The organism is Luteimonas sp. Soil_C_5 (assembly GCF_057656615.1).
In genome coordinates, this window is record NZ_JBDGKA010000003.1 from 228,697 (window position 1) to 686,009 (window position 457,313).

Consider the following 457,313-nt stretch of genomic DNA (forward strand, 5'->3'; position numbering starts at 1 on the left):
AGTCCTGATAACTCGGGTAGGCAATGGCCGCAAGGATCGCGACCACCGCCACCACCACCATCAGTTCGATCAGCGTGAAGCCCCGCGCAAGGCGCGCGTGCGCGCCGTTTCGTGTCGATCCAACAGCGTTCGTCACAGGATCTGTCTCCAGGATTGACGGCCACAGGGGCGCTTGAGGTACATCGTCGGTGCGCCGGCGACCTGCACGATCATCGAGCACTGCGCCGCGAGAGCGTCTTCGAGATCCTCTTCCGTCGCGTCCGAGGGCAAGGGCGCGAGACGCGGAGAGCTGAAGATGGCGACATCCTTCACAGGCGCCGTACCCTGCGTGTCGAGCGCGAGGGCACCGGTGCCTTCACCCGGCGAGTCTCCCCGTGGCGAACCGAACGAGACATTCGACAAGCCGGCAGCACCGGTCAGCGAGTTGAGGCCGTAGAGCCAGTTCGCGCCTGCGACACTGCATTGCAAAGCGTTCACCGGCGCATAGGTCGGCATGAACACGACGCCGCTCTCGACCCGCGGATAGCCCACGAACCGCTCGCGCTCCGGCAGATCAATGAACCAGCCGACATTGCCGGCACCGGGCACGTTGGAACTGACGTTGCGCACGTTGGCGTTGTCCGGACGCGTCGTGATCGTCTGCGCCAGGAGATTCGTGCGGGTGATGGTGGCAGTCGGTTGACCCGCAGCGATGTCGAGGATGCCGTACAGCGACTGCTGGGTCGCGTCGACCGGATCGCCCTCAAACGAGAAGCTACCCGTACCGAAGTACAGCATTACGCCGCCGTTGCGACCTGCTGTGGCCGTGATTCCACCGAGGATCGGCTGACGCGTGCCGTTCTCCGCACCACTGCGATAGGTGAGCGAGGTGAACAGCGGTCTGGTCGGACCGGTCGGGTTCGGGGTACGCAGATCGAACTTCCAGATCGCGCCCTTCTGATCCGCCGCGTAAACGGTGTCGGCGAATCCATCGCGACCGTTGACGTTGATCGGGCCGTCCGGATCAGTGCCGGAACTGTAACGATCAAGCACGACGATGTTGCCCAAGCCATTGCTCAGACCACCGGGCGGATTTTCCTCGGTTGCTTCGATCATGGTGATCTGCGGATTACCGGTTCCGATGTCGACGAGGTACAACACCGCCCGTCCGTTGGTGCTGTTGTAGCCATTGCCGAAGATCGCCCGCCAACGGACCGTGTTGGTCCCGTTCTGACGCGTCTTCACCGGCACGATGACCGGACGGCCGAGCACGTGCCCGATGTTGTTGCGCTGCGCGTCGGTCAGATTTTGATTGAGCGCGCTGACCTCCCAGAGCCGGTCGTTCACGCCGAAGCTGCCGTTGCGACGGGAGACACCAGTTACGTCAAGCGCGAACACACCCTTCGCCCCTGCCCCCGTGGTTCCGACGAGGACGCTGCGCCAGCCGGCAGCGCTCTGACCCGCGCCCTGGAAGTACGCATCGGAGGCTGTCACCGGCCCGTCGACGTAATAGCGATGCTGGAACCGCTGGTCGCCACTCGCCCGTGGATCGTACGGGAACAGCAGGTTGCCCATGTGGCCGAGCACGGTCTGCGGAATGAACCCGAATCGCTCGACACCACCGTCGGCAGTCGTCGTGCGTCCGTCGAAGCCGTGCAACATACCGTCGCTCGCGCCGGCGTACACCATCGGCCGCCGATAATTGGCGTCGTCGGTCGTCACCTTGGAGGTCAGATAGGCCGCATAGCTGGAGGCATATGTGACGCCCGCACTCGGGCCGCCGACGAGCGACCGGTACCCGTAGTCGTCCGTCGGCGCGCTGATGACCGGCGTCGAATTGACGATGTCGCCCAGCCGGGTAGTCCTGTAACGCAGGGTTCCGCTCGTGTTCCGCTCGACTTCGAGGCTCTGGTCGCCCCGCAGATAGTTCACCGCTTCGTTCAGCGTCAGGTTGCCGGACGCCCCCCCAAGGGCGGGCAAGGTGGTGGCCTGACCCTGACGGCACAGGGACATGCCCACCACCGGGTTGTCGCAAAGCTTGAGGAAGTTGCCGAGGTTTGCAGACGTGAACTGCAGCGCGGCGCTACCGGTGCCGTACCAGATGTTGCGGCTGGCAGCGGCAGGCAGACGGGTGCTGGCCTCCCAGGCATTGGTGAAGCTCACCACGCCCGTAGCCGCATTGGTGCTCACCGACTGCGCGGTCAAGGTGCTGTACCAGTCCGTGCCGTTGTTGCGTGCCTCGTAGAACGGCGACACCGACAACGAACCTTGGCCGATGCGCGCGCCGGTCAGCGCGATGCTGCCGGCCGGCGAGGAACCGGCGCTCACCGACGCCAAGACGCGGCGCATCGCGGCCGTGATGTCGTTGGGCGTACGCGCATTGATGAACTCGCCGCGGGTATTGATGGTCGCGTGCCAGATGTCGTCGACCGTCGTCGGGTTGTCGTTGGTGTGCCCCACCCAGTTCGGGTATGGCGCGACGAAGGGATCGCGAGCGACGTCCGGATCGTAGATCGCACCCGTCGCGCCAAGCGTGACCCCATAGAAATTCATATGCAGGTTCGCGTTGCAGTCGAGCCGGGGGTCCGGATTGGGCGTGTTGCACCCCGACGGCACCGGCACGCGGCCGAGCGGGAAATCCCGCCCGGTACGCAGCGTGGTCTGGTAGTAACGCGTCGCGATCGCTGCGAGGCTGTCTGCAGGCGTCGGATCGAAGGGACGCCCCAGGCCGGTGACTGCGGGCGCACCCGGGCTACCGCCATTGCTGTAGCCGTCGGTGAACAGCATGGCTGCGTTCTTCTGACAGGCCAGCTGGATTGGCGCGGCGGCGTCGGTCCGCTGGAACTGTTGCCCGATGTGGTTGACGGCGGCCAGGTTGGGTGTGCCGCCACTGGCCGGAAGGCTCAGCAAGCTGGTGTACAACGCCGACTTCTCGGTCGGCGAGTTCATGCTGCGCATCGTGACCAGGTTCGGTCGATTGTTGATCGTGAAATACCCGACACGCATGTTTTGGACGTCGCTCATCGCGCGCGTCATGCCCGCGATCATCGCGCGGTTGCGGTTGCCGTAGAACGAGAACCAGTTGGCGAAGTTCTGCAGCGCAGCGTTGTATGCCGCCGTCGAAGAGTAATTCTCGGGCCTGATCTCGTACCGGAACATGTTGCAGCCACTCCCGCAAGCAGCACCGACGTTGGTGCGCGCATTGGGCCGGTATCCTGCTGGCGCAGCTGTAGTGGTCTGGAGATAAAACGTTGCGGGGAAGTAACGGATGCCGACGTTGCAGGTCGCCGTCACGGTGTGATTCGAAGTGAGACTGACCCAGCGATTGTTGTTGATGCCCAACAAGCCGCCCCCAAGGCCACCACAAGCGCCTGTTACGTAGTACTCCGTCCCGCTGGGCAACACCATGCCGTTGAGAAAGCGAAACATCAGCGCTGCGTCTGTCTCACCCCGGACAGCAGTGAGATTGATGGTCGGCGCTGCATTTCTCGGATCGGCACGAGTCGCTGTGGTGGACGCATTGCCTTCGGGATTCGTTGCGTTCCAACCGTAAGGACGCAAATCCGTGCCAATCCACGGCAGATAGGTCTCGTTTGGATTGAAATAGGATGGATTGAACTCGTGCGAGCGCGCGAAACCAAACGCCGGAATCGGTGGAATGGCGTGGCGGTTGCCATCAATCCGGTGCCCCGGATACGGAATCAGATGGTTGTAGCCACATGTACCAGAGGTGCGCAGCGCGCCGTTCGAATCGAAGAAGCCCACCGGACTGGCGGTCGACCAGCAGCCTTGGCCATCCTGGCCCGGCAGCAGATTCTCGAACGTCATCGAGCCCGAGTCGTCGACCGCCATGATGAAGGCAGGCGGGATCTGCGCCTGCACGTTCAACGGCTGCTGCGCCAGCGTGCCCTGCCCCTGCACGGCCATGACCGAGTGCAGGAAATAAGCGCTACCCGCGAGAACGAGCGCCGTGGCGGCAGCGTAGATCTTGGTGCGTCCCTTCATGGCGCTGCCCTCACGGCCTGAAAATGGTGTCGATGACGGCCTGCGCCGTCGGGTTGTCCGCGTCGTCGACGTGGAACGAGGTGATCTGGTAGATCGGATTCGGGTCTTCGTTGATCACGGCGCCCATGTCGAGCGTCGAATTGCCGGAAATGCAGGGCCCGATCAGACGCGCATTGATGGCGCGCGTCTCGCTCAGCGCGCGGCCCTCTGCCCAACCGCCGGGATCGAAACCCGTCTCGCAGGAATTGATATCCGCGCTGGCGACCGCATCGCAGCCGGGCGTACTGGTGCGATTGATCATGTCTTCCAGCGCGCATTCGGCGCTGCGCGCCCGCGCTTCGCTCTCCTGGAAGGCCAGATTGACCGCGCGGTAATTGGACGACATCCGCTCCTGCAGGCCGGCGACCTGCATGCCGACGATGCCCAGCAGGGCGAGCAGGACCAGCATGATCAGTGCGATGTACAGCACGGCGCCGCGCTGGAAACGGCGGCTCGGCGGACGGACGATACGCATGTCAGTTCCCATAGAGGCGGTTGCGCAGGGCCACGGTGCTTTCGTAGCCGAAGCGGTAACGGTTGTCGCCCGGGTCGGCTGGCGTGAACCTCACGCCCAGCAGACTGCGGCCATTTTCCGGCTGCTCGGAGGCCGAGCGTTCCGGGCTTGCGACCAGCACACCGAGGCGCACCGCGCCCACAGAGCGCCAGCTGGCCTCAAGCGTGGGGTCGGTGATCGTCGACGGGAGCACGAAGTTGCCGATGTAGCCACTGGGCGGCTTCGCCGGCATGTCCGCCGCGTTGCTGTCCAGACCGACCTGCACCTGCAGGCTCTCGATGCCTTCGACCAGCTCTTCCGGGGCGCCGTAGCTGCCATCGGTATTGGCGCGTGCGCGCATGAGCGTACGTTGGCCCGATGTGCCGCGCCCCACGTAGTACACGACCGACTCGAGCCGGTAGAGCATCGTCTGCCCCTGCGGCTGCGGCGTGTAACGATCGAACGCAAAGTCTGCAGTCACAGTCCCAGCGCTTGCGCTCGTTGCCCCGGCGACGAACAGATCGACGAAACTGCAGTCGGCCAGGCCGAACATCGTCGGGGTCGCGACGCCGCCATGTGTCAACGCATCCCATCGATCATCCGGAATGGAGATGGTCGACGTGGTGCCGGAGATTGTGATCGTCTCGACAGGCGCGCCTTCGGCGGCCAGGAATCGCAGCTGCAGGACATCGCTTCCGCCCAGCGGTCCAAGCGCGGAGACCGCTCCTGGCAATGCAGGCGTCCACGCTGCCGGCGCACTTGCCAGCAGCATCGTCGACGCGGACGTCTTCGTCGCCTCGTAGGCCTGGATGCCGGTAGGGAAATCGACACCGGATTGACCGGCGGGCACGTGATTGAGCAGCGCGCCCATGTTCTGCATATGCGCTTGGTCGTTGACGCAGCCCATGTGCCCGACCATGCGTAGATCGCGCTGGATGAACTCCATCGCGAAACGGCCGTTCTCCTGCACCCGCGACACGCCCTCGGACAGCTGGTAAGCGGTGCGCGATGCGGAAAATACCCGCACCAGACCGAGGATCAGGAAGCTGCCGATCGCCAGCGCGATCATCATTTCGATCAGCGAGACGCCTCGCATGCGGCGGAGTGTTGAAGGCCTCAAAGCTGCGTCCTCGCAGTGAAGTCGGTTCTGGGTTCGGTCGCAGTCCGCTCGCCCCAGCTCAGCGTCACGGCGGCTTCGCCCGCAGCGCTATACGTGACCGTGGCTTCGGCGGTTGGCCCCAGTGCATTGAACACCTGGCACTGCCAGTACCCGATGCCCTGCGCCACCGCATCGCCGGTCGGCGGCGCGCAGGACGCCTCGGACAAGGTGTCGGCATCGAACCCGGCGCCTTCGTATTGCGAGACCGACAGACGATTGGTACGCATCTGGTCGAGCAGGCTGTAGGCCAGATTGGTGGCCAACGTGCGGCTGTTGGCACTCTGGGTGTAGCGCAGGGTCATCGTCTGCATCAATGCGAAGCCGAGCAGGCCGATGGCCAGCACGACGATGGCGATCAGCACCTCGATCATCGAAAAGCCGCGCTGGGCGCTGGGCGATCGGCGGATCATGAGCAGGTTCCTCTGGCAACCGAGGTGCCACCAGTCGCTTTGACGGTAAAGGTGCGCACCAGGGGTGCATTGGTCGGGCACTCTGTGGACTGCAGGGTCAGTGTCTGGAGGCCACCCACCAGAAATCCACGCTGGTCGAACTGGAGGTTGTTGCTCCCGCCGGCGCCCGCTTCGATCTGGACACCCGGCTTCGCCTGCGAATAGCGAACGACGCGGTCGCCTGCGGCAGCGTCCAACTCGCCATTGCCGTTGATGTCGATCCAGACGATCCAGCCCTCGCTCCAGTCCGAATCCGTGCACGATGTGCCGTCGGTGCTCGTGCAGATTCCTGCCCCGCGCGGGCTGCGCACCGCTTCCGACCGCGCAAGCGCAAACGAGGCGATCAGTTCGTTGGTGGTGGTCGCCACCCGGTTCGAGCGCATCGTCGCCTCGAAACTGGGGAACGCAATGGCCGCCAGGATCGCCACAATCGCGACCACGACCATCAGTTCCACCAGTGTGAATCCCCTCGCTCGCATCCCCGACCCCGCGCGCCGCCGGTACGTCCGACGTTCCCCGTCGCGCAGTCTAGCGGCCACCGCCCGTCGTTCAAGCGGTGGCGGACGGGCGGTCGGCAGTGGGCGACAAGCGCGCCGCGGCAGCCCTCGGCTCAGGCCACCACTTCGTAGCAGGGCTTGTAGTCACCGGAGATCTTCATCCGGCGCTGCTCCACGAACGCACGCAGCAGGCCGTCGAGCGACTGCATGATGTCGCGGTCGCCGTTGATGCGGAACGGGCCGAACTCCTCCACCCGGCGCAGGCCGTCCTCCTTGACGTTGCCGGCCACGATGCCGGAGAACGCACGGCGCAGATCTGCCGCCAGCGCATGCGGCTTGCGGCCATGGTGCAGGTCGAGCGCGGCCATCGCCTCGTGGGTCGGGATGAAGGGCTGTTGCAGGTCCAGCGGAATCGTCATCGACCAGTTGAAGTAGAACGAGTCCTTGTGGGCGACGCGGTACTCCTTGACCTTGCGCACGCCGGCCGACATCCGCCGGGCGACCTGTTCCGGATCGGCAACAATGATCTCGTAGCGCGATGCGGCCTCGTCACCGAGGGTCAGGCGGATGAACTGGTCGATCTGCTCGAAGTACGGCGCCGACGCGGTCGGGCCGGTCAGGATGAAGGGAAACGGGATGTCGCGATTCTCTTCCTGCAGCAGCAGGCCCAGCAGATAGAGGATCTCCTCGGCCGTGCCGACGCCACCCGGGAAGACGATGATGCCGTGCCCGAGGCGCACGAACGATTCGAGACGCTTCTCGATGTCCGGCATGATCACCAGCTGGTTCACGATCGGATTCGGCGATTCGGCGGCGATGATGCCGGGCTCGGTGATGCCGATGTAGCGCGCCGGGTACTGGCGCTGCTTGGCATGCGCGACGTTCGCGCCCTTCATCGGCCCCTTCATCGCGCCCGGACCGCAGCCGGTGCAGATGTCCATGCCGCGCAGGCCGAGTTCGTAACCGACCAGCTTGGTGTAGTCGTACTCGCCGCGATTGATCGAGTGCCCGCCCCAGCAGACGACGAGGTTGGGATCGCCCGGCTGCAGCAGCCGCGCGTTGCGCAGCAGGCCGAACACCGCGTTGGTGATGCCGGCCGAGGATTCGAGATCGGTGGCGTATTCCGGCCCGAGCTCGATCGCCGTGTACGCGAGATCGCGCACCACCGCGAACAGCAACTCGGCCACGCCGCGGATGATCTGGCCGTCGACGAAGGCCATGCCGGGCGCATTGACCAGCTCGATGCGAATGCCGCGATCCTGCTGCAGCACCTGGATGTTGAAATCGGGATACAGCTCCTGCGCCGCGCGCGGATCGTCCGAAGCGCTGCCGCTGGTCAGCACTGCCAGCGCGCAGCGACGCAGCAGATCGTGCATGCCGCCGCTGGATGCATCGCGCAGGCGGGCGACTTCGTCGCGCGACAGCACATCGAGGCCACCACGCGGATAGATGTAGGCGTTCACCGTCGGCAGCGCCGTCGCCGCCGTGATTTCGTTGCTCATTCCTGACTCTTCTTGTCTGCGTCTTCGATCGGTGCGGCACTGTAGCGCAGCCCTCCGCACAAACGGAAACGGCCGGGTTGCCCCGGCCGTTTCGGTGTCACGTGTTCGATCCGGGGATCAGAACTTGTAGCGGAAGCTCACCTGCGCAGCCCAGCGCGACACGCCCTTGTCGTCATACACGCTCGCTTCGTCGGGCGTGTTGAAGCGGTAGACGTACTTGCCGGTCACCTGATCGACACCGCCGTATTCGACGATGCCCTTCATTGCCGGGAAGCCAACTTCCTCGATCCGACCCCAATCCTTGTTGATCAGGTTGCCGACATTGAGGATGTCGAGCGCGATCTCGGCTTTGTTGCCATTGAAGAAGCCGGGGAATTCCTGCGAAATCCTCAGATCGAACTGGTTCACCCAGCGATTGCGGGCATCGTTGCGGCCCGCGGTCTGACCCTTGCGCGCACTCAGATAGGAGTCGCCATCCACGTATGCCCAGAACGCGGCTTCTTCCGCAGGCGAGCCGAACAGCACGTCACCAGGGCCCGCCGGGATATACAGCAGATCGTTGAGACGACCATCGCCGTTCGCGTCGTTGTCGAATGTGTAGCTGAACGGACGTCCCGAGCGACCCTCGTAGAACATTGCGACGGAGGTGTTGTTGTCACCGAAGAACGCATGCTTCCAGCTCAGCGCCGCCGAGAACCGGTCACGGATCTCGTAGTTGGATCGCGACGCCACCGCTTCGTTCGCCTGGAACACCGCATTGTTGCCCAGCTGCGAGCCAGACGTGGAGCTGGTCAGCGCACTGACTTCCGTCGCGTACGTGTAGGTGTACGCCGCCTGCCATGACCAGTTGCTTTCGTTGAACGGCTTGCTGAGTCCAAACGTGTACTGCTGGCTTTCACCCTCGTCCGTCGAACGGGCAAGAATCGCGTTGGTGAAATTGCGATCGCGCTGCGCCCTCGCATCGACGAGGCTCGCATACGTGGTCCGACCCCGAAAATCGGTACCGGTCACGCGGGAACAGCCCGCCGCCACGCCTGCCGCGTTGGCCACTGGCGTGCCGTTCGCACCGAAGCAGGCCCGGTTGTAGCCGACCGCGTTGTAATAGAGCTCGCGACCATCCTGTCCGACGCGAGTGGCCGGCCCCAGATTGAGCTCCTGGTAGTAAATGGCTTCCTTGACCTGCGTCCACACGCCTTCAGCCGACGCGACCACGCCCCACCACGGCAGCTCGGTCTCGAATGCAAGGTTCGCCTTCCAGACTGCCGGCTGGCCCAGATCCGGATCGATGAAGTCGATCGCTTCCGCACCGCTGGAATCCGCGGTCGGCGGGCAGGCCCGGTTGTTCGCGGCAATCAGCGCGCACTGGTTTGCGGGATCGGGATCGAAACCACTGAACCCATTGGAGAACAGATAATCGACATAGGCGTCGCGGCCATAGTTCGAGAATCCGTTCGAGAGCCAGACGCTGGCCGCGGCACCCTGGAAGAGGCCGACGCCGCCGCGCAGCTGCATGGGCCGCTCACTGTCGAAGGTGTAGTTGAAGCCGGCGCGAGGCTGGAACAGGCCGTTTCCATTGATGGTCTTGCTGTTGTCGTAGCCGAACTCTGCGAACGCGCGCGGGTTGTAGAACGGCGACCCGCTGACACGCGGCTCGTCGTAACGGACTCCCAGATTCAGCGTCAGGTTGTAGTTGACCGCCCAGGAATCCTGCACGAAGTAACCGATGTTCTTCAGCCCGAAGACCGCCGCCATGTTGTCCTGCACGCCATCGCGCGGATAGAACAGCTGGTACCGGCTGGCCGAGCCAGACTCGAACGCATCGATGTTGTCGAAGGTGTAGACACCATTGAGGCGGCGGCCAAACAGGTTGTAGATGTCGTTGTCCTCGTAATCGACACCGAACTTGACCGTGTGGTCGCCCAGGAAGAGATTGCCGGCGAAGAAACCGTTCCAGGTCTTCGTACCCACGGCATTGACGTGCGTGTTTTCCTCGGTGCCCAGGTTGATCGTGTTGTCTCCGACACGGACCGAGATGGCAGGCAGGTTGGCCAGCGGGACGCGTGGCACGAAGTAATCCCGGTACGAAACCTTCATTTCGGTCGAGAACCGGTCATTCCAGTCGCTGAAAAGCTGCGCCGTCGAAGTTTCGACCTCGTAATCCTTCACGTAGTGATAGGTGTTGAGCGCGAGAGACGAGGGCCCGAAGCCCTGCAGATACGCCTGGCTCTGCTCCGACTTCGCGTAGCGGAAGCTGGCACGGTGATTGTCGGAGACATTCCAGTCGATTTTCAGACCGTACTCCTCGGACTCGGTGTCCAGCGACGGCAGCGCGAGCGAACCGGCATCGAACCCGTAACGCGTACGCGCGATGTCGATCACACGATCAACTTCGCCCTGGGAGATCCCCACGATGTTGCTCGCGCCGGAGCCGGTCGGCCCGTAGCTGGAATTGCCGATGAACAGATTCTTGCCCGTGTACTTCTCGTAGTTGGCGAAGAAGAACAGCCGATCCTTCACGAGCGGGCCGCCGAAGGTGACCCCGTAGGTGTTCTCGCTGTCGAACAACACCGGACGGACATTGTTTTCGTTCTTGCCGGACCAGTCGTTGTCGCGATAGATGCCGTAGACAGTACCGCTGAACGTGTTGGTGCCCGACTTCGTGACAGCGTTGATCACACCGCCCACGCCGCCCGTGATGGTCACGTCGTAATTTGCGACGTCGACCGCGATCTCATCCAGCGTATCCATGGAGAACGGCTGGCGCGGCGCTGCGAGACCGTTGGATTCGAGGCCGAAGGTGTCGCCACTGTTGATACCGTCGACGCGGATCGCGTTGTAGCGCGGATTCTGACCACCGATCGAGATTTCGTTGCGCGCCTTGTCGGTCTGCGACACGCGGGGGTCGAGGCGCGCGTAATCCTGGAGCGTCCGGCTGATCGAGGGCAGCGCTTCGATCTGTTCGCTGGTCACGTTCGTGCCCGTGCCCATCTTGTTCGCACTGAAGATTTCAGAACCACCACCGATTGCCGTCGCCGTCACGGTCTCCAGCGTCGTCAGATCACCAGTCAGCGCGCTGTTGACCGTGTTGACCTGGTTGAGGTTCAGATAGACGTTGTCTTCGGTCCGCGTACCTTCGCCGGCCTTCGTCACCGTGATCGTGTACGGACCACCCACGCGCAGGCCGCGGGCGTTGTAGCGGCCGCTGGCGTCCGTGGTCGCACGGCTCACCGTGCCCGACTCGGTATGGACGATGGTCACATCGGCGCCCGAAACGGGCTGGCCGCCGGCGCCGGTCACCTGGCCGCCGACACCGGCGGAGGTGCTCTGCGCGAACGCGGGAGCGGCGGCGAGTGCGACGATCAGGCCGAGCGACAGCTTGGACAGTCGGGCGCGGTGCGAGTGGTTCATGGGTGTAAGCCTCGGTGCGTGGAGTGCGTCGACGCCTTGCGGCGAGCGACGTTCAGGACGTGGAAAACAGGATGGGGGGCCCCGCCAACAGCGAACGCGTGCACGCCGTTGGTTAAAAACAGGTTAACACGGTACCCCGGATAAATGACAGCACAATGACATCACCGAAATCGTGCAAGCCACTGACCTGACTGGATTTTATGCAGCGCCGCAACTGTGGCGGCCAAGTCCTTGTCGCGGCTCGGTCACGTGCCGAAGACGTCGGCGCCCCGCAGGAAGCCGACCAGGCCGTCGAGCAGCATCTGAACCGAGATCGCGACCAGCAGCATGCCCATCAGCCGCTCGATGGCGGTCAGGGCGCGCAGACCGAGCAGCTTGTAGAGATACGTGGCCGAGAACAGGATGGCCGCGGTACCGCCCCAGGCGATCATCAGCGCCAGGCTCCATTCGCCCAGCCGGTCGGGTTCGTTGCTGCCCATCAACATGACCGCAGCCATGCCGGACGGACCGGCGACGAGCGGGATCGCCATCGGCACGATGAAGGGCTCGCCGTCGGGGATCTCGCCCATCAGGCCTTCCGGCGGCGGAAAGATCATGCGGATGCCGATCAGGAACAGCACGATGCCGCCGGCGATCGCGACCGACTCCTGGCGCAGGTGCATGACCTCCAGCGCGTACTTGCCGGCCCACAGGAACGCCATCAGCACCAGCAGTGCGATCAGCAGCTCGCGGGCGAGCACGATGCGCTGCCGTTGCGGCGTCAGCCGGCGCAGCATGCTCAGGAAGACGGGGATGTTGCCGAGCGGATCGAGGATCAGGAACAGCAGCAGCGCGGCCGAAGCGATGGTCATGGGGTGGGGACTCCATCCGGCGACCAGACCTGGCCGCGATACCCCCGGCCGTCGGCCGAGAGCAGGGTCACGCAATGCGCGGCGATCTCCTGCGGGTCGCGTGCGATGCGGTCGTCTTCCTCGACATGCGCGCGGGCGCGCAGCGCGGTGCGCATCGGCGGGGCCTGCAGGCCGCAGATCCGGACTGGAGACCGGGCGAGTTCGGCGTGGAGCATCGTCACCAGCGCCGCCAATGCGGACTGGGCGAGGCCGTAACCGCCCCAGTAGGCACCCGACGTGCGCGCAGGATCGTCGAGCGCGAACACCACGGCACTGTCATCGGCGCTGCGCAGCAGCGGCAGGCAGGCCTGGGTCAGCCACCAGCGCGCGGTGAGATTGACGTGCAGCGCGCGGGCAAACCCGGCCGGATCGGTGTGCTCGAGCGGCGTGAGCCCCGGGAAGTCGGCGGCGACATGCAGGATGCCGTCGAGCCGGCCGAGCGACTGTCCGATCCGCGCGGCGACCTCGGCGTAATCGTCGGGCGATGCGCCTTCGAGATCCAGCGGATACAGCACCGGTGCGCCGCCCTGGGCTTGCAGCCGGTCGTGCAGCCGGTTGAGCCGAGGCACCTTGCGGCCCATCAGCACCGGCGTCGCCCCGGCCGCCACGCAGGCCTGCGCGGCGGCTTCGCCGAGTCCCCCGTGTGCGCCGACGATCAGCACCACACGCCCGGCCAGTGCGCTGCTGCGCGGCCGGACTTCCAACGCCACCACGCTCACGCCTGCATCACCTCGGCGACCATGCGCGCGAGTTCGCCCGACTCGTGCAGTTCCAGCGTGATGTCGCAGCCGCCGATCAGTTCGCCGTGGATGAACAGTTGCGGGAAGGTCGGCCAGTTGGAGAAACGCGGCAGGTTGGCGCGGATTTCCGGCTCGTCCAGCACGTTGATCGTGCGGTAGCCGTGCGCGCCCGCGTCCTGCAAGGCCTGCACGGTGCGGCTGGAAAAACCGCACATCGGGTAGCGCGGCGTCCCCTTCATGAACAGCACAACGGCTTGGCCATCGATTTCAGCCTGGATGCGTTCAAGGATCGACACGGCGGACTCCTGCAGGACGGCAACGCCGGGCAGTGCCGACGACGGTCAGGGTTAGAATCGGCACATTCTATCGCGTCGTCGCTGTGGCCAGCGGCTTACAGGATTTCCGGCCCCATGCCCCTCGAATTGCCCGCCCTGCCCTACGACCGCACCGCGCTGGAGCCGCACCTCTCCGGCGAGACGCTCGACCAGCATCACGGCCATCACCAGCGCGCCCTGCTCGAGCGCACGAATGCGCTGATCGCCGCGACCGATCTCGATGACGCGCCGCTGGAAGCCATCGTGCGCAAGGCGCAGGGCGAGCTGTTCGACTGCGCCGCCCAGGCCTGGAACAACGCCTTCTACTGGCATTCGCTGCGACCGTCCGCAGCCGGCGGCGGCACGCCGTCGGGCGCGCTGGCCGAGGCGATCACGCAACAGTTCGGCGATGTCGCCACCCTGCGCAGCCGTTTCAATACGGTCGCGCTGCGCCATTTTGGCGCCGGCTGGGTGTGGCTGGTGCAGCGCCCCGACGGCCGGCTCGGCATCGCGGCGACCGCCAATGCCGCCACGCCGCTGACCGGCGAGGACACGCCGCTGCTCGCGGTCTCGCTGTGGGAACACGCGTCGTATCTCGACTATCGCGACAATCGCCAGCGCTACCTCGATGCGTTCTGGCAGCTGGTCAGCTGGGACAGCGTCGCCGCGCGCCTGCGCTAACCGGCGACGACACGACCCGCGGCCGCGACGATGTCCTCGGCCGCGCCGGGTCGCCCGATCAGATAGCCCTGCACGCAGTCGCAGCCCAGCGCCTCGAGCTGCCGCAGCGACGCCGGGTGCTCGACGCCCTCGGCCACGACCTTGAGGCCGAGGTCGTGGGCCAGCTCGATCATCGTGCCGACCATGCGGTGGGCGCGCACGTCGTCCGCCATGTCATGGACGAAACTGCGATCGATCTTCAGCGCATCGACCGGAAGCCGGTGCAGGTAGGCCAGCGACGAATACCCGGTGCCGAAGTCGTCGATCGCGATGCGCACACCGCCCGCGCGCAGGGTGGCGAGCAGCCGCTCGCACTGGACCATGTCGCGCATCAGCGCGCTCTCGGTCACTTCCAGCTCCAGCGCGCCGGCGGGTACGCGCCACAGGCGCATCAGGTCGAACACCTGGTCGACGAAACCGGGCAACTGCAGGACTTCCACCGACAGGTTGACCGCCACATGGACCTGCGGATCGCTTCGGCGCAGTTCGGCCAGATGGCGCAGGCCGACGTTGAGACTCCAGCGCGTCAGGTCGCCGATCTGTCCGCTGCGCTCGGCCACTTCCACGAACAGCGCGGGCGGCACTGCGCCCAGCTGCGGATGCGTCCAGCGCGACAACGCCTCGTAACCGACGATGCGTCCGTCGGCCACCGCCGCGATCGGCTGCAGGTGCAGCTGCAGCTGGTTGTCGGCGATCGCGTTCCGCAGTGCGTGCTGGATCGCTTCGAGCGGAATCGCCGGCGCCGTCCAGAACGCGATGCGCTCGGCGGTGCGCTGGGCATCGTCGCAGGCACGATCGGCGCGCCGGCACAGCAGCTCCGGGGTGTCGCCGTCGTCCGGGCACAGGGCGATGCCGACCACGACGAGCGGATGGAGTTCGCCGTCGCCCGCGCGTACCGGCGCCTGCAGCGTGCGGACGATCTTCGCGGCGGCGAGCGCTGCATGCGCGCGGCCGCGCAGGTCGGCCAGCAGCACCAGCAGATCGTGTTCGCCGGTGCGCACGACGGTGTCTCCGGGGCGCAAGCCTTCGACCAGCAGCGTTTCCAGCGTCAGCGTCAGCGCTTCGGCCGCCGCGTAGCCGAACGAGAGTTCCACTTCGCGCATCCGCAGCATGCGCACCATCAGCACTGCGGCGGAGGCGTCCGGCCGCACCTGCGCGCGCAGGCGGTCGACGTGATCGAAAGCCCGGACGCGATTCAACATGCGTGCAGCGCGCTCACAGGAACAGCGCCACGGGATCGAGCCCGTGCGCGCCCGGCGCCAGCGGCGCGACGATCCGCACCGGCTCGTCGCCGTGCGCGCGCATCATCAGATCCAGACTGTGGAAGGCCGTCAGCAGCGCTTTGTCGGGCGCGGTCAGCACCATGACCCGGGGCTGCAGCCGGCGCGCGGCGTTCTGCGCCATGACGATCGCAACCTCGCCCGTGCTCAGCTCGACCAGCGACCCGATCGGGTAGACGCTCATGCACTGCATGAACTGCTCGACGACTTCCGGCGCGTAGCGCGTGCCGCGGTCGCGATACAGCGCTTGCAGTGCGACGTGCTGGCCGACTGCCGGCCGGTGCGGGCGCTCGCTGGTCATCGCGTCGTAGGCATCCACGACGGCCGCGATGCGGCCCAGCAGCGGTACTGCGTCACCGGAGGCGCCGGCGGGATAGCCGGCACCGTCGACGTGCTCGTGATGCGTGCGCACCATCTCGCGGACGTGTTCGGGCACGGCGGCGCTTTCGTCGAGGATCGCCAGCGCATGCGCAACGTGCGCGCGCATGGCGCGGTGCTCGTCCGCGGTGAAGACGCCGGCCGAGGCCAGCAGCGCCGGATCGACCCGCAGCTTGCCGATGTCGAGCAACAACGCGCCGCTGGCCAGATCGACCAGCAGCGGCTCGGGCAGACCCACGTGCCGACCGAACGCCGCCGCAAGCGCGCTGCAGCCCAGCGCATGCGTGTATTCGTAGGCGCCGCGCTCGCGCAACGTGTCCAGCCACAGGAAGGCATCGGCGTTGCGGACCAGGCTGCGCACCATCGGCTCGACCGCGGCGCGCACGTCGTCGGGGGCGATCGGGCGCCCGTTACGTACGTCATCGAGCACGCGGCTGGCGAATGCCGCCGCCTGCATCTGCGCCTCACGCGCGTCGGCGAGTTCCTGTTCGAAATCGACCCGCTCGGGATAGGCCGTCGAGCCCTGCAGCGCACGGATGTCCGCATCGCGGAACACCTTCGCGACCGGCGCTTCCGACGTGTGCTGCGGCATGGGCGCGTCGTCGAGCGCCAGCAGTCCGAGCCCGCTGGGCCCGATGCCCCGCTCGAGATCGATGTAGACGTGGGCGCACCACGCGGCCAGCACATCGATATCGGCCTGCGATTCGACCATCACGCCTTGCAGCAGAAAGGGCGTGCCTTCCCAGTCCCGGTCCAGGCGACAGACATACATGCCTGTCCGCAGGTCGGCGACCGCCAGTTTTCGTTCGTCCAGCGCCATGAGGTTTCCGGTGTCTTCGCACGCCCAGATCGGCCGCGCGCCGGAAAACTTCATCCCTCCGGGCGGTCGATCCATGGACGCACGAGTGCCGTCATGGCGGCGTGCATCGACCCGGCGGCATGGGCACTCCCCCACCGGCCGCACAGCCTACAGGCTGCCCCACCGGGGTCGAAGTGAAGCGACTGCAATGGACCGACCGCGCACATCGGCGCGGGACGCCGCCCGGACGCCCGCGGGAGGCGCCGCTGGCAAACCCCCTATGATCGGGCGTCCGATCCCGATGCAGGAGACGCCGCCATGACGTCACGCCGTCGCTTTCTGACCACCGCGTCCCTGGCCGCGAGCGGCCTGGTCCTCGCGCCACTTGCCGCGTGCAGCCGGGACACTGCCCCCGCCCTGCCGGCCGCCTCGCCGCAGCCCGCACCGGCTGCCGCCGGCGGCAGCCTGATGACCCGCGCCATTCCGCCCACCGGTGAAGCCGTGCCGGTGATCGGCGGCGGCACGTCAGGCAGCTACGAGGTTGCCTTGGGATCGTCGGAGTTCGAGGCGCTGAAGGACACGGTCCGGGTGTTCTTCGACGGCGGCGCCACCGTCTTCGACACGTCACCCAACTACACCAATGCCGACGAGGTGCTGGGCGCCCTGCTGGCCGATGGCGGCTGGCGCGACCGCTGCTTCCTGGCGACCAAGATCGCCGCGGACGACCGTGCGGCGATGGAAGCCCAGTGGGCGGAAAGCCAGCGCCGCCTGCGTACCGAACGCGTCGAACTGCTGCAGGTCCACAACCTGCGCGCACTCGACATCGCCTGGCCCTATGCGCAGGAACTCAAGGCCGAGGGGCTGACGCGCTACATCGGCCTGACCCACTATCTCGAGAGCGGCCACGCGGCGCTGGTGCGCGCGATGCGCGATCTGCGGCCCGATTTCGTGCAGGTGAACTATTCGGTCAATGCGCCCGAGGCCGGCCGCACAGTGCTCGCGGCAGCGCAGGACCAGGGCGTCGGCGTGCTGGTCAATCGCGCTTTCGACGACGGCAGGCTGTTCGCCGAAGTCCGCGACCGGCCCTTGCCCGGCTGGGCGGCGGAGGTCGGCGTGACCTCCTGGGCGCAGATGTTCCTGAAGTTCGCGATCAGCCATCCGGCGGTCACCGCGGTGATTCCGGCGACCAGCCGTCCGGACCGCCAGGCCGACCAGCTGGGCGCCGGCCAGGGCCCGTTGCTGAGTCAGGCACAGCAGGCCGAACTGACCGCGATGTTCGGCTGAGGCCGCACGACGATGCGCGCATGGCTGTCGGGCTTCTTCAATCTCCGCCGCGGGGAGACCGCGCCGGTCGCCATCGCCGGGCTGTTCTTCTTCTGCATCCTGACCGCGCTGATGATGCTGCGACCGGCACGCGACGCGCTGGGCATGGAGCGCGGCATCGAAAGCGTGCGTTGGCTGTTCATCGGCACCGCACTGGTCACCCTGCTGGTGAATCCGGTGTTCGGCTGGATGGTGAGTCGCCTGCGCCGGCTGCACTTCATCTCGGCGACCTACGCGTTCTTCGCCCTGAGCCTGCTCGGCTTCTGGGCACTGTTGCTGTTCGCGCCGGGCGCGGTGGGCGCGCGCAGCGGCCAGGTGTTCTACGTCTGGTTCAGCGTGTTCAACCTGTTCGTGACGATGGTGTTCTGGGCCCTGCTCGCCGACCGCTTCACCAGCGACCAGGGCAAACGGCTGTTCGCGCTGATCGCGGTCGGCGGCACGCTGGGCGCGATCTTCGGGCCGTGGCTGGCCTCGCGTCTGGCCGAGCCGCTGGGGACCGCGAGCCTGCTGCCGGTCGCCTCGGGCTTCCTCGGCGCAGCGATTGCGATGGCCTGGCTCTTGGTGCGGGTGCAGCCCGACCACGACGGCGACACCGGTGACGCGTCCGTCGCCGCATCCGCCATCGACGAGACGGCGCGCATCGGCGGCAGCGCCTGGGCCGGCATCCGCGCGGTCTGCAGCTCGCCCTACTTGCTTGGCATCGCCGGCTACGTGGTCATCATGACGGTGGTCGCGACCTTCATCTATTTCACCCGCCTGCAGATGGTGGCCGCGGCCGAAACCGACCTGGATGCACGCACCGCCCTGCTCGGCAACATCGACATGTGGACCCAGATCGCGGTGCTGGTGCTGCAGGTCACGCTGACCGGCCACATCATCCGCAGGCTCGGCCTCGGTTTCGCGCTGGCCTTGCTGCCGGTGGCGATGGCGCTGGGCTTCCTGGGCCTGGCGATCTACGGCTCGTTCCTTGTGCTGATCCTGCTGGAGGCGGTCAACCGTGCCCTGCAGCGCGGCCTGGCACGTCCGGCCCGGGAAACGCTGTTCACCGTGGTCGGGCGCGAGGACAAGTACAAGGCCAAGGCCTTCATCGACACCTTCCTCTACCGCGCGGGTGACGTGGTCGGCGCGCAGACCGAAGGCCTGCTCGGCCGGCTTGGACTGGCGCTGGGTGGGCTGGTCAGCGTGGTGTTGCCGCTGGCACTCGTCTGGGCGGCGCTGGGCATCTGGCTGGGACGGGCGCAGCGCCGCCGCAGCGAACAGGCCGCGCTGGACGGCCCGACGACGCCACGGAAGCCGGACGGACCGCGGCCGGTCTGAAAGCCGCTACGGGGCACGCCGTCCACGTGCCCCGTGCACGGCGCCGCGCGCGATGGATAATGCGCGCCCGCCTGCCCCCGATACGCCGATGACGCCCGTCGCCAAAGCCCACTGGCAGATCCATCTGTGCGTGCTGCTGTGGGGGTTCACCGCCATCCTCGGCAAGCTGATCACCCTGCCCGCGCTGCCGCTGGTGTGGTGGCGGATGCTGCTGGTCGCCGCGGTGCTGCTGCTGGTGCCGCGGGTGTGGCGCGGCCTGCGCGCATTGCCGCCTCGGCTGCTGCTGGCCTACACCGGCGTCGGCGCACTGGTCGCGCTGCACTGGCTGACCTTCTATGGCGCGGTGAAGCTGGCCAATGCTTCGGTCGCGGCGACCTGCATGGCGCTGGCCACCGTGTTCGTCGCGCTGATCGAACCGCTGGTCGCACGCAGCCGGTTTTCCTGGCGCGAGCTCGCACTCGGCTTGGCCGTGCTGCCGGGCGTGGCCCTGGTGGTGGGCGGGATTCCGGACGGCATGCGCCTCGGCGTCGCAGTGGGCGCGTTGTCGGCGCTGTTCGTCGCCTGCTTCGGCTCGCTCAACAAACGACTGGTCGAACACGCGGATCCGCTGACGGTCACCGCGGTGGAACTCGGCGCCGGCACGCTCACGCTGACCCTGCTCGCGCCCCTGATGCCGCTGCTGTTCCCCGCGTTCGCCGGCAGCCTGCTGGTGCTGCCGGGATTGCAGGACGGCGCCTACCTGCTGCTGCTCGCATTCGTCTGCACGCTGCTGCCGTTCGCGCTGTCGCTGGTGGCGCTGCGCCACATGAGCGCGTTCTCGGCGCAGCTCGCGGTCAACCTCGAACCGGTCTATGCGATCGCGCTGGCCATCGTGCTGCTGGGCGAGCAGCACGAACTCTCGCCGCGCTTCTATGCGGGTGTCGCGATCATCCTCGCCGCGGTGCTGGTCTATCCGATGCTCGCGCGGCCGCGGCGCATCGTGCATGTCGAGAACATCGCGGCCGGCGAGGCGAAACAGATCACCGGCTGAGGCGCCGCATCGTCAGGACGCGACGCAGACGCGATCGCGACCGTCGCGCTTGGCCTGGTACAGCGCGCCATCGGCGCGCGCGAACAGCGCCGCGGCATCCTCGCCGTCGCGCTGCGCGGCGACGCCGATGCTGACCGTCACCGGCTGGCCGGTCGGCGCGAATGCCACCGCTTCGCGCAGGTGTTCGCAGTGCTGCGCCGCCGCGTCCGATGCCAGGCCCGGCAGCAGCAGCACGAATTCCTCGCCGCCGTACCGCGCGACCCGGCCGCGTGCCGCGCTGCCCTGCGTCTTCAGCAGCGCGCCCAAGGCCTGCAGCACGCGGTCGCCTTCGGCATGACCGTGCAGATCGTTGATCATCTTGAAATGGTCGATGTCGACCACCGCAATCGACAGCGGCGCACCGTCGCGCGCCGCCTCGGCGATGGCCTCATCGAGCGCCAACACGAACGCGCGACGATTGGACAGCCCGGTCAGCGGATCGGTCATCGATTGCTCGGTGAGATCCGCGTTCTGCGATTCCAGCGTCTGCTGGTAGTGCAACAACTGCTGCTCGTACCAGCCGCGCTCCTCGATCTGCAGCCGCAACTCGCTGCTGATGCGATGCAGTTCCATCAGGCGCGATGCCTGCCGCGACAGCGCTTCGAGCGCGCTGCGCTGGTCGGGTTCCAGATCGCGCGGCTTGTCGTCGATCACGCAGAACGTGCCCATCGGCAGGCCATCGGTCGACAGCAGCGGCGCGCCGGCATAAAAGCGGACGTTCGGCCCGCCGGTCACATTCGGGTTGTCGCGGAAACGCGGATCCCGGGTGGCGTCGCGCACCACCATCGTCTCGTGCGGCGCGAGGATCGCGTGCGCGCAGAACGCGGTCTCGCGTGCGGTTTCGCTGCCATCGAGCCCGAGCACGGCCTTGAACCATTGCCGCTCGCGATCGATCAGCGTGACCACCGCGATCGGCACATCGCAGATCGCCGCGGCAATCGCCACCAGATCGTCGAATGAGGCTTCGCGCGGCGTATCGAGGATGCCGTACGCATCGAGCGTCGCCTGGCGCCTGGCTTCGTTGTCGGGAACGCCGGGGCGGATCACGCGTCGCCCCGCGTGCTGCCTGGCAGCCGGCTGCATGCGGACATGCGCTGTCTCTCCAAACCCGTGAACCGGCGCAGTTTAACCCGGCGTCCGCACGCGCACGGGCCACCGGAGCGGCGCGAAGCCGCGCTGCCGACGCGTGCGTCGTGACGCGTCGCGCGAACGCGACGCGCATCCGACGATGCATCAACGTACGCTGCGAATTCGCAACGGCACGCGATGCGATAATCGACGTCCTTCGCCGACGAGTCCCGCACCATGTCCACCCAGATCGAATTTCCCCTCGAAGGCGAGCACGTCGAGCTCAACCAGCTGCTGAAGCTGACGGGCCTGTGCGACAGCGGCGGCGCAGGTAAGGCCTTGGTCGCGAGCGGCGCGGTCCGCGTCGACGGCGCGGTCGAGCTGCGCAAGACCTGCAAGATCCGCGCAGGCCAGACGGTCGTGCTGGGTGATGCCGCGATCCACGTCCGCGCGTCCGACTGAGCCGGATCGATTGCATCGGCTTCAACGAAAACGGCGCCCGCAGGCGCCGTTTTGCCGATGCGCCGAACCGTCAGCGCACGCTGTAGCCGGAGATGCGCCAGGTGCGGTCGTCGTCGAGGCGGAACGACACCAGTTCGCGGATCGGCTGCGCCTGGCCTGTGAACGTCGTCGGGAACGCGACGTTGATGTAGATCCCCGCCGGCACCGCTTCGCCCGCCTGGAACTGCGAACGCGTGACCACCGGTGCATCGCGGCGACCCGGGGCACCGAGCTGGGCGCGGTCGGCCTGGAGCTGGCGGATGAAGTCGTCGCGGGTCACCGTGCCTTTCATGGTCTGCGAAGCGCCGTCCCAGACTTCGCCGGCGCGGTTGGCATCGATCATCTGCAGCACCTGCTGCGCCGCGGCGCCCATCTCGGCATCCTGGCGCGCGACCTGCGCCTGCTGCTCGGGCGTGAGGGCCGGTTGCGCGGCGGCTGCGGGGGCGGCCGGGGGCGTTGCGGGCTGCTGGGCGATGGCCGTGGAGGCGACGGCGGCCAGCAATGTGGCCGACAACGTGAGACGGAGGGTATTCATGCGAAGGACACTCCCGGAACGGCGTTGAAGGGGTCCGAGTGTACGCACAGGCACCTGTCCGGCAACAGGTCCCGCGCCGGCGACGCGGACACGGGGCCGACCGGTGCGTCGGGTATCCTCGGGGCCATGTCGCCTGCCCTGTATGTCCCGTCCACATCGACGGATCGGAATCACCGAGGATGACCGGGGCACTCGTGGCCGCAGCGGTCTGCGGTGTGCTGCTGATCTGGGCGATCGTCGTGTTCAACCGGCTGGTGCGGTCTCGCAACCAGGTGCGTACGGCCTGGTCCGATGTCGACGTCCAGCTGATGCGGCGGCACGACCTGATCCCGCCCCTCACCAGCGCCGTCTCCGCCTACGCCGCGCACGAGCGCAGCACGCTGGACGCCGTCACCGCGCTGCGCGAACAGGCGCGTGCACTGCATGACCCGGTGACGCTGGGCGATCTCGAACCCGCGCTGTCGGCCGGCATCGGACGCCTGCTCGCCTTGCGCGAGGCGTATCCGGACCTCGCGGCCAGCGCCAATTTCCTCCAGCTGCAGCGCGATCTCGTCGAGGTGGAAGCGCAGCTGCAGTACGCGCGCCGCTTCTACAACGGCGCCGTGCGCGATCTCAACGATGCCGTGCAGCGCGTGCCGGACACCGTGGTCGCGCGGGTGACCGGCATCGGACCCGCCGCGTTCTTCCAGACCGACGACACCCACCGCGCACCGGCCGCGGTCCGGATGACGTGACCGGCCCGTACTGGCGCGGCCGTGCGTCAGGTGCGGCAGGCGTGCTGCTCGCGTGCCTCGCGTCCTGCGCTGCATGGGCCCAGGACCGGATCCTCGACCACGCGGTCGAATTGCACGTGCTCGGGGATGGCCGCCTCGACGTCACCGAACGCATCGAGGTGCGCACCGAAGGCGGCGTGTTCCGCCACGGCATCGTGCACACCCTGCCAAACCAGACTCGCGACCATCCGGCTCGCGCGCGCATTGCCGAGGTCGAGATTCTCGACGTCCTGCGCGATGGCCAGCCCGAGCCCTGGACGCGCCGACGCACAGCGGACGACACGCAACTGCACATCGGCGATGCGCGCCACCTGCCGATGCCTTCGCAGCCGGTCTACACCCTGCGCTATCGCCTCGACCGGCAGCTCGACGTGGGCACTGACAACGCGCGTCTGACGATGGACACCGTCCGCGCCGACCAGGGCGTGCCGGTCGAACGCGGCCACGTGACGGTGCACCTGCCGCGCGCGGTGCCGGTGGACGCCTTGCAGGCAACGGGCAGCACTGGCGCGGCGGGGATGGAGACGCGCGACTTCCGTATCGCGCGGTCCGCCTCGGGCACTGCCCGCTGGTCCCTCGTCCGGCCCCTGCAGGCCGGCGAGCACCTGACGGTCTCGCTGGCATTTCCGGCCGATGTCGTGACGCCCCCGGGCCGGGCGCAGCAGTGGCGCTGGTGGCTGGGCGACCGGGCCGGCGTACTGGTCGCGCTGGCCGGTGTCGCGGCGCTGTCGGTGCTGTGCCTGCTGCGACGCCGGCAGCGCCGTCGCGTAGCGCCGGCCACCGCTGCCGGTGCGCGCGTCGCTCCGCCGGCCGGCATCTCGCCCGCCGGGCTGCGCTACATCAGTGGCCTGCGCTACGACGACCGCTGCACTGCTGCCGATCTGGTTGCGAGTGCGGTCCAGGACCACCTGCATTTCCAGCGCGAACGCGCCGACGGCCGTACCGGGTGGCGGCTGGTCCGCATCCACGACGGCGCCTCGACGCTGCCGACGATGGAGCAGCGGGCCCTGCTGCGCGCCCTGCTGCCCGAGCCGCAGGCCTCGCTGACGCTGGACGCCGCGCACGCCGCGCGTATCCGTCACGCCCGCCAGGCCCACGCCGCGGCCCTGCGCCAGCGTTTCCAGCCGGCGATGTTCCGGGTGTCCGGTGTGCACATGCTGGTCGCGCTGACGATCGCGCTGGCGTTCGCGATCCCGGCCCTCGTGCTGGCCGCCCGCACGGGCATGACGATCCCCGCGCTGGCAACGCTCGCGCCGATGCTGCCGCTGCTGGTCGTCCTCGGCGTGCTCGCGAAGACACGGACGCCCGACGGACGCCGCCTGCAGAGCGAGATCGACGCCCTGCGCGCCGGTCTTGCGGACGGGCGCAGCGCCTTCGCGTCGTCCTGCAATGACCCGGCATCGGCTGCGGCCCGCTACGTGGCCCTGCTGCCCCATGCGGTGGCGCTGGAAGTCGAATCCGCCTGGACCCGCGCCTTCATCGCTGCCGTCGGCCGGGACGCGGCCGCGGCGGCGATGGCGGCCCTGCCGTGGTACGCGGGGATCACGGTCACCGATCCCGAACGCTTCAGCCGCTCGCTGGGACGCCGGCTGACGGCGCGCATCGGGGAGGCTACCGCGCGGCGCCGTCGGCCTGGACACGCCCGATCCGACGCCGCGCCCGGCGCAGACTGACCCGGGCACGCGAATCCCCGGTCAAGGATCCAGATACGGCGCGCCCGGCCCCTGCCCGGCTGCGGCATCGTCCGGGTTGCGCAAGGGGCACTGCTGCAGCGACAGGCAGCCGCAGCCGATGCAGCCGTCGAGCTGGTCGCGCAGGCGTGTCAGTCGCTCGATCCGGGCATCCAGCTCGCGGCGCCAGCGGCGCGACAGGCGGCTCCAGTCCGCCTTGGTCGGCGTACGCCCGTCGGGCAGGGTTTCGAGCGCGGCCCGGATCTCGGCAAGCGGAATGCCGGCGCGCTGCGCGACCCGGATCACCGCGACCCGGCGCAGCACGTCGCGGCCGTAGCGCCGCTGGTTGCCGGCATTGCGCCCGCTCACCAGCAGGCCCTCGCGCTCGTAGAAGTGAAGCGCCGACACCGCGACCCCGCTGCGCGCGGCCAGTTCGCCCACCGACAGCACCCCGTCGCCTCCGGCCATGCCGACCTCCTGTTGACCTCAATAATGGTTGAGGTTTTACCCTGCACCGTCTCCGACCACAACCGCGCAGGCGTTCGATGTCTCTCGACAGCGTCCATTCCGACCCGATTCCCGATTCCGACACCTCGACCGACACGGTCGAGACGATGGACGCGATCGCCATCCGCCATGCCGGCGGCGCCGATGCCTGGCGACTGGCCGCCCTGCCGATTCCGGTGCCCGGCCCGGACCAGGCCCTGGTCCGCGTGCTGTCGGCGGGCTTCGGCCACTGGGATGTGCTGGAGCGCGAAGGTCGCCTGGGCCGGGCTGATGCGCCCGGGCGCGTCTTCCCCTTCGTCGGCGGATCGGAAGGCGCTGGCACGGTGGTCGACGTCGGCGCCCGCGTACACCGCTTCCGCGAGGGCGACCGGGTCTGCGGGCTGATCCCGTTGCGCACGCCCAGACGCGGCTTCCATGCCCAGTTCACCGTGGTCGACGCCGACCACCTGTGGCCGGTGCCGGCCGGACTGCCGCTGCAACAGGCCGCGGCCTTGCCGGTCGACGGCGGCCTGGCGATGCATGCGATCGACGCCGCGCTGCATGTCGGCGCGGGCGACCGCGTGCTGGTGTTCGGCGCCAGTGGCGGCATCGGCCACATGGCCCTGCAGTTCGCGCGGCTGCGCGGGGCGCGCGTGCTCGCCGTGGCATCGGGCGCGGATGGCCTGGCGCTGGCCGAACGGCTCGGCGCGGACATGGCGATCGATGGCCGCCGCCACGATCTCGCCGCGGCGCTGCGCATCTTCGCCCCCGCCGGCCTCGACGCCGCCCTGCTGACCGCCGATGCACCGCAGATCGCGCAGCGGGCAATCGAAGCGCTGCGTCCGGGCGGGCGCATCGCCTGGCCACATGGCGTGTCGCCGCCCCCGCCGCGCGCCGACGTGGCGGCCATCGCCTTCGGGGCCCGCGCGGGCGCCGACCACGTGTACGCCGCCTGCCGGGCGATCGAGCGCGGCCCCTTCCACCTGCACGTCGGTGCGCGCTTTCCGCTGGCGCGGATCGCGGACGCAGCGTCTGCGCTGGACGCCCATCACCTCGGGCGCATCGTGCTCGACGTGCCCTAGGCCGGCGTCAGCGCCGGCCTGCGCGTGAAGGCCAGCGGCGCGCGTCGCCGCGTCGTCGCACCTCCGGCGACCCGCATCGCCGACAATGCGCCTCCCGTTTTCATCCGGCGTCGCCCGCGCGGCGCGCATTCCCCAAGGTTGTCCCATGCTCCGCTGGTTCGAATCCCGCATCGATCCCTTTCCGCCTGCGCCGCCGACGCAGCCGCCGACCACGCTGTTCGCGTTCTGCATGCACTACGTCCGCGGCAGCGGCAAATGGCTGCTGCTCATGGCGCTGTGCACCGCGCTGATCGCGATCGCCGAGGTCGTGCTGTACGCCTACGTCGGCTCGCTCGTCGACCGGCTGGCGTCGCACACGCCGGGCAGCTTTCTGGAGGCCGAAGGCGGACGGCTCGCCGCGATGGCGGTGCTGGTGCTCGTCGCGCTGCCGGTGCTCACGCTGTTCAGTTCACTGATCATCCACCAGACCCTGCTCGGCAATTTCCCGATGCGGATCCGCTGGAACGTGCACCGCTATCTGCTGCGCCAGTCGATGGGCTACTTCCAGGAGGAGTTCGCAGGGCGCATCGCGACCAAGCTGATGCAGACGTCGCTGGCCGTGCGCGAGACGGTGATCAAGCTGCTGGACGTCGGCAACTACGTGCTGGTGTATCTGACGGGCGCGCTGATCGTCGCCGCGTCCGCCGACTGGCGCATGATGCTGCCCTTCATCGGCTGGGTGGTGTGTTACGCGCTGCTGATGCGCGTATTCGTGCCGCGCCTGAGCCGCATCTCGGAGAAGCAGGCCGATGCGCGCTCGGTGATGACCGGGCGCATCGTCGACAGCTACACCAACATCGCGACGGTCAAGCTGTTCTCGCATTCGCAGCGCGAACAGGCCTATGCCCGCGAGGCGATGGACGGTTTCCTCGGCACCGTGCACGGGCAGATGCGCCTGGTGACGATGGTCAACGTCTGCAACTACGTCCTCAACATGCTGCTGGTCGCCTCGGTCGCCGGCCTGGGCCTGTGGCTGTGGCTCGACGGCGCGATCAGCACCGGCGCCATCGCCGTCGGCCTGGCGCTGGCGCTGCGCATGCTCGGCATGTCGCAGTGGATCATGTGGGAACTGTCGGCGCTGTTCGAAAACATCGGCACCGTGCGAGACGGCATCAACTCGATCTCGCTGGCGCCGACGGTCGACGATGCCGACGACGCGCCGCCGCTGCCGGCGATCACCGGCGACATCCGCTTCGACCACGTCGATTTCCACTACGGCCAGCAGGATCGCAGCATCATCGAGGACCTGGACCTGCACGTGCGGCCGGGCGAGAAGATCGGTCTGGTCGGTCGCTCCGGCGCGGGCAAGTCCACGCTGGTCAACCTGCTGCTGCGGTTCTATGACCGCGAGGCGGGCGCGATCCGCATCGACGGCGTGGACATCGCCGGCATCACCCAGGATTCGCTGCGCGCGCAGATCGGCATGGTCACCCAGGACACGTCGCTGCTGCACCGCTCGGTGCGCGAGAACATCCTCTACGGCCGGCCCGATGCGAGCGAAGCGGAGATGCTGGAAGCGGCGAAGCGCGCCGAGGCCCACGACTTCATCCTCACCCTCAGCGACGCGAAGGGCCGCACCGGTTACGACGCGCACGTGGGCGAGCGCGGGGTCAAGCTGTCAGGCGGCCAGCGCCAGCGCGTCGCCATCGCGCGCGTGCTGCTGAAGAACGCGCCGATCCTGGTGCTCGACGAAGCGACGTCGGCGCTGGACTCGGAGGCCGAGGCCGCCATCCAGGACAACCTCAACCGCCTGATGGAGGGCAAGACGGTCATCGCGATCGCGCACCGGTTGTCGACGATCGCGGCGATGGACCGGCTGATCGTCATGGACCGCGGGCGCATCGTCGAACAGGGCACGCACGAGGCGCTGGTCGCCGCGGACGGCGTCTATGCGCAGCTGTGGCGGCGCCAGTCCGGTGGTTTTCTGCAGGAAGACGCGGTGCCGACCGTGACGGCGCCCGACGCCTGAGCGGGATGCGGACCGCGATCGCGCGGTCCCAAACCGGGGATCAGCGCGTGCCGCCGCCGTCCGTCGTGGCCGGCGGTGGCGGTGGCATGTCGGCAGTCTCGGCGGTATCGCTGCTGCCGGCGTCGTCGACAGGTGCCGAGGGCGTTTCCGCAGCATCCGCCGCCGGCGACTGCGCCGGCGTGGCACGACGTGCACCCGGCGCCGCTTCAGGGCGCGTGTCGTTCGCGCGCCGCGGCTCGACCGCCGGGACGCCGAGGATGCGCAGCCGGCTGGCGATGCCTGCCGCAGCGGTTAGCTGGCCCACGAGGTCGAATTCCGACAACGGGCTTTCCGAGGGGCACTGCTCGTCCGGGAAGCCGAATTTGCCGCGCAGCTCCAGGCCGCAGGCGGCCAGCTGCTCGACGTCGCGATCGGGCGCGTTGCAGGTGGTGTCGAACGCGCGCACGTAGGCGTCGCGCCGGTTGACGAAATCCTGTCCGCACTTGCGCATGAGGCGCAGCCGGTCGAGATCGTCCTGGGCCGGGTTCACGCCGTCGAGGCCGTAGAGCTTGAGTTCGTCCGGCGTGAGGATGCGCAGGCTGCGGTTGGGCACGGCCATCATCAGGTCGGCCACCGCGACCGCGGCGCCGTTGCGCTCCAGGTAGTCGCGGACGCGGCCGTAGACCGCGCGCAGTTCGCGATTGAGTTCGGCGCGGGTGGAGGCGCTGGAACTCATGCGGATGATGCGGTGGATGCCGACGCGTCCGCCGATCAGGCGGGTATCGCCACCGGCCAGCAGGAACACGCAGGAGCTGTGGCAGACCGCACCGTCGCGGACCCAGATGGTCCAGCGCGACTCGGCAATGACGTCGCCGGCGCGGATCGCTTCCTCGACCATGCCGCCGCTGGAATCGATGTCCAGCACGCGCTTGTTGATCGCCAGGTCGTCGGCGACCACAGCCAGGCGCTGCATCAGCTGGGTGAATTCCTGGGTCACGCGCCCGCGGAAGCGCAGCCGGAATACGCCACGCTCGGCGCAGGCCGACATCGCCGTGCGCAGCGAATCCTGGTCGAACGCGGTCAGCAGGTCCCCGTCGCCGGCATTGGCGTAGTCGAGCTCGCAGCTGAGCGATGCGGTGCCGTCGCTGAGCACCATCTCCGACCAGTCGACCGCGTCGCCCGGCGTTTCGGCCGGCGCGGCGATCTCGGGCAGGTCCTCGTCCGCCAGCGGCGCGGTACTCACCGCACCGCCCTCCTCGGGACTCGCGACCTCGACGGTCTCCGCCACCGGCGGCGTGGCATCGGTACCGGACTGGCAGGCAGCCAGGCCGAGACAGGCGATCAACAACAGACTGGGACGCCAGGGCGACATGAAGACGACGGACTCCGGACAGGACGGACGGCGGATGCGCCGAGGCGGTTCAGTTTAGGGCGTGCACCGCTGCGCGGCGGAATGCGCAATGAATGCAGCCGCCGCGCGTGCCCTAGCGGCCGCCTCAGGGCGCGGTCCGCAGGCCTTTCAGCAGCGCGGCATGGAAGGCGTCGGGGTCTTCGACCTGGGGCGAGTGGCCCAGCGCCGGAAACTCGACCAGTTCGGCCTCCGGCATGGCCTCGGCCGCACGCCGTCCCAGCACCGGATAGTCGCCCAGGCGCGCGGCCACGTCGGCGGGCGCCCGGTTGGCGCCGGGGGCGGTGCGGTCCTTGCCGCCGATCATCAGCAGGGCCGGCACGCGCAGCTTCGGAAACTCGTGGACGACCGGCTGGGTGAACACCATCTCCGAGGTCTGGGCCTGGTTCCAGGCGACGATCTCGCGATCCGGCCCGGCATACATGCCGGCCAGCATGTCGACCCAGCGGTCGTAGCGCGGCGCCCACTGGTCGTCGTAATAGAACTTCAGCTGGTAGGCCTTGATGCTGTCGAAGGTGGTCTTGCGCTCGCCCTCGGCCATGGTGTCGATGCTGGCGTAGGGCACGCCCTCGGCCTGCCAGTCCTCCAGCCCGATCGGATTGACCAGCACCAGCTGCTCGACCGCATCGGGGTACTGCAACGCGTAGCGCACGCCGAGCATGCCGCCCATCGAGTGGCCGATCACCACCGCGCGCTCAACGCCCAGCGACTCGAGCAGGCCATGCGTATTCGCCGCCAGCTGGGCGAACGAAAACTGGTAGCCGCGGGGCTTGGTCGATCCGCAGAAGCCGATCTGGTCCGGCGCGATCACGCGCCAGCCGGCGTCGACCAGCACGTTGATCGTGTCGTCCCAGGTCGGTCCGCAGAAATTCTTGCCGTGCAGCAGCACCGCCGTGCGGCCGTTGCCCGCACCTTCGGGCCGCACGTCCATATAGGCCATCGACAGTGACTGTCCCTGCGATGTCAGCGCGTGCGCCTGGCGCGGATGCGGATAGTCGAAGCCCTGGAGTTCGCCGCCATACGGCGACGCGGACACGGAGGTGGCCGACAGCGCGGCGAGCGACAGGACGAGCGGAGCGATGCGGGTCATGGCAGCGTGTTCTCTTGCGGGGGCGACGATGATGCCATCGCGCCGTCGGCCTGCGACCGGCGGCGCGTTGGGGTCCAACCTGTTCGAGATCTATCGCGCACGCCCTCCGTGGCGCACGAGGCGCGCGGCGGACAGGCCTTACGTGCGCGGACGTCGGACAGGCGATCAGCGCTCGGGCACGGTCCACATGTAGATGCGGCTGCCGTCGACCTCCTGGGTCTGCTCGGGCGCCCACTGGTCGGCCATGTCGAAGGCATGGCTGACGATGCGCGTGCCCGGCTTCAGTTCCGCCAGCAGCTTGGGCCGCAGCTTCACGTTGAGGCTCTGCAGCAGGTACAGCGTGACCACCGTCGCCTCGCTGATGTCCTCCTCGAACAGGTCGGCTTCCTTGAACGTGACCAGCTCGGTGACGCCGGCCGTCTCCGCGTTCGCATTCGCCTCGCGCACGCGCACCGGGTTGATGTCGATACCGACACCGCGCACGCCGAAGCGCTGGGCCGCGGCGATCGGGATGCGGCCGTCGCCGGAACCCAGGTCGTAGAGCACATCGCCTGCCTTGACGCCGGCCAGGTTGAGCATCGCGTCGACCACCGGCTCGGGCGTCGGCACATAGATGACATCCGGTTCGCGCGACGGGGCCGGCGCGCCTTCGGCGAACGGCGAATCCGGTCCGATGTCGGCGGTCACCGTGTGCGTGGTTTCCATCGGGGCGACATCGCTGTCGGCCGCCTCGCTGCCGTCGACCGGTTCATAGGCGCTGACCGCCTGTTCGGCGCAGGCGAGCAGGAAGGGCGTGCAGATCGCGAGCGCGATCAGGGTCTTCTTCGACGATTTCATGGCGGAGTCTCCTCGTGACGCGGGGTCGGTTTGAACAGCAACAGCAGCAGGCCGCCGATCGCGAGCACGGCGACGCCGACGAGCGCCCCGCGTCCGGTGTAGGCCAGACTGGAATACAGCAGGTAGGCACTGGTCGCGCAGAACAGCAGCGGCAGCACCGGATACAGCGGCACCTTGAACGGGCGCGGCAGATCGGGATCGCGCCGGCGCAGCACGAAGAGCGAGATGCCGACCAGCAGGAAGAACAGCCAGAACACCGGCGCCGTGTATTCCACCGCAACCTCGAAGCCATCGCGTGCGAACGCGCCGAGTCCGACCAGTGCGAGCGCCAGTACGCCCTGGGTCACGATCGCAGCGCGCGGCGTTCCGCTGCGTGCATCCCAGCGACCGATGAAACCCAGCGCCGGGAAATCGCGACCGACGGCGTAAACGCTGCGCGCGCCGGTGATCAGCGTCGCGTTCGCCGAGGTCAGCGCTGCGGCGACGACGATCACACTCATCAGCACCGCGCCGGTCGGCCCGAACACGCGGCCCATGACTTCGGCCGCGACGGCGTTGTGTTCGGCCATGCCCCCCAGGCCCAGCACCTTCAGGTAGGCGAGGTTCACCAGCACGTACAGCGCGGCGATCGCGATCAGGCTGAGGATCAGCACGCGCGGCATCCACGTCTTCGCATCGCGCACTTCGGAGGTCACATAGACGGCCTCGTTCCAGCCGCCGTAGGTCAGCAGCACGAACACGAGGATCAGACCGATCGCGCTGTCGCCACCGCTGCCGGGAATCGGCGCGATGTCGGTCGGCGCGAACATCAGGCCGGCCACGACGATCACCAGCACGCCGATGATCTCGGCGATCGTCAGCCAGGTCTGCACCGCGGCGCCCTGGCGCGTGCCGATCCAGTTGACGATCGTCAGCAGCACCACCGCGCCTGCGGCGTAGAGCGCGGACGACCACGGCCCGAGATCGAACAGTTGCCCCATGTAGTCGCCGACGATGAAGCACAGCAGGGCGATCGAGCCGGTCTGGATCACCGACACGCGCGCCCAGGCGAACAGGAAGGCGGGGCGCCGCCCGTAGGCGCGGCGCAGATAGTTGTAGTCGCCGCCAGCCTGTGGGTACGTGGTCGCGAGTTCGGCGTAGCAGAGCGCACCGACGATCGACAGGAGGCCGCCGACCACCCAGGCCGCGAGCATCACGAATTCGCTGCCGGAGGCACCGGCAATCAACGATGGAGTCCGGAAGATGCCGGCACCGACGACGATGCCGATGGTGATCGCGAACGCATCGCGCGCACGGAGTGTGGCGCGCGGGAGGACAGGGTCGGCCGTCACTGGCCGGCGTTCGCGTGATTCCATGGGGCTCCAGAGTGGCGCGGACTGCTCGCCGGTCGATGGCGATTGGGGACTGCTGGGCCGGCCGATTCAAGCATCGTCGCGATTCAGATCACGTGAACACGGAATTGCGCGTGATCCTGTAGGAGCGCGCTTGCGCGCGATGTGGCTTGGCCCGAAGCGCCCGATCGCGCGAGCGCGCTCCTGCAGACGCCGACCGACGTGTCGGCAATCCGACGAGCTTGACTCAGTCGAAGACGCAATCCATACCCGGAACGTCCACCGCATCCGGCACGACCACCGTATCGACGACGGCTTCGTCGCGCATCGCCTCCAGCACGCCGAACAGGCTGCGCAGATCCTGCGCGTTGTGCAGGCCCACACGCCGCAGCTTGTCCGCGCTGCCGCCGCGCAGGTAATCCAGCCACGCCGCAGGCGCTTCGCTGCCGGGCAGATCATCCTCGCGCAACACGCCGAGCAGTTCGCGCTCGACGGTCGCCAGCTTGCAGTTCGCCCAGACGCCGCGATAGCGACGCCGCACCGGATGCAGCAGATCGACATGACGCAGTTCGATCAGCGGATCGCGCAGCCGCGCGAGGCGATAGCGCGTGGTCAGCAGCGGGCGGTCGTAGCTGCGGCCGTTGTAGCTGACGAGCACCGTCGAAGGCCGCAGCCATTTCGAAAACGTCTTGAGCATCTCGCGCTCGGCGCCCAGCGTGGTGATGCACAGCTGGCGGATGCGCATGCGGCCTTCGACGAAATCGGCGGCGCCGATCATGAAGGCGCGCGTGCCGGTACCGCCAGCGAGTCCGGTGGTCTCGGTGTCGAAGGCCAGCAGATCCGAACGTTGGGCCGGCTCGTGGCGGATATCGTAGAGCGCGAGTTCGGCGTCCTCGTGCGGCCATGGCGCGGTCTGCTCGAGATAGCGCAGGCCGGGCGCGATCTCCTCGCCAGGCAGCGTGCGATCGATCGGACCGGTCGGGCGCGCGGCCGGCGTCGGCACGCGCAGCTTCATCAGCTTGCGCAGCTGCGCGACGACCTGCTCCGGCGAGCGCGCGCCGTCTGCGCGCGGCCACTGCGCGCGCGGCGCGGTGGTCGGCAACGGTGGCGTCGGGGTCACCGACGGCAAGGCGGTGCCGGCCTGGCTGCGCAGCAGACCGAGGCGTTTGGCGAGTGCACTCATGCCGGCAGCTGTGGCGCTTGCACGAGCAGTTCGATCACCCGCGCAGCCAGCTGGCGCGGCGTGCGCTCGGCATCCTCTTCCGAGGCGAGGATCGGCCCGACACAGGCCGGACAGCCGGCGCGGCAACTGCAGGAGGCAACCAGCGCCGCCGCCTGCGCCAGCAATTCGTCGCGCCGCTCGTACAACGGCGACGACAGCCCCACACCGCCCGGGTAGTTGTCGTAGAGATACAGCGTCGGCGTGAACCGGCCGATGCCTTCGAAGTCCAGCGCTGCGCCATCGCCATCGCGTAACTGGCCGCGACCGCGCTGGTCGGCGGTCGCGAACCAGGTGCCATCGCCGCTGCCCACCGCCTTCTGCAGATCGCGGCTCTCCGCCATCACCGCGACCTGCGCGACCAGATGCAGCGCATACGACGCGCCGAGGAAGCCATCGAGCGCCTCGTGGCGTGCATCGAATGCACGATCCAGCGCCTGCTGCGGCAGCTGCCACCACACCGCGCTCGTATGCAGTTCCTGGTCGGGCAGGTTCACCGGTCCGTAGCCGATGTTCTCGTGCGTGTGGAAGCGGATCTTCTTGTAGCCCGACACGCGCCGCACCACGTGCACTTCACCGAGGTGCGCACTGCCCTGCCCGGCGTCGGCCTGCTCTTCGTCATCGAGCACTTTCAGCTTGGTGTAGTCGATCGCGTCGGTGTAGTAATCGACGTGCGTGCGCTGCACATAGGCCTTGCGGCCTTCCCAATCGAGGCGCTCGACCTGGAACGGCTCGGACTGGACCATGTGGATCGCGCCTTCGTACAGCGTGAGCGCAGCGGCGGAGTAATCGACCTCGGCGATGATCGTCTGCCGGCCGTCGGTGCGGTCGACGACGACGAAATTGCCGTCGGCGACCGAACGCAGATTCACCGCCTGCGCCGGATAGCTGTCGGCGATCCATTCCCAGCGGTCGCCTTCGTGGTGCAGCACGCCGGATTCGGCCAGCACCTCCAGCCACGGCGCCGGGGCAACCGGGCCAAACCCATCGCCATCGACGAAGGGCAGCTCGAACGCGGCGCAGCGGATGTGGTCGAGCAGGATCAACGGCTGGTCGGGTTCGATGCGCGCGTGTTCGGGATTGGCGTCGGCGAAGAACTCCGGATGCCGCACCACGTACTGATCCATCGGCTCGGAACTCGCGACCAGCACGCCGACCGACGGCTGCTGCCGGCGACCGGCGCGACCGAAGCGTTGCCACGTCGCCGAGATGCTGCCCGGATAGCCGTTGAGCACGACGACATCGAGACTGCCGATGTCGACGCCGAGTTCCAGCGCCGAGGTGCTGACGATGCCGTCGATATGGCCCGCGCGCATCTCGCGCTCGGCCGCGCGGCGCTCGGTCGGCAGATAGCCGCCGCGGTAAGCACGGATGCGTTTGGGCTTGCGCGGGTCGTGATCGAAAACTTCCTTGAGGTACTTGGTCAGCACCTCGACCATCAACCGCGTCTGGCAGAACACCAGCGTCTTGAGCCCGGCGCGAATCGCCATGCGAGCGATGCGGTTGGACTGCGAACGCGCGGATGCGCGCAAGCCGAGATCGGGATTGATCACCGGCGGATTCCACAGCAGCACGTGCTTGTCGCCGCGCGGCGCGCCCGATTCGAGGATCGATTCCAGCGCGGCGTCATCCACTTCCACCAGCGCGCGGCCGTGCTCGCGCGCATTGCCGATCGTCGCCGAGCACAGGATGAACTGCGGGGTCACGCCATAGAACGCGCAGACGCGCTTGAGCCGGCGGATCACATTGGCCACGTGCGAGCCGAACACGCCGCGATAGGTGTGGATCTCGTCGATCACCACATAGCGCAGGTTCTCGAAGAACTGCGCCCACTTGGTGTGATGCGGCAGGATCGCCTGGTGCAGCATGTCCGGATTGCTGACCACGATGTCGCCGTTGATGCGGATCGCCTGGCGCGCATCGCCGGGCGTGTCGCCGTCGAAGGTCGCCGCGCGCAGGCCGAGTGCCCCGGCGGCGTTGAGTTCCAGCAGTTCCGCCACCTGGTCCTGCGCCAGCGCCTTGGTCGGAAACAGGTACAGCGCCTGGCTGCGCGCGGTGATCGCGGCCGACAGCACAGGCAGCGTGTAGCACAGCGATTTGCCCGAGGCGGTCGGTGTCGCGACCACGAGATGGCGGCCTGCCTGCGTCGCTGCCCAGGCCTGCACCTGATGGCGGTAGAGTCGGTCGATGCCGCGGCTGCGCAGCGCGCGCGCCAGGGCTTCGGGCACATCGTCGGGCAAGGGCGCGTAGTCGCCGGCCTGTCCCGGCAGCAGCAGCGTGCCGGTGACGCGTCCGGGATACTTCGCCGCCAGCTTCGTCGCCAGCGCGCTGCCGGACACGGCATCGCCCGTGGTCGCCAGCGCCTGGCCGGTCCTGAGAATCGCGTTCAAGGGCCTGCTCCGGCGCTTTCGATATCGGGGCGCGAGCGTGACCGCCTGGCGTCTCACCGGGCGAGACTGAAGGCTCACATGCGGCGAACGTACGTTTCACGGCCGGGGTACCTGACGTCGCCCAGCATCGGCGGCTCATATCAGTTCCCGGAGCGCCCGATGCAGAATCTCGACGGCAAAAAAATCGCCATCCTCGCCACCGATGGCTTCGAACAGTCCGAACTCGAGCAGCCGCTCAAGGCGCTCAAGGACGCCGGCGCACATGTCGACGTCATCTCGTCCGGCGATGTCGGTTCGATCAAGGGCTGGGACAAGAAGGACTGGGGCCGCAGCGTCGATGTCGACGTGGCGCTGTCCAAGGCGGACGCTGGCAGCTACGACGCACTGGTGCTCCCCGGTGGCCAGATGAACCCGGACGTGCTGCGCGCCGACAAGGACGCGGTGGCGTTTGTGCGCGCGTTCGGCGATGCCGGAAAGCCGGTCGCGGCGATCTGCCACGGCCCGTGGCTGCTGGTCGAGAGCGGCCTGGCGAAGGGCCGCAAGGTCACGTCGTGGCCGTCGGTGAAGACCGATCTCGTCAATGCGGGCGCACAGTGGGAAGATTCCGAGGTCGTCGTCGACGGCAACCTCATCACCAGCCGCAAGCCGGATGACATCCCGGCGTTCAACGACGCGATCGCAAAGGCGGTCGCCGGCTGACACCACGCAAGGAGCACGGACGATGACGATCGAACTGCAGATGCTCGGCTGGGCGATCGTCCTCGGCCTCGTGCACATCGGCGTCGCCGCCGCGTTTGCGACGGCGCAACGCGGCGTGCGCTGGAATGCCAGCAACCGGGACGGCGCGGACATCCCGCCGTTGACCGGTGCTGCGGTGCGTACCGCTGCGGCGAGCCGCAACTTCCTCGAGACGTTTCCGCTGTTCGCGGCCGCGGTACTCGCAGTCGTATTCGCGGGTCGCGCCGATGCCGGCACCGCACTCGGCGCGCAGGTCTATCTCTGGGCGCGCGTCGCCTATCTGCCGATCTATGCCATCGGTGTTCCCTATCTGCGCAGCGCGGTCTGGGTGGTCTCGCTGTGGGGCACGATCCAGGTCATCAAGCCGTTGTTTTGAGTTGCACTGCAGCAAAGCAGCCGCATGACTGCGCGCATATGCACACGCGTATCGAGTCGAATTCCTCGCGCTTCCGCGACACATCGCAGCCGTCGCTGAACGCATCTGCGCTGTCATCGAAATCGACTGTCGGGTTCACGGAAACGAGACGAACCGGACCGTAGCCTGCGCGCTCCCAACCGGCAGTACCTCCGCATGAAGCACGACTCGGACCGCACCCTCGTGATCTCGCTCGGCCGCAACGGCCGCGCGTCCTATCCCGAACGCCCGTGGGAAGACATCGAGCCCGTGCTGCGCCGCATGTGGGAATTCGACGGCCGCCTGCGCGCATGGCAGGACGTCCGTTCGGATGTGCAGGCTGCCTGGCGCGCCAGTGACGCATTCACCGGGACGCGTCGCGGGCGCCGTGCGCAGGACAGTCACGCGGCTTGAACGTCATCGCGGCGCCGGCCGTGCCAGCAATTCCCTGAATGCGGCTGCAGGCATGGGACGCCCGAACAGCCAGCCCTGCGCGTACAGCGGATAGTCCACGCTTCGCAGCCAGTCGCGCTGTGCTTCTGTTTCCACCCCTTCGATCACGACCGCCAGCCCCAGCGTGCGCGCGAGTTCGATGATCTGCGGCACCAGATTGACCTTGAGCGCATCGGTCCCGATCGTGCCGGTGAACGATCGATCGATCTTCAGCGCGTAGAGATCCAGCTCGGCGAGATAGGCGAGGCTCGAATAGCCGGTGCCGAAATCGTCGATGTACACGTGGTGTCCCAACGCCTTCAACCGCTTCGTGCCCGACATCGCAATCTCGCGGGCGGCAGTGGAGTGCTCGGTGAGTTCGATCCCGATGCGGCCGCGCGCGATGCCGGCCGCATCCAGGGTGCGCGCCATGTCGGCATGGAAGCGGCTGTCGTCGAGATCGGCGGCGGAAATGTTGACGTTGATGCGGAAGTCGCCCGGCGCTGAGAGCAGATCGCCGAAATCCGTCGCGACCCGCCGCAGCACCAGCTGGGTGATGCGCCCGATGCTGCCGTTCGCCTCGGCGATCGGTACGAAGCGCGTGGGCGGAATCAGGCGGCCGTCGTGGTCGCGCCAGCGCACCAGCGCTTCGGCGCCGACCAGGGCGCCGTCGGAGATCCGCACGACCGGCTGGTATTCGACGTCGAGCGCGTCGCGGTCGATGGCACGCAACAGGCGTCCTTCCAGCGAATGCCGCCGCAGATGCGACATCAGCAACCCGAGCCCGATCGCGGCACCCGCGCCGGCGCCCAGCAGCGTGCAGACCAGCAGCAAGGGCCATTGCGCCTCCAGCACTTCTTCCTTGGCGAGCGTGGCGACGACGCAGATCGAGCGCCCGGCCGCGCAGCGCGGATGCATCAGCACGCCGTCTTGATCGATCAGCGCACCCGCGCGCAACATCGCAGGGTCATACCGCGTGGCAGCCCCGTACAACGGCAGGAAGCCGGTGCCGGCATCGACATAGCCGATGGTGAAACCGATGTCCGGCCCCGGCCGCAGGTGAAACGCGAGTGGATCGAGGATCACCCGGGTATCGCCCGACGCCAGCGCGGGCGCCCGGCTGCCGCTGGCCAGCAATTGCAGTTCCATCGTCGCGACCTGCAGCCCGTCCGCGGTCACCAGCTGCGGCAGCGTGACCACCGGTGGCACCGGCAGGCGATAGAGGCTGGCCGTGCACTGCAGCCGTCCATCAAGCAACCGCCCGATGTCCTTGACGAAATACGTCCGGTAGACGGCTTCGCGCATCTGCTCGAACTCACGGTCGGAGCAGCGCGCCTGCGGCTGGCGGTTGAAGGTGTCGAGGGTGTCCCGGGACTCGTCGTCCAGCTCCTGCGCACGCTCCGCCAGCATGGCCGAGTAGCCGCCGAGCCGCTCCCCCGCGATGTGCACCACCATCCCCCACGACACCACCGCGGCCAGCAGTGCCCCGACCATCGAAAATCCCGCGACCGTCGCGATGCGCAGGACCCGTCGTCCCGCAGCCTCCGAATCGTCCACCCGCCCTCCCCGGTGATGCACGGCCGTGTCCTGGGCCGTTGGCGATTCACTATAAGCGGGGCGGGCCGGGATGCCCCGCGCTCTGAAAGCGCAAGCAGGCCGGTCCAGAAGTGCCGACGCGCGGTGGCCGTACATGTCGCATCGCCAGCTGACGCACAGGAAAGTACGCGTTGTCCATGTCTCTCGTCCGGACCGAGGCGGCCATCTGCGCGACTCGTACGCAGTCCTCGAGAGGCGGGCGTCGTTACGGAGCGACTGTCGGAACCTAGTCGGATCACAGCCGTTCGGCGCAAAAGCGCGTGCCGATGCTCCGGCACTCCCTGGTCATCTAGAGACGGTTGACGCGCAGCCGGCCGGATCCTGACCCCAAACAACCGCTCACTTTGCGCATTCGGCCCCCTGATTTGATCCAAATTACATCAATTTTTTCTTAAGGCCTGTTTTATTTCTTTTTAACAAGCGCTAGCATCGGGGGCACCTCATCCGGACGGAACGGTTGTCAAGACCGGCGGACCGGATGCAGTGGGGGATCATCAGCACGCATTCATGTGGAGAGAGAAGAAATGGCTTTGAGAACCAACAAGCTTCGTGACGCGATTACGTTCGCGCTCGTCGTCAGTGGCACCACCATTGCCGGCGTGGGCGCCGCGCAGGCGCAGGCCGTGCCGGCCGCTGGTCAGGAAGCGACCACGCTGGACCGCGTCGAAGTGACCGGTACCCGTATCCGCCAGGTCGATACCGAAACCGCTCAGCCGGTTGTCCTGATCGATCGCGCTGCGATCGAGCGTCAAGGCTTCCAGTCCGTCGCCGATATCCTGCAGAACATCTCCGCGGTCGGCACCCCGCCGATCAGCCGCGCTTCGCCGCTGTCCGCGGGCGAGAACGCAGGCGGCACGTTCATCAGCCTGCGCAACCTCGGCGCTGCGCGTTCGCTGGTGCTCGTGAACGGTCGTCGCCTGGGCATTTCGACCAGCGGCCTGGCCGACGTGTCGCAGATCCCCGCGGTTGCGGTCGAGCGTATTGAAGTGCTGAAGGACGGCGCCTCGTCGATCTATGGCTCCGACGCGATCGCCGGCGTGATCAATATCATCACCCGCGCCAACTATGACGGCGCTGCTGGCAGCATTTACTACGGCCAGTACAGCGAAGGCGACGGCGCGATCACCAAGGGCGACATGATCATCGGCTTCACCGGGGATCGTGGTTCGCTGACCCTCGCTGCCGAATACGCCAAGGAAGATCCGGTCAGCTCGTCTGATCGCCCGTACAGCGCGTTCCCGCGTGGCGATCTGCATCCGACCGACAACTGGACCACGGTTGGCCAGATCGGTGGCTTCACGAGCCCCTTCAGCGATGGCTTGGCCGGCGTCACGTATGTGCCTGCAAGCTCGTCCAACCCGGGCCGCAACACGCGTGTCATCTATGACCCTGTGACCAATACGTTCCGCAACCAGAACACAAACACGGGTAGCTGCCCGGCGTCGTCTGTCGCTCAGCCGGGCGCCCGCGACTGCCTCCCGGGTTCGGTTGCAGACAAGTCGAACACCGCAGAGCAGACCGATCTCCGCACCGCGCTGGAGAAGAAGGCGCTCTACGTCGACGGTACGTATGACCTGACCGACAACATCCGTTTCCGCACCAACTTCCTGTACAACAACCGCGTTTCGGATCGCACCGTGGCCGGCTACCCGATGCAGGCCGCTTCGTTCAACACCCCGCTCTCCGCTGACAGCGAGTTCAATCCGCTGACCCGGAATATCGGTAACTGGTGGCGTCGCACATGGGAAGTGCCGCGCGTCAGCACGGCCGATCTGACGACTTACCGCTTCTCTGCCGCGCTTGAAGGCAGCTTCGATATCGGCGAGCGGTTCTTCGATTGGGACGTCTCCTACCTCAACAGCACCAACAAGCTGGTGCAGAAGTCGTATGGCAACCTGAATCTGGCCAATGTCCGCGCCGCTGTCGGCCCGTCGTTCATCCAGACCGCAGCTGGCCCGACCCAGGGACAGGTCGTCTGTGGTACGCCTGGCGCGGTGATTGCCGGCTGCGTGCCGTGGAATCCCTTCCTGGCCTTCGGCCAGGTCGGCCCGGGTGGATTGACCGACAACCAGGCGCTGCAGAACTACCTGTTCCAGGAAGAACATTCCACCGGCGAAACCGAAACCAACGTGTTCGCGGCCAACCTGGCGGGCTCGATCTTCACCCTGCCGGCAGGTGACCTCGGCTTCGCAGTCGGCGTCGAAAGCCGCAAGGAAAAGGGCGAGTTCGTCCCTGACGCCCTGGCAGTGACCGGTGGCTCGACCAATCTGGCCGCTGGCCCGACCGGCGGCAGCTACCGCGTCAACGAGATCTACGGCGAGCTCGAGATCCCGGTCCTGGCCGACATGCCGTTTGCCCGTGAGCTGTCGTTCAACGTCGCTACGCGCTATTCCGACTACGACACCTTCGGTGACACCACCAACGACAAGTTCGGCGTCAAGTGGCGTCCGTTCGATCAGCTGCTGCTGCGTGCGACGGTGGCCGACGGCTTCCGCGCGCCGACGATCTCCGACCTCTATGGCGGTGGCTCGCAGACGTTCGCGTTCTACACCGACCCCTGCGATGTCTCGGTCGGCAGCTCGGCCACGAACCCGACGACGCGTGCCAACTGCGTCGCGGAGCTGGGTGCGCTTGCGAACACCTACCGCCAGCTCGGACAGGGTGGCACGCCGGTGACATCGACGAACACGCAGTCCCCGATCGCCTTCTCGTCCGGCTCCAACGCGGCGCTGACGCCCGAAGAATCGAAGTCGCAGACGATGGGTTTCGTCTGGAGCCCGACCTTCGCGCAGGGCCTCAACCTGGCGTTCGACTGGTGGAAGGTCCGCATCGACAACACCATCGTCACCGATGCTCCCAGCAACATCCTCGCGGACTGCTACGTTCGTGGCGACCAGACTCGTTGCGATGCGAGCGCCTCGAGCGAGTTCACGCGCGATCCTGCGACCGGCCAGATCAATTTCTTCCGGTTCAGCAGCATCAACGCTGGTTTCCGCAAGGTGGAAGGCTTCGACTTCGACATCAGCTATCGCTTCACGACCGACAACATCGGTTCGTTCGCAGTGGCGTCGAACTCGACCTATACGGCGAAGGACTATTTCACCAGCACTGACACCCCGCAGTTCCCGCTCACAACCGTAGGCGCCGCGGGTTCGACCAGCACCAACTTCCGCATCCGGTCCAATCTGAACCTGTCGTGGGACATGGGTGATTTCGGCGTCAGCTGGACCGCTCGCTATTACTCGAAGATGCGCGAAGGTTGCACCTACGTCACCGTGCAGCCGAACCCGAACCCGGCTGGTCTGGCTCCTGTGCTCGAACCGCATCTGGAGTGCACGGACATCGTGTACGCGCCGACTGGGGCGCTCAACGCGTCCGGCCAGCCGGCAAGCGGTCTGTCGCGTCGCCGCGAAGTGGGCTCGAACACGTTCAACGACGTGCAGGTCCGCTACAACACGCCGTGGGACGCCACGATCGCAGTGGGCGCCAACAACGTGTTCGACAAGGTCGGTCCGCTGATGTACACGCAGCCGAGCGCGAACACGTCGTACTACGGCGGTTTCGACATCGGTCGCTTCCTGTACATGCGTTACACGCAGCGCTTCTGAGTTCTGCAAGCTTGAAATAGACACGGCCCCGAAAGGGGCCGTGTTTTTTTGTGCCCGGGATTAGGCGCGATCCCGACCTCTCTAAGCGAGGAAAGCGCGCTGACCGTCAGACCACAGATCGCCGATACAGCGCTGCATTGATGCAGGCGAACACGCTGACGACGAACCAGCCGAACGGGAACAGGGACACCGTCAGCAGCCAAGTGATGGCGAAGGCCACGCAGGCGGCGACGAACCACAGGATGGCCGACAGGATGCGGCCCTGGATCAGTTGGCCGAGGCCGGGGACGATGAAACTGCAGATGGCGGCAATGACGTTGCCGGCAGAACCCTGTCCGCTCATGGGTGATCTCCAAAGGATGAATGCGCAAATGCTCGCGCATCGCGGAAATCGGGGGCGTGAAGGTGTGTCAGGTCGCGCCATGCGGCATGGCGCCCACCAGCATCCAGACCGCCATCGCGACCATCATCAGATTTTCGGTCAGTGACACGAAGCCCAGGGGCACGTTGCTGCCGCCTCCGACGCAGGCGCAGCGCAGGTCGCGCCAGTCGACGTATACCGCCTTGACCACTGACACGGCACCGATGCTGCCGATCGCCAATGCCAGCGGTGCGGACAGCCACGTCAGTGCGCCGGCGACCATCAGCACACCTGCGATGCCTTCGGCGAACGGATAGACGTACGCGTACGGCACCCAGCGCTGCGCGAGCAGGTCGTAGTTGAGGAACATGCTCGAGAAGCGCTCGATGTCCTGCAGCTTGAGCAGCGCGAGCACGCACATGCTCAGACCGACGAACCATTCGGCGGCGCGCACCGTCCACGTCGTGCCGTACACCGCATACGACAGTGCCAGCGCCATGGCTGCAGTCATCGCGAACAGCGCGGCGACCGGGATGTAGCTCGGCGTCTGCGGATCGCGCACCCGCAGTCCGAAATGCCGGCGAAGCGCGTCGTAGCCGCCGATGCGGACGCCGCCGATGAACACCTGCGGGGTCGTCGCAACATCGTGCGCGGCCTTGAACGCATCGACCTCGGCGCGCGTGGTCAACCCGTGGTCCTCGATCTCGAAGCCCCGGCGCAGGAGCAGATGCCGCGCCTTCTGACCGGACGGACAGCGATGGTCCGGCAGCATCATCCGATACAGCACGGCACGCGGTTTCGCAGTCACGGGGTTCGAGTCGGATGCAGTCGGGATTGCCATCGGAGCAGCCTCGTGGACGACGCCTGACGGCGCCGGGTGCGTGCTGTATACCGTCCGTACCCGGGTACGGAGTCAAGCGGATGGATCACATGACCGTGTCGCAACTGGCTGCCCGCGGCGGTGTGGGCGTCGAGACGATCCGCTTCTACCAGAGGCGCGGGCTGCTGGAGACGCCCTCGCGCGCAGCAGGAATCCGGCGCTACGCCGAGCGCGACCTGCGCCGTCTGCGTTTCATCCGCGGTGCCCAGGCGGCCGGTTTCACCCTGGACGGCATCGCCGAACTGCTCACGCTGGACGCCGTCGAAGACCGCGCGCAGGTGCGCGCCCTGGCCAGCGCGCGCATCGGCGATCTCGATGCCCGCATTGCGGAATTGCAGCAGGCCCGCGATGCGCTGGCCGCGCTGGCGCAACGCTGCAGTCGCGAGGACGGCGGACCCTGCCCGATCCTCGACGCCTTCGACACGGTGCCGCTGCTTCGTTGAGCCGCCCCGGAGTGACATCTGCGCGGCGCGCTCGCCCGGGGATCGATTACCCGACACGCGATCCACCCGCGACGAATGCACCACCCGCAGCCTGCGATCGCCCGAGGTACCGCGCTTTTCATGAATGCGCGATCGTGACGTGTCGATATCGATCGCCCTGATACGTCGTGCAGACGACCGTGGCAATCCGCCGCGTCGCCGACCGCGCATCCGCGCCTCTACCGGGAGACCCACATGTCCTACATCGATGGTTTCGTGCTTGCCGTCCCGACGGCCAACCGCAGCAAGTTCATCGACCACGCCAATCTCGGCGATGCATTCTTCGTCGAGCTGGGCGCGTTGCGCGTGCTCGAATGCTGGGCCGATGACGTGCCCGACGGCAAGCTCACCGATTTCCGCAAGGCCGTGCAGGCGACCGCCGACGAGACCGTGGTGTTCTCGTGGATCGAATGGCCGGACAAGGCCACGCGCGATGCCGCGTTCGCGAAGATGATGGACGGCAGCGATCCGAGGATGGATCCGGAAAAGAACCCGATGCCGTTCGACGGCAAGCGCATGATCTTCGGCGGATTCACCCCGGTGGTCGAACTGACCGGAGGCAAGCCGCGGTGATGCGCACCCACGTCGCCATCGCGCAGGCCTGCTTCCAGGCCTATGCCGAAGGCGACCGCGCGAAGTTGGATACGGTGCTCTCGCCCAGCCTGCGGTTCACCAGCCCCTTCGATCATGCGATCGACCTGCAGACCTATCTCGACACCTGCTGGCCCTCACACGCAGAGATCTCGGGCTACCGCTTCATACGTACGATCGAGTCCGGAGACGAGGTCGTGGTGACCTACGAACTGCAGCGTCGCGACGGCATCACGGTGCGCAATACCGAAGTCCTGACGCTGCGCGCCGGTCGCATCGAGGCGGTGGAGGTGTACTTCGGCTGGAACGTGCCACATCCGGTGCCGACGGGACGCCATCTGACCAACGGTACCTGAGCCGACGTGGGCTTGCTCGCGTCCGTACGCGGCCTGCGTACGGACGGTCGGAGCACGCGTCAGCGTGTCGCCGCGCGCCTCGTCCGTCGAGAAGCGATGGAGAATGCTGCAAACAAAAGGCGCGCCCCGAGGGGCGCGCCTGTTCCGGCTTGAATCGTCAGCTGCAGAGCTGCGCGATCAGCGCACCCGGAAACGATCGTTGTCGTCGCGACCGCTGTCGCTATAAGAGCCCGAGCTGTAGTGCTCGTGCGAGACATAGGCATCCTGCACGGCCGCCTTGGCGCGATCCCACTCGAGTGTGGACTCGCCGCGACGCGTCCCCCAGTCGCGCGACAGTTCACTTTCCAGCGAATCGTCCCACGCGCGGTCCGGATGGCGGCTGCGCGCGTGCGCGCCGTAGCGGTAGGCAGGCTGATAATCCTCGAAGCGGTCATCGGTATCACGATACGACGCCTTCTCGAAGGCACCGCTGTGATACGCATCGCTGCGCTCGTACAGATCGTAAGTGCGATCGGTGCGATCCCAGGCATCGCGAACCGCCGGCTTGGCCTCGTCCCACGGCAAACGCGATTCACTCCGCGCCGTTTCCCAATCGCGCTTCAGTGCCTCTTCGGAGTCTTCCCAGCCGCGGGCGCGATCGGCCTCGCGGGCCTGCAGTCCGAAACCGTAAGCCGGCGCGTAGTCACGGTCGTACTCGTAATCCGACTTCACGTACGGGCGATCCCGATGGGCTTCGCGCCAGTATTCGGCTTCGCCGGTCGGATCGACGCGTTCGGCCACACCCTTGCCGACCGCAGCGCCTGCCACGACGCCCACGGCCGCGCCGACGAGCGTGCCGATCGGGCCGAACACCGTGCCTGCTGCCGCACCTGCAGCCGCGCCGCCTGCAATGCCGCCGACACCGACGCCGATCGGGTGTGCGCCGGGTGTTTTGGTGATCGGATCGCGATTGAGATCACGTCCGCCATCGCGGATATCGTCGTGCTTGGTCATCGGAAAGCTCCAGGTGAGTTGTGGTTTCCACCCTGCGCGTCCACGCATGAAGCTGCCGTCGGCGTGACGCGAATACGCCGTCAAGACGTTCAGCTGTCGTGGCCGGAGATGTCGTCCGATGGCTTGGCCGGTTGCCGCGCAGGACGCTGGATTCTCGGAATCGCGCCGACTACCAGCAGGGCCACAAACGTCGTCGCCAGCGCGACCATCTCCTGCCCCATGCCCGCGGCCATGCCGATCGCCGCCGTCATCCAGACACCCGCGGCCGTCGTCAGGCCTTCGACGCGTTCACCTTTGTCGAGCTTCAGGATCGCGCCTGCACCCAGAAAGCCGATGCCCGACACGACGCCCTGCATCACACGCGTCACGTCCGCTCCATCGATGTCGGCCAGCAATGGCGCCAGCACGAACAGCGCTGATCCGATCGACACGAGAATGTGCGTCTTCAGTCCCGCCGCGCGGCCCTTGTGTTCGCGTTCCCAGCCGACCAGGCCGCCGAGGATCGCGGCCACCAGCACACGGACGACGATGGTGGTCAGGGTGTCGACGTCGGGCAATGCGAGTTCGCGCGCCACGGCCGTGCCGATCTGCGACCACACACTCATCGAACGCGCGCCGGCAGGTTCCACACGGAGATCGCAGGCATGACAGATCGGGACATCGGGCAATCTCGGATGGACTGGGCGGACCCTAGCGCCGCTGCGGTCGCATACCGGTGAACGGGGCTGTCAGGTGCAGGCAGCGCGTCGATGCAACGTTGCGTCCCGGCAGGCGTGTGTCGCCGCCCCTTGCAAGCCGCACGCCCGGCAACATGTCGGGAAGCCCCCACCCGGATCCCGCCCATGCCCAGCCTGTTTTCCCCCCTGACCGCCGGCGCACTGTCGCTCGCCAACCGCGTCGTCATGGCGCCGCTGACCCGCAACCGTTCGCCGGATGCGATTCCGCCGCCGCGTACCGCGCTCTATTACGCGCAGCGCGCGACCGCCGGTCTGCTGGTCACCGAGGCCACCGCGATCACCCATCAGGGCCAGGGCTACGCCGATGTGCCGGGGCTGTACGCGCCCGAGCAGCTCGAGGGCTGGCGCCGCGTCACCGATGCGGTGCATGCCGAAGGCGGCCGCATCGTCGTGCAGCTGTGGCATGTGGGCCGCATCTCGCACACCTCGCTGCAGCCCGACGGCCAGGCGCCGGTCGCGCCGTCGGCGATCGCGGCCAAGAGCAAGACCTTCATCCATGACGCCGACGGCAACGGGACCTTCGTCGACACCTCCACGCCGCGGGCGCTCGAACTCGACGAACTGCCGGGCGTCGTCGAGGACTACCGCCGCGCCGCGCGCGCCGCGATCGATGCCGGCTTCGACGGTGTCGAAGTCCATGCCGCGAACGGCTATCTGGTCGACCAGTTCCTGCGCAGCGGCAGCAACACGCGCACGGACGCCTACGGTGGCAGCATCGAAAACCGCGCGCGGTTCCTCGGCGACGTCATGCGCGCCGTGGTCGAGGAAATCGGTGGTGATCGTACGGGTATCCGCATCTCGCCGGTCACGCCGGCCAACGATGCGCACGATCCGGATCCGCAGCCGCTGTTCGCGCATGTCGTCGAGGTGCTGGCGCCGCTGGATCTCGCCTTCGTGCACATCATCGAAGGTGCCACCGGCGGTGCGCGCGATTACACGCAGGGCAAAGCCCCGTTCGATTACGCCGCTCTGAAAGCGACCTACGCGAAAGCGGGTGGCACCGGTGCGTGGATCGTCAACAACGACTACGGCAAGTCGGACGCGGAAGCCGCCATCGAATCGGGTCACGCCGATGCGGTGGCCTTTGGCCGTCCCTTTATCGCGAATCCGGATCTGGTACGACGCCTGCGCGAAGATGCGCCGCTCAACACGCCGGATCAGGCCACGTTCTATGGCGGTGGCGACGCCGGTTACACGGACTATCCGACGCTCGATTGAGGTCGGCACGCGCGCCGCCGGTCATCGACGGCGCGCTTCTTTCGGGAACCGGTTTACGGACGCGGTGTCGGCGTGGTCTGGAATTCCTGACCGGTCAGGGGATCCCGTGCCCGGCCGGGTCCGGTTTCCTGCGCGCCGGGCACGATGCGCCCCTGCGCGTCCCGCACCTGCGCGGGCACCGCACGTGGCGCCATCGGTTCGTTTGCAGGCGTTGCCGGCTGAGGCCGCATCGGCTGCGCAGGTCCTGTCGACGGAATCGTTCCCGGCGGCTGGCCACGCTGCGAAGGCGCAGCCGGAACCGCGGGGGTCACAGGCGCAGCCGGCTGCAAAGCCGGACGCGCCGGCGGGGTTGGTTGCTGCAGTTGCTGGGCGAATACCGGCGCCGATGCGATCGCGAGCAGCATCGGCACACCAAGCTTGAAGATGGGACTTGTCATGACGCCTCCGGGGCGCGGGTGAACATCGACCCTATGCCCCGCCCTATGCAGGCCCCATGAAGTTGCCGCAGTCATGGCCCGGCATTCCGCCGGGCCATGCGCGCCGTTCAGTCGACGCAGATCGTCGAGGCGACGCCATCACGCACGCGCTGCTGGCAGCCGAAGGGATTGGTATCGACGCTGCAGCTGCCACCGACCTGGGTGCCATCGACGCTGCCTTCGGGTGCGAGGCACTGGCCTTCGCACTGCTCGGACTCGGTGCACGCCTTGCCGGCATCGGTGGTCTGGCGCAGGCACTGCTTGACCGGCGCACGGCCGAGCTGGGTCCACTCTCCACCGACGGCAGCGCAGCCGGCCTCGTTGGTGACCGAAGCCCGGTCAGGACCGCCCACCGGCGTGACGGTGTCGGTACGCTCGGCCGGCGCACTGCAGGCAGCCAGCAGGCCGACGAGAAGAATGGAAGCGAGGCGCTTGATCATGGCGAGGGGTCCGCGGTTGGAATGGCGGCGAGTCTAGCCACGCCGATGTGAACCCGTCAGCACGCCTGCGTCCGGGCGCGCGACCCCGTGCGACGGGTTGATGCGTTGCAATCGCCTGCCCGCCGGATGTCGATTTCGCGGCCCGCCAGACGTCGTCATGATGAGGCCGCCCTTCGGCGGACGTTCCGTTACCGGAGACATCGCATGCGCAAACTGACCGTTGCCGCCTTCGTCAGCCTCGACGGCGTCCTGCAGGGCCCCGGGGGTCCGCAGGAAGACACCCGCGGCGGATTCGCCCACGGCGGCTGGACCGTGCCCTTCGCCGATGCGGTCTTCGGCGAGACCATGGACGCGCTCTTCTCGCAGCCCTTCGAACTGCTGCTCGGCCGTCGCACCTATGACATCTTCGCCGCGCACTGGCCCCGCGTGCCGGCCGACAGCGGCGACGCCGGCCTCGCGACGCTGTTCAACGGCGTGACCAAGCACGTCGCCACGCATCGGCCCGAATCGCTGGGCTGGCAGAACAGCCGTGCGCTCGGCGACGACGTCATCGGCGCGCTGCGCCAGCTGAAAGCGCAGGACGGCCCCGACCTGCTGACCCAGGGCAGCGGCGCACTCGTGCAGCAGCTGCTGGCGACGGATCTCGTCGACACCCAGCAGCTGATGACGTTCCCGGTGCTGCTCGGCGCCGGCAGGCGGCTGTTCGGCACCGACGCGCAGGCGGTGACCTTTTCGCTGCAGACGTCCGTCGTCTCCCCGACCGGCATCGTCGTGTCGCGCTATTCGCGCGCAGGCGCGGTGGAGACCGGGTCGTTCGGGCTCGATTGAACGTACCGCGGCTTCAGCACTGCACGTGCAGGGTGACGCCCGCAGCGCGAGATGCCGTGATCGAGCGCACCGCCTGCGTGCCGGTTGCGTAGTGCGGCGAACAGGCGACCGCGTCGCGCGTCGTGTGTGAGCACGTCCCCAGCGCATCCGAGCGGTCACGAATCGGCAGGCAGGCGTCGTTCGGAGATCACCGCCCCCCGTAAGCCAGCGCGCGCGCGCCGGGATCGGCGTGATCGTGGTGTGTATCAGACGGATGGCGACGCGATGCGGGGTGCTGGACGACGGGAGACGGCTCGAGCAGCCGCTGCAACTTCGCGTCCCGAGCGAGAGTCCAGGCGCCACCCCGCCATCCGTCGGAATGACTTCCCGCCTATTGAATACACCTGTAGTCAGGCGCAATCTGCCTACAGTTGTAGTCACCAGGGAACGCGCCATGCGCAATAAGACCGTCGGGGACCAGGAACTGGCCCTGCTGCAGCACATCGCCGAACACGAAGCCGCATCCGTCGGCGAGGTCGCCGCCACCTTCGGCGAGCCGCGCGGGCTGGCCCGTTCCACCGTGCTGACGATGATGGAGCGCCTGCGCGCGAAGGCCTACCTCAAGCGCAAGCTGGGCGACGGCGGCGTGTACCGCTACTCGGCCACCGCGCGCCAGGACGACGTGGTGCGCAACGCGGTCGGCAGTTTCGTCGAGAAGACGCTGCAGGGTTCAGTGTCGCCGTTCGTCGCGTGGATGTCGGAGCGCAAGGACATCAGCGCCGACGAACTCGCCGAACTCGAGGCGCTGGTCGCCAACCTGCAATCCAAGCGCAAGGAGCGTTGAGATGGCCCTCGAACTGATCAGCGACATCCTGCTGCCGCGCCTGCTGGCTGCGAGCGTGCAGTCCACGATTTTCGTCGCCGTGGTGTGGGCGCTGTGCCGCTTCGTGCCGCGCCTGTCCGCCGCGACCCGTTGCTGGCTGTGGTGGCTGGTCGCCTTGCAGCTGCTGGTCGGCCTGGCGTGGTCGAGTCCGATGGGGCTTCCGCTGCTGCCGGTCGAAGCGGTGCAGCCCGCGCTGCAGGTCGCGAAGGTCGCGCCGGCGATCACCTCGCACGAGGCCTCCATCGTCTTCGCCCCGACGCAGGCAGCTGCGGCGTCGCCCGCATGGTCGTGGCCGCTGGCGCTGGCCGTGGCGTGGCTGCTGGGCCTGAGCGTGATGGTCACGCGCAGCCTGCGCGGCTGTCTGGCGACGCGGCGCCTGCTGCGCACGTCGGCGCCCTGTCGCGACCGCAGCCTCCTCCATGCGTTCGCGCTTGCCGCAGAGGCCCATGGCCTGCGTGCGCCGCCGCGTCTGCGCCTGTCGGATACGATCGATTCGCCGCAACTCGTCGGCCCGTGGCGTCCGGTCCTGCTGCTGCCTGCGCACCACGCAGAGTCGATGCAGCCCGACGAGCTCGACATGGCGCTGACCCACGAACTGGTGCATCTGCAGCGCCGTGATCTGTGGCTCGGCCTGGTGCCGGCACTCGCGCAACACCTGTTCTTCTTCCATCCCCTCGCCCATCTGGCCGCACGCGAATACGGCCTGAGCCGCGAAGCCGCCTGCGACGCCGCCGTACTCGAGGGCAACCGTCACTGCGCACGCGAATACGGCCAGCTGCTGCTGCGCCTCGGCGTCGCGCCGCGTCCCTGTGCCGGGCTGGCCAGTGCCTCGCCCGACTTCACCCTGCTCAAGCGGAGACTCACCATGCTCCAGACCACCTCGTCCCTGCCGCGCGTCGTCGCGGTGCTGATGACCGTCGCGATCGGCGTCGTCGGTGTCATGCCCTATCGCCTGACCGCTGCGACGCCGGCTGTCGCATCGCAGACACCTGTTGCCGCAGCGCGCCCGGCGCCCGCATCGAAGCCGACGCCGACACCGCTGCCCGCACCGACGGCGACCGCGACGCACAACGGCGTGATCGTCACGAACCCCGCAGACATGCCCAGGCCGCCTGCGCCCGTCGCGCCGCCATCGCCCGTTGCACCGCCGGAGCCGCCTGCACCGGTCGCACCGCTCGAACCGCTTGAACCGCTCACCGGCGGCCTGCGCGGCACCTTCACCCTGGGCACGCAGCAGGTCGCGAACGCCTTCGTGCTGCTCGACGACGATCACAGCATCGCGGTCAGCGCGACGTCCGATCTGCGCGAAGCCCAGGCGGCACGGCGTGGCGATGCACCGGTGCTGTGGCTGCGCCGGGGCGATGCACGCTACGTGGTCCGCGACCGCGCCACGATCGAGGCGATCCGCGATGCCTACGCCGAAGTGACCGCCCTCGGAGAAGCGCAAGGCGAACTCGGCGCACGGCAGGGCAGCCTCGGTGGGCAGCAGGGCGCGCTGGGCGCACGCCAGGCGGAGATTGCCCTGCAGGCCGCGACGCGCGCACTCGCCGACGTCGACGTGCGGGCACAGGTGGATGCGAACGTGAGCGCCGCCCTGCAGCGCGAGCAGGTCGGCATGCAGGCGGAGATGCAGCGCCTCGCCACCCAGCAGACGGCATTGGCGCGGGAACAGGCTGCACTCGCGACGCGCCAGCAGACCGCCAGCGCGCGCGCCGAACGCGAAGCCCGTGCGTTGATGGATGCGGCGATCCGCACCGGCCTGACCGAGCGCCTCTGACTCCAGAGACCTGCGCAGCGCAGCCGACCGCTGCGCTGCGACCCGATATGCTTTTGCACCACCGGTCCGACACCACAGACCGGTGGTGATCACGTGCGCGACTGCGTGCCGGTCACGCAGGACGACCTCTTCCCGGAGCAGCCCGTGTCCGCATCGCGCGCGCGAAGGCGACACCCTGTTCGTCGCGCCATCGGCAGGCGTCAAGCTGTGAGCCGTTGCTGCCTCAGCGCTCCGGCCAGTGCCAGGCCGGCGCGTCCAGCATCCCCTGCCCCTCGATCGTCGTCTGGCTGTCGCGCTTGACCAGCTGGACCGGGTTGCAGTCGGGGTCCTGCTCCAGCGCCGCGATCAGCCGCGTCGCATGCGAGACCACCCAGACCTGGGTGCGGCGCGACGCGCCCGCGATCAGCCGCGCCAGTGCCGGCAGCAGATCGGGATGCAGGCTGGTTTCCGGTTCGTTGAGCACCATCAGCGGCGGCGGGCGCGGCGTGTGCAGCGCGGCGATCCACAACAGATAGCGCAGCGTGCCGTCCGACAGTTCGGCGGCCGACAGTGGCCGCAGCAGCCCGTGCTGGCGGAACTGCAGCGAGAAGCGTCCGCCTTCCACCAGCACCTCGACGCGCGCGCCGGGAAACGCATCGGCGACCGCGGCATCAAGCGCCTCGACATCGCCGATCTCGCGGATCGTCGCCCAGGCCGCGGCCAGATCGTGGCCATCGTGGCTGAGCACCGGCGTGCGCGTGCCGAGCTGCGGAAGACGCGCCGGTGCATCGGCATCGGCGCGGAAGTGATCGTAGAAACGCCAGCCGCGGATCGTCTCGCGCAGCTGCAGCACTTCGGGCGCATTGCGCGGATCGGCGATCTGGCCGAACAGGCTTTCGAACGGATTCAGATGTTCGCCGGCGACGCGCCAGGCGCGACCGTCGCGCACGCGGACCAGCGCCCCGCGGCGATCGACCAGCGTATTGCCCTGACGCAGGAACGGTCCGCCCCAGATCACCTCGCGCTTGATCTCCGGGTCCTGCGCGAACAGCGACTGCGAGGGCACCGGCAGACCGAGATCGATCGCATACCCGAAATCCTCGCCGGCGAAGCCGAGCTTCAGCGACACCGGCTGCTGACGCGGCCCACCCTCGATCGGCACCTCGCCGCGTCGCATGCGTGCGCTGAGTGTTTCCGGTCCCGCCCATAGCGTGGACTGCAGGCCGCCCTCTCGCGCCAGCGCCGACACCACGCCGCCCTGCGCGGTTTCCGCGAGCAGGCGCAGCGCGCGATACAGGCTGGACTTGCCGCTGCCGTTGGCACCGGTGACGAGATTCAGCCGCCCCATCGGCACGACCAGCGTGTGCAGCGAGCGGTAATGGGCAATGGCGAGCGTGGTGAGCATGGACGTGTGCGGTGCAACGGCGACCTGCGTTGTATTACCGCGACGTCGCAGGCCCTGCGATCTTCAGGCGCACCCGCGCAAGGAAGCTGTCCGATGCCAGATACAGCGTGCGGCCGTCGTCGCCGAAGGTGACGTTGGCGACGGCGCTGCCTGTTTCGATCCGACCCAGCCGCGTGCCATCCGGCGCGAACACCAGCACGCCGCCGGGACCTGTCGCCAGCACGGTGCCATCCGCGGCGACGGTCATGCCGTCGGGCAGGCCCGACGCATCATCGCCGACCAGATCACTGGCGTCGGCGAACACGCGACTGCCCTGCACCGCGCCCGACGCATCCAGCGTGTACGCCATCCAGACCGGACGCGCCGGATCGGAATTGGCGACATACAGCGTGCGCTCGTCGGGCGACAGCGCGAGTCCGTTGGGGAAGGTCAGGCCGTCGTCGAGCAGGTGCACGCGACCATCGGGATCCAGCCGGTAGACACCATTGAACGCCAGTTCCTTGACCGCCGAGTCGTCCAGGCCCTTCAGGCCATACGGCGGATCGGTGAAGAAGATCGTGCCGTCGCTGCGCCGGATCACGTCGTTCGGGCTGTTGAAGCGCTTGCCTTCGAACGCATCGGCCAGCGTGGTCTTGCGCTGCGTCGCCGGATCCAGCCGCGCCACGACGCGACTGCCCGAATCGGCCAGCAGCACCGTGCCTGCCGGTTCGGCATGCAGGCCATTCGCACCGGCCTCGCGCAGCACATCGGTCGGCGGGCCGTCGTAGCCGGACGGCTCGAGGAACACCGACAGGCCATCGGCCTCCGACCAGCGGTGGATGCGGTTCTCCGGCACATCGGTGAACAGCAGATACGCGCCATCCGGAATCCACGCCGGACCCTCGGCCCAGGTGAAGCCATCGGCCAGCCGCTCGATGCGCGCATCGGAGGCGACCACAGCGTCCAGCGCCGGCGCGTATCGGGTGACGCTGCCCACCTGCGGGAAGACGTTCGCGGAATCCGTGGACGATGCGCAGGCGGCCAGCGCGCCCATCAATGGAATCGCGAGCAGCGACATGGCGAGACGGGGCATGCGGACTTCCTGGTCATCGGGCAAGGCCGCCCACGTTACCGCGCTGCCCGGCACTCCGCAGCGGAGGCCGGGCAACACGCCGTCAGCGTGAGGGCCGCACGCGCTCGCGCATGTGCGCTTCGTCGTCGAGCCAGTTCTGGTCCTTGTTCTTCAGGAAGAACACGTAGACCACCAGCGAGACCGCGATGATGGCGGTGGCGTAGATCGCGAAGGTGATCACCTGGTCCGACTTCAGCGCCGCCTGGTACAGCAGCGGCGCGGTGCCGCCGAAGGCCGAGTTGGCCAGCGCATATCCCAGGCCCACACCCAGCGCACGGATGTGCGTCGGGAACAGTTCCGCCTTCACCACCGCATTGATCGACGTGTAGCCGGTCAGGATGATGAAGCCGATGCCCAGGATGATGAAGGCCGACAGCGCGCTGGTCTGCTGCGGCAGCGCCGTCACCAGGTACCAGGTGTAGAGCACGCCGCCGATGCCGAAAAACACCAGCAGGCTTTTGCGGCCGACGCTGTCCGACAGCCAGCCACCGATCGGCTGCAGCACCATCAGGAAGGTCAGCAGACCCAGATTGATCAGCGTGCCCACCATGACGTCGTCGCCGGCGAACGCGGTCTGGATCATCTTCGGACCGTTGACCGAGTAGGTGTAGAACGCGACGGTGCCGCCCGCGGTGATCAGGAAGCACAGCAGCAGCGGACGCCACTGGTTCACGAACAGCTCGCGGATCGAACCGGACGCCTGCGCGCCGCCGGTCTTGGCGGCTTCGATGGAACCCGATTCCAGCGATTCGTCCATCGTGCGACGCAGCCAGAACACCACGATCGCCGCCAGGCCACCGATGCCGAACGCCACGCGCCAGCCCCACTCGGAGATCTGCGAGGTGTCGAGCAGCAGCAGCATCGCCAGCAGCGTCGCCTGCGCCAGCACGTGGCCGCCGACCAGGGTCACGTAATGGAACGAGGACAGGAAGCCGCGACGGCCCGGAATCGCGGCCTCGGACATGTAGGTCGCACTGGCGCCGTACTCGCCGCCCGTCGCGAAGCCCTGGATCAGGCGTGCGATCAGCAGCAGCACTGCGGCCCAGATGCCGATCTGCTCGGCGGTCGGACTGATCGCGATGAGGAACGAGCAGCCCGCCATCACCGACACCGACACCGTCAGCGCCAGGCGTCGGCCGTAGCGGTCGGCGAAGCGGCCGAAGTACCAGGCGCCGATCGGGCGCATCAGGAAGGTCGCGGCGAAGATCGCCCACACGTACAGCGTGGAGTTCTTGTCGTCGGGCGAGAAGAACTGCGACTCGAAGTACATCGCGAACACCGAGTAGACGTAGACGTCGTACCACTCGACGAGGTTGCCGGCCGACCCCTTCAGGGTGTTCGACACGGACCGGCGCAGGCTGGCCGGTCGGGCCGCGTTGGGCGCGGCGGGTGGAGCGACGGAACTCGAAGCACTCATGGGGGAGCCTGCGTGGGGGAGCAAGGAGGCGAGTATAGGCACCGGACCGGGGGTGATCGGCGTCAATAGCGAAGAGGTAGTAGACGGCCGAAGGCCCTCGAACCGCAGGCCGGCGCCCGGCCCGGCGGACGATGTGCCGAATCGGTCGCCCGGACGTGTGATATCCGCCGCCTTCGGACGAACCACCTTCATGACAGACCCGACACGGATCCGGATGGACATCCCGCTGCCCCGCACGCACGACCGCGCCGCATTCGCCCGGCTGCTGCAGGACCACCACGGCATCGTCGCGACCGTGGCAGCCAGCTACTGCCGCGATCCGGACGACCGCGCCGATCTGGCCCAGGAAATCGCCGTGCAGCTGTGGCGCGCCTGGCCGAAGTACGACCCGGCGAAATCCTTCAGCACCTGGATGTACCGGATCGCGTTGAACGTGGCGATCAGCGCGGTGCGCAGCGCCACCGTCCGGCTGCGCCATGCGGTGCCGTTCGACGACACCCTGCACGACCTGGCCGATCCCGCCCCGCACGACCCGCAGGTGGAACAACAGGTCCGCGCCCTGCACCGCTTCATCCACGCCCAGGCGCCGCTGGATCGTGCCTTGTTGCTGCTCTACCTCGACGACCGCAGCCACCGCGACATCGCCGAGATCCTCGGCCTGTCCGAAACCAACGTCGCCACCAAGATCAGCCGGCTGCGCCAGCGCATCCGCCACGAACTCTGAGGATACGCCCATGGAACCCGATGACCTGAAGACCGCCTGGCAGTCGCTGGAAGCGCGTATGGCGCGCAGCGACCAGGTGCAGCTGGCGCAGCTGCGCGAGACGAAGTTGGCGCGGGCGAAAGGCCAGCTGCGCCCGCTGAAGATCGGTCACTGGCTGCAGGCCGCGCTCGGCGTCGGCCTGATCGTGCTGGGCGTCGCCTGCTGGACCCGCAATACGGATGTTGCAGGGCTGCTGGTCGCCGGTATCGCGGTGCACGCATTCGGTGTGCTGACCCTGCTTGGCGCCGCCGCGACGCTGGTCCTCGCCAGCCGCGTCGACTACGCCGCGCCGGTTCTGCAGATCCAGCGCCAGCTGGCTGCGCTGTTGCGCGTCCATGCACTGAACTCGGCGCTGTGCGGCGCGCCATGGTGGGTCATGTGGCTGCCGGTCGTGGTCGCCTTCGCCGGTCTCGGCGCTGCGCAGGCGACGGCAGGCACGCCGACCTGGATCGTCTGGAGCCTGTCCATTGGCGGCATCGGCCTCGCGGCGACCTGGATCCACGCCTGGCGCACTCGCACGCGACTGCTGGCCAAGCCCGAGGGACCGATCGACTGCGCCGACGGCGCGGACGGTATCCGTCGCAGCCAGCGGCTGCTCGACGAAATTGCCGCGTTCGAAGCCGGTTGAGCCGTCCGGTCAGGCCGGGCCGGCCTCCGCACCGCTGCGTGCCAGCGGGTCGGGCAGATCCGCGCTGGCATCCACGAACGACAGCGAGACCGAATTCAGGCAATGCCGCTCGCCGGTCGGCGGCGGGCCGTCGGGGAAGATGTGGCCGAGATGGCTGCCGCAGCGCGCGCAGACCTCTTCCACCCGGATCATCCCGTGGCTGGTGTCGCGGATGCGCGCGATGTGCGCCTCGTCGTAGGGCGCGAAGAAGCTGGGCCAGCCGGTGCCGGAATCGAACTTCGCGCTGGAGCGGAACAGCGGCAGCCCGCACAGCCGGCAGCAGTACGTGCCCTCGCGCTTGTTGTCGAGGAACACGCCGCAGAACGGCGCCTCCGTACCGTGCTGCAGCAGCACGCGCCGCTCGTCTGCGGACAAGCCGGCTTCCAGCGCGGTGCGCTGCTCGGCGCTGGGGGGCGTGAGATCGAAACTGGACATGGCATTCCTCATGCAAGCGCACGGCGCGGACTTTCAGGGTGGTGGCGAGCGTGCGCCGTCTCAACCCGTGGGTGCGTGAAACGGCTGGCGCTCCCTCCTGCGCCACTGCGCCAACCCATTGTGTAGTTCTGCCGCTACGCACCGCGCGCTTCGCCCGCTCGCTCCGCTTTGCTGGCTCGCTTTCCTGGTCCGCTTCGCGCCGCGGGCTCGCACTGCGTTCTTGATCGTCATTCCCGCGCAGGCGGGGCGCTCAACGGATGTACATCCGGTCATCCAACGGACGTACGCCGGGTCATCCAAAGATGTCGCCGTTCGATCGCGTCCAGACCACATGATGCGAAACGGCCCGAGCCCCGACAAGACAAGGCGTCACCGCGTCGACCCGCTTCGCCAGCCCACGAACGCCTGCACAGGCCACCCGCTGACCGCCCCGCTACGCCCCCGCCGGCCGCGCCACCTCCACCCACGTCGGCGCGTGATCGCTCGCCTTGTCCTCCAGCCGCACCCAGCGATCCACCCCGGCTGCCTTGACCGTCTTCGCCAGCACCGGATTGGCCAGCAGATGATCGATCCGCAGCCCCCGGTCGCGCTGCGCGTGCTGCCGGAAGTAATCCCAGAACGTGTAGATCGTCTCGTCGCCGAACACATCCCGCAGCGTGTCCGTCCAGCCCTGCGCCAGCAGCGCCTCGAAGGCGTCGCGCACCTCCGGCTGGATCAACGCATCCTTGCGCCAGGCCTTGGCGTCGTAGACATCGGCATCGGTGGGGATCACGTTGAAATCGCCCATCAGCACTGCCGGATGCGGCAGATCGACCAGCGTCTTCGCATGCGCCTGCAAGCGCGCCATCCACGCCAGCTTGTAGTCGAACTTCGGCCCCGGCTGCGGATTGCCGTTGGGCAGGTACAGCCCGCCGACGACGATGCCGTGCACTGCCGCCTCGATGTAGCGGCTCTGATCGTCCTGTGTATCGCCCGGCAAACCGCGCCGGCTCTCCACGGGCACCGCCCCGCGGCCCAGCAGCGCGACGCCATTCCAGGATTTCTGGCCCTGCCAGATCGCGCCATAGCCCGCCGCCTCCAGCGCCTCGACCGGAAACGTGTCATCGGTGGCCTTGAGCTCCTGCAGCGCGACGACGTCGGGCTTCGACGCCTCCAGCCACGCCAGCAGATGCGGCAATCGCGTCGTGATGCCGTTGACGTTGAACGTGGCGAGCTTGAGGGTCTTCCGGGTGGCCATGACGGGCTCGGGCGCAAAACGCGACGCTAGCCCGCAGCCCCGCGCGCGCAGGTGAAGCGGATGGCGCGCCGTGGACAGCCTCGGTCAATCCGCTGCGACAGACACGCCCGATGCGGCCGCGAGTGGACACGACCGGACCGCGCCGGGCAAGGTGTCGCCCTCCCTGCACATCCAAGGACCGCCTCCATGCGCCTGATTCCCCTGCTGGCGATGACCGCCCTTCTCGCCGCCTGCGCGCCCGACGCGTCCGACACGGCCGCCAGCACCGGCGCAGCGCAGGACACGACGACCGCGCCGGATGCATCGCCTGCAGCCCCGGCCGCTGGAGACGCCACCGCGACCGCCTCGACGCTCGCCTACCAGCGCGTCAACGACACCATGCACGCCGGCATGGGCGCCGGCTTCACCGGCGACGCCGACGTCGACTTCATGCGCGGCATGATTCCGCATCACCAGGGCGCCATCGACATGGCCCACGTCGTGCTCGAACACGGCGAGGACCCCGAAGTCCGCGAACTCGCCCAGCAGGTCATCGCCGCCCAGGAAACCGAAATCGCGCAGATGCAGCGCTGGCTGCAGGCGCGTGGCGTCGACGCCGATGCACCTGCTTCGGATGCCGACGCGCACGCCCATCACTGAGTGGTGGCGCGTTCGACGCGTTCGAGAGCCGCAGGAACGCGACGCGTGAATCGAGGGCAACGCTGATCAAGTCTGTCCCGTTCTTCATTCCCGCGCAGGCGGGCTCTTCAACGGACGCATGTCCGGTCATCCAAGTGCCTGTGTTCTCATTGGTTTGACAGCCTTGGATTCCCGCCTTCGCGGGAATGACAGCTTTTCAGCGTTGCCCTAGAAGTGTCCGACACGACCTGGGGAACGTCATGACCCTCGAAATCGCTTCAATACTTCGCGAGCGCCTCGGCCTCGCGCCGCCTGTGCCCGTCGCGTTTGAACGTGGCGATGTGACCGCGTTCGACGGCTACACCCGACAACGCATCGAATACCGCGGCCTCGAAGGCGACCCCATTCCGGCGTTCCTGTTTGCGCCGACAGCGCAGCGCGCTCACGGCGGCGTCGTGGCCTTCCACCAGCACAACGGCGAGTTCCACTTCGGCAAGAGCGAAATCGCCGGCGATGTCGGCAGTCCGTTCCAGGCCTTCGGCCCGGCGCTCGCGCGTCGCGGACTCGCGGTTCTCGCCCCGGACGCCCTCACCTTCGAGGATCGCCGCGGCCAGGTCAGCGGCGTCGAGCCGCACTACTACGACTGGCTGCAGCACTACAGCGCCATGAGCTACCGCCTGCTCGACGGCGACACGCTGATGCGCAAAGGCCTCGACGATGCCCAGCGGGCGCTGAGCGTGCTGATCGACGCCGCCGAACTGGACGAACGCCGCGTCGGCATCGCAGGCCACTCCTACGGCGGCTACACCGCGCTCTACCACGCCGCCGTCGACCCGCGCTGCCGCTTCGCCTGCATCAGCGGCGCGGTCTGCAGCTTCGACACCCGCCGCCGCGAAGAGACCGGCATCACCCTGTTCGAAGCCGTGCCCGGCCTCGCGCAGCTGGTCGATACGCACGACGTGCTGTCCGCCATCGGCCCGCGTCCGACACTGGTCGTGTCGGGGACCGAGGACAAGTACTCGCGTGATGCGGATCAGGTCGTGGCCAAGGTGGCCGGAGACTTCATTACCGAGCTCCGTGTCGAGCGTGGGCATGTGCTCGATCAGGAACGATTCGACGCGATCGTCGCGTGGCTCGTGCAACGCACCTCTGATGGAAGGCGTTGCGGCGCAGGCAAGTGAACCTGGAACCGTTAGTTCTTCTGGAACCGTTGGTTCTTCCGGTCTGACGCGCGAGCGGGTGGGCCAGTGAATGACCTGTGGCACCTTGCGCATGCGGGCGGCGGATCTACCATCACCTCACTTGCAGACGTGGCGATGCCGATGATCCGATCTTGGGCGGTACGCATGATGGTGGTGGTGGCGGTGGGTGCGGCGTCGATGGCCCACGCGCAGGAACTGGCAATCGTCAATGCGCGCATCCTGCCGGCACCGGATGCGGCGCCCGTCCTCCGTGGCACGGTGCTGGTGCGTGACGGACGGATCGCGGCCATGGGCGATGCGGACGGCATCGTCGTGCCGGAAGGAACGGCGATCATCGATGGCGCCGGCAGGACCGTCGTCGCCGGCTTGTGGAACAGCCACATCCATCTGACCGCGCCGCCGTTCGATGGTCCCGGCGGACAACCCGCGGACGTGCTGTCCGAGGCGCTGTCGTCGGCGTATCTGCACTGGGGCTTCACCACGGTCTTCGATCTCGCGTCGGCGCCCGGGACTGCATTGGCGCTGCGCGCGCGCATCGGCAGCGGCGAGGTCGTCGGGCCGCAGATCCTGACGGCCGATGCGCCGTTCTTCCCGAAAGATGGCGTGCCGAGCTATGTGTCCGGCGACGCGCATGATTCGCTGTCGCTGAAACAGGCCGAGGTGGCGACACCGGAAGAGGCGACCGAGCGCGGAGAGCGGCAACTGAGGCAGGGTGCGGACGGCCTGAAGATCTTTGCCGGATCGATCGTCGGCGGGGAGATCGGCGTGCTTCCGATGGATGTCGACATCGCAACGGCGATCGTCGAGGTCGCACATGCCGCGGGTAAGCCGGTGTTCGCGCATCCCAGCAATCTGGAAGGTATCCAGGTCGCATTCGACAGTGGCGCCGACGTGCTGGTACATACGACGCCGATGGTCGGCGCGTGGCCGGAGGGGCTGGCGGCGCGGCTGGTGGATCGCGGTATGGCGCTGGTTCCATCGCTGAAGCTGTTCGAGATCGAACTGCAGAAGGAGCACGCCCCGCCGGAAGCGTTCGAGTCCGTGCTGGCGGCCGCAAGACAGCAACTCGCAGCCTTCTCCGGCGCCGGCGGCAGGGTGCTGTTCGGCACCGACGCAGGCTACATCGCGTGGTACGACACCCGCGACGAACTCAGACTCATGCACGAGGCAGGTCTCGACTGGCGGCAGATCCTCGCGAGCCTGACCACGACGCCAGCCACCCTCTTTGGACAAGGTGAGCGCAAGGGCAGGATCGCCGAGGGGATGGATGCGGATCTGGTGGTGCTCGGTGGCGACCCGGGAGACGACATCGCTGCGCTCGCGGACGTGCTTTACACGCTGCGCGAGGGAAAGATCGTCTACCGCGCCGACTCCGAACGGCAGGCGCACCCGTCGGCGGACTGATCAGGTCTCCTCCGACAGTCCCAAGGCGGTGGGCAATCCGTGTACGAACTCGCTGGAACCACCCTGACCTGTCGAACGCAGATGCTCGACTTTGTCATGGCACGCAGAGATAAACGCCTGTCTTTCCAACGGAGTTGCCGCCAGCAATGTTGCGCCCAGACTTTCCATCGCCGCGATTGCGGCGTCCTCATTGACAACGTCACCTCCTGACCATCCAGGAAGCACGCCATATCGATAATCGCGGCGCAGAGTACGTCAAAGGGATTACGCGTCTCAGGTGCGAGCGGAGGTGTCATTTGCGGGTGACTCAGCGCCAGAACGCCCACCATGGCTTCGACGGGGCAACCGACGTCACTCGCGGAGCGACCGTCGCTGCCGGCAGACGATGCCTCGGCGCGAATGGCGCGGGCCAACTGGGACTCGAGTTCGCGCCCCCTACGAGTTCAAACGACTCGTACGCGTGCAGATCATCGGACCTGATCCCCGTGAGGTCATCGATGGCCTCGTTGATCTCCAGCATGCCGTCGATATCGGCCTGTTCCAGAAGATGCAGCGCCGAACGGAGCTGCGCCTCGAGTTGGCCCGCTTCGCCCATGCAGTCGAGTTCCTCGGTGCTCACCAGAATGTTCGCGTAAGGCTCAGTCGCAATGCGCGCCACCCAATCCTCGTAAAGCGCGAACTGATCATCTTCCAATGCGGTCTTCATCAGATGCGAGCGCGATTGCAGGCGCTCGACACCGGATGCCCGATCGCAGAGCAGATAGGCATAGTGTCGGGGCAAGTCTTCGTACCTGTCCTCGTTGTCGCTCTCTTGTTCAGCGTCGCCATCGCCGTAATCGACCTCGGCCAGTCGTACGTCGGAAGAACCGAAGAGAAGCAGCCAGAAGATCGGGATTCGCGCAGCGGCCTCGTACTCGACACCACACTGCTTGAAGAACGCGTCCGACTCTCCTGCCGTTGGCATGGCTCGGAAATTGGTGCAGTACAGATAGACACGGTTGGACATTGCAGGTGCCTCGGTCGGGCCGGCGATCGGCGCCGGCTTCGGAGATTTCGTGGCGTATTGCCGAAGGTAAGACCCCGTCCGCCTCGATGATCCGGCAGCCGCAGAGCGAAGCCGGACCAGTCCGACTACGTGGGAATTACAGGCTGGACACGCCCCGAACAGGGACGCTCGATACTCAATAGTGGACCCGAAAGAGGTGCGTCAGCACTCGACTCCGATGAGCCATTGCGTCTCTTCCGTATTGACCTGATCCAGATCGCTTCTGCGTGCGACCGGGGTCGTGCAGCCCCTCGGCTCGATGTACTCCACCGCGATCGATGACGCCTCGTCCCCGGTGAGTGGCGTGTCGGACAACTTGCGGACATGGATGTAGTAGGGACGCTCGAACAGGATGATGTAGCTGTCCAGGATGTAGACCTCGTCATTCTTGCTGATCTCTGCGTGATTCTCGTCGACGAGACTCAATCGGGAGGTATCGATCGTGCCCGCAGCCAGCACGCTGCTGGACACCGCGAAGAGGATGGTCAATGCGACCAGCCTGCGAATTGCATACATAAGAAGCCCCTGTCCCTGTGATGTGCGATAGAAATTTTCGATTCGAAGCGCCCACAGCCCGACCAGCCTCTCGTGACCAGCCGCACCTACCTGGATCGGAATCGAATTTCCGAGCGCCGCGGTGCGCCGTCGGGATATGAGTTGTCAGGCGTCTTCCACCGAAGCCCATTGCGAAAGATCGTCTACCGGCCGCGGCAGGCGCCCTTCCAGCCAATCCGTGACCGTCCCCGGTTTGAACGCTGGATTCTTGGACTCGATAACCCAGGACAGCGACTCCTCGGGTCCGCCGTTGAGATAAGGCGCTGGAGACACGGGCATGAACACGGTCGGCAGCCGCTCGGTGACGGACAGATAGTTGAGTACGCACCCGAGCTCCTGCACGACATGCCAAGCGAGCGGATGAGAGAGGTCAAGCGAGAACTTGACCCACCAATTGCCATCATCGAGCTTTCCAGTGCCAATGGGCGACGGACACATGGCAGGAACACGCCGGAGGTAACGCAGCAGCTTGTCGAAATCTCTTTGATCGCCCATGCCAAGCCAGCCCCCCTCGTGAAGTCGCACCGCCGAAACGGCGTCGGCTTGAATGATTTTTCAGACCGCCCCCGGTGACCGCGTCTCGACCCACCTAGAAGAAAACCAGCTTTGCAGCTTGTAGGCGAACCTCAGAGCATCGGGATAAACAATAGACCGGTCGCCTAGGCCCATTCCTTCGCCAACAACTTCGGCCAGATAGCTGGCGAGATCCTCCACTGAGGATCGCTGCACAAGCAAGTTCACGCAAGGCACGAGATAGAAATCGTATTCGTCCGGCGGGCACTCAGATTCTGGATCTTGATACACACCGATAGGGTCCCATTCTCTCCAGAGGGCGCGGATTTCGTGGATCTGCTGGGAAGCCTTTAGTGGATCAAGTGTCATGATCTTGGTTCGAGGTCCAAAAGCTCGATCAGCTTCGCAGAAGCACCGGTCTACAGGGCAACTGATCTTGGATCAGAGCTCTGCGTTCAATCGGCAGCGTGCCAGTGCCTGAAGCTCCGGAATGAAGTCATCCGGCAAACTGGATGACCGATCAGATACTTTTTCGATTTGCCTCGCGCACATTAAACGGGAATACCCAGATTGCGGACTGCTTGCACCCAGACGCATGCTGATCAGCGAACGGCGGGATCTGCTTGACCCAGACCTTTCATCAAGACAGTCGTTATCCCGGACTTGCGCCCGGCCCCGCCCCGGAAGCATCAGCCGCCTTCCCCGCCACGATCTCCCCCAACGCCCGCTCGAACACCTCCACGGGCTGCCCACCCGAGATCAGGTGCTGCTGGTCGATGATGATGGCCGGCACGCTATTGATGCCGCTGCGGATGAAGAACTGTTCTTCGGCGCGCACGATGTCGGCGTATTCGTCCGAGGCAAGGATCTCGACAGCGCGCTCGGCGTCCAGACCGGCGCTGGCGGCGATGCGCGCGAGGGTCGCGTGGTCCGAGACGTTTTCCGCAGCGCCGTGATAGTCCTGCAGCAGCGCGCGCTTGAGGTCGAGCGCGTGGCCCGACTGTCCGACCCAGTGCAGCAGGCGATGGGCGTCGAAGGTGTTCCAGATGCGCCGGCGCTCGCCGAAGACGACGCCGACTTCCGCGCCGCGGGCCTTGAGGGCGGCCTGGCCGCCAGCGAGCTGCTCGGGCGACATGCCGTACTTGCGCGTCAGGTGCTCGCCGATGTCCTCGCCTTCGGGCGCCATCTGCGGGTTGAGTTCGAAGGGGCGTACGTGGAACTCGACGTCGACATTGTCCGGCAGGCGCGCGAGCGCCTGTTCGAGTGTGGCCAGCCCGATGGCACACCAGGGGCAGACGACATCGGAGACGAAGTCGATGCGCAGCGGCACGCGGCCCGCGGGCACGGCGCTCATGCCTGCACCATCGGCAGCTTGAGGCCCTGTTCCTTCGCGCAGGTCTTCGCGATGTCGTAGCCCGCATCCGCGTGGCGCATCACGCCGGTGCCGGGATCGTTCCACAGCACGCGGGCGATGCGTTTGTCGGCTTCCGCGGTGCCGTCGCAGACGATGACCACGCCCGAATGCTGCGAATAGCCCATGCCCACGCCACCACCGTGATGCAGCGACACCCAGGTCGCGCCGCCGGCGACGTTGAGCATCGCGTTGAGCAGCGGCCAGTCGCTGACGGCATCGCTGCCGTCCTGCATGGCTTCGGTTTCGCGGTTCGGCGAGGCGACGGAGCCGGAATCCAGATGGTCGCGGCCGATGACGATGGGCGCCTTGAGTTCGCCGTTGCGCACCATCTCGTTGAACGCGAGGCCCAGCTTGTCGCGCACGCCCAGACCCACCCAGCAGATGCGCGCCGGCAGGCCCTGGTAGGCGATGCGCTCGGCGGCCATGTCGAGCCAGCGATGCAGATGCGGGTCGTCCGGGATCAATTCCTTGACCTTGGCATCGGTCTTGGCGATGTCCTCGGGGTCGCCGCTCAGCGCCACCCAGCGGAACGGGCCGATGCCGCGGCAGAACAGCGGACGCACGTAGGCCGGTACGAAGCCGGGGAAATCGAAGGCGTTGGTGCAGCCCTCGTCCTGGGCCATCTGGCGGATGTTGTTGCCGTAGTCGACGGTGGGAATGCCGACAGCGTGGAAGGCGAGCATGGCTTCGACGTGCACGCGCATCGAGGCCTTGGCGGCGTCGCGCACGACGTCTGGATTCGCGGTCTGTTCGGCGATCCAGCGCTCGACCGTCCAGCCGATCGGCAGATAGCCGTGCACGGGATCGTGCGCGCTGGTCTGGTCGGTGACGCAGTCCGGACGCACGCCGCGCTTCACCAGTTCCGGCAGCACCTCGGCGGCATTGCCCAGCAGCGCGATCGATTTCGCTTCGCCGGCCTGCGTGTACTTGGCGATGCGCGCGAGGCCGTCGTCGAGATCGGTGGCCTGTTCGTCGACGTAGCGCGTCTTGATACGGAAATCGATGCGGCTCTGCTGGCATTCGATGGTGAGCGAACACGCGCCGGCGAGACTCGCCGCAAGCGGCTGCGCACCGCCCATGCCGCCGAGGCCCGCGGTGAGAATCCACTTGCCGGTCAGGTCGCCGCCGTAGTGCTGGCGCCCCATCTCGACGAAGGTCTCGTACGTGCCCTGCACGATGCCTTGGCTGCCGATGTAGATCCACGAACCCGCGGTCATCTGGCCGTACATCGCCAGGCCCTTGCGATCGAGTTCGTGGAAATGTTCCCACGTGGCCCAGTGCGGCACGAGATTGGAGTTGGCGATCAGCACGCGCGGCGCATCGCTGTGCGTGCGGAACACGCCGACCGGCTTGCCGGATTGCACCAGCAGCGTTTCGTCGTCGCCCAGCGTCTTCAGCGATTCGAGGATCGCGTCGTAGCAGGCCCAGTCGCGCGCGGCGCGGCCGATGCCGCCGTAGACGACGAGGTCTTCGGGGCGCTCGGCAACATCGGGATCGAGGTTGTTCTGCAGCATGCGGAACGGCGCTTCGGTCTGCCACGAGCGGCAGCTGAGCTCGGAACCGCGCGGCGCGCGGATCGTGCGCGAGGGATCGTGGCGCGAAGCGGAGTCGGACATGGAAGGACGTTCCTGCAGGCTGCGTTGCGCCGATTATCGCATCGCATCCGCACGCGTCCTGACGCGCTGCGGCGTGAGTGCCGGTGTACACAACGCCTATGCTCCGCCCATGACCTCCACCTCCCCTCTCCTCACCGCGGCGATGCTGGCCAGCCTCGCCGGCTGCGCATCCTCAGCGCCCGTGGAAACGCCTGTCGCCGCCAGCGACGCCATCCCCGCGCGCGTCCTGGTGTTCACGCGCACTGCCGGCTTCCGCCACGACTCGATTCCGGTGACCGTGGAGACGCTGCAGGCGCTGGGCCGCGAAGCGGGCCTCGAGGTCGATGCCACCGAAGACCCCGACATGTTCGACGACGCCACGTTGTCGCGCTATGCCGCGGTCGTGTTCGCGCACACCACGCGCGAAGTGCTGGAGCGCCCCCAGCAGGCCGCGTTCGAACGCTACATGGCAGCGGGCGGCAGCTTCATGGGCGTACACGCGGCGGCCGACAGCGGCTACACCTGGCCCTGGTACGGCGATCTGGTCGGCGCATGGTTCGCGCGTCATCCCGAAGGCCTGCAGTCGGTGCGCGTGGTGTTCGAGCACGGCGCCGGTCCCGACGGTCTGCAGGACTGGCTGGTCACCGACGAGATCTACGATTACCGGCGCAATCCGCGGTCGTTCGTCGACGTGACTGCGTCGATCGATCCCGCCTCGCATCCCGACGGCCGCATGGGCGACGACCACCCCATCGCCTGGTGCCACCGCAACGCCGGCGGCCGCGCCTGGTACACCGGCCTCGGCCACGATCCGGCGCTGTACGCCTATCCGGTCTTCCGCGCGCAACTGCTGCGCGGGCTGCTGTGGACCACGGGACGCAGCGACGCCTGCTGATGACGTCGCGCGCACGCGCGCGCTAGACTCCGCGCCCCGCCGAGCGCGGGGTATCGCGCGGACCGATTCCGGCCCGCGTGTTTTCATCGACAGGGGACAACATGATCAAGTTTGGACGCGTGGCGCTGGTCGCCATCGCAGGTGTCCTGGCCGTGCCGTGCGCACAGGCCCAGGGTGGTTTCTTCGTCGGCGTGCAGGCCGGCCGGGCGACGCTGTCGGACACCGGTTTCAGGGACGATACGAGCAACACGCAATCGATCGGCGCGGGCTACCGCTGGCAGGCCGGCGCATCGCCGGTGCTGATCGGCGTGGAAGGCGGCTACGGCCGGTTGGGCGAGATCGGCGAGACCTTCGCCATCTCCGGCGTCTCCGAGCGCCGCGAGTTCGAGGCCGACTACGGCTATATCGGGGCGAACGCACGCTTCCAGTTCGGCGCCGACAGCCGCTGGTTCGCGCTGGCGCGCGCCGGCTACATGGCCTACGACCAGGAGTTCCGCTACCGCTTCGAAGCGCCCGGCATGCGCGAAGAAGGCCGCTTCAGCGACGATGGCGGCGGCGCGTACTTCGGCCTGGGTGTCGGCATGGACGTGACCCGCAACTTCAACGTCAATGCGATGGTCAACGGCTATGCGTACTCGTCGATCTACCGCGACGGCAACCGCTACCGCTTCGACGACGACGTCAGCACCGCGCGCACGGTGACGCTGGGCGCAGAACTCCGCTTCTGAGTTCCGGCGCAGGCATCAAAAAAGGGAGTGCGCCTCGGGCGCACTCCCTTCCAGTGCCATCGATGCCGGTCCTCAGAAGACCGACGGATCCAGACGGCGCAACGCGTCCTTGACGTCGGCCGAGCCGGTGCGTTCGATGTCCTCGCGGCTGTAGACCCGGCCGCCACCGCTCACGCATTCCTGCTCGGCGCGCCTGGAACGCGCATTGGCGTTCGCCGTTACGCGTGAACCGGTTTCGCGCACGCAGAAACGGTCGGATGCGCTGGCGCGCTGGCCGCGGATTTCTTCTTCCTCTTCCCGCTCCTGCGCCTGGGCGACATGCGAGACCGCACCGAAGGCGAGTCCGGCGCACATCGCGACCATCCATACTTTGCTGTTCATCGCGCACCTCCCGGGTGCTGCCAGTGAGTGGCGCCACGATACGCCGCCACCCGTCTGCTGTGGTCTGGATTGCCTGAACGTTCAGCCTGCGCGCATCGCTCACGCTGCGGGCGTGGGTGCGGACGAAGCGTCATGAAGCCCCGGTATCATGGCCGCATGCCCGATGTTGTCCGTGTGCGCGCTGCGGCGCTGCTGTCCATGCTGTGGCTCTGTGCCTGCAGCACGCTTCCACCCACCGCGCCGACCGGTGCCGTCCCGGCCGCCGATGACGATCCGCCGGTGCTGGTGCTGATTTCGCTCGATGGTGCGCGACCCGACGCACTGGGCCGCGGCGACACCCCGACGCTCGATGCGCTGGCCCGCGACGGCGTGCAGGCCTGGATGCGGCCCTCGTATCCGTCGCTGACTTTTCCCAACCACTACACCCTCGTCACGGGTCTGCGGCCGGACCGGCACGGGCTGATCCACAACGCGATGTACGACGAGGCGCTCGGCGATTTCCGTCTGTCGGACCGCGACGCCGTCGGCAACGGCGACTGGTACGCCGATGGCGAGCCTCTCTGGGTGACCGCCGAACGCGCGGGCCTGCCCACCGCCACGCTGTCGTGGCCCGGCAGCGAGGCCGCCGTGCGCGGCGTTCGTCCGGCGCGCTGGTTTCCGTTCGACGAAACCCGCCCGATCGATACGCGCGTGGACACCGTACTCGGCTGGCTGGACGAACCGGCGACCACACGGCCGCGCCTGGTGACGCTGTACTTCGAACATCCTGACAAGGCCGGCCACGACCATGGCCCCGGCTCGCCGCAATACCGGGCGGCGATGCGCGTCGTCGACACCGCTTTGGCCCGGCTGGTCGACGGCCTGCGGACGCGCGGCACGCTGGACCGGGTGAACCTGCTGGTGGTGTCCGACCACGGCATGGCCGAGGTGCCGGAGGGCCAGGTGATCACGGTGGAATCGATGGCGTCGATGACGGAAGCGCGCATCGTGTCCACCGGCCAGGTGATCGGCATCGTGCCGAACCCGGGCTTCGAGGCGCGCGTGGCCGACCGCCTGCTCGGCGCACACGCCCAGTACGACTGCTGGCGCCGCGAGGCGATGCCGGCACGCTGGCAGTTCGGCCGCCATCCGCGCGTGCCGCCGATCGTCTGCCAGATGCACCCGGGCTGGGACGCGATTCCCGAAGAGGCGCTGGCGCGCCGGCCGCAGCGCACCCGTGGTTCGCACGGCTACGATCCGGCGCTGCCGGAGATGCGCGCGATGTTCGTCGCGCATGGCCCGGCGTTCCGCCGCGGCGTGGTGCTGGACGGCTTCGACAACGTCGATCTGTATCCGCTGCTGGCGCGGCTGATCGGCGTGACCGCCGAAGACAACGATGGCGATCCGGCGACGCTGTTGCCTGCGCTGCGCGAGACGGCGCGTTGAGCGGAGTTGAATGCGGTGCAATGCGCGTCACCTGTAGCGCTGGCGCGGGCACGGTTTGACGGCATGTCGTGCGGGGACGCTGGCGGCCGCGCCACTGACGCCTGAATGATGCAATCCGGCGCGTTGCTGACGGCAGCGACGGGCGTCCGGAGGCGTTCGCGCTATGCAGATGCTGAGAACGATGCGCCGGTGCACACCGAGCGCGCCATCCAGGAAACGCTTCATTCGATCCGAAGCACGTGATGCGCACGCGTCCGATCGCCCGTCCTCGGCAGCGTTCCGATCAGCACGCCCGCACGCACCGGACCACCCGACATCGATGTCCGAATCCGGCCAGTCCAAACACGGCGCCGGTGCTAGCCTGCGTGCATGTCGACCGTGCCTGCCCTGCCCGACCCCGCCGTCTGCGAACAGGCGCGCCTGAGTCGCGATGCGCGGTTCGACGGCCTGTTCTTCACCGCGGTACGCACCACGGGCATCTACTGCAGACCGGTCTGCCCGGCGCCGGCGCCCAAGGCAGCCAACGTCACCTATTACGCCAATGCAGCCGCCGCCGAAGCCGCCGGGTTCCGCCCGTGCCTGCGCTGCCGGCCGGAGCTGGCACCCGCCGATGGCAGCTGGCATCGCGGCGACGACATCGTCGCGCGTGCGCTGGCCTTGATCGACCAGGGCGCGCTCACCGATGCACCGCTGGCCGATCTGGCGCAGCGGCTGCACATCGGCGAACGCCAGCTGCGGCGCCTGTTCGTCGACCGTCTCGGCGCCGCGCCGGTCGGCGTGCACGGCACGCGGCGCCTGCTGTTCGCCAAGCAGTTGCTGACCGAAACCGCGTTGCCGATCACCGAGGTCGCGTTGGCAGCGGGCTTCAACAGCCTGCGCCGCTTCAATGCCGTGTTCCAGGACGCCTACCGCATGCCGCCACGCAATCTGCGCAAGGCGCCGCGCGAATCCACCGGCGATGCGCTGACGCTGCGTCTCGGCTACCGCCCGCCCTATGACTTTCCGGCGATGCTCGATTTCCTGCGCGGCCGTGCGCTGCCCGGTATCGAAGTCGTCGACGAAGCCGCCTACACCCGCGTGATCGGCGATGCGGACACGCCCGGATGGCTGCGCGTGGAGGCCTGGCCGGGCATGCGCACCGATCCGGCACCGGCCGCGCTGCGCCTGCAGCTGCACGGCTGCCCACCATCGCGCCTGCAGGACACCGTGCAGCGCGTGCGCCGCATGTTCGATCTCGACGCGGATCCGGACACCATCGCCGCGCATCTCGGCCACGACGCGCGGCTGGCGCCGCTGCTGCGCGCACGGCCGGGCCTGCGCCTGCCGAGTGGCTGGGACGGATTCGAGATCGCGGTCCGCGCGGTCATTGGCCAACAGGTCAGCGTCGCCGCCGCGCGCACGCTGACTGCTCGGCTGTCGCAGCGCTTCGGCACGCCATTGCCGGAGACCTTTGCCGCGCAGGGTTTCGCGCATCTCTTTCCGACGCCGGATGCGCTGGTCGATGCCGACTTCGACGGCCTCGGCCTGATCGGCAGCCGTATCGCGACGATCCGTGCCATCGCTGCCGCGCTGCTCGACGGGCGCGTGGATTTCGATCGCGCACGCACACTCGACGACTTCGTCGAACGCTGGGTCGCCTTGCCCGGCATCGGCCCATGGACCGCGCAGTACATCGCGCTGCGTGCGCTCGGCCATCCCGATGCGTTTCCCGCCGAGGATCTCGTGCTGCAGAAGATGCTGCCAACCGATGGCACACGTATGACCGCCAAAGCGCTGCGTGCGCACGCGGGCGCCTGGCGGCCCTGGCGTGGCTACGCGGTCTTCCATCTGTGGCGCGAAGCGTCTGCATCCACACCTGTGCGCACCACGCCGTCGACGCGCGCACGTTCCACCCGGAGTCCATCGCCATGAGCCCAGACACCACCACGGTGTTCACCCGCACCATAGCCAGCCCGGTGGGCCCGCTGTTTCTGGCCGCCTCCGATGCAGGCCTGCACGCCGTCGAGTTCGCCGAGCACAGGCATCCGGTGCCGCGCGGTGACGATTGGCGCGATGGCGCGCATCCGGTACTCGATACGACCGCGCAGCAACTCGCCGACTACTTCGCCGGGACGCGCCAGACTTTCGACCTGCCGTTTGCCGCACGCGGCACGCCGTTCCAACGACAGGTCTGGGAGGCGCTGACGCGCATTCCCTACGGCAGGACCGCGAGCTACGTCGAACTCGCCCGCATGGTCGGCAAGCCCGGCGCCAGCCGCGCCGTCGGCGCCGCGAACGGCCGCAATCCGCTGTCGATCGTCGTGCCCTGCCACCGCGTCATCGGCGCGGGCGGTGCGCTCACCGGGTTCGGCGGCGGCCTGCCGACCAAGGAATTCCTGCTGACACTGGAAGGCGCCTGGCCGCGCGCGGATCGTCTTTTGTAGAAGACGCGCGAGGCTGCGATGCCGCCAGTCCAGTCCAACAGCGCGGAGTCACCTTGCCCCCGCCGCCTTCAGCGCGCCTGGGTCAGATGTCCGGCGATCAACCGCCGGAACGGCGCGATGCGCTGGGCGATGCGGAGCGTCGCGCCCCGCAGCAAGCGCGCAGGCGCGCGGTCGTCGGTGTAGAGACTGGCGACCAGTCCGGTCGCGGCATACATCGGCCAACTCGCCGCGCGGTGCGCACGCGCCCAGCGTTCCAGCAATCCCGAGCCGGCGATATCGCGGCCCGCCGCGTGGGCTTCGCGGATCAAATGCGCCAGCCGGTCCGCGCCCTGTAGCCCGAGATTGAATCCGTGCGCGGTGACCGGGTGCATGCCGACAGCGGCATCGCCCAGCAAGGCGGCGTGCCCGGCGACGAACCGGTCCGCGTAGACCCCGACCAGTGGATAGACATGCCGCGTGCCGATCGTCGTCATCGTGCCGAGCCGGTCGCGGAAGCGGCGCTGCATGTCGGCAGCGAACGCCGCATCGCCGAGCGCTTCGACCTCGGCCATCTGTTGCGGCGGCAGGGTCAGCACGACCGAGGCGCGGTCGCCGTTGAGCGGCAGCAGCGCCAGCGTCTGCCCGTGATCGAACCATTCCCAGGCCGCGTGGTGGTGCGGGCGCGTGTGCGCGACACGGCACACCAGCATGCGCATGCCGAAATCGCGCGTGCGCGCGCCGATGCCGAGCATGCGCCGCACCGCCGAGAACCGGCTGTCGGCGGCGATCAGCAGACGCGTCTCGACGCGCGTGCCGTCCTCCAGCACAAGCGTCACGCCGCTGGCGTGCTGGACGACATGGCGCACCGCTGCATCGCCGTGCACGGTGGTGTCGGGCGCATCGGCCACCACGTCGAACGCGGCCTGGCGGATGCGCTGGTTCGGCACCAGCCAGCCGAGCTGCGCACTGCGGCCGTCGCGCGCGGTGATCGTGAGACCGTCGCTGCGCTCGCCGTCGAGAATGCGCGCGTCGCGCAGGTCGGAGATGTCGGCCGGATCGAAGCGCGCCCAGAGACCGAGGCGTTCGAGGATGTCGCGCGAAGCATGCGTCAGCGCGATCTCCCGTCCGTCGAACGCCGGCTGCGCGATGGCCGCATGCGCCTGCCGCTCGAACAGCGCGACCTTCAGCCCGCTGCCCGCCAGCGCGCGGGCGAAACACAGCCCGACCGGTCCGGCTCCGACGATGGCGATGTCGACCTGCATCTGCGACTCCCGAGTGGAAGCGCGCAGGATATCGGGTGACACGTTCGCGACGCGTTGCGCAGGATCAATCGCGTACGAAGCGTTCTCGCGTCGCGGCGTCCCGGCGCGCAGTTCCGGACGCGCGGCGCAGCGTCAGCACGCCGACATCGACGCCGTTGTACGACGCCCGGTAGTGTCCGCCACGTTCGAACCCCGCGCGCCGGTACAGAGCGATGGCGACGGTGTTGGAGGCGACGACGTCGAGTTCGACCTCGCCGGGCAGGTCGGCGAGCATCCGCACCAGCAACGCAGCGCCGACGCCACGCCCGCGCGCGGGCGGATCGACGAACAGCATGCCGACACGACCGGGCGTGCAGGCACCGAAGCCCAGGACCTCGCCCTCCACCGCGACGAACACGGTCGACGCTTCGAGCGCGGCCAGCCGGTCCGGATCTTCGGGCAGCGGCAACAGCACGGGTACGACCGGTTCGCCGGCCAGCTCGTCGAGTTTGGCGCGCGCGTAGATCGCGACGATCGCGGCCTGGTCCTGCGGACCCGCGCGGCGGATCCGCAGACCGCGGCTCATGCCGCGTCCAGCAGCCGGCGCATGGCGACGGCATAGTCGACCGCGGCGGCATCGTGCAGCGCATGCCGGCCATCGGCCACGACCTGGCGGCCCTGTACATGCACCTCGCGCACCAGCGGCCGGTTGCCGGAGAAGACCCAGCGGTCGACGACATCGGCCGCGCGCGCGCCGGCCAGCAGCGGTGCATCCGCATGCAGCACGATGTGATCGTCAGCCGCATCGAAACCGCTGGATGCCGCCGCGCTGCGCACCACGCCGTCGAGCAGCGTGTCGCCGACGCTGGGCATGCCCGGGCCCACGGCGATATTGCGGCGGCGCGTCGCCAGCCGCTGGCCGTACTCGAGCCAGCGCAGTTCTTCGACCGGCGATATCGAGATGTGCGAATCCGAGCCGATGCCCCAGGCGCCGCCGGCGTCCAGATACGCGCGCAGCGGAAACAGCCCGTCGCCGAGATTGGCTTCGGTGGTCGGGCAGATCGCGACCGTCGCACCGCTGCGCGCGATGCCTTCGATTTCTGCCGTGTCGAGATGGGTTGCATGGACGAGAGTCCAGCGCGCGTCGACATCGGCATGGTCCAGCAGCCACGCGACCGGTCGCGCGCCGCGCACGGCGATGCAGTCGTCGACTTCGGCGATCTGCTCGGCAATGTGCACGTGCACGCGCGCATCCGCAGGCAGCGCGGCGAGCACAGCGTGCATCGCGTCGGCAGGCACCGCGCGCAGGCTGTGCAAGGCGCAGCCGACGCGCAGTCCGGCGTCCTGGCGCGCATGCAGATCGGCGAACAGGCGCAGGTAGCCGTCGACATCGTGGCCGAACCGGCGCTGGCGCTCACCCAGCGCGCGGCCATCGAAACCACCGCTGACGTAAAGCACCGGCAGCAATGTCAGGCGGATGCCGGTCGCACGCGCAGCCTCGATCAACGCATCCGACATCGCGCTGGCGGGCGCATGCGGCCGGCCATCGGGCGCGTGATGCAGATAGTGGAATTCGCACACGGTCGAATAGCCGGCCTCCAGCATCTCGACATACAGCTGGGTCGCGACCGCGCGCAGCAGATCCGGATCGAACCGCGCCGCCATCCGGTACATGGTCTCGCGCCACGTCCAGAACGAATCGGCGGGATCGGTCTGCACTTCCGCCAGCCCGGCCATCGCACGCTGGAACGCATGCGAATGCAGGTTGGCGATCGCCGACAGGCGCCAGCCCGCAGCGCTGCGCTGGACGTTGGATTCGACAGCGTCGGACATCGGCGGCGGTGTTCCGGAGGGAGTGCGTTAGGCTAGCGGTCTTTCGTCGGGAAGACACGAATGAGCGGTTCCCACCTGGCGTTGTTCGCCGCGTTGATTGCCGTGTTCGGCGGTCTGGTCGCGGTGTTCATCGCACTGTCGGCGGCGCGCAAGCCGCGTCTGCCTGCAGGGCACACGCCCGTGCAACCGCCACTCGGCGATGTTGATGTGCGCAATGACGGTTCGAGGGTCGACGATGACCGCTGAGCGCTGGGACGGCCTGCTGGTCGGTCCGACCCTCGTCACGCTGGATGGCGACGCCGGCTATGGCCTGATCGAGGACGGCGCCCTGGGCTGGCGCGATGGCGTGATCGTGCATGTGGGCACCCGTGAGGCCCTTCCCGATGCACCGGACCGTCTGGCCTCGCAGGTGATCGAGGCGACCGGCTGCGTGACGCCGGGACTGGTCGACTGCCACACCCATCTGGTGTTCGCCGGCGATCGCGCCGGTGAGTTCGAACAGCGGCTGCAGGGCGCGAGCTACGAGGCGATCGCCCGCAGCGGCGGTGGCATCGTGTCGACGGTACGCGCAGTGCGTGCGGCCGACGAAGACACACTGCTGGCGCAGTCGCTGCCGCGTGCGCGCGCTCTGGTCGCCGATGGCGCGACCACGCTGGAGATCAAGTCCGGCTACGGGCTGGACTTCGACAACGAACGGGAGATGCTGCGCGTCGCACGGCGCATCGGCGAGGTGCTCGGCATCACCGTGCGCACGACCTTCCTCGGCGCGCACGCCCTGCCGCCGGAGTTCGCGGATCGCCCCGATGCCTACATCGATGCGGTCTGCGACTGGCTGCCCCGGCTGCACGCCGAAGGCCTGGTCGACGCGGTGGACGCGTTCGCCGAGCGCATCGCCTTCAGCGCGGCGCAGACGCGGCGCGTGTTCGAGGTGGCCCGCACGCTGGGCCTGCCGGTGAAGCTGCATGCCGACCAGCTCAGCGACGGCGCCGGCGCGGCGCTGGTGGCCGAATTCGGCGGGCTGTCGGCCGACCATGTCGAGCACACCTCCGAAGCCGGCGTCGCCGCCATGGCCGCCGCCGGCACGGTCGCGGTGCTGCTGCCCGGCGCCTTCCATGTGCTGCGCGAGACGACGTTGCCGCCGCTGGACGCGTTCCGCGCGGCCGGCGTGCCGATGGCGGTCGCGACCGACTGCAATCCGGGCACGTCGCCGTTGCTTTCGCTGCGCCAGGGCATGCAGCTGGCCTGCACGCATTTCCGGATCACGCCGGAAGCCGCACTGCGCGGCGCGACCGTGCACGGCGCGGAGGCCCTCGGCCTGGCCGACCGCGGCCGATTGGCCGTGGGCCAGCGCGCGGATTTCGCCTGCTGGCAGGTCGGCCATCCGGCCGAACTCACCTACTGGCTGGGCGGCCCGCTGCTGGCGCTGTCGTATGCCGCGGGGCGGCGCCTGGTCTGATCGACCGAGCGTGCCGGCGCTGCCTGGCCGTGTGCATCCGCGCAGCCTGGGAGCCGGACTGCGCCCTCAGCCTGCGGACACGATGCAATCCGCACGGATGCGTGGATGCGCGCCAGCCCACGATGGTCGGCCCGAGGCAATCGTCTTCACCGACGCGACCTGCAGCGCCACTGCAGACACCGCGTCCGATCGACGCGCCCACCCTGGAACGCGAAAGCCCCGCACAGGCGGGGCTCTCGGCGGTGCAGCGCGGCGGCGGTTTACTCGGCCTTCGGCGCAGCCTTCTTCGCGACGGCCTTCTTGGCCGGCGCCTTGGACACGGTCTTGGTCGCGGCCTTCTTCACGACCGGTGCGGTCGCGGTGCCGGCGGCCTTGACGAGGCCCTTCGAACGGGAATTGCCATAGCTCGCGTTGTAGCGCTTGCCCTTGAGGGTCTTGCGGTCGCCCTTGCCCATTGTCTGCTCCTGATGTGCTGCGAATTGAATGCGATAGACGCGAAAGTGCGCCGCACGGGCGCACAAGGCCGCGGAGTCTAGCACGCGGCCGGATCGGTGAAGCCGCTCAGCGCGCCGCGCGGGCGTGGGTCAGCCGCAGGTTCAGCAGATGCGCGCCGGCCAACAGCAGGCCGCCGATCGTCATCACCACCGCGTGGGTGACCGTGTGATCGTGCAGATGCGTGAACGAGCCGGCCCAGACCAGCGCCAGACCCGGCACCAGCAGTGCCCAGGCGTGGAAGGCGCGATGGCGGCGCCAGCCCAGCGTCAGCGTGGTCGCGCCCAGCAGGGTGGCGAACACGACGAACGCCTGGTCGATGTCGACCCAGCCGCCCACGTTCAGACCGAACGCCGGCAGCAGCGCCAGCGCCACAGGCAGCAGCGCGCAGTGGATCGCACAGAGGAACGACGCGGCGAAGCCGACGCGGTCAGCGCGCTGCAAGGTGGAATTGTGTGCAGGCATGTCTTTTGGGGGGTGCGGGGATTTGCGTAACATTATAACATTCCCTCTTCGCCCACCAGTGTACTGCATCCGCAATGACCAGAAGCCGCCGTTCCGCCCCCGCCCCGACCCGCCTTGCCATCGCCGTCGCCCTGCTGCTGCCGGCCACCGTGTTCGCCCAGGCCACCAGCCAGACCCATGCGCATCCGACCACGCTCGACCGCGTGCAGGTCACCGCCACGCCGCTCGGCGGCGACGCCGAGAATCTCGCGCACCCGGTGGAGGTGCTGTATGGCGACGCGCTGGAGGATCGCAAGGCCGGCAATCTCGGTGACACCGTGTCCTCGCTGCCCGGCGTGCAGAGCGGCTTCTTCGGCACCGGCGTCGGCCGGCCCATCATCCGCGGCCAGGAAGGCCCGCGCGTGCAGGTGCTCTCGGGCGGCATCGGCAGCATGGATGCCTCGACGGTCAGCGCCGACCATGCGGTCAGCATCGAGCCCTTCCTCGCCGACCAGATCGAAGTGCTCAAGGGTCCGGCCAATCTGCTGTACGGCAGTGGCGCGATCGGCGGCGCGGTGAATGTGGTCGACGGTCGCATCGCACGCGAAGTGCCGGACCGCCCGATCAGCGGCCGCGCCGAACTGCGCGCCGCCAGTGGAAATGGTGAGCGCAGCGGCATGTTCCGCCTCGACGGCGTCAGCGGCGACAACCTGGTGCTGCATGTCGACGGCCTGGTCCGCAACACCGGCGACTTCGACATTCCGGGCTTCGCCCAGGTGCCGGAGGATCACGATCATGATCACGACCACGCGCACGGGGACGAAGAAAACGCCTTCGGCACCCTGCCCAACAGTTCCATCCGCACGCGCGCCGGCGCCGTCGGCGCCACGTATTTCGGCGAACGCGGGCATCTGGGCGTCGCGGTGAGCACCTACCGCACCAATTACGGCCTGCCGGACGGCGCGCATGTGCATGCCGAGGGCGATAGCGGTCATGATCACGATCACGACCATGATCATGACCATGACCACGACCATGACCACGGCGGAGACGAGCACGCGCACGACCACGGCTCGGTGCGCATCGACATGGTGCAGAACCGCGTCGACCTGAAGGGCGGCCTCTACGATCCGCTGCCCTTCCTCAGCGCCCTGAACGTGCGCGCGGCCTACAACGACTACGAACACGTCGAACTCGAAGGCGGCCTTGCGGCGACGCGGTTCACCAACAAGGGCACCGAGGCGCGCATCGAAGCCGTGCAGAAAACGTTCAATGGCTGGGATGGCGCATTCGGCCTGCAGATCGGGCGCGCGGATTTCAGCGCGGTCGGCGAAGAAGCCTTCGTCCCGCCGAGCGTGACCGACACCCTGGGGCTGTTCGTTGTGCAGGAGAAGGAATTCGGGCCGGTGAAGCTCGAATTCGGCGGCCGCCACGAGCGCGTCGAGATCGATCCGGTCTCGAACGAATCGCGCAAGTTCAGCGCCAGCAGCCTGTCGGGTGCGGCGATCTGGCATCTGTCGGACGTCTTCGACCTGCGCTTCGGCGCCGACGTCTCCGAGCGCGCGCCGACCAACGAGGAACTGTTCGCCGCCGGCCCGCACATCGCCACGCGCTCGATCGAGATCGGCGATGCGGATCTCGACACCGAGCGCGGCCAGCGCCTGGAAATCGGCCTGCACGCGCACACCGACCGGGTCGAGTTCAAGGCCGCGGTGTACCAGACGAAGTTCAAGCGCTTCACCTACCTCGCCGACACCGGCGTCGCCGAACAGGGCTTCCCGGTACGGCTGTGGACGCAGGGCGATGCGACCTTCCGCGGTGCGGAGGCCGAGGCGAAGTTCCATCTGCTGGAATCCGATGCCGGCGATTTCGACCTGCGCCTGTTCGGCGACATCGTGCGTGCCGAACTCGACGGCAGCGGCACCCGCCACGTGCATTTCGACGTCCCGCACGGCGACCACAGCCATCACTACCACGCCGACATCCCGCTGGGCGGCGACCTGCCGCGCATCGCACCGTCGCGCATCGGCGCCGACATCAACTGGACCCTCGGCGGCTGGCGCGCGAACGTCGGCGCGGTGCGCTACCAGAAGCAGGACCGCGTGGCCGCGCTGGAAGACGCGAGCGCGGGCTACACGCTGGTCAATGCCGGCGTCGCCTGGCGCGTCGGCGAACTGGATGGCACCCAGTGGGAGCTGTTCCTCGACGGCCGCAACCTGACCGACGAAGAAGCCCGTCCGCACACCTCGCTGCTGCGCGACTTCGCGCCGCTGCCGGGCCGCACCATTGCCGGCGGCATCCGCGTCTACTTCTGATCGGCACGATCCTGCAGACAGGCCTTGAGCTGCATGTGCTGACCGGTTTCCGCTCTCTCCAGTGACGCGTGCGTCACCGCCCCGCCCCGGTCTCCGGTGCGGGGCTTTTTGTGGGCCGCTGGCAACGATCCGACGCCCTACCCGGATTAGGTGTATATACATCCAAAATCCGATGCAGATACACGCAATGGCCGATTCCGCGCCCCACCCGCTCGACTCCCCCGCCTTCGGCTGCAGCTGCCACCGGTTGCGCAAGCTGAGCCGCATGATGACCCAGCGCTACGACCAGGCGCTGGCGCCGGCCGGGCTCAACGTCAACCAGTACGCGATCCTGCGCCGCGCGCAGATCCAGCCGCGCACCGTCGGTGAGCTCGCCACGACGCTCGGCATGGAGCGCAGCACGCTCAGCCGCGACCTCAAGCATCTGGTCGCCGCCGGCTGGGTCCGCCTGCAGCGCGATCCCGACGATGCGCGCCAGCGCCGGATCGACGTCCAGCCCGCGGGTGCCGCAGTGGTCGCGCGCGCCGAGCCGCTGTGGCGTGCGGCGCAGGTGCAGGTCGAAGCGCTGATGGGCATCGACGAGGTCGGCCGCCTGCACGCGGTGCTCGACCGCGTCACCCGGAAGCTCGCGGCATGAGCGCGCCCGTCGCCTCGCGCTGGTGGCCGCTGGTGCTGGCTGCCACCGCGATGATGATGATCACGATGGGCATCCGGCAGTCACTGGGCCTGTTCGTGCAACCGATCGCCGCGGATACGGGCCTCGGCATCGCCGCCATCAGTTTCGCGCTGGCCGTCGGCCAGTTCGTCTGGGGCGCGGTGCAGCCGGTGTTCGGCGCGATCGCCGACCAGCGCGGCAGCGGCCGCGTGCTGGTGTTCGGCGGCGTGCTGCTGGTCACCGGCATGGCGGCCGCGCCGTTCTTCGCCTCCGAATGGGGCCTGCTGCTGACGCTGGGTCTGATCAGCGCGGCCGGTGCGGGCGCGGGCAGTTTCTCGATCCTGATTGGCAGCACCGCGCGGGTAATTCCCGCCGAGAAGCGCTCGATGGCCTCGGGCGTGGTCAACGCCGGCGGCTCGTTCGGGCAGTTCCTCTATGCACCGTTCGCGACCACGATGATCGGTGCATTCGGCTGGGCGGCCGCCGCATGGGCGATGGCCGCTACCGCGCTGGCGACGCTGCCGCTGGCCTGGCCGCTGCGTCGGCGCAAACTGCCGCCCGCAGCACCAGGAGCAGCCGTTCTGCCGATCGCGGACGATGACATCGGCCTGCGCGCGCAACTGCGCATTGCCCTGCGCGACCGCAGTTACTGGCTGCTGCACCTCGGTTTCTTCACCTGCGGCTTCCACATCGCGTTTCTGGTCACCCACCTGCCGACCGAGATCGCGATGTGCGGCCTGTCGGCCGGCGTGTCGGCGATGGCGCTGTCGCTGATCGGCCTGTTCAACATCGTCGGCAGCATCGGCGCCGGCTGGCTCGGCCAGCGCTACCGCATGAAGTGGCTGCTGACCGCGATCTACATCAGCCGCGCGGTGATGATCTTCATCTACGTGCTGTCGCCGCCGACGCCGACCACGTTCATGCTGTTCGCGATCGGCCTGGGCATGAGCTGGCTGGCGACCGTGCCGCCGACCGCCGGACTCGTCGGCAAGCTGTTCGGCCCGCGGTACCTGGCGACGCTGTTCGGCCTGACCCTGCTCTCGCACCAGACCGGCGCGTTCTTCGGCGCGTGGCTGGGCGGTGTCGCGGTCGCGAAGACCGGCTCCTATCTGTGGGTCTGGTACGCCGACATGGCGCTGGCGCTGCTGGCGGCCGCGTCCAATCTGCCGATCCGCGAAGCGCGGCTGCCGAAGCGCGTACCTGTCGCGGCCTGAGGTTCGACGTCTGGCCCGCGAGGGCCGGCGCGCTCAGCCCGCGGCGGCGCCCGCGCATTGCGCGCACAGGCCGTGGACTTCCAGCGTCTGCGCCTGCGGCACGAAGCCCAGCGCGCGGGCGCGCTCGTCGAGCGAGGCGACGACGACCTCGTCTTCCAGCTCCACCGCGCTGTGGCAGCGGTCGCAGATCAGGAACGGCACCGAATGCTGCGCGGTGCTGGGGTGGTGGCAGGCCACGAAGGCATTGACCGACTGCAGCTTGTGGATGAAGCCGTTGGCCAGCAGGAAATCCAGCGCGCGGTAGACCGTCGGCGGCGCCGCAGCCCCCGGGCCGTCGCCCTCGCGCACCTGATCGAGCAGGTCGTAGGCCTTGAGCGGCTTGCCGGCCTTGGCGATCAACCCGAGCACGTAGGCGCGGATCGGCGTCAGCCGCAGGCCGCGTTCGCTCGAGGCGTGCTCCACCGCCCGGATGAAGCTCGCGGCGTCATCGACGTGGTGATGCGGATCCGTGCAGGGGTGGTCGTGCTTGGCCATCCGTCCATGATGGGTGCGGGGGGGCACTGACTCAAGCGTGCTTGACTTGCTGCCTGCGGATTCGCACGGCCGCTTCAGGTCTTGGCCCGGCTGCTCGACAAATATCGTTCTGTCAGCCTTTGGAGATCGGCGGCTTTGCTCGGCCTCTGCTCGGCTTTTGCCGCTGCTCTTCCACAACGGCAGGCTGAGCTCTCAAACCCGGAGGGCGCCGCACATGGATGTGCGGCGTTTTCCGACCGAGGCAGGATGCCGAGTCGGAAAATCCCGGTGCACGACAAGCCGCGGGCTTCGGACGTGTCGGGGGGACGTTTTTCTTTGGTTCCGTTTCTTTTGGCGTCAACCAAAAGAAATGAACTCGGCCGCGTCAGCGGACGAAAGCGTTTGATCTTCGCCTGCGCTTGTTGGCGCTTTGCCTTCGGCGAGAAGCAAAGTCCAGAGCTTCCACTCGCCTTGCGGCGAGCGGGTTCATTTCTTTTGCTGGCCCAAAAGAAACGGAACCAAAGAAAAGGGCCAGCCCCGACGGAGCAAATCCGGCCAGTCATTCGTTCCGGGATTTTTCGACTCGCCATCCTGGCTCGGTCGAAAAACGCCGCACATCCTTGTGCGGCGCCCTACGGGTCTGCGTCCTGCGTTGGCGCTGTCCTGAAAAGCGGACCGCCGCTGGCAGCGAACGGTCGGGCGCGCATCGATAAACAACGCACGCCGGAAAGAAGCAAAGTGCCCGCAAAAAACAGAATCCAGAGCGCGCGCCTCAGCCCGCATCCCCCTCCGGAATCATCCCGATCGCCACATCGATCCGCGCCAGCGCCTCCTCGCGCCCCGCCAGATACACCGTATGCCCGATATCCGGACTCACCTGCGTGCCGGTGATCGCGACACGCAATGGCTGCGCCACCTTGCCCATGCCCAGACCGAGCGTCTCGACCGTCTCGCGGAACGCCGCATCGATCGCCTCGACGTTCCAGTCCGGCAATGCGGCAAAACGCGCGCGGACATCGGCCAGCGGTGCGCGGGCTTCGGCCTTCAGGTGCTTGGCGACTGCCTTCTCGTCATACGCCGCAATCGGGCGATACCAGACCGCCGCGCGTTCGGACATTTCCTTGAGCGTCTGCACGCGATCGCGCAGGGCGATGACGACATCCGCCGGCGCCGGACCTGCGGACAGGTCGTAGCCGTCATTGCGCAGATGCCATTCCAGATGCGCGGCGACCGCAGCCGGATCATCGGACTTCAGGTACTGCTGGTTGAGCCAGCCGAGCTTGGCCATGTCGAGGCGCGCGGCCTTCGCGTTGGCGTCCTTGAGGTCGAACAGCTGCTGCATCTCGGTGATCGAGAAGATCTCCTGGTCGCCATGCGACCAGCCCAGACGCACGAGGTAGTTCAGCAGCGCGTGCGGCAGGTAGCCGGCGTCGCGGTACTGCATGACATCGGCGGCGCCGGTGCGCTTGGACAGCTTGGCGCCCTGCTCGTCGAGGATCATCGGCAGGTGCGAGAACGCGGGTACTTCCGCGCCGAGTGCGCGGTAGATGTTGATCTGCCGTGGCGTATTGTTGACGTGGTCGTCGCCGCGGACGACGTCGGTGATGTCCATGTCCAGATCGTCGACGACGACGGCGAAGTTGTAGGTCGCGTAGCCGTCGGGGCGGAAGATCACCAGGTCGTCGAGTTCGCTGTTGGCGATCTCGATGCGGCCCTTGACCTTGTCTTCCCAGACCACGGTGCCTTCGAGCGGATTCTTCAGGCGGATCACGCGATTGGGATCGTCGCGCTTCGGCTCGTTGCGTTCGCGATAGGCGCCGTTGTAACGCGGTTTGTCACCCGCGGCCATCGCCGCTTCGCGCATCGCGTCGAGTTCGGCCTTCGACTCGTAGGCGTAGTAGGCCTTGCCGTCGGCGACCAGCTGCTCGGCGACTTCGGCGTAGCGGTCCAGGCGATGCGTCTGGTAAATCGGGCCCTCGTCGTAGCCTAGGCCCAGCCACTCCATCGCCTCGAGGATCGCGTCGATCGCGGCCTGGGTACTGCGCTCGCGGTCGGTGTCCTCGATGCGCAGCACGAACTCGCCGCCGCGACGCCGCGCCTCCAGCCAGCAGTAGAGCGCTGTACGCGCGCCGCCGATGTGCAGGTAGCCGGTGGGACTGGGGGCGAAACGGGTGCGGCAGGACATGCGCGGAATCCGGTGCGGGGGACGGCACGCATTCTAACCGGCGCGCCCGGACCGGCCCCGGACGCGGATTACAATGACGGCTATGGCGACCCTCTTCATCTCAGACCTGCATCTCGATCCGGCCCGCCCGCAGATCACCGAGCTGTTCCTGGAATTTCTCGACGGCGAAGCGCGCAGCGCGGACGCGCTCTACATCCTGGGCGACCTGTTCGAATCCTGGGTCGGCGACGACGATCCGTCCGAGGCAGGCGCCGCGGTCGGCCAGCGCCTGGCCGCGCTGTCGGCGTCCCGCGTCCCGGTGGCTTTCATGCACGGCAACCGCGACTTCCTCGTCGGCCGCGCGTATGCGGAGCGCGCCGGCATGACGCTGCTGCCCGATCCGGCCGTGATCCTGCTCTACGGCCGCCCCGTGCTGCTGACCCACGGCGACCTGCTGTGCACCGGCGACGTCGAATACCAGGCCGTGCGCAACCAGGTCCGCGACCCACGCTGGCAGGCGCAGATGCTGGCGCAGCCGCTGGCCGCGCGGCTGGCCTTCGCCCAGCAGGCGCGCACTGCCAGCCAGGCGCGCGCCGCCACGCTGCGCGGCGAAGGCACGATGGAAACCGTCACCGATGTGGCGCCGTCGACGGTTGAAGACTGGTTCGTGCGCTACGGTCTCGACACGATGATCCACGGCCACACGCACCGTCCCGCGATCCATGACCTGCAGGTCGCCGGCCGCGACTGCCAGCGCATCGTGCTGGGCGACTGGTTCGAGCAGGGCTCGGTCTTGCGTGCGCATGCCGATGGGCGTCTGGAGTTGTCGGCGCTGACCAGCGCGATCTGATCGCTCCACCATCACTGTGGGAACGCGCTTGCGCCCGAAGGCGCTCCCGGTAGGGCCTATCGCGCGCAAGCGCGCTCCCACGGAAGCAGAATGCGGTCGCGTTCGGCGGTCGCCTGCAGCGCTGCCAATTCTTTCTCGCTGAAGCCCGTTGCGGCGTGCATCGATGTCGAGCTGCCCGTGCAGCCCCGCGCCTACTCGGCCAGACAGAGGTGGGAGCGCGCTTGCGCGCGAAGACGCTCCCGGTAGAGCCCATCGCGCGCAAGCGCGCTCCCTCAGCAGCGGGGATGCGGTCAGCGTTCGGCGATCGCCTGCAGCGCCGCCAGTTCTTCCGCACTGAATCCTGCTGCGGCGCGTGCGTCGATGTTGAACGGGCCGTGCAATACCGCGCGCGCGTATTCGGACAACAGATCGCGGAACGTCGATTCCGGCTGAACGCCGCGGCGTTCGCAGAACCAGCGGAACCAGCGGCTGCCGGCGGCGACATGCGCCACTTCCTCGCGCAGGATCACTTCGAGGATCTCCACCGTGGCCGTATCGCCCAGGCCCTGCAGTTTGACGATCATCCCCGGCGTCACGTCCAGCCCGCGCGCTTCCAGCACACGCGGGACCAGCGCCATGCGCGCCATGCCGTCATCCGCGGTCTTCTCGCACATTTCCCACAGACCGTTGTGCGCGTCGAAATCGCCGTAGTCGAAGCCGAGCGCACGCAAGCGGTCGCGCAGCAGCACGAAGTGCCGGGCCTCGTCGTCGGCGACGGACACCCAGTCGGCGTAGTACGCCGCCGGCAGGCCGCGGAAGCGATAGACCGCGTCCCAGCCCAGGTCGATCGCGTTGAGTTCGATATGCGCGATCGCATGCACGAAGGCCGCGCGCCCCTCGGTCGTGCCGAAGCCGCGGCGCGGCAGTTCGCGCGGATGCACCAGCTGCGGCCGCGCGGGCCGACCGGGCATGCCGATGGGATCGGGCGGCGGTGCGCCCGGATCGAGCGGCAATGCGCCGTCGCGAAACCGGCGCGTGTAGGCGTGGGTCAGGGCGACCTTGGCATCCGGATCACAGGCCGACAGACAGTGGTGCGCGGCCGCGAACAGGTCCGGCGCGGCCGCGACCCCCGCCGCGCTCACGCGCGGCGCTTCTTCTTCGCGTCGTCGCTGCGCAGCTGCTGCAGGCGTTCGAAATAGCCCGCTTCGATGCCGGTGACGTATTCGCCGCTGAAACAGGAGCTGTCGAACTTGCGATCGGGGAACTTGGGGCCGGCCACGGCCGTCTCGAGATCCGCGAGATCCTGGTAGATCAGCCAGTCGCAACCGAGGAACGCCTCGATCTCCTGTTCGGTGCGGTTGTGCGCAACGAGTTCGTCGACCGACGGCATGTCGATGCCGTAGATGTTCGGGTGACGCACCGGAGGCGCGGCCGAGGCGAGATACACCTTCTTGGCGCCGGCGTCGCGCGCCATCTGCACGATCTGCTTGGACGTGGTGCCGCGCACGATCGAATCGTCGACCAGCAGCACCACGCGGTTGCGGAATTCCAGCGGGATCGGATTGAGCTTGCGCTTGACCGACTTCGCGCGCTCGCCCTGGCCCGGCATGATGAAGGTGCGGCCGACGTAGCGGTTCTTGATGAAGCCCTCGCGGTACTTCACGCCGAGCGTATTGGAGATTTCCAGCGCCGCGTCGCGCGAGGTGTCCGGAATCGGAATCACCGTGTCGATGTCGTGGTCGGGGCGCAGGCGCAGGATCTTCTCGCCCAGCGTCACGCCCATGCGCATGCGCGCCTTGTGCACCGAGATGTTCTCGATCATCGAGTCCGGACGCGCGAAGTACACGTATTCGAAGATGCACGGCGCATGCGGCTGCTGCGGCGCGCACTGGCGATGGTGCAGTTCGCCGCGCGGCGTGATCACCAGGCCTTCGCCCGGCTCCACGTCGCGCAGGTGTTCGAAGCCGAGGATGTCGAGCGCGACCGATTCCGAGGCCACCGCGTACTCGGTGCCCTCGGCGGTTTCGCGCTTGCCCAGCACCAGCGGACGGATGCCGTGCGGATCGCGGAACGCGACCAGGCCCAGACCCAGCACCGTCGCGACCACGGCGTAGCCGCCCTTGGCGCGGCGGTTCACGCCTTCGACGGCGCGGAACGCGGCCTCGGGGGTCAACGCCTTCTCGCGGTCCAGCTCGTGCGCGAACACGTTGAGCAGGACTTCCGAATCCGATTCGGTGTTGACGTTGCGGCGGTCGGTCTCGAACACCTGCTGGCGCAGCTGGTCGGTGTTGACCAGATTGCCGTTGTGGGCGAGCGCGATGCCATAGGGCGAGTTGACGTAGAACGGCTGCGCCTCGTCGTGGCCTTCGCTGCCGGCGGTGGGGTAGCGGCAGTGGCCGATGCCCACGCGCCCCTTGAGCAGATCCATCGCCTTGGTGTCGAACACGTCTCGCACCAGGCCGTTGCCCTTGTGCACGCGCATCACGGTGCCGCTGGCGACGGCGATGCCGGCCGCGTCCTGGCCGCGATGCTGCAGCACGGTCAGGCCGTCATACAGCGCAGCCGCGACTTCAGAGGTTCCGACGATCCCGACGATCCCGCACATGTTCGATTTCCAGTTCTGCTGGGCGCGGAAACCGCGCCGGTGACGAAGGGAGTGAGATCGGCGCCTGTGGCCGGTCAGGGGTGTGCGCGGACGAGACCGTCGATGCCGACTGCGGCGCGCACGCGCGTCTTCAGCTGCTCGGCTTCGCTGCGACTGGTGACCGGCCCGGCCTTGACCCGGGTCAGGCGGCCCTTGTCGGTCTGCACGCTGTCGGTGAACGCGGTGATGCCGGCGCTCCGCAGACGGTCGCGCATGCCGTTGGCATCGGCGGCGTTGCTGAAGGCGCCGACCTGGACGATAAAACCGACGCCATCGGTCGCGGCAGGCGTTGCCGGGCGCGCGGCGGGCTCGGCAGCCGGCGGCGGCGTTGCCGGCGCAGGCGTCGGCGTCGCCGCTGCAGGCGTCGGCGCGGGCGCAGGTGTCGCGGCCGGTGCGGGTGCCGGGCTCGGCGCAGGCGGGGTCGCCGCCGGTGCAGGTGTCGACGCCGCAGCCGCAGGCGTGGCCGCATCGAGTGCGATCACGCGCGGCGTCACGTCGTCGCGGACCTGGGCCGCGCGCACCCGCACGATTTCGGCTTCGGCGCGGCTGGCATACGGCCCCAGACGCACGCGCTGCGCCGGCTTGCCGTTGAGCGTGTAGGCCTCGCGGTAGCCGGTCAGACCCGACTGGCCGATCTGGCGCAGGATCGCATCGGCATCGGCCTGGGTGGCGAATGCGGCGTAGTGCACCGCATACCCGCCGCCAGCTGTCGTGGCCGGCAAGGGTTCGGACGACGCGCCGGCATCGACGGTCGGCAGCGCATCGCCATCGGCGCGCGGCTGGGCCTGCGCCGGTGCGCGGTCTTCGGCCAGCGGCGCGCCACCACCCAGCACGCCACCTTCCGGCGCGGGGCCGGGGGCGACCAGCGGCAGATCCACGGTCTTGTAGTCACTGTCCGGCGCATCCGGCACGCCCAGGGGCATGTCAGGCAGGCCGCTTGCGGGCGCGGGGCCCTTGACCACCATCGGGAGGAAGATCACCGCGAGTGCGATCAGCACAGCGGCGCCGATCAGGCGCTGTTTCAGTCCAGGCGTCATGCAATGGCCGGGCGAGGGAACCGCGCGGATTATACGCGCCGCAGCCCCCGCGCTTCTTAACGCGCGCCCTGCAGTCGCGTCAGCGCGGCGGCTGCGGTGTGGAACGAGCCGAACACGAGGATACGGTCGCCGGCGTCGGCGTCCGCGATCGCCGCGGCCAGCGCTGCATCGACATCGGCATGCCGGGCGCCCTCGCCCGCGGCGGTGCCGGCCAGCCGTGTCGCGAGGGCCTCGGCCGCCTGCCCGCGCGCTCCTGCGTCGGCGAGGCCGGCCAGATGCCAGGCGCCGATGTGCGGCACCAGCGGCGCGACCACGCCGGCAGCATCCTTGTCCGCGAGCGCGGCATAGATCGCGACCGTGCGCCCGGTTGCCGGCTCGGCCGCCAGCCAGTCGGCCAGCGCGCGTGCTGCCTGCGGGTTGTGGGCGACATCGACGACGATCTCGACGCCATCGCGGACATGACGCTGCAACCGGCCGGGCACCTGCGCGTTGGCGATGCCGGAGACGAGCGCGGCGTCATCGACGGCACGGTCGGCCTCGACGTCGAGCGCGCGGATCGCAGCGACGGCGACCGCGGCGTTGCGCAGCTGCACCGGCGCGGCGAGTGCCGGCATCGGCAGTTCGACCTCGTAGCCGACTTCGCGCCAGGTCCAGACGCCCTCGCCCGACGGCGCATAAAGAAAGTCGCTGCCACCGCGGATCGCCACCGCACCGATCCGGTAGGCGTGCTGCAGCACGCTGGCGGGCGGATCGGTATCGCCGAGCACCAGCGGCTGCCACGCGCGGGCGATGCCGGCCTTCTCGAAGCCGATCGTCTCGATGTCGTGGCCCAGCCAGTCCTGGTGGTCCAGATCGACGGTGGTGATCACCGCGACATCCGGCGCGACGATGTTGACCGCATCCAGCCGGCCGCCGAGGCCGACTTCGAGCACCGCGAGATCCAGTTGCGCGCGCGCGAACAGCCACAGCGCGGCCAGCGTGCCGGTCTCGAAATAGGTCAGCGGCGTGTCGTCGCGTGCGGCCTCGACGGCTTCGAAGGCCTCGACCAGGGCCGCATCGTCCGCGTCCACGCCATCGATGCGCACGCGCTCGTTGTAGGCCAGCAGATGCGGCGAGGTGTAGGCGCCCACGCGCCAGCCCGCCGCGCGCGCGATCGCTTCGACGAAGGCGACGGTCGAGCCCTTGCCGTTGGTACCGGCGATGGTGATCACCTGCGCGGCAGGACGGCCGCAATCCATGCGCTGGTAGACCGCGCCGACACGGTCGAGCCCCATTTCGATTTCGGTCGGGTGGCGCGCTTCGATGCGCGCGAGCCAAGTGGACAGATCAGTCGACATGAACGTGTCCGGTGGGGGCGACGTGATGCACAGAGATGATCGCGAACCCCAGCGGGGTCACTTTTCCTTTGAGTTCGACGGTGATCGCCTGATCCGGATAGCGCTGATACAAGTCCGGGTCAATACAGATGAGCGGCGGAAAAGCGTCCCTGATGGGGCCGCCCGTCAGCTGATGATCGCATAGCTGTCTTGAGTACATATGCTCCGTCTGCATCATTGCCTGCAATTGGTGATCGCTGCCGAAAACACGCGTGATCATCCACGGCACCGCCACGATCAGGACGATCCAGACACAGATCCCAAGCATGGCCGCCAACCACGGAAACCACAGCCAGATTCTCCAACCCGCCTGCCTTACGCTCGTCCGCTCCCGCATGAATTTCTCGCGATAAAGCACAGCGGCCAGACACAGACCGATGGCTCCGAACAAAATCACCGCGCGTCGGTCACTAAACCCGATTGCAGGAATGAAGTCGACGACGACCCCGAGCACCAACAGGCCGATGGGCGCGAAAATGGAGACAGGCACCCATACGTTTCGCCGTCCAGGCCGGCGGGCACAAAGCGACGGGACGTGCGGGATTCTCATCGCCGGGCGGGCTGCTGAAGGACGAAGGCGACGGTCGAGCCCTTGCCGTTGGTGCCGGCGATGGTGATCACCTGCGCGGCGGGACGGCCGCAGTCCATGCGCTGGTAGACCGCGCCGACACGGTCGAGACCCACTTCGATTTCGGTGGGGTGGCGCGCTTCGATGCGCGCGAGCCAATGCGCAAGCTCATTCACGGGCGGATTCATCGGGGTGGGTGGATTCCTGCAAGGGTGGTCCGACAAAACCCGAGACCACGGCGAACCCGAGGGGGCTCGCCTTTCCGATCAGCCGCACTTGGACCTCGTGATCGGGATAGGCGTCATGGACGCGGGAGTTCACACAGAGATGGGCGGGCATCGTGTCCGCGAAAGGACCGCCGGTGAGCCGGTAATCGCATGATCGGCGCGAGGGCGCGTATGCGGTCCACATCGTGGCGTGTATTGATCGATCGTCTCCGAAGACGCGCGTGAACGACCACGGCAGCGCCTTTGCCAGGACCAGCCAGCAGAGCCCGCCCAGGAAGAAAGGCGCAAACGGAAATACAGCCCAGAGTTTCAGGTTCTCGCGAAAGGATTGCCGCGCCATGTGTCCACGGATGAGCAAAGCCCCGTAGAGCAGGATCGTCAGACACAAGCCGATGAATCCGAACGTGTGTTCGATGCGACCACGATGACGAAGCCACTCGGCCGGAATGAAGTCGACGAAGAGGCCCAGACACACCAATGCCACAAGCAGAAGTATCGACACGGTTACGATCACCTGCCGTCGCCGTGGCGTTTCCGAGCCGAACCACAGGGTTCGCCAGGTGATCACACCCGTCATCGCTCCGCGTGACCTACAGCGCCCGATGCACCGCCTCGCCGAAGAACGCCGTGTGGTGCGCGCAGTCGTTGAGGCGCACGACGTCGAGATGGTCGGCGTCCGCGCCTTCGAGCAGGTTCAACGTGGTCGGCGCCTGGCGGAACGTCCACAGCCTGGAGAACGGAATGCCGAGAATGCGGCACAGGATCACGCGGTTGACCGCATCGTGGGCCACGATCAGCGCGGTGTCGTCCGGGCCCAGCCCGTCGATGGCGGCGACGAATGCAGGCCATGCGCGGTCGAACACCTGCTGCAGCGATTCGCCGCCGGGCATCAGCACGGTATCGGGCGTATCGCGCCACGCGGCCAGGCGCTCGGGGTCGCGTTCGCGGATCTCGCTGGCCAGCAGACCTTCCCAGGTGCCGTGGGCGATCTCGGCGAGGCCCGTATCGGTGCGCAGCATGGCTTCGCGTTTGGCACCGAGCGCCAGACGCGCGGTGCGGTCGGCACGCGACAGCGGCGATGCGACGGCGCGGTCGATGCGCACATCGGCGAGTCGCGCGCCCAGCAGCGCGGCCTGACGTTCGCCGACATCGGACAGCGCGATGTCCTCCTGCCCCTGGTACCGGCCTTCGGCGTTCCACGGCGTTTCGCCGTGTCGGGCAAGCAGGATTCTCATGCGCGCGGGTTCCGTTCGTCGTGGGCCGGACAGTCTAGCGAAGGTCGGGCCGGGCGATGCGCGGCCGGGTGCGCGGGGGCTTCGATCGGCTCGCTATTCGGACGTCCGCCGAGCTTCAGGGGCGGAGGCGGAACCTCGAAATGCGCCTCGGCGTATCCCGCGCGAGCCAGTGCGGTCAGCGCGTTCTGCAACGTGGGCGATGAGGGGTCGGATCCGCGCATGGTGCGCGCGCGTCGCGACCACGCGCCAGTCAGAACCCGTCGGCTCGCTGCGCCTGCGCGACTCCCTCGAATCGCTTCGGGCGCACCGTCGTGCAGGCAGGCGCACATTTCGACCACGGGGCGGCTCGGCGCAGCGAACTCGACCGTCAGGCGACAGGTCCATGGGTGACCGGACATGCGTCCGTTGGACGCCCCGCCTGCGCGGGGATGACGAGGTCCAGATCCGATCGTTCGCGATGACCGGGAGGCGGCGCGGACATATGCGCGCTGCAGGCTGCTGTTTGCAGCCGCCGGTCCCGAACGCATCTCGTATGTGGACGCGCGCTTCAATCGCTGCATCGCCGCTCGATCCACCGACGTCGACCGTCGAACGCCTGGCCCGGGGATGACCGGACATGCGTCCGTTGGAAGCCCCGGCTGCGCGGGGATGACGGTCCTCGCACCGATCGAGCGAGATGACTTCGCTCGACGGCCGAGGCCAGCGCCCCTCAGTTACGCGGCGCGAAGCCCATTTCCTGCAGCAGGCGCGGCGCCGGATCGACTTCCTGCATCACCCAGCGGATGTAGCGCTGGTCGACCGAGATGGTGCGGGTCATCGCCGGGTCGAACACCCAGTTCGAGACCACCGCTTCCCAGGTCATGTCGAACAGCAGGCCGGTCAGGCGACCGTCGGCATCGAGCACAGGCGAGCCGGAATTGCCGCCGGTCACGTCGAGATCGGACAGGAAGTTGACCGGCACGCTGCGCAGGCGGCGATCGGCCAGGCCGCCCTGCCGGCCCGCGGCGATCGCATCGAGCTGCACCTTGGGTGCGTCGAACGGTTCGGCGCCGGTGGCCTTGGGCGGGATCTCTTCCAGCCGGGTGAACGGCGTATGCGCCGTGCCGGCGAGATCGGTGTACCCGGTGACGTTGCCGAAGGTCAGGCGCAGCGACGAATTCGCGTCCGGATAGACCGCCTCGCCGCGGCTGGCGCGGTAGTCCGCCACGGCCTGCAGATAGACGGGGCGCAGTTGCAGCAGATCGCCGGCGCGGGCCTTGGCGGCCTGTTCGATCTGCACCAGCTCCGGCACGACGGCCGCGGCGTACTGCAGCGCCGGATCGCGGCTGCGCAGGAAGGTATGGCGGTCGGCGGCGAACCAGGTCAGGCGCTCGTCGCTGTTCTTCAGCGCACTGCGGTCGAGACGATCCAGCGCGCGTTCGATTGCGGCCGCATCGTTGCCGCCGATGAAGGCGTCGATCGCCGCAACCCGCTGTTCGGCCGGCAGCTGCACGTACTGCTGCAGCGCGTAGCGGGTCAGCGCGCGGTCCATTGCGGGTACGTAGCGGCGATCCATCTGGCGCAGTCCGCCTTCGATCACCGGCAGGTCACGCTGCTGGAAGCCCTGCTCGCGCATCGCGTCCGGACGTTCCTTTTCGATCGACAGGCGGTACAGGCGCACGGCCGTGGACAGCAACCCGCTGTTGTCGAGCAGCGACAGCACCAGATCGCGGTCGCGCGTGGCCTGGCCCTGGGCGTCGAGCGCGGCGATCTTTGCGTGCGCATCGAGCGCCGCCTCCCCCTCCGCGCCGCGGCTGCGCAGCCATTCCAGCACTGCGGCCTCTTCGGCCTGGCGGCGGCCGAGCGCACCGATGCGCTCGAAGCCCTGCAGCTGGCCCTCGTAATTCTTGAGGGTGTTCTGCCAGCCGCGCACGGCGCTGGCGTAGCGCACTTCGATCTCGGGGTCCTGCTGGCCCTGGGTCTCGACCAGCCCGATCAGCGCCTTGTAGTGCAGCCCGATCTGCGGATAGCGCCAGCTGACGGTTTCGGCGAACTCGGCGGCCGAGGCGTAGCGGCTGGTGCGGCCCGGATAGCCGGCCACCATGACGAAATCGCCTTCGCGCAGCGGCTTGTCGGCGATGCGCAGCACATGGCGCGGGGTATAGGGCACGTTGTCGTCCGCCGGATCCGCCGGACGCCCGTCCGGACCGACGTAGGCGCGGTAGAACGCGAAGTCGCCGGTGTGACGCGGCCACATCCAGTTGTCGGTGTCGCCGCCGAAGCTGCCGATGCCGCCGGCCGGTGCATAGACCAGGCGCACGTCGCGGATCTCGAGGTTGCGGAACAGGCGATAGCTGGCGCCGCCGAGGAAGCTGTACAGGCGGCAGCGGTAGCCGGGCTCGGCCTCGCAGGCGCCGACCAGGGATTTTTCGATCGTATCCAGCGCGGTGGTGCGCGCCAGCGCGTCGGGCGCGGCGGCAATCGCGGCCTGCACCTGCTCGGTGACATCGTCGATACGCTCGAGCGCATAGATGCGCGCGTTCGGCCCGGCCGGGATCTCATCGCCCAGCGCCGCGGCATTGAAGCCGTCGCGCATCAGATTGTTCTCGGGCGTCGAGTTCAGCTGGATCGCGCCATAGGCGCAGTGGTGGTTGGTCAGCACCAGCCCCTGGTTCGACACGAAGCTGGCCGTGCAGCCGCCCAGCGAGACCACGGCGCCCAGCGGATCACCGGTCAGGTCGGCCAGGCGCTGCGGATCGACCTTCAGACCCGCCTTGCGCAGCGCCGGCGCGATTTCGGGCAGCTGCTGCGGCACCCACATTCCCTCGCCCGCCACACCCGGCGCACTGCAGCTGTAGAAGACACCCAGCAGGGTCGCGGCCAGAAGCGGATGGCGCATGGTGGTCCTGTTCGATCGAAACGGGGCGCCAAGTCTAACCGCAGCGAAACGGTGCTCCGTTGCGCCGCAGCGCAGCAGGGCGGCCGCGGGCGGCGTCGTATAATCGCCGGCTCTTTTCGCCCACGGCAGGCAGTCCCACGATGGCCCAGACAATGAAGGCGCTGGTCAAGCGCGAAGCGACCAAAGGCATCTGGATGGCCGAAGTGCCGGTGCCGGCGCCGGGTCCGAACGACGTGCTGATCCGCGTCGAGAAGGCCGCGATCTGCGGCACCGACCTGCACATCTACCTGTGGGACGAGTGGAGCCAGCGCACGATCACGCCGGGTCTGGTCATCGGCCACGAGTTCGTCGGCCGTATCGTCGAGCTGGGCTCGGCGGTCACTGGCTATGAAGTCGGCCAGCGCGTCTCGGCAGAGGGTCACCTGGTCTGCGGTCATTGCCGCAACTGCCGTGCCGGCCGCCCGCACCTGTGCCCGAACACCGTCGGCATCGGTGTGACCCGCAACGGCGCGTTCGCCGAATACGTGGTGATGCCGGCAACCAACCTGTGGCCGATCCCCGACCAGATTCCGAGCGAGCTGGCCGCGTTCTTCGATCCCTACGGCAACGCCGCGCACTGCGCGCTGGAATTCGACGTCGTCGGCGAGGACGTGCTGATCACCGGCGCCGGCCCGATCGGCGTGATGGCCGCGGGCATCTGCAAGCACATCGGTGCGCGCAACGTGGTGGTGACCGACGTCAACGACTTCCGCCTGAAGCTGGCCGCCGACATGGGCGCCACGCGCGTGGTCAACGTGTCGAACACCTCGCTCAAGGACGTCATGAAGGACCTCCACATGGAGGGCTTCGACGTGGGCCTGGAGATGAGCGGCAACCCGGTCGCGTTCAACGACATGCTCGACTGCATGTACCACGGCGGCAAGGTCGCGCTGCTCGGCATCCTGCCCAAGGGCGCCGGCATCGACTGGGACCGCATCATCTTCAAGGGCCTCACCGTGCAGGGCATCTACGGCCGGAAGATGTACGAGACCTGGTACAAGATGACCCAGCTCGTGCTGTCGGGCTTCCCGCTCGGCAAGGTGCTCAGCCACCAGTTGCCGGCCGACGAATTCCAGAAGGGTTTCGACCTGATGGAATCGGGCAAGTCGGGCAAGGTCGTGCTCGACTGGCGTTGAGCAACCGGCGCGTGGCGGAGCACCCGCTGACGCGCCCTGCCCCATGAGCAAGTGGCACGCTCCGGCGTGCCGCTGCTGCTTCCAGTCTCGCCGTTCCGGGTGTTCAGGCGTGGCGCATGCGGCGTCAATCCAGCCTCGTCGGTCGCTTGCCGTCATCGCGAACTGCGCCCTGACGCCGGGGGCATTCGGCAGCGTCACCGACCTCCGGTCCTGCACTCGCGGACCTGCCCGCGCTGCACTGCGTTGCGAACGCGCAGGGCTGTTTCCAGGTCGGCACACCCGAAGCCGCGGTCCATCTCGCGGATGACGCATCGGCAGCTGCCGCCGACTTCTCGCGCTACTTCGGCAGACCTGCGCCACCCGGTGCGGTGATCGCTGCCGGAGCCGGACAGGCGATCACGACCGCCGCAGGCGATGCATTGATGACGGCGGGCGCAAGTTCGCAGCCGCCGTGGCTCCACACCACCGAACGTCGTGCGACGCAACGCATCGCGGGCGAGCGCCAGTGCGCAGTCGGTTGCCGGATACCAGCGATGCCGACATCCGCGCCCGCGTCGTGCGGCGCTTCCGGCACCTTCGACATCGGGCAGCGATGCAACGGATCGCAGCGCGCGCCGGCGTAGATCGGGCACATGCTGTTGATGCGCACGTTCTGGCCTGCGCCGCGGGAAGCGTCAGCCGCGTCTCCGCGTTACGGCGGCCCGGACCCGGACTCGACGAACTCGCCGCGGTGCTGATGGAGTCGGATGCGACGGCGGACCGCCGCCGTGCCCTGCTCCCCCCCCGGGGCGCAGGCGCACCTGCAGCATTTCTTTGCGTAACCGCACCTCTTTGCGTAACCGCACCCGATGACCGCGCAGATCCCCGTGCTGCAGGCCGAGGCCGCGCCGGGCGGCAATGTCCGCATGATCTCGGACGACGCCGCGCGACGCCCGGCGGCAGACGTCCGATGGCTCTACGCGCAGTCCCGCAGCGTGGCCGATTTCCTGCTGGCGTCCGGCGACGACCCGGCCGTGTTCGGCGGCATCGCTGCATGCCTGGCCCACGGCGGCGACATGGACGGCTGGCTCGCCGTGCATGGCGCGCAGCACGGATTGCCGGCGTCGATCGCTGCACTGGACACGGCCTGGACGCAGTGGCGCGCTGCACATGCGCCGTTGCAGGGACGGAGGCGCCGCAAGTCCGTTGACGGCCGCTTGGTAGAATCGCGGCCTTCCCGTTTCCGGAATGCCCGATGGCCGCCGTCTCCAATACCCAGCGCTACGCCGACACCCTCGACGAGATCCGCGACGCCGGGCTGTTCAAGGCCGAGCGCGTGATCACCGGCCCGCAGTCGGCCGAAATCACGCTCGAAGACGGCCGCACGGTGCTGAACTTCTGCGCCAACAACTATCTGGGGCTGGCCGACCATCCGGACATCATCGCCGCGGCCAAGGACGCACTCGATACGCACGGATTCGGCATGGCGTCGGTGCGCTTCATCTGCGGCACGCAGGATCTGCACAAGCAGCTCGAGCAGACCATCGCGGACTTCTTCGGCAAGGAGGACACGATTCTCTACGCCGCGTGCTTCGATGCGAACGGCGGCCTGTACGAGCCGCTGCTCGGCGAGGAGGACGCGATCATCTCCGATGCGCTTAACCACGCCTCGATCATCGACGGCATCCGCCTGTGCAAGGCCAAGCGCTACCGCTACGCCAACTGCGACATGGCGGATCTGGAGAAACAGCTGCAGCAGGCCCGCGCCGACGGCGCACGCACGATCCTGATCTCGACCGACGGCGTGTTCTCGATGGACGGCTTCATCGCGCCGCTCGACGAGATCACCGCGCTCGCCGCGAAGTACGACGCGCTGGTGCACATCGACGAATGCCACGCGACCGGCTTCCTCGGCGACACCGGCCGCGGCTCGGCGGAGGTCAAGGGGGTGCTGGAGAAGATCGACATCGTCACCGGCACGCTCGGCAAGGCCATGGGCGGCGCGCTCGGCGGTTTCACGACGGCCAAGCGCGAAGTCATCGAACTGCTGCGCCAGCGCTCGCGCCCCTACCTGTTCTCGAACTCGCTGCCGCCGCACGTCGTCGCCGCCGGCATTAAGGCCTTCGAGATGCTCGACGCCGCCGGCGATCTGCGCACGCAGCTGGTCGAAAACACCCGCTACTTCCGCGAGAAAATGACGGCTGCCGGCTTCGACGTGCGCCCCGGCGTGCATCCGATCAGCCCGGTGATGCTCTACGACGCCAAGCTGGCGCAGCGTTTCGCCGAGCGCCTGCTCGAGGAAGGCATCTACGCGATCGGCTTCTTCTTCCCGGTCGTCGCGAAAGAGCAGGCGCGTATCCGCACCCAGATCAGCGCCGCGCACACGCGTGAACACCTGGACCGCGCGATCGATGCGTTCACCCGCATCGGCCACGAGCTGGGCGTGTTGAAGGCCTGAGAACGTGTCCAGCGTCCTGCTGCGCTGGGCATTTGACGCGCGTGCGGTGCTCTAAGTGCACACGTGCTGCCAGGGTCGTTGCGCTGTCTGCGTGCCGTCACGCGCCACCGGGCTGCGCTCGCGACGGCCGTTGAGCAGGTTCTGAGCCATGCGCGCCGCGCTGCGACGGCGCCTGCTGCGTGCGGCGCAGACCGATGCCCTCGCCGTGTTCGACGACGGCATCTGGTCGACGCGTTGCCTGCACTGCCGCAGTGCGTTGCAGGTGCGCGACGATGGCGCGCCGCTGGGACTCGCGACGCTGGAACACGTGGTGCCGCAGGCGTGGTTCGGTCGACGCGCGGCGGCAGCGTTGACGGCGCAGGTCGGCGACGATGCGGAAGATCCACGCAACCTCGCGCTCGCCTGTGCGCGCTGCAATCACGACAAGGGCAAGGGCCACGATGCCCGCGGCCCCGGCGACGCCCGCGCACGCGAAGTCGTCGAAGCTTTGCTGCTCAGGCGCCTCGGTCGCTGGCGTGTACCGGCGTAGGCGTGGACTGCAGCCACAGCGCCTCGCAACAACGCGCCTGTCTGGTACATGGAATCTGCCCGAACCGCACCGATCAGCGGCTGTCGCGGACGGTCGCTATGGGAATTTCATGTCCGCGCGCATCCCTGACGTCACGGAGCGCAGAACGCACCCCATCCGGTCAGCGCCTGCGCGCCCAGGCCTGCACGATGGCGGCGATCTGCGTCACGCCATCGGTCAGCGCCGCCGGCCCGGGCTGCAGGATCAGCGGCGATTTGATCTCGTGCAGTTCGCCGTCGCGCACCGCGGGAATCGCCTCCCAGCCCGGACGCGCGGCGACGCGCTCGGGGCGGAACTTCTTGCCGCACCACGAGCCGAGAATGATGTCGGGTGCGCGCTCGACCACCGGATCGCCGTTGGCGAGAATCCGCGCCTTGGCCAGTGATTCGGCCGACAGTTCCGGGAACACGTCGTCGCCACCGGCAATGCGCACCAGCTCGGCGACCCAGCGGATGCCGGTGATGATCGGCTCGTCCCATTCCTCGAAATAGACGCGCGGGCGCCGCGGCAGACGCGCGCTTTCGGCCTCGATCGCCTCCAGTCCGCGGCGCAGTTCGTCCGCATATGCATTGGCGCGCGCCGCGCAGCCGACCAGTGCACCGAGCCGGCGCACGTAGTCGACGATGCCATCGACACTGCGGTGATTGCTGATCCACACCTCGACCCCGCGGCGCACCAGCTCGGCGGCGATGTCGGCCTGGATGTCGGAGAAGCCGACGACGAAATCCGGTTCGAGTTTGAGGATCTCGTCGATCTTCGCGCTGGTGAACGCGCTGACCTTGGGCTTCTCCTTGCGCGCCTGCGGCGGCCGCACGGTGAAGCCGCTGATGCCGACGATGCGGTCCTGCTCACCGAGCGCGTACAGGACTTCGGTCGGTTCCTCGGTCAGGCAGACGATGCGCTGCGGTCCACGGGCCTTGCGCAATTGGTGATTGGCGATTGGTGATTCGGAAGAGCCGCAGCGCGCATTCGTGTTCGAATCACGATTCACCAATGACGAATCACTGCTCCTCACGGATACAGCATCCGCTTGCGGCAATCGCCGGCGCAATCGCACTCGTAGAGCCAGCGCTCGTGGAGACGGTACTCGGCGCCGTACCAGAACTCGACGCGATCCGGGCGCACGCGCAGGCCCGACCAGCGCTGCGGACGCGGCACGTCGCGGCCTTCGAACTCGCGTTCGAGATCGGCCAGCCGCTGCTCGAAGGTCTCGCGCGTATCGAGCACCTCGGACTGCTTCGACGCCCACGCGCCCAGCTGGCTGCCGCGCGGACGCGAGGCGAAGTAGGCATCGGCCTCCTCGTCGGCGACGATCACCACCGGCCCTTCGATGCGTACCTGCACGCCCTTGCGCACGCGCGGCCAGTGGAACAGCAGCGCGGCGTGCGGGTTTTCCTGCAGCTCGCGGCCCTTGCGGCCGTCGAGGTGGGTGTAGAAGACGAAGCCGCGTTCATCCCATGCCTTGAGCAGCACCGTGCGCGCCGACGGCCGGCCGTCCAGCGCGGCGGTGGCGACGGTCATCGCGGTGCGGTCGGGCTCGCCGGCGGCCTGGGCCTCGTCGAACAGCGTGGCGAAGGTGCCGAGGGCTTCAGACAGCAGGGTCGTGGTGGCAGTGGTCATGCGTCGATGATCGCCGCAGCCCGCCACGATGTCGAACCGCGGCGCAGCACGCGCGCTATCGTGCGCCGATGCACGCACCCACCGCCGCGCCCTGGCCCGACACCCTCGTCCACACCCTGCTGCACGGCCTCAAGCCGGGCGCCGCGCCGCGCGTGCTCGGCATCAGCGGCCTGCAGGGCACAGGCAAATCCACACTGGCCGCGCAGGTGGTCGCCGCGGCCGAGGCCCGCGGGCTGCGCGCCGCCGTGCTCTCGCTGGATGATCTGTACCTCGATCGCGATGCCCGGCAGGCGCTCGCCCGCGACGTGCACCCGCTGCTGGCGACCCGCGGCCCGCCCGGCACGCATGAGGTCGCGCTGGGTCTCGCCGCGTTCGAAGCCGTGCGCACGGGCACGCCGGTCCGCCTGCCGCGCTTCGACAAGCTCGGCGACCGGCGCCTGCCGGAAGCCGGCTGGCCGATGGTCCAGGGCCTCGACGTGCTGCTGTTCGAAGGCTGGTGCGTCGGCACCCCCGCCGAACCCGCGACCGCGCTCATTGAACCTGTCAACACCCTGGAACGCGACGAAGACCCCAGCGGCACCTGGCGCCGCTGGTGCAACACCGCCCTCGCCCGCGACTACCCCGCGCTGTGGGCCGGCCTCGACCGGCTGCTGTTCCTGCAACCGCCCGGCTTCGACGTGGTCTTCGACTGGCGCCTGCAGCAGGAACAGGCGCTGCAGGCGGCCGAACCGGGGCGTGGCGGGATGGATGCAACGGGCGTTGCGCGGTTCGTACAGCACTACGAGCGGGTAAGCCGGCAGGCGTTGCGGACGTTGCCGGATCTGGCGGATGTGGTGGTGACGCTCGATGCCGACCGGGGGATTGTTTCGGCGGGGTGAGCTCGCGGCTGGCCTGCGCTCTGCCACGTACATGATCTCCGCTTCTGAGGCCGGTCCCGTTGCCGTTGCCGTTGCCGTTGCCGTTGCCGTTGCCGTTGCCAGATCGAAAAGCGAACGTGCCCGCGCCAACCCGGAGGGCGCCGCCCATGGATGGGCGGCATTTTCCGACCGAGGCAGGATGCCGAATCGGAAAATCCCTGCGCACTACAAGCCGCGGGCTTCGGACGTTTCGGGGAGACGTTTTTCTTTGGTTCCGTTTCTTTGACTCACATCTCCGATGCTCGCCCCTTCGGGGTCGGCTTCGCCGTTCGCGCTAGGCGCGTGGGCGTCAACCAAAAGAAATGAACTCGGCCGCGTCAGCGGACGAAAGCGGTTGATATTGCTGCTCTTACTCTCTGCACAGGAGTGCATAAAACAACATCAAACGCTTCCACTCGCCTTGCGGCGAGCGGGTTCATTTCTTTTGCTGGCCCAAAAGAAACAGAACTAAAGAAAAGGGCCAGCCCCGACGGAGCTCACTCGGCGTGTCACTTGTTCCGGGATTTTTCGACTCGCCATCCTGGCTCGGTCGAAAAACGGCGGGCATCCATGCCCGCCGCCCTCCGGGTCTGGGCACAGCCGGAAGGCATCCGGTTTCAAGAAAGCCAGAGCAAACTCGATAAGCACCCAAACTTGCGCCTGCAACCTTCGGCGCCTCCCGCACCCGCTGCTAGCATGACGCCATGCATGCCGCCCCCAACCTCGTGCTCGTCGGTCCGATGGGCGCCGGAAAATCCTCGATCGGCCGCCGTATCGCACGGCGCTTCGGGCTGGCGTTCGTCGATGTGGACCACGAGATCGAAGTCCGCACCGGCGCGACCATTCCGATGATCTTCGACTGCGAAGGCGAAGCCGGATTCCGCGAACGCGAACGGCTGGTGCTGGTCGACGTGCTGGCGGGAGAACGCCAGGTCGTCGCCACCGGCGGCGGCGCGGTGCTCGATGCCGACAACCGTGCGGCGATGCGCGCGCGCGGCCTGGTGGTGCACATGCATGCCGACGTCGAGGCCCAGCTGACCCGGCTGGCACGCGACCGCACGCGGCCGTTGCTGGCGCATGGCGACCGGCGTGAAGTTCTCGAGCGGCTCGCGGCCGAGCGCGCACCGATGTATGCCGACGCCGCGCACCTGCGTTTCGACACAGGCCTGCACGCCTGCGGCGATGCGGCGGCGCAACTGGGCCATCTGGTGCAGGCGCACTGGCAGCCCCCCGCGCGGCCGGCACGTCCGCTCGACTGCGCATGACCCCTTCCCCCGACTCACTGCCCGCGCGGACGCGTTGCGCGTCGTCGCGGGCCGCATTTCCTGGATCCAGACGATGACGCCTACATCCCACGAGGTCGCCGTCGGCGGCGACAGCCCCTACGCCATCCACATCGGCCCCGCCCTGCTCGACGACGGTGCGCTGCTGACGCGCAGCCTGCGCGGCGGCGAGGCGATGCTGGTCAGCGAAGCCAATGTCGCCCCGCTCTATGCCGACCGCGTGGCCGCGGCCCTGCAGTCGGCCAGGCCGCAGCTGCGCGTGCACCGCCACGTGCTGCCCGCCGGCGAAGCCGCCAAGACGCTCGCCCACTTCGCCGAGGTCACCGACGCACTGGCCGATGCCCGCGTGCGCCGCGATGCCACGGTGTTCGCACTCGGCGGCGGCGTGATCGGCGATCTGGCCGGTTTCGCCGCGGCCTGCTGGATGCGCGGCATCGACTGCGTGCAGCTGCCGACCACGCTGCTGGCGATGGTGGATTCGTCGGTCGGCGGCAAGACCGCGGTCGATCTGCCGCAGGGCAAGAACCTGGTCGGCGCCTTCCATCCGCCGCGCGCGGTGATCGCCGATACCGCGGTCCTGCGGACGCTGCCACCGCGCGAACTGCGCGCCGGACTGGCCGAAGTGGTGAAGTACGGCGCGCTGGGCGATGCGGGTTTTCTCGACTGGCTCGACGACCATGCCGATGCGCTGCTGGCGATGGACGACGCCGTGCTGGCCGAGGCGATCGCACGCAGCTGCGCGCACAAGGCGGCGATCGTCGCGCGTGATCCTTTCGAGCATGGCGAGCGCGCCCTGCTCAACCTGGGCCACACCTTTGGCCATGCCATCGAAACCGAACAGCGTTACGACGGCCTCAACCATGGCGAAGCGGTCGCGGTCGGCATGGTGCTGGCGGCGCGCTTGTCTGAAGCGCTGGGACTGGCACGGGCGGCGGACACGCAGCGCCTGCGCGACCTGCTGGTGCGCCTGCAGCTGCCGGTCGACGTGCCGGCCGGACTCGATCCCGAGCGCCTGCTCGCCCACATACGCCTGGACAAGAAGGCGGTCGCCGGCGGCCTGCGTTTCATCGTCTGGCGCGGCGTGGGCCGCGCGGAGGTCCTGAGCGACGTGCCGGAACCCTCCGTTCTGTCGGTCCTGCAAGAGGCCTGAACACCCCACGCCGTACAATCGGCGCCATGCGCCTGTTCCTGCAACAGCACCCCGACGGCCACGAATCTCCGCGTTTCGTGCAGCTGACCCTGCAGCCCGATCTGCTGGGCGGCTGGACATTGCTGCGCGAGAGCGGACAGGTCGGCGGCCGCAGCACGCTGCGGCGCGACCAGTTCCTCGACCAGCCAAGCGCACTCAAGGCGCTGGAAGCGGCGCGCGATGCGCAGCTCAAGCGCGGCTTCCAGCTGATGTTCGCGCGTGGCAGCGACGCGCCCGCGTGATCCGACGCCTCCATCTTTCCCAGGAATCCACTCCGCGATGTCTCCCGCCGCCCTGCAGAACGACCGCTTTCTCCGCGCCCTCCGCCGTGAACCCGTCGATCGCACGCCCGTCTGGCTGATGCGCCAGGCCGGCCGTTACCTGCCCGAGTACCGCGCATCGCGCAAGGCCGCCGGCAGCTTCCTGGCGATGGCAAAGAATCCCGATCTCGCCTGCGAGGTCACGCTGCAACCTCTGGCGCGCTTCGACCTCGACGCGGCGATCCTGTTCTCCGACATCCTGACCATTCCCGATGCGATGGGTCTGGATCTGTACTTCGTCGAAGGCGAAGGCCCGAAGTTCCGCCAACCTGTGCGTGACGCGGCCAGCATCGCGAAGCTCGGCGTGCCGGACATGGAAACCGACCTGCGTTACGTCATGGATGCGGTCCGCGTGATCCGCCGCGAACTCGACGGCAAGGTGCCGCTGATCGGTTTCTCCGGCAGCCCGTGGACGCTGGCCTGCTACATGGTCGAAGGCGGCGGCAGCAAGGATTTCGCCCGCATCAAGGCGATGGCACTCAACGATCCGAAGGCGCTGCACGCGCTGCTGTCGGTCAACACCGATGCGGTGATCGCCTATCTCGCCGCGCAGCGCGCGGCCGGCGCGCAGGCGCTGCAGGTGTTCGACACCTGGGGCGGCGTGCTGTCACCGGCGATGTACCGCGAATTCTCGCTGCCGTATCTGACCCGCATCGCCCAAGAACTGCAGCGCGGCGACGGCGCCGAGCGCACGCCGCTGATCCTGTTCGGCAAGGGCAACGCCGCGTATCTCGATGAACTCTCGCGCTCGGGCGCCGAAGGTGTCGGCGTCGACTGGCTGATCGAACTCGGCGACGCCGCGCGTCGCACGGAAGGCCGCGTCGCGCTGCAGGGCAACCTCGATCCCACGACGCTCTACGGCGCGCCCGATGCAATCCGCGCCCAGGTCCGCCACGCGCTCGACAGCTACCGCGACGGCAACAACGGTTCGCGCGACGGCCACATCTTCAACCTTGGTCACGGCATGTCGCCGGACATGAATCCCGACCACGTCGGCGTACTGGTCGACGAAGTGCACGCGTACAGCGCGCGCTGAGTTTTCAGCCCGACACCTCGACCACCACATCCGGTGCGCACGCAAACAGGCGCGTGCCGGGCTCGCGATTCACACGCCAGCCGCCGGCGAACGCGGTGAAGGCCGGCAGTACGCCGGCGGATTCGCCGAACAGGAAAGCCGGCAGGCGCGGCACGCCCGGCAAGCGCACGACGGGATGTAGATGGCCGCCGAGCCGGTAGCCGGCGACGTCCGCGCCATGCGCCGGGTCGTGGACGAACAGGAAGGGCGCGAACGACAGCGCGTGTCCATGCATATGGATGCCGAGCGTATCGGCCACGGCGGGACGTGCAGTGAGCGCGCGGTCGTGATTGCCCCCCACCAGCTCCACCGACAGCGCCTGCCGGCCGCCGCGCCAGTCCATCCACGCATCGCGCCAGTGCGCATCGTGGACGGCCGCGTGCAGCAGATCGCCCAGCACCAGCAGACGCGTGGCGCGGGTCTGCGTCATCAACGCGTCCAGCCGTTCGAGATCGTGCGCGGTACCGCCCCTGGGCAGGGCGATGCCGGCGCGACGGAAATGATCGCCCTTGCCCAGATGCAGATCGGCGATCGCGAGCAGCGACATCCGCGGCCACCACAGCGCGCGGTCTGGCAGCAGCACCACGGATTCGCCAGCCAGCGTGATGCCGAGGCTGCCGGGCACCGGCAACTCAACCACGATTGCGTTTCTCCAGCTGCGCCGCAGCACGCTGCACGCGCGTGCGCCAGTCCTCGGTGCTGAGCTGGCCGCGCAGCGACTCGGCCCACAACGGAAACGACATCGGGGTGAATGTCTTGAGCGGATGCAGCGCGAGCGTGCGCGCGCTGCAGTCTTCCAGTGTCTCGCGCAGTCGCACGACTTCGAGCTGCGCGGCGAAGACTTCGCGTTCGGCCAGCGCGAGCAGCATGTGATCGGGATCGTGGCGGCGCAGCACGTCGAACAGCAGTCCACTCGACGCCTGCACCTGGCGCATTGAACGCGGCGCGCGACCCGGCAGCGATGGCGGCAGCAGACCGGCGACGCGGGCGATGTCGCGGAACTGGCGACGTGCAAGTTCGGCCAGATTGAGGCTCTCGCGCAGATCCTCGAGCAGCGATTCCGGCGTCAGCAATGCGGCGATGTCGTCGACATCGAGCTCGACATCCTGTGCGGGCGACAGCACCAGGCCGTAGTCGTTTGCCGAGAACGAGAAACTGTTGGGATGACGCCGGCCCCAGCGCAGCGACCACAGCGCGGCAAGTCCTTCGTGCACCTGCCGGCCGGCGAAGGGATACAGGAACAGATGCCGGCCGCCGCGCACGTGGATCCATTCCACCAGCAGGCGGCCCGGCGCCGGCAATGCCGACAGGCGCTGCTGCAGATCGAGCAGGCGCCCGATCGCGCGCAGTTCCGGCACGTCGCGCGGCGCTTCGAACAGGCGCTCGACCTCGTGCGCCAGCGTGCCCGACAGCGCCATACGCCCGCCCGACCATTTCGGCACGGTCCCGCTGCCGGACTTCGCCACGCGCACATAGGCGGTCATGTCTTCCAGCCGCACGAGTTCCAGTGTGCGTCCGGCGAACTGGAACTTGTCGCGCGGTCGCAGGCGGCCGATGAAACTTTCTTCCACCGAACCCAGACCGCCGCCCCGCATCAGCTTCACCCGCACCGAGCCATCGCTGGCGATGGTGCCGATCGACAGCCGATGGCGCAGTGCGATGCGCCGGTCGTCGACGCGGTAGACGCCCGCCTCGTCGCGCACGACGCGGCGGAACTCGGGATAGTGCGCGAGCGCGGTGCCGCCCTGCACGATGAAGTCGAGCACCGCGCGCCACGCGGTGTCGTCGAGTGCGCGGAAGGCGTGGGTGTCGCGCACTTCCGCGAGCAGCGCATCGGCCTCGAAGCCGCCGCCGAGCGCCAGCGTGACGCAATGCTGGGCCAGCACGTCGAGACTGAGCACCGGCGGCGGTCGCGACTCGATGGTGCCGGCGGCGACCGCGGCGCGCGCGGCGGCGTATTCGACGAGTTCCAGCGCATGCGTCGGCACGCAGACCACGTGCCCCGCTTCGCCGGGACGATGCCGCGCGCGGCCGGCGCGCTGCAGCAGGCGCGAGACCCCCTTCGGGCTGCCGATCTGCAGCACCTGGTCGACCGCGGGGAAATCGACGCCCAGATCGAGACTGGACGTCGCAACCACGCAGCGGATGCTGCCGTCGCGCAGGCCGTCTTCAGCGGTAGCGCGCAGCTTGGGTTCGAGCGAACCATGGTGCAGCGCCAGGGTTTCGGGCGCTTCCGGCCACACGGCATTCAAGGCGCGATGCCACAACTCGGCCTGCGATCGCGTATTGGCGAACAGCAGGCTGGTGCGCTCGGCCATCAGTCGTTCGAGCACGCGCGGCAACTGCGCCAGACCGAGATGACCGCCCCACGGGAAACGTTCGTCCTCGCCGGGCAACAGGGTGTCGAGGGTGAAGCGCTTGGGCGCGACGCCGGCGACCAGTGGCGCATTCGGCAGATGCGGCAGCAAGGCGTCGCGTGCTTCGTCCAGATTGCCGAGCGTCGCCGACACGCCCCAGATCCGCAGCGCAGGATTCAGGCGACGCAGGCGCGCGAGCGCCAGCTGCAGCAGCACGCCGCGCTTGTTGCCGAGCAGCTCGTGCCACTCGTCGACGACGACGCACTGCAGCTGCGACAACTGTGGCGCCATGTCGGCATAGGACTGCAGCAGCGACAGCGATTCGGGCGTCGTGACGAGCACATCGGCCTGCCCGCTGCGCGCGAGACGCCGGTCGCGCGCGCTCGCATCGCCCGTGCGCATCGCCACTACCCAGTCCAGCCCGAGCGCTTCGATCGGTGCCCGCAACGCGCGCGTGGTATCGACCGCGAGCGCGCGCAATGGCGTGATCCACAGCACCTTGAGGCTGCCGGGCGGACGCGTCACAGGTCGCTTGCGCGGTTTCGATGGTGCTTCGGCATGCGGCATGGACGCGACTGCTTCGAGCAGCGGACCGCCGATCGCGGCCAGCGTCTTGCCGCTGCCGGTCGGCGTCTGCAGCAGGCCGGACTCGCCGGCGAGATAGCGCTTCCAGACCTCGCGCTGGAATGGCGCAGCGGTCCAGCCCTGCGCTTCGAACCATGCGCGCATCGGCGCATCGGGGCCGCGCAGACGCTTCACCGGCTGTTCCCGTGGGAGCGCGCTTGCGAGCGATGGAACACTTCCGATACATCCTCTTCGCGCGCAAGCGCGCTCCCACACATGCACGTCATCGCGCCAGTGCCTTCAAGGTGTCCAGCCGGTCGGCCTCGGCCATCGGCTTGTCGTGGCGCCAGCGCAGGATGCGCGGGAACCGCACAGCGATGCCGGACTTGTGCCGCTTCGACACGTTGACCGCTTCGAAGCCGAGTTCGAACACGTGGTGCGCACGCACCGAGCGCACTGGTCCGAAGCGTTCCAGCGTGTGCGCGCGGATCCACTTGTCGAGCGCGAGAATCTCGCTGTCGTCGAGACCGGAGTACGCCTTCGCCACCGGCACCAGCGTGTCGCCGTCCCATAGGCCGAAGGTGTAGTCGGTGTAGAGCGTGCTGCGGCGACCGTGCCCGGCCTGCGCATAGAGCAGCACCGCATCGATGGTCAGCGGATCGATCTTCCACTTCCACCAGTCGCCGCGACGCCGACCGGTCTGGTACGGCGCACTCGCGCGCTTGAGCATCAGGCCTTCGACGCCGCGATCGCGTGCCTCCCCGCGCAACCGTGCCGCTGCCGACCAGTCCGCGACGTCGACACGGGGCGACACGACGATGCGCGGATCGCCGTGCGCGGTGATCAGGGCTTCCAGCGCTGCGCGGCGTTCGTGCTGCGGCCGGGCGCGCCAGTCTTCGCCGTCGCGTTCGAGCAGGTCGTAGACCTGCAGGCGCACCGGCGTGTCGGCCAGCGTCTTCGGTCCGGGCTTAAGCCGCTGGATGCGCGTCTGCAAGGCGGTGAACGGCAGCGGCGCATCGTCGTCCGCGCGCCAGGCCAGCAGTTCGCCGTCGAGCACGACGCCGTCGGGCAAGGCCATCGCGGCCGCTTCGATTTCCGGGAAGCGCCCGTCCAGACGCTCCTCGCCGCGCGACCACAGCGCGACCTCGCCATCGCGACGCAGCAGCTGCAGCCGGATGCCGTCCCACTTCCATTCGAGCAGCCAGTCCTCGATCGGACCGAGCGCACGCGCGACGGCATCGGGATCGTTGGCGAGCGCGACGATGTCGGGCGCGACCGTCGGCGCGTCGTCTTCGACCCGCTCCGCCTCGGGTAGACCCGCTTCCGCGCGCAATGCGGACTCCAGCGGCGAGGCGAGAAAGAACGGATACGGCTGCTGGCGATCGCCGGGCAGTTCTTCCGGCGACAGCAGATCGCGCAGGAACTCCGGTGTCGGTGCCCAGCTGCCGAGCATGCGTTGCGCGAGGCGTGCAATGTTGATGCCGGTCAGCTCGGCCAACGCCTGCTGCACCAGCCGCTGCGACACGCCGACGCGCAGCGCGCCGGTCAGCAGTTTGTTGAACAGCAGGCGCTCGTCGAAGCGCAGCGTGCGCCAAGCCTCGACGATGACGGCGCGACGGATCTCGACGTCCTTGTTGGCGACCGGCAGCAAGCGGGTTTCGATCCAGTCCGCGAGTGCGACGTCCGGCGACGCCTCCGCCGGATCGCCTAGCAGCAATGCCAGCGTCTCGCCCAGATCGCCGACCTGGTCATAGCTGTCGTCGACCAGCCAGTCAGGCGTGCCCGACTCGACCGCGATCCACTCGCGCAGTTCGCGGGTATTGGCGATCTTCTTGCGCGCACTGGCGACTTTGCCGCCCGAGAGCAGATACAGCGCCCATGCCGCATCGCGCGGCGGCGCCTCGCGAAAATAGCGGATCAGCGCCGCGCGCTTGTCGAGCGTGGCAGTGCTCTGGTCGAGCTCGCGATAGAGCTGCGCGAAGCGTTTCATGCGCGTGCCTGCCTTGTCGGGCTGCCGCACCCTTTTGCCCTGCCACGCAATTCTCTCAAGCCGTCATTCCCGCGCAGGCGGGAATCCATGGACGTTGAAGCTGTCAAGATCGAAGTCATTGGATTCCCGCCTGCGCGGGAATGACGGCACATCACCGTCGCTTCTGCGGTCGCTGCTGCCCTGGCCTTTGACTTATCGGGCCGTAGAGCGAACCGAGCACCGGAGCCTGACATGGCCAGAGCGCTGACAGCCATCACTCCTCGCCCCCGAAATCCGTCCGGAAAGCCTCGGCCGCGATCCCGTCCTCGCGCAGCGCGCGGATGATCGCGTCGGTATTGCCGTGCGTGGCGATCACCCGCGAAGCGCCGGTTTCGCGCACGGTGCGCATCAGGTCCGGCCAGTCGGCGTGGTCGGACACGACGAAGCCGCGGTCGTAGTTGCGGCGACGCCGGTTGCCACGGATCTGCATCCAGCCGGATGCGAAGCCCTGCTGCGCACGGCGGAACCGGCGGATCCAGGAACTGCCCGCAGCGGATGGCGGCGCGAGGACGAGCTTGCCGGCGAAGTCGGCAGCCTTGTCGGTGTCGGCCACCGGCAATGTGTCGATCAGTGACACGCCGGCGCGGCGATACACCTCGACGCCGGTGGCGACGGCGCCATGCAACAGCACAGGTTCGTCGGTGTGCACCGCGAGTTCGGCCAGCACGCGCTGCGCCTTGCCGAGCGCGTAGCAGTAGAGGATCGCCGCCTCGCCGCGTTCGGCGCAGTGGTCGCGCCAGGCGACGATGTCGCGTGCGACTTCGGACGTGTCTGGCCAGCGGTAGACCGGCAGCCCGAACGTCGCCTCGGTGATGAAGGTGTCGCAGCGCACGACCTCGAACGGGTCGCAGGTCGGGTCATGCTGGCGCTTGTAGTCGCCCGAAGCGACCCAGACTTCGCCTTCGACTTCGACGCGCACCTGCGCCGAGCCCAGCACGTGCCCGGCGGGATGCAGCGACACCGTGGCATGGCCCATCTGGAACTGCACGCCGTATTCGTGCGCCGCGTAGATCTGCTCACCGAGTCGCCATTCGAGGATCGGCAGACCGATCCGGGTCGTGTGATACGCGCCCATGCCGGTCCGGGCATGATCGCCGTGCCCATGCGTGATCACCGCGCGCGGCACCGGGCGCCACGGGTCGATGTGGAAATCGCCCGCGGGGCAATACAGCCCTTCCGGGCGCAGCTGGATCAGATCGTTGGACGCGACGGCCATGGGCGCAGTCTGGGTAGCGGCTTGTGCACGAGGCGGCAAGCCTGCAACCGCGCTGTCGCGGGATATGAGACGCCGGTACAGGGACGCCCACGCCGTTCAGGCGTGCCGACGTCTCCGACGTTTCTTACAACCCCGCGTCCGGACGTCCATCGCTTCGCGCGGGCCGCCAGCTCCATGCCAGCGTGTCCGACAGCATTTCGCCGGTCAGCGGTTTGCGCAGGAAGCCATTGAAGCCGGCCTCGCGCGCCGCCGCCTCGGCATCGGCGTCGGCGCGCGCGGTCACCGCGACCATCGGCTGCGTGAACCCGTGCGCACGCAGCATGCCGGCCAGCGTCAGCCCGTCGATGCCGGGCAGGTCCAGATCGAGCAACGCGAGATCGAACGACCGCGCGGCGACCTCCGACAAGGCCGCGAGCCCGTGGATCACGTGCACCACTTCATGCCCCTGCGATTGCAGCAGCCCGGAGATGACTTCGGCCACGGTCTGGTCGTCCTCGACCAGCAGAATTTCCAGCCCCACGGCCGCGGTGATGCGCTGATGTCCGATATCGAGACGCTGCCGCGGCGGGTCGGTGACGGTCGGCAGCGGGAGGCAGATCCGGAAGCGCGTGCCCACGCCAGGCGTGCTCTCGACTTCGATCTGTCCGCCCATCGCCGTCGATAGTTCCTGGCTGATCGCCAGCCCGAGGCCGCTGCCGCCGTAGCGCGAGGCGGTGCGCGCGCCGTCGGCCTGCTCGAACCTGCGGAACAGACGCTCGCGCTGCGCATCGCTCAGGCCGGGGCCCGTGTCGCTGACGAGGAAACCCAGGACACCGCTCGGATCGACATCCACATGCAGACCCACACTGCCGCTTTCGGTGAACTTCACCGCATTGCCGAGCAGGTTGAGCAGGATCTGGCGCACTCGTCCCGAATCGCCATACACCCAGGCAGGAACGTCCGGATGGGTCGAAACCTCGAATTCCAGCGCCTTCTGGCGTGCCATCGGTTCACACAGCGCGACGACGTCCTGCACGAGGCGCGCAACTTCGAAGGCCTGTGGGTCAAGCTCCAGCTTTCCGGCTTCGATGCGCGCGAGGTCCAGTGCGTCGTTGACCAGACGCATCAGGTGTTCGCCCGCCCGGCGTATCGATTCGGCATGACCGCGCTGGCGCACGTCTAGCGTCGTGTGCAACAGCAGTTCGCTCATGCCAAGGACACCCGTCATGGGCGTTCGGACCTCATGACCGAGCGTTGCGAGGAAGCGGGTTTTTGCAAGTGACGCCTGCTCGGCAACCTCACGCTTGTGCTCGGCCAACTGCCAGCCGGCTGTGCGGCGCAGGCGTTGGCGGTAAGACGCGGCGGCAATCGCAAGCATGATGAGAACGAGCGCGAGTGCACCCAGATAGGCCCAGATTGTTTGCCACCACGGAGGCGCCTGATGGATCTGCAGCGGTTCGAGTGCACTCCAGTCTCCATCTTCGGTCCGAGCCTCGACCTGGAGGACATAGCGTCCAGGCTCCAGGCGCGGAAAGACGCGTTCGGCCGTTTCGTCGGCGTGCACCCATTCGGTCTCGTAGCCCTCGAGCCGGAACCGGTAATGATGTGTATGTGCGTCCGTAAACGAGAGCAGCCGCGCCGCGACCCGCAGATCCCGATCGCCGTGCTGCAGTTCGATTTGCCCCTGCGTCGGCAATGCGACATTGTCGTCACCGCGACGCAGATTCAGCAGTTCGATGACCAGCGGCGGCGTTGTCTCGCGGCGATGCACATCCCGCGGATGGAACAGCAGAAGGCCCTCCGGGCTGCCGACCGCAAGATGTCCCGCCTGCGACACCCCGAATCTCTGGTCGCTGAAATCCTGGCTGGGAAGCCCGTCGCGGGCACCATAGATGCGGATACGGGACGTCGATGGTTCAACGCGTACGATGCCGCGCACGGTGGTCATCCAGACGGTGCCCGCTTCATCGATGGCCATGCCGCCGGACATCACCAGAGGCAGCCCGTCGGCCTGCTTGAACGTACGTTGCAGTTCGAGCGCGGTTCCGTTCCAGCGGTAGGCAGCGAGCACTCCGACACCCGAGATCCAGACCGTGTCCGGGTCCTGCTGCGCGAACGCAGCCGTGGCCCAGTCGGGTCCGCCGGGGACCGGCTCGAAATGTCCGCCTGCGCCGGTCCACCTGTAGATGCCGGCATTCGTGGCGAGCCACAGGGCGCCGTCAGGACCTCGGGTCGACTGCGTCGGCCGGATCGCAGTCTCCGGGCTGCTGAAATCGTTCCATCGGATCGATTCGATGACGCGCCCGTCCGGCGCTCGCGCCTGGATACCGTGGTAACTCGTGAACCAAAGGGTGCCGTCATCCATCTCCGCGATGTGATCGATATGGCCTTCGAGCGCAGGATCCTTGGCGTCATCGTGATGCCAACGCTGGATTGCACCGGTCCTCGGGTCGAACCGCACCGTCTGCTCGAAGCAGCCGATCCAGACCATCCCGCTGGCGGCCTCGTGCACGCTCCGGATCACAAGATTTCCACAGGCCTTCGGCTGGCGGTGTTCGACTCGCCCCGAGCTGGGGTCGAGATGCTCGAGCATGCCGCCGCTGCCGACCAGCCAGAAACCGCCGTCGGCGGCAGATGCGATGCCGCGGACAAAGGCATTCGCCATCGATGTCGGCTCGGACACCTGCCGCTGCAGGACCGTGAAATTCCGCCAGTTCGCAGGCAGATACCAGAGGGCCGCATCACTACTGCCGAACCAGAGTCCGCCTTCCCTGTCCTGGTAGGCGGATGTCCAGTACGGCCGCAAGGCGCCCCGACTTGCATAACTGATGAGCGGCACGTCTTCGACACGACCGTCCAGTACACGCGCAAGTCCGCTTCGGGTGTCGAACCATCGCGCGCCCTGTCGATCCTCGATCAGCATGTGCAACATCGGCTCGTACAGCACCGGATCGCGCAAGGGCACGCGCTCGATGCTTCCGTCGGCGCGAAGGACGACACTGTCCGCCGCGACCCCGATCCAGAGATCGCCGCTCCCGTCGAACGTCAGGCCATCCACCACGCGGGAGGCCCCCTCCGGCATTTCGATCGGTGCGAAATCGTGTCCCGTCCACGACGCGACACCATTACGGGTGCCGATCCAAAGGGTGCCGTCCGGTCCGATGGCGAAGTAACCCACGCTGTCCGAGGGCAAGCTGCGCGGATCGTCTGCGTTGGCCTGGAACCGCCGTAGACCACCATCGGGCGCGAGCCGGTACAGCCCGGACTCGCCGGTACCGAACCACACCGCGCCGTCAGAAGTCGAGATCACGCTCCATACGTCATCTACGCTGATCTCGGGATGCGAGGCGTTGTTGTAATGGGTAAACGTCGTCCGGCCGGCGTCCAGCATCGACAGGGAACCGCGACTTGTCCCGATCCAGACGCGGTCCTGCGCATCGACGTGTACAGCCCATACCAAGTTGTTCTGAAGGCCATCCTCGACCCGCCAGACGCGAAATCCGACGCCGTCGAACCGCGCAAGTCCATCGCGCGTCGCGACCCACAGATAGCCCTGACGATCCTCTGCGATCCCGTTCACCCGGTTCGACGGCAATCCGTCGAGCACACCGATCTGCCGCGGCTGCGGAATGCTGGCCGTTACCGCGGTGCCCTGCGCCCATGCCGCGCCAGCCCAAGGGCAGCACAGCCACGCCACCAGAATCATCCTTGAAAGAAAACGCATCCCGCTCCCCGAAGAACACGAACACCCGATCACCGCGCGTCCCGAGCGGCATCCTCGCAACGCTGCGTTGTCACCGCAAGTTGCGCCGTATACAGGGCCCGCGCCTAGAATCGGTACGAGCGCCCGCTCCGCTGCCATCCGGATCCTCCGATGCGACTGCCGTGCCAGCTTCTCCTGTCCGCCCTCCTGCTGTTCGGCACGGGCGCCGCCGTCATGGCGGCGCCGGCGCAGTACACGCTCGACCCGGTCCACACGCGCGTGCAGTTCGCGATCGACCATGCGGGCTTTTCGAAAGCGATCGGGACGGTGTCGGGCAGCACCGGCACGATCGTGTTCGATCCGGACGACTGGAGCACCGCGCGGGTGGAGGTGTCGATCCCGATCGCGCGCGTCGACCTCGGCGATGCCAAGTGGAACCAGGCGACGCTGGCGCGCAACCTGCTCGATGCCGAGCGGCATCCGGTCGCGACCTTCATCTCCACCCGCATCGAGCCGATCGACGCCCAGCGCGCGATCGTGCGTGGCGATCTCACCCTGCGCGGCGAAACCCGCGAGGTGGCGTTGCAGGTCGTGCTGAACGGGTTGAAGCGCCATCCGCTGCCGCCGTTCCGCCGCACCGTGGGCTTTTCCGCGACCGCTGCGCTGTCGCGCGCCGACTTCGGTATCGATGCCTGGCGATCGGTGATCGGCGATGCGGTCGAACTGCGGCTCGAAGTCGAGGCCACGCGCAGCCGCGGCGGCGCGGGTGCTGCGGATGCCGGAGACGATGCCGACATCCCTGACGACGCGGACGATCTCGATCTCCCGCCACCCGACGCGCCGCCGGCGGATGATCAGCCTGCCATGCCGCAGACGGAGCCGACGCCATGAGCCTGCGCAATCCGCCCGATCGCTGGGGCGGCGTCAGCCAGCTGCTGCACTGGCTGGTCGTGATGTTGATCCTGAGCACCGGGCTCATCGGCCTGCTGATGGGCGACATGCGTGCCAGCCCCACCAAGGTCGAGGTCTATGCACTGCACAAATCGCTGGGGCTGACGATCCTGGCGCTGGCGACGCTGCGGCTGCTGTGGCGTCTGTACGCCGGCGCGCCGCGCCCGGTGCCCGGCACGCCACGCTGGCAGCACCGGATCGCGTCGCTCACGCACTGGCTGCTGTACGGCCTGCTGTTCGCGATTCCGCTCAGCGGCTGGACCTTCAACTCCGCTGCCGGCTATCCGCTGCAGTGGTTCAAGCTGTTCAACCTGCCGGCGCTGGTGTCCCGCGACGCGGATCTGCGCCAGCTCGCCGGCAACATGCACGAGCTGCTGTTCTGGACCCTGGTCGGTGTGGCGCTGCTGCACGCAGCGGCCGCGCTCTATCACCACATCTTCCAACGTGACGACACGCTGGCGCGCATGCTGCCGCGTGGCTGGCTGCGTCGCCGCACCCCGACTTCCCCTCTCCAGGATTGATGCCATGCGCATGCTCCGCTCCCTCGCCCTCGGCGCGCTGACCGTCGCGCTCGCCATCCCCGTCTTCGCCGCCGATTACGTGCAGGCGCCCGGGTCCTCGCTGGCGTTTGCCGGCAAATACCAGGGCGAGACCTTCTCCGGTACCTTTCCCGGATTCCGCACGACGGTGCGCTTCGACCCGGCCGATCTGGCCGGCAGTCACCTGTCGGTGACCATCCCGCTTGCCACGGCGACCACGCGAAACCCGGATTACGACGGCGAGATGCGGGGTGCGTCGTTTTTCGACGCGAGCCGCTTCGCGCAGGCCACCTACACCGCGACCGGCTTCCGCGATCTCGGCAATGGCCAGTACGCGGCGGACGGCACCCTGGACCTGCGCGGCGTGCGCAAGCCGGTCACGCTGACCTTCACCTGGACGCCGGGCGCGCGCCCGCTCCTGGCCGGCCGCGCGTCGGTGGACCGGCTCGCATTCGGCGTCGGCAGCGGCGAATGGGCGGATACCGCGACGATCCCGGCCGCGATCGCGGTCAGCACCCGGGTCTATCTGCAACCGGCGAAGTGAGCCCGCGCGGCGCAGCTCAGCGACCGAGCCAGCGCCGCGTGGTGTCGGCGTCGAAGGGCCAGTCGAGTTCGCGACCATCGGTCGCGTTGCGCAGCACCGGGACGCGCACGCCGTAGCGGGCCTCGAGCGCGGCGTCTCCATCGATGAAGACGCTGTCGAACGCCGGCGTGCCGGCGGCGGCGAGGACATCGAGCGCCAGATCGCAGAGATGGCAGTCGTCGCGCTGGTACAGGATCAGGGTGGGAACTGTCATGCCGCGTCGCGTCAGGCCTGCATGCAGGCGCGGCCCGTAGAATAGCCACATGGCAGTCAGCACGTTCGACCTCTACAAGATCGGCATCGGGCCGAGTTCCTCGCACACCGTCGGGCCGATGCGCGCGGGCGCGCGTTTCGTGCGCCGCTGGCTCGACGTGCCGGGGCGACTGGACGACGTCGTCCGCGTGCGCGCCGAGGTCTTCGGTTCACTCGCCCTGACCGGTCGCGGCCACGGCACCGACAAGGCCGTGATGATGGGCCTCGAAGGCCACATGCCGAACCGGATCGACCCGGACATCATTCCGGATGCGTTGATCCGCATCCGCGGTGAGAAGCGCATCCGTCTCGGCGGCACGCACGAGATCGCCTTCGACGAGAAGTCGGATCTGGTGATGAACAAGCGGCAGAAACTGCCCTTCCACACCAACGGCATGCGCTTCACCGCGTACGACGCCGACGGCGCGGTCATCGCGACGCGCGACTACTACTCGGTGGGCGGCGGCTTCGTCGTCAACGAGGACGAGGCGGCCGAAGACCGCATCGTCGCCGACACCACCGACGTGCCCTACCCGTTCTCGAGTGGCGACGAGCTGATCGCGCAGGCGAACACGCACGGCCTGAGCATCGCGACGCTGATGCTGGAAAACGAGAAGGTCTGGCGCAGCGAGGACGAGATCCGCGACGGCCTGCGCGAACTGTGGGCGGCGATGCAGTCCTGTGTCGCGCGCGGCATCCGCCAGACCGGCACCCTGCCCGGCGGGCTGCACGTCACCCGCCGCGCGCCGGCGCTGCACGCCGAACTCTCATCCAAGCCCGAAGCCGGCATGCGCGATCCGCTGACCGTGCTCGACTGGGTGAACCTCTACGCGCTCGCCGTCAACGAGGAGAACGCCGCCGGTGGCCGCGTCGTCACTGCGCCGACCAATGGCGCGGCCGGCATCCTGCCCGCAGTGCTGCACTACTACGACCGCTTCTGCCCGAATTCCACCGAGCAGGGCATCTTCGATTTCCTGCTGACCGCGTCCGCCGTCGGCATCCTCTACAAGGAAAACGCCAGTATCTCGGGCGCGGAAGTCGGCTGCCAGGGCGAGGTGGGCGTGGCCTGTTCGATGGCCGCCGCCGGCCTGACCGCCGCGCTCGGCGGCACGCCGAGCCAGATCGAGAACGCGGCCGAGATCGGCATGGAACACAACCTCGGCCTGACCTGCGACCCGATCGGCGGCCTGGTGCAGATTCCGTGCATCGAGCGCAACGCGATGGGCGCGGTCAAGGCGATCAACGCCTCGCGCATGGCCTTCCGCGGCGACGGCAAGCACAAGGTCAGCCTCGACAAGGTGATCCGCACGATGCGCGACACCGGCCGTGACATGCGCGACAAGTACAAGGAAACCTCGCGCGGCGGTCTGGCGGTCAACGTCATCGAGTGCTGAGCGCGCGACGCGTCTGCGCGTACCCGCCTGTCTCCCCCCCCCCGACGGTCGGGCAGCATCCTGATGTCGCAAACGGTTCCGCATTAGTGCGGTCTTGGATTGTCTGCCATCCGCCATGCGCGCCGTGTACGAGCCAGCGCGACGCATCCGCGCTGCCCGCTCAATGAGCGCGCCTGCGTGACACGGACGGCCACGCATCCCCATTGATACGCATGCGCGCCGTCCGATACGCAAGGCTGGTGCGCGTCCGAGCCCGCGTCCGAGCCGGCGTCAGCCCACTTGCCCGTGCGAGATCGCCAGCACATCGTCCAGCAGCGCTGCCGCGGTGACCTCGGCGCCCGCGCCGGGGCCCTGGATCACCAGCGGCTGGTCGCGATAGCGGTCGCTGCGGATCGCCACACGATTGTCGGTGCCTACGCCGCTCGCGAGCGGATGATCGGGGGGCACCGCCTCCAGACCGACGCGCGCGCCCTGGCCGGCCTCGAAGCGCGCGATGAAGCGCAGCACCCGGCCTTCTTCAACCGCCGCGGCATGGCGCTGCGCCAGTGCGTCGTCGAGCAGCGACCAGCGCTCCTCGAGCGCATCGGGCGCCAGGGCCGCAAGCGCCGGCGGCACCAGCGAGTGGACGTCGACCTCATGCCCGGGCAGCGCGAAGCCGCAGGCGCGGGTGAGGATCAGCAGCTTGCGCCGCACGTCCTCGCCGGACAGGTCGACGCGCGGATCGGGCTCGGTGTAGCCGGCGTCGCGCGCTTCGGCCACGAGCGCACTGAGCGGCCGCGTGCCGTCGTAGCGCCCGAACAGCCAGGCCAGCGATCCCGACAGCACGCCTTCGATCGAATGGATGCGGTCGCCGCCGTCGACCAGCGCGCGCAGGCTGCGCAGCAGCGGCAGCCCGGCGCCCACCGTGGCGCTGTCGCCGTAGCGGCTACCGGTGTCGCCGAGTGCGTCGGCGATCGCCTGCGCGCGGCCGAGTTCGCCGCCGGTGCCGAGCTTGTTCGCGGTGACCACGTGGATGCCGCGCGCCAGCCATTCGGGATGCCAGTCGGCGACGGTTTCGCTGGCGGTGGCGTCGACGACGATGTCGCCGGGCTGCGGGCTCTCGCCCTCGGCCCATGGCGGAAATCCGCCGCGCTTCTGCGCAGCCGCGCGCGCCTCGCGCAGTGCGGCCGCAAGATCCTCGCCGCCCGTCACCTGGGTGCGCGAATTGCAGATCCACGACACCGCCGGCAGCACTGCACCGTTGGCGGCGAGGCGGGCATAGCGCGCCACGAACGCACTGCCGACACCGCCGGTGCCCAGCAACGCCAGCCGTGCAGGCCGCGGCGCGGTCTGGCGTGCGCGACGCAACGGAACGACGGTACTCATGCGTCCACTCCGGCGCGGGCGCGCTGGCCATCGACATCGGCGCAGCGCGCCGCGCGATCGAGCGCGGCCAGCAGATCCGCCTGCAGATCCTCCAGCGCCTCGATGCCCACCGACAACCGCAGCAGGCCATCCGAAATGCCCGCGGCCGCGCGTGCTTCGGGCGACATCGCGGCATGGGTCATCGTGGCCGGATGCGCGACCAGGCTTTCGACGCCGCCCAGCGATTCGGCCAGGGTGAACTGCTGCAGGCCGTCGACGAAGGCGCGGACGATCTCGACCGTGTCGACACCCGGCGCGGCGGCCAGTTCGAACGACAGCATCGCGCCGAAGCCCGTCTGCTGGCGCGCGGCAACCGCGTGACCGGGATGCGAGGCGAGCCCCGGATAGCAGACCCGCGCGACCGCCGGATGCATGTCGAGCAGGGCGACGATGCCGGTGGTGTTCTCCTGGTGCACGCGCAGGCGCGCATCCAGCGTGCGCAGGCCGCGCAGGGTGAGGAAGCTGTCGAACGGCGCGCCGGTGATGCCCAGCGCATTGGCCCACCACGCCAGCTGCGCGTGCAGTTCGGCGTCCTTGGCGATCACCGCGCCGCCGACGACGTCGCTGTGGCCGTTGATGTACTTGGTGGTCGAGTGCAGCACGATGTCGGCGCCGAACTCGATCGGCCGCTGCAGGGCCGGCGACAGGAAGGTGTTGTCGACCACCGCCAGCGCACCGGCGCGATGCGCGGCTTCGATGACGAAGCGCAGGTCGGTGATGCGCAGCAGCGGATTGGACGGGGTCTCGATCAGCACCAGCTTCGGCGACCGGGCCAGCGCATCGGCCAGCGAGCGGGGATCGGTGAGATCGGCAGTAACCAGTTCGAAATGCCCCTTGCGCGCCAGTGCGTCGAACAGACGCCAGCTGCCGCCGTAGGCATCGTGCGGCACCACCAGCCGATCGCCCGGCTCGAGCAGCGCGTTGAGCACCAGGGTGATCGCGGCCATGCCGGTCGAAGTGATCACGCCGCCCGCGCCGCCTTCCAGTTCGGACAGCGCCTCGGCCAGCAGGTCACGCGTGGGATTGCCGCTGCGGGTGTAGTCGTACTGCCGCTTCTGCCCGAACCCGGCGAAGCTGAAATTGCTCGACAGCACCGGCGACGGCGTCACCGCGCCGTAGGCGGGATCGCGGTCGATGCCGGCGCGCACGGCGCGGGTCGCGGGACGACAGCCGGTGGCGGCGTGATCGGTGGACGGGATGCTCATGCGGATTCTCCGGACGGAATGGGGGCGTGCAGCGCGGTGGTCAGCAGCGCGTCGATGCGATCGGTTTCCTTGAGGAAGGCGTCGTGGCCGTAGGGCGAGCGCAGCACGCGCAGGCGGCCATATGCGCCGAGCCCCTCCAGCAACGCGACCGCATCGGCCAGCGGCACGAGGCCGTCGCCTTCGACCGCGACGACGGTCGTGGGCACGCGGACCTGCACGGGGTCGACCCGATGCAGATCGATGGATTCGGACAGGCGCAGCCACGCGGTCACCGGCGTCCGGGCCACGTAGCGCGCGCCGGCGGCGTCGAGATAATCCTCGGCGGCGACGCGCACGCGGCCGTTGACCACCTCGGGCGCGGCGTCGAAGCGTTCGGCGAATTCTTCCGGCGTGCGGTAGCTGAGCATCGCGAACTGGCGCGCCAGCGACAGTCCCTGCGCATCGGCGCACTGCAGCTGGCCCAGCGCGACCGCGCGACGCTGCAGCGCACGCCACGCGGCGGCATAGGGATGTGCGCGGTGCGCACCGCTGACCGCGACCAGGCGCTGCAGCCGTGCGCCATGACGGACCGCGAACTGCAGGCCGACGAGCGCGCCGTATGAGTAACCCACGAAGGCGTGCAGCACGTCGATCCGCAACGCATCGAGCACCGCGGCTGCCGCGTCGGCCTGGTCGGCGGTGTCGATGGGCGCGTCGAGCGTGCCGTCGGCGCCGAGGAAATCGATCGCCAGCACCTGCACCCGCGCCGGATCCAGCGCGCGATCGGCCCCGACCAGATGCTCGGCCCAGCCGGCTTCGCGACAGGTCGCATTCGCGGCGACATGTCGATGGGCCGAGATGCCGCCCGCCACGAAGACGACCGGCGCACCGGCCGCACCGCGAAGTTCGTAATCGACCGCCACCCGGCGGGTACCCGCATGCCGCATCGGCAACAGCACCTGCACGCGCCCGCGGCTGACGGCGTCCGACGCGGCCACGAACGTGGCGGGATCGGCGGGTTCAGGCGGGGGATCGAAGGTGCGGACTGCGGTGTCGACGAAGCTCATGGCGATATCCGAAAAAGAAGGACAAGGCCATCGCGTGCTGCGGGAGAACCGGAAGCCGTCACTGGGACGGATGCACTGCGCGAAACCGCTGCGCGACGCATTGCCATCTTCCGGTGGACGCTCAGGTCCCCGCAGGACTTGGCACCGCGACGACACCGCGCAGTGCGCAGCGCCATCAGGTTGCCCCGGCATCAAAGGGCCTGTCCCTCCGCCGGTCTCGATGGATGTGCCGCAGGTTGCCAGCCCGCCGGACGGAAGTCAATCGCTTCATCCGCATTGAGCGATGGATTGATTGCGGATGTAAGTAGTTGCGCATCCGGCGGATCGCCGCATGGCGGCCACCGGTCATAATTCCGCGATGCGCTTCCTACCGTGTGTTCTCATCGCCCTGCTGGCCGGCTGCGCCACATCGCCGACACCGCCATCCCCTTCCACGTCATCGATGGCGCCACGCGACGGCGCCCTGCCCGTCGTCAACGAAGCCTGGCGCTCGGTGCCCGTCGCAGGGCACGAGCTCGATTCCCTGGCGGTCTGGCCCACGCCCGACGGCGCGACCTGGGTACTGGCGACCGACAAGCACGGCGACCAAGTCCTGGTGTTCGATGCCGACACCGGCGCGGCGCTGCACGCCTTCGGCGGCCTGGGCGGCGCGCCGGGCGACTTCGACCGGCCCAACGGCATCGCGGTCCAGGGCGACCTCGCGTTCGTGGTCGAACGCGACAACCGGCGCGTGCAGGTGTTCTCGCTGCCGGAGATGACGCCGCGTCTGGTGTTCGGAACGCCGGAGCTGCGCAGCCCCTATGGTCTGTGGGTCCACGAGGTCGCGCCGGACACCTTCGAGGTCTATGTCACCGACAGCTTCATGGATCCGCCCGCGCACACCGGCGTCCCCGCGTTCGACACGCTGGACCAGCGCGTGCGCCGGTATCGCGTCGCGCAGGCCGAAGACGGCACGGTGTCGGCGCAGCTGCTCGGCAGCTTCGGCGCCACCGATCCGGCGCAGGCGCTGCGCGTGGTCGAGTCGATTGCCGGCGACCCCGCGCACGACCGCCTGCTGATCGCCGACGAGGATCTGCGCCATCACGCCACCCTGCACGACTACCGTCTCGACGGCCGCCCGCGTGGCCGCACGCTGGCACCCGGCACGTTCGGCGGCGAGCCGGAGGGCGTCGCGCTGTGGGCCTGCACCGTGGACGACGGCTACTGGGTCGCTGCCGACCAGCTGCGGCCGCTGACCGTGTTCCACCTGTTCGACCGCCAGACGCTTGCGCCCTCGGGTCGCTTCACCGGTGCCGCGACTGCGCATACCGACGGCATCGCGCTGTATCCGGTGCCGACGGCGCGCTTCCCGCACGGCGCGCTGTTCGCCGTCAACGACGATGCCGAGGTGGTGGCGTTCGACCTGCGCGATGTCGCCGCTGCAGTGCGGCTCGAACACGACTGCACGGACTAGCCGGTCGATGCGCGTTCCGGCACTGGTCGCCTGTGCGGTCGTCGCGTTCGCCTGTACGGGCGCCGGGTGGGCGCAGACGCCGTCCAGCGGCGGATGGACCGACGCGGCCGGCGCTGCCCATGCAGTGCATGCGCCTGCCGTGCGCCTCCATCGCGTCGCCATGCAGGACGGCATCGAGCTCCGGGTCGAGAACACGCTGGCCGGGCCGGTCGAGGTGCGCCTGGTCACGCCCCGGCCGTCGCGTAATGGTGATGGCGCCCTGCCCGCATCCATCACCGTACCGGCGGGGGGCCGCGTGGTCGCAGCCCGGAGCGCGGATGGCCAGGGCCTGTCGACGCTGCAGCTGGAGGTCGTTCCCGGCGTGCCCGGCGCCCGCCATCGCAACATCGAATACGTCTATCCGCTGCGCGGCGCGCCGCTGCGCATCACCCAGGGCTTCGGCGGCGGCTTCAGCCACACCGATGCCGAGAACCGCTACGCGGTGGATTTCGCGGTCGACGAAGGCACGCCGGTGCTGGCGGCCCGCGATGGCGTGGTGATGCAGTTCGAGAGCGGCATCGCCGGACCGGCGCGCGGCGCGGTCGACGACGTGGCGCGGACCAATTTCGTGCGCGTGCTGCACGACGACGGCACGATGGCGCTGTACGCGCACCTGCAACGGGACGGTGTGATCGTCCGCCTGGGCGAGCACGTCCGCCGCGGCCAGATCATCGGATTTTCGGGCAACACCGGCGCCAGCAGCGGCCCGCACCTGCATTTCGCGGTGCACGCCAACGCGGGCCTGCAGCTGCAGTCGGTGCCGTTCCGCATGTTCGGCCCCGGCGGCATCCTGCGCTTCACGGCGCCTGGCGACGCCGCCGCGCCCTGACGGGTCGAGGCGGACGGCCGCGTATAATCCCTGCTTTCCCGATCCCGAGAGCACGCCGCGCGTGCACGCCCGCATGCCCGACGTCGCCTCCGAAAGCTCCCGCCGCCGCACGTTCGCGATCATTTCGCATCCCGACGCCGGCAAGACCACGCTGACCGAAAAGCTGCTGCTGTTCGGCGGTGCGATCCAGATGGCCGGCTCGGTCAAGGGACGCAAGGCCGCACGCCATGCGACGTCCGACTGGATGGCGCTGGAGAAGGAGCGCGGCATCTCGGTGACCAGCTCGGTGATGCAGTTCCCCTACGAGGGCCGCGTCGTCAATCTGCTCGACACGCCCGGCCACGCCGACTTCGGCGAGGACACCTATCGCGTGCTGACCGCGGTCGACTCGGCGCTGATGGTGATCGACGTCGCCAAGGGCGTCGAGGAACGCACGATCAAGCTGATGGAGGTCTGCCGGCTGCGCGACACGCCGATCATGACCTTCATCAACAAGCTCGACCGCGAGGGCAAGGACCCGATCGATCTGCTCGATGAAGTCGAAACCGTGCTCGGCATCCAGTGCGCGCCGGTGACCTGGCCGATCGGGATGGGCCAGCGCCTCAAGGGCGTGGTGCATCTGGTGACCGGCGAAGTGCATCTCTACGAGCCGGGCCGCAACTTCACCCGCCAGGATTCGACGATCTTCCCGTCGATCGACGCGCCGGGTCTGGCCGAGAAGATCGGCGAGAAGATGCTGGCCGACCTGCGCGACGAACTGGAACTGGTGCAGGGCGCCAGCCATCCCTTCGATCTCGAGGCCTATCGCGCCGGCAGGCAGACGCCGGTGTTCTTCGGCTCGGGCGTCAACAACTTCGGCGTGCAGCCGCTGCTGGACTTCTTCGTCGAGCACGCGCCGCCGCCGCAGGCGCGCGAGACGACCACGCGCGAAGTGGCGCCGCAAGAAGACAGGCTCACCGGCTTCGTGTTCAAGATCCAGGCGAACATGGACCCGATGCACCGTGACCGCGTGGCCTTCATGCGCGTGTGTTCGGGCCGCTTCGAAGCCGGCATGAAGGCCTTCCATCCGCGCACCGGCAAGCCGCTGAAGCTGGCCAATGCGCTGACCTTCATGGCCAGTGACCGCGAGATCGCCGCCGAGGCGTATCCGGGCGATGTGATCGGCATCCATAACCACGGCACGATCTCGATCGGCGACACCTTCACCGAGGGCGAGAACATCGCCTTCACCGGCATCCCGAACTTCGCCCCGGAACTGTTCCGCCGCGCGCGCCTCCGCGATCCGCTGAAGCTCAAGCAGCTGCAGAAGGGCCTGGCGCAACTGTCGGAAGAAGGGGCGACGCAGTTCTTCAAGCCGCTGATGAGCAACGACCTGATTCTCGGCGCCGTCGGCGTGCTGCAGTTCGACGTCGTCGCCTATCGACTGAAGGACGAATATGGCGTCGACGCCAGCTTCGAAGCGGTCCAGGTCAACACCGCCCGCTGGATCCGCTGCGACGATGCCAAGAAGCTCGAGGATTTCCGCGACAAGCATGCGATGAACCTCGCCGTGGACGCCGCCGACCAGCTGGTCTATCTGGCGCCCACGCGGGTGAATCTGCAGCTCGCACAGGAACGTGCGCCCGGCGTGGAGTTCCTGGCGACGCGGGAACACGCCCACGCGGTCTCCACCGACTGAGCACGCGCGGAAGGCGCGCCCGGACACACTCGTATGGTGTAATCGGGCGCCCCGCCAGCCCCATTCCGATGACATCCGAGATGACATCCGATCCCGTCACCCTGCGACAGCGGCGCGAGGAACTCGCCAGCGCGCTGACCCACGGATTGGGCGCGACCGCGGCACTGGCGGCGGGCGCGGTGCTGATCACGCTGGCCGCGCTGTTCGGCAACGGCTGGCAGCTGGGCGCATCGATCGTCTTCGGCATCACCCTGTTGCTGCTCTACCTCGCCTCCACCCTCTATCACGCGGTCAGCCATCCGATCGCCAAGGGCCGGCTGAAGGTCTTCGACCATTGCGCGATCTATCTGCTGATCGCCGGCACCTACACGCCCTTCACCCTGATCGGCCTGCGCGGCACCCTGGGCTGGTCGCTGTTCGCGGCGATCTGGACGCTGGCGCTCGCCGGCGTGGTGTTCAAGCTGTTCTACACGGGCCGCTTCCGCGGCCTGTCGACGGCGATCTACATCGCGATGGGCTGGCTGGTGATCCTGGCGATCGGCCCGGTTGCGGCTGCGCTCGATACCTGGACGCTGAGCTGGATCATCGCCGGCGGCGTGTTCTACACGGCGGGCACCTTCTTCTATATGCGCGATTCGATTCCCTACGCGCATGCGATCTGGCATCTGTTCTGCATCGCCGGCAGTGTCTGCCATTACGTCGCCGTGCTCGCCCAGGTCGTGCCCGCCCGCTGAAGCGCGCGCCATATTCCGCACCCGTCTCCCAGGAGGATGCCCATGTCGGCCCTGATCGCCATCCGCCCGTTCGCTTGCCTTGCCGTGCTGTCCCTCGCCGCCTGCGGCGCCGCCGAAGCGCCGCCTGCGCCGGCGGCTGCACCCGCGCCCCCGCCGGTCGCCGCTGCCGCGCCGGCCGCGGACACCGAAACCGTCATCGCGCGTTACGACTGCCCCAGCGCAGGCGAGATCGACATCATCCGTGAGGGACGTTTCGCGCGACTGCGCATGATCGACGGGCGCACGGTGCACCTCGGCGCAATCCAGGGCAGCCGTCCACCGGTGTGGTCGGAAGTCGGCCTGCGCTTCGTGGCCGACGGCGACTTCGTCGAACTGTCGCAGGATTCTGGGCGCACGATCGCCTGCACGTCGATCGCGGATGCGGACGATGGCGACACGCCGGCGACGTAATCCACACGGGGTGTTCACCCCTGCTTGACCGGGGCGCGTCGATGGTGGGTCACAAAGGACCGCCTGATGACCGATGCCCCGCTGCCAGCCCAGTCACCCCGTGAGCGACCACAGGCGCGCCTGAAGCGCACGTTCGCCGCCCACCCGGTCCGCGCGGTGCTGGCGCTGCTGGCGATCGCGTTGCTCATCCTCGTGCTGTTGTGGGACTGGAACTGGTTCAAGCGTCCGGTCGAGCGGCTGGTCGAGGCCCGGACCGGACGCAGCTTCATCATCGGCGGCAATCTCGACGTCGATCTCGGACGCGTCACCACCATCCGCGCCGACACGCTGCGATTCGGTAACGCGGACTGGGCCGACGAGCCGATCATGGCCGCGGCCGATCGTCTGGAACTCCAGGTCGAAGTGCTGCCCCTGCTGTTCCGGCGGCACGTGCGCCTGCCCGAGATCAAGCTCACCAAGCCCATTCTGCTGCTGGAAACCAATCCTGGCGGCGGCGCCGGCAACTGGGACATCGGCCTGGGCGGGGGCGACGGCGAACCGGTGCAGATCCGGCGTCTGTGGGTGGATGACGGGCGCATGCGCTTCCTCGATACGCCTGGCGACACGATGATCGACGTCCGCCTGGCCAGCCGGGAATCCAGTCACGCCGACGCCGCGCCGCCGATCGCGGTGGAAGGCGGCGGCCGCTGGACCGGCAACCCGTTCACGCTCGAAGGCATGGCCGAGTCCCCGCTCGAGCTCCAGGACAGCGACAAGCCCTACCGCATCGATCTGCGCGCGCGTGCCGGCGCAACCCGCGCCCACGTCCGCGGCACGCTGGTGGCGCCGTTCCAGCTGCGGGACTTCGATCTCCAGTTCGCGCTGGCGGGGCGCAATCTCGACGACCTGTATCCGCTTGTGGGCGTGGCGCTGCCCGATACACCGCCTTACGCGCTCGATGGCCGCCTGACACGCGAGGGCCAGACCTGGCACTACGACGGATTCACCGGAAAGGTCGGGCAGAGCGATCTCGCCGGCTCCGCCGCGGTGACCGTCGGCGGCGAACGTCCGCTGCTGAAGGCCGACCTCGTGTCCCGGCGTCTGGATTTCGACGATCTGGCCGGCTTCATCGGCGGCACGCCGGATGCGGAAGGCGACGAACTCGACCCCGAGCTGGTCGCGCGCGAGCAGGCGCTCGCTGCCAAAGGCCGGATCATTCCCGATACGCCTTACGAGCTCGACAAGCTGCGCGCGATGGATGCCGACGTCCGTCTACGTGCGCAGCGCATCAACGCACCCAAGTGGCCGATCGACGACATGGATGCGCATCTCGTGCTCGAAGCCGGCGTGCTCCGCCTCGATCCGCTGAACTTCGGCGTCGCAGGCGGCAACATCCGCTCGACGATCCGCATGGATGCGCGCGAAGACACCATCCGTACGCGGCTGCAGGCCAGCGTGCGCCGGGTCGATCTGGGCGGCCTGTTTCCCGATTCGACGCTGGCCAGTCAGGCGGTCGGCAAGATCGGCGGCGACTTCACGCTCGCGGCCACCGGCAATTCGGTCGCCGCGATGCTGGGCGGCGCCGACGGCGATGTCGCGATCGGCATGGGCGCGGGCCGGGTGAGCAACCTGCTGGTGGAACTTGCCGGCATCGACATCTACGAAACCCTGAAGTACCTGATCGGCAACGACAAGCAGATCCCGATCCGCTGCGCGTTCGCCGAGTTCGATGTCGAGGATGGCGCGATGACCTCGCGGACAATGGCGCTCGATACCACCGACACCATCATTCTCGGCGAAGGCACGATCGATCTCGGCGACGAGCAGCTCGATCTGCGGCTGCGCCCGCGGCCGAAAGATCGCAGCATTCTCGCCTTGCGCACGCCACTGACGATCGGCGGCACGTTTGCCTCGCCGAGCTTCCGTCCCGACATGGCCCGCCTCGGCCTGCGCGGCGCGATCGCACTCGCGCTCGGGTCCATCGCGCCACCCGCCGCGCTGCTCGCCACGCTGGAACTGGGCGGCGGCGAAGACAGCAATTGCGGCGGTCAGTACGCGAAATAGCGACGGACGCTAGGGGCTCCGTGGCCCGGCCATGACCGGCGGGCCCGAAGTCGGCGGCACGTCGACACGCACATCACGCGACGATCGCCAGTCACGCACCAGATAGAGCGGGCGCTGCTTCGACTCCTCGTACAGGCGACCGAGGTATTCGCCGATCACGCCCAGCGCGACCAGCTGCACACTGCCCAGGAACAGGATCACGGCCATCATCGTCGGCCAGCCTGCGACCGGATCGCCGTACATCATGGCCTTGCCGATCACCCACAACGCGAACACGAACGCGGTGCAGGCGGTCGCCAGGCCGACATACGTCGCCAGCCGCAGCGGCGCGGTGGAAAAACTGGTGACGCCATCGATCGCGAAGTTCCACAGCCGCCAGAAGCCGAACTTGCTGCGCCCGGCGATGCGCGCGTGGCGCTCGTAGGGGATCGCGATCCGGTTGAAGCCGATCCAGCCGAACAGGCCCTTCATGAAGCGGTGGCGCTCGCGGATCTGGCGGAGCGCATCCAGCGCCCGCGGCGACAGCAGACGGTAGTCGCCGGTATCGGCCGGCACCGGCGTTTTCGCCAGCCGCTGGATCACCCGATAGAAGGCGTGCGCGGTCGCCTTCTTGGTCCAGCTCTCGCCGTCGCGGCTGATCCGCGTGCCGTGCACGTCGTCGTAGCCCTCGCGCCAGCGCGCGACGAACTGCGGAATCAATTCCGGCGGATCCTGACCGTCGGCGTCGAGGATCATCGCCGCGCCTTCGGTGACCTGATCGAGCCCCGCGGTCAGCGCGATCTCCTTGCCGAAGTTGCGCGAGAGGCGCAGCAGCGACACCCGCGGATCGGCCTGCGCGATCGACTGCAGGACATCCCAGGTGCCGTCGCTGCTGCCATCGTCGACGTAGAGGACGCCCGCATCGACGCCTTCGGCGTGCAATGTATCCAGCACCGCGGCCAGCCGTGGCTGCACCGCCGGCAGCGCGTGTTCCTCGTCGTAGGCGGCGATCACGATGGTCAGGCGCGCATGCGCACGATCGGGTGCGGTCATCGCAGCGCCTCGAGATAGGAATCACCGCCGATCTGGCGGGCATTGCGCTGGATCCACTGCGCGCGGCGCTGGACGTACGGCCCCGGCTGCGCCGCGCTGTAGCGGCGCGGGCTCGGCAGTACCGCGGCCAGACGCGCACTCTCGGCCGGTGTCAGCTGGTCGGCGTTCTTGCCGAAGTAGCGCCGCGCCGCGGCCTGGGCGCCGTACACGCCATCGCCGAATTCGGCGACGTTGACGTAGACCTCGAGGATCCGCGATTTCGGCCACAACGCCTCGATCAGCAGCGTGTACCAGGTCTCCAGCCCCTTGCGCACCCAGCTGCGCCCGCCCCACAGGAACAGGTTCTTGGCCGTCTGCTGGCTGATCGTGCTGGCACCGCGTGTCGATCCACCGCGTGCATTGTGGACGCGCGCCTTTTCGATCGCGTCGAGATCGAATCCGCGGTGATTCGCGAAGTTCTGGTCTTCGGCCGCGATCACCGACACCGCGAGCGACGGCGCGATCTCGTCCAGATCCCGCCATTGCCTGTACAGGGTGAAGTCGCCGTCCCGCCTGGTCCAGGCTTCGACCTGGCGGATCGCCATGAAGGCCGAGACCGGCGGATCCACCACGCGCAGCGTCAGCACCTGCAGAACGGTGAACGCGACGAGGACCACCGGCAGCCACAACAGTCGGCGCAGCCAGCGTCGCCCACGTCCACGCCGTTCCGGTGCTTGCGCAGGCGCGTGTGCGCCCCCATCGTCGTTGTCTCGCTGCGTCATGGCGGCCACTCTATCGGGCGGCCCGGATGCCGCCAATCATTTCCCCTCGCCCAACACCCAGACATGACCGAATACTTCGCGCCGGATTCCGATCGCCTGTCCCGTTTCCTGCTGCCGCATGCCGGCGTGCGCGGCGTGCGGGTACACCTGTCCGACGCCTGGCAGCAGGTGCGCGCCAACAGTGCCTACCCGCCGCCGATCGAGGAAATGCTGGGCGAAGCCTGTGCCGCAGCGGCGCTCTTCACCGGTCATGCCAAGGTCGACGGTCGCCTCTCGGTACAGCTGCGCGCAACAGGCGCGCTGCGCACGCTGTTCGCCGAGTGCACCGCGGCCGGGACGATCCGCGGTATCGCCCGTTTCGATGCGGAGCAGGCGGCCACGATGTCCCGGGATCTGCGCGAACTGGGCGACGATGCCCTGCTGGCACTGACCGTGGAAAATCCGTCCCAGGGTCGCGAGCCGATGCGCTACCAGGGGCTCGTGAGCCTCGACGCCGATGCCCTCTCGGGCGCGTTCGAAGACTACTTCCGCCAGTCCGAACAGCTGCCGACACGGGTGTTGCTCGCGGTCGATGGCGATCACGCGGCCGGCCTGATGGTGCAGCGACTGCCGGGCGACGAAGGCGATGCGGATGGCTGGAACCGGGTGAGCACCCTGTTTGACACGCTCTCCACCGATGAACTGCTTCGATGGCCCGTCGATACGCTGCTGACACGCCTGTTTTCCGAAGACGAACCGCAGCTTCTCGGAGACCGGGCACTGAGCTTCGGATGCTCATGCTCGCGGGAACGCGTCGAGGCCGTGCTGACCTCGCTCGGAGCCGCAGAAGCGAGGGCTTCGATTGTGGATGGGGAAGTACATGTGATCTGCGAGTTCTGCGGTCGGGATTACCGGTTCACGCCGGAAGAAGTCGAAGCGGCATTGGAGACCGCCGCGGAGGCGGTGTCGCCGCCGGACCGGATCCAGTAGCTGGATTTCGAGTGGCGGGACCACGATTGTTAAATAAACATAAATGCCCTAGAGTCGACGTTCGAAATTGGGGAACTTCCCGGTAAAGGAACCGGTCACATCGGCCATGCGACGTCCTGTCACCCGCCTTCTTCTCGCCTGCTCGCTCGCGCTCGCCGCGATGACGGGCGCGCACGCACAGGAGAAGCGAAGCCAGACGGTGCTGCCGGTGCTCGATTCCTCGGGCAAGGTCGAGGCATTTCTCGTCCTCGAACCCGCCACCGCCAACCAGGCGGGCGGACGCTGGCGCTTCGGTGAAAGCCAGTTCGACGCCGCGTTTGGCCTCGAGGCCGGTCGCTCGCTCGCCCTGCTCTGCAGTCCGGGCAGCAGCTTCAACGGTGCCGTGGCCAGCCTGGCGCGGAACTGCCAGCTCGCGTCCCTCGGCAACAACTCGACCGGTAGCCGGCGCGCAAGCGCGACTGCCGCGTTCAGTCGACCCGGCGGCAACGTCGGCCTGAGCGTCAGCGACGGTCGAGACACCCTGCCCAACTGGGTCACGCCTTCGCGCGCGGCCGCCTCGGCCGGCAATGTGGACATCCACGATCTCACCGTGTTCGCGAAGAAGAACATCGGCGACGACGCATATGTCTCGCTGGCGGGCACGCTGGCCAAGGCCACACTGATTCCGTCCAGTGCCGCACCGGCGGATCTCAGTGACCAGTGGACCAGCCGCAGCCTGAGCGTGGGCGGCGGCATCGGGCGCTTCAGTGCCAACATCGTTGGCCAGGTCGTCGACACGCCCGGCCTCCCCAAGTGGGAAGGCCTCGGTCTCGGCGTCAGCTGGCGTACGCCGTGGAGCGGGCAGCTCACCGTCGGCGCCGACAACGTCGTGACTCGCGGCCGTAATCCGTTCTCGAAGATGGCGGAAGCCGCCGAGGACGAAGGTGCTGTGCCTTACATCCGGTACCAGCAGGATCTTTGAGCACTGAAGTTTGCCAGCGTCCATTGCTGCCAGCCGCTGCCGCGCTACAGGCAACTCAGCTCGGTTTATCCGGTTACTCGCCCTTGAGGACGACGGCCCTCTGTCGGTAAGAGCAAGTTCTTCGTGCCTTCCTCGAATCGCTCGCATATGCCTCGGCCGATTCTTCAATCGCGCAGCGAGTTGCTCTGCTGAAAGCGCTCAAGCCTTAAACACGTAGAGATCGAACTGTCAACTCGAATCCTGCGGGTCGAGCGATCGTGCGAACGAGCGTTCGCACATCGCCGTATCGCAGGCACTCCCATCGCAGCTCGGCCAGCTCAAAGCACGCCAGGTACTGATGGAGTCGGCTCCACACGATCTGCGTAACTGGAACAGCAGGCATCCTCTTTCGCGATGGGAAACGGACGCTTACACGCCCAACATTGCTATTTCGGGACAATTCTTAACGGGACTTTAATTTCCCCAGACAGCCAACTACTATCGGATAGACCTTGCGCAGTTTGGCGTTTCAATTGACGCCTTCAGCGGGTTCAACTGGAGAGTTCCGAAGTTTTCTATCTGGAGAGAGAGATGACCTTGAAGAGCAATAAGCTGCGCGATGCGATCACGTTCGCCCTTATCGCAGGCATGACCACTGTTGCGGGTACCGGCGTCGCGCTTGCTCAGGACGCGGATGGATCCACCGCTACCACGCGAGCGACCGAGCTCGACACCATTACGGTGACCGGCTCACGTATCAAGAGCCAGACGTTCACCTCATCCAGCCCGGTCACCGAGATCAGCGCCGAGGAGTTCAGGAATTACGGTGCGACCACGGTGGAGGACTTGGTCAACCAGTATCCGCAGCTCGATCTCAACTTCGACAACTTCAGCAACAACCCCTCGTACGGCCACGCCACCGTCTCGCTGCGCGGCCTCGGCCCGCAGCGCACGTTGACCCTGGTCAACGGTCGCCGCCTGCCCTCGAGCCGTAACGAACTCGCCGACCCGTCGATCGTGCCCGCAGCGCTGATCCGCCAGGTCGACGTGCTGTCGGGTGGTGCGTCCGCCGTGTACGGCGCCGATGCCGTCGCGGGTGTCGTCAACTTCATCCTCGACGACCGGTTCGAAGGCGTCAGCCTCAACGCCGGCTGGTCGGCTTACCAGCACGACAACGACAACAGGGAACTGCAGGCGCTGAACGAGGCAAGCGGTTTCCCGGTGCCCAAGGGCAACTCCGGATCCGACGGCATCAGCCGCAACGCCGATATCGTGCTTGGCGGCAGCTTCGCCGACAACCGCGGCCACGCGGTTGGCTGGCTGACCTGGCGCGAGAACGACGCGCTGTTCCACAGCCAGCGCGACTACTCCGCATGTTCGGTGTGGTACGACGACGCGGTGTGCGGCGGCTCGGGCACTGCCGATCCCGCCCGTTTCTCGGTCAGCGAATACGCCAATGGCGCCGCGCGCCCCTGGCCGACCGGCACGGCGGTTCCGCAGATGATCTACAACGGGACCGGTTACGAGCGGGGTTCGTACCTCTACAACTACGCCCCGGCCAACTACTTCCAGCGTCCGGACAGCCGCACGACCGCGGGCTTCATGGGCAGCTTCGAGATCAGTGAACACTTCGAGCCGTATATCGAGGCGATGTTCGTCGAACGCCGTTCCGGGATCCAGATCGCCGAATCAGGCGCGTTCGGCGTGCCAGTGGTCGTCGACTGCGTCAACCCGCTGATCGGCACCCTGTGCGCCGATGCCGGTGTCACCACCGCTCAGACCCAGGTCCAGGTGTGGAAGCGCAATGTGGAAGGTGGACCGCGCCGGACGGAGACCGACGACAACACCCACCGCATCGTAGCCGGTGTGCGTGGCAGCCTGTTCGACTCGTCCTGGAGCTACGACGTCTCGATGCTGTTCGGCAGAACCAAGACCGTCGAGATCGGCAAGAACGATTTCCTGATCAGCCGGATCGCGGCCGCTGCGACGGGCTGTGACGATCCGCGCTACGGCAGCTTCCAGGGGTGTATCCCTTACGACGTCTGGACCGACGACATTTCCGTCGAGGCGGCCAATGCGATGGCCGGCACCAGCTTCGGCGTGTTCAAGACCAGCTACAACGCGCTGTCCGCGGAAGCTTCGGGCTTCCTGGGCTTCGGCTTCCCGAGCGCCGGCGGCGAGGAAATCGGCCTGGCCGTGGGTATGGAGCGCCGCCAGTACACGTACTACAGCGAGTACGACAGCGATTCGGCTGCGGGCAATTTCGCAGGATCCGGCGCGTCCGACCTTCCTGTCGATGCGTCCAATTCTGTCAGCGATTTCTTCGCCGAGGTGGCACTGCCGGTCTACGTGGGCGAGGGAGCGTTCAACCGCTTCGACGCCTCGCTGGGCTATCGCTATTCCGACGACAAGACCATCGGCAATTACGATACCTACAAGCTGGGCCTGAGCAGCTCGTTCCTGGACAGCAAGCTGCTCGTGCGTGCCGGTTACAACCGCGCCGTGCGGGCTCCGAGCCTGAACGACCTGTACTACACTCAGCGTATCGCCCTGGGCGGCACGACAGACTTCTGTGCGGGCCCCGCCGCGGATCTCGACTTCACCCCCGAGCAGTGCGCGCGCACGGGCGTTCCGGTCTCGGCCTATGGCTCCGTGCCGACGAGTCCGGCCAACCAGTACTACGCCCTGCTCGGCGGCAACCCGAGCCTCGGTACCGAGACGGCGGATACCTACACCGTCGGTTTCGCGATCGAGCCCATCGACAATCTCAATCTGGCGGTCGACTGGTACAACATCGAGATCTCCGGCGCGATCGGCGGCGTCGGTTACAACAACATCCAGATTCTGTGCATGACGCAAAACCTGTACTGCGACCAGATCAAGCGTGATGCGCGCACGGGCCAGTACGATCTGTGGGTCGGATTGGCGGCCGATCCGGCGTCGGGCCACATCGTCAACGTGCCCGACAATCTGGGTGTGTTCGAACGCACCGGTGTCGATCTGAACGTCAACTACGGCTTCGATCTCGGCCCGGGCCGGGCGACGGCCAGCCTGGCAGGCACCTACGTGCTCAAGGACTACACCCAGGCGCTGGAGGACGACGCCTCGACTGGTTACGACTGCAAGGGCCTCGTCAACAACACCGAGATCTGTCAGACGCCGAAGTGGCGTCACGTGGCCTCGCTCGGTTACTCGTGGGACCGTTACGGCGTCCGCGCGCGCTGGCGCCATGTCGGCGGGATGGACTACCGGAATGCGGACGGCTCGGCGGTGACGGGCGTCAACCAGATCATCTGGCTCGACAACGGTGTGTCGTCCTACAACTACCTCGACCTGAGCGGCAGCATCGGGGTCGGTCCGGCGCTGATCACCCTGGGCGTGAACAACGTGCTCGACAAGACGCCGCCGTTCGTGGGTGATGCGGACGGCTCATGGGACAGCCACGCCAACTCCCTGCCGGGTTACGACCAGGTCGGTCGTTACCTGTTCGGAAGCGTCCAGCTGAAGTTCTGATTCGCGACGTTACAGGGTCAAAGAAAAGCGGCGGGCTTCGGCCCGCCGCTTTTTTGTGCCCGGTTGGAGACCACCGGGCGCATGTCTACGTGCCCCGCTCAGGATCCACCATCGGCCGCGATTTCCTTCCTTTCGAGTTCGCGGGCCGCCTCGCGTCCCGCATTCATGCGTTCATCGCGCTGCTCCTGCGTCATACACACCCGTTTTCTCATGCGACTGCCGGTGACCAGCTCGTAATCGCAGACCTTGGCGTGCCGGTCCTGTCCAGCGGCTTCGGGGGGGCGACGCCACAGCCGCTTCCGCCGACTGGCGCGCGAGTGCGGGCCCGATCGACAGAGATACGACGACACCCGCGACCAGGGCCGCACGACCAGCCGGAGAGCGCAGAAAGCGGGAGACACGGGCAGACGCGTTGCGCATGGCGGACACCTCGAAGTAGGCACGAATGGCTTGCGAGCGCGGCAAGCGGAGACTCAAGTATGTCCGGTTTGCCGGTGCGTCGCCCCGTCCCGCGGCTGCATGTCGAACGCCATCGTCAGGCGGGAACAAGGGGCAGCGAACGGCACCGTGCCGTGCCACATGAAGGACGGAAACAGCGCCAGATGGCCGGGCCTCGGCCGGAGTACCCGTCGGGGCGGCAGATCGAGACCCAGTTCGTCCAGAGGCTGGCCGAACTGGAGCCATCCGGCGCGCGACGCCTCGTCCGCAGCGAGCACACTGTCCGGCACCGCCACGTAGAACGCCGAACTCATCCAGCCTCGCGGATGGACGTGGTTCGAATGCCGTCCCGACGAAGCGAGCTTCACCGACCACGACCCGACGAACGCCACACTGCGCCGCTTGCGCGCGAGAAACGGATGCGTCGGGTCGTCCGGCAGCGTCGCCAGCCAGCGGTCCACCGCGGTGCACAAGGCGACTTCGGCCTCGCGGATGACCCGGTCGCCACGACCGAAAAGCTGGCCCGCCGTCTGCGTGCCCCCGCGCACGCTCTGGTGCACCGGCTCCCGGCTTGCGCCGTGCATCGCATCCAGCGCGACCTCCAGCACGCGCAGAAACGAAGCCAGGTCGGCATACCCCGCCGGCGGTGCGATCTCGACGACGCCCACCAGCCGCTCGTAGTCGAACAGCCAGTGCTCCCGCGGATCATCCGCCAGCCGCCATGCCGTGCCGAGCAGGCTCCAGCCTTCCTGATTGCGCGGATCGAGCGTGACCGCCCGTTGCGCGCACGCGGTCGCGAGCGCGAGCCGCTGCGTGCGCAATGCATGCCTCGCCTGCGCGTTGAGGAAGTCCGGCACGTCCGCGAGACCCGTGCGCGCCGCGGCCTCGTAGGCGCTCGTCGCGTCGTCGCCCTGCCCCAGGGCGTCCAGGGCATCGGCATAGAACCACGTCAGCACGCCATCGCCGGGATCGCGCCGGCGCAGCGGCTGCAACAGCGCGAGCGCCTCGTCCGCACGTCCGGATGCCCGCAGCATTCGCGCGAGCGCCAACAGCAGCGCACGGTTGCCCGGTTGTGCACGTGCCGCTGCACGCAACGGTGCAAGCGGTTCCTCATCCGGCGCGAGGTCCGCGCCGTACTCCCACAACAGGTTGCCCAATGTCTCGTGTGCCGGTGCATGAGCCGGATACCGGGCGACGAGACGACGCGCGTTCTGCAGCGCCTCGGCAGGACGGCCCGCATCGGCGAGCACGCCGGTGATGGCGTCCTCCACCTCGGGCGACGCGTTGCCGCGGCGGTGCAGCAGGTCCTGCGCGCTGCGAAATGCGGCCAGTGCCTCGTCGATGCGTCCGAGCAGGCGCAACACCACGCCAAGGTCGACCCAGGCAGCCGCGTGATCCGGATACAGCCCGAGCGCCTTGTGCAAGACCGGTTCCGACTCGTCCGGCCGATCCTGCTCGCGCAGGATCTTGCCGCGTCGCGCGAGCGCCACGCCGTAGTTGCGCGAGACGACCGGGCTTCCCGGCTGCAGCGCCAGGGCATGTTCGAACGCAGCATCCGAGCGCGCGTCGCGGCCACTGCCTGCCAGGCACATGCCCAGCAACTGCCATGCATCCGCTGCCCGCGGCGCCCGCGCGACGAGGGCCTCGGCGACCGCCAGCGCCTCGACCGCGCGCCCGGACTGCAGTGCCTGCAACGCGTGCCTGAAATGGTGTGCGTCCCCGGCATCCAGCGGCCGGTTGCCCGCTACGTCGGTCACTCAGCGCACACGGCGCACGCGCACAGACAGGCCGTTCGGCATCACCATCTGATAGCCCCCGAGCACCGCCCTGCGCATCTGCACCACACCGCCCGCCCGCATCTGGCCACCGCCGCTGTCGGACTGCGTCCAGACCTGGCCGTTCTCAAGATGGAACGTGCGCCGACCGCCGCTGCCATGATCGATCCGCGTGACCGTGCTTTCGATGCGTTCGGGTTCCTGCGTGCCGACGACGTTGCCGGCATCGCGCGTCGCCTCGAGGCCGAACGCCGCTTCTGCCTGCTCGCCCGCCGCCGCGATGACCTCGGGCGACGGCGGGAATGCCCGGTCGTAGCACGCCAGCCGCGCGGGCGCGTCGGCCACGCCGGCGCAAGGATGACCGGCCTGTTGTGCGGCCAGCGGCCCTGCGCACAGACCGAGACACGCCAGCAGACATGCGCGCATCGACATCGGAGCTCGGTGGTTCCAGAGCATGGTCAATTCCCTTATTCGCTCGTGCTCGCGGTACGCCACTGCCGCATCGCGTCCGCCAGCTCGCGCGCTATCTCCCGTTCCGCCGGGCTGAGCAGCGGATTCCACACATCGAACATCAGGATCACGCGCATCTGGTCGCTATCGTTGCGGGCCTCGTGCTCGATCGTGTCGTCGAACACCCAGCACTTGCCTTCGCGCCATTGCCGCCTGTCGTATCCGACCCGATAGCTGCAGCCGTCGGGCACCACCAGCGGCAGGTGCGCAACCAGCCGCGCGTTGGTTTCACCGGTATGGGGCGGAATATGTGCGCCAGGCGCCAGCGCGGAGAACATCGCATTCGGGCACAGCCCGGCGATCTGCGCGGCATCCACCAGCGCGAGGGCTTCGGCGGTACGCGGGCATTGCGACAGGTGCTCCTCGACCGGCTTGCCGTGCGCATAGAGATGGAAACCGCTCCAGTTGCGCGAGTGGTTGAGCTGGTCCCACTGGTTGACCGGATCGCCCGGACCGTACTGGATGTAGGGGACGAACTCGCTGCCCCGACTGGCCAGCATGTCCTGCAGCTCCGACTTGATAGCATCGGTGCGCGACTCGAGTTCGCGCATCCACGGGAACAGGGCGTCGTCATAGAACGGGATCGCCGGCAGGCGCGGCACGTGCAGCTGGTGGCATTCCGAGTGGTAGGGCCGGGTCTTGCCGGCGAGGATCGCCACAGCCTCGTCCCAGCGGCCCGAAGCGGCTGGCTCGACCGCCTCCCGCGTGGCGGCGACCTGATGCGCCAGATAGTCGGCCAGCGCATCGGTATCGTCGCGCACCACTTCACGGGCATGTTCGAGTCGCCGCCGAAGCGCAGCTGGCCACTGTGACTCTTCAGGCGCCACTTTCAGCGCATCGCGGAACACCGCAGCCGCGGAGCGGGTGTGGCGCTGGCGTTCGAGAAACTCGGCCCTGGCCAGCAGGCCAGGCAGGAAGTAGGCATCGATCTGCAGTGCGTCGATGATCGCGCGCCATTCCTGCTCGGGCTGGGCGAGTTCGCGGAACACCCGCGAGACGGTCAACGGAATCATCGGGTCGCGCGGCGCGCGCGCGCGCGCGTCCTGCAGCAGCGCGAGTGCCTCCTGGGCATCTCCACGCTGGAAGGCGTGGACACCGAGACTGAACAACGCTTGGACATTGCCGCGATCGAGCGCATGCACCTGTGTCCAGATGCGCTCGGCATCCTGCCAACGTCCCGCAGCCGCCGCGCTGCCTGCTGCATTCACCAGTCCAGCCAATGATTCGGTCACGCGTGCAATCCAGTGTGTTCCGGGATGTTCCTCGATTCTAGCCGCGTGAATCGGTCACGCGGCATCGCCGGGCACGCGATCGCGCCCGCCAGGCACAGGGCGCATCCGGGTCTTCGTCTGCTACTGCTGGATGGCGTCCGGCAATCGCGGGCGATACGCGGCCAGTGCATGCTCGACTTCGGCGCGCTCGACTTCCCAGGCCTCCGGCTCGTACGTCAGGATCCTCGTCAGCGACGTGCTCGCGTCAGCTGATGCCGGCAGGGCGATTGCGCCCGCACACGGCAACCGGCCAAGCGGCGTCTCCGATGCGGGGACCTCGCCCTCCACCCGCCCGATGATCCACTCGAGCACCCGCAGGTTTTCTCCGAACCCCGGCCAGAGATATCGGCCGGCCGCGTCCTTGCGGAACCAGTTGACGTGGAAGATCTTCGGCAGCGCGGCGCCTGGGCGATCGAACGAGAGCCAGTGGGCGAAGTAGTCGCCGAAGTGATAGCCGCAGAACGGCTTCATCGCCATGGGATCGCGGCGCACGACGCCGACCTGCCCGGTCGCGGCAGCGGTGGTTTCGGATGCCATCGCGGCGCCAACTGAAACACCGTGGGTCCAGTCGCGTGCTTCGAAGACCAGCGGCATCGTGGTGGCGCGACGCCCACCGAACACGATCGCCGAAATCGGCACGCCCTGCGGGTCCTCCGCATGCGGTGAGTAGGTCGGACACTGCTTCGCCGAGACGGTAAAACGCGCATTGGGATGCGCTGCAGGTCCATTCGCCGGATCGAAGGGGCGCCCGCGCCAGTCGGTCACCGGAACGCGATCGTCGAGGCCTTCCCACCAGGGCTGCCGGTCGGCTGTCAGCGCCACGTTGGTGTAGATCGTGTCGCGCTGGATCGTCGCCAGGGCATTGGGATTCGAAGCCGCGGAGGTCCCCGGCGCGACGCCGAAGAAACCGGCTTCGGGATTGATCGCCCACAGCCGCCCGTCTGCGCCGGGGCGCATCCAGCAGATGTCGTCGCCGACCGTCCAGACCTTCCATCCGGCCTCGCGGTAGGCCTCGGGCGGGATCAGCATCGCGAGGTTGGTCTTGCCGCAGGCGCTGGGAAAGGCCGCGGCGATGTAGTGGATCACGCCCTGCGGATTCTCGATGCCGACGATCAGCATGTGCTCGGCCAGCCAGCCCTCCTGGCGCGCCTGCCAGGAGGCGATGCGCAACGCATGGCATTTCTTGCCGAGCAATGCGTTGCCGCCGTAGCCCGAGCCATAGGACTTGATCGCCAGCTCCTCGGGGAAGTGCATGATGAAACGACGATCGGGATCGAGTTCGCCGATCGAATGCAGGCCGCGCACGAACACTGTGCCGTCCCCGCCCCGCGCCACGTGCGCCGCCTCGTCACGCGCGATGCGCTGGAGCGCGGCATCGCCCATCCGCGTCATCAGACGCATGTTGGCGACCACATACGGCGAATCGGTGATCTCGACGCCGCAGCGCGCGAGCGGCGAATCGATCGGTCCCATGCAGTAGGGGACGACGTAAAGCGTACGGCCCTGCATGCAGCCGTCGAACAGCGCATCCATCTGCGCGTGCGCGTCGGATGGCGCCATCCAGTGATTGTTGGGGCCGGCATCGTCGCGTTCGCGCGTACAAACGAAGGTCAGATGTTCAACGCGCGCGACGTCGTCGGGATCCGAGCGGTGCAGCCAGCAACCCGGATGCGTCTCCGGATTGAGGGGTATCAAGGTGCCGTCGTCCTGCATCCGCGCCAGTAGCGCCTGGTATTCGGCGTCGCTGCCGTCGCACCAGTGGATCGCCTCCGGCCGCGTCAGCTGCGCCACTTCGTCGACCCACGCCTCGAGCGATACGGGACCGCGGTTTCGATCGCCTGACGCATTCGACATCGGCTGCATGAAGACTCCTGGGCGACGGACGCGCCGAGTCTATTCGTCACACTTGCAACCAGTCGCGCTGCACTGCCGCAGCTACCGGTGTCAGTGGCGGCCCACGGCACTCCGCCGATCTGGAGACGCGTACTGCAGCGGGAGGTCTTGCGCGACAAGCACGCCGGGATCGGCTGCCTGGCATCGGTGGGTTTCAGCGCGCCGCAGGTCTCTGCAGAGCGACGCTTCGCTCCCCAGGACCGCAGCGCGGCGGCTCAAGATGCTCGAGAACGAATTACATGACGCAGGGGAGCGATCTTCGCCCTGCCGTCAATCAAGCCCTGATGTCGTTGACACTGCGCACGCATACACATCAGCCAAGCAAGCGACGTGGCGGCGCTCTACGGGGGCAGACCGCGGAGACGATCGCCCATGAAGCGCCACCTTCGCTCGCTGCATCGATTCCGGGTGCGGGGCCAGAAAGCCCCGCCGCCGCATCGATTCAGGCAGGCACCAGCGTCTGCGCCAGATGTTCGACGTAGGCGTCGAATTCGTCCTGCTGCATGCGCGCCTGGTGCAGCTGCAGATTGAGCTGCAGGAAGCCCACATACGCCGCATAGGTCAGCCGCGCACGGTGTTGCGCGTCCTCGCGGCCGAGACCGGCCTGGCGGAACGACGCGGTCAGGTAATCCAGGCGGCGCTTGGAGACGCGTTCGATCACGGGATTGACCGTCGCGTGGTCCTGCGCCTTCAGCAATGCGCTGTAGATCACGTGCGACTTGTATTCGCGCGCGACCATGTTGAACAACGCGCGCAGACGTTCACGCGCATCCGGCATTTTCTCGAGTGCACCGAACAGGGCCTCCTGCTCGACGTTCTCCCAGCGCTCCAGTGCGGCCTGCAGCAAGGCATCGCGGGACGGAAAGTGCCAGTAGAAGCTGCCCTTGGTCACGCCCAGACGCCTGGCGAGCGGCTCGACCGCGACCGCCTGCACCCCCGTTTCGGCGATGAGATCGAGCGCGGCCTGCGCCCAGTCGTCGGCACTCAGGCGGCCCTGGCGTTCGGCCGGCGGGCCATCGGTCTGCGGCGCTGCGGCGGCAAGCTTGGAGGCGGGTCTGCTCATCGCGACAGTCTATCCATACGCATCCATCCGCAACAGTATCGACGCGCCGGACACAGGCCGGGTGGCAGCATTGACAGCACCGGAAACCGTAACCATACTCGACCGTACGGTCAGCATCGGGACCCTCCCGTGCAGCCGGCCCAGCGCCGGTCCCGTTTTCTGTCACGCCGATTGCCGGAGTTGATGATGAGCGTCGCGATTCCCTTCCTCGCCTTTTTGCTGGCGGGCGCCTTCGCCGCCTACCACCGCCTGCGGCTGGCCTACTGGGCCGCCCTTACCGTCACGGTGCTGCTGGCCTGCTGGCTGCTCGGCGCCAACGGCACCGCCACTCTGATCGCCGCGCTGCTGGTGGCCGCGATTGCGGTGCCGTTGCTGATCGCGCCGGTGCGCAAGGCGCTGATCACCACGCCGCTGCTGAAGTTCTTCCGCAAGGTGCTGCCGCCACTGTCGCAGACCGAGCGCATCGCGCTGGAAACCGGCTCGGTCGGCTTCGAGGGCGAGCTGTTCACAGGCGATCCGGATTGGCAGAAGCTGCTCGACTATCCCAAGCCGCAGCTCACTGCCGAGGAGCAGGCCTTCCTCGACGGGCCGGTCGAAGAACTCTGCAGCATGATCAACGACTGGGAGATCACCCACGTCCATGCCGATCTGCCGCCGGAGCTGTGGCACTACATCAAGGTCAACAAGTTCTTCGGCATGATCATTCCGAAGGCACATGGCGGCCTGGGGTTCTCCGCGCTGGCGCACCACAAGGTGATCCAGAAGCTGTCGTCGGTGTCCAGCGTCGTCAGTTCGACGGTCGGCGTGCCGAACTCGCTCGGCCCGGGCGAACTGCTCAACCACTACGGCACCAAGGAACAGAAGGATTACTACCTGCCCCGTCTGGCTGTGGGTGAGGAAGTGCCGTGCTTCGGCCTGACCGGCCCGTTCGCCGGTTCCGACGCAACCTCGATTCCGGATTACGGCATCGTCTGCAAGGGCGAGTGGAATGGCGCGAACGTGCTCGGCGTGCGCCTGACCTTCGACAAGCGTTACATCACGCTGGCGCCGGTGGCGACGCTGATCGGCCTCGCGTTCCGCATGTACGACCCGGACGGCCTGATCGGCGACACCAATGACATCGGCATCACCCTGGCCTTGGTGCCGCGCGAAACGCCGGGCGTCGAGATCGGACGTCGTCATTTCCCGCTCAACTCGCCGTTCCAGAACGGCCCGATCCACGGCGAAGAGGTCTTCATTCCGCTGAGCCAGCTGATCGGCGGCGCCGAGATGGCCGGCAAGGGCTGGAACATGCTCAACGAGTGCCTCGCCGTCGGCCGTTCGATCACCCTGCCCTCCACCGCCTCGGGCGGCGCGAAGGCAGGCGCGGTCGTGACCGGTGCGTATGCACGCATCCGCAAGCAGTTCGGCCTGTCGGTCGGCCGCTTCGAGGGCGTCGAGGAAGCGCTGGCACGCATCGGCGGCAAGGCCTATGCGATCAGTGCGCTGGCCCAGGCGACCGCCGCTGCGGTCGACCGCGGCGACGTGCCGTCGGTGCCGTCGGCGATCGCGAAGTACCACTGCACCTCGATGGGCCGCGAGGTCGTCAGCGACGTCATGGATGTCGTCGGCGGCAAGGGCATCATCCTGGGCCCGAAGAACTTCGTCGGCCGCAGCTGGCAGGCCGCGCCGATCGGTATCACCGTCGAGGGCGCGAACATCATGACGCGCAGCCTGCTGATCTTCGGCCAGGGCGCGATCCTGTGCCATCCGTGGGTCATGAAGGAGATGAAGGCGGCGCAGGATCCGGACGCGCAGCGCGGGCTCGACGAATTCGACCGCAACCTCTTCGGCCACATCGGCTTTGCGATCTCCAACGCCGTGCGCTCGATCTGGTTCGGCCTGACCGGCGCGAAGATCGGCGCGGCGCCCGGCGACGATTACACCCGCCGCTACTTCCGCAAGCTCGACCGGTATTCCGCCAACCTCGCGCTGATGGCCGACGTGTCCATGCTGACGCTCGGCGGCAAGCTGAAGTTCAAGGAATCGCTGTCGGGCCGCCTGGGCGACGTGCTGAGCCACATCTACATGACCAGCGCGATGCTCAAGCGCTACCACGACGAGGGCGCGCCGCAGGCCGACCAGCCACTGCTGGCCTGGGCCTTCCACGACAGCGTGCACAAGATCGAGACCGCGCTGTCGGCAGCGCTGCGCAACTTCCCGATCCGTCCGGTCGGCTGGCTGATGTGGCTGCTGATCTTCCCGTGGGGCCGTCGTGCGGAGGCGCCGGGCGATCGTCTGTCGCGTCGTGTCGCCGCACTGCTGATGGCACCGAACGAAGCGCGTTCGCGTCTGGCCGAGGGTGTGTTCATGACCCCGTGCGAGAACAACCCCGGTGGCCGCATCGACAGCTACCTGGCCAAGGCGATTGCCGCCGAGCCGGTAGAGCGCAAGTTCCTCAAGGCGCTGAAGAGCAAGGGCATCGAGGCGCTGGACTACGACGCACAGCTGGACGAGGCCGTGCGCGAAGGCCACATCACGCCCGAGGAGCGCGCGCTGCTGGTCGAACTGCGCGAGATCACGCTCGATGCCATCACGGTCGATGATTTCGACACCGAGGAACTGCGTTCGGCCGGCTATCGCGCGCCGACGCAGGCGTCGAGCGAGTCGCGCGAAGCGGCCTGAGCGCCGCGCGTGACGTGACACCGGCAACGGCGGGCCAGTCCCGCCGTTGTCGTATCCGGCCTTCCGGTTCCACCCGTATTCGGAGCATGCGATGACTGCCCCACTGCTGACGCTGCGCAACCGCCTCATCCGCTGGCCGGGCGGCGCCTGGCTGTTCGGATATCTCGTCTGTCGCAAGGCGCCTTACTTTTCCAGCATCGCGCCCCGCATCACTGCGCTGCAGGAGGGGCGTGGCGAAGCGACGATGCGCCACCGCCGCGCCGTCACCAACCACATCGGCACCGTGCATGCGATCGCGCTGTGCAATCTGGCCGAACTGATCGGCGGCTTGACCACCGACGTCAGCATTCCGGCATCGATGCGCTGGATTCCCAAGGGCATGACCGTCGAATACCTGAAGAAGGCGGTCGGCACGATGCACGCCACCGCGACGCCTGCGATCGCGCCGGTGGAATCGGACGTGGGCTATGCCTTGCCGGTCCACGTGGTGATCCGCGATCCGGCCGGCGATGCGGTGTTCCGCGCGGAGATCGCGATGTGGGTCTCGCCGCGCAGCGCGCGAAGCGCTTGAGCACGCGCAAATGCCACCCGCCTTCGACTGGCTGATCCTCGCCTGCGGTCTGCACAGCGCGGCCTTCGCACTGTTCCACCTCGGCTTCTGGCGCCTGTTCGACTGGCCGCGGACGCTGCAGACGACCACGCGCCCCAATCGCGCCATCGTGCAGATCGCGAACGCGCAACTCGTCTGGGTGTTCGGCGCAGTCGCCCTGCTCTGTTTCGCAATGCCCGGCGAGCTGGACGGCACGCCGCTCGGGCGGGCCGTGCTCGCCGCGATGGGCGGATTCTGGTGGCTGCGGCTGGTGCTGCAGTTCGTCTGGCTGCGGCTGCGCCATCCGCTGGGGCACGGCTTGAGCCTGTCCTTTCTCGCCGGCGCGCTGCTGTTCACCGGGGCCGCGCTGCGCTGAAATGCGGTCTGTGGGCGCGTGCTTGCGCGATGGCGCTTTCAGGATGGAGCCCCATCGCGCGCAAGCGCGCGCCCACGGAAGAGCAGCGAGGCCTCAGCCGCTGCGCGCGTGCCACGCCGCCAGCACTTCGGCCTCGCGTTGCGGCGTCAGTCCGGACTTGAGCGCGGCGCGACGTTCGGCCGGCTGCGCGCGCCACCACGCCAGGGTGTCGCGCACCGTGTCGTCGATCGGGCGATGGGTGAGTCCGGCCGCGATCGCACGATCCACGCGCGTCCGGCCGAAGCCGGCGTACTCGCCCACCGGCGCGATCCACACCGGCATGTCGGACCACGCGTTCACGCCCTGCGCTTCGAGAAACTCCGCGGGCAGCCACGTCAGCCGCGCATCCGGCGCACCGCCGGCCGCCTTCGCCTGCCGCAGGCAGCTGTCGAGCAGCCGCCCCATGTCGAGCGTGCCGGGCGCCGCGTCGGCGTTGAACGTGCCGGTCGTGTCCAGTTCGATCAGCTGCAGCAGGAATGCCGCGAGATCGCGCACATCGATGCACTGGGTCGGATTGTCGGGCCCACCGGGCGCTGCGATCTCGCCGCCGCGGTCCGCGCGTGCGGGCCAGTACGTGAAGCGGTCGGTCGGATCGCCGGGCCCGACGATCAGCCCGGGCCGCACCACTGATGTGCGGCCGGGCAACGCGCTTTGCGCGGCGCGCTCGCAGGCGGCCTTGAGCCCGCCGTAGCTCTCGCCGGTGATCGTGCGTGTGGACGGATCCTCCAGCGTCGCCAGCGCGCTGTCCTCGTCATTGCCGATGTCGTTGCGGGCGTATACCGAAATCGACGAAATCAGCTGGTAGTGGCCGACGCGGCCGGCGAGCAACGACGCGCTGCGCGCGACGTCGTCGGGGAAATACGCCGAGGTGTCGAGCACCGCGTCCCAGCGGCGGTCGCCTTCGAGCGCGACGAGATCGTCCTTGCGATCGCCGCGCAGCTGTTCGATACCGGCGAGCGGCGTGCCGTCGAAGCGCGTCGAGTTGCTGCGACCGCGGTTGAACAGGGTCAGCGTGTGCCCCCGGGCGTGCGCCCGTTCGACGAAGTGCGGCCCGAGGAAGCCGGTGCCGCCGAGGACCAGAAGTTTCAGCGGACGCGTCGCGCGTCCGGTCGATGCGAAGACGGCGGCCGGCAGCGCGGCGAGCGCGCCGGCGGTCAGGCTGTGGGCGAGGAACTCACGACGGCTTGCCATGGGTGTGCTCCTGAGGCCGGGCAGGTGCCGGCTGTTCCGGCAGCCTGCGCTCGGCGCGGATCACGCGCCATGCGCCGAAGGTCATGCCCAGCGCGATGCCGATGCCGGCCACGAACACCAGCTGCGACCCCAGCGTTGCCAGCGCCTTGTGCACCCAGACGAAGGTCACGTCGCCGCCGCGGTACACGGCCGTGTCGATGACCGCCTTGGCCTTGTAGCGGGATTCGCGGCTCACACGGGTGTAGAGCGTTTCGCGCGCCGGCTTGGCCAGCGAGAACTCGCTGGCGCGCGTCATCACCTGCACCGTTGCGATCAGCAACGGCAGCGGCGAGGCCGACAGCAGCGAGAAGCCGATCAGGATCGCCACCGCCGGCAACAGCAGCAACGGCCCCACGCCGAACCGACGCAGCAGCCAGCGCGTCAGCAGCAACTGCACCAGGATCGTCAGGCTGGCGACGGCCCAGTCGATGATCGAGTAGTAACGCGTCGCGGCCTCGGCGGTGGGATACAGGCGTCGCACGATCGCGGCCTGCTCGTTGTAGAGCAGCGTGCCCACGCCGACGCCGAAGAACATCAGCATCGCGAGGCCGCGCAGCAGCGGATCGGCGGCAATGAGTTTCAGGCCGGCCCAGATCGAACCGCCGATCGCCTGCTCGCCCTGTTCGGCGCGCGTCGCCTCGTTGCGCCGCGCCCAGCTGCGTAGCTTGAGGATGCACAGCAGGCACACACACAGGAAACCGACCGAGACCAGAGTCAGATTCGCCACGCCGATCCGGCCGACCAGCATCGTCGTGATGAAGGGTCCGACGAAGGCGCCGATCGTGCCGCCCGCGCCGATGTAGCCGTAGTAGCGCTTGGCGTGCTCGTTGTCGAACACGTCGGCCATGAAGCTCCAGAACACGCTCACCGCGAACAGGTTGAACACCGCGATCCAGACGAAGAACAGCGCGCCGCGGCCCTGCAGATCCGTGTCGAACGCCCAGCGGAACCCCAGCAGGCAGACGATGAAGATCAGATACACCACCGGCAGGAACACCCGGCGCGGGAAGCGCGACACCAGCGCGCCGTAGAGCGGCTGCAACAGCAGCATCACCACGAACGTCGCGCTGAAGAGCGCCTGCAGCGTGAACTCGCCCAGTGCGATGCCGCGCGCCGCGGCCCAGTCCAGCAGGAAAGACGGAAACACCGCGGACGCATCCGACGACGCGCCCATCGCATCGCGCACCGGGCGCAGCACGTAATAGCCGCACAGCAGGCAGAAGAAATACAGCAGCGCCCACCACAGCGGCGGCGACTCGGCCAGCGCGGCGCGGAATGGACTGCGCCCGCGTGGCGGGGCAGCAACCGGCTCGATCATCGTGAGCACGCAGGCGGAAGACGACGCGCACGTTAGCCCAGCCCCGCGGCCGCCGCCAGCGCCGCGACCCGCCCAGCGCCTATGCTGCCCGCCTCTTCCGCCGTCGAACCCCAGCATGTCCAGACGCCCTGCCCCGGTCTACGACTACGTCATCGTCGGCGCGGGTTCGGCCGGTTGCGTGCTCGCGCACCGGCTCAGCGCCGATCCCGACGTCCGCGTGCTGCTGCTCGAGGCAGGCCCGCGCGACTGGCATCCCTACATCCACATGCCGGCCGGGCTGGCGAAGCTGGTCAACCAGCGCCAGCTCAACTGGAACTACGACACCGAACCCCAGCCGCAGCTCGACGGCCGCCGGCTGTGGTGGCCGCGTGGCCGGGTGCTGGGCGGTTCGAGCGCGATCAATGCCATGTGCTACACCCGCGGCGTACCGGCCGACTACGACGCCTGGGCCGCCCTGGGCGCCGACGGCTGGGACTGGGCGACCGTGCGGCCCTACTTCCTGCGCAGCGAGGGCAACAGCCGCGGCCGCGACGCGTGGCACGGCGACGCGGGGCCGCTGTCGGTGTCGGACCTGCGGCATGTCGATCCGCTCTCGCGCATGTTCGTGGACGCCGGCGCACAGGCCGGGCTGGCGCGCAACGCCGATTTCAACGGCGCAGCGCAGGACGGCGTGGGTCTGTACCAGGTGACCCAGCGCAACGGTGCGCGCTGCTCGGCGGCCGTCGCCTATCTCGATCCGGCCACGCGCGCGCGGCCCAACCTGACCATCGAGACCGGCGCACTGGCCAGCCGGCTGACGTTCGAACACGGCCGCGTAACCGGCGTGGTCTATGCCGGTCCGCGCGGCGCCTTCCATCAGCCGGCGCTGCGCGAAGTGCTGCTGTGCGGCGGCACGGTCAATACGCCGCAGCTGCTGATGCTGTCCGGTGTGGGCCCCGCCGATGCCCTGCGACGGCTGCGGATTCAGGTGGTCCACGATGCGCCCGGCGTCGGTGCGAACCTGCAGGACCACCTCGACATCTGCACCCTGCACCGCGCGAACCAGCCCATCGGCTACGACCGGCTCAGCGATGCCGCGGTCGCGTTCGACTATTACCTGCGCGGCCGGCGCGGACCGGGCACCAGCAACATCGCCGAGGCCGGCGGCTTCGTCCGTTCACGCTGCGCGCCCGATGCCCGCGCCGATATCCAGCTGCACTTCGTGCCGGCCATGCTCGACGATCACGGCCGCAACCGGCTGGCCGGTCACGGCTACACCCTGCACGCCTGCATGCTGCGTCCGCGCAGCCGCGGGCGGATCACGCTGGCCAGCCAGCGGATCAGCGATGCGCCGCGTATCGACGCCGGCTATCTCACGGATGCCGACGGATTCGACCTGCGCACGATGGTGGAATGCGCGCGCATCTCGCGCGACATCCTGGCCCAGCCGGCCTTCGATGCCGTGCGCGGTGCACCGGTCTACCCGGCACGCAGCGATCTGGACGACAGCGCGCTGGCCGCCTTCGTGCGGGCCAAGGCGGAATCGGTCTATCACCCCGTGGGCAGTTGCCGCATGGGCCGCGACGAGGCCGCCGTGGTCGATCCGGTGCTGCGCGTGCGCGGTGTCGAAGGCCTGCGCGTCGTCGACGCCTCGGTCATGCCGACGCTGCCGGGCGGCAACACGAACGCACCGGTGACGATGATCGCCGAGCGCGCGGCAGACCTGATCCGCGGCGTCGCCTGACGCAGGCGTCGCCTAGCGATGCGGCAGTTGTTCCAGGCTGGGCGGCAGCGGGCAGTGCAGCACGCCGCAGATCGTGCGCAGCAGTTCGGATTCGGCGACGCTGACGCGGCCGTCGTGACTGACCGCCGCGGTGATCGCTTCCACCATCACCTGCTTGGCCAGCGGATCCAGCGCGTCGAGCGGCTCCCAGACATCGTCCAGCGCCAGCACGCCGCGGGGTGACGGCGCATACGGCAGATGGTCGCGCGGCAGCACGCGCTGCATGCCGGCGAGATAGGCGCGCTGCGCGGCGGCGCGGTCGTCGGGATTGCCGGCCTCGGCGACGACCGACAGCAGGGTCGCGAATTCCTGCTTCACGTTGCCGGGCTTGCGACGCCCGAAACGCGCGTAGCGCGCGGGGTCGAGCGCCTCGCGCAGCTGCACCTCGAGCAGGCGCCCGAGGCAGTACTCGAACAACGAGACATGATCGTCGGCATGCGACATCGCGTGCACGGTGTCGAGGAACGCCGCCACGTCGGGACGCGCGCGCCGGCGCAGCACCGGGAACGCCATCGACGCCAGGGGCAGGCGCAGCATCGGGTGCAGTTCCAGCAGATGCGTCTGGCGCAGATGCTCGGCCTCGGTGGCGACCGCGGTGCCCATCCGGGCGACGATCTCCACACGCTGCTTGGCGCGCACGCCGGCTTCGGTGTCGAACAGCAGACCCAGCAGCAGCGGCATCGCGGCCTCGCGATGCATGGCCACGTCGTGCAGGGCGGGACTGACCGAGGTCACCAGCGCGTGTGCGCGTTCGTAATCGTCGTCATGCGGCTGCGCGACCTGGGCGGCGACCATCGGCGGTGTCACCGAAAGCGCACTGCCGGCCGGCGGCAGCGCCTCACCCGGCGGCACCAGGCCCATGGCGACGTCTTCCTGCAGACCGTCGGGTGGCGTCGACAGCCACTTCGCCTGCAGGCGGCTCATGTGCTCGGCGCGGAAGGCAGGCTCCAGCGCCTGGATGCGCTTGAGCAGCGGCGGATGCGTCGCAAACAGTCCGCTCAGCCCCAGGCCGTCGCCGAACAGCATGTGCGCGACTTCTTCGGCATCGTCGCGCTGGCTGAGCTGCGAACCCGATTCCAGCCCGCCGATCTTCTTCAGCGCACCGGCGATGCCCCGCGTCTGGCGCGTGAACTGCACCGCAGACGCATCGGCCAGTACTTCGCGGCTGCGGCTGACCCCGGCCTTGATCATGCGGCCGAAGAACACGCCCAGGCTGCCGACGGCGATCGCGACCATCGCGATGCCGAACATCAGCAGCGTGCCGCTGCCCCGCGCGCCACGTCCGTGCCACAGGATCTTGCGGCCGATGATGCCGATCATCAGGATGCCGAACAGCACGCCGACCAGCCGGATGTTGAGGCGCATGTCGCCGTTGAGGATGTGGCTGAACTCGTGCGCGACGACGCCCTGCAGCTCGTCCCGGTTGAGCCGGTCGAGCGTGCCGCGGGTCACCGCGACCACCGCGTCGGAGGTCGAGTAGCCGGCAGCGAAAGCATTGATCGCGCTTTCGTGTTCCAGCACGTAGATGCGCGGCACCGGCACGCCCGAGGCGATCGCCATTTCCTCGACCACATTGCGCAGCCGCCGCAGCTGCGGATCGGTGGTGTCTTCGGCGACCGGCACGCCGCCCATCTGCTGCGCGACCTTGTCGCCGCCTGTCCCCAGCGACGCGATCCGGAACAGCGAACCCAGACCGATCACGCCCAGCGTGATGAAGGCCGTGACCACCAGCGGACCCGGCTGCGGACCGATCACGACCAGTACGACGAGATCCACCGCGATCACGATGCCCAGCACGGCCAGCGCGAACAGCACGATCAGCCGGGTGCTGGCCCGGCGTGCCCGGGACTGGCGTTCGAAGAAGTTCATGGAGAAGCCGTGATTAGTGATTCGTGAGTCGTGATTGGGGAAGGCGGCAGTTGGCAGAATCCAACAGTTCTTCCGAGATATCCGGACAGGCAGTGCATGTACCTGCTCTTTCGAATCACCAATCCCGAATCACGAATCACAGCTCTCAGAACGACACCTTCGGCGCCTCGCGCACTTCGGCGCGATCGGCCGGAATATCGAGCAGCGCGGCTTCCTTGAAGTTGAACATGCCGGCGACCACGCTCGAGGGGAACACCTCGCGACGGTTGTTGTAGGCCATCACCGAGTCGTTGTAGGCCTGACGCGCGAACGCGACCTTGTTCTCGGTGCTGGTCAGCTCTTCGGTGAGCTGCATCATGTTCTGGCTGGCCTTGAGGTCCGGATAGGCTTCCGACACCGCGAGCAGGCGACCGAGGGCGCCATTGAGCATGCCCTGCGACTGCGCGAGCTGCGCCATCGCCGCAGGATCGCCGGGATCGGCCTTGGCGGCGGACAGGCCGGCCTGGGCCAGATTGCGCGCCTGGGTCACGGCTTCGAGCGTCTCGCGCTCGTGGCTCAGGTAGCCCTTGACCGTCTCGACCAGGTTCGGGATGAGGTCGAAGCGCCGCTGCAGCTGCACGTCGATCTGGGCGAAGGCATTCTTGTAGGCGTTGCGGGCCGTCACCAGCCTGTTGTAGATCGTGACCGCCCACAGCCCGAACACGATCACGATGCCCACAAAAACGAGCAGGATCATAAGGCTACCCATCAAACTTCCCCTTATTCATGCAAACGCGGAATCAGGCGCTATCATCGCCCCCATCCGCCAGAGCATACGCAGAGGGCAGGCCCGATGAAAAGCCAACATCCGGCGCGCCGGCATCTCGCCCGGCTCGGCCTGATCGGTCTGCTGCTGCCGGCAGCGCTGGGATCCGCCGCGCAGAGCCAGGTGCCGCCGGGCGCCGCCGTCGAAAGCGACGACATCGATACCGCACCTGCGGACATGCAGGCCGTGGTGCCGTTGAGCGAACGTCCCGCCGTCGTCAGCCGCGAAGATGCGGTCAAGCCGCAGCCGCTGATGCCGGTCAAGCAGGCGAAGCCGCTGGCGGCCGGATTCGATGTTCGCCTGTTCGAAGCGATGGCCCAGGACCTGGTCGCCAACCAGCGCGTGCCTGGTCTGGCGATGGCGATCGTGCATAACGGCCAGGTGCTGAGCGCGCGCGGCTACGGCATCACCGACGTCAAGTCGGCCGAGCCCGTCGACGGCCACACCGTGTTCCGGCTCGCCTCGCTGTCCAAGGCCTTCGCCGGCACCGTCACCGGCATGCTGGTGTCCGAAGGCGCGCTGCGCTGGGACAGCCACGTCGTCGACTACATGCCGTCGCTGCGCTTCTCCGATCCGCTCGCCGCCCAGCAGCTGACCGTGGCCGACGTGCTCAGCCATCGCGTCGGCCTGAGCCGCAACACCTACGATCGCGACATCGAACGCAACGCCGACTATCACGATCTCGTGCAGCGGCTGTCCGCGGTGCCGATGACCTGCCAGCCGGGCAACTGCTATGCCTACCAGAACGTCGCCTTCAGTCTGATCGGCGATGTGGTGTTCGCGACCTCGGGGCAGTTCTTCAGCGAGGCGGTATCGCGCCGGATCTTCAAGCCGCTCGGCATGAACGATGCCAGCTACGGTCTCGACGGTATCCAGGCGAGCGCACGCTGGGCCAAGCCGCATGTGCGCGCCGGTGGCGGCTGGACGTCGCTGATGCCCAAACCCACCTACTACCGGCTGGCGCCGGCCGCCGGCGTCAATGCCAGCATCGACGACATGGCCCAGTGGATGCTCGCCCAGACCGGCCACCGCACCGACGTGCTGCCGGCGCCGCTGCTGGCGACATTGCAGGCGCCGATCGTCGGCACCCCGCCGGAGATGCGCAATTCCTCGTGGCGCCGCGATCGCCTGGACGCCGCGGGTTACGGACTGGGCTGGCGCGTGTTCGATTATTCCGGCAACCGCGTGGTGTTCCACGGTGGCGCGGTGCAGGGCTATCGCGGCCTGATGGCGATGATGCCCGAGCGCGATCTCGGCATCGTGGTGCTGTGGAACTCGGAAAGCGGTCTGCCGTCCGGCCTGATGCCGACGATCCTCGACCGCGCCATCGGCCTGCCGCCGCAGCGCTGGCTCGACGTCGATCCCAACATCGAGGTGCTGCACGCGCAACGCGGGCGGCACGGTATGCCGGCGACCTCGGAAGGCGGCAGCACGTCGACACGGGCCGTTGCCACGCCGGAATGACCTGCACGGTGGCCGGCCGCCTGCGTCGCCACCGCTGACACGATCCACCGGGCACACGCGCCCGGATCCGATCCAAAAAAAACTCCTCCTCCGCCTGGGCCGCGGAGGAAGAGCTTCAGTATCGCGTGAGCCTGCGGATCAGATCAGCGGCGTCGGGGTCGTCGGAATCACGACCGGCGCAGCGGACTTCTTCGCGCGCTTGGCCGGCGCCTTCTTCGTGGCGGTCTTCTTGGAAGCGGTCTTCTTCGTCACCGACTTCTTGGTCGCAGCCTTCTTCGCGGTCTTCTTGGCGGCCGGCTTCTTGACAGCCTTCTTGGTCGCCGACTTGCGGGTTGCGGACTTCTTCGTCGTCTTCTTGGTCGCGGCCTTCTTGGTTGCCTTCTTGGCCGCCGACTTCTTGGTGGCCTTCTTGGCAGTCTTCTTCACGGCCTTCTTGGCCGTCTTCTTGGTGGCCGACTTCTTGGTCGCAGCCTTCTTGGTGGTCTTCTTCGCTGCCTTCTTGGCAACCTTCTTCTTGGCGACCTTCTTCGTCGCGGCCTTCTTGGTCGGACGCTTCACGGCCTTGGCGACCTTCTTGGCGACCTTCTTCACGGCCTTCTTGACGCGACTCACAACCTTCTTGGCAGCGGACTTCTTCGCGGTCTTCTTCGTCGCCTTCTTGGCGGGGGCTTTCTTTGCAGCTTTCTTCGTGGCCATGAGATGGCTCTCCTCGTCAGTGGACTTGCGTGTACAGCGGCCCAGTTCTCAATCGGCGCGCGGGAGTTGGACCCGCGTGCAACCGCCGACGCGCACCGCGCATCGGAACGGATTCGAAGGGAGTGTCGTCGGGCGCACGACGGGTTCCCGGTGATACAAAAACATCCGCGTCTTTCGGTCGGCGCGGATGTCGGCAAATTCGGTGTCGGATTTCTTCAGCGGTGACGATGCCCGCATCCACCGTGTGATGTTGCTGGCAGAGTTCCGGGTTGTGCTGCGCGTTGTTGTCGTGGCTCGACTCACTCGTCTGGCGGCAGGCGTCTGTTGCCGCGAAACCTAATCACGGTTTTTTCTACTGTCAACAGGCTGTCGCACTTTTTTTTCGACGGCGGTCCGGCGTGCGTGCCACGCGACGCACGTCTGCACGCGCATGCGTCGCCCGCAGGTGCCCGACCTCGCATGCATCACGCGCGAAGTGCATCGACGAAAGCGCACAAAACAAGTGGTATCGGATGCAGCGACTGCGCAGCGCGTCGACATCGACGTGTCGTGCGGAGCGTCGATGCCGGCAACGACGTCCGCGTCATCCACCCTGCCCACCGGTGAATGCTTCGATGCGCACGACGATCGTTTTGTGTGTCCGCACGATGGGTTTGCGCGGAAAGTGCGCAGCGTTTTCGACGTGTCCGGGCACGCGATGCAGTGCCGCGACAGCTCCGCATGCACCGTGCACCGACGCGCACGTCGACCTCGCATGTCCGCACCCCGGACGTGGACACCCCAAAACAAAACCGGCGCGCTTCTTGCGAAGCGCGCCGGTCGGGATCACCGATGCCGATACGGGTCGGCGATCAGTCCTCTTCGCCCTCGAGGAGTTCGGCATAGTCGTCCGGTGCCAGCAGGTCGTTGAGCTGCTCGCGGTCGTCGAGTTCGATCACGAACAACCAGCCTTCGCCGTAGGCGTCTTCGTTGATCGTCTCCGGCTTGTCGGCCAGCGCGGCGTTGACCGCCGTGATCGTGCCGGACACGGGGGCGTAGACGTCGGACGCGGCCTTGACCGACTCGACCACCGCCGCGCCGTTGCCGGCCTGCACGGTGTCGCCGACTGCGGGCAGCTCGACATAGACCAGGTCGCCGAGCAGGCCCTGGGCATGGTCGGAAATGCCGACGGTGACCTTGCCATCACCTTCGACGCGGACCCACTCGTGGGACTTCAGGAACTTCAGGTCACCAGGGATTTCGCTCATGGTCGCTCCGGGAAACAGGTGCTGTCGGGAAAGTGGCGGTAGTGTAACGACGAACGCGCAGCGCGCCCATCAGATGCCGTCGGACGGCCGGCCGCTGCGCACGAACGGGAACTTCACCACGCGCACCGGCACCTGCCGACCACGGATGTCGACGGTGACGTCGCCCGGCTCACCGGCAGGCACGCGCGCGAACGCGATGGCCTTGCCGATCGTCGGCGAGAAGGTGCCGGACAGGATCTCGCCCGCGCCGTTCGCCGTGGTCACCGTCTGCCCGTGCCGCAGCACGCCCTTCTCGTCCATCACCAGACCGATCATCTGGCGTGGCGCCGAGGTGCTGTGGGTTTCGAGCAGACCGCGCCCGTTGAAGTCGCGCCCGTCGTCGAGCGCGACCGTCCAGCCCAGTGCGGCTTCGTAGGGCGACACGGTTTCGTCCATGTCCTGCCCGTACAGGGCCAGACCGGCTTCGAGGCGCAGCGTGTCGCGCGCGCCCAGACCGGCCGGTGCGACGCCCGCTTCGAGCAGTGCGTCCCACAGCGCCACCGCGTGCGGGGTGTCGACGACGATCTCGAAGCCGTCCTCGCCGGTGTAGCCGGTGCGCGCCACGAACAGCGTGCCGAATGCGGTCGCGTCCAGCGTGGCGGCAGCGAAGCGACCGAGCTTGCCGACCACGCGGCCGTCGACCTCACCCAGCACACCGGCGACCTTGTCGCGCGCCTGCGGGCCCTGCACGGCGATCATCGCCAGCTCCGGCCGCTCGATGACCTCGACGCCGGTGCCGTCGGCCTGCGACTGGATCCACGCCAGATCCTTCTCGCGGGTGGCCGCATTGACCACCAGGCGGAACCAGTCGTCAGCCATGAAGTAGACGATCAGGTCGTCGACGATGCCGCCCTCGGGCGTGAGCATGCAGGTGTAGAGCGCCTTGCCCGGGACCTTGAGCTTGTCGACCGAGTTGGCGACGAGACGGCGCAGGAAATCGCGCGTGCCCGCGCCGCGCAGGTCGACGACCGTCATGTGGCTGACGTCGAACATGCCGGCATCGCGGCGGACGTGGTGGTGCTCCTCGATCTGCGAGCCATAGGCCAGCGGCATGTCCCAGCCGCCGAAATCGACCATGCGTGCGCCGAGCGCACGGTGGGCATCGTTGAGGATCGTCTTCTGCGTCATCTGACCGGCTCGCCTGCGGAAAGCCGGGATTATCGCAGGTCGGCCAGACACGCTGCGGGGCCGCTGCCCCCAGATGTCGACCGGGGGTCAGCGGCCGCGGCAAGGCAAATCGCGTCGAACGTGACGCGCCGGGCGGCACGTCCGATGTGGACGGCACGCATCCAGCGAACGGATCTGACGGCAGCGCGCGCGTTACACGCGCCCGACATCCCGTTCGATCAGCGCGGCACCGGTCCGGTGCCGCGCCTGCGCTCAGGCCGGCTCGACGTGCAGGTTCACGCCATCGGTGCCGACGACGCGCACGGGCGTGCCGGTGGCGAGGTCCGGACCTTCGACGATCCAGAACGCATCGCCGATCTTGATCCGGCCGCGGCCGTCGACGATGCCCTGCTCCAGCGGCAGCACGCGACCGACGTGCTGCTGCGCGCGACGGTTGAGCAGCGGCTGGTCGCTCTGGCGGGCGCGCTTGCGGAAGAATTTCTGGTAGACCAGCACCGACAGGAAACTCAGCACGACGAACAGCGCAACCTGTGTCAGCAGCGTCAGTCCAGGGGCGAACAGCGCGACCAGGAACACCGCCGCGGCGGCGAAGCCCATCCACAACAGGAATGCGCCGGGCGCCAGCGTCTCGGCCGCCATCAGCAGCAGGGCCAGCGCGCCCCAACCCGCGACATCCCAGCGCATCCAGTCCATGGCTCAGGCTCCGGTGCGCGGGTACTGGACCGGCGGCGGCGTGGGCGACGCCGGCTTGCCCGACAGCGCCTCGCGTGCGAGTTCGCCGATGCCGGCGATCGAGCCGATCAGGCCGCTGGTCTCCATCGGCATCAGCACGAACTTCTGGTTCGGCGCCATCGCCAGTTCCTTGAACGCCTCGACGTACTTCTGCGCGACGAAGTAGTTGATCGCCTGCACGTCGCCGTTGGCGATCGCGTTGGACACCATCTCGGTGGCCCGGGCTTCCGCCTCGGCCAGACGCTCGCGCGCTTCAGCCTCGCGGAACGCGGCTTCCTTTTTGCCTTCGGCCTGCAGGATCGACGACTGCTTGTCGCCCTCGGCGCGCAGGATCTCCGACTGCCGGTGACCTTCGGCCTCGAGGATCACCGCGCGGCGCTCGCGCTCGGCCTTCATCTGCCGGGCCATCGAATCGATGAGATCGCGCGGCGGCTGGATGTCGCGGATCTCGATGCGCGTGACCTTGATGCCCCAGGGATTGGTGGCGTGGTCGACGACGTTGAGCAGCTGCGCATTGATGCGCTCGCGGTTGCTCAGCGATTCGTCGAGATCCATCGAACCGATCACGGTGCGGATGTTGGTCTGCACCAGCGCGATCGTCGCGATCTCCAGATTCGAGACCTCGTAGGCCGCCTTGGCCGCGTCCAGCACCTGGAAGAACACCACGCCGTCGACGCGGACGACCGCGTTGTCACGGGTGATGACTTCCTGGCTCGGCACATCCAGCACCTGTTCCATCATGTTGATCTTGCGGCCGACGCCGTAGACCACCGGTACCAGGAAGTGCAGGCCTGGCGCCATCGAATGCGTGTACTTGCCGAAGCGCTCGACGGTCCACTCGAAACCCTGCGGCACCATGCGTACGGTCTTGAACAGCACGATGACGCCGGCGAGCGCCAGTACCACGGCGAGAAACAGTCCGGTTCCCATTGATCGATCCTTCTGTGCAGGCGGCCGATGCCGCTGGCCTCGAGTATAGGCGCTGCCCTGTCACGCCCCCCGACACACGAAAGGCGGGCATGGCCCGCCTTCCGGTTCACGTCCGCGCTGCGCTCACTCGCGCGGCGTCTCCACCCATTCGGCGAACACGGCGTCGATCTGCGCATCGCTGACGCTGCCGCCGTCCTGCACGGTCTGCGCCTGTTCGAAGAACGGAATGATCAGCGCCATGCCGTCGACCTTCGTCTTCAGGTGCACGCCCGCAGGCGCGGACAGTCGCGCATCCCAGCGCGCGCGTACCCGTGCCCAGTAGTCCTGGGTCGCCTTCCAGTAGTCGTAGGCGGGGGTGAAATCGATCGCATCGGTCTTCACGTAATCGTTGAAGCCGGTTTCGCGGACGATGCTGGCGGTGACGGCGCCGGACGCGTCGCGGACGTCCTTGCGGTTGTCCTGCTCATGGGTCCAGCCGCCGGGCACGATGGTGTGGCGGTTGACCGCGGCGAGCGCGTTGTAGTCCTCGCGCGTGGTGTATTCGCGGCGCGGCAGCGGACGCCAGCCGGCATCCGACGTCCACGTCGATGCGCCGTTCTCATGGACCCAGCGGCCGCTGCCGCAGTAGCGCGGGGCGTCGCTGACTTCGAACACGCACTGGGTCCAGCCGCCCTGCACCAGCTCGGCGGGCACGTTGCGCTGGCGCCAGGCCTGGTCGGATGTGAACTCCCAGCGCGTCGGCGCTTCGAAGGTCCAGTCCTGGCGCCAGTGCTTGATCACGTGGCCGCTTTTGACGTCGAGCAGCAGGTGCTGCAGCACGATCTTCGTCGGCGTGTCTTCGACCACGATGACGACTTCATCGCCGCCGCTGCGCTTGGGGTCCTTGCGCGTGTAATCAGGTGCGAGCACGACGGTCTCGTCGAACAGGAAGCGCACGGTGTATTCGCCCTGCATGCCGAGAATCGCGCTGCGGTCGGCCTCGGACGGGGTGGCGGGCGTGCGTGTGGCAGCCGGTGCGGCGGTGGAGGCCAGCAGGGCGGCGAGTGCCAGCGCGATCGCTTGCGGTGTCATGTCGGTGGAACCTCGTGGTCGTTGGAACGTCAGGAAAAAGGGATCAGTTGGCGATACGCGTCGGATGACACGGGTGCGCCGGCGGCGGCGGCCGCACGTCGGCAGCAGCAGTCGTCGAGTGAGGACGACGGGGTGATGCCGTGACTGCGCGCGATGCGACGCGCGCAGTCGATGCCGAGCGGCGACAACGTGCCGAGGCTGGCGACCAGCATCGGGCCGCCCGACTCCGGCGTTGCCGGAATGGACTGGAAACGCAGCACGCTGGCCTCCCAGACGCCGCCGCGGATGCGCTGGGCGAGTGCGCGCCACAGGTGCTCGCCGACGCCGCCCGGTGCGATGTCACTGCAACGCGGCAGATGCCTCGCGAGGCGCTCCCAGCCGAGGAAGTCGCTGTCGGGCAGCAGATGCAGCTGCCAGCAGCAGACATCGTCGGCATCGAAGAAGCGCAGGCTTTCCTGCATGCCGTCGAAGTCCAACCCGGCATGCGCCTGCGTGCGGCACGCCGCCGACCAGCCGCCGAGTTCACGCGCGGCGCCCGGACGGTGCAGGCACAACACCGTGCCCAGCGCCGCCAGCTGCGACGGCGCGGGGACGACGCATGCAGTGGACGACGACCAGACGCTGGCCATGGTCAGAAGTCGACCGACAGGCTGACCGCGACGTTGCGGCCCGGTGCGGTGTAGCGGTCGAGCGTGGCGCTGGTGTCGGCGACCAGCGGCACGAGGCCCGCCTGCCAGACCTTGCGGTCGGCGAGATTGAACACGCCGGCGTTGAGGCGCGTGCCGGGTGCGAAGGTCCAGTGCGCGTACAGATCGAGCACCGCGTGACCGGGGCTTTCGAAATAGGTCGTCCCGGTCGGCGGCGTCGGCAAGCGGTCGCGCCTGCCGACGAAACGCCCGGCGAGCTCGGCGCCCCACACCTCGCGATCGAAGGCGATGCCGAGCGTCGCGGTCAGCGGATCCACGCTCGCCAGTGCGTCTCCGGTGGTCCGGTCCTCGCCGCGCGACCACGCGGCCGCGCCGCGTAGCGACCAGCCCGCGAGCGCCGGTGCGACGCGGTCGAAGTACACGCCGCCCTTGAACTCGACGCCGCGAATGCGCGCATCGGCGATGTTCTGCGACTGGTAAACCATCAGCCCCGACACGGGATCGATGCCGGTGTAACGCGTCGACTCGATGAAGTCGTCGTATTGCGTGTAGTAGGTGCTGAGGCTGGCGTAGGCCGCATCGCTGGAATAGCGCAGGCCCAGTTCCAGGCCGTCGCTGGTTTCCGACTTCAGATCCGGATTCGGGATCGCCGTGTAGCCGAACTGGAAATTGGTGAAGCCGATATTGACGTCGTTATAGGGCGGCGCGCGGAAGCCGCGGGCGTAGCCGCCGTAGAGCGACCAGGCGTCGGCGAACGTCCACACGAAACCGAGCTTCGGCGACACACTCGTTTCGCTGAGGTCGGCGACCTGCGTGGCCGGGTTGTCCTCGCGGAAGATCGTGTCGACTTCGGGTTCCAGCCTGTAATGATCGACGCGTACCGCCGGCACGAGACGGAACGCGCCATCGGCGAATGCGATCTCGTCCTGCACGTACAGCGACGCCTTGGTGGTGTCGCTGATCGGGAAGTCGCGCACCGGAAAGGTGTCGGGCGACATCACGTTGGTGACCACGCCGGTGTCGAGGAAGATGCGGCGGCCGTTGCGCTTCTGTTTCGTTTCGGTGCGCTCGATGTCGATGCCGTAGGCCAGCGCGTGCTGCACGCTGCCGGTCTCGAAGGTCTTGCGCGCGTTCGCCTGCAGGCCATAACTGCGCTGGTCGAAATAGAACTCGCGTTCGCGCCGGTCGCGGATCGTCGCGGCGCCCGACGGCACGCGACGCACTTCCACGCTGTCCTGCCGGGTGCGGCTGTCCTGGCGGTAGACCTGCCAGTCGACGCTGTCGGCCAGCGCCGACGACAGGCCATCAATCTCGTGGCCGAAGGTGAGGCGCGCGCGCGACTGGTGGTCGTCGCCGAGGACCTGGGTATTGGTCGCGCGGGTCAGGCTCTGGAAGCCGTACGAGCTCAGCACGTCGGTCTCGACGTCATCCTCGTTGCCTTCGACCGTCAACTTGAAGCGCTGCGTGTCGCTGGGCGCGAACACCAGCTTGCCGAGCACGCTGCGGCCGCTCGACGACTGCGGATTGGCCTGCGTGCGGGCGGCACCTTCGCCGCCGATCTCGCCCATGTTCTCGGTTTCCTTGCCCTGGCGATGGCTGACCGCGACCAGGCCCGACCAGCGTTCGCCACCGAAGGCGGCGGTCGCGCCGGCGAACAGACCCTCATTTGCGCTCTCGAAGCCGATCTTCGCGCCGAAATGCGCGATCTCACCAGCGCGCAGATAGTCGGACGGATCCTTGGTCACGAACGACACCACGCCGCCCAGCGCGTCGGAGCCGTACAGTGAACTCGTCGGCCCGCGCACCACTTCGACGCGCTTGAGCGTTTCGAGATCGACGAAGTTGCGGTTGGCGCTGGAGAAGCTGCCGATCGCGAACGCATCCGGCACCGCGATGCCGTCGGTCTGGATGCGCACCCGGTTGCCGCCCAGGCCGCGGATGCGGATGTCGTTGAGCCCGAAGCGGCCGAAGCTGCTGCCTACGGTGATGCCCGGCTCGTAACGGAACAGATCGGCGATGTCGCGCACCAGCAGCGTGTCCATGCGCGCGCGGTCGATCACGTCGACGGTATTGGGGACGTCGCTGATCGCACGTTCGGTGCGGGTGGCGGTGACGACGATCTGGTCGAAATCACGCGGCGCGCCCTCGGGCGCGGCGAAGACGGCAGTGGACGACAGGCACAGGGCCAGAGACACGGACAGCAGATGGGGACGCATGTGGGCTCGCGAAAAAATGGATCGGCGAGCTGGCATGCGCGGGAGAGACGCGCGGGGCGGGCGGCCATGGCGGGGAGGGTGAAGCGCGACGGCGCGCGCGGTCCCGCGTCCGGGCGGGACGCGGGCTTCGACGGCGGGCAGACGCCCGCCACCGGACTTACTTGGTCAGGATCAGCTTGTCGTTGCGGGTATGGCGCAAGCGGTAGAGCTCGTTGCCGTGACGGATATAGAGCTCACGCTCACCGCGCAGCAGCTGGGCGCTGTCGAACTCGACCGGCTCGGCCTTGCGGACGGACCGTTGGACACTGCCGCGATCGTGGTGGTCGCGCGCCGTGTCCTGGACATCGTGCACCTGGGTCACATGGAACATCGTCAGATCCTCCAGAAAGGACTTCCGATGATAGTGATTCTCATTCCGGAGTCAACAACGGCGTGCGATCAGGCCACGGAAGCTTCCACGCAGCGCCAGGTCTCATCGTCGAACCGGTCGCGCAGGACCAGTGCGTCCAGGTTCTGCAGCAGCTGTTCGACGCGGCTCGCGCCCAGCAGCACCGACGACACCCGCGGGTTGCGCAGGCACCAGGCGATCGCAAGCGGCGCCGCCGCGACGCCCAGTTCGGCCGCCAGATCGGTGAACCGGGTGGCGCGGGCCAGCGGCGCGTCGGCGCCTTCCCCTGCATCGAGCACGCTGCGCTGGAGCCAGTCGAGCCCGGGCTGCGCCAGCCGGCTGTCGACCGGCACGCCCTGCGCGTACTTGCCGCTCAGCAGGCCCGAGGCCAGTGGCGACCAGGTGGTCAGGCCCAGGCCGAGCTCGTCATAGAGCGCGGCATAGTCCGCTTCGACGCGGTCACGTCGCAGCAGGTTGTACTCGGGCTGCTCCATCGTCGGGCCATGGAGATGGTGGGTGCGGGCAATCTCGGCGGCCTCGCGGATGGCCGCAGCCGGCCATTCCGAGGTGCCCCAGTACAGCACCTTGCCCTGCCGGATCAGGGTGTCCATCGCCCAGACGGTCTCGGCGACCGGGGTGTCCGGATCGGGCCGGTGGCAGAAGTAGAGATCCAGATGGTCGACCCGCAGCCGGCGCAGCGCGCCGTCGCAGGCGTCGCGCACATGCTTGCGGGACAGGCCCTTCTGGGTGGGGCCCGGCGATTCCACGGCGCCGAAGAACACCTTGCTCGACACGCAGTAGCCGTCGCGCGGCAGGCGCAGGTCGGCGATGACGTCGCCCATGACCCGTTCCGCGTCGCCGTTGGCATAGCCCTCGGCGTTGTCGAAGTAGTTGATGCCGTGGTCCCAGGCGGCAGCGACCAGGTCGCGCGCCTGGCTGCGGCCGATCTGGCGGCCGAAGGTGAGCCAGGCGCCGAACGACAGCGCGGACAACTGGAGACCGGATGCGCCGAGGCGGCGGTAGTGCATGGGACGGACCTGCGGGACGGATGCCCCAGTGTAAGCAAGCGCCCGCGCGCGACGCCGCCATCGCGCGCGTTCGCGGCATGAAAGACGGGGTTCGCCGCTGAACGACGGCATTTTCACGCTGCCTGTGGTTGCCCGGACCCGCCCGCTCGACTAGGCTGCGCGACTTGGCGAATGGCCCGGGGGCCACGATGGATGATTTGACGCGGATCGGCTTCGGCCTGTTCGGCCTGGCCGTGCTGCTCGCGATCACCTGGCTCTTCTCGAATAACAAGCGCGCCGTCGACTGGAAACTGGTCGGCATCGGCGTGGCCCTGCAGATCGGATTCGCCGCCGTCGTGTTGCGCGTACCGGGCGGCCGGGAGGTCTTCGACTGGCTCGGCCACGGCTTCGTGAAGATCCTCTCGTTCGTCAACGCCGGCTCGGAGTTCATCTTCGGCGGCCTGATGAACGTCGAGACCTACGGCTTCATCTTCGCCTTCCAGGTGCTGCCGACGATCATCTTCTTCGCCGCGCTGATGGGCGTGATGTACCACTTGGGCATCATGCAGTTCATCGTGCGGATCATGGCCTCGGCGATCACCCGGGTCATGCGCGTGTCCGGCGCCGAGACCACCAGCGTCTGCGCCAGCGTCTTCATCGGCCAGACCGAGGCGCCGCTGACGGTGCGCCCCTACATCTCGCGGATGACCGAATCCGAACTCATCACGATGATGATCGGCGGCATGGCGCACATCGCCGGCGGCGTGCTGGCCGCGTACGTCGGCATGCTCGGCGGCGGCAATCCGGAAGAGCAGGCGTTCTATGCCAAGCATCTGCTGGCGGCGTCGATCATGGCCGCGCCCGCGACGCTGGTGATCGCCAAGATCCTGATCCCCGAAACCCGCGAGCCGCTGACCCGCGGCACGGTGAAGATGGAGGTCGAGAAGACCACCAGCAACATCATCGACGCCGCGGCCGCCGGCGCCGGCGACGGCCTGCGCCTGGCGCTGAACATCGGCGCGATGCTGCTGGCCTTCATCGCGCTGATCGCGATGGTCAACTGGCCGCTGGAGTGGATCGGCGAGGTCACCGGCATCGCCGCCGCGATCGGCCAGCCGACCAACCTGGCGACGATCTTCGGCTTCGTGCTGGCGCCGATCGCGTGGCTGATCGGCGTGCCGTGGCAGGACGCCTCGGTGGTCGGTTCGCTGATCGGCCAGAAGATCGTCATCAACGAATTCGTCGCCTATCTGCAGCTGGCCGACATCGTCAACGGCCGCGTCGACGGCGTGGTGCTCAGCGAGCAGGGCCGTTTGATCGCGACCTATGCGCTGTGCGGCTTCGCCAATTTCAGCTCGATCGCGATCCAGATCGGCGGCATCGGCGGGCTCGCGCCCGACCGTCGCCAGGACCTCGCCCGCTTCGGCCTGCGCGCGGTGCTGGGCGGCACCGTCGCCACGCTGATGACGGCGACCATCGCCGGTGTGCTGACCTACATCGGCGCCTGATCGGAACAGTCGCGACCGTCCGCGCAAGCGGGCGCGCTACAGGGGAAGTGCGTGTGAGCCATGTCGTCGTCGTCGGGTCGTTCAATGTCGACCACGTCTGGAACTGCAGCACCCTGCCCCGCCGCGGCGAAACGCTGGGCGGGGTCTACCACACCGGTCCGGGCGGCAAAGGCTTCAACCAGGCCGTCGCCTGCGCCCGCTCTGGTGCGCGCACCACCTTCGTCTGCGCGCTGGGCGACGACGCGGGCGGCCAGCAGGCGCGCGACCTCGCCGCGGGCGACGCGATCGAACTGCGCGAACAGCGCAGCCCGCATCCCACCGGCACCGCCGGCATCTACGTCGACGATGCCGGGCACAACACCATCGTCATCGGCGCCGGCGCGAACGCCGACCTGTCGGCGGCCTTCGTCACCCGCCAGGCGGATACGCTGGCCGGCGCACGCGTACTGCTGGCCCAGCTCGAATCGCCGCTGGGCAGCGTGCTCGAGGCGATGCGCCTGGCCCGCGCGGCGGGCACCACGACGATGCTCAATCCGGCGCCGGCCAATGCCGAATGCCTGCGCGAACTGCTGGCCGCGGCCGACATCCTGACGCCCAACGAGACCGAATTCGCCGCGCTGCTGGAGCGCCACACCAGCACCCGCGTCGACAGCGACGCGATCGCCGGCAGCAGCGATGCACAGCTGCACCGCCTGTGCCGCACCCTGCTGCCGCGCGGCACGGTCGTGATCACGCTCGGCGCGCAAGGCGCGTTCGTCTCGCATCGCGAAGACCTGCTACGCGGCGATGACGCGCCCAGCTACCGCGTGCCCGCCGACCGTGTGGAACCTGTCGACACCACCGGCGCCGGCGATGCCTTCAACGGCGCACTGGCCGCTTCGGTGGCGGGTGCCACGACCACCGCCTTCGCGGTGCACGTGCGCTTCGCCACCCGCTACGCCGGCCTGTCGACCGAGCACACCGGCGCCGCCACGGCGATGCCGCACCTGCAGGCCGCCACGCCCTGATCCGCTGCTCCGGAGTCCACGCATGATCCGTCCGCTGTCCTTCTTGGCGTGCCTGTTGCTCGCCGCCTGCCAGCACACGGCGCCGACCCCTGCTCCGGCCGCGTCGCCTGCTGCTGCAGCGCCTGCGCCGTCCACGCCGGCACCGCCTGCGCCAGCTGCAGCGACGCCCTCATCCGTCGACTGGCGCGACCAGCTGTGGCCGGCGCATCGCGATGCCGTGCTCGCCCTGCCCCGGATCGTCCTCGCGGACGATGCGGCGCAAGACCATCTGGCCGTCGCCAGCGATGCCCGGGCCCTGCTCGCGCGTGCCGACCATCCGCAACCGCTCGGCGAGATTGGAGGCGCCTGGCGGGTCCGCTCGCTGCAGTTCGGCACCTATGGCGCGTTCGGCTATCCGTGGTTCGCGGCGGAGATCACCACGACTGGCGGCATCCAGCGCTTCACCAAGACCACGGGCTCGCAGCGCCGCAGCGGTCGGCTGGTGCCCGGCGACACACCCGACACGCGGGTCTTCATCGGCGGCGCGGCGGTCAACAACGACCCGATCCCGCCGTACAGCCTGGACGCGAACGCATCGGCAGAGGAGCCTGTCGCCAGCGACAGCATCGGCCGGCTCGTCCGCATCGGCCCGTCGGACCTGCTGATGGTCCTCGACGTCGACGGCCCGCGGTTCGAGCTCTACCACCTGCAGCGCTGACGCCGCCCCCGCCGCGCCGATCGGCGACAATGGCGGCATGCAGATCGGCCCCTACCGCATCGAACCGAACGTGATCCTGGCCCCGATGGCCGGGGTCACCGACAAGCCGTTCCGGCAGCTGTGCAAGCGGCTGGGCGCGGGTCTGGCGATGTCGGAGATGACGATCAGCGATCCGCGCTTCTGGCAGACCGAGAAATCGCTGCGGCGCATGGATCACGACGGCGAGCCCGCCCCGGTCGGCGTACAGATCGCCGGCACGGAGCCGGCCATGCTGGCCGACGCCGCACGCTACAACGTCGACCACGGCGCGCAGATCATCGACATCAACATGGGCTGCCCGGCGAAGAAGGTCTGCAACGCCTGGGCCGGCTCGGCGCTGATGCAGGACGAAGCCCTGGTCGCCGCGATCCTGCGCGCGGTCGTCGACGCGGTCGACGTGCCGGTGACGTTGAAGATCCGCACCGGCTGGGACGCTTGCCACCGCAATGCCCCGACGATCGCGCGCATTGCAGAGGACGCCGGCATCGCCGCCCTCGCCGTGCACGGCCGCACGCGCGACCAGCACTACACCGGCACCGCCGAGTACGACACGATCGCCGCGATCAAGGCGGCGCTGTCGATCCCGGTGATCGCCAACGGCGACATCGATTCGCCGGAGAAGGCGCGGGCGGTGCTGCAGCACACCGGCGTCGACGCGGTGATGGTCGGCCGCGCGGCGCAGGGCCGGCCCTGGATCTTCCGCGAGATTGCGCACTTCCTCGACACCGGCACGCATCGGCCGCCGCCGTCGCTGGCCGAGATCCGCGACATCCTGCTCGGCCATCTCGAAGCGCTGCACGGCTTCTACGGCGAAACCTCGGGCGTGCGCATCGCGCGCAAGCATCTGGGCTGGTACGCCAAGGACCGCCCGGAGAACGCGGCCTTCCGCGCGGTGGTCAATCGCGCCGACAGCGCCGCGATGCAGCTCACGCTGACCCGCGACTATTTCGACGCGCTGGTCGACGGCGCCGACCCGCTGGCTGCGCTCGCGGCCTGAATCCGTCGGATTTGCGGCGGCACCGTCCGGTCAAGGGCTTTCCGCAGCGGCGGCGTACACGATGCACGCGCCAGCGCGCTGCCAGTGCATCCGCTTTCCGCCGTGTGGCGCCGGTGGTGCGCACATCGGTAACGGAGGCGAAGGCGACCACCTGCCAGCGCACCTGTAGAAAGCGGCACCGGGAATACCAGCAGGCAAATTGCATCGCGCGTCGACCGCAGTCCGTGGCGTCACGTCGGACCGAAGCGCGCGCAACGCAGTTGCGCCGCACACCTCAGCCGATCGAACGACGCGACACCGCGTCGCTCAGTGGCCGCCCACCGCGTCGTTGCGCTCGAGGCCGGGCGCGGCCGGCTCGTGCCAGATCCGCGCCCAGGTGGCATTCCAGGTCGCGCCGAGATCGCGCGCCATCGGCGGCTGTGTCGGCGGCACCGCCGTCCAGGCGTCGCCGTCGCGGCGCGCGACATCGAAACGGAAGAAGTAGTCCGGCTCGTTGCCCATGCGCAAATCGCTGAGCTGCAGCGTGCCGTCGATGACTTCGGCGCCCATGAAACCGTGGTTGAACCAGGCCAGCCGCTGCACCGCGGGCAGGCCCGCGTTCTCGCGCAGGGCGTCCACATCCGAGGCGTAGGCCGTGAAGCGCATCGGTCCGCGATCGACTGCCAGCGAGCGGAAGCCTTCGACGTAGCCGTCGTCGGTCATCGCGACCACGCGCCACAGCAGGGTCGTCGCCGGCATCGGCACCGAGAACCGCGGCGCATCCTCCAGGCCCATCGCGACCAGCGCGCGATCCGCTTCGCGGTCGACCAGCCCCTTGGCCACCAGCGACCAGCCCAGATACGCCGTACTCAATACGAGACCCGCGGCGATCAGGCGACCCGCGATCAGGCGCGGGCCGGCGAACGCGGCCACCAGGACGCCGATCAACAACCAGATCGTGTAGAGCGGATCGATGATGAAGACGCTCGACCACATCGCCGGCGGCGGCTGGAACGGCCACCACAGCTGCGTGCCGTAAACGGTGAACGCATCGAGCAGCGGATGCGTGATCAGGGCCAGCTGGATCGCCCAGAACCAGCGCACCGGCGACGCCGCGACGCGACCGTTGCCGAAGCGCTTGAACAGCCACCAGATCGCCGTGGCGATCAGCGGCAGCACCAGCAGCGAATGCGTGAGCCCGCGATGCAGCGTCATGCGCAGCACCGGATCGTCGGTCATCAGCGCGATCGGAATGCCGTCGAGATCAGGCAGGGTACCGAGCGCCGCACCGGCCAGCAGCGCAGCGCGGCGATGTGCGGCCGGCACGACGGCCGCCGCGACCGAAGCGCCCAGCACGATCTGGGTCAGGGAATCCATCAGCGCGTTCCAATCGGTGTGTGGCGCACGGCGCGCGCGGGGCGGTCAGTGCAGGGTGACGGCACCGCAGCACTTCCGGTAGGTGCGGCCACTGCCGCAGCTGCAGGGATCGTTGCGCCCCGGTCGCGCATCGCCGCGGCGCGGCGCGGCCACGAACGACGAGGTCCGCAGTGCGTTGCAGTAGGCCAGGATGTCCGGAATCGTGCCGATCATCTCCAGGCGTTCCTCGAACGCCGGCACGTCGTCCACATCGACCCCCACGTCCTGCGCGTGCTCGGCGCTGTAGAGGCCCAACCGGGACAGCATGGAGACATCGTCGGCGAGATCCTCGTCGCCATCGATCCAGGTGTCCCACGCGGATTCCGCCAGACCGACGCCGGCGAAGAAGCCCTGCGCCCATTCGGCGCCCGCGGGAAAGTCCACCAGCGCATCGGTGTCCGGTTCTCCGGTGCCATCGGTCGCCGGAAACTGCACCAGCGGCATCAGCGGATCCGGGCTGGCGTCGTCCGCGTCCTCGTCGCCTTCGTCAGGCAGTGCCTGCGCGACGCGCCAGAGGATGTGGTCCCACAGCGCGGCCACCAGCGTCTCGCGGGTGCGGATCGCCTCGGCATCCGCCGGCGGCGGCGCTTCGCCCCAGATCGCAGGCATGTACTGCTCGGGCGTGGCCGCGAACGGACCGACCACCAGCGCGGAAAGATAGCCGTCGAGCATTTCCAGCGACATGCCGCCGTGGGGCGCGGCGTCGGTTTCCAGCAGCGTCTCGAGCGCGTCGAGGGCCTGTTCGGACATGGGTTGCATGGCGCGATTGTCGGGTTTCGAAGGGACGGCGGCAAATCGCGCGTGCCGGCTTAACCTGCAGGAAACAATCCGGACGCCAAGATGCACCGGACCGGAGCGCCGTGTATCATCTCCGGCCATCTTTTCATCCGAATATAGGGATATAGGCCTGATGTCCAGCTATCTCTTCACCTCCGAGTCGGTCTCCGAAGGCCATCCGGACAAGATCGCCGACCAGATTTCCGACGCGGTCCTCGATGCCATCCTCGCCCAGGACACGCGTGCGCGCGTCGCCTGCGAAACGATGGTCAAGACCGGCGTGGCGATCGTCGCGGGCGAAGTCACCACCAGCGCGTGGATCGACCTCGAGGCGCTGACCCGCAAGGTGATCCTGGACATCGGCTACAACAGCTCCGACGTCGGTTTCGACGGCGAGACCTGCGGTGTGCTGAACCTGATCGGCAAGCAGTCGCCCGACATCAACCAGGGTGTGGACCGCAAGAACCCCGAGCAGCAGGGTGCCGGCGACCAGGGCCTGATGTTCGGCTATGCGACCAACGAGACCGACAGCTTCATGCCGGCCGCGATCCACCTGTCGCACCGCCTCGTCGAGCGCCAGGCGCAGATCCGCAAGAAGAAGAACTCGGCGCTGTCGTGGCTGCGTCCCGATGCGAAGTCGCAGGTCACGCTGCGCTATGAAGACGGCAAGGCCAGCGCGATCGACGCGGTGGTGCTGTCGACGCAGCACGATCCGGGCATCAAGCAGAAGGACCTCATCGAGGCCGTCCGCGAAGAGATCATCAAGCCCGTGCTGCCGGCCAAGTGGCTGCACAAGGGCACCAAGTTCCACATCAACCCGACCGGCAAGTTCATCATCGGCGGCCCCGTGGGCGACTGCGGCCTGACCGGCCGCAAGATCATCGTCGACACCTACGGCGGCTGGGCGCGCCACGGTGGCGGTGCGTTCTCGGGCAAGGATCCGTCGAAGGTCGACCGCTCGGCCGCGTACGCCGCGCGTTACGTCGCCAAGAACGTCGTCGCGGCCGGTCTGGCCGACCGTTGCGAAGTGCAGGTGTCCTACGCCATCGGCGTCGCCGAGCCGACCTCGATCTCGGTGACGACCTTCGGCACCGGCAAGATTCCGGACGACAAGATCGAGAAGCTGATCCGCAAGCATTTCGACCTGCGCCCGTACGGCATCATCCAGATGCTCGACTTGATCCACCCGATGTACCAGCCGACGGCGGCCTACGGTCACTTCGGCCGCAAGCCCAAGGAATTCACCTACACCAACGGCGCTGGCAAGCAGGTCACCGCTACCGCGTTCTCGTGGGAGAAGACCGACCGCGCCGACGCGCTGCGCGCGGACGCCAAGCTGCGCTGATCCAGGCGCCACGCGTGAAACCCGGACGGGCCGCATCTGCGGCCCGTTCGCGTTTCCGGGTGCGGAACATGCGGACACGCGCGATGCGGCGCGCGCAAAGCGAGCGCCGCCGGAAGCTGCCGGTGTAGCCGGCGCGTGCCACACGCGACCGGCCACGCGGCATGATGCGGAGACGTCACCGGCAGACGATCGCCGGCCACCTCCACGCGGCCTGCATCGCGCGGACGCCATGCTGTCGATGCGGTGCGGCTCGTTTCCGCGCCCTTACCCGGAGCCAGTCCACGATGCCGCCCAGTTACGACGAGATGCACGACGCCAATGGCGGGGTCCGCCCGCACTACGAGGCGTTCGATGCATGGCTCCAGGCCACCCCGAGCGAACAGGTGGCGCATAAGCGGCGCGAGGCGGAGATCTCCTTCCATCGCGTCGGCATCACCTTCTCCGTTTACGGCGAGGAATCGGGCAACGAGCGGCTGATCCCGTTCGACATCGTGCCGCGCATCCTGCCGGCGTCCGAATGGAAGATGCTCGAAGCCGGCCTGCGCCAGCGCGTGCATGCCCTGAACCTGTTCCTGGGGGATGTCTACGGCGACCAGCGCATCCTGCGCGACGGCCGCATCCCGACCGAACTGGTGCTCGACAACAGCGAGTACCGCAAGGAGATGCAGGGCCTCAAGGTCGCCTGCGACACGTACTCGCACGTCTCCGGCATCGACCTGGTGCGCGCGGGTGATGGCGAGTACTACGTGCTGGAAGACAACCTGCGCGTGGCCTCGGGCGTGTCCTACATGCTGGAAAACCGCCGCATGATGGCGCGGCTGACGCCGGAGCTGTTCGAGCGCCAGCAGATCGCGCCGGTCGAACGCTATCCCGATGCCCTGCTCGACGTGCTGCGCCAGTGCGCGCCGGCGAACATCGACAATCCGGTGGTCGCGGTGCTGACGCCGGGCGCGGCCAACTCGGCGTATTTCGAACATGCCTTCCTCGCCCAGCAGATGGGCGTGGAACTGGTCGAAGGCGCGGACCTGTTCGTGCAGGGCGACATGGTCTACGCCCAGACCACGCGCGGCGCCCAGCGCGTGCACGTGATCTACCGCCGGATCAACGACGACTACCTCGACCCGACGGTCTTCCGCCCGGAATCGATGCTCGGCGTGCCCGGCCTGTTCGGCGCCTACCGCGCCGGCAACGTGACGCTGGCGAACGCGCCCGGCACGGGCGTCGGCGACGACAAGTCGGTGTATCCCTACGTGCCGGAGATGATCCGCTACTACCTCAGCGAAGAACCCATCCTGCACAACGTGCCGACCTGGCAGCTGCGCAACAAGGACGACCTGAAATACGCCCTCGAGCATCTGCCCGAGCTGGTGGTCAAGGAAGTCCACGGCGCCGGCGGCTACGGCATGCTGGTCGGACCGGCCTCGACCAAGGCCGAGATCGAGGAATTCCGCGCGCGCATCCTGGCCGACCCCGGCAACTACATCGCCCAGCCCACGCTGTCGCTGTCCACCTGCCCCACCTTCGTCGAAAGCGGCCTCGCGCCGCGGCACATCGACCTGCGGCCCTACATCCTGTCCGGCAAACGCATCCATGTGATCCCCGGCGGCCTGACGCGTGTGGCCCTGCGCGAAGGCTCGCTGGTGGTGAACTCGTCGCAGGGCGGCGGCACCAAGGACACCTGGGTGATGGAGGCATGAGCAACCGCACGCAGTACGCCCTCGCGCCGCACGCGCCCGTCCCGTCCCGCGCTTCGCGCGTCGCCACCCCGTACAGGCGCTGACCATGCTCTGCAGAACCGCCAACGATCTCTACTGGGTCTCGCGCAACATCGAACGCGCCGAGAACACCGCGCGCCTGCTCGACATGGCCCAGCGCATCGCGCTGCTCCCCGAACGTCTCGACCGCGGCAAGGCGCAGTCGGCGCCCTGGCGCCGCGCGCTCGATTCGCTCGGCATCGTCGACAGCTTCCTGCAGCAGCACGACCGCATCGACACCGAAACCGTCGTGCATCACCTGTTGCTGGCCCAGGACAATCCCGCGTCGATCTACAACTGCTTCCGCGCCGCACGCGAGAACGCACGCGCGCAGCGCGTGGCGATCACCTCGGAGATGTACGAGGACCTCAACAGCTCGTGGCTGGAGATCCGACGGCTGGACCCGCTGCGCCTGCGTCACCAGGGCCTGAGCAGCACGCTGGAATGGGTGAAGTCGCGCTCGGCCGCATTCCGCGGCATCACCATCGGTACGCTGGGCCGCGGTGAGGGCTACAAGTTCCTGCAGATGGGCGCCTTCATCGAACGTGCCGACTGGGCGATCCGCCTGCTCGACATGATCGGCAGCGACGACGACCTGCCCGAGACCGGCGAGGCCCGCGACGCCGTGCAGTATTTCCAGTGGAGCGCGCTGCTGCAGGCGTTGTCCGCGTTCGAAACCTATCGCCGTCTGTATCGCGATTCGGTCAGCCCGGCTGGCGTCGCGGCGCTGATGCTGCTCAATCCGGACAACCCGCGCTCGCTGCAGACCTGCGTGGGTTCGCTGCATCGCGTGCTGCAATCTCTGTCGGGCGGGGATTCGCTGGAAGTGGCGCGGATCGCCGGTGCGCTCGCGGCGCAGTCGCGCTATGCGCGCATCGACGAGATCATCGCCGGCGGCCTCGAACCGTGGCTGCAGGACACCCTGTCGCGCCTCGATCAGCTGGGCAGCGAGATCCATCGGCAGTTCATGACCACCCAGGCGATGCCCTTCGCAAGCGGTCCCGCGCGCCAGGTGCAGTGGCAGTCGAACGTGTGAGCGATGCCTTCCGCTGTCCCCGCTGGGCCCGGGCGGGCACAATGAGCGGCCTACGTCGCTTTCCGCCCGGCTCCTGCCCATGACCTATTGCATCGGACTGAACCTCGCCGACGGCCTCGTCCTCGCGTCCGACTCGCGGACCAATGCCGGCGTCGACCATGTCCGACGGGCCGGCAAGATGCGCACCTTCACCGGCGACGGCGACCGGGTGATCGTCACCCTGTCGGCCGGCAACCTCTCGCTGACCCAGAACGTGCTCAACCTCATCGAGCACCGCGACCGTCACGAATCCGACAAACCGGGGCTGCGCAATGCGCAGTCGATGTTCCAGGTGGCGCAGGTGATCGGCGATGCGATGCGCGAAATCCGCGCCCGCGACGAATCCTATCTGCGCGATGGCGGGATCGACCCGTCGGGCTCGTTCATCGTCGGCGGCCAGATCAGTGGCGAAGCGCCGCGTCTGTTCCTGGTCTACTCGGAAGGCAATTTCATCGAGAGCTCGGGCGAGACGCCGTTCTTCCAGACCGGCGAGATCAAGTTCGGCAAACCGATCCTCGACCGCGTGATCACCGCGCAGACGGATCTGGTGACGGCCGCGAAATGCACGCTGGTGTCGTTCGATTCGACCATCCGCTCGAACCTGTCGGTCGGCACACCGATCGATCTGCTGGTCTATCGCCGCGACAGCCTGAAGATCGAGATCCAGCAGCGCTTCGAGGACGACGATGCCTACCTGCAGTCGATCCGCGACGGCTGGAACGAGAGCATGCGCCGCGCGGTGTCGGACCTGCCGTCGCCGGACTGGGCGTAGCGCTGCGGCGGCGCGAAGACGTCGCTGTCAGTGGATGGACAGCGCGTACAGGGTGTAGTGCCGCCATGTGAGACTCGCGATGCGCCGGCTGGCGCTTCGCGCGTTCGGGCAGTTCGCTGCGAGGGTGTGCAGACGATCATGGGCTGCAGTCGACGCGGTCCAGTCGTGCGGTACATCGACAGACAGTCAGGCATCCAATGGCGCAAAAGCGCACATTGTCTCGAGTGCGGGACGTCGTTTGCTCCGCTCCTTTGCCGATGATGGGTCCGACATCCATGGACCGGACACATCTCCATTGAAAGCCCGCCTTCGCGGGAAAGACGGCCCTGCCTGATGACTCGGCAGCGACAAAGCGATTCATGCTGATCAATCCGGCGTCCAATTTACTGGACGCCGGAACACGGGCCTCTGGAACGGCTCAGCGCGCCGCAGCCTCCGCCGGCCGCTGCTTCACGTAACGGTCGAGCCAGGCGTTGGTCTCGTAGAGCATGTGCAGCACCGATTCGCGCGCGCGGTAGCCGTGCGACTCGTGGGGCAGCATGACCAGGCGTGCGGTGCCGCCCAGGCCCTTGATCGCGGCGAACATGCGCTCGCTCTGCATCGGGAAGGTGCCGGAGTTGTTGTCCTCCTCGCCGTGGATCAGCAGGATCGGATCCTTGATGTTGCCGGCGTAGTTGAACGGCGACATCTTCAGATAGGTGTCCTGCGCCTGCCAGTAATTGCGCTCCTCGGCCTGGAAGCCGAACGGCGTGAGCGTGCGGTTGTAGGCGCCGCTGCGCGCGATGCCGGCGGCGAACAGACGCGAGTGCGCGAGCAGGTTGCCGGTCATGAACGCGCCGTAGGAATGTCCGCCGATCGCGATGCGATGACGGTCGGCAACGCCGCGGCGCACCGCCTCGTCGATCGCGGCCTCGGCGCTGGCCACCAGCTGTTCGATGTAGGTGTCGTTGGGTTCCGCATCGCCTTCGCCGATGATCGGCATCGAGACATCGGCGAACACCGCATAGCCCATCGCCAGGAACGCCTGCGGCCCCCAGAAGCCCACTGCGTTGAATCGATACGGCGAATCGGTGACCTGGCTGGCGGCATCGGCGGATTTGAACTCGCCCGGATAGGCCCACATCAGCATCGGCAACGGGCCGTCGCGCGTCGCGTCGTAGCCGGCCGGCAGGTACAGCGTGCCGGTGAGGTCCACGCCGTCCTTGCGCTTGAAGCGCACCAGTTCCTTCTGCACGTCGCGCAGCTGCGGCGTGGGATGGGCGAACCGGGTCAGGGCGGTCGGCGCGGCACCTTCGGCGCCTGCCTGGAGGGTGCGGACGAAGTAGTTGGCCGGCTCGGTCGGCGCCTCGCGGGTGGTCAACAGGCGCGTGGCGTTGGCATCGAGCACCGCGACCGGCGCCTCGTAAGCCGGCGCCTGCGAATGGAACAGGCGCGCGGTCGTGCCGTCCGACAGGTTCTGGCGATCGAGGAACGGACGATCGCCTTCTTCCGATGCGCCCTTGCCGATGCGGTAGATGCTGTCGCCGTCGTCGGCGATCAGCAGGCGTGGATTGCCGGCCGCATCGGGCATTGTCACCGCCATGCCGGGATCGGCATACCGGTCTTCGTACGAGCCCTCGCGCACCAGCGTCGGCGCGGCGGATCCGTCCGGACGCACGCGCCACTCGCGGACCTCGCGCGTGCGCCACCAGTACTCGGTCACCACGGCCAGATCGGCGCTGCCCCAGTGGATGCCGGCGTAGCGCAGCGACAGTTCCGCCAGCGGTGCGGGGGCGGCGTCGAACGGCGCGGCCTGCGTGTAGACGATGTCGCGCACCGCGACCTCGCGCGCCGGATCGCCACCGTCCTGTGCCTCCACCCAGACCAGGGTGGCCGGTGCATCGCTGCGCCAGGCGACCGAACGCACGCCGGTCGGCACCGCGTCGTTGCCGACCGGCAGGCCTTCGATCAGCGGCAGCTGCGCGACGGTGTGCTGCACCCGGCCGTCGAGACTCACGACATCCAGGCGGCGCGGGAACCGGGTGTAGGGCACCTGGTAGGAGAACGGCCGCTCGATCGTCTGGCGCAGGAGGTGCTGGCCATCCGGCGACGGCGAGGCGACGGTCGTCATCGACGGCGCACCGATCTGCGTGACCGCGCCGTCGAGCGCAACGCGCGCCAGCTGCACCGTCATGTAATGGGCGAAGACGCGCGCGTCCTGGTCGCTGCGCAGCAGATCCTGGAACGTGCGCAGCTGCTGCACAGTGCCGGTGGACGCGGTTTCCTGCACGTTGGGACCCGCGGGCACGCCGCTGTCCTGCGGCGCGTCGCCCTGGCCCTGCGGACGCAGGCGGACCAGCAGGCCGCGTCCGTCGGGCATCCAGTCGAACCCGCGGCTGACGACCGCGTTGAGCGGCTGCGCCGTGAGCCGGCGCGCGGTGCGCGCGGCGACGTCCACCAGCCACAGCTCGACGCGGCCGGCGCGGCTGTCGACATGGCTGAAGGCGATGTGGCGCTGGTCGGGCGACCACGCCATCGACGCCAGCGCCAGCGGTTGCGGCAGGCCGGCGATGCGGATCTCGTCGTCGCCGTCGACGGGCTTGAGCCACAGGTCGGTCGCGAACGAAGACCGGCTGGCCGCGTAGGTGCGCGGATTGATGCGCACGCCGGCCAGTTTCAGCTCGGGCTGGGCGACTTCGGCGATACCCGGCAGCGTCGGCGTCTGCAGGAACGCGGCCAGATCACGCTGCGGGCTCAGCAGCAGCTGCGGCGGGCGCGGTGCATCGACGATCGCCTGCAAGGCTTCGGGCGGCAGCCGGTACGCGCTGTCCGACGCCGCATCCGCTGCGTCGGACGCCGTCTCCACCGGCGTCGCCTGCGCGAATGCGAGCGCGGGCGCCAGCAGCGCGATACCCATCCAGCCCCGGCGCCTGCGCGCCCCCGTCGAATGTCGTGTCGAAACCTGCATCGGAACTCCCGTCGTGTGGCGCAGGTACGCTGCTGCGCACCCGACTCCCGACCATACCAGCGCCCTGCCCGGCCCCGATGTCCCGAACGTCATGTGCGACGGGTGATGCCTCGTGCGTTCGCCCGATGGATGCGCGGCGTGGCGCACAGCGGTCATGGCGATGCATCGCCGGTATCGGGACAGCGGCCGCATCGCCTGCCCTTCCAGAACGCCGGACGCCCGCAGGCCGTCGCAGGCGATGTCGGGTGGATGCCAGACTCGCTGCAGCCGGATACGACTGCATGTCTGGCTCGCGGGCGCGATTCCCGACACGTTCGCAGTCCACGCGGGCGGGCACCGGTTTCCGACCGTGCATCAGGCGCGTCGAAACGCGGCCGCCCTGGGCTCACCGCAGTGCCACGCAGCACGCAGAAGCGATGGACCGCGCAGGCCGCGCGTTGGCTGTCCGCCATCGTGGGACACTTGGCGACATCCGGGGCCGGCCGATGTGCCCTGAACCCGCGTACAGCTGACGCCCGTTCGCCGTTTGGGCCCCGGACATGGAGTCGCCCGGCGTTCGCGATAGAATGCCGGCCTGCCTCGCCGAGGGGCGCTGCGACCGGTCCCCCCGCGTGTTCCATCCGCGGCCAGGACGGCCAGGCTCGGCGCGGTGTTCCTGCGACAACGGCGCCCGTAACGCGAATGCCCGATCCGGCATTCCACTACGGAGCACCTATGAACGCACAACTGAAGACCTTCTCGACCGAAGGCGACTACAAGGTCGCCGACATCACCCTCGCCGACTGGGGCCGCAAGGAACTCGACATCGCCGAGCACGAGATGCCGGGCCTGATGTCGATCCGCAAGAAGCACGCCGCCACCCTGCCGCTGAAGGGCGTGCGCGTGACCGGTTCGCTGCACATGACGATCCAGACCGCGGTGCTGATCGAAACCCTCAAGGACATCGGCGCCGATGTGCGCTGGGCGTCGTGCAACATCTTCTCGACCCAGGACCACGCCGCCGCCGCGATCGCCAAAACCGGCACGCCGGTGTTCGCGTGGAAGGGCGAGACGCTCGAGGAATACTGGGACTGCACGCTCGACGCGCTGAGCTTCCCCGACGGCAAGGGCGGCCTCATCGGACCCGAGCTGGTCGTCGACGACGGCGGCGACGTGACCCTGCTGATCCACAAAGGTTATGAGCTCGAAAAGGGCGACGAGAGCTGGGTCAACAGCGCCGGCGGCAGTCACGAAGAGCAGGTCATCAAGGCGCTGCTCAAGCGCGTGCGCAGCGAGCGTCCGGACTTCTGGACCCGCACCGTGGCCGAGTGGAAGGGCGTCTCCGAAGAGACCACCACCGGCGTGCACCGCCTGTACCAGCTGGCCCAGGCCGGCACGCTGCTGGTGCCCGCGATCAACGTCAACGACTCGGTCACCAAGTCGAAGTTCGACAATCTCTACGGCTGCCGCGAGTCGCTGGCCGACGGCCTGAAGCGCGCGATGGACGTGATGCTGGCCGGCAAGGTCGCCGTGGTCTGCGGCTACGGCGACGTGGGCAAGGGCTGCGCCGCATCGCTGCGTGCCTACGGCGCACGCGTCGTCGTCACCGAGATCGATCCGATCTGCGCACTGCAGGCGGCGATGGAAGGCTTCGAGGTCAACACGATCGAGTCCACGCTGGGCCGCGGCGACATCTACGTCACCACGACCGGCAACAAGGACATCATCACCGTCGATCACATGCAGGGCATGAAGGACCAGGCGATCGTCTGCAACATCGGCCACTTCGACAACGAGATCCAGGTCGACGCGCTCAATGCGCTCAAGGGCGTCGAGAAGATCAACATCAAGCCGCAGGTCGACAAGTACGTGTTCGGCAACGGCAACGCGATCTTTCTGCTGGCCGACGGCCGTCTGGTGAACCTCGGCTGCGCCACCGGCCACCCGAGCTTCGTGATGTCGAACTCGTTCGCCAACCAGACCCTCGCGCAGATCGACCTGTGGGCGAACAAGGACAGCTACGAGAACAAGGTGTACCTGCTGCCGAAGCAGCTCGACGAGGAAGTCGCGCGCCTGCACCTCGAGAAGATCGGCGTGAAGCTGACCACGCTTTCGAAGGAACAGGCCGACTACATCGGCGTGCCGGTCGAAGGCCCGTTCAAGCCGGACCACTACCGTTACTGATCCATCCGCTTCGGCGGTTGCGATACGGAACGGGCGCCGAAAGGCGCCCGTTTTCGTTTGGTGGCAGGCAGGCGAGATCGGTCCAGCGTGGCGCCTGAAATTTTTCTCATCCCGACCTGCGTCATGCCGCATTGGCGGGCGACGCCCGCACCCTTGAGGTCGGCGCTCTCCACCACGTCATTCTCCAAGCGGCGCTCTCCGGACAACCGAGCTGAACCTGGCGCGGACCTCGACTGGCTTGTGTCACACATGTGCTACTTTTCTTAAGCCTCAGCGTATCGGAGCCCCGCATGAGCACCACCACCATTCGCCTGCCCGAAGATCTCAAGGCCCGCGTCGCCAGGGTGGCGGAAGCGGCCGGCACTACTTCGCACAACTTCATTCTGGAAGCCATCGCCGAAAAGGCCGAGCAGGCCGAACGGCGATCCGACTTTCACGCAGAGGCTGAGCGTCGCTGGACGGAATTCCTGGAGACCGGGGAGAGCATTCCCTGGGAGGACATGCGCCGCTATTTGACGGGCCGCATCGAAAGCGAAGCGACGCCGCGTCCGGTTGCCCGGAAGTTCGCGAAGTAGCATGGCGCGCGTCGAGTTCCTGCCCAGCGTGTACGAGGACCTGCAGCGCGTCATCAGTCATCTGGAGCACCACGAGGCCGAGCACGTGCAGGATCGTCTTGGCGAGCTTGTCAGCGCATTCGACGTACTCAGGGCCAATCCGGTGATCGGCCGCCCGATACCTAGCGACCTGCGGGAACTGGTGATCGGCCGGAGTGCCCGCGGCTATGTGGCGTTGTACCGATACGTGGCTGCAGTGGATACGGTGTTCGTGTTGGCGCTACGCGCGCAGCGGGAGGCTGGCTATGCACGCGACACATGAGAAACCGAGGCCGACACCTGCGGCAGCCGCATCGATCCGCCGCGGGTCTATCGCGAACTGATCGACCGGGCGCCTAATTCAATCCTGCCCGTCGACACAGGCCTCAATCTCACGGCCGCCAGTTCGCGTTCCGCTGCCAGAACTCGACACTGCGGCGGTAGGCCTCGCGATCGAGCGGGACGCCGGAACCGCCCTCCTCCACGCCCAGCGCGTTGCGCAGCATCGTGATCGGGGCCATCGGAATCTCGTCCGGCTCAGCGGTGTAGATGCAGCCGACGATGCCCCAGTCGGCATCGATCGGAGAACCTTCCTTCGCGAGCTGTTCGGCGCTGTAGAGGATCACGACGAGGTAATCGGCACGCGGCGCTTCCACACCTTCGAACCAGCGCACGAGCACCGGCAGTTCCGCGCTGTTGCGGGCTTCGTAACCCGAGCGCAGCAGATGCCGGTTGGCCTCGGTGATCGGCACCGTCAGGCAGCGCGTCGAGGTCCAGTTGCGATGCACGTGCAGCTTGCAGAACGGCGCGTAGCCGTCGAGCACCGCGTGCGGCGTTTCGCCGTTGAGATGCGCTTCGAACTGTTCCGGGGTGATGTCCTGGATGGTGTTGCCACGCGGCGTGCGGGGAAACAGGCGCGGGCGGGCGAACGGTGTGAGGACGATGGACATCGGGCGGTCGTCTGCGAGGGCGCGACAGGGTAACGCGCCTGCATTACGCAAGAAAAAGGCGGGCCTCGCGGCCCGCCTGTTCGTGTCGATTACAGCGCCTGCATGCGCCGGTCGAGTTCGGCCTCGTCCGGGCCTTCGTCAGGGCCGTGCAGTTCATCGTTCGCGGCCGGCGGCTGGCCGTCGCCGATCGCGGCGCCCGGCACTTCGTGATACGGCAGTTGCAGCACGCGGCTGGTCATGCCCCGGATGCGGTTGGTCAGCGCGACATCGGTGTTGAGCGTCTGGCCGAACGACGGAATGATCTGCGCGATGCGTTCGCGCCAGGGGCCGTCCATCTGCGCCGGATACGCCTTGCGCATGACGTCGAGCATGATCTTCGGCGAGGTCGACGCACCCGGCGACGCGCCCAGCAGCGCAGCGATGCTGCCGTCGGCGTCGGTGACGATCTCGGTGCCGAACTGCAGGATCGCGCCCTTCTCCGGATCACGCTTGATCACCTGCACGCGCTGGCCGGCGGTCACCAGACGCCAGTCGGCGGGCTGTGCATCCGGGTAGTACTTCTGCAGTTCCGCGATACGGTCCGCGTCCGACAGGCGCGCCTGGCTGATGAGGTAACCGACGAGATCCCGGTTTTCCGCACCGACGCGCATCATGCCGGCGACGTTGTGGTTGTTGACCGACGAGAACAGGTCGAACCACGAACCGTGCTTGAGGAAGCGCGTGCTCTGCAACGCGAACGGGCCGAACAGCAGCACCGGCTTGCCGTCGAGCATGCGCGCATCGAGATGCGGCACCGACATCGGCGGCGAGCCTTCTTCCGCCTTGCCGTAGGCCTTTACCTCATGCTGCGCGGTGACGGCCGGATTGTCGGCGGCGAGGAACTGCCCGCCGACCGGGAAGCCACCGTAGTTCGCGGCTTCCGGAATGCCCGAGTGCTGCAGCATCGTCAGCGCGGCGCCGCCTGCGCCGACGAAGACGAACTTCGTGCGGATCGAGCGGGTGGTGTCGGTGGCGAGATCGTGCACGGCGACGGTCCAGGTGCCGTCGTCATTGCGCTGCAGCTTGCGCACCTCGTGCCGCAGATGCAGGCCGAAGTTCGGGCTGCGCTCGAGCGCCTGGGTCAGCTGGCGGGTGATCACGCCGAAGTTGACGTCGGTGCCGAGCGGCATCCAGGTCGCGGCGATCTTCTGCGCGGGATCGCGTCCCTGCATCATCAGCGGCGCCCACGCGGCGATCTGCGCGGGATCTTCCGAATACACCATGCCGTTGAACAGCGGCTCCTTCGACAGCGCCGCGTGGCGACGACGCAGATAGTCGATGTTCGCATCACCCCATACGAAGCTCATGTGCGGGGTGGCGTTGATGAAATCGGTCGGCGTGCCGAGGCGGCCGGCTTCGACCTGGTGCGACCAGAACTGGCGCGAGATCTCGAACTGCTCGGCGATGTCGACCGCACGCGCGGTCTCGATGCTGCCGTCCTCGCGCTCGGGTGTGTAGTTGAGTTCGGCGAAACCCGAATGTCCGGTACCGGCGTTGTTCCAGCCGTCCGAACTTTCGAGCGAGACGCCATCGAGGCGCTCGTACATCTCGATGCGCCAGTCGGGCTCGAGTTCCTGCAGGTAAGTGGCCAGCGTGACGCTCATGACGCCGGCGCCGATCAGCACCACGTCGACGGGCTCTGCATTGTCCGGCTCGGGGGGCGCGCGTTCGAACAGCGGCCAGTACAGGAACAGCACGCCGGCCAGGGCCAGCAGCACGAACAGACCCACGAGGGTCTTGAGGAGCTTCTTCATCTCGAGCGCATCCGGTTGGGCAGCGCGCCGCGTGCCCGATGCGCGCATGACGTCCTGCTGCAGTGCAGCAATTATAGGCCTTTAGCCGTGAGTGGCCGGCGAAAACGCGCAACGCTGTGTCCGGTGCGGCGGGCCGCGTGCACGGGTGCCGCGATACGCGGGACATGCTTCCATCGCGATAAAGCGATAAGATTTCGCGACACCCGCATGCCATGCCGCGATGATCCCGATCAGCTTCGAGTTCTACCCGCCCAAGACCGACGACCAGCGCGCGCAGCTCGACCGCACCGCGAAGAAACTGGCGACCCACGCGCCCGAATACGTGTCCTGCACCTTCGGCGCCGGCGGATCCACGCTGAGTCACACACCGGAAACCGTGCGCCGGCTCAAGCAGCGGCACGCCCTGGAGGCGGCGCCGCACGTGTCCTGCGTCGGCGGCAGCCGCGAGGAGATCCGCGAACTGCTGAAGCTCTACCGCGCGATCGGCTGCCGGCGGATCGTCGCGCTGCGCGGCGACCTGCCCTCAGGCATGGGCCGACCGGGCGATCTGCGGTATGCCTCGGATCTGGTGGCCTTCGTCCGCGCGGAGTTCGGCGACCTGTTCCATATCGAGGTCGGCTGCTATCCAGAGATCCATCCGCAATCCGACGATGCCCACAGCGACCTGCGCCATTTCAAGACCAAGGTGGACGCGGGCGCGGATGCGGCCATCACCCAGTACTTCTACAACGCCGACGCGTACTTCCATTACCTCGACAGTGCGCGACGTCTGGGCATCGATATCCCGATCATCCCCGGCGTCATGCCGATCTCGAACTTCAGCCAGTTGCGCCGTTTCTCCGAGGCCTGCGGCGCCGAGATCCCGCGCTGGATGCAGCGCCAGATGACCGCCTTCGGCGACGACGCGGACGCGGTGCGCGAACTGGGCGCCGACATCGTCACCCGCCTGTGCGAGCGCCTGATCGCAGGCGGCGCGCCTGCGCTGCATTTCTACACCTTGAACCTGGCCAAGCCGACCCAGTCCGTACTCGCGCGACTGTCCTGAACGCGATGGCCCGGGCGCTGGTCCGGGTCGACGCCACCGGCTAGGCTGCCGGGATGCCCCGCCTCCCCGCCCGCGCCCTGCTTCCATGCCTGCTGGCCGGCATGGCGGTCTGGCCGATGCCGGAGGCCGAGGCCCAGGTCCGCCGCTGTGTGGGTCCCGACGGCGGCACGGTCTATACCGATCGCGCCTGCACCTCGATCGGTGCCACCAGCAGTCCGCAGGACCAGCCCCGTGGGCAGGCTGCGCCTTACCGCGGCGGCTGCCAGCGCCAGCTGCGCGGTCTGATCCAGGAAATGAGCCACGCGATCCACAGCCGCGACACCAATCGCCTGGTCACGCTGTACCACTGGCGCGGCCTGAGCCAGAGCGGCGGATACCGGATCCTCGACCGGCTGGACGCGATCGCGCAGCGCCCGCTGCTCGACATCACTGCGCAGCGACCGGCGCAGGCGCGTGTAGCCGACACCGGCGGGCAGTTCTCCAGCTGGGTCAGCGCGCGCGACATCCCCACCGCTGCGCCCGAGCGTGCACCCACCTCGCTGCGCGTGGACCAGACCGGCCCCGGTGGCACAGGCGCCAGCCAGACCGTGTTCTCGCTGCACCGCTATCTGGGCTGCTGGTGGGTCAGCCTCTGAGCCGACGCGAGGCGCGGCGCGCCATGTTCCGCGTGATGGCCGATCGCGATGTTCGTGCGGTGGCCGCGGTCCATTCTTGAATTCGGTCTATCGGCCGCACGCGTTGCGCCGTTGCGTCGCGACCATTGATCTGCAGGGTGGCGAGAACACCAAACGCTTCAATGCATTTCTGAAGCCGCCACTCGCCCGGCTGCGTCAATCAGCCGGGCCGGAACGACAGGGTCGCGACGACGCCGCGGACCGCGCCCGGCACAACGCGCACCTGCCAGCCATAGAGATCGCAGAGACGGCGCACGATCGACAGGCCGATGCCGCCGCCCTGCGAATGCTCGGCGTGGGTGCCGCGGTAGCCGCGCTCGAACAGGCGCGCGGCGTCCTCGGCGCTGAGGCCGGGGCCGCTGTCGGCAACTTCGACGGTCCGCTCGCCCAGGCGCACGACCACCTCGCCTTCCAGCGTGTACTTGATTGCGTTGCCGACGAGATTGCCGAGCGCCACGGTGACCGCCGACTCCGGTGCATCGACCACCAGCGGGCCGTCACCTTCGAGACGCAGCACCAGCGGCTTGCCGACCAGCTGCGGCCGGTGGGCATCGAACAGCTGCTCGACGACCTTGCCGATGTCCGTCGCACCATGGCCGCGCTCGTTGCGCGACAGCAGCAGCAAGGCACTGATCAGGTCGGTGCACTGCTGCTCGGCGCGCTGGATGCGCAGCAGGCGCGTGCGGGTCTTCTCGTCCAGCTCCGGTCGCGACAGCAGCAGCTCGACCGCGCCGCGGATCACCGCCAGCGGCGTGCGCAGTTCATGGCTGACGTCGGCGTTGAACTCGCGGTCGCGCTGCACCACCTCGGTCAGGCGGAACGCGTAGTCGTCCAGCGCACTCGCCAGCTGGCCGACCTCGTCATCGGGGAAATGCGGCGCCAGCGCCTCCGGACGCGAACTGTCGCCCGAGCGGTTGAGCCGGTTCGCGAGTTCCGAGACCGGACTCATCACCCGCGACGCGGACCACCAGCCGATCAGCAACGACAGCAGCGACACCACCACCACCGAGCCGAAGATCGCCCGCTGGAACTGGGTCGACCCGCGCGCGGTCTCGGTCATGTCGTAGGCGAGGAAGAACCACTCGTCGGCGGTCTTGCGCACCGCGAGCTTGTACATGAAGGGCGTGCCGTCCTCGTCGATCCCGCTGAGGTTGTGGATGCCGTCGCGCAGCTGGTACCAGTCGGGCTGCTCGCGCCCCAGTTCCTCGAACCGGTCGCGCTTGACCACGCGCGCGTAGATCTGCTCCAGCGGCACCGCCGGGTTGCGCGCGGGATCGACGTAGTAGCGCCGTGCGTACTCGTCGATGTTGCGGTTCATCAGGTCCTCGACCAGCGTGTTCTCCACGCGGTCCCGCGCTTCCTGGGTCAGGAAGGCGAACAGGGTCGTGAGCCCGAGACCGAGCAGCACGAAGGACAGGATGATGCGGCTGCGCAGCCGCCGGCGGTACCGCCGGGCGCGCGTCCGCGCAGGACGCGCCGACGCGACGTCAGCTGGCGGCATCGGGAACCGCGATGCGGTAGCCGATTCCGTGGCGCGTCTGGATGTACGGCACGTCGAACGGCTTGTCGATCACCGCCCGCAGGCCGTGGATGTGCACGCGCAGCGAATCGGAATCCGGCAGTTCCTCGCCCCAGACGCGGGTCTCGAGCTCCTGCCGCGTGACCACGGCCGGCGAGGCTTCCATCAACGACTGCAGGATCTTCAGCGCGGTGGGATTGAGCTGCAGCAGCTTGCCGCCGCGGCGCACTTCCAGCGTGTCGAGGTTGTATTCGATCTCGCCGACGTCGAGCACGCGCGTGTGCGTGCCCTTGCCGCGCCGCGACAGCGCGTTGAGGCGGACCTCGACTTCCTGCAGCGCGAAGGGCTTGACCAGGTAGTCGTCGGCGCCCGAGTCGAAGCCGGCCAGCTTGTTGTCGAGGCTGTCGCGCGCGGTGAGCATCAACACCGGGGTCTGCTTGCGCGCATCGGTGCGCAGCTTGCGGCAGACCTCGAGGCCGTCCATGCCGGGCAGGTTGAGATCGAGCACGATCGCGTCGAAATCGTGGACCACCGCCAGATGCAGGCCGGTCACGCCATCGGCGGCGAAATCGACGGTGTGGCCGCGGTCTTCGAGGTAATCCCCGAGGTTCGCCGCGATGTCCTGGTTGTCTTCGATGACAAGGATGTGCATGAGGTGTCGGTTCTCTGGTCGATTCGGATGCACGTCGGACGGAAGGTCGCCGACGTCATGGTACAGCTGCGGATGTTTTCATGAACGGCGTCGCGACCGCGCATACAAAAAGGCCCGGGCGTCACCGCCCGGGCCGAAAGAGTATTGCCCCGATTGCCGTCATCCGCTGCGCCGGGCGTGAGCCCGGTTGGAGAGAGAGTGCGAGCGCATTCCGGACGTGCAGACTAGTCCCGGACGGCGTGGAAATTCGGAAAAAAAACGTTCACGTTCCGTTGCCGGCGACATTCTTTTTACGGCGTGCCGGACGCGGGGTGGCAACGTGCGCCACCAGGTGGTCGATGATGCCGCCGGCGATGTCGGTACCGGTCGCGGCCTCGATCCCTTCCAGCCCCGGCGAGGCATTGACCTCCAGCACCAGCGGGCCGCGCGCCGAGCGGATCAGGTCCACCCCCGCGATCCGGAGGCCCACGACCTGGGCGGCGCGCACGGCGACCGCACGCTCCGCCTCGGTGGCCTCGACCGGCGTGGCCACGCCACCGCGATGCAGGTTCGAGCGGAAGTCGCCCGGCGGCGCCTGGCGCTGCATGGCGCCGATCACCTGGTCGCCGACCACGAAACAGCGCAGGTCCGCGCCCTGGGCTTCGGCGATGAACTCCTGCACCAGGAAATTCGCGTACAGGCCACGCAGCGCCTCGACAACGCCGCGCGAGGCGGACGGCTTCTCGGTCAGCATCACGCCCGCGCCCTGCATGCCTTCGTTGAGCTTGATGACGTGGGGTGGCGGGCCGAGCATCGCCAGCAGGTCGTCGGTGTCGTCTGGGTTGTCGCCGAACACGGTCACCGGCAGGCCGATGCCCTGGGCCGCGAGCAGTTGCTGGCAGCGCAGCTTGTCGCGGGCGCAGGCGAATGCCGCCGAGGGATTTGGCGCGTAGCTGCCCATCAATTCGAACTGGTGCAGCACGGCATTGCCGTAGCGCGCGACCGTGGTCGCGAAGCGCGGAATCACCGCGTCGTAGGCCTCGATCGGCCGGCCCTTGTAGCGCATCTCGAAACCGCCACTGCTGATCCGCATGTAGCAGCGCAACGGATCGAGCACGCGCACCGTATGTCCCCGCTGGCGTCCGGCTTCGACCAGGCGGCGGGTGGAATACAGCTTGGTGTTGCGGGACAGGATCGCGAGCTTCATCGACGCACCATGGCATGCGGCAAGCCGCAACGAAAACGGCGACCCCTGCGCGGGTGTCGCCGTCCGATTGGAACGCAAAACAGGGTGGAGCGGGTGATGGGAATCGAACCCACGCTAGCAGCTTGGGAAGCTGCAGTTCTACCATTGAACTACACCCGCACAGGCGGCCAGTCTATGCCGGCCCCGCGCGCATTGGCAACGCCGCCGGAGCGGTCGTTGCCAAGCGCGACACCGGTCAGAAACCGGCGCCGAGCGTCGCGAACGCGGTGGTGTGACGGCCGGCTTTCTGGCCGACCGTCAGGCTGGCGCCGATGTTGGCATCAAGACCGAACAGCTTCGTCTGCGTGCCCAGCGTCGCGGTGGCGTAGCTGTTGTCGTAGCCGCGCGCCGGCACCGCGTAGGGCAGCGTCGACGGCAGCGACTGCGACTGCGCGAAGGCCTCGGTCGGTGCGTCCTCGAACTCGCGGTCGATGGTGAGACGCGCGTACGGACGGAACGCATCGCTGGCGGCGTAGGCGAACTGCCAGCCGGCACTGCCGATCAGCGAGTCGATGTCCTGCGACGGATACGCCAGCGAGCTCGACAGCGTCGGATCGCTTTCGGCGAAGCCGTCGACCTCGATGCGCTGCGCGACCAGCGACAGCACCGGGCCGTGCTGCAGCGCGCCTTCACCGAAGTTCCAGCCGGCGCCGATCGCGGCGGTGACGTTGCTGCCGTCGGCCTGACCGGAATGCACGCGCGTCACCGGGCCGATCTGCACGGTGCGGTCGGTGTCGAAGTCGAGCCAGGTGTAGCTGAGCTGCGCGTTGACCCAGGCACCGCTGTCGGCGCGCCAGCCGACGAAGCCGCCCACCGTCGCTTCGCTCTGGTCCCAGTTGCCGCGACGCAGGCCCCAGTCGTTGCCCTGCTTGCCGTAGCCGACGAAGCCGCCGAAGGTCGTGTTGCCCGAGGTCCAGTCCAGACCCGCGGTCACCGCCGGGCCGACGCCGTCGTAGGCATCGCCATGGTCGTAGCGCTGCATGTCGGCGCGCACGTCGGCCCACCAGCTGCGGCCCTCACTGCGAACAGGCGCCAGGCTCAGGCGGTTGTTGACGCGATCGGCGCGGGCGCGGCCGGTCACGGTTGCCGACTGCGGCAGCACTGCGATCTGTTGCGGACCATCGATCATCGCGATCGCGAGGTCGGCGATCATCTCGTGCGCGCGGGCGGCCGGGTGCACGCCGTCAGCGAACAGATACGTGTCAGCCGCGGACGGCGTGACATAGGAGTTCGGGTTGCAGAACACCGACGAGGCGCCGACGCCCGGCTGCGCGCGGCACGCGGCCGAGGTCACATTGGCGAACCCGTACGCCGCGGGGTTGGCGGTGACTTCCTGCAGGAAGTGGAAGGTATCGACCGGAATCACGCGCAGGCCCTGGCCGGCCAGGCCGGCGTAGAGCGCGGTGTTGTAGGTGTTGGCGAGCGCGGTGCCGGTCGCCATGCCGACCGCGCCGCCGGCGCGCGACTGCGGGGTCAGGCCGATGTCGGGGATCGACGGCACGACGACATAGCGGGCGCCGGCGCCCTGCAGCGTGCCGACAAGGGCGACCTGTGCGGTCACGGCCGAACCGATGATCTGCTGCGCCTGCGTTGGCGCATCGGCAACCGCGAAGAGGTCGTTTGCGCCGCCCCAGACGGTGTACAGCGCATTGGCATCGGCGCGGCCGCCGTTCGCGGCCAGATAGGTGTTGACCTGCGAGGCGAGCGAGGGCGCCCGACCCAGGGCGGTGACCGCGGGCGCTGCCACGCGTGCGCCGCCTGCCGCGTAGTTGTCGCCGACCTGGCCGTTGCCGTTCGCGTCAGCGCGGGTGCCGTAACGATCGGCGACGTGCTCGGCCCAGGTCAGCGCCGGGTTCGTGGTGAAGCGGCCGAGGATCGCGCCCGACGGGCCGACGGTGCCCACGATGACCGGGCGGAAATAGCCCGAGTCGGTCAGGCTGTCGCCGAAGAACACCGTGCGCGAGAAATCGTCGGCGACGGCGGGAGCGGCGGCCGCGGCGGCGAGCGCGATGGCGAGGGCGGCACGAAGGGGCCTGGACGGCATGATCGGATCTCTGATGAGGGGTGGTGAAAGGCGGGCGATTATGGAGATCCCCGCGGCCGCAGTCCCGTACGGGACCGCATTGCGGAATGGTCCCACGTCATCTTCCGCCGCAGCACGCCGCACTGCGGCATGACGTGCACCGCGGCGGCGGAGCGGAGACAATCGCGGCATGGATATCCAGCTCAACGGCGACACGCTCGCCATCGAACCCGCACGCACCATCGCCGGCCTGCTCGCCGACCAGGGCCTGGCCGGCCGCCGCGTGGCGGTCGAGGTCAACGGTGAGATCGTGCCGCGTGGCCAGCACGAGGCCCATGTACTGGTCGCCGGCGACCGGGTCGAGATCGTCCACGCGCTGGGCGGCGGCTGAGCAAGCAGCCCGCCGCCCACGGCCGGCGTTGCGATCTCCGCGCGGCATCCCGAGGACCACGTGTCGACCTGCGCGATCACCGGGCCGCGCGCCGCGCGGGCATCGCGACCGCCGAGCGCTCGCCACCCGCCCCGGTCCAACACGCATCCTGTGCGTCGCCAGCGCAGCCATTCCTGCAGATGCGACCGCCCGACGACGCATCTCCCGCCCGCTTCGGCGATAATCCTGCGATGAGCACCGCATCCCACGCAGACGCCGGCCTCGTCATCGCCGGCAAGACCTACCGTTCCCGCCTGTTGACCGGCACCGGCAAATTCAAGGATCTCGACGAGACCCGCGCCGCGACCGAATCCGCAGGCGCGCAGATCGTCACTGTCGCGATCCGTCGTACCAATATCGGCCAGAACCCGGGCGAGCCCAACCTGCTCGACGTGCTGCCGCCGGACCGCTACACGATCCTGCCCAATACCTCCGGCTGCTACACCGCCGAAGACGCGGTGCGCACCTGCCGCCTCGCGCGCGAGCTGCTCGACGGGCACAACCTGACCAAGCTCGAAGTGCTGGGCGACCAGAAGACGCTGTTCCCCGACGTCGTGCAGACGCTCAAAGCGGCCGAACAGCTGGTCAAGGACGGCTTCGAGGTCATGGTCTACACCAGCGACGATCCCATCCTGGCCAAGCGCCTGGAGGAGATCGGCTGCGCCGCGGTGATGCCGCTGGCCGCACCGATCGGCTCGGGCCTGGGCATCCAGAACAAGTACAACCTGCTCGAGATCATCGAGAACGCGAAGGTGCCGATCATCGTCGACGCCGGCGTCGGCACCGCGTCCGACGCGGCGATCGCAATGGAGCTGGGCTGCGACGGGGTGCTGATGAATACCGCCATCGCCGGCGCACGCGATCCGGTGCGCATGGCCCGCGCGATGAAGCTGGCGGTCGAAGCGGGACGCGATGCGTTCCTGGCAGGCCGCATTCCGCGCAAGCGCTACGCCAGTGCGTCCTCGCCGATCGACGGCCTGGTGGGCTGACGCGCGCGGCATGACCGATCCGTTTTCCAGCAGCGGCGCCAAGGCACCGCCCAAGCCGTTCACGGCGACCGAGGGCCGTCGCGAGATCCGCAGCTTCGTGCTGCGCCAAGGCCGGTTCACGCCGGCGCAGCAGCGCGCCTTCGACGCTGCGTGGCCGCGCCTGGGGCTGGACTACACCGGGCAGCCGCGTGATTTCGATGCGGTCTTCGGACGCAGCGCGCCGCGCATCGTCGAGATCGGCTTCGGCAACGGCGATGCGCTGCGTTTCTCGGTCGCGCAGGATCCCGCGCGTGACCACCTCGGCATCGAGGTGCATGCGCCGGGCGTCGGCCGCGTGCTCAATGCATTGAGCGACGACGGCCACCCCAACGTCCGCGTGTATCACCACGATGCGGTCGAGGTGCTGACCCACGAGATCGCCGACGGCGCGCTCGACGAGATCCGCATCTATTTCCCGGATCCCTGGCACAAGAAGCGCCACAACAAGCGGCGGCTGGTACAGCCGGCATTCGCGGCCCTGCTGGTGCGCAAGCTCGCGCCTGGCGGCCGTCTGCATCTGGCGACGGACTGGGCCGATTACGCCGAACAGATGTGGGACGTGCTGGATGCGACGCCGGGCCTACGCAACCGCGCCGGTGCCCGCGGCCATGTGCCGCGCCCGGCCTGGCGACCGCAGACCCACTTCGAAACCCGCGGACAGAAACTCGGTCACGGGGTGTGGGACCTGATCTACGACCGCGTCGACGACGCCCTGGCCACGGCGACCTGACGCCCATGGCCCGGACCGCAGGACGCCCGGTTCGACCTTCGCTGCAGTCTGCGGCGTGCACGGTGTGGTCGACGGAAGACCACGATTCCGCGCCACCGCCCTCCGGGTGGGACGGACCCCCGCGCTGATGGACACCGCGCTCGCGCTCACCACCGACATGAAGATCGTGCTGGCCCTCGTCGGGCTGACGATGGTCATGTTCCTGTTCCAGCGGGTGCGCGCCGATCTCGTCGCCCTCGTGGTGCTGGTGATGCTGGGCCTGACCGGTCTGGTCGCGCCGGAAGACGTGTTCAACGGGTTCTCGTCCAACGCGGTCATCAGCGTGATCGCGACGATGATCCTCGGCATGGGCCTGGACCGCACCGGTGCACTCAACCGGCTGGCCGGCTGGCTGCTGCGCCGCGCCAAGGGCCAGGAGGACCGGTTGCTGCTGCTCACCGCGGCGACCGCCGGCCTGAACTCTGCGGTGATGCAGAACCCCTCGGTCATGGCGCTGTACATGCCGGTGGCCGCGCGCCTCTCGTCGCGATCGGGCCTGCGTCTGGCGCAGATCCTGTTGCCGGTGTGCGTGGCGATCGTCATGGGCGGCACGCTGACCATGGTCGGCAGCTCGCCGCTGATCCTGCTCAACGACCTGCTGACGGCCGCCAACGCCAACCTGCCCTCGGGTTCGGCGACGCTGGAATCGCTGAACATGTTCGCGCCGTTGCCGATCGGCCTGGTGCTGCTGGCCTCGGGTCTGGCCTACTTCCATTTCCGCGGCCACCGACAGCTCGGCGAGCCCTCGGATGCGGCGGAAGGCACCGTCACCCCGGCGCGTACGCAGAGCTATTTCTCCAGCGCCTACGGCATCGAAGGCGACATCTTCGAACTGACCGTCACCGCCGAAAGCCCGCTGGTCGGCATGACCTTCGGTGAGGCCGAATCCATGTACGACGCGCCGATGCTGCTGGCGCTGAAGTCGGAGAACGACTCGCGGCTGGCTCCGCCCGCCGACAGCCGGATCTGGGTGGGCAGCGTCCTCGGCGCCATGGGGCCGCGCCAGCAGGTCTCCGATTTCGCGCAGAACCAGTTCCTGCGCATGAGCTCGCGGTTGCGCCATTTCGGCGACCTGTTCAATCCCAGCCGCGCCGGCATCGCCGAAGCCGTGGTGCCGCCGACCTCGAAGTTCATCGGCAAGTCTGCCGCCGAACTCAGCCTCGGCAAGAAGTACGGCGTGCGTCTGCTGGCGATCAACCGCGACAAGCAGGTGCTGCGCGAGGACGTGCGCAAGATGACCCTGCGCGCCGGCGACATGCTGGTGCTGCACAGCATCTGGCAGGACCTGGCGAAGACCGCGAAGTCGCTGGATTTCCTGATCGTCACCGACTATCCCAAGGGCGAGCAGCGGCCGCACAAGTTCAAGATCGCGATGGCGATCTTCGCCGTGACGATGCTGATTGCGCTGTCCTCGCGCATTCCCACGTCGGTGGCGCTGATGACTGGCGTCGCCGGCATGCTGGTGTTCGGCGTGCTGAAGATGGACGAGGCCTACAGCGCGATCAACTGGAAGACCGTCTTCCTGATGGCCTGCCTGATCCCGCTGGGCTGGGCGATGGACTCCAGCGGCGCGGCCGCCTGGGTGGCCGGCCATACGATCGAGCGCCTGCCGTCCGGCGTGCCGATCTGGATCCTGGAACTTGCGGTCGCGCTGCTGACCGCCGCGTTCTCGATGGTGATCAGCCATGTCGGCGCGACAATCGTCGTCGTGCCCCTTGCGATCAATCTGGCATTGGCGGCTGGCGGCAATCCCACCGCGTTCGCCCTGATCGTGGCGCTGGCCGCATCGAACAACTTCGTCACCCAGTCCAATCCGGTGATGTCGATGATCATCGGCCCGGCCGGCTACAAGGCCCGCGAGTTGTGGCGTATCGGTCTACCGATCTCGCTGATGTACACGGCGATCATCGTGCTGATGGTCAACCTGCTGTTCTGACCGGTCCGCCGCGCGGCGGCGACGCGCTCAGCCCAGATGCACCTGTCCGTCGCGCACGTGCACAGTGACCGGACGCAGCGATTCGCCGCGGCAAGGCCCGGCTACGCACATGCCGTCCGCGAGCGCGAAGCTGGCGCCATGGGCGGCGCAGACCAGATGACCGTCCTTGGACAGCAGGAAACGTCCCGGCGCCCAGTCCAGCCGGCGACCGGCGTGCGGGCAGATGTTGAACCAGGCGCTGACCCGATCGCCAGAGCGATGGAGTACCAGCGATTCGGCATCGCCGTCGATCGTGGCCTCGACTTCTGCGAAACCGCCGTCATCGATGGTGTCGAGCGCGAGGAGCGGCACGCCCTCACGCGGATTTAACGAAGACATTACAACTCCAGAGTGGCATCGACCGATACTGTCTTCCCGGCCGCGCGCCGCATTGTGTCACGAGCCTGACCCGACGATGTCCAACGCCTTCTTCCGCGATCTCCATGCCCGTTTCGACGCCTCCGGTGTGCGCGCGATGTTCGCGCCGCGCAAGCCGAGGCACCCGATGCTGCGCGCACTGCTGGGATTGACGGGGGTCGCGTTGCTGGCGGTGTTGCTCGTGGCGGGCCTGTTCATCGGTGCGGCGATGATCCTGTTCGGCATCACCCGCCGCCTGCTGGTGCGTGGCGGCAAGACGCCGCGCGAGACACGCGCGGTCGACGCCCGGTTCGTGGACGCCGAGTACCGCGTGGTCCGCGATCGCGACCAGCCGGTTCTGCGCTGATCCAGCTGCGCGCGGCGCGACCGTCGCCGCCCTCCTCTTCCATCGCCCGACTGGCGCGCCCGCGCCGAGGCCGTCCATGACCGAATCCACTGTCGACGTCGTCCCCGTCGCCGCGCCCGCTCGCGTGCCCGTCCGGGGCGGCGGCACGTTCCCGGTGCGCCGTATCTATTGTGTCGGCCGCAATTTCGCCGACCACGCCCGCGAGATGGGCGCCACCGCGCCCACCTCGATCGCCGATCGTGGTACGCCCGTGTTCTTCGCCAAGCCGGCGGATGCCGTCGTCACCGGCGGCGACGTGCCCTATCCGACGGCGACCCGCGACCTGCATCACGAGGTCGAACTGGTCGTCGCGCTGGGACGCGATGCACCGCCGGGCGTGCTGCCCGTCGATCAGGCGGACGACCTGGTCTACGGCTATGCGGTCGGACTCGATCTGACGCGGCGCGACCTGCAGGCGGCGGCGAAGGCCAAGGGCCTGCCGTGGGACATCGCCAAGGGGTTCGACGCATCCGCACCGATCGGTGCGCTCGTGCCCGCGGCCGAAATCGGCGATCTCGCCTCGCGCACGCTCTCGCTGACGGTCAACGGCGAGCACCGGCAGCGTTCGACCTTGGACCAGCTGATCTGGACGGTGCCCGAAATCCTGCACGAGCTGTCGCAGCTGTTCGCGCTGCGCGCCGGCGACCTGGTCTTCATGGGCACGCCCGCGGGCGTGGCCGCATTGCAGCCCGGCGACACCTGCGAAGCCCGCCTCGACGACGTGCTCGAACTGCACTGCAGAATCACCGCGCCGTCGCTATAGTCATCCGCGCATCCCTTCCTGCGCTGGAGACATCATGGGCATTCTGTCCGAATTCAAGGAGTTCGCGGTCCGCGGCAACGTCATCGATCTCGCGGTCGGTGTCGTCATCGGCGCATCGTTCGGCAAGATCGTCACGGCCCTGGTCGACCAGATCATCATGCCGCCGATCGGAATGCTGATCGGCAACGTCGACTTCACCGAACTCGCCATCACGCTGCGCGCGGCGACGGTCGATGCCGCCACCGGCGAAGAGATTCCCGCAGTCGCGATCGGCTACGGCATCTTCATCAACACCATCATCCAGTTCACCATCGTGGCGTTCGCGATCTTCCTCGCGGTCAAGTTCATCAACCGCCTGAAGCGCAAGCAGGCCGAAGCGCCGGAACCGGCCAAGCCGGCCGAGCCGAGCGAAGAAGTGAAGCTGTTGCGCGACATCCGCGATTCGCTCAGGACTCCGGGCGCGCCCACCGTCTGACGGCGCCGCGACCGGACACGTCCGGCACATCGCATCCGAGGGGGCCGCAGGCGACAATGCCGCGGCCCTTTCCTTTTGTCGTCGGAGACCGTGCATGCGCCCTGCCCCGTTCCTCAAGCCCCTCGTAAGCGCGCTGCTGTCGGGCGCCCTGCTGGTCGCTGCGCCCCTGTCCGCGCGTGATGCGGCATCCTCCGGCGCCATGCCGAAGTCCGCGCTCGATGCCGCCACCCAGTTGCGCGAACGCGCACTTGGCGACGGCACCGCCTACGCCCTGATCGAATCGCTGACCACCGAGGTCGGCCCGCGCCTGCCCGGCAGTGCGGCCGATGCGCTGGCTGTCGAATGGGCCAAGGCGCGGTTCGAGGCCCTCGGCTACGACAAGGTCTGGACCGAGCCGGTGACGTTTCCGAAGTGGGAGCGCCGCAGCGAACATGCGGCCGTCGTCGGCGCCCATGCGCAGCCGCTGGTGATCACCGCGCTTGGCGGCAGCCCGGCCGGCGATGTCACCGCGGAACTCGTGCGCTTCGACAGCGTCGCCGCGCTGGAAGCGGCCGATCCCGCGACGCTGCGCGGCAAGCTTGCGTTCGTCGACGTGCCAATGGCGCGTTCGCGCGATGGCAGCGGCTACGGCGCTGCCGGTCCGGTGCGTGGCCGTGGTCCGTCGATCGCCGCGCGCAAGGGTGCTGCGGGCTATCTGATGCGTTCGATCAGCACCAGCCCGCACCGCGTCGCCAACACCGGCATCACCCGGTTCGATGCAGACGTCACCCCGATTCCGTCGGCCGCGCTGTCCTTGCCCGACGCCGACCAGCTCGCGCGCCTGCTGACCCGCGGATCGGTGCAGGTGCATCTGGCGCTGGATGTCGGCTGGAACGGCGAGTACACCTCGCAGAACGTCATCGCGGAACTCACCGGCCGCGAAGCACCGGACGAGATCGTGCTGATCGCCGGACATCTGGATTCCTGGGATCTGGGCACCGGCGCAGTCGACGATGCCTCCGGCATCGGCATCACGATGGCCGCCGGTCACCTGATCGCGCAGCTGCCGCAGCGCCCGCGTCGCACGGTGCGCGTGGTCGCGTTCGCGAACGAGGAACAGGGTCTGATCGGCGCACGCGCCTACGCCGAGGCGCACGGTGGCGCGGACGTCATCGCGCAACACATCATCGGCGCGGAAAGCGACTTCGGCGCCGGTCGCATTTACGGCTTCAATACCAGCGCGCCGGCCGGCGAACGCGCGACCAGCGATGCGATCGCCGAAATCCTGCGCCCGCTCGGCATCGATTACCTGCAGGACAAGGGCAGCCCGGGCCCCGACATCTCGCCGCTGGCCGCCAAGGGCGGCGCGTGGGGCTGGCTGGGCCAGGACGGCACCGACTACTTCGACCTGCACCACAACGCCAACGACACCTTCGACAAGGTGGATCCGGATGCGGTCGCGCAGAACACCGCGGCCTACGCCGTGTTCGCGTGGCTGGCGGCGGAATCGGAAGGCGGCTTCGGCAGCGCGCCGAAGACCGAGGCGACGCCGGAGCACTGATGCCGGCACATCGCATCGCGCATGAGCGCGATGCGGCAGTCGAGCACTCGCGCGATCAGCGCGAGTGCCAACAACCGGTCATGTGGGGCTGTGCTGGGTCCACTGCGCCAGCAGCACGGCCGTCGCCGAGGCGACGTTGAGGCTCTCGACCTTGCCGCTGCCGGGAATGCCCAGCCGCAGATCGCAGGCCTTGGCGAGTTCGGGATCCATGCCCTCGCCTTCGGAACCGATGACGAACACGATGCGGTCGGGCAGCGGTTTGGCGAACACACTGTCGCCGCCGCGCACGACGGTCGCCGCGAGCGAGAAACCGGCGCTGCGCAGCTGGGCCAGCGAATTGTCGTCGCGACCGAGGCGCACGAACGGCACCGATTCGGCACCACCTTCGGCGACGCGCGCGGCCGCGCCGGACAGCGCCAGCGGCGAAGTCTTCGGCATCAGGATCGCACCCACGCCGAAGTGCGCGGCCGAGCGCAGGATCGCGCCGAGGTTGTGCGGATTGCCCACGCCGTCGAGCCACAGCGCGCACGCCGGACCGGCCGGCAGCGACTGCAGCCAGGTGCCCAGCGACTGCGGCGCCTCGCGCAGTACGTCGGCGACGACGCCTTCGTGGTGCGAGCTGGCCGCGAGCTTGCGCAGATCGTCTTCGGCGACGACGCGATAGCCGACGCGGTTCGCAGCGCACCACTTCAGCAGCGGCTGCAGCTGCGGGATGCGCGCCTCGAGCAGATAGAGCTTTCGGATCGCGTCGGGTCGACGCGCGAACACGGCGTCGATCGCGTTGCGCCCGTAGAGGCGCATCTCGCGCCGGTCTTCGGTTTCGCTGCCCGCCGCGTCGTCCGCGCGCACGTCGGGCCGCGGCGCAGCAGCGCGCGGCGGTGCAGGCGTGTCGGGACGCGAACGCGCGCCCCACGGACTGTCGCGGCCCGGCGCGGGTGCCGGCGTGCGGGGCGTGTCGCGGCCACCGCCGGACCAGGGGGACTTCGTCATATCAGGGGGCCTTGCGCCAGAAATCGGCATTGCGGATCCCGAGCTTGTCGGGATCGAAGATCGGGTCGAGACCCTGCTTTTTCTGCATCTCGTAATCGCGCAACGCGAGCATTGCGGGCTTCTGCAGGATCAGGATTGCGACGATGTTGAGCCAGGCCATCAGGCCGACACCGATGTCGCCGAGCATCCACGCCATCTCCGCGCTGCGCACCGCGCCGAAGATCACCATGCCCAGGATCGCGAGACGCAGCAGCAGCGTGCGGGTCGGCCGGGCGACGTGGTTGTTGAGGTAGGTGAGGTTGGTTTCGGCCATGTAGTAATAGGCCATGATCGTGGTGAACGCGAAGAAGAACAGCGCCACCGCGACCATCGCCGCGCCCCAGCCCGGCAGGATCGATTCGATGCCCGCCTGGGCGAAGCCCGAGCCCGCTTCCACGCCCGGCAACGCTTCGTGGAGCATCGTGCCTTCGGGTCCGACGATGTTGTACATGCCGGTCGCCAGGATCAGGAATGCGGTCGAGGTGCAGACCAGCATCGTGTCGAAATAGATTGCCCACGCCTGCACGTAACCCTGCTTGGCCGGATGCGAGACCTCGGCCGCAGCTGCTGCATGCGGACCGGTGCCCTGGCCGGCCTCGTTGGCGTAGATGCCGCGCTTGACGCCCCACTCGATCGCAAGGCCCAGCATCGCGCCGAAGCCGGCGTGTACGCCGAACGCGCTTTCGAAAATCATGCGGAACATCGTCGGCACGAAGTCGTAGTTGATGATCATCACCGCGACCGCGATGAAGATGTAGGCCAGCGCCATGAACGGCACGACCAGTTCGGCGAACGCTGCAATGCGCTTGACGCCGCCGAAGATGATCACCGACAGCATCAGTGCCACGGTGATGCCGATGCCGGCCTTGAGCGCGGTGCGCGCCTCCATGCCCATCCACTGCCCGGACAGGTCGCCGCAGACCGAGGTGCCCACGCAGGCGTTGGCGATGCTGTCGGCGATCGCATTCGCCTGCACGCCCGGCATCAGCAGACCGGCGGCGATCAGCGTCGCGAACGCGAACGCCAGCGCGTACCACTTCAGGCCCATGGCCTTTTCGATGTAGTACGCCGGGCCGCCGCGGTAGCGCCCTTCGCTGTCCTTTTCCTTGTAGATCTGCGCCAGCGTGCACTCGACGAACGAGGTCGAAGCGCCGAGGAAGCCCATCACCCACATCCAGAACACCGCACCGGGACCGCCGAAGGCGATCGCCGTCGCAACGCCGGCGATATTGCCGATGCCGATACGCCCGGCCATCGACATCGCCAGTGCCTGGAACGAGGACACGCCGGCATTCGAACTCTTGCCGCTGAAGGTCAGCCGGGTCATCTCGACGAAGCCGCGGACCTGCATGAAACGGGTGCGGAACGAAAACCAGAGGCCGGCGCCCAGGCACAGCGCGATCAGCGCCTTGCTCCAGATCAGCCCGTTCAATGCACTGAGTAAGGTATCCACGTGGCGCGATGCTCCGGTCGGGTGGCTGTCGCGATCCCCGTCGCAACTGGCGGACACGATACCTGCATTTCCGCGCGTCGTGCCGCGCCATGACCGCTTTTCGCGGGTGGATCAGGCGTCGGCAGTGTTGCGCAGCAGGCCGAAGACGCGCAGGTCGTGCAGACCGTCGGCTTTGCGGATCGCGCCGCGCAGCACACCTTCCTCGACGAAGCCGTTGGCCTGCAGCACCCGCGCCGAGGCCGGGTTGATGTCGAGCACGTTCGCCTGCATCCGCGACAGCGACAGTGCGTCCATGACCCAGGGCACGTAGGTCGCGACCACGCGGCGCATCACGCCGCGGTTCCAGTGCGTGCGGCCCAGCCAGTAGCCGAGTTCCGCGCTGTGCGCCCGCTCGCCGGCGGCGGCATGACGAATGCCGACGCTGCCGCAGGCCTCGCCGTCGATCTCGATCGCGAGCGCCGGCATCGCCAGGTCGACGACGCGTCCGGCGAGGAAGGCCTCGCCGTCGGCGCGCGTATAGGGATTGGGAAAGCGGTCGCTCAGACCGCGGACGATCGCAGGATCGTCCGCGTGGCGCAGCAGCGCGTCGAGATCACTGGCGCGCCAGCGGCGGAGCACGAAGCCCGCACCGTCGAGGCGCACCGCGTTCCAGCGCGCGGCATCAGGCATGGCCGCTGACCACGGGCGTCTCGTCTTCGAGCCGCTCGAGTTCGTTTGCCAGGGCTTCGGGCGAACGCGTGAACGGCGCCAGCAGCGCATAGAACGCCGGCACGACGAACAACGACAGCAGCGTCGAGAACGCGACGCCGAAGATCACCACGATGCCGATCGTCGCGCGGCTCGCCGAACCCGGACCGCCGGCCACGACCAGCGGGATCGCGCCCATGATCGTCGCCGCCGAGGTCATCAGGATCGGACGCAGACGCACCGCCGAGGCTTCGGCGATCGCTTCGCGCACGGTGCGGCCGTCGTCGCGCAGCTGGTTGGCGAACTCGACGATCAGGATGCCGTTCTTCGCCGCCAGGCCGATCAGCATCACGATGCCGATCTGACTGAAGAGATTCAGCGTGCCCCCCGTCGCCCACAGGCCGAGCAGCGCTCCGAGCACCGCCAGCGGCACCGTCAGCATGATCGACAGCGGATGGATGAAGCTCTCGAACTGCGCGGCCAGCACCAGATAGACGATCAGCAGCGCCATCGCGAAGGTCAGCAGCACCGCGCCGCCGGCTTCCTGGAATTCGCGGCTCTCGCCCTTCCAGTCGACCTGCGCGTAGTCCGGCAGCTCTTCGGCGGCGACTTCGTTGGTCCACGCGATCGCCTCGCTCATCGTGTAACCCGGCGCGAGGCCGGCGGCGATGGTGATCGAACGCAGACGGTTGAAGCGGTTGAAGCTGCCGGGCTCGGCGATCTCGCTGAGCGTGACCAGGTTCGACAGCGGCACCAGGGTGTCGTCGCGGCCGCGCACGAAGGTGCCGGTGAGATCGGACGGCGACATGCGGCGCTCGCGATCGGCCTGCAGCAGCACGTCGTATTCCTCGCCGTTGTCGACGAAGGTCGTGACCTGGCGCTGGCCCATCATGGTTTCCAGCGTGCGGCCGATCTCCTGCACCGACACGCCGAGATCGGCCGCGCGCGGGCGGTCGATGTCGACGCGCATCTGCGGACGGGTTTCCTTGTAGTCGGAGTCCGGATCCTGGATGCCCGGGTTCTCGCGCATGCGCGCGAGCATGCGGTCGCGCCACTGGGCAATTTCCGCATAGTCCGGACCGCCGAGCACCAGCTGGTAGCGCTGGCCACGGCCACCGACCAGACCACCCGGCACGTTGGCGCGTGCCTGCACGCCGGGCAGTTCGGCCAGCTGGGCGCGCAGGTCCTCGACAACCGACGCCGTGCTGACATCACGCTGGCGCCAGTCCTGCAGGAACACCACGATCTGACCCGTGTGCATGTCCTCGCTGCCGCCCCAGCCGCGCGGCACGCGCGAGTTGGCGCGCTCGATCGGCTGGTCCTCGCCGACCAGCGGCGCGAAGATCCGCTCGACCTGCTGCATCTGCGCCACCGTGTAGTCGTAGCCCGCACCTTCCGGACCATCGACGCCGATGAAGAAGCGGCCACGGTCTTCGGCCGGCGACAGTTCGCTGGGCACGCGCCAGTACAACAGCATCGCCGCCACGGCGCAGATCGCCATCGCGCCGGTCACCACCAGCAGCAGGCGGCCGCCCGACAGCGCGACCAGGCTACCGACGCGCCGGCCGTAGCCGTTGGACAGGCGGGTGAGGTGCCGGTTGGTCCACGCATTGAAGCCGGTCTTCTTGTGCCCCTGCGGGCGGACCAGCTTGGAGCACATCATCGGCGTCAGCGTCAGCGCGATGAAGGCCGACAGCGCGACCGCGCCGGCCAGCGCGACCGACAGCTCGCGGAACAGGCGACCGGAGTTGCCTTCCATGAAACCGACCGGCAGGAACACCGCGACCAGCACCGCGGTCGTCGCGATGACCGCGAACGCGACCTGCGCGGTGCCGCGTTTGGCCGCGACCAGTGGTGGCTCGCCGGCGTCCGCACGGCGCTGCACGTTCTCCAGCACGATGATGGCGTCGTCGACGACGAGACCGATACACAGCACCAGGGCGAGCAGGGTCAGCAGGTTGATCGAGAAGCCGAACGCGTACAGCGCGATGAAGGCCGCGACCAGGCACACCGGCACTGTGATCGCGGGAATCAGCGCCGCGCGAAGGCTGCCGAGGAACAGCCAGATGACGACGAACACCAGGCCCATCGCTTCGGCCAGCGTCCAGTACACGCGGCTGATCGCCGCATCGATGAAGACGGTGTTGTCGGCGGCGACGAAGATCTCGGTGCCTTCGGGCAGCGTCTGCTGGATGCGCTCGGCCTCGGCGCGCGCGGCATGGGCCACGTCGAGTGCGTTGGCGATCGAGGTGCGCACGATGCCAAGGCCGACGTTGGGCACCGAGTTGCTGCGCATGTAGGAGCGGCGCTCGGCCGTGCCCAGCTCGATCCGGGCCACGTCGCCCATGCGGATCACATAACCATCGGACCCACGGCGCAGCGGAATCGTCGCGAACTGCTCGGGCTCGCGGTAGCCGCGCTCCACGCGCAGGGTGAAGTCGCGCGTTTCCGACTCGATGCGGCCGGCCGGCAGTTCGACGTTCTCGTTGCGCAGCGCGGTCTCGACATCGTTGGCGGTGATGCCGCGCGCCGCCATCGCATCGCGGTCGAGCCAGATGCGCATCGCGTAACGCTGCGCGCCGCTGAGCTGCACGCGGGCCACGCCGTCGAGCGAGGACAGGCGGTCGATGACGTACCGGTCGGCGTAGTCGCTCAGCTCCATGGTGTCCATCACCGTGGAGCGCATGTTGAGCCACATGATCGCGTCGGCGTCGGCTTCGACCTTGGAGATCTCCGGCGGATCGGCCTCGATCGGCATGCGGTCCATGACGCGGCTGATCGCGTCGCGCACGTCGTTGGCCGCCGCCTCGATATCGCGGTTGAGGTTGAACTCGATGGTGACGTCGGAGCGGCCGTTGCGGCTGCGCGACTCGATGGTGCGGATGCCCTCGATACCGGCCAGCGCGTCTTCGAGAATCTGGGTGATCCGGGTTTCGACGACTGCGGCCGATGCGCCCGGATAGCTGACGTCGACCGAGACGATCGGCGGATCGACGTTCGGCAGCTCGCGCACCGTCAGGCGCATGAACGCCATGATGCCCAGCACGACCAGCAGCAGGCTGATGACGGCCGCGAAGACCGGCCGCTTGATCGAAAGATCGGACAGCTTCACTGGGTGTCACCCGCCGGCGCGACTTCTTCGGCCTGCTGGGCTTTCGCCTCCTGCACCGTGCCTTCGGTGATGCGCGTGCCCGGGCGCAGCTTGCCGGTGCCATCGACGACGATGCGGGTGCCGTGCTCGAGGCCCTCGAGGATCTCGACCAGCCCCTCGGCGCGCACGCCCACCGTCACCGGCGCCTGCTCGACGGTCTCGTCCTCGCGCACGCGATAGACGAAGGTGTCGCGGCCGACCTGGATCACCGCGATCTCGGGAATCATCAGCGCCTCGCGCGCCGCCTGCTGCAGGCGCACCTGCACCAGCATGCCGGGACGCAGTTCGCGGTCCGGATTCTCGAACGCACCGCGCACGGTGACCGCGCGCGACTGCGGATCGATGCGCGCATCGACCGTCTGCACCACGCCGTCGAAATCGCGGCCGGGAAACGCGGCGACGCGGCCGAACAGGCGCTGGCCGGTGATCACGCGCGACAGCTGGGTCTCGGGTACCGGGAAATCGACGTAGACCGCGCCGATGTCGTCGAGCGTGGCGATCGGCGTGCCGGGCGTGACCAGCGCACCCAGGCTGACCTGACGCAGGCCGAGCACGCCGGCGAACGGGGCGCGGATGGTGCGGTCGCCGATGTTGGCCCGCATCTCGGCGACGTTGGCACGCGCCGAATCGCGGTTCGCACGCAGGGTATCGACGGATGCCCGGGCGATCAGCTGGGTGTCGACCAGCTCGGTCCCGCGCCGGTACTGGCTGTCGGCATCGATGGCCGCGGCCTCGGCGGCCTGCAGGGTGGCTTGCTGCTGGTTGCCGCTGAGCGTGATCAGCGGCGCACCGGCCGCGACCTCGTCGCCGCTGTCGAAGTGCACGCCTTGCACGATCTCGCTGACCTTGGCCGTGACCGTGATCGACTCGCGCGCATTCACGGTGCCCAGCGCGGTGACGCTGTCGTTCCACTGCTGGGGCTGCACCACGGTCGTGGTCACCGGCACGGGCGCGGGCGCGGACTGTCCGGACGGCCCGGCGCCTTCCCCGCCGCAGGCAGACAGGACAAGGGCGGCGGCCAGGCCGAGGGCCCGCAGCGGAAACGCGGGTCGGACGGAGACGTGCTGGGACAAGAGAGCGCTACCGGTACGGAAAACCGCACGATCTTACCCGGTGGTCTGTGACACCGACCGTGCCAAGAGATGGTGTTGAAAAAACAGCGTTCCACGTCAACCGCTGGCACGGTCGTGCGTTTTGGCCCAGGCTGGGGAACCGCGCCTAGCGCGTTGCGTTGAGGTGTCCCCCATGGCCCTGTACGACAGCATTCTCGACACCATCGGCCATACGCCGATCGTCCGCCTGCACCGCCTCGCCCCGGACAACGTCCAGCTCTATGCGAAGGTCGAGTCCTTCAATCCCGGCGGCTCGGTCAAGGACCGCCTGGCGCTGGCGATCATTCTCGACGCCGAGTCCAAAGGGCTGCTCAAGCCCGGCGACACGGTCGTGGAGGCCACATCCGGCAACACCGGCATCGCGCTGGCGATGGTCTGCGCGGCACGTGGTTACAAGTTCGTGGCGACGATGGTCGAGACGTTCTCGATCGAACGCCGCAAGCTGATGCGCGCCTACGGCGCGAAAGTGATCCTCACCCCCGCCGCCGAACGCGGCAGCGGCATGGTCCGCCGCGCACAGGAACTGGCCGAAGAACACGGCTGGTTCCTGGCCAGCCAGTTCGCCAATCCCGCCAATCCCGCCTACCACCGCAGCACGACGGCGGCCGAGATCCTGCGCGACTTCGCCGGACGCCGGCTGGACCACTTCGTCACCGGCTGGGGCACGGGCGGCACGCTGACCGGCGTGGGCGAAGTGCTGAAGGTCGCGCGCCCCGAGGTGAAGGTGACGGCCTGCGAACCGGCCGGCGCCGCGCTGCTGCAGGGCAAGGACTGGGCCCCGCACAAGGTCCAGGGCTGGACGCCGGACTTCGTGCCCGAGGTGCTGAACCGCGACATCGCCGCCCAGGTGCTGTCGATCGACGATGCCGTGTCCATCGAGACGGCGCGCCGGCTGGCAACCGAGGAAGGCATCTTCGTCGGCATCTCCGCCGGCGGCACCCTGGCCGCCGCGCTCGAAGTGGCCAGGACTGCCCGCGATGGCGACGTCATCCTGGCGATGCTGCCCGACACCGGCGAACGCTATCTGTCGACACCGCTGTTCGCCGACATCAACGACGGCTCCGACGACGACTGGCTGGCCGGTCTGCCGTAAGCACGCTTGTTCCGTCGCGGCCTCGGGGCCGCGACGGGATCTGCAGTGACGGTTCTTATCCGGTCACAGCGCGTGGGTGCGCTGTCAGCCAACCGGAGCGGGAGAACGGCGCGATCAACGCGGCACATCGAGATCCGACGATTGCGGCTTCGGCTCGACCGCGCACACGAGGCGCAACTGTCGACATCGCGCCGCCGATGACCTGGCGCGCGTCGCTGGGAAACCGCTCAGCCCAGCCAGAGCGCCACGCCACCCCCGACTGCGACCAGCAGCAGGACCCAGCCCACCCAACCGTAGCGGCCGCTGTCACCGGGCACGACGGTGTCCTCGCGCGCCTCGCGGAGCAGCGGCGAGCAATGCCGGGCCACCGCGTCCCGCGCTGCGTCTTCGCTGAGCCCGGGCTTGGCATCGCGCAGACGGCGCGCCGCATCCACGATGTTGCCCGTCGCGATCTTGGCCGCCACTTCGCTCGGCAGAACGCCGGAATCGGCCGGCGCTGCACCGGCAGTCGTCTGGTAGGGATCGTTGTCGTCGAGCCGGTCGGAAGGATTCGCCGCGAGCCGCTGGATGGCATCGATCGCCTCCGCGCGGCCGAGGCCGGGATTGGCCTGGCGGATCAGTCCGGCCGCCTCCTCCGGGCGGGCGCGTCGCAGCGCATCGTGTACGGCCAGCGGCACGTGCAGGCGTCCGGCATGGGTGACGGCGGACATCGGGCTTCTCCACGTCTCAAGTGGCCGCGCAGTCTGGAGCACCTGGGGTGATGGGCCGGTGGTCATTGGTCCACGCGACGGCCGGATGCGACACTCGCGCCATGATCCGTGTCCACGCCCTGCGCGCCGACATCACCGGCTGCGATGTCGACGCCATCGTCAATGCCGCGAACGCCGCGCTGGCCGGCGGCGGCGGCGTCGACGGCGCGATCCAGCGTGCGGCCGGGCCTGCGCTGCTGCGTGCCTGCCGCGCCCTGCCGGAGGTCTCGCCAGGCGTGCGATGCCCGACCGGCGAAGCGCGTCTGACCCCGGGCTTCGAATTGCCGGCGCGGCATGTGATCCACACCGTCGGCCCGGTCTGGCGCGGCGGGCATGCCGGGGAGCCGGCGCTGCTGGCCGCGTGTTATCGCAACAGCCTCGCGCTGGCCCGGACCCATGGCATCGCGACCCTCGCGTTTCCCGCCATCAGCTGCGGTGTCTACGGCTATCCGCCCGACGCGGCGGTCGCGATCGCCGTGGAAACCGTACGCCGTTGGGCCGGTCCGCAGTCGCTGGACGTGCTGTTCTGCTGCCACGACGCCGCGATGCTGGCGCGCTACGAAACGGCGCTGGCCCGCTGAGCGCAGGACGTTCTGCACCGTTCGACAGGCATTGCGAATCCGCGAGACGGACGCAGACACGAAAACGCCGGCACGAAGCCGGCGTTTCCCCATCCGGTCAGGCCGTCGCCCGACTCAGCCCTTCTTCCACTTGCCCTGCGCGGCCAGGCCGTTGTCGCGGGCGCGTGCGAACACCGTGTCCTGCGCCTTGCCGACGTTGTTGACCAGGTCCTGCGACCACAGCTTCAGCGCGGCCTGCTGCATGGCGCGGCCGTAGGAGAACGACAACGGCCACGGATTCGGGCCCATGCGGTTCATCGCATCGAGGTGCGCGGTCGAGCGCTCGTCGCTCTGGCCGCCCGAGAGGAACACGACGCCCGGCAGGATCGCCGGCACCGAGGACTTCAGACACATCAGCGTGGCTTCGGCGACTTCCTCGACATCGGCGGTTTCGCCGCTGTCCTTGCCCGGCACGATCATCGATGCTTTGAGGATGGTGCCTTCCAGCATGACGTTCTGGTTGTACAGCGCGTCGAACAGGCCGCGCAGCGTGATTTCGGTGACCTCGTAGCAGGTCTCGATGTCATGGTCGCCGTCCATCAGCACTTCCGGCTCGACCATCGGCACCAGGCCCTGCTCCTGGCACAGCGCGGCGTAGCGCGCGAGCGCATGCGCATTGGCCTCGATGCAGGTGCCCGACGGCATGTCTTCGCCGATCTTGATCACCGCGCGCCACTTGGCGAAGCGGGCGCCGAGCTTGTAGTACTCCTCCAAGCGCGCGCGCAGGCCGTCGAGGCCTTCGGTCACCAGCTCGCCGGGGAAGCCGGCCAGCGCCTGGGTGCCACGGTCGACCTTGATGCCCGGGATGATGCCGCGCTCGGTCATGTACTTCGCGAACGGCACGCCGGCCTTCGTCGACTGGCGGATGGTCTCGTCGAACAGGATCGCGCCGCTGATGTGCTCCGACAGCTTGGGCGTGGTCAGCAGCAGCTCGCGGTAGGCGCGGCGGTTCTCTTCGGTGTTGGCGATGCCCACGTTTTCGAAGCGCTTGGCCAGCGTGCCGGTCGATTCGTCGATCGCGATGATGCCCTTGCCGGGGGCGACCATGGCCTGGGCGGTTTCGGCAAGCTGTTCGATGCTCATGGGGCGGATACGTCCGGCGGGGGAAAGAACGCGATTATAGCCTGCGGCTTCGGACCGGCCCGCCGCGCACGGCCCATCCACCGACAGCGCGGCAGGCCGGGTTCCGATGGACGTCCGCCATCACGCCGAGAATCGGTTCGACGCCCCCGTCCGGGCGCAGGCGAGGTCCCCGTCCTGCTGGCCATCCGATCCACCTTGGCGCTCGCCCTCGGCATCCTCGTCGCGCCGGGCCTGTGCGCGCAGACGACGACGCCCCGAGAGCAGGCATTCGAAGCCCGCGCCGCGGCTGCCGGCTACGCGATGACCATGATGGCCACACTCCAGGAGAGCCTGCGCCTGCGCTGCAGTCTCCTGCCCGGGCTGGCGGGCGAACAGTCGCAGGCGGCCTGTCAGCTCTGGATGGACCGCAATGCCGCGCCGCTGAAACTCGCGGCCGAGCAGGTGCATGCGATGGTGCGGCTGATCGCCGAGGTGCACGGCGAGGCGGCTGCGCAGCAATTCGGACAGGACCGGATCGCGGACACGGCCGCCAATGCCGCGCGTGAGAATGCGTCGCTGCTTCCCGGTGGGCTCGCCGACGCGCAGACCTGCCTGGCGGTCGCCCGCTTCGCCGCGAGTGGCGAGACGGACATCCTGCGGCATCCCGAGTTCGGCCCGACCCTGCAGCGGATCGGGACGAACGGGGACTGAGCCGCCGTCAGAGTTCGCCCAGGCCCTCGGCGCGCCCGTCTTCACCCACCTGCAGCAGACGCAGGGTGTTGGTGGCGCCATGGGTTTCCATGTGCTCGCCACTGGTGAACACCACGCGCTCACCCGCGCTCAGTAGGCCCGCCTCGACCAGCAGACGCACGCTGCCGCGGGCGGCCTCGCGCGGTGTCTGGCCGCGGCTGTCGTATTCGAACGGAAACACGTCGCGCATCAGCGTCATCCGGCGCCGGGCATCGGCATGGCGCGAGAACGCATAGACGTGCGCGCCGCCGCGGAAGCGCGACAGGTACCGCGCGGTGCCGCCGGATTCGGTCATCGCGACGATCGCGCCCACGCCCACGTGCTCGGACAGGAACATCGCGGCCATCGCGATCGCATGGTCCGCGCGCTCGAGGTTGCGCTGGGCCTTTTCGAAATCGGTGTCGTGCGCGAACTGGCGCTCGGCGCCGACGCAGATGCGCGCCATCGCCTCGACCGCGCGCACCGGATACGCACCGGCTGCGGACTCGGCCGACAGCATCACGGCATCGGTGCCGTCGATCACGGAGTTGGCGACGTCCAGCACTTCGGCGCGCGTCGGCATCGGGCTTTCGACCATCGACTGCAGCATCTGCGTCGCGGTGATCACCACTTTGTTGCGGGCCAGCGACTCGCGGATGATCTTCTTCTGCAGGCCTGGCAGCTCGGCATCGCCGATTTCGACGCCCAGATCGCCACGCGCCACCATCACGACGTCACTGGCATCGATGATCTCGGCCAGATTCTCGATCGCTTCGGTGCGTTCGATCTTCGATACCAGCGCCGCATCGCTGCCGTGCGCACGCGCGATCGAGCGCGCTTCTTCCATGTCCGCAGCGTTGCGGCAGAACGACACCGCGATGAAATCCACGCCGATGTCGGCAGCGACCTTGATCAGGTCGCGGTCGTGGTCGGTCAGCGCACCGAGCGACAGCCCGCCGCCCTGCTTGTTGAGTCCCTTGCGGTTCGACAACACGCCGTCGTTGAGCACGGTGGTGACGATGCGCGCGCCTTCGACGGCGGTGACCTGCAACTGCATCAGCCCGTCGTCGAGCAGCAGCACGTCGCCGGCCACCAGATCGCCCGGCAGACCGAGATAGCTCACGCCGACCTGGTCGACGGTGCCCGGAGGCGCATCGGCATCGGCCAGCAGATCGAAGCGGTCGCCGGTGCGCAACTGCACCTTGCCCTCGGCGAACTTCTCGATCCGGATCTTCGGACCCGGCAGGTCGGCCAGGATGCCGATCTCGACGCCTGCACGGTCGGCGGCGTCGCGGACGGCATCTGCACGCGCCTTCTGCGAAGCCGGATCGCCGTGCGAAAAGTTCAGGCGGACGGCGTTGACGCCGGCGGCGATGAGGGCATCGAGGATGCCGGGGGCGTCGGTCGCAGGACCGAGCGTGGCGAGAATGCGGGTGCGGCGACGATGCGCCGGCACGGGAGGAAGTTCAGTCGTGGTCATAGGCCGAGTGTAGTGTCCACCGGTGGTCAAAGGCATGTTGCGCAGCAACACGCGCCGCGCTGCGCGCTCCCCGCGCGCGGTCCGAGCTTACTGGGAAATCGAGGCAATCGGCGCGTGGGCCGCCATGACGCGACGTCCCGCGTCGATGCACGCCGCGGTGCACTCTGCAGCCAACGGAAAGACGCAGACGCCGTTGCATCGCGCGCACCGCGCACGGCAGCAGATGCGCGGGATCACACGTCGACGATGGCCAGGGGCGCGTACCGACGTCGAATGCGGCCATCCGGTGAGCCTGGGTATTCGAGCCGGGCCCGCACACTGGCCTGCGATCCGAATGCATTGCGCCACCACGGCGCAGACGGCCCGGCGCACGCAAAGCGCGTGCGCCGAAGCGCCAGGCGAATCGCCTCGCCCGACGCGGGTTTCAGGCCACTGCGACGCGCAGGGCGTCCGGCGTCTCGACCAGCCGATCGGCACCGGCTTCGCGCAGTTCGTCCGCGCCGCCGAATCCCCACAGCACGCCGATCGAACGCATGCCGTGCTGGCGGGCACCTTCGATGTCCATGCGCCGGTCGCCGATCATCGTGCACTGCGCAGGTGCCGCGCCGAGCCGGCCCAGGGCCTCGGCGATCAGTTCGCGTTTGTAGCGCCGCGTGCCGTCTTCGCTGGCGCCGACCACGGTGGTGAACGCATCGCCGAACGGCAGCGCGTCGAGGATCCGCCGCGCGAAGACTTCGCGCTTGGACGTCACCACGGCCAGGCGTCGGCCTTCGGCGGCCAGCGCCGTGATCAGGCCTTCGATCCCGGGGTACACGCTGTGCGCGCGCCAGCCTTGGGTGTCGTAGCGATCGCGATACAGATCCACTGCCTGCACCGCACGCCCTTGGTCACCGTCGAACAGGGCCGCGAAGCTGTCGAGCAGCGGCGGACCGATCCACGGCAGCAGCGCCTCACGCGGGAGCGGCGCGTGCCCCATCGCATCGAGCGTATACGCGATGCCGCCGAGGATGCCCGGCTCCGAATCGATCAGCGTGCCGTCGAGATCGAAGAACAGCGTGTCGCTCACGCCTCGCGCGCGTCCAGCGCCGCCACGGCCGGGAGGGTCTTGCCTTCGAGGAATTCGAGGAAGGCGCCGCCGCCGGTCGAAATGTAGGACACGTCGTCGGCGATACCGTACTTGTCGACGGCCGCCAGGGTGTCACCGCCACCGGCGATCGAGAACGCCTTCGACGAGGCGATCGCGCGCGCCAGCGCTTCGGTGCCGCCCCCGAAGGCGTCAAACTCGAACACGCCGACCGGGCCGTTCCACACCACCGTGCCGGCGGAGTGGATCATCCGCGCATAGCGGGCGGCGGTCTCGGGTCCGATGTCGAGAATCATGTCGTCCGCCTCGACCGCGTCCACCGCCTTGACGGTGGCCGGTGCATCGGCCGCGAACGCAGGTGCGACGACGACATCGGTCGGCACCGGAATCTCGGCGCCGCGCGCCCTGGCATCGGCCATGATCTGCTTCGCGGTGTCGAGCAGGTCGGTCTCGACCAGCGACTTGCCGACGCCATGGCCCAGCGCCGCAATGAAAGTGTTGGCGATGCCGCCGCCGACGATCAGCTGATCGACCTTGCCGACCAGCGACGACAGCAGTTCGAGCTTGGTCGACACCTTGCTGCCGGCAACGATGGCCAGCATCGGGCGCGCCGGGCCATCGAGCGCCTTGGCCAGCGCGTCGAGTTCGGCCATCAGCAGCGGGCCGCCGGCGGCGGTCTTCGCGAAACGGATCACGCCATGCGTCGACGCCTGCGCACGGTGCGCGGTGCCGAACGCGTCCATGACGAACACGTCGCACAGCGCTGCGTACTTCCTGGACAGCGCCTCGTCGTCGTCCTTCTCGCCGACATTCATGCGGCAGTTTTCCAGCAGCACCAGCTGGCCCGGCGCGACCTCGACACCGCCCACCCAGTCGCGCACCAGCGGCACGTCGATGCCCAGCAGCTCCGACAGGCGCGCAGCGACGGGCGCCAGCGAATCGGCCTCGCTCCAGCTGCCTTCCTTCGGCCGGCCGAGATGCGAGGTCACCATGACCGCCGCGTTCTGCGCCAGCGCCTGCTTCAGCGTCGGCAGCGACGCGAGGATGCGCTGGTCGGAGGTGACCTTGCCGCCGTCGACGGGGACGTTGAGATCCTGCCGGATCAGCACGCGCTTGCCGGAAAGGTCGAGGTCGGTCATGCGGACGATGGTCATGGCTCTGGGCTCGCTGTATTCGGAAGGAGAACGCGTGTGCGTCAGCGGCCCATTGTCCGCGGTGTGCCTGCGGGCAGGCAAACCGGCCCCGCAGTCGACGCCCGTGAGAGCGCGACTGCGCGCGAAGGCGCCTCATGGCACACCGCCCGCGCGCGCCCGGCAATTCTTAGCGCGGCTTCGGCGCCTGCAGCAGACTCAGGGCGAAGCCGCCGACCAGCAGCACGCCCAGCACCAGCACGCTCCACAGCAGCCAAGTGCCCCAGTCGCGCGGCGGCGTGGCGTCCAGCGCAGCAGCGCCGGCCAGTTCCGTGCGCGGGCCCAGGGTCGCGATCGCCGGCTGCCAGCGGCCGCCATTGCGCGCACGCAGATCGGCCAGCAGGGGCGCGACCGCGGCGTCGATACGCTGGGCGCGTCCACTGCCTGCCCGCAGCGCGAACGGCGGCGCACCCTCGGCGACGAACACCAGGCGTTCGGGGCGATAGCCGAGTCGCAACTCAGGCATGGCGCCGGCTGTCGGCGCGTCCGGCACCAGTCGCCACTGACGCGCGCGCACCATCGCATCGAGCGCCAGCGGCGGCGTGCGGGACGCCGCGTCCGCGCCAAGCCGGTAGACCAGCCAGTTGCTGGCAATCGTGCGCCACGGGGCGTCCTGGGTGTCGCGCACCGACAGCGTCCAGCGCGCGGTGGCGTTGCCGTCCAGGCCCAGATCGACGTGGGTGACCGGCAGCCGAGCATCGAGCTGGAATACGACGCCACCCTCGGCATCCGCCGGCCCGGCCGGTTCGAGTGCGCGCCAGTCGAGTGCAGGCGTCCCGGCCGCCCCCAGTGATTCGCCCGTGACCGAGTCGATCGCCGGCATCGTGCCCGCGCCGTCGCCGGGCGTGAGCCGCAGATACCGCATGCGTACCGGCGTGTCGAATACGATGCGCCGCTCGACCAGACGTTCGTCGCCGCGCTGCAGATCGAGCAGGCGCCCGCCGGCAGGCAGCGGGCGCCAGTCGCGCAGATCCGCCGACCCTTCGACACGCATCGTGCGCTCGAACGCCGCGTCCGCAACGCCCCAGTCCAGCACCAGCGCCTGCAGCGGCGCATCCGACGCGCCGGCATCCACCAGCAATGCCGCTGGCGGCGCATCGCCCGGCGAAGGCCGCCACTGGATGCGGCGCAGGCGGCCATCGGGATCGAGTTCGCTGATCGCCGCAATGTCGCTGCCCGCGCGCGCCGCCGTCGCCGGCAGCGGGAACCAGGCCAATGGCTGCGTCGTGCGACGCGCCGTCGGCGCAGGCGCGGACTGCAGCAGCGCCGGTACCTGCCGGCCATCGCCGTTGACCACCACCAGATCACGCAGCGCCGGCGACACCGTGGTCGCGTAGACCGCATCGTCGAGCTCGACCTGATAGGCGCCGGCATCGGACGCCGGCAGGGTCAGCGGCCATTGCGCGACGAAGACGTCGTCGCCCGCCGCGGCAATCGCCCCATTGCAGGCAAAACCAAGGGCGAGCACAACGAGGTGTTGCACAGGTCGCTTCATGCGCCGGTCTCCACTGCTTCAGCCGTCACCGCACGCGGCGGCGCGGGCGCGAAGAACCCGACGACGGTACACAGCAGGCCGTAGGCGATGAACGAACCGATGCCCCACAGGTTGCCGAGATGGCTGCGATCCACCAGCACCAGCTTGGCCAGCACGATCGCCATCAGCACCGCACCCGCCAGCCACAGCACACGCTGGCCACGGCGCGAGCCGATGACCCAGCCCAGCACGCCGAGCACGCTCCAGACCACGGTCAGACTGGTCTGCGCCAGACTGCTGCCCGCGAGCGCGCCGTCCCAGGGCACGCCGCCCCAGTGATGCGCGCCGCGCAGCGTGATCGCCGTGACCAGCAGGAAGGCGCCCGCCGACAGCACCGGCATGCGTGCTCGTGCCGGAAGCGGCGCATCGCCGCGCCACAACCAGCGCGCGATCAGCAGCAGCGCCGCGACCTGGGCAAGATCGAGCGGATTGACCAGCGCGATCCACGGCAGCGGTGAAGGATCGCCGGCACTGCCCAGCGCCGCCAGCCACCAGATCGCGAGCAGCACGCAGCAGACCGTGCGGAACGACGCACGCATCGGATCGAAGGCCGCGCCCAGCAGCGGCGTGAGCCACGACCAGCGCAACAGTGCGACCGCGGTGACCATCAGCCACGGCGCCACCACTGCGACCCGCCACCAGCCGTCGCCGCCATCGAAGCGGTCGACCAGATGCACCAGCAACAGCGACACCGCGGCCGGCCACAGCAGCCACCACCCGAACTGCGCAGCGCGTGCGAATCCACTGTCGCCTTCGCGCAGGCACCGCAGGCTGCGCACGCCCAACGCGGCGAAGACCAGCCACGCCCACAGGCCGTATCCGGAGAACGGCTGCTGATGGACGTCGGCCTGCCACAGCGCAAGTGGCAGCGCGGCCACCAGAGCGAGGCAGGCCGTACCGGCCAAGAGCGAATCGGACGCCCGCCGGTGGCGCTCGGCGGCCAGCCAGCCGGTCACGGCCGCCAGTGCCAACAGCGCGTCGGGGAATGCAGCCGCCGGCAACACGCGCTGCAACTCCAACGCCCACGCGCCAATCCACCAGAGCAACGTCCACACATAGGCCACGCGCGCCGGCACGACGGCGCCCGCCTGCGCATACGTCCATGCGATCGCGAGTCCGGCGATCACGAACAACATCGCGCCGACGAACAGCCCATGCACGAACGGGGCGGCGCCGACCGTCGCATTGCCCACCGCGAACGCGTAGGCGACCACGGCCGCCCCCTGCAGCGCGATGCCGGACCATCGTGGCAGGCGTCGCTGCTGGCGCAGGCCCAGCCACACCAGCGCAGCCCCTTCGAGCGCGAACACGCTGGCAGTGGCCTGCGCCGACAGTGCCAGGGGCACCGCCAACGTCGCGAAGCCCGCTGCCAGCAACGCATACGACTGCTGCAGTACTTCGAAGCGACCGCCGCGTCGCAGCCACCACGACAGGCCTGCATACAGCGCCGCCACGCCGAGGGCGCACAAGGCGAGCGCCGTGGTGTCGGTGCGCATCAGCCCCGCCTGCAGCGAGAACGCCACCAGCGGCGTGCCGAAGACCAGACAGCCATCGATCAGATCACGCCGCCCTGCCGGCCGTCGCCGCGCATGCAGCAGCGGCACCGCCAGATAGATCGCGAAGAACAGCGCGAGGAACGCCTGCGCGGACGTGTAATCGGCGGCCTCGTAATCCAGCACGCCCCACAGCGTGCCGATGCCGAAGGTGAAGACGAAGCCCAGCAGATTGAGCAGGCGCCACGCCCGGAACCAGGCAATGGCGACGATCGCCGCGTTGAGCACCGCGTAATAGCCGAACAGCGCGACATGGTTGCCGCTGCCGGTCGACAGCCAGATCGGTGCGAGGAACCCCGCCAGCACCGCGAATACCGCCAGCGCCATCGCGCCCTGGAGCACCGCCAGCGCGCCAGCGCCGAACACCAGCGCCACGCTTGCGGCGAACGCGAATCCGATCGGCACCAGTCCGAACATCCGCGATGCGGCAAACACCACCAGCAGCAGGATGCCGATCATCCCGCCCTGCAGGCTCAGCGCGAAAACACGATGACTGTCACGACGCATCCAGCCGAACACCAGTCCCGCGATCGCGGCCACCGCAACACCGGCCAGCCGCAGCGACACCGGCACCTGCAGCAGGCCTTCGTCGCTCGCGTACTTGAGCAGCGCGGCGACGCCGGCGAACAGCACCAGCATGCCGATCTTCACCGGTACGTTGCCGGTGGTGAACCACTGACGGACCAGACGCAGGCCACGCTCGAACACGTCCGGGCCCGTCTGTGCCGCATAGGTGGCCGGCCGCGCAACGGGCGTTGGATCGATGGGCGTATCCGCATCGCGCCAGGCACTGCGTGGCGGTACCGGCGGCAGTGGTGGTGGCGTGACGGACGCGGCCGGCACTGCGTCGAGCGGCGGCACACCCGGCGATGGCTGCGCGATCGACGGCGCTTGCGCGCTGGAAGGCGAAGACCGCGGTGCAGGTGTCGGTGAGGGCGTGGGCGACGGGACTGCTTCATCGCGCGACGGTGGCGTCGCGGCCGTCTCGGCCGGAACGGCTCGCGCGCCCGCTTCGCGGCGCATCACATCCACCGCCCGCTCCAGAGCGAAGACGCGGCGCCGCAGGCCCGCGATCATCACCAGCGCGACGACCAGCAGGACGGGAACCGTCAACAGCGCCAGCCCGACCAGTACCAGCAATTCTTCCATGCCCCGCCCCGCCCCATCCGCGCCGGGCGGCGCGCCTGCGACACCTTACCCGGCGACGCTCCGAACGCAAGAAGCCCCGCAGTTGCGGGGCTTCGGAGGTGCAACGATGATGCGGGCGATTACTTCGCCGCGACCACGCGGACCATCTCCAGACACTTATTGGAATAGCCCCACTCGTTGTCGTACCAGCTGACCAGCTTGACGAAGGTGGGGTCCAGCGCGATGCCGGCTTCGGCATCGAACACCGAGGTGCAGGTCTCACCGCGGAAATCGGTGGCGACCACCTTGTCCTCGGTGTAACCCAGCACGCCCTTCAGCGCGCCCTGGCTCTGTGCCTTCATCTCGGCGCAGATCTCCTCGTACGAGGCCGGCTTGTCCAGTTCGACCACCAGATCGACCACCGACACGTCGGACGTCGGCACGCGGAAGCTCATGCCGGTGAGCTTCTTGTTGAGCTCCGGAATCACCACGCCGACGGCCTTCGCCGCGCCGGTCGACGACGGAATGATGTTCTCCAGGATGCCGCGGCCGCCGCGCCAGTCCTTGTTGCTCGGGCCGTCGACGGTCTTCTGGGTCGCGGTCGCCGCGTGCACGGTGGTCATCAGGCCGCGCTTGATGCCCCACTTGTCGTGCATGACCTTGGCGATCGGCGCCAGACAGTTCGTGGTGCACGAGGCGTTGGAGATGATCGCCTCGCCCGCATAGGTCTTGTCGTTGACGCCGAACACGAACATCGGCGTGTCGTCCTTCGACGGCGCCGACAGGATCACCTTCTTCGCGCCAGCGTCGATGTGCTTCTGCGCGGTCTCCTTGGTCAGGAACAGGCCGGTCGACTCGATGACCACCTCGGCGCCCACCTCGTCCCACTTCAGGTTGGCCGGATCGCGCTCCTGGGTCAGACGGATCTTCTTGCCGTTGATGACCAGCGTGTTGCCGTCGACCGACACCTCGCCCTTGAAGCGGCCGTGCACGGAATCGTACGAAAGCATGTAGGCCAGATAGTCGGGCTCGAGCAGATCGTTGATCGCCACGATCTCGATGTCGCCGTCGAAGTTCTCCACCGCCGAGCGCAGCACGTTGCGGCCGATGCGGCCGAAGCCGTTGATGCCTACCTTGATCGCCATGAATCCGGACTCCTGCAGCCGCGCGCACGCGGCAAAAGTGGGAAAGACGTGTCCGCGTGGCGCGTGGGCACCAGCCCGGACAACCGCCGCACAGTCTACCAGCCGCCCCCGTGCACCCGCCGCCAGCGCTTCAGGCGGCAGCGCAATGATCCGGATCAAGGCGCAGGGCGTGACCGCGTCGAACACTGGCGCCACCCCAACGACCTGGAAGTCCCATGCGCCGCTTCGCGCCCGCCCTGCTCGCCCTCGCCTGCCTCGCCCCGGCACTGTCTACCGCCGCCCAGTCCGCCGGCGACTGGACCCTCGCCCTCGGCGCCCACCACGTCGCACCGAAGTCCGACAACGGCAGCCTGGCCGACGGCACGCTTCCCGTGTCGGTAGGCGGCAGCACACGCCCGACCGTCGCCCTCGAGTACTTCGTGCACGACCGGCTCGGCATCGAACTTCTCGCCGCCGCACCCTTCCGCCACGACATCGACATCGCCGGTCTCGGCCGCGTCGGCAGCACCAGGCACCTGCCGCCCACGCTGAGCCTTCAGTACCACTTCGCGCCCCAGGCCAACGTATCGCCACTGCTCGGCGTGGGCTTGAACTACACAAATTTCTTCGAGGAAGGCACCCGCGGCGCACTTGCAGGTTCGAGACTCGAACTCGGCGATTCCTGGGGGCTGGCAGTGCATGCCGGCCTCGACATCCGCGCAGGCAAGGGCAAGATCCGCATCGACACACGCTGGATGGATATCGACAGCGAAGTACGGCTGGATGGTGCGGCACTCGGAGCAGTTCGGATCGATCCGCTGGTGTACGGGACTGCTTATCTAATTAATTTCTGAGGCGGCCTCATCATCGGCAGGTCCGCTCTATCACTGCGCATTCAGAGCCCCCGCCAAACTTCCGACAGTTCTGCAGAGCGACCCGATCAGCATTGCGCTGTCGACTCCTTGCAGCGCCTCCCCAATGGCCGCCGCCACTAGCCAACGCAAAGCACGTATTTCGGAAAGTCAGCCTCGCCTCACAGTTCTGGCCTCCGCGCGTCTCACAAATATGGAGCGCCTGCTCCTGCGCACTCACCTCGTCATGCTGCTCGAGCGCAATGCCGAAAATCTCGTAAGGACGACTGATGGCGAGTGCGCCCCAGCCTCCACCTTGATCTCGCTGAGTAGGGCGATCTGTAGAAATCGTGTCTCCCATGCCTAGCGCAGGAAGCACAACGGTGTCTCTGTAATGCTGCGAATTTGGATCTTGCGCCCCCGCATTCTGCGGAAGGCCAGCGGACAACATCAGAAAAGATACAAAAATGAGGAGATTCCTTCTCATGAAAATTCCTTTAGCCAGCGTCCTAGCGACTATCCGCCGCCGTCAGTGTTTCTCTTCTCCGGATTATCGGCAACCCGCTGCTCGTAGTCGGTTCGTTGCCCCGAGCTGTTCCGACCGACATTACCAAAACTCGAATTCGCAGCGAACTGCCCGAGCGTTCCACTGAAGAACATGGCCGCCATCGGCGGCGACATGACCATCAGGACCGACATCAGCAAACCAATGCCGCCCTGCTGCATCGCAGCGGCATTGAGGCCGCCCGATGGTATGACGGCCGTCAAGTCGAGTGTGTCCTGCGTCATCAGGGTGTACTGCAGCAGCAAGGCGGCTGCGGTGATCGCGACCAGCTTGGTCGCCACGGCGACCATGAAGGACAGCACTGCGAGACTGAACATGGTGCCAAGTCCGTAGAGTAACCAGCGTTTGAACAGGTCCTTGGTCTGGTCGAACATCAGGCACATGATGAACAGCGGGCCGAAGCCGACGAACAGCACGAGTGCGATCTTGTAGAGCAGCAGCATCGCGCCGCCGACCACTGACGGTCCGGCAATGCCGATGCCCATCAGGGTGATGGCCCGGTCCTGACTCATCTTGCTCTGCGAATCGTCGGATGCACCGCCCACGCGGTCGACCAGCACGAAGATCAACCCCATGATCTTCAGATTCTTGTCGATCGATTCCTCCGGCTTCTCGTTGCTGCCGGTCACGAACTCGTTGATCGACCGGGGCAATCCGTCGGCGAGAAAGCTGGTCAGGTTGGTGCCCGCGAACGACATCGCGGTGGCGGCGGACACGATGAGGAAGACGCGCAAGGAACCGACGACCAGGCCCATCATCGACTCCCGGCTGCGACCGGTAACGATCATGAAGCCCTGCATGAACACCCACAGCGTGCAGAGCGTCAGCGCCAGCCCACTGACGAACTGGGTGCCACGCGCGATGAGGCCGTTCTGGAACGACGCGATCTGCGAATTCAGGAATTCGAAGACCAGCGCGAAGAATGCCCATTGCACCAGGCCTGCCAGACTGTCCATGTCGAGACTCCGGAATCGTTAGAGGGACGTGGGCAGATCCACGCCCGACCGGCCCTGGAACAGGTTCCGGGACAGCGCGATCTGGGTGTGCCGGATATGCGCCACGCGCGCCTCGTAGGCACGCATGTAGGTCTGATAGCGATCCCGGTCGTTGTCCATCAGGGCGGTCAGCGCCAGCAGTTCGTTCGAGTTGGCCTGCAGGTCGGCATAGTCGTCGGCGCCGAGTGCGTGGCGTCGCTGCTCGATCGCTTCCAGCCGGGCATGGTGCTCGGCGGCGCGCTCGAACATGCGCAAGGCGAATACGTACTGTGCACGTTCCGTCTGCACGAGTTCCCGGCACAGCGTGCGCTGCTTCTGTCCCAGCCCACTCGCCACGCCGGACGGGCACATGCGGCCGATGCTCAGGCCTGCAGTGGACGGTTCGTTGCGATCGAGCCTGGCGTCGCTCTCGGGCTCCTCGACAATCCCGGCAAGCGCACCGCCCGCTGCATGTGCGAGTTGCAGGCGCGTGTTGACCTTCTGCAGTTCACTCACGACCGTGGTCGAATTGCTGCCGCCGATGCGATTGCGCAGTTGCTGGAGCTCGCGTTGCACGTCCCGGTCTTGCACCTGCCACGCTGCCGCTGCAGCGCCGGTGGCGAAGACTGCGACGACCGCAGCCACGACGACCCAACGCCGACCTGCGCGCGGCAACGCAGGGCGCCGCCCGAATGTCCGTTCGAAGCCATCGGCCAGGCTGCGCGGCCTGTCTGCCGCGGTCGCTGTTGTTCTGCTCATGCTGCATCTCCAGGGTTCACGGACGGGTCTGGACGTTTCACACGGGGAGCCCACGCCGAACCGGGCTCGGCTGACGCGCAGGCGTTCGCCCCGACCCCTTGCGGTGTGCATAGAACGCCGGCAGCCATTGGTCGGGCTTCAGATCCCCGGGGCTGCCCCCCGACGCCACCGCATGCTCCGCCAGCAGCCGATGCATGATCTCGATGTTGTCGGTGCTCGACGAGATCACCGACAGTGCGTCGTCCATGCCGCGCAGATTGAGCTGGCACACCGTCGAAGCGTGGCCCTGCTTGACCAGAAAGCAGCGCGATCGCTCGTCCAGACTGCGCACCACCTCGAACTCGGCGTCGGTCAACTTGAGCCCCTCGACGTAGTCGTCCCGCGCCGCATTCGGATTGGGCAGCAGGATCAGGGTGGCGGTCTGCTCGATCAGTGCGGCGGAGATATCGCTGGCCAGCGCGTCCTCCGGACTCTGGGTCGCGAAGATGCCGAGGCCATTCTGCTTGCGGATGGTTTTCTGCTTGTTCTTGGCGAAATCCTTGAGCGCGCCGCCGCCGTCGAGGATCTTCCAGAACTCGTCCATGACATAGATCAGTCGGCGGCCATCGATCAGGCCCTCGAGTCGATGCAACAGGTAGCTGATGACCGGCACGCGCACTTCTGGGTTGTCGATCACCTCGGTGTAGTCAAAGCCGATGATGCTGGCGCGCGTGAGGTCGACGGTGTCCACCGGATTGTCGAAGACCCAGCCCAGCGCATTGCCGGACGTCCACTTCCGCAGCCGCGCATACAGCCCGTCGTCTCCCATGTTGGGCAGACTTTTCTGGAAATTGGTCATCGTGCGCAGGTGCGAGGGCATGTCGAGCAGGCTCTCGACCGCGCGGTAGATGTCCTCGTCCTCACGCGCCGAGTAGACGGACTTGGCCGCCAGCACCTTGATCAGCCCGGACAGGAACTGCACGTTCTCTTCGCTGGCCTCGCACTGGAAGGGATTGAATCCGGTGGGCTCGCCGTTCTCGAGTGCGAGGTAATTGCCGCCGCAGGCGCGGACGAAAATCTCGGCACCCCGATCCTTGTCGAAGAAGAAGATGGTCGGCACGGGATCGAACTTCTGCACCTGGCTGAGCAGGAAATTGATCAGCGCGGTCTTGCCGGTGCCCGACTTGCCGATGACCATCGTGTTGCCGATCGCCTTTTCGCCCAGCGAGTTCTCCGCCGGATGCGTGGCGTGGAAGTTGAAATAGTAGGGCTGGCCGTTCGTCGTCTGCAGGACGGTGACCGCCTCACCCCAGGGATTCTGGTCGCGCTTGCCGGTCGCGAAGTTGTGCAGCGGCGCCAGCCCGAGGAAGTTCAGCGAGCTCACGTTCGCCAGCCGCGTGCGGTATTTCCAGTTCGCGGGCAACTGCGAATAGAAGGATGCGCACACGGCGACGTCCTCCTTGGCCGACACGAATCCGGCATTCGAAAGTTCCGCACGGGTGGTCGCGATGTACTGCGAAAGCAGCTTCTGGTCGTCTGCGTAGAGCGCCATGATGAAGTGGTACTCGCCCAGGACGAAGTTGCCGGACGCCACCTGGTCCATCGCATTGTCGAGCTCGACGATCTGGCTCACGGCCTTGTCGCCCGAGGAAATCATCATGCCCTTCGTGCGATCCAGGATCTTCAGCGCATCCTGCCGTCCCATGGGGCTGAAGGAGTGGGTGATGACGTACTCGAAATCCAGATACTTCAGGTTGTTGAGGATGCCGGGCCAGGTGGCGTCGGTGTATTCCTTGATGTTGAGGATCGCTCCGTAATGGTTGCCGCCCCCCGGCGCACTGACCACGAAATCGCCGGTGCGCGCCGAGAACGTATGCCGACTCACGGCGAGGTAGTCGCAGACCGGTGCGTGCAGCACCGGCACCGGCTCGTCGATGCGGTTGAGCAGGTAGCCGAAGAATTCCAGCGTCTCGGAGAAGATGACCCCGTTCTCGGCTTCGTACATCCCGAGGCGCACGGGCGCGTAGTCCTTCAGGACGGCTTCCACGTTGCCCGACAGTTCCAGCAGCTTGGCCACCGACTGGTCCTGCTCGGCCTGCAGCCGTGCGATGTCCGTGGACCGCTCGACGAACTTCTTGCCCGACACGATGGGGCGATAGAGCATCGTCAGATACAGCTCGTTCTGCATGATCTTCTGCGACGACAGCGCGTCGAGATAGGCATCCGACAGGGTCTGGTTGAAGGCCTGCCGGAACCTGGCGTCCATCCGGATCCGCCCGCGGCGGCGGACGTCGTGCACCCAGAACGCCACGTTGACGAAGTCCGGCGCCCGGAGCGTCTGCAACATCCGGTTGAAGGTGCCGTGCCGGTGTTCGAGCTCCCACGCCTCCCGCCCCACGAACGGCAGCCCGTCCAGGCGCCACGTCAGCAGGTAGTCCCCGCCCGTGGTCTTGACCACCTGCGGCGCGACGTGGGCGGAGAACGGAACGAACTCGGAGATGGAGGTGTCGGGTGCTTGCATGGGCTCACCGCTTGCCGGGCACGCCGGGAAGTTGCGGACGGTAGGCATTCGGACTGAGCACCCACAGTCCGTCGTGCTGAGCGACGTTCCGGACGCGCAGCCGCAACATCCATCGCAAGCCCAGCAGCCGGAAGATCATCTCGTCGCGTCGTGCCATCTGGCGCATGACCATCACGACCACGGGCAGCAGGGCCAGGAAGAACATGTTGATGTAGAACGTGAGCAGCATGCAGGCCCCGGCGCCGATCGCGAACGGGACGTAGGGCACCCCCATGAACATGGGGGGACGCGTGCAGCCCTTGAAGAGCACGTTCTTACGCATGGTGCTGCAACAGCTGACCGACGATCAGCGCGGTCGAGGTCACGTCGGAGGGCAGCAGCATCTTGGCGATCTGCGCCGCCGCGCCGATCAGGAACCCGCCGATCAGCACGGGCGCGACATCGCTGATCCGCTTGTGATTGAACGCGATCTGGTAGCCCGCAAAGATGATCGCGATCGTGACCACGGCGATCGAGGCGACATTGAGCAGCGCATTGATGTTGCCGAAGAAGCTCTCGACGCGATTCGTCGCGCCGGACACGTCCTGCGCGAGGACGAGGCCGGGTGTCATGAGGACGCAGGCAAGCATTGCCAGGCGGGCGCGTTGGTGCATGTGCGGACGGTCGGTCATTGGAGTTCCCCTCGGGTTGGACTGGTTGGATGACGTGGCATTCGACGGTGATCCGGCACGACCTCAGAACACGAACGCGGCATCGCGCGCGTCGTTCTGCAGGCTCGTGGACGTGGTGGCGGGCAGGGCCTCCGCAGTTGCGGACATGGCCTGTACGCGGACCGGCCCTTCAGGATCGTTGCCGGTTTGCGCAGACGCGGCGGGGGATGCGAATCCGTACCCCGCCGCCTGCTGAGATGCAGGGAGCGCGACCGGCGCTGCAACCTGGGCCGAGGGCGCAGTCGGGCCGGCAGCGGTGTGCGCGGCGTCACCGGCAACTGCCATCGCGCCCTGGATGCGTCGCTCGACGAGCGTCAGGGCCGAGACCTGTGGCGCAACTCGGGGCGAACGAGATGCCGACGCATGCGTCGCACCCTGCCCCTGCCAGGACGCGAACACTTTCTGCACGTAGCCGTGTCGGAATCCGGTTTCGAAGTTTCCCGAGTAGTAGCAGCTGAATGCCTTGCCCCAGTCGCGGCCGGCGCGCCCGTAGCACTCGGCCAGGATCCGTGCGCCGGCGCGCAGGTTCGGGCAGATATCGAAGGCATGTTCGGGGCTGACGAGCCCCTGCTTCGCGAGGTTGTAGCGGTTGACCTGGGCCAGGCCGACCGAATAGTTGTAGTCCTCGCGCTCGAGCATGCGCATGGTCGCCACGGCTTCGGGCAGGCTTCTGGGCTGGCGCGCGAGGCGGCCACCGACGACGCCGATCGCGAAGGGGTTGTACGACGACTCGACGCGCACGACGTGGTGCATCACCTCGGCCGGCACCGCGAGGTCCGAACACCCCATCAGCTCCATTCCCGGCAGCATCAGTCGTCCCCCCGCATGCGGCGCGCGCGCGCGTGGCTGCTGGCGTCATCCCGTGATGTCCGGTACTGGATTGCCATCAGGCCACCAGCGCCCGTTCGGGATCGAAATCGATCCCCGTGATGAACCGGCGTCCTGCATGGGCCTTGATGTGCACCACGATGTCGATGGTCAGGCGCAACAGGCGCTTGATGACCTCGAACTCCAGGCCGGAACCCTCGACCGAGGCCTTCACCATCAGGGCCAGCTGGTCCCAAGTCTGCGCCGTGCTGCCGGCATGGCAACTGGTGATCGAGCCCGGATGTCCGGATGCGCAGTTCCGGATGAAATAGAAGGACTCGTCGCCGCGCAGCTCGGCGAGGATGATGCGGTCGGGTTTCATGCGCAGACAGGCCTCCATGCAGGTCTTCGCGGTGACGTTGCTCGCGCTCTGTCCGCCCTTGGAATACAGCAGGTGGACCACGTTCGGCTGGGCGAGGAACAGTTCGCGCGCATCCTCGATCGTCACCAGGCGCTCGTGTTCGGGAATGTGATTGACCAGTGCCTTCATGAAGGTGGTCTTGCCACTGCCGGTGGCGCCGGCCACGACGATGTTCTTGTGGTACTGCACCGCGCGGCGGAAGAAGCCGGCGTAGTCACGGGCGCGGCGCAGCTCGAGCAGTTCCCTGTCGTGGTCGCCGATGGTGGGCGCCTGCTCGAGGATCTCGGAGAAGAAGCCGTCGCTGTCGTACTGGTCGAGGGACTTGCTGAACTTTGCCGGCAGCCGGATCGTGATGGACACCCGGCCGCTGTCGCAGGCCGGCGGGATGACGAACTGGGCGCGCTGGCCGGTCGGAAACGTCAGCGAGACCATCGGGTCCACATCGGTGATGCGCTGGCCGGTATTGCTCTCGTTGACGATCGATGTGCAGAACTGCCGGGCGCGTTCGAAGGTGAGGGACGGCACCTCCGTACGCCGCCAGCCGTCGCGGGTTTCCAGATACAGCTCGCCGGGCCGGTTGATGCAGATCTCGGTGACCTCGTCGGACTGCATGTAGGACCCGATTCCGAGCACCTCGTACTGGTACTCGAGGAACTGGTTCGAGACCTGTGCGACCGCGGGGACACTGGCTGCCGATGCCTCCATGCTCAGCGCACCACCGCGGAGAAATCGACGTCGCGGGCGACGTACACGTTCAGCACCGCGCCCTGGTTGATGGTCACGGTGGGCGGGCGCCCCATGTTGCGCTCGAGCGCCATGTTGGCCAGACGCTCCATCGTCCGCGCGGTGTTGCTCTCGTAGGGGTTCTGGACCGCGAAGCCGCCACCGAACGTGGTCTGCGGCGGGCCGTTCTTCGCCCCCACGTACTTGAACGCGTCGCTCAGCATGCTGATCAGCAGTGCGGAGGTGATGCGCTGCCCCCAGTGCGCGGTGTAGTGGCCGGGGTTGCCGGCGGCGCCGAGTGCATCGACGCCCGGGCTCGCCATGTTGACGTCGAGGCCGGTCGGCGTCGTGATGCGGTCCCAGATGATGGCGGCGCGGTCGCCGATGACGCCGTCGGCGTTGTAGAAACCCATCACCTTCGAGCCGCGCGGCAACAACAGCCGCCGCCCGTTCACCGAATACACCGGCTCGGTGACGATGCACGACGTATATCCGGGGAAGTCGCTGACCACGCGCGACTGGAGAACGCATCGGATATAGGTGCCGCGGAGCAGCAGGGCATCGGGGTTGTAGAGCGGTTGCGCGCTGGTCGGTCCGGTGACGGGCGCCTGGGTGACCGGTGGTTGCTCCGGCATCTGCCCGACCGGCATGCCGCCCGGCGCAGGGCCGGCCGTCGCGCCGACCGCGCTTTCGCCCACCGCGTCCTGCACGCGACGCTCGAGCAGGCTCATGGCAGCGCCGGGCGAGAAACCGGAAGACGCGCCCGCCGCTTGATCCATCGAGCGGGCCGGCGCCGCGGCAGCTTCGATGACCGGCAGGGGCGGCAGCTCCGGGACGGGCGCCGGGCGCTCCGGCGGAAGCTCGGGCAGGTCGCGCGGGGCGGCCGGGATCACCAGTTGCTCGACCTGCGTACGCGCACGCTCGGTCTCCGGCGTCGCCCCGCTTCCGGAAAACAACCAGATCGCGAAGGCGCCGAGGACGAGCAGGATCGCGCCGAGAAACACCAGCGCCTTGCGGTTGAGTCGCTGGACTTCGGCGGACTGCAACGTTGGCGCATCCGCGTCCAGATCGGCCACGTTGCCCCGGGCGCGCGCTTCATAGGGATTGGCGCCTGGCGACCGGCGCGGAGCATCGGAATCGTGCGTGTGCTCGTTCACTGCTCTGCACTCCTGCGCAGGCCGACCACGTTGCGTCCATGACGGACAACGAGGAACGGATACGTGCCGTGCACGACGATCACGTCGCCCTCGACCGTGGAATTGACCACGAACTCGTCACCGTCCTCGCTGTCCCGGGCGAAAATCGCCGGGAAGTTGCCGCTCGGAAACCGGCTGCGGTCTCCCATCCGGATATAGGTGAAACGGCGGTCGTCGTAGACGGTCGATGGCACCAGCCAGTGCGGCGTGCGGCGATGGTGGGTGTAGTCGTAACCGAAGTGGTAGGCACGCGCCGGGTCGAGGTCGGTGCGCAGTTCGCCCTGCGGCGCATCGGACGGTTCCGCCTCAGACGCGAACCGCGTGTCACTGGGGTAGGTGAAGCGGATCTTGTACTGCACGCCCGCCGCACGCGCCTGCGCCAAGGCGCGCCAGTCGCTGGACACCACCTTCAGCTCGAAGATGTAGGAATGCGCGGCCGTCCGCACCAGCAGGTTGGTATCGACATCGACATTGCGCGGCTTGACGTAGAAAACATTGTCGCGACGGCTGATGTCCCAGCCCCCGCTGAAACCCGAGCTGTAATCGAGCACCTGCTCGTGCGGACTCAACTCGATCTGCGTGGTGATGCCGAGGCCGGCGCGCACTTGGTACACCTCGTCCGGGCTGTAGCTGTATTCCTCCACCACCTGGGCGGGGGCTGCCGACGACAGCAGAAATCCCGCGACGCAAGCCATCGTCATCCACCACACGCGCATCGCACCCCGCATCACGGCTGCTCTCCCATGGCGGAATCCGCCGTCATGTCGCGCGGCTGCTGCAGCAGCGGCACGGCGTACTCGTCCATGTCGTCGCCGACGCCCAGGCCTGCATCTCCGGACTGCGGCAGGTCCGTCGCAACTGGCGCGGATGCAGGCAACGCGGCGTCACGATCCGGGACCGGTGCGCCGCCGAAATCGTTGTCGACGCGATAGTTGGTCACCCGGAAGCCAAGGGGATTGAGCAACCGGTCTTCGTCGTTGAGCCGCAGGTCTGCGCTGTAGGTGAATTCCATCGTCGCGATCTTGCTGTCGAGCAATTCGGCGCGGCCGGTAGACCGGTCGAACACACTCCGCTGAAACCGCACGGTGGCACCGGTCGGCCGGTTTCCCTGGCCCCCGCCGATCAGAACGATGCTCTGGATGCGCACCCGCAACGCGCGATTCGGCCCGTACAGCCGCGGCGGTCGCTGCGGGTTGGACTCCGAGAACAGCGAGACATACGCGGGCGACACCGCCGGTCCGGCCATCGACAGCGTGGTGTGCCAGTTGCGCTGACCGATCAGTCCCGCATCGTAGGATTCCCGCGCGAGGACGAACTGCGCCACGTTGCTCTTGTTGATGGCTTCTTCCGCAGTGACGTCGCGATTGTGGAAATCGCCGCTCAGCTTCGCGACGCTCGCCGTGCCGGTATAGGGATCGGCCATCACCAGATAGGGCACGCGCTCCTTGAGCGGCAGAAACAGGAAGTAGCCACCCGCGAGCAGCAGCGACATCGTGACCGCACACCACGCGACGCCCCATGCGCGCTTTTCGCTGCGCCGCGCGCGCTCGGCCAGGGTCACCTCGTAGTTCACGCCCTGCTGGACGGCCTGTTCGATGCCGGGGGTGTGCGTCCGCTTCATGCCCAGCATGTCCGCGCTCACTCCCCGCCCGTCGCGACATCGCCGGCCTGGCGGACGACCCACCGGCCCTGCTCGGCCAGGATCTGCACCTGTTGCGCCGCATACGCGCCATTGAGCGCCGCGACTGCCTGCGCAAGGTCGGTGGTGCGGATGCCGGCGACTGGCGCATGCAGCGTGTAGTCGTTGGGATGCTGATAGGACAGGTCGACCCGCGTATCGCGCGACCAGCGCCCCAGAAGGCTCTTCAACGTTCCGTCCGCGGGTGACGCCTGGTAGACGTAGGCCTGCTGCAGCGGAATCGCGCTGGGTCCCTCGGCGAACTGGTGGACGGGCCGCCACCGGCCGCGCGGATCTGCAGCGTCCGGCGTGGCGCAACCCGCCAACACCATGCCGACACCGGCGCCTGCCCACATCAATCCCCGAATCATCCGCTTTGCAGTCATGGCATCCATTCGCAATTGGCAGGCTGCAGGCCACGGATCCCGTTGCAGCGCCAACGCGCTGTCGAGATCGATGCCTGGCATCGCCATGCCGGACCATCAAAGACACATTCGATCGCAGCGCGATGCCGCATTCGCACGCGGATTTCCGCTGCATCCCCGCTCACAATCCGATGCGTTCCCTATAAACCCCGCACCCTGAAACCCCGGAACACGCCCGGACTATATCGATCGTCTCGAGAAAACGTCAACGCAGGCAAAAGCCTTCAAAATCGCCATTTAGAAACCCCGCATTCATCATTCAAGCAATTGAAAACATAAGTAAAAATTTCGAATCGCACTGCGCTGCACACGGATTCCGGACACAATCCCCCGTGAGCCGCACGTCACACTTGTTTATCTTCCGGAAAATCCTTTAGGAGTTTTAAGATAATTCCGACGCCAGGATTTTGAATCAGGAATCGAAAGTCGAGACCGAATCGCTATGCTCACTCGCGTCGGACCAGGAAGGCGGGGAGATGGAACACAGGACGTTCGAGGAATTCGTTGCGAACGCGGCCCTGCTGGCCGCACATCTGACCCGGCAATGCGAGACCGCCGCCGCGGAGCAGGCCGATTCGGCCCGACGGCTGCATGAAGCGGCCGACGGCGTCGAGTCGAAACTTCTGGCAGGGCGCGCTGCCCTTCTTGACGTCGCGCGCGCCGCCACGCGTGACGCGGTCGCGACGGAAACAGCCGCCATCTCCAGCACGCTGGATGCGTCCGCCAAGCGCGCGCACGCAGCAGTGGCCGGGCTCGAACACAGTGCCGCCCTGCTGCGTGGTCGCGGCCGCCTGCTCGGCATCGGTGCATTCGGCGCCTTGTGCATCGGAGCCGTCGGCGTGATCGTCGGCACGGGCGTGCTGGCACGGCAGAACCTCGAGCGCGCACATCAGGCGCGCGTCCATGCCGATGTCCTACAAGCGCTGGAGCAGGTGACGGTCACGTCCTGCGATGGACAGCCGTGCATCAAGCTCGCCGACGATCTTCGCCGCTGGTCGGGGAATGGTGAATACGTGCTCGTCGATACACCGCGGCCGGGTCGCTGATCCAGCCCCCGACGCAGACACTTTCGCAGGACGCCTACTTTGAACCACTCACGCCTCATCGCTGCGGCGATTGCCACCCTGCTCGCAGTGGCTGGCGCGCTCTATCTCTCCGGCTATCTCGTACTGCTGCTGCTCGGGCTGGACACCGGCCTGCTGGGCCTCAGCACTTGGATCGGTTATCTGCGGGTCGTCGACGATCCGAGAGTCGCGCCGTACGCATGGCGGATCTGGACGGCCGGCGGCATCGGCTTCGGACTGATGACCCTCGTCTGGCTCGCCCTCATGATCATGCTGTTCAAGCTGCGCAGCCATCGGAACATCCATGGCGGTGCACGCTTTGCAGGCATGCTCGACCTTGCCGGCAAGGGATTTCTGGCGCAGAAGGACACCGGCATCATCGTGGGCCAGGCGAACGGCAAGCTCCTGCGCCTGTCGGGCCAGCAGTTCGTGGTGCTCGCCGCGCCCACCCGTTCGGGCAAAGGCGTCGGCGTCGTGATTCCGAACCTGCTGGACTACCGCGAGTCGGCGGTGGTGCTGGACATCAAGCAGGAAAATTTCGATCTCACCTCAGGCTGGCGCCGGTCGATCGGGCACGAGGTCTACCTGTTCAATCCCTTCGCCGAGGACCGGCGCACCCACCGATGGAATCCGCTCACCTACGTGACCGAGGATCCCGCGTTCCGGGTGTCCGATCTGCAGAGCATCGCGGCGATGCTCTACCCAGACGCCGACGACAAGGACAAGTTCTGGGTCAGCCAGGCCCGCAACGCGTTTCTCGCCTTCGGCCTGTACCTGTTCGAATCCCGCGACGCGCAGCGCCTGCAGGGTGCACCGGATGCGCGCGTGCAGACGCCGACGCTGGGCGCGATCCTGAGATTGTCCGCGGGCACTGGCGGTGAGCTGAAGCCCTACCTGCAGACGCTGGCCGATGCGCCATTCCTCGGGCCGCAGACGCGGACGGCGTTCGCCGGCCTGCTGTCGCAGGCGGACGTGACCTTCGCCTCGATCATCGGCTCGTTTCGCGAGCCCCTCAATCCCTGGCTCAATCCGGTACTGGACGCAGCCACCAGCGCCGACGATTTCGACCTCCGCGACGTCCGCCGCAGGCGGATGACCATCTACGTCGGCATCCAGCCGAACAAGCTGGCCGAGAGCCGGCTCATCGTGAACCTGTTCTTCAGTCAGCTGATCAACGTCAATACGAAAGTCCTGCCGCAGAACGACCCGTCGCTGAGGCACCAGTGCCTGCTGCTGATGGACGAGTTCACCTCCATCGGGCGCGTCGACATCATCGCCAAGGCGGTCGCGTACATGGCCGGCTACAACCTGCGCCTGCTGCCGATCATCCAGTCGATGGCGCAGCTCGACGCCGTCTACGGCAAGGAACTCGCGCGCACCATCATCACCAACCACGCGCTGCAGATCATCTACGCGCCGCGCGAGCAGCAGGACGCGAACGATTATTCCGAAATGCTGGGATTCACCACCGTGCGTCGCCGGGCGCGCACGCGATCGCATGGCCAGGGCCGCGGCGTGTCGGACAACGAAGTGCTGGAGCGTCGCGCCCTGATGCTGCCCCAGGAACTCAAGGCAATGGGGCCGGACAAGGAGATCGTGCTCTACGAAGGCCTCGCGCATCCGGTGCTGTGCCGGAAGGTCCGCTATTACAAGGATCGCTACTTCACCAGACGGCTGCTGGACAAGGTGATCGTTCCGCCCCTGGACTTGACGCCTGAAGCGCCCGGCCATGCCGCACGCATCCACGACACCCCCGGAGCCGAAACGCCAAGGCAGGCCACCGCCCGTGGCTAGCGTCGACAGCGTCCATCCAGGCAGATCAGCTGTCGACTACCTTCCGCCGCGCCGCCTGCATAAAGAACTCACTGACCTGAGGCAGATATCTAGTCCTGCCTGGCCACTGAGCGCACCGGCCTCCATGTGACCCGCTTCGCAGCCCAGGCTCCGATATCGACCACGACTGCGGAATCAGCCGATTCCGCAACGCCACGGCCCCATAAGCCGCCGGTCCGGCGCGTAGAATTCCCGGATGCATCGCCTTCTGTTCTGCTTCCTCGGCGTCGTCGCCGCACTTGCCCTTCCCTCGTCTGCCCATGCCTGGGGCAAGGCCGGACATCGCCTGGTCGCCCAGTTGGCCGAACGGGATCTCGATCCCGCGGTGCGCGCCCAGATCGATGCGCTGCTGGTCGGAGAGCCCGATCCCACGCTGGCCGGCGTAGCGGCATGGGCCGATGAACTGCGCGAGCGAGATCCGGGGCTGGGACGCCGGTCTGCAAAGTGGCACTACGTGAACATCGGCGAGTCGAACTGTCGCTACTCTGCTGCGCGCGATTGTCCGGGCGGCGACTGCGTGGTCGAGGCCCTGAAGACGCAGACCGCGATCCTCGCCGATCGCAGCCGGCCGCGCGCCGAGCGCGCGCAGGCGCTGAAGTTCGTGGTGCACTTCGTCGGCGATGCGCACCAGCCGATGCATGCCGGTTACGGGCATGACCGCGGCGGCAACAGTCACCAGATCAACTTCGGCGGGCGCGGTACCAACCTGCACGCGTTCTGGGACAGCGGCATGCTCAATTCGAAGCGGCTGTCGGGCGATGCCTGGCTGGCACGCCTGCAGGCGCGCAGGCCCACGCGTGACCGCACGCCGATCCTGCCGGTGCCGGCCGTGGCCTGGGCGCAAGCCGCCTGTCGCATCGCGGTCTCGCCCGGGGTGTATCCGCCGCGTCCTGCCATCGACCAGGCCTACGTCGACACCTATCTGCCGACGGTCGAACAGCAATTGCGCGATGCCGGTGCCCGCCTCGGCGCCCTGTTGAACGTGACGCTCGCCCCCTGATCCACGCGCCGGGATCGCTCCTCGCTGCGTAGCCCCGGCGGCCGTCTCCGTTCGACCCGCCGCGCGCGCGGCACACGCCGATATCGGCCACGTCCCGGACGTGCAGTCCCGCTCATCACCGACCGCGCCCGCGATCCGACTGCGTGATTGTCCCTTCGCCATGCCCTCGTTATGCTCGGATGGTCATAACGCGAAGCGGGACAGGTCGATGCATGCGCTCACGTCTCTGGCTGCGATCTCCTTGTGCCTGTGCCTGGCGACGGGCCTGCACGCGGCCGCGCACGCACACGACCCCCGCCAGCGCGCATCCGATCCGGCGCCGGGCGCGTCTCCGATCAGTGTGCCGCTGACACCTGCCGCGCGTGCCACGCTGCAGCGCCACCGCGTGGATGCCACGGCGCACGGCGAGACGCTGCGCTGCGAAGGCGTGTCGCTGGCCGCCCTGCTGCAGTCCAGCGGCGCAATGCCGGACGCGCCCGTGCGCGGCGCGCATCTCGATCGCTACGTGCTGGTCAGCGCGCGTGACGGCTACCGCGCGGTGTTCTCGCTCGGCGAGCTCGATTCGACGCTGGGCAACCGCGGCGTCTATCTGGTCGACCGCTGCGACGACGCCCCGCTCGACGCCGACAGCGGTCCGTTGCGCCTGCTGGTCCCTGACGACACGCGCCCGGCGCGCGGCGTGCGTCAGGTCGAACGCATCACCGTCATCGCCGCGCCCTGATCCTGTCGCCCTCCTACTGGAATCGCCATGCACATGCTTCGCTCCCCCCGCTGGCTGCGCACGTCCGCCGCCCTGCTGCTCACCGTCTTCACTGCGCTCGCCGTCCTGCCGGCGTTCGCCCAGGAACGCGCGCCGATCACGGTCTTCGCCGCCGCCAGCCTCAAGGAATCGATGGACGCCGCGGCCGCGCGCTATCAGCAGGACACCGGCCAGCCGGTACGCGTCTCGTACGCCGCCAGCTCCGCGCTCGCGCGGCAGATCGAACAGCGCGCGCCGGCCGACGTGTTCGTGTCCGCCGATCTGGAATGGATGGACTGGCTGCAGGCACGCAAGCTCATCGATCCCGCCTCGCGTCGCGTGCTGCTCGGCAACACCCTGGTGCTGGTCGCGCCGGGCGACAGCGCTGCGCAGCCGCTGACGCTCGCGCGCGGCACCGACCTGCTGCCGCTGCTCGGCGCGCGCGGCCGCCTGTCGCTGGCGTTGACCGCGAGCGTGCCGGCCGGCAAGTACGCCAAGGCGGCGTTCGAATCACTGGGCCAGTGGTCGGCCCTGCAGCCGCGCGTGGCCGAATCCGACAGCGTGCGGTCGGCGCTGACCCTCGTCGCGCGCGGCGAGGCGCCGCTGGGCGTGGTCTACGGCAGCGACGCGCAGGCCGAACCGCGGGTCAAGGTGCTGGCGACGTTCCCGGCCGACAGCCATCCGGCGATCGTCTACCCGGTCGCGCGCATCTCTGCCAGCCGCAACCGACAGGCCGATGCCTTCGTGCGCTGGCTCGACGGCGAGGCCGCGTCAGCGATCTTCCGCGAACACGGCTTCTCGATTCGCTGATCGATGGCGGACCCGGGCACGCTGCTGGGCTTCGGGCCCGATGAACTCGTCGCGATCCGGCTCAGCCTGAAGGTCGCGGCCGCTGCCGCGTTGTGCAGCCTGCCCTTCGGCATCGCGATCGCGTGGCTGCTCGCGCGCCGACGCTTCTTCGGCAAGTCGCTGCTCGATGCGCTGGTGCATCTGCCGCTGGTACTGCCGCCGGTAGTCGTGGGCTACGCGCTGCTGGTGCTGCTCGGCGGCAACGGCGTCATCGGCCGCTGGCTCGAAGAGACGCTGGGGATTTCGTTTGCCTTCCGCTGGACCGGCGCGGCGCTGGCCAGCGCGATCATGGGCTTCCCGCTGCTGGTACGCACGATCCGGCTGTCGATCGAGAACGTCGACCGCCGCCTCGAACAGGCCGCGGCCACGCTGGGTGCCAGTCCGTGGCGGGTCTTCTTCACGATCACTCTGCCGCTGGCGTGGCCGGGCGTGATCGCCGGCGCGGTGCTCGCGTTCGCGAAGGCGCTGGGCGAGTTCGGCGCGACGATCACGTTCGTCTCCAACATCCCCGGCGAAACCCAGACCGTGTCGTCGGCGATCTACGGGCTGATGCAGGTGCCCGATGGCGAAGCCGGCATCTGGCGTCTGGCCGCCGTGTCGGTGGCGATCTCGCTGGCCGCGCTGCTCGCCTCCGAGTGGCTGGTGCGGCGCCAGCGCGGCGAGGTGCACGACTGATGCTGCACGTCGACATCGACCTGCGCCGCGGCAGCTTCGCGCGCCACATCCGCATCGACGCCGTGCAGCGCGTGCTCGCGCTGACCGGGCCGTCGGGCGCCGGCAAGACCAGCGTACTCAATGCGATCGCCGGCCTCGTGCGTCCACGCGCAGGCCGCATCGAGATCGACGGCCGCGTGCTGTTCGACAGCGCCGCGCGCATCGACGTGCCCGCGCACCGTCGGCGTGTCGGCTACGTGTTCCAGGACGCACGCCTGTTCCCGCACCTCGACGTGCTGCGCAACCTGCGCTACGGCCGGCACCACGCCGGCGCCGACACCTTCGAACTCGATCAGGTGGTCGAACTGCTCGGCATCGGCGCGTTGCTGCAGCGCCAGCCGGCGAATCTCTCCGGCGGCGAAGCACAACGCGTGGCGATCGGTCGTGCGCTGCTGTCGCAGCCGGCGGTGCTGTTGTTCGATGAGCCGCTGTCGGCGCTCGACGAAGCGCGGCGCGAGGAACTGATTCCGTGGCTGCAGCGCGTACGCGACGAGGTGCGACTGCCGATGCTCTACGTCAGCCACACCAGTGACGACGTGCGACGTCTGGCCGACGCGGTGCACACGCTGGCCTGAGCAGGCGACGCGGCGTTCACCGCCAACCTGCGGCAATCGCAGGCCCGCCTGCAGGTCCGCGTCATGCCCCGCACCCACGCGATTCCGCCCGACCAGACGCGTCGCTTCCTCGAGCCCGGCCCCGTCGTGCTGCTGTCGACCGCGCACAAAGGCGAGCGCGGCATCATGACGCTGGGCTGGCAAATGATGCTGGGCTACGACCTTGTCGGCACCTACATCTGGTCGGCCAACCGCAGCCACGCGCTCGCGCGCGCCAGCCGCGAATGCGTCCTCAACCTGCCGACCGCCGACATGCTCGACACCGTCGTGCGCATCGGCAACAGCAGCAGCGCCGACGAGGACAAGTTCGAACGCTTCGGCCTGACCGCGATCGACAGCAGCGACGTCGAGGCCCACGGCATTGGCGAATGCCACGCACGTTTCGAATGTCGCCTGCACGAAACCCGCATCACCGCCGACTACCCGCTGTTCGTCTGGCGCGTCGTTGCCGCGCACGCCGCAAAACGCCCGAAATGGCCGCGCACCGTGCACTACCGCGGCGACGGGCAGTTCATGGTCAGCGGCGACGCGCGTTCGCGGCGGGCGCTGTTCAAGCCGGAGATGCTGGAATCCTAGCGCTCGCTTTCATCGCATCGCGCTACAGTTCTGCACGTACGGCATCGCCCGAAACATCTCGCTGATCACGACATGGAGTCCGGAATGCAGGTTCGATTTCATACTGCGCTGACCTTCGCTGCGTTCGCCGCGATCGTGATGGCGAGCGGCTGTCGTCAGGATGCCGACCCGGGAGGCCAGGTATCGACGGTTACGGCCGAAGCGCCAGCGGACGATGCCGCTGCGGATGATCTTCCCGAGGGGCCGGACCATGTGGCACTCGCGCGTGCGCAGGATGCGGCCTCGCGTGGCGGCTGGACACTTGCAAATCCAGAGGCGCTTTCGCGCGTGCCGCGCGTGCGGCGCGATCTCTCCGGTCTCGACCCTGCCGAAACGCTCGATGCGATCGCGCGCGACACCGCACTGCGCGCGCAGATCGAAGCCGGTCGTGTCCGTTTCGTGCGCGGCGCGCCTTACGCCGCGATCAACGCGCGCGCAGAACTCGATCTGCTGGTGCTCGACCAGCGCTTCGTCGATGTGCTGCAGCAGATTGCGACGGCGGGCGACACCGGTCTGGACGTCGCGCCCGGCCTCGATCTCGAGCGGCGTGTGTCGATGAACTTCACCGGTGTGCCCATACGCACGGTGCTGCAGCTGGCCGGAGACGAGACGGGCACGTTGATCACGCCGCACGCCGATGGCATCCGGGTACGTCCGCGTACGCCGCCCGGTGCCGGGTCCTGAATTCGCAAGCCGCGCATCGTGTCGTGCGCGTACGTCCACGCTTCCCATCCGATCCGTCGAACGCCAGGAGCTTCCAATGCGCAATGTCCGTTTTGGCCGTCAACCCACGCTGATGACGACGCTCGCGATTGCTGCCGTGCTGGCCGGCTGCAGCGGCGACACCGATAGCGTCGCAACAGCAGCGATACCGCCATACAGCGCTGCAGCAGCCCCTGTGGCCAACGCTGTGCCCACTCCGGACGGCACGAACAGCGAAGTGCGCTTCACCTCCGGCACCAGCTACGCAGCGACCGGCGCACAGGCGGAAATCGCGCTGTCCGTTACCGAGGTAAGCGCCCGAGACGTGCTGGAGCACATCGCCACTGCCGGTGGCGTGCCGCTCGAGATCGCAGACGGTGTCGACCTCGACCACAAGGTCTCGCTGCATTTCGACGGCATGCCGCTGAGCGCGGTGTTGACCCTGCTGGGCCAGGACGCGAATGCCGAGATCACCGCCGAGCCCGATGCCATCCGCGTGCGACCGCGGGCGACGCCCACGCGCTGATTGACGTGGCGCGCGTTGTACGTCCCGGCGCGAGCGCGATGTCGCCACCGCCGGCGCCCAGGCGGCCGCCTATTCACGTCCGCCTGCGTATCCTCTCGCCATGACCGCCTACGTCGACTCCATCGAAGACGCCGTCAGCCGCATCCATGCGCATGTCGACGGTGCCCTCCACATCGGTGCGCCACTCGGCATCGGCAAGCCGCACCGGCTGCTCAATGCGCTGTATGACGCCGCTGTCGCCGATCCCGCGCGGCCGATGACGCTTTACACGGCACTGTCGCTGGATCCGCCCAAAGGTGGCGACGATCTCGAAGGCCGTTTCATCGGGCCGTTCGCGAAGCGGCACTTCGGCGAGGACTTCGTGCGTCTGAAATATGTGGATGCGCTGCGCCGCAACGCGCTGCCGCCGCATGTCGAGGTCGAAGAGTTCTACATGCAGTCTGGCGCGATGCTGGGCTCGTCGCAGGCGCAGCGCCGCTACGCGAGCCTCAACTACACGCACGTGGCGCGCGCACTCGCCGACCGCGGCGTCAACGTGCTGGTGCAGAAGGTCGCGGCCAACGACGACGGCACGCGCTTCTCGCTGTCGTCGAACACCGACCTGACCTTCGATGCGATCGATGCGTTGGTGGCGGCCGGTCATCCGCGACCGCTGGTCGTCGGCGAAGTCGATCCCGCCTTGCCGTGGCTCGACGGCACCGCAGCGGTGGACGCGGCGTTCTTCGACGTCGTGATCGCGCCGCCACCGCCCTACCCGCGTCTGTTCGGCCTGCCGCGCCAGCCGGTGTCGGATGCCGACTACGCGATCGGTTTCTACGCCAGCACGCTGGTGCGCGACGGCGGTACGCTGCAGATCGGCATCGGCGCGCTCGCCGATGCGCTGTGCCATGCACTGGCGCTGCGCCATACCGACAACGCGGCGTACCGGCGCGTGCTGCACGCGCTCGATCCCGATCTCGCCGCGCATCGCACGGTGCAGGCGGTCGGTGGACTCGATCCGTTCGAGATCGGCCTCTACGGCTGCAGCGAGATGATCAACGAGGGCTTCAAGCGCCTGGTCGAAGTGGGCGTGATCAAGCGCCGCGTCGTCGACAAGGCCAGCATGATGCGCCGCGCCAACGACGGCACCGCGAGCGCGCTCGATCTCGATCTGATCGAGCGCAACGGCGAGTTCCTGCACGGCGCGTTCTACCTCGGCTCGCCGGATTTCTATGCCTGGCTGCGCGGACTCGACGACGAGACCCGTCGCGGCATCGGCATGAAGCGCGTCGGCGAGGTCAACGAGCTCTACGGTCTCGACGAGGGCCTCGAGCGCCTGCAACGCCGCGATGCGCGCTTCTTCAACAGCTGCATGATGGCGACCGCGCTGGGCGCGGCGGTGTCGGATGGACTGGACGATGGCCGCGTGGTGTCCGGCGTCGGCGGCCAGTACAACTTCGTCGCGATGGGCCACGCGCTGCCCGACGCGCGCTCGGTGCTGCTGCTGCGCGCCGCGCGCGATGCCGGCGGCGGCCGCGAGGCCAACATCCGCTGGAACTACGGCCACACGACGATTCCGCGGCATCTGCGCGATGTCTACATCACCGAGTACGGTATCGCCGACATCCGTGGCGCGACCGACGAGGACTGCACGCGCGCGATGGTGCGCATCGCCGAAGCGCCGCATCAGGCAGGACTCGTACAACGTGCGCAGGCGGCCGGCAAGCTCGACGCGCGTTTCGTCGTACCCGCGCCCTGGCAGCGCAACACGCCGGACGCGCTGCGCAAGGCGCTGGCGCCGCTGCGCGCCGACGGCAGCCTGCCCGACTATCCGCTGGGTAGCGATTTCGATGTCATCGAGCAGCGCCTGTTGCGCGCGCTGGCCTGGCTGCGCACGCAGACCGCCACACGACGCGGCAAGCTCACGACCGTGATCGACGCCTTGCGCGCAGGCATCGGCGACGACACGCCCGCGCTCGCGCGCATGCAGCTGCAGGCGCCCAGCGGCTTCAACGAACATCTGATGGCGCGACTGGTGTCGCTGGGACTGCGCCGCACTGAGCGGCCCAGTGCGCCGCAGGATGTGATCGCGCCGACATCCGCGGCCTGAAGCGCGGTTGCGAACGCGCAGCGCGCCTCCATCTCGTTCGACGACACCCGTGCAGGACCCGACCATGACCACCCGCGCCGACCAGCTCCGCGACGCCCTCGCCGCACTGCAGCCCACGCACCTCGATGTCGAGGACGAGAGCCACATGCACAGCCGCGGGCTGGAGACGCATTACAAGGCGGTCGTGGTCAGCGCGACGTTCGACGGCAAGCGTGCGCTGCAGCGGCACCAGGCCGTGTACCGCGCGCTCGGCCCGCAGATGCAGCAGATCCACGCACTGGCGCTGCACACGTTTACGCCCGAGGAATGGGCCGCGGAAGTGCAGGTGCCGGATTCGCCGCATTGCCGGGGTGGGAGCAAGCACGACACGCCGGTGGGCGGTATCTGAAGCCCTCCCCTGCTTGCAGAGGGCGAATCGTGAGCCGCAGGAAAGCGCCGCTCCTGATTCGTGGATGGGGCGCAGCGACGTTTGTAGCCGCAGAACCGCGCGCTGATCGAACTTCGCGAGCGTCAGCCCTCACCCCAACCCTCGCTCCGCGCCCCGGCCCTCGCGCTGGCGCGAGGGCGTTCGTCGACACGCGAGCCAGTGGCTCGCAAGCGTGCCGCCTCACCCCAGAGGGAGAGGGGCCAGAAAAAAAGCCCGCTTGCGCGGGCTTTTTCGTTCACTGCTGCAGATCGCAGCGACCGATCAAAGCGCCTTTGCCGCCTCGACGATCTTCTCGACCGTGATGCCGAAGTGCTGGAACAGCTTGTCGGCCGGGGCCGAGGCGCCGAAGGTGTCGATGCCGATCACGGCACCGTCGAGACCCACGTAGGCGCGCCAGAAGGCGGTGACGCCGGCTTCGATCGCAACGCGCTTGCGCACGGCGCTCGGCAGCACGGATTCGCGATAGGCCGCGTCCTGACGATCGAACACGTCGGTCGAGGGCATCGACACCACGCGCACTGTGTCGCCGAGCTGTTCGGCCGCCTGGGTCGCCAGACCGATCTCCGAACCGGTCGCGATCAGGATGATCTCCGGCGTGCCGACCGAATCCTTCAGCACGTAGCCGCCGCGCGCGATGTCGGCCACCTGCGCGGCGTCGCGTGCCTGGTGCGGCAGGTTCTGGCGCGAGAAGATCAGGCAGCTCGGGCCGTCCTGACGGGTGATCGCCGACTTCCATGCCACCGCCGATTCGACCGCATCGCAAGGGCGCCACACGTCGTTGTTCGGGATGTAGCGCAGGCTCGCGAGGTGCTCGACCGGCTGGTGGGTCGGGCCGTCTTCGCCCAGACCGATCGAATCGTGCGTGTAGACGTGGATCGCGTGCGCGGGGATCAGCGCGCTCATGCGCACGGCGTTGCGGGCGTAGTCGCTGAAGACCAGGAACGTCGCGTCGAACGGAATGAAACCGCCGTGCAGCGCCAGGCCGTTCGCGATCGCGCTCATGCCGAACTCGCGCACACCGTAATAGACGTAGTTCGCGTTGGCATCGGTGCTGGCCGCGGACGTGCTGCCCTTCCACAGGGTCAGGTTGGAATGCGCGAGGTCTGCCGAGCCGCCGATGATTTCCGGCAGCAGCGGCGCGAAGGCTTCGATCGCCATCTGCGAGGCCTTGCGCGAGGCGATCGTCGGGCCGTCGCTCTGCAGCTTGGCGATGAAGGCATCGGCCGCTTCGACGAAGCCGTCGGGCAGGTCGCCGTGCGAGCGGCGCACGAGTTCGGCGGCGAGCTCGGGGTACTTGGCCCGGTAGGCATCGAACTGCTGATTCCACTCCGACTCGCGTACCTGGCCGGCTTCGACCGCGCGCCAGCCGTCGCGCAGCGCCTGCGGCACGTCGAACGGACCGTGGTTCCAGCCGAGCGCGGCGCGCGTGGCGTCGGATTCGTCCTGGCCCAGCGGCGCGCCGTGCGAGGACTCCTTGCCGGCGCGGTTGGGCGAGCCGAAGCCGATCGTCGTGCGGCAGCACACCAGCACCGGCTTGTCGTCTTCGGCGGTGGCGGCTTCGATCGCACGCGAGATCGCCTCGGCGTCGTGGCCGTCGACGTCGCGGATCACGCGCCAGCCGTAGGCCTCGAAACGCGCCGGGGTATCGTCGGTGAACCAGCCTTCGGTGTTGCCGTCGATCGAGATGCGGTTGTCGTCCCAGAACGCGACCAGCTTGCCCAGGCCCAGCGTGCCGGCGAGCGAGGCGGCCTCGTGCGAAATGCCTTCCATCAGGCAGCCGTCGCCCATGAACACCCAGGTGCGATGGTCGACGACGGCGAACTCGGGACGGTTGAAACGCTGCGCGAGCAGGCGCTCGGCGAGTGCGAAGCCGACGGCGTTGGCGAAGCCCTGGCCCAGCGGACCGGTGGTGGTCTCGACGCCGGGCGTCTCGTGGCGCTCCGGGTGACCGGCGGTCTTGCTGTGCAGCTGGCGGAAGTTCTTCAGTTCTTCCAGCGGCAGGTCGTAACCCGACAGGTGCAGCAGCGCGTAATGCAGCATCGAGCCGTGGCCGTTCGACAGCACGAAGCGGTCGCGGTTGAACCACTGCGGATTCGCCGGATTGTGGCTGAGGTGGTCGTTCCACAGCACTTCGGCGATGTCGGCCATGCCCATCGGCATGCCGGGATGGCCGGACTTGGCGGCATCGACGGCGTCGATGGCGAGGAAACGGATGGCGTTGGCGAGTTCGCGACGGGTCGACGTGGTCATGGGCTCGGAGACGGGCGGCAGCGGGCGGGAGCCGCCAATTGTCCCACGAGCGCCGCGCCGCTGCCCGGGTGATGTCCCGGCAGCGGCGTGATGCGGCCTCAGGCCGGGCGCGGCAGCGCCTGGTCGGTCACCGCTTCGGCGTCGTCGTCCTCGTCCGCTTCGCCGCGGCCGATGACCACCGAGCCGACCATGTCGCCGCCGATGTTGACGGTCGTGCGGCACATGTCGAGGAAACGGTCCACGCCGAGGATGATGCCGATGCCCTCGGGCGGAATGCCGAACATCACCAGGATCGTCGCGATCACCGGCAGCGAGCCGCCCGGCACGCTGGCCGCGCCGATGCCGCCCATGATGCACATCACCAGGATCATCGCCTGCTGCAGCAGCGTGAGCTCGACGCCGAACAGCTGGGCGAGGAACAGCACGGTCACGCCCTCGTAGAGCGCCGTGCCGTTCATGTTGACGGTGGCACCGAGCGTGCAGACGAAGCGCGCCACGCGTCGCGGCACGCCGAGGTTTTCCTCGGCGGTCTTGAGCGAGGTCGGCAGCGTGGCCGCGCTGGACGACGTGGAGAACGCGGTCAGCAGCGCCGGCTGCGATTTCCTGAACACATCGAGCGGCGAGCGCCGGGCGAGCACCGCGATCATCAGCGAGAACGTGCCGAAGAAATGCAGCGCCAGCGCCAGCGCTGCGGTCAGCACGAACCAGCCCAGCTGCACCATCAGGCCCAGGCCCATGCGCGCGGTCAGCGTGAACAGCAGCGCGGCCACGGCGTACGGCGCCAGACGGATCACCCAGTCGATCAGCTTCAGGCTGATGTCGTAGATGCCCTGCACCGCGCCGACGAAGCTGCGCGTGCCCGGCGAATTGACCACGGTGGCGGCGATGCCGAACAGCAGCGCGAACACCATCACCGCGATCAGATCGGTCGCGGCGGCGGCGGCGATCGGATTGCGCGGCACCATGTTGAGCAGCATGTCGGCGAGGCCGATCGAGGCGGGCTCGGCGATCGTGGCGCCCGCGGCGACGGAATCCGACAGCATCGCGTCGCGCAACGCAGGATCGATACCCGCGCCCGGCTGGATGATCGACACCACCACCAGACCGATGATCACCGCGATGAAGGTCGTGCCGAACACCCACACCAGCGTCTTGCCGCCGAGACGGCCGAGCGCGCGCGGATCGCCGATCTCCACCACGCCCAGGATCAGCGCCGAGAACACCAGCGGCACGACCAGCATGAACAGCAGACGCAGGAACAACTGGCCGATCGGTTCGGTGACGTAGCGGATCAGGCCTTCGACCCATCCGGAGAACGCAGGCGGGACGCCGTCGACGGTCAGATGGCCGGTCAGCAGGTTGATCGCCAGGCCGGCGATCGCGCCGACGAGGAAGCCGATCAGCATCTTGGTGTGAAGCGGCATGCCGCCGGATCCGGGCGTCGAGGTCATGCGGAAATCCTAGAAGACTGCCGCGCAGCTTAACAAACGCCTTCCATCCGATCCGCCCCGCGCGGATGGCGGCTTCGATTACGCGCGATCGGCACCGGATTTTTCCGTCCCGTAATGCCCGGAACCCGCATTCCGCATCTCGGCGCGCGACTTGCTCTGCTGTCGGTGATGGCGGCTCCGGCGCCGACGGCCGGCGCCGCGCCGTTGTCCTCGCTGACGTCCATGACGACGCCGCCGCACGCGTGGTCATCCGGCGTCGGTGGTGCAGCCGGTATCCTTGCCTTATGTCTTCGTCCCCTGATGCCGACGCGCTCGAGGTGCTGCAGCGCGTATTCGGCCATGCCGCGTTCCGCGGCGAGCAATCCGCGATCGTCACCCACGTGGCCGCCGGGCACGACGCCCTGGTGCTGATGCCCACCGGCGGCGGCAAGTCCATGTGCTACCAGGTGCCGGCGCTGCTGCGCGAGGGCGTGGCGATCGTGGTGTCGCCCCTGATCGCGCTGATGCAGGACCAGGTGGACGCGCTGCTGCAGCTCGGCGTGCGCGCGGCGTATCTCAATTCGACGCTCGACGGTGAAACCGCGCAACGCGTGGAGCGCGAGTTTCTCGCCGGCGAGCTGGACCTGCTCTACGTCGCGCCCGAACGCCTGCTCACCCCGCGGTTCCTGTCGCTGCTCGACCGTGCGCCGATCTCGCTGTTCGCCATCGACGAAGCGCATTGCGTGTCGCAATGGGGCCACGATTTCCGCCGCGAGTACCGCGAGCTGACGATCCTGCACGAGCGCTGGCCCGAGGTGCCGCGCATCGCGCTGACCGCGACGGCCGATCCGCCGACCCAGCGCGAGATCGCCGAGCGCCTGCAGCTGGAAGACGCGCGCCGCTTCGTCAGTTCATTCGACCGCCCGAACATCCGCTACACCGTCGTGCAGAAGGACAACGCGAAGCGCCAGCTGCTCGATTTCGTGCAGGCGCATCGCGGCGAAGCCGGCATCGTCTACTGCCTGTCGCGGCGCAAGGTCGAGGAGACTGCCGAGTATCTCGCCGGCCAGGGCATCGATGCGATTCCGTATCACGCGGGTATGGACGCGGAGCTGCGCGCGGCCAACCAGCGCCGCTTCCTGCGCAGCGATGGTGTGGTCGTCGTCGCGACGATCGCCTTCGGCATGGGCATCGACAAGCCCGACGTGCGCTTCGTCGCGCACACCGATCTGCCGAAATCCATCGAGGGCTACTACCAGGAAACCGGCCGCGGCGGCCGGGACGGCGAGCCGGCCGATGCGTGGATGTGCTACGGCCTCGGCGATCTGGTGCTGCTGCGGCAGATGATCGAACAGTCGGATTCCGGCGACGAGCGCAAACGCCTGGAACACCGCAAGCTCGATTCACTGGTCGGCTACTGCGAAACGATGCGCTGCCGCCGTCAGGTGCTGCTGGCGAATTTCGGCGAGGACTACGCCGCGCAAGGTGCGGGCAAGCCCTGCGGCAATTGCGACAACTGCCTCGACCCGCCCGACGCGTGGGACGCGACCGTGCCCGCGCAGAAGGCGCTGAGCTGCGTTTACCGCAGCGGCCAGCGCTTCGGCGCCGCGCACATCATCGACATCCTGCGCGGCAGCGAGAGCGAGCGCATCCGCCAGTTCGGCCACGACCAGCTCAGCACCTATGGCGTCGGTACCGACGTCGATGCGCGGGTGTGGAAGAGCGTGCTGCGCCAGCTCGTCGCGCAGGGTCTGCTCGACGTCGACGCCGAAGGTTACGGCGGCCTGCGCCTGACCGAAGCCAGCCGCGCCGTGCTCAAGGGCACGACGCAGGTGATGCTGCGCAAGCCGACGAACACGAAGGAACGCGCACGCACCACGCGCGCCGCGACCGGCGCCGACATCGACCTCGCACCGAGCGACCGTCCGCTGTTCGAATCGCTGCGCGCCCTGCGCGGTCGTCTGGCACGCGAACAGAACGTACCGGCCTACGTGATCTTCCACGACGCCACGCTGCGCGAGATCGCACGCCAGCGCCCGATCAGCCACGGCCAGCTCGGCGGCATCGGCGGCGTCGGCGCCGGCAAGCTCGAGCGCTACGGCGATGCGGTGCTGGAAACGGTGATGGACGCGGACTGAGGCTGCGCTTCGGTCGCGTTCGATGATTGTTCGGACGACGCGCGCGCTTCGACCACGCCTGCGCCCAAAGCCGGACACGAGGCTTCAGCAATGTCTCGCGCATCGATACGAGCCGCGAGACGTCATGCCGGCAGGGCCGCGAAGGTGCGGCGCGCGAACTCCGAGAAGATGGTGGGTCGTGATGGATTCGAACCATCGACCAGCGGATTAAAAGTCCGATGCTCTACCGACTGAGCTAACGACCCGTCGAACTGGACGGTATGCGGACCGGGTGGCGAGCAAACGCTCGACGAATACCGGACCGCTCGCGGCCTTGACCGCGACCCGCGCATCCGGGTTCCGGACCGCGAGGGGTTCGCATTGTACCGGCTTTGCAGCGCGTGGGTGATCCGCCGCCTGCGCAAGTCCGCGCATCCGTTGGACGAGCGAATTCTCTCGGCGCAGTCGGGCGCAATCGCGCAAACCCAGTTGGGGTCAGTCCGCGCTGCCGAGCAGATCTCGCCCGGACTGGGTGAGATCGATGTCGCCGTCCTCGGCCAGCGCAGCAAAGCCTGCATGCACGGCCCAGTCGGTGTCGGCATCCGAGATCGGCGTGGTGGTGTCGATGGCGCGCAGGATGCGCAGCTGGTCGTCGTTCAGGGCCATGGGGACTCCGCGGATGGGGAAGACCCCTACCCTACCGTCGCCCACCGTGACGGGTTCGTCGCTTCCCGAGCACGACGTCGAGGCGCCTGGATGTGCAGCACCGCGGCCCCGCCAGGTGCGTGTGCCGCGCGATGCGGCCGTGGATCCGCGAAGCGTGTAACGCGCCGCGCTCAGACGCCCGCGACGTAGCGTGTGGGATCGGCCACGCCGGCACTGGTGAAGCCGTCGGCGCGCAGGCGGCAGGCGTCGCACTGCCCGCAGGCGCGGCCGTCGGCATCGGCGCGGTAGCAGGACACGGTCAGGCCGAAGTCGACACCCAGTCGCAGGCCCGCATTGACGATGTCGGCCTTGCCCATGTGCTGCAGCGGCGCGTGGACGCGGATGCCCGCGCCCTCGACGCCGGCCTTGGTCGCCAGGTTCGCCAGCCGTTCGAAGGCGTCGATGAATTCGGGGCGGCAGTCGGGATAGCCGGAGTAGTCGACGGCATTGACGCCGCAGAAGATGTCGGCCGCGCCGATGACCTCGGCCCAACCCAGCGCGAGCGACAGCATGATGGTGTTGCGCGCCGGTACGTAGGTCACCGGAATGCCGGCCGCGCCGGCCGCGGGCACGTCGATGTCGTCGGTCAGTGCCGAGCCGCCGAAGGCGCGCAGGTCGACATCGACGGTCTTGTGCGCCGCCACGCCGAGTGCAGCCGCGACGCGGACTGCCGCGTCGAGTTCGGACGTGTGCCGCTGGCCGTAGCGCACGCTCAGGGCATGGACCGCGAAGCCCTGCTCACGTGCGATGGCGACGACGGCGGCGGAATCCATGCCTCCGGACAACAGGACGACGGCTTTCTTCATGGGGCGATCGGGCTTCGGAATTCGGGGTGACCGGACAGGCGTCCGTGGGAGCCGGGACTCGGCAAAAGGCTAGCGCATCGGGGGCGGCGCGAAGATGCGGTGGACTCCGTTGTCACCCCGCCACCCGCGTCACCTGCCGGGTTCGTCGTTCCACAGCAGCTTATGCAGCTGCATCTGGAATCTGACCGGCAGGCGGTCGGCGACGATCCAGTCGGCAAGATCGCGGGCACTGATCTCGCCCTTGCTCGGCGAGAACAGCACGTCGCAGATGTGATGCAGGCCGCGCGTCTGCACCAGGTCGCGGGCCCATTCGTAATCGGCACGCGAGCAGATCACCAGCTTGATCTGGTCGTGCGCGGTCAGCAGCGCGAGGTTGTCCCACAGGTTGCGGTGGGCCTCGTTCGAAGCGGGCGTCTTGATGTCGAGCACGCGGCTCACGCGCGGATCGACCGCAGCGATGTCGAGCGCACCCGAGGTTTCCAGTGAGACCTGGTAGCCCGCATCGCACAGCCGTTTCAGCAGGCCGATGCAACGCTTCTGCGCCAGCGGTTCGCCGCCGGTGACGCAGACATGGCGGACGCCGTGCCGCGCGACTTCTTCGAGGATGGTGTCGAACGTCCACCACGCGCCGCCGTGGAACGCGTACGCGGTGTCGCAGTAGGCGCAGCGCAGCGGGCAACCGGTCAGACGGACGAAGACCGTCGGCCAGCCGGCGTCGCGCGCCTCGCCCTGCAGCGAGAGGAAGATTTCGGTGAGCTTGAGACGGTCGGTCGCGGCAGATGCGGCGACCGCATCGGACACGACGGCGGTCATGGCAGGCGCGGCGTCAGCGCAGCCGCGAGAGCTGGATCGCACGCAGCCGGTCGGCGGCGGTGCGGGCGGCATCGGTGCCGGGATACTGGGCGCCGACCTCTGCAAGCGTCGTCTCGGCGGCGTCGAGATCCTTCTGCCCGTACTGGGACAGACCGACCTTCAGCAGCGCACCGGCCGCCTTGTCGCTGGTCGGATACCGCTGGAGCAGCGCACGGAACTGTTCTTCCGCGAGCGGATAATTCTGGGTGACGTAATAGCTTTCGCCGAGCCAGTACAGCGCGTTCGGCGCGTAGCTGCCCTGCGGATACTGGTCCAGGAATCCCTGGAAACGCCGGGCGGATTCGGCGTAGTTGCCGTTGCGCAGCGCTTCGAATGCCTGGTCGTACGCGCCGCGCTCATCGGCGACACCGGCGATCAGGCCGGGTGTGCCGTGGACAGTCGGCGGACGTTCCGCCGCCGGCGCCGGTGACGGCGCGGACTCGACCGCCCCGCGACCGATTTCCGGAAGTTCCATGCCGCCGCTCCCACCACCTGCACCACCTTCGAGTCGATTGAGACGACCGTCGATGTCGAGGTACTGGCTGCGGTTGCTGGACTTGAGCTGTTCGTTCTGCTGCTGCAGCTCTTCGACCTGCGAGCGCAGGGCGGTCACTTCCTGACGAAGCTGGTTGAGCTGGTTGAGCATGCCCACGTTGGCGCTGGTATCGCTCGAACGCGCTTCGAGCGACGCCACGCGATCCGCGAGGCTTGCGCGCTGCGCGGACGCGGGCGCGGCAGCCACGAGGGCTGCCGCGAACGCAACTGGAAGTACCAGCCAATGACGCATCGACTGCATCAGCGAGCGGTGTAGATGATCTCGACGCGACGATTACGCGCCCAGCAATCTTCGTTCGACTCGGTGCAGACCGCACGCTCTTCACCGTAGCTCACGACCGCCAGCTGGCCGGCCGAACCACCGTTGGCCTGCAGGGCCGAGGACACGCCATTGCCACGGCGCTCGCCGAGACCCTGGTTGTACTCGCGGCTGCCGCGCTCGTCGGCGTGGCCTTCCAGCGAGATGCGGGCCGAGCTGCGGTCACGCAGGTACTTGGCGTGGCAGGCCATGATCGCCTGGAACTCCGGACGCAGGTTGTCCTGGTCCAGGTCGAAGTAGACGACGCGCTGGCGCAGGCATGCATCGCTGTCCAGATCGGCCGGGCCGTAGGCGCCAGCGGTCGGAGCGGTCGGGGCCACGGTGCCGGTGGACGGGCCGGTGTCGACCGGCGCTTCTTCCTTCACCTTCTTGGAACACGCGACGGCTGCGGTGCAGAGCAGCACTGCCAGCATCACACGGGTAGTCGTCTTCATCTCGTCGGTCCTTGGTCTTTGTCTGTCAACAGGGGGCAATGAGTATTGTTATAGGAACGTGCAGGGCGCGTCAGCGCTGTTCGCGGAACGGACCCCATGCCGGCTCGCGGACGTCACCTTCGGCGAGAATAAGACGCTGACGCACACGGCCATCCGAAGACACCGCGTACAGCACACCCCTCCTCCCCTCACGCGCCGCGTACAGGACCATGCCGGCGTTCGGGGCGAAACTCGGCGATTCGTCGAGCGACCCGGGCGACAGCGTGGACCAGCGGGGCGACCCCAAACTGCGATCCAGCAATGCAATACGGTACACGTTGCCCGACCCCTGCGCCACGGCGATTTTCTTACCGTCCGCAGACACCGTCGGATCGGCGTTGTAGCTGCCTTCGAAGGTCACGCGTGTCGCGCTGCCGCCACCAGCGCCCACCTGGTAGACCTGCGGGCGACCACCGCGGTCCGAGATGAAATACACGCTGCCGCCATCTGCCGCCCACACCGGCGAGGTATCGATGGCGAAATGGTCGGTGAGCTGGGTCAGGGCCTTGCTGCCGAGATCCATGATGTAGATCTCGGGATTGCCGCTGCGCGACAGCGAGAGGGCCAGGCGGCGGCCGTCCGGCGAGAACGCGGGCGCACCGTTGATGCCGCGGAAGCTGGACACCAGCTCACGGCCACCACTGGTGATGTCCTGGATGTAGATCGCCGAGTTGCCGCGCTCGAAGCTGACGTAGGCGATGCGACGACCGTCCGGGCTCCAGGCCGGCGACAGCAGCGGCTCGGCCGAGCGTACGACGGTCTGCGGGTTGTGGCCGTCCGAATCGGCGACGACCAGCGCGTAACGCGCGCTCGGGCCCACGCCCGTCTGGGTGACGTAGGCGATGCGGGTCCAGAAGGCGCCACGCACACCCGTAATCTTCTCGTAGATCGCGTCGGCCATCTGGTGGGCGACGTCGCGCATGGCGTTGGGACGAGCGGTCATCGCCAGCCCGAGGATGCGCTCCTGCTTGGCGACGTCGAACAGTTCGTACTCGACCCGGTAGCTGCCGCCGCCGGCGTCGACCACGCGGCCGACGACCAGGAAGTCCTGACGCAGCGCACGCCACGTCGGGTACTGGACCTCGCTGCCCCGCGTCGGACGCTCGACGATGTCCCGCTCGGGCAGCGCACGGAACTGGCCGGACCGGTCGAGGTCGGCGCGGATCACCGCGGCCACGTCGGTATCCGGCGCACCCGCGCTGCCCTGGTAGGGCATCGGGACGACGGCGATCGGCATCGCCTGCGCGCTGCCACCGGTGATGTCGATTTCGAGGCCCTGCTGCTGCGCGCTGGCGAGCATCGGCAGGCTCAAGGCGATCAGGGCCAACAGGCAACGGATCAGAATGGGTTTCATCGGGTTACCGGTTTTGATGGAAGTGAACCCGGGCAGCTTGGCCGCTGGACCGGGCGACAGGATGAATACCAGCGCAATCATCGCCCTTCGACGGTGAACGAGATGGTGAGGCTTCGGGAGAAAACGGATTCGTAGCCGGCATAGGGCAGTGGCGCGGCCCGGTATACGGCGCGCACCAGCGACTGACGGGCGACTGCGTCGAAGGCGCAGTCCTGCAATGCATCCACCGCGACCACGTCGCCGCCCGGCAGCTGCTGGATCGACAGCCGGCAGCGCGCGCCCGGCGCGATTCCATCGGGCAGCAACCACGCGGCGTGGATCGCATCGCGCAGGGCGGCGCCATAGCGCGCTTGCAGATCGTCGTCGGCCTGCGCCGGCTTGACGCCAGCCAGTGCCAAGCCAACCAGGCACACGCCACAGAGCCAGACAGCTGCCGCCTGCCTCGCGGCCGGCAGCCGCATCAATCCTGGGCCGTGAAGTTGAGGTTGAGCCGGCGGTTGAACACCGGCTCGAAGCCGGCGAACGGCAGTGGCTCCGCGCGCCGCACCGCCGCCTCGACCGAGCGTCGGCCCTGGGCGTCGTACGGGCACGAGGCATCGAACTCGACGTTGATCACTTCGCCGCCGGGCAACTGCGTGATGTAGATGCGGCAGCGCTGGCCCAGCGGCACGTTGTCCGGACGGGTCCAGTTGCGGCGGATCGCCTCCTGCAACGCCGCGGCGTACTTCGCTGCGAGGCCACTGTCGCCATCCGGGCGACCCGGCGGCGGGCTGGCGGCCGAGGCCGCAGCACGTTCGGATGCCTGTCGGGCTTCCCGGTCGGCGATCTGCTTCAGACGCTCCTCGGCCTGCCGGGCCTGCCGCTCGTTGCGCTCGCGCTCGGCGCGGATCTGCTCGAGCTCCTGGCGCGCGAGCCGCCGCTTCTCTTCGGCCTCGGCCTGCTTCTCGCGTTCGGCCAGTTCGACCTGGGCCTGGCGACGTTTCTCTTCCTGTTCCTTCTCGCGCGCCTCGGCGGCGATCGCGTCGCGGCGCACGGCGTCCTGCGAGACGGTATCGGGCTTGGGCACGATTTCCTGCAGTTCGGGCTGGCGCTGCTCGACGGCGTCTTCGGGACGCGGTTCGGGCAAGGGCTGCGGCGGCGCGGCGACCGGCTCCTCGACCGGTTCGGGTAGCGGCTCGGGCACGGGCTCCGGGACCGGTTCCGGCACGGGATCGGGCAGCGGTTCGGGCCGGCTGGCCAGCGCGCGCCGGTCGGCGGCACTCAGCGCGTTGGGATCGATGATGTCGGCCGAGACCGGTGAACCCATCGCCGATTCCGGACGCGACGATGCGCTCCACAGGGCGCCGAGGAAGATCAGTCCGAACAGCAGCACATGGACCAGGATCGACAGCCCGATCGCGATCGTGTTGTCGGCGCGCGACTCACGCATTCAGTTCGCGCCCTCCGCGGGGCGGCTGATCAGGCTGACCTTGGTGATGCCAGCCTCGTTGATGAGGTCGATGGCATTCATGATCCGCTGGTAGCTGGCCGCGCCGTCGCCGCTGACGAGGATCGTCGCGTCCGGGTTCTGCGTGTGGATACCGCGCAGCCGGGCCACCAGATCCTCGCGCGTGACCGAGGTGTTCTGCTGTTCGACCATCAGCGCCAGTGCGCCGTCGGGATAGACGCTGACCACCACAGGGTCCTGCGGCGAGCCCAGCGACATCGCCCGTGAATCGGGGAGGTTGATGTCGGTACCGAGATTCATCAGCGGCGTGGTGACCATGAAGATGATCAGCAGCACCAGCATCACGTCGATGTACGGCACGACGTTGATCTCGTTCTTCAGCTTGCGCCGCTTGCCGCGGCGTAGGGACATCGAGGACATGGCGGGATCCGGTGAGGGGGACGGTGCGGCGCCCGTGACGGGCGCGCAGGGTCAGTCGGCGTTGGTCTGCCGCTCGAGGATCGAGGAGAACTCGTCGGAAAACGCCTCGAAGCGCGAGGCGACACGCTCGACCTTGGTCGCGAAGCGGTTGTAGGCCCACACCGCGGGAATCGCGGCGAACAGACCCATCGCGGTCGCGATCAACGCTTCGGAGATGCCGGGCGCGACGGTGGCGATGGTCGCCTCCTTGACGCTGGCCAAGCCGTGGAACGAGATCATGATGCCCCACACGGTGCCGAGCAGACCGACGTAAGGTGCGATCGAACCGACGTTGGCGAGGTATTCGAGATTGCGCTCCAGGCCGTCGAGTTCACGGGCACCGGCCACGCGCATGCCGCGCTGCGCACCTTCGAGATGCGTGCGCGCATCGACGCCGCGGCGCTGGCGCTGGCGCGAATACTCGCGGTAGCCGGCCTCGAAGATCGCTTCCAGGCCTTCGACCTCGCGACCGCGCTCGGTGGCGGAGCCGTAGAGCTTGCTGATCTCGGCGCCGGACCAGAAGCGCTCTTCGAACCGGTCGGCTTCCTTCTCGGCGCGATCGAGCACGCGCTTCTTGCGGAAGATGATCACCCACGACGAGATCGACGCGAACAGCAGCAGCAGCATCACCAGCTGCACCGGGATCGAGGCATGCAGGATCAGCTCCATGATGCTCAGATCGGTCGGCAGCGGCGCAGAGGCCGCCGCAGCCGCGCCGGACGCGGCGAGATCGGTAGCGCCGACAGCGGCGTCTTCAGGCAGGGCCTGCACCTGGGCGGCGGACTGCAACAGCACGGGCATTGGGCTCATCCAGGACTACTCCACTGATGTTTCGAGTGACTTGAGTTGGGCATACAGCGCGTCGGGAATCGCCTGCGGCCGGAAATCGGACGCCGACAATGCCGCAACACGTACTTCGGCGTCGACCAGCAGCACGCCCTCACGGCGGACCTCCTGCACGAACACCGCACTCGCACGCCGGCAATCGCGCAACGCCACGCTGACTTCCAGCGCGTCGTCCAGCCGGGCGGGCGAACGGAAATCGATCTGCATCGCACGGACCGCGAACACCGTGCCATGGAGGTCGCGCAAGGAAGCCTGGCCGTGGCCGTGGGCACGTAACCACTCGCTCCGCGCGCGCTCCATGAACGCCACGTACTGCGCGTGGTAGACGACGCCACCGGCGTCGGTATCTTCCCAATACACGCGTGTCGGCCAACTGAATAGCCCGGGTGCTTCGGACTGACGGGACTTCAGGTCGCTCAACGGGGACTCCAGTGTGCAGGACAGGGGACCGGCCGGACCGGTCGCGGCGACTCGAGATCAGAACAGATCGCCGGGCACGGCGGCATCCGGCGTTCGCCGCGGCTCCAGACCGAGGTGGCGCCAGGCCTTCGTGGTCGCCATGCGGCCACGCGCGGTGCGCACAAGATAGCCCTGCTGGATCAGATAGGGCTCGATGACGTCTTCCAGCGTGCCGCGCTCTTCGCTGAGCGCCGCCGCCATCGACTCGACGCCGACCGGGCCGCCGTCGAAGTTCTCGATGATCAGATGCAGCAGGCGGCGATCGAGTTCGTCGAAGCCTTCCGGATCGACCTTGAGCATCTGCATCGCGGCGTTGGCCACGTCGCGGTCGATGCGGCCACCGGCGCGCACCTGGGCGTAATCGCGCACGCGGCGCAGCAGGCGATTGGCGATACGTGGCGTGCCGCGGGCGCGCTTCGCGATCTCGGAGGCGCCATCGGGCTCGCAGGACAGGCCGAGGATCTTTGCCGAGCGGCGCACGATCCGGGTCAGCTCTTCGGCGCTGTAGAACTCCAGCCGCTGCACGATGCCGAATCGGTCGCGCAGCGGCGCGGTCAGCAGACCCGCGCGCGTGGTCGCGCCGATCAGGGTGAAGGGCGGAAGGTCGATCTTGATCGAACGTGCCGCGGGGCCCTCGCCGATCATGATGTCGAGCTGGAAATCCTCCATCGCCGGATACAGCACTTCCTCGACCACCGGCGACAGACGGTGGATCTCGTCGATGAAGAGCACATCGTGCGGCTGCAGGTTCGTCAGCAGCGCGGCGAGATCACCGGCCTTCTCGATCACCGGCCCCGAGGTCACGCGCAGCGCGACGCCGAGTTCGTTGGCGATCACGTGGCTCAGCGTGGTCTTGCCCAGGCCCGGCGGCCCGAAGATCAGCACGTGATCGAGCGCCTCGCGCCGCTGCTTGGCGGCCTCGATGAAGATCGACATCTGCTCGCGGACCGGCTGCTGGCCGAGGTAATCGTCCAGCCGCTGCGGCCGGATGCTCGCCTCGATGGCGTCGTCTTCGCGGGTGGCGTCGGCGGCGATGATGCGGTCTGCGGTCATGCGCGCATGATCGCATGCCGCGGGCTGGCGATGATCTGTGGAAGCGCCGTGGACGCGATGCCTGTGCGTTGAACGGCATCGCGCCCAGGGGCGCTCCTACGACCCACCGGCCTCAGCCGCGCATCGCCTCCGCGGCCAGCGTGAAGCTGTGCTTGCGCGCGTCGTGGTCGAAGATGTTGGCGGTCAGCATCAGCTCGTCCGGGCGATGGCGCGCGACGAACTCGGCGATGCCGTCGCGGACATCCGTCGCGTCACCCACCACCGAGCACGCCAGGGACTGTTCGACCATCGCCTTCTCGGCCGGCGTCCAGAACGCCTCGATGTCGTCCACCGGCGGCGGAATCAGGCCCGGCGCACCGCGCCGCAGGCGCACGAAGCTCTGCTGCTGGGTGGTGAACAGGCGCTGCGCCTCGGCGCGCGTATCGGCCGCGGCCACGTTGAGGGCGAGCATCGCATGCGGCTGACGCAGGTGCTTCGACGGACGGAAATCACGGTGGTACAGCGCCAGCGCTTCCGACATTGCCGCCGGCGCGAAGTGCGAGGCGAATGCGTACGGCAGGCCGAGCGTCGCCGCGAGGCCGGCGCCGAACAGGCTGGAGCCGAGAATCCACACCGGCACATCCAGTCCCGCGCCAGGCACGGCCTGCACCGGCTGGCCCGGCTGGGCCGGCTCGAAGTAGCGCAGCAGCTCCATCACATCGGACGGGAACGCATCCGCGCCGGCGTAATAGCGGCGCAGCGCCTTCGTCGTGGGCTGGTCGGTACCGGGCGCGCGACCCAGGCCGAGATCGATACGCCCCGGATACAGCGACGCCAGCGTCCCGAACTGCTCGGCCACCTGCAGCGGCGCGTGGTTGGGCAGCATCACCCCGCCCGAACCGACGCGGATGGTCGAGGTGCCGCCGGCGATATGCCCGATCAGTACGGCCGTCGCCGCACTGGCGATACCGGGCATGTTGTGGTGCTCGGCCAGCCAGTAGCGGGCATAGCCCAGCGCTTCGGCGTGTCGGGCGAGATCGAGGGAACGGGCGAAGGACTCGGCCGGCGTGCTGCCCTCGGTCACGGGGGCGAGGTCGAGGACGGAGAACGGAATCTGCTGGGGGGAATTGGCCATGCGCGTGAGATGGGGTCGCGATGCGCGAAACCCATCCCACATGCCTGAACGGGTCGCCCGCCGGACGTCACGCGCCGCGCCGATGCGGACGGCACGTCACACCGGCTCAGCCGGTCGCGATCACCCGGTTGCGACCGCCGGCCTTGGCCAGGTACAGCCGCCGGTCGGCCTCGGCCAGCAGGCAATGCAGATCGTCGTTGGCGGCTGCCGTGCGCACGCCGATGCTCACCGTCATGCGCAGTTCGCCACCGGGCGAATACACGGTCAGATCCTCGATTCGCTGGCGCAGCCGGTCGAAATAGTCCGCCAGCGCGGCGCCGTCGAGATCCGGCGTGAGCAGGCAGAACTCCTCGCCCCCGAAACGCGCGACATGGTCGCCCTCGCGGGCGTGGCTGGACAGCGTCGCGGCCACGGCACGCAGCGCATGGTCGCCGGCCTCGTGGCCCCAGCCGTCGTTGATCCGCTTGAAGTGATCGATGTCGAGGATCGCCATCGCCAGCGGACGGCCGGCGGCGCGCATCTGCGGCACCAGACGTTCGGCCTGTTCCAGAAAATGACGCCGGTTGGGCAGGCCGGTCAGGAAATCGCGGGTGGCGAGATCCTGCAGGCTGCCGATCAGCTCCAGCTGGTCCACGTTCTGCGAGACGCGGCAGAAGAATTCCTCGCGCGAATAGGGCTTGCGCAGGAAATCGTTGGCACCGCTCTTGAGGAAGCGCGCCACCAGATCGGCATCGTCGCGACCGGAGACGCCGATCACCGCGACGCGGTCGCGTGCCCGCAATCCGCGGATGCGCCGGGTGAGTTCGACGCCCAGCATGCCGGGCATCTCCTGGTCGACCATCGCCAGGCGGATCGTCGGATCGCGCTCCAGCGCGTGCAGCGCCGCATCGCCGTCGGCGGCCTGGACCACGCGATAGCCGAAGGTCTCGAGCAGACCGGCCGTGTGCTGCCGCGCCGACGGCGAATCGTCGACGACCAGCGCCGAGATGCGCCGGTTGCGCTCCAGCCGCTTCACCAGCCAGACGATGTAATCGAGGCTGCCGGGCGTGCTCTTGAGCACGAAGTCGATGACCCGGCGGCGCATCATCCGCGCGCGCAGGTCCTCGTCGTAGACGCCGGTGACCACGACGGTCGACAGCCCGCGCTCCAGGAAGCAGTCGACCACGGTGTCGCGGTCGCCGTCGGCCAGCACCAGACCGGTGATGGCGAGGAACCAGTCGTCGTGACGGTCGAGCAGCGTGCGCGCCTCGGCCAGCGTGGAAGCGACGATGACCGGCAGTTCCAGCTGCTGCTCGATCGCCCCGGCCAGCGCCCGCACATAGGCGCGCGAGTTCTCCACCAGCAACACGCGCTGCGGCAGGGGCGAACTCGGGTCGATCGGGAGAAGCAGGGACATGCGGCACTGCACCTTCGAGGGCATCGAAGGGTGTTAGCGACCGCTGTCGCGCGGACTTGAGTCTCGCACCCGGTGCGGGCGCGGTCGCGCGCCGTGCATCACCGGTGCACTCGCCGCGCGAGCGCGCGGCTTCGCGGGTCAGATCTCGACGTGCGTGCCCAGCTCCACCAGCCGGTTGCCGGGAATCCGGAAGAAGCCCGACGCCGGCGCGGCATTGCGGTGCAGAAGCGCGAACAGCCGCTCACGCCACAGCGCCATGCCGGGTCGCGCCGCGGCGATCACCGTCTCGCGACTGGTGAAATAGGTCGTGTCCATGGGATCGATGCAGAACGCGCCCTCGATGTCGCCGCTGCCCATCAGCGCCAGCGGCACGTCCGGTGTTTCCATGAAACCGAAGCGGACCACCGCCCGGAAGAATCCGTCGCCGATCCGGTCGATCTTCAGCCGGCGCTGGGCGTAGGGCACGGTCAGCGTCTCGACCGTCAGGAACACGTTGCGCTCGTGCAGCACCTTGTTGTGCTTGAGGTTGTGCATCAGCGCATGCGGCACCACGCCGCGGTCGCTGGTCAGGAACACCGCGGTGCCGGGCACGCGCACCGGCGGCGCCAGCATCAGGCCGGGGATGAAGGTCTCGGTGCGGATACCGTGCTGCTGGACTTCCTCGTGCAGCAGCTGGCGGCCGCGCCGCCACGTGCGCAGCAGGGTGAACAGCGTCAGGCCCAGCACCAGCGGGAACCAGGCGCCCATGAACACCTTGGCCATGTTGGCGACCACGAACGCGATGTCGATCAGCACGAACACCGCGCAGCAGGCCAGGATCCAGTAGCGCGCCTTGGGCCACAGCGCGCGCGCGACGATGATCAGCAGCAGGGTGTCGATCAGCATCGTCAGCGACACCGAGATGCCGTAGGCCGCGGCCAGCGCCGAGGACGTCTGGAACGTCAGCACCAGGGCGAGGACGACGACCGCCATCGTCCAGTTGATCGCCGGGATGTAGATCTGGCCGATGGTGTCGCTGGACGTGTGCCGCACCCGCATGCGCGGGATGTAACCCAGCTGCATCGCCTGGCGCGCCACCGAGAAGCCGCCGGTGATCACCGCCTGCGAGGCGATGACGGTCGCGCAGGTGGCCAGCACGATCATCGGCCAGCGCGCCCACTGCGGCACGCCGATGTAGAACGGGTTCTGGATCGCGGCCGGGTCCTCGAGCACCAGCGCGCCCTGCCCCAGATAGTTGAGCATCAGCGACGGCAGCACGAAGAAATACCAGGCGTAGCGGATGGGCTTGGCGCCGAAATGGCCCATGTCGGTGTAGATCGCCTCGCCGCCGGTCACCGCCAGCACCACCGCGCCGAGGATGAACACCCCGCCCCAGCTGTGGTCGATGAAGAAGCGCGCCGCCCATAACGGGTTGATCGCCTGCAGCACTTCCGGTTCGTGCAGGATGTTGAGCACGCCGAGCACGGCCAGCGCGGCGAACCACAGCATGGTGATCGGGCCGAACACGCGCCCCACCTTGGCGGTGCCGAAGCGCTGGGTGGCGAACAGCACCGCCAGCACCAGCACCGTGATCGGGATGATCCAGGAATGCAGCGAAGGCGCGACAACCTCCAGGCCTTCGACCGCCGACAGCACCGAAATCGCCGGCGTGATCACGCCATCGCTGAAGAACAGCGATGCGCCGAACACGCCCAGGATGCCGACCAGATAGGCCGAGCGGCCCCCTTTGGCGAGGCTGCGCTGGGCCAGCGCCATCAGCGCCATGATCCCGCCTTCGCCGTCGTTGTCGGCGCGCAGGATGATGGTCACGTACTTGACCGTCACCACCAGCATCAGCGACCAGAAGATCATCGACAGCACGCCGAGCACGGTGTCGTGGTCGGCGATCAGGCCGTAGTGGCCGGAGAACGCCTCACGCAGGGTGTACAGGGGGCTGGTGCCGATGTCGCCGAAGACGACGCCGATCGCGCCGGCGATCAAGCCGGCCAGACCGATCTGACCGTGTCCGGAGGGCGACGGACGCGCGCCCGCCTGGGGCGCGCTGCTGGGGTGTGCCATGGCGAAGGAACCCTGCCGCCGCGTGGGGGGTGGTCAGCGAAGCGCGGACTGTAGCGCTTTTCGGATGATGGTTTCCGCGGTGTCGCCTTCACCTGACGCGGCCTTGGCCATCTTCTGTGCGTCGGCCGGTTTGTAGCCCAGTTGCTGCAGGGCCACGGTGGCCTCCGACAGCGGATCGTTGGGGACCGCGCCGCCGTGGATCGCGCCGCCGGCGCCGGCCAGATCGGCCGCACGGTCGCGCAGTTCGACCACCATGCGTTCGGCGGTCTTCTTGCCGATGCCGGGAATCTTGGTCAGCGCCGTCACGTCCGCAGTCTGCACCAGCCGCGCGAAGGCATCGACGCTGACGCCCGACAGCACGGCCAGCGCGATCTTCGCGCCGATGCCGGTGACCTTCTGCACGTCGCGGAACAGCCGCCGCTCGGACTCGTGCAGGAAGCCGTACAACGACACGCTGTCCTCCTTCTGCGCGTAGTGCGTGAACAGCGCGATCTCACGGCCGAGTTCGGGCAGGTCGTAGAAGGTGCTCATCGGCGCCTCGAGTTCGTAACCGACGCCGTTGACGTCGATCACCAGCCAGGGCGGCGCCTTGTGGGCCAGTGTGCCGCGCAGTCTTCCGATCATGGGATGAGGTCTCCAGTGTGGGGAACGGCGCGGGGGCACATCGCGTGTAGTCCGTCATTCCCGCGCAGGCGGGAATCCAGGGGCATTACAAAGCGCTTTACCGCCTGCGCACGATTTTCGGACGACAGCCACGTCCATGGATGACCAGCCCTTCGGGCTGTTGTCGAGCGCCTCCCGCCTGCGCGGGAATGACGGTCAACGTTCATCCCTTCCGCCCCCAGGCCTGCTTCACGTCGACGCCGAGCCGCTTCGCGGTCGCGCTGACATGCGCATGCGTGATCGCCACGGCCAGCGCGTCGGCGGCGTCGGCCTGCAGCTTGCCGCTCAGGCCGAGCATCAGCCCGACCATGTGCTGGACCTGGACCTTGTCCGCACCGCCCCGCCCCACCACCGCCAGCTTGATCTCGCTGGCCGCGTATTCGCTGACCGGCAGATCGCGCAGCACCACCGCGCCGATCGCCGCACCGCGGGCCTGGCCCAGCTTGAGCGCCGAGTCGGGGTTGCGCGCCATGAATACCTTTTCGATCGCGACCTCGTCGGGCCGGTGTTCGATGATCAGCGCGGTCAGGCCGTCGAGCAGGCGGCGCAGGCGCGCCGGGAACTCGCCGGCGGTCACCAGCACCAGCGGCGCATGGAACACGTGGGACACCTTGCCGCCCGCATCGACGTCGATGATGCCGACCCCGGTGCGCTGCGAACCGGGGTCGATGCCGAGGATGCGGGTCACGTGCGGAATCAGTCGTCGAACGCGGCGTTGGCGTAGACGTTCTGCACGTCGTCGAGGTCTTCGAGCAGGTCCAGCATCTTGCGCACCTGCTCGGCCGTTTCGCCGGACACGGCGATGTCGTTGTCGGCGCGGAACGTGATCTCGGCATGGCCCGGCACCAGGCCGGCATCGGCCATCGCGGCCTTGACCGTCTCGAACGCGTCGGCGCTGGTGATGACGTCGATCGCGCCGTCCTCGGCGTAGACCACCACGTCATCGGCGCCGGCTTCGATCGCCGCATCGGTGACCGCGTCCTCGCCGAGGCCCTCGAAGCTCAGCACGCCCAGACGCTTGAACATGAAGGCGACCGAGCCTTCAGTGCCCATGTTGCCGCCGCACTTGCCGAACGCATGGCGGACTTCGGCCACGGTGCGCACGCGGTTGTCGGTCAGCGTGTCGACGATCACGGCGACGCCGCCCGGGGCGTAGCCCTCGTAGCGGATCTCCTCGTATTCCACGCCTTCCAGCTCACCGGTCGCCTTCTTGATGGCGCGCTCGACCACGTCCTTGGACATGTTCGACGCCATGCCCTTGTCGATCGCCGCGCGCAGGCGCGGATTGTTCGCCGGGTCGCCGCCGCCGGCCCGCGCCGCGACGCCGATCTCGCGGATGATCTTGGTGAAGATCTTGCCGCGCTTGGCGTCGGTCGCGTTCTTGCGGGCTTCGATCGAAGGTCCTCGTCCCATGTGTGCTCAGTCTGCAGGCGCTGGAAAGCGTCGATTTTACCCGAACGACCGGTCCGCACCGCGCGCATCGGCGGCATGGTCGAAGCGGCCCGCGCGCAGGAACGCGACCGTCTGCCGCACCGCCTCGTCCGACAGCAGCAGGCCGCTGTGACTGGCCTGCACGACCACGTGATCGGCCAGGCCCGGCCCGCGGGTTTCGGCGACCGACACCGTGCCGTCGTGCGGGCCGTCGAAGCGCGCCAGCAACGCACCCAGGCCGCGCGGCACGCAGCCGGCCACCATGCCCACCTCCACGTCCGCCGGCCAGGTGACGCAGCCCGCGTGCAGGATCTCCGCGCTTCGGCCGAAGTACAGATGCGACAGCGGCACCCGCGCCAGTGCCCGCGCCGCGCCACTGCCGCAGACCGGCGAACCCAGGCAGACGATCCGGCCCACCGGCAATGCGGGCGTCCGTCGCGCCGCCTGCAGGGCCGAGAGGCCGCCGAGGCTGTGGCCGACGATGTGCGCCGGCCCGGCCGCGAGCGCCGTGGTGAGGCGCTCGACCGCGGCGTCCGGGCCGCCGGCGATGCTCGGGTAACCGATGATCTCCGGGGCGAAGCCGGCGTCGGCCAGCCTGCGCGCGAAGCGGCGCATGGTCAGCCCGACCATCCAGATGCCGTGCAACAGCAGTACGCGGTCCGGCCCGGCGCTCATGCCGCGATGTCGTCGTGGGCGCGTGCCTGCCGCCACGCGCGCGGCGAGACGCCGCTGTGCGCCTTGAATGCGCGCGACAGTGCCGCTTCGCTGCCGTAGCCGACCTCGTCGGCGATCAGCTTCAGCGGCCGACCTCGGCGCAGCGCGCGTTGCGCGAGACCGATCCGCCAGGCCTGCAGGTACTGGCCCGGCGTCTGCCCGACGGCTTCGCGGAAGGCATCGGCGAACGCGCTGCGCGACATGCCGGCGGCGTCCGCCAGCGTTTCCAGCGACCACGCCTGCGCCGGGGCCTCGTGCATCGCGACCAGTGCGCGCCGCAGCCGCGGATGCGCCATCCCGGCCAGCAGACCACCGACCAGCGCGCCGGCCTCCATCTGCTGGCGCAGCACCTGCACCAGCAGCGCCTCGACCAGACGTTCGATCAGGGCGGTGCGCCCGCAGCGCGCATCGAAGGCCTCCTCGAACAACAACGCCAGCAGGCCCTGCGATCCCGGCAGCGCATCGGGCGCGATCCACAGGGCGGGCGGCAATGCCGTCGCCAGCGGACTGTGGGCGCCGCCTTCGAACAGCAGGCGCACACGTGTCCACGCAGCGCCGGGCGCGGGCACGACCGCATCGCCTCCGTCCTCTGCCGGCCGCAGCAGCAGGCCCGGGCCGGTCCAGGCCCCGACGCCCGAAAGCGCGATACCGCCGTCGCGCACCAGCCACAGCGCGGCGCCCGGCACCCCGTCGCCGGGCGGGTCGACGCGCGCGGCCACCGGGAAGCGGTCGAGCAAGGCGGCGAGACGATCGACCATGACAGGACTCCAGGACAAGTTTCATGGACTTTGTATCACCAATCGTCGCCAGACGCGGGGCAAGATGGACACCTCGCCGAACGGTATTCCGCCGCCGGCACCACCGGAGATTCCCGATGTCCATCGAAACCGTGCTCTACACCGCCACCGCCAGCGCGACCGGCGGCCGCGAAGGCCGCACCACCTCGTCCGACAACGTGCTCGACGTCACCCTGTCGACTCCGCGCGAACTCGGCGGCGCCGGCGGCCCGGGCACGAATCCCGAGCAGCTGTTCGCTGCCGGCTATTCGGCCTGCTTCCTCGGCGCGCTGAAGTTCGTCGCCGGCCAGCACAAGGTCGCGTTGCCGGCCGAGACCACGGTCACCGGCAAGGTGGGCATCGGCAAGATTCCGACCGGCTTCGGCATCCAGGCCGACCTCACCGTGTCGGCGCCGGGCGTGGATCGCGCGCAGCTGCAGACCCTGGTCGACGCCGCGCACATCGTGTGCCCGTACTCGAACGCGACCCGCGGCAACATCGACGTGACGCTGTCGCTGGCCGACTGAAGGTGACGCAGGCAGGGGCACGCCGTGTCCCTGCCCTGCCGGCGTTGCGCAAGCGCGGATGGATCCGGGGACTGCCGTTGTTCGGCCCAGGCGGGATGCACGACACGTGTCGCGTCGATGCCTCGCACGAAACGGTGCGAGTGTCTGCATCAGCTGTTGACCCGGACGCGCATCGCATCACGAGACCGGCGTGACGTCCATGGATGACCAGCCCTCCGGGCTGTTGTCGACCGCCTCCCGCCTGCCCGGGGATGACGGCTTCCGCGACAACGCTTCGAAGCAGTGCCCGGCCGTCGACTCAGGCGTCCGCGGGCCGCCGCAGAATGAATTCCAGATCGTTGATCGAGCCCACCGGGAAGATGTAGTCGCCGACCCGCTCGAAGCCGTGCCGCGCGTAGAAGCGCTGCGCGCCGAGGTTCTCCGACCACGCGCCGACCCACAGCGTGCGCGGGCCGTCCCGCAGCAACCACGCCATGATCGCGTCCATCATCCGCGTCCCGGTGCCGCCGCCCTGGTGGCCCTGCAGTAGATACAGACGCTTGATCTCGCCATCGCCGCGCGCGACATCGGCATGCGGCAGGCCGCACGGTCCGGCGGCGGCATGCCCGACCGCGACGCCGTCGCGCTCCAGCAGCCAGACCGCGTAGTCCGGATGCGCGAGGATCGTGCGCTGCTTCTCCACCGCGTAGGCATCCGCGAGAAACGCCGCGAGATCGTCGGGCGGATACAGATGGCCAAATGTTTCAGTGAAGGTGCGCGCAGCCAGTGTCGACAGCGTCTGCGCATCGTCGACGGTGCCGCGGCGCAGCGTCGACGCGACGTTGGACGCAACGTCAGCGGATTGTCCGGTCATATGAAAACGCTCCGGCGTGGAGCCCCCCTTGCGTCAAGGGGGGCGCGGCGAAAGCCGTGGGGGATCTGGAGGGCTGCACCGGGGTCCACGATTCCGCTCAGCGGAATCGCGGCGGGCTCACTGGGCAGCAGGTGAGGCCACCTTCGGACGCACCTGGATGTGCACTTCGGCCAGCTGCACATCGGCAATCGGCGACGGCGCGTCGGTCATCAGGCATTGCGCGCCGGTCGTCTTCGGGAACGCGATGACGTCGCGGATGGATTCCGTGCCAGCCATCAGCGCGGCGATGCGGTCGATGCCGAATGCGATGCCGCCATGCGGCGGCGCGCCGTACTTCAGCGCATCCAGCAGGAAGCCGAACTTCGCCTGTGCTTCTTCCGCGCCGATGCCGAGCAGTTCGAACACCGCCGACTGCATCGACGAGCGGTGGATACGGATCGAACCGCCGCCGATCTCGTTGCCGTTGAGCACCATGTCGTAACCGCGCGACACGGCCGTCGCGGCGTTCGCGCGCAGGTCGGCCTCGTCGTCGACCGACGGCGCGGTGAAGGGGTGATGCAGGGCGACGTAACGCTGCGCCTCGTCGTCCCATTCGAACATCGGGAAATCGGTGACCCACAGCGGCGCCCAGCCGTCTGCGACCAGGCCGAAGTCCTTGCCGGCCTTCAGGCGCACCGCGCCCATGAAGTCGCTGACGGTCGAATACTTGCCGGCGCCGAAGAACACGAGGTCGCCATTGCCGGCGCCGACGTGCGACACGAGCGCAGCGAACGCGGCCTCGTCGAAGAACTTCTGGATCGGCGAGCTGACCTCGCCTGTCTCCGAAATCTTGATGTAGGCCAGGCCCTTCGCACCGTACTTCGCGGCGTGCGCGGCGTACTCGTCGATCTGCTTGCGGCTCAGCGTCGCGCCGCCCGGAATGCGCAGCGCGCAGACGCGGCCGCCGGCGTCGTTCGCCGGACCGGTGAACACCGCGAACTGGCTGTCCTTGACCAGATCGGCAACGTCGACCAGCTCCAGCGCGATGCGCAGATCCGGCTTGTCCGAACCGTAGCGACGCATCGCTTCGGCGTAGGTCATGCGCGGGAACTCAGCGGCCAGTTCGACCTTGGCGACGTCGAGGAACACATCGCGGATCATCGCCTCGACCGTGTCCTGCACGTCGCGCTCCGACACCCACGCGAACTCCATGTCGAGCTGGGTGAATTCCAGCTGGCGATCGGCGCGCAGCGCCTCGTCACGGAAGCAGCGCGCGACCTGGTAGTAGCGGTCGAAGCCGGCCATCATCAGGATCTGCTTGAACAGCTGCGGGGACTGCGGCAGGGCGTAGAACTCGCCCGGATGCATGCGCGCCGGCACCAGGAAGTCGCGCGCGCCTTCCGGCGTCGCCTTGGTGAGGATCGGCGTTTCGATGTCCTGGAAGCCGCGGGCATCCAGCCAGTGGCGCAGGGCGCTGACCAGCTGGGTCCGCGTGCGCATGCGGCGCTGCATCTCGGGATGGCGCAGGTCGAGGTAGCGGTACTTGAGCCGCGTCTCCTCGCCCGGGTTCTCGTGATGGTGGAACGGCAGCGGCTCCGCCTTGTTCAGCACCTCGATCGTCTCGGCGACCACTTCCACCTGACCGGTGCGGATCTTGGCGTTGACGGCATGGCGGCGGCGCACGGTGCCGGTGATCCGCAGCGCGTCCTCGTAGCCGACCTTCTCGGCCGCGGCGACCACTTCGGCGTTGCCGTCGGCATCCGAGGCCTCGGCGACCACCTGGACGATGCCCTCGTGATCGCGCAGATCGATGAAGCAGACGCCGCCGAGATCGCGGGCGACATCGGCCCAGCCGCACAGGGTGACCGTCTGGCCGATCAGCGCCTCGTCGACGAGGCCACAGAAATGGGTACGCATACAAACTCCGGACACGGGAATACAGGCCGCCCGTCAGGGCGGAACCGCATAGTCTAGGGCGTGCCGCCGGTCGCGGCACGGGCCGCGCGTCGCAGCGGTGCGACGCGGGCGCGCCCGCTCAGCGCGCGGGCAGACCACCCGGCAATGCCGGGCGGCCGCGGGGCTCAGTCGGCCGAAGCGGGCTTCGCGGCCGGGGCCGCTGCAGGCTTGGATTCGGCCTTTGGCGCGGCGTCGGCCTTGGGGGCTGCCGGGGCGTCACCGCCCGCGGGCTTGGCGCCGGTGCCGCTCTCGACCAGATTGCGCTTCTTGTCGCCGTCCTTCTTGAAGTCGGTCTCGTACCAGCCGCTGCCCGCCAGCCGGAACGAGGGCGCGGTCACCTGGCGCCGGATCGCGGCCGCACCGCAGGCCGGGCAGGTTTCGGGATCCGGATCGGACATCTTCTGCAGGCGGTCGTAACTGTGGCCGCAGTCGGCGCACTGGAAAGCGTAGATCGGCATGGCGAAGGATCGGGCGACGACGAGGGAGCCGGCATTCTGGGGCCGCGGGCCTGACTTGCAAGCCCGGCGTGTCGCCCGGGGCCCGCGCATGGCGCTTCTGCCTCAGGTCTGCAGGCCTAGACTGGCCGCCTTCCCCCACGGATCCCGCCATGTCCCAGCCCGCCAATTTCCGCACCGTCGCCGCCGCCGCGCTGATCGCGCTGGGCCTGATCGGCGCCGGCTGGTTCGCCGCCCAGGGCATGGCCAAGCTGCGGACCGCCGACCGCTACGTGACCGTCAAGGGCTCGGCGGAGCGCGTGGTCGAGGCGGACCTCGTGGTCTGGCCGCTGTCGCAGACCGTCGGCGGCGACGATCTGGCCGCCGTCCAGGCAGGCCTCGACACCAACACCGCGACGATCCGCCAGTTCCTGGGCAGCGCCGGCTTCGGCGATGACGAGGTGGTGGTCTCGCCGCCGCGGCTCGAGGACCGCTGGGCCTATTCCTATGGCGACAGCCGGCCGCCGGAGCGCTACCGCTACTCCAATACCGTGACCCTGCGCACCGGCAAGGTGACCGAGGCGATCGCCGCCCTGCGCCGCAGCGGCGAGATCGTCGCCCAGGGCGTGATGCTCAACACCGGCGAAGACGGCGGCCCGCAGTTCGACTTCACCCGGCTCAACGACATCAAGCCCGAGCTGATCGCCGAAGCCACGGCCAATGCGCGCGTGTCGGCCGAGCAGTTCGCCCAGGATTCGGGCGCGCGCATCGGCGGCATCCGCAGCGCGAACCAGGGCGTGATCTCGATCGGCGACCGCGACCGCGGCAGCCCGCACGTCAAGACGGTGCGCGTGGTGACGACGGTGGAGTATTTCCTGCGCGATTGAGCCGCGCGCCGGCGACCATTGCGGTCGCCCATGCAACAAGGCCCCGGACCTGCGTCCGGGGCCTTGGGCCGGATCAGTAACCCCAGGGGGTCGGCGGTGCGGCGACGGTCTTGGTCAAGTCGAACTCGACCTGGAACTTGCGGCCGCCCGGACGGGCCAGCTCGTAGACGAAACGCTGGCCGGGCTCGATTTCCATCGCCCAGGTGTTGGTGACCGACGCGGACAGGCCTTCGCGCTCGAACATCTCGATCGACTCGGCGTCGACCGGGAATTCCTGGCGCTGACCGGTGCCGGCGTTCTGGGTGTCGCCGCCGTACATGGTCACCGGATCGTCGCTGCCGTCGGGCAGGCGGTGATCGTGCTTGAGGCGCAGGCCGTGCTCGGTGCGGGTCAGGATCCAGGTGCGCGAATGGTCGTCGCCGACATGGAACGGAATGCGCAGCTCTTCTTCCTTGTTGCTGCAACCGCGCACGTGCATCACCAGTTCCTTGCCCTCGAACGGATCGGGCGCGGCGTCGGCGGCCGGCGCCGGTTCGTTGGCGACGATGCGACCGGCAAAGGCTTCACCGCAATGGCGCGCGATCGCGGCGAGAAACTCGTCGGCCGGCACGCGCTCGCGCGCGGCATCGGCAGCTGCGGCAGCAGCGGCCGCGTCGGCGGTGGGGTTGGCCGGCGCCGGGCCCGTGGGCGCGGCGGGATCGTTGGCACCGCAGGCGGCAAGCGCGAGTGCGGCGGCGAGAACTGTGCAATGGCGTGAGATTGTCATCGCTGCAAAGTAACCGCCGACGCCAGATGGCGCAAATCGCGGCACGCCGGTTGCACGCTGCAGCGACGACGATCGACGCGTCAGTTCATCACGCAACAGGCGATGCAGCGACCACCCGCATAGCTGCCACCACGCGCATGGAACGACGCCTCAGGCGGCTTCGTAGAGCTTCAGCAACTCGCCTTCGGCCTGCTCCAGCGCATCGCGCAGCGATGCCTGTTGCTGGCCCAGATCGCTCGCCTTGCCCGCGTCGGCGTAGGTGTCCGGATCCGCCAGCGCGCCGTCGATCTCCGACAGCGCCTGCTCCAGCTCCGCCACCCGCGCTTCCGCCTTCTGCAGCTTGTGCGGGTTGGCCTTGGCTTTCGGTTTCGCGGGTTCGGGCGTGGCAGCAGCCGCAACCGCCTGGGTCGGCGGCGGCGTGCGCAGTTCGCCGGAATTGCCGCGGGCGCGCAGCCAGGCGGCGTATTCGTCGAGGTCGCCGTCGAACGGGATGACCACGCCGTCGGAGACGCGCCAGAAGGTGTCGCCGACCAGGCCGATCAGATGGCGGTCATGCGAGACCAGCACGATCGCACCGGCGAAATCGCTGAGCGCTTCGGCCAGGGCTTCGCGCATTTCGAGATCGAGATGGTTGGTCGGTTCGTCGAGCAGCAGCACGTTCGGCTGCAGCCACGCGATCAGCGCCAGCGCCAGACGCGCGCGTTCGCCGCCGGAGAAGCCGTCGATGCTTTCGAAGGCGCGATCGCCGGGGAAGCTCCACTTGCCGAGGAAATCGCGGAATGACTGGATCGACGCATTCGGCGAGATCTCGCGCAGATGATCGATCGGCGACGTGCCGGCGACCAGCGATTCCACCGTGTGCTGGGCGAAGTAGCCGATGCGCAGATCCGGATGCGCGTAGCGCTCGCCGGCCAGCAGCGGCAGTTCGCCGACCAGCGTTTTGACCAGCGTCGACTTGCCGGCGCCGTTCGGCCCGAGCAGACCGATGCGGTCGCCGGCTTCGAGACCGAAGCCGACGTTGTCGAGAATGACGATTTCGGAATTGGGGATTGGGGATTGGGGATTCGAACCCGCAGCGTCGCCGCGCCCTTCCGAATCCCGACTCCCGACTCCCGAATCCCGGACCGTGGCGGCATAGCCGCAACGGCCATGATTGATACGCAGCAGCGCGTGCGGCAGCTTGACCGGCGTCGGGAAGTCGATCTGCACCTCGCGCTCGGCGCGCACGGCCTCGGTGTCGGCCATCTTGGCCAGACGCTTGACCCGCGACTGCGCCTGCTTGGCTTTCGCGGCGCTGGCCTTGAAGCGGTCGATGAACTTCTGCAGATGCGCCTTCTCGGCCTGCGACTTCTCGTGGGTGATCTGCTGTAGGCGCAGCTGCTCGGAGCGCTGGCGCTCGAACGAGGTGTAGTCGCCGGTGTAGAGCTTGGCCTTGCCGCCGTGCAGGTGCAGCGTGTGGGTGCAGACGTTGTCGAGGAACTCGCGGTCGTGCGAGATCAGCAGCAGCGTGCCCGGATACTTCAGCAGCCACTGCTCCAGCCACAGCACCGCGTCGAGATCGAGATGGTTGGTGGGCTCGTCGAGCAGCAGCATGTCGCTGGGCGTCATCAGCGCGCGCGCGAGATTCAGGCGCACGCGCCAGCCGCCGGAGAACGTCGCGACGGCGCGCTGGTGGGTCTCGGCCGGAAAGCCCAGACCGTGCAGCAGCTTGCCCGCGCGCGCGCCGGCATCGTAGGCACCGACTTCGGCCATGCGCAGGTGCACGTCGGCGACGGCCTCCCAGTCCTCGGCGGCCAGCGCATCGGCCTCGGCCTTGAGGACGGCGGCCACCGCGGCGTCGCCGCCGAGCACGAAGTCGATGGCCGGGTCCGGCAGCGACGGCATTTCCTGGGCGATGCTGGCGAGGCGCAGGCGATTGGGCAGATCGAGATCGCCCTTGTCGGCCTCGACCTCGCCGCGCACGGCCGCGAACAGGGAGGACTTGCCGGTGCCGTTGCGGCCGACGACGCCCACGCGCCAGCCGGCGTGCATGGTCAGGTCCATTTCGGACAGCAGCAGCCGTTCGCCGCGCCGCAGGGCGAAATTCTTGAAAGAGATCATGCCGCCAATTCTACCGGAGGCGGCCCGCGGCAGCCGGCACCGGCGATGTGGACCCCGGAAATCCGCGCCGATACCGCGCTCCGGCCACGCGTCGCTCGATACAGATGAAACCTTTGACCGAATTGTTAAGCGCGTGTTAAAGCGGAAAGGCAGTCGCTCGCATCGCATCGCTCTCCTACCCCACAAGGAATGCCGCATGACCCGACACCCGCTGCACCTCGCCCTGCTCGTCTCACTCGCGTCGTTCTCCGCCGCACCGGTCCTCGCGCAGGACCCGCCGGCCACCCAGCAGCCGCGCACGCTGGACACCCTGATCGTCACCGGCACCCGGGTCTCCGACCGCACGGTGGCCGAGTCGCAATCGCCGATCGACATCCTCACGCCCGAAACGCTGACCGCCACCGGCACGCCGGAACTGGCGACGGCGTTGTCGCGCGCGTTGCCGTCGCTGAACTTCCCGCGGCCGGCGATCAACGACGGCACCGACGCCGTGCGACCGGCGCAGATCCGCGGCCTGTCGCCGGATCACGTGCTGGTGCTGGTCAACGGCAAGCGCTACCACTCCGGCGCTCTGGTCAACGTCAACGGCTCGCAGGGCCGCAGCTCGTCGCCGGTCGACCTCAACACCATTCCGATCTCGGCGATCGAACGTGTCGAAGTGCTGCGCGACGGCGCGTCGGCGCAGTACGGCTCGGATGCGATCGCCGGCGTGATCAATATCGTGCTCAAGGGCCGCGCCGGCACCGGCGGCGTCTCGGGGCGCTACGGGCAGTACAGCGCCGGCGACGGCGCGCAGTACCAGGTGCTGGCAGATGCCGGCTTCGGACTCGGCGCCGACGGCTTCGTGCACCTGTCCGCGCAGGGCGCGCACCAGGACCAGACCAACCGCGCACGGCCCTACATCGGCGCGCCGGGCCCGACCACCGCGCCGCTGGGCCAGGTGGTGCAGCGCCAGGGCGATCCCGAGGTCGACCACGGCTCGGTGACATTCAATGCCGAACTGCCGGTCAACGACTCTCTGCAGTTCTACGGCACCGGCATCTACACCAAGCGCGACTCGCTCTCCAACGGCTTCTTCCGCCCGGCCGGCGACCCGCGCAACATTCCGTCGATCTATCCCGACGGCTTCCTGCCGCAGATCAACAACGTCACCACCGACCACCATTTCAGCGCCGGCCTGAAGGCCGAGACCGCAGGCGGCACCGCGATCGACTTCAGCTACACCTACGGCGACAGCGAGATGACGTTCGACATCCTCAACACGCTCAACCGGAGCCTGGGGCCGACATCGCCGACCGAGTTTTACGCCGGTGCGCTGGAGGTCAAGCAGCACGTGCTGAACCTGGATTTCAGCAAGGCGCTGGAATGGGGCCTCGCGTATCCGGTGACCTGGTCCTACGGTGCGGAATGGCGCGGCGATGTGTTCGCGCAGTCCGCCGGCGAACCGTTGTCCTACGCCAATGGCGGCGTGGTCGCGCCGGGCCAGCCGGGCGCGGTGCCGGGCGCCCAGGTCTTCGCGGGCTTCCGTCCCGGTGACGGCGGCCGTTTCGACCGCAATTCGCTGTCGGTCTACACCGGTCTCGAGGCCGAGCTGAGCGACAAGCTGTCGGTCGGCGTGGCAGGCCGCTACGAGGACTTCAGCGACTTCGGCGACACCAGCAACTTCAAGGTGTCGGCCCGTTATGCGTTCACCGACGCGGTCGCCCTGCGCGCCACCGCCTCCACCGGCTTCCGCGCCCCGTCGCTGCAGCAGCAGTACTTCCAGTCGACCGCCACCAACTTCATCAGCGGCGTGCCGTTCGACATCGTGACCTTCCGCGTCAACAACGCGGCGGCGATCGCGCTGGGCGCCGAACCGCTGCAGCCCGAGGAATCGACGAACTTCAGCCTGGGTCTCGTACTGCAGCCCGTCGACCGGCTGTACGTCACCATCGATGCCTACCAGATCGAAGTCGAGGACCGCATCACGCTGTCGTCGAATCTCGGCACCGGCACCAATCCCGCGATCCGCAACTTCCTCAATGCCGCCGGATTCGCGGTGGGCGGCGGCCGCTACTTCACCAATGCCATCGACACCACGACGCGCGGCATCGACGTGATCGGCACCTATGGCTGGGAGCTGCCTGCCAGCGCGCTCGACCTGACCGTCGGCTACAACTACAACAAGACGGAAGTGGACCGCGTCGCACCCGATCCGGCGCGCCTGCTGGCGATCGACCCGACCGCGAGCCGGGTGGACCGCATCGAGCGTGCGCGGTTCGAGGTGGGCGCACCGCGCGACAAGGTCCTGCTCGGCGGCACCTGGACCGCCGGCGCCTTCGAAGCCACCGCCACCGGCACGCGCTACGGCGAGTTCAGCGTGCTGGCCGGCAACGCGGCGCAGGACCAGACCTTCGACGCGGCGTGGACGCTCGACCTCGCGTTCTCGTACACGCTGGACAAGTGGAAGTTCACGGTCGGCGGCGACAACGTGCTCGACGAATATCCGGACGAAGTGCTGTTCGCGAATTCCACCGGCGGCCAGCTGCCGTGGAGCGGCAGTTCGCCGTTCGGCTTCAACGGCGCCTTCGTCTACGGCAACGTCGCCTACCGCTGGTAAACCTTTCGATCGGCGTGTGATCCCGACGCCCCGGTCCTGCCGGGGCGTTGTCATTGGGTCGGCTGTCATGCGTTCCAAATAAGGAACGATAGAATCACATTTTTATGATCATTGACGATTTCAGGACAACGCGCTCCAATCGCCTTTACGAATTTCCAACAACAGGCCTCCCCCGATGCTTCGTCCCCACCGTCTGACCCTTGCCGTTGCCGCGGCCCTGGTGTTCCCGTCCGTTGCTTTCGCCCAGCAGGCGCCGGTCGATGCGCCCGCCCGTACGTCCACGCTCGATACCCTGATCGTCACCGGCACCCGGGTCAGCGACCGCACGGTCGCCGAGTCGCAGTCGCCGATCGACATCATCACGTCCGAGACGCTGACCGCCACCGGCACCACCGAGCTCGCGACCGCACTGGCACGCGCCCTGCCCTCGCTGAACTTCCCGCGCCCGGCATTGACCGACGGCACCTCGGCGATCCGCCCGGCGCAGCTGCGCGGCCTGTCGCCCGACCAGGTACTGGTGCTGGTCAACGGCAAGCGTCGCCACGCCTCGTCGCTGCTCAACCTCAACGGCACGATCGGTCGCGGCTCGGCGCCGGTCGACCTCAATACGATTCCGGTCTCGGCGATCGACCGTGTCGAGGTGCTGCGCGACGGCGCATCGGCGCAGTACGGCTCGGACGCGATCGCCGGTGTCGTCAACATCGTGCTCAAGGGCGCATCGCAGGGCGGCAGCCTGTCGCTGACCGCGGGCCAGTACTCCGCCGGCGACGGCACCCAGACCCAGATCGCCGGCGACACCGGGCTTTCGCTCGGCGACGACCGCGGTTTCCTGCACCTGTCGGCGCAGCTGGGCCAACAGGAAGAGACGAACCGGGCGCGGCCGTTCGCGCTTTCGCCAGGTGCGACCGCGCCGACCGCAAGCCAGCCGGCCGTGGGCCAGAAGGCCTTCGTCATCGGCGAACCCCAGGTCGACTTCGGCGCCGTCGCGTTCAATACCGATTTCGCGCTGACCGACACCATCAGCCTCTACGGCTTCGGCACCGCGAGCAATCGCGACATCACCTCGTTCGCGTTCTTCCGCGCGCCGGGCAACGCCAGCCAGAACATCCGCAGCGTCTATCCGGACGGCTTCCTGCCCGAGATCAACAACATCTCCAAGGACCGTTCGCTGGTTGCCGGCATCAAGGGCCACGCCGGCGACTGGAACTGGGACCTCAGCTACAACTACGGCTACAACCACCTCGAGTTCTATACCCGCAACACGCTCAACGCGAGCCTGGGCGCGAGCTCGCCGACGTCGTTCTACGACGGCGCGCTGGAGACCACGCAGAACATCGTCAACCTCGACATCAGCCGCCCGCTGGAGGTGGGCCTGGCGTATCCGGCGACGCTGTCGTTCGGCGTGGAAGGCCGCAACGAGAAGTGGAACCAGTCGCCGGGCGAGCTGGGGTCCTACGTCGCAGGCACGGGCGGCGTGCCGGGCGCGGCCGCGGGTGCGCAGGGCTTCGGCGGCTTCGCGCCGACTGTCTCCGGCGCCTACGACCGCGACAGCTACGCGGTCTACGCCGGACTCGAAGCCGATCTGACCGACCGGTTCTCGGCCGGCGTCGCCGCGCGCTGGGAGGACTACGACGATTTCGGCAGTGAGCTGTCCGGCAAGCTGTCGGCGCGCTTCGCGTTCAACGACGCGGTGGCGCTGCGCGGCACGGTGGCGAGCGGCTTCCGCGCGCCGTCGCTGGCGCAGCAGAACTTCCAGACCGTCAGCACGACCTTCCTGCCCGGCGCGACCACGCCGTTCGAGATCCGCACCTTCGCGGTGGACGATCCGACCGCCCAGGCCCTCGGCGCGGAGGCGCTGCGTCCAGAAGAGTCGCTGTCCTACAGCCTCGGCCTGGTGCTGCAGCCGGTGGACCGGCTCTACGTGACCATCGATGCGTACCAGATCGACATCGACGACCGCATCATCCTGTCATCGAACCTCGTCGATCCGACCAGCGCCGCGCCCGCCGACCAGCGCGTGCGCCTGTTCCTGGAATCGCAGGGCATCTTCGGCGTCACCGGCGGCCGCTACTTCACCAATGCGGTCGACACGCGCACCCGCGGCATCGACGTCGTCGGCAGCTACCGCTGGGATCTCGCCGCGAGCAGTCTCGACCTGACCGCAGGCTACAACCACTCCAAGACCGAGATCACCTCGATCGCGCCGAACCCGGCCGAACTCGAGGCCAACGGCCTGAATCTGGTGCGCATCGACCGGACCGAGATCGGCCGCGTGGAAGAAGGCTTCCCGCGCAACAAGCTGCTGCTGTCGGGCACCTGGACCGTCGACGACTGGGCGTTCGCGGCGGCCGCCACCCGCTACGGCAGCGTGACCACGCGTCCGGCCTCTGCCGCCAACGACCAGACCTACGGCGCGAAGGTGCTGCTGGACGTCTCGGCCAGCTTCAAGCCGGGTGACCACTGGGCGCTGACGCTGGGCGCGGACAACGTGCTTAATGAGTATCCGGACGAGAACACCTTCCCCAACTCGACCAATGGGCAGTTCCCCTACAGCAACCTGTCGCCCTTCGGGTTCGGTGGCGCGTTCGCCTACGCGAAGGTCGCCTACACCTGGTAAGGCGTTCGAAGGTCCGCGCCCGCATCGATGCCCCGGCCTGCCGGGGCATCGTCGTTCCGGGGCTGGGCGCGCCGGGAGGAACGCGCTTGCGCGCGGATCGGTTCCGGCCCGGCTCCCATCACGCGCCCGCGCGCCCACCTCATCGACGGGTCGGGTTCGCCCGACCTCGCGCGCGCCTGGCCGCCGGCCCGTGGGGCGCGACCGCGTCACGGGCAGGCGTGTTCGAACACGCACATTCCCGTGCGTTCGGGGTGACTTCGTGCGCGGAATCCGGAATTCGACGAAGAACGCGCACATTCCTGCTTGCCCCTGTCGCGATGCGTCGGCGACACTGCAAGACCAGTCCAGCGCGAAGCCTCGATGCCGCACAACACCGACCTGATCAACATCGTCGCCGTCGGCCTCGGCATGGCCTTCGTGTTCGGCGCGCTCGCCAACAAATTGCGGCTCTCGCCGCTGGTGGGCTATCTGGTCGCGGGCATCGTCGTCGGACCGTTCACCCCGGGCTTCGTCGCCGACCAGGACCTCGCCAACCAGCTCGCCGAAATCGGCGTGATGCTGCTGATGTTCGGCGTCGGCCTGCACTTCTCGCTCAAGGACCTGATGGACGTGAAGTCCATCGCGATTCCCGGCGCCATCGCCCAGATCACCGTCGCGACCGTGCTGGGCTGGGTCCTGGCGTGGCTGATGGGCTGGCCGATGGTCAGCGGCTTCGTGTTCGGCCTCGCGCTGTCGGTCGCCAGTACGGTGGTGCTGCTGCGCGCGATGGAAGAGCGGCGATTGCTGGATACCCGGCGCGGCAAGATCGCGGTGGGTTGGCTGATCGTCGAGGATCTCGTGATGGTGCTGGCGCTGGTGCTGCTGCCGGTGCTGGCCGAGATCTACACCGACCGCGGCGGCGACGGTGCCAGCCCCGGCGCCGCGTCGATCGCGTTGATGATCCTGTGGACGCTGGTCAAGGTCAGCGCCTTCGTCGCGGTGATGCTGCTGGTCGGTCGTCGCGTCATTCCGTGGGTGCTCGAGCGCATCGCCGGCACCGGCCAGCGCGAACTGTTCACCCTGTCGGTGCTGGCGATCGCGCTGGGCGTCGCTTTCGGCGCCTCGGCGCTGTTCGGCGTGTCGTTCGCGCTGGGCGCGTTCTTCGCCGGCATGGTGCTCAACGAATCGGAATTCAGCCACGAGGCCGCGAACGATTCGCTGCCGCTGCGCGACGCGTTCGCGGTCCTGTTCTTCGTCTCGGTGGGCATGCTGTTCAACCCGATGATCGTGGTCGAACACCCGTGGCAGGTGCTGGCGACGTTCCTGATCATCGTGGTCGGCAAGTCGATCGCCGCGTACTACATCGTGCGGCTGTTCAAGCATCCGCGTTCGACCGCGCTGACCATCTCGACCAGCCTCGCGCAGATCGGCGAGTTCTCCTTCATCCTCGTCGGCCTCGGCGTCGCCCTGCAGCTGCTGCCCGAGACCGGACGCGATCTGGTGCTGGCCGGCGCGTTGCTGTCGATCGTGGTCAATCCACTGCTGTTCGCCTGGCTCGACCGCTGGCAGGCGAAGCAGGAACTCGCCGCGCGCGCGGCCTCGAACGCGCATGTCGCGCCGCTGCCGCCGGAACATGCGGTGCCTGCGGACCTGCACGGCCACGCGATCCTCGTCGGCTACGGCCGCGTCGGCCGCCAACTGGCCGAGCTGCTGAAGCAGCGCGGCGTGCCGCTGGTCGTCGTCGAGGACGACAACGAACTGGTCCGCCGTGGACGCGAGCGCGGCTTCACCGTCGTGCGCGGCAACATCGCGTCCGAGCCGGTGATGCTCGACGCCGCGCCCGATCGCGCCGCGCTGGCGATCTTCGCGATCCCGCAGGCACTGGAAGCCGGCGAGGCGATCGAGCGCATGAAGGCGATCAATCCGGCGATCACCGTGCTCGCCCGCGCGCACAGCGACGGCGAGGTCCGCCATCTGCTGGAGCACGGCGCCGACGGCGCCGTGCTGGCCGAACGCGAACTGGCCTATTCGCTGGCCGAGATGGTGATGTCGACGCCGCCGTTCCGCCCGGTGCGTCCGGGTTCGACGCCGGTCGAGGCGATCCAGCCCGTCTGACGATGCGCCTGGTCGTGCTCAGCGGTGCGGGCATCTCGGCCGAGAGCGGCATTCCGACCTTCCGCGATGCGCTGACCGGACTGTGGGCGCGTTTCGACGCCGAGCGCCTGGCGACCGAAGACGCGTTCCGCGCCGATCCCGCGCTCGTCTGGGGCTGGTACCGCTGGCGCGCGGCGATGGTGGCCGCAGCCGCACCGAATGCCGCGCACGTCGATGTCGCTGCACTCGTCGGCGACGGTCACGCGCTGACGGTGGTCACCCAGAACGTCGACGACCTGCACGAACGCGGCGGTGCGCGCGACGTGTTGCATCTGCATGGCCGCCTGCTCGCCTCGCGCTGCATCGGTTGCGGTGCGCGCATCACGCCTGATCCGATTCTCGCGGCGCCGCCTCCACCCGACGGCGGCGCACGCGAAACGCCACCTGCCTGCGCCGGATGCGGCGCCGCCTTCCGGCCCGACGTCGTGTGGTTCGGCGAAGCGCTGCCGGCCGAGGCCTGGGATGCGGCGGAAGCCGCCGTCGATGCCTGCGACCTGCTGGTCGTCGTCGGCACGTCTTCGCTGGTCTGGCCAGCAGCCGGTCTGCCCGAGCGCGCACTGCGCGCCGGCATCCCGGTGCTCGACATCAATCCGCAGGCGACGCCGCTGTCGTCGCGTGCGTCCGCGCACTGGCCACTGACCGCGACCGCCGGCATGGCGCAGCTGCGCGCGCGTCTGCAGCAGGCACCGGACGATCCGCGGCGCGTGCTCGCGGGCTGAGCGCCGCGCCTCAGTCCTCCAGCGGCAACAGGATATCGGCGCGCAGATCGGCTTCGGCGACCTGTTCGGGATCATCGAGGAAGTGGTAATGCAGCGGCGCGTCACGCAGGCGCTCGCCGCTGCCCGGCCACCACTGCGCCAGCAGGCGATCGGTCATGTCTTCCAGTCCCGAATACGCGCCGACATGGCGCACGCGCGCATGGCGACCGCCTGCGATCGTCAGCCTGTGCAGCGGTCGCGGCACTGTCGCCGGCATCGATACACGTACCGCGGCCTCGAACTGCAGGGCGTGTGGTGGCAGGTCGCGGTGATCGCCGAGCGGCACGCCGATCAGCGCATCGATGGACTCCACCAGACCCGCGGCTTCGGCCCAGCCGAACAGGCGCCCGAAGGCATCGTCGAGATCGTCGAAGGCGCCGCGCGCGCGCAGCGCCACGACCTCGAAGGGCGCGATCTCGACCAGCTCGACGGCCAGCGGCACGTGAACTGACGCCGGCGGCGGTTGCAGGCGGTCGAGCAACGCAGTCGCCTGCGCCGTATTGCCACGCAGTGCGGCAGGCGCAACGCCGAGCGTCAGCCGGAACGTGCGCGCCAAGGCCTGCGGGCTGGCATAGCCGACCGCGAGCGCGGCCCGCGTGACCGTCTCGCCCGCGACCAGCAACTGCAGCGCGCGCGACAGGCGCAGCCGCGTCAACGTGCGCCCCAGCGTTTCGCCAGTGGCCGCGCGCCACACGCGATGGAAGTGGAACGGCGACAGACTGGCCTGACGCGCGAGCGTCTCCAGCGGCGGCAGCGACGCACCCTCGGCAACGAGGGTCTGCAGTTCACCGGCGACGGCGGCGATGCGCGGCGCGAGACGGGACCGGGTATCGGCTTTCATGGCGGCGCTCGCAATGGGGTCGCCGTGAGTATCCGGTGCCGGCGCGCTGCGCGCGTACCCGATCTTGCGCAGTCCAGATTCAGCGCAGCACAGCGTCCAGACACGGCGACAGTACAGGCCAGGCGAAGTCGAAGCCACGCTGCTGCAGTCGCTTGGGCAGCACGCGCTGGCCATCGACGAGCAGCGTCGCCATCTCGCCCAGCCCGAGTTCAAGCGCCTTTGCCGGCACGGCCAGCAGCGCCGGACGCCGCAGGGCATCGGCCAGTGCGCGGGTGAAGCCGGCATTGTCGACCGGCGCCGGGGCGGTGAGGTTGAACGCACCGGTCGGCGCATCCGCTTGGCCGTCGAGATGCGCATGCAGCAGCGACAGCGTCGCGCCGACCCAGTCCTCGCGTGCGATCCAGCTCAGCGTCTGCTGTCCGTCGCCGAGCCGCGCGCCGAGGCCCAGCTGGAAGGGCAGTTGCAGACGCTGCAGCATGCCGCCCGCCGGATGCAGCACCACGCCGGTACGCAGACGCACGACCGGGACCCGGTCCTCGACCGCGCGCGCCGCCGCCTCCCAAGCTGCGCACAGCTGGTGCTGAAACTCGTCGTGCGGGGCGCTGTCCTCGTCCAGCGACGTTCCGTCCTGCGCGCCGTACCAGCCGATCGCCGAGCCGCTCAGCAGCACCTTCGGCGGTACATGGGCGGAACGGATCCACTCGGTGACCGCGCGCGTCGGGATCAGGCGGCTGTCGTGCAACAGCTGTTTGCGCGCCGGACTCCAGCGCCGGTCGGCGATACCCGCACCGGCGAGATTCACCACCGCATCGAAGCGGTCGTCGGACCACAGGGACGCGTAATCGCGCACCTCGACGCCCAACGGCGCGGGCGTGGACGCCCGGCGCGACAGCCAGGTCACACGGGCGCCATCGCGTTGCAGCCGCTCGGTCAGCGCGCTGCCAAGAAATCCGCTGCCGCCGGTGATCAGGATGTGCATGGGCCGTTCCGTGTCCGCGTGATCGCCATGCTCGCCCGGAACGGTGGACGCGGGCGTCAACACGCTTAGCGGCCGTGATGCTGCGCGGATGCTCTCGCCCAAAGGCACCTTGCGGGCGAAGCGACGCCGCCCGGATCGGAAGCGGTGACGCCGCTTCCAATCAGCACATCGCGATTGCCGTGCGCGCCGCCCAACGCACACGAGTTGCGAGCACAACCGCACGCAGCCCCGACAGGCGGCGATCCCTGCGAATCGCCGCCTGCACGGAGTCAGGCCTTGGCGAAGCCCAGTTCGCCGCCGGCCGCGTCGACCCGGATCGTGTCGCCGGCCACGAACGTGCCTGACAGGATGCGTGTCGCCAGCGGATTCTCCAGCTGCTGCTGGATCGCACGCTTCAGCGGCCGCGCGCCATAGACCGGATCGAAACCGACATTGCCCAGCAGTTCGAAGGCTGCATCCGAGACTTCGATGCGCAGCCCGCGTTCGGCCAGACGCTTCTCCAGCCCGCGCATCTGGATGCGCGCGATCTCGCGGATCTGGCGCTTGTCCAGCGGATGGAACACGACGATGTCGTCGAGCCGGTTGATGAATTCCGGGCGGAAGTGCGCCTGCACCACGCCCATCACCGCAGCCTTCATCTGGGTGTAGGCCTCGGGCGAATCGTCACCATCCAGCGCCTGGATCTGGTGCGAGCCGAGGTTGGACGTCATCACGATCACCGCATTGCGGAAGTCGACGGTGCGCCCCTGCCCATCGGTCAGGCGGCCGTCGTCGAGCACCTGCAGCAGGATGTTGAAGACGTCCGGATGCGCCTTTTCCACCTCGTCGAGCAGGATCACGCTGTACGGGCGACGACGCACGGCTTCGGTCAGATAGCCGCCTTCTTCGTAGCCCACATATCCCGGGGGCGCACCGATCAGGCGCGCGACCGAGTGCTTCTCCATGAACTCGCTCATGTCGATGCGCACCATCGCGTCCTGGCTGTCGAACAGGAATTCGGCCAGCGCCTTGCACAGCTCGGTCTTGCCGACACCGGTCGGGCCGAGGAACAGGAACGAGCCGGTGGGACGATCGGGATCGCTGAGTCCAGCGCGCGAGCGCCGCACGGAATCGGACACGACCTTGATCGCCTCTTCCTGGCCGATCACGCGCGTATGCAACTGCGATTCCATCGCCAGCAGCTTCTCGCGCTCGCCCTCCAGCATCTTGCTGACCGGAATGCCGGTCCAGCGCGCGACGACCTGGGCGATCTCCTCGGCGGTCACCTTGTCCTGCAGCAGGGTGAAGCCCTGGGTCTCGGCCTCCTGCGCGGCGTGCAGCTGCTTTTCCAGTTCGGGAATGCGCCCGTACTGGATCTCGCTCATCTTCGCGTAATCCTGCGCACGCTGCGCCGATTCGAGCTGCTGCTTCGCAGCCTCGATCTGCTCCTTGATCTTCGTTGCGCCCTGCACCGTGGCCTTTTCGGCCTTCCAGACTTCTTCCAGATCGTTGTACGCGCGCTCCAGCGTGGCGATCTCGGCTTCGAGATCGGCCAGACGCTGCCTGGACTCGGCGTCCTTTTCTTTCTTCAGTGCCTCGCGCTGGATCTTGAGCTGGATCAGCCGGCGTTCCTTGCGATCGAGCTCCTCGGGCTTGGAGTCGATTTCCATGCGGATGCGCGACGCCGCCTCGTCCATCAGGTCGATGGCCTTGTCGGGCAGCTGGCGGTCGGCGATGTAGCGGTGCGACAGCGTGGCCGCGGCGACGATGGCCGGATCGGTGATCTCCACGCCGTGGTGCACCGCGTAGCGTTCCTTGAGGCCGCGCAGGATCGCGATCGTGTCTTCCACGCTGGGCTCGCCGACGAACACCTTCTGGAAACGACGCTCCAGCGCGGCGTCCTTCTCGACGTACTTTCGGTACTCGTCGAGCGTGGTCGCACCGATGCAATGCAGTTCGCCGCGCGCGAGCGCCGGCTTGAGCATGTTGCCGGCGTCCATCGAGCCTTCGGCCTTGCCGGCGCCGACCATCGTGTGCAGTTCGTCGATGAAGAGGATGATCTGGCCTTCGTTCTTGGACAGATCGTTGAGCACGCCCTTCAGGCGCTCCTCGAATTCGCCGCGGTACTTCGCACCGGCGATCAGCGCGCCCATGTCGAGCGACAGCACACGCTTGCCGCGCAGGCCTTCGGGCACTTCGTTGTTGATGATGCGCTGGGCCAGGCCTTCGACGATCGCGGTCTTGCCTACGCCGGGCTCGCCGATCAGCACCGGGTTGTTCTTCGTGCGCCGCTGCAGCACCTGGATCGTGCGGCGGATTTCCTCGTCGCGACCGACCACCGGATCGAGCTTGCCGCTCTCGGCCCGCGCGGTCAGATCGATCGTGTATTTCTCCAGCGCCTGACGCGCGTCTTCGGCGTTCTCGTCCTTGACGCTCTCGCCGCCGCGCACCTGGGTGATCGCGGTTTCGAGGCGCGCCTTGTCGGCGCCGGCGGCCTTGAGCGCCTTGCCGGCATCGCCGCTGTCGTCGAGCGCCGCCAGCACGAACAGCTCGGAGGCGATGAACGCATCGCCGCGCTGCTGGGCCAGTTTGTCGGTGACATTGAGCAGGCGCGAGAGGTCGTTGCCGACCGACAGCTGGCCGGCCTGGCCGGTGACCTTGGGCAACCGGTCCATCGCTTCGGTCAGGCGCTCGCGCAGCACCGGCACATTGACGCCGGCCTGGCCGAGCAGCGGCCGCGTGCCGCCGCCCTGCTGGTCGAGCAGGGCCAGCAACAGATGCACCGGTTCGATGAAATTGTGGTCGCGGCCCACGGCCAGCGACTGCGCGTCGCTCAGCGCCTGCTGGAAACGCGAGGTGAGCTTGTCCATCCGCATGGGGAAATCCTCGGGAGATCGGGGCCGGCAGCGCCGGCAATGTCCAACAGATGCGGTCGAAGCGGCGTGTTGCAAGCGGGTCGGGGACCGCACTGCGCCCCGGTCTTGACGGAATCCTGCCACCGCCCTCACCCGTCGCTTGCGCGGGCGGTCCTAGGGTGGCGGCCTTCCCTCTGGCGGAGCGGCACATGACCTACCAGCTCTATTACTGGACCGGCATCCAGGGCCGCGGCGAGTTCGTGCGGCTCGCGCTGGAAGATGCCGGCGCCGATTACGTCGACGTGGCCCGCGTGGACGGCGACGATGCACTGCAGTCCTTCCTCGATGGCGACCGCAAGGGGGCGCACCCGTTCGCGCCGCCGTTTCTGAAGTCCGGCGATCTGGTCGTCGCCCAGGTCGCCAACATCCTGCACTTCCTCGGGCCCCAGCTCGACCTTGTGCCCGAAGGCGAAGCCGCGCGACTGCAGGCGTTGCAGCTGCAGCTCACCATCGCCGACCTCGTCACCGAGATCCACGACAGCCACCACCCGATCGCGAGCGCCGAATACTACGAAGACCAGCGGGACGCGGCAAAGCGACGCGCGGCCGATCTGCGCGCGCACCGGCTGCCGAAATTTCTCGGCTATTTCGAGCAGGTGGTCACCCGCGGCAACGGCCATGCGCTCGGCGCGCATTCCTATGTCGACCTGTCGCTGTTCCAGATCGTGCGCGGGCTGGACTACGCGTATCCGGACGCCATGCAGGCACTGGCCCCGAAGATTCCACAGCTACGTGCGCTGGAAGCGCGGATCGCCGAACGGCCCCACATGGCCGCCTATCTGGCCTCGGACCGGCGGCTGGCGTTCAACACCAACGGGATCTTCCGCCACTACCCCGAACTCGATGGCGCTACGGACGCCTGAGCGACACACGCGTCGGAACTGTGGCGTGCCGGAGATAGGTGCGCACGTGCGCGCGTCGGAGTTTGCAGACGTCAGGCCGCCGGGGCCGATTGCTGCGATCTCACTGAAGCCCCGGCGCGCCTGACACGACCGCGGCGCGGGCCACCCGTGCGCGATGCCGCTCGCGTTATCCCGCCTCGGCCAGCACCGCACGCACGCGCGTCGCCAGTTCGCCGAGGGTGAAGGGCTTGCCGATCAGGTGGACCCCGGGATCCAGCACGCCGTCATGCACGAGGGTGTTGCGGCTGTTGCCGGTGGCGAACAGCACCTTCAGGCCGGGATGCCGTGTCAGGGCGGCATCCGCCAGCTGGCGGCCGTTGACCTCGGGCATCACGACGTCGGTGAACAGCAGCGCGATGCCGGAATGGGCTTCGAGCGTCTTCAGCGCATTGGCCGCGCCATCGGCCGCGAGGACGCGGTAGCCCAGCTCGGTCAGGGCTTCGGTGGAGAACTGGCGCACCGCCGGATCGTCGTCCACCACGAGGATGAGTTCCTGGCGGCCGGGCACCAGCGACGTCGTGGCCGGCCCCGCCTGCAGCGCCGCATCGACGCCCGCGGCGAGCCGCGGCAGATAGATCCGCACGACCGTGCCCTCGCCCACCACGGACTGCATCCGCACGTGGCCGGTGGACTGCCGGACGAAGCCGTAGACCTGCGACAGCCCGAGGCCGGTGCCCTTGCCGATCTTCTTGGTCGTGTAGAACGGATCGAAGGCCTTGGCCATCACCTCGGCCGGCATGCCGCAGCCGGTGTCCGTCACGGTGATCATCACGTACTGCCCCGCCGGCAGATCCTGGTCCCCGGACGCGCGGCCCGCATCCACGTCGCAGTTGGCGGTCTCGACCGTCAGCCGGCCGCCGCCGGGCATCGCATCGCGAGCATTGACCGCCAGGTTGAGGATCACGTTCTCGAGCTGGTTGGCATCGACATGCGTGCACCAGAGCTCGTCCGCCAGCACGATGTCCAGGCGCACGCTGCTGCCCAGCGAATGCACCAGCAGATCCGACATGCCCGCGATCAGCCGGTTGGCATCCACGGCCACCGGCTGCAGCGGCTGCTGGCGGGAGAACGCGAGCAGGCGCTGGGTGAGCTGGGCTGCGCGGGTGGCGCCGTCGATCGCCATGTCGATGTAGCGCTTGGTGCGCGGATCCGGATGCTCGCCCAGGCGAGAGGCCAGCAGATCCAGCGGCCCGATCACCGTCGCCAGCATGTTGTTGAAGTCATGGGCGATGCCGCCGGTCAGCTGGCCCACCGCTTCCATCTTCTGGCTCTGGCGCAGCGCGTCCTCGACGCGCGCGCGCTCGGCCACTTCGGCCAGGACGCGGCTTTCCAGCTGCTCGTTGAGTTCCTGCAGGCGTGCGTCGGCGTGCTTGCGCGCGGTCACGTCGACCGCCACGCCGAGGACGCGCAGGCAACGCTCGCCTTCGAACAGGCCACGGCCCTTGGCCGCCACCCAGCGCACGACGCCGTCTTCCTTGCCGACGGTGCGGTATTCGACGTCGTAGTGCGCGCGACGCTTCGGATCGGCGGCCGCGTCGAAGGCGGCGCCGGTGGCGGCGCGGTCATCGGGATGCAGGCCGTCGAAGAAATCGCGCAGGGTGACCTCGGCCTCCGGCGAGATGCCGAACATGGCCTTGGTGCGCGGCGGCCAGATCAGCGCGTCCTGCACCAGATCGACATCCCAGAACCCCATGTCGCCGGCGTCCGTGGCGAGGCGCAGGCGTTCTTCGCTCTGGGCCAGCGCCGCCTCGGCGGCCTTGCTGGCCGACAGGTCCAGCATCGCGCCGATCATGCGCACGGGCGTGCCCGCCTCGTTGCGCAGCACGGTGCCGCGGTCGAGCACGGCCGCGTAACTGCCGTCGGCCCGCCGGAACCGGTACTCGCCTGACCACGCCGTGCCGTCGCCATCGATGACCGCATGAATCCGCGTGTCGATCCGGGCGCGGTCGTCCGCATGGATGTGGTCGAGCCACCACGCCGCATCGGTCTCGGTTTCGGTGTGACCGAACAGCGTGTTCAGGGCCTCGTTCCAGATGACGTGGCCATCGGCCATGCGCCAGTCCCAGATCGCGTCGTTGGTGGCACGCGCGGCCAGCCGGTAGCGCTCCTCGATCTCCTGGTGCCGCGCCTCGGCGGCCTTGCGGTCGGTGATGTCCAGCGAGGTGCCGACCAGCCCGACGACGTCGCCGTCGGCATCGCGCAGCGGCGCCTTGGTGGACAACCACCAGGCGTGGCGCCCGTCGGGGAAGCTCACCACTTCCTCGATCTGCTCCGCCTGCCCGCTCGCCATGATGCGTTCGTCGGTCGCCATCACCGCGGCCGCCTGCACGGGATCGCCGAGCAGCTCGGCATCCGTATGACCGATGTAGGCCTCGGGCGGGCGACCGATCAGCTCGGTGGTGCCGCGGTTGCCGATCAGCAGCCGGCCCTGGCGGTCCTTCGCATAGACCACGCCCGGCGCGGCATCGACGAACGAGCGCAGCAGGGTCTGGGCATGGTCGCGCTCGGACTCGATCCGCCGGCGCTCGTCGATGTCGATCAGCACGCCGGAGAAATCGAGTGCGTTGCCGTCGGCGTCGTGGTCCACCTGGCCGACCGCCTCGATCCAGCGATAACTGCCGTCGGTGCCGCGCGCGCGGTACTGGTGCGCATAGCGCCCGCCCTGGGCCATGGCGTCCTCGATGGCCGCCTTGAGGCCGGCCTGGTCGTCCGGATGCACCGAGGCCAGGATCTCCTCGAGGCGCAGCCCGCCGATGGCCGCATCCGGATCCAGGCCGAAGGCGCCGGTCAGCGCCTCGTCGACGGTCACATGGTCGCGGACGACATCCCAGAACCAGGTTCCGACGATCGCTCCGGCGGCAAGTGCCAGCTGGACGCGCTCGGTGTCGCGTTCGCTGCGGCCATCTGTCGGAGACGAAGAATTCAAGGTGGGCTCGGGGTTGGACCGGGATCAGGCTGGGGCATTGTCACAAATTGTCGACCGGATCACCGTGCGTTGGCGCGGCGCCATCCCGGCCGCGCCACAAGGCGGTTCCGGGCCGGCACCCGACGGGACGCGGCGATCACCTTCGCAGGGCCGCGCCGAGCTGCCACCGGCGCGCAAATGGCGACGCCACGCGTGCCCCGTCGCATCGTTGCGGCCGCGCGCCGGAAGACCCATCGCGCGCAAGTCGCAGTGATCTCACAGGAACCGCCCACCGGTGCCTGGCGGCGGCAGCATGCAGGTTTCGCCGCGTCCGGCGATGCGATAGCGGTTGCGCGCCAGCAGGCGGTACACGGCATCGCGCAGGCCGCGCGGCAAGACGCGCAGCGCGACCACCGCTTGCCAGGGGCCGCCGAGACGGCGCAGCACTTCGATCACGCCATCGCTGTCGTGCCACGCCGTGCCGCCGTCGACCAGCAGGAACGACACCGGATCCGCGGGGTCGATGCCGTGCGCCAGCAGCAGATCGTGGCCGACGCGGTCCTGCATCGCGGCGAATCGGAACACCGCGCGACGGTCGCGGCGCAGCAGAAACCGCACCCAGCCGCTGCACAGCGCGCAGACGCCATCGAAGACGACGACCGGGCCGTCGCCGGAGACCGCAGGAGTGGAACGGGACATCGGATTCACATCGGTTTTCCCGGAACGTGACCATCATGCTGCAATGCGCCAATCACCGGATACATCCCTGTCGGACTCCGCTGCGGCGATCGCCGCCCTGCCACCGCCTCCCGCATTGCCGGACGATGCGGCGCTGTTTCTCGATGTCGACGGCTGTCTGTTGCCGTTCGCGCCGCGGCCCGATGCGGTGTACGTCCCGCCCGCGTTGATCGAGCGCCTGCAGGTGCTGCAGGAACGTCTGCACGGTGCACTGGCCCTGGTCAGCGGCCGCAGCATCGCCACCCTCGACGCCCTGTTCGCGCCTGCCGTGTTCACGGCCGCCGGCCTGCACGGCGTCGAGCGCCGACGCGCCGGTCAGGCGATGGGCGCACGCGACGTGCCGCCCGCGCTGCGCCGCGTGCGCGATGCGGCGATGGAACTGGTGCGCGCGCATCCCGGCGCGCTGATCGAGGACAAGGGCCTGGCGATCGGCCTGCACTGGCGGATGGTGCCGGAAGCGCACAAGGCCGACACCGGCGCGGCGTTGCGCGCTTTCGCGGCCGGCGCACTGACCGGCCTGCCGGACTACCAGTTGCAGCCCGGCGACCACGTGATCGAACTGCGCCCACGGCATGCCGACAAGGGCAGCGCGATCCTCGCGTTTCTCGAAGAACCGCCGTTCGCCGGGCGTGTGCCGGTGTTCGCCGGCGACGACCTGACCGACGAACCCGGCTTCGCCGCCGTCGACGGCCACGGCGGGATCAGCATCCTGGTCGGCGACCGCAGCGGCAGTGCCGCGCGTCATCGCCTGGCCTCGCCGTCGGCGGTGCATCGCTGGCTCGGCGTTCCACCATCCCCTGCTCCGGAGACGACACGATGACCGCACCGCTCGCCCCCAGCCTCGATCTCGGCCTCGTCGGCAACGGCACCTTCGGTGCGCTGTTCGACCAGCGCGCGCGGCTGGTGTGGTCGTGCCTGCCGGCTTTCGACGGCGACCCTGCGTTCTGCGCCCTGCTGTCGCCGCACGCAGGACATGGTGACTGGTCGATCGAACTCGAGGATTTCGACCGTAGCGAGCAGAGCTACCTCGAGAACACCGCGATCCTGCGCACCGTGCTGTTCGATCGCCACGGCGCCTCGATCGAGATCACCGATTACGCGCCGCGCTGGCGCCAGCACGACCGCTTCTACCGCCCGGTGATGCTGATGCGGCGCGTGCGTCTGCTGTCGGGCAGTCCGCGCATCCGCGTGCTGCTGCGCCCGCTGGCCGACTGGGGCGCGCGCGCGCCCGACAGCACCTGGGGCAGCAACCACATCCGCTTCGTGCTGCCCGGCTTCACCCTGCGCGCGACCACCGACATGCCGATCCGCCTGCTGCGCGAGGGCCTGCCGTTCGTCGTCGACCGCGACCTGCATTTCGTGCTCGGCCCCGACGAGACCCTGACCCAGCCGCTGCCCGAATTCGTGCGCGACGGCCTGCACCGCACCACCGCCTACTGGCGCGAATGGGTGCGTTACCTGTCGATCCCGCTGGATTTCCAGGAGGCGGTGATCCGCAGCGCGATCACGCTGAAGCTGTGCCAGTACGAGGAGAGCGGCGGCATCATCGCCGCGATGACGACCTCGATTCCGGAGGCCGCCGACACCGAACGCAACTGGGATTACCGCTACTGCTGGATGCGCGATTCGGCGTTCGTCGTGCGCGCGCTCAACCGCCTCGGCGCGACGCGCACGATGGAGGAGTACATCCGCTACATCTTCAACCTGACCGTCAGCGACGACGGCGACATGCAGCCGCTGTACGGCATCGCCTTCGAGCACGCGCTCGACGAGGAAACGATGCCGGCGCTGGCGGGCTATCGCGGCATGGGTCCGGTGCGCCGCGGCAATGCGGCCTACGTGCAGCGCCAGCACGACACCTACGGCAGCGTGGTGCTGGCCTCGACCCAGCTGTTCTTCGACCGCCGCCTGGAACATCGCGGCGACGAGGCCACGTTCCGCAAGCTCGAGCCGCTGGGCGAACTGGCGTGGAAGCTCTACGACCAGCCCGACGCCGGCCTGTGGGAATTCCGCGGCAAGGCGCACGTGCATACGTATTCCGCGGTGATGTGCTGGGCGGCCTGTGACCGGCTCGCGCGGATCGCCGGCCAGCTCGGTCTCGACGACCGCATCGATTACTGGCGCGAACGTGCCGATACGATGCGCGCGCGCGTGCTGTCCGAAGCCTGGAACGCGGAACTCGGTCATTTCGCCGATGCCTTCGGCGGCGACCGGCTGGATGCCTCGCTGCTGCTGCTCGCCGACCTCGGCTTCGTGACCCCGGAGGATCCGCGCTTCGTCGGTACGGTCGAAGCCGTTGGCCGCGCGCTGCGACATGGCGACGGCCTGTTCCGCTACGTCACCCCTGACGATTTCGGCGCACCCGAGACCAGCTTCACCATCTGCACGTTCTGGTACATCGACGCGCTGGCGTCGATCGGTCGAGAGCACGAGGCGCGCACGCTGTTCGAGACCCTGCTGTCGCGCCGCAACCATCTGGGCCTGCTGTCGGAAGACCTGTCGTTCGACACCGGCGAGGCCTGGGGCAACTTCCCGCAGACCTATTCGCACGTCGGCCTGATCATGGCGGCGATGCGGTTGTCGCGGTCGTGGCAGGAGGCCGCATGAGCCGCCTGGTCGTCGTCTCCAATCGGGTCGCGCTGCCGGACTCGAGCCAGAACGGCGGCCTGGCGACGGCGCTCGACGCGGCGCTGAAGGAATCCGGCGGCCTGTGGTTCGGCTGGAGCGGCAAGGTGGCGCGCGCGCATTCGGGCGAACTGCACCGCACGTCGTCCGACGGCATCGAATACCTGACGATGGATCTGTCGCGCGAGGACTACGAGGGCTACTACAACGGCTTCTCCAACCGCACGCTGTGGCCGCTGCTGCATTTCCGTCTGGACCTGGTCGACTACAACGCGATGACCCAGGCCGCGTACCGCGGCGTCAACGCGCTGTTCGCCGAGAAGCTGGCCAAGGAAGTCCGCGACGAGGACATCGTCTGGATCCACGACTACCACCTGCTGCCGCTGGCGCAGGAGCTCCGCAAGCGCGGCGTGCGGGCGCGGCTGGGATTCTTCCTGCACGTGCCGTTTCCCTCGGCCGACATCATCGCGGGCCTGCCGCACCATGAGAAAACCTTCGGCGCGCTGGCCGCCTACGACCTCGTCGGTTTCCAGACCGAACGCGACCTCGAACGTTTCCAGGACTACATCCGCCTGTTCCGCGGCGGCCAGGTCGCGGGCCGCGGCGAACTGCGCGAACAGGACGGTCGCCGCTTCCGTGCCGATGCGTTTCCGATCGGCATCGACGCCGGCGGACTGGCCGCACTCGCCGAACACGCGGTGCGCATCCCCGCGGTCAAACGCCTGCAGGCCAGCCTCAACGGGCGCGCGCTCGCCATCGGCGTGGACCGGCTGGATTATTCCAAGGGACTGCCGGAACGCTTCCGCGCATTCGAACGTTTCCTCGAACGCCACCCCGACCAGCACGGCAAACTGACCTATCTGCAGATCGCGCCGGTGTCGCGCGGCGGGGTCGCCAGCTACCGGGCGCTGCGCCGGGAACTGGAGCAGTACGCCGGCCACATCAACGGCGGCCACGCGGACCCCGACTGGACGCCGGTGCGCTACGTCAACCGCACCTATCCGCACGCCACGCTGACCGGCTTCTACCGGATGTCGCGGATCGGTCTGGTCACGCCGCTGCGCGACGGCATGAACCTGGTGGCCAAGGAATTCATCGCCGCGCAGGATCCGCAGCAACCCGGCGCACTGGTGCTGTCGATCTTCGCCGGTGCGGCGCGCGAGCTGGACGGCGCGCTGCTGATCAATCCCTTCGACAGCGACGGCGTCGCCGATGCGATCGCGACCGGACTGAAGATGTCGGTGGAGGAACGACGCGAACGCTGGCAGTCGATGATGTCGCGGATCCGCGACTACGACATCCACGCCTGGCGCCGGGATTTCCTCGACAAGCTGTCCCAGGTGCGGCTCCCCGGAACCGACGGGGCCTGAGGCCGATCCCGCAGAGTGCGGGCCGGCCCTTCGATACACACACCGCGACGCGCCCCAGGGGACGCGTCGCGACGATGCGCTTACAGCGGACGCGGCTGGATGATCTCCACCCAGTAGCCGTCAGGATCCTTGATGAAGGCGAGCGACCGCATCGTGCCGTCGGTGAGACGCTTCTGGAAGGTGACGCCCAGTTCTTCGAAACGCGCACAGGCGGTCTGCACGTCGGGCACGGTGACGCAGATGTGGCCGAAGCCGCGCGGATCCGAATTGCCGTCGTGATAGACCGGGCCGTCCTGGGTTTCGGTGCCGTGGTTGTGGGTGAGTTCGAGCACGCCGCGCTGGCCGGCCAGCCATTCGCGACGCGCGGCCTCGTCGTCGGGCACGACGCTGGTGTCGTCGATCAGCACGAGGAAGAACAGCGAGAACTTGGCCTGTTCGAAATCGGCCTGGCGCACCAGGGTGAAGCCGAGCACGCGGGTGTAGAAATCCAGCGACGCGACCGGATCCTTGATCCGCAGCATGGTGTGGTTGAACACGAAGCCGTGGGTGGCGGCGTCACGTTGGGCGATGACGCCGGGAACCTGGGCGAGGTCGGCGCGGGTCTGTGCGGTCATGGCACGGCTCCGGGAACAGGATGGCCGGCCATTATCGACGATCGCGGCGTGGCGACCGCGTCCGCGGCATCACACCGTGGCGTCGGCCTCGACGTCCGCAGCAGCTAGCGGCGCGGGCGCCGCATCCGATTCCGGTGCCAGCCAGCCGCCGTAGCGGATCAGCGGGCCTGCCAGCGGCAGCGTCGCTTCGACCTCGAACGCGTAGTGACCGTTGATCTCGCGCTCGTTGCAGCGCACCTCGCGGAACAGCGCGGCCGGCAACGGCAGCACGCCGAGCAGACGCGCACCGACGACGTTCCAGTAGATCGTGCCCTCGTGCGTATGCAGCACGAAGCGCAGCTGGATCGCGCCCACCCGCTCACGCAGCTGGCCGTCGCGGTGCCACAGCCGCGAACGCATGCGCGCAGCGCGCGGCGGCGCACCGAACTGGCGGTTCCAGATCTCGCCCTTGGGGCCGGTCACGAACTCCACCGTCACCGGCGCTTCGGTCATCGCCGGCGGCAGACGGGCCAGGCGGCCGCACAGCCGCGACAACAGGCCACGCCCGCGCGTCACCGTCACCCGGCCGGCGTAGCGCGCACTGCCGTGGGCGCCGTGCAGCGTCCGCAACGTATCCGGCAGCCGGAAGAACGCCGCGCCGAGCAGCGTCTGGTACAGGGTGGGCGTCATGCGGTGGAGATCGACATCGGGCCGCGCAGGATAGCGCCGGATCAGGCTGGCGGGGACGGGTCCGTGCGTCGCTGCAGGGCCAGCAGGCCGACCAGCACCGCCAGGACCGCATACGCGGCCGCGAAGTTGAACGCGATCGCCTGGCGCAGGCCGTCGAGCTGCCACGGCAACACCAGCGCGCCGGCCGGATGTACCGAATGGATCACGCCGAACAGCGTGGCCACGGCGGCCGCGAGCAGGGTCGCGACCGCAACGCCGGTGCGCCGGTCGACCAGCGCGACCAGCGCGGTCGCCCAGAGCATCGCGGTGATGATGAAGCCGTTGCCGAGCACGACGATCGTCGCCATCTCGGGCAGGCCGTGACCGGCATCGACCTGCGCATACAGCGCGGCCATGCGCTCGGGATCGATCCACGCCGGATTGCCGAATTTGATGTTGAGCAGGTAGGCGATCGCCGGGAGGAAGGCCAGCGACACCGCGATCGCGTGCTCGCGCTTCGTGCTGTGGAAGGCCTGCACGGTGATGTCGATGCCGACGAAGACGATGATCGGCGCGAGTACCGCGACCGGCAGCCACTGCACCAGGCCGGAGACGAGACCGAGCATGCCGCCGATACCGATGAAAAGGCCCGTCAGCAGCGTGTAGCCGGTGCGCGCGCCCATGTGCTTGTAGGCCGGCTGGCCGATGTAGGGCGTGGTCTGCGCGACGCCGCCGCAGACGCCGGCGACCAGCGTCGACACCGCTTCGACCAGCAGCACGTCGCGCGTGCGGTAGTCGTCACCGGCGGCGCGTGCGCTCTCGCTGACGTTGATGCCGCCGACGACCATCAGCAGGCCGAACGGCAGCAGCAGCGACAGATACGGCAGCGTCACCGGCAGGCCGTCGACGAAGCCGAGATTCGGCCATGGCAGCGCGGGCGCCGGCCAGCTGGTCTCCGGCAATGCGAAGCCCGGCGACAGCCCGGCAAGACCGAGGCCGTAGTACAGCGCAAGTCCGACGAGCAGCGCGAACGGCACGCCGGGCAGGCGCAGCGGCACCGGACCGCGCGCGACCAGCACGTAGAGCAGCAGGCCGAGCGTCGCGAAGCCGGCGACCGGCGAGCGCAGCGTTTCGATCAGCGGCAGGAAGCCGAGCAGCATCAGCGCCGCGCCACCGATCGAACCCAGCAGCGCCGCACGCGGCACGACGCGGGTGATCCAGTCGCCGGCGAACGACAGCACGAGTTTCAGCGCGCCCATCACCACCAGCGAGGCCATGCCGAGCTGCCAGGTCGCGATGCCGGCCGCGTTCGCGTCCATACCCTGCTGGCGGAACGCAACGAATGCGGGACCGAGCACCAGCAAGGCCATGCCGATGCTGGTCGGCGCATCGAGGCCGAGCGGCATCGCGGTGACGTCGTCGCGACCGGTGCGCTGCGCGAGGCGCCGCGCCATCCACGTGTACATCAGGTTGCCGACCAGCACGCCGAAGGCCGTACCCGGGAACATGCGCCCGAACACGATGTCGGCCGGCACGCCGAAGATCCCGACCAGCGCCGCGGCGATGAAACCGAGGATGGAGAGGTTGTCGACGACGAGGCCGAAGAAGCCGTTGATGTCGCCGGGGACGAACCAGCGGGGGCGGTGCGTGGGGGTTGCGGGGGTGGACATCGGTTTCCTACGTATCGGTCGATACATCTACACCGTCATTCCGGCGAAAGCCGGAATCCAGCGACTTCGGCGCGATGCAGCCCACGCGCGATGTCACAAACGGCATGAGGCACTGGATTCCGGCTTTCGCCGGAATGACGGGACTGGCGCGCGCGAACTTCCCGCGCGCGCCAATCACCCTCAAAACCTCGCCGTGAACTCCACACCCCAGGTCCGCGGCTCGTTGATGAAGCCGGTGAGGTTGTTGAAGTCGATGCCGCCGACGATGCGCGTGCTGTCGGTGATGTTGCGGCCGAACACGGCGAGGTCGTAGTTGCCCTGGTTCCAGTTCGTGCCGACGCGCAGGCCACCTTCCAGTGTCGAGCGTCCGCGGAATTCCGGCGATTCGTAGAGGAAGAAGTTGACCTGGCCGCGATACGCCCAGTCGGTATAGACGTAGAACTCGGCGTCGTCGCCGACCGGCTTCGCCCAGCGCGCGGTGAGGTTGTGGATCCACTTCGGCGCCTGCGGCAGCGGGTTGCCGTTCAAGAGGGCAGAAGGCTGGCCGTCGATGACAACCGTCGGATCGGTGACCGTGCAGCCGCCGCAGATCGCGACCGCGAGATTCGGATCGCGGATCTCGGTGTCGTTGTAGCTCGTGCCCCAGGTCACCAGCAGCGTGTCGGTCAACCACGCCTGCAGATCGAGTTCGGCGCCCTGGCCGATCGACTTGTCGGCGTTGAGCAGGATCGCCTGGTTGGTCGCGCCGCCGACGGCAATCAGCTGCTGGCCGTCGACGTTGTAGCGGAACAGGTTGAAGCCGATGCGGCCGCGGCGGTCCCACAAGTCCGCTTTGATGCCGACTTCGTAGGAAATCACTTCCTCTGAATCGGCGACCGAGATGCCGCCGAACGCCAGACGTCCTTGGATCGACGGTGCGCGGAAGCCCTTGGCGACACGGCCGTAGACGTTGACGTCGTCATTGAGTTCGTAGACCGCGCTCGCGTCCCAGCTGATGTCGTCGACATCGGTGTTCTCGAAGAACGGGCCGCCGACCGGCGTACCGCCTTCAACCGCCTGCAGCACGCTGGCGCTGAAGTCCTTCTTGTCCTGCGTATAGCGCAGGCCGCCGCGCAGCTTGAGCTTGTCGCTGACGTCGTATTCGCCGGATGCGAACAGCGCCCACGCGGTATTGCGCTGTTCCTGCACGGCGTGGCCGGTCTGCGGATTGCCGGGGCTGAGCGAGTCGTAGTTGAGGCTGTCGACGGTCAGCTCTTCGCGAAACCAGAACGCGCCGGCCTGCCAGTCGAAGGGGCCGTCGAGATTCGATTCGAGGCGCACTTCCTGGGTGATCTGCTTGTGGTCGGGAATGCCATCGGCCGATTCGGCCGCGAACGGAATGAAGCCCGGGCCGGAAACGGGCAGGAACGCCGCGCCATAACCGCCGTCGATGTCGCCGCGATTCAAGGACTCCAGCGTCTCGTAACCCGTGATCGAGTACAGGCTGTACTGGCCGAAATCCCAGCGCAGGCGGGCGCTGCCGCCCCAGGTTTCGAGGTCGGAGAAATTGACGCCGTCGACCGAAACCGAATCGCGATCGAAGCCCGGCACGAACCGGTTGCTGCCCGGCTCGACGAGGTTCGCGCGGAACAGGCGCGCGGTGCCGTTGAGATCGCGGCGGTGCAGATTGAACAGACCTTCGAAGCCGTCGCCCTCGTAGAGGAACTGCACGCGCGCGGCGGACTCGTCGTAGCCCTCGAAGCCATCGTTGGGCGCACCGGCCAGCGTGTTGCGCACCGAATCGTCACGGCGCTGGTACAGCGCCGACACACGCGCCGACCAGCGCTCGGTCAACGCGCCACCGACGGCGCCTTCGAAGTTCCACATGTTGTCGCTGCCGTAGGCCAGCTTGCCGTAGCCCTCGAAGTCCTGGCTCGGACGCACCGAATCGAACTTCACCACGCCGGCCGGCGTGTTGCGGCCGAACAGCGTGCCCTGCGGGCCGCGGAGCACTTCGACGCCGGCGATGTCGAACACCGGGAAGCCCTTCAGCAGCGGGTTCTCCAGCACCACGTCGTCGTAGATCAGCGAGACCGGCTGCGAGGCATTGAGATCGAAGTCGGTATTGCCAAGACCGCGGATGTAGAAGCGCGGAAATGCACGGCCGTAGCTCGACTCGATGTTGAGGCTGGGCACGCGACCACTGAGGAACCGGATGTCGGTGCCGCCGCTGCCGAGCACGCCGAGCTTCTCGGCATCGAGCGTGGTGATCGACACCGGCACGTCCTGGATGTTCTCCACGCGGCGCTGCGCGGTGACCTGCACCGCATCGAGCGTCGCCGCCGCCGATGGCGGCGCGCCGTCGACCTGGGTGTTCGCGACCTGCGCGAAGGCCGCCAGCGGCAAGGCGCCTGCAAGCGCGACGGCGAGCCGGGACCGGCGGTAGGAACGCGTCAGGCGGACGGACGGGAGCGACATGGGAGAACCCTCGGGCAATGGAAGACGGGAAGGAAACGGTCAGAACGAAACGCGCGTGCTCAACTGCGAACGCAGCACCGACAGGTGCCCGGTGTCCCGCTTCCATGCCGTGCGGATGGCCTCGATCGACGCTGCCGCTTCGGCAGTATCGGCGTGCAGCACCACCAGTTCCTTCGACCGCAACCGGGTCGGCGTGGTCGCGCCCTCGGGCAGCCACTGCCCGTAGACGTCGACCACGCTGAGGCCCTGCGGAAAGCGTGGCGTGACCTCGCGATCCAGGAACGCCAGCCAGCGCTGCTCGTCCACGGCACGCTCGGCCTCGCTGGCGTCCCAGCGCCCGGTGGCGAAATACAGTTCCGTACGCAACCAGCCCTCGCCCTGCGCAGGCCGCGCCGGATCGCCATGGTAGGCCGCCGTCACCGGGCCGTGGGTGGGCGGCGTGACACAGCCGGCCAGACCGGCCATCAGGAGCACGCCACTGGCGCGCAGCAGTGCGCGGGAACGCGGGTACGTCATCTTCGATCTCCAGCCGGGCGCGCCATCGTAGGGGGATGCCGCCGGCAAATTGTTGCAGTGCCGCAACACTGTATCGCTTTATGCGGATGGACGCATGGAGGCTGCTGGGGCCCAATGGACCGCGCGCGTCTGCCGCGTCTCTCCCATACCGCCCGCCGAAATCCGGCCCGCCCCGCGCGGTGACCGGTGCGTTTCCGTCCCCGCCCAGGAGCCTGCATGTCCAAGTCGTCCATCGCCCGCCCGATCGCCCCGCTCGCGTTCGCCATCGCCTGCGCACTCGCGCTGCCGGCGGCCGCCCAGACGCGCGAGGCCGACGGTGCGACGCGCCTGGATGCGGTGATCGTCACCGGCACCCGCGCGACCGACCGCACGGTGCTCGAATCGACATCGCCGATCGACGTGCTCGACGAAGACGATCTGCGCCGCGCCGGCGCCGTCAACGGTGAGCTCGGCGCTGCGCTGCAGACGCTGCTGCCGTCGTTCAACATCCCGCGCCAGTCGAACTCCGGCGGCGCCGATCACATCCGCGCGGCCCAGTTGCGTGGCCTGTCACCGGACCAGGTGCTGGTGCTGGTCAACGGCAAGCGCCGGCACGTGTCGTCACTGGTGACCACGGGCTCGAAGGTCGGCCGCGGCACGACGCCGGTCGACTTCAACGCGATTCCGCTCAGCGCGGTCAAGCGCATCGAAGTGCTGCGCGACGGCGCCGGCGCGCAGTACGGCGCCGATGCGGTCGCGGGCGTGATCAACATCATCCTCGACGACGGCGGCGATGGCGGCGCGATCGAGGCGAACTACGGTCTGAACCACACGAAGTTCGAGCCGACCGACCAGCGCATCACCGACGGCCAGAGCGCTTCGCTCGCGGCGAAGGTCGGCACCGCGCTCGGCGAGAACGGCTTCCTGCGCGTGGGCCTGGAATACAAGGAACTCTCGCCGACCAACCGCGCGGGTTTCGACCAGATTCCGCCGTGGGACCAGACGCCGCGCAATCTCGAACTGCAGGGCCAGCGCAACTATCAGGCCGGCAACGGCGCGTCCAAGGACATCAACGGCTGGCTCAACACCGAGATCGCGCTCGGCGAGTCCGCGACGTTCTACGCATTCGGCACCTACCACCAGCGCGACTCCGAAGGCGCGAACTATTTCCGCTATCCCGATGGCGAAGCGAACTGGCGCGAGGTGTATCCGAACGGCTACCGCCCGGTGTCGATCGGCGAGAACCTCGACGTCGCCGGTGTCGCCGGCGTGCGCACGCAGTGGGGCGAGTGGGATATTGACGTCAGCCTCAACCACGGCCGCAATGAGTTCACCTATCGCCTGCGCGATTCGATCAATGCCTCGCTCGGCCCGTCCAGCCCGACGCGCTTCAAGACCGGCGACTACGCGTTCGACCAGACGCTGGCCAACGTCGACGTCAGCCGCCTGTTCGCGCAGGGCGACAACCTGCACACCTTCGCCACCGGCGTGGAATTCCGCGTCGAGAACTACGAGACCGGCGCTGGCGATCCGGCGAGCTATGCGGCCGGTCCGTTCACGGATCGCCCGACCGGCTCGCAGGCCGGCGGCGGCCTGACCCCCCAGGACGAGGCCGATCTCGACCGCGATGTCGCCAGCGTCTACGCCAGCGTGTCCAGCGGTTTCGGCGAGAAGCTGAGCACCGACGCCGCGGTGCGCTACGAGCACTACAGCGACTTCGGCGGCGAAGTCACCGGCAAGCTGGCCGCGCGCTACGAGTTCGTGCCGGCGTTCGCGCTGCGCGGCGCGCTGTCGAAGAACTTCCGTGCACCGTCGCTCGGACAGATCGGCTACGAGTCCACCGGCACCGGCTACAACGCCGCCGGCCAGCTGATCCAGAGCCGCCTGCTGTCGGTGAACAACCCGATCGCCCGCGCGCTCGGCGCGACCGATCTCACGCCGGAGCAGTCGATCAACGCCAGCATCGGTTTCACCAGCCGCGTCGGCGAGACCTTCGACTTCTCGCTGGACCTGTTCCAGATCGACATCGACGACCGCGTCGCGCTGTCGGAAGCGATCACCAGCGATGCGCTGACCGATTTCATCGACGCCGAGTTCGGCGTGCCGGGCGTGCAGAGCGTCAGCTTCTTCACCAACGCTGCCGACACCCGCACGCGCGGCGCCGAGGCCGTCGCCAACTGGCGCCATCCGCTGGCCGGCGGCTCGCTGTTGCTGACCGGCACCTGGAGCTACGCCGACACCGAGATCAAGCGCATCGTCGCGACCCCGGCGGCGTTGTCGGCCGTGGTGCCGGACGCGGTGCTGTTCGGCGTCGAGGAAAGCAACACCCTGACCGATGCCGCCCCGCGCACGCGCTCGGCGTTCACCGGCAACTGGGCGAACGACCGCTGGAACCTGCTCGCCCGCGTGACCCGCCACGGCAGCACCAAGCGCATCTTCAATTTCGGCGGCGGCTTCGAACCCGAGCAGGTCTACGGCGCGAAGTGGCAGCTCGATGCGGAAGCCGAAGTGCGGCTCGGCGACAAGTGGACGCTCGCCATCGGCGGCCAGAACCTGACCGACGAATACGCGGACCTGTCGAACGAGGACATCTTCTACTTCGGCAACCTGCCCTACGACGTGCTGTCGGGCATCGGCAGCAGCGGCGCGTATTACTACACGCGGGTGCGCTACAGCTTCTGAGGTCCGCCGCGTCCGCAGTCGTCATGCGCACCGCGTTACGGACGCGGCAGTGCGCGCGAATGCGCTGGGCTGATGCCTGCGATGGACGCGGCCGGCTCGGCCCGACACTGCCGCGGCGGTATTCAGACGGTTCCGCAGTGCGGGACCGTCAGGCCTCCGGCGCGATCCACACCAGCGTGGCCATGCGCCCGGTGCGCTGGTCGCGGCGGTGGGAGAAGAACGCTTCGGGCTCGGAGATCGTGCAGTGCTCGCCGCCGTGGATCGCATCGCCCGGCACGCCGGCGGCGATCAGGCGCAGGCGCGCGAGTGCGTAGAGATCCATGCGCCAGTGGTCGGCACGCGTGGGCACGAAGGCGGTCGCCGCGTCGGCATCGCGGCTGACGAAAGCCTCGCGGACTTCAGCCCCGATCTCGTAGGCGTCAGGCCCGGCCGCAGGGCCCAGCCAGACGACGAGATCCTGCGGTGCGCTGTCCATCGCCGCCAGTGTCGCCTCGAGCACGCCGGCCGCCAGGCCGCGCCAGCCGGCATGGGCGGCCGCGACCTCGCTGCCGTCGCCGGCCGCGAACACGACCGGCAGGCAATCGGCGGTCTGGATCGCCAGCACGACACCCGGTGTCCGCGTGACCGCGGCATCGGCTTCGACCGTCGCGGTTGCCTCGGCCAGCGCCGGTGCGGTGATCTGCGCGACTGCGATGCCGTGGACCTGGCGCAGCCAGACCGGATGGGCCGGCAGGCCGGCCAGCGCGACCAGGGCCTCGCGGTTGTGGGCCACGGCATCGGGCTCGTCGCCGTCGGCGGCGCTGCAATTGCCGAGATTGAACCGGTCGAAGGGCGCGACCGACACGCCGGCGCTGTGGCGCTGTGTGGTGAGCGCATGGACGCCGCGCGGTGCGGGCCAGCCGGCATGCAGCAGTGCGTTCATCGGCGTCCCGACTCCGCGTGTTCGGCGACATCGGCGCGCAGCGTCTTGAGCAGCGCCTGCATGTCCGCCGGCAGCGGCGCGGTGCAGCGGACCGGCTCGCCGGTGGCCGGATGACGGAATTCCAGGGTTTCGGCATGCAGCGCCTGCCGGCGGAAGCCGCGCAGCATGCCGGCGGTCGCGTCGGACGCGCCCTTGGGCAGCTTCAGCGCGCCGCCGTACATCGGATCGCCGAGGATCGGATGGCGGAGATGGGCCATGTGCACGCGGATCTGGTGCGTCCGTCCGGTCTCCAGGCGGCATTCCAGCGCCGTGTGCGCGCGGAAGCGTTCGCGCAGGCGGTAGTGGGTGACGGCCTCGCGGCCCTCGTCACGGACCGCCATGCGCAGGCGGTCGCGCGGATGCCGGTCGATCGGCGCATCGGCCGTGCCGCCGGAGACCAGCGCGCCGACGACGACGGCCAGGTACTGGCGATGCACGTCCCGCGCGGACAGCTGCTCGACCAGGGCGTTGTGCGCCTCGAGCGTGCGCGCGACCACCATGACGCCGGAGGTGTCCTTGTCCAGGCGATGCACGATGCCGGCGCGCGGCAGCGTGGCCAGCGAGGCGTCGCGGAACAGCAGGGCATTGACCAGGGTGCCGTCCGGATTGCCGGCGCCGGGGTGCACGACCAGGCCCGCCGGCTTGTCGACGACGATCACCTGGTCGTCCTCGTACAGCACCGACAGCGGGATGTCCTGCGGTTCGGCCTCGGTCTGGGTGTCGAGCACGACGTTCAGCTGCACGCGCTCGCCGCCCATCACCGCATCGCGCGGCCGCGGCACGGCGCCATCCAGCAGCACCTCGCCGGCCTTGATCCAGGTGGTCAGCTTCGACCGCGAGAACTGGGGGAAGAGGTCGGCCAGGACGGCGTCGAAGCGGCGACCTGCGGCGGTATCGGGCACTGTGGCGGTGCGTGCATCGTCGGTTGAAGCGGGCATTTCGGGCATCGGACGGCTCGGGTTCAGGCGTGGGGCGCCGGGCTGTGGGCCCGGACTGGTAGTATCCGCCCTTCGTGCCCAGACGCCCAATGCATCCATGACCCCACGCCCCGTTTCGTCGCCCCGCCTGCTCCGCACCCTGATGCTCGTGGTGCTGGCGGCGTTGATCGCGACCGGCTGCTCGCGCGGCAATACCCGTGACGACGAGAACGAAGGCGTCCCCGTCACCGAGCTCTACGACAAGGGTCACGAGTCGATGCGCCGGGGCAACTGGAACAACGCGGCGAACACCTTCCGCCGCCTGGTGGCGCAGTACCCGTACGGCCCGTACACCGAGCAGGCGCTGGTCGAGACCGCGTACGCGCAGTACAAGATGGGCAACAACGAGGAAGCGATCTCGGCCATCGACCGCTTCATCCGGACCTACCCCACGCACCGCAACATCCCCTACATGTACTACCTGCGTGGCCTGACCAACGCCAGCCGCGACACGGTGTTCCTGCAGCGCGTGTGGAGCCTGGACAGCAGCCGCCGCGACCTCGCCGCGCCGAACCAGGCCTACGCCGACTTCAACACCGTCACCGAGCGCTATCCGAACAGCCGCTACGCCGCCGACGCGCGCCAGCGCATGGTCGCGCTGCGCAATACCTTCGCGCGCCACGAGATCGAGACCGGTCTGTACTACCTGCGCCGCGGCGCTTACGTCGCCGCCTCGCAGCGCGCGACCTACCTGCTGGAAACCTACCCGCAGAGCGAGTACCAGAACGATGCGGTCGCGCTGCTCGCGGTGTCGTACGCCGGTCTGGGCAACGAGACGCTCGCCACCGATGCCCGTCGCGTGCTGCAGCAGAACGAGCCCGACCATCCGGCGCTGAGCGGCAACTGGCCGAACGAGCCGTGGAAGATCCGTCGCCTCAATCCGTTCGCCACCGAACGCACCGCGATCGACAACCAGCGCGACTGATCGATGCGCCGTGCGTGACCGCGAACGCCGCCTCCGGGCGGCGTTTCGCGTTGTGGGCTGCCCGACGCGGCTTGCGATCGCCGCGTGTCGCGGCACCGCGCCCTACCCCGCGATCGGCGACACCGCCTAGACTTCGGTCATGTCCGCATTCGCAGCCCGCCTCCTCTATCTGCTTGCCACCTGCATCGGTGCGCTTCCCGCGCCGGTGCTGCGCGCGATCGCCGCGTCGGTCGCCACCCTCGGCCGCCTGGCCGGCAGTCGCGAAAGCCGGGTCGCGCTGCGCAATCTGGAACTCGCCTACCCCGAGCTGTCGCCGGACGAGCGCAGCGCCCTGCAGCGCGCGATCCTGCGCACGACCGCGCTGCAGACGCTGGAGACGCTGCGCTTCTGGACCCGTCCGCACGCCCGCAACCTGGGCGCGCTGCGCGAGCAGCATGGCGTCGGCCTGTTCGATGCAGCGCTGGCGTCGGGGCGTGGCCTGATCGTGGTCGCGCCGCACCACGGCAACTGGGAGCTGCTGAACCAGTGGCTGGCCGCGCGCACGCCGATCTCGATCCTCTACCGCGCCCCGGATTCGGCGATCGGCGAGGCCTTCCTGCGCCTGGTGCGCGCCGGCGTTCCGGACCGCGTGCGCCAGGTGCGCGCCGAAGGGCCGGCGGTGCGCCAGCTGTGGAAGACGCTCAAGGACGGCGGCGTGGTCGGCATCCTGCCCGACCAGCAGCCCAAGGCCGGCGATGGCGTGTTCGCACCGTTCTTCGGCATGCCGGCACTGACGATGACCCTGGTCTCGCGACTGGCCGAGCGCACCGGCGCCGAAGTGCTGTACGCCTGGTGCGAGCGCATCGGCGACGGGCCGGAGTTCGCGCTGCACGTCGAATCCGCGCCCGATGGCATCGCCGATGCCGATCCGCAGCGGGCGGCCGCTGCGCTCAATGCCGGCGTCGAGCACATCGCGCGCCGCGACCCCGCGCAGTACCAGTGGACCTACAAGCGCTACAAGGCGCGGCCGTCGGGCTCCCATGACGACAACCCCTATCTCGACCTGGAACGCCGCCGATGAGCACGCGCCGATGACCGCCAGCGATTCCGACGCGCCGCTGCCACCGCCGCTGCCCCCGATCGCCCCGCCCGCACCCGACGTCTCCGTCGAAACCGATGTCTGGCAGCCGCTGCCGGTCCGGGCGCGCACGCTGACGACGCTCTCCACACTGATCGGCACGCTGTTGCCGCTGACCATCGTGCTCGGTGTCGGCACCCTCGCCAATGTGCGCGCGCCGCTGTCGCTGGCGACCCACGGACTGTCGTTCGCGCTCACCGGCGCGGCGCTGGTCCTGATTCCCGCGTGGACGGTATGGATCGCACGGCGACGCTGGCTGCGCACGCGCTGGCGCCTCGACGACGACGGCTTCGGCATCCGCCGCGGGCACATGTGGCGCAGCGACACGCGCGTGCCGGGTTCGCGCGTGCAGCATCTGGACATCCGCCGCGGTCCGCTGGAGCGCGCGTTCGGCCTGTCCACCCTGACCGTGCATACCGCGGGCACGCGCAACAGCGCGGTCACCGTATCCGGACTCGACCACGCCGAAGCCGAACGCCTGCGCGATGCGCTGGCCGCACGCGCCGCCCGCGACGACGACCATGACGACACCTGAGGCGGCCGAGGCGCTGCTGCCGGCGGACGTCGAACGCCGCCTGCATCCCGGCTCCTGGCTGTTCGTGCTGCTGCAGAACCTGCGGCAGTTCATCGTGCCGCTCGCGGTGCTGCTGTTCGCCGGCGGCCGAAGCGACAACGGTTACCCGTGGTGGCTGCCGATGATCGGCGTCGGCGCACTGGTGGTGGTGTCGATCTGGCAGTACCTGACGTTCCGCTACCGCATCACCGACGACCGCCTGGTCGTGCGCAGCGGACTGCTGGCGCGCAGCGTGCGGCAGATTCCGTATTCGCGCATCCACAACGTCGCCATCCACCAGTCGCTGCTGCACCGCCTGCTCGGCGTGGCCGAGGTCCGGCTGGAATCGGCGGGCGGCACCAGGCCGGAGGCGCAGATGCGGGTGCTGCGGCTGCCCGAGGCGCTGGCGCTGGAGCAGCTGATCCGCGATCGCGGCCACGCGACGGACACCGCCGCGCCCGACAGCACGGCACCGGTCGGCGACACACTGCTGACGCTGTCCACGCGGGAAGTCGTCAAGCTGGGGCTGATCTCCAACCGCGGCATGATCGTCGTCGCCGGCGGCATCGCGCTGTCGTTCCAGGTCATGCCCGAGCGCGCGATGGGGCGTTGGCTGGTCGAGTACGGCCGCGAGGCCTTCGGCTACGCCAGCGGATTCGCCACCACGTGGATCGCCAAGGCGCTGGTGGTGATGGCCCTGGTCGCCGTGGCGCTGGCGCTGATCCGCGCGTTTTCGGTCCTGCTGGCGCTGGTGCGCTATCACGGCTTCCGGCTGCAGCGGCAGGGCCGCCGGCTGACGGTCGAGCGCGGACTGCTGAGCCGCTCGCGCAGCAGCGTGCCGCGCCGGCGCATCCAGGCCTGGACGCTGACCGAAAGCGTGCTGCACCGGCTGTTCGCACGTCGCATGCTGGAGATCGACACCGCCAGCGCGCGCGGCGGCGACGGCCAGGGCGACGCCAACGGACAGCGCGGCCTGGATGCCCTGGCGCCGATCGCGCCGCCGGACACCTGCGACGCGATCCTGCGCGACGTGGCGAAGCTGGCGAACTGGCCGCCCGCGGCGTGGCAACCGCTGCATCCGCGTGCCTGGCAGCGCCTGCTTGCAGGCGATCTGGTGGTGACCGCGGTGCTGTGCGTGGTGCTGGCGTGGTTCTTCCAGTGCTGGGGTGCGCTGGGCCTGCTGTGGCTGCCGTGGTCGACGTTCGTCGCGCGCCGGCATGCCGAACGCGCCGGCTATGCGATCGATGACACCCTGGTCGCGGTACGCGAAGGCTGGTGGAGCCGGCACTGGCGCCTGGCGGAGATCGACAAGCTGCAGGCGGTGGAGCTGCGCCAGTCGCCGCTGGATCGCCGCTACGGTATGGCCTCGGTGTGGCTCGACACCGCCGGCGCCGGCGCGATGGCGCCGCAGCTGCGGCTGCGGTTCCTGCCGCTGGACGAGGCCCGGCACGTCCATGCGCGGCTCGCGGCGGCGATCGCGCGCAGGCCCCTGCGCTGGTGATCCTGGGCGCCGGCATCCGGCCAGCCATTCTTCAGCTGACGCTGGATAGGGTGGCGTCTGACCGCCCTGCCACTGGAATCCACATGGCCATCCGCCTGCTGCCTGCCCTGACTCTCGCCGCATTCGCGCTGTCGATGGGAGGCGTCGTGCACGCCGCCCCCCAAGATCACGACCGCCGGAATTCCAGCGACCGCGACGGTCGCTATGACCGTGGTGACCGCTACGACCGCGACCGGGACCGGGACCGCGGCGGCCGTGGCGACCGCAACAGCGGCTCGATCACCGTCTACGAACACGCCGATTTCCGCGGCCGCTCGCAATCGTTCGACCGCGGCATCCGCAACCTCAAGAGTGTCGGCATGAACGACATGATCAGCTCGGTCCAGCTGCGCGGCACCTGGGAGGTCTGCGAGCACGAGGACTACAACGGCCGCTGCGAGACCCTGTCGCGCGACGTGCGCAACTTCGAGCGCAGTGGTCTGAACGACCGCATTTCCTCGCTGCGTCCGGCGGAAGGACGCCGCCGCGGTCGCTGAAGCCGGTGGCTGCCTGGGAGCCAGCGTCAGCGTCCTCGGGCAGCCGCGATCTCCAGACTCGTCGACACGAGCCCAGTCCGGAACCGCCGGTCGCCTTCCACATAACGCGCACGCGCGGTCTCGCGCATCCGCGTGATCGCGGCATCGTCGAGCGCAAGCGCCTGTGCAACGCCCGCTTCGATGCCGGCGACATCGACGATGAAGCGCTCGGTCAGGCCTTCCTGCCGGCGACCGGCCGGCGTCAGCAGCACGCCGCAGTCCGGGGTCACCAGTTCATTCATCGGTGCACCGTCCGTCGCGAGCACGATCGCCCCGGCCGACAGCGCTTCGTTGAGGTAATGGCCGAAACCTTCCATCTCGGATGGACACAGGTGGAACAGGCTGCGGTTCTGCAGCCGGCGCAGCGCGGCGTCATCGATGTATTCCAGACGGTGCGCGACGTTCGCGCTGTCGACCCGGCGCTTCGCCGTCTTCGGGTTCTGCACGACCGTGAGTTGCGGCCACTCGGGATGCAGCGCCCAGGCGTCGAGCACCGCTTCGGTGCCCTTCGCGCTGCTGCGCCCGGCGAGGTGGAAGAACTCGCGCACGCGCTCCACGCCGGGGTCGAAGACATCGTCACTGGTGAACCCGATCTCGCGCACTTCGCAGCCCAGCGCCGAGAAGACGTCGGCGCCGTGGCGGGTCTTGCACAGCACCGCGTCGAAGCGGGGCAGGAACCGGCGCCATTTGTCCTGGAACCATTCCGGATTCGGAACCAGCAGATTGCAGGTGGCCAGCGGCAGGAACCGCGGATACACGCGCTCGAGAAAGATCTGCACGTCCACCCGCTTGCCCGCCGCGTGGCGCAGCCGCTGTCCGAACTCCATGCAGCGGTCGAGCATCCGGTTGCCGCCATAGGCCACCACCTCCACGGCATGTCCGGCGTCGCGGAACAGCCCGGCCACCAGGGCCATGTCGCGAGTCAGCCCGACGCCGTTGTCGCGGGAAATGATGCGGATATTCGCCATGCGCCGGCCGGGGTCCTGGAAGTTCATGCCGCGCAGGATGCCCGATGCGTTGCGGCATGGCGATCAGCGGCAGCGGCGCGCCTCCGATATCATCGATCGCATGTCTGCAGCCCTTCCCATCTCCGGTGTCGTCATCACGAAGAACGAGGGCGACCGCATCGGCCGCTGCCTCGATTCCATGCGCGGACTGTGCGCGGAACTGGTCGTCGTCGATTCCGGTTCGAGCGACGACACCGTCGCGGTCGCGGCTGCGCACGGCGCGCGCGTGGTGCACCAGGACTGGCTGGGCTACGCGGCGCAGAAGACCTTCGCCAACACCCTGGCCACGCACGACTGGCTGCTGCTGCTCGACGCCGACGAGTGGCTGTCGCCGGGCACGGACGCGACGATCCGCGCGCTGTTCGCCAGCGGCCGCGTCGAAGCCGCCGATGCCTGGCTGCTGACGCGGCGCAACTGGTTCCTCGGTCATCGCCTGCGCGGCGGCGAGCCGATGGAACGCCTGGTACGCGGGGGCTGGCGCTATCTGCCGTCGCAGGTGCACGAACGCCCGGATCTCGAAGGCAAGACGGTCGCGAAGCTCGACGCCGATTTCGAACACGACACCTCGCGCAGTCATGCCGAGCACATCGCCAAGCTGTCGAAATACGCCGCGCTGTGGGCGCAGCAGCGGCGCGATGCCGGCAAGCGCGCCAACGCGGTTGACGGTCCGCTGCACGCGGCGGCCTACCTGCTCAAGCAGTACCTGCTGCGTGGCGCCTTCATCGACGGCGCGGCCGGCTGGCGCTTCCACAGGGCGCAGGCGGATTACGTGCTGGAAAAGTACCGGCGGTTGCGCGCGCTGTCCTGAGTGCGTGCGCCGGTGGACGTGCGCGTACGCGTGAGCGACCGGTCCTGGCGAAGCACCATTGCGCGCAGACGCGCGCCCGCATCGGGTCGCGCGCTCAGCGCCTGGGGCCGTGCACCAGTCCGAATTCGGTCCACGTCAGCCGACCGGCCTTCACCGCGTCGCGGATCTTCTGGTTGGCGGCCTTCATTTCCGGCTTCACGTAGCCACGCGCGTGGTCGAGATGGATGCACACGGCCGAGAACCGGATCTGCTTGCCGGTGACGCCGGCATTGGCGAGGCGCTCGCCCAGTTCAAGATCCTCGCCGCCGTAGGTCATGCGCTCGTCGAAGCCGTTGACGCGCACCAGATCGGCCTTCCAGCCCGATGCGTTGTTGCCGGCCCAGCGCGGCGGCGTCGGCGTGGTGGCATTGAGCAGGCGCTCGCGCCAGCCGGGCCGCGCCCACAGTTTCAGCGAGCGCTTCTTGCGCGGCAGGCCATTTGCCGCCAGCCATGCAAGATCGGTATGCAGTCCGCGGGCGATGACGTCACGGTCGATCTTCAGGCTGACGTCCATCGGCAGCTTGCAGTAGCCGCCGCCGAGATACCGCCCCGGCTCGCGCAGGCGCAGGTGCTGGCTGACGAAGTCCGCGCGCGGCACGCAGTCGCCATCGGAGACGATCACGTAATCGGACTGCGCCGCTTCGATGCCGCGGTTGAGGATGGTGCATTTGCGGAAGCCGGCGTCCGCGTGCCAGACATGGCGCACCGGAAACGGCAATTCGGGCGCCATCCGCGCGACCAGGTCGCCCACCGCAGGACCGGAGCCGTCGTCGGTGACGATCAGTTCGAAATCCGTACGGTCCTGGCGCGCATAGCCCCACAGGCAGCGTTGCAGCCAGTCGGCGTTGTTGTAGGCGCTGATGATCAGACTGGCGGCGGGCATCGACATGCCGGCGATTCTAAACCGGGCCGGTCCAACCGGTCCGAGACGCCCCCGGCCGTCGCAACCGTCGCCGCGCTGCCCGGCTAGCCCGCGCGGACCAGCCGCGCATAGAAGAAGCCGTCCATGCCGTCGTCGCCCGGTAACCGTTGGTGACCCGCGCCGGTGTCGCGGCCGAAACGCGGATCCAGCGGTGCCAGCGCGAAATCCGCATGCCGCGCGAGGAAGGCCTCGACCTGCGCGGTGTTCTCGCGGCGCAGGATCGAGCAGGTCGCGTACAGCAGCGTGCCGCCGGGGGCGACGACCTCGGCCAGGGCATCGAGCAGGCCGGCCTGCAGTTCGACCAGCGCGTCGATGTCGCGCGGACGCCGGTGCAGCAGCACGTCCGGCTGGCGGCGCACGATGCCGGTCGCCGAGCACGGCGCGTCGAGCAGCACCGCATCGAAGGGCACGCCGTCCCACCAGCGCCCCACCTGCAGCGCATCGACCGTGCGCAGCGATGCGCGCTCACCGACGCCCAGGCGGGCGAAGGTCTCGGCGATCCGCTCCACGCGGCGTTGCACGACGTCCAGCGCGGTCAGCCGCAGCGCGGGATCGCGTTCCAGCAGATGCGCACTCTTGCCGCCGGGCGCCGCGCAGGCGTCGAGTACGCGGGCGCCGGCCGGCGCGGCCAGGGCCTCGGCGACCCGCTGCGCCGCGCCGTCCTGGATCGACACATCGCCGTCCGCGAAACCGGGCAGCGCGTCGACCGGAACGGGCGTCGCGAGCCGCAGGGCATCGGGCATGTTCTCGGGCACGTCGACCTGCAGGCCTGCATCGATCATCCGCGCGGCATAAGCCTCGCGCGTGCCGCGGCGACGGTTGACCCGCAGCCACTGCGGCGCGGCGGCCGCGCTCTGGTCGAGGATCGCAGCGATGTCCTGCGGCCAGTCGCCGCGCACTTTGGCGAGCAGCCAGGCCGGCCAGGCCGCGCCGGGATCGGCGGCCGGCAATCCGTCCTTCTGCGCGCGCCGCAGCAGCGCGTTGACCAGCTTGGCCTGGTGCGCGCGCCCGATCAGACGCGCGGCGTCGACGGTCGCATTGAGCGCGGCATGCGCTGGCAGCCCCATCGGATCGAGCTGCGCGAAGCCCGCGAACAGCAGCGCGCGCAGCGGCGCTTCGCGCTGCGGCAAGGGACGCGGCATCCACGCCGACAGCGCCGCGGCGTAGCGGCCCTGATGGCGGATCGCCGCGAAGGCCATGGCTTCGACCAGCGCGCGGTCGCGCACGTCATCGATGTCCGAAAGCGCCGTCGACAGTTCGCCCTTCAGCGAACGGCCGTGATGCAGCACCGCGTCGATGACCCGCGACGCCGCGGCCCGTGCAGGCGCGCCCTGATCCACGTCAGGCGCCGACGCCGCGCAGGTCGCTGCGCGCGTTGAGGTAGTCGGCCACATCGATCGCGCGGCCACCGGCGCGCTGCACGCGCAGCAGGCGCAACGCGCCTTCGCCGCAGGCGATGTCGATCCCCTGACGCCCGGCGAACAACACCGTGCCCGGCGCCTGTGCATGGGCCAGCGGCAACGCGGTCGCGGCATGGATGCGTATGCGTTCGCCGGCGACCTCGGCCTCGGCCACCGGCCACGGATTGAAGGCGCGCACGGTATCGGCAAGCGCCGACGCCTGGCGCGACCAGTCCAGCCGCGCCTCGGCCTTGTCCAGCTTGTGCGCGTAGGTGACGCCCTGCTCGGGCTGCACGCCCGGGCCCAGGCGCATGCCTGCGCGCAGCAGGCCGAGGCCATCGGCCAGCACCTGCGCACCCAGAGCGGCCAGGCGGTCGTGCAGGCTGCCGCCGGTGTCTTCGGGGGTGATCGGCGTGGTCTGGCGCAGCAGCACCGGGCCGGTGTCGAGCCCCTTTTCCATCTGCATCAGGCAGACACCGGTCTCGGTATCGCCGGCCTGGATGGCGCGCTGGATCGGCGCCGCACCGCGCCAGCGCGGCAGCAGCGAAGCATGCACGTTCCAACAGCCGTACTTCGGAATGTCGAGTACCGCCTGCGGCAGCAGCAGTCCGTAGGCGACGACGATCATCAGGTCGGGCTCGAACGCGCGCAGGGTGTCCAGCACCTCGGCGCCGCGCAGGCGCTCGGGCTGGTGCACGGGCAGGCCGCGCTCGATGGCCGCCTGCTTGACCGGCGACGCGGTCAGCGCACGGCCGCGACCGGCGGGACGATCGGGCTGGGTGTAGACGGCGACGACCTCGTTGCGCCCATCGGCGGCCAGCAGCGAAGGAACGGCGAAGTCGGGCGTGCCGGCGAAGACGAGTTTCATAGAGGCCGTGATTGGGGATTCGGAATTGGGGATTCGGAACGGCGACGGGCGGGATGCGGACCCTTTCCGAATCCCCAATTCCCAATCGCTATTCCCGGCCCTTGCGCATCTTCTCGAGCTTCTTCAGCGCGCGGTCGCGCTTGAGCGGCGACAGATAATCGATGAAGAGCTTGCCGTCGAGATGGTCCAGCTCGTGCTGCACGCAGGTCGCCAGCAGGCCGTCGACGGTCATCTCGAACGGCTTGCCGTTGCGGTCGAAGGCCTCGACGACGATGCCGTCGGCGCGGGTCACATCGGCGAACACGCCCGGGATCGACAGGCATCCCTCGGCATGCACGCGCAAGTCGGCGGAGCGGTCGCGGATGGTCGGATTGACGAACACCAGCGGCTGGTCGCGGCCCTCGGTGACGTCGATCACCATGAAGCGCTCGAACACGTCGACCTGTGTGGAGGCCAGGCCGATGCCCGGCGCCTCGTACATGGTCTGGAACATGTCGTCGAGCAGACGCTGGAACGCGGGGTCGGCGAAGCGGTCGGTGGCCAGGGGCGCGGCGTGCTTGCGCAGCCCGGCATGGGGATATTCGAGGATCGGAAGCAGGGCCATGGTGTCGAACAGCGAAGGCGGTCACAGCCGCGAGGACGAAACCGCGATTGTACCGTGCCGCACACTTGCCTCCGCGCGACCCTTTCAGGCTATATTGCGCCGCTGCAAGGGGAAAACTTCAAGGGGAGCAACACGATGGCCGGCAGGCTTCAGCGCCTTTCAAGGTCGCTTCGCACGGTTTGCGCCGTCGCGCTGCTGACCGTTACGTCCTATGCCGCTGCGCAACAGATGCGCGGCGACCATCCGGATACCTATGTCGTGGTACGGGGTGACACCCTCTGGGGTATCGCCGGCCGGTTCCTCGACAAGCCGTGGCTGTGGCCGGAAATCTGGCAGGCCAATCCGCAGATCGCCAACCCGCATCTGATCTACCCGGGCGACATCATCAGCCTGGCGTATCTCAACCGGGTCACGCTGCAGCCGGGCCCACGCGCGCCGACCGAAGCGCCGATCAATGCGATCTCGCTGTCGGACATCGAGCCGTTCCTCAAGAACCGCAGCATCGTGTTCGACTTCGACCAGCTGCCGTACGTGGTGGCCGCCGAGGACTCCCGTCTGCGCGGCAGCGTCGAGCGCGACATCTACGTCAAGGGTCTGGGCGACGCCCAGCCCGGTCAGCGTTACGCCGTGCAGCGCGCGGCGACCGAGTTCTACGGTGCACGCCGGACGCGTGACCTCGATTACCGCGGCAAGCGCATCCCGGGCGAAAGCAACCTGTGGCGCGAGACCACGCCGCGCCAGCGGGGCCAGGACGCGTTCCTCGGCTACGAGATGGTGCAGATGGGCGTGGGCACCGTCGTGCGGGGTCCGACCCCGGACAGCGACGTGTCGACGCTGACTCTGGACAACGACGGCTTCGAAGCGCGTCCGGGCGATCGCCTGGTGCCGGTGAACCCGCAGCCCTACGACCTGCAGTTCTTCCCGCACGCACCGGTCGCCGACGCACTCGCGACCGATCCGCAGGTGCTGGCCGTGGCCGACGCGCTGATCACCGGCGGTCCGCGCGACGTCATCGCGATTTCGGCGGGTCATCAGAACGGCATCGACAACGGCACCGTGTTCTCGGTGTGGCGTGAGGGTTCGAACGTCGTCGATCGCGTCCGCCATCCCAACACCTCGCGCATCACCGAGTCGCCGGAAGCCGGCACCCGCCGCGACCGCATGCCCGACGAATACGCCGCGCACGCGATGGTCTTCCTGACCTACGACTTCGTGAGCTACGCGCTGATCATGGAAGGCACCAAGCCGGTCCAGACCGGTTACCGGTTGAAGCACCCGGACGCGCAGTACTGACGTCCGCGGAGATCCGCTTCCAGAGAACGGCGCCTTCGGGCGCCGTTCTGCGTTTCGGGACACCGGACTATCCCTACTCCGCCGCCGTCACGGCGCCGACTGCCTGCCGACGCGACCGGTCCCTAGCCTCGGGTCATGCCGACCCTACTCACCGATGACGACGCGCTGCTGCGCCTGATCCATGCAGGCGGCGCAACCGCGCCGCGACGACGGCTGCTCGAGCAGGCCGGCGCGCCTGTCGCCGCACTGGACGCCGGCGCTGAGGCCTGGCGCGCGGTCGGCCTGGATGCCGCCCAGCAGCACGCGCTGCGCCAGCCCGATACCGCAGTCGCACGCTCGAACGAGTGGCTGACGGCGCAGCCCGCACGCCGGCTGATCGGCTGGCACGATCCCGACTATCCGGCGCTGCTGCGGCGCGCGCCCAATCCGCCGCTGGCGCTGTTCGTCGATGGCGACCCGATGCTGTTGTGGCGCCCGGGTATCGCGGTCGTCGGCAGCCGCGCGCCGACCGCCGGCGGACGCGACACCGCCGCACAGTTCGCCCGCAGATTCGTCGCCAGCGACCTGGTGGTGGTCAGTGGCCTGGCCAGCGGCATCGACGCCGCCGCGCATCTGGCCGCCCTGCAGGCGGGGGGTGCCACGGTCGCCGTGCTGGGCAGTGGCATCGACGTGGCCTACCCGCGCACCCACGCCGGCCTGCACGCACGGATCGCGGCCGAGGGCGCGGTGGTCAGCGAATACCCGCCGGGCACCCCTGCGCGGCGCGAGCAGTTCCCCAGCCGCAACCGCATCGTGGCCGGCCTGGCGCTCGGCACCCTGGTGGTCGAGGCCGCGCACCGGTCCGGCGCCCTCATCACCGCACGGCTGGCGGCCGAGGCCGGGCGCGAGGTCTTCGCGATCCCGGGCTCGATCCACAACCCGATGGCGCGCGGCTGCCACCGCCTGCTGCGCGACGGCGCCCAGCTGGTGGAATCGGCCGAGGAGGTCGTGGCCGCCCTCGCACCGGTCGCCCGGTCACTGGCCGACGCCTTGCGCGCGCGCCTCGACGCCCCCATTCAGTGCACCGGAACGACTCGCCCACCGGCGCCGGCGGCCCGCGCGAGCCCGGACCCTGACTACAACAGGTTGTGGAACGCGCTGGCCTTCGACCCCATCGGTATGGATGACCTGGTGGACCGCAGCGGATTGACGGTGGCCCACGTGTCGGCCATGCTGCTGGTCATGGAGCTGGATGGACGAGTCGAAGCCGCACATGGTCGGTATTCCCGAAAGTCCTGACACACCGCGCCCGAGGGCGCAGGCCGGGGGGAAATGAAAGAAAGCATCCTGGATGTCCTGCTCTACCTGTTCGAACACTATTTCACCGAAGACGCGGATCTCGCCCGCGATCGCGACTCGCTCCAGAGCGGGCTGCTGCAGGCCGGTTTCAGCCCGGCCGAGGTCAGCAAGGCCTTCGACTGGCTGGATGCACTGGCCGATCAGCGCCCTGCGGTGCCGACCGTGCGCGCCGACGGCCCGACCCGGATCTACGCCGGGCCGGAACTCGACCGGCTGGACGTCGAATGCCGCGGATTCCTGCTGTTCCTCGAGCAGCATGGCGTGCTGGATGCCGACCAGCGCGAGCTGGTGCTGGACCGGGCGATGGCGCTCGACCAGGACGAGCTGGACCTGGACGACCTGAAATGGGTCGTGCTGATGGTGCTGTTCAACCAGCCCGGCAGCGAAGCGGCCTACGCGTGGATGGAAACGCAGATGTTCGCCGACGAGCCCGAGGTCGTGCACTGACGCGGCCCCGCATCGCGATCGGGAAAGGGCGCCGCAAGGCGCCTTTTCCATGTCCGGGTGCCGGTCCACGGTGCACGGCGGAGACGGTGGGATTCGCCGGTCCGGGAATTCGATCCGCTGCGGTACAGCCCGCGGCAGAAGCGTCGGCGCCTGCGCGGGAAACCGCGCCGGGCCGCCCCGCGGTCGACGCCGCCGCACGCCATCCGGTGACCTCAACCGCGACCCGACCCGCCGCGCTACAGGGATACCTGCACCGCATCGCGGCGCTGCTGCAGGCCAGGCCCGTCCTCCCACCTTTCAATGCTCCGCACAGGATCCGCATCCGATGACCGACTGGTACTACGCCGACGCCGCCCACAACCGCCAGGGCCCCGTGCCGACGGAGGCCCTGCAGCGCCTGCGCGAGACCGGGGCGATCGACGACGGCACCCTGGTCTGGCGCGATGGCCTGGACGGCTGGCAGCCGCTGCGCGCCATGGCCCATGAGTTGCCGGGGAATGTCGCCACGGAAGCCCCGATCGACCCCTGGGCGCCAGCGCAGCCTGATGCCACCCCGATCGAGGCCGCGCCGGCCGATGCCTGGCAGCCCGCCGCAGGCGCTGGCGATACGCGCGGCGCGTCCGACCCCTGGCAGGCGCAGGCGACGTCCCACCCCGCCTCGCCCTATGCAGCGCCGGTCGCGGCGGTGGACCGCCCCGACACCGTGGTCCACGGCGGCGAGGTGGTCTACGCGGGTTTCCGCAAGCGCCTGGCCGCCTACGTCATCGACAGCCTCATCGTCGGCGTCGCCTTCATGGTCATCAGCACCGTCGTGGGCGTGTTCCTGGGCGGCCTGATGGCGGTCAGCGGCAGCAGCGGCAACCTGGGCTTCGTGCTGCTGCAGGTGCTGATCCAGCTGTTCTCGATCGCGATCACCGCGCTGTACTACGCGTGGTTCCACGCCTCCCGGTCGATGGCGACGCCCGGCAAGATGGCGGTCGGGATCAAGGTCGTGCGCGTCCAGGGCGAGCGGATCAGCTTCCTGCGCGGCATCGGGCGCTATTTCGCCTCGCTGCTCAGCGGCCTGATCCTGTGCATCGGCTTCCTGATGGCCGCCTTCACCGCGCGCAAGCAGGGCCTGCACGACCTGATGTGCGACACCCTGGTGGTCGACCGCTGGGCCTTCACCGAGTACCCGCAGCTGCAGCGCCGCGAGCTGGGCACGGCGGCCATGATCGTGCTGATTCTGCTGGGCATCCTGGTCGGCCTGGGCGTGCTGGTGCTCGTTGCACTCGGCATCGCTTCCCTCGGCCGCTGAACCGCAGACGCAGGGATCGCTTGACAGCCCACCCCTCGCGTGATTCCACTATAAAAGCAACCGACCGCCCGGGGCCTGTCCCCGGGCGTCGTCATCTTCACCTTTTTTAGGGACGCGCCGACCGTCGTCGGGTCCCGGGACATCGTCCGCCATGGCCAAGAACCTCCTCATCGTCGAGTCGCCCGCCAAGGCGAAGACGATCAACAAGTACCTCGGCAAGGATTTCCAGGTCCTGGCGTCCTACGGGCATGTGCGCGATCTGGTGCCCAAGGAGGGTGCGGTCGATCCGACGCAGAACTTCGCGATGCGCTACGACCTGATCGAGAAGAACGAGAAGCACGTCGAGGCGATCGCCAAGGCGGCCAAAGCCGCCGAGGGCATCTTCCTGGCGACTGACCCGGATCGCGAGGGTGAGGCCATCAGCTGGCACATCGCCGAGATCCTCAGGGAGCGCGGCCTGCTCGAGGACCGCACGCTGCAACGCGTGGTGTTCACCGAAATCACCCCGCGCGCGATCAAGGAGGCGATGCTGCATCCGCGTTCCATCGCCGGCGATCTGGTCGACGCCCAGCAGGCGCGCCGCGCGCTGGATTACCTCGTCGGCTTCAACCTGTCGCCGGTGCTGTGGCGCAAGGTCCAGCGCGGCCTGTCGGCCGGCCGCGTGCAGTCGCCGGCGCTGCGCATGATCGTCGAGCGCGAGGAGGAGATCGAAGCCTTCATCGCGCGCGAGTACTGGTCGATCGACGCCGCGTGCGCGCACCAGGTGCAGCCGTTCACCGCGCGCCTGACCAAGCTCGACGGGCAGAAGTTCGAACAGTTCACCGTCACCGACGGCGACACCGCCGAATCGGCGCGGGCGCGCATCCAGGCCGCGGCCCAGGGCGCGCTGCACGTCACCGACGTCGGCGCCAAGGAGCGCAAGCGCCGCCCGGCCGCGCCGTTCACCACGTCCACGCTGCAGCAGGAAGGCGCGCGCAAGCTCGGCTTCACCACGCGCAAGACCATGCAGGTCGCGCAGAAGCTGTACGAGGGCGTGGCGATCGGCGAAGAAGGCACGGTCGGTCTGATCAGCTACATGCGTACCGACTCTGTGAGTCTGTCGCAGGACGCGCTGGGCGAGATCCGCGACGTCATCGCGCGCGATTTCGGCACCAGCTCGCTGCCCGACCAGCCCAATACCTACCAGACCAAGTCCAAGAACGCGCAGGAAGCGCATGAGGCCGTGCGCCCGACCTCCGCGCTGCGCACGCCGGCCCAGGTCGCGCGCTTCCTCACCGACGACGAGCGCCGCCTGTACGAACTGATCTGGAAGCGCACCGTCGCCTCGCAGATGATCCCGGCCACGCTCAACACCGTGTCGGTCGATCTGGCCGCCGGCAGCGAGCACAGCTTCCGCGCCAGTGGCACCACCGTCGTCGTCCCGGGCTTCCTGGCCGTGTACGAGGAAGGCAAGGACACCAAGGGCAAGGAAGACGAGGACGAAGGCCGCAAATTGCCTGCGATGAAGCCCGGTGACCGCGTGCCGCTGGACCGGATCATCGCCGAACAACACTTCACCCAGCCGCCGCCGCGCTTCACCGAAGCGGCGCTGGTCAAGGCGCTCGAGGAATACGGCATCGGCCGTCCGTCGACCTACGCCTCGATCATCCAGACGCTGCAGTTCCGCAAGTACGTCGAGATGGAAGGTCGCAGCTTCCGTCCGAGCGACGTCGGCCGCGCGGTGTCGAAGTTCCTGTCCAGCCACTTCACCCAGTACGTCGATTACGACTTCACCGCCAAGCTCGAGGACGACCTCGATGCGGTGAGCCGCGGCGAGGAAGACTGGATCCCGCTGATGGAGAAGTTTTGGGGTCCGTTCAAGGAGCTGGTCGACAACAAGTCCGAATCCGTCGATCGCAACGAGGCGACCGGTGCCCGCGAGCTGGGCACCGACCCCAAGACCGGCAAGCCGGTCAGCGTGCGCCTGGGCCGCTTCGGGCCGTATGCGGCGATCGGCAGCACCGCCGAGGACGCCGAGGACAAGCCCAAGTTCGCGTCGCTGCGCCCGGGCCAGTCGATGCACACGATCTCGCTCGAGGACGCGCTGGAGCTGTTCCTGATGCCGCGCGCGCTGGGCACCGACAAGGGCGAGGACGTCAGCGTCGGCATCGGCCGCTTCGGTCCCTTCGCCAAGCGCGGCAGCGTCTACGCCTCGCTGAAGAAGGAAGACGATCCGTACAAGATCGATCTCGCGCGTGCGGTGTTCCTGATCGAAGAGAAGGAAGAAATCGCGCGCAACCGGATCATCAAGGAATTCGACGGCAGCGACATCCAGGTGCTCAACGGCCGCTTCGGCCCGTACATCAGCGACGGCAAGCTCAACGGCAAGATCCCCAAGGATCGCGAGCCGGCGTCGCTGACGTTCGACGACGTGACCAGGCTGCTCGAAGAGACCGGCAAGCCGGTGCGCAAGGGCTTCGGCAAGAAGGCGCCGGCCAAGAAGGTCGCCGCGAAGAAGGAACCGGCTGCCAAGAAGGCCGCGACCAAGAAGGCGCCCGCGAAAAAAGCCGCCAAGAAGACTGCGAAGAAGGCCACCAGGAAGGTGGCGAAGAAAGCGGTCGCCGCGCCCGAGCCCGAGAAGTCGCTGCTGACGCCGGCCAAGGTCGTGCCGGGCAAGAAGCGTGTGGTGAAGGCGTCGGCCGACGACGCCCCGTTCTGACGGCAGCACGTTCACCGTCATGCCGCCGACCGTGCGCCTGGACGCCACCGACGCCGCCGCCGTGCTCGCACGCGGCGGCGTCGTCGCGTATCCCACCGAGGGCGTCTGGGGACTGGGCTGCGATCCCTTCGATCGCGTCGCCGTCCAGCGCGTGCTCGATCTCAAGCAGCGCCCGGTCGACAAGGGCGTGATCCTGGTCGCCGGCGATCCGGCGCAGCTCGACGGCATCGTCGACTGGACGCGTCTGGATCAAGCGCGTCGCGATGCCGTATCCGCCTCGTGGCCCGGACCCAATACCTGGGTGGTGCCGGCGCGCGGCGACGTGCCGGGCTGGATCACCGGCATCCATGCCAGCGTGGCCGTGCGCGTGAGCGCGCATCCGGATGTCGTCGCGTTGTGCGCCGCATTCGCGGGGCCACTGGTGTCGACCAGCGCCAACCTGACGGGACAGCCGTCCGCGGCCCGGTTCGAGCAGCTCGATCCGCATCTGCTGGCACAGGTGGACGGCGTACTGGCGGGCGAGACCGGAGGCCGTGCGCAGCCCTCGACGATCCGGGATGCCGTGACCGGCGCAGTCCTGCGCACCTGATGCTCCGCGCGCGATTGCGCGCGCGGATCGGGACTGTTTCCACGCCCACGAACCGCGCCACGACGCGCGCCGGAAATGTTGCATCTGCAACGAAGAAATCGCCTGTCTGCGCGGTTGTCGCACCGCACAAACTATGGTCTAGTCGACGGCCCGGCGTGGACGCGTTGCCGACAAGGATTTGGCGCACCGATCCCTGCGTCGGGCCCTTTTTCCACGGCGTGACGACACATGACGACGATGCGGGCCACCCCGGATCGGGGCCTCTACGACCCCTCTGATGAACGCGATGCCTGTGGCTTCGGCCTGATCTCCACGATCGGCGGCGACGCCTCGCGCACGATCGTCGACGGCGCGCTGCAGGCGCTCGGCCGGATGGCGCATCGCGGCGGCATCGCGCCCGACGGTCTGTCCGGCGATGGCTGCGGCGTACTGCTGTGCGGCGTCGATGCCTTCGTCGCCACTCTCGCAGCGGAAGCCGGCTGCCCGCTGCCCGACGGCCTGCGTGCCGCCGGCATGGTGTTCCTGCCGCGCGACGCGGACGCGGCCACGCAGTGCCGGGACGCGCTGGCGGCGTGCCTGGCCGACAGCGGCGTCACCGTTGCCGGCTGGCGCACGGTGCCGGTGGATGTCGACGCCTGCGGCGCCCTCGCCCGTGTCTCGATGCCGCTGATCGAACAGGTGTTCGTCTCCGCCGAGGGCAGCGACGTCGACGCCTTCGAACGCACGCTCTATCTCGCCCGCCGCCGCGCCGAACAGACACTGCGCGAGGTCGACGACTTCTACGTGGTCGGGCTGACGCCCGGCCTGCTCGGCTACAAGGGCATGGTGCTGCCGAGCCATCTCACCCAGCTGTTCCCGGATCTCGCGCGCGCGGATCTCGCGGCGAAGACCGTCGTCTTCCACCAGCGCTTCTCGACCAATACGCTGCCGCGCTGGCGGCTGGCGCATCCGTTCCGGCGGCTGGCGCACAACGGCGAGATCAACAGCATCGAAGGCAACCGGCGCTGGGCGCAGGCGCGTCGCGGTGTGTGGGCCTCGCCGCTGCTCGACATCGGCGAGTTCGACGAAACCGTCACCATGCACGGCTCGGATTCGCAGACGCTCGACAACATGCTCGAGTGGATGCTGCTCGGCGGCATGGACCTGCTGCAGGCGATGCGCATCCTGATGCCGCCGGCCACGCAGTCGCTGGAATACAAGGACGCCGATCTCGCCGCGTTCTACGAGTACTACGCGATCAATTCCGAGCCGTGGGATGGCCCGGCGGGTGTGGTGATGTGCGACGGCCGCCATGCCGCGTGCACGCTCGACCGCAACGGCCTGCGTCCGGCGCGCTGGACGCTGTCGCAGGACGGCGTCTTCGTCATCGCGTCCGAAGCCGGCGTCTGGGACGTCGCGCCCGAACGCGTCAAGGCCAAGGGCAAGCTGGGCCCGGGCGAGATGATCGCGATCGATCTGACCACCGGCACGCTGCTCGACAACGACGCGATCGACGAAGTGAACCGCGCGCGTGCGCCGTACAAGCAGTGGCTCAAGCGCGGCATGAGCTATCTGCATTCGGAACTGATCGATCCGGCGCTGGCCGCCGAACCGTTCGCGCCCGATACGCTGCTCGCGTTCCAGAAGCTGTTCCAGCTCACGCGCGAGGAACAGGAATCGGTGCTGCGGCCATTGGCCGAAACCGAGCAGGAAGGCATCGGCTCGATGGGCGACGATGTGCCGATGGCGGCGATCAGCCAGCGCGTGCGCCCGCTCTACGACTGTTTCCGCCAGGCCTTCGCCCAGGTCACCAATCCGCCGATCGATCCGCTGCGCGAAGGCGCGGTCATGACGCTGTCCACGCAGATCGGCCGCGAGGGCAACATCTTTCTCGACTGCGCCGAGAACGTGCACCACGTGCTGCTGAATTCGCCGGTGCTGTCGCAGCGCAAGCTGCGCCAGCTGCTGGCGCTGCCTCGCTTTGCCGACGCCAATCTGCTGATGCACCTGTACTTCGATGCCGAGACCGAAACGCTGGAAGGCGCGCTGCGCCGGCTGTGCGCCGAGGCCGAAGCCGCGACGCTGGCCGGTGTCGAGATCCTGCTGCTCAGCGACCGCTATCCCAAGCGCGGCACCGTGCCCGTGCACGCGCTGCTGGCGACCGGCGCGATCCATCTGCACCTGGTGCGCGCGGGTCTGCGCTGCGACGTCAACCTGGTGGTCGAGACCGGGACCGCGCGCGATCCGCACCATTTCGCCTGCCTGATCGGCTTCGGAGCGACGGCGGTCTATCCGTATCTCGCGTTCCAGACCCTGCACGCGCTAGGCCGCCGCGGCGTGCTGGCGACCAAGGTCGGCAACGAACATCTGCAGCTCGGTCGCAGCTATCGCCGTGGCATCCGCAAGGGCCTGCTGAAGATCATGTCCAAGATGGGCATCGGCAGCATCGCCAGCTATCGTGGCGCGCAGTTGTTCGAAATCGTCGGCCTGGCGCCCGAAGTCGTCGACCTGTGTTTCGAAGCGACGCCCTCGCGCATCGGCGGCGCCGGCTTCGCGCGTCTGGAAGCCGACGCCCGCCATCTCGCCGAGCAGGGCTGGGACGACACCGCCCTGCCCGAGCCGGGCGGCCTGCTGCACTACGTGCACGGGGGCGAGTACCACCAGTTCAATCCGGACGTCGTGACCTCGCTGCAGCGCGCGGTGCTGACCGGCGAGCGCGAGGACTGGAAGCGCTACTCGGACTTCGTCGACATGCGTCCGCCTGCGGCGCTGCGCGACCTGCTGCGTCCGAAGGCGGCGACGCCGATCTCGATCGACGAGGTGGAGCCGGTCGCCTCGATCGTGCGCCGCTTCGATTCTGCGGCGATGAGTCTCGGCGCGTTGTCGCCCGAGGCGCATGAAGCGCTGGCGATCGCCATGAACCGTCTCGGCGGCCGCAGCAATTCCGGCGAAGGTGGCGAGGATCCCGAGCGCTACGGCACCGATCGCCGCAGCAAGATCAAGCAGATCGCGTCGGGCCGTTTCGGTGTCACGCCGGAATACCTGATCAATGCCGAAGTGCTGCAGATCAAGGTCGCACAGGGCGCCAAGCCCGGCGAAGGCGGCCAGCTACCCGGCAGCAAGGTCAATCCGCTGATCGCGCGCCTGCGCTACGCCAAGCCCGGCATCGGCCTGATCTCGCCACCGCCGCACCACGACATCTATTCGATCGAGGATCTGGCGCAGCTGATCTTCGATCTGCGCCAGATCAATCCCGACGCGCTGATCTCTGTGAAGCTGGTCAGCCACGCGGGCGTCGGCACGATCGCCGCCGGCGTGGTCAAGGCCGGCGCGGATCTGATCACGATTTCCGGGCACGACGGCGGCACCGGTGCGAGCCCGCTGGGCTCGATCCGCTACGCCGGTGCGCCGTGGGAACTCGGCCTGTCGGAGGCGCGCCAGGCGCTGCAGTTCAACGACATGCGCGACCGCGTGCTGCTGCAGACCGACGGCGGCCTGAAGAGCGGCCTCGACGTGATCAAGGCCGCGATGCTCGGCGCCGACACCTTCGGCTTCGGCACCGCGCCGATGATCGCGCTGGGCTGCAAGTATCTGCGCATCTGCCATCTCAACAACTGCGCGACCGGCGTGGCCACGCAGGACGAGCGTCTGCGCGCGCACCACTACAAGGGCCTGCCCGAGCGCGTGGAGACGTTCTTCCGCAACGTTGCCGAGGACGTGCGCGAACATCTGGCCGCACTCGGCGTGCGCTCGCTCGACGAGATCGTCGGCCGCACCGATCTGCTGGAGCAGCACCTGCGCCACACTCGCGACGCGGTCGACATCGACCTGTCGATGCTGCTGCGCCGCGATCCCGACAAGCCGCTGTCGTATTGCGGCACGCCGGCGCTGCAGTCGCCGCCCGACGGTCTGGCCGCGGCGCTAGACGCGCGCGTGTCGAAGGCGATCGAACGTGGCGACGGTGGCGAATTCGACTTCGAGATCCGCAACACCGACCGCAGCATCGGCACGCGCCTGTCGGGCCTGATCGCACGCCATCATGGCAATACCGCGATGAGCGATCGCCCGGTCACGCTGCGCCTACGCGGCACGGCCGGCCAGAGCCTCGGCGCGTTCAACGCCGGCGGCCTGCACATCGATCTCGAAGGCGAGGCCAACGACTACGTCGGCAAGGGCATGGCCGGCGGCCGCATCGTGCTGCGTCCGCCCGCGGGCAGCGTGTTCGAGTCGCGCAGCACGCCGATCCTCGGCAACACCTGCCTGTACGGCGCGACCGGCGGCGAGCTATACGCCGCGGGCCGCGCAGGCGAGCGCTTCGGCGTGCGCAATTCGGGCGCGGTCGCGGTCATCGAAGGCGCTGGCGATCACTGCTGCGAATACATGACCGGCGGCGCGGTCGCGGTGCTCGGCCGCATCGGCCTGAACTTCGGTGCCGGCTTCACCGGCGGCATCGCCTACGTGCTCGATCTCGATCGCGATTTCGTCGACCGCTACAACCACGAGCTGATCGACATCCTGCGCGTCACGCCTGAGGCCTTCGACAACTACCGCTCGCACCTGCGCGATCTGATCGAGACCCACGCACGCCTGACCGGCAGCGCGTGGAGCGGACGCCTGCTCGACGAGTTCCGCGATTTCGTCGGCAAGTTCTGGCTGGTCAAGCCGAAGGCCGCGAGCCTGGAAGCGCTGGCCGAAGATCTGAGGCGGGCAGCTTGAGGGCCGTGATTGGTGGATTGGTGATTGGTGATTCGGAACGGCAATCGGCCGCGCACGTCACGATCTCTGCGTGCTCACCAATCCGTCCCGTGCAACAAAGTATCAGTCGGTGCACAACCGCACTTTCGAATCACGAATTACGAATGACGAATCACCGCTCCTTCATCACGAATCACCGCCCATGAAACGCGACGTCTTCCGCTTCCTCAACGAACCACGCGAGATGCCCGACAAGGTGCCGCTGCCGCTGCGTACGGACGGCGACTGGAACGAGCTCTACGGCGGTTTCGAAGACCGCGAGGCGGCGCATCAGGCCGACCGCTGTCTCGACTGCGGCAATCCGTACTGCGAAGCCAAGTGCCCGGTGCACAACTACATTCCGAACTGGCTCAAGCTGGTGCAGGAAGGCCGCCTGCTCGAAGCCGCGGCGCTGTGCCACGAGACCAATCCGCTGCCGGAGATGTGCGGCCGCGTGTGTCCGCAGGACCGGCTGTGCGAAGGCGCGTGCACGCTCGACGACGGCTTCGGCGCGGTGACCATCGGCGCGGTCGAGAAGTACATCGTCGACACCGCGTTCGCGCAGGGCTGGCGACCGGATCTGTCCAAAGTCGTCGCGACCGGTCGACGTGTCGCCGTGATCGGCGCCGGGCCTGCCGGCCTGTCGTGCGCGGATCGTCTTGCGCGCGCCGGCATCGTGGCCGTCGTGTTCGACCGCTACGAGCAGATCGGCGGCCTGCTGCAGTTCGGCATCCCGAGTTTCAAGCTCGACAAGTCGGTGATCGCGACGCGCCGTGAAGTGCTCGAAGGCATGGGCGTGGAGTTCCGCCTCGGTGTCGAGATCGGCAAGGACGTCGAGATGGACACGCTGCTCACAGAATTCGATGCCGTGTTCGTCGGCACCGGCGCCTACCGCTACACCGATGGCGGTCTGCCCGGCCAGGATCTGCCCGGCGTGCTGCCGGCCCTGCCTTTCCTCGTGCACAACGGCCGCATCGTCACCGGCGGCGACACCTGGGGCCGTCCGGTCGCGGGCTGGGAAACCTCACTGACGCTGCCGAAGCTCGAAGGCAAGCGCGTCGTGGTGCTCGGCGGCGGCGACACCGGTATGGACTGCGTGCGTTCCGCGGTGCGCCTGGGCGCGGCCAGCGTGACCTGTGCGTACCGGCGCGACGAAGCCAACATGCCAGGCTCGGCGCGCGAGGTCGGCAACGCGCGCGAGGAAGGCGTGCGCTTCCTGTTCAACCGCCAGCCGCTCGGCGTCGACGCCAACGACGCCGGTGATGTCGCCGGCGTGCGCGTGGTCGAGACGAAGCTCGGCGAACCCGATGCCAATGGCCGCCGCGCCGCGGTGCCGGTCGACGGCACGGAATCGCTGCTCGACGCCGACGTCGTGATCATCGCCTTCGGTTTCTCGCCGGTGGTGCCGGAATGGCTCACGACGCACGGCGTCGAAACCAGGGGCAACGGTCGCATCGGCGTCGGCGGCGAACGCCGCCTGCCCTACCAGACCGCGCACCCGAAGCTGTTCGCCGGCGGCGATGCCGTGCGCGGCGCGGATCTCGTGGTGACCGCCGTGCAGGAAGGCCGGGACGCCGCCGCCAGCATTGCGCGGATGCTGCGTCGTGACGCGGCCCGCAAGGTTTCGGCGCTCGACGCGGCCTGAATCCGCATCGCGACCACCCGGGTCTGAACGGACCCGGGTTTCCCCACGCGCGCGCGCGCCGCATGATGTCGCCATGCGTGTCCTCCTTCTCCTGCTGTCTGCCGCTGCATTCGCGCCGGTCCCATCCGCTGCGGCCGCGCAGGACGACGTCCGCGTCTACCGCTGCACCGATGATCGCGGCCGCATCGCGCTGCGCGATTCGCCCTGCGGCGACGGCCAGCAGCAGGAAGTCCGCACGATGCTGCGCCCGGTCGACGGCAGGCCGCTCGAGCGGCCTGCGCCGCCGTCACCGCCCGCTCCCGCCTCCGCGCCGCCGCAGGTCATCGTGGTCAACGCGCCACAGCCGATGTACCGCTGCGTGCGTCCGGACGGCAGCGACTACACCAGCGATTCTGCGGACGGCAATCCGCGCTGGGTGCCGCTGTGGACGATGGGCTACGGACCACCGCGCGGCCGGCTGCCGTTCGCGGACCGCGGGCCGTCCGTGGATGCCGGCGCACGCACGCGCAATCCGCCGCGCCATGGCGGGGGTTACGGCGGTGGGTATGGCGCTGCCGGCACCTGGATCCGCGACGAATGCCGGCCGATGCCGCAGGCCGAGGTCTGCCGCCTGATCGTCGAACGGCGCGAGGTCATCCGGCGCCGCTTCTTCAACGCCCAGCCGACCGAGCGCGAGCAGCTGCGCGGCGAGGAATCCGCGATCACCGCGCGACTGGCGCAGGACTGCGGTCGATGACCGGCGGCAGATATCTGTCAGCCGGCCTGACCGCGCTGCTGGGATCGATCGTGCTGCTGGCACCGTCGCCGGGGCATGCCGGCCCGACGGTGATCTATCGCTGCACCGCGGCCGATGGCGCGGTGACCTTCCAGAACGGCACGCCCTGCGGCGCCGGCCTGCAGCAGCAGCGCCGCGTCATCGACATTGCCGCGCCGCTGCCCGCCTTCGTGGCGCCGCCGGCCGCGCCCGATCCGATGCCGTCGGTCCCGCTGATCTCGGTGACGCCCGCGCTGACGCCGGTCACGCCGCGCGACCCGGACGCCGAACCGAAGCCCGCGCCGCCGGCGCTGTATGCCTGCCGCGTCTACGACAACAGCACCTACTGGCGCGAGGACGATACCCCGCCCCCGCGTTGCCGGCCGCTGCAGACCGTCGGCATCGGCGGACTGCCGGGCATGGGCGCCGGACAGGCCTGCGAGCGCCACGAGGACGTCTGCCAGGCCGTGCCCGCCGAGGACCTGTGCCGCAGCTGGGACAACCGCGTGCGCGAGGCCGAGTTCCGATGGCGCTTCGGCGACGGTTCGGAACGCGAACCCGCACGCATCGAATACGAGCGTCTGTTCAACCAGCTGCAGGCCAGCGCCTGCAGCGATGCGCCGGGCTGATCGCGCGGCTTACAGCCAGCGCCGCACCGCGCGCCGGTACTCGGCGTATTCGGGGCCGAAACGCGCCTGCAGCTGCGATTCCTCGAACGGAATGATCGCGTACTGCAGCGACAGCAGCGGCAGCGGCAGCACCGCCAGCGTCCACGGCAGGTCCAGCATCAGCGCCAGCCCGACATAGGCCATCACCAGGCTGACGTAGACCGGGTTGCGACTCACCCGGAACGGACCGCGCAGGATCAGCCGGGCCGGCGTGTGTGCGGGAATGATCGTCGTGCGCCGCCGGTAGAACAGCGCGAACGACCACAGCGTCAGCACCAGTCCCGCGTTCGCGAGCACCGTGCCGGCCAGATGCAGGGACGGCCGCAGGCCTTCCGGCGGCAGCGGCAATCCGAACAGCTGCTGCAGCGCAGCGCCGGCGACGAACGCAACAACACACTGCACCGGCGACGTGCTGCGGACCAGCCACGACGCACGCGGCCCCCTGCCGACGGACTCAGAAACCATGGCGCAGGAATCCGCCGTCGACGGCAATGCATTCGCCGGTGATGTAGGCCGCCGCCGGCAGACACAGGAAGGCCACCGCCGCTGCGACCTCTTCCGGCTCACCGATGCGCCCCATCGGCGTGCGCAGCAGCACCTCGTCCAGATAATCCGGGTCGGCCAGCGCCTCGGACGTGCGCCGCGTGCGGATATACCAGGGCGCGACAGCGTTGACGCGCACGCCGTCCTCGGCCCATTCGACGGCCAGGTTGCGCGTCATCTGGTGCAGCGCGGCCTTGCTCATGCCGTAGACCGCACCGGTGCGCACATGGGTGATGCCCGACACGCTGCCGACGTTGACCACGCTGGACGCCGCATGCCGCACCAGCAACGGATGCGCGTACCGCGTGAGCTCGAACGCGCTGAACACGTTGACCTCGAAGATCTCGCGCCACTCGTCCTCGTTGTAATCGGTCGCGGCGCGCGGCGCGTTGCCGCCGGCGTTGTTGACCAGGATGTTGAGGCCGTCGCCCTGGTCCTCGACCCAGTCGAGAATCTCGCGGCGCTGATCCTCGTCGACGACGTCGGCGATCAGCGCGCGCACGTCGGCGTCGGGGAACTCCTCGAGCAGGTCGTCGCGCGTCGATTCCAGCGCGTCGCCGTTGCGGCCCACGATGAGCACGGTCGCACCGAAGCCCACCAGTTCGCGCGCGATCGCGCGACCGATTCCGGCGCTGCCGCCGGTCACCAGGGCCAGTTGTCCGTCCAGGCGCCAGCGCTGCGGATCCATCGACATTCCCCCGAAAACGAATGCGCGTAGCATAGCCGGCGAGTCCGCGCCGGGAGTGTTCCGATGTCGAAATTCCGACCATCCGCCTGCGTGCTGTCGATACCGCGCCGTCGTGCATCGACCGCCGCAGTCTGCGTCCTCGCGCTCTACGTCGCGGCGTGCACACCGCCGCCCGACACGCCGACCGACAAACCCACCGAACCGCGCGCGACCGGATTGCGCGATGCGGTGCTCGCGCCGCTCGACACCGCCGAGGGCGCACAGACGACGGTCGACGAGGCCGCCGCCAAGCAACGCCAGGCAATCGAGGACGCTGGCGGCTGAGCATTGCAGCGCGCTTCGCTGCGATCGGCGCAGACGCGCTTCGATAAAAACGGGTCTGGATCTTCGGCCGTGTCCGCGCAGTTGCGGGGTGATGTCTTCGCGACGCGCGAGGCGACGGCTGTGTCCGCGCCCGGCAACACCGCTCGCATCACGACATGGCCGCGAACGCGAGCTGATCCCGCGCGCACGGCCATGCGCGGCATCCGCCGCATGACGTCGCGCATGCATCGCAGCGAGTCTGCGAAAGACCCCCGGACAAAGTTACGCCGGCCTGCATCACGTTGACCTGCATCCGGTCGCGACGCGAACGCAGGCGTGCAGTGCGGCGATGCGATGGTGATCGTGTACGTCCGCATTGCGCGTGCCGTCATGCGCAACGAGCGCACATCTGCAATGCAGAAAAACCGCTGGAAACAGGGCGTTTTTCGCATGCTGTTCGGACGCCGCACCGGATGCGCTGCAGCGCGTTCCGACGTCACCTTCAAGGTCCGTACGGCACGGGATGTTATGATGCGTCCCTGTTGGACCGGTTTTCCGGCGCGATCTTCGCGTTTCCGATGTCTGGTCCACCCCTGCGCTGCCCCGCCGATGACCGGCACCGCCAGCGTGTTCTGCCTGGTATGCGCCCATTGCCGACTGCGGTCGGCACGGCGCACTGCGTGTTTGCATCGGCACCCGGCACGCGTCCACTTCTCCAACGACGAGGACCCCGCACACGATGTCGCATCCCTTTCCCGAACAACCTCTCCCGAACTGGCGCCGCGCCGTCATCAAGGTCGGCAGCAGCCTGTTGACCGATGGCAAGGGCCGGCTCGGCAAGCGCAACGCCGCCGCGCTCGCCGGCCTCATCGCGCAGTTCCATGCCCAGGGCCGCGAAGTCCTGCTGGTGTCGTCCGGCGCGGTGGCCGCAGGCCGCGGCCTGATGGCCGGCACGCGCACCGGCCTGGTCCAGCGCCAGGCACTGGCCGCGCTCGGACAGGCGCCGATGCTGGCGTTGTGGCAGGGCATGATCGAACAGCCAGTGGCCCAGGTGCTGCTGAGCCACGACGACCTGCGCAACCGTCGGCGCTATCTCAACGCGCAGAAGGCGCTGCTCGAGCTGCTGCGCATCGGCGCGCTGCCCATCGTCAACGAGAACGACACCGTCGCCGTCGATGAACTCAAGCTCGGCGACAACGACAATCTTGCAGCAGCCGTCGCGACGCTGGTCGACGCCGACATCCTGCTGATCGCGACCGATACCGGCGGCCTCTACAGCGGCCATCCCACGCATGATCCCGACGCGCGTCCACTGTCGCGCATCGACGCGATCACGCCCGAGATCATGCGCATGACCCAAGGCGGCGCCGGCACGCTGGGCACCGGCGGCATGTATACAAAGCTGGAAGCGGCGACGAAGGCCGCGGCCGCCGGCGTACACACCGCGCTGTTCTGCGGCCGCGACCCCGCCGCGTTGTCGGCCCTGGGCAACGACCGCCTGCGCGGCACCTTCATTCCCGCGCATGGCGAACGCCTGGTGGCGCGCAAGTTGTGGCTGCGGCACACGCCGCCGAGCGGCGGCGTGCTGCGCGTCGATGCCGGCGCGTTCGAGGCGATGACCGAGCGCGGCGCGTCCCTGCTGCCCGGCGGCGTGGTCGCGGTCGAAGGCGACTTCAATCCCTCGGCCATGGTCGACGTCATCTGCGTCAAAGGCCGCCGCCTGGCCCGCGGACTGGTCCAATATCATTCGGCCGACCTGCAGCGCATCGCCGGTCGGCACAGCCGCGAGATCGAAGGCGTGCTCGGCTTCCACAACGGCCGATCCGTCATCCGCCGCGAAGACCTGGTGCTGCTGAGCCCGGCTGCGTCGGTGCTGCAATGAACCTGAAGGAGTTCCCCATGACCGGTTACGTCCGCCCCCTCGCCGAGCGCGCCCGCGCCGCTTCGCACGTCATCGCCAGCCTGGAGCCGGCGCAGCGCGCTGCCCTGCTGGTCTCGATGGCCGATGCGGTTGCTGCAGGTCGCGACACCATCCTCGCCGCCAACGCCGCCGACATGGCGCGTGCGGAACAGGCTGGCCCCGTCGGTGCGATGCTCGACCGCCTGCGTCTCGACGCCGGCCGCGTCGACGGCATCGTGACCGCGATCCGCGAGATCGCCAGCCTGCCCGACCCGGTCGGCCAGATCACCCGGACCGAAACCCACGCCAACGGCATGGTGGTCGAAAAGGTGCGCATCCCGCTGGGCCTGATCGCGATGATCTACGAAGCCCGTCCCAACGTGACCGCCGACGCCGCCGCGCTGTGCGTGCGCGCCGGCAATGCCGTGCTACTGCGTGGCGGCTCGGAGGCGCGCGACAGCAACGCCGCGATCGCCGCGTGCCTGCATGCGGCGCTGCGCGCGCACGGGCTGCCGGTCGAAGCCGTCGCGCTGATCGAGGACACCGCGCGCGAGCACGTGCTGGAACTGTTGCAGCTCAGCGATCTCGTCGACCTGGCGATCCCGCGCGGCGGCGAACGCCTGATCCGCTTCGTCGCCGAAAACGCACGCGTACCGGTGATCAAGCACTACAAGGGCGTCTGTCATCTGTACGTCGACCGCGCGGCGGATCCGGCGCTCGCCCTGCAGCTGGCGATCGACGGCAAGCTGTCGCGCCCCGGTGTGTGCAACGCGCTGGAAACGATGCTGGTCCACACCGACCTGGCGGACGGCTGGCTGCCCGGCGCACTGGCCGAACTCGGCGCGCGCGGCGCCGAGATCCGTGGCTGCGAGCGGACACGTGCGCTGTTTCCGGACGCAAGCGCAGCGACGGAAGAAGATTACGCGGCGGAGTTCCTGTCGCCGATTCTGGCGGTGCGCGTGGTCGATTCGATCGACACCGCCATCGCGCACATCCAGACGCACGGCTCGGATCACACCGAAGTCATCGCCACCGGCGATACCGCCGCGGCCGACCGCTTCGTGCGTGGCATCCGCAGTTCCGCGGTGATGGTCAACGCCTCGTCGCGCTTCAACGACGGCGGCAGCCTCGGCCTCGGCGCGGAGATCGGCATCTCGACCACGCGCCTGCACGCCTACGGCCCGATGGGTCTGGAATCGCTGACCATCGAGCGCTACGTCATCCGCGGCGCCGGCCAGGTCCGGCATCCGGAATCGGCGCTCGCCGCCGGTTGAGTGCGGCCCGCGTGCCGGCGTCCTGTGTGGATGCCGGCGCGCTGCGTGAGATCGATGCTGCACCGGCGCACCCGCGTTGACACCACAACGCCCATCGAGACAGCGCGCGCGACGCGCATCCGGCAGCGTCCCGGGCAACGCTGATCAAGCCCGCCTCTGCCCGTCATTCCCGCGGCATTCAACAGACGCACGTCTGGTCAGGCGGGAATCCAGGGGCTTTCAAATCATTGGAAGTGAAGACACTGGATTGACCAGCCGTCCGGCTGCTGAAAAGCGCATCCGCTTTCACGGGAATGACGGATTTTTTCAGCGTTGCACTTACCAGTCCGTCGGCCTGTAATCCTTGAGGAACTGGCCCCAGACGTGGTTCCCGGTATTGATGCCGTCGATGATCGGATCGACGATGCGCGCCGCGCCGTCGACGATGTCGAGCGGCGGGTGGAAGCGCTCCTCGACAATCTTGCGCTCGGCGATCTCCACCGGATCCTCGTCGGTCACCCAGCCGGTGTCGACGGCGTTCATGTGGATGCCATCGCCGTGGTAATCCGCGGCCGAGGTGCGCGTCATCATATTGAGCGCGGCTTTCGCCATGTTGGTGTGCGGATGCTTGGTGGTCTTGAAGTTGCGGTAGAACTGCCCCTCGACCGCGGACACGTTGACGATGTGCTTGTCGCGTTCGGGCGTGCGCACCATCAGCGTCTTCAGGCGCGCGTTGAGGATGAAGGGCGCGACCGCGTTGACCAGCTGCGTCTCCAGCAGCTCGACCGCCGGCACCTCGTCCATCTGCAGGCGCCAGGAATTGCGCCCGCGCAGATCGACCTGCTGCAGATCCTTGTCGACACGGCCTTCCGGAAACAGATGCGCCTGGCCGACCAGTTCGTCGGCGAGCAGCGGCACCTGCGACAGTTCCGCGGCGCGTGCGAGACCGGCGCGCCCTGCGCTGCTCTCGACCAGTGACTGGCTGCCGCCCGGCAGCAGATCCGCCGCGCGCAGGCCTTCATAACCGCCGACGAGCTTGCGCACGTGCTCGGGCAGTTCGTGCAGCGCGGCGGTCTCGCCGGCCATCATGTGGGCGTAGAACGCCGGCGGACGGCGCACGGTCTGGCAGGCGTTGTTGACGATGAAATCGAGCCGGTCGCGCGTCGCGACGAGTTCGGCGCAGAACGCCTCGACGCTCGGCGTGTGGCGCAGGTCGAGGCCGAACACTTCCAGCCGGTCGCCCCACTCGCCGAAATCCGGCTCCTGCGCGTAGCGCTGCGCGGAATCGCGCGGGAAACGCGTGGTGACGATCAGCGAGCAGCCGGCGCGTAGCAGTTTCAGGCCGGCCTGGTAGCCGATCTTGACCCGGCCGCCGGTCAGCAGCGCGACGCGCCCGGTGAGGTCGGCGGTCTCGGTGCGCTTGATGAAGTTCAGCGCCGCGCAGGTCGGGCACAGCTGGTCGTAGAAATGATGGATCTGCGTGTACTTCTGCTTGCAGACGTAGCAGTGCAGCAGCTCCGGCGATTCGGCGAACCGGGGTTCCTCCGGCGCGGCATTGCGCGGATCGTGCTGGCCGGGCGGCTGCGGCGGGAAATAGTTCGGCGTGGTGAACACCGGTTTGCTGCGCAACACGCGGATGCCGGTCTGGTCGAGCAGCGCCTCGGTGCGGCGCGCCTTCTCGCGATTGGCCTCGCGCAGCGCTTCCTTGGCCTGCTTGCGCCGCGCGCGCGGCTCCGGATGGTGCACGACCGCCACCGCCTGCAGCAGACGGATGCGATCTGCGTCCGGCAGACCGTCGAGCACGCTGCGGTCGTCGCGGATCGCCTCGAGCAGTTCGAACGCGATGCGTGCGCGCTGCGGCAGGGAGTCGTCGGCGTCGGAGGCCGGAGGCGGAGCAGAGGTCGAATTCAAGAGCGTGTCCGTGGGCGTGCGCGACCCAGACGGCGTGGCGCGCCGGTGTCGAGCGGGGAAAGCGTGCGGTGCATCGGCGGGTCGGCCGTCGCGGGCGTGGAGTGGTCGCGATGCCGGCGCGGGGCGCCTGGTGCGTGACCGTGCCGGGATCGGATGGGATCCGCGACCCGGGCATTTTCGCCGATTGGCGGGGGCTGTGCCATTGGGGGACTGGGAGAGGTCCAAGGGGCGCCGGCTTTCACGGGCTTGGCCCTTGGATCCGTCATCCCAGCGAACGCTGGGATCCATTTTTTGTGGTGCGGCCGGCAGCCTCGGTGCACGCCTCCAGCAACGAGGGGCGTTTTCAGACAGCGCTGGGCAACCGCCGTCATCCCCGCGTAGGCGGGGATCCACGGACGTTGCGCCCTCCAGAGCCAAAGTCCTTGGATTCCCGCCTTCGCGGGAATGACGATTTCCGCGATTCGTGAACCGTTCGAAAGCCGGCCATCCCCGTCAGAACGTCCAAAACGATTCGCTAGAGATGGCGCTAGCGCTTCACCGGCTGATACACGATGAAGATCACCAGCTCCTCGTCGCCGATCTGGTCCAGCGCATGACGGTCCCCATTGCGGGTCAGGATCGCGTCCCCCGGCCCGACCTCGCGGACCGTGTCGTTCAGCGTCAACCGGCCACGGCCCGACAGCACGTAGTAGATCTCGTCCTTGTCGTTGACGTGGTCGCCGATCGTCGCGCCGGGATGAAAGGCGCGCTTGCGGAAGATCAGGTCGAAGCCGGTGGCGTCGGAGAAGAACGGATACGCCGTCGTCGTGCCCTGCCCCTCGTGAGGGCCGGGCTGTTCGATCGCGATGTCGCGCTCCTGCACGACCACCGATGGCGACACGGGCGCCAGAGGCGGCGCCGGCAAGGCATTGCACTCGTCGGCCGTCACGGCCGTCACCGGCGCCTCGGCGTCGATGCCGCGCCAGCCGGCGGCGACGAGACAGGCCACCGCCTCGGCGCCGGCCTCGCTGAAATGGGTGCCATCGGTCTTGCCCTGCGTGAACATGAAATAGGGCTTGGCGCCTTCTTCCCCGTGCACGCGGATCCAGTCGCTGGACGTGGCGTTGAGATCGATCAGCGCAACGCCTTCGCGTTCCGCCAGCGCGTGCATCGCCAGCGTGTAGCGGCCATGCGTGTCGACCAGCGAGCGGAAGTCGTAGAGCAGGCGCGCGACCGGGGTGATCAGGATCGGCGTGGCGCCTTGCTTGCGGGCGACCTCGATATAGCGCTGGAGAAAGCGCGGGTAGTCGGTCGCCGGATCGGTGTAGCGCGTGGCGTCCTCGCGCTTGGCATCGTTGTGGCCGAACTGGATCAGCAGCACGTCGCCTGCGCGAATCTCGCTGGCGATCGCGTCGAGCCGGCCTTCGTCGATGAAGCTGCGCGTGCTGCGCCCGCCCACCGCGTGGTTGCGGACCTCCCAGCCTGCGGCGGTCCAGTCGGGAAATTTCTGGCCCCAGCCGGCCTGTGGCGCGCGCTCGGCGCCGTAGGTCGCCGCGGTGGAATCACCGGCGATGAAGATGCGGTGCGGCGCGGGCGATGCGGCGAACGCGGTGCCCGTGGCAGTCAACAGCAGCAGCGACAACAGATATTGCATCGTGAGGGCGCTCCGCAGGAATCGGGGTGGCACCACAGGCCGCCGCACTCTGGCGGCGGCCTGCGTCGTGCAACGGTGTCGCGCGGGGCTTACTTGCCCAGCACACCCTTGACGTAGGCGACGATGGCGTCGTCCTGGGCGTTGTCGAAGAACGCCTTCTGGAAGCGCTCGCCGCCGACGGCCTGCTTCACCAGTTCCTGGTCGATCGCCTTCAGGCCTTCGACGAAGTCCTTCGAGGCGCCCTTCTTGACGTCGGCCAGGATGCCGGCGTTGGTCATCTGCGATTCCTTGCGCTCGGCCGGGTAACCCTGGCCGCGCTCGCCGTCGAACGCCTTCTCGAAGATGTAGCGGATGTTGATTTCCGCGCCCCAGCCGTAGCCCTTGGCGAACGGGAGTGCCAGTGCGTTGCCGTTGTTGACCTGCGCGAACAGGAACGCGTCGGTCGGCTCGATGCAGTAGCCGCAGTACACGCCCGGCCAAGCATTGAGCGACATCAGCGCGCCCTGGCCCGTGCCGCAACCGGCGACGACGAAATCGACGGCCTTCGCATTCAGCAGCAGCGAGGCGCAGATGCCGAGGTGGATGTAGGTCAGGCGGTGGTCGTTGTCGCCGTCCATGCCGACGTTGAAGACCGTGTGGCCCTTGTCGGCGGCGACGGTGTTGAGCTGCTCCAGCACGACCGGGTTCTTGGCGGCCTGGCTGAATTCCTGCATCAGTGCGATTTTCATTGCGTGTCTCTCTTGCGTGTTCGAAGGGATAAGAAACGACTGGCCCGCCGTCATGGCAGACCGGTCGGAAAACGTGCGTGGATCAGCGTGCGAGCCAGCCGCCGTCGACCGGGATCACCGCGCCGTTGACGTAGTCGGACGCGCGGCTGGCGAGGAACACCGCCGTGCCGCCGAGATCCGAAGGCTCGCCCCAGCGCGAGGCCGGGATGCGATCGAGGATCGACTTGTTGCGGGCTTCATCGGCGCGCAGCTGCGCGGTGTTGTCGGTCGCCATGTAGCCCGGCGCGATGGCGTTGATGTTGACGCCTTTGCCGGCCCACTCGTTGGCGAGCAGGCGGGTGATGCCGGCGATGCCCGACTTGCTGGCCGTGTACGACGGCACGCGGATGCCGCCCTGGAACGACAGCATCGACGCGATGTTGATGATCTTGCCGCTGCCCTGCGCGATGAAATGACGGCCGACGGCCTGCGACAGGAAGAACGCGGACTTGATGTTGACGTTCATGACGTCGTCCCAGTCCTGCTCGCTGAAATCGACCGCGTCGGCGCGGCGGATCAGGCCGGCGTTGTTGACCAGGATGTCGACGCCGCCGAGGCCGTCGAGCGTTTCCTGCAGCAGGCGCGCAACCGGCTCGATGCTGGTCAGGTTGGCTTCGATCGACACGAACTTGCGACCCAGCGCCTTGACCTTGGCTTCGGTCTCGGTCGGCGGGCTGATGCCTGCCGCAGCGATATCGGCGCCGGCTTCCGCCAGTGCCACTGCGATGCCCTGTCCCAGGCCGGTGTTGGCGCCGGTGACCAGCGCGACCTTGCCTTCGAGACTGAACGGATTCGTCATTGCGTTGCTCCCTGTTGCGATACGGGTGGTGGCCACGTGCGGCCGGTTACTTGAGCTGGCAGATGTCCAGCACGTGCATGTCGGTGTAGTCGAGGTTCTCGCCGCCCATCGCCCAGATGAAGCAGTAGTTCGACGTGCCGGCGCCCATGTGGATCGACCACGGCGGCGAGACGACGGCCTCGTTGTTCTGGACCACGATGTGGCGTTGCGCGTCCGGCTCGCCCATGAAGTGGTAGACGCGGTCGGCGTCGCCGAGATCGAAGTAGAAATAGACCTCGCTGCGACGGTCGTGCAGATGCGGCGGCATCGTGTTCCAGACGCTGCCCGGCTTGAGGATCGTCAGGCCCAGCAGCAGCTGCGAGGACTGGCAGGTCGCCGGCACGATGTACTGGTAGATCGTGCGTTCGTTGCTGGTCTCCAGCGCGCCGCGCTCGAGCGGCACCGCGTCGGAGATCGAGATTTTCTTCGTCTCGAAGCGCGCATGCGCCGGTGTCGAAGCGAGATAGAACTTCGCGGGCGAGGACGCGTCGTCGGACGCGAACACGACGTCGGCGCTGCCCATGGGCACGTACAGACCGTCCTTCGGCGCGAGCGCATACGCGGTGCCGTCGACGGTCACCGTGCCGGCGCCTGCACCGACATTGACGATGCCCAGCTCGCGACGCTCCAGGAACGGACGTCCGGCCGCGGAGGCGGGCTCGGTCTGCGCAGGCAGCGACAGCGGACCGGCGACCGGCGAGGCGCCACCGATGACGAAGCGCTCGTAATGCGTGTAGCTCAGCCGGATCGCATCGTCGGCGAACAGACCGTCGAGCAGATACAGATCACGCAGCGCGTCGTTGTCGATGCCCTGCATGACGCCCGGATGGGTCGCGTGGTAGGTCTTCTGGTACATGGCGGACTCCTGACGAGTGCGCGGATGCAGCGCGGACATTCGATTCTAGAGGGTTCGGTAACCGGTGTCATACCGCGCCGCGGCAAACCGCGACCGCATGCGGTCCGCGCCGGTATTCAGGATGGAACGGCGCCCGGTGCATCCGGCACGCCCGGCCTCAACCGGGCGGCTGGCAGGAATCGCGGACGATCAGGTGCGGCCGCACGCTGGCCAGCTGGCGCGGTGCGCCTTCGGCCTGCAGCAGCATCGCCGCCGAGATGCGGCCGGTGTCGCGTGTGTCGCGGCGGACCGAAGTCAATGGCGGCCACAGGCGCGAAGCGAGCGGACTGTCGTCGTAGCCCACCACCGACAGCTGACGCGGAATGCTGATGCCCGCGCGCATGGCGACGCGATAGACGCCCGCGGCCATTTCGTCGTTGCCGCAGAAGATCGCGGTCGGCCGCTTCTTGGCACCGATCAGGGTCTCGGCCGCCGCCACGCCGGATTCGAAGGTGTAGCCGGCCTCGACGACGCGCGCCTTGGGCAGCTCGATGCCGCGCTTCTGCAGCGCCGCCACGAAACCCTGCGACCGTTCGATCGAGGAGCGGTAGTCGCTGGGGCCGGTGATCATCGCGATGTCGGTATGGCCGAGCGACTGCAGGTAGTCCGCCACTTCCGCCGCGCCGTCATGGTCGTGGGTGACCACCATGCGCTCGGGCGTGTCCATCGACACCGCGGCGATGCGTACGTAGCGCACGCCGATCTCGGCCAGCATGTCGGCCAGCGCCTGGTCCTCGGACACACGCGGCACCAGCATCACGCCGTGCAGCTTCTGCTGCTGCACGAAGCGGCGTACGCCGTCGATGTAGTTCGGGCTGCGGCTGTCGCAGGGGTGCACCACCAGCTCGAAGCCCGAGCCGCGCAGGGTGTCCAGCGCGCCGTACTGCATGTTGACGATGAACTGCGCGGTCGGGTTGTCGTAGACCATGCCGATCAGGAACGAACGACGGAAGGCCAGCCCGCGTGCGAGGGGATCGGGCACGTACCCGACCTCCTTCATCAGCGTCTCGACCTTCTCGCGCGTGTCCTGGCGGACCAGCGGGGAGTTGTTGATGATCCGCGAGACGGTTTTCTTCGACACGCCGGCAAGCCGGGCGATGTCGTTGATCGTCGCCGGTCGCGCGGGTTCGCCCGCCTTCGGAATCTTGCTTTTTGCGGGCATCCGTGGCCCCCGGGGCCGATGGTCGTGCGGTGTCGCATTCTAGGCGAAGTGTGACGCCGTGCCGGCCGGCCGCTTCAGGAGGTGTTCCCGAACCCCGGATGCGCCGCGGCTGCGGGCATCCGGTCGAACCCGCACGCGCCGTCAGTCGAGGGCGCGGTAGCGGAAATTGTGGAAGGTGACATCGCCGTCGCCGGCGGCGTAGATCGCCGGCTTCAACGACAGGAAGCCGCCCGCGACGTTGTGGTGATAGCCCGAGACTTCCATCTGCACCGGGTACTTCTCCCAGGTCTGGCCGTCCTGGCTGGTGTGGATGGTCACGATGTGGCGGTCGTTTTTCACCCGCAGCCACAGCCGCCCACCGGAGCCCGGCGGCAGCACGGACGGCCGTTCCAGACCGTAGCGATGCATGACGAAGCGGTCGCCGTTGCTGCCCACGCCCACGTAGAGACGGTCGCTGTAGAACAGCAGCGCCCCGCCCTGCGCACCCGGCGCGATCTCCATCTCGACTTCGAACTCGTAGGCCTTGTCGCCGGCGATCGCGGTCAGCGGCGAGGTGTCGCGCGGCGTGCTGCCCTTGCCGCGCAGCGTCATCGCGCCATTGCCGAAGGACAGCCGGTCGTATTCGTCCTGGGTGGGATTGAAGAACGACCACTGGTGACCGAGCGCGTCGCCATCGAAATCGTCCGACAGCGCCATGCCGTGCGTGCCGACCGATTCGCCGGCGGGCATCGCCAGCGGCTGGCCGAGATCGCCGCCCTTGGCGATGTACCAGCCGTCGTCGGTCCACTCGATCGGTTCCAGCAGCGCCTGGCGGCCGAGCGTCCAGTAGCCGTTCTCGTAGCCGTGATAGATCATCCACCAGCGGTCGTCGATGCCTTCCACGATGGTGGCGTGGCCACGCGACCACCACGGTTCGTCGCGGGTGACGGTGCGCACGATCGGGTTGTGGGGCGAGTTCTCCCAAGGGCCATGGATGGACCGCGAGCGCGCGGTGATCACCATGTGCCCGGTCGGCGGACCGGCGGTGCCGCCGACGGCCGTGGTCATGTAGTACCAGCCGTCGCGGAAATTGATCTTCGGGCCTTCCTGCGCGTAGGCCTCGACGTCCCAGTCGTCCGGGTATTGCCAGCCGTCGTAGACGTGCTTGGGTTCGCCGACCACCGACAGACCATCGTCGGCCAGCTGCACGTAGGCGCCGCCGGACAGGAACAGATAGCGCTTGCCGTCCTCGCCGACCGCATGGCCGGGATCGATGTAGCGGCCGAGGCCGATGTTCACCGGCTCGCTCCACGGGCCGCGGATGTCGTCCGACCACACGACGTAGTTGCTGCGCTCGTTGCCTTCGGTGCCGCCGGTACGTGCGGGGAAATAGATGTAGTAGCGCTCGCCGTGCTTGATGATGTCCGGCGCCCAGATCGAGCCGACATTCTTCGTGATCGCATGGCCCAGCGGCTGCCAGTTCACCAGATCGCGCGAGTGCCACAGCGGCAGGCCCGGATAGGCATCGAACGAGGACAGCGTGAGGTAGTAGTCGTCACCGTCCTTGAGCACGGACGGGTCGGGCCGGTCGCCGGCGAACACCGGATTGAGGAAGGTGCCGTCGCCGAGATCGGCCTTGCGCTGATGCTCGATGCCCCGCGCCCAGGATTCGTTCGGGGCATCGGCGGTCTGCGCCGACGCCGCGAAGGTGGACGCGGCCAGGACGGCCGCACAAAGGGTGGCCGCGAGCATTGAGCGGGCAGGACGCATGCAGATCTCCAGAACGAACGGAACGGGATCGGCGAACACTCGGCCGATGACACCGCTGGTCATCGACCGTAGCAAAGCGCGACGGATTGGGCATTTTGCAATGCAGCACCGGCGCGCCCGTTCTGAACGCTCCATCGCATGGATGGCGTGCGCAATCGCAGGTGCAGCAAGCATGCGCAGCGCCCCTGCGGTACGCTCCGACGTCCCGTGCACGGCACCGAATACATGCGACGCGCGCTGCGCGCGTCCACCGGTGTCCATCGCACGCGGACTGGGGTCGGCCTGCGCATGCGGACCGACATGGGAGGGCGGCGTCGCGCCGCGACTGCATCGGGAACACAGCACATGGGCATCAGCACCAGCGGAAGCGCTACGGACGCACCGCGCGGCGGCAACACCGGCTTCATCATCCTCATCAGCTGCGTCGCGACGATCGGCGGCTTTCTGTTCGGCTTCGATTCCGGCGTCATCAACGGCACCGTCGACGGCCTGCAACGCGCCTTCAATTCCGATTCGGTCGGCACCGGTTTCAACGTCGCCTCGATGCTGCTGGGCTGCGCAGTCGGTGCGTTCTTCGCCGGCCGCCTGGCCGACCACTTCGGCCGCCGCAACGTGCTCGTGGTGGCCGCGGTGCTGTTCCTCATCTCGTCCTGGGGCTCGGGTATCGCGACCGGCTCGCTGGAATTCGTGATCTACCGCATCGTCGGCGGCCTTGCCGTCGGCGCGGCCAGCGTGATGTCGCCGGCCTACATCGCCGAGGTGTCCGAAGCGCGTTACCGCGGACGCCTGGCCACGGTGCAGCAGATGGCGATCATCGGTGGCCTGTTCGCGGCGTTCCTGAGCAACTACATCCTGGCCAACATGGCCGGCGCGTCCACCGCGGAGTTCTGGCTCGGCTACGAAGCCTGGCGCTGGATGTTCTGGGTGGAAATCGTGCCGTCGGTGATCTTCCTGGTCGCCCTGCTCTTCATTCCCGAAAGCCCGCGCTTCCTCGTTGCCAAGGGCCGCCGGGCACAGGCCGAAGCGGTGCTGACCCGCCTGTACGGCGCCGAGACCGGTCTGCGCACGCTGGGCGAGATCGAAGCCTCGCTCGCCACCGACCATCACCGCCCGCGACTGTCGGACCTGATCAACAAGGTCACCGGCCAGGTGCGTCCGATCGTCTGGATCGGCATCGGTCTGGCGACGTTCCAGCAGCTGGTCGGCATCAACGTCGTGTTCTATTACGGCGCAGTGCTGTGGCAGGCCGTCGGTTTCTCCGAAAGCGACGCGCTGCTGATCAACGTGCTGTCCGGCGCGCTCAGCATCGGCGCCTGCCTGGGTTCGCTGCTGCTGGTCGACCGCATCGGTCGCAAGCCGCTGCTGTGGATCGGTTCGGTCGGCATGACGGTGACGCTGGCGCTGGTCACCATCGCCTTCGCCACCGGCACGCTCGGCGACGACGGCCGCCTGGCGCTGTCCGACAACATGGGCCTGCTGGCGCTGGTCGCGGCGAACGTCTACGTGGTGTTCTTCAATCTCTCCTGGGGCCCGGTGATGTGGGTCATGCTCGGCGAGATGTTCCCCAACCAGATCCGCGGCTCGGGCCTGGCGGTCGCGGGCCTGTTCCAGTGGGGCGCCAACTTCCTGATCACCTGGACCTTCCCGATGCTGCTCGCGGGCATCGGTCTGGCGGGTGCCTATGGCCTGTACGCGCTGGCGGCGGCGATCTCGATCGTGTTCGTGATGCGCTTCGTCTACGAGACGCGCGGCCGCGCACTCGAGCAGATGGAGGGGTGATGCGCCTCGGCCTGGCCGCCAATCGGCGACACCACGCGAATGCGGATGCCGCACTGTTCCGCTGGCTGCAGGCCAGCGGCGACGGCCTGCGCGAGCTCGGCGTGACCCTGCATGCGGTCGGGCGGACGTTCGATGCGATCGTCCAGCGTCGCGCGCTCGCACACGACGCGCGCCTGGTGCGGTATCCCAACGGCCGCGACGGCGGCCTGATGAAACTCGTCGCCGAAGTCGTCGGTCTGGGCGAAGGGCGCACGCTCGACGGCGCGGTCTATCTGATCGATCCGGTGGATCCGTCCTCGATCTTCCCCGAAGCCATCGCGCTCAAGCGCCAGTGCGTGATCCAAGGCAAGCCCTTTCTCTCGACCGTCGCCTCCGCCCGCGACTGGGTGGAGAGCGAACGCATCCACGCCGGCCTCGCCCGCGACCCGGGCGCCGATCCGCTGCACGCGTTCGAACAGCAGACGCTGGCGCTGATCGCACACGATGCGATGAAGCCGCAGATGCTGGACTTCGCCGACCGCCATTTCGAGCTGCTGTCCCGGTTCGAGACCCGCATCGCGACCGGCACCACCGGCCAGCGCCTCAACGAACTCGCCTGGCGACGCGGCTGGCCCAGCGACCAGGCCTGGACGCAACGCTTCCAGAGCGGCCCGCTCGGCGGCGACGCCCAGATCGCCGACCTCGTCCTCGACCGCCGCTGCCAGCGCGCGGTGTTCTTCGAGGACCCGCACGTCGCGCGCCAGCACGAGGCCGACATCCAGCTGCTCGAACGTGCGGTCACCACGGTGACCGACGAGGTGGCGTGCCTGACGTCGCCGCGCGTGGCCGACCGGTGGGCGCAGGCGGCGGTGCGCCGCGCGGCGTCGACGCAACGCTGACAGCGCCAACACACCGGCGGTGAGACCGCCGCCCGTCGGACTTCGCAACCGCTCGCAGGTCGCCCTGCGCCGCGCGCCACACAGGCGCGGGTCGTCCTGCGTTGCGCATCGCCGGGCAGCGAACTGGGTCACGACGATTTCGACCTACGGACGCGCGTTCCCCGGCCTGCATGCGTGGCCGGACCGTCGGCAGCGACCCCGCGGGGTCAGTACGGGCACGACATCGACGCTCGATTGTTGTGACCGAGAATCATTCCCATTACTATCTGCGCGCCCGACGCCCGGCGCCGTCCTGTTCGAACAGGTGGCTGCAGGCGCCATCGGACGGCTCGCGAACGCGGGTCGCCTGCCCACATCTCCGCACTGGAACCCCCATGACCCGTTACGCCCCCCACCTCCCGGCCGCGCGCGCGCCGCTCACCTGTGCGTTGCTGATCGCGCTGTCCGGCCTGCCCGTCGCCGTGCTCGCGGACGACAGCACCGACAGCCAGGTCACCACGCTGGACTCGCTGCAGGTCAAGGGCGAGCGCGCGGAGGGGTATTCGGTGCGTCGCACCTCGGCCGGCACCCGTTTCGACCTGACCGCGCGCGAGATTCCGCAGTCGGTCAGCATCATCAGCCACGAGCGCATCACCGACCAGAACCTCGACGACATCATCGACGTGCTGGCCAACACCACCGGCGTGAGCAGCACCCAGTCCGACACCGAGCGCACCGAGTTCTACGCCCGCGGCTTCTACATCGACAGCTACCAGTTCGACGGCTTGCCCACGCAGATGGTGCAGAACTGGAGCTACGGCGATTCCGGCCTGGACCTGGCGCTGTACGACCGCGTGGAGGTCGTCCGCGGGGCGACCGGCCTGCTCAGCGGCGCGGGCAACCCCTCGGCATCGGTGAATCTGGTCCGCAAGCATGCCGACAGCCGGACGCTGACCGGCAGCGTGTCCTTGAACGTCGGCAGCTGGGGCCGGACCCGGACCACGGTGGACGTCACCACGCCACTCAACGCCAGCGGCACGGTGCGCGCACGCGCGATCGGCAGTTATCTGGAAACCGAATCGCAGATGGACCACTACGACCAGCGCAAGACGCTGGGCTATCTGGTGGTCGATGCCGACCTCACACCCGACACCCAGCTCAGCGTGGGCTACGACTACCAGCAGAAGCGCGCGAACGGTGCGACCTGGGGCGGCTTCCCGATGCTGTACTCGGACGGCACGCGGACGCCGTACGACGCTTCGTTCAACGCCAATCCGGACTGGACCTACTGGGATACCACCAGCAAGCGTGCGTTCGCCACCCTCCGGCATGCGTTCGCCAGCGGCTGGAACATCCGGGTCGGTGCGACGCACGACCGGAGCCAGGCGGACGACAAGCTGTTCTATCCCGCCTACAACGACTGGATGACCGGCGCATCGCTGCTCGATCGCGAGACCGGCGCCGGCGTTACGCCGTCGGCCGGTCTGTACAACACCGAGCGCGAGGTCAATGCGGTCGACGGCTACGTCGACGGCCCGTTCCGCCTGTTCGGCCGCGAGCACCAGCTGATGGGCGGCCTGAGCTACAACAGGCGCGAGTTCGCGAACTACGGCGATTACCAGGGCGGCTGGGCGCCGATGGCCTACCCCGATGACATCCGGAATTTCCCGCAGCCGGTGTGGAATCCGCTGACGCTGGCCAGCGAGGGCACGATCACCCAGAAGGCGGCCTACGCGGCCACCCGCCTGTCGCTGGCCGATCCGCTGAAGCTGATTCTCGGCGCGCGCTACACCGAGTGGAAGAGCGAAGGCGAGCTGGCGGACCGCAAGCACACCTCGACCACGCCGTATGCCGGCCTCGTGTTCGAGATCAACGACACGTATTCCACCTACGCCAGCTACACCGAGATCTTCCAGCCGCAGGTCGCCCGCGACATCGACTACAACTATCTGGATCCGATCGACGGCCAGAGCTACGAGATCGGCGTCAAGGGCGCCTGGTTCGACAACCGCCTCAACGCGTCGTTCGCGGTGTTCCGTATCGAACAGGACAACGTGGCCCAGATCACCAGCACGCCGATCCCGAGCCAGCCGAACGAGTTCGCCTACGTGGCGGCCCGCGGCACCGTCAGCCGTGGCATCGAGTTCGAAATCAATGGCGAGCTGGCGCCCGGCTGGAACGCGACATTCGGCGCCTCGCGTTACGTCGCCCAGGACGTCGATGGCGTCGACATCAACACGCGCCTGCCGCAGTCCACGATCAAGGCCTTCACCAGCTACACCCCGCGCAGCCTGCCGGCACTGACCGTGGGCGGCGGCGTGAACTGGCAGAACCGCATCTACTATCCGGTGCCGGCCTATGACCTCGAGCTGGAGCAAGGCGCCTATGCCCTGGTCAACGTCTTCGCGCGTTACCGGATCGCCCCGCAATTCAGCGCGCAGTTGAACCTCAACAATCTGCTGGACAAGACGTACCTCTCGCAGGTCAACGGCTACGGCGCGTTCGGCGAAGAGCGCAACGGCCAGCTGACCTTCACCTACAGCTTCTGATCCGGCACGGTCGTCGTGCGGTCACCCCGCATGACGACCGCCTGCATCTGCTGAGTGCACGGGCTCCATCCGGGCACTTGGCGGATCCGGCCACGAACGGCCTGACATGATCATCGGGCGCGCCTTGCACAGGTGCGCCCCCGCAGTGCCCGGATGTCGAACGTCGGCGTTCGTGTCTGTCCCGGCTGCGTCGTGGTCGCCGCGCTGGATCGGCAACCCGGCCTGGCGCCAGCCGTGGCATTCCTGATCGGAGAGTTGCTTCGGGCGCGGCCTACTCAACCCCATGCGGTCAAGGCGCGATCCGCCTTCGCTGCAACGTGGTCTCGACGCAGCGCCTCGAGCTCCGGAAGTGTCGCGTCGGACCTGGCGAGCAGCACTTCGATATCACGGGCCGCATCGGCGCACGTCCGACGGGACGCCTGTGTGGAACGCCCATGGGGACACGGCAGCTGCGCGCCTGGTCTGACAGCTTCGTCGCGCTCCCCGACCCTGCTTTTGGCGTGCGTGCGCACCTGAAACCCGGCGCAGGGCTGCGGCGAAACCGAGTGGACGCGGTGGCCGGCTTTCCGTTGAAGGACCGTCTCGCATGCGTGCGAGGCCTTGTCCGGCGCTGTCGAACACCTGCGACCAGGCAGATGCACTACGACGCACGATGCGAGACCAACGGACGAATGCAGCAGGCGGGCAGCGGCCTGCTTCCGCCGGACGCAAGCCGGGCCGGACTGCATGGCTTCGATGCGCGGCGCGCATGAGGTCCACAGTCGGACCTGCTGTGCCCGGACAGGGCTCGCCCTGCGACCCGATGCTCAGACGTCCAAAGCCGGATCCAGAGCCGGATCCAGAGCCGGAGCATCGCGTTCCAGCCGCAATGCGTCGCGGCCGACGCCAACATGCAGACGGCCCCGCAAGCGGGGCCGTCTCATCAATCCATCACTACCCGCCGATCAGGCGCGCAGCACACCCGGCAGCCACAGCGACAGGCCCGGGAACAGCGCCACAATCAGCAGCACCGCGAAGCCCGCCAGCCAGAACGGCCAGATCGTGCGCATGCTCTCGCCGACGGTGATCTTGCCGATCGCGGTACCGATGAACAGCACCGAGCCCACCGGCGGCGTCACCAGACCGAGACCGCCGGCCAGCACCAGCACCAGACCGAAGTGGATCGGATCGATGCCGTAGGCGCGGGCGACGGGCAGGAAGATCGGGGTACAGATCAGGATCAGCGGCGCCAGATCCATGAACGTTCCCAGCAGCAACAGCACCAGAATGATCATCAGCAGCACGGCGAGCTTGCTGTGGGCGAAGGACTGCAGGAAGTCGACCGCAGCTGACGGCACCTGCAGGTAGGCCAGCAGCCAGCCGAACACCGAAGCCGTCGCGATCACGAACAGGATGACGCCGGTGCTGCGCGCAGCGTGGACGATCGTCTCCTTGAACTCGCGCAGCCTGAGCTGGCGATACAGCACGATCGTCACCAGCAACGCGTAGACCACGGCGACGGCCGCACTCTCTACCGCGGTGAAGATGCCCATGCGGATACCGACGAAGATCAGCGCCACCAGACCCAGGCCTGGCAGTGCGGACACCAGGCGCAGCAGCACCGCGCGCCAGCCCGGGAAGATCTCAACGCCGTAACCACGGTGCCGGGCGACGAAATAACCCGTGACCATCAGCGCGGCGGTCATCAGCAGCGCCGGCATGATGCCCGCCGCGAACAGGTCGGCGATCGACAGACCGCCACCGGCCGCGGCGGTGTAGAGGATCAGGTTGTGCGACGGCGGCACCAGCAGCGCCACCAGCGCCGCGGTGATGCTGACGTTGACCGCGAAGTCACGGTCGTAGCCGCGCTTGACCATCTGCGGAATCATCGTGCCGCCGACCGCGGAGACGTCGGCGATCGCCGAGCCCGACACGCCGCCGAAGAACAGCGACGACAGGATCGAGACCTGCCCGAGACCACCGCGCATACGCCCGACCAGCGACGAGGCCAGCGAGATGAGCCGCTCGGAGATGCCGCCGCGCATCATGATCTCGCCGGCGAAGATGAAGAGCGGAATCGCGATCAGCGAGGCGGTGCCGATACCGGCCGACACCTGCTGCACCAGCACGATCGAGGGCAGGTCGAGATACAGCAGCGTTGCCAGAGCGGCAGCTGCGAGCGCGAACGCCACAGGCACGCCGAGCGTCAGCAGCAGTGCGAAGACGATGAAAAGAAGCGCGATGGCCATATCAGTGGCCCTCCCCGGCCGGCGCGGCGCGGAGCACGCCCACGAATTGATTGAGTGCGAACACCACCATCAACGCGCCGCCCAGCGACAGCGGCAGATAGTTGATGCTCTGCGGCATCGACGCCCCGGCGGTCTTGATGTGCAGGCCGTCGAAAAGTAGCACCGCGCCCCAGTACGCGATGACCGCACCGATCGAGATGATCACCAGCGGGATCAGCAGATCCACCAGCTTGCGGATGGCAGGACGCATATGCTCCTGCAGCAGGAAGAAACCGAAATGGCGGCGGGTATGCACGCCCGCCGCAGCGCCGAGGCTCATGGCGATACTCAGCAGCAGCAGGGTCACCGGCTCGGTCCAGCTGGGCGAATCATTGATGACGTAGCGGGCGAACACCTGCCAGCCCTGCACGATCACCAGCCCGAACAGGGCGGTGGCGGCAATGGCGATGACGGCGTCGGCCAGGCGATCGAGCGCACTTTTGGGAGCGTCTTCGAGCGCGAGGGTCGTGTCTTCGGACATGGTCGATTCCCGTGTCGGATTCTGTCGAATCAGGCGAGGTCGCGGATGCGACGGTAGAGGGTCTGCAGTTCCGGCTGCTGCAGATAGCGGTCGCGGATCGGCTGCGCCGCGGTGCGGAAGGCGGCCATGTCGACATCGTTGAACTCGATGCCGTAGTCCTGCACCTGCTGGCGCGCAGCGCCTTCGGACTCGTCCCACATTTTGCGCATCACCGGCACGGACGCCCGCGCGGTGTCGATCAGCAGGTCTCGATCGCCCGGACGCAGCGCATCGAGCGAGCTGCGCGAGATCAGCAGGATGTCGGGCGCATACGAATGCTCGCTCTGCGACCAGTAGTGCGCGGCCTCGAAGTGACGGCTGGAGTGGAAGCTGCGCATGTTGTTTTCGGCGCCGTCGATCATGTGCGTCTCCATGCCGGAGAACGTGTCGCCCAGCGACATCGGCGTCGGGTTCGCACCCAGCAGCCGCACCAGGTCGATGAACATGTCCGAAGAGGCGACGCGCAGCTTCAGGCCGCGCAGGTCGGCCGGCGTGATGATCGGATGGCGCGTGTTGTAGAAGCAGCGCGCACCGCTGTCGTAGACCGCCAGGCCGACGAGATCGCGGGTGCCGAAACCGTCGAGCACGGTCTGCGCCACGCCGGCATCCAGCGCATGCCGCATGTGCGCGACCGAATCGAATGCGTACGGCAGGCACAGCGCGGTGGTCAACGGAAACGCGTTGTTGAGCGCACCGGCGTACACGCGGGTGATGTCGATGGCACCGAAGCGCGCCATGTCGATCGCTTCCGACTCGCGGCCCAGCTGGCCGGAGTGGTACTGGCGCAGACGCACGCGACCGTTGGTCTCGCGCGCCATCGTTTCACCGATCCACTTCACCGCGTTGACGGTGGGGTAGTCGGCGACGTGGACGTCGGTCGCGGTGAGGACGGTGTTCGCGTCGTCGGCATGCAGGGCCGACGGTAGCAGGGGCGCGGCGCAGGCCGCGCCGATTCCGGCGAGGAAGGCGCGGCGCGTCGTCATGCGGCGTCCTCCTCCATACGCGCCGCCGCGGCGCGCGCGGTCAGCACCAGCTCGCCGTAACCGGCGAATACCACGCGGGCGCGCTGGCCCGGCAGGATGTCGTGGATACCGGTGGCATTGCCGGTGGCGATCAGGTCGCCGGCCTTCAGCGGACGTCCGCGACGCGCCGAGCGACCCAGTGCGAAGGCGATCGCCGTGCGCAGGCCGCCGGGCAGCGTGGTCGCGCCGCCGGTGCCGACGCGCGTGTCGTCGATCCAGCTTTCCGCGGTCAGCGTGGTCTCGTCGAGCGCGGTCCAGTCGGCGATCTCGCCGCCGACGACCAGGCCGTTGTTGTTGCCGAAGTCCGACACCACGACGCGCGGGCCGAGCTGGTTGATCGTGGCCAGCGGGCTGCTGGCGACTTCCATGCCGATGAACAGCGTGGAGGCCAGCGCCGCGGCTTCGTCCGGCGTCCACTCGGTCTTGTCGGCCGGTGCGTCGGCGTCGAGACGCAGCACGTATTCGGCCTCGATCGCGCCGAAACCGCCTTCGAAGATGTGGAACTCGGTCGCTGCATCGGCCTGCTGCAGACGTCCCTGGAACACCGGGCCGAGCAGGCGGTCGTCGCCGGACGCATCGCGCTTTTCCGGTGCGATGAAGCCGACCTTCCAGCCGACGACGGTGTCGGGCCAACCGGCGATCGCGGCGTCCTGCACTGCATAGGCGGAGACGAGATCAGCGGGGATCTCGCCCGGGAAGTCGGGCAGCGAGCGCCCTTTGCGCCGCGCGTCGAGGAAGGACTCGACGATGCCGCGGGTGGCGTCGTTCGACGTCGCCTGGGACGACGACGGATGCGCGGAGGCGTTATTCAACTCGTTACTCCTGGCCTGGGACCGTGTGCTGCACCGCAGATCGCGGTGGCTGGTGGTGTCTTGTATGGTAAACCGGTGTCATCTTCAATGTGCAGTGCGGCAAAAACACGCGGCCGCGGTTCGGTGAGTGGAGTGAATGCGGATGTTGCGATGCGGAATTTCCAGCGTTTTCGGCGCCTGCATGCTGGTTGTCATGACCACAGCAGTCGCAGCGCCCGCACTGAACGATGCCGTGCCGAAGATCGGGTTGTGGACGTCCTCCATCGATGACACCGCTGGACGGATTAACGAACGCAGCAACGATCCATCCGTTCCCGATCGCATCATCGAAGACGTCCGCGCGCCCTATCTCGCCGTATACGCACCCGAACGTCCGAACGGCCTCGCGCTGCTGGTCACGCCCGGCGGCGGTTACGCGCGCATCGTGCTCGACAAGGAAGGCACGGCGCTGGTGCCGGCCTTCGTGGAAGCCGCGGGCATCACCCTGTTCGTGCTGCGCTACCGGCTGCCGGACCGCCTCCACGCAGAAGGCGCCGATGCGCCGCTGGCCGATGCGCAACGCGCGATGCGGCTGATCCGTGCGCATGCATCCGACTACGGCATCGATCCGGCGCGCGTCGGCGTCATGGGCTTTTCCGCAGGCGGCCACGTCGCCGCGCGACTCGCCACGACACCCGATGCGGCCTACGCCGACAGCGATGCGGCGGATACGCAGTCGTTTCGACCCGACTTTGCCCTGCTCGTCTATCCCGTGATCTCGATGCACGCACCGCTGGCGCACGCCGGCTCCCGCGCGCGCGTCCTCGCCGCGGGCGACACGCCCGAAGCGATCGCGCTCGACCGTTATTCGCCCGATCTGCACGTCGACAGCCGCACGCCGCCGCTGTTCCTGCTGCATGCGCAGGACGACGATGTCGTGCCGGTCGGCAATGCGCTGGCGATGCATGCCGCCGCCGTGCGCGCTAGCGTGCCGGCCTCGCTGCACATCTTTCCCCGAGGCGGACATGGCTTTGGCACGCGTGGGGCCACCGGCGCCCTCGCCCGCTGGCCGCAGCTCGCCCTTGACTGGATCCAGGAACAGACCCGCTCCCATGACTGATATCCCGACCGATCCCGGCCGTCGCCACTGGTTGCGCGTCGGCGCCGGCGTTGCGGCCCTGTCCGCGCTGCCCGGCGCATTCGCCGCCGACACCGCGCCCCGCACCACCGTCGCGCGCGTGCGCGGTGGCCGCATCGGCGGCAGGATCGAGCAGGGCGTGCACGTCTTCCGCGGCGTGCCGTATGGCGCCGACACCGCGCCGCGTCGCTGGCAGCCGGCGCTGCAGGAAACCGCCTGGCGCGGCGTGCGCGATGCATTCGACTACGGCCCGTCGGCGCCGCAGCGCGGCAGCGACGGGCCCGGCAGCGAGGACTGCCTGCGTCTGAACATCTGGACGCCCGCGCTGCGCGATGGCGCCAGCCGCCCGGTGCTGGTCTACATCCACGGCGGCGCCTTCAACACAGGCTCGGGCAGCGATCCGCTCTATGACGGCGGCGCACTGTCTCGCAGCGGCGATGTCGTGGTGGTCACGGTCAATCACCGGCTCAACGCGTTCGGGTATCTGCACCTGCGCGATCTCGGCGATGCCTCGTTCGCGCATGCGGGCAACGTCGGCCAGCTCGATCTGGTGCAGGCGCTGGAATGGGTGCGCGCGCATGCAGCTGAATTCGGCGGCGATGCCGGCAACGTCACCGTGTTCGGTCAGTCTGGCGGTGGCGCGAAGATCGCGACGCTGATGGCGATGCCGGCCGCGCGCGGCCTGTTCCATCGGGCCTGGACGATGAGCGGCCAGCAGGTCACCGCCGCCGGGCCACGTGCAGCCACGCAGCGCGCGCAGATCTTTCTCGATGCACTGGGCATCGCGCCCGGCGAACTCCAGCGGTTGCGCACGCTGCCGATGCAGGCACTGCTCGATGCGCAGCGCGCGCGCGACCCGTCGCGCGTCGAAGACAGCGCGCTGTATTTCGGCCCGGTCGTCGACACGGTGCATCTGCCGCGGCATCCGTTCTGGCCCGATGCGCCGCCGCAGTCGGCCGGCATCCCGATGGTCATCGGCAACACGCGCGATGAGACGCGCGCCTTCCTCGGCAACGATCCGGACAACTTCGCGCTGACCTGGGATGCGTTGCCGGACAAGCTGCGCACGCAGCAGTTCGTCGATCTCGATCCCGCGGTCGTCGTCGCCGAGTACCGACGCCTCTATCCGGACTACACGCCGTCGGAGGTGTTCTTCGCCGCGACCACCGCTGGACGTTCGTGGCGCGGCGCGGTCGAGGAACTGGAAGTACGCGCCGCGCAGGGCACCAACACCTGGGCCTACCAGCTCGACTGGTATCCGAGCACCGAAGAAGGAAAGCGCCTGCGCGCATTCCACACGCTCGACATTCCACTGGTGTTCGACAACACCGCCGTGGCGGATGCGAAGACCGGCGACACCAAGGACGCCCGCGCGGTCGCCGCGACCATGCGCGACGCACTGCTGGCCTTCGCACGCAGCGGCGATCCCAACCACGCCGGCATGCCGGCGTGGGCGCCGTACTCGATGGCGTCGCGCGAGACGATGGTCTTCGATGCGGCGCCGCGTCTCGAGCACGATCCACGCGGCGGCGAGCGCCGGCTCTACCAACAGGCGCCGTTCGTGCAGCGCGGCACCCAGTAACCACGGCTTCGGCCTGTGTGTCCGCACTGCATGCGGCATACACGCCGTCTGATGCCGCGACACGGACCGTCGCCTCCCACTCCCTGACTGGAACCGTTCCGATGCGTCGATGTCTTGCTACCGCCCTCGCCTGCGCTTTGCTCGCCCCCTGGCCCGCGATCGCGGCCGATGACCCCATGCGGCCGCCGGTGACGCCGATCCGCGCCAGCAAGATCGTGCTGGTCGGCGATTCCACGACGGCCGTGCAGGGTGGCTGGGGCGGCGCATTCTGCGATCGCCACGTCGCCTCGTTCCTCGCCTGCACCAACCTCGCCCGCGGCGGACGCAGCACCTACAACTACCGCGCCGAAGGCTCGTGGGAGATCGCGCTGCACGAAATGCGCGCCGGGCCGTTCGACGCGGTCTACGTGCTGGTGCAGTTCGGCCACAACGACCAGCCGGGCAAGCCGGGCCGCTCGACCGATCTCGCCACCGAATACCCGGACAACCTGCGCCGCTACGTCGCTGAAATCCGCGCCGCCGGCGCACACCCGGTACTGGTCACGCCGCTGACACGCAGGCAGTTCGAGGCCGGTGCGTTGCTCGACGATCTCGCGCCGTGGGCGGAATCCACGCGCGCGGTCGCGCGCGAACTCGACGTGCCCTTGGTCGACCTGCACGCGCGCAGCCAGGCACTGGTGCAAGGCATGGGCCCGGTGCTGGCGATGCGCACGGCGCAGCGACCGGCAACGCCGGAACAAGTCACAGCCGCGCAGGCCGGCACCACCATCGGTACGCCGCCCGCCGCCACGCCCGCGGCGACCGCGGCAGCGCCAGTGACGGCGGTCGCGCAGGACAACGCCGCGACCGAGCCGATGGGCCAAGCGAAGCTCGCCTTCGATTACACCCATCTGGGCCCGGACGGCGCTGCGCTGTTTGCGGCGATCGTCGCCGACGAACTCGCGCAGCAGGTGCCGACGCTGCGCCGCAACCTGATCCCCTGACACCGCACCACATCTCTTTTCGAGGAAAGGACATCCGCATGGTCGATCTACAGCGTCGCGGTCTACTGGCCGCGGCCGCCTCCAGCGTGTTGATGGCACACCTGCCGTCGATGGCGTTCGCTCAGGCGCATGCCGAAGGCGTGCCACGCACACCCGAAGACGCGCTCAAACTCTGGTACCGGGTGCCGGCGCGCCAATGGGTCGATGCGCTGCCGCTGGGCAACGGCAGTTTCGGTGCGATGGTCTGGGGCGGCACCGCGCGCGAGCGGCTGCAGCTCAACGAGGACACGCTGTTCGCAGGCCGTCCCTATGACGCGAATCCGGACGATGCGCAGGATGCGGTGGCCGAGGTCCGCCGCCTGATCTTCGATGGCCGCTATGCCGACGCGGAAGCCCTGACCCAGTCGAAGCTGATGTCCGATCCGATCCGGCAGATGCCCTACCAGGCGCTGGGCGATCTATGGCTGGATCTCGACGGCCTCGGTGCGATCACGCAGTACCGCCGGGAACTCGATCTCGACACCGCCACCACGACCACCCGCTTCCGCGCCGGTGATGTGACCTATACCCGCGAAGTCTTCATCTCGCCAGTCGATCACTGCCTCGTGCTGCGCCTGCGCGCCGACCGCGCCGGCGCATTGTCCGGCTGGCTCTCGGCGGCCAGCGAACAGGCCAACACGATCACCGTGGAGAACGCCGAGCTGCTGCTGCGCGGGACCAACGGCACCCGCTTCGGCGTCGAGGGCGGTCTGCGCTTCACCCAGCGCAACCGCGTCTCCGCGCGCGGCGGCCGGATGGAGACCGTCGGCAACCGCTTGCGCTTCACGGGTGTCGACGAACTGCTGCTGGTTGGTGCAGCGGCGACGAGCTATGTGCGCTACGACGATGTCAGCGGCGACCCCGACCGCATCACCGCCCAACGCATCGCATCGGCAGCTGCAAAGACCTGGGACGCGTTGCACACCGCGCACGTCGACGCGCACCAGCGTCTGTTCCGCCGTGTGCATCTCGATCTCGGCACCACCGAGTTCGCGGCGCGCACGACCGACATCCGCGTCGACCGCTTCGCCACCCAGGACGATCCCGCGCTCGCCGCGTTGTACTTCCAGTTCGGCCGCTATCTGCTGATCGCGAGTTCGCAGCCCGGTTCGCAGCCGGCGAACCTGCAGGGCATCTGGAACGACCTGCTCGACCCACCGTGGTCGAGCAAATGGACGATCAACATCAACACCCAGATGAACTACTGGCCGGCGGAAATGACCGCACTGCCGGAGCTGGTGGAACCCCTGCAGCGGATGATCGAGGATCTCTCTGTCACCGGAGCGCGCACTGCACGTCAGATGTACGGCGCGCCCGGCTGGGTGGTGCATCACAACACCGACCTGTGGCGGCAGACCAGCATCATCGACGGCGCGCGCTTCGGCACCTGGCCCATGGGCGGCGCCTGGCTGCTGATGCATCTGTGGGACCACTGGGATTACGGCCGCGACCTGGACTATCTGCGTCGCGTCTGGCCGCTGTTTCGCGGCGCCGCCGAGTTCTTCGTCGCCGCGCTGCAGGAAGATCCCGCGACCGGCGAACTGGTCACCAATCCATCGACGTCGCCGGAGAACCGGCATCCCTTCGGCTCCAGCCTGTGCGCAGGCCCTGCAATGGACTCGCAGCTGCTGCGCGACCTGTTCGACTGCTGCATCGAAGCGACCGCATTGCTGGAGACCGACGCCGGTTTCGCCGAACAATTGCGCGCCATCCGCGACCGCCTGCCGCCGGATCGCATCGGCAAGGCCGGGCAGTTGCAGGAGTGGCGCGAGGACTGGGACATGGATGCGCCGGAGATCCACCACCGGCACGTCTCGCATCTGTATGCGTTGCATCCCTCGAGCCAGATCAACATGCGCGACACACCGGCGCTCGCGGCCGCGGCGCGGAAGTCCCTGGAGATTCGCGGCGACGACGCGACGGGCTGGGGCATCGGCTGGCGCCTGAACCTGTGGGCGCGCCTGCGCGACGGTGAGCACGCCTACAAGATCCTCGAAATGCTGCTCAGCCCGGAGCGCACGTATCCCAACCTGTTCGACGCGCATCCGCCGTTCCAGATCGACGGCAACTTCGGCGGCACGGCCGGCATCACCGAAATGCTGATGCAGAGCTGGGGTGGCACGATCTTCCTGCTGCCGGCGCTGCCGAAGCGCTGGACGCGTGGCGAGGTGCGCGGCCTGCGCGCGCGCAACACTGCGACCGTGGATATCGACTGGGCGGACGGCGCGCTGTCGACAGTCACGCTGCGCAGCGGCAAGGGCGGTCGCTACCGGCTCGATTACGGCAACGTCGAAAGTGTCTGGTCGCTCGATGCGGGCCAGGCGCTGACGCTGCACTGGGCGGATGGCGCGCTGCGACAGCGCTAGACCGCGAGTCGAGTGCGCCCGGGATGTTCGCCCGGGCGCATCGGCTCAGCGCACGCGGAAGTCGTCGAAGTCCGCGTAGCCGACGCGCGTCGCAGTGAACGCCGGTGTGCCGGCCGGACTCTGCGCGAACAGACCCAGTTGCGCGCCCACCCATCGACCCGGCAGCACAGTCACCGGTTCACCGAGGGCGATCCAGGCCTCGCCGTCGAGGCTGTAGTGGAACTGGGCGCGTGCGTGGTACGCGCGTTCCATCGACGGCCAGTAGCGCGTGGGATCCGCCGGCGGCGCGACCGCGACTTCGACCGGCGCCACATCGACACGCAGGTGGACCGGCCCATCGATCGCGACATCTGCAGTGACGCTGCGCGCATCGCCCTGCCCGGCCGCGTCCTCGCGCGTGACCTGCACGAGGCGCGTGCCGTCCGCGGTGTGCTCGAGTCCGATCCAGCCGTAGGCCGCGCCGAACAGCGTGAGCCCCGCGCGCTCGCCGACCGCGACCGGTGCGAACTCCAGCGTCGTCGTCGCACTGAAGGTCATGCCCGGCAGCTTCTGCGACAGCACGTGGCCGGCTTCCCACAGGTTGGCCGGCGACGACGCCGACTTCAGCCGCAGCACGCCCTTGGCCGATGCGTCATGCCAGTCGGCCGCCGGGTTGGATTGCCATTGCCAGCCGAGGTGGAAGCCACCATCGAAGCTGTCGTCGACGACGGGCGCAGTCGCAGGCTGCGGCGGCAATGCGGGCTTCGCGTGCGTCAGCACCGGTTGCCCGCGATGCGTGCCCGGCTGCGGCGTACCGATCAGCGGCCAGCCGTCGGCGTTCCAGGTCATCGGCTGCAGATGCACGCGGCGCCCGTACGCATCCGCATCGGAGAAATGCACGAACCAGTGCTCGCCCTGCGGCGTGTCGACCCAGCCGCCCTGGTGCGGACCGTTGACCGGCGTGTCGCCCTGGTCGAGCACGTTGCGCGCTTCGTAGGGGCCGGCGATGTCGCGCGACCGGAACACGCCCTGCCAACCGCCCTTGACCCCGCCAGCCGGCGCGAACAGCCAGTACCAGCCGTCGAGCTTGTAGAGCTTGCCGCCTTCGATGACGACCCAGGTCTTGGGCCCGTCCGAGGTCTCGACCTGCGCCAGCGTGTCGCCGTCGACGATGATGCGTTCCGCGCCGACCGCGCGCGTGCCGCTGTCGTCGAGCTGTTTGAGCGCGACGAGATTGATCTTGCCCGAGCGCGATTTCGCGTACGAGTAGACGATCCAGCCCTGGCCGTCGTCGTCCCAGAACGGCGCCGGATCGATCGCGCCGCCGGGATTGTCGACGAGGATCGGATCGCTCCACGGACCGGCCGGATCTTCGGCGGTCACGGTGTAGATGCCGAAATCCGGATCGCCCCAGAAGATGCGGAACAGGCCGTCGTGATGGCGGATCGCCGGCGCCCACACGCCGCCGCCGCGGCGCGGCACGTCGTGATGCGCCTGCGGCAGGCGCGTCAGGGCGTGGCCGACCAGCGTCCAGTTCACCAGATCGCGCGAATGCAGCACCGGCAGGCCGGGCACGTTCGCGAAGCTGGACGCGGTGAGGTAGTAGTCCTCGCCGACGCGGACGATGTCCGGATCGGAGTAGTCGCCGGCCAGGATCGGATTGGCGTAAGTGCCGTCGCCCTGGTCCGGCATCCACACGCCCGGCGCCATCGGCGGCTGCGCGAAGGCCGGTGCCGTGCAGGCACCGGCGATCGCGACCGCCAGCAGCGCGGCCCGGAGACCGCGATGCGCCGGCATCAATGCACCTCGGCGATGTTGTTGAGTCGCGTCACTTCCTCGCCGTCACCCGGCAGCGCGATGCGCACGCGGCCACCACGTGGATCGACGCCGGCGGCGTGTTCCAGACGCAGCGTCGCGTTGCGCGGCTGCAGGTCACGCGGCGCTTCGAGTGCGGGAATCTCGGCGCGGGCGAGTTCGCGGCCGCGCGCGTCCTCGAGAATCGCGACGCCGCCCGGCGCATCGGCATGGCCGAGGCTGTGCACGGTCACCTCGACCGCACCGTCGACCACGCGCACATCGCCGCGACCGATGCCGATGTCGGCGCGCATCTCCACCGGCGTGCCGGCTTCGATCAGCTCGAACTCGAAGACCTGGGTCTGGCCGGACGCGAACGACAGGTCCACCGATGCGCTCGATTCCAGCAGCACCTCGCGCGTCTGCGCGCGGCCGTCGATGGTTTCATCGCCGTTGCGGTCCACACCGCTGGTGATGCGCCAGCGGCCGGGCGCGACGTTCCAGCCGGTCATCGCCGCGTTCGCGGTGCGCGCGCCGGCGTTGTGCGCGATCACCTTGAACGACTCGCGCGACGGCGCCGACACCAGCAGCGCGACGTCTTCCGCCTGCGCGTCGTCCGCGAAGCGCCAGCTCACCGTGTGGCCGGGATACGTCGTGTTGCGGCGCAGGGCCAGACCGCCGAGGCGGGCACGCTGCAGGAACTCGCTGGGCGCATCGACACGGTCCGACCACCAGTGGCCTTCGGTGTTCATGTACTCGCGCATCGCCTTGGCCTGGATGCCGTCCGCATGCAGGGCTTCGAGATACGCCTTGTTGCCGGTCTGCTGCCAGGCGAACACGCTCTGCACGCCGGTGTCGCCCTTGTCCGCCGACTGCTGCAGACGCGTGCCCCACTCCTCGCGCTTGCCGAGCACGTCGACGTAGTTTTCGGCCAGATTCGACAGACCCGCCGGTCCGCTGCGGTCCACGCGGTACTGCAGCGGCTGCAGGTACTTGTCGTCACCGGTCCAGCGCCACGCGGCCCAGTACAGGTGCATGGTGTCGGCGCCGCCGGAACCGTCGAACAGATCGCCGCCACGGCGCTCGCCGGTTGCCCAGTTGATCTCGTTAGGCAACTGCCAGGCGCCCTTCTCGTCGGTGTAGGCATGGGCGAGATAGCCATCGGCCAGGCCGGTGATCATCGCGCGGCTGGTCGGGTCGGCATTGAACACGCCGAGCAGGAACGCCGGATGCAGCACCGGGAACGAATACGGCTTCTGCCACTGCCAGCGCGGCTCGCGGTAGACCTTGTTGCCGCCGAACCAGTTGCTCGAGAACAGCACGTGGCCCTGCGGGTTGCGCAACACGATCTTCTCGTCGAGATCGCGCACGGTTTCCATCAGCCGCGTCGTGGTCAGCGGGTCGCCCCAGTTCAGCAGATACATCGCGCTGTTGGTGTTGATGCCTTCCTCGTAGGCATGCAGCTCGTCGGTCTCGATGGTCGACAGGCCGCCGACGAACATGTCGTTCTCGTAGGCCGCATCCGCGAGTGCGGTGATCGAGGCGTTGATCTTGTCCGGGATCACGCCCATCAGCGCCAGGCCCGGCCACTGCTGCGACAGATCGCTGTCGTCGGAAATGCCGCCGCCGAAATCGCCGAACTCGACCTGGCGCTCGTCGATCCACCATTCGATGAAACGGCGCACGGCCTTGAGGTCTTCCAGCTGGCGGAACGCCCACAGCGGCACGCCGGCCGGCGCTTCGGGCTGTTCGAACGGCGGCAGGCCCTGGCTGTTGTAGCTCATGTAGTTCCAGTAGCGCCGGCCCAGCTCATGATCCGGATCCACCCGCAGCAGATCGCTGATATCGGCGAACGCACGTGCGTACAGGCGCTGGCGCTTCGACGTGGTGTGCTCCTCGACCAGGAAGCCCCAGTTGTCGCGGACCTGGTTGAAGCGGTCGGCAACATGCTCGGCGATTGCCTCTTCGCGCGGCTTGTAGACCATGCGCACTTCGGCGCCGTCGAGCGCGGCCGCATCGAAGCCCGGCGCTGCCGAGGCGATGCTGATCCACAGGCTGTCCTGGGTCAGGATGCGGTCGCGCATGTCCAGCCACAGCGTGCGCTTCCCGCCCGGCGTCACCGAGACCGACACGTCGATCATGTCGCGCGCGGGCCAGATCGGATCCTTGACGCGGATGTTGAGCGGAATGGCCTGGACGCCGTCGACACTGTGCGTCGCGGGCAGATCCAGTGCGGGAATGTCGATGGCGATGCCATCGAGCCCGTCGTACATGTTTTCCCAGCTGTGCGCCCAGCTGCGGATCAGCGGCTGCGCGGCGGGCGCATTGCCGATGCCCGACGGAATCAGCACGTGCACGATCGGCTGCTTGGCCTCGCGCACCGGCGGCGTGGTCCGTTCGCGGAACGCCGCGCGTCCCGGCAGCGCCAGCACCATGCTGCGCTCCTCGGGGGCGTAACGGCCTTCGATGAATTCACGCAGGTCGGCGAGGTTGGTGTAGTCGATCTCGGCATTGCTGCGGATCGTGTACGCCTGCTTCACCGAGCCCTCGGGTTCGGCGGCATCGCTGACGTGATACGCCCAGATCTCCTGGATCGGCGTTTCCTGCGCGGTATTGGCGAAGCGCAGGTGACCGCCCTGGCGGGTCTCGAACTCGTCGACGCTGCGCACCACGCCCTGCGGCCGCGCGAACAGCGGCTGCTGCGTATCGGCATCGGCGCCGTAGGTCGCTTCGCCGTAGGCGGCGCCGCGCAGTTCGATGCGGTTGAAGGGCTCGTCGGGCAGGGTCAGATCCAGCGCCTTGCCGCCGTCGACATAGGTGTTCCAGTCGGGCAGCTGGAAGTAGTCGTCGCGCCCGCGCAGCCGCGAGCGGTTGTAGACGCCCGGCCATGTGGTCTCGGCGATGCCGTCGGTCGCCTTCCACATCCACTGCTTCAGGTCCTTGGTGTCGGCGAACTCGACCTTGCGGATCGTCGTCACCGGCGTGTCGAGCACCGGCGGCGCGGCGCCGTTTTCCCAGCCGTGGCGGAACAGCCACGCGGCATGGCGATCATTGGGGGCGACAGCAGCGGTCGGCGCGCGGAAGTTGCGCACGGCCTGCACGCCACTGGCGTCGAGCATGCGGTCGTGCACGCGGATGTCATCGAAATCGCTGCCGCGCAGGAAGTTGTAGCGGCTCTGCACCTGGTGCGGCGCGAGGATGCGCGCGGCCAGACCGAACTGGTCCAGGCCCGCGTCGTAGTCGAAGCCGGCCTGCGCATTCGCCGGACGGTCTTCGCGCGCGACCTCGCGGCCGTCGATGTACAGGCGCACGCCGATGGTCTCGTCCCAGGCGAAGGCGACATGCGTCCACGCATCGGCCGCGGGCGCGGCGTCCATCTTGAACGACACGCGCGTGCGCGCCAGATTGGCGTCGGTCACGAAGGCGTCGAAGCCTTCGCCGTTCCAGTCGATGCGCAGCCAGGCCATGTCCCAGCTGGAGTGGTCGGCATAGCCGACGCGGAAGATCACGAACGGCGCCTCGCCGACCGGATCGCGCGAGCGCCAGAAGAAGCTCAGCGTGCCGCGCGCGGCATCGATGTTGCCGGGCGCGTTCCACGACAGCACGCCGTCGTCGTCCCATTCGATCGCGCGGCCACGCACGCCGTCATCGACCAGACGCACCTTGTCCTTGAAGTTCGGCACCGGATCGCCGGCCGCGGTATCGGCGACGAAATCCTGGTCGGCCGATACGTGGAACAGCAGGCGCGGACTGTCGGCGGCATGTGCGGCGGCGATGGCCAGCGTCAGGACGCTGGCGGCGAGGATGCGGCGACGGTGGAATCTGGACATCGAATCTCCCTGTTTCGGCGAATGGCGCGGCCGCCCGGGACGGCGACCGCCTCCGTGCGCTCAACGCACGGCGTGTGAAGGTGTGGGCGGCAGACCGTGGCGCGTACGCCACGCCGGCAGGTCGCGCTCGAGCAGGCGCTGCGGCCAGATGCCGTACCAGGCATAGCCGTCGCGTCGCTCGCGCGACATCGCATCCAGCGTCGGCACGATCACGCCGCCGCGGTCGACCAGCAGCGGCTGCTGGTGTTCCAGATCGTAGAAGCGCGCCCACAGCGTGGCGCCGGGCTGCGCCAGCAGGCGCGCGCCCGCGGTCTCGCCGCGTCCGCTGCGCTCGAAGGCGATGTCGGGCAGGCCGTGCGCACGGAACCAGATTTCGGCCGCATCGACCGCCGCGACCACGCGCGGCGACGGCGCGGGCTGGCGCAGCAGCAGGCGCACGATCGACACCGATTCCGCACTCGCCAGCGAGGCCAGCTCGTAGCTGCGCGCGGTCGCCGGCTGCAGGCTGTCCTGGTCGTACTGCGCGGCCCAGATCGTCGGCACCCCGTCGATGCGGACCTGCAGCTCGAGGATCAGTGCGAGTGCGCGCTCGACCGCCGCCTCGGCCTGCGCGCCACGATCGGGCGTCAGCGCCGACAGCGCGCCTTCGCCTTCGGCGATGTCCTGCAGCAGATCGACGACCCGGACGATCGCATCGTCGTTGAACGTCACCTGCGCGCGGTAGCCGGAGCGATCGGGATGGAACTGCGGCCAGCCGCCGTTGGCGTACTGCGCAGCGAGCAGATAGTCGACGCCGCGGCGCGCGGCATCGAGATAGGCCGGGTTGCCGGTCGTCGACGCGGCCTCGGCGAGGTGGCGGATCTCGCGCGTGGTCGCGTGGTTGTCGATCGTCGCATCGTCGGCGCGATCGGGCGCGTCGAGTGCCGCGCGCGTGGCGGTGTCGAACGGGACGTCGTAATCGACCGCACGCCCGTCGACGTGCTTGGGCCATCCGCCGGATGCGGTCTGCACGGCCAGCATGCGATCGGCGACCGCGTCATGACGGTCCGGGACGACATCCGCTGCCGACGCGCGCACCGCTGCGCCACAGAACAGCCACAGGAGGGTGAACGCGACGATCCGGATCATTCGAACGGACTCCAGGTGCCGAACAGGGTGGCGGGCATTGGAACATCGGGATGGACGTGTCGCCATGACACGCGACCGGATTCGACGCTGCCCGGGCCGGTGTTGCCGGATTCGCCGAAGCGCGCGGTGGCGTGGTGTTCGGGCTTGCCCCAGTCATGCCAGCCCGCGTCCGGCACAGGCGCATCGAAGCGGCAGCCGGCGAACAACACGGCCGCATGCGGTCGCCACGGGCGTCCCAGATAGACCCGCGACACACCGGGCGCGGCCGTCAGGCTGCAGTCGCGGAACACGAAACCGTAGGCCTGCCCGTCGGGCGTGGAGGCGGCCGTGACGTAGCCATCGCCCACCGAATGCAGGGTGCAGCCTTCGAACAGGGCAGTGGCCGCGCCGAACACGTAGTCGACTGTGCCTTCGATGCGGCAGTCGCGGAACCAGGCCAGCGTGCCCGCCTTGCGCAGGTAGAGCGTGTCCTGGTGACCGCGCAGATGCACATCGCGGAATGCCGCGCGGGTGCCGTCGACCACTAGGGCGACCGCCTGCCCCACCGGGCCGGCGTCGTTGGCGATCGTCAGCGATTCGGCCGTGAAATCGTCGGCGCGCACGAACATCGTCGCCGAGCCATAGGTCCCGAACGGCTGTCCCGTCGCGGGGTCGATACGTGATGCGAAATGGTCGTTGACCAGATGGGTGGCACTGGCACCGGCGCCTTCCAGCGTCAGCGGCGGTGCATGCGGCGCCACGTCGACGACGCCGCGCCAGGTGCCCGCGGCAATCCGGATCCGCGCCGGCGCGCCGGTGTCGATCGCGGCATCGATGGCCGACTGCACGTCGCTGTAGCCACGTCCATCGCCGACTTCGAACACGCGCTCGCCGGCATGGGCCGCACTGCCGCAGACCGCCAGCAGCGCGAGCGACAAGACACGCCCCCACGACCACCGCCGGAGCGGCGGCCGCGGGTGACGTGGGGAGGCATCAGAAGCTGTAACGCGCACCGACGTAGTACTGGCGACCGGTCACGGTGTAACGGTCGGGCAGCATCAGGTCCGAATCCACGTAACGGCGATCCGGGGTGTCGAGCAGGTTGATGGCTTCGAAGGTCAGGCTGAGCTTGTCGTTGACCTTGTACGAGGTGTTGAAGTCGACGTTGCGCACGCTGTGCTTGCCGGTGACGTCGGCGGTACCGAACTGGTTGCCGTCCAGGTCCCAGACGTTCTCGCGGCTCAGCACTTCGCCGATGTAGCCGTCGCGGTAGCTGGTGGAGACGCGGGCGCTGAAGCGGCCGTCGTCGTAGTACAGCGTGGCGTTGTACGAGTTCGGCGACAGGTTCACCAGCTGGTTGTCGGTGACCTCGGTGACAATCGCGGTGTTGTTGCTGGCCGATGTGCTGAACAGGTACTCGATGTCGGAATCGACATGCGTGTAGTTCATCTGCACGCCGAAGTTGCTCCAGAAGCCCGACAGGAAGGTGAAGGGCTGCTGGTAGGTCAGCTCCCAGCCCTTCAGCGGACCACCGGGGGTGTTGTAGTAGCTCTGCACGTTGAACACCGTGTCGGGCGTGAAGCCCGGCGGCAGCAGGTCGAGCGAATAGCCCATGTCCGACCAGGTGCTCAGCAGGCGCGTGCGCTGCACATAGCTGTCGATGTCCTTGTAGAACACCGCCGCCGACAGCAGGCCGCCCTCGCTGAAGTACCACTCGGCGCTGAGGTCGTAGTTGGTCGAACGGAACGGATCGAGCTTCGGATTGCCGAGGTTGATTGAGTAAAAGCGGCCGTCGTCGAAGAAGTTGGTCGGACCGCCGCTGACCGACGGCGACATGTAGGCCAGCGTTGGACGCGCCATGGTCTTCGCCGCGCCGAAGCGCAGGATGACGTTCTCGGCGATGTCCCACGACAGGTTGAGCGACGGCAGCACGTCGGTGTAGCTGTGGCCGACCGAGGTGCCCACGACGAAGCGGTCGCCCGCTTCGGAGGTCGCATTCGCGACGCCGAACACCGACGTGCAGTTGGCCTCGCCGCCGGTCGGGCACGGGGCCCAGCCATTGGCTTCGATCTGCGTCTTGACCAGACGCGCGCCGACATTGCCGCGCAGCGCGCGACCCATCAGGTCGGTGTTGAAGTCGAGCTGCGCGTAGGTGGCCAGGCTGCGCTCGGTCACGTCGAAGTTGTTGTTCGACGCGCCGAAGTGACCGACGCCAGCCAGCCGGTAATCACCACCCGGCACGCCGCTGTCGGCGTTGGCGTAGATGTTCAGGGCTTCGGCGATGCGGTCGAAATCGGGGATCAGCCAGCCCGTCGGCATGCTGCCCGACAGGTTGCTGCCGAAGCCGTCCAGCGTGGTGCTCAGATCGCCCAGCGAAACGCCGGCCGGCAGCGCCTGCGGCAGGCGGCCGTAGCTGATGTGGCGGTATTCCTCGCTGCGCATCTCGTAGTCCTTCCACGCCAGACCGGTGCGGAAGGTCACGCTCGGATTGATGTCGAAGGCCAGGTCCACCTTGGCGGTGTCGAACGCATTGCGCACGTAGCTCGGGTTGAGGCGCACTTCGCTGATGTTGGCGCCGCGCGCGGTGCCGTTGCTGTTGACCGGCACTGCACCGTAGCCCCGCCACTGCCAGGCATCCGGGCTGCTGGGATCGAAGGGGAAGGTCATGCTCGGCATCTCGGGGTCGTCGCGCAGGTCGAGCACGAAACCGTCGAGGTTGGCGTTGTCGAAGCTCACCATCGAGAACACCGGACGCGCGTAATCCGACTGCGAGGTGCCCACGGTCGCGTCCAGGCGCACGGCATCATTGAAGGCGTGTTCGAGTTGCACGCTGAACTGCTTGAACTCGGTCGACTCCTCGATCTGGCTGGACTCGGTGCGGAAGTCGACGTTGTCGAACACGCCGTACTGCAGGCGATTGCGCGCGTCCACCTGGGCCTCGCGCACGACGATCTGGGTCTTGCCGCCGAGGTTGGCGGTGCGATGCAGGTTGGCGCCCAGCGAATCCTCGCGCTGGTCCTTCTCGAGCTTCGAGTACAGCGCATCGACGCTCAGCAGGGTGTCGTCGCTGATGCGGAACTGGAAGGCACCGGTGACGCCCAGGCGCTCGATGTCGTGCTGGGTGCGGATGTAGCGCGGATAGCGCGGCAGCCACGCATTGGTCGCGGTCTCGTAGGCGGCGATGTTCTCGGGCGTCGCGGCCGGGCGCGGCAGGCCGGTGCCGCAATTGGCGGCATTGATGCCGTAGCTGCCCCAGCCGTTGTTGCGGTCCTGGTTGGCCTGACTGCCGACACCGGCCGCCGTCTCGTTGGACAGCGGATTGCGCGGGGTCTGCGGGTTGTAGCCGGCCGGCGAGCAGAAACCGTAGGTGCCGTTGTTGTTGGCGTTCGACTGGTTCGAGTTGCGGTGGTTGCCGTGCTCCCAGCGAACCGGGTTGTAGCCTTCCTCGAAGACGGTGCGCTGGCTGTAGGACGCCGACAGCAGCGCGCCGATGCGGCCGTCGGCCCAGGTGTTGCTGATCAGGCCGGAGACGCGCGGATCGGTTTCTTCCGACAGCTCGCTGTAGCCGAGCTGGCCGCTGGCCGAAGCGCGGAAACCGTCGAAATCGAAGGGACGCGAGCCGCGCAGATCCACCGTCGAGCCCAGCGAACCTTCGTCCATCTGCGCCGACTGGGTCTTGCTGACCTTGACCTGGCTGAAGAGCTCGGAGGCGAAGGTGTTGAAATCGAAGCCGCGCGAGCGGTTGACGCCGGCACTGCCGCTGCCGGCGGTCGCCAGCGCTTCGAGGCCGTTGAGGCGCACGCGGGTGAAGTCGGAGCCCAGGCCGCGCACCGAGATGCGCTGGCCTTCGCCGCCTTCGCGATCGATCGAGATACCGGCGATGCGCTGCAGCGATTCGGCCAGGTTCTGGTCCGGGAACTTGCCGATGTCCTCGGCGAAGATCGCGTCGACCTGCTCCACGCTGTAGCGCTTCTCGTCGAGCGACTTCTGCAGGCTCTCGCGGTAGCCGGTCACGGTCACGGCGGCCATGTCGGACACGCGGGTGTCGTCGGTCTGGGCCTGCTGGGCAAGCGCGGGCTGGGTGAGCGCGATGGCGATACCGACGGCGAGCAAGGTAACCGGTGTCTTCCGGGCCTGGGACATGCGATCCATGGGATTTCCCCTCCTGGTTGGATCATTGACGCGAAATGCGCGAAGCCGGAAAGCGGGTCCGCGACACCACCGAATGACACCGATGGTCAAAGTGGCGCGTAACGTAACAGTCACATCTGCGCGGGGCATCTTGCAGCGCAACACGCACAGACCGGTTCGCGTGCTGCAAAGCTCGAAATGCGGGGCCATTCGCACGGTTCGAAAGCCGCAAAACGCAGAACGCCGGAGCGGTTGCCCGCTCCGGCGTTGCCGGTGATCCCTGGAGAGAAGGATCAGAACTTGTAGCGCACACCCAGCAGGTACTGGCGACCGGTCTCGCTGTAATCCAGCGGCAGCCGCGAGTTGGCGCCGACCCACGACTCGGACGGCTCGTTGGTCAGGTTGATGCCTTCCAGGCTCAGTTCGATCTGCTCGCTGATGCGATAGCGCAGCGACGCATCGATCGTCGTCGTGCCGTTCTGGCCGTGCACGTCTTCGGTGAAACCCTGCTCGGTGCCGGGCACCTGCAGCAGGTAATCATCACGATTGGTCGCCGAGACGCGGCCGGAGAACGCGGTGCCCTCGTAGTACAGCGTCGCGTTCCATGCGTGCTTGGACAGGCCCACCAGATCGGTTTCGAGCGAGCTCGCACCCGACGGCAGGACATACTGGATCTGCGAGTCGACGTAGGTGTAGTTGAGCTGCGCGCCGAAGTTGCTCCAAGCGCCCGGCAGGAAGGTGAAGGGCTGGGTGTAGTTGGCCTCGAAGCCCTTCAGTTCGCCACCCGGCGTATTGAGCGGAACGCTGAAGACGAAGTCGTCGTTGACCGTTGCGCCGGTGCCGTCGAGGAGGCTGGCCGGCAGACCGCTGGAGGCATAGCTGCGGACCTCGCGCGTGGTCTGGACGAAGGTGTCGATGTCCTTCCAGAACAGGCCGAGACCGAGCATTGCGCCTTCGTCGAAGTACCACTCGAAGCCGAGGTCGACGGTGTTGGCGCGGATCGGATCCAGGGTCGGGTTGCCGCCGCTGACGGTACGCGCGCCGCCGCTGACGTTGACCGTGACGCCCGGCGTCAGGAAGCCCAGACCGGGACGCGACATCACCTTGGCCGCGCCCAGACGCACCAGGAAATCAGGCGTGATCTCGGCAACGAGGTTCATCGACGGCAGCGTGTCGCTGTACTCGCGCGTCACGGTCGAAACGACCGGGGCGCCGCTGGCCGTGGCCGTACCGGTCGACGACTGCTCGGTCCGCACATAGCGCACGCCGAAGTTGCCCGAGAACGGAATCGAGCCGAGGTCGGTCGAGAACTCGCCCTGCAGATAGACGCCGCGATCCTTCTCTTCGACACTGCGGCTGTTGACCGCGCGCTCGCTGACTGCGAACGCACCCTGTCCGCTATAGATGTCGTAGAAATCCACGAGACCCTGATAGCTCGGGATCACCCAGGAGCCGGGCGAACCGTCGATGCCGCTGAGGTTGGCCTGGCCGGTCAGATCGACCGGCACGATGCGGCTGCCACCGGCGAAGGTGGGCACACCGGTCAGGCCTTCGGTCGAGCGACGCAGTTCGCGGGTGCTGAACGTGTAGTCCTTCGCCTGCACACCACCCTTGAGGCGGAAGCCCGGGCTGATGTTCCAGTTGAAATCCAGCTGGGCGGTGTCGAACGAGTTCTCGACGTACTGCGGCCGGATCCGGATCTCGGCCAGCGTCCAGCCGGTGGGATCGGTCGGATCGATGCCGTAGTCGAGCACCGGCTTGTAGCGATCGCCCCGGTAGTCGTAGCTGTAACCAGAGACGTTGTTCTTGTCCATGATCATCGTGGTCTGGATCGGGTTCTCGTGCTCCGACTTGGACGTGCCGATCTTGCCCGAGATGGTGAAGTCGTCGGTGACGTCGAACTTGCCGTCCAGCGTCAGCTGCGTGAACACCGTATTCCATTCGTCGTGGCGGCTTTCCGAGCGGAGATCGACGTTGTCGAACTCGCCGTAGACCAGGGCGCCGTTGCTGTCCACGACACCGTCGCGCACGATCGTCTGCGGCTTGCCGGTGCCGCTGCGGCTGAAGGAAATGGCTTCGATGTACTTCTCGTCGCGAACGGCGTCGATCTTGGAGTACAGACCGTCGAGCGAGAACTCCATGCGATCGGTCGGCTTGAACTGCAGCGACGCGGTGACGCCGGTGCGCTTCTGCTCGTGCTCCATCAGCGTGTAGCGCGGGAAACGCGGGTGGAACGTGTTGGCGGACAGCGCCGGCGTGAACGGCGAGTTCGGCGCGAAGCCGCCGTTGCTCGGTCCGTTCGCCCAGCGGCCGGTGCCGCTGCCTTCTTCCAGCGCCTGACGCTCGCTGTAGGCGACCGACACCAGCGCTCCGAAGCGGCCGTCTGCCCAGGTATTGGCGAGCAGGCCGGCCACACGCGGATCGGCCTTTCCGGCCATGTCGCTGTAGCTCGCCTGCCCGCTGCCGACGATGGTCAGGCCGTCGTAGTCGAACGGACGCGCGGTGCGCAGGTCGACGGTCGCACCGAGCGAGCCTTCTTCGACCTCGGCCGATGCGGTCTTGCGCACGATCAGCTGCGAGAACAGGTCGGACGCGAACACGTTGAAATCGAAACCGCGGCCACGATTGGAACCGCCACTCTGGTCGGACGCGCCGACGGTGGTTAGCGCCTCCATGCCGTTGATGCGCACGCGGGTGAAATCGGGGCCGAGACCACGCACCGAGATCGCGCGGCCTTCACCGGCGTCACGGGTGATCACCACACCCGGAATACGCTGCAGCGATTCGGCCAGGTTGAGATCCGGGAACTTGCCGATGTCCTCGGCGACGACCGCGTCGACCACGCCGGCTTCGCCGCGCTTGATGTCCAACGCCTTCTCGACACTGGCGCGGTAACCGACCACGCGCACGGTATCGAGCTCCTGCGCCTGGCCTGCCGGAACCGAAGCGGCCTGGTCGGCATTGACCGGCGTACTCGCGGTCTGCGCGAACGCGGGCACCGCGGCGACCTGCAGCGCGAACGCGATGCTGGCGGCCAGGACGGTAACCGGTGTCTTTTTGCTACGGAGCAACTGCGTCATCTCTTCCCCTCCCAGGGTGCGGAGCTCATGGTGTGGCGCGTCTTGACTGCGAGGGCGCGCTTGCTAAGGTGGCCGCCGGTGCCCGGAATGACACCGCGGGCCAAACGCTAGCAGATGGTCTTCGGGGAAGCATGCTGCGGCGCGACAGACTTTCAACGCCGCCTCGATCCGCGGCACGACGCGAGGGGTGGTTCGGCGATGGGTAAACGCATTCTCTGTTTCGGCGAGCTGTTGCTGCGCCTGGGGGCGCCCGGGCGCGAGCTGCTGCTGCAGTCACGCCAGCTGCAGGTCCACGTGGGCGGCGCGGAGGCCAATGTCGCGGTGTCGCTGGCCCGCTTCGGGCACGACAGTGCGGTGGCCGGCACGGTGGCCGACAACGCATTGGGCGAGGCCGCGCTGGGCGAACTCCGCCGGCACGGCGTGGATGTCACGCGCGTGCAGCGCGTGGGCGGGCGCATGGGGCTGTACTTCCTGGCCACCGGCGCGGGCGTGCGCCCGAGCGATGTGGTCTATGACCGCGCGGATTCGGCCTTCGCCCGTGCCGACGCCGCCGCTTACGACTGGCCTGCCCTGCTCGACGGGATCGATTGCCTGCACGTGTCCGGCGTGACACCCGCGGTCGGCGCCAACAGCGCCGAGGCGGCGACCCAGGCGGTCCGCGCCGCACGCAAGGCCGGCACGCTGGTGTCGTTCGACGGCAACTTCCGTCCGAAGCTGTGGGCGACCTGGAACGACCAGCCCGCGCCACTGCTGCGTGCGCTGCTGGCCGAGGCCGATATCGCCTTCATCGACCATCGTGACGTGGATCTGGTTCTCGGCGCCGCCGCGCCGACGGCATCGGGCACGTCGGCCGAACGCACGCTGGCCGCCGCGACGCGCGCCTTCGAGGCATTCCCGCATCTGCAGCGCATCGCCTGCACGCAGCGCGACGTGCGCAGCGTCGACGCGCATACGCTGGGCGCCCTGCTGGTGCATCGCGACGGCGCCGTGCATCGCATCAAGCCGCAGCCGGTCGACGGCATCGTCGATCGCATCGGCGGCGGCGATGCGTTCACTGCCGGCGTGCTGCACGGCGTGCTGACCGGCATGGACGATGCCCGCGCACTGGCCTTCGGTCTTGCCGCCGCGCGGCTCAAGCACAGCGTGCCGGGCGACTTCAATCTGGTCGGCGTCGACGATGTGAGCGCGCTGGTCGACAGCGGGCGTCTGGACGTCAAACGCTGAGCGGACGCGCCGCGTCGCCGGCGCACCCATGAAACGGAACGGCCCGCCAATTGGCGGGCCATTCGCGTTTCAGATGCGTCGCGGACTCAGAGTTCGCAGAAGCAGTACGCGACCGACTTGACCGGACGGCCGGGCACCGGCGTCATCACGCTTTCCAGCAGGCGCAGGTCCTGTTCGGCACGCGGCGCGGCACGGGCCAGCAGGCCACGCGCCAGATCGCTGTGACCGACCAGCAAGCCACCCGCGCGGCTGCCGATGAAGCCGCTGAGCAGACGTCCGAACGGCGTCGCGCTCTTTTCGACATAGCGCACGCGGAAGCCGTCGGCCTCCATCCCGCCGAGTTCGGCAGCCTTGGCGATCGCCGTGCGCAGACCGCCGAGTTCGTCGACCAGACCACGATCGAGCGCCTGGGTGCCGCTCCACACGCGACCGCGCGCGACGGTGTCGATCTCGTCGGCGCTGCGGCCACGCGCCTCGCCGACCTTGCCGATGAAGTTGGCGTAGCCGCGATCGATGATCGCCTGGATCGCCTGACCCGCCTCGGGCTGCAGCTCACGCGTCAGGTCGAATGCACCCGCGAACGGCGTGGTGCCGACACCGTCGGTGCGCACGCCGATCTTCTCCAGCGTGCGCGGGAAGGTCGGCACCAGCGCGAAGATGCCGATCGATCCGGTGATCGTCGACGCATCGGCATAGATGCGATCGGCGTTCATCGAGATCCAGTAACCGCCCGACGCGGCGACATCGCCCATCGACACGACCACCGGTTTGCCGGCGGCCTTGAGCGCATCGACCTCGCGGCGGATCTGCTCGGACGCGAACACTTCGCCGCCGCCCGAATCCACGCGCAGCACCACCGACTTCACGTGCTCGCTCTCGCGCGCCTCGCGCAGCAGCGCCGACGTCGATTCGCCGCCGATCGTGCCCGGCGGCTGATCGCCACCGGTGATACCGCCTTCGGCGACCACTACGGCCACCTGGTCGCCGCGATCGGCCGCGCCGGCCTTGGGTTCCACGTGCGCCAGGAAGCCGCGCATCGAGATCTGGCGGAACCCGCCCTCGGCATCGTCGTCTGCGACGCCGCGCTCGACCAGCAGCTGCTCGACCTCCTCGCGGGCCTTGAGCCCGTCGATGAAGCCCTGCGCCATCGCGTACTGGGCCAGGTCGCCCTGGGCGGCCGCGATGCCGGCCGGCAGCGTATCGATGCCGGCATTGATCGCCGCCGGCGTCAAACCACGCGCGGTGGCGATGTCGGCGACATGCCGCTGCCAGATGTCGTTCATCCAGTACAGGTCGGCTTCCTTCGATTCCGCCGAAGCGCCATCGAGGATGTAGGGCTCGGCCGCCGACTTGTACTCGCCCACCTTGAACAGATGCATGTCCACGCCGAGCTTGTCGGCCAGCGCTTCACGGTAGTACTGGCGATAGCCGCTGAGGCCTTCCAGCAGCATGCCGCCTTCGGGATCGAGGTAGACCTCGTCGGCCTGCGCGGCCAGCAGGTACTGCTGCTGTCCGAAGTACTCGCCGAACGCCACGACCTGCTTGCCGGCCGCGCGCACCTCGGCGATCGCATCGCCGACTTCGCGCATCGACGCATAGCCGGAGAACGTCAGCCGGTCGGTGCGCAGCAGCACGCGTTCGATGCGCGCATCGACCTTCGCGGCTTCCAGCGCGCGCAATACGTCGCGCAGCTGCACTTCGCCCACGCCGCCACCGCCGCTCTCGGCCAGCGCGCGCATGAAGGGATCGGTGCGGTACTGCTCGACCAGCGCGCCTTCGGGGGCGATGACCAGCGTGGTGCGCTCGAGCAGCGGCGCCGGTCGCGATCCACCGCCGATGACGGCGATCAGCACGATCACCGCGATCAGGAACAGCAGACCGAAGAACAGCAGGTTGAGGGTCAGCCGACGGATGAAGTTCATCCCGTCCCAGAGGCCGATGAAGACGCGCGCCAGGGGCGCGCGGGGCGGCACAGTACTCATGCTCGATACGACTCCAACAGAAAAGAGATGCAGGCGCCGCGGACCGCTGTCCGCCGCGACCGCCAGGGTCCCGCCCAGGCGGGCAGCCTAACCCGCCGGCGCACGCGGATGCATGCGCCACAGGTCATCGGGACGGCCGGTGCGGGCAGCGCGGGTTCAGGCATCGACCGCATCGGGCGGTGGCAAGGCGGGCACCACCACGCGGCGGCTGCTGCGCAGGAACCGTGCGCCCAGCAGCACGGCGGCGACCGTGAGTCCGGCGATCAGGCCGATCCACATGCCGCGCGGCCCCCAGCCGAGGCCGAGACCGAGACCGGCCCCGAGGCTCATGCCCACGCCCCAGTAGGCCGCGGCCGCCAGATACATCGGCACGCGCGTGTCCTTGAGGCCGCGCAGCGCACCGGCCGACAAGGCCTGGATGCCATCGGGAAACTGGAACGCCGCGGCATACAGCAGCAGCGTGCCGGCCAGGCCGGCAACGGCGGCGTCCTGGGTGTAGATGCGGACCACGTGGTCGTGCCCCAGCAGCAGCAGGATCCCGGAGACCGTCTGCGTGCACAGCACCAGCGCCAGTCCGGCGAAACCGGCGCGGCGCACGCCCTCGCTGCCGAGGCCCTTGCCCAGCGCGTGGCCCACGCGGACCGTGGTCGCTTCGGCCAGGCCGAAGGGAATCATGAAACACAGCGCGGCCACGTTGATCGCGATCTGGTGCGCGGCCGCCTGCACTTCGCCCAGGCGTCCGATCAGCAGCGCGGTGACGACGAATAGGCTGCCCTCCATCGTCACCGTCACCCCGATCGGCAGACCGGTGCGCAGCAGGGCGCGGATCGCCGGCCATTGCGGACGGTCGAAGCGGGTGAACAGCGCATAGGCATCGAACCGGCGCGAGCGCGCGAGATACAGCGCGAACGCCAGCGACTGCATCCACATCATCAGCGCCGAGGCCAGGCCCAGCCCGCCCGCCCCGCCCTCGGGCAGCGGCCCCCAGCCGAACGCCAGCGCATAGCCCATCGGCACCAGCACCAGCAGCCCGCCGAAGCCGAACACCATGGTCGGCATCGTCCAGTGCAGGCCGTCGCTGAGGTAGCGCATGCAGTAGTACAGCGTCAGCGCCGGGACGCCCCAGCGGATGCCGTGCAGGAAGGCGGTGGCGCCGGGCACGATCTCCGGTGCGATCCCGAACGGACCGAGCGCGGCCGCCAGCGCCGTCAGCAGGCCGAACAGCAGCAGGCCCAGCCCGGCGGCCAGCCACAGCGCCTGACGGAACAGCGGCCCGACCTCGGACTGGCGACCGCTGCCGTCGAGCTGCGAGACCGACGGCGGCACGGCCATCAGCGTGCCCATCGGCACCATCATCGGCAGCCAGAAGATCGCGGTGCCCACCGCCACCGCGGCCAGCGTGGTGGTGCCATGGTGGCCGGCGATGACGCTGTCGACGAATCCGATCAGACCGGTGGCGAGATGTCCCAGCACCAGAGGCGCGGACAGGACAGCGGTCCTGCGGACTTCGTGACCGAAGCGCGGAACGGAAGGCGAGGCGGACATGGGCGGCGTCTGCGACTGCGGCCGCGCGAACGAACCGATGCGTGCGCTGGCGCCGGGGCGCGAAGGACCGGTATGGTACGCCGCGCACGCGACGCGCGCCGGGGAGCGCGCGCACGACCTTCGTGATCCGCTTTCGAGCCGCCCATGTCCGACCCTCTGTTACCGGCCCACCCGCCGGCGCCGCCGGCGTCCGTCGCCGCGCATGTCGCGCCTGCCCGATGCGAGAACTGCGAGGCGCCGCTGCAGGGCGAGTACTGCCACGTCTGCGGCCAGTCGACCCACAGCCCGGTGCGCCATGTCGGCCATGCGGTCGAAGAGGTGTTCGAATCGTTCTGGCATCTCGATGGCCGCATCTTCCGTACGCTGCGCGACCTGTTCGTGCCCGGACGCATCGCCACGCGCTATCTCGGCGGTCATCGCGTGCGCTACGTCGCGCCGATGCGGCTGTTCGTGATCCTGACCCTGCTGACGTTCTTCGTCGCCCGGTTCGTCGTGCAGGACGCGATGCAGGATCTCGCGCCCGGGCAGATGGTGCGCACCGACGACGTCGCCAGCCAGTTCGCGCAGGCGCGGACCGTCGGCGACGTGGAGACGATGCGCGACGACGCACTGGCCGGCCTTGCCGAGACGCGGCGCACCGTCGGCGCGCTGCCGGGCGTGTCGCCGCAACTCGACGTCGCCGAAGACGCGGTCCGCGCACAGGCGCGCCAACGCATCGCCGCCCTGGCGCCCGACGCAATGCCCACGGCCGAGATCGCGACCGGGGCAGACGGCGCGCCCGCGGCCGAGAGTTCCACGGCCGGCGCACCGCCCGTCCCCGATGCCGCCAGTGCCGAGACCGAGATCGAAACTGCACGTCGGCCACCGACCATCGGCGGCCCGCTGGGCGAGCGCATCGAGCGCAACCTCAGCCGCCTCAACGACGAACCGCAGATCTACGTGCGCGCCCTGCTGGCGGCAGCGCCGACCGCGCTCTTCATTCTGGTGCCGCTGTTCGCGGTCCTGCTCAAGCTGCTGTACCTGTTCCAGCGCCGGCTGTATCTCGAACACGTCGTGGTCGGCCTCTACAGCCACGCGGCGCTGATGCTGGGTCTGCTGCTGGTGTTCTGCTGCGCCCTGGCCGGCCCGTGGCTGGCGACGCACGCCGCCTGGGCCGCGCGGGCGACCGGCCTGCTGTCGACCCTGCTGCTGTGGGGAATGCCGGTCTATCTGCTGGTGATGCAGAAGCGCGTCTACGGACAGTCCTGGCCGTGGACGGTGTTCAAGTTCCTGGTGATCGGAATGTCGTACTTCGCGCTGTTCCTCAGCGTCGCGGTGCCGATGGCCGGCTACGCGGTCTACGCGATGTAGCGCGACGCATCCGCGCCCGCGCGGATGCGCGTGGGCCGGTCAGGGCGCAACGCGCGCGCGCAGCCACGCGTCGCGGGCATCGGCCGGCACGGCCAGCCATGCGCTGCGCAGCGCTTCGCGCTCATGCGGCGGCGTGCGCTGCGCCAGCACCACCAGATCCGCCCGCGCCTGCGGCGAGGCCGTACGCAGCGCCAGCATGGCGGGCGCGTGCTGCTCGACCGGCATCGCCGCGAACAGGGCGTGCAGTCCGGGCCATTCGGCGCCCAGCGCCGGTCCCAGCCGCCAGCCGCGCTGCAGTCCCAGATCGAGTTGTTCGAACTGCAGGCGCAGCGCCTTGCGTTCGTCTTCCGGCAGAGCGGCGAAATGTTCGGCGGCCTGCTGCAGGCGCATGCGCTCGGCATGCGGCATCGCCTCGACGGCATCGAAGGCCAGCCGTTGCTGGGCGCGTTCCGCGGCCGGTGCTGCGTGCCAGGCCGTCGCCCGCGCGGTCAGCGCCGCGCGCTCGGCGGGGCTCATCGCGTCGAGCCGCGCAGCGCGCGCGGTCAGGCGTTCACGGTCGGCCTCGGGCAGGGTATTCCAGGGCACGCCGGCCGGCAGCGCGAGCGCCGCGCCCGTCAGCAGCCACAGCAGCGTGCCCACGGCCACGCCGCGGCGCTCAGAGATCCGCATCGCTGGTCTCCGGTTCGTCTTCGCCTGCATCGCTGCGCGTTTCCAGGTGGGCGTCGGCGGTCTGGTCCTGCGGCAGTTCCAGCTGCGACGCGAGCCAGGCGTAGAACGCCGGGTCATCGCGCCACGCGGCGCCGTCGTCGGGCGCGGCCAGCAGTTCGAAGTCCGGTTCGGTCAGCAGGGCGATGTCGTCGTCGTAGCGCGCGGCGGGGCCGCCCGATTCGGGCAAGGCCTCGATTCGGATGCGCTCGTCGTCGTCGACGCCGCCGTAGCCGCCGCCCCACCAAGTCCAGCCCAGCGCGGCCAGCATGGCCACCAGCACGGCGGCCATCGCCGGCCACAGCCAGCGGGCGCGGGTGTGCGGGACGGCGTGGAGCCGTTCGGGTTCCGGCGCGGCAGGCGTCGCCAGCGGGAAGCGCCGCGGCGGCAGCACCTCGCCGCGCAGCGCGGCCTCGCGCAGTCCGGCCAGGCGGGCCAGGCGGTCCGGCGGCAGCGCACGGATCTGCGCCTGCACGGTGGCCGCCAGGTCGCGCCAGGCGTCGGCGTCCGGCGTGCCGTCGGTCCGGTGTGGCAATGCACGCTGCAGGCCCAGGCGATAGGTCGCCCGGGACACGCCCAGCACTGCCGCCGCCTCGTGTTCGGGCAGACCGGCGACCAGACGCAGCAGCACGGTGACCCGCGGGCCGCCGGGCAGCGTTTCCAGCCCAGGCAGGCCATCGCCGCCCTCGCCCAGCGCCTGCGGCGCGCGCAGGCCCGGGACCGCGAGCAGCAGGCCCCAGAAACGGCGAGGCCAGTCCGAGAACGCGGTCGTCGGGGCCAGTTCGACGAAACCCGCCATCGCCCGGGCCAGCGCCGCGTCGCCGGTCTCGACATCGCCGCTCTGCCACTGGGCGAACATCGCGGCGCGCCGCTCGATGCCGCGCAGGAAAGCGGCAGCCGCGGACGAGGCGCCGGAAGGGGTGGTCTGGGGAGAAATGCGCGTCGGAACCTGCGGATGGGACGGGGAATCATAGCGGCCCGGCTGCGCCACCCGAGACTTGACAGCAGCGCCTGCAGACGTTCCACAGGCGGATCGGCGGCGGAAGGTTGTTCACAGGGTTCACGATGCTGTCATTTCGCTGAAGTCAACCGGCTGCGGATGCTGCATGACAACAATGTTTCACGGCCAAGCAATTGATCCGTAAGGCATTTGATGCGATGGCACTTTTTTGTCCAACCGACTGTTTTGCCCGCTGAACGCAGCACATCCGAGCGCTTCTGCAACTTCATGCACAGGCTTATCCACAGCTTGTGTGGATAAGCCGGAATCCTTTTGAAACCGGCGACTTGCGGCCGACATGTGTGACGGCGCGCAGCTTTGTGCCGCAAGCGAAAGGCGTGGGCAGCCCGGACGGGACGAACCGCTAGACTGCGCCGGTGTCCGCGCCGTCCGACTCCCTGTCCGTCCTCCAGGTCGCCCTGCCGCTGCCGCTGCCGCAGCTGTTCGACTACCGCGCGCCGCCCGGCTCGCCGCCGCCGGCTGCGGCCGATGTCGGCCGCCGCATCCGGGTGCCGTTCGGTCCACGGGCGCTGGTCGGTGTGGTCGCAGGGGTCGCCCCGGCGGCGGTCGACGGCCCGACGCTGCGCGACGCGACCGAGTGGCTGGACGCCGCGCCCCTGATCCACGGCGAGCTGGACCGCTCGCTGCGCTGGCTCGCGCGCTACACCCACGCGCCGCTGGGCGAAGTGCTGGCCACCGCACTGCCGGCACCGTTGCGCCGCGGCGAGGCCCTGCCCGACACCCACACCTGGGCCTGGCGCCTGACCGGTCCGGGCGCGGACGCCGTGCCGACGCTCAAGGCCGGTGGCCGGCCGCGTCGGCTGGCCGACCTCCTGCTGGCCACGCCGCGCGACGAGGATGCGCTCGACCTGCTGCTCGAAGGCTGGCGCACGGCCGCCCGGACACTGGCCGGCCGCGGCCTGGCCGAGCGCATCGCCCTGCCCGCCTCGCAGCTGGCGCCCGTGCCGCAGCCCGGGCCGACGCCCAATGCCGAACAACAGGCTGCGATCGACGCGGTGACGGCGCAGACCGGGTTCGCCTCGCTGCTGCTCGACGGCGTGACCGGCAGCGGCAAGACCGAGGTCTATCTGCAGGCGATCGCCGCCTGCCTCGCGCGCGGCCGTCAGGCGCTGGTACTGGTGCCGGAGATCGGCCTGACCCCGCAAACGCTGGCGCGGTTCCGCGCGCGTCTCGGCGTGCCGGTGCACGCGCTGCATTCGGGACTGGGGGACAGCGAACGGGCCCGGGTCTGGGCGGCCGCACTGCGTGGCGAGGCGCGCGTGGTCGTGGGCACCCGTTCGGCGGTGTTCCTGCCGTTGCCCGACGCCGGCCTGATCGTCGTCGATGAAGAACACGACGGCAGCTACAAGCAGCAGGACGGCATCCGCTACCACGCCCGCGATTTCGCACTGGTGCGCGGCAAGGCGCTCGACGTGCCGGTGCTGCTGGGCAGTGCGACGCCCTCCCTGGAAAGCCTGCAGAACGCGATCAGCGGTCGCCATGTCCACCTGCGCCTGTCGCGCCGCGCGGGCAATGCGCAGCCGCCCGCGGTGCGCGTGCTGGACGTGCGCAAGCGGCCGCTCGAAGCCGGCCTCGCGCCCGAACTGCTGGGCGCGATCGACGCCGCGCTTGCGGCCGGCGGCCAGGTCCTGGTGTTCAAGAACCGCCGCGGCTACGCGCCCGTGCTGCTGTGCCACGACTGCGGCTGGAGTGCGCACTGCCCGCGCTGCAGTACGCCCGAACGCGGCCATCCGATGACCGTGCACGCCGGCGGCCGGCGCCTGCAGTGCCACCACTGCGGGCATCGGCAGAGCGCGCCCCCGGCCTGTCCCGATTGCGCCGGCCTCGCCCTGCAGCCGCAGGGCGTGGGCACCGAGCGCATCGAGGAACTGCTGGCCACGCGTTTCGCCGACGTGCCGGTGCTGCGCGTGGACCGCGGCAGCACGCGCCGGCGCGATGCGCTGGAACGCCTGTTCGCGGATCTCGGCACGCGGCCCGGCATCCTCATCGGCACGCAGATGCTGGCCAAGGGCCACGACCTGCCCAACCTCACCCTGGTCTGCGTGGTCGGCGTCGACGAGGGCCTGTTCTCGGCCGATTTCCGCGCCGGCGAGAAACTCGCGCAGCTGCTGATCCAGGTCGCCGGCCGTGCCGGCCGCGCCGAGCGCCCGGGCCAGGTGCTGCTGCAGACGCATCACCCCGAGCACCCGCTGCTGCTGACGCTGATCCACGGCGGTTATCACGCCTTCGCGGGCGGCGAACTGGAGCAGCGTCAGGCCGCCGGCTTCCCACCGTTCGCACCCATGGCCCTGCTGCGCGCCGAATCACCGCACGCCGATCCGCCCATGGCCTTTCTGCAGGCGGCGCGGCGGGTGCTGCAGCCGCTGGCCGGTCGCGATGCCGACGGCATGCCCACCCTGATGCTCGACGGCCCGGTGGCCGCACCGATGCCACGCCGCGCCGGTACCTACCGCGCGCAGCTGGTGCTGGCCGCCGACCACCGCGCGCGTCTGCACGGTGTGCTGGATGCGGCGCTGCCCGCGATCCATGCCCTGCCCGAAGCGCGCCGCGCGCGCTGGTCGCTGGATGTGGACCCGGTGGATCTGTATTGAGGCCGGGATTGGGGATTGGGGATTCGAAAAAGCGGAAGCGCGGACGTCGCTCGAGAATGCTAGCGCCGCTTCGCCGAGGATTTTTTCGCGGCGGCTTTCTTCGGCGCCTCGCGGATCTCGACCGCCTGTCCGACCCGGCGCACTTCGAACAGCCCGGTCGCATCGATCAGGGCGCTGAGATTGCGGTAGCCGTAGTTGCGCGCGTCGAACGAGCCCTGGTTGCGGACGTGGCTGCCCACTTCACCCAGATGCGACCAGCCGCCATCGTCGGCGCCCGCGGAGACCGCATTGCGCAGCAGCTGCACGAGTTCGCGATCGGCCTGCAGTTCGGTGCCGGTGCGCGGCTTGATCGTGCCGCCGGTGTCCGCCTCGTCGGCGGCGCGGAGTTTCTCCAGATACAGGAACGTCGAACATGCCTTGACGAACGGCGTCGGCGTTTTCTCCTGCCCGAACCCGTAGACCGCATAGCCGTCGTTGCGCAGGCGCATCACCAGCGGGGTGAAATCCGCATCGCTGGAGACGATGGCGAAGCCGTCGAGATTGCGTGCGTACATCAGGTCCATCGCGTCGATGACCATCGCCATGTCGGATGCGTTCTTGCCGGTGCTGTAGGCGAACTGCTGGATCGGGCGGATCGCATATTCGTGCAGCACCTTCTCCCAGCCGACCAGATGCTGGCTCTTCCAGTTGCCGTAGGCGCGGCGCACGTTGGCGACGCCGTGGCGCGCGACTTCGGCGAGGATCACGTCGATCTTCGCGGCCGGCGCGTTGTCGGCATCGATCAGCAGCGCGATGCGTTTTTCGTTGTCGATGCGGGTGTCGCGCATGGTGGGCACCGTGGCTCGTAAAGCGACAGTCTAGGCAGCCCGGTGTCGACGCGCCGCGTCGAAGGTCGCGTTACGGAAACGCCAGCTCGCGCGCCATGACGATCGCGTCCTCGCGCCCGGCGTGCGCCGGGTAATAGCGCGGACGCCGGCCGATCTCGTTGAACCCCTCGTCGTGGTACAGCGCGATCGCCGCCGGATTCGACGGGCGCACCTCGAGGAACACGCGCGCCGCGCCGTGGCGCTCGGCGTCGTCGATCAGCGCGCGGAACAGATGTCGCCCGTAGCCGCGGCCCTGCGCGGTAGGGTCGACGCAGACGTTGAGCACATGCGCCTCGCCCGCCGCGATGCTCAGCACGCCGTAGCCGAGGATGCCGTCACCGCCGTGCAGCACCCAGGCCGGATAGCTGGCGCGCAGGCAGTCGTCGAAGATGCCCCGCGTCCACGGAAACGGATACGCGCGCAACTCGATCGCCATCACCGTATCCAGATCGGTCGCACGCATCGGCCGCAGCGCGATGCCGACCGCCGGATCGATGCCACCCGTGCGCGCGTACATGTCTCAGCCTGCGCGCAGGCGCCGCAGCCGCGGCCACAGCGCGCGCTTGGCCGCCGCCGCGCGCAGGCCATCCAGCGCGCCCAGGCTGCGGTAGACCGCGAACGCATCCGCGTCGTCGCGGCCGCGCCCGCAGGCCCGCAGCAGCGCATCGAGCAGCGCATCGTCGGGCAGCGTCTGGCCAGGCACCTGCACGCGATAGCGCACGTGCCCCATCGCATCCAGCGCCGCGCACTGCAGCGCGTCCCAGGTCACGACGTCGCTCCGGCCGCGCCCCCGCGCCGACGCATGAGCCACAGCACCGGCCCCGAAGCCGCATAGATCAGTGCAGCGCCGAGCAGGGTCTTGGGCGGATCCACCCACAGCGCGATCAGAATGCCGACCGCCACCACCAGCGCCACGAAGGGCACGCGGTCGGCCTTCGGGCCGGTGCCGCTGCCCTTGAAGCTGGTGTAGCGGACGCGGCTGACCATCAGCAGGCCTGCGACGATCGTCACCGCCAGCGCGGCATAGCGCAGGTCGCCGCCGGACAGGCCCAGCTCGTGACAGGTCCATACGAAGCTCGCCATCAGGCCCGCAGCCGCCGGACTGGCCAGGCCGACGAAATAGCGCTTGTCGACGGTCGCGACCTGGCTGTTGAAACGTGCCAGCCGCAGCGCCGCGCAAGCGGCATACAGAAAGGCGCCGAGCCAGCCGATCTTGCCGAGCGTCGGGCCATCCAGACGCATGTCGATCAGCGACCAGTGGTACATCACCAGCGCCGGCGCCATGCCGAAACTGACGAGATCGGCCAGCGAGTCGTACTGCACACCGAACTCGGTCTGGGTATTGGTCAGCCGCGCGACGCGTCCATCGATGCCATCGAGGACGCCGGCCACGAAGATCGCGATGCACGCGGCGCCGAAGCGGCCCTGCGATGCGGCGATGATCGCGAAGAAGCCTGCGAACAGGCCTCCGGTGGTGAACAGATTCGGCAGCAGATAGATACCGCGTGCGCGGCGCGGCAAGGGATCGGGTTCGCTCATGCCACGAGTGTAGCGCCGCGCGCCGCGCCGGAGGAGCCGCGGTTGCGCCTGCGGCCGGGGGATGCTGGAATCGCGACTCCTGCACGCCCTACCGGATCCGCCATGCGCCGCACCGCTCCCGTCGCCCTCCTCGCGCTGCTGGCCGTCGCGGCGCTTCCGCTGTCCGCCAGCGAGGTCTACAGCTGGAAGGACGCCCGCGGCGTCACCCACTATTCGCAGACACCGCCGCCGGCCGGCACGCGATTCGAAGTACGCAATGTCCGCAACGATGGCGCCGCCGCGGCCGCGACACCGGCCGCTGCGCCTGCAGCGGCAGCGCCGACCACGGCCGCGGCGGATTCGAATGCCGCCAGCCAGTGCGACGTGGCACGCGCGAACATCGCCGCGCTGGAAGACGCCGCGCCGGTGCAGCAGGTGGGCGCCGACGGCACCCCGCGCGAACTCGATGCGCAGGCCCGCAGCGCGCAGCTGGAACTGGCCCGCGCCGCCGCCCGCGCCTACTGCGGCTGAGCCGGCGCGACACCCGCGCGGCCACGGCAGGCCGCGCACGGCCGCGTGGCACAATACCGGGTCCAATCCGACCCAGAAGCCGCCGATGCGCCTGTCGCAGTTCCATCTCCGCACCGAGAAAGAAACCCCCGCCGATGCCGAGGTCGTCAGCCACAAGCTGATGCTCAAGGCCGGCATGCTGCGCAAGCTCGCTGCGGGTATCTACACCTGGTCGCCGCTGGGCCTGCGCGTGCTGCGCAAGGTCGAAGGCATCGTGCGCGAGGAAATGGACGCCGCCGGTGCGATCGAACTGCTGATGCCGTCGGTGCAGCCGCGCGAGCTGTGGGAAGAAACCGGCCGCTGGGAAAAGTTCGGCGGCCAGCTGCTCAAGCTGCAGGACCGCAAGGACGCCTGGTACTGCTACGGCCCGACGCACGAGGAGGTGATCACCGACTTCGCCCGCGCCGAACTGGCCAGCTACAAGCAGCTGCCGGTGAATTTCTACCAGATCCAGACCAAGTTCCGCGACGAGATCCGCCCGCGCTTCGGCGTCATGCGCTCGCGCGAGTTCCTGATGAAGGACGCGTACTCGTTCGACATCGACGAGGCCGCGATGGCCACCTCGTACCAGACCATGCACGCCGCCTACACCCGGATCTTCAGCCGCCTGGGTCTGGATTTCCGCGCAGTGCAGGCCGATTCCGGTGCGATCGGCGGCGACGCCTCGCAGGAATTCCATGTCCTGGCCGATTCGGGCGAGGACGCGATCGCGTTCTCCACTGCCAGCGACTACGCGGCGAATGTCGAGACCGCGCGCGCCGCCGAGCCTGCGCCGCGTCCCGCGCCGGCCGAGACGATGCGCCGCGTCGAAACGCCCACGCAGAAGACCTGCGAGGACGTCGCCGCCCTGCTCGACATTCCGCTGGCGCGGACCGCCAAATCAGTCGCACTGATGGCTGGCGACACCTTCGTGCTGGCGCTGGTGCGCGGCGACCATTCGGTCAATCCGATCAAGCTCGCGAAGGTCGCGGGCCTGGCCGACACCCGCTCGGCGAATGAAACCGAGATCCGCGACCACCTCGGCAGCGAACCCGGGTTTCTCGGCCCGGTCGGGCCGCAGCGCGACATCCGCGTCGTCGCCGACCGCGAAGTCGCGGCGATGGCCGACATCGTGTTCGGCGCGAATGCAGCCGGTTATCACCTCGCCGGCGTGAACTGGGGCCGCGACCTGCCGGAGCCGGCGGTCGTCGCCGATATCCGCGACGTGGTGGCTGGCGACCGCGCCGAAGACGGCGGCGAACTGAAACTGGTGCGCGGCATCGAGGTCGGTCACGTCTTCCAGCTCGGCCAGAAATACGCCGACGCGATGGGATTCAAGGTGCTGGATGCCAACGGCAAGGCGGTCGTGCCGTATATGGGCTGCTACGGCATCGGCGTGTCGCGCATCGTCGCCGCGGCGATCGAGCAGAACCACGACGCGAACGGCATCCTCTGGCCGGCGGCGATGGCGCCCTGGCAGGTGGCGGTGTGCGTGATCAACCCGAAGCACGAAACCCATGTCGTCGAAGCAGCCGAGGCGCTGTACGACGCGCTGCGTGCGGCCGGCATCGAAACGGTGCTCGACGATCGCGGCCTGCGCCCGGGCTCGATGTTCGCCGACATCGAACTGGTCGGCATTCCGCATCGCGTGGTGGTCTCGGCGCGCGGCCTGGCGTCGGGCACCTACGAATACCGCGCGCGGACGGCGGCGGATTCGGAGAATCTCGATCGCGAATCGCTGTTTTCCCGTTTGAATGCCTGAAACCCCATGCCGCGCGACCGCGCCCGGCACCGCTGGATTTTCCGGACGATTCACCCGCCCTGCATTTCGGCGGACGGCGACGCCTGCCCGGCATTTGTGGATCGGGATTTTCCCGATTATGATGCGCGCGATGCCACGGACCGGTATTCCCCTCATTAACCAGCCGGAGCGACCAGAATGGCGTTTGATCTCAATGCATTTTCCCCGCAGCAGCTCGATGCGCTGATCACGCAGGCCAAGCAGCGCAAGACCACGCTGAAGAAGCGCAAGCCGATCACCGCGGTGCGCAAGAAGCTCACCGAGCTGGCCGCCGCCGAGGGATACAGCGTCGCCGAACTGTTCGGCGCTGGTGGCACCGCCGCCGCGCGTGCGCCGGCCGCCGGCAGCACCGGCCGCACCAGCCCGGCCAAGGGCCGCAAGCTGGGCAAGGTGGCGCCGAAGTACCGCAACCCGGCCAACAAGGCGGAAACCTGGACGGGCCGTGGCAAGCAGCCGCTGTGGCTGGCCGCGCAGATCAAGAAGGGCAAGAAGATCGAGGAATTCCTGATCAAGTAATCGATCGGATTCCAGTGGAATGAAAAAGGCGCCCTCGGGCGCCTTTTTCGTGTCCGCCCGAGGAGATTCCCCGACGACCGCGACTCAGAGATTCTTGCGCGCCGGCAACAGCACGTTGCCGAACAGCAGACCGGCCACCAGCGCCAGCACGATGTTCATCACCAGCAACGCGGCCTGCTGCCCCGCGGCGACATCCTGCTGCTGCACCAGGGTCATCAGCCCGCGCAGGCTGTTGCTGCCGGGCACCAGCATGATGATGCCCGGCACCCGGATCAGCGCACCGGGACGATCCGCCCAGCGCGCGTAGCCATTACCCGCCGCGGTAATGACGAGCGCCGCCACGAACAGGCCGATGTTGGCGCCCAGCGCCGCACCCACCCAGCGCGAAATCAGATAACCGGACGCTGCGGCCGCCATCACCAGCAGGACGTCGCGGCGCGCGGCGCGGAACAGGATCGCGAAGGCGGTCGAGGCCGTCAGCAGCGCGGCCCACTCCACCCAGTCCGGCTGCGGCCGCAGCGCGCGCACGTTCGGCGACACCCCGAACAGCTGCGCCAGGCCCAGCGCGATGATCGTGCCGATGGTGAGTTTCAGCACCGTCGTCACCGCGCCCGCCACCCGCGCGGTGCCGGAGACGAGATGCTGGCTGGTCAGCTCGTTCATCGCATTGGTCAGCGCCATACCGGGCAGCATGACAATCAGCGACGCGATGATCACGGTATTGAGATTGAGCGGCACCACGAAGGCCGACACCAGGATCGCGACCGTGCCGGCAACCATGCCCGCCAGCGCCTCGCCGGCTTCCTTCAGACGTGTGCCGGTGCGCGTGACCAGATCGAGCAGGCCGATCAGCAGACCGATGGTGCCGGCGGTGGCGATGTCCGGCCACGGCAGCCGCCACAGGCCGGCCACGCCGGTCGCGACCAGGGCGAAGCCCAGCACCATCAGCGCCTTGCCCAGCGCCCGCGGCTCCCGGGCATCCAGCGCACGCAATGCGGCGTGGCCCTCGGCGATGTCCATTTCGCCGGCCATGACCAGGCTGGTGATGCGATCGGTCTCGCAGAGCGAGTAGAGATCGACGTCGCCGGGCGGCATCCGGATCACGCGGGTGGTGTCGCTGTCACCGGGCGGCCGCAGCGGATCACTGAAGGACAGGATCATGCCGGTCGGGTTGACCCAGGGCTCGCAGTCCAGCCCCAGACGCTGGGTGACGGCGATCACCGCGCCTTCCAGACGCTGCGCGGTGGTGCCATAGGCGTGCAGGTGCTCAGCCAGCTCCACCACGAAGGCGATGCGTGCAGCGTAGTTCGCGGAGGTGAAGGACACGGGCTGGGACATCGCGACAGGATCGCACGGCGCCCCTGACCGCCGGTAGCGCGGCGCGCGTGATGCACGGACTCACACCGGTTTTCGGTATCCTCGCGGCACTTCGTCCCCATCCCGGCCCCGCGTCCACCGCATGACCGTACCGTCCCATGCCATGCCCAGCGCCGAGGCCGACGCCGATCACGGCACGCTGCGGCTGCACGGCCATTGGACGCTCGAGCATGCGGGCGACATCGACACGGTGCTGCGCGGCACCGACACCTCGGTGCAAAGCATCGATGCGACCGGGATCGACCGGCTCGATTCGCTCGGCGTACTGCAGCTGGTGCGCTTCGCCGAGAAACGCGGGCTCGACTTCACCACTTTCACATTCCGCGACGACCACCACGCGCTGGTCGAAGTGATCGAGGACGTTTCCGACGACCGTCCGAAGAAGAAACGCGAGTACGGCTTCGCCGCGGCGCTGGGCCGGCTCGGCTACACGATGCACGACAACGGCCGCGAGATCGTCGCGCTGGTCAGCTTCATGGGCGAGACCTTGGTCAAGCTCGCACGCCTGGTGACCTCGCCGCGCCGGCTGCGGGTGACGTCCACCGTGCACCACATGGAACAGGTCGGCCTGGACGCGGTGCCGCTCGTCGCGCTGCTGTCCTTCATGGTCGGCGCGGTGATCGCGTTTCTAGGCTCGACGGTCCTCGCCGATTTCGGCGCGACGATCTTCGTCGTGGAACTGGTGTCGATCGCCTTCCTGCGCGAATTCGGTGTGCTGCTGACCGCGATCCTGCTTGCCGGTCGCACTGCCAGCGCGTTCACCGCGCAGATCGGCGCGATGGTCGGCCGCGAGGAAGTGGACGCGATCCGCACGCTGGGCCTCGATCCGATCGATCTGCTGGTGATCCCGCGCGTGCTGGCGCTGCTGGTGATGCTGCCGCTGCTGACCTTCATCGCGATGGTCGCCGGCCTCGTCGGCGGCCTCACGGTCGGCGCCTTCAGCCTCGACATTCCGCCGCAGGCCTACATGGCGCGCATGCACGAGCAGATGGAACTGCGGCACTTCCTGGTCGGCATGTCGAAGGCACCGGTGTTCGCGATGATCATCGCGCTGATCGGCTGCCTCGAAGGCCTGCAGGTCCAGGGCACGGCGCAGTCGCTGGGCGAGCGCACCACTTCCAGCGTGGTGCAGACGATCTCGCTGGTCATCGTGGTCGACGCCTTCGCGGCGATCTGGTTCATGAACGTGGGTTGGTGATGGTGCCGGGACCGGGGCTTCAGGATTCGGGATTTTGGACGTCGCAACCGCAGGGTTACGGGTGATTCGTGATCGGTGATTCGAAAGAGCAGAAGCGTCATGACTTGCCCGGTGTGCGGGAAGGCGATGCTTTGCCCGATGCCGAATCTCCGGCCACCAATGCCGAGGTCACAGACGGCGACTTCGCCATCCGCGTACGTGGCCTGACCAACCGCTTCGGCGAACAGACCGTGCACGACAACCTGGACCTCGACGTGCGCCGCGGCGAGATCCTCGGCGTGGTCGGCGGTTCGGGCACCGGCAAGTCGGTCCTGATGCGCGCCATCCTCGGCCTGCGCACGCCGCAGGCGGGCAGCATCGAAGTGCTCGGCGCCGACGCGCTGTCGCGCGATCCCGCCGATCGGCGGCACATCGAACGCAACACCGGCGTGCTGTTCCAGGACGGCGCACTGTTCTCGTCGCTGACGGTCGGCGAGAACGTGCAGGTGCCGCTGAAGGAACACCATCCCGACCTGCGCGATTCGCTGCGCTATGAGCTGGCGCTGCTGAAGATCAAGCTCGCCGGCCTGCCCGCCGATGCGCTGGACAAGGTGCCGTCGCAGCTGTCGGGCGGCATGCGCAAGCGCGCCGGCCTGTCACGCGCCCTCGCGCTCGACCCGCCGCTGCTGTTCCTCGACGAGCCCACGGCCGGGCTGGATCCGATCGGCGCCGCGGCCTTCGACCGCCTGATCCGCACGCTGCAAGAGGCGCTCGGCCTGACCGTGTTCCTCATTACCCATGATCTCGACACTCTGTACGCTATCTGCGACCGCATCGCGGTACTGGCCGACAAGCAGGTCATCGCGGTCGCGCCGGTGGACGAGATCGAACGGATCGACCATCCGTGGATCCAGGATTATTTCCACGGCCCGCGTGGCCGTGCCGCACGCGATGCCAGGGCCCAGGGCCCGGGAGCCGACTGAGTCATGGAAACCAGAGCCAATTACGTCCTCATCGGCGCATTCACGCTGGTCGCGTCGATCGCCCTGCTCGGCTTCGCGCTGTGGGCGGCGAAGTATTCGTCCGACCGCAGCTGGAACGAGTTCGATGTGATTTTCCGCGAGCCGGTGACCGGCCTGAGCGAAGGCAGCAGCGTGCAGTACAACGGCATCGCGGTCGGCACGGTCGACAACCTGCAGCTGGCGCCGGAGGATCCGCGCCAGGTGATCGCGCGCCTGCGCCTGCAGGCCAATGCGCCGGTGAAGACCGACACGCGCGCGCGCATGTCGATGACCAGCCTGACCGGTTCGCCGATCATCCAGCTGACCGGCGGCTCGCCCGAGGCGCCGCTGCTGGTGTCCGAAGACCGTGACCAGGTGGCGGTGATCCAGACCGAGGCCTCGGCGCTGCAGAACATCTCCGACACCGCGAACCGTCTAGTCGAGCGGCTGGACCGGGTGCTCAGCGAAGAGAATGTCGCGCGCATCGCCAACACGCTGGAGAACATCGAGGGCATGACCGGCTCGGTCGCCGGGCAGCGCGAGGATCTGGCCGCGATCATCGTCAATGCGCGCACCGCCAGCGAACAGCTGGAGCAGACGCTGACGACGACCAACCGCGCGATGACCAACTTCGACCGCGAACTGGTGCAGAAGCTGCCGACCCTCGTGGCCAGCCTGGAAAGCACGCTCGCGCGCATGGATTCGGCCGCCGGCGGCGCCGACACCATCCTCAACGAGAACCGCGCGGCGATCAGCAGTTTCGCCAACGACGGCCTGTCGCAGCTCGGCCCCACCCTCGGCGAGCTGCGTTCGCTGGTCCGCGACCTGCGCCGCATCAGCGACCGCCTCGACGCCAATCCTGCCCGCTACCTGCTCGGTCGCGACGCGCCCAAGGAGTTCGAACCCGAATGAGCACGCCGAACCCGAACCCGATGTCCGTATCGCGTCGCCTGCTGGCCGCGTGCCTGCTGCTGCCGATCCTCGCCGGCTGCTCGTCGCTGCTCGGCGGCGGCGGCGGTGACCGCGACCGCGCCACGATCTACGCGCCCGATCCGCGCGTCCAGGCCGATCCGGCATGGCCGCGCGCCGACTGGCAGCTGACGCTGAGTCCGCCGACCGCCGCGCGCATGATCGACAGCTTCCGCATCGCGGTGCGCCCGACCCCGAGCGAACTGCAGGTCTATCGCGGCGCCAGCTGGGCGAAGACGCCGACGGACATGCTCCAGGACGCCGTCCTGCGCACGCTGGAAGATTCGGACCGCATTCCGGCCGTTGCCCGCCAGGGCGCCGGCATCACCGCCGACTACAAGCTGGTCATCGACCTGCGCCGCTTCGAAGCGGATTACGCGGGCAACGTGCTGCCGGCGGCGACGATCGAGGTCAACGCCAAGCTGATCCACAACATCGACCAGACCGTCGTCGGCTCACGCACCTTCCTGGCCGCCGCACCCGCCAACAGCACCGAGGTGGCCCAGGTCGTCGACGCGTTCAATGCGTCGCTGCAGACCATCAGCGGCGAGATGGTCGGCTGGATCCTCGAAGTGGGCAACGCGCACGAGGCCACGCATACGCGGCCCGCGGTGCCGGTCCGCCGCTGACGCTCATCAATGGCGCAGCGGGGCGTCTGGTCAGGCTGGCGAGGTAACGCCTCCCGCCTGCCGCTGACGCCCGCGCCGCAAAGCCCTCCATCACGATCCCAGCTCAGCGCAGGATCTTCCGGAACGTGAGATTGATCCGCGGCCCCACGGGGCGCGCGGTTCGCGGCAGCGCGTGCCGGTACCGGGACTGGGTCTCGCCGCGCATCAGCAGCAGGCTGCCATGCCCCAGCTCGAGCGCCACCCGTTCACTCCCGCCCTCGCCCACCGGCTGCCGTGCCTTGAGCAGGAAACGCCGCGTTGCCCCCAGGCTCAGCGAGGCGATGACCGGCCGCGGACCGAGCTCGCGCTCGTCATCGCTGTGCCAGCCCATCGCATCGCGGCCGTCGCGATAGAGGTTGGCGAGCACGCTGTTGAACCCGACGTCGGCCGCCTGCGACACCGATGCCAGAACCGGACGCAGAACATCCGGCCAGGGATGCGGCGAGAACGTCGTGCCCGAATAGCGGTACGTCGCCTCCGGATCGCCGATCCAGCAGCTCAGCCGCGGCGCGTCGATGTCACGTCCGAACATGCGCAGGCGGTGGTGGGACCAGGGCAGGCCGTTGAGCAGGGCGCTGAACAGCGCCGTCGCCGCATCTTCGGAAAGCCAGGCCGGGTGCAGGATCCAGTCGGCGGTGTCGGCGACGTCAGGCATCGCAGCACCGTAGCAGTTCGGCACACCGAGCCGCGTCGTCCGGCCCAGGAGATGCCATGCCGCCGGGACGACTGATTGCTCGTCCCCTGCGCCTGTGCATCGACACCCCGGAGCGACACGCCGGGCGTCCCGGACGGCGCGTGCTCGCACGTGTGTCGACGCTCACCAAGTAACAAGTTGCGCGCGACGAACGACCGGCCGCTTCCGTGCAATCGCCCGTCCTGACGCACCGATCCGCGAAGAAGTCCGGTGCGTCCGACATCCGTGCCCGCAGGCGCTGGGGCCTGCAGGCGCAACGCCGATTCAGCTGACGCTGCGGAACTCCACACCGGTCTGCGATTGCAGCGCCGCGGGATCCACGCCCTCCGCGGTCTCCACCAGCACCAGGCCATCCGGCGTGACGTCGAATACGGCCAGATCCGTGATGATCCGGTCGACCACGCCGACGCCGGTCAGCGGCAGCGTGCACTCGGGCAGGATCTTGTGGCTGCCGTCCTTCGCGACGTGCTCCATCAGCACGACCACGCGCTTGACGCCGGCGACGAGATCCATCGCGCCGCCCATGCCCTTGACCATCTTGCCGGGCACCATCCAGTTCGCGAGATCGCCGCTACCGGTGACCTGCATCGCGCCCAGGATCGCCAGATCGATATGGCCGCCGCGGATCATCGCGAACGAGTCGTGGCTGCCGAAGTAGCTCGCGCCCTTGCGTGCGGTCACGGTCTGCTTGCCAGCGTTGATGAGGTCGGCATCGACCTCGTCCTTGGACGGAAACGGGCCGATGCCGAGCAGGCCGTTCTCGCTCTGCAGCCACACGTCGACGCCATCGGGGATGTGGTTCGCCACCAGCGTGGGCAGGCCGATACCCAGGTTCACGTAGGCGCCGTCGGTCAGCTCGCGCGCAGCACGCGCGGCCATTTCGTCACGGGTCCAAGCCATTACTTCGCTCCTCGCACGGTGCGCTGTTCGATGCGCTTTTCAGGCGCCGTGTTGACGACGATGCGGTCCACGTAGATGCCCGGCAGATGCACTTGGTCGGGATCGATCGCACCGATCTCCACCAGCTCCTCGACCTCGGCCACGCAGACCTTGCCGGCCATCGCGCAGGCCGGGTTGAAGTTGCGCGCGGTCTTGCGGAACACGAGGTTGCCAGCCGTGTCGGCCTTCCACGCCTTGACCAGCGCGACGTCGGCGACCAGCGCGGTTTCCAGCACGTAGTGCTTGCCGTCGAACTCGCGCGTCTCCTTGCCCTCGGCGACGATCGTGCCGTAGCCGGTCGCGGTGAAGAACGCCGGGATGCCCGCACCGCCGGCGCGCAGGCGCTCGGCCAGCGTGCCCTGCGGGTTGAATTCCAGCTCGAGTTCGCCGCCGAGGTACTGGCGCTCGAACTCCTTATTCTCGCCCACATACGACGAAATCATCTTGCGGATCTGCCGGGTCTCCAGCAGCTGGCCGAGGCCGAAGCCGTCGACGCCCGCGTTGTTGGAGATCGCGGTGATGTCCTTGACGCCCGAATCGCGCAGTGCGGCGATCAAGGCCTCGGGAATGCCGCACAGGCCGAAGCCGCCGACCGCGAAGGTCTGGCCATCGACCACGATGTCGGCCAATGCCGTCGCGGCGTCGGGATACTGCTTGCCGCGTCGGGCGGCGGAACTCTGCTCGCTCATCTCGAATCTCGGGGGCGCGTTGGCCGTCCATTCTAGCGAGTGCACTCCAAGGCCGCGTCGACGACAAATGCGGCTGCACGGGTTGCGCCCGGGTCGCGGGCTAGAATCACGGCAGTCCCCCTCGAACGGAACGTCCATGCCCCTGCCCGCCTTCAAGGCCTACGACCTCCGCGGCCGCGTGCCCGACGAACTCAATCCCGGCCTGGCCCGCGACATCGGCATTGCGCTGGCCGCGCAGCTGCCGCCCGGCGCGATCGTGCTGGGCCGCGATGTGCGCCTGAGCAGCCCGGATCTGCAGGCTGCACTGTCGGAAGGGTTACGCAGCCAGGGGCGCACGATCATCGACATCGGTGTCGGCGGCACGGAAGAGGTCTACTTCCAGGTCGATCACCTCGGCGCAGCCGGCGGGGTGATGGTGACCGCCAGCCACAATCCGATGGACTACAACGGCATGAAGCTGGTGCGCGAGCATGCCCGTCCGATCAGTTCGGACACGGGCCTGTTCGCGATTTCCGATGCGGTCGAGGCCGGCGATCTGCCTGCGCCCGTCGCCACGCCGGGTACCGAAACCGCAGCGCCCGACAAGTCGGCCTATATCGACCATCTGCTGGGCTATGTGGACGCCGCGGCGTTGCGTCCGCTCAAGCTCGTGGTCAATGCCGGCAACGGCGGCGCCGGCTCGATCGTCGACCTGCTCGCGCCCCACCTGCCGTTCGAGTTCGTGCGCGTGTTCCACGAGGCCGACGGCAGCTTCCCCAACGGCATTCCGAACCCCCTGCTGCCGGAGAACCGTCAGGCGACGGCTGACGCGGTGCGCGAACACGGCGCGGACTTCGGCATCGCCTGGGACGGCGATTTCGACCGCTGCTTCTTCTTCGACGAAACCGGCGCCTTCATCGAAGGCTATTACCTCGTCGGCCTGCTGGCCGAGGCGATCCTCGCCAAACAGCCGGGCGGCAAGGTCGTGCACGACCCGCGCCTGGTCTGGAACACCGTCGAGCAGGTCGAAGCCGCCGGCGGCGTGCCGGTGCTGTGCAAGAGTGGCCACGCCTTCATCAAGGAGAAGATGCGTGCCGAGGACGCCGTCTACGGCGGCGAGATGAGCGCGCATCATTACTTCCGCGAGTTTGCGTACGCCGACTCCGGCATGATTCCGTGGCTGCTGATCGCGGAACTCGTGTCCACGAGTGGCCGATCGCTAGGCGATCTGGTGGCCGAGCGGGTCGCGAAGTTCCCGTGCAGCGGCGAAATCAACTTCCGCGTCGCGGATGCGAAGGTCGCGGTCGACCGCGTGATGGCGCACTACGCCGCGCAGTCGCCGACGATCGATCGCACCGACGGCATCAGCGCCGACTTCGGCGACTGGCGCTTCAACCTGCGCAGCTCCAACACCGAACCGCTGTTGCGGCTCAACATCGAGACGCGCGCCGACCGTGCGCTGCTCGATGCGCGCACCCGCGAACTGTCCGACCTGTTGTCCGCCTGAGGCCTGCCATGTCCACGATCGTCCCGGTTCTGCTCTCCGGTGGCTCAGGCACACGCCTGTGGCCGCTGTCGCGCGAGATGTACCCGAAGCAGTTCCTGCCCCTGGTCGGCACGGACACGATGCTGCAGGCGACCTGGTTGCGCGCCGCGCCGCTGGCTGGCAAGGCCGGACCGATCGTCGTCGCCAATGAAGCGCATCGCTTCGTCGTCGCCGAGCAGCTGCAACAGGCCGGTGCGACGCCGGCAGCGATCGTGCTCGAACCGGTCGGCCGCAACACGGCGCCTGCAATCGCCGCCGCCGCGCTCGAAGCGCTCCGTGCGACGCCGGATGCGGTCCTGCTGGTGCTGCCGTCAGATCATGTCGTACAGACGCCCGAGGCCTTCCATGCCGCAGTGCGCGCCGCGCTGCCTGCGGCCGAGGCCGGCAAACTGGTGACGTTCGGCGTGGTGCCGCGCGGACCGGAGACCGGCTACGGCTACATCAAGGCGGCGCCCGGCAACGCGGAAGGCCCGGCGCCAGTCGAAGCCTTCGTCGAGAAGCCGGATCTGGCGCGCGCCCAGGCCTACGTCGCGTCCGGCGATCATTTCTGGAACAGCGGCATGTTCCTGTTCCGCGCCGACGCGTACCTCGCTGCGCTCGAACGCCATGCGCCGGCGATGCTGACCGCGGTGCGCGCCTCGTGGGCGGGCGCGCGCAAGGACGTGGACTTCACCCGGCTCGACGCCGATGCGTTCGCTGCGAGCCCGTCGGATTCGATCGATTACGCGGTGATGGAAAAGACAGATGCGGCCGTGGTGATGCCCTTGGACGCCGGCTGGAGTGACGTCGGCTCATGGGCGAGCCTGCGTGAGGTCTCTCCGCAGGACGCCGACGGCAATGCCCATCACGGTGAAGTCGTGTCGATCGACTGCCGCAACACCTACGCCTATGGCGAGCGCCTGATCGCGATGATCGGACTCGAAGACACGATCGTCGTGGAAACAGCGGACGCGATCCTCGTCGGACGCAGCGACCGCATCCAGCAGGTCAAGGACGTCGTGGCCGAACTCAAGTCACGCGAGTTGCCGCAGGCGGCGTGGCATCGCAAGGTCTACCGCCCGTGGGGCGCCTACGATTCGATCGACAACGGTCCGCGTCATCAGGTCAAGCGCATCACGGTCAAACCGGGTGGCGTGCTGAGCCTGCAGATGCACCACCACCGCGCCGAACACTGGATCGTCGTCAGTGGCACGGCCGAAGTCACGCGGGGCGATGACGTGCTGCTGTTGAGCGAGAACCAGAGCACTTACATTCCGCTCGGCGTGACGCATCGGCTGCGCAACCCCGGCAAAGTGCCGCTGGAACTGATCGAAGTGCAGTCGGGCAGCTATCTGGGCGAGGACGACATCGTGCGTTTCGAGGACACCTACGGGCGCGCCTGATTCCGGTCGCCCCCCCTCCAATGCAAAACGGCGCCAGAGGGCGCCGTTTTCGTGTGTTCGCCGGCAGCGCCTCAGCGCTGCGTGGCAGCCAGGGTATCGAGCACATCGCCCAGCGCAGCCTGCCAGTCAGGCAACGCGATCCCGAAGTCGCGTTCGAGCGTCGTCGTGTCCAGGCGGGAATACGCGGGACGCTTCGCCGGCGTCGGATAGTCGGCTGTGGTGATCGGCTCCACCGTCGGCGCACGTGCGATCAGGTCGCGCTCGACCGCGCCGTCGAAGATCGCCTCGGCGAATCCGTGCCAACTGGTTTCGCCTGTCGCCGTCAGATGCCAGGTCCCTGAAGCCTCAGCGTCGGAAAGCAGAATCTGCGCGGTGACATCCGCAATCAGCGCCGCCGGTGTCGGTGTCCCGATCTGGTCGGCGACCACGCGCAGCACGTCGCGCTCGGCACCGACCCGCAGCATCGTGCGCAGGAAGTTCTGGCCGTGTGCGGCATACACCCAGGCGGTGCGGAAGATCAGATGTCGGCCACCCGCCGCGCGGATCGCCTCTTCGCCCGCGAGCTTGCTCGCGCCATAAACGCCGAGCGGCGCCGTGGCGTCATCCGGGCGATACGGATGCGTACCGCTGCCGTCGAACACGTAGTCGGTGGAGTAATGCACTAGCGGCACATCATGCGCGGCGCACCAGCGTGCGATCGCGCCCGGGGTCTCCGCATTCGCGGCCTGCGCCGCCGCGGGCTCGCTTTCGGCCTTGTCGACTGCGGTGTAGGCGGCTGCGTTGATCACGCGTGCCGGCTGCGTTGCGTCCAGCAATGCAAGTACCGAATCGGGGTCTCCGAAGTCCGCGGTCAGGCACGCACTGCCGTCAGGCAGCGTGCCGGCACGGGTCGTACCGACCACATCACCCAGCGGTATAAGTGCGCGCAGCAGTTCCTGGCCGACTTGCCCGTTCGCTCCGAAGAGCAGCACGCTCACGGCACGAACACCGGATGCCGCTCTTCCGGCACATCCGCTAGCAACGGGGCCATCGCATCCTTGTCCGACAGCAGAGGTGCTTGGACCGGCCATTCGATCCCGATCGCCGGATCATCCCAGCGTACCCCGGCATCGGCGTCCTTCACGTACACATCCGTGCACAGATAGCTGAACACCGCGCGCTCGGAGAGCACGGCAAAGCCGTGTGCGAACCCTTCGGGGATCCAGAGCTGCCGCTTCGACCTGCTGTCGAGAATCGTCGACGTCCACTTTCCGAAATACGGAGAGCCGCGCCGGAGGTCCACGGCGACGTCGTATACCTCGCCCTCGATCACGCTGATGAGCTTCCCTTGCGGCCGGGGCCACTGGTAATGCAGGCCACGCAGCACCCCTCTCGACGAGGAAGACACATTGCTCTGCACGAACTTTCCGGGAAGACCATGCGTCCCGAACCGTTCCGAATTCCACGCTTCGAAGAAGAATCCACGCGCGTCTTCGAACACCGGCTGCTCGATGATTACGCAGCCGGGCAACGATGTCTCCAGCACCTTCATCCCATCGTTCCACGCTTCACAAGTGCGGACAGATATTGCCCGTAGCCATTCTTGATCAGGGGCGCGGCCAACGCCTCGAGCTGGGCCGCATCGATCCAGCCCCGTCCGAACGCGATTTCTTCAGGGCAACACACCTGCAGGCCCTGACGCTTCTGGATGGTTTCGATGAAATTGGCCGCCTCGTGAAGCGACTGGTGCGTTCCGGTATCGAGCCACGCATAGCCGCGACCAAGGGCTTCGAGATGCAAGGCGCCTGCATCCAGATAAACCCGGTTGAGGTCGGTGATTTCCAGCTCGCCCCGTGGTGACGGCCTGAGCTCCGCAGCGTAGTCGCTGGCGCGGCCGTCGTAGAAGTAAAGCCCGGTGACCGCATAGTTCGAAAGCGGTTTTTCCGGCTTCTCGGCAATATCCACCACCTTGCCCGACGCGTCGAACTGCGCGACACCGTATCGTTCCGGATCGTTGACCCAGTAACCGAACACGGTTGCACCATCGGTGCGCGCATCTGCCCGCCTCAGCATGTCGGTCAGTCCATGCCCGTGGAAGATGTTGTCACCCAGCACCAGACAGCTCGGCTTGCCACCGACGAAATCCCGGCCGATCAGGTAGGCCTGCGCCAGGCCGTCAGGACTCGGCTGCACTGCGTATTGGATGTCCATGCCCCACTGCGAACCGTCGCCCAGCAGGGTCTGGAAGAGCACCTGCTCGTGTGGCGTGTTGATGATCAGCACTTCGCGAATACCGGCCAGCATCAGTACGCTGAGCGGGTAATAGATCATCGGCTTGTCGTACACCGGCAGCAGCTGCTTGCTGACGCCCTTGGTAATGGGATACAGCCGGGTGCCGGAGCCGCCGGCGAGGATGATGCCCTTGCGTTGGGTCATGGGTCTCGTTCCTTGGCAGCCCGCGCGCAGCGCGGACCTGGATGGAGGATGGATCAGGCGGCGGTGCCGATACGCTCGAGGCGGTAGCTGCCGTCGAGAATGCGCTGGACCCATTCCTGGTGGTCGAGGTACCAGTCGACGGTGGTCTCGATGCCGCTTTCGAAGGTGTGCTCGGGCTTCCACCCCAGCTCGCCCTGCAGCTTGGACGCATCGATTGCGTAACGACGGTCGTGACCGGGTCGGTCCGTCACGTAGGTGATCTGGCTACTGCGCGGCTGACCATCCTCGCGCGGACGACGCGCATCGAGCAGGCGGCAGATCGCTTCCACCACTTCGATGTTCTGGCGTTCGGAGTCGCCGCCGACGTTGTAGGTTTCGCCCACGCGGCCCTTCTCCAGCACGGTGCGGATCGCGGCACAGTGATCCGTGACGAACAGCCAGTCGCGGACCTGCTTGCCGTCGCCGTAGACCGGCAGCGGCTCGCCAGCCAGCGCCTTGGCGATCACCAGCGGAATGAGCTTCTCGGGGAAGTGATACGGCCCGTAGTTGTTCGAGCAGTTGGTGGTGATCACCGGCAGCCGGTAGGTGTGGTGAAACGCACGCACCAGGTGGTCGGATGCCGCCTTGGACGCCGAGTACGGCGAATTCGGCGCGTAAGGCGTGGTCTCGGTGAACTTGCCTGTCTCACCGAGCGTGCCGTAGACCTCATCGGTCGAGACATGCAGGAAGCGGAATGCATCGCGCCTGCCGTCCGGCAGCGCCTTCCAGTAGTCGCGCACAGATTCGAGCAGTCCCAGGGTACCGACGACATTGGTCTCGATGAACGCGGCAGGGCCGTCGATCGAACGGTCGACGTGACTTTCGGCTGCGAAGTTCAGCACCGCGTCCGGCTGATGCTCGGCCAACAGCCCGGCCACCAGCGCCCGGTCGCCGATATCCCCATGCACGAACACATGATCGGGATTGCCATCGATCGACGCCAGCGTGTGCAGGTTGCCTGCATACGTCAGGGCATCGAGATTGATCACGCGAACGCCAAGGCGCACGGCCTCGAGCACGAAATTGCCGCCGATGAAACCGGCGCCGCCGGTAACGAGCCAGGTTGGCACGGGCACACGCTCCTGTGGTGACTGTAAGCCCGCCGTTAGGCGGGGCGACAGGATACCGGGTCGCACCCATCGGCATGGAGGCCCAGCTGAACACGCCGTCTTTTGACCACAGGCATCATCGTTCGCAGTCCAGGCTGCCCACCGCTAGAATCACGTGTTGCCCCAGCCAGCCACAGCGGCCGGGTGTTCCACTGTCATGAAGGAAGCTCCGCACGATGAAGATCCTCGTCGCCTACAAGCGTGTGGTGGACTACAACGTCCGCATCCAGGTCAAGCCGGACGGGTCCGGCGTGGTCACCGACGGCGTCAAGCTGTCGGCCAATCCGTTCGACGAGATCGCGCTGGAAGAAGCCCTGCGCCTGCGCGACAAGGGCGTGGTGACCGAGGTCGTGGTGGCGACGATCGCCCCCGCGGATGCCCAGGCCCACCTGCGCAATGGTTTGGCGATGGGCGCCAACCGCGCCATCCACGTGGTCTGCGACCAGCCAATCCAGCCGCTGACGGCCGCGCGCACCCTGCTCAAGCTGATCGAGAAGGAGCAGCCGGACCTGGTGATCCTCGGCAAGCAGGCGATCGACGACGACGCCAACCAGACCGGCCAGATGCTGGCCACGCTGTGGGGCCGGCCGCAGGCAACCTTTGCTTCGAAGGTCGAGATCGCCGACGGCAAGGCCACGGTGACGCGCGAGGTCGACGCGGGGCTGGAGACGCTCGAAGTCGACCTGCCGGCTGTCATCACGACCGATCTGCGCCTCAACGAGCCGCGCTTCATCAAGCTGCCCGACATCATGAAAGCGAAGGCGAAGCCGATGGAGTCGATTCCGTTCGCCGATCTCGGCGTCGAATCGGCCGACACGCTCAAGACCACGCATTACGAGGCGCCGACCAAGCGCGGCAAGGGCGTCATGGTCAAGGACGCCGCCGAACTGGTCGCAACGCTGAAGGCCAAGGGCCTGCTCTGATTTCCGCCGCTCCCGCACAGGCGGGAGCCCAGTGACGTCCGGCTTGGTGCCGGATCGCAGGAGAACTTCATGTCCAACGTCCTCGTCATCGCCGAGCACCTCGACGGCACCCTGAATGCCAGCGCGACTGCCAAGACCGTCGCCGCGGCGCAGGCGCTTTCGCCCGAGTCCATCGATGTCGCGGTGTTCGCCGCGGATCCGGCCGGCGCCGCGGCCGAGGCTGCAACGATCGCCGGCGTCTCGAAAGTCCTCGCTGTGGCCAATCCGGCCAATGCGCAGGCGCTGGCGCAGGTGCTCGGCCCGCAGATCGCCAAGCTCGCCGCCGGCTACAGCCACGTCTTCGCGCCGTCGACCACTTTCGGCAAGGATCTGCTGCCGGTTGTCGCCGCGCTGCTGGGCGTGAACCAGATCTCCGACCTGATGACAGTCGAGAGCAGCCACGTCTTCAAGCGCCCCATCTATGCGGGCAATGCGATCATCACCGTCGAGGCGCCGTCCGACCAGACCGTGGTCGCAACCGTGCGCACGGCGTCTTGGCAGGAAGCGGCACGCGGTGGCAGCGCCGCGGTCGAAGCGACCAGCGTCGAGGCCGAATTGCCGACGCATACGCGCTTCATCGGCCTGGCTGCCGGCAGCACCGACCGTCCCGACCTGCAGAGCGCCAAGCGCGTGGTGTCGGGCGGCCGCGGCGTGGGTTCCGAAGAGAACTTCAAGATCATCTTCGACTTCGCCGACAAGCTCGGCGCCGCTGTCGGCGCGTCGCGCGCCGCGGTCGATGCCGGCTACGTGCCGAACGAGATGCAGGTCGGCCAGACCGGCAAGATCATTGCCCCCGAGCTCTACATCGCGATCGGCATCTCCGGCGCCATCCAGCACCTGACCGGTATCAAGGACGCCGGCACCATCGTCGCGATCAACAAGGACGCCGACTCGGCGATCTTCGAGATCGCAGATATCGGACTCGTGGGCGATCTGTTCAAGGTGCTGCCGGAGCTGGAAGCGGCGCTCTAACGGCATCTCCCGTCGCGCGGCGGCGACGCGACCCGCCATCGCTTGGCCTCCTCATATTTGTAGGGTTCTGGATGAAAAAAGTAATGGTGGTTTTCGGTACACGTCCCGAAGCGATCAAGATGGCGCCGGTAATTGAAGCGTTACGCGCCACTGAGGACATCCAGACGCTGGTGGCCGTCACAGCCCAGCATCGCCAGATGCTTGACCAGGTTCTAGGCCTTTTCGACATCAGGCCGGATGATGACCTGGATGTCATGGAGCCCGGCCAGACCTTGCCGGGCTTGTTTGCCAAGATCCTCACAGGCATGACCACGGTGATCGAGCAGCGGAAGCCCGACCTCATTCTGGTTCACGGCGATACCAGCACCACACTCGCCACTTCGCTGGCCGCCTTCTACGCCAAGGTGGCGGTGGGACACGTGGAAGCAGGGCTGAGGACCGGAGACATGAGCGCACCGTGGCCCGAGGAAGCGAATCGCCGCCTTACGGCGCCGATCTCCGCACTTCATTTCTCGCCGACCGAGCGCAGTCGGCAAAACCTGCTGCAGGAGAACATTCCGGAAGACTCGATTCACGTCACCGGAAATACCGTGATCGACGCCCTGCTTGCGGTGGTGAAGAAGATCGAGCTTGACGACGGCCTCTCCGCCGAAATGGAAGCTCTGTTTCCGTTCCTAGATCCGGCCAAGCGTCTGATTCTGGTCACGGGACACCGGCGGGAGAACTTCGGCACGGGATTCGAGCAGATGTGCCGGGCACTCGCAGAACTCGCGGCCAGGGGCGACACGCAGATCGTCTATCCCGTCCACCTCAACCCGAACGTCCAGGAACCGGTCAACCGGATCCTCGGTGAGGCGCCGAATGTCACCCTGATCGATCCGCTCGATTACCTGCCCTTCGTCTATCTTATGTCGAGGTCGTACCTCATCATCACCGATTCCGGCGGAGTGCAGGAGGAGGCACCCTCGCTCGGCAAGCCGGTCCTGGTCATGCGTGACACCACTGAGAGGCCCGAAGCGGTGGATGCTGGCACCGTTCTCCTGGTTGGCACATCCCAAGCCAGAATCGTCGAAGCGGCAACAAAGCTTCTCGACGACCCGGCCGCCTATGAGCAAATGTCCCGAGCTCATAATCCTTACGGCGACGGGCAGGCTTCGCGACGCATCGTCGATGCCATCTTGGCGCAGGCAGGTGCGGCCGCCGGCAAGCCAATGAAACCCTGAAGCTTTCGAAAGGCCTGACGCCATGTCCATCACGATTCCGCTCAATTCTCTCCTACGCCACACCCAGCCACTCCACGATGAGCTTGCGCGCGTTGCCGACGAGGTGATTCGCAGTGGTTATTACGTACTGGGTCCGCACGTCAAAGCATTTGAGCAGGCGTTCGCTCGCTACTGCGGAGTATCCGACTGCGTGGGCGTCGCCAACGGCACGGATGCACTTGAGCTCGCATTGCGGGCGGTGGGTGTGGCCGCTGGCGATCCAGTCGCCGTCGTCGCCAACGCAGCCATGTACAGCACGTCTGCGGTGTTGGCCATTGGCGCGACGCCGGTGTTCGTCGACGTCACGGATGAAGCCAACATGGACCCCGTCGCCCTGTTGGCCGCAGTCGAGGCCGGCGGCGTTCGGGCGGTCGTCGTCACGCACCTCTATGGAAGGTTGGCAAAGATCGAGGAAATCATCGCGATTACGGCCCCCCACGGCATTCCGGTTGTCGAGGATTGCGCGCAGGCGCACGGCGCGAGGGGCGCCACAGGTCGGGTCGCCGGCGGCTACGGCACCATCGCGAGTTTCAGCTTCTATCCGACAAAGAATCTGGGTGCCCTGGGCGATGGCGGTGCCGTGGTGACCAATGACGCGACACTGGCCGGACGCGTCAGGCAATTGCGTCAGTACGGCTGGGGCCGCAAGTACAGCAACGAAGTTCCGGGCGGACGCAACAGTCGCCTCGACGAATTGCAAGCGGCGATGCTGGGCATAATGCTGCCCCACCTTGATGCCTGGAATGAGCGCCGACAGCAGATCGCCAACCACTACAGCGCCACCATCCGCAATCCCGCAATTACCGTTCCCGTCGAAGCCGGACGCGAATATGTCGGCCACCTGTATGTTGTTCGCTCGGAACAGCGGGACGCGTTTCGGGAACACCTTGGGTCCCATGGCGTCGAAACAGATGTGCATTATCCGATTCCTGACCATCGTCAGCCGTGTTTCGCAGGCCGGCTCGAACAGGTTCATCTTCCGCGCACTGAATCGTTCGCCGCCACTGTCCTTTCACTGCCATGCTTCCCCGAATTGACCGATTCTGAAGTAGAACGGGTGGTGGAAGCATGCAACCGGTTCTGACCCCGCGTTATTCGCTCGTCATACCTGTCTATCGCAACTCCGGGTCCATAGACGACCTCCTGGAGGCCTGCATCGGGCTCGATGAAGCGCTGCAGAAGCGCCTGGAAGTCGTCTTCGTGGTCGATGGCAGCCCCGACGATTGCTACGCGCAACTGCATGCGAAACTTCCGCAAAGCGGCATTCGAGCACAGCTGATTCTGCTCACCCGGAATTTCGGTTCGTTTGCGGCGATCCGTGAGGGCATGCAGCACACGCGAGGTGAATACATCGCGGTTATGGCTGCCGATCTGCAGGAGCCGCCGGAATTGGTGATCAATTTCTTCGAGAGGCTCGAACAAGGGGGGTGCGACGTGGTCTTCGGCGTACGCGAAGCCCGGGAAGATCCCCTGGGTTCGCGGGTCTTCGCCTCGATTTTCTGGTGGATCTATCGGCGCTTCGTACAGCGTGACGTTCCAGTCGGAGGTGTCGATGTATTCGGCATCAGCCGCGCATTGCAATCCAGGGTCATCGGCTTCTCCGAAGCCAACAGCAGTCTGCTAGGTCTGCTGTTCTGGATCGGCGGGCGCAGAGAGTTCGTCAGCTACCGGCGGCGCGAGCGCACACACGGCAAGAGCGCCTGGACCTTCCAGAAGAAGTTCACTTACCTGCTAGACAGCGTCTTCGCTTTCACCGACGCGCCAATACGCCTGCTGCTCGCGAGTGGCCTCGTTGGCATGGCACTCACAGCAGTATTCAGCGTTGCCGTGCTTGCAGCTAAGGTATCGGGCCAGGTGGCGGTGCCAGGCTACGCCGGCACAATGCTGGCGGTGCTGTTCTTCGGAGGACTGAACGCGCTGGGCCTGGGACTGGTCGGAAACTATGCGTGGCGCGCCTACGACAATACGAAGCAGCGTCCGCTGAGTATCCCCATGCTGACCGAACGCTTTGGCGAACCCGCGGAAATAAACGGACAAGAAATCCCATGACACGCCACGTTGCGACCGAAGCAAACCCGAGCACCGTCGAGATCAGCGCAACTGCACAGGTAGGCCCGGGCGGCGTTATCCTCCATCATTGCCGGATCGGCGAGAACTGCCAGATCGGTGCGGGTGTGATTCTCGACTCGGGCAACGAAGGCCGAATCGTCTTGGACGCGGATGTCTGCATCCAGGCGGGGGCGATCGTTTACGGTTCGGTGACCATCGGTCACGGAGCGCTAGTCAGGGCTGGCGCGGTGGTCAACCGGGACGTGCCTCCGCACGCCGTGGTCGCGGGCAGTCCCGCACAGATTGTCGGTTACACAACGAGCTTTCCCAACGGGAGCGGCTTGGCGAGCACCGCCCAGAGGTCAGCAACGCCGGATCGTATTGCCAGCGGCGTGCGCGGCGTGACGGTGCACCGTTTGCCCAAGGTTCTCGACCTCCGCGGCAACCTCACTGTAGGCGAGTTCGGACAGTCGGTGCCATTCGAGGCAAAGCGCTATTTCATGGTGTTTGGTGTACCCAATGCCGAAGTGCGTGGCGAACATGCTCATCGCACCTGTCATCAATTCCTGATCTGTGCGCATGGCCGACTATCTGTCGTGGCCGACGATGGCACGAACCGGGAGGAATTCGAACTCGACGAGCCGTCGATCGGCCTCCACCTGCCTCCTCTGACATGGGGTGTCCAATACAAGTACTCCAGTGATGCGGTGCTTGTTGTGTTCGCGTCCGAGCATTACGACGCGAGTGAATACATCCGCGATTACGCGGAGTTCATGGAACTCACCTCCCGGAAGAGCCAATGAGCATCGGCGATCTTCAACCGCTGTCTGACCTCCATACGCGGGAAGTCATCCACAAGGGACTGCGCGGAGCCGGCATTGAGGGTCCGCACGCGTTTATCCGGGGAATCGATGTCGACTACGACCGGGACGTTGTGATCGGCGGCTGGCTCGACACACTTTCGAGCAAGAACGATCTCAGTTTCAGCGTGGTTTCCGGAGGTCAGGAGTTCTGGGTATTACTCGAGATCCTACCCTGGGACTCGGAGTTCTTCGGCCGCGGTATGGCGCGGCTCAACGCGGTGGTTCGCCCCGGCATCGTGGCTGACCTCCGTGAGGACAGCCGGCCGGCGACGGAGGCACTCAGTGCCGTTCTAGCCGAAGCAAAGCGCCGCGGCATCGACTACGTCCTGTCCCCGGCAGCACCGGGCGACCTGTACTTCCTGCGGGCGCTCGCCGGAAGCGGCTTCGAGCTCATCGAGACGCGCTGTCATTATCATCGCGCACTGATCGCACCTCCCCAGCAACGCTTCGCCACTCGTTTGGCGACGCCTGATGACGTCGCGGCGCTGGCGCAAGCCGCAAGAACAATGGTCAACCCATTCGACAGATTCCATGCCGACCCTGCGATCCCGCCTGCCGATGCAGACCGCATGATGGAACGCTGGGTAGAGGCGTCGATCCTGAACGATTTCGCGGATGCCACCATCGTTCCAGACGTGGATCAGCCCGAGGCCTTTTGTACCGCGAAATATCATCGCGAGCACTGGGCCGGCTGGAAGCTCAAGCTTGCGCAGCCGGTGCTCAGCGCTGTTGCCCCGCGGCATCGCGGCTGGTACGTACGCATCATCACCGAGCTGGACGAACACCTGCGCAGCAGCGGCGCCGAGCACTCCTTTCTGGTCACCCAGATCACGAACAATGCGGTGATCCGAAGCTGGGAGAAAATCGGTTACCACTTCGGTAAAGGGGAGCACATATTCAGGAGGCTTCTGTGACGTCGCATCCGCGCGCATTGACGTGGAATCTAGACGAGGCGCCACTTCGTGACCTGGCCGCACATATCGTCACGGAACGGGTCGACGAAGTGATCGTCCTGGCATCGGATCTCCTGACGGTTCAGACGGTGCAACGCCTCGGCTACCCTGTCGCCCCAGCGGCGGCAACCGCGGGCTCGACGACGCATGCCTGCCTTCTGTTGCCACAACTGAATCTCTCGCTACTCCCGCCCAAGGAGTACGGCTATGTTGTGACCCATGATCAAGTGAGGGCTTTCGGTGAGATCACCGGAGACATGAATCCGGTGCACTTCGATGATGAAGCCGCGCGCGCATCGGGGTTCGAGGGTCGCATCAGCCATGGCATGATTTTCAACGGCTGGCTGACCCGGCTCTTGGGTACGGAATTTCCTGGCGCAGGCACGATCTACCTGTGGAGCAGCTGCGTCTACTTGGCGCCGGTTTATCCCGGAAGGAAGTACGTCGTCCGGGTTTCGGTTCCAAGATACGACGAGCAGCGGGGCACTTACCGAATTGTCGCTCAGCTGAACCAGGCGGGGAACGGCCTGGCCGCAGTCGCCTATGCCGACGTCATGAAGCGGCCGAGCTGACGTGCCGATGGATGCTTCACATCCGACACAGAGGTCACGACTCCGCGGGGAGTCACTGCGCTTTTTGCTAGGAGGCGGATTCAATACCCTCCTGACATACCTGTTCTACTGGATTCTACTGTCTTGGCTTGCCTATGGGGCTGCTTACACCCTCAGCTATGCAGCTGGAATTTTTACAGGCTTCGCAATCAATACATGGTTCGTGTTCCGCTGCACATGGTCATGGAGGAAGCTGGCAGCATTCCCGCTGGTGCATCTTGCAAACTACGCTCTGGGCATGGCGGTGATCTTCATCTGCGTACGATTCTTTTTGCTCGATCCACGAATAGCTCCCGTCGTTGCGACTGCAGTCGTCCTGCCCTTCAATTTTCTACTGACGCGTTCTCTTCTGCGCTCAACCCGGTAACGCAGGATTGCGCTCCCCAAGGCATAGCATCGGTCTGCGGCACTTTCACTTCTCCCTGATACCTTGCATGCTCTTGAACAGTGCCTTTCTCTGCTCTATGCACAGCCCCAGCACGGCGGGATGATTGTCCTGCCGCCATCGCGTGCGGCGCTGAAAGCACCAAGTCTTGGACTAGTCGGAGTGCACGACCACCCGAGGGAAGTAAATCTCCGTTCGCGAAGCGTTGACCCACGACGCATCAGAGGTGCCCCTGTCAGCCGACAACCGGAAGGTAAACTCCAGGCACCCCTCCGGAAGATCAACGGCCGCATGCTGGATGCCCGGAGCGCTTGGAAGGGCAACACTCCACCGCGGAGTGCCATCCACAAGCAGAGTCAGATCGAAGTAGCCAAGCGCGTAGGTCTGGTGGTAAGGCATGTAGTAGAAGAAATCCAGCGTACTCTTGCTTGCGGTGCAGGCTTGTGACTGGGCCTCGCCGGACACAGGCCCAGAAGATTCCGGCAATTGCATCGCAAATCCAAGTGCACCGATCGCATTGAATCGTTCGTCACCCATCAGCGCGGCAAAAGCCGCACCCTGCGCAGGCCGCCCAGCGGGAAGTGACCACTCAAGAACGCGACCGTCCATATGGGAATAGCGGCGGTCGACAATCTTCCACCCGGCGTAGACCAACAAGCCCAGCAGGGCAAGGTACGCCACGGGTTTCAGCAGCCGGAACGGCTGCAAGCGCGTTACCTGTGGTGCGAGAGATGCCACCATCATTGATCCCGTAATCCACAGGGGAATCAGGTAGCGGGGTTGCACCTCGCCCACCAAGACAAGGCCTGCTGCAAGGATCGACGAGAACAGGATGGGATACAGATAGGGCTGCCAGTACCCGCCCCGCCACATACCGATGAGCGACCAGAGGACAAGCAACGCAAATGCCGCTGCGTGCCAGCTTGTGAGACTGGCGATGCCCGCGGCCAGCCTAGGGTGCTCTCTGTCCAGTCCGGGTACATAAAAATAGGTCTGGCTACCCAGATAGGAAAGTGTCTTCATCCTGTGCAGTGCATTCGGCACACGACGCTCTGGCTGCAGCACCGTATCAGACAAGGCTACATCGCTTGCAAAATCGCCACGCTCAGACGGATCAAGAACTTCCAGAAAATTGTCCGCGAATACCCGTCCGTCTCCGTAGGTACCGCGGAAAGCCGATGGCGTCACTCCGCCCACCCGTGCATGAACTAGATTCTGGTAATCGGCGAACATCCCAATGCTCCGCGCAACCGCGGACCCAGCCGGATAGATCAGAACCAGCGCCAAGGCGCACGCAAGCGCACTGGCGGCTGCCTGTCGGCTTTGATGCGGCAGGACCTCGCTTTGCTGACCCAGTGGGGATTTAGGGACCAAGGCCGCAGTCACGATATAGGACAGCAACGCCGCCAGGAACGCCACGTGACCAATCTCGCGTTGAACCTGTAGTAGGACCATGGCAAACGCACCGACCGCCGCCCACAGCACGGACTTCTGCCATTTCACCTCGCGCAGTGATTGCTGGATGGCCAGCGCCGAGAGCACGATCCAAGGCAGTGCCCAAATGTCGTGTGTCGGGATCCCAAGTGCGAGCAGAAGTTCAGGAACCGAAGCCAGTACGATGCAGAAAAGCAGAGCTGCAGCTGGCCCAGCCACACGACGCACCCAGATGCTGCCTGCAAACAGTGCAGCGCCAAGGCAGAAAAGATTGAGTACTGGAACCACCCACTCGCTCGTACCCAATGCACGTACTGCAGGAACCAACAACAACTGCACCCGCTGGTCATAGATATCGCGCACCACAAGGTCAACCGACCTGAACTCCTGCGCACGTGCCCACATCGTTGCGAAGTCGCTGATCCACTCCGGCCGCAGAACAAAGACTGACGCGAGCGCTGCGATCAAAGGAGCTAGCGCACTGACGACAGCGGAGACAACGCGACGGGACTTCACCTGAAGCAGGAGAACTGTGACGCAAGCGGCAACCGCCAAGGCCACCAGAGCCAAAGCATCAACCTGCCAAACCAGCCCCGCTGTCACTCGGTCGAAACGTAATGTCACGTTGAAGATGAGCGCCGTTACAAGGAGCATGACGAGCGCAATCGCGACGACGAAGACGCAAACCTTTGCGAGTTCTTCAATGCGGCATAGCCAGAACCTGACAAGAAACATCGCTTTGTCACGGGCGTAGGGCATTGACACACTCCGGTGTTGAGAACGTAGGGGGCGTTGGATACCAAGTGATCATATTGCGGCTCTTGTGCCCGTGCATGAGCCCAATGCAGGATCCTGCGTGGACGAGCGACAAAAGCGGCTTGTTAGCCCATCCAGAATACCGATAACACGCCCTTCTAACGGCATAGCTAGACATCGTGACTCGAAGCCCGGCGGCAATGAAGAGGTAACCGAACTGCCTCTTACGCCAGCACACCACAGCTTCATGACGGGCGGGCGAACGCTGCTTGTGCGCGACCAAAAAAGGCCTCTAAGAATCCCCTGTCGTGGCTGTCCAATGCGGGCGTACGCTGCGCCCCAATGGCTTCTTAGGTAAATGAGAAGGTGAAGATCCGAACCGAGCCTAGCCCTTCAAAGCTCGAGACTCATCGGTCCACGCCAAGTCGAGCGCAAGCGGACGCTTCTCATTTGACCGCGACAGAACCGAATAGAAATATCTAAAGTATGCGGATCGAAGATGTGCTGAGAGCAACACCCTCCACGACAACATCAACCAGGTACTCACCGGAAGGCAGCTCAACCCCTTCAAAATCAAAATTCTTCCGAATAGCCCCCAACACACCGCCAGCATCGTAAGCGACACGATGGAGAACCCTGCCGCCGGAGGCCCTCATTACAATTTCCAGATTCAAATCATCTACAAATCCAGAAATATCCAGATACCCGAAGAATCTTTCCCCTTCGCTGAACTCTTCGGACACCCCGACGACCCGATATCTGCTGTCAACATAACGCCCGAACACGAGGGGCGATACGATAACTCTATCGACCACTTCACCGAAATTCACGGAAAAGGCCCTATGCGCTTTATCTAGCCTACGAGGGAAATCGCCGTTCATTCTGGCTGCATCGACACTCCTGTGAGCCGAATCGAGACTTGAAACCCAGTGAGAAGGGCTTGCAGGGGGTGCTTGGGGCGATCTCGTGAGTGTAACAATCTCCGTAGGCAGCGCGTACTTCATCGCGTAGTAGAAATCACCAGGCGTGTTTGAGGCATTTTTTATGAATCCCGGGATCTTCCACGACGCCATCTTCATCGAGTCCGGAGGACAGCCGGTTGCACTGATCTCCACGCACATCCAGACCGACGGTGCAGAGGTTTCGCTATGTTCTCCAGAAATCCCTAGCTCGCCAAAAACGTTCGGCAGCGCAGGAAGATGATCCCCGTAAACGTAAACTAGTGCTGGCCGATCTCGCATTCTGAGAAAATCAACGAGCCTTAGCAGCTGCGCCTCGCCTTTCGCGAGATGATATAGATAGGTTCTGAGCTCCCTGGCGCCGTCTGCCGACAAGGAAGCCGGAACCCAGAAATCCGACAACTGCTCGTCAGTCAAAGAGTAGTGCCAGAGGTAAGGGCCATGATTCTGAATCGTAATCAAGAACATAAAAACTGGATCTTCGGACTGCAATTGCAGCAACGAGATCGCCTCATCCATTAACGATTCGTCGGACCCGTATGGACCATCATTGACCACTGGCGCCGAGAAGCCATTCTTCCAGATACTTGCTTCGAAACCGAACGAACGGAACACGTCCCCTCTACGCCAAAAATCGGAGTTATTTGGGTGGATAGCAAACGTGCGATAGCCGGTGTCGGCCAAGAGGTTTACGATCGACGGGGCAGAGTCAATATCAAGCTCCAGGTAAGGGTATTGGACTCCAGGTAGATTTCTTAAGGAGATTCCCGTAAGCGCCTCGAACTCGGTTCGGATTGTCCCACCTCCATATGTCGGCGTATACATGGGACCACCTGAGCGCCATCCTTGGGCTACAAGCTTCGGCATAAAGGAGAACCCCTGCATCCCTTCGATACGTGCCGGATCGAAAAGCGCTTCGCTCTGAATAACAATGATGTCGGGCCGCTCCCCGTCCAAACCTGCACGCTCGCCGACAACAGGGAGTAAACGCCCCACGAAATGCGCAGACTCATCCTCGTCTTCGTCGAACGCGCCCCCACTTTTCGCTCGAATGCGTCCAAAAATTGTAAACGCATTGACCAGACCGGATCCATCGACTGACATTTGCGGCGTCCAAGCTTCGAACTTGATGCCGGCGCGATCGAATGCGTCGCCCGAAGGGTCGAGACCATTCCACCAGAAGTGGAACAAGCATGCGGCCGACAACGCCAATAGCCCACGCGCCAGATTAAGCGCCGAACAGATCCTAGGTTCGATCTTGAACAGGGCGTAGAACGCAGCCAAGGCGCTCAGAGCAGAAATCGCCTCCTTGAGGCCGAACTCCATATAGTTCGCAAAAAGACCAATCGAAGAAATCGAGATGATCTGCAGATCCTGGGGCATCAGCGGAGCCCCCAGCTGGACTGTTTTGGCTCGACTGACCCAATACATGGCCAAGTAGATCGATCCGCTGACAATGAACGAAAATACAGGACGCCGCGTCAGTAGCGTCAGAAGTGTTGCAAGGATGAGCCCTGGCGCGGAGTTGAGTATCAATGCACGAGGTGGAAACATCCCTTCCCACAGCAAGGGCGGCGCGCTATCAAGCAGGGTCACGAAGGACACAAATAGCACCATCAATAAGACGGGCATGCCCAGGCCATAACTCGCGCTGACATAACGGAAATTTCCCGACGTCTGCACGCTTCGATCCATCGATATCACTACTCAAATCTCCAGGCCACACGAATACTCAAACTCAACTTCAGCTCGCACGAATCCAATCTCGCCAGGCCCTCAGCAGACATCTGAAATACTTCAAATCCCTACGTGCAGCGTGCCGCCCCATCCCCTCCGACCGGACAACCCGAGATCTTCCGATGCTACCGCTCGAGAGCAACTAGGCACGCAATGAAAGGTTAGACACCGCAGCATCGATCGCCGCCGCTTTCGACGCCCAAGTATTCTGAAGCGCTTCTTCGTCGAGTAGTCGCAAATATGCGGCATCGGCACGATAGCTGAGAGCGTCACCCACCTTTCGTACGAAGTCGTCGTGATCCTCACCAATGAACGCAGACTTGTACTTTCTGCATTCCGGCATGGCCGTCGTTACGATGGGATGCCCCAGAGCCATGTACTCGAACAGCTTGATGGGCGACGTCGACTCCGTGACTGCGTTGATTACGAATGGAATCGTGGACACGGAAAAATGCTGCGCGTATCGCGGAAGCACAAGATAAGGAATGGGCCCGATAACCTTAATGTTTTCGTACTGACCGATACGGGAAGACTTAATCGAACCATCGTAATCAACACCGATGAGCAGGATCTCGTAATCCGGGTAAGCTTCGGCGACCTTACATACAAGCTCGTAGTCAAACCAAACGGCAAAAGCGCCAAAATAGCCGATAATCGGCCTGCCAGAGGCCACTAGCCCAGCAATCTCTTCAGGAACGCAATCTTCGACCTCCCGAAAATGGGCAATGTCAACGCCATTGGTCGCAGTGACTACATTAATTTGCCGGAACTCTAGAATTTCATTAAGGAGCTTGTCGGCACTGGCGACGCAGACGACCCTTGAATCGGAAACAAGCGCCTTGTGCTTTTCCCAAACCTTCTCTGGAATCTCCATTCCGGAAATCGTCGGATCAATCTCGTCGATATATTCGTACAGCACAGGGTCGCCCGCGGCGCGGCGCGGATCGATGAAATCCAGCGTCCTCAGATTGTCAGTGGAGTATAGATGGAGGATTTTTCCCGGCAGATTTTCCACCAAGTAGTGCTGGTCCGTGACATAAAGTCCGTCCTCGACCTCTTTGAAACCGTAGATCTTGTCGGACACATTCCAGGTGCAGAAAAAGTAGAGATAGCCCTTCTTTGCAAGCTGAGAGGCAATATGATGCGGCCGCTGGAACAGCGGCAGATCCCAGTCAACCAGCGCAGGCAGCACGATGATCGGCTTGCCTGCATGACGGGCGACGATACGGTCGAGCTCCACTACGTTGGGATCAGGCAGGGCGGACACGCCACCGACCTCACTTGCCGTCGCCGTGGAGCCACTCACGGCCCGTGGTGACGGTGCACGCCCGGCGAGACTGCGAGCACCTGTGATCAGTCGACGCGCCGGGGCTGTAATCCGCCAAGAAGTACTCTGGTGAAGCTCACTAAGCCTCATGGTCGCCACTTCCAACGCCCGCTCCAAGCTCCTGACCTCTGCTGCTGATTTGGCGATTCGATCCTCAGCGGCCGACAGGTTTGTGGCCTCCTTCGCCCGCATCTCTAAGCGCAGCCTATCTAACGCTTGGCTTGCGATCGCTTTCTCGTCAGCCATTCGCTGGCGCGCTGCTGCCAGCTCCCCGTCATGACGGGACTCCAGGCGAGCATATTCTCCACGCAGAGCGTTCAGCTGGTCCCGCAGATCTTCTGTGATCGCACGCTCGGCAGTATTGATTTCCTCTGCTCGAGCACTGATCAAGCGACGTAGCTGCGTCAACTCGTCCATAAACAGGGATTTAAGCTCAGAATGCAAAGAGGCGCTCTGCTCCTTGACCGCCCAGCCGATCTGCTCACGGCGTGAGTCACTGCGTTCGAGGCTGGTCAGAATGGCCGCATCTGCGACACCGCGATCAGGCGCAGAACCGCTTTGGCGCGCAACGCTAGGATCGACCTGTGTCACCTGCTGCAGGTCGCTGAACGGAAGGCTGCGCAGGCTTAACCCTTCTACCATGTCAGCCGCGGTAAGGCCGCAACGCGCAATTGCCTCGGGAGCGCTATAGACGACGATCGCCTGCCAACCATTCCAGAACGCCACCGGATAAGCCGCAGTGTTGACCACATCGAACGCGCTGATGACCTTTCCGTCCCCCAGAATCGCGGGGAAAGAAGACAGCAGGAACGTGGACTCATGTTCTTCGTGCCTTTGCATCTCCCAGATCGGGACTTGCACTATCACGTGGTCGGATGCAACGTCGGAAAGGCGCCCTACAAGCGCCATCGGCTCCTGGAAGTGTTCCACGACATTCGAACAGAACACGACATTGAACGACCGCGACATCGCGGTCGCGTCCTGGCAAAAGAACTCGTAACCCGGAAACTTCTGCTTTGCGCTGTCAATTGCGACCTGTGAGAAATCGCATCCACACACATCGGAAACACCAAGTTCCTGGGCCAGAAGATTGACCGCCTCGCCCTCGGCGCAACCGACATCTAGAATCGAAAGCGCACTTCGGCGGATGTCGTCACGAAGCCATCGCGGCAGCGCGCGCAATGCGACGCGCGCGAACATTTCGGTCTGGAACGGGCCCTGCGCACTCTTCCAATCACCCGAAAACCGGCCATCCCAGTATTCGCGGCTATTCATCTCACCACTCATTCTATTCTCCCAACTCCACGCTGACGGGTACGTTAAAAACGCCGAAACGCGCCCCTGAGGATAGCGAGGCGAAATATTCGACGCCTTCGATGTACTCGAAGTAATGAATTGCCGGCTCCGATCGGTCCTCGACCGCGACGGCAAAATAGTATTTCCCTTCAGTCAGAAGATTCTTGAATCGGAATTTCACGATAGTCCGGCCGGACTGGCCCACAAACAGGCCCGGATCCTCGAGAGCCGTCGCACAGACAAGCAGATCCGCACCGCGAAGATCCTTGATCGCGAACGCGACGCTCAAGCCTGCATTATCTATACCATCGGGGATGTCCAACTCTACGGATACGTGGAGGTCCTCACCGTACTCGAACACACGATCCAGGCCCTTGGCACCCTCGATACGGAAGCCGGTGACGCAACCGAGACGCGTCCCCCAATGGTTCAAAATCCCTGACCTCAGAAGCTTTTCCGCATCCTTCTCCGCGTGCACCACTTCCTCGGTTGACGGGCCCTCAGCTGGATGAACCTGCCCCACAAGGGAACCGGTGTCCCCGGGACCGCCACTCGCGGCCTGGGCAGGCGTCTCACCGTCGCTCGTTTCATCCGCGAACAGGTACTCGGAGTACCGAGCGGTGACGTCAGGCACGTCACCAAATTCTCTCGTCATCCCTCCATGCAACCACATTGCGTGATCACACAAGGCACGAACAGCGGACACATCGTGACTGACAAAAAGCAGCGTTACGCCATCTTCCCGCAGCTTCGATATCCGGCGCATGCACTTGGCAGCAAAGCGCGCATCCCCTACCGCGAGAGCTTCGTCGACGATCAGAATCCGGGCGTCCGCGTGAATCGCTACGGAAAATGCCAATCGGACAAACATCCCGCTTGAGTAGGTTCTGACCTGCTGATTGATGAAATCGCCAATATCTGCAAACGCAGCGATGTCATCGAAACGCGCCTCGATTTCCTGTTTGGAGAGACCCAGCACGGCGCCGGACATGAAGACATTTTGCCGCCCCGTGTATTCCGGGTCGAATCCCGAGCCCAGCTCCAGAAGCGCGGCGATCTTGCCATGGACCTGCAGACTGCCTTCGGAAGGCGGGTAGACGCCCGCAATCATCTGCAGAAGCGTACTTTTCCCGCTGCCGTTCTGACCGATGATCCCGACAGCCTCCCCCTCGCGCACCGTGAGATCGCAATGCCGAAGCGCCCAGAAAGTCTGCGCGTACTTCGTGCCTCCGCCGAGCAACTCGTGCTTCAGCACTTCAGCAGGCTGACGCTTCCCCATGGGAAACGCTTTCCCGAGGTTGGCGCACTGGATGACACTTGTCATAGAACCTCCGCGAACCCGGATTTGGTGCGGCGGAACCATAACCAGCCCACCCCGAGCAGTACGCCACCCAATAGCATCTGGCTAGCCCACCACTGCCAATCTACCGGCGTATCGAAATACAGGATTGATCTCGACTGCTCGATCACTTGGCTCATCGGATTGAGCTTGAGCCAGGGCTGCATCAACCGTGGGGATTGCGCGATGGGATAGAAAACGGGCGACAGGAACATCATCGAGAAGAGCACAGGTTGGACGATCTGACCCACATCGCGAAAATACGTCCCCAAGGATGCCAACAGGAAACTCACCCCGAGAGACGACAGGCACAAGGGAAGATACAGGATTGGGATCAGCAGGCCTTGCGCAGCAGGCATTCCCCGATGGATCAGCACGTAGAAGAAGAGCCACACAGCTAGTGAAATCACAACCCCGATAACTGCCGTCGCCTGCGTCATGTACGGCAACAACTCCAGTGGGAACTGGGTGCGCTTGGCATACGACGTATGCGCAACGATCACCGAGGGCGCTCGGCCAACTGATTCAAGCACGTAGATGTAGACAATCTTTCCCAGAAAAAGAATCAGTGCATAATCCCAGATCGACTCGATCCCTTTCCAGCGCGGCTGAAAAATCAGGCCGAACACGAGTGTGTAAATCGCCAGCATGAGCAACGGCTGGGCGACCAGCCAGAACACGCCACCAAAAGTCCCCTTGTGCTTTGACTCCAAATCCCTGACAGCGAGCTGTCGAAGCAGGAACCAACTGTTTGACCTGAGCGATTTCAATCTATGAGCCTCGTTTAAAACCAAACGCGCGAGCGGGAGCCAACACATACAGAGGCGCCAAATACCGCGACCTCCAACCTCTGGGATCGAACCAAATCACGCATTGGAACCCGCCGACAAATGCCCCCAGCTTCCAAGACGACATAGGCCAACGAACATGATCGCCTCTAACTCATCGACTGCTTTTATATCGACCGCCTCCCTGGTCTCCGGCAGTTCTTCGCAGAAACACCGGATCCAGCGATTGCACCTGCTTCAAACGTATTTCGATCCATTTCAGTCCCAGGGCGACCGCTAGCGAGGTTTCAACGAATTCACTAGGTCATCCCTGAGATCTTCGACACCCTCCACCCCCACACTCAACCGCACCAGATCATCATGCATGCCCAGCTCGGCACGCCGTTCTGCCGGCACCGACGCATGCGTCATCACCGCCGGATGGTTGACCAAGCTTTCCACGCCGCCGAGCGACTCCGCGAGGGTGAACAGTTCGGTGCGTTCGCAGAATCGCTTCGCGGCCTCGAAACCGCCTTTGATGCGGACCGAAATGATGCCGCCGAAACCGTCCATCTGGCGCTTGGCGAGCGCGTGCTGCGGATGCGAGGCGAGCCCCGGATAGATCACCTGCTCGACCGCGTCGTGACCATCGAGGAACTCGGCCAGCGCCTGCGCGTTCTCGCAATGGGCCTGCATGCGCAGGTGCAGCGTCTTGAGGCCGCGCAGCGCGAGGAAGCTGTCGAACGGCCCCTGCACCGCGCCGGCGGAGTTCTGCAAAAACGCCAGCTGCTCGGCGAGTTCGGCGTTGTCGCCGACCACCAGCATGCCGCCGACCATGTCGGAGTGGCCGTTGAGGTATTTGGTGGCCGAGTGCATGACGATGTCGGCGCCGTGTTCGATCGGGCGCTGCAGGATCGGCGAGGCGAAGGTGTTGTCGACGACGACGATCAGGCCGCGCTTGTGCGCCAAGTCCGCGATCGCGCGGATGTCGACCAGCTTGAGCATCGGGTTGGTCGGCGTTTCGATCCAGACCAGCTTCGTCTTGTCGGTGATCGCGGCCTCGAACGCCGACGGATCGGTCATGTCGACGTAGCTGAAGGACAGACCGGCGCTGCGGGTGCGCACGCGTTCGAACAGGCGGTAGCTGCCGCCGTACAGGTCATCCATCGCGATGACGTGGTCGCCGCTGTCGAGCAGTTCCAGCAGGGTCGCGGTCGCGGCCATGCCCGAGGCGAACGCGAAACCGCGCGTGCCGCCTTCCAGGCCCGCCACGCAGCGCTCGTAGGCGAAGCGCGTCGGATTGTGCGTACGCGAATACTCGAAGCCCTGGTGCTCGCCCGGGCTGGACTGGGCGTAAGTCGAGGTCGCATAGATCGGCGGCATCACGGCCCCGGTCGACGGATCGGGCGACTGGCCGGCGTGGATCGCCAAGGTGGCGAGCGCAAAGCCACTCGAATCGGGGCGCTCGGGCGTGGAACGGGACATGGACGCTTCCTGGAAAGACGGGGGATTCTAGTCGCCTGGACTGAACGCAAGGTTCGGCCGGCGACGGCGGCGTCGCGCGCTTACTGCACGCGGCGGCGCAGGTAGTTCAAGAGGTCGATGCGGGTGATCAGGCCGAGGAACCGGTCGCCATCGGTGACGATCGCCACCTGGCCACGGTCGAAGACCGGCAGCAGGGCCTCGACCGGGGATTTGACGTCGAGGAAGTCGAGCTTGCTGACCATCGCCGACGACACCGGCTCGCGGAAGCGCGCTTCGTCGCCGTAGACGTGCAGCAGCACGTCGCTCTCGTCGAGGATGCCGACGATGCGGTCGCCGTCCATGACCGGCAGCTGCGAGATCTCGTACAGCTTCATCCGCTGGTAGGCGGTGACCAGCAGGTCGGTTGGTGCCAGCACCACGGTGTCGCGGCGCGAGTACGGGCGCAGGATCAGGTCGCGCAGATCGCCGTGCTGCTCGCGCTCCAGGAAGCCGTTGTCGAGCATCCAGTAGTCGTTGTAGAGCTTGCTCAGGTATTTGTTGCCGGTATCGCAGACGAACACCAGCACCTTCTTCGGTGTGGTCTGCGCCTTGCAGTACTTCAGCGCGGCGGCCAGCAGCGTGCCGGTCGACGAGCCGCCGAGAATGCCCTCGGCCTGCAGCAGCTGGCGCGCAGCCAGGAAGCTCTCCTGGTCGCTGATCGCGTAAGCCTGCTTGACGCGCGAAAAGTCGGAAATGCCCGGCAGGAAATCCTCGCCGATGCCCTCCACCATCCAGCTGCCCGACTTGTCGTTGAGCACGCCGTCGTTGATGTACTCGGCCAGGATCGAGCCGACCGGATCGGCCAGCACCATTTCCACATCCGGCGCATGCACCGCGAAGCAGCGCGACAGACCGGTCATCGTGCCCGAGCTGCCGCAGCCGAAGACCACGGCGTCCACGCCGCCGACCTCGGCCATCTGCCGCAGGATTTCGGGACCGGTGCCGTGTTCGTGCGCCGCGGGATTGTCCGGGTTGCCGAACTGGTTGATGAAGTAGGCGCCCGGGGTCTCGCGCGCGATGCGCTCGGCCAGATCCTGGTAGTACTCCGGATGGCCCTTGGCGACGTCGGAGCGGGTCAGCACGACCTCGGCGCCCATCGCCTTGAGATTGAAGATCTTCTCCCGGCTCATCTTGTCGGGCACGACGAGGATCAGCTTGTAGCCCTTCTGCTGGGCCACCAGCGCCAGACCGATGCCGGTATTGCCGGCGGTGCCCTCGACCAGCGTGGCACCGGGCTGGATGTCGCCGCGCGCCTCGGCGGCGGTGATCATGCTCAGGCCGATGCGGTCCTTGATCGACCCGCCGGGATTCTGGTTCTCGAGCTTGAAGTAGAGCTCGCACACGCCGGTGTCGAGGCTGCGGGCCTTGACGATGGGCGTGTCGGCGATGAGATCGAGAACGGAGTCGGCGATCGGCATGGGGATCCGGGTCCTGCGGGGAAAACAGTCCGGGATTATCGCATCGCCACGGCACGGGCGCAGCGCCCATGCCCGATCAAGACACCCGCGGGCGATGACGGTCGACGAGGATGACCGCCACCGCCCGCGACTGTGGGAACTAGTGCTGCAGCGCGTCGTACATCGAGGTCAGGCGATCCTTGGCTTGCAGCTTCTCGCGCTTCATCTGTGAGAGCGTGGTTTCGTTCACCGGCAACACGCCGAGCTCGGCGTTGAGCACCTTCTTGTCGAGCTCCTTGTGGCGATAGAACAGCTGCCGGAACTCGACGTTGTCCTTCATGAGCTCTTCGAGTTCTGTCTGCGAGTGCGCTTCGAACATGAAATCCTCCTGACGGAAATGCGAACGCCCCAGCCGGGGACGGCAGGGGCGTTGCGGGGGCGACATCCAGAACGAGGCAGCGGACGATCCGGTCAGGACGCCATCACCGCGCGGAACGCGGGGATCGGGGACCTCGTGGGGGATCATCTCGGTCATCGGCCTGGCTCGTTGACCAGGTGGCGGACTGGAAACGTTGCCACCCGGGAGATCGACCCTACTCCCCCCGTTTCGAGCCGGCAAGGGTCGATCGGCCCGCTGACGATCGAGCCGCGCAGTCAGCCCGACCGCTTCACGCCAGCGCAGGCCGTGAATCGCGCAACCACGCGGCGCGCCTGGCCAAACACGCGCAAGCGATTGATTCCATATGGATTCAGGCTGCCGGATCGCGCAGCCCGCGGCGTTCAGGGTTCGAGGCTTCGCATCAGCTCGGCTTCGCGACGCTTCAGCTCGGCCTCGCGCTGGCGTGCGGCGCGCAACTTGGCGGCTTCGCCACTGGCCACGCCCTGCAGCACCGTCTCGGCCTGCTGGCGGGCTGCGCCCTCTTCCTCGGCCGCCAGACGCAGGCGCGCGGCTTCCTCGGCCTGGATCTGGGCCTGGATCCGCAGGCGCTCGGCTTCCTGACGCGCGCGCACCGCATCCTGCCGACTCGCTTCGACCAGCAGTTGGCTTCGCTGGCGTTCCAGTTCGCCCAGTTCACGCCGGCTGCGCTCGGTGCCGGCCGCGATCTCGGCGGTTTCGACGCGCCACTGCGCGATCTGCAGCGCGGAGGCACGCTGGCTGCTGCGCGCAGTGGTCAGGGCCTGCAGCGCCTGACGCGCCTGCAGGCGCTCATAGGCGGCGGCACCTGCGGTGGACGAATCAGCATCGATCGCCTGCAGCCGCTGCTGCAGTCCGGCGGCATCGCTGGCCGTGTCGGACTGGGCGTGGACGGCCGGAACGGCCAGCAGGGATGCGATCAGCAACATCGACAGACGCATGGTCATCAGTTCTCCGTCTGCAGCCGCTGGCGCAGGGTCGTGATCTCGGCGCGACGTGCGGCCAGTTCGGATTCAGTCGCGGCCTGCAACGCACGTGCGTGCGCCAGGTCGGCCAGTGCGCTCGCCGACAGGGCCAGCGTGCGCGCTTCGGACTCGCGCTGGCTGCCCATCGCGGACTGCGCCTGCTCGAGTGCGCGACGTGCCTGCGCGATATCGGTGGGCGCGTACTGGTCGGCATCGGCATCGCCGGCGCGGGCGACGGACAGGCGGGCGGCCGCCAGTTCTTCGGTCGGCGGCGGCGTACTGGCGCAGGCGGTCAGCGCGAGTACGAAAGCCAGCGTCGATGCCTGCAGCAGCGGCCGGATGTATGCGAAGCTTGTATTCATCGAGGCATCGTGTTCCGGACTTTAACCCGGGGCATTGTGGTCAGCCGCACCGGGATACGCAACGTGGCCTGGGCGATATTGGGGATTCGTACATGGATATCGGCTATTTCCTGAAGCTGATGACCGAGAAAAATGCGTCCGACATGTTCCTGAGCACGGGCGCGCCGGTCTACATCAAGGTCGAGGGACGGCTTTACCCGCTGGGGAGCACCGGCTTGCCGCCGGGGATGGTGAAGAAGATCGCGTACTCGCTGATGGATGAGAGCCAGATCCAGCAGTTCGAGCGGGACATGGAAATGAACATGGCCTACTCGCTGCAGGACGCGGGCCGCTTCCGCATCAACGTGTTCCGCCAGCGCGGCGAAGCGGGCATGGTGGTGCGTGCGATCCGCAGCAACATTCCCAGCATCGAGGAACTGCAGCTGCCGCAGGTGCTCAAGGACATCATCATGGCCCCGCGCGGGCTGGTGCTGATCGTCGGCTCGACCGGTTCGGGCAAGTCCACGACGTTGGCCTCGATGATCGACCACCGCAATGCGAGCACGTCGGGCCACATCCTCACCATCGAGGATCCGATCGAATACCTGCATCGCCACAAGCGCTCGCTGGTCAACCAGCGCGAGGTCGGCCTGGACACGCAGACCTTCCACAACGCGCTGAAGAACGCGATGCGCGAAGCGCCCGACGTGATCCTGATCGGCGAAATCCTCGATGCGACCACGATGGAAGCGGCGATCTCATTCGCCGAAACCGGTCACATCTGCCTGGCGACGCTGCACTCCAACAACGCCGACCAGACGATCGAGCGCATCCTCAACTTCTTCCCCGAGGCCGCGCACAAGAACGTCCTGATGAATCTCGCGCTGAACCTGCGTGCGGTCGTGTCGCAGCGCCTGGTGCAGGGCGTCGACGGCCGTCGTCTGCCGGCGACCGAGGTGCTGCTCAACACACCGATGATCCGCGACCTGCTGCGCCGCGGCCAGGTGCACGAGATCAAGCAGGCGATGGAGGAATCGCTGGAGGAAGGCATGGAGAGCTTCGACCAGTGCCTGTTCCGGCTGCACAAGGAAGGCCGGGTCGAGCGCGAGACCGCGCTGCGCGCCGCCGATTCACGCGACGGGCTGGACCTCAAGTTCCGCCTGTCGGAAGGCGGCATGGGCGCCCACGACCCCTACGCGGACGTGTTCGCAGACCAGAACGGCTGAAACGCCAAGGGCCAGACGCGCCTCAGGGCGCGTCTGGCTGCGTTTCGGGACGCGCCGCGTCGAATGCGGGCAGCGCCAGGCAGGCGGCTTCGATCGCGCGCAGCCGTGGGTAGGGCGTGAGATCGATGTCGAAACGACGCGCGTTGTAGAGCTGCGGCACCAGCGCGCAATCGGCGATCGTCGGCGCATCGCCGACGCAGAACCCGCCCGTCTGCGGCCACTGCGCGAGCAGGGCCTCGAACGCGGCCAGACCATCGCCCACCCAGCGCTTGATCCAGCGCATGCGTGCGGGCTGATCCAGCTGCCACTCGCGTTCGAGAAACTGCAGCACACGCAGATTGCCGAGCGGATGGATATCGCAGGCCACCAGCTGCGCCAGCGCCCGCGCGCGCTGCCGGGCGATCGCCTCGCGCGGCAGCAGTGGCGTTGCCGCCCACACGTCTTCCAGATACTCGATGATCGCCAGCGACTGGGTCAGCACGACATCGCCGTGCTGCAGTGTCGGCACCAGCTGCTGTGGATTGCGCGCCGCGAACGCGGGCGTCCGCTGCGCGCCGCCGTCCTCCACCAGATGCACCGGCACGCTGTCGAACGCGAGCCCCTTGAGATGCAGCGCGATCCGCACGCGATAGGCCGCGCTGGAACGCCAGTAGGTGTGCAGCACCAGCGCGTCGGACATCGCGCTTACTCCGGACGCGCCTGGCGTTCGATCACCTGCTCGATCGCGCCGAAGATGCTGCGGCCTTCGGCATCGAGCATCTCGATCCGCACCGTGTCGCCGAACGACATGAAAGGCGTCGTCGGCGCGCCGTGCTCGAGGGTTTCGACGGTGCGCTTCTCGGCGAAACACGAGGCACCCTTGGACGTGTCCGCGTTGGCGATCGTGCCGGAACCGACGATCGTGCCGGCCGCGAGCGGACGCGTTTTCGCTGCGTGCGCGACCAGCTGGGCGAAGTCGAACTGCATGTCGACGCCGGCTTCGGGCGCGCCGAACCATTCGCCGTTGATGTGGGTCAGCAGCGGACGGTGCAGCTTGTTGTCCTGCCAGGCATCGCCCAGTTCGTCCGGCGTCACGAACACCGGGCTGAGCGCGGAGCGCGGCTTGGACTGCAGGAAGCCGAAGCCCTTGGCGAGCTCGCCCGGGATCAGGTTCCGCAGCGAGACGTCGTTGACCAGCCCGACGAGCTGGATGTGCCCGGCCGCCTGCTCGGGCGTCGCCGCCATCGGTACGTCGTCAGTGATCACGACGATCTCGGCTTCCAGATCGATGCCGTAGTCCTCGCTGACCACCTTGACCGTATCGCGCGGGCCGTAGAAGCCGGCGCCCGTCGCCTGGTACATCAGCGGGTCGGTGTAGAAGCTCTCGGGCACCTCGGCACCGCGCGCGCGGCGCACGCGCTCGACGTGGGGCAGATAGGCGCTGCCGTCGACGAACTCGTAGGCGCGCGGCAGCGGCGCTGCCAGCTTGGCCACGTCGAGGTCGAACACGCCGTCGGCGTCGCCCGCATTGAGCGATTCGTACAGCGCATTGAGGCGCGGCGCGGCGTTGGACCAGTCGTCGAGCGCCTGCTGCAGCGTGGCGGCGATCCCGGTGGCCCGCACCGCGGTGCCCAGGTCGCGCGACACGACGATCAGGCTGCCGTCGCGGCCGCCTTCCTTCAGTGAACCCAGCTTCATTGGCAACTCCGTGGCGTCTGCTATTCGTTGCGATTGTAACCAACAGCTTGCATGGTCCGCAGGCCGCGCTCAGTCCTCGCCCTGGAAGGCGCCGCTGCGGTAGGTCAGCACCAGCGTGTCACGGTGACCGCTGGCATGGACCGGCTGGATCGGGGTGGACTCGTGGATCACGCGGGCGTCGTCGAGCAGCAGCAGCGACCAGGGCGCGGTCAGCGTGAACCGCTGACCGGTCGGCCCGTCGGCCTCGAACACGCGCGTCTCGCCGCCCTTGATGCCGTGTCGCCCGACCAGCAGCACGGCGACGAAATCGACGCCGTCGCGATGCGCGCCCTCGGGTGTGGGCCGGCCGATGCCGTCGGTGGTGTCGATGCGGAACTGGTGCGCTTCGACATGCCAGGGCGCGCGCGCCTGCACCTGCGAGAACACGTGGCCGAGACCGACCAGCAACTGCGTCCAGACCGGCTGCGCGACGACGTCCTCGCGCAGCGGCTCGAACCAGCGGTGCATGCCCCCATGCAGCGCGTTGTAGTCCTCGGACTGCCAGTGCGCGCGATGCGGCACCTGCTGCAAGGCGTCGCCGTCCTGCACGAAGCACGAATGCCGGCGCCGGCGGTAGCGGCCGCCGTCCCTGAGATAGCCGTCTTCGGGCAGGTCGTCCCAGCTGCCGCGCAACGTGTCGAGGTCGGCGACTGCGACACCGCACAAGGCCGCGAGATCCTGCGGTGCGACGACGGCGTCGCCGCGGATACGCAGATCGTCGGCGACCTGCGAGACGGAAGAATACGGCGGAGGATAAGCGTTCATCGGCGGATTCTAAATCCGCAGGCCGACCGACGCGCATCACTGCATGCGTTCGCATGAAACAGACAGAAACGAAAAAACCCGCCGTGAGGCGGGTTTCTTCGTGTAGATGGCAGCCCCGGAAGGATTCGAACCTCCGAATGCCTGAGTCAGAGTCAGGTGCCTTACCGCTTGGCGACGGGGCTATGGTGCGTATTCTAACGCCGAAACCGCGATTGTTCGCAAGCTTCGGCGCCAACGATGCCACGCATGTCGCGCGGCACCGCAAACCACGATTAGCGCTTCGAGAACTGCGTGGCGCGACGCGCCTTGTGCAGGCCGACCTTCTTGCGCTCGACTTCGCGTGCGTCACGGGTCATGAAGCCCGCCTTGCGCAGCTCGACCTTCAGCGTCTCGTCGTATTCGACCAGCGCGCGCGAAATGCCGAGGCGGATCGCACCGGCCTGGCCGGTCGTGCCGCCACCGGTGGTGGTCACCAGGATGTCGAACGTTTCGGTGTTCTGGGTCAGCTCGAGCGGCTGGCGCACGATCATGCGCGCGGTCTCACGGCCGAAGAACTCGTCCAGCGGACGGTCGTTGACGGTGATGTTGCCGCTGCCCTTGCGCAGGAACACGCGAGCGACGGAGGACTTGCGACGGCCGGTGCCGTAATTCTGGGTGATTGCCATGACTTAGAGTTCCAGGGGCTGCGGCTGCTGTGCGGCGTGCGGGTGTTCGGCACCCTTGTAGACCTTGAGCTTGCGGTACATGGCGCGGCCGAGGGTGTTCTTCGGCAGCATGCCCTTGACGGCAATCTCGATCACGCGCTCCGGGTGGCGCTCAAGCGCCTGGCCCAGGGATTCGGTCTTCAGATTGCCGATGTAGCCCGTGAAGCGGTGATACAGCTTGTCCGTCAGCTTCTTGCCGGTGACGGCGATCTTCTCGGCGTTGACCACAACGATGTAGTCGCCGGTATCGACGTGCGGGGTGTAGACGGGCTTGTGCTTGCCGCGCAGGCGGTGGGCGATTTCCGCGCTCAGGCGGCCCAGCGTCTTGTCGGTGGCGTCGACGAGATACCAGTCGCGCTGGACGGTCTCGTTCTTGGCAATAAAGGTCTTCATGGAAATACTCGATGGGTGACTGGTCGGGCTGGTTGCGCCGGTGGCCGGCGGAACGTCGCCTCGCGTTGTTAAAGCGTGCAACACAGAAGCGGAATGATAGCCGCGCACCCGATTCCGTGCAAGCCGGCGGGTGGAACCGCCCGCGCTGCTGGCGCGTGTACAGGCCAGGCCCGAGAATGATACGTCACGTCGCACCCGCTTCGAACCGCAGGACACCCGAGCCGATGGCCCTCCCCCGCTCCCGCCTGACCCCTTTCGACCAGCTGCTGGTGGAAACCCAGCGCGCGCTCGACACCGTGTTCGGCAATCCGCCCGCGACGCGCCCCAATCCCGCCGCCGACACGCCGGATGTGGTCCTCGACGATGCGGAGCGGCGCCATGCGGCCGGGCTCATGCGCATCAACCATGTCGGCGAGGTCTGCGCCCAGGGCCTGTACTTCGGCCAGGCGGCTGTCGCCCGCGAGGACGCCACCCGCGCCCACCTGCTCGAGGCCGCGCAGGAGGAAACCGACCACCTGGCCTGGTGCGCCGACCGGTTGCACGAGCTCGACAGCCGGCCCAGCCTGTTCAACCCCCTGTGGTACGGCGGCAGCTACGCGCTCGGCGTGCTGGCCGGCCTGCGCGGCGACGGCTGGAACCTCGGCTTCGTGGTCGAGACCGAACGCCAGGTCGAGGCGCACCTGGACGAACACCTGGAAACGCTGCCGGCCGCCGACCAGCGCAGCCGCGACATCCTGCGGCAGATGAAGGACGACGAAGCCCGCCACGCCGCCCATGCCGAACAGGCCGGCGCGCGCGTCCTGCCCTGGCCGGTGCCGACGCTGATGGCCCGCGCATCGGACGTCATGAAGACGGTGGCGTATAGGCTGTAGCGCGGGCGCTACCGCCCGTGATTGGTGATTCGTGATTCGTGATTCGACAGAGCAGATACGAACTGCCCAGACACGCCGCACGCGTCCGACCTCGCGCCCTCAAACGGAAACGGCCCCGCATTCGCGAGGCCGTTCCTGTCAGGCGATCCGCTGACCCGAATCACCGATCACGGGCCCCCGTCAGTCGACGAGGTTCCGGCCGTGATACAGCTCCTCGATCTCGCGCTTGAGCCGCGCCTCGATCTTCATCCGGTCCTTGAAAGAGAGATTGCGCGCCTTCTCTTCGAACAGGTACTGGTCGAGGTCGAAATCCTTCAGATGCATCTTCGTGTGGAAGATGTTTTCCTGGTAGACGTTCACATCGAGCGCGTCGTAACGCGACTTGATGTTCTTGGCTAGGTAATCCTGGATCGAGTTGATCTTGTGGTCGATGTAGTGCTTGCGGCCCTTCACGTCGCGGGTGAAGCCGCGCACGCGGTAGTCCATCACCACGATGTCCGACTCGAGGCTCTCGATCAGGTAGTTCAGCGCCTTCAGCGGCGAGATCACGCCGCAGGTGGCGACGTCGATGTCGGCGCGGAAGGTCGCGATGCCGTTGTCCGGATGCGTCTCCGGGTACGTGTGCACCGTGATGTGCGACTTGTCGAGGTGCGCGACCACGGCGTCGGAAATCACGCCCTTGGCGTCCTTGCGGTCGATCACCGGCTCCTCGGAGATGAGGATGGTCACCGACGCGCCCTGCGGCTCGTAGTCCTGGCGCGCGACGTTGAGGATGTTCGCGCCGATGATCTCGGCCACATCGCTGAGGATCTGCGTCAGCCTGTCGGCGTTGTAGACCTCGTCGATGTACGCGATGTAGCGCTGCCGCTCGTCCTCGGACGAGGCGTAGCAGACGTCGTAGATGTTGAACGACAGAGCCTTGGTCAGGTTGTTGAAACCCTGGAGCTTGAGGCGCGGGAGCGGTTTGACCACAGCGGTCGACCCTCGGGGGTTGGGCGAAAGCGGGATTATGCGGCAAACCGTCCTTCGCCCGCGACCTTACCGCCATCACGGTTTGCCCCCGGGGGCCCTGAGCGCCTACTCTTCGGCATTCTCTGTGCCGATGGCCCCATGACCCCGACGCCCGTGGCCCTGATCAGCTCCCCTGCCCGACCGCCACATCCCATGTTGCCGTCGGCCGCCGCCCTTGAACGGTTCCTCGCCCATTGCCATCGCCGCCGCTATCCGCCGCGCAGCGATATCTTCCGGCCGGGTGATCCGGCGGGGACGCTGTATTACGTGGTCACCGGCTCGGTCAGCATCATCACCGAGGAAGACGACGGCCGCGAACTGATCCTCGGCTACTTCGGTCCGGGCGAGATGGTCGGCGAGATGGGGCTGTTCATCGAATCCGACGTGCGCGAAGTGATCCTGCGCACGCGCACCCAGTGCGAGCTGGCCGAGATCAGCTACGAGCGCCTGTATCAGCTGTTCGAAGGCTCGCTGGCCAACGATGCGACCTCGATCATGTATGCGATCGGTGCGCAGCTGTCGCGGCGTCTGCTCGACACCAGCCGCAAGGCCGGACGTCTCGCGTTCCTCGACGTGACCGACCGCATCACCCGCACCCTGCACGACCTGACCCGCGAGCCGGAAGCGATGACCCATCCGCAGGGCACGCAACTGCGCATTTCCCGTCAGGAGCTGGCGCGCCTCGTGGGTTGCTCGCGCGAGATGGCCGGCCGCGTGCTCAAGAAGCTGCAGGCCGACGGCAAGCTCTCGGCGCGCGGCAAGACCGTCGTCCTGTTCGGCACGCGCTAGGCGCAGCTGCGATGAGCCTGGGCCACTTCGCGCCACGCGGCGATCTGCCCGACGCCGACCTGCGCAGCGCATCGGTGATCGACGCCGACGACGTCGCAGCCCTGCTGTCGGAACTGGGCTATCCCTGCACCGAACACGAGGCGCGCGAGCGCATCCGCTCGGTCACCGCGAACGACCGCCAGGCGCTGGTGCTCGCGCGCAGCTCGGGACGCGTCTGCGGCCTGGTCGCGCTGGACTTCATGTATTACCTGCCCCTGGGCACGACCACCTGCCGCATCACCGCACTCGTGGTCACCGGCGACGCCCAGGGCCATGGCCTCGGACGCCAGCTGCTGAAGGAGGCCGAACGCCGCGCCCGCTTCGGCGGCGCCGCGCGCCTGGAACTGAGCAGCGGCTCGCAGCGCGCCGACGCGCACGCGTTCTACAAGGCCTGCGGGTTCTCGGACGGCACCCTGCGTTTCATCAAGCGCCTCGGCGACGCCTGACGCACGCCGCCACGCCGCACTCACGCGGCGACGCCAGACTCGCTGCATCCAGCGGAGCGCAGCATGGAACTCGGCGATCAATTCCTGTTCTTCGTGATGGTCGGTCTGGCCGCGCAGCTGATCGACGGCGCGCTGGGCATGGCCTTCGGCCTGGTGTCGTCGTCGGTCCTGCTGAGCATGGGCGTGCCGCCGGCGGCGGTCAGCGCCAGCGTGCATACGGCCGAGGTGTTCACGACCGGCGCATCGGGCGTGTCGCATCTGGCGATGCGCAATGTCGATCGGCGACTGTTCCTGCGACTCGCGATTCCCGGTGTGGTCGGCGGCGTCATCGGTGCCTATGTGCTGACGCGGCTGCCGGGCGACGTGGCGCGCCCCTTCATCTACGCCTATCTGCTGGTGCTGTCGGTGGTGATCCTGCTGCGCGCGGCCGGACGGCTGCGGCCGAAACGCGAGGTCCAGCGGGTGCCGGTCCTGGGCTTCTTCGCCGGCCTGCTCGACGCCACCGGCGGTGGCGGCTGGGGACCGGTGGCGACCTCGACCCTGCTCGCGCGCGGCGGCACCGCGCGCACGACCATCGGCACCGTCAACGCGGCCGAGTTCCTGGTCACGCTGGCGATCTCGGTGACCTTCTTCCTGACGATGGGCCTGCAGCACCTGGACGTGATCCTGGGGCTGCTGGTCGGCGGCATGATCGCCGCGCCGCTGGCGGCGCTGTTCGTGCGCCACGTGCGCGAGCGCTGGGTGCTGCTGGCGGTGGGCCTGCTGGTGATGGCGATCAGCCTCTACCAGATCGGTCGCTCGCTACTGGGCTGAGGCGACCGGCTCGCCCGCGCGATCCGCGCAGCCCCAGTTGAGGATCGGCGTGCCCGGCGGCAGCGCGCGCCGGAACATGTCGACGGTGCCGGCCTTGGGATTGACCACCACCGGCGCCTTCGCAGCCTTGAGCAGCGGCAGGTCGGCGGAGGAATCCGAATACGCGATGTCGATCGCACCGTAGCCGCGCTCGCGCAGCATGCGCATCTTTTCTTCGGCGTGGCAGTGCCGCGTAGCGACGACGGCACCGAACTTCGGGCCGACCGCGGTGCCGATCACCGGCACGGCCTCGTGCGCGACGAAGGCGAGGATTGCGCGTGCAAGCTCGGGCGGCGCGCCGGTGGCGATGACGACGCGGTCGCCGGCCTCGCGATGCGCGTGCAGCACATCGAGCGCCACCGGCAACAGCCGCGGGCGGATCTCGTCGGCGTGCAGTTCGACGTACTGGTCGATCAGCGTGTCCAGCACGCCGCGGCTGTGCAGACCCACGGTGCCGATCCACACGAAACCGGAAATCCCGTAACGCCGGGTGGGCAGGCACGCGATCATCGGGCCGAGCACCGGCGTCGCCAGCAGGGCCAGCGCGGTACGCCAGGCACTGCGACGGATCAGCCAGCGGAACAGGTGCGTGCCCGAGTCGCCGTCGTACAGGGTGTGGTCGAAGTCGAAGACCACGGTCTTCTCCGTGCCCGGCTCGGGCGTCTGCCTGAGCAGCTGCGCCATGACGGGCGAGCCGTCGGCCTCGGGCGCCGCGGTCTCCGTCGACCGGGCATCGGCGGCGGTGGCCGTGGCGATCGCGATGGACGACAGGCTCGTGGCGGCCTGCTCGACGGGCGCGGCCGGCGCTGGCGACGCAGGTTCGGCCTGCACACCGTCGACATCGGCCGCCACAGGCGCGGCGAACAGCCGCCGCAAGGCGGCGCCCGGATCCGGCTCGCGCATGAAGGCCTCGCCGACCAGGAATGCGTCGACGCCCGCATCGCGCATCCGCGCGACATCGGCGGCGGTGTGGATGCCGCTCTCGGTCACCAGACGCCGGTCGCGCGGCACCGCATCGCGCAGGTCGAGCGTGGTGTCGAGCGAGACCTCGAACGACCGCAGGCTGCGGTTGTTGATGCCCAGCAGCGGCGCCGGCACCTGCAGCGCGCGCTCCAGCTCGTCGATGTCGTGCACTTCCACCAGCACGTCCATGCCCAGCGACATCGCCTGGCCCGCGAATTCCACCAGTTGGCGGTCGTCGAGCGCGGCGACGATCAGCAGGATGCAGTCCGCGCCCAGCGCGCGCGCCTCGACCACCTGATAGGGGTCGACGACGAAATCCTTGCGCAGCACCGGCAGCGAACACGCCGCGCGCGCCTGCTGCAGATACGCGTCCGCGCCCTGGAAGAAGTCGATGTCGGTCAGCACCGACAGGCAGGCCGCCCCGCCGGCTTCGTAGCTGCGGGCGATCTCGCCCGGCTGGAAATCCGCGCGGATCACACCCTTCGATGGACTGGCCTTCTTGACCTCGGCGATCACCGCCGCCTCGCCGCCTGCGATCTTCGCCTCGATGGCGCGCGCGAACGCCCGCACCGGTGACGCATCGGCGGCGCGGGCCTCGAGCTCGGCAAGCGGATGCGCGGCGCGGCGCGCGGCGACTTCTTCGTGTTTGCGCGCCAGGATGCGCTGCAGGACGTCGTTCAAGATCGGCACCATGGGCCGGCGTGTCGGCGCCGGTCGAAAAGGCCGCTCACGATACCGCAGGCGCTGCCGGCACGCCGGCTGTGGATCAGTCGCCGTCGACCGCTCCGTCAGCCGACCCGTCGCCGGCGTCCCAGCTGTAGGCGCGGTCGACCCGGGCGATCTGCAGCGTGTAGCCCGCATACCAGTCCCGGCGCCCGGTTTCGCGGACCACGCCGTGTGCGTCGTCGGCGCGCCAGGCGCGAATCGAAGCCTCGTCGCTCCAGTAGCTCAGCGTGATGCCGTCACCGCCGGGGTCGCGGACCGAATGCACGCCCAGGAAGCCGGGCTGCAGCCGCGCCTGCTCGAACATCTGCGCGCTGGCGTCGCGATAGCCGGGTTCGTCGTGTGCATTGCGCATCGAACGGACGATCGCCACGAAATACGGCGGACGGGGCAATGCGGAATACGGCATACACGCGGCAGGAAAACGACGACCCGGCACGATGGGCCCGGCGCCGGCACGGCGCCACTGTTCATCTACCAAACTGCGACACGGTTCGCAGTCGTGGCTAGGGCTGCAGGTCCGCGGTAGCCGCTACGAAGGCATCCAGCCGGGCGCGGGCGGCGCCGCTGCGGATCGTGTCGCGCGCCAGGACCACGCCCTCGGCAATCGTCGATGCCACGCCGGCCACGTACAGCGCCGCGCCCGCATTGAGCGCAACGATGTCCTGCGGCAGTCCCGCCTGCCCGCCCAGCGCTTCGAGCAGCAGCACCCGCGAGTGTCCGGCGTCGTCGACCCGCAGGTTGCGGCTGGCCGCCATCGAGATGCCGAAATCCTCGGGATGGATCTCGTATTCGCGGACCTCACCATCGCGCAGCTCGCCGACCAGCGTGCCCGCGCCCAGCGAAATCTCGTCCATGCCGTCGCGGCCCCAGACCACCAGCGCGCGCTCGGCGCCGAGTTCGCGCAGCACGCGCACCTGGATGCCGACGAGGTCGGGATGGAACACGCCCATCAGGATGTTGGGCGCGCCGGCCGGATTGGTCAGCGGGCCGAGAATATTGAAGATCGTGCGCACGCCCATCTCGCGGCGCACCGGCGCGACCGCCTTCATCGCGGGGTGGTGGACCGGCGCGAACATGAAGCCGATACCGGTGCGCGCGATGCATGCGGCCACGTCATCGGGCTGCAGATCGATCCGCGCGCCCAACGCTTCGAGCACGTCCGCACTGCCCGACTTCGACGACACGCTGCGGTTGCCGTGCTTGGCCACCTTCGCACCGGCCGCGGCGACGACGAACATGCTGGCCGTGGAGATGTTGAACGTGTGCGCGCCATCGCCGCCGGTCCCGACGATGTCGACGAGATGCACGCGATCGGCATCGGCCAGCGGCACCGGCAATGCAAACTCGCGCATCACCTGCGCCGCGCCGGCGATCTCGTCGACGGTTTCCTTCTTGACGCGCAGGCCGGACAGGATCGCCGCGGTCATCAGCGGCGACACCTCCCCGCGCATGATCTGGCGCATCAGCTCGACCATCTCGTCGCGGAAGATCTCGCGGTGTTCGATGGTGCGTTGCAGGGCTTCGTGGGGGGTGATGGGCATGTGGGAACTCGTGATTCGTGATGACCGGACGTTCGTCGGTTGAAAACCGTGATTCGTGATTCGTGATTCGTGATTCGTAATTCGTTAAAAGCGTCGCTTCTTTTCCGTCATTTCCGCGAAAGCGGGCTTTCGACAGCCGAATGGCTGGTCACCCGGTGACTTCTTCGGTCAGCTTGCGGGGGACCGGATTGTCGGCCTGGAAGCGGACGTTCCTGGATTCCCGCCTTCGCGGGAATGACGGGGATCGTGATGCCGACGCCTCACCTCTCCAGAAAATTCTGCAGCAGCGCATGCCCATGCTCGGTCAGGATCGACTCGGGATGGAACTGCACGCCTTCGACCGGATGCGTGCGATGGCGCAGGCCCATGATTTCTTCGCGGCTGCCGTCGTCGTGCTCGGTCCACGCGGTGACTTCGAGGCAGTCCGGCAGCGACGACTGCTCGACGACCAGAGAGTGGTAGCGCGTGGCCTCGTACCCGTCCGGCAGGCCGGCGAACACGCCGCGGCCTTCGTGGCGTATCGCCGAGGTTTTGCCGTGCATGATCCGCTGCGCGCGGATCACCTTGCCGCCATAGGCCTGGCCGATACCCTGATGACCGAGGCACACGCCGAGGATCGGCGTCGTCGCGCCAAGACGTTCGATGATCTCCAGCGATACGCCCGCCTCGTTCGGCGTACACGGGCCGGGCGAGATCACGATGCGCTCGGGCGCGAGCTTCGCGATCGCATCGACCGACAACGCGTCGTTGCGCTCCACCCGCACCTCGGCGCCCAGCGCCTGCAGGTACTGCACGAGGTTCCAGGTGAAGCTGTCGTAGTTATCGATCATCAACAGCATTTGAAAAGTCCGGCGGATCGGGCGTGGAAAGATTGATCGGCGTGTCGCATCACAGCCCCTTCGCCGCCTGCGCGACGGCGCGGAACAATGCACGGCCCTTGTTCATGGTCTCGGCCCATTCCATTTCGGGATCCGAGTCGTAAACGATGCCGGCGCCGGCCTGCACGTAGAGGCGGCCGTCCTGGATCACCGCGGTGCGGATCGCGATCGCGGTGTCGGCGTCGCCGTGCCAGCCGATGTAGCCGACTGCGCCGGAATAGACGTTGCGCTTCACGGGTTCCAGGCTGCGGATGATCTCCAGCGCGCGCACTTTCGGCGCGCCGCTGACGGTGCCGGCCGGGAACGTCGCGCGCAGCACGTCGGCGTAGCTCAGCCCGTCCTTCAGGCGGCCGGTGACTTCGCTGACGATGTGCATGACGTGGCTGTAGCGTTCGATGACGAAGCGCTCGCCCAGCTCGACCGTACCCGGCGCCGACACGTGGCCGACGTCGTTGCGGCCGAGGTCGATCAGCATCAGATGCTCGGCGCGTTCCTTGGGATCGGCCAGCAGTTCGGCTTCCAGCGCCTGGTCTTCGGCCGGGGTCGCGCCGCGCGGGCGGGTGCCGGCGATGGGCCGCACGGTGACCGCGTCGCCCTGGAGGCGCACGAGGATCTCCGGCGAACTGCCGACGACCTGGGTGCCGCCGACATCGAGGAAATACATGTACGGCGACGGGTTCAACGCGCGCAACGCGCGGTAGACGTCGACCGGGCGCGCCTGGAACGGCACCGACATGCGCTGCGACAGCACGACCTGGAAGGCGTCGCCGGCGGCGATGTATGCCTTGGTCTTGGCGACGGCGTCGATGAAACCTTCGCGGGTGAAGCCGGACACGAAGTCGGCCTCGTCCAGCGCGGCGGGCTGCAGCGTTTCGGGATAGCCGGCGCCGCCCTGGCGCAGGCGATGCACCAGCGCGTCGAGGCGCCGGTTGGCGCGTGCCCAGGCCTGCGGCTCGCGCGGATCGGCGTGGACCACGAGGTACAGGCGGCCCTTGAGGTTGTCGAACACCGCGACCTCGGTGCTCAGCATCAGCAGGATGTCCGGCGTGCCGAGTTCGTCGCGAACGTCGGCGCGCGCGCCGTCGCGCAGGCGCGGTTCGATGTACTCGATGCATTCGAAGCCGAACCAGCCCACCAGGCCGCCGGAGAAGCCGGGCAGGCCGTCGATCGCCGGTACCGAATGCGCCGTGCGCAGGCGCTCGACTTCGGCGAAGGGATCTTCGACCTCGCGCGTCTCGAGGGTTTCGCCGTGCTCGGTGACCGTCAGCGTGTGGCCGTGGAAGGCGTACACGCGCGAGGCCGGCAGGCCGATGATCGAATAACGGCCGAAGCGTTCGCCGCCTTCGACCGATTCGAACAGATAGGTATACGGCCCGTCGGCGAGTTTCAGATAGACCGAGAGCGGCGTATCGAGGTCGGACAGGACCTCGCGGACCACGGGTACGAGGGTGTGGCCTTCAGCGGCGGACTGCTGGAACTGGGAGTGCGGGATCACGCGGCATTTCCTGGAAGGTCGGACGGACGGCGGAGTGGACGGAGGCGGTGCGCCACCATCGCCAGCCGGTGCCGACGGAACGGAAATGAGGGAGAGCGGACGCGTGCATGGCGGCTACTGTAGCGACTCGACGGCAGCCGCGCGACCGGCTCACGCCGCCGGCGATGCCGCCAGCAGAGGACAGTCCGCCGGCAGGTGCAGGCGCACGCGGGCCGGCACGCAGGCGATCGCGAAACGCGTCGACCGTCGCGGCTCGCCGTCGAGGTTGAGCACCAGCGGCGCATCGGACTCGATCACCAGTTCCGACAGCCGCGTGCGCACCGCCACCTGGTCGAGCGCGGCGACCTTGCCTTCGGTCAGCGCGGTGCGCAGCGTGTTGACGACCTCGCCTTCGAGCTCGGGCACGATCGTCAGGTCGACCAGTCCGTCGTCGATGCACGCATCCGGACACAGCGCCTGGCCGCCGCCCGCCTGGCGCCCGTTGCCGATGCCCAGCGCGATGAAGCCGCCGGTCCAGTCGAAGCCGGGGCCGCTGATGCGCGCGGCGATCGGTTCGATCTGCCCCAGGCGCGACAGGCCGGTAATGAAATAGGCCAGGCCGCCCAGCACCTTCTTGAGGCCGGCATGGGTCTGCACGGTGACCTCGGTCCCGAAACCGCCCGACCCCATGTTGGCGCACCAGTGCACGCCGTCCGCGGTTTCGATGCGCAGCACGTCCACCGGCACTGCCGGTGCATCGGCGATCAGGGCGAAGGCGTCCGTGGGAACGTCGGGCAGGGACGCGGCGGTGGCGAAATCGTTGGCCGTGCCCAGCGGCAGCAGGCCCAGCGACGGCAGCGCGTCCACGTCCGACGTGCTGGCCGCGAGCACCGAGACCACCGCATTGAGCGTGCCGTCGCCGCCGGCCGCGACGATGGTGTCGACCGTGCCGTCCAGCGCTTCGGACGCGTAGCGCTCGGCATCGCCGGCCTCCCAGGTCACGCGCACGTCGACGCGGATGCCGCGCGCGCGGATCGCGGCGACCCCTTCTCGCACGGCCTCGTCGCCCGCGGATTTGCCGTTGAGGATCAGGCGCCAGTGCGGAGCGGTCATGCGGAAAGGGCTGCGGGCGGTGGAGGTGGCGCGGAGCGTAGCCGACGCCACAGGCGGCCCTGTTAAGCCGCCCTCACGCATCGCGTCATCACCCTGTCATCGGCGATCCGGAGCATGGAAGGCCATAGCAGGGACGACGGGCGGAGGCAGGATCAGCCTCCAGTATTTCCGGAAGGCCGCTTCGCAGGACGCGGCCTTTCTTCTGCCGGTGCGTCAGCCGCCGGTGGCCTGTGCGATCTCGGCGCGCATCGCGTCGACCACGGCGCGGTAGTCGGGCTTGCCGAAGATCGCCGAGCCCGCGACGAAGGTGTCGGCGCCGGCCGCGGCGATCGCGCCGATGTTCTCGGGCTTCACCCCGCCATCGATCTCCAGCCGGATCGGCTTGCCGGTCGCGTCGATGCGCGCGCGCACCCGACGCAGCTTGTCCAGCGTCGACGGGATGAAGGCCTGGCCGCCGAAGCCGGGATTGACCGACATCAGCAGCACCATGTCGAGGTCCTCGAGCACGTAGTCCAGCACCTCGATCGGCGTCGCCGGATTCAGCACCAGGCCGGCCTGGCAGCCTTCCGCCTTGATCAGCTGGATCGTCCGGTGCACGTGGCGGCTGGACTCGGGATGGAAGCTGATCAGGGTGGCGCCGGCCTTCGCGAAGTCCGGCACCAGGCGGTCGACCGGTTCGACCATCAGATGCACGTCGATCGGCGCGGTCACGCCGTGCTTGCGCAGCGCTTCGCAGACCAGCGGCCCGATCGTCAGGTTCGGCACGTAATGGTTGTCCATGACGTCGAAATGCACCCAGTCGGTGCCTGCCGCCAGGACGGCATCGACCTCCTCGCCGAGGCGGGCGAAGTTGGCGGACAGGATGGACGGAGCGATGACGGCGGGCTGCATGGCGGTTCCGGCTGTGGGGGGTGGGCAGCCGCAGGTGGCGGCCGGTCGCCATTCTAGAGGTCCGCTGCCGGCCAGGCCCCGTCGTCGGGCGATTTGCGCTCGCACCGCGGTTCTCGCAACGAAATCTGAACATTCCGGCGACGTCCGTTCATGGGCATGCATCCGTCGTCACGGATGGCCCCGTATCACCTCTCGCGCTGCCGCCCCCTGGCCGCATTCCAATCCAGGCCACACCCCGATGGCCGACACGACAAGACCGGAGATGACCCCCATGAAGACGATCCACGTCGCAACCGCCAGCCTCGCGCTGCTCGCCGCCAGCACCGGCGCCGCATTCGCCCAGTCCGCCGACGACACCTGGACCGGCGGTTACGTCGGCCTGTACGGCGGCGTGGTCGACAGCCCGGAAGACAGCGGCAGCGACCGCTTCGTCTTCGACACCAACCTCGATCGCCGCTACACCGATACCGTGCGCACCGCCGCCGGCGCCGACGCGTTCTCGCCCGGCTTCTGCAACGGCGCGGCCCAGGGCGCGACCCCGGCCGCCGGCTGCACCAAGAACCGCGGCGGCGCCGATTACGGCGTGCGCGGTGGTTACGACTGGCAGATGGGCAGCTGGGTGTTCGGTGTCGTTGGCGAATACGGCGCGAACGACGTCCGCGACGCCGTGAGCGCCTTCAGCACCACGCCGGCCTACTACACGATGTTCCGCAAGGTCGATCGCGTTGCCGCCCTGCGTCTGCGTTCGGGTTACGCCTTCGGCGCCGACTCGGCGAACCTGATCTACCTGACCGGTGGTATGGCGCACGCCAAGATCGACAACGAATTCACCACCAGCAACGCCGCCAACTCGTTCACCACCAACGGCGACACCACCGGCTTCGGCTGGCAGGCCGGTGTGGGTTACGAGCGCAAGCTGGGCGAGAACGTCTCGGTCGGCCTGGAATACCTGTTCACCAGCCTGGAAGCCGACGACCAGCGCGTGCGCACCGGCCCGGGCACCGCGCCTGCGACCAACCCCTTCCTGATCGTCGACCGCGCCGGCACCGACATGCGCCGCAGCGACAAGGACTTCGAGTACGGCGCCGCGCGCGCCACGGTCAACTGGCGCTTCTGATCCATCGCACCCGTGTGATCGCGTGACCTGGAAGCCGGCGCAAGCCGGCTTCCTCTTTCTGTGCATTCGCTGAGGCACCGTCGCGCGTGCCAGCTGCAATCGGATGGCAGATGGCGACCGCCGTGCCTGTCGCCGCCATGCGAGGCGGACAGTCCGGAAACGGTGTGGCGCATGGAGAAGTGCTTGCGCAGGAATGCGGCGCGGCGTGGATCTACGCGCGCGGCCTGCCGGCCCGACTCAGGAGCGGCGGCGTTTCTTGCCGTCGCGGCCGCGGCGGATGCGGTCGTAGGCCGCATTGATCTCGGCCGCACGCGCTTCGGCCTGCGCGCGCAGTTCCGGCGCGGCGCCGGCAACGCGATCCGGGTGGTACTGCGAGATCAGCTTGCGATAGGCCTGGTCGACCTCGCCCTGCGAGGCATCGGGCGGCACGCCCAGCACGTCGTAGGCCTTGTGCTGGCGCGGCGCCAGCCAGCCGGCATCGAAGGCATGCCCGATGACCAGACCGATGACGCCGCCGGCCGGATGCCGAAGCAGCAGCCAGCCCGCGATGAAGCCCAGCAATTTTCCGTACCAGCGTCCCATGCCCGACAGTGTAGCCGGCGCATCGCCACGCCGTATCGGCCGATGACTGCACCCCGCACGCGTTCGCACTACACTTGCCGGCCGCATGCGATCCACCCGGATGTCAACCGTGTCGACGACCCTGCTCGAAGCGAACCTCCCCGGCCTCCACCTGCGTCATCGCGGCAAGGTCCGCGACGTGTTCGACCTGGGCGACGAGCGCCTGCTGATCGTGGCCACCGATCGCCTGAGCGCGTTCGACGTGGTGCTGCCCGATCCGATTCCCGGCAAGGGCGAGATGCTCTGCCAGATCAGCAATTTCTGGTTCGACCGCACCGATTCGCTGATGCCGAATCATCTGACCGGTATCGATGTCGCCAGCGTGCTGCCGTCGGGCGTCGATCCGGCGCTGTACGCGCAGCGCGCGGTGGTGACCAAGAAGCTCAAGCCGGTGCCGGTCGAGGCGATCGCCCGCGGCTATCTGATCGGCAGCGGCTGGAAGGATTACCAGCGCACCGGACGCGTCAGCGGCATCGCGCTGCCCGGCGACCTGCGTCAGGCCGAAGAACTGCCGCAGCCGATCTTCACCCCGTCGACCAAGGCCGCCGTCGGCGACCACGACGAGAACATCGACTTCGACACGATGGTGCGCAGCATCGGCGCCGATCTGGCCGAGCAGGTCCGCGACGCGACGCTGCGGCTGTACGCATTCGCAGCGGCGCACGCGGCCGAGCGCGGCATCATCCTGGCCGATACCAAGTTCGAGTTCGGCACCGACGCCGATGGCCGTCTGTACATCATGGACGAGATGCTGACGCCGGATTCGTCGCGCTACTGGCCGGCTGACGACTACGAAGTCGGCACCAGCCCGCCGAGCTACGACAAGCAGATCGTCCGCGACTATCTGGAAACGCTGGACTGGAACAAGACCGCGCCCGGTCCGCGGCTGCCGGCGGAAGTCATCGAGCGCACCCGCGCGCGCTACGCCGAGGCCCTGCGCCGTCTGGCGGACATCGCCATCGCCTGAGTTCCGCGCATGCGGCAATGACCGCCGTCGTGCGCAGCGCGGCGCCGGTTGCGCAAGCCCCGGACGCGTGCCGTCCGACAGCCTGGATTCACCGCGCCGCCGTTTAGCATCGCGCCCTCTTCCATGCGGGGCACGGCGATGCACATCGGCTATCTCTATCTTGGCCTGGCGATCGTTGCCGAGGTCATCGCGACCAGCGCGCTCAAGGCCTCCGACGGCTTCAGCCGCCTCGGCCCCTCGCTGCTGGTGGTCGTCGGCTACGGCATCGCCTTCTATTTCCTGGCCCAGGTCATGCGCACGATTCCGGTGGGCGTCGCCTACGCGATCTGGTCGGGCGCGGGCGTCGTCCTGATCGCCCTGATCGGCTGGCTGGTCTTCAGGCAGCCGCTGGATCTGGCGGCGGTGATCGGCATCGGCCTGATCATCAGCGGCGTGCTGGTTTTGCAGCTATTCTCGAAGTCCGGCGCGCATTGACCCTCGGGAGGGGCGGATGGACGCGACACACCAGCCTGCGCAGGCACGCCCCATCGACCGCTGGTTCGCCAGCTACGCGGGCGACCACCGCAATGGCACCAACCAGTGGATCCACATGTTCGCGGTGCCCGCGATCCTGTGGACCGTGATCGCGCTGCTGTGGTGCATTCCCACCGGCACCTGGTTCAAGCCGGGGCTGTGGGCGGGCCTGGCGATGTTCGGCGCGTGGATGTTCTATTACCGCGCCTCGCGCCCGCTGGGCCTGGGCATGCTGCTGGTCTTCGCCGCGCTGTCGGCGCTGACGTGGTGGCTGCAGCAGACGTTCGGCACGCGCACGCTGCTGTGGCTGGCGATCGCGGTGTTCGTCGTCGCCTGGATCGCGCAGTTCGTCGGCCACAAGATCGAAGGCGCCAAACCGAGCTTCCTCACCGATCTCGTCTATCTGCTGATCGGGCCGGCCTGGGTGCTGTCGAAGCTCTATCGCCGGCTGGGCCTGCGCTACTGATCCTGCACGCCGGTTCTTTCGGCACGGGCCGGCGCCGCGACGCCGTGCGATGCTTGCGCGCCCGCTCAAGGCCAACGCCGTGTCGCCGCGCGACCTGTTCCTCATCCTGCTGGTCTGCGTCGCCTGGGCGCTGAATTTCCTGGTCGCGGCGCATGCGCTGCGCGAGATCCCGCCGTTCCTGTTCACCGCGCTGCGCTTCGCCCTGCTGGCGATTCCGCTGCTGTTCCTGCTGCGCCCGCCGGCGCCCGGCCAGTGGCCGCGATTGCTGGCCGCGTGCCTGTGCATCGGCGTGCTGCACTTCGGCCTGAGCTTTCTCGCGCTGCGGCTGTCGAGCGACCTGTCGTCGCCGGCAATCGTCATGCAGAGCTATATCCCGATGACCGCGCTGCTGGCCTGGTGGGTGCTGGGCGAGCGCTTCGCCTGGCGCACGGGCCTGGCGATCGCGGTGAGCTTCGGCGGTGTGCTGGTGCTGGGCTTCGATCCGGTGGTGCTGTCGAATCCGGCAGCGCTGCTGACCATGCTGGCGTCGGCACTGATGCTGGCCATCGGCACGGTGCTGATGAAGCCGCTGCGCGGCGTCGACGTCTGGAACATGCAGGGCTGGACCGCGGTGATCGCGGTGCTGCCCTTGCTGGGCATGAGCCTGGCGTTCGAACCCGGCGCGCTCGCGACGCTCGGCCAGGCCGGCTGGATCGGCTGGGGCGGCGCCGTCTATGCGGCGTTCGTGTCCTCGCTGCTCGGCCACGGCCTCTATTACGTGCTGGTGCAGCGCTATCCGGTCGCGATGCTGACGCCGTGGCTGCTGCTGGTGCCGGTGTTCGCGATCGCGCTGGGGATCGTGTTCTGGGGCGACCGTCCGGGCCCGCGGCTGTGGATCGGCGGCGCGATGGTGCTCGGCGGCGTGCTCGCGGTCGCCCTGCGCGCACTGCACAAGGCGCGCGTGCTGGTCGAGGAACCGATGGCCGGACCCTGAGCCGCGCTAGGCCTTGGGCGCGCTTGCGTCGGGGAACATCCCGGCATCCGGCTGGAACGGGCGCGGCGCATAGCCGAACGCGTCGCGCGCGGGCGCCGCATCGAACACCAGATCCTCGCGCATCCGCGCGACCGCGCCCGGGGGCAGGCCCTGCAGCCGGCCGGTGGCATGCGCGGCGCGCAGGGCGAGCGCGAACAGCGGGCGCGGCACCGTCAGCAGGCGGGGACGCGGCGACAGGACGGCGAGCGTGCGCGCCACCATCTCGCGATAGGGCAAGGTCTCGCCGCCGGGCAGCGCATAGGCCTGGCCCACAGCCGCGGGCGCGTCGACAGCCAGAGCCGCAGCCGCGCCCAGATCCCCGGCATGCACCGGCTGGCGTCCACCGGTCGCATCGGCCGGCAGCACGAAGAGTCCGCTGCGCCGGGCCAGTGCGACGATCCGGCCGAGATTGCGGTCGCTGCCCGCGCCGTAGATCAGCGTGGGCCGCAGCAGCGTCGCCCCGGCGCCGCGTTCGGCGGCAGCCGCGAACACCCGCGCGCCCGCATCACGCAGCCGGCCGGCGAGCTCGCGTTCGCCGGCATCGGCGGCCTCGTGCTTGGTCGCGTCGCTGGTCGAACCGAAAGCGACGACCCGCGGGCATTCGATCGTCGCCGCGGCGTACCAGTGCGAGAACCGGTCCAGCGGTCCGCAGCTGAAGATGGCGTCGACCTGCGCCGGCAGCGGCGGCAGGTGATCGAAGTCGCCAAGGTGCCAGCGCAGGCCCGGCGTCGCCGGCCGCGGCGTGCGCGACAGCGCATCGATCGTCCACTCTGCCGCCTGCAAGCGCTCGATGAGCGCCCGGCCGATCGCACCGCTGCCGCCGAAGACCAGCGCCCGGCGCGTCATGGCGGACTGCCCGAAGCATGGGCGGCGAACTGGATCGGGGGCGATTCGAACGACATGGGACATAGCATATCGGCCCGCCTGCACGATCTGCCCACGCGCTTCGGGTAAACTGCCCGGCCCTTGCGTGACCCGCCGGCCAGCTGGCCGACCTGCCTCCACAAGGAGCCCGATGCTCGAACTTCTCTTGGCCCTGCCCTTCGTGCTGGCGCTCGTTGTAGCGCTGTCCGCGAATGCGTCACGGCGCACCGTTGCCTGTCTGGCCGGCCTCGTGCCGTTGCTGGGTCTGGGTGTATTGGCCCTGCTGGCCGGTGACGTCTTCGACGGCACCATCCTCAAGACGCAATACGCGTGGATTCCGGAAGCCGGGCTGGATTTCAGCCTGCGCATGGACGGGCTGGCCTGGACGTTCGCGTTGATGGTGCTGGGCATCGGCGGGCTGGTCGTGCTCTACGGCCACTACTACCTGTCGGCCAAGGACAGTCCGCGGCGGTTCTTCACCTATCTGCTGCTCTTCATGGGCGCGATGCTCGGCATGGTCATCGCCGGCAACCTGCTGCTGCTCGCGGTGTTCTGGGAACTGACCTCGATCAGTTCGTTCCTGCTGATCGGCTTCTGGTCGCACCGCCAGGACGCCCGTCAGGGCGCACGCATGGCGCTGACGATCACCGGCATGGGCGGCCTGGCGCTGCTCGGCGGCGTGCTGCTGATCGGTCGCATCGTCGGCAGCTACGACCTCGACGTGGTGCTGGCCTCGGGCGATCTGATCCGCGCCAGCCATCTGTATCCGTGGGCGCTGGGCCTGGTGCTGCTGGGCATCTTCACCAAGAGCGCGCAGTTCCCGTTCCACTTCTGGCTGCCGCACGCGATGGCCGCGCCGACGCCGGTGTCGGCGTACCTGCATTCGGCAACGATGGTGAAGGCCGGCGTGTTCCTGCTGGCGCGCCTGCATCCGGCGCTGGCCGGCACCGACCTCTTCTTCTATGTGGTGAGCGGCGTCGGCGCGACGACGCTGGTGATGGGCGCGTGGTTCGCGATCTTCCAGCACGACCTCAAGGGCCTGCTGGCGTATTCGACGATCTCCCACCTCGGTCTGATCACGCTGCTGTTCGGCCTGTCGACCGAGATGGCCGTTGTCGCGGGCCTGTTCCACATCCTCAACCACGCGATGTTCAAGGCCTCGCTGTTCATGGCCGCCGGCATCATCGACCACGAATGCGGCACGCGCGACATGCGCCGGCTCGGCAACCTCAGACGCCTGATGCCGATGACCAGTGCGCTGGCGATCGTCGCGTCACTGGCGATGGCCGGCATTCCGCTGCTCAACGGCTTCCTGTCGAAGGAAATGTTCTTCGCCGAGGCGCTGGAGATTGGCGGCCACGGCACGATGCGCTGGGTGATCAGCATCGCGGCGCTGCTGGCCGGCGTGTTCGGCATCGCCTACAGCCTCCGCTTCGTGCACGACACCTTCTTCGGCCGCGGCCCGCGTGCGCTGGACGTGGTGCCGCACGAGCCGCCGCGCTGGATGCGTATTCCCGTCGGCGTGCTGGCGATCCTGTGTCTGGTGATCGGCATCATTCCGGCGCTGACCGTCGGTCCGCTGCTGCAGACCATGGCGCGCGGCACGCTCGGCGCTGCGACGCCGGAGTTCAGCCTGTCGGTGTGGCACGGCATCAACCTGCCGCTGATGATGAGCGTCGCCAGCCTGGTGTTCGGCGTGCTGCTGTACTTCGGCCTGCGCAAGCTGCTCGACTTCCATGCCGTGGTCACACGCTCGACTGGCCGCAACATGTTCCACGTCAACCTCGAGGCGCTGTTCGCGCTTGCGCGCCGCTTCACCGCGCGCGTGGCCAATGGCAGCCTGCAGCGCAGTCTGTTCTGGTTGCTGTTGGTCGCGATGCTGCTGGCTGGATGGCCGATGCTGGGCAGTGTCCTGTCATTGCTGTCGGACGCGCCCGCGCCGCGGACCCTGGCCCCGATGGGCTGGATGATCTGGGCGGTCATCGTGGCCGCCTCGATCGGCACCGTAATCATGCACGGCAAGCGCCTGACCGCATTGATCGTGATCGGTGGCGTCGGGCTCGCGGTGAGCCTGATGTTCGTCTATCTCTCCGCGCCCGATCTCGCGCTGACCCAGTTGCTCGTCGAGATGGTGACGATCGCGCTGATGATGATGGCGCTGAACTATCTGCCCACGCAGTCCAAGATCTCCCGTCGTCCGATGCGCAAGCTGCGCGACATCGTGATTTCGATCGGCGCGGGTGGTGGGCTTGCGGTGTTGGCCTATCTGATGATGCTCACGCCTGCCGACACGGTGTCGAGCGAGCTGCTGGTGCGTTCCTTGCCCGAAGCCTACGGCCGCAATGTGGTCAACGTGATCCTGGTCGACTTCCGTGGCTTCGACACGTTCGGCGAGATCGTCGTCTTCGGCACCGCGGCGATCGTAGTGCACGCGATGCTGCGCTTCGCACGTCTGCAGCCTGACGAGCGCACCGTCGGCCCACCCGCCCAGCTCTCGGTGGCCGCCGATCTGACCCAGCTGCTTTTCCCGCTCGTGTTGACCATGTCGATCTACCTCTTCCTGCGCGGGCACAACGCGCCCGGCGGCGGCTTCATCGCCGGCCTCGTGTTCGCAGTACCGGTACTGGTGAAGTACGTGCTGCAGGGCGCGCGCGCAGTCGAGGCGACGTTCGGCTTCGATTACCTGCGCGGCATCGGGGTGGGCCTGCTGCTTGCTGTCGTCGGCGGGGTGGGGTCGTGGTGGTTCGGCCTGCCGTTCCTGACCAGTGGCCACCTCGACGTCGAACTGCCGGTCCTCGGCGTGTTGCCGCTGGCCAGCGCGCTGGTGTTCGACACCGGCGTATACGTGGTGGTGTTCGCCGGCGCCTTGCTGATGCTCTCCACCATCGGCACCGCGCACCAGCGGCAACCTGCAGGAGCGACGTACTGATGGAGTTCGCGATCGCCACCGCCATCGGCGTGCTCACTGCCTGCGGCGTCTACCTGCTGCTGCGCGCCCGGACGTTCGATGTGATCCTCGGCATCACCCTGCTGTCGTATGCCACCAACCTGCTGATCTTCGCATCGGGCCGGCCCGTGGTCGGCAAGCCGCCAGTGCTGCGGGACGGCGTCGCCCAGACGCTCGCCAACTACACCGATCCACTGCCCCAGGCGCTGGTCCTGACCGCGATCGTCATCGCGTTCGCGATGACGGCGGTGACCGTGGTCGTCGCGATGCGTGAGCATTCCGACCTGCATACCGACCACGTCGACGGCAAGGAGCCCGACGACGCGCCTTCGACGGAGGACCGGCGATGAACCATCTTCCGACCGCGCCGATCCTGATCCCGATCGTCACCGGGGCGGTGCTGCTGCTGCTCGAGCGCACGCATCGCACATCGGTGCTGCGTCTCTGGGCCTGGCTCGGCACTTCGGCGCTCGTGGCCGCGAGCGTCGTGTTGCTGCTGCAGGTGCAGCGCGACGGCATGCTGGTCTACCTGCTGGGCGACTGGCCGGCCCGGCTTGGCATCGCGCTGATGGCTGATCGCCTCTCGGCGATGATGGTGATGACCACCGCACTGCTCGCCGTGCCCTGCCTGCTCTATGCCTGCGCGGGCTGGGACAAGCGCGCCCTGCACTTCCACGCGCTGTTCCAGATGCAGTTGGCGGGTCTCAACGGCGCGTTTCTCACCGGTGATGCGTTCAATCTTTTCGTTTTCTTCGAAGTGATGCTCATCGCGTCCTATGGCCTGCTGCTGAGCGGCGCGCGCGGTGCCCGGATCAAGGCAGGCCTCCACTACGTGGTGTTCAACATCGCCGCGTCGGTGGTGTTTCTGCTGGCGCTCGGTCTGCTGTACGGCATGCTCGGAACATTGAACATGGCGGAGATGGCGGTCCGAGTGGCCGAACTCGGCGAGGAGGAGGCGCTGCTGGTGCGCGCCGGCGCCGGCCTGCTGCTGCTGGTGTTCTGTGCCAAGGCTGCCCTGCTGCCACTGTATCTGTGGCTGCCGGAGGCCTACGCACGCGCGCCAGCCGCGGTCGCCGCGCTGTTCACCATCATGACCAAGGTCGGCCTGTATGCCGT

At 67.9% G+C, this 457,313-nt stretch carries 401 protein-coding genes, 3 tRNA genes, 2 pseudogenes and 2 riboswitches (2 of these 408 only partly in view); of the genes and pseudogenes, 172 read left to right on the forward strand and 234 right to left on the reverse strand.

Going from position 1 to position 457,313, the window contains the following annotated elements; translation table 11 throughout:
- The 11 genes from AC3A5K_RS09440 to grxD form a co-directional block, all read right to left on the reverse strand.
- Positions 1–136 carry the start of a type IV pilin protein gene (locus AC3A5K_RS09440; protein WP_487617266.1) on the reverse strand. The gene continues 326 nt to the left of window position 1, outside the view, so only the first 136 of its 462 coding nucleotides appear in the window; it begins with the start codon at positions 134–136; its stop codon lies off the left edge, out of view.
- Complete coding sequence (locus AC3A5K_RS09445; RefSeq protein ID WP_487617267.1) at positions 133–3,984, reverse strand: pilus assembly protein; 3,852 nt, start codon at positions 3,982–3,984, stop codon at positions 133–135. The genes AC3A5K_RS09440 and AC3A5K_RS09445 overlap by 4 nt, the downstream gene beginning before the upstream one ends.
- Before the next feature lie 10 nt (positions 3,985–3,994).
- Positions 3,995–4,498 (reverse strand): pilus assembly PilX family protein, encoded by a 504-nt coding sequence (locus tag AC3A5K_RS09450; protein WP_487617268.1) that lies wholly within the window; start codon positions 4,496–4,498, stop codon positions 3,995–3,997.
- Between the two features lies 1 nt (position 4,499).
- Positions 4,500–5,612, reverse strand: a complete 1,113-nt coding sequence (locus AC3A5K_RS09455) for a PilW family protein (protein WP_487617269.1) — start codon at positions 5,610–5,612, stop codon at positions 4,500–4,502.
- Between the two features lie 20 nt (positions 5,613–5,632).
- A complete protein-coding gene (gene pilV / locus AC3A5K_RS09460; protein WP_487617270.1) occupies positions 5,633–6,085 on the reverse strand; it encodes a type IV pilus modification protein PilV in 453 nt (150 codons plus the stop codon).
- A complete protein-coding gene (locus AC3A5K_RS09465; RefSeq protein WP_487617271.1) occupies positions 6,082–6,603 on the reverse strand; it encodes a GspH/FimT family pseudopilin in 522 nt (173 codons plus the stop codon). Before AC3A5K_RS09465 ends, pilV begins: the two co-directional genes overlap by 4 nt.
- 131 nt (positions 6,604–6,734) lie before the next feature.
- Entirely contained in the window at positions 6,735–8,123 is a 1,389-nt protein-coding gene (ppnN, locus tag AC3A5K_RS09470) for a nucleotide 5'-monophosphate nucleosidase PpnN (RefSeq protein WP_487617272.1), read from the reverse strand.
- Between the two features lie 117 nt (positions 8,124–8,240).
- Positions 8,241–11,531 (reverse strand): TonB-dependent receptor, encoded by a 3,291-nt coding sequence (locus tag AC3A5K_RS09475; protein WP_487617273.1) that lies wholly within the window; start codon positions 11,529–11,531, stop codon positions 8,241–8,243.
- 245 nt (positions 11,532–11,776) lie between these two features.
- Positions 11,777–12,382: a YhgN family NAAT transporter gene (locus AC3A5K_RS09480; RefSeq protein WP_487617274.1), complete on the reverse strand. Its 606-nt coding sequence runs from the start codon at positions 12,380–12,382 to the stop codon at positions 11,777–11,779.
- Positions 12,379–13,125, reverse strand: coding sequence for an SDR family oxidoreductase (locus AC3A5K_RS09485; protein WP_487617725.1), 747 nt, complete (start codon positions 13,123–13,125; stop codon positions 12,379–12,381). Before AC3A5K_RS09485 ends, AC3A5K_RS09480 begins: the two co-directional genes overlap by 4 nt.
- Before the next feature lie 11 nt (positions 13,126–13,136).
- Positions 13,137–13,457 carry a Grx4 family monothiol glutaredoxin gene (gene grxD / locus AC3A5K_RS09490; protein WP_487617275.1) on the reverse strand — a complete coding sequence of 107 codons (321 nt, stop codon included), beginning with the start codon at positions 13,455–13,457 and terminating at the stop codon, positions 13,137–13,139.
- Between the two features lie 114 nt (positions 13,458–13,571).
- On the opposite strand from grxD, the gene AC3A5K_RS09495 reads away from it, so the two are divergent.
- Positions 13,572–14,156 carry a superoxide dismutase gene (locus AC3A5K_RS09495; RefSeq protein ID WP_487617276.1) on the forward strand — a complete coding sequence of 195 codons (585 nt, stop codon included), beginning with the start codon at positions 13,572–13,574 and terminating at the stop codon, positions 14,154–14,156.
- On the opposite strand, the gene AC3A5K_RS09500 is transcribed toward AC3A5K_RS09495, so the two are convergent.
- A complete protein-coding gene (locus AC3A5K_RS09500; protein ID WP_487617277.1) occupies positions 14,153–15,397 on the reverse strand; it encodes a putative bifunctional diguanylate cyclase/phosphodiesterase in 1,245 nt (414 codons plus the stop codon). The genes AC3A5K_RS09495 and AC3A5K_RS09500 overlap by 4 nt on opposite strands.
- A gap of 13 nt (positions 15,398–15,410) precedes the next feature.
- Entirely contained in the window at positions 15,411–16,673 is a 1,263-nt protein-coding gene (locus AC3A5K_RS09505; protein ID WP_487617278.1) for an HD-GYP domain-containing protein, read from the reverse strand.
- Between the two features lie 297 nt (positions 16,674–16,970).
- On the opposite strand from AC3A5K_RS09505, the gene AC3A5K_RS09510 reads away from it, so the two are divergent.
- The 3 genes from AC3A5K_RS09510 to AC3A5K_RS09520 all read left to right on the forward strand — a co-directional run bounded on the left by AC3A5K_RS09510 (position 16,971) and on the right by AC3A5K_RS09520 (position 20,322).
- Positions 16,971–17,936: an aldo/keto reductase gene (locus tag AC3A5K_RS09510; RefSeq protein WP_487617279.1), complete on the forward strand. Its 966-nt coding sequence runs from the start codon at positions 16,971–16,973 to the stop codon at positions 17,934–17,936.
- A gap of 12 nt (positions 17,937–17,948) precedes the next feature.
- Positions 17,949–19,292 (forward strand): NTP/NDP exchange transporter, encoded by a 1,344-nt coding sequence (locus AC3A5K_RS09515; protein ID WP_487617280.1) that lies wholly within the window; start codon positions 17,949–17,951, stop codon positions 19,290–19,292.
- Positions 19,293–19,380: 88 nt separating this feature from the next.
- A complete protein-coding gene (locus tag AC3A5K_RS09520) occupies positions 19,381–20,322 on the forward strand; it encodes a DMT family transporter (protein WP_487617281.1) in 942 nt (313 codons plus the stop codon).
- Positions 20,323–20,334: 12 nt separating this feature from the next.
- On the opposite strand, the gene AC3A5K_RS09525 is transcribed toward AC3A5K_RS09520, so the two are convergent.
- Positions 20,335–21,444, reverse strand: coding sequence for a GGDEF domain-containing protein (locus tag AC3A5K_RS09525; RefSeq protein ID WP_487617282.1), 1,110 nt, complete (start codon positions 21,442–21,444; stop codon positions 20,335–20,337).
- Positions 21,445–21,666: 222 nt separating this feature from the next.
- Between AC3A5K_RS09525 and AC3A5K_RS09530 the strand changes: the two genes are divergently transcribed.
- Positions 21,667–21,891: an RNA-binding S4 domain-containing protein gene (locus tag AC3A5K_RS09530; RefSeq protein WP_487617283.1), complete on the forward strand. Its 225-nt coding sequence runs from the start codon at positions 21,667–21,669 to the stop codon at positions 21,889–21,891.
- Between the two features lie 70 nt (positions 21,892–21,961).
- Here the strand turns inward: AC3A5K_RS09530 and AC3A5K_RS09535 are convergent, their stop codons facing one another.
- On the reverse strand, positions 21,962–22,465 hold the full coding sequence (locus AC3A5K_RS09535) for a DUF4019 domain-containing protein (RefSeq protein ID WP_487617284.1): 504 nt from the start codon (positions 22,463–22,465) through the stop codon (positions 21,962–21,964).
- 179 nt (positions 22,466–22,644) lie between these two features.
- Here AC3A5K_RS09535 and AC3A5K_RS09540 point away from each other — a divergent pair, with 179 nt between their 5' ends.
- Both AC3A5K_RS09540 and AC3A5K_RS09545 read left to right on the forward strand, forming a co-directional pair.
- Positions 22,645–23,199 carry a LemA family protein gene (locus AC3A5K_RS09540; protein WP_487617285.1) on the forward strand — a complete coding sequence of 185 codons (555 nt, stop codon included), beginning with the start codon at positions 22,645–22,647 and terminating at the stop codon, positions 23,197–23,199.
- Positions 23,196–24,911 carry a DUF2207 family protein gene (locus tag AC3A5K_RS09545; RefSeq protein ID WP_487617286.1) on the forward strand — a complete coding sequence of 572 codons (1,716 nt, stop codon included), beginning with the start codon at positions 23,196–23,198 and terminating at the stop codon, positions 24,909–24,911. Before AC3A5K_RS09540 ends, AC3A5K_RS09545 begins: the two co-directional genes overlap by 4 nt.
- 21 nt (positions 24,912–24,932) lie before the next feature.
- On the opposite strand, the gene soxR is transcribed toward AC3A5K_RS09545, so the two are convergent.
- The gene (gene soxR / locus AC3A5K_RS09550) at positions 24,933–25,376 is read right to left on the reverse strand and encodes a redox-sensitive transcriptional activator SoxR (RefSeq protein ID WP_487617287.1); all 444 of its coding nucleotides are present in this window, start codon (positions 25,374–25,376) and stop codon (positions 24,933–24,935) included.
- A gap of 77 nt (positions 25,377–25,453) precedes the next feature.
- On the opposite strand from soxR, the gene AC3A5K_RS09555 reads away from it, so the two are divergent.
- Both AC3A5K_RS09555 and AC3A5K_RS09560 read left to right on the forward strand, forming a co-directional pair.
- Positions 25,454–26,476, forward strand: a complete 1,023-nt coding sequence (locus AC3A5K_RS09555; protein ID WP_487617288.1) for a quinone oxidoreductase family protein — start codon at positions 25,454–25,456, stop codon at positions 26,474–26,476.
- 145 nt (positions 26,477–26,621) lie between these two features.
- Positions 26,622–28,484, forward strand: a complete 1,863-nt coding sequence (locus AC3A5K_RS09560; RefSeq protein WP_487617289.1) for an ABC transporter ATP-binding protein — start codon at positions 26,622–26,624, stop codon at positions 28,482–28,484.
- A 40-nt stretch (positions 28,485–28,524) separates the two neighbouring features.
- On the opposite strand, the gene AC3A5K_RS09565 is transcribed toward AC3A5K_RS09560, so the two are convergent.
- From AC3A5K_RS09565 to AC3A5K_RS09590, 6 genes are all read right to left on the reverse strand, one after another.
- Complete coding sequence (locus AC3A5K_RS09565; protein ID WP_487617290.1) at positions 28,525–29,835, reverse strand: COG3904 family protein; 1,311 nt, start codon at positions 29,833–29,835, stop codon at positions 28,525–28,527.
- Positions 29,836–29,959: 124 nt separating this feature from the next.
- Positions 29,960–30,961: an alpha/beta fold hydrolase gene (locus AC3A5K_RS09570; RefSeq protein ID WP_487617291.1), complete on the reverse strand. Its 1,002-nt coding sequence runs from the start codon at positions 30,959–30,961 to the stop codon at positions 29,960–29,962.
- 165 nt (positions 30,962–31,126) lie between these two features.
- Positions 31,127–31,798: an SAM-dependent methyltransferase gene (locus AC3A5K_RS09575; protein WP_487617292.1), complete on the reverse strand. Its 672-nt coding sequence runs from the start codon at positions 31,796–31,798 to the stop codon at positions 31,127–31,129.
- Positions 31,795–33,153, reverse strand: a complete 1,359-nt coding sequence (locus AC3A5K_RS09580) for an APC family permease (RefSeq protein ID WP_487617293.1) — start codon at positions 33,151–33,153, stop codon at positions 31,795–31,797. The genes AC3A5K_RS09575 and AC3A5K_RS09580 overlap by 4 nt, the downstream gene beginning before the upstream one ends.
- Before the next feature lie 223 nt (positions 33,154–33,376).
- On the reverse strand, positions 33,377–34,312 hold the full coding sequence (locus AC3A5K_RS09585; RefSeq protein WP_487617294.1) for a ribonuclease H-like domain-containing protein: 936 nt from the start codon (positions 34,310–34,312) through the stop codon (positions 33,377–33,379).
- Positions 34,309–36,738, reverse strand: coding sequence for a DEAD/DEAH box helicase (locus tag AC3A5K_RS09590; RefSeq protein WP_487617295.1), 2,430 nt, complete (start codon positions 36,736–36,738; stop codon positions 34,309–34,311). The genes AC3A5K_RS09585 and AC3A5K_RS09590 overlap by 4 nt, the downstream gene beginning before the upstream one ends.
- A gap of 159 nt (positions 36,739–36,897) precedes the next feature.
- On the opposite strand from AC3A5K_RS09590, the gene AC3A5K_RS09595 reads away from it, so the two are divergent.
- The 3 genes from AC3A5K_RS09595 (at position 36,898) to AC3A5K_RS09605 (ending at position 38,284) form a co-directional block, all read left to right on the forward strand.
- Positions 36,898–37,437, forward strand: a complete 540-nt coding sequence (locus AC3A5K_RS09595; RefSeq protein WP_487617296.1) for a type 1 glutamine amidotransferase domain-containing protein — start codon at positions 36,898–36,900, stop codon at positions 37,435–37,437.
- 22 nt (positions 37,438–37,459) lie between these two features.
- Positions 37,460–37,852: an MAPEG family protein gene (locus AC3A5K_RS09600; RefSeq protein ID WP_487617297.1), complete on the forward strand. Its 393-nt coding sequence runs from the start codon at positions 37,460–37,462 to the stop codon at positions 37,850–37,852.
- 195 nt (positions 37,853–38,047) lie between these two features.
- Entirely contained in the window at positions 38,048–38,284 is a 237-nt protein-coding gene (locus AC3A5K_RS09605; RefSeq protein ID WP_487617298.1) for a hypothetical protein, read from the forward strand.
- Positions 38,285–38,287: 3 nt separating this feature from the next.
- On the opposite strand, the gene AC3A5K_RS09610 is transcribed toward AC3A5K_RS09605, so the two are convergent.
- Positions 38,288–39,796: an EAL domain-containing protein gene (locus AC3A5K_RS09610; protein WP_487617299.1), complete on the reverse strand. Its 1,509-nt coding sequence runs from the start codon at positions 39,794–39,796 to the stop codon at positions 38,288–38,290.
- A 626-nt stretch (positions 39,797–40,422) separates the two neighbouring features.
- Here AC3A5K_RS09610 and AC3A5K_RS09615 point away from each other — a divergent pair.
- Positions 40,423–43,506: a TonB-dependent receptor domain-containing protein gene (locus AC3A5K_RS09615; RefSeq protein WP_487617300.1), complete on the forward strand. Its 3,084-nt coding sequence runs from the start codon at positions 40,423–40,425 to the stop codon at positions 43,504–43,506.
- 106 nt (positions 43,507–43,612) lie between these two features.
- On the opposite strand, the gene AC3A5K_RS09620 is transcribed toward AC3A5K_RS09615, so the two are convergent.
- Together AC3A5K_RS09620 and AC3A5K_RS09625 are read right to left on the reverse strand one after the other, a co-directional pair.
- Positions 43,613–43,849 carry a hypothetical protein gene (locus AC3A5K_RS09620; RefSeq protein WP_487617301.1) on the reverse strand — a complete coding sequence of 79 codons (237 nt, stop codon included), beginning with the start codon at positions 43,847–43,849 and terminating at the stop codon, positions 43,613–43,615.
- Positions 43,850–43,916: 67 nt separating this feature from the next.
- Positions 43,917–44,675 carry a MauE/DoxX family redox-associated membrane protein gene (locus tag AC3A5K_RS09625; RefSeq protein ID WP_487617302.1) on the reverse strand — a complete coding sequence of 253 codons (759 nt, stop codon included), beginning with the start codon at positions 44,673–44,675 and terminating at the stop codon, positions 43,917–43,919.
- A gap of 122 nt (positions 44,676–44,797) precedes the next feature.
- On the opposite strand from AC3A5K_RS09625, the gene AC3A5K_RS09630 reads away from it, so the two are divergent.
- The 3 genes from AC3A5K_RS09630 to AC3A5K_RS09640 all read left to right on the forward strand — a co-directional run bounded on the left by AC3A5K_RS09630 (position 44,798) and on the right by AC3A5K_RS09640 (position 46,176).
- A complete protein-coding gene (locus AC3A5K_RS09630) occupies positions 44,798–45,190 on the forward strand; it encodes a MerR family transcriptional regulator (protein WP_487617303.1) in 393 nt (130 codons plus the stop codon).
- Positions 45,191–45,424: 234 nt separating this feature from the next.
- Positions 45,425–45,802, forward strand: a complete 378-nt coding sequence (locus tag AC3A5K_RS09635) for a DUF1428 domain-containing protein (RefSeq protein WP_487617304.1) — start codon at positions 45,425–45,427, stop codon at positions 45,800–45,802.
- Positions 45,802–46,176 (forward strand): nuclear transport factor 2 family protein, encoded by a 375-nt coding sequence (locus AC3A5K_RS09640; RefSeq protein WP_487617305.1) that lies wholly within the window; start codon positions 45,802–45,804, stop codon positions 46,174–46,176. The genes AC3A5K_RS09635 and AC3A5K_RS09640 overlap by 1 nt, the downstream gene beginning before the upstream one ends.
- Before the next feature lie 177 nt (positions 46,177–46,353).
- Here the strand turns inward: AC3A5K_RS09640 and AC3A5K_RS09645 are convergent, their stop codons facing one another.
- Both AC3A5K_RS09645 and AC3A5K_RS09650 read right to left on the reverse strand, forming a co-directional pair.
- On the reverse strand, positions 46,354–47,169 hold the full coding sequence (locus AC3A5K_RS09645; RefSeq protein WP_487617306.1) for a hypothetical protein: 816 nt from the start codon (positions 47,167–47,169) through the stop codon (positions 46,354–46,356).
- 89 nt (positions 47,170–47,258) lie between these two features.
- Positions 47,259–47,774: an MgtC/SapB family protein gene (locus AC3A5K_RS09650; protein WP_487617307.1), complete on the reverse strand. Its 516-nt coding sequence runs from the start codon at positions 47,772–47,774 to the stop codon at positions 47,259–47,261.
- 237 nt (positions 47,775–48,011) lie between these two features.
- Here AC3A5K_RS09650 and AC3A5K_RS09655 point away from each other — a divergent pair, with 237 nt between their 5' ends.
- Positions 48,012–49,124, forward strand: a complete 1,113-nt coding sequence (locus AC3A5K_RS09655) for an alkene reductase (protein WP_487617308.1) — start codon at positions 48,012–48,014, stop codon at positions 49,122–49,124.
- Positions 49,125–49,177: 53 nt separating this feature from the next.
- On the opposite strand, the gene AC3A5K_RS09660 is transcribed toward AC3A5K_RS09655, so the two are convergent.
- Entirely contained in the window at positions 49,178–49,561 is a 384-nt protein-coding gene (locus tag AC3A5K_RS09660) for a hypothetical protein (protein ID WP_487617309.1), read from the reverse strand.
- 107 nt (positions 49,562–49,668) lie between these two features.
- On the reverse strand, positions 49,669–50,040 hold the full coding sequence (locus tag AC3A5K_RS09665; RefSeq protein WP_487617310.1) for a hypothetical protein: 372 nt from the start codon (positions 50,038–50,040) through the stop codon (positions 49,669–49,671).
- A gap of 204 nt (positions 50,041–50,244) precedes the next feature.
- On the opposite strand from AC3A5K_RS09665, the gene AC3A5K_RS09670 reads away from it, so the two are divergent.
- The 3 genes from AC3A5K_RS09670 (at position 50,245) to AC3A5K_RS09680 (ending at position 53,507) form a co-directional block, all read left to right on the forward strand.
- Complete coding sequence (locus AC3A5K_RS09670) at positions 50,245–50,868, forward strand: dihydrofolate reductase family protein (protein ID WP_487617311.1); 624 nt, start codon at positions 50,245–50,247, stop codon at positions 50,866–50,868.
- A gap of 433 nt (positions 50,869–51,301) precedes the next feature.
- On the forward strand, positions 51,302–51,691 hold the full coding sequence (locus tag AC3A5K_RS09675) for a BlaI/MecI/CopY family transcriptional regulator (protein ID WP_487617312.1): 390 nt from the start codon (positions 51,302–51,304) through the stop codon (positions 51,689–51,691).
- A 1-nt stretch (position 51,692) separates the two neighbouring features.
- Positions 51,693–53,507: a M56 family metallopeptidase gene (locus AC3A5K_RS09680; protein ID WP_487617313.1), complete on the forward strand. Its 1,815-nt coding sequence runs from the start codon at positions 51,693–51,695 to the stop codon at positions 53,505–53,507.
- A 223-nt stretch (positions 53,508–53,730) separates the two neighbouring features.
- Here AC3A5K_RS09680 and AC3A5K_RS09685 read toward each other — a convergent pair whose 3' ends face one another.
- The 3 genes from AC3A5K_RS09685 to AC3A5K_RS09695 all read right to left on the reverse strand — a co-directional run bounded on the left by AC3A5K_RS09685 (position 53,731) and on the right by AC3A5K_RS09695 (position 57,419).
- Positions 53,731–54,891, reverse strand: a complete 1,161-nt coding sequence (locus AC3A5K_RS09685; protein WP_487617314.1) for an AAA family ATPase — start codon at positions 54,889–54,891, stop codon at positions 53,731–53,733.
- Positions 54,892–54,925: 34 nt separating this feature from the next.
- Positions 54,926–55,963: an SMP-30/gluconolactonase/LRE family protein gene (locus tag AC3A5K_RS09690; protein WP_487617315.1), complete on the reverse strand. Its 1,038-nt coding sequence runs from the start codon at positions 55,961–55,963 to the stop codon at positions 54,926–54,928.
- An 82-nt stretch (positions 55,964–56,045) separates the two neighbouring features.
- Complete coding sequence (locus AC3A5K_RS09695; protein ID WP_487617316.1) at positions 56,046–57,419, reverse strand: MFS transporter; 1,374 nt, start codon at positions 57,417–57,419, stop codon at positions 56,046–56,048.
- A gap of 214 nt (positions 57,420–57,633) precedes the next feature.
- On the opposite strand from AC3A5K_RS09695, the gene AC3A5K_RS09700 reads away from it, so the two are divergent.
- Complete coding sequence (locus AC3A5K_RS09700) at positions 57,634–58,143, forward strand: RNA polymerase sigma factor (protein ID WP_487617726.1); 510 nt, start codon at positions 57,634–57,636, stop codon at positions 58,141–58,143.
- Between the two features lie 10 nt (positions 58,144–58,153).
- Positions 58,154–58,810, forward strand: a complete 657-nt coding sequence (locus tag AC3A5K_RS09705) for a hypothetical protein (RefSeq protein ID WP_487617317.1) — start codon at positions 58,154–58,156, stop codon at positions 58,808–58,810.
- 9 nt (positions 58,811–58,819) lie between these two features.
- On the opposite strand, the gene msrB is transcribed toward AC3A5K_RS09705, so the two are convergent.
- Positions 58,820–59,284 carry a peptide-methionine (R)-S-oxide reductase MsrB gene (msrB, locus tag AC3A5K_RS09710; protein WP_487617318.1) on the reverse strand — a complete coding sequence of 155 codons (465 nt, stop codon included), beginning with the start codon at positions 59,282–59,284 and terminating at the stop codon, positions 58,820–58,822.
- A gap of 433 nt (positions 59,285–59,717) precedes the next feature.
- Positions 59,718–60,521, reverse strand: a complete 804-nt coding sequence (gene xth, locus AC3A5K_RS09715; RefSeq protein WP_487617319.1) for an exodeoxyribonuclease III — start codon at positions 60,519–60,521, stop codon at positions 59,718–59,720.
- A 186-nt stretch (positions 60,522–60,707) separates the two neighbouring features.
- On the opposite strand from xth, the gene copM reads away from it, so the two are divergent.
- The 3 genes from copM to AC3A5K_RS09730 all read left to right on the forward strand — a co-directional run bounded on the left by copM (position 60,708) and on the right by AC3A5K_RS09730 (position 63,745).
- Entirely contained in the window at positions 60,708–61,160 is a 453-nt protein-coding gene (gene copM / locus AC3A5K_RS09720; RefSeq protein ID WP_487617320.1) for a CopM family metallochaperone, read from the forward strand.
- Between the two features lie 239 nt (positions 61,161–61,399).
- Positions 61,400–62,320, forward strand: a complete 921-nt coding sequence (locus AC3A5K_RS09725) for an alpha/beta hydrolase family protein (protein ID WP_487617321.1) — start codon at positions 61,400–61,402, stop codon at positions 62,318–62,320.
- A gap of 66 nt (positions 62,321–62,386) precedes the next feature.
- Positions 62,387–63,745, forward strand: coding sequence for an amidohydrolase family protein (locus tag AC3A5K_RS09730; protein WP_487617322.1), 1,359 nt, complete (start codon positions 62,387–62,389; stop codon positions 63,743–63,745).
- Between the two features lie 307 nt (positions 63,746–64,052).
- Here AC3A5K_RS09730 and AC3A5K_RS09735 read toward each other — a convergent pair whose 3' ends face one another.
- From AC3A5K_RS09735 to hutU, 6 genes are all read right to left on the reverse strand, one after another.
- Complete coding sequence (locus AC3A5K_RS09735) at positions 64,053–64,751, reverse strand: hypothetical protein (protein ID WP_487617323.1); 699 nt, start codon at positions 64,749–64,751, stop codon at positions 64,053–64,055.
- Between the two features lie 201 nt (positions 64,752–64,952).
- Complete coding sequence (locus AC3A5K_RS09740; RefSeq protein WP_487617324.1) at positions 64,953–65,279, reverse strand: hypothetical protein; 327 nt, start codon at positions 65,277–65,279, stop codon at positions 64,953–64,955.
- 171 nt (positions 65,280–65,450) lie between these two features.
- Positions 65,451–65,840: a hypothetical protein gene (locus AC3A5K_RS09745; protein ID WP_487617325.1), complete on the reverse strand. Its 390-nt coding sequence runs from the start codon at positions 65,838–65,840 to the stop codon at positions 65,451–65,453.
- Positions 65,841–65,900: 60 nt separating this feature from the next.
- On the reverse strand, positions 65,901–66,227 hold the full coding sequence (locus AC3A5K_RS09750; RefSeq protein WP_487617326.1) for a hypothetical protein: 327 nt from the start codon (positions 66,225–66,227) through the stop codon (positions 65,901–65,903).
- Between the two features lie 283 nt (positions 66,228–66,510).
- The gene (locus AC3A5K_RS09755; RefSeq protein WP_487617327.1) at positions 66,511–67,203 is read right to left on the reverse strand and encodes a DsbA family oxidoreductase; all 693 of its coding nucleotides are present in this window, start codon (positions 67,201–67,203) and stop codon (positions 66,511–66,513) included.
- A gap of 5 nt (positions 67,204–67,208) precedes the next feature.
- Complete coding sequence (hutU, locus tag AC3A5K_RS09760) at positions 67,209–68,888, reverse strand: urocanate hydratase (RefSeq protein ID WP_487617328.1); 1,680 nt, start codon at positions 68,886–68,888, stop codon at positions 67,209–67,211.
- 109 nt (positions 68,889–68,997) lie between these two features.
- On the opposite strand from hutU, the gene AC3A5K_RS09765 reads away from it, so the two are divergent.
- Positions 68,998–69,762, forward strand: a complete 765-nt coding sequence (locus tag AC3A5K_RS09765) for a ThuA domain-containing protein (RefSeq protein ID WP_487617329.1) — start codon at positions 68,998–69,000, stop codon at positions 69,760–69,762.
- A 101-nt stretch (positions 69,763–69,863) separates the two neighbouring features.
- Positions 69,864–70,490 carry a porin family protein gene (locus AC3A5K_RS09770; protein WP_487617330.1) on the forward strand — a complete coding sequence of 209 codons (627 nt, stop codon included), beginning with the start codon at positions 69,864–69,866 and terminating at the stop codon, positions 70,488–70,490.
- A 72-nt stretch (positions 70,491–70,562) separates the two neighbouring features.
- Here AC3A5K_RS09770 and AC3A5K_RS09775 read toward each other — a convergent pair whose 3' ends face one another.
- Entirely contained in the window at positions 70,563–70,871 is a 309-nt protein-coding gene (locus tag AC3A5K_RS09775; protein WP_487617331.1) for a hypothetical protein, read from the reverse strand.
- A 156-nt stretch (positions 70,872–71,027) separates the two neighbouring features.
- Between AC3A5K_RS09775 and AC3A5K_RS09780 the strand changes: the two genes are divergently transcribed.
- From AC3A5K_RS09780 to AC3A5K_RS09790, 3 genes are all read left to right on the forward strand, one after another.
- Positions 71,028–72,296, forward strand: a complete 1,269-nt coding sequence (locus AC3A5K_RS09780; protein ID WP_487617332.1) for an alkaline phosphatase family protein — start codon at positions 71,028–71,030, stop codon at positions 72,294–72,296.
- 369 nt (positions 72,297–72,665) lie between these two features.
- Positions 72,666–74,207 (forward strand): AlkA N-terminal domain-containing protein, encoded by a 1,542-nt coding sequence (locus AC3A5K_RS09785; RefSeq protein WP_487617333.1) that lies wholly within the window; start codon positions 72,666–72,668, stop codon positions 74,205–74,207.
- Positions 74,204–74,719, forward strand: coding sequence for a methylated-DNA--[protein]-cysteine S-methyltransferase (locus tag AC3A5K_RS09790; protein WP_487617334.1), 516 nt, complete (start codon positions 74,204–74,206; stop codon positions 74,717–74,719). Before AC3A5K_RS09785 ends, AC3A5K_RS09790 begins: the two co-directional genes overlap by 4 nt.
- Before the next feature lie 68 nt (positions 74,720–74,787).
- Here the strand turns inward: AC3A5K_RS09790 and ubiM are convergent, their stop codons facing one another.
- The 3 genes from ubiM to AC3A5K_RS09805 all read right to left on the reverse strand — a co-directional run bounded on the left by ubiM (position 74,788) and on the right by AC3A5K_RS09805 (position 77,772).
- A complete protein-coding gene (ubiM, locus tag AC3A5K_RS09795; RefSeq protein WP_487617335.1) occupies positions 74,788–75,960 on the reverse strand; it encodes a 5-demethoxyubiquinol-8 5-hydroxylase UbiM in 1,173 nt (390 codons plus the stop codon).
- Positions 75,961–76,024: 64 nt separating this feature from the next.
- On the reverse strand, positions 76,025–76,525 hold the full coding sequence (locus AC3A5K_RS09800; RefSeq protein WP_487617336.1) for an N-acetyltransferase family protein: 501 nt from the start codon (positions 76,523–76,525) through the stop codon (positions 76,025–76,027).
- The gene (locus AC3A5K_RS09805) at positions 76,522–77,772 is read right to left on the reverse strand and encodes a formimidoylglutamate deiminase (protein ID WP_487617337.1); all 1,251 of its coding nucleotides are present in this window, start codon (positions 77,770–77,772) and stop codon (positions 76,522–76,524) included. Before AC3A5K_RS09805 ends, AC3A5K_RS09800 begins: the two co-directional genes overlap by 4 nt.
- 60 nt (positions 77,773–77,832) lie before the next feature.
- Here AC3A5K_RS09805 and AC3A5K_RS09810 point away from each other — a divergent pair, with 60 nt between their 5' ends.
- Together AC3A5K_RS09810 and hutI are read left to right on the forward strand one after the other, a co-directional pair.
- On the forward strand, positions 77,833–78,018 hold the full coding sequence (locus tag AC3A5K_RS09810) for a hypothetical protein (RefSeq protein ID WP_487617338.1): 186 nt from the start codon (positions 77,833–77,835) through the stop codon (positions 78,016–78,018).
- On the forward strand, positions 78,008–79,228 hold the full coding sequence (gene hutI, locus AC3A5K_RS09815; RefSeq protein WP_487617339.1) for an imidazolonepropionase: 1,221 nt from the start codon (positions 78,008–78,010) through the stop codon (positions 79,226–79,228). The genes AC3A5K_RS09810 and hutI overlap by 11 nt, the downstream gene beginning before the upstream one ends.
- Before the next feature lie 260 nt (positions 79,229–79,488).
- Here hutI and AC3A5K_RS09820 read toward each other — a convergent pair whose 3' ends face one another.
- Entirely contained in the window at positions 79,489–79,683 is a 195-nt protein-coding gene (locus AC3A5K_RS09820) for a 30S ribosomal protein THX (RefSeq protein ID WP_487617340.1), read from the reverse strand.
- A gap of 106 nt (positions 79,684–79,789) precedes the next feature.
- The gene (locus AC3A5K_RS09825) at positions 79,790–80,164 is read right to left on the reverse strand and encodes a MerC domain-containing protein (RefSeq protein ID WP_487617341.1); all 375 of its coding nucleotides are present in this window, start codon (positions 80,162–80,164) and stop codon (positions 79,790–79,792) included.
- 95 nt (positions 80,165–80,259) lie between these two features.
- On the opposite strand from AC3A5K_RS09825, the gene AC3A5K_RS09830 reads away from it, so the two are divergent.
- The 3 genes from AC3A5K_RS09830 (at position 80,260) to AC3A5K_RS09840 (ending at position 84,348) form a co-directional block, all read left to right on the forward strand.
- Positions 80,260–82,479 carry a TonB-dependent receptor gene (locus AC3A5K_RS09830; protein ID WP_487617342.1) on the forward strand — a complete coding sequence of 740 codons (2,220 nt, stop codon included), beginning with the start codon at positions 80,260–80,262 and terminating at the stop codon, positions 82,477–82,479.
- 187 nt (positions 82,480–82,666) lie between these two features.
- On the forward strand, positions 82,667–83,116 hold the full coding sequence (locus AC3A5K_RS09835; RefSeq protein ID WP_487617343.1) for a MarR family winged helix-turn-helix transcriptional regulator: 450 nt from the start codon (positions 82,667–82,669) through the stop codon (positions 83,114–83,116).
- Positions 83,113–84,348 carry an MFS transporter gene (locus AC3A5K_RS09840; RefSeq protein WP_487617344.1) on the forward strand — a complete coding sequence of 412 codons (1,236 nt, stop codon included), beginning with the start codon at positions 83,113–83,115 and terminating at the stop codon, positions 84,346–84,348. The genes AC3A5K_RS09835 and AC3A5K_RS09840 overlap by 4 nt, the downstream gene beginning before the upstream one ends.
- Positions 84,349–84,381: 33 nt before the next feature.
- Here the strand turns inward: AC3A5K_RS09840 and AC3A5K_RS09845 are convergent, their stop codons facing one another.
- Both AC3A5K_RS09845 and gltX read right to left on the reverse strand, forming a co-directional pair.
- Complete coding sequence (locus tag AC3A5K_RS09845; RefSeq protein WP_487617345.1) at positions 84,382–84,882, reverse strand: transcriptional repressor; 501 nt, start codon at positions 84,880–84,882, stop codon at positions 84,382–84,384.
- Between the two features lie 751 nt (positions 84,883–85,633).
- Positions 85,634–87,046 carry a glutamate--tRNA ligase gene (gene gltX / locus AC3A5K_RS09850; RefSeq protein ID WP_487617346.1) on the reverse strand — a complete coding sequence of 471 codons (1,413 nt, stop codon included), beginning with the start codon at positions 87,044–87,046 and terminating at the stop codon, positions 85,634–85,636.
- Positions 87,047–87,128: 82 nt separating this feature from the next.
- Here gltX and lpxH point away from each other — a divergent pair, with 82 nt between their 5' ends.
- Positions 87,129–87,875, forward strand: coding sequence for a UDP-2,3-diacylglucosamine diphosphatase (gene lpxH / locus AC3A5K_RS09855; RefSeq protein WP_487617347.1), 747 nt, complete (start codon positions 87,129–87,131; stop codon positions 87,873–87,875).
- A 290-nt stretch (positions 87,876–88,165) separates the two neighbouring features.
- On the opposite strand, the gene AC3A5K_RS09860 is transcribed toward lpxH, so the two are convergent.
- The 9 genes from AC3A5K_RS09860 to AC3A5K_RS09900 form a co-directional block, all read right to left on the reverse strand.
- A complete protein-coding gene (locus tag AC3A5K_RS09860; RefSeq protein ID WP_487617348.1) occupies positions 88,166–88,996 on the reverse strand; it encodes a ferritin-like domain-containing protein in 831 nt (276 codons plus the stop codon).
- Entirely contained in the window at positions 88,993–90,459 is a 1,467-nt protein-coding gene (gene purF, locus AC3A5K_RS09865) for an amidophosphoribosyltransferase (RefSeq protein ID WP_487617349.1), read from the reverse strand. Before purF ends, AC3A5K_RS09860 begins: the two co-directional genes overlap by 4 nt.
- A gap of 74 nt (positions 90,460–90,533) precedes the next feature.
- Positions 90,534–91,535 (reverse strand): SPOR domain-containing protein, encoded by a 1,002-nt coding sequence (locus AC3A5K_RS09870; RefSeq protein ID WP_487617350.1) that lies wholly within the window; start codon positions 91,533–91,535, stop codon positions 90,534–90,536.
- Between the two features lie 56 nt (positions 91,536–91,591).
- Positions 91,592–92,872 carry a bifunctional tetrahydrofolate synthase/dihydrofolate synthase gene (folC, locus tag AC3A5K_RS09875; protein ID WP_487617351.1) on the reverse strand — a complete coding sequence of 427 codons (1,281 nt, stop codon included), beginning with the start codon at positions 92,870–92,872 and terminating at the stop codon, positions 91,592–91,594.
- Positions 92,862–93,401 (reverse strand): hypothetical protein, encoded by a 540-nt coding sequence (locus AC3A5K_RS09880; protein WP_487617352.1) that lies wholly within the window; start codon positions 93,399–93,401, stop codon positions 92,862–92,864. Before AC3A5K_RS09880 ends, folC begins: the two co-directional genes overlap by 11 nt.
- Before the next feature lie 56 nt (positions 93,402–93,457).
- Positions 93,458–93,667, reverse strand: a complete 210-nt coding sequence (locus AC3A5K_RS09885; protein ID WP_487617353.1) for a hypothetical protein — start codon at positions 93,665–93,667, stop codon at positions 93,458–93,460.
- Positions 93,648–94,283, reverse strand: a complete 636-nt coding sequence (locus tag AC3A5K_RS09890; protein ID WP_487617354.1) for a hypothetical protein — start codon at positions 94,281–94,283, stop codon at positions 93,648–93,650. Before AC3A5K_RS09890 ends, AC3A5K_RS09885 begins: the two co-directional genes overlap by 20 nt.
- Positions 94,284–94,296: 13 nt before the next feature.
- Positions 94,297–94,941: a histidine phosphatase family protein gene (locus AC3A5K_RS09895; RefSeq protein WP_487617355.1), complete on the reverse strand. Its 645-nt coding sequence runs from the start codon at positions 94,939–94,941 to the stop codon at positions 94,297–94,299.
- A gap of 709 nt (positions 94,942–95,650) precedes the next feature.
- The gene (locus tag AC3A5K_RS09900; RefSeq protein ID WP_487617727.1) at positions 95,651–97,741 is read right to left on the reverse strand and encodes a S46 family peptidase; all 2,091 of its coding nucleotides are present in this window, start codon (positions 97,739–97,741) and stop codon (positions 95,651–95,653) included.
- Positions 97,742–97,959: 218 nt separating this feature from the next.
- Between AC3A5K_RS09900 and tdh the strand changes: the two genes are divergently transcribed.
- The 4 genes from tdh (at position 97,960) to AC3A5K_RS09920 (ending at position 101,960) form a co-directional block, all read left to right on the forward strand.
- The gene (gene tdh / locus AC3A5K_RS09905; RefSeq protein ID WP_487617356.1) at positions 97,960–98,994 is read left to right on the forward strand and encodes an L-threonine 3-dehydrogenase; all 1,035 of its coding nucleotides are present in this window, start codon (positions 97,960–97,962) and stop codon (positions 98,992–98,994) included.
- A gap of 848 nt (positions 98,995–99,842) precedes the next feature.
- Positions 99,843–100,313: a hypothetical protein gene (locus tag AC3A5K_RS09910; protein ID WP_487617357.1), complete on the forward strand. Its 471-nt coding sequence runs from the start codon at positions 99,843–99,845 to the stop codon at positions 100,311–100,313.
- The gene (kbl, locus tag AC3A5K_RS09915; protein ID WP_487617358.1) at positions 100,229–101,431 is read left to right on the forward strand and encodes a glycine C-acetyltransferase; all 1,203 of its coding nucleotides are present in this window, start codon (positions 100,229–100,231) and stop codon (positions 101,429–101,431) included. Before AC3A5K_RS09910 ends, kbl begins: the two co-directional genes overlap by 85 nt.
- A gap of 148 nt (positions 101,432–101,579) precedes the next feature.
- Positions 101,580–101,960, forward strand: a complete 381-nt coding sequence (locus AC3A5K_RS09920) for an HNH endonuclease (RefSeq protein WP_487617359.1) — start codon at positions 101,580–101,582, stop codon at positions 101,958–101,960.
- A 160-nt stretch (positions 101,961–102,120) separates the two neighbouring features.
- Here the strand turns inward: AC3A5K_RS09920 and AC3A5K_RS09925 are convergent, their stop codons facing one another.
- Positions 102,121–102,924 (reverse strand): cobalamin-binding protein, encoded by an 804-nt coding sequence (locus tag AC3A5K_RS09925; RefSeq protein ID WP_487617360.1) that lies wholly within the window; start codon positions 102,922–102,924, stop codon positions 102,121–102,123.
- A gap of 86 nt (positions 102,925–103,010) precedes the next feature.
- On the reverse strand, positions 103,011–103,619 hold the full coding sequence (gene pdxH, locus AC3A5K_RS09930; RefSeq protein ID WP_487617361.1) for a pyridoxamine 5'-phosphate oxidase: 609 nt from the start codon (positions 103,617–103,619) through the stop codon (positions 103,011–103,013).
- Positions 103,620–103,687: 68 nt separating this feature from the next.
- Here pdxH and AC3A5K_RS09935 point away from each other — a divergent pair, with 68 nt between their 5' ends.
- The 5 genes from AC3A5K_RS09935 (at position 103,688) to hemE (ending at position 108,343) form a co-directional block, all read left to right on the forward strand.
- Complete coding sequence (locus AC3A5K_RS09935; RefSeq protein ID WP_487617362.1) at positions 103,688–104,497, forward strand: kinase; 810 nt, start codon at positions 103,688–103,690, stop codon at positions 104,495–104,497.
- Positions 104,498–105,219: 722 nt separating this feature from the next.
- Positions 105,220–105,780 (forward strand): shikimate kinase, encoded by a 561-nt coding sequence (locus AC3A5K_RS09940; protein WP_487617363.1) that lies wholly within the window; start codon positions 105,220–105,222, stop codon positions 105,778–105,780.
- A gap of 73 nt (positions 105,781–105,853) precedes the next feature.
- On the forward strand, positions 105,854–106,948 hold the full coding sequence (aroB, locus tag AC3A5K_RS09945; protein ID WP_487617364.1) for a 3-dehydroquinate synthase: 1,095 nt from the start codon (positions 105,854–105,856) through the stop codon (positions 106,946–106,948).
- A 26-nt stretch (positions 106,949–106,974) separates the two neighbouring features.
- Positions 106,975–107,229, forward strand: a complete 255-nt coding sequence (locus tag AC3A5K_RS09950; protein WP_487617365.1) for a WGR domain-containing protein — start codon at positions 106,975–106,977, stop codon at positions 107,227–107,229.
- Positions 107,230–107,266: 37 nt separating this feature from the next.
- On the forward strand, positions 107,267–108,343 hold the full coding sequence (gene hemE / locus AC3A5K_RS09955) for a uroporphyrinogen decarboxylase (RefSeq protein WP_487617366.1): 1,077 nt from the start codon (positions 107,267–107,269) through the stop codon (positions 108,341–108,343).
- Between the two features lie 4 nt (positions 108,344–108,347).
- Here hemE and pdeM read toward each other — a convergent pair whose 3' ends face one another.
- From pdeM to AC3A5K_RS09980, 5 genes are all read right to left on the reverse strand, one after another.
- Positions 108,348–109,007 carry a ligase-associated DNA damage response endonuclease PdeM gene (pdeM, locus tag AC3A5K_RS09960; protein ID WP_487617728.1) on the reverse strand — a complete coding sequence of 220 codons (660 nt, stop codon included), beginning with the start codon at positions 109,005–109,007 and terminating at the stop codon, positions 108,348–108,350.
- 7 nt (positions 109,008–109,014) lie between these two features.
- Positions 109,015–111,468 carry a ligase-associated DNA damage response DEXH box helicase gene (locus AC3A5K_RS09965; protein ID WP_487617729.1) on the reverse strand — a complete coding sequence of 818 codons (2,454 nt, stop codon included), beginning with the start codon at positions 111,466–111,468 and terminating at the stop codon, positions 109,015–109,017.
- A gap of 118 nt (positions 111,469–111,586) precedes the next feature.
- A complete protein-coding gene (locus AC3A5K_RS09970) occupies positions 111,587–113,293 on the reverse strand; it encodes a cisplatin damage response ATP-dependent DNA ligase (protein WP_487617367.1) in 1,707 nt (568 codons plus the stop codon).
- 253 nt (positions 113,294–113,546) lie between these two features.
- Positions 113,547–114,548, reverse strand: coding sequence for a ligase-associated DNA damage response exonuclease (locus AC3A5K_RS09975; RefSeq protein WP_487617368.1), 1,002 nt, complete (start codon positions 114,546–114,548; stop codon positions 113,547–113,549).
- A gap of 124 nt (positions 114,549–114,672) precedes the next feature.
- Positions 114,673–118,251, reverse strand: coding sequence for a hybrid sensor histidine kinase/response regulator (locus AC3A5K_RS09980; RefSeq protein WP_487617369.1), 3,579 nt, complete (start codon positions 118,249–118,251; stop codon positions 114,673–114,675).
- Positions 118,252–118,401: 150 nt separating this feature from the next.
- Here AC3A5K_RS09980 and AC3A5K_RS09985 point away from each other — a divergent pair, with 150 nt between their 5' ends.
- The 3 genes from AC3A5K_RS09985 to AC3A5K_RS09995 are packed head-to-tail and all read left to right on the forward strand — an operon-like array spanning position 118,402 to position 120,264.
- Positions 118,402–119,121: a YceI family protein gene (locus tag AC3A5K_RS09985; protein WP_487617370.1), complete on the forward strand. Its 720-nt coding sequence runs from the start codon at positions 118,402–118,404 to the stop codon at positions 119,119–119,121.
- On the forward strand, positions 119,118–119,702 hold the full coding sequence (locus AC3A5K_RS09990) for a cytochrome b (protein WP_487617371.1): 585 nt from the start codon (positions 119,118–119,120) through the stop codon (positions 119,700–119,702). The genes AC3A5K_RS09985 and AC3A5K_RS09990 overlap by 4 nt, the downstream gene beginning before the upstream one ends.
- Positions 119,703–119,706: 4 nt before the next feature.
- A complete protein-coding gene (locus tag AC3A5K_RS09995; protein WP_487617372.1) occupies positions 119,707–120,264 on the forward strand; it encodes a YceI family protein in 558 nt (185 codons plus the stop codon).
- A gap of 16 nt (positions 120,265–120,280) precedes the next feature.
- On the opposite strand, the gene AC3A5K_RS10000 is transcribed toward AC3A5K_RS09995, so the two are convergent.
- Positions 120,281–120,517 (reverse strand): glutaredoxin family protein, encoded by a 237-nt coding sequence (locus AC3A5K_RS10000; RefSeq protein ID WP_487617373.1) that lies wholly within the window; start codon positions 120,515–120,517, stop codon positions 120,281–120,283.
- A 49-nt stretch (positions 120,518–120,566) separates the two neighbouring features.
- Between AC3A5K_RS10000 and AC3A5K_RS10005 the strand changes: the two genes are divergently transcribed.
- Entirely contained in the window at positions 120,567–121,949 is a 1,383-nt protein-coding gene (locus AC3A5K_RS10005) for an L-serine ammonia-lyase (RefSeq protein WP_487617374.1), read from the forward strand.
- A 270-nt stretch (positions 121,950–122,219) separates the two neighbouring features.
- Here AC3A5K_RS10005 and AC3A5K_RS10010 read toward each other — a convergent pair whose 3' ends face one another.
- From AC3A5K_RS10010 to metX, 3 genes are read right to left on the reverse strand one after another with little or no spacing between them, the layout of a single operon-like run.
- Positions 122,220–123,314, reverse strand: a complete 1,095-nt coding sequence (locus AC3A5K_RS10010) for a homoserine dehydrogenase family protein (RefSeq protein ID WP_487617375.1) — start codon at positions 123,312–123,314, stop codon at positions 122,220–122,222.
- Entirely contained in the window at positions 123,311–124,558 is a 1,248-nt protein-coding gene (locus AC3A5K_RS10015) for an O-succinylhomoserine (thiol)-lyase (protein ID WP_487617376.1), read from the reverse strand. Before AC3A5K_RS10015 ends, AC3A5K_RS10010 begins: the two co-directional genes overlap by 4 nt.
- Positions 124,555–125,604 (reverse strand): homoserine O-succinyltransferase MetX, encoded by a 1,050-nt coding sequence (gene metX, locus AC3A5K_RS10020; protein ID WP_487617377.1) that lies wholly within the window; start codon positions 125,602–125,604, stop codon positions 124,555–124,557. Before metX ends, AC3A5K_RS10015 begins: the two co-directional genes overlap by 4 nt.
- Positions 125,605–125,704: 100 nt before the next feature.
- Positions 125,705–125,831: riboswitch (SAM riboswitch) on the reverse strand.
- A 215-nt stretch (positions 125,832–126,046) separates the two neighbouring features.
- Here metX and AC3A5K_RS10025 point away from each other — a divergent pair.
- The 6 genes from AC3A5K_RS10025 (at position 126,047) to AC3A5K_RS10050 (ending at position 132,830) form a co-directional block, all read left to right on the forward strand.
- Positions 126,047–127,057: a phytase gene (locus AC3A5K_RS10025; protein WP_487617378.1), complete on the forward strand. Its 1,011-nt coding sequence runs from the start codon at positions 126,047–126,049 to the stop codon at positions 127,055–127,057.
- 7 nt (positions 127,058–127,064) lie between these two features.
- Complete coding sequence (locus tag AC3A5K_RS10030) at positions 127,065–127,925, forward strand: M23 family metallopeptidase (RefSeq protein WP_487617379.1); 861 nt, start codon at positions 127,065–127,067, stop codon at positions 127,923–127,925.
- Between the two features lie 73 nt (positions 127,926–127,998).
- Positions 127,999–129,603, forward strand: coding sequence for a peptide chain release factor 3 (locus tag AC3A5K_RS10035; protein WP_487617380.1), 1,605 nt, complete (start codon positions 127,999–128,001; stop codon positions 129,601–129,603).
- Positions 129,604–129,683: 80 nt separating this feature from the next.
- On the forward strand, positions 129,684–130,337 hold the full coding sequence (gene trhA / locus AC3A5K_RS10040) for a PAQR family membrane homeostasis protein TrhA (protein ID WP_487617381.1): 654 nt from the start codon (positions 129,684–129,686) through the stop codon (positions 130,335–130,337).
- A gap of 42 nt (positions 130,338–130,379) precedes the next feature.
- A complete protein-coding gene (locus AC3A5K_RS10045) occupies positions 130,380–130,787 on the forward strand; it encodes a hypothetical protein (protein ID WP_487617382.1) in 408 nt (135 codons plus the stop codon).
- Positions 130,788–130,853: 66 nt separating this feature from the next.
- Positions 130,854–132,830, forward strand: a complete 1,977-nt coding sequence (locus AC3A5K_RS10050; protein WP_487617383.1) for an AsmA family protein — start codon at positions 130,854–130,856, stop codon at positions 132,828–132,830.
- A gap of 9 nt (positions 132,831–132,839) precedes the next feature.
- Here AC3A5K_RS10050 and AC3A5K_RS10055 read toward each other — a convergent pair whose 3' ends face one another.
- Both AC3A5K_RS10055 and mtgA read right to left on the reverse strand, forming a co-directional pair.
- The gene (locus tag AC3A5K_RS10055; RefSeq protein ID WP_487617384.1) at positions 132,840–133,862 is read right to left on the reverse strand and encodes a glycosyltransferase family 2 protein; all 1,023 of its coding nucleotides are present in this window, start codon (positions 133,860–133,862) and stop codon (positions 132,840–132,842) included.
- A complete protein-coding gene (gene mtgA / locus AC3A5K_RS10060) occupies positions 133,859–134,623 on the reverse strand; it encodes a monofunctional biosynthetic peptidoglycan transglycosylase (protein ID WP_487617385.1) in 765 nt (254 codons plus the stop codon). The genes AC3A5K_RS10055 and mtgA overlap by 4 nt, the downstream gene beginning before the upstream one ends.
- A gap of 63 nt (positions 134,624–134,686) precedes the next feature.
- Between mtgA and hslO the strand changes: the two genes are divergently transcribed.
- The 3 genes from hslO (at position 134,687) to AC3A5K_RS10075 (ending at position 140,045) form a co-directional block, all read left to right on the forward strand.
- Positions 134,687–135,592, forward strand: coding sequence for an Hsp33 family molecular chaperone HslO (gene hslO, locus AC3A5K_RS10065; protein ID WP_487617730.1), 906 nt, complete (start codon positions 134,687–134,689; stop codon positions 135,590–135,592).
- Between the two features lie 106 nt (positions 135,593–135,698).
- Positions 135,699–136,553, forward strand: a complete 855-nt coding sequence (locus tag AC3A5K_RS10070) for an XOO1806 family protein (protein ID WP_487617731.1) — start codon at positions 135,699–135,701, stop codon at positions 136,551–136,553.
- A 570-nt stretch (positions 136,554–137,123) separates the two neighbouring features.
- Positions 137,124–140,045 (forward strand): TonB-dependent receptor plug domain-containing protein, encoded by a 2,922-nt coding sequence (locus tag AC3A5K_RS10075; RefSeq protein ID WP_487617386.1) that lies wholly within the window; start codon positions 137,124–137,126, stop codon positions 140,043–140,045.
- A 473-nt stretch (positions 140,046–140,518) separates the two neighbouring features.
- Here AC3A5K_RS10075 and AC3A5K_RS10080 read toward each other — a convergent pair whose 3' ends face one another.
- The 5 genes from AC3A5K_RS10080 to AC3A5K_RS10100 form a co-directional block, all read right to left on the reverse strand.
- Complete coding sequence (locus tag AC3A5K_RS10080) at positions 140,519–142,177, reverse strand: tetratricopeptide repeat protein (protein WP_487617387.1); 1,659 nt, start codon at positions 142,175–142,177, stop codon at positions 140,519–140,521.
- Positions 142,178–142,240: 63 nt separating this feature from the next.
- Positions 142,241–142,684: a hypothetical protein gene (locus AC3A5K_RS10085; protein WP_487617388.1), complete on the reverse strand. Its 444-nt coding sequence runs from the start codon at positions 142,682–142,684 to the stop codon at positions 142,241–142,243.
- Positions 142,685–142,725: 41 nt separating this feature from the next.
- Positions 142,726–144,000 carry an aspartyl/asparaginyl beta-hydroxylase domain-containing protein gene (locus tag AC3A5K_RS10090; protein WP_487617389.1) on the reverse strand — a complete coding sequence of 425 codons (1,275 nt, stop codon included), beginning with the start codon at positions 143,998–144,000 and terminating at the stop codon, positions 142,726–142,728.
- 120 nt (positions 144,001–144,120) lie between these two features.
- Entirely contained in the window at positions 144,121–145,902 is a 1,782-nt protein-coding gene (locus AC3A5K_RS10095) for a phosphoenolpyruvate carboxykinase (GTP) (RefSeq protein WP_487617390.1), read from the reverse strand.
- 472 nt (positions 145,903–146,374) lie between these two features.
- Positions 146,375–146,995, reverse strand: a complete 621-nt coding sequence (locus tag AC3A5K_RS10100; RefSeq protein WP_487617391.1) for a TetR/AcrR family transcriptional regulator — start codon at positions 146,993–146,995, stop codon at positions 146,375–146,377.
- Between the two features lie 186 nt (positions 146,996–147,181).
- Between AC3A5K_RS10100 and AC3A5K_RS10105 the strand changes: the two genes are divergently transcribed.
- The 3 genes from AC3A5K_RS10105 to AC3A5K_RS10115 all read left to right on the forward strand — a co-directional run bounded on the left by AC3A5K_RS10105 (position 147,182) and on the right by AC3A5K_RS10115 (position 150,624).
- Complete coding sequence (locus tag AC3A5K_RS10105; protein ID WP_487617392.1) at positions 147,182–149,659, forward strand: acyl-CoA dehydrogenase; 2,478 nt, start codon at positions 147,182–147,184, stop codon at positions 149,657–149,659.
- Positions 149,660–149,750: 91 nt separating this feature from the next.
- Positions 149,751–150,230, forward strand: a complete 480-nt coding sequence (locus AC3A5K_RS10110; protein WP_487617393.1) for a hotdog fold domain-containing protein — start codon at positions 149,751–149,753, stop codon at positions 150,228–150,230.
- A 10-nt stretch (positions 150,231–150,240) separates the two neighbouring features.
- The gene (locus tag AC3A5K_RS10115) at positions 150,241–150,624 is read left to right on the forward strand and encodes a hypothetical protein (RefSeq protein WP_487617394.1); all 384 of its coding nucleotides are present in this window, start codon (positions 150,241–150,243) and stop codon (positions 150,622–150,624) included.
- Between the two features lie 93 nt (positions 150,625–150,717).
- Here AC3A5K_RS10115 and AC3A5K_RS10120 read toward each other — a convergent pair whose 3' ends face one another.
- Positions 150,718–151,854, reverse strand: a complete 1,137-nt coding sequence (locus tag AC3A5K_RS10120; RefSeq protein ID WP_487617395.1) for an NAD-dependent epimerase/dehydratase family protein — start codon at positions 151,852–151,854, stop codon at positions 150,718–150,720.
- Complete coding sequence (locus AC3A5K_RS10125; RefSeq protein ID WP_487617396.1) at positions 151,838–153,211, reverse strand: NTP/NDP exchange transporter; 1,374 nt, start codon at positions 153,209–153,211, stop codon at positions 151,838–151,840. Before AC3A5K_RS10125 ends, AC3A5K_RS10120 begins: the two co-directional genes overlap by 17 nt.
- Positions 153,212–153,326: 115 nt before the next feature.
- Here AC3A5K_RS10125 and AC3A5K_RS10130 point away from each other — a divergent pair, with 115 nt between their 5' ends.
- Positions 153,327–154,934, forward strand: a complete 1,608-nt coding sequence (locus tag AC3A5K_RS10130) for a GMC family oxidoreductase (protein ID WP_487617397.1) — start codon at positions 153,327–153,329, stop codon at positions 154,932–154,934.
- Between the two features lie 12 nt (positions 154,935–154,946).
- Here AC3A5K_RS10130 and AC3A5K_RS10135 read toward each other — a convergent pair whose 3' ends face one another.
- Entirely contained in the window at positions 154,947–156,842 is a 1,896-nt protein-coding gene (locus AC3A5K_RS10135; protein WP_487617398.1) for a M48 family metallopeptidase, read from the reverse strand.
- Positions 156,843–156,987: 145 nt separating this feature from the next.
- Positions 156,988–157,590, reverse strand: coding sequence for a LemA family protein (locus AC3A5K_RS10140; protein ID WP_487617399.1), 603 nt, complete (start codon positions 157,588–157,590; stop codon positions 156,988–156,990).
- Between the two features lie 84 nt (positions 157,591–157,674).
- On the opposite strand from AC3A5K_RS10140, the gene AC3A5K_RS10145 reads away from it, so the two are divergent.
- Positions 157,675–159,111, forward strand: coding sequence for a serine hydrolase domain-containing protein (locus AC3A5K_RS10145; RefSeq protein WP_487617400.1), 1,437 nt, complete (start codon positions 157,675–157,677; stop codon positions 159,109–159,111).
- 138 nt (positions 159,112–159,249) lie between these two features.
- On the opposite strand, the gene AC3A5K_RS10150 is transcribed toward AC3A5K_RS10145, so the two are convergent.
- The 10 genes from AC3A5K_RS10150 to AC3A5K_RS10195 form a co-directional block, all read right to left on the reverse strand.
- The gene (locus AC3A5K_RS10150; RefSeq protein ID WP_487617401.1) at positions 159,250–159,807 is read right to left on the reverse strand and encodes a histidine biosynthesis protein HisIE; all 558 of its coding nucleotides are present in this window, start codon (positions 159,805–159,807) and stop codon (positions 159,250–159,252) included.
- An 851-nt stretch (positions 159,808–160,658) separates the two neighbouring features.
- Positions 160,659–161,054 (reverse strand): glycine cleavage system protein GcvH, encoded by a 396-nt coding sequence (gene gcvH / locus AC3A5K_RS10155; RefSeq protein WP_487617402.1) that lies wholly within the window; start codon positions 161,052–161,054, stop codon positions 160,659–160,661.
- A gap of 69 nt (positions 161,055–161,123) precedes the next feature.
- Positions 161,124–162,221, reverse strand: a complete 1,098-nt coding sequence (gene gcvT, locus AC3A5K_RS10160; protein WP_487617403.1) for a glycine cleavage system aminomethyltransferase GcvT — start codon at positions 162,219–162,221, stop codon at positions 161,124–161,126.
- A 252-nt stretch (positions 162,222–162,473) separates the two neighbouring features.
- A complete protein-coding gene (locus AC3A5K_RS10165; protein ID WP_487617732.1) occupies positions 162,474–162,905 on the reverse strand; it encodes an NfeD family protein in 432 nt (143 codons plus the stop codon).
- 12 nt (positions 162,906–162,917) lie between these two features.
- Positions 162,918–163,883, reverse strand: coding sequence for an SPFH domain-containing protein (locus AC3A5K_RS10170; protein ID WP_487617404.1), 966 nt, complete (start codon positions 163,881–163,883; stop codon positions 162,918–162,920).
- Between the two features lie 123 nt (positions 163,884–164,006).
- The gene (locus AC3A5K_RS10175) at positions 164,007–164,954 is read right to left on the reverse strand and encodes a DUF6607 family protein (RefSeq protein WP_487617405.1); all 948 of its coding nucleotides are present in this window, start codon (positions 164,952–164,954) and stop codon (positions 164,007–164,009) included.
- Between the two features lie 29 nt (positions 164,955–164,983).
- Positions 164,984–165,583, reverse strand: coding sequence for a Hemin transport protein (locus tag AC3A5K_RS10180; RefSeq protein ID WP_487617406.1), 600 nt, complete (start codon positions 165,581–165,583; stop codon positions 164,984–164,986).
- Positions 165,584–165,585: 2 nt separating this feature from the next.
- Positions 165,586–167,817, reverse strand: a complete 2,232-nt coding sequence (locus tag AC3A5K_RS10185; RefSeq protein ID WP_487617407.1) for a TonB-dependent hemoglobin/transferrin/lactoferrin family receptor — start codon at positions 167,815–167,817, stop codon at positions 165,586–165,588.
- A gap of 157 nt (positions 167,818–167,974) precedes the next feature.
- Positions 167,975–168,187 (reverse strand): hemin uptake protein HemP, encoded by a 213-nt coding sequence (gene hemP, locus AC3A5K_RS10190; RefSeq protein WP_487617408.1) that lies wholly within the window; start codon positions 168,185–168,187, stop codon positions 167,975–167,977.
- A 68-nt stretch (positions 168,188–168,255) separates the two neighbouring features.
- A complete protein-coding gene (locus tag AC3A5K_RS10195; protein WP_487617409.1) occupies positions 168,256–169,233 on the reverse strand; it encodes an aldo/keto reductase in 978 nt (325 codons plus the stop codon).
- A gap of 188 nt (positions 169,234–169,421) precedes the next feature.
- Between AC3A5K_RS10195 and AC3A5K_RS10200 the strand changes: the two genes are divergently transcribed.
- Genes AC3A5K_RS10200 through dusB form a run of 4 tightly spaced genes read left to right on the forward strand, consistent with a single transcriptional unit; the run spans position 169,422 to position 173,460 of the window.
- Positions 169,422–170,720, forward strand: a complete 1,299-nt coding sequence (locus AC3A5K_RS10200) for a NupC/NupG family nucleoside CNT transporter (RefSeq protein ID WP_487617410.1) — start codon at positions 169,422–169,424, stop codon at positions 170,718–170,720.
- A 53-nt stretch (positions 170,721–170,773) separates the two neighbouring features.
- Positions 170,774–171,727, forward strand: coding sequence for a ribokinase (locus AC3A5K_RS10205; protein WP_487617411.1), 954 nt, complete (start codon positions 170,774–170,776; stop codon positions 171,725–171,727).
- Positions 171,728–171,749: 22 nt separating this feature from the next.
- Positions 171,750–172,424, forward strand: a complete 675-nt coding sequence (locus AC3A5K_RS10210) for a DUF4893 domain-containing protein (RefSeq protein ID WP_487617412.1) — start codon at positions 171,750–171,752, stop codon at positions 172,422–172,424.
- A 37-nt stretch (positions 172,425–172,461) separates the two neighbouring features.
- Complete coding sequence (gene dusB, locus AC3A5K_RS10215) at positions 172,462–173,460, forward strand: tRNA dihydrouridine synthase DusB (protein ID WP_487617413.1); 999 nt, start codon at positions 172,462–172,464, stop codon at positions 173,458–173,460.
- 306 nt (positions 173,461–173,766) lie between these two features.
- Here dusB and AC3A5K_RS10220 read toward each other — a convergent pair whose 3' ends face one another.
- On the reverse strand, positions 173,767–174,816 hold the full coding sequence (locus AC3A5K_RS10220; protein WP_487617414.1) for a metal-dependent hydrolase: 1,050 nt from the start codon (positions 174,814–174,816) through the stop codon (positions 173,767–173,769).
- A gap of 45 nt (positions 174,817–174,861) precedes the next feature.
- Positions 174,862–175,614 (reverse strand): UPF0149 family protein, encoded by a 753-nt coding sequence (locus AC3A5K_RS10225; RefSeq protein ID WP_487617415.1) that lies wholly within the window; start codon positions 175,612–175,614, stop codon positions 174,862–174,864.
- A gap of 151 nt (positions 175,615–175,765) precedes the next feature.
- On the opposite strand from AC3A5K_RS10225, the gene metK reads away from it, so the two are divergent.
- The 4 genes from metK (at position 175,766) to AC3A5K_RS10245 (ending at position 180,578) form a co-directional block, all read left to right on the forward strand.
- Positions 175,766–176,977, forward strand: coding sequence for a methionine adenosyltransferase (gene metK, locus AC3A5K_RS10230; RefSeq protein ID WP_487617416.1), 1,212 nt, complete (start codon positions 175,766–175,768; stop codon positions 176,975–176,977).
- 284 nt (positions 176,978–177,261) lie between these two features.
- Positions 177,262–178,674, forward strand: coding sequence for a circularly permuted type 2 ATP-grasp protein (locus tag AC3A5K_RS10235; RefSeq protein ID WP_487617417.1), 1,413 nt, complete (start codon positions 177,262–177,264; stop codon positions 178,672–178,674).
- A gap of 85 nt (positions 178,675–178,759) precedes the next feature.
- Entirely contained in the window at positions 178,760–179,767 is a 1,008-nt protein-coding gene (locus AC3A5K_RS10240) for an alpha-E domain-containing protein (RefSeq protein WP_487617418.1), read from the forward strand.
- Between the two features lie 79 nt (positions 179,768–179,846).
- A complete protein-coding gene (locus tag AC3A5K_RS10245; protein WP_487617419.1) occupies positions 179,847–180,578 on the forward strand; it encodes a proteasome-type protease in 732 nt (243 codons plus the stop codon).
- 418 nt (positions 180,579–180,996) lie between these two features.
- Here AC3A5K_RS10245 and AC3A5K_RS10250 read toward each other — a convergent pair whose 3' ends face one another.
- Positions 180,997–183,474, reverse strand: coding sequence for a S9 family peptidase (locus AC3A5K_RS10250; protein WP_487617420.1), 2,478 nt, complete (start codon positions 183,472–183,474; stop codon positions 180,997–180,999).
- A 629-nt stretch (positions 183,475–184,103) separates the two neighbouring features.
- A riboswitch (S-adenosyl-L-homocysteine riboswitch) is annotated at positions 184,104–184,204 on the forward strand.
- A gap of 35 nt (positions 184,205–184,239) precedes the next feature.
- Between AC3A5K_RS10250 and ahcY the strand changes: the two genes are divergently transcribed.
- Positions 184,240–185,688: an adenosylhomocysteinase gene (ahcY, locus tag AC3A5K_RS10255; RefSeq protein WP_487617421.1), complete on the forward strand. Its 1,449-nt coding sequence runs from the start codon at positions 184,240–184,242 to the stop codon at positions 185,686–185,688.
- On the opposite strand, the gene AC3A5K_RS10260 is transcribed toward ahcY, so the two are convergent.
- Positions 185,682–185,876, reverse strand: coding sequence for a hypothetical protein (locus tag AC3A5K_RS10260; RefSeq protein WP_487617422.1), 195 nt, complete (start codon positions 185,874–185,876; stop codon positions 185,682–185,684). The genes ahcY and AC3A5K_RS10260 overlap by 7 nt on opposite strands.
- Positions 185,877–185,978: 102 nt before the next feature.
- On the opposite strand from AC3A5K_RS10260, the gene AC3A5K_RS10265 reads away from it, so the two are divergent.
- Positions 185,979–186,263, forward strand: a complete 285-nt coding sequence (locus AC3A5K_RS10265; RefSeq protein WP_487617423.1) for a CopG family ribbon-helix-helix protein — start codon at positions 185,979–185,981, stop codon at positions 186,261–186,263.
- A gap of 1 nt (position 186,264) precedes the next feature.
- Positions 186,265–186,564 carry a type II toxin-antitoxin system RelE/ParE family toxin gene (locus AC3A5K_RS10270; protein WP_487617424.1) on the forward strand — a complete coding sequence of 100 codons (300 nt, stop codon included), beginning with the start codon at positions 186,265–186,267 and terminating at the stop codon, positions 186,562–186,564.
- 109 nt (positions 186,565–186,673) lie between these two features.
- On the opposite strand, the gene AC3A5K_RS10275 is transcribed toward AC3A5K_RS10270, so the two are convergent.
- Together AC3A5K_RS10275 and mqo are read right to left on the reverse strand one after the other, a co-directional pair.
- Positions 186,674–187,231, reverse strand: a complete 558-nt coding sequence (locus AC3A5K_RS10275) for a DUF3228 family protein (protein WP_487617425.1) — start codon at positions 187,229–187,231, stop codon at positions 186,674–186,676.
- 89 nt (positions 187,232–187,320) lie between these two features.
- Positions 187,321–189,024 carry a malate dehydrogenase (quinone) gene (mqo, locus tag AC3A5K_RS10280; RefSeq protein WP_487617426.1) on the reverse strand — a complete coding sequence of 568 codons (1,704 nt, stop codon included), beginning with the start codon at positions 189,022–189,024 and terminating at the stop codon, positions 187,321–187,323.
- A 220-nt stretch (positions 189,025–189,244) separates the two neighbouring features.
- Between mqo and metF the strand changes: the two genes are divergently transcribed.
- Positions 189,245–190,069, forward strand: a complete 825-nt coding sequence (metF, locus tag AC3A5K_RS10285; RefSeq protein WP_487617427.1) for a methylenetetrahydrofolate reductase [NAD(P)H] — start codon at positions 189,245–189,247, stop codon at positions 190,067–190,069.
- Positions 190,070–190,122: 53 nt separating this feature from the next.
- Positions 190,123–190,704: a hypothetical protein gene (locus AC3A5K_RS10290; protein WP_487617428.1), complete on the forward strand. Its 582-nt coding sequence runs from the start codon at positions 190,123–190,125 to the stop codon at positions 190,702–190,704.
- 199 nt (positions 190,705–190,903) lie between these two features.
- Here the strand turns inward: AC3A5K_RS10290 and AC3A5K_RS10295 are convergent, their stop codons facing one another.
- From AC3A5K_RS10295 to AC3A5K_RS10315, 5 genes are all read right to left on the reverse strand, one after another.
- The gene (locus AC3A5K_RS10295; RefSeq protein ID WP_487617429.1) at positions 190,904–192,244 is read right to left on the reverse strand and encodes a sensor histidine kinase; all 1,341 of its coding nucleotides are present in this window, start codon (positions 192,242–192,244) and stop codon (positions 190,904–190,906) included.
- Positions 192,231–192,914 carry a response regulator transcription factor gene (locus AC3A5K_RS10300; RefSeq protein WP_487617430.1) on the reverse strand — a complete coding sequence of 228 codons (684 nt, stop codon included), beginning with the start codon at positions 192,912–192,914 and terminating at the stop codon, positions 192,231–192,233. Before AC3A5K_RS10300 ends, AC3A5K_RS10295 begins: the two co-directional genes overlap by 14 nt.
- Positions 192,915–193,176: 262 nt before the next feature.
- Positions 193,177–194,100, reverse strand: coding sequence for a 30S ribosomal protein S6--L-glutamate ligase (rimK, locus tag AC3A5K_RS10305; RefSeq protein WP_487617431.1), 924 nt, complete (start codon positions 194,098–194,100; stop codon positions 193,177–193,179).
- Between the two features lie 85 nt (positions 194,101–194,185).
- Positions 194,186–194,259 (reverse strand) — tRNA-Gly (locus tag AC3A5K_RS10310).
- A 76-nt stretch (positions 194,260–194,335) separates the two neighbouring features.
- Complete coding sequence (locus AC3A5K_RS10315; RefSeq protein WP_487617432.1) at positions 194,336–196,183, reverse strand: autotransporter domain-containing protein; 1,848 nt, start codon at positions 196,181–196,183, stop codon at positions 194,336–194,338.
- A 169-nt stretch (positions 196,184–196,352) separates the two neighbouring features.
- Between AC3A5K_RS10315 and thiS the strand changes: the two genes are divergently transcribed.
- From thiS to AC3A5K_RS10335, 4 genes are all read left to right on the forward strand, one after another.
- Positions 196,353–196,553, forward strand: coding sequence for a sulfur carrier protein ThiS (gene thiS, locus AC3A5K_RS10320; protein WP_487617433.1), 201 nt, complete (start codon positions 196,353–196,355; stop codon positions 196,551–196,553).
- 230 nt (positions 196,554–196,783) lie between these two features.
- On the forward strand, positions 196,784–197,581 hold the full coding sequence (locus AC3A5K_RS10325; protein ID WP_487617434.1) for a thiazole synthase: 798 nt from the start codon (positions 196,784–196,786) through the stop codon (positions 197,579–197,581).
- Between the two features lie 10 nt (positions 197,582–197,591).
- Positions 197,592–198,350, forward strand: coding sequence for a tRNA (guanosine(46)-N7)-methyltransferase TrmB (trmB, locus tag AC3A5K_RS10330; protein WP_487617435.1), 759 nt, complete (start codon positions 197,592–197,594; stop codon positions 198,348–198,350).
- Positions 198,351–198,477: 127 nt separating this feature from the next.
- Positions 198,478–200,325: an SLC13 family permease gene (locus AC3A5K_RS10335; protein ID WP_487617733.1), complete on the forward strand. Its 1,848-nt coding sequence runs from the start codon at positions 198,478–198,480 to the stop codon at positions 200,323–200,325.
- A 27-nt stretch (positions 200,326–200,352) separates the two neighbouring features.
- On the opposite strand, the gene AC3A5K_RS10340 is transcribed toward AC3A5K_RS10335, so the two are convergent.
- Positions 200,353–200,703 (reverse strand): Rieske (2Fe-2S) protein, encoded by a 351-nt coding sequence (locus AC3A5K_RS10340; protein ID WP_487617436.1) that lies wholly within the window; start codon positions 200,701–200,703, stop codon positions 200,353–200,355.
- Positions 200,704–200,779: 76 nt separating this feature from the next.
- On the opposite strand from AC3A5K_RS10340, the gene AC3A5K_RS10345 reads away from it, so the two are divergent.
- The 4 genes from AC3A5K_RS10345 (at position 200,780) to AC3A5K_RS10360 (ending at position 203,905) form a co-directional block, all read left to right on the forward strand.
- Positions 200,780–201,088, forward strand: coding sequence for a hypothetical protein (locus tag AC3A5K_RS10345; protein WP_487617437.1), 309 nt, complete (start codon positions 200,780–200,782; stop codon positions 201,086–201,088).
- A gap of 76 nt (positions 201,089–201,164) precedes the next feature.
- A complete protein-coding gene (locus AC3A5K_RS10350) occupies positions 201,165–201,890 on the forward strand; it encodes a fumarylacetoacetate hydrolase family protein (RefSeq protein WP_487617438.1) in 726 nt (241 codons plus the stop codon).
- Positions 201,891–201,924: 34 nt separating this feature from the next.
- Positions 201,925–202,365, forward strand: a complete 441-nt coding sequence (gene mscL, locus AC3A5K_RS10355) for a large-conductance mechanosensitive channel protein MscL (protein WP_487617439.1) — start codon at positions 201,925–201,927, stop codon at positions 202,363–202,365.
- A 94-nt stretch (positions 202,366–202,459) separates the two neighbouring features.
- Positions 202,460–203,905 (forward strand): M20/M25/M40 family metallo-hydrolase, encoded by a 1,446-nt coding sequence (locus AC3A5K_RS10360; RefSeq protein WP_487617440.1) that lies wholly within the window; start codon positions 202,460–202,462, stop codon positions 203,903–203,905.
- Positions 203,906–203,983: 78 nt separating this feature from the next.
- Here the strand turns inward: AC3A5K_RS10360 and AC3A5K_RS10365 are convergent, their stop codons facing one another.
- The 5 genes from AC3A5K_RS10365 to AC3A5K_RS10385 all read right to left on the reverse strand — a co-directional run bounded on the left by AC3A5K_RS10365 (position 203,984) and on the right by AC3A5K_RS10385 (position 211,262).
- The gene (locus AC3A5K_RS10365; RefSeq protein WP_487617441.1) at positions 203,984–204,895 is read right to left on the reverse strand and encodes a TrmH family RNA methyltransferase; all 912 of its coding nucleotides are present in this window, start codon (positions 204,893–204,895) and stop codon (positions 203,984–203,986) included.
- 1 nt (position 204,896) lies between these two features.
- Entirely contained in the window at positions 204,897–206,387 is a 1,491-nt protein-coding gene (locus AC3A5K_RS10370) for an alanine/glycine:cation symporter family protein (protein ID WP_487617442.1), read from the reverse strand.
- A gap of 111 nt (positions 206,388–206,498) precedes the next feature.
- Positions 206,499–207,056, reverse strand: a complete 558-nt coding sequence (locus tag AC3A5K_RS10375; protein ID WP_487617443.1) for a GNAT family N-acetyltransferase — start codon at positions 207,054–207,056, stop codon at positions 206,499–206,501.
- Positions 207,049–210,186, reverse strand: a complete 3,138-nt coding sequence (locus tag AC3A5K_RS10380) for an efflux RND transporter permease subunit (RefSeq protein WP_487617444.1) — start codon at positions 210,184–210,186, stop codon at positions 207,049–207,051. The genes AC3A5K_RS10375 and AC3A5K_RS10380 overlap by 8 nt, the downstream gene beginning before the upstream one ends.
- A complete protein-coding gene (locus tag AC3A5K_RS10385) occupies positions 210,183–211,262 on the reverse strand; it encodes an efflux RND transporter periplasmic adaptor subunit (protein ID WP_487617734.1) in 1,080 nt (359 codons plus the stop codon). The genes AC3A5K_RS10380 and AC3A5K_RS10385 overlap by 4 nt, the downstream gene beginning before the upstream one ends.
- A 208-nt stretch (positions 211,263–211,470) precedes the next feature.
- Between AC3A5K_RS10385 and cysK the strand changes: the two genes are divergently transcribed.
- Positions 211,471–212,430: a cysteine synthase A gene (cysK, locus tag AC3A5K_RS10390; protein ID WP_487617445.1), complete on the forward strand. Its 960-nt coding sequence runs from the start codon at positions 211,471–211,473 to the stop codon at positions 212,428–212,430.
- A gap of 227 nt (positions 212,431–212,657) precedes the next feature.
- Here cysK and AC3A5K_RS10395 read toward each other — a convergent pair whose 3' ends face one another.
- A complete protein-coding gene (locus AC3A5K_RS10395; RefSeq protein ID WP_487617446.1) occupies positions 212,658–213,140 on the reverse strand; it encodes a hypothetical protein in 483 nt (160 codons plus the stop codon).
- Positions 213,141–213,244: 104 nt separating this feature from the next.
- Between AC3A5K_RS10395 and AC3A5K_RS10400 the strand changes: the two genes are divergently transcribed.
- A complete protein-coding gene (locus AC3A5K_RS10400; RefSeq protein WP_487617735.1) occupies positions 213,245–213,760 on the forward strand; it encodes an O-acetyl-ADP-ribose deacetylase in 516 nt (171 codons plus the stop codon).
- Positions 213,761–213,874: 114 nt separating this feature from the next.
- On the opposite strand, the gene AC3A5K_RS10405 is transcribed toward AC3A5K_RS10400, so the two are convergent.
- Positions 213,875–214,882: a class I fructose-bisphosphate aldolase gene (locus tag AC3A5K_RS10405; protein ID WP_487617447.1), complete on the reverse strand. Its 1,008-nt coding sequence runs from the start codon at positions 214,880–214,882 to the stop codon at positions 213,875–213,877.
- 195 nt (positions 214,883–215,077) lie between these two features.
- Here AC3A5K_RS10405 and AC3A5K_RS10410 point away from each other — a divergent pair, with 195 nt between their 5' ends.
- Positions 215,078–215,572: a hypothetical protein gene (locus tag AC3A5K_RS10410; RefSeq protein ID WP_487617448.1), complete on the forward strand. Its 495-nt coding sequence runs from the start codon at positions 215,078–215,080 to the stop codon at positions 215,570–215,572.
- Positions 215,573–215,579: 7 nt separating this feature from the next.
- Here the strand turns inward: AC3A5K_RS10410 and pyk are convergent, their stop codons facing one another.
- The 6 genes from pyk to gap form a co-directional block, all read right to left on the reverse strand.
- Positions 215,580–217,070, reverse strand: a complete 1,491-nt coding sequence (gene pyk, locus AC3A5K_RS10415) for a pyruvate kinase (protein ID WP_487617449.1) — start codon at positions 217,068–217,070, stop codon at positions 215,580–215,582.
- Between the two features lie 424 nt (positions 217,071–217,494).
- Positions 217,495–218,136 carry an HAD hydrolase-like protein gene (locus AC3A5K_RS10420; protein WP_487617450.1) on the reverse strand — a complete coding sequence of 214 codons (642 nt, stop codon included), beginning with the start codon at positions 218,134–218,136 and terminating at the stop codon, positions 217,495–217,497.
- A complete protein-coding gene (locus AC3A5K_RS10425) occupies positions 218,133–219,308 on the reverse strand; it encodes a phosphoglycerate kinase (protein ID WP_487617451.1) in 1,176 nt (391 codons plus the stop codon). Before AC3A5K_RS10425 ends, AC3A5K_RS10420 begins: the two co-directional genes overlap by 4 nt.
- Before the next feature lie 166 nt (positions 219,309–219,474).
- Positions 219,475–220,839 carry a DUF3999 domain-containing protein gene (locus tag AC3A5K_RS10430; protein ID WP_487617452.1) on the reverse strand — a complete coding sequence of 455 codons (1,365 nt, stop codon included), beginning with the start codon at positions 220,837–220,839 and terminating at the stop codon, positions 219,475–219,477.
- Positions 220,836–223,580, reverse strand: a complete 2,745-nt coding sequence (locus tag AC3A5K_RS10435) for a DUF2339 domain-containing protein (protein ID WP_487617453.1) — start codon at positions 223,578–223,580, stop codon at positions 220,836–220,838. The genes AC3A5K_RS10430 and AC3A5K_RS10435 overlap by 4 nt, the downstream gene beginning before the upstream one ends.
- A gap of 119 nt (positions 223,581–223,699) precedes the next feature.
- Positions 223,700–224,704: a type I glyceraldehyde-3-phosphate dehydrogenase gene (gap, locus tag AC3A5K_RS10440; RefSeq protein WP_487617454.1), complete on the reverse strand. Its 1,005-nt coding sequence runs from the start codon at positions 224,702–224,704 to the stop codon at positions 223,700–223,702.
- A gap of 215 nt (positions 224,705–224,919) precedes the next feature.
- Between gap and AC3A5K_RS10445 the strand changes: the two genes are divergently transcribed.
- A complete protein-coding gene (locus tag AC3A5K_RS10445) occupies positions 224,920–225,537 on the forward strand; it encodes an OmpW/AlkL family protein (protein WP_487617455.1) in 618 nt (205 codons plus the stop codon).
- A gap of 10 nt (positions 225,538–225,547) precedes the next feature.
- Here AC3A5K_RS10445 and AC3A5K_RS10450 read toward each other — a convergent pair whose 3' ends face one another.
- The 12 genes from AC3A5K_RS10450 to AC3A5K_RS10505 all read right to left on the reverse strand — a co-directional run bounded on the left by AC3A5K_RS10450 (position 225,548) and on the right by AC3A5K_RS10505 (position 236,340).
- A complete protein-coding gene (locus AC3A5K_RS10450) occupies positions 225,548–226,021 on the reverse strand; it encodes a DUF4189 domain-containing protein (RefSeq protein ID WP_487617456.1) in 474 nt (157 codons plus the stop codon).
- A gap of 29 nt (positions 226,022–226,050) precedes the next feature.
- Entirely contained in the window at positions 226,051–227,055 is a 1,005-nt protein-coding gene (locus tag AC3A5K_RS10455; RefSeq protein ID WP_487617457.1) for a TrbL/VirB6 family protein, read from the reverse strand.
- An 18-nt stretch (positions 227,056–227,073) separates the two neighbouring features.
- Positions 227,074–227,649 (reverse strand): hypothetical protein, encoded by a 576-nt coding sequence (locus AC3A5K_RS10460; RefSeq protein ID WP_487617458.1) that lies wholly within the window; start codon positions 227,647–227,649, stop codon positions 227,074–227,076.
- Positions 227,650–227,869: 220 nt separating this feature from the next.
- Entirely contained in the window at positions 227,870–230,332 is a 2,463-nt protein-coding gene (locus AC3A5K_RS10465) for a VirB4 family type IV secretion/conjugal transfer ATPase (protein WP_487617459.1), read from the reverse strand.
- Between the two features lie 4 nt (positions 230,333–230,336).
- On the reverse strand, positions 230,337–230,654 hold the full coding sequence (locus tag AC3A5K_RS10470) for a VirB3 family type IV secretion system protein (protein ID WP_487617460.1): 318 nt from the start codon (positions 230,652–230,654) through the stop codon (positions 230,337–230,339).
- The gene (locus AC3A5K_RS10475; RefSeq protein WP_487617461.1) at positions 230,647–231,003 is read right to left on the reverse strand and encodes a TrbC/VirB2 family protein; all 357 of its coding nucleotides are present in this window, start codon (positions 231,001–231,003) and stop codon (positions 230,647–230,649) included. Before AC3A5K_RS10475 ends, AC3A5K_RS10470 begins: the two co-directional genes overlap by 8 nt.
- A gap of 63 nt (positions 231,004–231,066) precedes the next feature.
- On the reverse strand, positions 231,067–231,840 hold the full coding sequence (locus tag AC3A5K_RS10480; RefSeq protein ID WP_487617462.1) for a lytic transglycosylase domain-containing protein: 774 nt from the start codon (positions 231,838–231,840) through the stop codon (positions 231,067–231,069).
- 88 nt (positions 231,841–231,928) lie between these two features.
- Positions 231,929–232,975 (reverse strand): P-type DNA transfer ATPase VirB11, encoded by a 1,047-nt coding sequence (gene virB11, locus AC3A5K_RS10485; RefSeq protein ID WP_487617463.1) that lies wholly within the window; start codon positions 232,973–232,975, stop codon positions 231,929–231,931.
- Between the two features lie 2 nt (positions 232,976–232,977).
- Positions 232,978–234,069 (reverse strand): TrbI/VirB10 family protein, encoded by a 1,092-nt coding sequence (locus tag AC3A5K_RS10490; RefSeq protein ID WP_487617464.1) that lies wholly within the window; start codon positions 234,067–234,069, stop codon positions 232,978–232,980.
- Positions 234,070–234,146: 77 nt separating this feature from the next.
- A complete protein-coding gene (locus AC3A5K_RS10495; protein WP_487617736.1) occupies positions 234,147–234,890 on the reverse strand; it encodes a TrbG/VirB9 family P-type conjugative transfer protein in 744 nt (247 codons plus the stop codon).
- Between the two features lie 26 nt (positions 234,891–234,916).
- Entirely contained in the window at positions 234,917–235,810 is an 894-nt protein-coding gene (locus AC3A5K_RS10500) for a VirB8 family type IV secretion system protein (protein ID WP_487617465.1), read from the reverse strand.
- Between the two features lie 17 nt (positions 235,811–235,827).
- On the reverse strand, positions 235,828–236,340 hold the full coding sequence (locus AC3A5K_RS10505) for a hypothetical protein (RefSeq protein WP_487617466.1): 513 nt from the start codon (positions 236,338–236,340) through the stop codon (positions 235,828–235,830).
- Positions 236,341–236,699: 359 nt separating this feature from the next.
- Here AC3A5K_RS10505 and AC3A5K_RS10510 point away from each other — a divergent pair, with 359 nt between their 5' ends.
- From AC3A5K_RS10510 to AC3A5K_RS10565, 12 genes and pseudogenes are all read left to right on the forward strand, one after another.
- The gene (locus tag AC3A5K_RS10510; protein WP_487617467.1) at positions 236,700–237,338 is read left to right on the forward strand and encodes a hypothetical protein; all 639 of its coding nucleotides are present in this window, start codon (positions 236,700–236,702) and stop codon (positions 237,336–237,338) included.
- Between the two features lie 39 nt (positions 237,339–237,377).
- Positions 237,378–239,066: pseudogene (locus tag AC3A5K_RS10515) on the forward strand (type IV secretory system conjugative DNA transfer family protein); the annotation flags it as partial.
- A 319-nt stretch (positions 239,067–239,385) separates the two neighbouring features.
- Complete coding sequence (locus tag AC3A5K_RS10520; protein ID WP_487617468.1) at positions 239,386–240,189, forward strand: S1/P1 nuclease; 804 nt, start codon at positions 239,386–239,388, stop codon at positions 240,187–240,189.
- A gap of 208 nt (positions 240,190–240,397) precedes the next feature.
- Positions 240,398–240,910, forward strand: coding sequence for a molybdopterin-binding protein (locus AC3A5K_RS10525; protein ID WP_487617469.1), 513 nt, complete (start codon positions 240,398–240,400; stop codon positions 240,908–240,910).
- A gap of 33 nt (positions 240,911–240,943) precedes the next feature.
- Positions 240,944–241,738, forward strand: a complete 795-nt coding sequence (gene modA / locus AC3A5K_RS10530; RefSeq protein WP_487617470.1) for a molybdate ABC transporter substrate-binding protein — start codon at positions 240,944–240,946, stop codon at positions 241,736–241,738.
- Between the two features lie 3 nt (positions 241,739–241,741).
- Positions 241,742–242,452: a molybdate ABC transporter permease subunit gene (modB, locus tag AC3A5K_RS10535; RefSeq protein ID WP_425497238.1), complete on the forward strand. Its 711-nt coding sequence runs from the start codon at positions 241,742–241,744 to the stop codon at positions 242,450–242,452.
- Positions 242,452–243,066 carry a molybdenum ABC transporter ATP-binding protein gene (locus tag AC3A5K_RS10540; protein ID WP_487617471.1) on the forward strand — a complete coding sequence of 205 codons (615 nt, stop codon included), beginning with the start codon at positions 242,452–242,454 and terminating at the stop codon, positions 243,064–243,066. The genes modB and AC3A5K_RS10540 overlap by 1 nt, the downstream gene beginning before the upstream one ends.
- 63 nt (positions 243,067–243,129) lie before the next feature.
- Positions 243,130–243,681, forward strand: a complete 552-nt coding sequence (locus AC3A5K_RS10545) for a flavin reductase family protein (RefSeq protein WP_487617472.1) — start codon at positions 243,130–243,132, stop codon at positions 243,679–243,681.
- Positions 243,682–243,765: 84 nt separating this feature from the next.
- Complete coding sequence (locus AC3A5K_RS10550; RefSeq protein ID WP_487617473.1) at positions 243,766–244,404, forward strand: hypothetical protein; 639 nt, start codon at positions 243,766–243,768, stop codon at positions 244,402–244,404.
- A 76-nt stretch (positions 244,405–244,480) separates the two neighbouring features.
- The gene (locus AC3A5K_RS10555; protein WP_487617474.1) at positions 244,481–244,948 is read left to right on the forward strand and encodes a hypothetical protein; all 468 of its coding nucleotides are present in this window, start codon (positions 244,481–244,483) and stop codon (positions 244,946–244,948) included.
- Positions 244,949–245,048: 100 nt separating this feature from the next.
- Positions 245,049–247,037: an acetyl-CoA hydrolase/transferase C-terminal domain-containing protein gene (locus AC3A5K_RS10560; RefSeq protein ID WP_487617475.1), complete on the forward strand. Its 1,989-nt coding sequence runs from the start codon at positions 245,049–245,051 to the stop codon at positions 247,035–247,037.
- 64 nt (positions 247,038–247,101) lie between these two features.
- A complete protein-coding gene (locus AC3A5K_RS10565) occupies positions 247,102–247,425 on the forward strand; it encodes a BolA family protein (RefSeq protein ID WP_487617476.1) in 324 nt (107 codons plus the stop codon).
- A 300-nt stretch (positions 247,426–247,725) separates the two neighbouring features.
- Here the strand turns inward: AC3A5K_RS10565 and tkt are convergent, their stop codons facing one another.
- Both tkt and AC3A5K_RS10575 read right to left on the reverse strand, forming a co-directional pair.
- Entirely contained in the window at positions 247,726–249,714 is a 1,989-nt protein-coding gene (gene tkt / locus AC3A5K_RS10570; protein WP_487617477.1) for a transketolase, read from the reverse strand.
- A gap of 98 nt (positions 249,715–249,812) precedes the next feature.
- Entirely contained in the window at positions 249,813–251,165 is a 1,353-nt protein-coding gene (locus AC3A5K_RS10575; RefSeq protein WP_487617478.1) for a dicarboxylate/amino acid:cation symporter, read from the reverse strand.
- Positions 251,166–251,449: 284 nt separating this feature from the next.
- Here AC3A5K_RS10575 and recQ point away from each other — a divergent pair, with 284 nt between their 5' ends.
- Complete coding sequence (recQ, locus tag AC3A5K_RS10580; protein ID WP_487617479.1) at positions 251,450–253,282, forward strand: DNA helicase RecQ; 1,833 nt, start codon at positions 251,450–251,452, stop codon at positions 253,280–253,282.
- Positions 253,283–253,451: 169 nt separating this feature from the next.
- Here recQ and AC3A5K_RS10585 read toward each other — a convergent pair.
- The 21 genes from AC3A5K_RS10585 to AC3A5K_RS10685 form a co-directional block, all read right to left on the reverse strand.
- A tRNA-Lys gene (locus AC3A5K_RS10585) sits at positions 253,452–253,527 on the reverse strand.
- A gap of 229 nt (positions 253,528–253,756) precedes the next feature.
- Positions 253,757–253,927, reverse strand: a complete 171-nt coding sequence (locus AC3A5K_RS10590; RefSeq protein WP_487617480.1) for a hypothetical protein — start codon at positions 253,925–253,927, stop codon at positions 253,757–253,759.
- Positions 253,928–254,097: 170 nt separating this feature from the next.
- Positions 254,098–254,772, reverse strand: coding sequence for a 7-cyano-7-deazaguanine synthase QueC (queC, locus tag AC3A5K_RS10595; RefSeq protein ID WP_487617481.1), 675 nt, complete (start codon positions 254,770–254,772; stop codon positions 254,098–254,100).
- Between the two features lie 129 nt (positions 254,773–254,901).
- Positions 254,902–255,585 carry a 7-carboxy-7-deazaguanine synthase QueE gene (gene queE / locus AC3A5K_RS10600; protein ID WP_487617482.1) on the reverse strand — a complete coding sequence of 228 codons (684 nt, stop codon included), beginning with the start codon at positions 255,583–255,585 and terminating at the stop codon, positions 254,902–254,904.
- Positions 255,586–255,598: 13 nt separating this feature from the next.
- Positions 255,599–256,411, reverse strand: a complete 813-nt coding sequence (gene ybgF, locus AC3A5K_RS10605) for a tol-pal system protein YbgF (RefSeq protein WP_487617483.1) — start codon at positions 256,409–256,411, stop codon at positions 255,599–255,601.
- Between the two features lie 8 nt (positions 256,412–256,419).
- Positions 256,420–256,932: a peptidoglycan-associated lipoprotein Pal gene (gene pal / locus AC3A5K_RS10610; protein ID WP_487617484.1), complete on the reverse strand. Its 513-nt coding sequence runs from the start codon at positions 256,930–256,932 to the stop codon at positions 256,420–256,422.
- Between the two features lie 70 nt (positions 256,933–257,002).
- Positions 257,003–258,325 (reverse strand): Tol-Pal system beta propeller repeat protein TolB, encoded by a 1,323-nt coding sequence (tolB, locus tag AC3A5K_RS10615; RefSeq protein ID WP_487617485.1) that lies wholly within the window; start codon positions 258,323–258,325, stop codon positions 257,003–257,005.
- Between the two features lie 77 nt (positions 258,326–258,402).
- Positions 258,403–258,723: a hypothetical protein gene (locus tag AC3A5K_RS10620; RefSeq protein WP_487617486.1), complete on the reverse strand. Its 321-nt coding sequence runs from the start codon at positions 258,721–258,723 to the stop codon at positions 258,403–258,405.
- 62 nt (positions 258,724–258,785) lie between these two features.
- Entirely contained in the window at positions 258,786–259,754 is a 969-nt protein-coding gene (locus AC3A5K_RS10625; RefSeq protein WP_487617487.1) for a cell envelope integrity TolA family protein, read from the reverse strand.
- The gene (locus AC3A5K_RS10630) at positions 259,755–260,192 is read right to left on the reverse strand and encodes an ExbD/TolR family protein (RefSeq protein WP_487617488.1); all 438 of its coding nucleotides are present in this window, start codon (positions 260,190–260,192) and stop codon (positions 259,755–259,757) included. It abuts the gene before it with no gap.
- Positions 260,193–260,243: 51 nt separating this feature from the next.
- The gene (gene tolQ / locus AC3A5K_RS10635) at positions 260,244–261,041 is read right to left on the reverse strand and encodes a protein TolQ (protein WP_487617489.1); all 798 of its coding nucleotides are present in this window, start codon (positions 261,039–261,041) and stop codon (positions 260,244–260,246) included.
- A gap of 6 nt (positions 261,042–261,047) precedes the next feature.
- Entirely contained in the window at positions 261,048–261,497 is a 450-nt protein-coding gene (gene ybgC, locus AC3A5K_RS10640; RefSeq protein ID WP_487617490.1) for a tol-pal system-associated acyl-CoA thioesterase, read from the reverse strand.
- A 57-nt stretch (positions 261,498–261,554) separates the two neighbouring features.
- Positions 261,555–262,589 (reverse strand): Holliday junction branch migration DNA helicase RuvB, encoded by a 1,035-nt coding sequence (gene ruvB / locus AC3A5K_RS10645; protein ID WP_487617491.1) that lies wholly within the window; start codon positions 262,587–262,589, stop codon positions 261,555–261,557.
- 112 nt (positions 262,590–262,701) lie between these two features.
- Complete coding sequence (locus AC3A5K_RS10650; protein ID WP_487617492.1) at positions 262,702–263,703, reverse strand: LLM class flavin-dependent oxidoreductase; 1,002 nt, start codon at positions 263,701–263,703, stop codon at positions 262,702–262,704.
- Positions 263,704–263,809: 106 nt separating this feature from the next.
- A complete protein-coding gene (locus AC3A5K_RS10655) occupies positions 263,810–265,099 on the reverse strand; it encodes a diguanylate cyclase (protein WP_487617493.1) in 1,290 nt (429 codons plus the stop codon).
- A 138-nt stretch (positions 265,100–265,237) separates the two neighbouring features.
- Positions 265,238–267,157, reverse strand: coding sequence for a potassium transporter Kup (locus tag AC3A5K_RS10660; RefSeq protein WP_487617494.1), 1,920 nt, complete (start codon positions 267,155–267,157; stop codon positions 265,238–265,240).
- Between the two features lie 33 nt (positions 267,158–267,190).
- Positions 267,191–267,781, reverse strand: a complete 591-nt coding sequence (gene ruvA, locus AC3A5K_RS10665; protein ID WP_487617495.1) for a Holliday junction branch migration protein RuvA — start codon at positions 267,779–267,781, stop codon at positions 267,191–267,193.
- A gap of 202 nt (positions 267,782–267,983) precedes the next feature.
- On the reverse strand, positions 267,984–268,508 hold the full coding sequence (gene ruvC, locus AC3A5K_RS10670) for a crossover junction endodeoxyribonuclease RuvC (protein WP_487617496.1): 525 nt from the start codon (positions 268,506–268,508) through the stop codon (positions 267,984–267,986).
- An 8-nt stretch (positions 268,509–268,516) separates the two neighbouring features.
- Positions 268,517–269,233, reverse strand: a complete 717-nt coding sequence (locus AC3A5K_RS10675) for a YebC/PmpR family DNA-binding transcriptional regulator (RefSeq protein ID WP_487617497.1) — start codon at positions 269,231–269,233, stop codon at positions 268,517–268,519.
- Between the two features lie 36 nt (positions 269,234–269,269).
- Positions 269,270–269,926: an esterase/lipase family protein gene (locus tag AC3A5K_RS10680; RefSeq protein ID WP_487617498.1), complete on the reverse strand. Its 657-nt coding sequence runs from the start codon at positions 269,924–269,926 to the stop codon at positions 269,270–269,272.
- Positions 269,923–270,723, reverse strand: a complete 801-nt coding sequence (locus AC3A5K_RS10685) for a helix-turn-helix domain-containing protein (protein WP_487617499.1) — start codon at positions 270,721–270,723, stop codon at positions 269,923–269,925. The genes AC3A5K_RS10680 and AC3A5K_RS10685 overlap by 4 nt, the downstream gene beginning before the upstream one ends.
- Positions 270,724–270,839: 116 nt before the next feature.
- On the opposite strand from AC3A5K_RS10685, the gene AC3A5K_RS10690 reads away from it, so the two are divergent.
- A complete protein-coding gene (locus AC3A5K_RS10690) occupies positions 270,840–271,268 on the forward strand; it encodes an organic hydroperoxide resistance protein (RefSeq protein WP_487617500.1) in 429 nt (142 codons plus the stop codon).
- A gap of 298 nt (positions 271,269–271,566) precedes the next feature.
- On the opposite strand, the gene AC3A5K_RS10695 is transcribed toward AC3A5K_RS10690, so the two are convergent.
- From AC3A5K_RS10695 to AC3A5K_RS10705, 3 genes are all read right to left on the reverse strand, one after another.
- Complete coding sequence (locus AC3A5K_RS10695; protein ID WP_487617501.1) at positions 271,567–272,121, reverse strand: N-acetyltransferase family protein; 555 nt, start codon at positions 272,119–272,121, stop codon at positions 271,567–271,569.
- Positions 272,122–272,238: 117 nt separating this feature from the next.
- A complete protein-coding gene (gene aspS, locus AC3A5K_RS10700; protein ID WP_487617502.1) occupies positions 272,239–274,017 on the reverse strand; it encodes an aspartate--tRNA ligase in 1,779 nt (592 codons plus the stop codon).
- Between the two features lie 164 nt (positions 274,018–274,181).
- A complete protein-coding gene (locus AC3A5K_RS10705; protein ID WP_487617503.1) occupies positions 274,182–274,514 on the reverse strand; it encodes an FmdB family zinc ribbon protein in 333 nt (110 codons plus the stop codon).
- A 149-nt stretch (positions 274,515–274,663) separates the two neighbouring features.
- Here AC3A5K_RS10705 and AC3A5K_RS10710 point away from each other — a divergent pair, with 149 nt between their 5' ends.
- Entirely contained in the window at positions 274,664–275,377 is a 714-nt protein-coding gene (locus AC3A5K_RS10710) for an SIMPL domain-containing protein (RefSeq protein ID WP_487617504.1), read from the forward strand.
- 73 nt (positions 275,378–275,450) lie between these two features.
- On the opposite strand, the gene AC3A5K_RS10715 is transcribed toward AC3A5K_RS10710, so the two are convergent.
- Together AC3A5K_RS10715 and AC3A5K_RS10720 are read right to left on the reverse strand one after the other, a co-directional pair.
- Positions 275,451–276,143: a hypothetical protein gene (locus AC3A5K_RS10715; protein WP_487617505.1), complete on the reverse strand. Its 693-nt coding sequence runs from the start codon at positions 276,141–276,143 to the stop codon at positions 275,451–275,453.
- Positions 276,144–276,293: 150 nt separating this feature from the next.
- Positions 276,294–278,243, reverse strand: a complete 1,950-nt coding sequence (locus AC3A5K_RS10720) for an ABC-F family ATP-binding cassette domain-containing protein (protein WP_487617506.1) — start codon at positions 278,241–278,243, stop codon at positions 276,294–276,296.
- 196 nt (positions 278,244–278,439) lie between these two features.
- On the opposite strand from AC3A5K_RS10720, the gene AC3A5K_RS10725 reads away from it, so the two are divergent.
- From AC3A5K_RS10725 to AC3A5K_RS10740, 4 genes are all read left to right on the forward strand, one after another.
- Entirely contained in the window at positions 278,440–280,842 is a 2,403-nt protein-coding gene (locus tag AC3A5K_RS10725) for a TonB-dependent receptor plug domain-containing protein (RefSeq protein ID WP_487617507.1), read from the forward strand.
- Positions 280,843–281,017: 175 nt separating this feature from the next.
- Positions 281,018–283,459, forward strand: coding sequence for a TonB-dependent receptor plug domain-containing protein (locus tag AC3A5K_RS10730; protein WP_487617508.1), 2,442 nt, complete (start codon positions 281,018–281,020; stop codon positions 283,457–283,459).
- A 360-nt stretch (positions 283,460–283,819) separates the two neighbouring features.
- Positions 283,820–285,553, forward strand: coding sequence for a YbaL family putative K(+) efflux transporter (ybaL, locus tag AC3A5K_RS10735; RefSeq protein ID WP_487617509.1), 1,734 nt, complete (start codon positions 283,820–283,822; stop codon positions 285,551–285,553).
- Between the two features lie 2 nt (positions 285,554–285,555).
- Entirely contained in the window at positions 285,556–286,311 is a 756-nt protein-coding gene (locus AC3A5K_RS10740) for an SIR2 family NAD-dependent protein deacylase (protein ID WP_487617510.1), read from the forward strand.
- Between the two features lie 10 nt (positions 286,312–286,321).
- On the opposite strand, the gene AC3A5K_RS10745 is transcribed toward AC3A5K_RS10740, so the two are convergent.
- The 3 genes from AC3A5K_RS10745 to clpB form a co-directional block, all read right to left on the reverse strand.
- On the reverse strand, positions 286,322–287,191 hold the full coding sequence (locus AC3A5K_RS10745; protein WP_487617511.1) for an AraC family transcriptional regulator: 870 nt from the start codon (positions 287,189–287,191) through the stop codon (positions 286,322–286,324).
- Between the two features lie 79 nt (positions 287,192–287,270).
- Positions 287,271–288,170 (reverse strand): TIGR01777 family oxidoreductase, encoded by a 900-nt coding sequence (locus AC3A5K_RS10750; RefSeq protein WP_487617512.1) that lies wholly within the window; start codon positions 288,168–288,170, stop codon positions 287,271–287,273.
- 269 nt (positions 288,171–288,439) lie between these two features.
- Entirely contained in the window at positions 288,440–291,025 is a 2,586-nt protein-coding gene (clpB, locus tag AC3A5K_RS10755; protein ID WP_487617513.1) for an ATP-dependent chaperone ClpB, read from the reverse strand.
- A gap of 188 nt (positions 291,026–291,213) precedes the next feature.
- On the opposite strand from clpB, the gene AC3A5K_RS10760 reads away from it, so the two are divergent.
- A complete protein-coding gene (locus AC3A5K_RS10760; RefSeq protein WP_487617514.1) occupies positions 291,214–291,927 on the forward strand; it encodes a glutathione S-transferase in 714 nt (237 codons plus the stop codon).
- 166 nt (positions 291,928–292,093) lie between these two features.
- Here AC3A5K_RS10760 and AC3A5K_RS10765 read toward each other — a convergent pair whose 3' ends face one another.
- Together AC3A5K_RS10765 and AC3A5K_RS10770 are read right to left on the reverse strand one after the other, a co-directional pair.
- Complete coding sequence (locus tag AC3A5K_RS10765) at positions 292,094–294,892, reverse strand: PAS domain-containing protein (protein ID WP_487617515.1); 2,799 nt, start codon at positions 294,890–294,892, stop codon at positions 292,094–292,096.
- 255 nt (positions 294,893–295,147) lie between these two features.
- Positions 295,148–295,570: a thiol-disulfide oxidoreductase DCC family protein gene (locus AC3A5K_RS10770; RefSeq protein ID WP_487617516.1), complete on the reverse strand. Its 423-nt coding sequence runs from the start codon at positions 295,568–295,570 to the stop codon at positions 295,148–295,150.
- A 43-nt stretch (positions 295,571–295,613) separates the two neighbouring features.
- Between AC3A5K_RS10770 and otsB the strand changes: the two genes are divergently transcribed.
- The 3 genes from otsB to otsA are packed head-to-tail and all read left to right on the forward strand — an operon-like array spanning position 295,614 to position 299,604.
- A complete protein-coding gene (gene otsB, locus AC3A5K_RS10775; RefSeq protein WP_487617517.1) occupies positions 295,614–296,429 on the forward strand; it encodes a trehalose-phosphatase in 816 nt (271 codons plus the stop codon).
- Positions 296,426–298,216, forward strand: coding sequence for a glycoside hydrolase family 15 protein (locus AC3A5K_RS10780; RefSeq protein ID WP_487617518.1), 1,791 nt, complete (start codon positions 296,426–296,428; stop codon positions 298,214–298,216). The genes otsB and AC3A5K_RS10780 overlap by 4 nt, the downstream gene beginning before the upstream one ends.
- A complete protein-coding gene (gene otsA, locus AC3A5K_RS10785; protein WP_487617519.1) occupies positions 298,213–299,604 on the forward strand; it encodes an alpha,alpha-trehalose-phosphate synthase (UDP-forming) in 1,392 nt (463 codons plus the stop codon). The genes AC3A5K_RS10780 and otsA overlap by 4 nt, the downstream gene beginning before the upstream one ends.
- Positions 299,605–299,684: 80 nt before the next feature.
- Here the strand turns inward: otsA and gloA are convergent, their stop codons facing one another.
- The 5 genes from gloA to AC3A5K_RS10810 all read right to left on the reverse strand — a co-directional run bounded on the left by gloA (position 299,685) and on the right by AC3A5K_RS10810 (position 305,509).
- Complete coding sequence (gloA, locus tag AC3A5K_RS10790) at positions 299,685–300,218, reverse strand: lactoylglutathione lyase (protein ID WP_487617520.1); 534 nt, start codon at positions 300,216–300,218, stop codon at positions 299,685–299,687.
- A 69-nt stretch (positions 300,219–300,287) separates the two neighbouring features.
- Complete coding sequence (locus AC3A5K_RS10795) at positions 300,288–300,887, reverse strand: DUF4166 domain-containing protein (RefSeq protein ID WP_487617521.1); 600 nt, start codon at positions 300,885–300,887, stop codon at positions 300,288–300,290.
- A 41-nt stretch (positions 300,888–300,928) separates the two neighbouring features.
- Positions 300,929–302,536 carry a SulP family inorganic anion transporter gene (locus AC3A5K_RS10800; RefSeq protein WP_487617522.1) on the reverse strand — a complete coding sequence of 536 codons (1,608 nt, stop codon included), beginning with the start codon at positions 302,534–302,536 and terminating at the stop codon, positions 300,929–300,931.
- A 180-nt stretch (positions 302,537–302,716) separates the two neighbouring features.
- A complete protein-coding gene (locus AC3A5K_RS10805) occupies positions 302,717–304,993 on the reverse strand; it encodes a TonB-dependent receptor (protein ID WP_487617523.1) in 2,277 nt (758 codons plus the stop codon).
- Positions 304,994–305,032: 39 nt separating this feature from the next.
- Positions 305,033–305,509: a DUF3574 domain-containing protein gene (locus AC3A5K_RS10810; RefSeq protein WP_487617524.1), complete on the reverse strand. Its 477-nt coding sequence runs from the start codon at positions 305,507–305,509 to the stop codon at positions 305,033–305,035.
- Positions 305,510–305,740: 231 nt separating this feature from the next.
- Here AC3A5K_RS10810 and AC3A5K_RS10815 point away from each other — a divergent pair, with 231 nt between their 5' ends.
- Positions 305,741–308,170, forward strand: coding sequence for a TonB-dependent receptor plug domain-containing protein (locus AC3A5K_RS10815; protein ID WP_487617737.1), 2,430 nt, complete (start codon positions 305,741–305,743; stop codon positions 308,168–308,170).
- A 148-nt stretch (positions 308,171–308,318) separates the two neighbouring features.
- Here the strand turns inward: AC3A5K_RS10815 and pgeF are convergent, their stop codons facing one another.
- On the reverse strand, positions 308,319–309,092 hold the full coding sequence (pgeF, locus tag AC3A5K_RS10820; RefSeq protein ID WP_487617525.1) for a peptidoglycan editing factor PgeF: 774 nt from the start codon (positions 309,090–309,092) through the stop codon (positions 308,319–308,321).
- On the reverse strand, positions 309,089–310,078 hold the full coding sequence (gene rluD, locus AC3A5K_RS10825) for a 23S rRNA pseudouridine(1911/1915/1917) synthase RluD (RefSeq protein WP_487617526.1): 990 nt from the start codon (positions 310,076–310,078) through the stop codon (positions 309,089–309,091). Before rluD ends, pgeF begins: the two co-directional genes overlap by 4 nt.
- Positions 310,079–310,166: 88 nt before the next feature.
- Between rluD and AC3A5K_RS10830 the strand changes: the two genes are divergently transcribed.
- The 5 genes from AC3A5K_RS10830 to AC3A5K_RS10850 all read left to right on the forward strand — a co-directional run bounded on the left by AC3A5K_RS10830 (position 310,167) and on the right by AC3A5K_RS10850 (position 314,740).
- On the forward strand, positions 310,167–311,033 hold the full coding sequence (locus AC3A5K_RS10830) for an outer membrane protein assembly factor BamD (protein WP_487617527.1): 867 nt from the start codon (positions 310,167–310,169) through the stop codon (positions 311,031–311,033).
- Between the two features lie 139 nt (positions 311,034–311,172).
- Positions 311,173–312,093: a lauroyl acyltransferase gene (locus tag AC3A5K_RS10835; RefSeq protein WP_487617528.1), complete on the forward strand. Its 921-nt coding sequence runs from the start codon at positions 311,173–311,175 to the stop codon at positions 312,091–312,093.
- Positions 312,053–312,685: a PH domain-containing protein gene (locus tag AC3A5K_RS10840; RefSeq protein ID WP_487617529.1), complete on the forward strand. Its 633-nt coding sequence runs from the start codon at positions 312,053–312,055 to the stop codon at positions 312,683–312,685. Before AC3A5K_RS10835 ends, AC3A5K_RS10840 begins: the two co-directional genes overlap by 41 nt.
- Positions 312,672–314,204: a PH domain-containing protein gene (locus AC3A5K_RS10845; protein ID WP_487617530.1), complete on the forward strand. Its 1,533-nt coding sequence runs from the start codon at positions 312,672–312,674 to the stop codon at positions 314,202–314,204. The genes AC3A5K_RS10840 and AC3A5K_RS10845 overlap by 14 nt, the downstream gene beginning before the upstream one ends.
- 83 nt (positions 314,205–314,287) lie before the next feature.
- Positions 314,288–314,740 carry a beta/gamma crystallin-related protein gene (locus AC3A5K_RS10850; RefSeq protein ID WP_487617531.1) on the forward strand — a complete coding sequence of 151 codons (453 nt, stop codon included), beginning with the start codon at positions 314,288–314,290 and terminating at the stop codon, positions 314,738–314,740.
- A gap of 26 nt (positions 314,741–314,766) precedes the next feature.
- Here the strand turns inward: AC3A5K_RS10850 and AC3A5K_RS10855 are convergent, their stop codons facing one another.
- On the reverse strand, positions 314,767–315,747 hold the full coding sequence (locus tag AC3A5K_RS10855; RefSeq protein ID WP_487617532.1) for a glycosyltransferase: 981 nt from the start codon (positions 315,745–315,747) through the stop codon (positions 314,767–314,769).
- Positions 315,748–315,847: 100 nt separating this feature from the next.
- On the opposite strand from AC3A5K_RS10855, the gene AC3A5K_RS10860 reads away from it, so the two are divergent.
- Positions 315,848–316,594, forward strand: a complete 747-nt coding sequence (locus AC3A5K_RS10860; protein WP_487617533.1) for a glycosyltransferase family 2 protein — start codon at positions 315,848–315,850, stop codon at positions 316,592–316,594.
- Between the two features lie 94 nt (positions 316,595–316,688).
- Here AC3A5K_RS10860 and AC3A5K_RS10865 read toward each other — a convergent pair whose 3' ends face one another.
- The 4 genes from AC3A5K_RS10865 to def form a co-directional block, all read right to left on the reverse strand.
- Positions 316,689–317,522 (reverse strand): glycosyltransferase family 2 protein, encoded by an 834-nt coding sequence (locus AC3A5K_RS10865; RefSeq protein WP_487617534.1) that lies wholly within the window; start codon positions 317,520–317,522, stop codon positions 316,689–316,691.
- Positions 317,523–317,599: 77 nt separating this feature from the next.
- A complete protein-coding gene (gene rsmB, locus AC3A5K_RS10870) occupies positions 317,600–318,895 on the reverse strand; it encodes a 16S rRNA (cytosine(967)-C(5))-methyltransferase RsmB (RefSeq protein ID WP_487617535.1) in 1,296 nt (431 codons plus the stop codon).
- Between the two features lies 1 nt (position 318,896).
- On the reverse strand, positions 318,897–319,823 hold the full coding sequence (fmt, locus tag AC3A5K_RS10875) for a methionyl-tRNA formyltransferase (protein ID WP_487617536.1): 927 nt from the start codon (positions 319,821–319,823) through the stop codon (positions 318,897–318,899).
- Between the two features lie 88 nt (positions 319,824–319,911).
- Complete coding sequence (gene def / locus AC3A5K_RS10880) at positions 319,912–320,427, reverse strand: peptide deformylase (RefSeq protein WP_487617537.1); 516 nt, start codon at positions 320,425–320,427, stop codon at positions 319,912–319,914.
- A gap of 135 nt (positions 320,428–320,562) precedes the next feature.
- Here def and AC3A5K_RS10885 point away from each other — a divergent pair, with 135 nt between their 5' ends.
- The 10 genes from AC3A5K_RS10885 (at position 320,563) to AC3A5K_RS10930 (ending at position 335,830) form a co-directional block, all read left to right on the forward strand.
- The gene (locus AC3A5K_RS10885) at positions 320,563–321,720 is read left to right on the forward strand and encodes a LysM peptidoglycan-binding domain-containing protein (RefSeq protein WP_487617538.1); all 1,158 of its coding nucleotides are present in this window, start codon (positions 320,563–320,565) and stop codon (positions 321,718–321,720) included.
- A gap of 135 nt (positions 321,721–321,855) precedes the next feature.
- Entirely contained in the window at positions 321,856–322,998 is a 1,143-nt protein-coding gene (dprA, locus tag AC3A5K_RS10890) for a DNA-processing protein DprA (protein ID WP_487617539.1), read from the forward strand.
- 33 nt (positions 322,999–323,031) lie between these two features.
- Entirely contained in the window at positions 323,032–323,505 is a 474-nt protein-coding gene (locus tag AC3A5K_RS10895) for a DUF494 family protein (RefSeq protein WP_487617540.1), read from the forward strand.
- Positions 323,506–323,830: 325 nt separating this feature from the next.
- Entirely contained in the window at positions 323,831–324,802 is a 972-nt protein-coding gene (locus AC3A5K_RS10900) for an RDD family protein (protein ID WP_487617541.1), read from the forward strand.
- 151 nt (positions 324,803–324,953) lie between these two features.
- On the forward strand, positions 324,954–327,500 hold the full coding sequence (locus tag AC3A5K_RS10905) for a DNA topoisomerase I (protein WP_487617542.1): 2,547 nt from the start codon (positions 324,954–324,956) through the stop codon (positions 327,498–327,500).
- A gap of 19 nt (positions 327,501–327,519) precedes the next feature.
- Positions 327,520–328,089 (forward strand): L-threonylcarbamoyladenylate synthase type 1 TsaC, encoded by a 570-nt coding sequence (gene tsaC / locus AC3A5K_RS10910; RefSeq protein WP_487617543.1) that lies wholly within the window; start codon positions 327,520–327,522, stop codon positions 328,087–328,089.
- A 228-nt stretch (positions 328,090–328,317) separates the two neighbouring features.
- The gene (gene gltB, locus AC3A5K_RS10915) at positions 328,318–332,784 is read left to right on the forward strand and encodes a glutamate synthase large subunit (RefSeq protein WP_487617544.1); all 4,467 of its coding nucleotides are present in this window, start codon (positions 328,318–328,320) and stop codon (positions 332,782–332,784) included.
- Between the two features lie 181 nt (positions 332,785–332,965).
- Positions 332,966–334,447 carry an FAD-dependent oxidoreductase gene (locus tag AC3A5K_RS10920; protein WP_487617545.1) on the forward strand — a complete coding sequence of 494 codons (1,482 nt, stop codon included), beginning with the start codon at positions 332,966–332,968 and terminating at the stop codon, positions 334,445–334,447.
- A 73-nt stretch (positions 334,448–334,520) separates the two neighbouring features.
- Positions 334,521–335,183 (forward strand): hypothetical protein, encoded by a 663-nt coding sequence (locus AC3A5K_RS10925; protein ID WP_487617546.1) that lies wholly within the window; start codon positions 334,521–334,523, stop codon positions 335,181–335,183.
- On the forward strand, positions 335,180–335,830 hold the full coding sequence (locus AC3A5K_RS10930; protein WP_487617547.1) for a DUF4124 domain-containing protein: 651 nt from the start codon (positions 335,180–335,182) through the stop codon (positions 335,828–335,830). The genes AC3A5K_RS10925 and AC3A5K_RS10930 overlap by 4 nt, the downstream gene beginning before the upstream one ends.
- 9 nt (positions 335,831–335,839) lie before the next feature.
- Here the strand turns inward: AC3A5K_RS10930 and AC3A5K_RS10935 are convergent, their stop codons facing one another.
- Positions 335,840–336,334, reverse strand: coding sequence for a methyltransferase family protein (locus AC3A5K_RS10935; protein WP_487617548.1), 495 nt, complete (start codon positions 336,332–336,334; stop codon positions 335,840–335,842).
- Positions 336,324–337,100, reverse strand: a complete 777-nt coding sequence (locus AC3A5K_RS10940) for an SDR family oxidoreductase (RefSeq protein ID WP_487617549.1) — start codon at positions 337,098–337,100, stop codon at positions 336,324–336,326. Before AC3A5K_RS10940 ends, AC3A5K_RS10935 begins: the two co-directional genes overlap by 11 nt.
- 63 nt (positions 337,101–337,163) lie before the next feature.
- Between AC3A5K_RS10940 and AC3A5K_RS10945 the strand changes: the two genes are divergently transcribed.
- The 3 genes from AC3A5K_RS10945 to AC3A5K_RS10955 all read left to right on the forward strand — a co-directional run bounded on the left by AC3A5K_RS10945 (position 337,164) and on the right by AC3A5K_RS10955 (position 340,577).
- Complete coding sequence (locus AC3A5K_RS10945; RefSeq protein ID WP_487617550.1) at positions 337,164–337,424, forward strand: hypothetical protein; 261 nt, start codon at positions 337,164–337,166, stop codon at positions 337,422–337,424.
- Positions 337,425–338,142: 718 nt separating this feature from the next.
- Positions 338,143–339,285 carry a glutamate 5-kinase gene (gene proB / locus AC3A5K_RS10950; protein ID WP_487617551.1) on the forward strand — a complete coding sequence of 381 codons (1,143 nt, stop codon included), beginning with the start codon at positions 338,143–338,145 and terminating at the stop codon, positions 339,283–339,285.
- Between the two features lie 17 nt (positions 339,286–339,302).
- Positions 339,303–340,577, forward strand: coding sequence for a glutamate-5-semialdehyde dehydrogenase (locus AC3A5K_RS10955; protein ID WP_487617552.1), 1,275 nt, complete (start codon positions 339,303–339,305; stop codon positions 340,575–340,577).
- Between the two features lie 318 nt (positions 340,578–340,895).
- Here the strand turns inward: AC3A5K_RS10955 and AC3A5K_RS10960 are convergent, their stop codons facing one another.
- The 7 genes from AC3A5K_RS10960 to AC3A5K_RS10990 all read right to left on the reverse strand — a co-directional run bounded on the left by AC3A5K_RS10960 (position 340,896) and on the right by AC3A5K_RS10990 (position 349,511).
- Entirely contained in the window at positions 340,896–342,467 is a 1,572-nt protein-coding gene (locus AC3A5K_RS10960) for an SDR family NAD(P)-dependent oxidoreductase (protein ID WP_487617553.1), read from the reverse strand.
- 526 nt (positions 342,468–342,993) lie between these two features.
- Positions 342,994–344,100 (reverse strand): GDSL-type esterase/lipase family protein, encoded by a 1,107-nt coding sequence (locus tag AC3A5K_RS10965; RefSeq protein WP_487617554.1) that lies wholly within the window; start codon positions 344,098–344,100, stop codon positions 342,994–342,996.
- Positions 344,101–344,189: 89 nt separating this feature from the next.
- Positions 344,190–344,828 (reverse strand): RpiB/LacA/LacB family sugar-phosphate isomerase, encoded by a 639-nt coding sequence (locus tag AC3A5K_RS10970; RefSeq protein WP_487617555.1) that lies wholly within the window; start codon positions 344,826–344,828, stop codon positions 344,190–344,192.
- Between the two features lie 82 nt (positions 344,829–344,910).
- Complete coding sequence (gene kduD, locus AC3A5K_RS10975; protein WP_232138306.1) at positions 344,911–345,666, reverse strand: 2-dehydro-3-deoxy-D-gluconate 5-dehydrogenase KduD; 756 nt, start codon at positions 345,664–345,666, stop codon at positions 344,911–344,913.
- A 46-nt stretch (positions 345,667–345,712) separates the two neighbouring features.
- Positions 345,713–346,561 carry a 5-dehydro-4-deoxy-D-glucuronate isomerase gene (gene kduI, locus AC3A5K_RS10980; protein WP_487617556.1) on the reverse strand — a complete coding sequence of 283 codons (849 nt, stop codon included), beginning with the start codon at positions 346,559–346,561 and terminating at the stop codon, positions 345,713–345,715.
- A gap of 157 nt (positions 346,562–346,718) precedes the next feature.
- Complete coding sequence (locus tag AC3A5K_RS10985; RefSeq protein ID WP_487617557.1) at positions 346,719–347,762, reverse strand: LacI family DNA-binding transcriptional regulator; 1,044 nt, start codon at positions 347,760–347,762, stop codon at positions 346,719–346,721.
- A 141-nt stretch (positions 347,763–347,903) separates the two neighbouring features.
- Positions 347,904–349,511 (reverse strand): family 43 glycosylhydrolase, encoded by a 1,608-nt coding sequence (locus AC3A5K_RS10990; protein ID WP_487617558.1) that lies wholly within the window; start codon positions 349,509–349,511, stop codon positions 347,904–347,906.
- A 345-nt stretch (positions 349,512–349,856) separates the two neighbouring features.
- Here AC3A5K_RS10990 and AC3A5K_RS10995 point away from each other — a divergent pair, with 345 nt between their 5' ends.
- The 3 genes from AC3A5K_RS10995 to fhuE all read left to right on the forward strand — a co-directional run bounded on the left by AC3A5K_RS10995 (position 349,857) and on the right by fhuE (position 354,696).
- Positions 349,857–351,290, forward strand: coding sequence for a sugar porter family MFS transporter (locus AC3A5K_RS10995; protein WP_487617559.1), 1,434 nt, complete (start codon positions 349,857–349,859; stop codon positions 351,288–351,290).
- Complete coding sequence (locus tag AC3A5K_RS11000) at positions 351,290–352,168, forward strand: methylglyoxal synthase (RefSeq protein ID WP_487617560.1); 879 nt, start codon at positions 351,290–351,292, stop codon at positions 352,166–352,168. The genes AC3A5K_RS10995 and AC3A5K_RS11000 overlap by 1 nt, the downstream gene beginning before the upstream one ends.
- A gap of 374 nt (positions 352,169–352,542) precedes the next feature.
- Positions 352,543–354,696, forward strand: a complete 2,154-nt coding sequence (gene fhuE, locus AC3A5K_RS11005) for a ferric-rhodotorulic acid/ferric-coprogen receptor FhuE (RefSeq protein WP_487617561.1) — start codon at positions 352,543–352,545, stop codon at positions 354,694–354,696.
- 944 nt (positions 354,697–355,640) lie between these two features.
- Here fhuE and AC3A5K_RS11010 read toward each other — a convergent pair.
- Genes AC3A5K_RS11010 through AC3A5K_RS11025 form a run of 4 tightly spaced genes read right to left on the reverse strand, consistent with a single transcriptional unit; the run spans position 355,641 to position 359,317 of the window.
- Positions 355,641–356,924: a TRAP transporter large permease gene (locus AC3A5K_RS11010; RefSeq protein WP_487617562.1), complete on the reverse strand. Its 1,284-nt coding sequence runs from the start codon at positions 356,922–356,924 to the stop codon at positions 355,641–355,643.
- 1 nt (position 356,925) lies between these two features.
- On the reverse strand, positions 356,926–357,444 hold the full coding sequence (locus tag AC3A5K_RS11015) for a TRAP transporter small permease (protein ID WP_487617563.1): 519 nt from the start codon (positions 357,442–357,444) through the stop codon (positions 356,926–356,928).
- A 29-nt stretch (positions 357,445–357,473) separates the two neighbouring features.
- The gene (locus AC3A5K_RS11020) at positions 357,474–358,466 is read right to left on the reverse strand and encodes a TRAP transporter substrate-binding protein (RefSeq protein WP_487617564.1); all 993 of its coding nucleotides are present in this window, start codon (positions 358,464–358,466) and stop codon (positions 357,474–357,476) included.
- The gene (locus AC3A5K_RS11025) at positions 358,463–359,317 is read right to left on the reverse strand and encodes a 2-keto-4-pentenoate hydratase (protein WP_487617565.1); all 855 of its coding nucleotides are present in this window, start codon (positions 359,315–359,317) and stop codon (positions 358,463–358,465) included. Before AC3A5K_RS11025 ends, AC3A5K_RS11020 begins: the two co-directional genes overlap by 4 nt.
- 136 nt (positions 359,318–359,453) lie before the next feature.
- Between AC3A5K_RS11025 and AC3A5K_RS11030 the strand changes: the two genes are divergently transcribed.
- From AC3A5K_RS11030 to AC3A5K_RS11045, 4 genes are all read left to right on the forward strand, one after another.
- Positions 359,454–360,416, forward strand: coding sequence for an alpha/beta hydrolase (locus AC3A5K_RS11030; RefSeq protein ID WP_487617566.1), 963 nt, complete (start codon positions 359,454–359,456; stop codon positions 360,414–360,416).
- Positions 360,409–362,016, forward strand: a complete 1,608-nt coding sequence (locus AC3A5K_RS11035) for a carboxylesterase/lipase family protein (protein ID WP_487617567.1) — start codon at positions 360,409–360,411, stop codon at positions 362,014–362,016. Before AC3A5K_RS11030 ends, AC3A5K_RS11035 begins: the two co-directional genes overlap by 8 nt.
- Positions 362,017–362,117: 101 nt before the next feature.
- Complete coding sequence (locus AC3A5K_RS11040) at positions 362,118–362,999, forward strand: rhamnogalacturonan acetylesterase (protein ID WP_487617568.1); 882 nt, start codon at positions 362,118–362,120, stop codon at positions 362,997–362,999.
- A gap of 32 nt (positions 363,000–363,031) precedes the next feature.
- Positions 363,032–365,404, forward strand: coding sequence for a glycoside hydrolase family 95 protein (locus AC3A5K_RS11045; RefSeq protein WP_487617738.1), 2,373 nt, complete (start codon positions 363,032–363,034; stop codon positions 365,402–365,404).
- Positions 365,405–365,449: 45 nt separating this feature from the next.
- Here the strand turns inward: AC3A5K_RS11045 and AC3A5K_RS11050 are convergent, their stop codons facing one another.
- From AC3A5K_RS11050 to AC3A5K_RS11075, 6 genes are all read right to left on the reverse strand, one after another.
- On the reverse strand, positions 365,450–367,180 hold the full coding sequence (locus AC3A5K_RS11050; RefSeq protein WP_487617569.1) for a glycoside hydrolase family 43 protein: 1,731 nt from the start codon (positions 367,178–367,180) through the stop codon (positions 365,450–365,452).
- Positions 367,180–371,007, reverse strand: a complete 3,828-nt coding sequence (locus tag AC3A5K_RS11055; RefSeq protein WP_487617570.1) for a LamG-like jellyroll fold domain-containing protein — start codon at positions 371,005–371,007, stop codon at positions 367,180–367,182. The genes AC3A5K_RS11050 and AC3A5K_RS11055 overlap by 1 nt, the downstream gene beginning before the upstream one ends.
- Before the next feature lie 60 nt (positions 371,008–371,067).
- A complete protein-coding gene (gene pelA, locus AC3A5K_RS11060; RefSeq protein WP_487617571.1) occupies positions 371,068–372,135 on the reverse strand; it encodes a pectate lyase in 1,068 nt (355 codons plus the stop codon).
- A complete protein-coding gene (locus AC3A5K_RS11065) occupies positions 372,132–373,052 on the reverse strand; it encodes a pectinesterase family protein (RefSeq protein ID WP_487617572.1) in 921 nt (306 codons plus the stop codon). Before AC3A5K_RS11065 ends, pelA begins: the two co-directional genes overlap by 4 nt.
- Before the next feature lie 55 nt (positions 373,053–373,107).
- Complete coding sequence (locus AC3A5K_RS11070; RefSeq protein WP_487617573.1) at positions 373,108–376,266, reverse strand: TonB-dependent receptor; 3,159 nt, start codon at positions 376,264–376,266, stop codon at positions 373,108–373,110.
- 272 nt (positions 376,267–376,538) lie between these two features.
- Positions 376,539–379,325 (reverse strand): TonB-dependent receptor, encoded by a 2,787-nt coding sequence (locus AC3A5K_RS11075; RefSeq protein WP_487617574.1) that lies wholly within the window; start codon positions 379,323–379,325, stop codon positions 376,539–376,541.
- Positions 379,326–379,523: 198 nt separating this feature from the next.
- Between AC3A5K_RS11075 and AC3A5K_RS11080 the strand changes: the two genes are divergently transcribed.
- Positions 379,524–380,549, forward strand: a complete 1,026-nt coding sequence (locus AC3A5K_RS11080; RefSeq protein WP_487617575.1) for a sugar kinase — start codon at positions 379,524–379,526, stop codon at positions 380,547–380,549.
- An 86-nt stretch (positions 380,550–380,635) separates the two neighbouring features.
- Here AC3A5K_RS11080 and sppA read toward each other — a convergent pair whose 3' ends face one another.
- Both sppA and AC3A5K_RS11090 read right to left on the reverse strand, forming a co-directional pair.
- A complete protein-coding gene (gene sppA / locus AC3A5K_RS11085) occupies positions 380,636–382,531 on the reverse strand; it encodes a signal peptide peptidase SppA (RefSeq protein ID WP_487617576.1) in 1,896 nt (631 codons plus the stop codon).
- 156 nt (positions 382,532–382,687) lie between these two features.
- Positions 382,688–384,076: an MATE family efflux transporter gene (locus AC3A5K_RS11090; protein WP_487617577.1), complete on the reverse strand. Its 1,389-nt coding sequence runs from the start codon at positions 384,074–384,076 to the stop codon at positions 382,688–382,690.
- A 144-nt stretch (positions 384,077–384,220) separates the two neighbouring features.
- Between AC3A5K_RS11090 and AC3A5K_RS11095 the strand changes: the two genes are divergently transcribed.
- Positions 384,221–385,426, forward strand: coding sequence for a DUF3667 domain-containing protein (locus AC3A5K_RS11095; RefSeq protein WP_487617578.1), 1,206 nt, complete (start codon positions 384,221–384,223; stop codon positions 385,424–385,426).
- A gap of 39 nt (positions 385,427–385,465) precedes the next feature.
- On the opposite strand, the gene AC3A5K_RS11100 is transcribed toward AC3A5K_RS11095, so the two are convergent.
- The 3 genes from AC3A5K_RS11100 to AC3A5K_RS11110 all read right to left on the reverse strand — a co-directional run bounded on the left by AC3A5K_RS11100 (position 385,466) and on the right by AC3A5K_RS11110 (position 387,361).
- Positions 385,466–386,095 (reverse strand): DUF3106 domain-containing protein, encoded by a 630-nt coding sequence (locus tag AC3A5K_RS11100; RefSeq protein WP_487617579.1) that lies wholly within the window; start codon positions 386,093–386,095, stop codon positions 385,466–385,468.
- Positions 386,082–386,990 carry an RNA polymerase sigma factor sigma-70 region 4 domain-containing protein gene (locus tag AC3A5K_RS11105; RefSeq protein ID WP_487617580.1) on the reverse strand — a complete coding sequence of 303 codons (909 nt, stop codon included), beginning with the start codon at positions 386,988–386,990 and terminating at the stop codon, positions 386,082–386,084. The genes AC3A5K_RS11100 and AC3A5K_RS11105 overlap by 14 nt, the downstream gene beginning before the upstream one ends.
- A 212-nt stretch (positions 386,991–387,202) precedes the next feature.
- Positions 387,203–387,361: a hypothetical protein gene (locus tag AC3A5K_RS11110; RefSeq protein WP_487617581.1), complete on the reverse strand. Its 159-nt coding sequence runs from the start codon at positions 387,359–387,361 to the stop codon at positions 387,203–387,205.
- 147 nt (positions 387,362–387,508) lie between these two features.
- Here AC3A5K_RS11110 and AC3A5K_RS11115 point away from each other — a divergent pair, with 147 nt between their 5' ends.
- Positions 387,509–389,743, forward strand: coding sequence for a primosomal protein N' (locus AC3A5K_RS11115; RefSeq protein WP_487617582.1), 2,235 nt, complete (start codon positions 387,509–387,511; stop codon positions 389,741–389,743).
- 59 nt (positions 389,744–389,802) lie between these two features.
- Here AC3A5K_RS11115 and AC3A5K_RS11120 read toward each other — a convergent pair whose 3' ends face one another.
- The 4 genes from AC3A5K_RS11120 to pssA form a co-directional block, all read right to left on the reverse strand.
- Positions 389,803–390,570 carry an NYN domain-containing protein gene (locus AC3A5K_RS11120; RefSeq protein ID WP_487617583.1) on the reverse strand — a complete coding sequence of 256 codons (768 nt, stop codon included), beginning with the start codon at positions 390,568–390,570 and terminating at the stop codon, positions 389,803–389,805.
- A gap of 70 nt (positions 390,571–390,640) precedes the next feature.
- Complete coding sequence (rimI, locus tag AC3A5K_RS11125) at positions 390,641–391,126, reverse strand: ribosomal protein S18-alanine N-acetyltransferase (RefSeq protein WP_487617584.1); 486 nt, start codon at positions 391,124–391,126, stop codon at positions 390,641–390,643.
- 3 nt (positions 391,127–391,129) lie between these two features.
- Positions 391,130–391,378, reverse strand: coding sequence for a hypothetical protein (locus tag AC3A5K_RS11130; RefSeq protein ID WP_487617585.1), 249 nt, complete (start codon positions 391,376–391,378; stop codon positions 391,130–391,132).
- Entirely contained in the window at positions 391,375–392,148 is a 774-nt protein-coding gene (pssA, locus tag AC3A5K_RS11135) for a CDP-diacylglycerol--serine O-phosphatidyltransferase (RefSeq protein WP_487617586.1), read from the reverse strand. Before pssA ends, AC3A5K_RS11130 begins: the two co-directional genes overlap by 4 nt.
- Positions 392,149–392,250: 102 nt before the next feature.
- Here pssA and AC3A5K_RS11140 point away from each other — a divergent pair, with 102 nt between their 5' ends.
- The 3 genes from AC3A5K_RS11140 to AC3A5K_RS11150 all read left to right on the forward strand — a co-directional run bounded on the left by AC3A5K_RS11140 (position 392,251) and on the right by AC3A5K_RS11150 (position 394,993).
- Positions 392,251–392,658 carry a DUF4124 domain-containing protein gene (locus tag AC3A5K_RS11140; protein WP_487617587.1) on the forward strand — a complete coding sequence of 136 codons (408 nt, stop codon included), beginning with the start codon at positions 392,251–392,253 and terminating at the stop codon, positions 392,656–392,658.
- Between the two features lie 85 nt (positions 392,659–392,743).
- On the forward strand, positions 392,744–394,438 hold the full coding sequence (locus AC3A5K_RS11145) for a proline--tRNA ligase (protein WP_487617588.1): 1,695 nt from the start codon (positions 392,744–392,746) through the stop codon (positions 394,436–394,438).
- A 177-nt stretch (positions 394,439–394,615) separates the two neighbouring features.
- Entirely contained in the window at positions 394,616–394,993 is a 378-nt protein-coding gene (locus AC3A5K_RS11150) for an H-NS histone family protein (RefSeq protein ID WP_487617589.1), read from the forward strand.
- An 84-nt stretch (positions 394,994–395,077) separates the two neighbouring features.
- On the opposite strand, the gene AC3A5K_RS11155 is transcribed toward AC3A5K_RS11150, so the two are convergent.
- On the reverse strand, positions 395,078–396,331 hold the full coding sequence (locus AC3A5K_RS11155; protein ID WP_487617590.1) for a threonine/serine exporter family protein: 1,254 nt from the start codon (positions 396,329–396,331) through the stop codon (positions 395,078–395,080).
- A gap of 121 nt (positions 396,332–396,452) precedes the next feature.
- Here AC3A5K_RS11155 and AC3A5K_RS11160 point away from each other — a divergent pair, with 121 nt between their 5' ends.
- The 4 genes from AC3A5K_RS11160 (at position 396,453) to AC3A5K_RS11175 (ending at position 400,146) form a co-directional block, all read left to right on the forward strand.
- Positions 396,453–397,568, forward strand: coding sequence for an MlaE family ABC transporter permease (locus tag AC3A5K_RS11160; protein WP_487617591.1), 1,116 nt, complete (start codon positions 396,453–396,455; stop codon positions 397,566–397,568).
- A 131-nt stretch (positions 397,569–397,699) separates the two neighbouring features.
- Positions 397,700–398,530, forward strand: coding sequence for an ABC transporter ATP-binding protein (locus tag AC3A5K_RS11165; protein WP_487617739.1), 831 nt, complete (start codon positions 397,700–397,702; stop codon positions 398,528–398,530).
- 3 nt (positions 398,531–398,533) lie between these two features.
- Entirely contained in the window at positions 398,534–399,460 is a 927-nt protein-coding gene (locus tag AC3A5K_RS11170; protein ID WP_487617592.1) for an MlaD family protein, read from the forward strand.
- 20 nt (positions 399,461–399,480) lie between these two features.
- Complete coding sequence (locus tag AC3A5K_RS11175) at positions 399,481–400,146, forward strand: ABC-type transport auxiliary lipoprotein family protein (protein WP_487617740.1); 666 nt, start codon at positions 399,481–399,483, stop codon at positions 400,144–400,146.
- Positions 400,147–400,249: 103 nt separating this feature from the next.
- On the opposite strand, the gene AC3A5K_RS11180 is transcribed toward AC3A5K_RS11175, so the two are convergent.
- The 3 genes from AC3A5K_RS11180 to AC3A5K_RS11190 form a co-directional block, all read right to left on the reverse strand.
- Complete coding sequence (locus AC3A5K_RS11180; RefSeq protein WP_487617593.1) at positions 400,250–400,840, reverse strand: alpha-ketoglutarate-dependent dioxygenase AlkB family protein; 591 nt, start codon at positions 400,838–400,840, stop codon at positions 400,250–400,252.
- Positions 400,841–401,143: 303 nt separating this feature from the next.
- The gene (locus tag AC3A5K_RS11185; RefSeq protein WP_487617594.1) at positions 401,144–401,779 is read right to left on the reverse strand and encodes a CoA transferase subunit B; all 636 of its coding nucleotides are present in this window, start codon (positions 401,777–401,779) and stop codon (positions 401,144–401,146) included.
- The gene (locus AC3A5K_RS11190) at positions 401,779–402,507 is read right to left on the reverse strand and encodes a CoA transferase subunit A (protein WP_487617595.1); all 729 of its coding nucleotides are present in this window, start codon (positions 402,505–402,507) and stop codon (positions 401,779–401,781) included. Before AC3A5K_RS11190 ends, AC3A5K_RS11185 begins: the two co-directional genes overlap by 1 nt.
- A gap of 136 nt (positions 402,508–402,643) precedes the next feature.
- Between AC3A5K_RS11190 and AC3A5K_RS11195 the strand changes: the two genes are divergently transcribed.
- Together AC3A5K_RS11195 and AC3A5K_RS11200 are read left to right on the forward strand one after the other, a co-directional pair.
- Complete coding sequence (locus AC3A5K_RS11195; RefSeq protein WP_487617596.1) at positions 402,644–403,993, forward strand: phosphohexomutase domain-containing protein; 1,350 nt, start codon at positions 402,644–402,646, stop codon at positions 403,991–403,993.
- Positions 403,994–404,001: 8 nt separating this feature from the next.
- On the forward strand, positions 404,002–405,414 hold the full coding sequence (locus AC3A5K_RS11200; protein WP_487617597.1) for a mannose-1-phosphate guanylyltransferase/mannose-6-phosphate isomerase: 1,413 nt from the start codon (positions 404,002–404,004) through the stop codon (positions 405,412–405,414).
- Between the two features lie 71 nt (positions 405,415–405,485).
- On the opposite strand, the gene rfbD is transcribed toward AC3A5K_RS11200, so the two are convergent.
- Genes rfbD through rfbB form a run of 4 tightly spaced genes read right to left on the reverse strand, consistent with a single transcriptional unit; the run spans position 405,486 to position 408,938 of the window.
- Positions 405,486–406,391, reverse strand: a complete 906-nt coding sequence (gene rfbD / locus AC3A5K_RS11205; protein WP_487617598.1) for a dTDP-4-dehydrorhamnose reductase — start codon at positions 406,389–406,391, stop codon at positions 405,486–405,488.
- Positions 406,388–406,945, reverse strand: a complete 558-nt coding sequence (rfbC, locus tag AC3A5K_RS11210) for a dTDP-4-dehydrorhamnose 3,5-epimerase (protein WP_487617599.1) — start codon at positions 406,943–406,945, stop codon at positions 406,388–406,390. The genes rfbD and rfbC overlap by 4 nt, the downstream gene beginning before the upstream one ends.
- Positions 406,942–407,829, reverse strand: a complete 888-nt coding sequence (gene rfbA, locus AC3A5K_RS11215) for a glucose-1-phosphate thymidylyltransferase RfbA (protein WP_487617600.1) — start codon at positions 407,827–407,829, stop codon at positions 406,942–406,944. Before rfbA ends, rfbC begins: the two co-directional genes overlap by 4 nt.
- Before the next feature lie 53 nt (positions 407,830–407,882).
- Positions 407,883–408,938, reverse strand: coding sequence for a dTDP-glucose 4,6-dehydratase (gene rfbB, locus AC3A5K_RS11220; RefSeq protein WP_487617601.1), 1,056 nt, complete (start codon positions 408,936–408,938; stop codon positions 407,883–407,885).
- 215 nt (positions 408,939–409,153) lie between these two features.
- On the opposite strand from rfbB, the gene AC3A5K_RS11225 reads away from it, so the two are divergent.
- The 9 genes from AC3A5K_RS11225 to AC3A5K_RS11265 all read left to right on the forward strand — a co-directional run bounded on the left by AC3A5K_RS11225 (position 409,154) and on the right by AC3A5K_RS11265 (position 417,016).
- A complete protein-coding gene (locus AC3A5K_RS11225; RefSeq protein WP_487617602.1) occupies positions 409,154–409,900 on the forward strand; it encodes an electron transfer flavoprotein subunit beta/FixA family protein in 747 nt (248 codons plus the stop codon).
- Positions 409,901–409,969: 69 nt separating this feature from the next.
- Positions 409,970–410,911: an electron transfer flavoprotein subunit alpha/FixB family protein gene (locus AC3A5K_RS11230; protein WP_487617603.1), complete on the forward strand. Its 942-nt coding sequence runs from the start codon at positions 409,970–409,972 to the stop codon at positions 410,909–410,911.
- 71 nt (positions 410,912–410,982) lie between these two features.
- On the forward strand, positions 410,983–412,134 hold the full coding sequence (gene wecB / locus AC3A5K_RS11235) for a non-hydrolyzing UDP-N-acetylglucosamine 2-epimerase (RefSeq protein ID WP_487617604.1): 1,152 nt from the start codon (positions 410,983–410,985) through the stop codon (positions 412,132–412,134).
- 22 nt (positions 412,135–412,156) lie between these two features.
- Positions 412,157–413,257 (forward strand): DegT/DnrJ/EryC1/StrS family aminotransferase, encoded by a 1,101-nt coding sequence (locus tag AC3A5K_RS11240; protein WP_487617605.1) that lies wholly within the window; start codon positions 412,157–412,159, stop codon positions 413,255–413,257.
- Positions 413,242–414,222, forward strand: coding sequence for a glycosyltransferase family 2 protein (locus AC3A5K_RS11245; protein ID WP_487617606.1), 981 nt, complete (start codon positions 413,242–413,244; stop codon positions 414,220–414,222). The genes AC3A5K_RS11240 and AC3A5K_RS11245 overlap by 16 nt, the downstream gene beginning before the upstream one ends.
- Positions 414,219–415,025: a WxcM-like domain-containing protein gene (locus AC3A5K_RS11250; protein ID WP_487617607.1), complete on the forward strand. Its 807-nt coding sequence runs from the start codon at positions 414,219–414,221 to the stop codon at positions 415,023–415,025. The genes AC3A5K_RS11245 and AC3A5K_RS11250 overlap by 4 nt, the downstream gene beginning before the upstream one ends.
- A complete protein-coding gene (locus AC3A5K_RS11255; RefSeq protein ID WP_487617608.1) occupies positions 415,022–415,999 on the forward strand; it encodes a hypothetical protein in 978 nt (325 codons plus the stop codon). Before AC3A5K_RS11250 ends, AC3A5K_RS11255 begins: the two co-directional genes overlap by 4 nt.
- A complete protein-coding gene (locus AC3A5K_RS11260) occupies positions 415,996–416,610 on the forward strand; it encodes a MaoC/PaaZ C-terminal domain-containing protein (RefSeq protein ID WP_487617609.1) in 615 nt (204 codons plus the stop codon). Before AC3A5K_RS11255 ends, AC3A5K_RS11260 begins: the two co-directional genes overlap by 4 nt.
- Before the next feature lie 7 nt (positions 416,611–416,617).
- Positions 416,618–417,016, forward strand: a complete 399-nt coding sequence (locus AC3A5K_RS11265; protein WP_487617610.1) for a GtrA family protein — start codon at positions 416,618–416,620, stop codon at positions 417,014–417,016.
- A gap of 171 nt (positions 417,017–417,187) precedes the next feature.
- Here AC3A5K_RS11265 and AC3A5K_RS11270 read toward each other — a convergent pair whose 3' ends face one another.
- The 10 genes from AC3A5K_RS11270 to AC3A5K_RS11315 all read right to left on the reverse strand — a co-directional run bounded on the left by AC3A5K_RS11270 (position 417,188) and on the right by AC3A5K_RS11315 (position 431,312).
- Complete coding sequence (locus AC3A5K_RS11270; RefSeq protein WP_487617611.1) at positions 417,188–419,227, reverse strand: hypothetical protein; 2,040 nt, start codon at positions 419,225–419,227, stop codon at positions 417,188–417,190.
- A gap of 476 nt (positions 419,228–419,703) precedes the next feature.
- Positions 419,704–421,866: an LTA synthase family protein gene (locus AC3A5K_RS11275; protein ID WP_487617612.1), complete on the reverse strand. Its 2,163-nt coding sequence runs from the start codon at positions 421,864–421,866 to the stop codon at positions 419,704–419,706.
- Positions 421,867–422,062: 196 nt separating this feature from the next.
- On the reverse strand, positions 422,063–424,534 hold the full coding sequence (locus AC3A5K_RS11280; RefSeq protein ID WP_487617613.1) for a methyltransferase domain-containing protein: 2,472 nt from the start codon (positions 424,532–424,534) through the stop codon (positions 422,063–422,065).
- Position 424,535: 1 nt separating this feature from the next.
- Positions 424,536–425,867, reverse strand: a complete 1,332-nt coding sequence (locus tag AC3A5K_RS11285) for an ABC transporter ATP-binding protein (protein WP_487617614.1) — start codon at positions 425,865–425,867, stop codon at positions 424,536–424,538.
- A complete protein-coding gene (locus AC3A5K_RS11290) occupies positions 425,864–426,700 on the reverse strand; it encodes an ABC transporter permease (protein WP_487617615.1) in 837 nt (278 codons plus the stop codon). Before AC3A5K_RS11290 ends, AC3A5K_RS11285 begins: the two co-directional genes overlap by 4 nt.
- A 246-nt stretch (positions 426,701–426,946) precedes the next feature.
- Entirely contained in the window at positions 426,947–428,134 is a 1,188-nt protein-coding gene (locus tag AC3A5K_RS11295) for a cystathionine gamma-synthase (RefSeq protein ID WP_487617616.1), read from the reverse strand.
- Positions 428,135–428,214: 80 nt separating this feature from the next.
- Positions 428,215–429,591, reverse strand: coding sequence for a pyridoxal-phosphate dependent enzyme (locus AC3A5K_RS11300; protein ID WP_487617617.1), 1,377 nt, complete (start codon positions 429,589–429,591; stop codon positions 428,215–428,217).
- 139 nt (positions 429,592–429,730) lie between these two features.
- Positions 429,731–429,949, reverse strand: coding sequence for an HP1242/YdcH family protein (locus AC3A5K_RS11305; RefSeq protein WP_487617741.1), 219 nt, complete (start codon positions 429,947–429,949; stop codon positions 429,731–429,733).
- Between the two features lie 401 nt (positions 429,950–430,350).
- The gene (locus AC3A5K_RS11310) at positions 430,351–430,932 is read right to left on the reverse strand and encodes a hypothetical protein (RefSeq protein ID WP_487617618.1); all 582 of its coding nucleotides are present in this window, start codon (positions 430,930–430,932) and stop codon (positions 430,351–430,353) included.
- A complete protein-coding gene (locus AC3A5K_RS11315; protein ID WP_487617619.1) occupies positions 430,932–431,312 on the reverse strand; it encodes a DUF4398 domain-containing protein in 381 nt (126 codons plus the stop codon). The genes AC3A5K_RS11310 and AC3A5K_RS11315 overlap by 1 nt, the downstream gene beginning before the upstream one ends.
- Before the next feature lie 92 nt (positions 431,313–431,404).
- Between AC3A5K_RS11315 and AC3A5K_RS11320 the strand changes: the two genes are divergently transcribed.
- Complete coding sequence (locus AC3A5K_RS11320) at positions 431,405–432,517, forward strand: PilT/PilU family type 4a pilus ATPase (RefSeq protein ID WP_487617620.1); 1,113 nt, start codon at positions 431,405–431,407, stop codon at positions 432,515–432,517.
- A 22-nt stretch (positions 432,518–432,539) separates the two neighbouring features.
- On the opposite strand, the gene maiA is transcribed toward AC3A5K_RS11320, so the two are convergent.
- The 6 genes from maiA to rplM all read right to left on the reverse strand — a co-directional run bounded on the left by maiA (position 432,540) and on the right by rplM (position 436,095).
- The gene (gene maiA, locus AC3A5K_RS11325; protein ID WP_487617621.1) at positions 432,540–433,196 is read right to left on the reverse strand and encodes a maleylacetoacetate isomerase; all 657 of its coding nucleotides are present in this window, start codon (positions 433,194–433,196) and stop codon (positions 432,540–432,542) included.
- A 5-nt stretch (positions 433,197–433,201) separates the two neighbouring features.
- Positions 433,202–434,194: a fumarylacetoacetate hydrolase family protein gene (locus AC3A5K_RS11330; RefSeq protein WP_487617622.1), complete on the reverse strand. Its 993-nt coding sequence runs from the start codon at positions 434,192–434,194 to the stop codon at positions 433,202–433,204.
- A gap of 69 nt (positions 434,195–434,263) precedes the next feature.
- On the reverse strand, positions 434,264–434,998 hold the full coding sequence (locus AC3A5K_RS11335) for a 2OG-Fe dioxygenase family protein (RefSeq protein ID WP_487617623.1): 735 nt from the start codon (positions 434,996–434,998) through the stop codon (positions 434,264–434,266).
- 107 nt (positions 434,999–435,105) lie between these two features.
- Positions 435,106–435,180 (reverse strand) — tRNA-Gln (locus AC3A5K_RS11340).
- A gap of 90 nt (positions 435,181–435,270) precedes the next feature.
- A complete protein-coding gene (rpsI, locus tag AC3A5K_RS11345) occupies positions 435,271–435,663 on the reverse strand; it encodes a 30S ribosomal protein S9 (protein WP_487617624.1) in 393 nt (130 codons plus the stop codon).
- 3 nt (positions 435,664–435,666) lie between these two features.
- Complete coding sequence (gene rplM, locus AC3A5K_RS11350; protein WP_487617625.1) at positions 435,667–436,095, reverse strand: 50S ribosomal protein L13; 429 nt, start codon at positions 436,093–436,095, stop codon at positions 435,667–435,669.
- A gap of 224 nt (positions 436,096–436,319) precedes the next feature.
- On the opposite strand from rplM, the gene coq7 reads away from it, so the two are divergent.
- Positions 436,320–436,967, forward strand: a complete 648-nt coding sequence (gene coq7 / locus AC3A5K_RS11355; protein WP_487617626.1) for a 2-polyprenyl-3-methyl-6-methoxy-1,4-benzoquinone monooxygenase — start codon at positions 436,320–436,322, stop codon at positions 436,965–436,967.
- Positions 436,968–437,147: 180 nt separating this feature from the next.
- Here coq7 and speD read toward each other — a convergent pair whose 3' ends face one another.
- Complete coding sequence (gene speD / locus AC3A5K_RS11360) at positions 437,148–437,939, reverse strand: adenosylmethionine decarboxylase (protein ID WP_487617627.1); 792 nt, start codon at positions 437,937–437,939, stop codon at positions 437,148–437,150.
- A gap of 192 nt (positions 437,940–438,131) precedes the next feature.
- Between speD and crp the strand changes: the two genes are divergently transcribed.
- The 3 genes from crp (at position 438,132) to AC3A5K_RS11375 (ending at position 440,065) form a co-directional block, all read left to right on the forward strand.
- Positions 438,132–438,767, forward strand: a complete 636-nt coding sequence (gene crp / locus AC3A5K_RS11365; protein WP_487617742.1) for a cAMP-activated global transcriptional regulator CRP — start codon at positions 438,132–438,134, stop codon at positions 438,765–438,767.
- An 11-nt stretch (positions 438,768–438,778) separates the two neighbouring features.
- The gene (locus AC3A5K_RS11370; RefSeq protein WP_487617628.1) at positions 438,779–439,252 is read left to right on the forward strand and encodes a GNAT family N-acetyltransferase; all 474 of its coding nucleotides are present in this window, start codon (positions 438,779–438,781) and stop codon (positions 439,250–439,252) included.
- Positions 439,253–439,315: 63 nt separating this feature from the next.
- Positions 439,316–440,065, forward strand: a complete 750-nt coding sequence (locus tag AC3A5K_RS11375) for a sulfite exporter TauE/SafE family protein (RefSeq protein ID WP_487617629.1) — start codon at positions 439,316–439,318, stop codon at positions 440,063–440,065.
- Here AC3A5K_RS11375 and AC3A5K_RS11380 read toward each other — a convergent pair.
- The 8 genes and pseudogenes from AC3A5K_RS11380 to rpe form a co-directional block, all read right to left on the reverse strand.
- Positions 440,054–440,788: a haloacid dehalogenase-like hydrolase gene (locus tag AC3A5K_RS11380; protein WP_487617743.1), complete on the reverse strand. Its 735-nt coding sequence runs from the start codon at positions 440,786–440,788 to the stop codon at positions 440,054–440,056. The two genes, AC3A5K_RS11375 and AC3A5K_RS11380, sit on opposite strands and share 12 nt — an antisense overlap.
- Positions 440,789–440,959: 171 nt before the next feature.
- A pseudogene (trpC, locus tag AC3A5K_RS11385) lies at positions 440,960–441,760 on the reverse strand (indole-3-glycerol phosphate synthase TrpC); the annotation flags it as partial.
- 73 nt (positions 441,761–441,833) lie between these two features.
- Positions 441,834–442,199 carry an antibiotic biosynthesis monooxygenase family protein gene (locus AC3A5K_RS11390; protein ID WP_487617630.1) on the reverse strand — a complete coding sequence of 122 codons (366 nt, stop codon included), beginning with the start codon at positions 442,197–442,199 and terminating at the stop codon, positions 441,834–441,836.
- 97 nt (positions 442,200–442,296) lie between these two features.
- Entirely contained in the window at positions 442,297–443,334 is a 1,038-nt protein-coding gene (gene trpD, locus AC3A5K_RS11395; protein WP_487617631.1) for an anthranilate phosphoribosyltransferase, read from the reverse strand.
- A 260-nt stretch (positions 443,335–443,594) separates the two neighbouring features.
- Positions 443,595–444,173, reverse strand: coding sequence for an anthranilate synthase component II (locus tag AC3A5K_RS11400; RefSeq protein ID WP_487617632.1), 579 nt, complete (start codon positions 444,171–444,173; stop codon positions 443,595–443,597).
- Between the two features lie 49 nt (positions 444,174–444,222).
- Positions 444,223–445,707: an anthranilate synthase component I gene (trpE, locus tag AC3A5K_RS11405; RefSeq protein WP_487617633.1), complete on the reverse strand. Its 1,485-nt coding sequence runs from the start codon at positions 445,705–445,707 to the stop codon at positions 444,223–444,225.
- Between the two features lie 150 nt (positions 445,708–445,857).
- Positions 445,858–446,799, reverse strand: a complete 942-nt coding sequence (gene yegS / locus AC3A5K_RS11410) for a lipid kinase YegS (protein WP_487617634.1) — start codon at positions 446,797–446,799, stop codon at positions 445,858–445,860.
- 213 nt (positions 446,800–447,012) lie between these two features.
- Positions 447,013–447,690, reverse strand: coding sequence for a ribulose-phosphate 3-epimerase (rpe, locus tag AC3A5K_RS11415; protein ID WP_487617635.1), 678 nt, complete (start codon positions 447,688–447,690; stop codon positions 447,013–447,015).
- A 271-nt stretch (positions 447,691–447,961) separates the two neighbouring features.
- Between rpe and AC3A5K_RS11420 the strand changes: the two genes are divergently transcribed.
- Positions 447,962–448,807 (forward strand): outer membrane protein, encoded by an 846-nt coding sequence (locus AC3A5K_RS11420; protein ID WP_487617636.1) that lies wholly within the window; start codon positions 447,962–447,964, stop codon positions 448,805–448,807.
- Positions 448,808–449,044: 237 nt separating this feature from the next.
- Here AC3A5K_RS11420 and AC3A5K_RS11425 read toward each other — a convergent pair whose 3' ends face one another.
- Positions 449,045–449,389, reverse strand: coding sequence for a J domain-containing protein (locus tag AC3A5K_RS11425; RefSeq protein ID WP_487617637.1), 345 nt, complete (start codon positions 449,387–449,389; stop codon positions 449,045–449,047).
- Positions 449,390–449,498: 109 nt separating this feature from the next.
- Here AC3A5K_RS11425 and AC3A5K_RS11430 point away from each other — a divergent pair, with 109 nt between their 5' ends.
- The 4 genes from AC3A5K_RS11430 to AC3A5K_RS11445 all read left to right on the forward strand — a co-directional run bounded on the left by AC3A5K_RS11430 (position 449,499) and on the right by AC3A5K_RS11445 (position 452,347).
- The gene (locus AC3A5K_RS11430; protein ID WP_487617638.1) at positions 449,499–450,395 is read left to right on the forward strand and encodes a phosphoribosylaminoimidazolesuccinocarboxamide synthase; all 897 of its coding nucleotides are present in this window, start codon (positions 449,499–449,501) and stop codon (positions 450,393–450,395) included.
- Between the two features lie 138 nt (positions 450,396–450,533).
- Positions 450,534–450,869, forward strand: coding sequence for a DMT family transporter (locus AC3A5K_RS11435; RefSeq protein WP_487617639.1), 336 nt, complete (start codon positions 450,534–450,536; stop codon positions 450,867–450,869).
- Between the two features lie 16 nt (positions 450,870–450,885).
- Positions 450,886–451,374, forward strand: coding sequence for an Mpo1 family 2-hydroxy fatty acid dioxygenase (locus AC3A5K_RS11440; RefSeq protein WP_487617640.1), 489 nt, complete (start codon positions 450,886–450,888; stop codon positions 451,372–451,374).
- A gap of 49 nt (positions 451,375–451,423) precedes the next feature.
- Entirely contained in the window at positions 451,424–452,347 is a 924-nt protein-coding gene (locus tag AC3A5K_RS11445) for a DMT family transporter (protein WP_487617641.1), read from the forward strand.
- Positions 452,348–452,353: 6 nt separating this feature from the next.
- Here the strand turns inward: AC3A5K_RS11445 and AC3A5K_RS11450 are convergent, their stop codons facing one another.
- Complete coding sequence (locus AC3A5K_RS11450) at positions 452,354–453,232, reverse strand: NAD-dependent epimerase/dehydratase family protein (RefSeq protein ID WP_487617642.1); 879 nt, start codon at positions 453,230–453,232, stop codon at positions 452,354–452,356.
- Between the two features lie 169 nt (positions 453,233–453,401).
- Here AC3A5K_RS11450 and AC3A5K_RS11455 point away from each other — a divergent pair, with 169 nt between their 5' ends.
- The 3 genes in view from AC3A5K_RS11455 to AC3A5K_RS11465 are tightly spaced (each overlapping or abutting the next) and all read left to right on the forward strand, a layout consistent with a single transcriptional unit that may run on beyond the window.
- The gene (locus tag AC3A5K_RS11455; protein ID WP_487617643.1) at positions 453,402–456,179 is read left to right on the forward strand and encodes a monovalent cation/H+ antiporter subunit A; all 2,778 of its coding nucleotides are present in this window, start codon (positions 453,402–453,404) and stop codon (positions 456,177–456,179) included.
- On the forward strand, positions 456,179–456,547 hold the full coding sequence (locus tag AC3A5K_RS11460) for a Na+/H+ antiporter subunit C (RefSeq protein WP_487617644.1): 369 nt from the start codon (positions 456,179–456,181) through the stop codon (positions 456,545–456,547). The genes AC3A5K_RS11455 and AC3A5K_RS11460 overlap by 1 nt, the downstream gene beginning before the upstream one ends.
- Positions 456,544–457,313: the 5' portion of a monovalent cation/H+ antiporter subunit D gene (locus tag AC3A5K_RS11465; RefSeq protein ID WP_487617645.1), read on the forward strand. 760 nt of this gene lie beyond the right edge of the window; the window shows 770 of its 1,530 coding nt (coding positions 1–770); its start codon is at positions 456,544–456,546; its stop codon lies beyond the right edge, outside the window. Before AC3A5K_RS11460 ends, AC3A5K_RS11465 begins: the two co-directional genes overlap by 4 nt.

Excerpts from the sequence above, each read along its gene's own strand:
- AC3A5K_RS10265 (WP_487617423.1), top strand. The coding sequence starts at position 185,979 with ATGAGCACCACCACCATTCGCCTGCCCGAAGATCTCAAGGCCCGCGTC.
- AC3A5K_RS11095 (WP_487617578.1), top strand. The coding sequence starts at position 384,221 with ATGTCCGACCCTCTGTTACCGGCCCACCCGCCGGCGCCGCCGGCGTCC.
- rpsI (WP_487617624.1), bottom strand. The coding sequence starts at position 435,663 with ATGGCAATCACCCAGAATTACGGCACCGGCCGTCGCAAGTCCTCCGTC.
- AC3A5K_RS10425 (WP_487617451.1), bottom strand. The coding sequence starts at position 219,308 with ATGACCATCGTCCGCATGACCGACCTCGACCTTTCCGGCAAGCGCGTG.
- AC3A5K_RS10125 (WP_487617396.1), bottom strand. The coding sequence starts at position 153,211 with ATGATCGAGCCGGTTGCTGCCCCGCCACGCGGGCGCAGTCCATTCCGC.
- AC3A5K_RS09555 (WP_487617288.1), top strand. The coding sequence starts at position 25,454 with ATGTCTCTCGACAGCGTCCATTCCGACCCGATTCCCGATTCCGACACC.
- AC3A5K_RS10970 (WP_487617555.1), bottom strand. The coding sequence starts at position 344,828 with ATGAAAATCGCACTGATGCAGGAATTCAGCCAGGCCGCCAAGAACCCG.
- AC3A5K_RS10035 (WP_487617380.1), top strand. The coding sequence starts at position 127,999 with ATGCCCGACGTCGCCTCCGAAAGCTCCCGCCGCCGCACGTTCGCGATC.
- AC3A5K_RS10470 (WP_487617460.1), bottom strand. The coding sequence starts at position 230,654 with ATGCGTAAGAACGTGCTCTTCAAGGGCTGCACGCGTCCCCCCATGTTC.
- AC3A5K_RS11230 (WP_487617603.1), top strand. The coding sequence starts at position 409,970 with ATGTCCAACGTCCTCGTCATCGCCGAGCACCTCGACGGCACCCTGAAT.
- AC3A5K_RS10925 (WP_487617546.1), top strand. The coding sequence starts at position 334,521 with ATGCGTGTCCTCCTTCTCCTGCTGTCTGCCGCTGCATTCGCGCCGGTC.
- AC3A5K_RS09805 (WP_487617337.1), bottom strand. The coding sequence starts at position 77,772 with ATGTCCGACGCTGTCGAATCCAACGTCCAGCGCAGCGCTGCGGGCTGG.
- AC3A5K_RS11245 (WP_487617606.1), top strand. The coding sequence starts at position 413,242 with ATGCAACCGGTTCTGACCCCGCGTTATTCGCTCGTCATACCTGTCTAT.
- AC3A5K_RS09775 (WP_487617331.1), bottom strand. The coding sequence starts at position 70,871 with ATGAACAGCAAAGTATGGATGGTCGCGATGTGCGCCGGACTCGCCTTC.
- AC3A5K_RS09455 (WP_487617269.1), bottom strand. The coding sequence starts at position 5,612 with ATGCGAGGCGTCTCGCTGATCGAAATGATGATCGCGCTGGCGATCGGC.
- AC3A5K_RS10905 (WP_487617542.1), top strand. The coding sequence starts at position 324,954 with ATGGCCAAGAACCTCCTCATCGTCGAGTCGCCCGCCAAGGCGAAGACG.
- AC3A5K_RS09535 (WP_487617284.1), bottom strand. The coding sequence starts at position 22,465 with ATGAATACCCTCCGTCTCACGTTGTCGGCCACATTGCTGGCCGCCGTC.
- lpxH (WP_487617347.1), top strand. The coding sequence starts at position 87,129 with ATGGCGACCCTCTTCATCTCAGACCTGCATCTCGATCCGGCCCGCCCG.
- tolB (WP_487617485.1), bottom strand. The coding sequence starts at position 258,325 with ATGAAACCCATTCTGATCCGTTGCCTGTTGGCCCTGATCGCCTTGAGC.
- otsA (WP_487617519.1), top strand. The coding sequence starts at position 298,213 with ATGAGCCGCCTGGTCGTCGTCTCCAATCGGGTCGCGCTGCCGGACTCG.
- AC3A5K_RS10130 (WP_487617397.1), top strand. The coding sequence starts at position 153,327 with ATGTCCAGACGCCCTGCCCCGGTCTACGACTACGTCATCGTCGGCGCG.
- ruvA (WP_487617495.1), bottom strand. The coding sequence starts at position 267,781 with ATGATCGGAAGACTGCGCGGCACACTGGCCCACAAGGCGCCGCCCTGG.
- rfbC (WP_487617599.1), bottom strand. The coding sequence starts at position 406,945 with ATGAAGGTGCTGGAGACATCGTTGCCCGGCTGCGTAATCATCGAGCAG.
- crp (WP_487617742.1), top strand. The coding sequence starts at position 438,132 with ATGTTGCCGTCGGCCGCCGCCCTTGAACGGTTCCTCGCCCATTGCCAT.
- AC3A5K_RS10315 (WP_487617432.1), bottom strand. The coding sequence starts at position 196,183 with ATGCCGTCCAGGCCCCTTCGTGCCGCCCTCGCCATCGCGCTCGCCGCC.
- AC3A5K_RS10885 (WP_487617538.1), top strand. The coding sequence starts at position 320,563 with ATGGCCGGCAGGCTTCAGCGCCTTTCAAGGTCGCTTCGCACGGTTTGC.
- AC3A5K_RS10465 (WP_487617459.1), bottom strand. The coding sequence starts at position 230,332 with ATGCAAGCACCCGACACCTCCATCTCCGAGTTCGTTCCGTTCTCCGCC.
- ubiM (WP_487617335.1), bottom strand. The coding sequence starts at position 75,960 with ATGCAGGTCGACATCGCCATCGTCGGAGCCGGACCGGTCGGGCTGTGT.
- mqo (WP_487617426.1), bottom strand. The coding sequence starts at position 189,024 with ATGAAGAAGCTCCTCAAGACCCTCGTGGGTCTGTTCGTGCTGCTGGCC.
- AC3A5K_RS10795 (WP_487617521.1), bottom strand. The coding sequence starts at position 300,887 with ATGACGCCCACCCTGTACCAGACGCTGCTCGGCGCGGCGTTCTTCCGG.
- folC (WP_487617351.1), bottom strand. The coding sequence starts at position 92,872 with ATGTCGACTGATCTGTCCACTTGGCTCGCGCGCATCGAAGCGCGCCAC.
- AC3A5K_RS09650 (WP_487617307.1), bottom strand. The coding sequence starts at position 47,774 with ATGAGTGTGTGGTCGCAGATCGGCACGGCCGTGGCGCGCGAACTCGCA.
- AC3A5K_RS09630 (WP_487617303.1), top strand. The coding sequence starts at position 44,798 with ATGACCGTGTCGCAACTGGCTGCCCGCGGCGGTGTGGGCGTCGAGACG.
- AC3A5K_RS09830 (WP_487617342.1), top strand. The coding sequence starts at position 80,260 with ATGACCAGAAGCCGCCGTTCCGCCCCCGCCCCGACCCGCCTTGCCATC.
- AC3A5K_RS09920 (WP_487617359.1), top strand. The coding sequence starts at position 101,580 with ATGCGCGCCGCGCTGCGACGGCGCCTGCTGCGTGCGGCGCAGACCGAT.
- AC3A5K_RS10770 (WP_487617516.1), bottom strand. The coding sequence starts at position 295,570 with ATGTCCCGTTCCACTCCTGCGGTCTCCGGCGACGGCCCGGTCGTCGTC.
- AC3A5K_RS09990 (WP_487617371.1), top strand. The coding sequence starts at position 119,118 with ATGAGCCTGCGCAATCCGCCCGATCGCTGGGGCGGCGTCAGCCAGCTG.
- AC3A5K_RS10900 (WP_487617541.1), top strand. The coding sequence starts at position 323,831 with ATGACCGACTGGTACTACGCCGACGCCGCCCACAACCGCCAGGGCCCC.
- AC3A5K_RS11450 (WP_487617642.1), bottom strand. The coding sequence starts at position 453,232 with ATGACGCGCCGGGCGCTGGTCTTCGGCGGCAGCGGTGCGATCGGCCGG.
- AC3A5K_RS09585 (WP_487617294.1), bottom strand. The coding sequence starts at position 34,312 with ATGAGTGCACTCGCCAAACGCCTCGGTCTGCTGCGCAGCCAGGCCGGC.
- AC3A5K_RS09890 (WP_487617354.1), bottom strand. The coding sequence starts at position 94,283 with ATGACGGGTGTGATCACCTGGCGAACCCTGTGGTTCGGCTCGGAAACG.
- AC3A5K_RS10675 (WP_487617497.1), bottom strand. The coding sequence starts at position 269,233 with ATGGGACGAGGACCTTCGATCGAAGCCCGCAAGAACGCGACCGACGCC.
- AC3A5K_RS11420 (WP_487617636.1), top strand. The coding sequence starts at position 447,962 with ATGAAGACGATCCACGTCGCAACCGCCAGCCTCGCGCTGCTCGCCGCC.
- dusB (WP_487617413.1), top strand. The coding sequence starts at position 172,462 with ATGCAGATCGGCCCCTACCGCATCGAACCGAACGTGATCCTGGCCCCG.
- AC3A5K_RS11270 (WP_487617611.1), bottom strand. The coding sequence starts at position 419,227 with ATGCCCTACGCCCGTGACAAAGCGATGTTTCTTGTCAGGTTCTGGCTA.
- AC3A5K_RS10720 (WP_487617506.1), bottom strand. The coding sequence starts at position 278,243 with ATGATCTCTTTCAAGAATTTCGCCCTGCGGCGCGGCGAACGGCTGCTG.
- AC3A5K_RS09785 (WP_487617333.1), top strand. The coding sequence starts at position 72,666 with ATGTCGACCGTGCCTGCCCTGCCCGACCCCGCCGTCTGCGAACAGGCG.
- AC3A5K_RS11190 (WP_487617595.1), bottom strand. The coding sequence starts at position 402,507 with ATGAGCGAGCAGAGTTCCGCCGCCCGACGCGGCAAGCAGTATCCCGAC.
- AC3A5K_RS10210 (WP_487617412.1), top strand. The coding sequence starts at position 171,750 with ATGATCCGTCCGCTGTCCTTCTTGGCGTGCCTGTTGCTCGCCGCCTGC.
- fmt (WP_487617536.1), bottom strand. The coding sequence starts at position 319,823 with ATGAAACTCGTCTTCGCCGGCACGCCCGACTTCGCCGTTCCTTCGCTG.
- trpD (WP_487617631.1), bottom strand. The coding sequence starts at position 443,334 with ATGCCCATCACCCCCCACGAAGCCCTGCAACGCACCATCGAACACCGC.
- AC3A5K_RS09620 (WP_487617301.1), bottom strand. The coding sequence starts at position 43,849 with ATGAGCGGACAGGGTTCTGCCGGCAACGTCATTGCCGCCATCTGCAGT.
- pyk (WP_487617449.1), bottom strand. The coding sequence starts at position 217,070 with ATGACCACGACTGAACTTCCTCCCGTGCCGGCGCATCGTCGCCGCACC.
- rpe (WP_487617635.1), bottom strand. The coding sequence starts at position 447,690 with ATGCAGCCCGCCGTCATCGCTCCGTCCATCCTGTCCGCCAACTTCGCC.
- tsaC (WP_487617543.1), top strand. The coding sequence starts at position 327,520 with ATGCCGCCGACCGTGCGCCTGGACGCCACCGACGCCGCCGCCGTGCTC.
- AC3A5K_RS10405 (WP_487617447.1), bottom strand. The coding sequence starts at position 214,882 with ATGAGCATCGAACAGCTTGCCGAAACCGCCCAGGCCATGGTCGCCCCC.
- AC3A5K_RS11390 (WP_487617630.1), bottom strand. The coding sequence starts at position 442,199 with ATGCCGTATTCCGCATTGCCCCGTCCGCCGTATTTCGTGGCGATCGTC.
- AC3A5K_RS10895 (WP_487617540.1), top strand. The coding sequence starts at position 323,032 with ATGAAAGAAAGCATCCTGGATGTCCTGCTCTACCTGTTCGAACACTAT.
- AC3A5K_RS10995 (WP_487617559.1), top strand. The coding sequence starts at position 349,857 with ATGGGCATCAGCACCAGCGGAAGCGCTACGGACGCACCGCGCGGCGGC.
- AC3A5K_RS10340 (WP_487617436.1), bottom strand. The coding sequence starts at position 200,703 with ATGTCTTCGTTAAATCCGCGTGAGGGCGTGCCGCTCCTCGCGCTCGAC.
- AC3A5K_RS10565 (WP_487617476.1), top strand. The coding sequence starts at position 247,102 with ATGACCACCCGCGCCGACCAGCTCCGCGACGCCCTCGCCGCACTGCAG.
- AC3A5K_RS10865 (WP_487617534.1), bottom strand. The coding sequence starts at position 317,522 with ATGTCGATGCCCGCCGCCAGTCTGATCATCAGCGCCTACAACAACGCC.
- xth (WP_487617319.1), bottom strand. The coding sequence starts at position 60,521 with ATGGCCACCCGGAAGACCCTCAAGCTCGCCACGTTCAACGTCAACGGC.
- otsB (WP_487617517.1), top strand. The coding sequence starts at position 295,614 with ATGCGCCAATCACCGGATACATCCCTGTCGGACTCCGCTGCGGCGATC.
- copM (WP_487617320.1), top strand. The coding sequence starts at position 60,708 with ATGCGCCTGATTCCCCTGCTGGCGATGACCGCCCTTCTCGCCGCCTGC.
- pgeF (WP_487617525.1), bottom strand. The coding sequence starts at position 309,092 with ATGAACGCACTGCTGCATGCCGGCTGGCCCGCACCGCGCGGCGTCCAT.
- AC3A5K_RS10500 (WP_487617465.1), bottom strand. The coding sequence starts at position 235,810 with ATGAAGCGGACGCACACCCCCGGCATCGAACAGGCCGTCCAGCAGGGC.
- AC3A5K_RS11440 (WP_487617640.1), top strand. The coding sequence starts at position 450,886 with ATGGACGCGACACACCAGCCTGCGCAGGCACGCCCCATCGACCGCTGG.
- AC3A5K_RS09575 (WP_487617292.1), bottom strand. The coding sequence starts at position 31,798 with ATGAAATCGTCGAAGAAGACCCTGATCGCGCTCGCGATCTGCACGCCC.
- AC3A5K_RS09605 (WP_487617298.1), top strand. The coding sequence starts at position 38,048 with ATGAAGCACGACTCGGACCGCACCCTCGTGATCTCGCTCGGCCGCAAC.
- AC3A5K_RS11300 (WP_487617617.1), bottom strand. The coding sequence starts at position 429,591 with ATGCCGATCGCCGACTCCGTTCTCGATCTCATCGCCGACACGCCCATC.
- kduD (WP_232138306.1), bottom strand. The coding sequence starts at position 345,666 with ATGACGAATCCGTTCAGTCTCGAAGGCAAGGTCGCGCTGGTCACCGGC.
- AC3A5K_RS11035 (WP_487617567.1), top strand. The coding sequence starts at position 360,409 with ATGACTGATATCCCGACCGATCCCGGCCGTCGCCACTGGTTGCGCGTC.
- AC3A5K_RS11050 (WP_487617569.1), bottom strand. The coding sequence starts at position 367,180 with ATGCCGGCGCATCGCGGTCTCCGGGCCGCGCTGCTGGCGGTCGCGATC.
- gcvT (WP_487617403.1), bottom strand. The coding sequence starts at position 162,221 with ATGACGCAGAAGACGATCCTCAACGATGCCCACCGTGCGCTCGGCGCA.
- mscL (WP_487617439.1), top strand. The coding sequence starts at position 201,925 with ATGGGCATTCTGTCCGAATTCAAGGAGTTCGCGGTCCGCGGCAACGTC.
- cysK (WP_487617445.1), top strand. The coding sequence starts at position 211,471 with ATGGCCCTGTACGACAGCATTCTCGACACCATCGGCCATACGCCGATC.
- AC3A5K_RS09480 (WP_487617274.1), bottom strand. The coding sequence starts at position 12,382 with ATGACCATCGCTTCGGCCGCGCTGCTGCTGTTCCTGATCCTCGATCCG.
- AC3A5K_RS09735 (WP_487617323.1), bottom strand. The coding sequence starts at position 64,751 with ATGTCCAACCGTGTCTATCTGTACTGCACCAATTTCCGAGCCATGCCA.
- AC3A5K_RS11090 (WP_487617577.1), bottom strand. The coding sequence starts at position 384,076 with ATGTCCGCCTCGCCTTCCGTTCCGCGCTTCGGTCACGAAGTCCGCAGG.
- AC3A5K_RS10295 (WP_487617429.1), bottom strand. The coding sequence starts at position 192,244 with ATGCCGCCAGCTGACGTCGCGTCGGCGCGTCCTGCGCGGACGCGCGCC.
- AC3A5K_RS10245 (WP_487617419.1), top strand. The coding sequence starts at position 179,847 with ATGACCTATTGCATCGGACTGAACCTCGCCGACGGCCTCGTCCTCGCG.
- AC3A5K_RS09885 (WP_487617353.1), bottom strand. The coding sequence starts at position 93,667 with ATGAATCCGCCCGTGAATGAGCTTGCGCATTGGCTCGCGCGCATCGAA.
- AC3A5K_RS10740 (WP_487617510.1), top strand. The coding sequence starts at position 285,556 with ATGCGCCTGGTCGTGCTCAGCGGTGCGGGCATCTCGGCCGAGAGCGGC.
- AC3A5K_RS09725 (WP_487617321.1), top strand. The coding sequence starts at position 61,400 with ATGACCCTCGAAATCGCTTCAATACTTCGCGAGCGCCTCGGCCTCGCG.
- trmB (WP_487617435.1), top strand. The coding sequence starts at position 197,592 with ATGACCGATCCGTTTTCCAGCAGCGGCGCCAAGGCACCGCCCAAGCCG.
- AC3A5K_RS09745 (WP_487617325.1), bottom strand. The coding sequence starts at position 65,840 with ATGGGCGATCAAAGAGATTTCGACAAGCTGCTGCGTTACCTCCGGCGT.
- AC3A5K_RS10055 (WP_487617384.1), bottom strand. The coding sequence starts at position 133,862 with ATGACCGCACCCGATCGTGCGCATGCGCGCCTGACCATCGTGATCGCC.
- AC3A5K_RS09705 (WP_487617317.1), top strand. The coding sequence starts at position 58,154 with ATGGAACCCGATGACCTGAAGACCGCCTGGCAGTCGCTGGAAGCGCGT.
- AC3A5K_RS10550 (WP_487617473.1), top strand. The coding sequence starts at position 243,766 with ATGCAGGTTCGATTTCATACTGCGCTGACCTTCGCTGCGTTCGCCGCG.
- AC3A5K_RS09680 (WP_487617313.1), top strand. The coding sequence starts at position 51,693 with ATGGCCCTCGAACTGATCAGCGACATCCTGCTGCCGCGCCTGCTGGCT.
- AC3A5K_RS10480 (WP_487617462.1), bottom strand. The coding sequence starts at position 231,840 with ATGGAGCTGATGGGGTGTTCGGACCTCGCGGTGCCGGCCGAGGTGATG.
- AC3A5K_RS09655 (WP_487617308.1), top strand. The coding sequence starts at position 48,012 with ATGCCCAGCCTGTTTTCCCCCCTGACCGCCGGCGCACTGTCGCTCGCC.
- AC3A5K_RS10590 (WP_487617480.1), bottom strand. The coding sequence starts at position 253,927 with ATGGCCCTGAACGACGACCAGCTGCGCATCCTGCGCGCCATCGACACC.
- AC3A5K_RS11020 (WP_487617564.1), bottom strand. The coding sequence starts at position 358,466 with ATGACGACGCGCCGCGCCTTCCTCGCCGGAATCGGCGCGGCCTGCGCC.
- AC3A5K_RS10760 (WP_487617514.1), top strand. The coding sequence starts at position 291,214 with ATGACCTACCAGCTCTATTACTGGACCGGCATCCAGGGCCGCGGCGAG.
- AC3A5K_RS09845 (WP_487617345.1), bottom strand. The coding sequence starts at position 84,882 with ATGGCCAAGCACGACCACCCCTGCACGGATCCGCATCACCACGTCGAT.
- AC3A5K_RS09670 (WP_487617311.1), top strand. The coding sequence starts at position 50,245 with ATGCGCAAACTGACCGTTGCCGCCTTCGTCAGCCTCGACGGCGTCCTG.
- AC3A5K_RS09640 (WP_487617305.1), top strand. The coding sequence starts at position 45,802 with ATGCGCACCCACGTCGCCATCGCGCAGGCCTGCTTCCAGGCCTATGCC.
- AC3A5K_RS10235 (WP_487617417.1), top strand. The coding sequence starts at position 177,262 with ATGCCGCCCAGTTACGACGAGATGCACGACGCCAATGGCGGGGTCCGC.
- AC3A5K_RS11120 (WP_487617583.1), bottom strand. The coding sequence starts at position 390,570 with ATGCGCGACACCCGCATCGACAACGAAAAACGCATCGCGCTGCTGATC.
- AC3A5K_RS11455 (WP_487617643.1), top strand. The coding sequence starts at position 453,402 with ATGCTCGAACTTCTCTTGGCCCTGCCCTTCGTGCTGGCGCTCGTTGTA.
- AC3A5K_RS10840 (WP_487617529.1), top strand. The coding sequence starts at position 312,053 with ATGACGACAACCCCTATCTCGACCTGGAACGCCGCCGATGAGCACGCG.
- rimK (WP_487617431.1), bottom strand. The coding sequence starts at position 194,100 with ATGAAGCTCGCGATCCTGTCCCGCAACACCAAGCTGTATTCCACCCGC.
- AC3A5K_RS11320 (WP_487617620.1), top strand. The coding sequence starts at position 431,405 with ATGGATATCGGCTATTTCCTGAAGCTGATGACCGAGAAAAATGCGTCC.
- AC3A5K_RS09610 (WP_487617299.1), bottom strand. The coding sequence starts at position 39,796 with ATGGTCGGGGCACTGCTGGCCGCGGTGGTGTCGTGGGGGATGGTGGTG.
- AC3A5K_RS11015 (WP_487617563.1), bottom strand. The coding sequence starts at position 357,444 with ATGTCCGAAGACACGACCCTCGCGCTCGAAGACGCTCCCAAAAGTGCG.
- AC3A5K_RS09635 (WP_487617304.1), top strand. The coding sequence starts at position 45,425 with ATGTCCTACATCGATGGTTTCGTGCTTGCCGTCCCGACGGCCAACCGC.
- gltB (WP_487617544.1), top strand. The coding sequence starts at position 328,318 with ATGACGACGATGCGGGCCACCCCGGATCGGGGCCTCTACGACCCCTCT.
- AC3A5K_RS09500 (WP_487617277.1), bottom strand. The coding sequence starts at position 15,397 with ATGTTGAATCGCGTCCGGGCTTTCGATCACGTCGACCGCCTGCGCGCG.
- AC3A5K_RS10225 (WP_487617415.1), bottom strand. The coding sequence starts at position 175,614 with ATGCAACCCATGTCCGAACAGGCCCTCGACGCGCTCGAGACGCTGCTG.
- AC3A5K_RS10395 (WP_487617446.1), bottom strand. The coding sequence starts at position 213,140 with ATGTCCGCCGTCACCCATGCCGGACGCCTGCACGTGCCGCTGGCCGTA.
- pal (WP_487617484.1), bottom strand. The coding sequence starts at position 256,932 with ATGAAGACGACTACCCGTGTGATGCTGGCAGTGCTGCTCTGCACCGCA.
- AC3A5K_RS11030 (WP_487617566.1), top strand. The coding sequence starts at position 359,454 with ATGCGGATGTTGCGATGCGGAATTTCCAGCGTTTTCGGCGCCTGCATG.
- AC3A5K_RS09660 (WP_487617309.1), bottom strand. The coding sequence starts at position 49,561 with ATGACAAGTCCCATCTTCAAGCTTGGTGTGCCGATGCTGCTCGCGATC.
- AC3A5K_RS10165 (WP_487617732.1), bottom strand. The coding sequence starts at position 162,905 with ATGCGCTGGGATGTCGCGGGTTGGGGCGCGCTGGCCCTGCTGCTGATG.
- AC3A5K_RS10200 (WP_487617410.1), top strand. The coding sequence starts at position 169,422 with ATGGATGATTTGACGCGGATCGGCTTCGGCCTGTTCGGCCTGGCCGTG.
- AC3A5K_RS11375 (WP_487617629.1), top strand. The coding sequence starts at position 439,316 with ATGGAACTCGGCGATCAATTCCTGTTCTTCGTGATGGTCGGTCTGGCC.
- queE (WP_487617482.1), bottom strand. The coding sequence starts at position 255,585 with ATGACCGCCGTCGTGTCCGATGCGGTCGCCGCATCTGCCGCGACCGAC.
- ruvB (WP_487617491.1), bottom strand. The coding sequence starts at position 262,589 with ATGACCGCAGACCGCATCATCGCCGCCGACGCCACCCGCGAAGACGAC.
- proB (WP_487617551.1), top strand. The coding sequence starts at position 338,143 with ATGTCGCATCCCTTTCCCGAACAACCTCTCCCGAACTGGCGCCGCGCC.
- AC3A5K_RS09870 (WP_487617350.1), bottom strand. The coding sequence starts at position 91,535 with ATGACGCCTGGACTGAAACAGCGCCTGATCGGCGCCGCTGTGCTGATC.
- aspS (WP_487617502.1), bottom strand. The coding sequence starts at position 274,017 with ATGCGTACCCATTTCTGTGGCCTCGTCGACGAGGCGCTGATCGGCCAG.
- AC3A5K_RS10935 (WP_487617548.1), bottom strand. The coding sequence starts at position 336,334 with ATGGTTTCTGAGTCCGTCGGCAGGGGGCCGCGTGCGTCGTGGCTGGTC.
- clpB (WP_487617513.1), bottom strand. The coding sequence starts at position 291,025 with ATGCGGATGGACAAGCTCACCTCGCGTTTCCAGCAGGCGCTGAGCGAC.
- AC3A5K_RS10710 (WP_487617504.1), top strand. The coding sequence starts at position 274,664 with ATGTCCCAGCCCGCCAATTTCCGCACCGTCGCCGCCGCCGCGCTGATC.
- AC3A5K_RS09940 (WP_487617363.1), top strand. The coding sequence starts at position 105,220 with ATGCATGCCGCCCCCAACCTCGTGCTCGTCGGTCCGATGGGCGCCGGA.
- gloA (WP_487617520.1), bottom strand. The coding sequence starts at position 300,218 with ATGACCGCACAGACCCGCGCCGACCTCGCCCAGGTTCCCGGCGTCATC.
- AC3A5K_RS10850 (WP_487617531.1), top strand. The coding sequence starts at position 314,288 with ATGGCCATCCGCCTGCTGCCTGCCCTGACTCTCGCCGCATTCGCGCTG.
- AC3A5K_RS11380 (WP_487617743.1), bottom strand. The coding sequence starts at position 440,788 with ATGGCGCAGCTGCTCAGGCAGACGCCCGAGCCGGGCACGGAGAAGACC.
- AC3A5K_RS11370 (WP_487617628.1), top strand. The coding sequence starts at position 438,779 with ATGAGCCTGGGCCACTTCGCGCCACGCGGCGATCTGCCCGACGCCGAC.
- AC3A5K_RS10955 (WP_487617552.1), top strand. The coding sequence starts at position 339,303 with ATGACCGGTTACGTCCGCCCCCTCGCCGAGCGCGCCCGCGCCGCTTCG.
- AC3A5K_RS10705 (WP_487617503.1), bottom strand. The coding sequence starts at position 274,514 with ATGCCGATCTACGCTTTCCAGTGCGCCGACTGCGGCCACAGTTACGAC.
- AC3A5K_RS10540 (WP_487617471.1), top strand. The coding sequence starts at position 242,452 with ATGCTGCACGTCGACATCGACCTGCGCCGCGGCAGCTTCGCGCGCCAC.
- AC3A5K_RS10655 (WP_487617493.1), bottom strand. The coding sequence starts at position 265,099 with ATGTCCCTGCTTCTCCCGATCGACCCGAGTTCGCCCCTGCCGCAGCGC.
- AC3A5K_RS10025 (WP_487617378.1), top strand. The coding sequence starts at position 126,047 with ATGGCGCCACGCGACGGCGCCCTGCCCGTCGTCAACGAAGCCTGGCGC.
- AC3A5K_RS11145 (WP_487617588.1), top strand. The coding sequence starts at position 392,744 with ATGCGCCTGTCGCAGTTCCATCTCCGCACCGAGAAAGAAACCCCCGCC.
- AC3A5K_RS10725 (WP_487617507.1), top strand. The coding sequence starts at position 278,440 with ATGACCCGACACCCGCTGCACCTCGCCCTGCTCGTCTCACTCGCGTCG.
- AC3A5K_RS11055 (WP_487617570.1), bottom strand. The coding sequence starts at position 371,007 with ATGTCCAGATTCCACCGTCGCCGCATCCTCGCCGCCAGCGTCCTGACG.
- maiA (WP_487617621.1), bottom strand. The coding sequence starts at position 433,196 with ATGTCCGACGCGCTGGTGCTGCACACCTACTGGCGTTCCAGCGCGGCC.
- AC3A5K_RS11315 (WP_487617619.1), bottom strand. The coding sequence starts at position 431,312 with ATGAATACAAGCTTCGCATACATCCGGCCGCTGCTGCAGGCATCGACG.
- AC3A5K_RS11435 (WP_487617639.1), top strand. The coding sequence starts at position 450,534 with ATGCACATCGGCTATCTCTATCTTGGCCTGGCGATCGTTGCCGAGGTC.
- recQ (WP_487617479.1), top strand. The coding sequence starts at position 251,450 with ATGTCTTCGTCCCCTGATGCCGACGCGCTCGAGGTGCTGCAGCGCGTA.
- AC3A5K_RS10085 (WP_487617388.1), bottom strand. The coding sequence starts at position 142,684 with ATGCGCGCATGTCTGCTGGCGTGTCTCGGTCTGTGCGCAGGGCCGCTG.
- queC (WP_487617481.1), bottom strand. The coding sequence starts at position 254,772 with ATGAAGAAAGCCGTCGTCCTGTTGTCCGGAGGCATGGATTCCGCCGCC.
- AC3A5K_RS11110 (WP_487617581.1), bottom strand. The coding sequence starts at position 387,361 with ATGAAGTTGCAGAAGCGCTCGGATGTGCTGCGTTCAGCGGGCAAAACA.
- AC3A5K_RS11155 (WP_487617590.1), bottom strand. The coding sequence starts at position 396,331 with ATGTCCCAGCCCGTGTCCTTCACCTCCGCGAACTACGCTGCACGCATC.
- AC3A5K_RS10625 (WP_487617487.1), bottom strand. The coding sequence starts at position 259,754 with ATGCGTGAGTCGCGCGCCGACAACACGATCGCGATCGGGCTGTCGATC.
- AC3A5K_RS10650 (WP_487617492.1), bottom strand. The coding sequence starts at position 263,703 with ATGGCCAATTCCCCCCAGCAGATTCCGTTCTCCGTCCTCGACCTCGCC.
- AC3A5K_RS10845 (WP_487617530.1), top strand. The coding sequence starts at position 312,672 with ATGACGACACCTGAGGCGGCCGAGGCGCTGCTGCCGGCGGACGTCGAA.
- AC3A5K_RS09835 (WP_487617343.1), top strand. The coding sequence starts at position 82,667 with ATGGCCGATTCCGCGCCCCACCCGCTCGACTCCCCCGCCTTCGGCTGC.
- AC3A5K_RS10070 (WP_487617731.1), top strand. The coding sequence starts at position 135,699 with ATGCGACGTCCTGTCACCCGCCTTCTTCTCGCCTGCTCGCTCGCGCTC.
- AC3A5K_RS10810 (WP_487617524.1), bottom strand. The coding sequence starts at position 305,509 with ATGACGTACCCGCGTTCCCGCGCACTGCTGCGCGCCAGTGGCGTGCTC.
- pdxH (WP_487617361.1), bottom strand. The coding sequence starts at position 103,619 with ATGACCACTGCCACCACGACCCTGCTGTCTGAAGCCCTCGGCACCTTC.
- AC3A5K_RS09900 (WP_487617727.1), bottom strand. The coding sequence starts at position 97,741 with ATGTGGGTGCCGCAGCAGCTGCCCGAAATCGCGCCGGCGCTGCGCAAG.
- AC3A5K_RS09980 (WP_487617369.1), bottom strand. The coding sequence starts at position 118,251 with ATGCGTTTTCTTTCAAGGATGATTCTGGTGGCGTGGCTGTGCTGCCCT.
- AC3A5K_RS11160 (WP_487617591.1), top strand. The coding sequence starts at position 396,453 with ATGACCGTACCGTCCCATGCCATGCCCAGCGCCGAGGCCGACGCCGAT.
- AC3A5K_RS10930 (WP_487617547.1), top strand. The coding sequence starts at position 335,180 with ATGACCGGCGGCAGATATCTGTCAGCCGGCCTGACCGCGCTGCTGGGA.
- AC3A5K_RS11075 (WP_487617574.1), bottom strand. The coding sequence starts at position 379,325 with ATGACGCAGTTGCTCCGTAGCAAAAAGACACCGGTTACCGTCCTGGCC.
- ppnN (WP_487617272.1), bottom strand. The coding sequence starts at position 8,123 with ATGAGCAACGAAATCACGGCGGCGACGGCGCTGCCGACGGTGAACGCC.
- metX (WP_487617377.1), bottom strand. The coding sequence starts at position 125,604 with ATGAGCTTCGTCGACACCGCAGTCCGCACCTTCGATCCCCCGCCTGAA.
- AC3A5K_RS11195 (WP_487617596.1), top strand. The coding sequence starts at position 402,644 with ATGCCCCTGCCCGCCTTCAAGGCCTACGACCTCCGCGGCCGCGTGCCC.
- metK (WP_487617416.1), top strand. The coding sequence starts at position 175,766 with ATGTCCAGCTATCTCTTCACCTCCGAGTCGGTCTCCGAAGGCCATCCG.
- AC3A5K_RS09970 (WP_487617367.1), bottom strand. The coding sequence starts at position 113,293 with ATGAAACGCTTCGCGCAGCTCTATCGCGAGCTCGACCAGAGCACTGCC.
- AC3A5K_RS10985 (WP_487617557.1), bottom strand. The coding sequence starts at position 347,762 with ATGCCCGCAAAAAGCAAGATTCCGAAGGCGGGCGAACCCGCGCGACCG.
- AC3A5K_RS09495 (WP_487617276.1), top strand. The coding sequence starts at position 13,572 with ATGCCCCTCGAATTGCCCGCCCTGCCCTACGACCGCACCGCGCTGGAG.
- AC3A5K_RS10555 (WP_487617474.1), top strand. The coding sequence starts at position 244,481 with ATGCGCAATGTCCGTTTTGGCCGTCAACCCACGCTGATGACGACGCTC.
- AC3A5K_RS10000 (WP_487617373.1), bottom strand. The coding sequence starts at position 120,517 with ATGACAGTTCCCACCCTGATCCTGTACCAGCGCGACGACTGCCATCTC.
- coq7 (WP_487617626.1), top strand. The coding sequence starts at position 436,320 with ATGGCCCTCCCCCGCTCCCGCCTGACCCCTTTCGACCAGCTGCTGGTG.
- AC3A5K_RS09475 (WP_487617273.1), bottom strand. The coding sequence starts at position 11,531 with ATGAACCACTCGCACCGCGCCCGACTGTCCAAGCTGTCGCTCGGCCTG.
- AC3A5K_RS09465 (WP_487617271.1), bottom strand. The coding sequence starts at position 6,603 with ATGCGAGCGAGGGGATTCACACTGGTGGAACTGATGGTCGTGGTCGCG.
- AC3A5K_RS11040 (WP_487617568.1), top strand. The coding sequence starts at position 362,118 with ATGCGTCGATGTCTTGCTACCGCCCTCGCCTGCGCTTTGCTCGCCCCC.
- AC3A5K_RS09530 (WP_487617283.1), top strand. The coding sequence starts at position 21,667 with ATGTCCACCCAGATCGAATTTCCCCTCGAAGGCGAGCACGTCGAGCTC.
- AC3A5K_RS11240 (WP_487617605.1), top strand. The coding sequence starts at position 412,157 with ATGTCCATCACGATTCCGCTCAATTCTCTCCTACGCCACACCCAGCCA.
- AC3A5K_RS10495 (WP_487617736.1), bottom strand. The coding sequence starts at position 234,890 with ATGACGATGGCTTGCGTCGCGGGATTTCTGCTGTCGTCGGCAGCCCCC.
- AC3A5K_RS11400 (WP_487617632.1), bottom strand. The coding sequence starts at position 444,173 with ATGCTGTTGATGATCGATAACTACGACAGCTTCACCTGGAACCTCGTG.
- AC3A5K_RS10990 (WP_487617558.1), bottom strand. The coding sequence starts at position 349,511 with ATGCGTCCTGCCCGCTCAATGCTCGCGGCCACCCTTTGTGCGGCCGTC.
- AC3A5K_RS10140 (WP_487617399.1), bottom strand. The coding sequence starts at position 157,590 with ATGGGTAGCCTTATGATCCTGCTCGTTTTTGTGGGCATCGTGATCGTG.
- AC3A5K_RS11080 (WP_487617575.1), top strand. The coding sequence starts at position 379,524 with ATGGGTAAACGCATTCTCTGTTTCGGCGAGCTGTTGCTGCGCCTGGGG.
- AC3A5K_RS09445 (WP_487617267.1), bottom strand. The coding sequence starts at position 3,984 with ATGAAGGGACGCACCAAGATCTACGCTGCCGCCACGGCGCTCGTTCTC.
- AC3A5K_RS10275 (WP_487617425.1), bottom strand. The coding sequence starts at position 187,231 with ATGTCCATCGTCCTCACACCGTTCGCCCGCCCGCGCCTGTTTCCCCGC.
- AC3A5K_RS11290 (WP_487617615.1), bottom strand. The coding sequence starts at position 426,700 with ATGTGTTGGCTCCCGCTCGCGCGTTTGGTTTTAAACGAGGCTCATAGA.
- pilV (WP_487617270.1), bottom strand. The coding sequence starts at position 6,085 with ATGATCCGCCGATCGCCCAGCGCCCAGCGCGGCTTTTCGATGATCGAG.
- AC3A5K_RS10010 (WP_487617375.1), bottom strand. The coding sequence starts at position 123,314 with ATGAGTACCGTCGTTCCGTTGCGTCGCGCACGCCAGACCGCGCCGCGG.
- AC3A5K_RS09935 (WP_487617362.1), top strand. The coding sequence starts at position 103,688 with ATGCACGCACCCACCGCCGCGCCCTGGCCCGACACCCTCGTCCACACC.
- AC3A5K_RS11225 (WP_487617602.1), top strand. The coding sequence starts at position 409,154 with ATGAAGATCCTCGTCGCCTACAAGCGTGTGGTGGACTACAACGTCCGC.
- AC3A5K_RS10015 (WP_487617376.1), bottom strand. The coding sequence starts at position 124,558 with ATGAGCATCCCGTCCACCGATCACGCCGCCACCGGCTGTCGTCCCGCG.
- modB (WP_425497238.1), top strand. The coding sequence starts at position 241,742 with ATGGCGGACCCGGGCACGCTGCTGGGCTTCGGGCCCGATGAACTCGTC.
- metF (WP_487617427.1), top strand. The coding sequence starts at position 189,245 with ATGATCCCGATCAGCTTCGAGTTCTACCCGCCCAAGACCGACGACCAG.
- AC3A5K_RS11265 (WP_487617610.1), top strand. The coding sequence starts at position 416,618 with ATGGATGCTTCACATCCGACACAGAGGTCACGACTCCGCGGGGAGTCA.
- AC3A5K_RS11330 (WP_487617622.1), bottom strand. The coding sequence starts at position 434,194 with ATGAAGCTGGGTTCACTGAAGGAAGGCGGCCGCGACGGCAGCCTGATC.
- AC3A5K_RS10505 (WP_487617466.1), bottom strand. The coding sequence starts at position 236,340 with ATGGCGATGCCAGGCATCGATCTCGACAGCGCGTTGGCGCTGCAACGG.
- AC3A5K_RS10350 (WP_487617438.1), top strand. The coding sequence starts at position 201,165 with ATGACCGAATCCACTGTCGACGTCGTCCCCGTCGCCGCGCCCGCTCGC.
- AC3A5K_RS11010 (WP_487617562.1), bottom strand. The coding sequence starts at position 356,924 with ATGGCCATCGCGCTTCTTTTCATCGTCTTCGCACTGCTGCTGACGCTC.
- AC3A5K_RS10435 (WP_487617453.1), bottom strand. The coding sequence starts at position 223,580 with ATGGAAGAATTGCTGGTACTGGTCGGGCTGGCGCTGTTGACGGTTCCC.
- AC3A5K_RS10940 (WP_487617549.1), bottom strand. The coding sequence starts at position 337,100 with ATGGATCCGCAGCGCTGGCGCCTGGACGGACAACTGGCCCTGGTGACC.
- AC3A5K_RS10920 (WP_487617545.1), top strand. The coding sequence starts at position 332,966 with ATGAAACGCGACGTCTTCCGCTTCCTCAACGAACCACGCGAGATGCCC.
- AC3A5K_RS10110 (WP_487617393.1), top strand. The coding sequence starts at position 149,751 with ATGACTGCCCCACTGCTGACGCTGCGCAACCGCCTCATCCGCTGGCCG.
- gcvH (WP_487617402.1), bottom strand. The coding sequence starts at position 161,054 with ATGAGCGAAATCCCTGGTGACCTGAAGTTCCTGAAGTCCCACGAGTGG.
- ahcY (WP_487617421.1), top strand. The coding sequence starts at position 184,240 with ATGAACGCACAACTGAAGACCTTCTCGACCGAAGGCGACTACAAGGTC.
- AC3A5K_RS09810 (WP_487617338.1), top strand. The coding sequence starts at position 77,833 with ATGAGCGGTTCCCACCTGGCGTTGTTCGCCGCGTTGATTGCCGTGTTC.
- purF (WP_487617349.1), bottom strand. The coding sequence starts at position 90,459 with ATGTGCGGGATCGTCGGGATCGTCGGAACCTCTGAAGTCGCGGCTGCG.
- dprA (WP_487617539.1), top strand. The coding sequence starts at position 321,856 with ATGCCGACCCTACTCACCGATGACGACGCGCTGCTGCGCCTGATCCAT.
- AC3A5K_RS11070 (WP_487617573.1), bottom strand. The coding sequence starts at position 376,266 with ATGGATCGCATGTCCCAGGCCCGGAAGACACCGGTTACCTTGCTCGCC.
- AC3A5K_RS09685 (WP_487617314.1), bottom strand. The coding sequence starts at position 54,891 with ATGCTCACCACGCTCGCCATTGCCCATTACCGCTCGCTGCACACGCTG.
- ybaL (WP_487617509.1), top strand. The coding sequence starts at position 283,820 with ATGCCGCACAACACCGACCTGATCAACATCGTCGCCGTCGGCCTCGGC.
- modA (WP_487617470.1), top strand. The coding sequence starts at position 240,944 with ATGCTTCGCTCCCCCCGCTGGCTGCGCACGTCCGCCGCCCTGCTGCTC.
- AC3A5K_RS11425 (WP_487617637.1), bottom strand. The coding sequence starts at position 449,389 with ATGGGACGCTGGTACGGAAAATTGCTGGGCTTCATCGCGGGCTGGCTG.
- AC3A5K_RS10660 (WP_487617494.1), bottom strand. The coding sequence starts at position 267,157 with ATGGCACACCCCAGCAGCGCGCCCCAGGCGGGCGCGCGTCCGTCGCCC.
- AC3A5K_RS09520 (WP_487617281.1), top strand. The coding sequence starts at position 19,381 with ATGACGCCCGTCGCCAAAGCCCACTGGCAGATCCATCTGTGCGTGCTG.
- def (WP_487617537.1), bottom strand. The coding sequence starts at position 320,427 with ATGGCCCTGCTTCCGATCCTCGAATATCCCCATGCCGGGCTGCGCAAG.
- AC3A5K_RS09515 (WP_487617280.1), top strand. The coding sequence starts at position 17,949 with ATGCGCGCATGGCTGTCGGGCTTCTTCAATCTCCGCCGCGGGGAGACC.
- AC3A5K_RS09645 (WP_487617306.1), bottom strand. The coding sequence starts at position 47,169 with ATGACCAAGCACGACGATATCCGCGATGGCGGACGTGATCTCAATCGC.
- AC3A5K_RS10095 (WP_487617390.1), bottom strand. The coding sequence starts at position 145,902 with ATGCAGCCGATGTCGAATGCGTCAGGCGATCGAAACCGCGGTCCCGTA.
- AC3A5K_RS10690 (WP_487617500.1), top strand. The coding sequence starts at position 270,840 with ATGTCCATCGAAACCGTGCTCTACACCGCCACCGCCAGCGCGACCGGC.
- AC3A5K_RS09560 (WP_487617289.1), top strand. The coding sequence starts at position 26,622 with ATGCTCCGCTGGTTCGAATCCCGCATCGATCCCTTTCCGCCTGCGCCG.
- AC3A5K_RS11150 (WP_487617589.1), top strand. The coding sequence starts at position 394,616 with ATGGCGTTTGATCTCAATGCATTTTCCCCGCAGCAGCTCGATGCGCTG.
- hemP (WP_487617408.1), bottom strand. The coding sequence starts at position 168,187 with ATGTTCCATGTGACCCAGGTGCACGATGTCCAGGACACGGCGCGCGAC.
- AC3A5K_RS09910 (WP_487617357.1), top strand. The coding sequence starts at position 99,843 with ATGACCGCGCAGATCCCCGTGCTGCAGGCCGAGGCCGCGCCGGGCGGC.
- AC3A5K_RS10345 (WP_487617437.1), top strand. The coding sequence starts at position 200,780 with ATGTCCAACGCCTTCTTCCGCGATCTCCATGCCCGTTTCGACGCCTCC.
- AC3A5K_RS10135 (WP_487617398.1), bottom strand. The coding sequence starts at position 156,842 with ATGAACTTCTTCGAACGCCAGTCCCGGGCACGCCGGGCCAGCACCCGG.
- AC3A5K_RS11200 (WP_487617597.1), top strand. The coding sequence starts at position 404,002 with ATGTCCACGATCGTCCCGGTTCTGCTCTCCGGTGGCTCAGGCACACGC.
- soxR (WP_487617287.1), bottom strand. The coding sequence starts at position 25,376 with ATGGCCGGAGGCGACGGGGTGCTGTCGGTGGGCGAACTGGCCGCGCGC.
- AC3A5K_RS10335 (WP_487617733.1), top strand. The coding sequence starts at position 198,478 with ATGGACACCGCGCTCGCGCTCACCACCGACATGAAGATCGTGCTGGCC.
- AC3A5K_RS11285 (WP_487617614.1), bottom strand. The coding sequence starts at position 425,867 with ATGACAAGTGTCATCCAGTGCGCCAACCTCGGGAAAGCGTTTCCCATG.
- hemE (WP_487617366.1), top strand. The coding sequence starts at position 107,267 with ATGTCTCCCGCCGCCCTGCAGAACGACCGCTTTCTCCGCGCCCTCCGC.
- msrB (WP_487617318.1), bottom strand. The coding sequence starts at position 59,284 with ATGTCCAGTTTCGATCTCACGCCCCCCAGCGCCGAGCAGCGCACCGCG.
- AC3A5K_RS10075 (WP_487617386.1), top strand. The coding sequence starts at position 137,124 with ATGACCTTGAAGAGCAATAAGCTGCGCGATGCGATCACGTTCGCCCTT.
- AC3A5K_RS10120 (WP_487617395.1), bottom strand. The coding sequence starts at position 151,854 with ATGGCAAGCCGTCGTGAGTTCCTCGCCCACAGCCTGACCGCCGGCGCG.
- fhuE (WP_487617561.1), top strand. The coding sequence starts at position 352,543 with ATGACCCGTTACGCCCCCCACCTCCCGGCCGCGCGCGCGCCGCTCACC.
- AC3A5K_RS10945 (WP_487617550.1), top strand. The coding sequence starts at position 337,164 with ATGTCGAAATTCCGACCATCCGCCTGCGTGCTGTCGATACCGCGCCGT.
- AC3A5K_RS10270 (WP_487617424.1), top strand. The coding sequence starts at position 186,265 with ATGGCGCGCGTCGAGTTCCTGCCCAGCGTGTACGAGGACCTGCAGCGC.
- yegS (WP_487617634.1), bottom strand. The coding sequence starts at position 446,799 with ATGACCGCTCCGCACTGGCGCCTGATCCTCAACGGCAAATCCGCGGGC.
- AC3A5K_RS10730 (WP_487617508.1), top strand. The coding sequence starts at position 281,018 with ATGCTTCGTCCCCACCGTCTGACCCTTGCCGTTGCCGCGGCCCTGGTG.
- AC3A5K_RS11255 (WP_487617608.1), top strand. The coding sequence starts at position 415,022 with ATGAGCATCGGCGATCTTCAACCGCTGTCTGACCTCCATACGCGGGAA.
- AC3A5K_RS09570 (WP_487617291.1), bottom strand. The coding sequence starts at position 30,961 with ATGACCCGCATCGCTCCGCTCGTCCTGTCGCTCGCCGCGCTGTCGGCC.
- gap (WP_487617454.1), bottom strand. The coding sequence starts at position 224,704 with ATGGCGATCAAGGTAGGCATCAACGGCTTCGGCCGCATCGGCCGCAAC.
- tkt (WP_487617477.1), bottom strand. The coding sequence starts at position 249,714 with ATGACCACGTCGACCCGTCGCGAACTCGCCAACGCCATCCGTTTCCTC.
- AC3A5K_RS09595 (WP_487617296.1), top strand. The coding sequence starts at position 36,898 with ATGCAGAATCTCGACGGCAAAAAAATCGCCATCCTCGCCACCGATGGC.
- rimI (WP_487617584.1), bottom strand. The coding sequence starts at position 391,126 with ATGTACGCGCGCACGGGTGGCATCGATCCGGCGGTCGGCATCGCGCTG.
- AC3A5K_RS11295 (WP_487617616.1), bottom strand. The coding sequence starts at position 428,134 with ATGTCCCGTTCCACGCCCGAGCGCCCCGATTCGAGTGGCTTTGCGCTC.
- AC3A5K_RS09665 (WP_487617310.1), bottom strand. The coding sequence starts at position 50,040 with ATGATCAAGCGCCTCGCTTCCATTCTTCTCGTCGGCCTGCTGGCTGCC.
- AC3A5K_RS10375 (WP_487617443.1), bottom strand. The coding sequence starts at position 207,056 with ATGCCTGATGCCGCGCGCTGGAACGCGGTGCGCCTCGACGGTGCGGGC.
- AC3A5K_RS10630 (WP_487617488.1), bottom strand. The coding sequence starts at position 260,192 with ATGTCCTCGATGTCCCTACGCCGCGGCAAGCGGCGCAAGCTGAAGAAC.
- kduI (WP_487617556.1), bottom strand. The coding sequence starts at position 346,561 with ATGTACCAGAAGACCTACCACGCGACCCATCCGGGCGTCATGCAGGGC.
- sppA (WP_487617576.1), bottom strand. The coding sequence starts at position 382,531 with ATGAGTACTGTGCCGCCCCGCGCGCCCCTGGCGCGCGTCTTCATCGGC.
- AC3A5K_RS11000 (WP_487617560.1), top strand. The coding sequence starts at position 351,290 with ATGCGCCTCGGCCTGGCCGCCAATCGGCGACACCACGCGAATGCGGAT.
- mtgA (WP_487617385.1), bottom strand. The coding sequence starts at position 134,623 with ATGACGCAGCGAGACAACGACGATGGGGGCGCACACGCGCCTGCGCAA.
- AC3A5K_RS10195 (WP_487617409.1), bottom strand. The coding sequence starts at position 169,233 with ATGCACTACCGCCGCCTCGGCGCATCCGGTCTCCAGTTGTCCGCGCTG.
- AC3A5K_RS10005 (WP_487617374.1), top strand. The coding sequence starts at position 120,567 with ATGGCAGTCAGCACGTTCGACCTCTACAAGATCGGCATCGGGCCGAGT.
- AC3A5K_RS10430 (WP_487617452.1), bottom strand. The coding sequence starts at position 220,839 with ATGAAGCGACCTGTGCAACACCTCGTTGTGCTCGCCCTTGGTTTTGCC.
- AC3A5K_RS09750 (WP_487617326.1), bottom strand. The coding sequence starts at position 66,227 with ATGACACTTGATCCACTAAAGGCTTCCCAGCAGATCCACGAAATCCGC.
- AC3A5K_RS10965 (WP_487617554.1), bottom strand. The coding sequence starts at position 344,100 with ATGCAATATCTGTTGTCGCTGCTGCTGTTGACTGCCACGGGCACCGCG.
- AC3A5K_RS11310 (WP_487617618.1), bottom strand. The coding sequence starts at position 430,932 with ATGACCATGCGTCTGTCGATGTTGCTGATCGCATCCCTGCTGGCCGTT.
- AC3A5K_RS10860 (WP_487617533.1), top strand. The coding sequence starts at position 315,848 with ATGTCTGCAGCCCTTCCCATCTCCGGTGTCGTCATCACGAAGAACGAG.
- AC3A5K_RS11305 (WP_487617741.1), bottom strand. The coding sequence starts at position 429,949 with ATGTTCGAAGCGCACTCGCAGACAGAACTCGAAGAGCTCATGAAGGAC.
- AC3A5K_RS10115 (WP_487617394.1), top strand. The coding sequence starts at position 150,241 with ATGCCACCCGCCTTCGACTGGCTGATCCTCGCCTGCGGTCTGCACAGC.
- AC3A5K_RS10170 (WP_487617404.1), bottom strand. The coding sequence starts at position 163,883 with ATGGGAACCGGACTGTTTCTCGCCGTGGTACTGGCGCTCGCCGGCGTC.
- tolQ (WP_487617489.1), bottom strand. The coding sequence starts at position 261,041 with ATGAGCCCAATGCCCGTGCTGTTGCAGTCCGCCGCCCAGGTGCAGGCC.
- AC3A5K_RS09600 (WP_487617297.1), top strand. The coding sequence starts at position 37,460 with ATGACGATCGAACTGCAGATGCTCGGCTGGGCGATCGTCCTCGGCCTC.
- AC3A5K_RS11280 (WP_487617613.1), bottom strand. The coding sequence starts at position 424,534 with ATGAGTGGTGAGATGAATAGCCGCGAATACTGGGATGGCCGGTTTTCG.
- AC3A5K_RS09565 (WP_487617290.1), bottom strand. The coding sequence starts at position 29,835 with ATGTCGCCCTGGCGTCCCAGTCTGTTGTTGATCGCCTGTCTCGGCCTG.
- AC3A5K_RS09525 (WP_487617282.1), bottom strand. The coding sequence starts at position 21,444 with ATGCAGCCGGCTGCCAGGCAGCACGCGGGGCGACGCGTGATCCGCCCC.
- AC3A5K_RS10030 (WP_487617379.1), top strand. The coding sequence starts at position 127,065 with ATGCGCGTTCCGGCACTGGTCGCCTGTGCGGTCGTCGCGTTCGCCTGT.
- AC3A5K_RS09975 (WP_487617368.1), bottom strand. The coding sequence starts at position 114,548 with ATGGCCGTCGCGTCCAACGATCTGATCCAGCTGCGCCCGGAAGGGCTG.
- AC3A5K_RS11140 (WP_487617587.1), top strand. The coding sequence starts at position 392,251 with ATGCGCCGCACCGCTCCCGTCGCCCTCCTCGCGCTGCTGGCCGTCGCG.
- pelA (WP_487617571.1), bottom strand. The coding sequence starts at position 372,135 with ATGATCCGGATCGTCGCGTTCACCCTCCTGTGGCTGTTCTGTGGCGCA.
- AC3A5K_RS09790 (WP_487617334.1), top strand. The coding sequence starts at position 74,204 with ATGAGCCCAGACACCACCACGGTGTTCACCCGCACCATAGCCAGCCCG.
- AC3A5K_RS10805 (WP_487617523.1), bottom strand. The coding sequence starts at position 304,993 with ATGTCGCTCCCGTCCGTCCGCCTGACGCGTTCCTACCGCCGGTCCCGG.
- AC3A5K_RS10835 (WP_487617528.1), top strand. The coding sequence starts at position 311,173 with ATGTCCGCATTCGCAGCCCGCCTCCTCTATCTGCTTGCCACCTGCATC.
- AC3A5K_RS09505 (WP_487617278.1), bottom strand. The coding sequence starts at position 16,673 with ATGGCGCTGGACGAACGAAAACTGGCGGTCGCCGACCTGCGGACAGGC.
- AC3A5K_RS10220 (WP_487617414.1), bottom strand. The coding sequence starts at position 174,816 with ATGGATTCCCTGACCCAGATCGTGCTGGGCGCTTCGGTCGCGGCGGCC.
- AC3A5K_RS10800 (WP_487617522.1), bottom strand. The coding sequence starts at position 302,536 with ATGTCCACCCCCGCAACCCCCACGCACCGCCCCCGCTGGTTCGTCCCC.
- AC3A5K_RS10250 (WP_487617420.1), bottom strand. The coding sequence starts at position 183,474 with ATGGGTATCGCGCTGCTGGCGCCCGCGCTCGCATTCGCGCAGGCGACG.
- AC3A5K_RS09450 (WP_487617268.1), bottom strand. The coding sequence starts at position 4,498 with ATGCGTATCGTCCGTCCGCCGAGCCGCCGTTTCCAGCGCGGCGCCGTG.
- AC3A5K_RS10545 (WP_487617472.1), top strand. The coding sequence starts at position 243,130 with ATGCCCCGCACCCACGCGATTCCGCCCGACCAGACGCGTCGCTTCCTC.
- virB11 (WP_487617463.1), bottom strand. The coding sequence starts at position 232,975 with ATGGAGGCATCGGCAGCCAGTGTCCCCGCGGTCGCACAGGTCTCGAAC.
- rplM (WP_487617625.1), bottom strand. The coding sequence starts at position 436,095 with ATGAAGACCTTTATTGCCAAGAACGAGACCGTCCAGCGCGACTGGTAT.
- AC3A5K_RS09895 (WP_487617355.1), bottom strand. The coding sequence starts at position 94,941 with ATGAGAATCCTGCTTGCCCGACACGGCGAAACGCCGTGGAACGCCGAA.
- AC3A5K_RS10450 (WP_487617456.1), bottom strand. The coding sequence starts at position 226,021 with ATGAGAAGGAATCTCCTCATTTTTGTATCTTTTCTGATGTTGTCCGCT.
- AC3A5K_RS09510 (WP_487617279.1), top strand. The coding sequence starts at position 16,971 with ATGACGTCACGCCGTCGCTTTCTGACCACCGCGTCCCTGGCCGCGAGC.
- AC3A5K_RS10750 (WP_487617512.1), bottom strand. The coding sequence starts at position 288,170 with ATGCACATCCTGATCACCGGCGGCAGCGGATTTCTTGGCAGCGCGCTG.
- trhA (WP_487617381.1), top strand. The coding sequence starts at position 129,684 with ATGACATCCGATCCCGTCACCCTGCGACAGCGGCGCGAGGAACTCGCC.
- AC3A5K_RS10780 (WP_487617518.1), top strand. The coding sequence starts at position 296,426 with ATGACCGCACCGCTCGCCCCCAGCCTCGATCTCGGCCTCGTCGGCAAC.
- AC3A5K_RS10300 (WP_487617430.1), bottom strand. The coding sequence starts at position 192,914 with ATGCACATCCTTGTCATCGAAGACAACCAGGACATCGCGGCGAACCTC.
- AC3A5K_RS11335 (WP_487617623.1), bottom strand. The coding sequence starts at position 434,998 with ATGAACGCTTATCCTCCGCCGTATTCTTCCGTCTCGCAGGTCGCCGAC.
- AC3A5K_RS09820 (WP_487617340.1), bottom strand. The coding sequence starts at position 79,683 with ATGGGCAAGGGCGACCGCAAGACCCTCAAGGGCAAGCGCTACAACGCG.
- AC3A5K_RS10695 (WP_487617501.1), bottom strand. The coding sequence starts at position 272,121 with ATGACCGGACAATCCGCTGACGTTGCGTCCAACGTCGCGTCGACGCTG.
- AC3A5K_RS11445 (WP_487617641.1), top strand. The coding sequence starts at position 451,424 with ATGCTTGCGCGCCCGCTCAAGGCCAACGCCGTGTCGCCGCGCGACCTG.
- AC3A5K_RS10475 (WP_487617461.1), bottom strand. The coding sequence starts at position 231,003 with ATGACCGACCGTCCGCACATGCACCAACGCGCCCGCCTGGCAATGCTT.
- AC3A5K_RS10745 (WP_487617511.1), bottom strand. The coding sequence starts at position 287,191 with ATGAAAGCCGATACCCGGTCCCGTCTCGCGCCGCGCATCGCCGCCGTC.
- AC3A5K_RS11250 (WP_487617607.1), top strand. The coding sequence starts at position 414,219 with ATGACACGCCACGTTGCGACCGAAGCAAACCCGAGCACCGTCGAGATC.
- AC3A5K_RS09765 (WP_487617329.1), top strand. The coding sequence starts at position 68,998 with ATGACCTCCACCTCCCCTCTCCTCACCGCGGCGATGCTGGCCAGCCTC.
- ybgF (WP_487617483.1), bottom strand. The coding sequence starts at position 256,411 with ATGCGTCATTGGCTGGTACTTCCAGTTGCGTTCGCGGCAGCCCTCGTG.
- AC3A5K_RS10185 (WP_487617407.1), bottom strand. The coding sequence starts at position 167,817 with ATGCGTCCCCATCTGCTGTCCGTGTCTCTGGCCCTGTGCCTGTCGTCC.
- AC3A5K_RS10455 (WP_487617457.1), bottom strand. The coding sequence starts at position 227,055 with ATGGACAGTCTGGCAGGCCTGGTGCAATGGGCATTCTTCGCGCTGGTC.
- tdh (WP_487617356.1), top strand. The coding sequence starts at position 97,960 with ATGGCCCAGACAATGAAGGCGCTGGTCAAGCGCGAAGCGACCAAAGGC.
- gltX (WP_487617346.1), bottom strand. The coding sequence starts at position 87,046 with ATGTCCTGCCGCACCCGTTTCGCCCCCAGTCCCACCGGCTACCTGCAC.
- AC3A5K_RS09700 (WP_487617726.1), top strand. The coding sequence starts at position 57,634 with ATGGACATCCCGCTGCCCCGCACGCACGACCGCGCCGCATTCGCCCGG.
- AC3A5K_RS10560 (WP_487617475.1), top strand. The coding sequence starts at position 245,049 with ATGACCGCCTACGTCGACTCCATCGAAGACGCCGTCAGCCGCATCCAT.
- hutU (WP_487617328.1), bottom strand. The coding sequence starts at position 68,888 with ATGTCCGACTCCGCTTCGCGCCACGATCCCTCGCGCACGATCCGCGCG.
- AC3A5K_RS10290 (WP_487617428.1), top strand. The coding sequence starts at position 190,123 with ATGCCCCGCCTCCCCGCCCGCGCCCTGCTTCCATGCCTGCTGGCCGGC.
- AC3A5K_RS09780 (WP_487617332.1), top strand. The coding sequence starts at position 71,028 with ATGCCCGATGTTGTCCGTGTGCGCGCTGCGGCGCTGCTGTCCATGCTG.
- AC3A5K_RS11100 (WP_487617579.1), bottom strand. The coding sequence starts at position 386,095 with ATGCGGATCTCTGAGCGCCGCGGCGTGGCCGTGGGCACGCTGCTGTGG.
- AC3A5K_RS09540 (WP_487617285.1), top strand. The coding sequence starts at position 22,645 with ATGACCGGGGCACTCGTGGCCGCAGCGGTCTGCGGTGTGCTGCTGATC.
- AC3A5K_RS09985 (WP_487617370.1), top strand. The coding sequence starts at position 118,402 with ATGCGACTGCCGTGCCAGCTTCTCCTGTCCGCCCTCCTGCTGTTCGGC.
- AC3A5K_RS10175 (WP_487617405.1), bottom strand. The coding sequence starts at position 164,954 with ATGACACCGCAAGCGATCGCGCTGGCACTCGCCGCCCTGCTGGCCTCC.
- rfbA (WP_487617600.1), bottom strand. The coding sequence starts at position 407,829 with ATGACCCAACGCAAGGGCATCATCCTCGCCGGCGGCTCCGGCACCCGG.
- AC3A5K_RS10525 (WP_487617469.1), top strand. The coding sequence starts at position 240,398 with ATGCATGCGCTCACGTCTCTGGCTGCGATCTCCTTGTGCCTGTGCCTG.
- AC3A5K_RS10685 (WP_487617499.1), bottom strand. The coding sequence starts at position 270,723 with ATGGTCGATCGTCTCGCCGCCTTGCTCGACCGCTTCCCGGTGGCCGCG.
- hslO (WP_487617730.1), top strand. The coding sequence starts at position 134,687 with ATGACCGAATACTTCGCGCCGGATTCCGATCGCCTGTCCCGTTTCCTG.
- AC3A5K_RS10105 (WP_487617392.1), top strand. The coding sequence starts at position 147,182 with ATGAGCGTCGCGATTCCCTTCCTCGCCTTTTTGCTGGCGGGCGCCTTC.
- AC3A5K_RS09675 (WP_487617312.1), top strand. The coding sequence starts at position 51,302 with ATGCGCAATAAGACCGTCGGGGACCAGGAACTGGCCCTGCTGCAGCAC.
- AC3A5K_RS10145 (WP_487617400.1), top strand. The coding sequence starts at position 157,675 with ATGAAAAGCCAACATCCGGCGCGCCGGCATCTCGCCCGGCTCGGCCTG.
- AC3A5K_RS09800 (WP_487617336.1), bottom strand. The coding sequence starts at position 76,525 with ATGAGCCGCGGTCTGCGGATCCGCCGCGCGGGTCCGCAGGACCAGGCC.
- pssA (WP_487617586.1), bottom strand. The coding sequence starts at position 392,148 with ATGAGCGAACCCGATCCCTTGCCGCGCCGCGCACGCGGTATCTATCTG.
- AC3A5K_RS10050 (WP_487617383.1), top strand. The coding sequence starts at position 130,854 with ATGACCGATGCCCCGCTGCCAGCCCAGTCACCCCGTGAGCGACCACAG.
- AC3A5K_RS11185 (WP_487617594.1), bottom strand. The coding sequence starts at position 401,779 with ATGGCTTGGACCCGTGACGAAATGGCCGCGCGTGCTGCGCGCGAGCTG.
- AC3A5K_RS10715 (WP_487617505.1), bottom strand. The coding sequence starts at position 276,143 with ATGACAATCTCACGCCATTGCACAGTTCTCGCCGCCGCACTCGCGCTT.
- AC3A5K_RS10240 (WP_487617418.1), top strand. The coding sequence starts at position 178,760 with ATGCTCTGCAGAACCGCCAACGATCTCTACTGGGTCTCGCGCAACATC.
- rluD (WP_487617526.1), bottom strand. The coding sequence starts at position 310,078 with ATGCCCGAAATGCCCGCTTCAACCGACGATGCACGCACCGCCACAGTG.
- kbl (WP_487617358.1), top strand. The coding sequence starts at position 100,229 with ATGGCCGCCGTCTCCAATACCCAGCGCTACGCCGACACCCTCGACGAG.
- thiS (WP_487617433.1), top strand. The coding sequence starts at position 196,353 with ATGGATATCCAGCTCAACGGCGACACGCTCGCCATCGAACCCGCACGC.
- AC3A5K_RS10445 (WP_487617455.1), top strand. The coding sequence starts at position 224,920 with ATGCGCCGCTTCGCGCCCGCCCTGCTCGCCCTCGCCTGCCTCGCCCCG.
- hutI (WP_487617339.1), top strand. The coding sequence starts at position 78,008 with ATGACCGCTGAGCGCTGGGACGGCCTGCTGGTCGGTCCGACCCTCGTC.
- AC3A5K_RS10100 (WP_487617391.1), bottom strand. The coding sequence starts at position 146,995 with ATGAGCAGACCCGCCTCCAAGCTTGCCGCCGCAGCGCCGCAGACCGAT.
- AC3A5K_RS09580 (WP_487617293.1), bottom strand. The coding sequence starts at position 33,153 with ATGGAATCACGCGAACGCCGGCCAGTGACGGCCGACCCTGTCCTCCCG.
- wecB (WP_487617604.1), top strand. The coding sequence starts at position 410,983 with ATGAAAAAAGTAATGGTGGTTTTCGGTACACGTCCCGAAGCGATCAAG.
- AC3A5K_RS11460 (WP_487617644.1), top strand. The coding sequence starts at position 456,179 with ATGGAGTTCGCGATCGCCACCGCCATCGGCGTGCTCACTGCCTGCGGC.
- AC3A5K_RS10680 (WP_487617498.1), bottom strand. The coding sequence starts at position 269,926 with ATGAGCGCCGGGCCGGACCGCGTACTGCTGTTGCACGGCATCTGGATG.
- AC3A5K_RS09840 (WP_487617344.1), top strand. The coding sequence starts at position 83,113 with ATGAGCGCGCCCGTCGCCTCGCGCTGGTGGCCGCTGGTGCTGGCTGCC.
- AC3A5K_RS09770 (WP_487617330.1), top strand. The coding sequence starts at position 69,864 with ATGATCAAGTTTGGACGCGTGGCGCTGGTCGCCATCGCAGGTGTCCTG.
- AC3A5K_RS10045 (WP_487617382.1), top strand. The coding sequence starts at position 130,380 with ATGTCGGCCCTGATCGCCATCCGCCCGTTCGCTTGCCTTGCCGTGCTG.
- aroB (WP_487617364.1), top strand. The coding sequence starts at position 105,854 with ATGACGCCTACATCCCACGAGGTCGCCGTCGGCGGCGACAGCCCCTAC.
- AC3A5K_RS09950 (WP_487617365.1), top strand. The coding sequence starts at position 106,975 with ATGCGCCTGTTCCTGCAACAGCACCCCGACGGCCACGAATCTCCGCGT.
- AC3A5K_RS10575 (WP_487617478.1), bottom strand. The coding sequence starts at position 251,165 with ATGACCTCGACGCCCGGATCCGGCGGCATGCCGCTTCACACCAAGATG.
- AC3A5K_RS10325 (WP_487617434.1), top strand. The coding sequence starts at position 196,784 with ATGAGCACCGCATCCCACGCAGACGCCGGCCTCGTCATCGCCGGCAAG.
- AC3A5K_RS11170 (WP_487617592.1), top strand. The coding sequence starts at position 398,534 with ATGGAAACCAGAGCCAATTACGTCCTCATCGGCGCATTCACGCTGGTC.
- AC3A5K_RS09690 (WP_487617315.1), bottom strand. The coding sequence starts at position 55,963 with ATGCCCCGTCTCGCCATGTCGCTGCTCGCGATTCCATTGATGGGCGCG.
- AC3A5K_RS09695 (WP_487617316.1), bottom strand. The coding sequence starts at position 57,419 with ATGAGTGCTTCGAGTTCCGTCGCTCCACCCGCCGCGCCCAACGCGGCC.
- AC3A5K_RS09615 (WP_487617300.1), top strand. The coding sequence starts at position 40,423 with ATGGCTTTGAGAACCAACAAGCTTCGTGACGCGATTACGTTCGCGCTC.
- AC3A5K_RS09965 (WP_487617729.1), bottom strand. The coding sequence starts at position 111,468 with ATGCGCGCATGGTTCGAAGCGCAGGGCTGGACCGCTGCGCCATTCCAG.
- AC3A5K_RS10520 (WP_487617468.1), top strand. The coding sequence starts at position 239,386 with ATGCATCGCCTTCTGTTCTGCTTCCTCGGCGTCGTCGCCGCACTTGCC.
- AC3A5K_RS09995 (WP_487617372.1), top strand. The coding sequence starts at position 119,707 with ATGCGCATGCTCCGCTCCCTCGCCCTCGGCGCGCTGACCGTCGCGCTC.
- AC3A5K_RS11105 (WP_487617580.1), bottom strand. The coding sequence starts at position 386,990 with ATGTTCGCCCAGTGGCAGAGCGGCGATGTCGAGACCGGCGACGCGGCG.
- AC3A5K_RS11180 (WP_487617593.1), bottom strand. The coding sequence starts at position 400,840 with ATGCCTGACGTCGCCGACACCGCCGACTGGATCCTGCACCCGGCCTGG.
- AC3A5K_RS10150 (WP_487617401.1), bottom strand. The coding sequence starts at position 159,807 with ATGGCCACGAAGAAAGCTGCAAAGAAAGCCCCCGCCAAGAAGGCGACG.
- AC3A5K_RS10365 (WP_487617441.1), bottom strand. The coding sequence starts at position 204,895 with ATGACGAAGTCCCCCTGGTCCGGCGGTGGCCGCGACACGCCCCGCACG.
- AC3A5K_RS10360 (WP_487617440.1), top strand. The coding sequence starts at position 202,460 with ATGCGCCCTGCCCCGTTCCTCAAGCCCCTCGTAAGCGCGCTGCTGTCG.
- AC3A5K_RS11175 (WP_487617740.1), top strand. The coding sequence starts at position 399,481 with ATGTCCGTATCGCGTCGCCTGCTGGCCGCGTGCCTGCTGCTGCCGATC.
- AC3A5K_RS10180 (WP_487617406.1), bottom strand. The coding sequence starts at position 165,583 with ATGGCCAGCGTCTGGTCGTCGTCCACTGCATGCGTCGTCCCCGCGCCG.
- AC3A5K_RS10855 (WP_487617532.1), bottom strand. The coding sequence starts at position 315,747 with ATGGCGAATATCCGCATCATTTCCCGCGACAACGGCGTCGGGCTGACT.
- AC3A5K_RS10830 (WP_487617527.1), top strand. The coding sequence starts at position 310,167 with ATGACCCCACGCCCCGTTTCGTCGCCCCGCCTGCTCCGCACCCTGATG.